469 protein-coding genes, 7 tRNA genes, 2 other RNA genes and 7 pseudogenes (2 of these 485 running past the window's edge) are annotated in these 442,356 nt (G+C 67.9%); 278 read left to right on the top strand and 207 right to left on the bottom strand.

Annotation, left to right across the window (positions count from 1 at the left end; all coding sequences use genetic code 11):
* Window positions 1-556, top strand: partial view of an SPOR domain-containing protein gene (locus ACP2AD_RS12035; RefSeq protein ID WP_425230290.1) — the final stretch only. 755 nt of this gene lie to the left of the window's left edge; 556 of the gene's 1,311 nt are visible here — the last part of the coding sequence; its start codon lies off the left edge, out of view; it ends in the stop codon at window positions 554-556.
* 146 nt (window positions 557-702) lie between these two features.
* Here ACP2AD_RS12035 and ACP2AD_RS12030 read toward each other — a convergent pair whose 3' ends face one another.
* From ACP2AD_RS12030 to ACP2AD_RS12015, 4 genes are read right to left on the bottom strand one after another with little or no spacing between them, the layout of a single operon-like run.
* Entirely contained in the window at window positions 703-1,950 is a 1,248-nt protein-coding gene (locus ACP2AD_RS12030; protein ID WP_425230289.1) for a dihydroorotase, read from the bottom strand.
* Window positions 1,947-2,975, bottom strand: a complete 1,029-nt coding sequence (locus ACP2AD_RS12025) for an aspartate carbamoyltransferase catalytic subunit (protein ID WP_425230288.1) — start codon at window positions 2,973-2,975, stop codon at window positions 1,947-1,949. The genes ACP2AD_RS12030 and ACP2AD_RS12025 overlap by 4 nt, the downstream gene beginning before the upstream one ends.
* A gap of 40 nt (window positions 2,976-3,015) precedes the next feature.
* Entirely contained in the window at window positions 3,016-3,489 is a 474-nt protein-coding gene (ruvX, locus tag ACP2AD_RS12020) for a Holliday junction resolvase RuvX (RefSeq protein WP_425230287.1), read from the bottom strand.
* Window positions 3,490-4,647, bottom strand: a complete 1,158-nt coding sequence (locus ACP2AD_RS12015) for a DUF3089 domain-containing protein (RefSeq protein ID WP_425230286.1) — start codon at window positions 4,645-4,647, stop codon at window positions 3,490-3,492.
* A 76-nt stretch (window positions 4,648-4,723) separates the two neighbouring features.
* Between ACP2AD_RS12015 and gatC the strand changes: the two genes are divergently transcribed.
* Both gatC and gatA read left to right on the top strand, forming a co-directional pair.
* A complete protein-coding gene (gene gatC, locus ACP2AD_RS12010; protein WP_425230285.1) occupies window positions 4,724-5,026 on the top strand; it encodes an Asp-tRNA(Asn)/Glu-tRNA(Gln) amidotransferase subunit GatC in 303 nt (100 codons plus the stop codon).
* The gene (gene gatA, locus ACP2AD_RS12005; RefSeq protein ID WP_425230284.1) at window positions 5,023-6,522 is read left to right on the top strand and encodes an Asp-tRNA(Asn)/Glu-tRNA(Gln) amidotransferase subunit GatA; all 1,500 of its coding nucleotides are present in this window, start codon (window positions 5,023-5,025) and stop codon (window positions 6,520-6,522) included. The genes gatC and gatA overlap by 4 nt, the downstream gene beginning before the upstream one ends.
* 30 nt (window positions 6,523-6,552) lie before the next feature.
* Here the strand turns inward: gatA and ACP2AD_RS12000 are convergent, their stop codons facing one another.
* Entirely contained in the window at window positions 6,553-7,368 is an 816-nt protein-coding gene (locus ACP2AD_RS12000) for a glycosyltransferase family 2 protein (RefSeq protein ID WP_425230283.1), read from the bottom strand.
* Between the two features lie 144 nt (window positions 7,369-7,512).
* On the opposite strand from ACP2AD_RS12000, the gene gatB reads away from it, so the two are divergent.
* The 3 genes from gatB to ACP2AD_RS11985 all read left to right on the top strand — a co-directional run bounded on the left by gatB (window position 7,513) and on the right by ACP2AD_RS11985 (window position 10,411).
* Complete coding sequence (gatB, locus tag ACP2AD_RS11995) at window positions 7,513-8,991, top strand: Asp-tRNA(Asn)/Glu-tRNA(Gln) amidotransferase subunit GatB (protein WP_425231164.1); 1,479 nt, start codon at window positions 7,513-7,515, stop codon at window positions 8,989-8,991.
* A 191-nt stretch (window positions 8,992-9,182) separates the two neighbouring features.
* Window positions 9,183-9,605 carry a hypothetical protein gene (locus ACP2AD_RS11990; RefSeq protein WP_425230282.1) on the top strand — a complete coding sequence of 141 codons (423 nt, stop codon included), beginning with the start codon at window positions 9,183-9,185 and terminating at the stop codon, window positions 9,603-9,605.
* 161 nt (window positions 9,606-9,766) lie between these two features.
* A complete protein-coding gene (locus ACP2AD_RS11985) occupies window positions 9,767-10,411 on the top strand; it encodes a hypothetical protein (protein WP_425230281.1) in 645 nt (214 codons plus the stop codon).
* 59 nt (window positions 10,412-10,470) lie between these two features.
* Here ACP2AD_RS11985 and ACP2AD_RS11980 read toward each other — a convergent pair whose 3' ends face one another.
* Together ACP2AD_RS11980 and ACP2AD_RS11975 are read right to left on the bottom strand one after the other, a co-directional pair.
* Window positions 10,471-10,671, bottom strand: coding sequence for a hypothetical protein (locus ACP2AD_RS11980; RefSeq protein ID WP_425230280.1), 201 nt, complete (start codon window positions 10,669-10,671; stop codon window positions 10,471-10,473).
* A gap of 49 nt (window positions 10,672-10,720) precedes the next feature.
* On the bottom strand, window positions 10,721-10,882 hold the full coding sequence (locus ACP2AD_RS11975) for a hypothetical protein (protein ID WP_425230279.1): 162 nt from the start codon (window positions 10,880-10,882) through the stop codon (window positions 10,721-10,723).
* Window positions 10,883-10,987: 105 nt separating this feature from the next.
* Here ACP2AD_RS11975 and ACP2AD_RS11970 point away from each other — a divergent pair.
* The 3 genes from ACP2AD_RS11970 to ACP2AD_RS11960 all read left to right on the top strand — a co-directional run bounded on the left by ACP2AD_RS11970 (window position 10,988) and on the right by ACP2AD_RS11960 (window position 13,894).
* Window positions 10,988-11,069 (top strand) — tRNA-Leu (locus ACP2AD_RS11970).
* Between the two features lie 69 nt (window positions 11,070-11,138).
* Complete coding sequence (tig, locus tag ACP2AD_RS11965; RefSeq protein WP_425230278.1) at window positions 11,139-12,857, top strand: trigger factor; 1,719 nt, start codon at window positions 11,139-11,141, stop codon at window positions 12,855-12,857.
* A gap of 107 nt (window positions 12,858-12,964) precedes the next feature.
* Window positions 12,965-13,894, top strand: coding sequence for a glycosyltransferase family 2 protein (locus ACP2AD_RS11960; RefSeq protein WP_425230277.1), 930 nt, complete (start codon window positions 12,965-12,967; stop codon window positions 13,892-13,894).
* Here ACP2AD_RS11960 and ACP2AD_RS11955 read toward each other — a convergent pair.
* Window positions 13,848-15,638: a hypothetical protein gene (locus ACP2AD_RS11955; protein WP_425230276.1), complete on the bottom strand. Its 1,791-nt coding sequence runs from the start codon at window positions 15,636-15,638 to the stop codon at window positions 13,848-13,850. The two genes, ACP2AD_RS11960 and ACP2AD_RS11955, sit on opposite strands and share 47 nt — an antisense overlap.
* 28 nt (window positions 15,639-15,666) lie before the next feature.
* On the opposite strand from ACP2AD_RS11955, the gene ACP2AD_RS11950 reads away from it, so the two are divergent.
* From ACP2AD_RS11950 to ACP2AD_RS11935, 4 genes are all read left to right on the top strand, one after another.
* The gene (locus ACP2AD_RS11950) at window positions 15,667-16,356 is read left to right on the top strand and encodes an ATP-dependent Clp protease proteolytic subunit (RefSeq protein WP_425230275.1); all 690 of its coding nucleotides are present in this window, start codon (window positions 15,667-15,669) and stop codon (window positions 16,354-16,356) included.
* A gap of 91 nt (window positions 16,357-16,447) precedes the next feature.
* The gene (gene clpX / locus ACP2AD_RS11945; RefSeq protein WP_425230274.1) at window positions 16,448-17,710 is read left to right on the top strand and encodes an ATP-dependent Clp protease ATP-binding subunit ClpX; all 1,263 of its coding nucleotides are present in this window, start codon (window positions 16,448-16,450) and stop codon (window positions 17,708-17,710) included.
* Window positions 17,711-17,745: 35 nt separating this feature from the next.
* Window positions 17,746-18,288: a hypothetical protein gene (locus ACP2AD_RS11940; protein WP_425230273.1), complete on the top strand. Its 543-nt coding sequence runs from the start codon at window positions 17,746-17,748 to the stop codon at window positions 18,286-18,288.
* Window positions 18,289-18,306: 18 nt separating this feature from the next.
* Window positions 18,307-18,900 carry a GNAT family N-acetyltransferase gene (locus tag ACP2AD_RS11935; RefSeq protein ID WP_425230272.1) on the top strand — a complete coding sequence of 198 codons (594 nt, stop codon included), beginning with the start codon at window positions 18,307-18,309 and terminating at the stop codon, window positions 18,898-18,900.
* Here the strand turns inward: ACP2AD_RS11935 and ACP2AD_RS11930 are convergent.
* From ACP2AD_RS11930 to ACP2AD_RS11905, 6 genes are all read right to left on the bottom strand, one after another.
* Complete coding sequence (locus ACP2AD_RS11930) at window positions 18,897-19,496, bottom strand: methyltransferase family protein (RefSeq protein ID WP_425230271.1); 600 nt, start codon at window positions 19,494-19,496, stop codon at window positions 18,897-18,899. The two genes, ACP2AD_RS11935 and ACP2AD_RS11930, sit on opposite strands and share 4 nt — an antisense overlap.
* Before the next feature lie 39 nt (window positions 19,497-19,535).
* Complete coding sequence (locus tag ACP2AD_RS11925) at window positions 19,536-19,814, bottom strand: hypothetical protein (RefSeq protein WP_425230270.1); 279 nt, start codon at window positions 19,812-19,814, stop codon at window positions 19,536-19,538.
* A complete protein-coding gene (locus ACP2AD_RS11920; RefSeq protein ID WP_425231163.1) occupies window positions 19,790-21,484 on the bottom strand; it encodes a M1 family metallopeptidase in 1,695 nt (564 codons plus the stop codon). Before ACP2AD_RS11920 ends, ACP2AD_RS11925 begins: the two co-directional genes overlap by 25 nt.
* A 160-nt stretch (window positions 21,485-21,644) precedes the next feature.
* Window positions 21,645-22,400: a LytR/AlgR family response regulator transcription factor gene (locus tag ACP2AD_RS11915; RefSeq protein WP_425230269.1), complete on the bottom strand. Its 756-nt coding sequence runs from the start codon at window positions 22,398-22,400 to the stop codon at window positions 21,645-21,647.
* Window positions 22,397-25,318, bottom strand: coding sequence for an ATP-binding protein (locus ACP2AD_RS11910; protein WP_425230268.1), 2,922 nt, complete (start codon window positions 25,316-25,318; stop codon window positions 22,397-22,399). The genes ACP2AD_RS11915 and ACP2AD_RS11910 overlap by 4 nt, the downstream gene beginning before the upstream one ends.
* A gap of 100 nt (window positions 25,319-25,418) precedes the next feature.
* Window positions 25,419-26,126, bottom strand: a complete 708-nt coding sequence (locus ACP2AD_RS11905) for a cytochrome b (RefSeq protein WP_425230267.1) — start codon at window positions 26,124-26,126, stop codon at window positions 25,419-25,421.
* A 110-nt stretch (window positions 26,127-26,236) separates the two neighbouring features.
* Here ACP2AD_RS11905 and ACP2AD_RS11900 point away from each other — a divergent pair, with 110 nt between their 5' ends.
* From ACP2AD_RS11900 to ACP2AD_RS11890, 3 genes are all read left to right on the top strand, one after another.
* Window positions 26,237-27,787 carry an acetolactate synthase large subunit gene (locus tag ACP2AD_RS11900; RefSeq protein WP_425230266.1) on the top strand — a complete coding sequence of 517 codons (1,551 nt, stop codon included), beginning with the start codon at window positions 26,237-26,239 and terminating at the stop codon, window positions 27,785-27,787.
* A 6-nt stretch (window positions 27,788-27,793) separates the two neighbouring features.
* Window positions 27,794-28,894 carry a DNA polymerase IV gene (dinB, locus tag ACP2AD_RS11895; protein ID WP_425230265.1) on the top strand — a complete coding sequence of 367 codons (1,101 nt, stop codon included), beginning with the start codon at window positions 27,794-27,796 and terminating at the stop codon, window positions 28,892-28,894.
* A gap of 13 nt (window positions 28,895-28,907) precedes the next feature.
* Window positions 28,908-28,982 (top strand) — tRNA-Glu (locus ACP2AD_RS11890).
* A gap of 89 nt (window positions 28,983-29,071) precedes the next feature.
* Here ACP2AD_RS11890 and ACP2AD_RS11885 read toward each other — a convergent pair.
* The 19 genes from ACP2AD_RS11885 to ACP2AD_RS11795 form a co-directional block, all read right to left on the bottom strand.
* Entirely contained in the window at window positions 29,072-29,458 is a 387-nt protein-coding gene (locus tag ACP2AD_RS11885; protein ID WP_425230264.1) for a VOC family protein, read from the bottom strand.
* Window positions 29,459-29,471: 13 nt separating this feature from the next.
* Window positions 29,472-31,226 carry a single-stranded-DNA-specific exonuclease RecJ gene (gene recJ, locus ACP2AD_RS11880; RefSeq protein WP_425230263.1) on the bottom strand — a complete coding sequence of 585 codons (1,755 nt, stop codon included), beginning with the start codon at window positions 31,224-31,226 and terminating at the stop codon, window positions 29,472-29,474.
* Window positions 31,227-31,503: 277 nt separating this feature from the next.
* Window positions 31,504-32,181 carry a prolyl hydroxylase family protein gene (locus tag ACP2AD_RS11875; protein ID WP_425230262.1) on the bottom strand — a complete coding sequence of 226 codons (678 nt, stop codon included), beginning with the start codon at window positions 32,179-32,181 and terminating at the stop codon, window positions 31,504-31,506.
* A gap of 97 nt (window positions 32,182-32,278) precedes the next feature.
* A complete protein-coding gene (locus ACP2AD_RS11870) occupies window positions 32,279-33,337 on the bottom strand; it encodes an RcnB family protein (protein ID WP_425230261.1) in 1,059 nt (352 codons plus the stop codon).
* A gap of 123 nt (window positions 33,338-33,460) precedes the next feature.
* The gene (locus ACP2AD_RS11865; protein ID WP_425230260.1) at window positions 33,461-34,027 is read right to left on the bottom strand and encodes a (2Fe-2S)-binding protein; all 567 of its coding nucleotides are present in this window, start codon (window positions 34,025-34,027) and stop codon (window positions 33,461-33,463) included.
* 130 nt (window positions 34,028-34,157) lie between these two features.
* Window positions 34,158-34,922 (bottom strand): class II aldolase/adducin family protein, encoded by a 765-nt coding sequence (locus tag ACP2AD_RS11860; RefSeq protein WP_425230259.1) that lies wholly within the window; start codon window positions 34,920-34,922, stop codon window positions 34,158-34,160.
* A gap of 52 nt (window positions 34,923-34,974) precedes the next feature.
* The gene (locus tag ACP2AD_RS11855) at window positions 34,975-36,093 is read right to left on the bottom strand and encodes a CaiB/BaiF CoA transferase family protein (protein WP_425230258.1); all 1,119 of its coding nucleotides are present in this window, start codon (window positions 36,091-36,093) and stop codon (window positions 34,975-34,977) included.
* Complete coding sequence (locus ACP2AD_RS11850) at window positions 36,094-37,215, bottom strand: CaiB/BaiF CoA transferase family protein (protein ID WP_425230257.1); 1,122 nt, start codon at window positions 37,213-37,215, stop codon at window positions 36,094-36,096.
* 37 nt (window positions 37,216-37,252) lie between these two features.
* Window positions 37,253-37,969: a hypothetical protein gene (locus ACP2AD_RS11845; RefSeq protein WP_425230256.1), complete on the bottom strand. Its 717-nt coding sequence runs from the start codon at window positions 37,967-37,969 to the stop codon at window positions 37,253-37,255.
* Window positions 37,970-38,050: 81 nt separating this feature from the next.
* Complete coding sequence (locus ACP2AD_RS11840; protein ID WP_425230255.1) at window positions 38,051-39,229, bottom strand: acyl-CoA dehydrogenase; 1,179 nt, start codon at window positions 39,227-39,229, stop codon at window positions 38,051-38,053.
* A gap of 60 nt (window positions 39,230-39,289) precedes the next feature.
* The gene (locus ACP2AD_RS11835; protein ID WP_425230254.1) at window positions 39,290-41,479 is read right to left on the bottom strand and encodes a TonB-dependent receptor; all 2,190 of its coding nucleotides are present in this window, start codon (window positions 41,477-41,479) and stop codon (window positions 39,290-39,292) included.
* 172 nt (window positions 41,480-41,651) lie between these two features.
* The gene (locus tag ACP2AD_RS11830; RefSeq protein WP_425230253.1) at window positions 41,652-41,939 is read right to left on the bottom strand and encodes a hypothetical protein; all 288 of its coding nucleotides are present in this window, start codon (window positions 41,937-41,939) and stop codon (window positions 41,652-41,654) included.
* Entirely contained in the window at window positions 41,936-42,061 is a 126-nt protein-coding gene (locus ACP2AD_RS11825) for a hypothetical protein (protein WP_425230252.1), read from the bottom strand. Before ACP2AD_RS11825 ends, ACP2AD_RS11830 begins: the two co-directional genes overlap by 4 nt.
* A 497-nt stretch (window positions 42,062-42,558) precedes the next feature.
* On the bottom strand, window positions 42,559-42,885 hold the full coding sequence (locus tag ACP2AD_RS11820) for a hypothetical protein (protein ID WP_425230251.1): 327 nt from the start codon (window positions 42,883-42,885) through the stop codon (window positions 42,559-42,561).
* A 16-nt stretch (window positions 42,886-42,901) separates the two neighbouring features.
* A complete protein-coding gene (locus ACP2AD_RS11815; RefSeq protein WP_425230250.1) occupies window positions 42,902-43,141 on the bottom strand; it encodes a YozE family protein in 240 nt (79 codons plus the stop codon).
* A 64-nt stretch (window positions 43,142-43,205) separates the two neighbouring features.
* Entirely contained in the window at window positions 43,206-43,613 is a 408-nt protein-coding gene (locus ACP2AD_RS11810) for a thermonuclease family protein (RefSeq protein ID WP_425231162.1), read from the bottom strand.
* A gap of 62 nt (window positions 43,614-43,675) precedes the next feature.
* Window positions 43,676-44,188 carry a hypothetical protein gene (locus tag ACP2AD_RS11805; RefSeq protein WP_425230249.1) on the bottom strand — a complete coding sequence of 171 codons (513 nt, stop codon included), beginning with the start codon at window positions 44,186-44,188 and terminating at the stop codon, window positions 43,676-43,678.
* A 13-nt stretch (window positions 44,189-44,201) separates the two neighbouring features.
* The gene (locus ACP2AD_RS11800; protein ID WP_425230248.1) at window positions 44,202-44,447 is read right to left on the bottom strand and encodes a hypothetical protein; all 246 of its coding nucleotides are present in this window, start codon (window positions 44,445-44,447) and stop codon (window positions 44,202-44,204) included.
* Window positions 44,444-45,253 carry a S24 family peptidase gene (locus tag ACP2AD_RS11795; protein WP_425230247.1) on the bottom strand — a complete coding sequence of 270 codons (810 nt, stop codon included), beginning with the start codon at window positions 45,251-45,253 and terminating at the stop codon, window positions 44,444-44,446. Before ACP2AD_RS11795 ends, ACP2AD_RS11800 begins: the two co-directional genes overlap by 4 nt.
* Here ACP2AD_RS11795 and ACP2AD_RS11790 point away from each other — a divergent pair.
* From ACP2AD_RS11790 to ACP2AD_RS11525, 54 genes are all read left to right on the top strand, one after another.
* Window positions 45,252-45,515: a hypothetical protein gene (locus ACP2AD_RS11790; RefSeq protein ID WP_425230246.1), complete on the top strand. Its 264-nt coding sequence runs from the start codon at window positions 45,252-45,254 to the stop codon at window positions 45,513-45,515. The genes ACP2AD_RS11795 and ACP2AD_RS11790 overlap by 2 nt on opposite strands.
* 2 nt (window positions 45,516-45,517) lie before the next feature.
* Entirely contained in the window at window positions 45,518-46,666 is a 1,149-nt protein-coding gene (locus ACP2AD_RS11785; protein WP_425230245.1) for a ParB/RepB/Spo0J family partition protein, read from the top strand.
* Window positions 46,663-46,875 carry a hypothetical protein gene (locus tag ACP2AD_RS11780; protein ID WP_425230244.1) on the top strand — a complete coding sequence of 71 codons (213 nt, stop codon included), beginning with the start codon at window positions 46,663-46,665 and terminating at the stop codon, window positions 46,873-46,875. The genes ACP2AD_RS11785 and ACP2AD_RS11780 overlap by 4 nt, the downstream gene beginning before the upstream one ends.
* Window positions 46,872-47,381, top strand: coding sequence for a LexA family protein (locus ACP2AD_RS11775; RefSeq protein ID WP_425230243.1), 510 nt, complete (start codon window positions 46,872-46,874; stop codon window positions 47,379-47,381). The genes ACP2AD_RS11780 and ACP2AD_RS11775 overlap by 4 nt, the downstream gene beginning before the upstream one ends.
* Window positions 47,378-47,632 (top strand): hypothetical protein, encoded by a 255-nt coding sequence (locus ACP2AD_RS11770; RefSeq protein ID WP_425230242.1) that lies wholly within the window; start codon window positions 47,378-47,380, stop codon window positions 47,630-47,632. The genes ACP2AD_RS11775 and ACP2AD_RS11770 overlap by 4 nt, the downstream gene beginning before the upstream one ends.
* On the top strand, window positions 47,629-47,868 hold the full coding sequence (locus tag ACP2AD_RS11765) for a hypothetical protein (RefSeq protein WP_425230241.1): 240 nt from the start codon (window positions 47,629-47,631) through the stop codon (window positions 47,866-47,868). Before ACP2AD_RS11770 ends, ACP2AD_RS11765 begins: the two co-directional genes overlap by 4 nt.
* The gene (locus ACP2AD_RS11760; protein ID WP_425230240.1) at window positions 47,865-48,242 is read left to right on the top strand and encodes a hypothetical protein; all 378 of its coding nucleotides are present in this window, start codon (window positions 47,865-47,867) and stop codon (window positions 48,240-48,242) included. Before ACP2AD_RS11765 ends, ACP2AD_RS11760 begins: the two co-directional genes overlap by 4 nt.
* The gene (locus ACP2AD_RS11755) at window positions 48,239-48,394 is read left to right on the top strand and encodes a hypothetical protein (protein ID WP_425230239.1); all 156 of its coding nucleotides are present in this window, start codon (window positions 48,239-48,241) and stop codon (window positions 48,392-48,394) included. The genes ACP2AD_RS11760 and ACP2AD_RS11755 overlap by 4 nt, the downstream gene beginning before the upstream one ends.
* Complete coding sequence (locus tag ACP2AD_RS11750; protein ID WP_425230238.1) at window positions 48,387-48,989, top strand: hypothetical protein; 603 nt, start codon at window positions 48,387-48,389, stop codon at window positions 48,987-48,989. Before ACP2AD_RS11755 ends, ACP2AD_RS11750 begins: the two co-directional genes overlap by 8 nt.
* Window positions 48,976-49,161, top strand: coding sequence for a hypothetical protein (locus tag ACP2AD_RS11745; RefSeq protein WP_425230237.1), 186 nt, complete (start codon window positions 48,976-48,978; stop codon window positions 49,159-49,161). The genes ACP2AD_RS11750 and ACP2AD_RS11745 overlap by 14 nt, the downstream gene beginning before the upstream one ends.
* Window positions 49,158-49,316, top strand: coding sequence for a hypothetical protein (locus ACP2AD_RS11740; protein ID WP_425230236.1), 159 nt, complete (start codon window positions 49,158-49,160; stop codon window positions 49,314-49,316). Before ACP2AD_RS11745 ends, ACP2AD_RS11740 begins: the two co-directional genes overlap by 4 nt.
* Window positions 49,313-49,531 carry a hypothetical protein gene (locus ACP2AD_RS11735; RefSeq protein ID WP_425230235.1) on the top strand — a complete coding sequence of 73 codons (219 nt, stop codon included), beginning with the start codon at window positions 49,313-49,315 and terminating at the stop codon, window positions 49,529-49,531. The genes ACP2AD_RS11740 and ACP2AD_RS11735 overlap by 4 nt, the downstream gene beginning before the upstream one ends.
* Window positions 49,528-50,013 carry a hypothetical protein gene (locus ACP2AD_RS11730; protein ID WP_425230234.1) on the top strand — a complete coding sequence of 162 codons (486 nt, stop codon included), beginning with the start codon at window positions 49,528-49,530 and terminating at the stop codon, window positions 50,011-50,013. The genes ACP2AD_RS11735 and ACP2AD_RS11730 overlap by 4 nt, the downstream gene beginning before the upstream one ends.
* Window positions 50,010-50,207 (top strand): hypothetical protein, encoded by a 198-nt coding sequence (locus ACP2AD_RS11725; protein WP_425230233.1) that lies wholly within the window; start codon window positions 50,010-50,012, stop codon window positions 50,205-50,207. Before ACP2AD_RS11730 ends, ACP2AD_RS11725 begins: the two co-directional genes overlap by 4 nt.
* The gene (locus ACP2AD_RS11720; RefSeq protein WP_425230232.1) at window positions 50,204-52,177 is read left to right on the top strand and encodes a transposase domain-containing protein; all 1,974 of its coding nucleotides are present in this window, start codon (window positions 50,204-50,206) and stop codon (window positions 52,175-52,177) included. The genes ACP2AD_RS11725 and ACP2AD_RS11720 overlap by 4 nt, the downstream gene beginning before the upstream one ends.
* 21 nt (window positions 52,178-52,198) lie before the next feature.
* Window positions 52,199-53,158: an AAA family ATPase gene (locus tag ACP2AD_RS11715; RefSeq protein WP_425230231.1), complete on the top strand. Its 960-nt coding sequence runs from the start codon at window positions 52,199-52,201 to the stop codon at window positions 53,156-53,158.
* Window positions 53,155-53,472, top strand: coding sequence for a helix-turn-helix domain-containing protein (locus ACP2AD_RS11710; protein ID WP_425230230.1), 318 nt, complete (start codon window positions 53,155-53,157; stop codon window positions 53,470-53,472). Before ACP2AD_RS11715 ends, ACP2AD_RS11710 begins: the two co-directional genes overlap by 4 nt.
* The gene (locus tag ACP2AD_RS11705; protein ID WP_425230229.1) at window positions 53,469-53,615 is read left to right on the top strand and encodes a hypothetical protein; all 147 of its coding nucleotides are present in this window, start codon (window positions 53,469-53,471) and stop codon (window positions 53,613-53,615) included. The genes ACP2AD_RS11710 and ACP2AD_RS11705 overlap by 4 nt, the downstream gene beginning before the upstream one ends.
* On the top strand, window positions 53,606-54,103 hold the full coding sequence (locus tag ACP2AD_RS11700) for a helix-turn-helix domain-containing protein (protein WP_425230228.1): 498 nt from the start codon (window positions 53,606-53,608) through the stop codon (window positions 54,101-54,103). Before ACP2AD_RS11705 ends, ACP2AD_RS11700 begins: the two co-directional genes overlap by 10 nt.
* Window positions 54,103-54,825 (top strand): gp16 family protein, encoded by a 723-nt coding sequence (locus ACP2AD_RS11695; protein ID WP_425230227.1) that lies wholly within the window; start codon window positions 54,103-54,105, stop codon window positions 54,823-54,825. The genes ACP2AD_RS11700 and ACP2AD_RS11695 overlap by 1 nt, the downstream gene beginning before the upstream one ends.
* Before the next feature lie 172 nt (window positions 54,826-54,997).
* A complete protein-coding gene (locus ACP2AD_RS11690) occupies window positions 54,998-55,258 on the top strand; it encodes a hypothetical protein (protein ID WP_425230226.1) in 261 nt (86 codons plus the stop codon).
* Entirely contained in the window at window positions 55,255-55,611 is a 357-nt protein-coding gene (locus tag ACP2AD_RS11685; protein WP_425230225.1) for a hypothetical protein, read from the top strand. Before ACP2AD_RS11690 ends, ACP2AD_RS11685 begins: the two co-directional genes overlap by 4 nt.
* Window positions 55,612-55,672: 61 nt before the next feature.
* The gene (locus ACP2AD_RS11680; protein WP_425230224.1) at window positions 55,673-56,134 is read left to right on the top strand and encodes a M15 family metallopeptidase; all 462 of its coding nucleotides are present in this window, start codon (window positions 55,673-55,675) and stop codon (window positions 56,132-56,134) included.
* Window positions 56,131-56,553 (top strand): hypothetical protein, encoded by a 423-nt coding sequence (locus ACP2AD_RS11675; protein ID WP_425230223.1) that lies wholly within the window; start codon window positions 56,131-56,133, stop codon window positions 56,551-56,553. The genes ACP2AD_RS11680 and ACP2AD_RS11675 overlap by 4 nt, the downstream gene beginning before the upstream one ends.
* Window positions 56,550-56,915 (top strand): hypothetical protein, encoded by a 366-nt coding sequence (locus ACP2AD_RS11670; RefSeq protein WP_425230222.1) that lies wholly within the window; start codon window positions 56,550-56,552, stop codon window positions 56,913-56,915. Before ACP2AD_RS11675 ends, ACP2AD_RS11670 begins: the two co-directional genes overlap by 4 nt.
* Window positions 56,912-57,271 carry a hypothetical protein gene (locus ACP2AD_RS11665; RefSeq protein WP_425230221.1) on the top strand — a complete coding sequence of 120 codons (360 nt, stop codon included), beginning with the start codon at window positions 56,912-56,914 and terminating at the stop codon, window positions 57,269-57,271. The genes ACP2AD_RS11670 and ACP2AD_RS11665 overlap by 4 nt, the downstream gene beginning before the upstream one ends.
* Window positions 57,268-57,567 carry a hypothetical protein gene (locus ACP2AD_RS11660; RefSeq protein ID WP_425230220.1) on the top strand — a complete coding sequence of 100 codons (300 nt, stop codon included), beginning with the start codon at window positions 57,268-57,270 and terminating at the stop codon, window positions 57,565-57,567. Before ACP2AD_RS11665 ends, ACP2AD_RS11660 begins: the two co-directional genes overlap by 4 nt.
* Window positions 57,568-57,618: 51 nt before the next feature.
* The gene (locus tag ACP2AD_RS11655) at window positions 57,619-58,026 is read left to right on the top strand and encodes a hypothetical protein (RefSeq protein ID WP_425230219.1); all 408 of its coding nucleotides are present in this window, start codon (window positions 57,619-57,621) and stop codon (window positions 58,024-58,026) included.
* 1 nt (window position 58,027) lies between these two features.
* Window positions 58,028-58,267, top strand: coding sequence for a hypothetical protein (locus ACP2AD_RS11650; RefSeq protein WP_425230218.1), 240 nt, complete (start codon window positions 58,028-58,030; stop codon window positions 58,265-58,267).
* Window positions 58,264-58,554 carry a hypothetical protein gene (locus ACP2AD_RS11645; protein WP_425230217.1) on the top strand — a complete coding sequence of 97 codons (291 nt, stop codon included), beginning with the start codon at window positions 58,264-58,266 and terminating at the stop codon, window positions 58,552-58,554. The genes ACP2AD_RS11650 and ACP2AD_RS11645 overlap by 4 nt, the downstream gene beginning before the upstream one ends.
* Window positions 58,554-58,745 (top strand): hypothetical protein, encoded by a 192-nt coding sequence (locus ACP2AD_RS11640; RefSeq protein WP_425230216.1) that lies wholly within the window; start codon window positions 58,554-58,556, stop codon window positions 58,743-58,745. Before ACP2AD_RS11645 ends, ACP2AD_RS11640 begins: the two co-directional genes overlap by 1 nt.
* 2 nt (window positions 58,746-58,747) lie before the next feature.
* On the top strand, window positions 58,748-59,332 hold the full coding sequence (locus ACP2AD_RS11635) for a phage protein Gp27 family protein (protein ID WP_425230215.1): 585 nt from the start codon (window positions 58,748-58,750) through the stop codon (window positions 59,330-59,332).
* A gap of 427 nt (window positions 59,333-59,759) precedes the next feature.
* Window positions 59,760-61,418: a hypothetical protein gene (locus tag ACP2AD_RS11630; RefSeq protein WP_425230214.1), complete on the top strand. Its 1,659-nt coding sequence runs from the start codon at window positions 59,760-59,762 to the stop codon at window positions 61,416-61,418.
* Between the two features lie 121 nt (window positions 61,419-61,539).
* Window positions 61,540-63,132, top strand: coding sequence for a DUF935 domain-containing protein (locus ACP2AD_RS11625; RefSeq protein ID WP_425230213.1), 1,593 nt, complete (start codon window positions 61,540-61,542; stop codon window positions 63,130-63,132).
* Window positions 63,125-64,411 carry an ADP-ribosyltransferase gene (locus ACP2AD_RS11620; protein WP_425230212.1) on the top strand — a complete coding sequence of 429 codons (1,287 nt, stop codon included), beginning with the start codon at window positions 63,125-63,127 and terminating at the stop codon, window positions 64,409-64,411. The genes ACP2AD_RS11625 and ACP2AD_RS11620 overlap by 8 nt, the downstream gene beginning before the upstream one ends.
* Window positions 64,412-64,516: 105 nt before the next feature.
* Window positions 64,517-65,017 (top strand): phage virion morphogenesis protein, encoded by a 501-nt coding sequence (locus ACP2AD_RS11615; protein ID WP_425230211.1) that lies wholly within the window; start codon window positions 64,517-64,519, stop codon window positions 65,015-65,017.
* A 113-nt stretch (window positions 65,018-65,130) separates the two neighbouring features.
* Window positions 65,131-66,165 (top strand): phage protease, encoded by a 1,035-nt coding sequence (locus ACP2AD_RS11610; protein WP_425230210.1) that lies wholly within the window; start codon window positions 65,131-65,133, stop codon window positions 66,163-66,165.
* On the top strand, window positions 66,166-66,576 hold the full coding sequence (locus ACP2AD_RS11605) for a hypothetical protein (RefSeq protein WP_425230209.1): 411 nt from the start codon (window positions 66,166-66,168) through the stop codon (window positions 66,574-66,576).
* A gap of 13 nt (window positions 66,577-66,589) precedes the next feature.
* Window positions 66,590-67,489 (top strand): Mu-like prophage major head subunit gpT family protein, encoded by a 900-nt coding sequence (locus ACP2AD_RS11600; RefSeq protein WP_425230208.1) that lies wholly within the window; start codon window positions 66,590-66,592, stop codon window positions 67,487-67,489.
* Window positions 67,489-68,232 carry a hypothetical protein gene (locus ACP2AD_RS11595; protein WP_425230207.1) on the top strand — a complete coding sequence of 248 codons (744 nt, stop codon included), beginning with the start codon at window positions 67,489-67,491 and terminating at the stop codon, window positions 68,230-68,232. The genes ACP2AD_RS11600 and ACP2AD_RS11595 overlap by 1 nt, the downstream gene beginning before the upstream one ends.
* A gap of 4 nt (window positions 68,233-68,236) precedes the next feature.
* Window positions 68,237-68,437, top strand: coding sequence for a hypothetical protein (locus tag ACP2AD_RS11590; RefSeq protein ID WP_425230206.1), 201 nt, complete (start codon window positions 68,237-68,239; stop codon window positions 68,435-68,437).
* A complete protein-coding gene (locus tag ACP2AD_RS11585) occupies window positions 68,434-68,862 on the top strand; it encodes a gp436 family protein (protein ID WP_425230205.1) in 429 nt (142 codons plus the stop codon). The genes ACP2AD_RS11590 and ACP2AD_RS11585 overlap by 4 nt, the downstream gene beginning before the upstream one ends.
* The gene (locus tag ACP2AD_RS11580) at window positions 68,862-69,302 is read left to right on the top strand and encodes a phage tail terminator protein (protein WP_425230204.1); all 441 of its coding nucleotides are present in this window, start codon (window positions 68,862-68,864) and stop codon (window positions 69,300-69,302) included. The genes ACP2AD_RS11585 and ACP2AD_RS11580 overlap by 1 nt, the downstream gene beginning before the upstream one ends.
* Window positions 69,299-69,538: a hypothetical protein gene (locus tag ACP2AD_RS11575; RefSeq protein WP_425230203.1), complete on the top strand. Its 240-nt coding sequence runs from the start codon at window positions 69,299-69,301 to the stop codon at window positions 69,536-69,538. The genes ACP2AD_RS11580 and ACP2AD_RS11575 overlap by 4 nt, the downstream gene beginning before the upstream one ends.
* A 3-nt stretch (window positions 69,539-69,541) precedes the next feature.
* Window positions 69,542-70,480, top strand: a complete 939-nt coding sequence (locus tag ACP2AD_RS11570; protein ID WP_425230202.1) for a phage tail tube protein — start codon at window positions 69,542-69,544, stop codon at window positions 70,478-70,480.
* Window positions 70,481-70,493: 13 nt separating this feature from the next.
* Window positions 70,494-70,820 (top strand): hypothetical protein, encoded by a 327-nt coding sequence (locus ACP2AD_RS11565; protein WP_425230201.1) that lies wholly within the window; start codon window positions 70,494-70,496, stop codon window positions 70,818-70,820.
* 23 nt (window positions 70,821-70,843) lie between these two features.
* Window positions 70,844-71,170 (top strand): DUF1799 domain-containing protein, encoded by a 327-nt coding sequence (locus tag ACP2AD_RS11560; protein WP_425230200.1) that lies wholly within the window; start codon window positions 70,844-70,846, stop codon window positions 71,168-71,170.
* 1 nt (window position 71,171) lies between these two features.
* Window positions 71,172-74,786 (top strand): hypothetical protein, encoded by a 3,615-nt coding sequence (locus ACP2AD_RS11555; RefSeq protein ID WP_425230199.1) that lies wholly within the window; start codon window positions 71,172-71,174, stop codon window positions 74,784-74,786.
* Window positions 74,786-77,584: a hypothetical protein gene (locus ACP2AD_RS11550; RefSeq protein ID WP_425230198.1), complete on the top strand. Its 2,799-nt coding sequence runs from the start codon at window positions 74,786-74,788 to the stop codon at window positions 77,582-77,584. Before ACP2AD_RS11555 ends, ACP2AD_RS11550 begins: the two co-directional genes overlap by 1 nt.
* Window positions 77,584-78,012, top strand: a complete 429-nt coding sequence (locus tag ACP2AD_RS11545; RefSeq protein WP_425230197.1) for a hypothetical protein — start codon at window positions 77,584-77,586, stop codon at window positions 78,010-78,012. Before ACP2AD_RS11550 ends, ACP2AD_RS11545 begins: the two co-directional genes overlap by 1 nt.
* Window positions 78,009-78,389 carry a hypothetical protein gene (locus tag ACP2AD_RS11540; protein ID WP_425230196.1) on the top strand — a complete coding sequence of 127 codons (381 nt, stop codon included), beginning with the start codon at window positions 78,009-78,011 and terminating at the stop codon, window positions 78,387-78,389. Before ACP2AD_RS11545 ends, ACP2AD_RS11540 begins: the two co-directional genes overlap by 4 nt.
* A complete protein-coding gene (locus ACP2AD_RS11535; RefSeq protein ID WP_425230195.1) occupies window positions 78,386-80,530 on the top strand; it encodes an SGNH/GDSL hydrolase family protein in 2,145 nt (714 codons plus the stop codon). Before ACP2AD_RS11540 ends, ACP2AD_RS11535 begins: the two co-directional genes overlap by 4 nt.
* A 342-nt stretch (window positions 80,531-80,872) precedes the next feature.
* On the top strand, window positions 80,873-81,676 hold the full coding sequence (locus ACP2AD_RS11530) for a DNA adenine methylase (protein ID WP_425230194.1): 804 nt from the start codon (window positions 80,873-80,875) through the stop codon (window positions 81,674-81,676).
* Between the two features lie 176 nt (window positions 81,677-81,852).
* Complete coding sequence (locus tag ACP2AD_RS11525; protein WP_425230193.1) at window positions 81,853-82,476, top strand: S24 family peptidase; 624 nt, start codon at window positions 81,853-81,855, stop codon at window positions 82,474-82,476.
* Between the two features lie 46 nt (window positions 82,477-82,522).
* Here the strand turns inward: ACP2AD_RS11525 and ACP2AD_RS11520 are convergent, their stop codons facing one another.
* Entirely contained in the window at window positions 82,523-82,687 is a 165-nt protein-coding gene (locus ACP2AD_RS11520; RefSeq protein WP_425230192.1) for a hypothetical protein, read from the bottom strand.
* A gap of 126 nt (window positions 82,688-82,813) precedes the next feature.
* Between ACP2AD_RS11520 and ACP2AD_RS11515 the strand changes: the two genes are divergently transcribed.
* The 3 genes from ACP2AD_RS11515 (at window position 82,814) to ACP2AD_RS11505 (ending at window position 89,208) form a co-directional block, all read left to right on the top strand.
* Window positions 82,814-83,032, top strand: coding sequence for a hypothetical protein (locus ACP2AD_RS11515; RefSeq protein ID WP_425231161.1), 219 nt, complete (start codon window positions 82,814-82,816; stop codon window positions 83,030-83,032).
* A gap of 99 nt (window positions 83,033-83,131) precedes the next feature.
* On the top strand, window positions 83,132-85,090 hold the full coding sequence (locus tag ACP2AD_RS11510) for an autotransporter assembly complex protein TamA (RefSeq protein WP_425230191.1): 1,959 nt from the start codon (window positions 83,132-83,134) through the stop codon (window positions 85,088-85,090).
* Window positions 85,087-89,208 (top strand): translocation/assembly module TamB domain-containing protein, encoded by a 4,122-nt coding sequence (locus tag ACP2AD_RS11505; protein ID WP_425230190.1) that lies wholly within the window; start codon window positions 85,087-85,089, stop codon window positions 89,206-89,208. The genes ACP2AD_RS11510 and ACP2AD_RS11505 overlap by 4 nt, the downstream gene beginning before the upstream one ends.
* On the opposite strand, the gene ACP2AD_RS11500 is transcribed toward ACP2AD_RS11505, so the two are convergent.
* Genes ACP2AD_RS11500 through ACP2AD_RS11490 form a run of 3 tightly spaced genes read right to left on the bottom strand, consistent with a single transcriptional unit; the run spans window position 89,202 to window position 91,354 of the window.
* Complete coding sequence (locus tag ACP2AD_RS11500) at window positions 89,202-89,603, bottom strand: PIN domain-containing protein (RefSeq protein WP_425230189.1); 402 nt, start codon at window positions 89,601-89,603, stop codon at window positions 89,202-89,204. The two genes, ACP2AD_RS11505 and ACP2AD_RS11500, sit on opposite strands and share 7 nt — an antisense overlap.
* Window positions 89,604-89,876 carry an antitoxin gene (locus ACP2AD_RS11495; RefSeq protein WP_425230188.1) on the bottom strand — a complete coding sequence of 91 codons (273 nt, stop codon included), beginning with the start codon at window positions 89,874-89,876 and terminating at the stop codon, window positions 89,604-89,606.
* Between the two features lie 53 nt (window positions 89,877-89,929).
* On the bottom strand, window positions 89,930-91,354 hold the full coding sequence (locus ACP2AD_RS11490) for an aldehyde dehydrogenase family protein (protein ID WP_425230187.1): 1,425 nt from the start codon (window positions 91,352-91,354) through the stop codon (window positions 89,930-89,932).
* A 77-nt stretch (window positions 91,355-91,431) separates the two neighbouring features.
* On the opposite strand from ACP2AD_RS11490, the gene ACP2AD_RS11485 reads away from it, so the two are divergent.
* Window positions 91,432-92,403, top strand: coding sequence for a quinone oxidoreductase family protein (locus ACP2AD_RS11485; RefSeq protein ID WP_425230186.1), 972 nt, complete (start codon window positions 91,432-91,434; stop codon window positions 92,401-92,403).
* Here ACP2AD_RS11485 and ACP2AD_RS11480 read toward each other — a convergent pair.
* From ACP2AD_RS11480 to ACP2AD_RS11455, 6 genes are all read right to left on the bottom strand, one after another.
* Entirely contained in the window at window positions 92,400-93,005 is a 606-nt protein-coding gene (locus ACP2AD_RS11480; protein ID WP_425230185.1) for a flavodoxin family protein, read from the bottom strand. The genes ACP2AD_RS11485 and ACP2AD_RS11480 overlap by 4 nt on opposite strands.
* A 14-nt stretch (window positions 93,006-93,019) precedes the next feature.
* Window positions 93,020-94,102 (bottom strand): SPL family radical SAM protein, encoded by a 1,083-nt coding sequence (locus ACP2AD_RS11475; protein ID WP_425230184.1) that lies wholly within the window; start codon window positions 94,100-94,102, stop codon window positions 93,020-93,022.
* A gap of 135 nt (window positions 94,103-94,237) precedes the next feature.
* On the bottom strand, window positions 94,238-94,888 hold the full coding sequence (locus ACP2AD_RS11470) for a peptidylprolyl isomerase (protein ID WP_425230183.1): 651 nt from the start codon (window positions 94,886-94,888) through the stop codon (window positions 94,238-94,240).
* Window positions 94,889-94,916: 28 nt separating this feature from the next.
* The gene (gene fdhD / locus ACP2AD_RS11465; RefSeq protein ID WP_425230182.1) at window positions 94,917-95,711 is read right to left on the bottom strand and encodes a formate dehydrogenase accessory sulfurtransferase FdhD; all 795 of its coding nucleotides are present in this window, start codon (window positions 95,709-95,711) and stop codon (window positions 94,917-94,919) included.
* Complete coding sequence (locus tag ACP2AD_RS11460) at window positions 95,708-96,217, bottom strand: molybdenum cofactor guanylyltransferase (RefSeq protein ID WP_425230181.1); 510 nt, start codon at window positions 96,215-96,217, stop codon at window positions 95,708-95,710. The genes fdhD and ACP2AD_RS11460 overlap by 4 nt, the downstream gene beginning before the upstream one ends.
* Window positions 96,214-98,484: an FdhF/YdeP family oxidoreductase gene (locus ACP2AD_RS11455; protein WP_425230180.1), complete on the bottom strand. Its 2,271-nt coding sequence runs from the start codon at window positions 98,482-98,484 to the stop codon at window positions 96,214-96,216. The genes ACP2AD_RS11460 and ACP2AD_RS11455 overlap by 4 nt, the downstream gene beginning before the upstream one ends.
* 88 nt (window positions 98,485-98,572) lie before the next feature.
* On the opposite strand from ACP2AD_RS11455, the gene trxB reads away from it, so the two are divergent.
* Window positions 98,573-99,580: a thioredoxin-disulfide reductase gene (gene trxB / locus ACP2AD_RS11450; RefSeq protein ID WP_425230179.1), complete on the top strand. Its 1,008-nt coding sequence runs from the start codon at window positions 98,573-98,575 to the stop codon at window positions 99,578-99,580.
* Here the strand turns inward: trxB and ACP2AD_RS11445 are convergent.
* Genes ACP2AD_RS11445 through ACP2AD_RS11435 form a run of 3 tightly spaced genes read right to left on the bottom strand, consistent with a single transcriptional unit; the run spans window position 99,577 to window position 101,406 of the window.
* Complete coding sequence (locus ACP2AD_RS11445) at window positions 99,577-100,386, bottom strand: hydrolase 1, exosortase A system-associated (RefSeq protein WP_425230178.1); 810 nt, start codon at window positions 100,384-100,386, stop codon at window positions 99,577-99,579. The genes trxB and ACP2AD_RS11445 overlap by 4 nt on opposite strands.
* A complete protein-coding gene (locus ACP2AD_RS11440) occupies window positions 100,374-101,123 on the bottom strand; it encodes a hypothetical protein (protein WP_425230177.1) in 750 nt (249 codons plus the stop codon). Before ACP2AD_RS11440 ends, ACP2AD_RS11445 begins: the two co-directional genes overlap by 13 nt.
* Before the next feature lie 10 nt (window positions 101,124-101,133).
* Window positions 101,134-101,406 carry an acyl carrier protein gene (locus ACP2AD_RS11435; RefSeq protein ID WP_425230176.1) on the bottom strand — a complete coding sequence of 91 codons (273 nt, stop codon included), beginning with the start codon at window positions 101,404-101,406 and terminating at the stop codon, window positions 101,134-101,136.
* Between the two features lie 84 nt (window positions 101,407-101,490).
* Here ACP2AD_RS11435 and ACP2AD_RS11430 point away from each other — a divergent pair, with 84 nt between their 5' ends.
* From ACP2AD_RS11430 to ACP2AD_RS11375, 12 genes are all read left to right on the top strand, one after another.
* Entirely contained in the window at window positions 101,491-103,125 is a 1,635-nt protein-coding gene (locus tag ACP2AD_RS11430; RefSeq protein WP_425230175.1) for an AMP-binding protein, read from the top strand.
* Window positions 103,126-103,127: 2 nt separating this feature from the next.
* On the top strand, window positions 103,128-104,351 hold the full coding sequence (locus ACP2AD_RS11425) for a pyridoxal-dependent decarboxylase, exosortase A system-associated (protein WP_425230174.1): 1,224 nt from the start codon (window positions 103,128-103,130) through the stop codon (window positions 104,349-104,351).
* A 113-nt stretch (window positions 104,352-104,464) separates the two neighbouring features.
* Complete coding sequence (locus ACP2AD_RS11420) at window positions 104,465-105,100, top strand: XrtA/PEP-CTERM system exopolysaccharide export protein (RefSeq protein ID WP_425230173.1); 636 nt, start codon at window positions 104,465-104,467, stop codon at window positions 105,098-105,100.
* A 7-nt stretch (window positions 105,101-105,107) separates the two neighbouring features.
* Entirely contained in the window at window positions 105,108-106,625 is a 1,518-nt protein-coding gene (locus ACP2AD_RS11415; protein WP_425230172.1) for an XrtA system polysaccharide chain length determinant, read from the top strand.
* Window positions 106,622-107,731 (top strand): chromosome partitioning protein, encoded by a 1,110-nt coding sequence (locus ACP2AD_RS11410; RefSeq protein ID WP_425230171.1) that lies wholly within the window; start codon window positions 106,622-106,624, stop codon window positions 107,729-107,731. The genes ACP2AD_RS11415 and ACP2AD_RS11410 overlap by 4 nt, the downstream gene beginning before the upstream one ends.
* Window positions 107,731-109,392: a hypothetical protein gene (locus ACP2AD_RS11405; protein ID WP_425230170.1), complete on the top strand. Its 1,662-nt coding sequence runs from the start codon at window positions 107,731-107,733 to the stop codon at window positions 109,390-109,392. The genes ACP2AD_RS11410 and ACP2AD_RS11405 overlap by 1 nt, the downstream gene beginning before the upstream one ends.
* Before the next feature lie 10 nt (window positions 109,393-109,402).
* Entirely contained in the window at window positions 109,403-110,401 is a 999-nt protein-coding gene (locus tag ACP2AD_RS11400; protein ID WP_425230169.1) for an ExeA family protein, read from the top strand.
* Complete coding sequence (locus ACP2AD_RS11395; protein ID WP_425230168.1) at window positions 110,391-111,284, top strand: XrtA system polysaccharide deacetylase; 894 nt, start codon at window positions 110,391-110,393, stop codon at window positions 111,282-111,284. The genes ACP2AD_RS11400 and ACP2AD_RS11395 overlap by 11 nt, the downstream gene beginning before the upstream one ends.
* The gene (locus ACP2AD_RS11390; protein ID WP_425230167.1) at window positions 111,281-112,318 is read left to right on the top strand and encodes a FemAB family XrtA/PEP-CTERM system-associated protein; all 1,038 of its coding nucleotides are present in this window, start codon (window positions 111,281-111,283) and stop codon (window positions 112,316-112,318) included. Before ACP2AD_RS11395 ends, ACP2AD_RS11390 begins: the two co-directional genes overlap by 4 nt.
* Complete coding sequence (locus ACP2AD_RS11385) at window positions 112,315-113,490, top strand: TIGR03087 family PEP-CTERM/XrtA system glycosyltransferase (RefSeq protein ID WP_425230166.1); 1,176 nt, start codon at window positions 112,315-112,317, stop codon at window positions 113,488-113,490. The genes ACP2AD_RS11390 and ACP2AD_RS11385 overlap by 4 nt, the downstream gene beginning before the upstream one ends.
* A 65-nt stretch (window positions 113,491-113,555) precedes the next feature.
* Window positions 113,556-115,094, top strand: coding sequence for an exosortase A (gene xrtA, locus ACP2AD_RS11380; RefSeq protein WP_425230165.1), 1,539 nt, complete (start codon window positions 113,556-113,558; stop codon window positions 115,092-115,094).
* Window positions 115,094-117,001: an XrtA/PEP-CTERM system amidotransferase gene (locus ACP2AD_RS11375; protein WP_425230164.1), complete on the top strand. Its 1,908-nt coding sequence runs from the start codon at window positions 115,094-115,096 to the stop codon at window positions 116,999-117,001. Before xrtA ends, ACP2AD_RS11375 begins: the two co-directional genes overlap by 1 nt.
* A 143-nt stretch (window positions 117,002-117,144) precedes the next feature.
* On the opposite strand, the gene ACP2AD_RS11370 is transcribed toward ACP2AD_RS11375, so the two are convergent.
* The 5 genes from ACP2AD_RS11370 to ACP2AD_RS11350 form a co-directional block, all read right to left on the bottom strand.
* A complete protein-coding gene (locus ACP2AD_RS11370; RefSeq protein ID WP_425230163.1) occupies window positions 117,145-117,330 on the bottom strand; it encodes an SANT/Myb-like DNA-binding domain-containing protein in 186 nt (61 codons plus the stop codon).
* On the bottom strand, window positions 117,323-117,778 hold the full coding sequence (locus ACP2AD_RS11365) for an MAPEG family protein (protein WP_425230162.1): 456 nt from the start codon (window positions 117,776-117,778) through the stop codon (window positions 117,323-117,325). Before ACP2AD_RS11365 ends, ACP2AD_RS11370 begins: the two co-directional genes overlap by 8 nt.
* 66 nt (window positions 117,779-117,844) lie before the next feature.
* Window positions 117,845-118,420 (bottom strand): NMCC_0638 family (lipo)protein, encoded by a 576-nt coding sequence (locus tag ACP2AD_RS11360; protein WP_425230161.1) that lies wholly within the window; start codon window positions 118,418-118,420, stop codon window positions 117,845-117,847.
* Between the two features lie 65 nt (window positions 118,421-118,485).
* Window positions 118,486-118,941, bottom strand: a complete 456-nt coding sequence (locus tag ACP2AD_RS11355; RefSeq protein WP_425230160.1) for a GreA/GreB family elongation factor — start codon at window positions 118,939-118,941, stop codon at window positions 118,486-118,488.
* A 65-nt stretch (window positions 118,942-119,006) separates the two neighbouring features.
* Entirely contained in the window at window positions 119,007-120,023 is a 1,017-nt protein-coding gene (locus tag ACP2AD_RS11350) for a hypothetical protein (protein ID WP_425230159.1), read from the bottom strand.
* 186 nt (window positions 120,024-120,209) lie between these two features.
* On the opposite strand from ACP2AD_RS11350, the gene ACP2AD_RS11345 reads away from it, so the two are divergent.
* Complete coding sequence (locus ACP2AD_RS11345; protein ID WP_425230158.1) at window positions 120,210-121,508, top strand: MFS transporter; 1,299 nt, start codon at window positions 120,210-120,212, stop codon at window positions 121,506-121,508.
* A 19-nt stretch (window positions 121,509-121,527) separates the two neighbouring features.
* Here the strand turns inward: ACP2AD_RS11345 and ACP2AD_RS11340 are convergent, their stop codons facing one another.
* Together ACP2AD_RS11340 and ACP2AD_RS11335 are read right to left on the bottom strand one after the other, a co-directional pair.
* Complete coding sequence (locus ACP2AD_RS11340; RefSeq protein ID WP_425230157.1) at window positions 121,528-122,607, bottom strand: 1,9-bis(guanidino)-5-aza-nonane synthase; 1,080 nt, start codon at window positions 122,605-122,607, stop codon at window positions 121,528-121,530.
* A gap of 136 nt (window positions 122,608-122,743) precedes the next feature.
* A complete protein-coding gene (locus ACP2AD_RS11335) occupies window positions 122,744-123,976 on the bottom strand; it encodes a type III PLP-dependent enzyme (RefSeq protein ID WP_425230156.1) in 1,233 nt (410 codons plus the stop codon).
* A 136-nt stretch (window positions 123,977-124,112) separates the two neighbouring features.
* Between ACP2AD_RS11335 and ACP2AD_RS11330 the strand changes: the two genes are divergently transcribed.
* Window positions 124,113-125,078: a threonine ammonia-lyase gene (locus ACP2AD_RS11330; RefSeq protein ID WP_425230155.1), complete on the top strand. Its 966-nt coding sequence runs from the start codon at window positions 124,113-124,115 to the stop codon at window positions 125,076-125,078.
* Between the two features lie 144 nt (window positions 125,079-125,222).
* Window positions 125,223-125,378 carry a hypothetical protein gene (locus tag ACP2AD_RS11325; protein ID WP_425230154.1) on the top strand — a complete coding sequence of 52 codons (156 nt, stop codon included), beginning with the start codon at window positions 125,223-125,225 and terminating at the stop codon, window positions 125,376-125,378.
* 114 nt (window positions 125,379-125,492) lie between these two features.
* Here the strand turns inward: ACP2AD_RS11325 and ACP2AD_RS11320 are convergent, their stop codons facing one another.
* A complete protein-coding gene (locus ACP2AD_RS11320; RefSeq protein ID WP_425230153.1) occupies window positions 125,493-126,149 on the bottom strand; it encodes an alpha/beta hydrolase in 657 nt (218 codons plus the stop codon).
* A gap of 118 nt (window positions 126,150-126,267) precedes the next feature.
* Here ACP2AD_RS11320 and ACP2AD_RS11315 point away from each other — a divergent pair, with 118 nt between their 5' ends.
* The 8 genes from ACP2AD_RS11315 (at window position 126,268) to ACP2AD_RS11280 (ending at window position 131,496) form a co-directional block, all read left to right on the top strand.
* Window positions 126,268-127,308 carry a cysteine desulfurase family protein gene (locus ACP2AD_RS11315; protein ID WP_425231160.1) on the top strand — a complete coding sequence of 347 codons (1,041 nt, stop codon included), beginning with the start codon at window positions 126,268-126,270 and terminating at the stop codon, window positions 127,306-127,308.
* Window positions 127,305-128,399: a cysteine desulfurase family protein gene (locus ACP2AD_RS11310; protein ID WP_425230152.1), complete on the top strand. Its 1,095-nt coding sequence runs from the start codon at window positions 127,305-127,307 to the stop codon at window positions 128,397-128,399. Before ACP2AD_RS11315 ends, ACP2AD_RS11310 begins: the two co-directional genes overlap by 4 nt.
* Window positions 128,396-128,698: a 2Fe-2S iron-sulfur cluster-binding protein gene (locus ACP2AD_RS11305; RefSeq protein WP_425230151.1), complete on the top strand. Its 303-nt coding sequence runs from the start codon at window positions 128,396-128,398 to the stop codon at window positions 128,696-128,698. The genes ACP2AD_RS11310 and ACP2AD_RS11305 overlap by 4 nt, the downstream gene beginning before the upstream one ends.
* A 73-nt stretch (window positions 128,699-128,771) precedes the next feature.
* Entirely contained in the window at window positions 128,772-129,020 is a 249-nt protein-coding gene (locus tag ACP2AD_RS11300) for a hypothetical protein (RefSeq protein ID WP_425230150.1), read from the top strand.
* Window positions 129,021-129,072: 52 nt separating this feature from the next.
* Window positions 129,073-129,167, top strand: an RNA gene (gene ffs / locus ACP2AD_RS11295) — signal recognition particle sRNA small type.
* 74 nt (window positions 129,168-129,241) lie between these two features.
* Window positions 129,242-129,430 carry a hypothetical protein gene (locus tag ACP2AD_RS11290; RefSeq protein ID WP_425230149.1) on the top strand — a complete coding sequence of 63 codons (189 nt, stop codon included), beginning with the start codon at window positions 129,242-129,244 and terminating at the stop codon, window positions 129,428-129,430.
* Window positions 129,427-131,163: a DNA polymerase III subunit gamma/tau gene (locus tag ACP2AD_RS11285; RefSeq protein WP_425230148.1), complete on the top strand. Its 1,737-nt coding sequence runs from the start codon at window positions 129,427-129,429 to the stop codon at window positions 131,161-131,163. The genes ACP2AD_RS11290 and ACP2AD_RS11285 overlap by 4 nt, the downstream gene beginning before the upstream one ends.
* Window positions 131,164-131,166: 3 nt before the next feature.
* Window positions 131,167-131,496, top strand: a complete 330-nt coding sequence (locus ACP2AD_RS11280; RefSeq protein ID WP_425230147.1) for a YbaB/EbfC family nucleoid-associated protein — start codon at window positions 131,167-131,169, stop codon at window positions 131,494-131,496.
* A gap of 61 nt (window positions 131,497-131,557) precedes the next feature.
* On the opposite strand, the gene mtgA is transcribed toward ACP2AD_RS11280, so the two are convergent.
* The 4 genes from mtgA to ACP2AD_RS11260 form a co-directional block, all read right to left on the bottom strand.
* Entirely contained in the window at window positions 131,558-132,322 is a 765-nt protein-coding gene (gene mtgA, locus ACP2AD_RS11275; RefSeq protein ID WP_425230146.1) for a monofunctional biosynthetic peptidoglycan transglycosylase, read from the bottom strand.
* 10 nt (window positions 132,323-132,332) lie between these two features.
* Window positions 132,333-133,583, bottom strand: a complete 1,251-nt coding sequence (locus ACP2AD_RS11270; protein WP_425230145.1) for a flavin monoamine oxidase family protein — start codon at window positions 133,581-133,583, stop codon at window positions 132,333-132,335.
* A gap of 97 nt (window positions 133,584-133,680) precedes the next feature.
* Window positions 133,681-134,586: an RNA polymerase sigma factor RpoH gene (gene rpoH / locus ACP2AD_RS11265; RefSeq protein WP_425230144.1), complete on the bottom strand. Its 906-nt coding sequence runs from the start codon at window positions 134,584-134,586 to the stop codon at window positions 133,681-133,683.
* Between the two features lie 58 nt (window positions 134,587-134,644).
* Entirely contained in the window at window positions 134,645-135,580 is a 936-nt protein-coding gene (locus ACP2AD_RS11260; protein WP_425230143.1) for an RluA family pseudouridine synthase, read from the bottom strand.
* An 11-nt stretch (window positions 135,581-135,591) separates the two neighbouring features.
* On the opposite strand from ACP2AD_RS11260, the gene ACP2AD_RS11255 reads away from it, so the two are divergent.
* The 10 genes from ACP2AD_RS11255 to ACP2AD_RS11210 all read left to right on the top strand — a co-directional run bounded on the left by ACP2AD_RS11255 (window position 135,592) and on the right by ACP2AD_RS11210 (window position 143,592).
* Window positions 135,592-136,014, top strand: coding sequence for a M67 family metallopeptidase (locus ACP2AD_RS11255; RefSeq protein ID WP_425230142.1), 423 nt, complete (start codon window positions 135,592-135,594; stop codon window positions 136,012-136,014).
* Between the two features lie 53 nt (window positions 136,015-136,067).
* On the top strand, window positions 136,068-136,697 hold the full coding sequence (locus tag ACP2AD_RS11250; RefSeq protein WP_425230141.1) for a histidine phosphotransferase family protein: 630 nt from the start codon (window positions 136,068-136,070) through the stop codon (window positions 136,695-136,697).
* A gap of 85 nt (window positions 136,698-136,782) precedes the next feature.
* Window positions 136,783-139,068, top strand: a complete 2,286-nt coding sequence (locus tag ACP2AD_RS11245; protein ID WP_425230140.1) for a chemotaxis protein CheA — start codon at window positions 136,783-136,785, stop codon at window positions 139,066-139,068.
* 4 nt (window positions 139,069-139,072) lie between these two features.
* The gene (locus ACP2AD_RS11240) at window positions 139,073-139,495 is read left to right on the top strand and encodes a chemotaxis protein CheW (RefSeq protein ID WP_425230139.1); all 423 of its coding nucleotides are present in this window, start codon (window positions 139,073-139,075) and stop codon (window positions 139,493-139,495) included.
* Window positions 139,496-139,557: 62 nt separating this feature from the next.
* Complete coding sequence (locus tag ACP2AD_RS11235) at window positions 139,558-139,920, top strand: response regulator (protein ID WP_425230138.1); 363 nt, start codon at window positions 139,558-139,560, stop codon at window positions 139,918-139,920.
* A gap of 16 nt (window positions 139,921-139,936) precedes the next feature.
* Complete coding sequence (locus ACP2AD_RS11230) at window positions 139,937-140,989, top strand: chemotaxis protein CheB (RefSeq protein ID WP_425230137.1); 1,053 nt, start codon at window positions 139,937-139,939, stop codon at window positions 140,987-140,989.
* Entirely contained in the window at window positions 140,986-141,831 is an 846-nt protein-coding gene (locus tag ACP2AD_RS11225) for a CheR family methyltransferase (protein WP_425230136.1), read from the top strand. Before ACP2AD_RS11230 ends, ACP2AD_RS11225 begins: the two co-directional genes overlap by 4 nt.
* A 33-nt stretch (window positions 141,832-141,864) precedes the next feature.
* The gene (locus ACP2AD_RS11220) at window positions 141,865-142,548 is read left to right on the top strand and encodes an N-acetylmuramoyl-L-alanine amidase (RefSeq protein WP_425230135.1); all 684 of its coding nucleotides are present in this window, start codon (window positions 141,865-141,867) and stop codon (window positions 142,546-142,548) included.
* 10 nt (window positions 142,549-142,558) lie between these two features.
* An RNA gene (rnpB, locus tag ACP2AD_RS11215) (RNase P RNA component class A) lies at window positions 142,559-142,929 on the top strand.
* A 135-nt stretch (window positions 142,930-143,064) separates the two neighbouring features.
* Entirely contained in the window at window positions 143,065-143,592 is a 528-nt protein-coding gene (locus ACP2AD_RS11210) for a J domain-containing protein (protein WP_425230134.1), read from the top strand.
* Between the two features lie 22 nt (window positions 143,593-143,614).
* Here ACP2AD_RS11210 and ACP2AD_RS11205 read toward each other — a convergent pair whose 3' ends face one another.
* The 9 genes from ACP2AD_RS11205 to ACP2AD_RS11165 form a co-directional block, all read right to left on the bottom strand.
* Window positions 143,615-144,022, bottom strand: coding sequence for a SufE family protein (locus ACP2AD_RS11205; RefSeq protein ID WP_425230133.1), 408 nt, complete (start codon window positions 144,020-144,022; stop codon window positions 143,615-143,617).
* Between the two features lie 206 nt (window positions 144,023-144,228).
* The gene (locus tag ACP2AD_RS11200) at window positions 144,229-144,474 is read right to left on the bottom strand and encodes a hypothetical protein (RefSeq protein ID WP_425230132.1); all 246 of its coding nucleotides are present in this window, start codon (window positions 144,472-144,474) and stop codon (window positions 144,229-144,231) included.
* A gap of 12 nt (window positions 144,475-144,486) precedes the next feature.
* Window positions 144,487-144,726: a hypothetical protein gene (locus ACP2AD_RS11195; RefSeq protein ID WP_425230131.1), complete on the bottom strand. Its 240-nt coding sequence runs from the start codon at window positions 144,724-144,726 to the stop codon at window positions 144,487-144,489.
* A gap of 18 nt (window positions 144,727-144,744) precedes the next feature.
* On the bottom strand, window positions 144,745-145,011 hold the full coding sequence (locus tag ACP2AD_RS11190; protein ID WP_425230130.1) for a hypothetical protein: 267 nt from the start codon (window positions 145,009-145,011) through the stop codon (window positions 144,745-144,747).
* A 10-nt stretch (window positions 145,012-145,021) separates the two neighbouring features.
* The gene (locus tag ACP2AD_RS11185) at window positions 145,022-145,327 is read right to left on the bottom strand and encodes a hypothetical protein (RefSeq protein ID WP_425230129.1); all 306 of its coding nucleotides are present in this window, start codon (window positions 145,325-145,327) and stop codon (window positions 145,022-145,024) included.
* A gap of 84 nt (window positions 145,328-145,411) precedes the next feature.
* Window positions 145,412-145,792 (bottom strand): envelope stress response membrane protein PspC, encoded by a 381-nt coding sequence (pspC, locus tag ACP2AD_RS11180; RefSeq protein WP_425230128.1) that lies wholly within the window; start codon window positions 145,790-145,792, stop codon window positions 145,412-145,414.
* A gap of 3 nt (window positions 145,793-145,795) precedes the next feature.
* Entirely contained in the window at window positions 145,796-146,122 is a 327-nt protein-coding gene (gene pspB / locus ACP2AD_RS11175; protein WP_425230127.1) for an envelope stress response membrane protein PspB, read from the bottom strand.
* A 3-nt stretch (window positions 146,123-146,125) separates the two neighbouring features.
* A complete protein-coding gene (gene pspA, locus ACP2AD_RS11170; RefSeq protein ID WP_425230126.1) occupies window positions 146,126-146,800 on the bottom strand; it encodes a phage shock protein PspA in 675 nt (224 codons plus the stop codon).
* A 98-nt stretch (window positions 146,801-146,898) separates the two neighbouring features.
* Complete coding sequence (locus tag ACP2AD_RS11165; protein WP_425230125.1) at window positions 146,899-147,039, bottom strand: hypothetical protein; 141 nt, start codon at window positions 147,037-147,039, stop codon at window positions 146,899-146,901.
* Between the two features lie 171 nt (window positions 147,040-147,210).
* Here ACP2AD_RS11165 and pspF point away from each other — a divergent pair, with 171 nt between their 5' ends.
* Window positions 147,211-148,224, top strand: coding sequence for a phage shock protein operon transcriptional activator (gene pspF, locus ACP2AD_RS11160; protein WP_425230124.1), 1,014 nt, complete (start codon window positions 147,211-147,213; stop codon window positions 148,222-148,224).
* A gap of 76 nt (window positions 148,225-148,300) precedes the next feature.
* Window positions 148,301-148,903: a superoxide dismutase gene (locus ACP2AD_RS11155; protein ID WP_425230123.1), complete on the top strand. Its 603-nt coding sequence runs from the start codon at window positions 148,301-148,303 to the stop codon at window positions 148,901-148,903.
* Between the two features lies 1 nt (window position 148,904).
* Here the strand turns inward: ACP2AD_RS11155 and ACP2AD_RS11150 are convergent, their stop codons facing one another.
* From ACP2AD_RS11150 to mtaB, 3 genes are read right to left on the bottom strand one after another with little or no spacing between them, the layout of a single operon-like run.
* A complete protein-coding gene (locus ACP2AD_RS11150; RefSeq protein WP_425230122.1) occupies window positions 148,905-149,588 on the bottom strand; it encodes an inner membrane-spanning protein YciB in 684 nt (227 codons plus the stop codon).
* Window positions 149,585-150,517: a signal recognition particle-docking protein FtsY gene (ftsY, locus tag ACP2AD_RS11145; protein ID WP_425230121.1), complete on the bottom strand. Its 933-nt coding sequence runs from the start codon at window positions 150,515-150,517 to the stop codon at window positions 149,585-149,587. Before ftsY ends, ACP2AD_RS11150 begins: the two co-directional genes overlap by 4 nt.
* Window positions 150,514-151,713 carry a tRNA (N(6)-L-threonylcarbamoyladenosine(37)-C(2))-methylthiotransferase MtaB gene (gene mtaB / locus ACP2AD_RS11140; RefSeq protein WP_425230120.1) on the bottom strand — a complete coding sequence of 400 codons (1,200 nt, stop codon included), beginning with the start codon at window positions 151,711-151,713 and terminating at the stop codon, window positions 150,514-150,516. The genes ftsY and mtaB overlap by 4 nt, the downstream gene beginning before the upstream one ends.
* Window positions 151,714-151,917: 204 nt before the next feature.
* Between mtaB and ffh the strand changes: the two genes are divergently transcribed.
* From ffh to rimM, 3 genes are all read left to right on the top strand, one after another.
* Complete coding sequence (gene ffh, locus ACP2AD_RS11135; RefSeq protein ID WP_425230119.1) at window positions 151,918-153,423, top strand: signal recognition particle protein; 1,506 nt, start codon at window positions 151,918-151,920, stop codon at window positions 153,421-153,423.
* 31 nt (window positions 153,424-153,454) lie between these two features.
* On the top strand, window positions 153,455-153,976 hold the full coding sequence (gene rpsP / locus ACP2AD_RS11130; protein ID WP_425230118.1) for a 30S ribosomal protein S16: 522 nt from the start codon (window positions 153,455-153,457) through the stop codon (window positions 153,974-153,976).
* A gap of 109 nt (window positions 153,977-154,085) precedes the next feature.
* On the top strand, window positions 154,086-154,643 hold the full coding sequence (rimM, locus tag ACP2AD_RS11125) for a ribosome maturation factor RimM (protein ID WP_425230117.1): 558 nt from the start codon (window positions 154,086-154,088) through the stop codon (window positions 154,641-154,643).
* 4 nt (window positions 154,644-154,647) lie between these two features.
* Here the strand turns inward: rimM and rpoD are convergent, their stop codons facing one another.
* From rpoD to trmD, 6 genes are all read right to left on the bottom strand, one after another.
* Complete coding sequence (gene rpoD, locus ACP2AD_RS11120; RefSeq protein ID WP_425230116.1) at window positions 154,648-156,687, bottom strand: RNA polymerase sigma factor RpoD; 2,040 nt, start codon at window positions 156,685-156,687, stop codon at window positions 154,648-154,650.
* Window positions 156,687-158,549 carry a DNA primase gene (gene dnaG, locus ACP2AD_RS11115; RefSeq protein WP_425230115.1) on the bottom strand — a complete coding sequence of 621 codons (1,863 nt, stop codon included), beginning with the start codon at window positions 158,547-158,549 and terminating at the stop codon, window positions 156,687-156,689. The genes rpoD and dnaG overlap by 1 nt, the downstream gene beginning before the upstream one ends.
* Window positions 158,550-158,636: 87 nt before the next feature.
* Entirely contained in the window at window positions 158,637-160,076 is a 1,440-nt protein-coding gene (locus tag ACP2AD_RS11110; protein ID WP_425230114.1) for a DUF418 domain-containing protein, read from the bottom strand.
* Window positions 160,077-160,154: 78 nt separating this feature from the next.
* A complete protein-coding gene (locus ACP2AD_RS11105) occupies window positions 160,155-161,447 on the bottom strand; it encodes a DUF418 domain-containing protein (protein ID WP_425230113.1) in 1,293 nt (430 codons plus the stop codon).
* Window positions 161,448-161,574: 127 nt separating this feature from the next.
* On the bottom strand, window positions 161,575-161,967 hold the full coding sequence (rplS, locus tag ACP2AD_RS11100; protein ID WP_425230112.1) for a 50S ribosomal protein L19: 393 nt from the start codon (window positions 161,965-161,967) through the stop codon (window positions 161,575-161,577).
* Window positions 161,964-162,698 carry a tRNA (guanosine(37)-N1)-methyltransferase TrmD gene (gene trmD, locus ACP2AD_RS11095; protein ID WP_425230111.1) on the bottom strand — a complete coding sequence of 245 codons (735 nt, stop codon included), beginning with the start codon at window positions 162,696-162,698 and terminating at the stop codon, window positions 161,964-161,966. The genes rplS and trmD overlap by 4 nt, the downstream gene beginning before the upstream one ends.
* A gap of 76 nt (window positions 162,699-162,774) precedes the next feature.
* Between trmD and ACP2AD_RS11090 the strand changes: the two genes are divergently transcribed.
* Window positions 162,775-163,683 carry an NAD(P)/FAD-dependent oxidoreductase gene (locus ACP2AD_RS11090; RefSeq protein WP_425231159.1) on the top strand — a complete coding sequence of 303 codons (909 nt, stop codon included), beginning with the start codon at window positions 162,775-162,777 and terminating at the stop codon, window positions 163,681-163,683.
* Window positions 163,684-163,698: 15 nt separating this feature from the next.
* Here the strand turns inward: ACP2AD_RS11090 and ACP2AD_RS11085 are convergent, their stop codons facing one another.
* Window positions 163,699-164,151 carry a GatB/YqeY domain-containing protein gene (locus tag ACP2AD_RS11085; RefSeq protein ID WP_425230110.1) on the bottom strand — a complete coding sequence of 151 codons (453 nt, stop codon included), beginning with the start codon at window positions 164,149-164,151 and terminating at the stop codon, window positions 163,699-163,701.
* Window positions 164,152-164,239: 88 nt separating this feature from the next.
* Here ACP2AD_RS11085 and carA point away from each other — a divergent pair, with 88 nt between their 5' ends.
* The 5 genes from carA (at window position 164,240) to ACP2AD_RS11060 (ending at window position 170,550) form a co-directional block, all read left to right on the top strand.
* The gene (gene carA / locus ACP2AD_RS11080) at window positions 164,240-165,400 is read left to right on the top strand and encodes a glutamine-hydrolyzing carbamoyl-phosphate synthase small subunit (RefSeq protein WP_425231158.1); all 1,161 of its coding nucleotides are present in this window, start codon (window positions 164,240-164,242) and stop codon (window positions 165,398-165,400) included.
* The gene (locus ACP2AD_RS11075) at window positions 165,397-166,023 is read left to right on the top strand and encodes a hypothetical protein (protein WP_425230109.1); all 627 of its coding nucleotides are present in this window, start codon (window positions 165,397-165,399) and stop codon (window positions 166,021-166,023) included. Before carA ends, ACP2AD_RS11075 begins: the two co-directional genes overlap by 4 nt.
* Window position 166,024: 1 nt before the next feature.
* A complete protein-coding gene (gene carB / locus ACP2AD_RS11070) occupies window positions 166,025-169,369 on the top strand; it encodes a carbamoyl-phosphate synthase large subunit (RefSeq protein ID WP_425230108.1) in 3,345 nt (1,114 codons plus the stop codon).
* A 72-nt stretch (window positions 169,370-169,441) separates the two neighbouring features.
* Window positions 169,442-169,918 (top strand): transcription elongation factor GreA, encoded by a 477-nt coding sequence (gene greA, locus ACP2AD_RS11065; protein ID WP_425230107.1) that lies wholly within the window; start codon window positions 169,442-169,444, stop codon window positions 169,916-169,918.
* A 41-nt stretch (window positions 169,919-169,959) separates the two neighbouring features.
* Entirely contained in the window at window positions 169,960-170,550 is a 591-nt protein-coding gene (locus ACP2AD_RS11060; RefSeq protein ID WP_425230106.1) for a rhomboid family intramembrane serine protease, read from the top strand.
* A gap of 43 nt (window positions 170,551-170,593) precedes the next feature.
* Here the strand turns inward: ACP2AD_RS11060 and ACP2AD_RS11055 are convergent, their stop codons facing one another.
* The 5 genes from ACP2AD_RS11055 to ACP2AD_RS11035 all read right to left on the bottom strand — a co-directional run bounded on the left by ACP2AD_RS11055 (window position 170,594) and on the right by ACP2AD_RS11035 (window position 172,530).
* Window positions 170,594-170,806, bottom strand: a complete 213-nt coding sequence (locus ACP2AD_RS11055; RefSeq protein WP_425230105.1) for a DUF4170 domain-containing protein — start codon at window positions 170,804-170,806, stop codon at window positions 170,594-170,596.
* Between the two features lie 91 nt (window positions 170,807-170,897).
* Window positions 170,898-171,335: a hypothetical protein gene (locus tag ACP2AD_RS11050; protein ID WP_425230104.1), complete on the bottom strand. Its 438-nt coding sequence runs from the start codon at window positions 171,333-171,335 to the stop codon at window positions 170,898-170,900.
* On the bottom strand, window positions 171,328-171,684 hold the full coding sequence (locus ACP2AD_RS11045; protein ID WP_425230103.1) for a phosphatase: 357 nt from the start codon (window positions 171,682-171,684) through the stop codon (window positions 171,328-171,330). Before ACP2AD_RS11045 ends, ACP2AD_RS11050 begins: the two co-directional genes overlap by 8 nt.
* On the bottom strand, window positions 171,681-172,040 hold the full coding sequence (locus ACP2AD_RS11040; protein ID WP_425230102.1) for a phage holin family protein: 360 nt from the start codon (window positions 172,038-172,040) through the stop codon (window positions 171,681-171,683). The genes ACP2AD_RS11045 and ACP2AD_RS11040 overlap by 4 nt, the downstream gene beginning before the upstream one ends.
* Entirely contained in the window at window positions 172,024-172,530 is a 507-nt protein-coding gene (locus tag ACP2AD_RS11035; RefSeq protein WP_425231157.1) for a hypothetical protein, read from the bottom strand. Before ACP2AD_RS11035 ends, ACP2AD_RS11040 begins: the two co-directional genes overlap by 17 nt.
* Window positions 172,531-172,665: 135 nt before the next feature.
* On the opposite strand from ACP2AD_RS11035, the gene eno reads away from it, so the two are divergent.
* Both eno and ACP2AD_RS11025 read left to right on the top strand, forming a co-directional pair.
* Complete coding sequence (gene eno / locus ACP2AD_RS11030; protein WP_425230101.1) at window positions 172,666-173,955, top strand: phosphopyruvate hydratase; 1,290 nt, start codon at window positions 172,666-172,668, stop codon at window positions 173,953-173,955.
* Window positions 173,956-173,986: 31 nt separating this feature from the next.
* Window positions 173,987-174,301, top strand: a complete 315-nt coding sequence (locus tag ACP2AD_RS11025; protein WP_425230100.1) for an FtsB family cell division protein — start codon at window positions 173,987-173,989, stop codon at window positions 174,299-174,301.
* A gap of 70 nt (window positions 174,302-174,371) precedes the next feature.
* Here ACP2AD_RS11025 and ACP2AD_RS11020 read toward each other — a convergent pair whose 3' ends face one another.
* Complete coding sequence (locus ACP2AD_RS11020) at window positions 174,372-175,217, bottom strand: alpha/beta fold hydrolase (protein WP_425230099.1); 846 nt, start codon at window positions 175,215-175,217, stop codon at window positions 174,372-174,374.
* A 54-nt stretch (window positions 175,218-175,271) separates the two neighbouring features.
* Entirely contained in the window at window positions 175,272-176,693 is a 1,422-nt protein-coding gene (locus tag ACP2AD_RS11015) for an MFS transporter (protein WP_425231156.1), read from the bottom strand.
* 101 nt (window positions 176,694-176,794) lie between these two features.
* Between ACP2AD_RS11015 and ACP2AD_RS11010 the strand changes: the two genes are divergently transcribed.
* Window positions 176,795-178,888 (top strand): prolyl oligopeptidase family serine peptidase, encoded by a 2,094-nt coding sequence (locus ACP2AD_RS11010; protein ID WP_425230098.1) that lies wholly within the window; start codon window positions 176,795-176,797, stop codon window positions 178,886-178,888.
* Window positions 178,889-179,096: 208 nt separating this feature from the next.
* On the top strand, window positions 179,097-179,411 hold the full coding sequence (locus ACP2AD_RS11005; protein WP_425230097.1) for a hypothetical protein: 315 nt from the start codon (window positions 179,097-179,099) through the stop codon (window positions 179,409-179,411).
* Between the two features lie 136 nt (window positions 179,412-179,547).
* Here the strand turns inward: ACP2AD_RS11005 and ACP2AD_RS11000 are convergent, their stop codons facing one another.
* The 3 genes from ACP2AD_RS11000 to ACP2AD_RS10990 form a co-directional block, all read right to left on the bottom strand.
* The gene (locus ACP2AD_RS11000; RefSeq protein ID WP_425230096.1) at window positions 179,548-180,063 is read right to left on the bottom strand and encodes a glycine zipper 2TM domain-containing protein; all 516 of its coding nucleotides are present in this window, start codon (window positions 180,061-180,063) and stop codon (window positions 179,548-179,550) included.
* Window positions 180,064-180,265: 202 nt separating this feature from the next.
* Entirely contained in the window at window positions 180,266-180,394 is a 129-nt protein-coding gene (locus tag ACP2AD_RS10995; protein ID WP_425230095.1) for a hypothetical protein, read from the bottom strand.
* On the bottom strand, window positions 180,391-182,715 hold the full coding sequence (locus ACP2AD_RS10990) for an ATP-dependent helicase (RefSeq protein WP_425230094.1): 2,325 nt from the start codon (window positions 182,713-182,715) through the stop codon (window positions 180,391-180,393). The genes ACP2AD_RS10995 and ACP2AD_RS10990 overlap by 4 nt, the downstream gene beginning before the upstream one ends.
* Before the next feature lie 163 nt (window positions 182,716-182,878).
* Here ACP2AD_RS10990 and ACP2AD_RS10985 point away from each other — a divergent pair, with 163 nt between their 5' ends.
* Window positions 182,879-183,841, top strand: coding sequence for a phosphatase PAP2 family protein (locus ACP2AD_RS10985; RefSeq protein WP_425230093.1), 963 nt, complete (start codon window positions 182,879-182,881; stop codon window positions 183,839-183,841).
* On the opposite strand, the gene rsmD is transcribed toward ACP2AD_RS10985, so the two are convergent.
* Entirely contained in the window at window positions 183,838-184,422 is a 585-nt protein-coding gene (gene rsmD / locus ACP2AD_RS10980) for a 16S rRNA (guanine(966)-N(2))-methyltransferase RsmD (protein WP_425230092.1), read from the bottom strand. The two genes, ACP2AD_RS10985 and rsmD, sit on opposite strands and share 4 nt — an antisense overlap.
* A 51-nt stretch (window positions 184,423-184,473) precedes the next feature.
* On the opposite strand from rsmD, the gene ACP2AD_RS10975 reads away from it, so the two are divergent.
* Complete coding sequence (locus ACP2AD_RS10975) at window positions 184,474-184,857, top strand: hypothetical protein (protein ID WP_425230091.1); 384 nt, start codon at window positions 184,474-184,476, stop codon at window positions 184,855-184,857.
* 478 nt (window positions 184,858-185,335) lie between these two features.
* Here ACP2AD_RS10975 and ACP2AD_RS10970 read toward each other — a convergent pair.
* Window positions 185,336-186,043, bottom strand: a pseudogene (locus ACP2AD_RS10970) (pseudouridine synthase); the annotation flags it as partial.
* Window positions 186,044-186,192: 149 nt separating this feature from the next.
* Between ACP2AD_RS10970 and ACP2AD_RS10965 the strand changes: the two are divergent.
* Complete coding sequence (locus tag ACP2AD_RS10965) at window positions 186,193-186,651, top strand: response regulator (protein WP_425230090.1); 459 nt, start codon at window positions 186,193-186,195, stop codon at window positions 186,649-186,651.
* Between the two features lie 25 nt (window positions 186,652-186,676).
* Here ACP2AD_RS10965 and ACP2AD_RS10960 read toward each other — a convergent pair whose 3' ends face one another.
* Window positions 186,677-187,873 (bottom strand): aromatic ring-hydroxylating oxygenase subunit alpha, encoded by a 1,197-nt coding sequence (locus tag ACP2AD_RS10960; protein WP_425230089.1) that lies wholly within the window; start codon window positions 187,871-187,873, stop codon window positions 186,677-186,679.
* Window positions 187,874-187,934: 61 nt separating this feature from the next.
* On the opposite strand from ACP2AD_RS10960, the gene ACP2AD_RS10955 reads away from it, so the two are divergent.
* Entirely contained in the window at window positions 187,935-189,623 is a 1,689-nt protein-coding gene (locus tag ACP2AD_RS10955) for an AmpG family muropeptide MFS transporter (RefSeq protein WP_425230088.1), read from the top strand.
* On the opposite strand, the gene ACP2AD_RS10950 is transcribed toward ACP2AD_RS10955, so the two are convergent.
* The 6 genes from ACP2AD_RS10950 to ACP2AD_RS10925 are packed head-to-tail and all read right to left on the bottom strand — an operon-like array spanning window position 189,620 to window position 194,645.
* Window positions 189,620-190,957, bottom strand: a complete 1,338-nt coding sequence (locus tag ACP2AD_RS10950; protein WP_425230087.1) for a bifunctional folylpolyglutamate synthase/dihydrofolate synthase — start codon at window positions 190,955-190,957, stop codon at window positions 189,620-189,622. The genes ACP2AD_RS10955 and ACP2AD_RS10950 overlap by 4 nt on opposite strands.
* Window positions 190,958-190,984: 27 nt before the next feature.
* Window positions 190,985-191,845 (bottom strand): acetyl-CoA carboxylase, carboxyltransferase subunit beta, encoded by an 861-nt coding sequence (gene accD, locus ACP2AD_RS10945; protein ID WP_425230086.1) that lies wholly within the window; start codon window positions 191,843-191,845, stop codon window positions 190,985-190,987.
* A complete protein-coding gene (gene trpA, locus ACP2AD_RS10940) occupies window positions 191,842-192,636 on the bottom strand; it encodes a tryptophan synthase subunit alpha (protein WP_425230085.1) in 795 nt (264 codons plus the stop codon). The genes accD and trpA overlap by 4 nt, the downstream gene beginning before the upstream one ends.
* Window positions 192,633-192,758, bottom strand: coding sequence for a hypothetical protein (locus ACP2AD_RS10935; RefSeq protein WP_425230084.1), 126 nt, complete (start codon window positions 192,756-192,758; stop codon window positions 192,633-192,635). Before ACP2AD_RS10935 ends, trpA begins: the two co-directional genes overlap by 4 nt.
* Complete coding sequence (gene trpB, locus ACP2AD_RS10930; protein ID WP_425230083.1) at window positions 192,755-193,984, bottom strand: tryptophan synthase subunit beta; 1,230 nt, start codon at window positions 193,982-193,984, stop codon at window positions 192,755-192,757. The genes ACP2AD_RS10935 and trpB overlap by 4 nt, the downstream gene beginning before the upstream one ends.
* Window positions 193,985-194,006: 22 nt before the next feature.
* Window positions 194,007-194,645 carry a phosphoribosylanthranilate isomerase gene (locus ACP2AD_RS10925; protein ID WP_425230082.1) on the bottom strand — a complete coding sequence of 213 codons (639 nt, stop codon included), beginning with the start codon at window positions 194,643-194,645 and terminating at the stop codon, window positions 194,007-194,009.
* Between the two features lie 22 nt (window positions 194,646-194,667).
* On the opposite strand from ACP2AD_RS10925, the gene ACP2AD_RS10920 reads away from it, so the two are divergent.
* Window positions 194,668-195,222, top strand: coding sequence for a topology modulation protein (locus ACP2AD_RS10920; protein WP_425230081.1), 555 nt, complete (start codon window positions 194,668-194,670; stop codon window positions 195,220-195,222).
* On the opposite strand, the gene ACP2AD_RS10915 is transcribed toward ACP2AD_RS10920, so the two are convergent.
* From ACP2AD_RS10915 to ACP2AD_RS10890, 6 genes are read right to left on the bottom strand one after another with little or no spacing between them, the layout of a single operon-like run.
* A complete protein-coding gene (locus ACP2AD_RS10915; RefSeq protein ID WP_425230080.1) occupies window positions 195,203-195,400 on the bottom strand; it encodes a hypothetical protein in 198 nt (65 codons plus the stop codon). The genes ACP2AD_RS10920 and ACP2AD_RS10915 overlap by 20 nt on opposite strands.
* The gene (locus ACP2AD_RS10910) at window positions 195,370-195,735 is read right to left on the bottom strand and encodes a hypothetical protein (RefSeq protein ID WP_425230079.1); all 366 of its coding nucleotides are present in this window, start codon (window positions 195,733-195,735) and stop codon (window positions 195,370-195,372) included. Before ACP2AD_RS10910 ends, ACP2AD_RS10915 begins: the two co-directional genes overlap by 31 nt.
* Window positions 195,732-196,406 (bottom strand): orotidine-5'-phosphate decarboxylase, encoded by a 675-nt coding sequence (pyrF, locus tag ACP2AD_RS10905; RefSeq protein ID WP_425230078.1) that lies wholly within the window; start codon window positions 196,404-196,406, stop codon window positions 195,732-195,734. The genes ACP2AD_RS10910 and pyrF overlap by 4 nt, the downstream gene beginning before the upstream one ends.
* A gap of 13 nt (window positions 196,407-196,419) precedes the next feature.
* Window positions 196,420-196,731, bottom strand: coding sequence for a lipopolysaccharide assembly protein LapA domain-containing protein (locus tag ACP2AD_RS10900; protein WP_425230077.1), 312 nt, complete (start codon window positions 196,729-196,731; stop codon window positions 196,420-196,422).
* Between the two features lie 45 nt (window positions 196,732-196,776).
* Window positions 196,777-199,023: a patatin-like protein gene (locus tag ACP2AD_RS10895; protein ID WP_425230076.1), complete on the bottom strand. Its 2,247-nt coding sequence runs from the start codon at window positions 199,021-199,023 to the stop codon at window positions 196,777-196,779.
* Window position 199,024: 1 nt separating this feature from the next.
* Window positions 199,025-199,726, bottom strand: a complete 702-nt coding sequence (locus tag ACP2AD_RS10890) for an endonuclease/exonuclease/phosphatase family protein (protein ID WP_425230075.1) — start codon at window positions 199,724-199,726, stop codon at window positions 199,025-199,027.
* A 98-nt stretch (window positions 199,727-199,824) separates the two neighbouring features.
* Here ACP2AD_RS10890 and ACP2AD_RS10885 point away from each other — a divergent pair.
* Window positions 199,825-199,900: transfer RNA gene (locus ACP2AD_RS10885), tRNA-Thr, on the top strand.
* A gap of 16 nt (window positions 199,901-199,916) precedes the next feature.
* Here ACP2AD_RS10885 and ACP2AD_RS10880 read toward each other — a convergent pair.
* From ACP2AD_RS10880 to ACP2AD_RS10870, 3 genes are read right to left on the bottom strand one after another with little or no spacing between them, the layout of a single operon-like run.
* Window positions 199,917-200,687, bottom strand: coding sequence for a YkgJ family cysteine cluster protein (locus tag ACP2AD_RS10880; protein ID WP_425230074.1), 771 nt, complete (start codon window positions 200,685-200,687; stop codon window positions 199,917-199,919).
* On the bottom strand, window positions 200,684-201,025 hold the full coding sequence (locus ACP2AD_RS10875) for an MmcQ/YjbR family DNA-binding protein (RefSeq protein ID WP_425230073.1): 342 nt from the start codon (window positions 201,023-201,025) through the stop codon (window positions 200,684-200,686). Before ACP2AD_RS10875 ends, ACP2AD_RS10880 begins: the two co-directional genes overlap by 4 nt.
* Window positions 201,018-202,334: a replication-associated recombination protein A gene (locus tag ACP2AD_RS10870; protein ID WP_425230072.1), complete on the bottom strand. Its 1,317-nt coding sequence runs from the start codon at window positions 202,332-202,334 to the stop codon at window positions 201,018-201,020. Before ACP2AD_RS10870 ends, ACP2AD_RS10875 begins: the two co-directional genes overlap by 8 nt.
* Before the next feature lie 164 nt (window positions 202,335-202,498).
* Between ACP2AD_RS10870 and ACP2AD_RS10865 the strand changes: the two genes are divergently transcribed.
* Together ACP2AD_RS10865 and ACP2AD_RS10860 are read left to right on the top strand one after the other, a co-directional pair.
* Entirely contained in the window at window positions 202,499-203,086 is a 588-nt protein-coding gene (locus tag ACP2AD_RS10865; RefSeq protein ID WP_425230071.1) for a PadR family transcriptional regulator, read from the top strand.
* A 2-nt stretch (window positions 203,087-203,088) separates the two neighbouring features.
* The gene (locus ACP2AD_RS10860) at window positions 203,089-203,463 is read left to right on the top strand and encodes a DUF2218 domain-containing protein (protein ID WP_425230070.1); all 375 of its coding nucleotides are present in this window, start codon (window positions 203,089-203,091) and stop codon (window positions 203,461-203,463) included.
* Window positions 203,464-203,482: 19 nt separating this feature from the next.
* Here the strand turns inward: ACP2AD_RS10860 and ACP2AD_RS10855 are convergent, their stop codons facing one another.
* The 5 genes from ACP2AD_RS10855 to ACP2AD_RS10835 form a co-directional block, all read right to left on the bottom strand.
* The gene (locus ACP2AD_RS10855; RefSeq protein ID WP_425230069.1) at window positions 203,483-204,619 is read right to left on the bottom strand and encodes a glycosyltransferase family 4 protein; all 1,137 of its coding nucleotides are present in this window, start codon (window positions 204,617-204,619) and stop codon (window positions 203,483-203,485) included.
* A gap of 38 nt (window positions 204,620-204,657) precedes the next feature.
* Complete coding sequence (locus tag ACP2AD_RS10850; protein ID WP_425230068.1) at window positions 204,658-205,458, bottom strand: energy transducer TonB; 801 nt, start codon at window positions 205,456-205,458, stop codon at window positions 204,658-204,660.
* 53 nt (window positions 205,459-205,511) lie between these two features.
* Window positions 205,512-206,033, bottom strand: coding sequence for a DUF4199 domain-containing protein (locus ACP2AD_RS10845; protein WP_425230067.1), 522 nt, complete (start codon window positions 206,031-206,033; stop codon window positions 205,512-205,514).
* Window positions 206,034-206,126: 93 nt separating this feature from the next.
* On the bottom strand, window positions 206,127-206,459 hold the full coding sequence (locus ACP2AD_RS10840; RefSeq protein WP_425230066.1) for a response regulator transcription factor: 333 nt from the start codon (window positions 206,457-206,459) through the stop codon (window positions 206,127-206,129).
* A gap of 100 nt (window positions 206,460-206,559) precedes the next feature.
* Complete coding sequence (locus ACP2AD_RS10835) at window positions 206,560-207,357, bottom strand: energy transducer TonB (protein ID WP_425230065.1); 798 nt, start codon at window positions 207,355-207,357, stop codon at window positions 206,560-206,562.
* An 88-nt stretch (window positions 207,358-207,445) separates the two neighbouring features.
* Between ACP2AD_RS10835 and radA the strand changes: the two genes are divergently transcribed.
* From radA to ACP2AD_RS10805, 6 genes and pseudogenes are all read left to right on the top strand, one after another.
* Window positions 207,446-208,813 (top strand): DNA repair protein RadA, encoded by a 1,368-nt coding sequence (radA, locus tag ACP2AD_RS10830; RefSeq protein ID WP_425230064.1) that lies wholly within the window; start codon window positions 207,446-207,448, stop codon window positions 208,811-208,813.
* Window positions 208,814-208,867: 54 nt separating this feature from the next.
* On the top strand, window positions 208,868-209,434 hold the full coding sequence (locus ACP2AD_RS10825; protein ID WP_425230063.1) for a CvpA family protein: 567 nt from the start codon (window positions 208,868-208,870) through the stop codon (window positions 209,432-209,434).
* Entirely contained in the window at window positions 209,431-209,862 is a 432-nt protein-coding gene (locus ACP2AD_RS10820) for an iron-sulfur cluster assembly scaffold protein (RefSeq protein WP_425230062.1), read from the top strand. The genes ACP2AD_RS10825 and ACP2AD_RS10820 overlap by 4 nt, the downstream gene beginning before the upstream one ends.
* Entirely contained in the window at window positions 209,855-211,642 is a 1,788-nt protein-coding gene (locus ACP2AD_RS10815; RefSeq protein ID WP_425230061.1) for a cation:proton antiporter, read from the top strand. Before ACP2AD_RS10820 ends, ACP2AD_RS10815 begins: the two co-directional genes overlap by 8 nt.
* Window positions 211,639-212,039: pseudogene (locus ACP2AD_RS10810) on the top strand (diacylglycerol kinase). The gene ACP2AD_RS10815 and the pseudogene ACP2AD_RS10810 overlap by 4 nt, the downstream one beginning before the upstream one ends.
* Before the next feature lie 7 nt (window positions 212,040-212,046).
* The gene (locus ACP2AD_RS10805) at window positions 212,047-212,382 is read left to right on the top strand and encodes a DUF423 domain-containing protein (protein WP_425230060.1); all 336 of its coding nucleotides are present in this window, start codon (window positions 212,047-212,049) and stop codon (window positions 212,380-212,382) included.
* Window positions 212,383-212,387: 5 nt separating this feature from the next.
* Here ACP2AD_RS10805 and ACP2AD_RS10800 read toward each other — a convergent pair whose 3' ends face one another.
* From ACP2AD_RS10800 to ACP2AD_RS10790, 3 genes are all read right to left on the bottom strand, one after another.
* Window positions 212,388-212,528 carry a DUF2256 domain-containing protein gene (locus ACP2AD_RS10800; protein ID WP_425230059.1) on the bottom strand — a complete coding sequence of 47 codons (141 nt, stop codon included), beginning with the start codon at window positions 212,526-212,528 and terminating at the stop codon, window positions 212,388-212,390.
* Window positions 212,528-213,628 (bottom strand): 3-dehydroquinate synthase, encoded by a 1,101-nt coding sequence (gene aroB, locus ACP2AD_RS10795; RefSeq protein ID WP_425230058.1) that lies wholly within the window; start codon window positions 213,626-213,628, stop codon window positions 212,528-212,530. The genes ACP2AD_RS10800 and aroB overlap by 1 nt, the downstream gene beginning before the upstream one ends.
* Before the next feature lie 160 nt (window positions 213,629-213,788).
* Window positions 213,789-214,325 carry a shikimate kinase gene (locus ACP2AD_RS10790; protein ID WP_425231155.1) on the bottom strand — a complete coding sequence of 179 codons (537 nt, stop codon included), beginning with the start codon at window positions 214,323-214,325 and terminating at the stop codon, window positions 213,789-213,791.
* 68 nt (window positions 214,326-214,393) lie between these two features.
* Here ACP2AD_RS10790 and ACP2AD_RS10785 point away from each other — a divergent pair, with 68 nt between their 5' ends.
* Genes ACP2AD_RS10785 through ACP2AD_RS10770 form a run of 4 tightly spaced genes read left to right on the top strand, consistent with a single transcriptional unit; the run spans window position 214,394 to window position 218,219 of the window.
* Window positions 214,394-214,528 carry a hypothetical protein gene (locus ACP2AD_RS10785; RefSeq protein ID WP_425230057.1) on the top strand — a complete coding sequence of 45 codons (135 nt, stop codon included), beginning with the start codon at window positions 214,394-214,396 and terminating at the stop codon, window positions 214,526-214,528.
* Window positions 214,512-216,320, top strand: a complete 1,809-nt coding sequence (locus ACP2AD_RS10780) for a hypothetical protein (protein WP_425230056.1) — start codon at window positions 214,512-214,514, stop codon at window positions 216,318-216,320. Before ACP2AD_RS10785 ends, ACP2AD_RS10780 begins: the two co-directional genes overlap by 17 nt.
* A 1-nt stretch (window position 216,321) precedes the next feature.
* Entirely contained in the window at window positions 216,322-217,266 is a 945-nt protein-coding gene (locus ACP2AD_RS10775; RefSeq protein ID WP_425230055.1) for a tyrosine recombinase, read from the top strand.
* An 11-nt stretch (window positions 217,267-217,277) separates the two neighbouring features.
* Window positions 217,278-218,219, top strand: a complete 942-nt coding sequence (locus ACP2AD_RS10770; protein ID WP_425230054.1) for an acetyl-CoA carboxylase carboxyltransferase subunit alpha — start codon at window positions 217,278-217,280, stop codon at window positions 218,217-218,219.
* 14 nt (window positions 218,220-218,233) lie between these two features.
* On the opposite strand, the gene ACP2AD_RS10765 is transcribed toward ACP2AD_RS10770, so the two are convergent.
* From ACP2AD_RS10765 to ACP2AD_RS10755, 3 genes are all read right to left on the bottom strand, one after another.
* Window positions 218,234-218,404: a Flp family type IVb pilin gene (locus ACP2AD_RS10765; RefSeq protein ID WP_425230053.1), complete on the bottom strand. Its 171-nt coding sequence runs from the start codon at window positions 218,402-218,404 to the stop codon at window positions 218,234-218,236.
* Window positions 218,405-218,574: 170 nt separating this feature from the next.
* A complete protein-coding gene (locus ACP2AD_RS10760) occupies window positions 218,575-218,742 on the bottom strand; it encodes a Flp family type IVb pilin (protein WP_425230052.1) in 168 nt (55 codons plus the stop codon).
* Window positions 218,743-218,872: 130 nt separating this feature from the next.
* Window positions 218,873-219,055 carry a Flp family type IVb pilin gene (locus ACP2AD_RS10755; RefSeq protein ID WP_425230051.1) on the bottom strand — a complete coding sequence of 61 codons (183 nt, stop codon included), beginning with the start codon at window positions 219,053-219,055 and terminating at the stop codon, window positions 218,873-218,875.
* Between the two features lie 40 nt (window positions 219,056-219,095).
* On the opposite strand from ACP2AD_RS10755, the gene ACP2AD_RS10750 reads away from it, so the two are divergent.
* The 14 genes from ACP2AD_RS10750 (at window position 219,096) to ACP2AD_RS10685 (ending at window position 232,151) form a co-directional block, all read left to right on the top strand.
* Window positions 219,096-219,509, top strand: a complete 414-nt coding sequence (locus tag ACP2AD_RS10750; RefSeq protein ID WP_425231154.1) for a (deoxy)nucleoside triphosphate pyrophosphohydrolase — start codon at window positions 219,096-219,098, stop codon at window positions 219,507-219,509.
* Window positions 219,510-219,569: 60 nt separating this feature from the next.
* Window positions 219,570-219,643, top strand: a tRNA-Cys gene (locus ACP2AD_RS10745).
* 115 nt (window positions 219,644-219,758) lie between these two features.
* Entirely contained in the window at window positions 219,759-220,421 is a 663-nt protein-coding gene (locus tag ACP2AD_RS10740; protein ID WP_425230050.1) for a protein-L-isoaspartate O-methyltransferase family protein, read from the top strand.
* A 13-nt stretch (window positions 220,422-220,434) separates the two neighbouring features.
* Window positions 220,435-221,949: a TolC family outer membrane protein gene (locus ACP2AD_RS10735; RefSeq protein ID WP_425230049.1), complete on the top strand. Its 1,515-nt coding sequence runs from the start codon at window positions 220,435-220,437 to the stop codon at window positions 221,947-221,949.
* Between the two features lie 39 nt (window positions 221,950-221,988).
* Entirely contained in the window at window positions 221,989-222,519 is a 531-nt protein-coding gene (locus ACP2AD_RS10730; RefSeq protein WP_425230048.1) for a DUF2497 domain-containing protein, read from the top strand.
* Window positions 222,520-222,570: 51 nt separating this feature from the next.
* A complete protein-coding gene (locus tag ACP2AD_RS10725) occupies window positions 222,571-224,649 on the top strand; it encodes a prolyl oligopeptidase family serine peptidase (RefSeq protein ID WP_425230047.1) in 2,079 nt (692 codons plus the stop codon).
* Window positions 224,650-224,699: 50 nt separating this feature from the next.
* Window positions 224,700-224,909, top strand: a complete 210-nt coding sequence (locus ACP2AD_RS10720) for a hypothetical protein (RefSeq protein ID WP_425230046.1) — start codon at window positions 224,700-224,702, stop codon at window positions 224,907-224,909.
* Window positions 224,881-225,240 (top strand): hypothetical protein, encoded by a 360-nt coding sequence (locus ACP2AD_RS10715; protein ID WP_425230045.1) that lies wholly within the window; start codon window positions 224,881-224,883, stop codon window positions 225,238-225,240. The genes ACP2AD_RS10720 and ACP2AD_RS10715 overlap by 29 nt, the downstream gene beginning before the upstream one ends.
* A 38-nt stretch (window positions 225,241-225,278) precedes the next feature.
* Window positions 225,279-225,503 (top strand): hypothetical protein, encoded by a 225-nt coding sequence (locus ACP2AD_RS10710; protein ID WP_425230044.1) that lies wholly within the window; start codon window positions 225,279-225,281, stop codon window positions 225,501-225,503.
* A gap of 51 nt (window positions 225,504-225,554) precedes the next feature.
* Window positions 225,555-228,440 (top strand): valine--tRNA ligase, encoded by a 2,886-nt coding sequence (locus ACP2AD_RS10705; protein ID WP_425230043.1) that lies wholly within the window; start codon window positions 225,555-225,557, stop codon window positions 228,438-228,440.
* Between the two features lie 159 nt (window positions 228,441-228,599).
* Complete coding sequence (locus tag ACP2AD_RS10700; RefSeq protein WP_425230042.1) at window positions 228,600-230,054, top strand: MATE family efflux transporter; 1,455 nt, start codon at window positions 228,600-228,602, stop codon at window positions 230,052-230,054.
* Window positions 230,055-230,095: 41 nt separating this feature from the next.
* Complete coding sequence (gene hemB, locus ACP2AD_RS10695) at window positions 230,096-231,082, top strand: porphobilinogen synthase (RefSeq protein ID WP_425230041.1); 987 nt, start codon at window positions 230,096-230,098, stop codon at window positions 231,080-231,082.
* Window positions 231,079-231,618 carry a GNAT family N-acetyltransferase gene (locus ACP2AD_RS10690; RefSeq protein ID WP_425230040.1) on the top strand — a complete coding sequence of 180 codons (540 nt, stop codon included), beginning with the start codon at window positions 231,079-231,081 and terminating at the stop codon, window positions 231,616-231,618. Before hemB ends, ACP2AD_RS10690 begins: the two co-directional genes overlap by 4 nt.
* Window positions 231,615-232,151 (top strand): GNAT family N-acetyltransferase, encoded by a 537-nt coding sequence (locus ACP2AD_RS10685; protein WP_425230039.1) that lies wholly within the window; start codon window positions 231,615-231,617, stop codon window positions 232,149-232,151. The genes ACP2AD_RS10690 and ACP2AD_RS10685 overlap by 4 nt, the downstream gene beginning before the upstream one ends.
* A gap of 8 nt (window positions 232,152-232,159) precedes the next feature.
* Here the strand turns inward: ACP2AD_RS10685 and ACP2AD_RS10680 are convergent, their stop codons facing one another.
* Window positions 232,160-233,455, bottom strand: coding sequence for a hypothetical protein (locus tag ACP2AD_RS10680; protein ID WP_425230038.1), 1,296 nt, complete (start codon window positions 233,453-233,455; stop codon window positions 232,160-232,162).
* Between the two features lie 398 nt (window positions 233,456-233,853).
* Between ACP2AD_RS10680 and ACP2AD_RS10675 the strand changes: the two genes are divergently transcribed.
* Window positions 233,854-234,294: a GNAT family N-acetyltransferase gene (locus tag ACP2AD_RS10675; RefSeq protein ID WP_425230037.1), complete on the top strand. Its 441-nt coding sequence runs from the start codon at window positions 233,854-233,856 to the stop codon at window positions 234,292-234,294.
* Here the strand turns inward: ACP2AD_RS10675 and ACP2AD_RS10670 are convergent.
* The gene (locus ACP2AD_RS10670) at window positions 234,269-234,643 is read right to left on the bottom strand and encodes a hypothetical protein (protein ID WP_425230036.1); all 375 of its coding nucleotides are present in this window, start codon (window positions 234,641-234,643) and stop codon (window positions 234,269-234,271) included. The genes ACP2AD_RS10675 and ACP2AD_RS10670 overlap by 26 nt on opposite strands.
* Before the next feature lie 216 nt (window positions 234,644-234,859).
* On the opposite strand from ACP2AD_RS10670, the gene ACP2AD_RS10665 reads away from it, so the two are divergent.
* Window positions 234,860-234,936: transfer RNA gene (locus ACP2AD_RS10665), tRNA-Arg, on the top strand.
* A gap of 426 nt (window positions 234,937-235,362) precedes the next feature.
* Here ACP2AD_RS10665 and ACP2AD_RS10660 read toward each other — a convergent pair.
* Genes ACP2AD_RS10660 through ACP2AD_RS10635 form a run of 6 tightly spaced genes read right to left on the bottom strand, consistent with a single transcriptional unit; the run spans window position 235,363 to window position 242,676 of the window.
* Complete coding sequence (locus ACP2AD_RS10660; RefSeq protein ID WP_425230035.1) at window positions 235,363-235,773, bottom strand: acyl-CoA thioesterase; 411 nt, start codon at window positions 235,771-235,773, stop codon at window positions 235,363-235,365.
* Window positions 235,760-236,065 (bottom strand): DUF4387 domain-containing protein, encoded by a 306-nt coding sequence (locus ACP2AD_RS10655; RefSeq protein ID WP_425230034.1) that lies wholly within the window; start codon window positions 236,063-236,065, stop codon window positions 235,760-235,762. Before ACP2AD_RS10655 ends, ACP2AD_RS10660 begins: the two co-directional genes overlap by 14 nt.
* The gene (locus ACP2AD_RS10650; RefSeq protein ID WP_425230033.1) at window positions 236,058-237,446 is read right to left on the bottom strand and encodes an acyclic terpene utilization AtuA family protein; all 1,389 of its coding nucleotides are present in this window, start codon (window positions 237,444-237,446) and stop codon (window positions 236,058-236,060) included. The genes ACP2AD_RS10655 and ACP2AD_RS10650 overlap by 8 nt, the downstream gene beginning before the upstream one ends.
* Window positions 237,447-237,453: 7 nt before the next feature.
* A complete protein-coding gene (locus ACP2AD_RS10645) occupies window positions 237,454-238,770 on the bottom strand; it encodes a CitMHS family transporter (protein ID WP_425230032.1) in 1,317 nt (438 codons plus the stop codon).
* Between the two features lie 46 nt (window positions 238,771-238,816).
* The gene (locus ACP2AD_RS10640; RefSeq protein WP_425230031.1) at window positions 238,817-239,641 is read right to left on the bottom strand and encodes an alpha/beta fold hydrolase; all 825 of its coding nucleotides are present in this window, start codon (window positions 239,639-239,641) and stop codon (window positions 238,817-238,819) included.
* 26 nt (window positions 239,642-239,667) lie between these two features.
* The gene (locus ACP2AD_RS10635; RefSeq protein WP_425230030.1) at window positions 239,668-242,676 is read right to left on the bottom strand and encodes a TonB-dependent receptor domain-containing protein; all 3,009 of its coding nucleotides are present in this window, start codon (window positions 242,674-242,676) and stop codon (window positions 239,668-239,670) included.
* 158 nt (window positions 242,677-242,834) lie between these two features.
* Here ACP2AD_RS10635 and ACP2AD_RS10630 point away from each other — a divergent pair, with 158 nt between their 5' ends.
* The 3 genes from ACP2AD_RS10630 to ACP2AD_RS10620 all read left to right on the top strand — a co-directional run bounded on the left by ACP2AD_RS10630 (window position 242,835) and on the right by ACP2AD_RS10620 (window position 245,312).
* Entirely contained in the window at window positions 242,835-243,518 is a 684-nt protein-coding gene (locus tag ACP2AD_RS10630; protein WP_425230029.1) for a Crp/Fnr family transcriptional regulator, read from the top strand.
* The gene (locus ACP2AD_RS10625; RefSeq protein ID WP_425230028.1) at window positions 243,515-244,006 is read left to right on the top strand and encodes a DUF2188 domain-containing protein; all 492 of its coding nucleotides are present in this window, start codon (window positions 243,515-243,517) and stop codon (window positions 244,004-244,006) included. The genes ACP2AD_RS10630 and ACP2AD_RS10625 overlap by 4 nt, the downstream gene beginning before the upstream one ends.
* A gap of 394 nt (window positions 244,007-244,400) precedes the next feature.
* Window positions 244,401-245,312, top strand: coding sequence for an IS1595 family transposase (locus tag ACP2AD_RS10620; protein WP_425230027.1), 912 nt, complete (start codon window positions 244,401-244,403; stop codon window positions 245,310-245,312).
* 42 nt (window positions 245,313-245,354) lie between these two features.
* On the opposite strand, the gene ACP2AD_RS10615 is transcribed toward ACP2AD_RS10620, so the two are convergent.
* A complete protein-coding gene (locus ACP2AD_RS10615) occupies window positions 245,355-245,501 on the bottom strand; it encodes a hypothetical protein (RefSeq protein ID WP_425230026.1) in 147 nt (48 codons plus the stop codon).
* A 358-nt stretch (window positions 245,502-245,859) separates the two neighbouring features.
* Here ACP2AD_RS10615 and ACP2AD_RS10610 point away from each other — a divergent pair, with 358 nt between their 5' ends.
* A complete protein-coding gene (locus ACP2AD_RS10610) occupies window positions 245,860-246,186 on the top strand; it encodes a hypothetical protein (RefSeq protein ID WP_425230025.1) in 327 nt (108 codons plus the stop codon).
* Window positions 246,187-246,330: 144 nt separating this feature from the next.
* Window positions 246,331-246,549 carry a hypothetical protein gene (locus ACP2AD_RS10605; protein ID WP_425230024.1) on the top strand — a complete coding sequence of 73 codons (219 nt, stop codon included), beginning with the start codon at window positions 246,331-246,333 and terminating at the stop codon, window positions 246,547-246,549.
* 434 nt (window positions 246,550-246,983) lie between these two features.
* On the opposite strand, the gene ACP2AD_RS10600 is transcribed toward ACP2AD_RS10605, so the two are convergent.
* The 4 genes from ACP2AD_RS10600 to ACP2AD_RS10585 are packed head-to-tail and all read right to left on the bottom strand — an operon-like array spanning window position 246,984 to window position 249,243.
* On the bottom strand, window positions 246,984-247,391 hold the full coding sequence (locus ACP2AD_RS10600) for a DUF6527 family protein (RefSeq protein ID WP_425230023.1): 408 nt from the start codon (window positions 247,389-247,391) through the stop codon (window positions 246,984-246,986).
* A complete protein-coding gene (locus ACP2AD_RS10595; protein ID WP_425230022.1) occupies window positions 247,391-248,569 on the bottom strand; it encodes a ThiF family adenylyltransferase in 1,179 nt (392 codons plus the stop codon). Before ACP2AD_RS10595 ends, ACP2AD_RS10600 begins: the two co-directional genes overlap by 1 nt.
* A complete protein-coding gene (locus tag ACP2AD_RS10590) occupies window positions 248,547-248,999 on the bottom strand; it encodes a multiubiquitin domain-containing protein (protein ID WP_425230021.1) in 453 nt (150 codons plus the stop codon). Before ACP2AD_RS10590 ends, ACP2AD_RS10595 begins: the two co-directional genes overlap by 23 nt.
* A 10-nt stretch (window positions 249,000-249,009) precedes the next feature.
* On the bottom strand, window positions 249,010-249,243 hold the full coding sequence (locus ACP2AD_RS10585) for a DUF2188 domain-containing protein (RefSeq protein WP_425230020.1): 234 nt from the start codon (window positions 249,241-249,243) through the stop codon (window positions 249,010-249,012).
* 286 nt (window positions 249,244-249,529) lie between these two features.
* On the opposite strand from ACP2AD_RS10585, the gene ACP2AD_RS10580 reads away from it, so the two are divergent.
* Entirely contained in the window at window positions 249,530-249,817 is a 288-nt protein-coding gene (locus ACP2AD_RS10580) for a hypothetical protein (protein ID WP_425230019.1), read from the top strand.
* A 234-nt stretch (window positions 249,818-250,051) separates the two neighbouring features.
* Window positions 250,052-251,005, top strand: a complete 954-nt coding sequence (locus ACP2AD_RS10575; RefSeq protein ID WP_425230018.1) for an aldo/keto reductase family protein — start codon at window positions 250,052-250,054, stop codon at window positions 251,003-251,005.
* Between the two features lie 1,135 nt (window positions 251,006-252,140).
* Here ACP2AD_RS10575 and ACP2AD_RS10570 read toward each other — a convergent pair.
* Both ACP2AD_RS10570 and ACP2AD_RS10565 read right to left on the bottom strand, forming a co-directional pair.
* Window positions 252,141-252,782, bottom strand: a complete 642-nt coding sequence (locus tag ACP2AD_RS10570) for a TetR/AcrR family transcriptional regulator (protein WP_425230017.1) — start codon at window positions 252,780-252,782, stop codon at window positions 252,141-252,143.
* Complete coding sequence (locus ACP2AD_RS10565) at window positions 252,775-254,016, bottom strand: cytochrome P450 (protein WP_425230016.1); 1,242 nt, start codon at window positions 254,014-254,016, stop codon at window positions 252,775-252,777. Before ACP2AD_RS10565 ends, ACP2AD_RS10570 begins: the two co-directional genes overlap by 8 nt.
* A 142-nt stretch (window positions 254,017-254,158) precedes the next feature.
* Between ACP2AD_RS10565 and ACP2AD_RS10560 the strand changes: the two genes are divergently transcribed.
* Genes ACP2AD_RS10560 through ACP2AD_RS10535 form a run of 6 tightly spaced genes read left to right on the top strand, consistent with a single transcriptional unit; the run spans window position 254,159 to window position 261,145 of the window.
* A complete protein-coding gene (locus ACP2AD_RS10560; RefSeq protein ID WP_425230015.1) occupies window positions 254,159-255,586 on the top strand; it encodes a hypothetical protein in 1,428 nt (475 codons plus the stop codon).
* A gap of 26 nt (window positions 255,587-255,612) precedes the next feature.
* The gene (locus tag ACP2AD_RS10555; RefSeq protein WP_425230014.1) at window positions 255,613-257,112 is read left to right on the top strand and encodes an acyl-CoA reductase; all 1,500 of its coding nucleotides are present in this window, start codon (window positions 255,613-255,615) and stop codon (window positions 257,110-257,112) included.
* Window positions 257,113-257,145: 33 nt separating this feature from the next.
* Window positions 257,146-258,087, top strand: a complete 942-nt coding sequence (locus ACP2AD_RS10550; protein WP_425230013.1) for an SDR family NAD(P)-dependent oxidoreductase — start codon at window positions 257,146-257,148, stop codon at window positions 258,085-258,087.
* Window positions 258,088-258,097: 10 nt separating this feature from the next.
* Window positions 258,098-258,847 (top strand): enoyl-CoA hydratase/isomerase family protein, encoded by a 750-nt coding sequence (locus ACP2AD_RS10545; RefSeq protein ID WP_425230012.1) that lies wholly within the window; start codon window positions 258,098-258,100, stop codon window positions 258,845-258,847.
* A 3-nt stretch (window positions 258,848-258,850) separates the two neighbouring features.
* Window positions 258,851-259,990: an acyl-CoA dehydrogenase family protein gene (locus tag ACP2AD_RS10540; protein ID WP_425230011.1), complete on the top strand. Its 1,140-nt coding sequence runs from the start codon at window positions 258,851-258,853 to the stop codon at window positions 259,988-259,990.
* Between the two features lie 12 nt (window positions 259,991-260,002).
* Entirely contained in the window at window positions 260,003-261,145 is a 1,143-nt protein-coding gene (locus tag ACP2AD_RS10535) for an acyl-CoA dehydrogenase family protein (protein WP_425230010.1), read from the top strand.
* Between the two features lie 27 nt (window positions 261,146-261,172).
* On the opposite strand, the gene ACP2AD_RS10530 is transcribed toward ACP2AD_RS10535, so the two are convergent.
* Genes ACP2AD_RS10530 through ACP2AD_RS10515 form a run of 4 tightly spaced genes read right to left on the bottom strand, consistent with a single transcriptional unit; the run spans window position 261,173 to window position 265,475 of the window.
* Window positions 261,173-262,330: a thiolase C-terminal domain-containing protein gene (locus tag ACP2AD_RS10530; protein WP_425230009.1), complete on the bottom strand. Its 1,158-nt coding sequence runs from the start codon at window positions 262,328-262,330 to the stop codon at window positions 261,173-261,175.
* 8 nt (window positions 262,331-262,338) lie between these two features.
* Window positions 262,339-262,740, bottom strand: a complete 402-nt coding sequence (locus tag ACP2AD_RS10525; RefSeq protein ID WP_425230008.1) for a Zn-ribbon domain-containing OB-fold protein — start codon at window positions 262,738-262,740, stop codon at window positions 262,339-262,341.
* Window positions 262,737-263,966 carry a cytochrome P450 gene (locus ACP2AD_RS10520; protein ID WP_425230007.1) on the bottom strand — a complete coding sequence of 410 codons (1,230 nt, stop codon included), beginning with the start codon at window positions 263,964-263,966 and terminating at the stop codon, window positions 262,737-262,739. The genes ACP2AD_RS10525 and ACP2AD_RS10520 overlap by 4 nt, the downstream gene beginning before the upstream one ends.
* A 9-nt stretch (window positions 263,967-263,975) precedes the next feature.
* Window positions 263,976-265,475: a class I adenylate-forming enzyme family protein gene (locus tag ACP2AD_RS10515; RefSeq protein WP_425230006.1), complete on the bottom strand. Its 1,500-nt coding sequence runs from the start codon at window positions 265,473-265,475 to the stop codon at window positions 263,976-263,978.
* Between the two features lie 181 nt (window positions 265,476-265,656).
* On the opposite strand from ACP2AD_RS10515, the gene ACP2AD_RS10510 reads away from it, so the two are divergent.
* Entirely contained in the window at window positions 265,657-267,270 is a 1,614-nt protein-coding gene (locus ACP2AD_RS10510) for a GMC family oxidoreductase (RefSeq protein WP_425230005.1), read from the top strand.
* Between the two features lie 279 nt (window positions 267,271-267,549).
* On the top strand, window positions 267,550-267,759 hold the full coding sequence (locus tag ACP2AD_RS10505) for a hypothetical protein (RefSeq protein ID WP_425230004.1): 210 nt from the start codon (window positions 267,550-267,552) through the stop codon (window positions 267,757-267,759).
* 34 nt (window positions 267,760-267,793) lie between these two features.
* Here ACP2AD_RS10505 and ACP2AD_RS10500 read toward each other — a convergent pair whose 3' ends face one another.
* Window positions 267,794-268,456 carry a TetR/AcrR family transcriptional regulator gene (locus ACP2AD_RS10500; RefSeq protein WP_425230003.1) on the bottom strand — a complete coding sequence of 221 codons (663 nt, stop codon included), beginning with the start codon at window positions 268,454-268,456 and terminating at the stop codon, window positions 267,794-267,796.
* 137 nt (window positions 268,457-268,593) lie between these two features.
* Here ACP2AD_RS10500 and ACP2AD_RS10495 point away from each other — a divergent pair, with 137 nt between their 5' ends.
* The 6 genes from ACP2AD_RS10495 to ACP2AD_RS10470 all read left to right on the top strand — a co-directional run bounded on the left by ACP2AD_RS10495 (window position 268,594) and on the right by ACP2AD_RS10470 (window position 275,114).
* The gene (locus tag ACP2AD_RS10495; RefSeq protein WP_425230002.1) at window positions 268,594-269,502 is read left to right on the top strand and encodes an alpha/beta fold hydrolase; all 909 of its coding nucleotides are present in this window, start codon (window positions 268,594-268,596) and stop codon (window positions 269,500-269,502) included.
* Window positions 269,503-269,619: 117 nt separating this feature from the next.
* Window positions 269,620-270,840: an NAD(P)/FAD-dependent oxidoreductase gene (locus tag ACP2AD_RS10490; protein ID WP_425230001.1), complete on the top strand. Its 1,221-nt coding sequence runs from the start codon at window positions 269,620-269,622 to the stop codon at window positions 270,838-270,840.
* 54 nt (window positions 270,841-270,894) lie between these two features.
* Window positions 270,895-272,097, top strand: a complete 1,203-nt coding sequence (locus ACP2AD_RS10485) for an aromatic ring-hydroxylating oxygenase subunit alpha (protein WP_425230000.1) — start codon at window positions 270,895-270,897, stop codon at window positions 272,095-272,097.
* Between the two features lie 57 nt (window positions 272,098-272,154).
* Window positions 272,155-272,472 carry a 2Fe-2S iron-sulfur cluster-binding protein gene (locus ACP2AD_RS10480; RefSeq protein WP_425229999.1) on the top strand — a complete coding sequence of 106 codons (318 nt, stop codon included), beginning with the start codon at window positions 272,155-272,157 and terminating at the stop codon, window positions 272,470-272,472.
* Window positions 272,473-272,505: 33 nt separating this feature from the next.
* Window positions 272,506-274,080, top strand: coding sequence for an acyl-CoA synthetase (locus ACP2AD_RS10475; protein WP_425229998.1), 1,575 nt, complete (start codon window positions 272,506-272,508; stop codon window positions 274,078-274,080).
* Window positions 274,077-275,114 carry an acyl-CoA dehydrogenase family protein gene (locus tag ACP2AD_RS10470; protein WP_425229997.1) on the top strand — a complete coding sequence of 346 codons (1,038 nt, stop codon included), beginning with the start codon at window positions 274,077-274,079 and terminating at the stop codon, window positions 275,112-275,114. The genes ACP2AD_RS10475 and ACP2AD_RS10470 overlap by 4 nt, the downstream gene beginning before the upstream one ends.
* Before the next feature lie 9 nt (window positions 275,115-275,123).
* Here ACP2AD_RS10470 and ACP2AD_RS10465 read toward each other — a convergent pair whose 3' ends face one another.
* A complete protein-coding gene (locus ACP2AD_RS10465) occupies window positions 275,124-276,353 on the bottom strand; it encodes an acyl-CoA dehydrogenase family protein (protein WP_425229996.1) in 1,230 nt (409 codons plus the stop codon).
* Complete coding sequence (locus ACP2AD_RS10460) at window positions 276,350-277,807, bottom strand: aldehyde dehydrogenase family protein (protein ID WP_425229995.1); 1,458 nt, start codon at window positions 277,805-277,807, stop codon at window positions 276,350-276,352. Before ACP2AD_RS10460 ends, ACP2AD_RS10465 begins: the two co-directional genes overlap by 4 nt.
* 117 nt (window positions 277,808-277,924) lie before the next feature.
* On the opposite strand from ACP2AD_RS10460, the gene ACP2AD_RS10455 reads away from it, so the two are divergent.
* The 11 genes and pseudogenes from ACP2AD_RS10455 (at window position 277,925) to ACP2AD_RS10405 (ending at window position 288,504) form a co-directional block, all read left to right on the top strand.
* The gene (locus ACP2AD_RS10455) at window positions 277,925-278,347 is read left to right on the top strand and encodes a GFA family protein (protein WP_425229994.1); all 423 of its coding nucleotides are present in this window, start codon (window positions 277,925-277,927) and stop codon (window positions 278,345-278,347) included.
* A gap of 4 nt (window positions 278,348-278,351) precedes the next feature.
* Window positions 278,352-280,673 carry a CoA transferase gene (locus ACP2AD_RS10450; RefSeq protein WP_425229993.1) on the top strand — a complete coding sequence of 774 codons (2,322 nt, stop codon included), beginning with the start codon at window positions 278,352-278,354 and terminating at the stop codon, window positions 280,671-280,673.
* Window positions 280,674-280,706: 33 nt separating this feature from the next.
* Complete coding sequence (locus ACP2AD_RS10445) at window positions 280,707-281,966, top strand: acetyl-CoA C-acetyltransferase (RefSeq protein WP_425229992.1); 1,260 nt, start codon at window positions 280,707-280,709, stop codon at window positions 281,964-281,966.
* Window positions 281,967-281,986: 20 nt separating this feature from the next.
* The gene (locus ACP2AD_RS10440; protein WP_425229991.1) at window positions 281,987-282,769 is read left to right on the top strand and encodes an SDR family NAD(P)-dependent oxidoreductase; all 783 of its coding nucleotides are present in this window, start codon (window positions 281,987-281,989) and stop codon (window positions 282,767-282,769) included.
* Window positions 282,769-282,975: pseudogene (locus ACP2AD_RS10435) on the top strand (acyl-CoA dehydrogenase family protein); the annotation flags it as partial. The gene ACP2AD_RS10440 and the pseudogene ACP2AD_RS10435, both read left to right, overlap by 1 nt.
* Window positions 282,976-283,057: 82 nt before the next feature.
* The gene (locus tag ACP2AD_RS10430; RefSeq protein WP_425229990.1) at window positions 283,058-283,861 is read left to right on the top strand and encodes an acyl-CoA dehydrogenase family protein; all 804 of its coding nucleotides are present in this window, start codon (window positions 283,058-283,060) and stop codon (window positions 283,859-283,861) included.
* A gap of 8 nt (window positions 283,862-283,869) precedes the next feature.
* Window positions 283,870-284,655: an enoyl-CoA hydratase-related protein gene (locus tag ACP2AD_RS10425; RefSeq protein WP_425229989.1), complete on the top strand. Its 786-nt coding sequence runs from the start codon at window positions 283,870-283,872 to the stop codon at window positions 284,653-284,655.
* Window positions 284,652-285,419 carry an SDR family NAD(P)-dependent oxidoreductase gene (locus ACP2AD_RS10420; RefSeq protein WP_425229988.1) on the top strand — a complete coding sequence of 256 codons (768 nt, stop codon included), beginning with the start codon at window positions 284,652-284,654 and terminating at the stop codon, window positions 285,417-285,419. Before ACP2AD_RS10425 ends, ACP2AD_RS10420 begins: the two co-directional genes overlap by 4 nt.
* Before the next feature lie 7 nt (window positions 285,420-285,426).
* Window positions 285,427-286,305 (top strand): crotonase/enoyl-CoA hydratase family protein, encoded by an 879-nt coding sequence (locus ACP2AD_RS10415; protein ID WP_425229987.1) that lies wholly within the window; start codon window positions 285,427-285,429, stop codon window positions 286,303-286,305.
* A 10-nt stretch (window positions 286,306-286,315) separates the two neighbouring features.
* A complete protein-coding gene (locus ACP2AD_RS10410; RefSeq protein WP_425229986.1) occupies window positions 286,316-287,455 on the top strand; it encodes an acyl-CoA dehydrogenase family protein in 1,140 nt (379 codons plus the stop codon).
* Window positions 287,404-288,504, top strand: coding sequence for a phosphotransferase (locus ACP2AD_RS10405; RefSeq protein WP_425229985.1), 1,101 nt, complete (start codon window positions 287,404-287,406; stop codon window positions 288,502-288,504). Before ACP2AD_RS10410 ends, ACP2AD_RS10405 begins: the two co-directional genes overlap by 52 nt.
* A 25-nt stretch (window positions 288,505-288,529) precedes the next feature.
* Here ACP2AD_RS10405 and ACP2AD_RS10400 read toward each other — a convergent pair whose 3' ends face one another.
* Window positions 288,530-289,519, bottom strand: coding sequence for an NAD(P)H-dependent flavin oxidoreductase (locus ACP2AD_RS10400; RefSeq protein WP_425231153.1), 990 nt, complete (start codon window positions 289,517-289,519; stop codon window positions 288,530-288,532).
* Window positions 289,519-291,636: an enoyl-CoA hydratase-related protein gene (locus ACP2AD_RS10395; protein ID WP_425229984.1), complete on the bottom strand. Its 2,118-nt coding sequence runs from the start codon at window positions 291,634-291,636 to the stop codon at window positions 289,519-289,521. Before ACP2AD_RS10395 ends, ACP2AD_RS10400 begins: the two co-directional genes overlap by 1 nt.
* 379 nt (window positions 291,637-292,015) lie before the next feature.
* Between ACP2AD_RS10395 and ACP2AD_RS10390 the strand changes: the two genes are divergently transcribed.
* From ACP2AD_RS10390 to ACP2AD_RS10370, 5 genes are all read left to right on the top strand, one after another.
* Window positions 292,016-294,499 carry a TonB-dependent receptor gene (locus ACP2AD_RS10390; RefSeq protein ID WP_425229983.1) on the top strand — a complete coding sequence of 828 codons (2,484 nt, stop codon included), beginning with the start codon at window positions 292,016-292,018 and terminating at the stop codon, window positions 294,497-294,499.
* Window positions 294,500-295,076: 577 nt separating this feature from the next.
* The gene (locus ACP2AD_RS10385; protein WP_425229982.1) at window positions 295,077-296,603 is read left to right on the top strand and encodes an acyl-CoA carboxylase subunit beta; all 1,527 of its coding nucleotides are present in this window, start codon (window positions 295,077-295,079) and stop codon (window positions 296,601-296,603) included.
* Between the two features lie 36 nt (window positions 296,604-296,639).
* A complete protein-coding gene (gene mce, locus ACP2AD_RS10380; RefSeq protein ID WP_425229981.1) occupies window positions 296,640-297,059 on the top strand; it encodes a methylmalonyl-CoA epimerase in 420 nt (139 codons plus the stop codon).
* A gap of 25 nt (window positions 297,060-297,084) precedes the next feature.
* Window positions 297,085-299,397, top strand: coding sequence for a methylmalonyl-CoA mutase (gene scpA / locus ACP2AD_RS10375; protein ID WP_425231152.1), 2,313 nt, complete (start codon window positions 297,085-297,087; stop codon window positions 299,395-299,397).
* Between the two features lie 4 nt (window positions 299,398-299,401).
* On the top strand, window positions 299,402-301,414 hold the full coding sequence (locus ACP2AD_RS10370) for a biotin carboxylase N-terminal domain-containing protein (protein WP_425229980.1): 2,013 nt from the start codon (window positions 299,402-299,404) through the stop codon (window positions 301,412-301,414).
* Here ACP2AD_RS10370 and ACP2AD_RS10365 read toward each other — a convergent pair.
* From ACP2AD_RS10365 to ACP2AD_RS10315, 11 genes and pseudogenes are all read right to left on the bottom strand, one after another.
* Complete coding sequence (locus tag ACP2AD_RS10365; RefSeq protein ID WP_425229979.1) at window positions 301,407-302,915, bottom strand: wax ester/triacylglycerol synthase family O-acyltransferase; 1,509 nt, start codon at window positions 302,913-302,915, stop codon at window positions 301,407-301,409. The genes ACP2AD_RS10370 and ACP2AD_RS10365 overlap by 8 nt on opposite strands.
* A 607-nt stretch (window positions 302,916-303,522) precedes the next feature.
* Window positions 303,523-304,452, bottom strand: a complete 930-nt coding sequence (locus ACP2AD_RS10360) for a tyrosine-type recombinase/integrase (protein WP_425231151.1) — start codon at window positions 304,450-304,452, stop codon at window positions 303,523-303,525.
* 69 nt (window positions 304,453-304,521) lie between these two features.
* Window positions 304,522-304,668 (bottom strand): annotated as a pseudogene (locus tag ACP2AD_RS10355) (Arm DNA-binding domain-containing protein); the annotation flags it as partial.
* Window positions 304,669-305,082: 414 nt separating this feature from the next.
* Complete coding sequence (locus tag ACP2AD_RS10350; protein ID WP_425229978.1) at window positions 305,083-306,405, bottom strand: MFS transporter; 1,323 nt, start codon at window positions 306,403-306,405, stop codon at window positions 305,083-305,085.
* Complete coding sequence (locus ACP2AD_RS10345; RefSeq protein WP_425229977.1) at window positions 306,399-307,916, bottom strand: class I adenylate-forming enzyme family protein; 1,518 nt, start codon at window positions 307,914-307,916, stop codon at window positions 306,399-306,401. The genes ACP2AD_RS10350 and ACP2AD_RS10345 overlap by 7 nt, the downstream gene beginning before the upstream one ends.
* Complete coding sequence (locus tag ACP2AD_RS10340) at window positions 307,916-308,776, bottom strand: amidohydrolase family protein (protein WP_425229976.1); 861 nt, start codon at window positions 308,774-308,776, stop codon at window positions 307,916-307,918. Before ACP2AD_RS10340 ends, ACP2AD_RS10345 begins: the two co-directional genes overlap by 1 nt.
* A gap of 21 nt (window positions 308,777-308,797) precedes the next feature.
* A complete protein-coding gene (locus ACP2AD_RS10335; protein WP_425229975.1) occupies window positions 308,798-310,528 on the bottom strand; it encodes a tannase/feruloyl esterase family alpha/beta hydrolase in 1,731 nt (576 codons plus the stop codon).
* Window positions 310,525-311,310, bottom strand: coding sequence for an enoyl-CoA hydratase/isomerase family protein (locus ACP2AD_RS10330; RefSeq protein WP_425229974.1), 786 nt, complete (start codon window positions 311,308-311,310; stop codon window positions 310,525-310,527). The genes ACP2AD_RS10335 and ACP2AD_RS10330 overlap by 4 nt, the downstream gene beginning before the upstream one ends.
* 111 nt (window positions 311,311-311,421) lie before the next feature.
* Window positions 311,422-312,573 (bottom strand): FAD-dependent monooxygenase, encoded by a 1,152-nt coding sequence (locus tag ACP2AD_RS10325; protein ID WP_425229973.1) that lies wholly within the window; start codon window positions 312,571-312,573, stop codon window positions 311,422-311,424.
* The gene (locus ACP2AD_RS10320) at window positions 312,570-314,132 is read right to left on the bottom strand and encodes an aldehyde dehydrogenase family protein (protein ID WP_425229972.1); all 1,563 of its coding nucleotides are present in this window, start codon (window positions 314,130-314,132) and stop codon (window positions 312,570-312,572) included. Before ACP2AD_RS10320 ends, ACP2AD_RS10325 begins: the two co-directional genes overlap by 4 nt.
* Window positions 314,133-314,163: 31 nt before the next feature.
* A complete protein-coding gene (locus ACP2AD_RS10315) occupies window positions 314,164-314,943 on the bottom strand; it encodes a helix-turn-helix domain-containing protein (protein WP_425229971.1) in 780 nt (259 codons plus the stop codon).
* 109 nt (window positions 314,944-315,052) lie between these two features.
* Between ACP2AD_RS10315 and ACP2AD_RS10310 the strand changes: the two genes are divergently transcribed.
* Genes ACP2AD_RS10310 through ACP2AD_RS10295 form a run of 4 tightly spaced genes read left to right on the top strand, consistent with a single transcriptional unit; the run spans window position 315,053 to window position 318,597 of the window.
* Window positions 315,053-316,156: an alcohol dehydrogenase catalytic domain-containing protein gene (locus ACP2AD_RS10310; protein WP_425229970.1), complete on the top strand. Its 1,104-nt coding sequence runs from the start codon at window positions 315,053-315,055 to the stop codon at window positions 316,154-316,156.
* 11 nt (window positions 316,157-316,167) lie between these two features.
* A complete protein-coding gene (locus ACP2AD_RS10305; protein ID WP_425229969.1) occupies window positions 316,168-317,016 on the top strand; it encodes an alpha/beta hydrolase in 849 nt (282 codons plus the stop codon).
* Window positions 316,952-317,821 carry an acyl-CoA dehydrogenase gene (locus ACP2AD_RS10300; RefSeq protein WP_425229968.1) on the top strand — a complete coding sequence of 290 codons (870 nt, stop codon included), beginning with the start codon at window positions 316,952-316,954 and terminating at the stop codon, window positions 317,819-317,821. The genes ACP2AD_RS10305 and ACP2AD_RS10300 overlap by 65 nt, the downstream gene beginning before the upstream one ends.
* Window positions 317,818-318,597, top strand: a complete 780-nt coding sequence (locus ACP2AD_RS10295) for an alpha/beta fold hydrolase (protein ID WP_425229967.1) — start codon at window positions 317,818-317,820, stop codon at window positions 318,595-318,597. Before ACP2AD_RS10300 ends, ACP2AD_RS10295 begins: the two co-directional genes overlap by 4 nt.
* On the opposite strand, the gene ACP2AD_RS10290 is transcribed toward ACP2AD_RS10295, so the two are convergent.
* The 6 genes from ACP2AD_RS10290 to ACP2AD_RS10265 form a co-directional block, all read right to left on the bottom strand.
* Complete coding sequence (locus ACP2AD_RS10290; protein WP_425229966.1) at window positions 318,594-319,352, bottom strand: hypothetical protein; 759 nt, start codon at window positions 319,350-319,352, stop codon at window positions 318,594-318,596. The genes ACP2AD_RS10295 and ACP2AD_RS10290 overlap by 4 nt on opposite strands.
* Window positions 319,353-319,360: 8 nt before the next feature.
* The gene (locus tag ACP2AD_RS10285) at window positions 319,361-320,305 is read right to left on the bottom strand and encodes a LysR family transcriptional regulator (protein WP_425229965.1); all 945 of its coding nucleotides are present in this window, start codon (window positions 320,303-320,305) and stop codon (window positions 319,361-319,363) included.
* A 114-nt stretch (window positions 320,306-320,419) separates the two neighbouring features.
* A protein-coding gene (locus tag ACP2AD_RS10280; RefSeq protein WP_425228077.1) for an IS630 family transposase occupies window positions 320,420-321,362 on the bottom strand; the annotation gives its coding sequence in 2 pieces (ribosomal slippage) (window positions 320,420-321,025 and window positions 321,027-321,362; 942 coding nt in all).
* An 84-nt stretch (window positions 321,363-321,446) separates the two neighbouring features.
* Window positions 321,447-323,039: an FAD-binding oxidoreductase gene (locus tag ACP2AD_RS10275; RefSeq protein ID WP_425229964.1), complete on the bottom strand. Its 1,593-nt coding sequence runs from the start codon at window positions 323,037-323,039 to the stop codon at window positions 321,447-321,449.
* Window positions 323,040-323,146: 107 nt separating this feature from the next.
* Entirely contained in the window at window positions 323,147-324,271 is a 1,125-nt protein-coding gene (locus tag ACP2AD_RS10270; RefSeq protein ID WP_425229963.1) for a CaiB/BaiF CoA transferase family protein, read from the bottom strand.
* Window positions 324,271-325,422 (bottom strand): acyl-CoA dehydrogenase family protein, encoded by a 1,152-nt coding sequence (locus ACP2AD_RS10265; protein ID WP_425229962.1) that lies wholly within the window; start codon window positions 325,420-325,422, stop codon window positions 324,271-324,273. Before ACP2AD_RS10265 ends, ACP2AD_RS10270 begins: the two co-directional genes overlap by 1 nt.
* A gap of 109 nt (window positions 325,423-325,531) precedes the next feature.
* Here ACP2AD_RS10265 and ACP2AD_RS10260 point away from each other — a divergent pair, with 109 nt between their 5' ends.
* Window positions 325,532-327,052 carry an amidase gene (locus ACP2AD_RS10260; RefSeq protein WP_425229961.1) on the top strand — a complete coding sequence of 507 codons (1,521 nt, stop codon included), beginning with the start codon at window positions 325,532-325,534 and terminating at the stop codon, window positions 327,050-327,052.
* On the opposite strand, the gene ACP2AD_RS10255 is transcribed toward ACP2AD_RS10260, so the two are convergent.
* Genes ACP2AD_RS10255 through ACP2AD_RS10245 form a run of 3 tightly spaced genes read right to left on the bottom strand, consistent with a single transcriptional unit; the run spans window position 327,053 to window position 330,016 of the window.
* Window positions 327,053-327,862: an alpha/beta fold hydrolase gene (locus ACP2AD_RS10255; protein ID WP_425229960.1), complete on the bottom strand. Its 810-nt coding sequence runs from the start codon at window positions 327,860-327,862 to the stop codon at window positions 327,053-327,055.
* Between the two features lies 1 nt (window position 327,863).
* Complete coding sequence (locus ACP2AD_RS10250; protein ID WP_425229959.1) at window positions 327,864-329,198, bottom strand: MmgE/PrpD family protein; 1,335 nt, start codon at window positions 329,196-329,198, stop codon at window positions 327,864-327,866.
* Window positions 329,195-330,016 (bottom strand): hypothetical protein, encoded by an 822-nt coding sequence (locus ACP2AD_RS10245; protein WP_425229958.1) that lies wholly within the window; start codon window positions 330,014-330,016, stop codon window positions 329,195-329,197. Before ACP2AD_RS10245 ends, ACP2AD_RS10250 begins: the two co-directional genes overlap by 4 nt.
* Window positions 330,017-330,308: 292 nt before the next feature.
* On the opposite strand from ACP2AD_RS10245, the gene ACP2AD_RS10240 reads away from it, so the two are divergent.
* The 4 genes from ACP2AD_RS10240 to ACP2AD_RS10225 all read left to right on the top strand — a co-directional run bounded on the left by ACP2AD_RS10240 (window position 330,309) and on the right by ACP2AD_RS10225 (window position 335,623).
* The gene (locus ACP2AD_RS10240) at window positions 330,309-332,006 is read left to right on the top strand and encodes an alpha/beta fold hydrolase (RefSeq protein WP_425229957.1); all 1,698 of its coding nucleotides are present in this window, start codon (window positions 330,309-330,311) and stop codon (window positions 332,004-332,006) included.
* Window positions 332,007-332,285: 279 nt separating this feature from the next.
* Entirely contained in the window at window positions 332,286-334,625 is a 2,340-nt protein-coding gene (locus tag ACP2AD_RS10235; RefSeq protein ID WP_425229956.1) for a TonB-dependent receptor, read from the top strand.
* Between the two features lie 122 nt (window positions 334,626-334,747).
* The gene (locus ACP2AD_RS10230; RefSeq protein ID WP_425229955.1) at window positions 334,748-335,131 is read left to right on the top strand and encodes a hypothetical protein; all 384 of its coding nucleotides are present in this window, start codon (window positions 334,748-334,750) and stop codon (window positions 335,129-335,131) included.
* A gap of 15 nt (window positions 335,132-335,146) precedes the next feature.
* Window positions 335,147-335,623 (top strand): hypothetical protein, encoded by a 477-nt coding sequence (locus ACP2AD_RS10225; RefSeq protein WP_425229954.1) that lies wholly within the window; start codon window positions 335,147-335,149, stop codon window positions 335,621-335,623.
* A gap of 5 nt (window positions 335,624-335,628) precedes the next feature.
* Here ACP2AD_RS10225 and ACP2AD_RS10220 read toward each other — a convergent pair whose 3' ends face one another.
* A complete protein-coding gene (locus tag ACP2AD_RS10220; RefSeq protein ID WP_425229953.1) occupies window positions 335,629-337,008 on the bottom strand; it encodes an MFS transporter in 1,380 nt (459 codons plus the stop codon).
* A 133-nt stretch (window positions 337,009-337,141) separates the two neighbouring features.
* Here ACP2AD_RS10220 and ACP2AD_RS10215 point away from each other — a divergent pair, with 133 nt between their 5' ends.
* Genes ACP2AD_RS10215 through ACP2AD_RS10185 form a run of 7 tightly spaced genes read left to right on the top strand, consistent with a single transcriptional unit; the run spans window position 337,142 to window position 345,322 of the window.
* Complete coding sequence (locus ACP2AD_RS10215) at window positions 337,142-338,782, top strand: tannase/feruloyl esterase family alpha/beta hydrolase (protein ID WP_425229952.1); 1,641 nt, start codon at window positions 337,142-337,144, stop codon at window positions 338,780-338,782.
* A 49-nt stretch (window positions 338,783-338,831) separates the two neighbouring features.
* A complete protein-coding gene (locus ACP2AD_RS10210) occupies window positions 338,832-339,179 on the top strand; it encodes a hypothetical protein (RefSeq protein WP_425229951.1) in 348 nt (115 codons plus the stop codon).
* A complete protein-coding gene (locus ACP2AD_RS10205) occupies window positions 339,176-339,595 on the top strand; it encodes a GlcG/HbpS family heme-binding protein (RefSeq protein ID WP_425229950.1) in 420 nt (139 codons plus the stop codon). Before ACP2AD_RS10210 ends, ACP2AD_RS10205 begins: the two co-directional genes overlap by 4 nt.
* A gap of 11 nt (window positions 339,596-339,606) precedes the next feature.
* Window positions 339,607-340,719 (top strand): class I SAM-dependent methyltransferase, encoded by a 1,113-nt coding sequence (locus ACP2AD_RS10200; protein ID WP_425229949.1) that lies wholly within the window; start codon window positions 339,607-339,609, stop codon window positions 340,717-340,719.
* Window positions 340,720-340,721: 2 nt separating this feature from the next.
* Entirely contained in the window at window positions 340,722-342,773 is a 2,052-nt protein-coding gene (locus tag ACP2AD_RS10195) for a hydantoinase/oxoprolinase family protein (protein ID WP_425229948.1), read from the top strand.
* 3 nt (window positions 342,774-342,776) lie between these two features.
* Entirely contained in the window at window positions 342,777-344,681 is a 1,905-nt protein-coding gene (locus tag ACP2AD_RS10190) for a hydantoinase B/oxoprolinase family protein (protein WP_425229947.1), read from the top strand.
* Window positions 344,678-345,322, top strand: coding sequence for an isochorismatase family protein (locus tag ACP2AD_RS10185; RefSeq protein WP_425229946.1), 645 nt, complete (start codon window positions 344,678-344,680; stop codon window positions 345,320-345,322). Before ACP2AD_RS10190 ends, ACP2AD_RS10185 begins: the two co-directional genes overlap by 4 nt.
* A gap of 98 nt (window positions 345,323-345,420) precedes the next feature.
* Here the strand turns inward: ACP2AD_RS10185 and ACP2AD_RS10180 are convergent, their stop codons facing one another.
* From ACP2AD_RS10180 to ACP2AD_RS10165, 4 genes and pseudogenes are all read right to left on the bottom strand, one after another.
* The gene (locus ACP2AD_RS10180) at window positions 345,421-345,579 is read right to left on the bottom strand and encodes a hypothetical protein (protein WP_425229945.1); all 159 of its coding nucleotides are present in this window, start codon (window positions 345,577-345,579) and stop codon (window positions 345,421-345,423) included.
* A complete protein-coding gene (locus ACP2AD_RS10175; protein WP_425229944.1) occupies window positions 345,576-345,701 on the bottom strand; it encodes a hypothetical protein in 126 nt (41 codons plus the stop codon). The genes ACP2AD_RS10180 and ACP2AD_RS10175 overlap by 4 nt, the downstream gene beginning before the upstream one ends.
* Window positions 345,664-346,401 (bottom strand): annotated as a pseudogene (locus tag ACP2AD_RS10170) (HpcH/HpaI aldolase/citrate lyase family protein); the annotation flags it as partial. The gene ACP2AD_RS10175 and the pseudogene ACP2AD_RS10170, both read right to left, overlap by 38 nt.
* A 43-nt stretch (window positions 346,402-346,444) precedes the next feature.
* Window positions 346,445-346,744 carry a CoA transferase gene (locus ACP2AD_RS10165; protein ID WP_425229943.1) on the bottom strand — a complete coding sequence of 100 codons (300 nt, stop codon included), beginning with the start codon at window positions 346,742-346,744 and terminating at the stop codon, window positions 346,445-346,447.
* A 323-nt stretch (window positions 346,745-347,067) separates the two neighbouring features.
* Here ACP2AD_RS10165 and ACP2AD_RS10160 point away from each other — a divergent pair, with 323 nt between their 5' ends.
* The 4 genes from ACP2AD_RS10160 (at window position 347,068) to ACP2AD_RS10145 (ending at window position 349,516) form a co-directional block, all read left to right on the top strand.
* Window positions 347,068-347,292 (top strand): hypothetical protein, encoded by a 225-nt coding sequence (locus ACP2AD_RS10160; protein WP_425229942.1) that lies wholly within the window; start codon window positions 347,068-347,070, stop codon window positions 347,290-347,292.
* A gap of 93 nt (window positions 347,293-347,385) precedes the next feature.
* Window positions 347,386-348,390 carry a P63C domain-containing protein gene (locus tag ACP2AD_RS10155; protein ID WP_425229941.1) on the top strand — a complete coding sequence of 335 codons (1,005 nt, stop codon included), beginning with the start codon at window positions 347,386-347,388 and terminating at the stop codon, window positions 348,388-348,390.
* Between the two features lie 38 nt (window positions 348,391-348,428).
* The gene (locus ACP2AD_RS10150) at window positions 348,429-349,301 is read left to right on the top strand and encodes an IS1 family transposase (protein ID WP_425231150.1); all 873 of its coding nucleotides are present in this window, start codon (window positions 348,429-348,431) and stop codon (window positions 349,299-349,301) included.
* A gap of 2 nt (window positions 349,302-349,303) precedes the next feature.
* Window positions 349,304-349,516, top strand: a complete 213-nt coding sequence (locus tag ACP2AD_RS10145) for a hypothetical protein (protein WP_425229940.1) — start codon at window positions 349,304-349,306, stop codon at window positions 349,514-349,516.
* Here ACP2AD_RS10145 and ACP2AD_RS10140 read toward each other — a convergent pair.
* From ACP2AD_RS10140 to ACP2AD_RS10130, 3 genes and pseudogenes are all read right to left on the bottom strand, one after another.
* Window positions 349,501-350,390 (bottom strand): annotated as a pseudogene (locus ACP2AD_RS10140) (CaiB/BaiF CoA transferase family protein). The gene ACP2AD_RS10145 and the pseudogene ACP2AD_RS10140 overlap by 16 nt on opposite strands.
* Window positions 350,391-350,434: 44 nt before the next feature.
* Window positions 350,435-351,010 carry a MaoC family dehydratase gene (locus tag ACP2AD_RS10135; RefSeq protein ID WP_425231149.1) on the bottom strand — a complete coding sequence of 192 codons (576 nt, stop codon included), beginning with the start codon at window positions 351,008-351,010 and terminating at the stop codon, window positions 350,435-350,437.
* Window positions 350,917-351,363, bottom strand: a complete 447-nt coding sequence (locus ACP2AD_RS10130; RefSeq protein WP_425231148.1) for a MaoC family dehydratase — start codon at window positions 351,361-351,363, stop codon at window positions 350,917-350,919. The genes ACP2AD_RS10135 and ACP2AD_RS10130 overlap by 94 nt, the downstream gene beginning before the upstream one ends.
* A gap of 186 nt (window positions 351,364-351,549) precedes the next feature.
* Between ACP2AD_RS10130 and ACP2AD_RS10125 the strand changes: the two genes are divergently transcribed.
* The 6 genes and pseudogenes from ACP2AD_RS10125 to ACP2AD_RS10100 all read left to right on the top strand — a co-directional run bounded on the left by ACP2AD_RS10125 (window position 351,550) and on the right by ACP2AD_RS10100 (window position 355,191).
* Window positions 351,550-352,728, top strand: a complete 1,179-nt coding sequence (locus tag ACP2AD_RS10125; RefSeq protein WP_425229939.1) for an acyl-CoA dehydrogenase family protein — start codon at window positions 351,550-351,552, stop codon at window positions 352,726-352,728.
* Between the two features lie 52 nt (window positions 352,729-352,780).
* Complete coding sequence (locus ACP2AD_RS10120) at window positions 352,781-353,014, top strand: hypothetical protein (protein ID WP_425229938.1); 234 nt, start codon at window positions 352,781-352,783, stop codon at window positions 353,012-353,014.
* Window positions 353,015-353,371: 357 nt separating this feature from the next.
* Window positions 353,372-353,563, top strand: a complete 192-nt coding sequence (locus ACP2AD_RS10115) for a hypothetical protein (RefSeq protein WP_425229937.1) — start codon at window positions 353,372-353,374, stop codon at window positions 353,561-353,563.
* Window positions 353,564-353,986: 423 nt separating this feature from the next.
* The gene (locus ACP2AD_RS10110) at window positions 353,987-354,316 is read left to right on the top strand and encodes an aldehyde dehydrogenase family protein (RefSeq protein WP_425229936.1); all 330 of its coding nucleotides are present in this window, start codon (window positions 353,987-353,989) and stop codon (window positions 354,314-354,316) included.
* Window positions 354,279-354,848, top strand: a pseudogene (locus ACP2AD_RS10105) (SDR family oxidoreductase); the annotation flags it as partial. The gene ACP2AD_RS10110 and the pseudogene ACP2AD_RS10105, both read left to right, overlap by 38 nt.
* Window positions 354,849-354,942: 94 nt before the next feature.
* On the top strand, window positions 354,943-355,191 hold the full coding sequence (locus ACP2AD_RS10100; RefSeq protein WP_425231197.1) for a hypothetical protein: 249 nt from the start codon (window positions 354,943-354,945) through the stop codon (window positions 355,189-355,191).
* A 510-nt stretch (window positions 355,192-355,701) separates the two neighbouring features.
* Here the strand turns inward: ACP2AD_RS10100 and ACP2AD_RS10095 are convergent.
* Window positions 355,702-356,193, bottom strand: a complete 492-nt coding sequence (locus ACP2AD_RS10095) for a hypothetical protein (RefSeq protein WP_425229935.1) — start codon at window positions 356,191-356,193, stop codon at window positions 355,702-355,704.
* 106 nt (window positions 356,194-356,299) lie between these two features.
* Here ACP2AD_RS10095 and leuC point away from each other — a divergent pair, with 106 nt between their 5' ends.
* The 5 genes from leuC to ACP2AD_RS10070 are packed head-to-tail and all read left to right on the top strand — an operon-like array spanning window position 356,300 to window position 361,233.
* Complete coding sequence (gene leuC, locus ACP2AD_RS10090) at window positions 356,300-357,670, top strand: 3-isopropylmalate dehydratase large subunit (RefSeq protein WP_425229934.1); 1,371 nt, start codon at window positions 356,300-356,302, stop codon at window positions 357,668-357,670.
* A complete protein-coding gene (locus ACP2AD_RS10085) occupies window positions 357,667-358,566 on the top strand; it encodes a hydroxymethylglutaryl-CoA lyase (RefSeq protein ID WP_425229933.1) in 900 nt (299 codons plus the stop codon). Before leuC ends, ACP2AD_RS10085 begins: the two co-directional genes overlap by 4 nt.
* Window positions 358,563-359,756 (top strand): CaiB/BaiF CoA transferase family protein, encoded by a 1,194-nt coding sequence (locus tag ACP2AD_RS10080; RefSeq protein ID WP_425229932.1) that lies wholly within the window; start codon window positions 358,563-358,565, stop codon window positions 359,754-359,756. Before ACP2AD_RS10085 ends, ACP2AD_RS10080 begins: the two co-directional genes overlap by 4 nt.
* A complete protein-coding gene (gene leuD / locus ACP2AD_RS10075) occupies window positions 359,756-360,364 on the top strand; it encodes a 3-isopropylmalate dehydratase small subunit (protein ID WP_425229931.1) in 609 nt (202 codons plus the stop codon). The genes ACP2AD_RS10080 and leuD overlap by 1 nt, the downstream gene beginning before the upstream one ends.
* Window positions 360,365-360,369: 5 nt before the next feature.
* Window positions 360,370-361,233 (top strand): isocitrate lyase/PEP mutase family protein, encoded by an 864-nt coding sequence (locus ACP2AD_RS10070; RefSeq protein ID WP_425229930.1) that lies wholly within the window; start codon window positions 360,370-360,372, stop codon window positions 361,231-361,233.
* A gap of 65 nt (window positions 361,234-361,298) precedes the next feature.
* Here the strand turns inward: ACP2AD_RS10070 and ACP2AD_RS10065 are convergent, their stop codons facing one another.
* The gene (locus tag ACP2AD_RS10065; protein WP_425229929.1) at window positions 361,299-362,294 is read right to left on the bottom strand and encodes a Gfo/Idh/MocA family protein; all 996 of its coding nucleotides are present in this window, start codon (window positions 362,292-362,294) and stop codon (window positions 361,299-361,301) included.
* On the bottom strand, window positions 362,291-363,262 hold the full coding sequence (locus ACP2AD_RS10060) for an MDR/zinc-dependent alcohol dehydrogenase-like family protein (RefSeq protein WP_425229928.1): 972 nt from the start codon (window positions 363,260-363,262) through the stop codon (window positions 362,291-362,293). Before ACP2AD_RS10060 ends, ACP2AD_RS10065 begins: the two co-directional genes overlap by 4 nt.
* Before the next feature lie 77 nt (window positions 363,263-363,339).
* Here ACP2AD_RS10060 and ACP2AD_RS10055 point away from each other — a divergent pair, with 77 nt between their 5' ends.
* Entirely contained in the window at window positions 363,340-365,214 is a 1,875-nt protein-coding gene (locus ACP2AD_RS10055; RefSeq protein ID WP_425229927.1) for an APC family permease, read from the top strand.
* On the opposite strand, the gene ACP2AD_RS10050 is transcribed toward ACP2AD_RS10055, so the two are convergent.
* From ACP2AD_RS10050 to ACP2AD_RS10040, 3 genes are read right to left on the bottom strand one after another with little or no spacing between them, the layout of a single operon-like run.
* Entirely contained in the window at window positions 365,192-366,127 is a 936-nt protein-coding gene (locus tag ACP2AD_RS10050) for a beta-xylosidase (RefSeq protein ID WP_425229926.1), read from the bottom strand. The genes ACP2AD_RS10055 and ACP2AD_RS10050 overlap by 23 nt on opposite strands.
* A 3-nt stretch (window positions 366,128-366,130) precedes the next feature.
* Complete coding sequence (locus ACP2AD_RS10045) at window positions 366,131-366,925, bottom strand: TIGR04290 family methyltransferase (RefSeq protein ID WP_425229925.1); 795 nt, start codon at window positions 366,923-366,925, stop codon at window positions 366,131-366,133.
* A complete protein-coding gene (locus ACP2AD_RS10040; RefSeq protein WP_425229924.1) occupies window positions 366,925-367,518 on the bottom strand; it encodes a histidine phosphatase family protein in 594 nt (197 codons plus the stop codon). The genes ACP2AD_RS10045 and ACP2AD_RS10040 overlap by 1 nt, the downstream gene beginning before the upstream one ends.
* A gap of 220 nt (window positions 367,519-367,738) precedes the next feature.
* Here ACP2AD_RS10040 and ACP2AD_RS10035 point away from each other — a divergent pair, with 220 nt between their 5' ends.
* From ACP2AD_RS10035 to ACP2AD_RS10010, 6 genes are read left to right on the top strand one after another with little or no spacing between them, the layout of a single operon-like run.
* Complete coding sequence (locus tag ACP2AD_RS10035) at window positions 367,739-368,854, top strand: NAD-dependent epimerase/dehydratase family protein (protein WP_425229923.1); 1,116 nt, start codon at window positions 367,739-367,741, stop codon at window positions 368,852-368,854.
* On the top strand, window positions 368,851-369,912 hold the full coding sequence (locus ACP2AD_RS10030) for an SDR family NAD(P)-dependent oxidoreductase (RefSeq protein WP_425229922.1): 1,062 nt from the start codon (window positions 368,851-368,853) through the stop codon (window positions 369,910-369,912). Before ACP2AD_RS10035 ends, ACP2AD_RS10030 begins: the two co-directional genes overlap by 4 nt.
* Window positions 369,909-370,982, top strand: coding sequence for a glycosyltransferase family 4 protein (locus ACP2AD_RS10025; RefSeq protein WP_425229921.1), 1,074 nt, complete (start codon window positions 369,909-369,911; stop codon window positions 370,980-370,982). The genes ACP2AD_RS10030 and ACP2AD_RS10025 overlap by 4 nt, the downstream gene beginning before the upstream one ends.
* Window positions 370,979-372,085 (top strand): CgeB family protein, encoded by a 1,107-nt coding sequence (locus ACP2AD_RS10020; RefSeq protein ID WP_425229920.1) that lies wholly within the window; start codon window positions 370,979-370,981, stop codon window positions 372,083-372,085. Before ACP2AD_RS10025 ends, ACP2AD_RS10020 begins: the two co-directional genes overlap by 4 nt.
* Window positions 372,082-373,170: a CgeB family protein gene (locus ACP2AD_RS10015; protein WP_425229919.1), complete on the top strand. Its 1,089-nt coding sequence runs from the start codon at window positions 372,082-372,084 to the stop codon at window positions 373,168-373,170. Before ACP2AD_RS10020 ends, ACP2AD_RS10015 begins: the two co-directional genes overlap by 4 nt.
* Entirely contained in the window at window positions 373,167-374,234 is a 1,068-nt protein-coding gene (locus ACP2AD_RS10010) for a CgeB family protein (protein ID WP_425229918.1), read from the top strand. The genes ACP2AD_RS10015 and ACP2AD_RS10010 overlap by 4 nt, the downstream gene beginning before the upstream one ends.
* Here ACP2AD_RS10010 and ACP2AD_RS10005 read toward each other — a convergent pair.
* From ACP2AD_RS10005 to ACP2AD_RS09975, 7 genes are all read right to left on the bottom strand, one after another.
* On the bottom strand, window positions 374,192-374,974 hold the full coding sequence (locus ACP2AD_RS10005) for a 3'(2'),5'-bisphosphate nucleotidase CysQ (RefSeq protein WP_425229917.1): 783 nt from the start codon (window positions 374,972-374,974) through the stop codon (window positions 374,192-374,194). The two genes, ACP2AD_RS10010 and ACP2AD_RS10005, sit on opposite strands and share 43 nt — an antisense overlap.
* A 38-nt stretch (window positions 374,975-375,012) precedes the next feature.
* Window positions 375,013-375,234 (bottom strand): hypothetical protein, encoded by a 222-nt coding sequence (locus tag ACP2AD_RS10000; protein ID WP_425229916.1) that lies wholly within the window; start codon window positions 375,232-375,234, stop codon window positions 375,013-375,015.
* 105 nt (window positions 375,235-375,339) lie between these two features.
* Entirely contained in the window at window positions 375,340-376,581 is a 1,242-nt protein-coding gene (locus ACP2AD_RS09995) for an N-succinylarginine dihydrolase (protein ID WP_425229915.1), read from the bottom strand.
* Window positions 376,572-377,609, bottom strand: a complete 1,038-nt coding sequence (locus tag ACP2AD_RS09990; RefSeq protein WP_425229914.1) for an arginine N-succinyltransferase — start codon at window positions 377,607-377,609, stop codon at window positions 376,572-376,574. The genes ACP2AD_RS09995 and ACP2AD_RS09990 overlap by 10 nt, the downstream gene beginning before the upstream one ends.
* Window positions 377,606-378,088: an RNA pyrophosphohydrolase gene (locus ACP2AD_RS09985; protein WP_425229913.1), complete on the bottom strand. Its 483-nt coding sequence runs from the start codon at window positions 378,086-378,088 to the stop codon at window positions 377,606-377,608. The genes ACP2AD_RS09990 and ACP2AD_RS09985 overlap by 4 nt, the downstream gene beginning before the upstream one ends.
* Window positions 378,089-378,221: 133 nt before the next feature.
* The gene (locus tag ACP2AD_RS09980) at window positions 378,222-379,235 is read right to left on the bottom strand and encodes an alpha/beta hydrolase (protein ID WP_425229912.1); all 1,014 of its coding nucleotides are present in this window, start codon (window positions 379,233-379,235) and stop codon (window positions 378,222-378,224) included.
* Window positions 379,236-379,322: 87 nt separating this feature from the next.
* Window positions 379,323-380,072, bottom strand: coding sequence for a hypothetical protein (locus ACP2AD_RS09975; RefSeq protein ID WP_425229911.1), 750 nt, complete (start codon window positions 380,070-380,072; stop codon window positions 379,323-379,325).
* 158 nt (window positions 380,073-380,230) lie between these two features.
* Between ACP2AD_RS09975 and ACP2AD_RS09970 the strand changes: the two genes are divergently transcribed.
* The 5 genes from ACP2AD_RS09970 to ACP2AD_RS09950 all read left to right on the top strand — a co-directional run bounded on the left by ACP2AD_RS09970 (window position 380,231) and on the right by ACP2AD_RS09950 (window position 385,945).
* Entirely contained in the window at window positions 380,231-381,157 is a 927-nt protein-coding gene (locus tag ACP2AD_RS09970; protein ID WP_425231147.1) for a histone deacetylase family protein, read from the top strand.
* A gap of 27 nt (window positions 381,158-381,184) precedes the next feature.
* The gene (locus tag ACP2AD_RS09965; RefSeq protein WP_425229910.1) at window positions 381,185-383,116 is read left to right on the top strand and encodes a 2-oxoacid:acceptor oxidoreductase subunit alpha; all 1,932 of its coding nucleotides are present in this window, start codon (window positions 381,185-381,187) and stop codon (window positions 383,114-383,116) included.
* The gene (locus ACP2AD_RS09960; protein WP_425229909.1) at window positions 383,113-383,460 is read left to right on the top strand and encodes a hypothetical protein; all 348 of its coding nucleotides are present in this window, start codon (window positions 383,113-383,115) and stop codon (window positions 383,458-383,460) included. Before ACP2AD_RS09965 ends, ACP2AD_RS09960 begins: the two co-directional genes overlap by 4 nt.
* 15 nt (window positions 383,461-383,475) lie before the next feature.
* The gene (locus ACP2AD_RS09955) at window positions 383,476-384,495 is read left to right on the top strand and encodes a 2-oxoacid:ferredoxin oxidoreductase subunit beta (RefSeq protein WP_425229908.1); all 1,020 of its coding nucleotides are present in this window, start codon (window positions 383,476-383,478) and stop codon (window positions 384,493-384,495) included.
* Between the two features lie 217 nt (window positions 384,496-384,712).
* Window positions 384,713-385,945, top strand: coding sequence for a class I SAM-dependent methyltransferase (locus tag ACP2AD_RS09950; RefSeq protein ID WP_425231146.1), 1,233 nt, complete (start codon window positions 384,713-384,715; stop codon window positions 385,943-385,945).
* Window positions 385,946-385,965: 20 nt separating this feature from the next.
* On the opposite strand, the gene ACP2AD_RS09945 is transcribed toward ACP2AD_RS09950, so the two are convergent.
* Both ACP2AD_RS09945 and purF read right to left on the bottom strand, forming a co-directional pair.
* Window positions 385,966-386,673, bottom strand: coding sequence for an SDR family NAD(P)-dependent oxidoreductase (locus ACP2AD_RS09945; RefSeq protein WP_425229907.1), 708 nt, complete (start codon window positions 386,671-386,673; stop codon window positions 385,966-385,968).
* Between the two features lie 41 nt (window positions 386,674-386,714).
* Window positions 386,715-388,172, bottom strand: a complete 1,458-nt coding sequence (gene purF, locus ACP2AD_RS09940) for an amidophosphoribosyltransferase (RefSeq protein WP_425229906.1) — start codon at window positions 388,170-388,172, stop codon at window positions 386,715-386,717.
* A gap of 65 nt (window positions 388,173-388,237) precedes the next feature.
* Here purF and hisI point away from each other — a divergent pair, with 65 nt between their 5' ends.
* From hisI to ACP2AD_RS09920, 4 genes are read left to right on the top strand one after another with little or no spacing between them, the layout of a single operon-like run.
* On the top strand, window positions 388,238-388,597 hold the full coding sequence (gene hisI, locus ACP2AD_RS09935) for a phosphoribosyl-AMP cyclohydrolase (protein WP_425229905.1): 360 nt from the start codon (window positions 388,238-388,240) through the stop codon (window positions 388,595-388,597).
* Window positions 388,594-389,079, top strand: coding sequence for a hypothetical protein (locus ACP2AD_RS09930; RefSeq protein ID WP_425229904.1), 486 nt, complete (start codon window positions 388,594-388,596; stop codon window positions 389,077-389,079). The genes hisI and ACP2AD_RS09930 overlap by 4 nt, the downstream gene beginning before the upstream one ends.
* 32 nt (window positions 389,080-389,111) lie before the next feature.
* Window positions 389,112-389,546, top strand: coding sequence for a MerR family transcriptional regulator (locus tag ACP2AD_RS09925; RefSeq protein WP_425229903.1), 435 nt, complete (start codon window positions 389,112-389,114; stop codon window positions 389,544-389,546).
* Window positions 389,547-389,550: 4 nt separating this feature from the next.
* Window positions 389,551-391,353 carry an acyl-CoA dehydrogenase C-terminal domain-containing protein gene (locus ACP2AD_RS09920; protein ID WP_425229902.1) on the top strand — a complete coding sequence of 601 codons (1,803 nt, stop codon included), beginning with the start codon at window positions 389,551-389,553 and terminating at the stop codon, window positions 391,351-391,353.
* A gap of 140 nt (window positions 391,354-391,493) precedes the next feature.
* Here the strand turns inward: ACP2AD_RS09920 and ACP2AD_RS09915 are convergent, their stop codons facing one another.
* Genes ACP2AD_RS09915 through ACP2AD_RS09905 form a run of 3 tightly spaced genes read right to left on the bottom strand, consistent with a single transcriptional unit; the run spans window position 391,494 to window position 394,995 of the window.
* Window positions 391,494-392,741 (bottom strand): cell wall hydrolase, encoded by a 1,248-nt coding sequence (locus tag ACP2AD_RS09915; protein ID WP_425229901.1) that lies wholly within the window; start codon window positions 392,739-392,741, stop codon window positions 391,494-391,496.
* 53 nt (window positions 392,742-392,794) lie between these two features.
* On the bottom strand, window positions 392,795-393,715 hold the full coding sequence (cysK, locus tag ACP2AD_RS09910) for a cysteine synthase A (RefSeq protein ID WP_425229900.1): 921 nt from the start codon (window positions 393,713-393,715) through the stop codon (window positions 392,795-392,797).
* Window positions 393,712-394,995 carry an MFS transporter gene (locus tag ACP2AD_RS09905; RefSeq protein ID WP_425229899.1) on the bottom strand — a complete coding sequence of 428 codons (1,284 nt, stop codon included), beginning with the start codon at window positions 394,993-394,995 and terminating at the stop codon, window positions 393,712-393,714. The genes cysK and ACP2AD_RS09905 overlap by 4 nt, the downstream gene beginning before the upstream one ends.
* 110 nt (window positions 394,996-395,105) lie before the next feature.
* On the opposite strand from ACP2AD_RS09905, the gene pdhA reads away from it, so the two are divergent.
* Window positions 395,106-396,152, top strand: a complete 1,047-nt coding sequence (gene pdhA, locus ACP2AD_RS09900; RefSeq protein ID WP_425229898.1) for a pyruvate dehydrogenase (acetyl-transferring) E1 component subunit alpha — start codon at window positions 395,106-395,108, stop codon at window positions 396,150-396,152.
* Complete coding sequence (locus ACP2AD_RS09895) at window positions 396,152-397,552, top strand: pyruvate dehydrogenase complex E1 component subunit beta (RefSeq protein ID WP_425229897.1); 1,401 nt, start codon at window positions 396,152-396,154, stop codon at window positions 397,550-397,552. The genes pdhA and ACP2AD_RS09895 overlap by 1 nt, the downstream gene beginning before the upstream one ends.
* Here ACP2AD_RS09895 and ACP2AD_RS09890 read toward each other — a convergent pair.
* Genes ACP2AD_RS09890 through ACP2AD_RS09880 form a run of 3 tightly spaced genes read right to left on the bottom strand, consistent with a single transcriptional unit; the run spans window position 397,549 to window position 400,843 of the window.
* Window positions 397,549-398,313 (bottom strand): TadE/TadG family type IV pilus assembly protein, encoded by a 765-nt coding sequence (locus tag ACP2AD_RS09890; protein ID WP_425229896.1) that lies wholly within the window; start codon window positions 398,311-398,313, stop codon window positions 397,549-397,551. The two genes, ACP2AD_RS09895 and ACP2AD_RS09890, sit on opposite strands and share 4 nt — an antisense overlap.
* A complete protein-coding gene (locus ACP2AD_RS09885) occupies window positions 398,313-398,906 on the bottom strand; it encodes a TadE/TadG family type IV pilus assembly protein (protein ID WP_425229895.1) in 594 nt (197 codons plus the stop codon). Before ACP2AD_RS09885 ends, ACP2AD_RS09890 begins: the two co-directional genes overlap by 1 nt.
* Window positions 398,906-400,843, bottom strand: coding sequence for a pilus assembly protein TadG-related protein (locus tag ACP2AD_RS09880; protein WP_425229894.1), 1,938 nt, complete (start codon window positions 400,841-400,843; stop codon window positions 398,906-398,908). The genes ACP2AD_RS09885 and ACP2AD_RS09880 overlap by 1 nt, the downstream gene beginning before the upstream one ends.
* An 80-nt stretch (window positions 400,844-400,923) precedes the next feature.
* Between ACP2AD_RS09880 and ACP2AD_RS09875 the strand changes: the two genes are divergently transcribed.
* Together ACP2AD_RS09875 and ACP2AD_RS09870 are read left to right on the top strand one after the other, a co-directional pair.
* Window positions 400,924-401,580 (top strand): squalene/phytoene synthase family protein, encoded by a 657-nt coding sequence (locus tag ACP2AD_RS09875; RefSeq protein WP_425229893.1) that lies wholly within the window; start codon window positions 400,924-400,926, stop codon window positions 401,578-401,580.
* Window positions 401,581-401,609: 29 nt separating this feature from the next.
* Window positions 401,610-402,116 (top strand): EF-hand domain-containing protein, encoded by a 507-nt coding sequence (locus ACP2AD_RS09870; RefSeq protein ID WP_425229892.1) that lies wholly within the window; start codon window positions 401,610-401,612, stop codon window positions 402,114-402,116.
* Here the strand turns inward: ACP2AD_RS09870 and trmFO are convergent.
* From trmFO to ACP2AD_RS09850, 4 genes are all read right to left on the bottom strand, one after another.
* Complete coding sequence (trmFO, locus tag ACP2AD_RS09865; protein ID WP_425229891.1) at window positions 402,113-403,453, bottom strand: methylenetetrahydrofolate--tRNA-(uracil(54)-C(5))-methyltransferase (FADH(2)-oxidizing) TrmFO; 1,341 nt, start codon at window positions 403,451-403,453, stop codon at window positions 402,113-402,115. The genes ACP2AD_RS09870 and trmFO overlap by 4 nt on opposite strands.
* A gap of 97 nt (window positions 403,454-403,550) precedes the next feature.
* Window positions 403,551-403,976 (bottom strand): hypothetical protein, encoded by a 426-nt coding sequence (locus ACP2AD_RS09860; RefSeq protein ID WP_425229890.1) that lies wholly within the window; start codon window positions 403,974-403,976, stop codon window positions 403,551-403,553.
* On the bottom strand, window positions 403,957-404,334 hold the full coding sequence (locus ACP2AD_RS09855; protein WP_425229889.1) for a hypothetical protein: 378 nt from the start codon (window positions 404,332-404,334) through the stop codon (window positions 403,957-403,959). The genes ACP2AD_RS09860 and ACP2AD_RS09855 overlap by 20 nt, the downstream gene beginning before the upstream one ends.
* Before the next feature lie 82 nt (window positions 404,335-404,416).
* Entirely contained in the window at window positions 404,417-404,959 is a 543-nt protein-coding gene (locus tag ACP2AD_RS09850; protein WP_425229888.1) for a GbsR/MarR family transcriptional regulator, read from the bottom strand.
* A gap of 86 nt (window positions 404,960-405,045) precedes the next feature.
* Here ACP2AD_RS09850 and ACP2AD_RS09845 point away from each other — a divergent pair, with 86 nt between their 5' ends.
* Window positions 405,046-405,477: a DUF488 family protein gene (locus ACP2AD_RS09845; protein WP_425229887.1), complete on the top strand. Its 432-nt coding sequence runs from the start codon at window positions 405,046-405,048 to the stop codon at window positions 405,475-405,477.
* Here ACP2AD_RS09845 and ACP2AD_RS09840 read toward each other — a convergent pair.
* The 4 genes from ACP2AD_RS09840 to ACP2AD_RS09825 form a co-directional block, all read right to left on the bottom strand.
* On the bottom strand, window positions 405,474-405,830 hold the full coding sequence (locus ACP2AD_RS09840) for a DUF952 domain-containing protein (protein ID WP_425229886.1): 357 nt from the start codon (window positions 405,828-405,830) through the stop codon (window positions 405,474-405,476). The genes ACP2AD_RS09845 and ACP2AD_RS09840 overlap by 4 nt on opposite strands.
* Window positions 405,827-408,637: a DNA gyrase subunit A gene (gyrA, locus tag ACP2AD_RS09835; protein WP_425229885.1), complete on the bottom strand. Its 2,811-nt coding sequence runs from the start codon at window positions 408,635-408,637 to the stop codon at window positions 405,827-405,829. The genes ACP2AD_RS09840 and gyrA overlap by 4 nt, the downstream gene beginning before the upstream one ends.
* Window positions 408,638-408,779: 142 nt before the next feature.
* Window positions 408,780-409,202 carry a hypothetical protein gene (locus tag ACP2AD_RS09830; RefSeq protein WP_425229884.1) on the bottom strand — a complete coding sequence of 141 codons (423 nt, stop codon included), beginning with the start codon at window positions 409,200-409,202 and terminating at the stop codon, window positions 408,780-408,782.
* 97 nt (window positions 409,203-409,299) lie between these two features.
* The gene (locus ACP2AD_RS09825) at window positions 409,300-409,995 is read right to left on the bottom strand and encodes an SDR family NAD(P)-dependent oxidoreductase (protein WP_425229883.1); all 696 of its coding nucleotides are present in this window, start codon (window positions 409,993-409,995) and stop codon (window positions 409,300-409,302) included.
* A gap of 59 nt (window positions 409,996-410,054) precedes the next feature.
* On the opposite strand from ACP2AD_RS09825, the gene ACP2AD_RS09820 reads away from it, so the two are divergent.
* On the top strand, window positions 410,055-411,146 hold the full coding sequence (locus ACP2AD_RS09820) for a YihY/virulence factor BrkB family protein (RefSeq protein WP_425229882.1): 1,092 nt from the start codon (window positions 410,055-410,057) through the stop codon (window positions 411,144-411,146).
* An 85-nt stretch (window positions 411,147-411,231) separates the two neighbouring features.
* On the opposite strand, the gene ACP2AD_RS09815 is transcribed toward ACP2AD_RS09820, so the two are convergent.
* Both ACP2AD_RS09815 and ACP2AD_RS09810 read right to left on the bottom strand, forming a co-directional pair.
* A tRNA-Pro gene (locus ACP2AD_RS09815) sits at window positions 411,232-411,308 on the bottom strand.
* 42 nt (window positions 411,309-411,350) lie between these two features.
* Window positions 411,351-412,670, bottom strand: coding sequence for an FAD-dependent oxidoreductase (locus ACP2AD_RS09810; RefSeq protein ID WP_425229881.1), 1,320 nt, complete (start codon window positions 412,668-412,670; stop codon window positions 411,351-411,353).
* Window positions 412,671-412,742: 72 nt separating this feature from the next.
* On the opposite strand from ACP2AD_RS09810, the gene ACP2AD_RS09805 reads away from it, so the two are divergent.
* The 8 genes from ACP2AD_RS09805 to ACP2AD_RS09770 all read left to right on the top strand — a co-directional run bounded on the left by ACP2AD_RS09805 (window position 412,743) and on the right by ACP2AD_RS09770 (window position 419,974).
* Window positions 412,743-413,237: a hypothetical protein gene (locus ACP2AD_RS09805; RefSeq protein WP_425229880.1), complete on the top strand. Its 495-nt coding sequence runs from the start codon at window positions 412,743-412,745 to the stop codon at window positions 413,235-413,237.
* On the top strand, window positions 413,234-413,800 hold the full coding sequence (pnuC, locus tag ACP2AD_RS09800) for a nicotinamide riboside transporter PnuC (protein WP_425229879.1): 567 nt from the start codon (window positions 413,234-413,236) through the stop codon (window positions 413,798-413,800). Before ACP2AD_RS09805 ends, pnuC begins: the two co-directional genes overlap by 4 nt.
* 30 nt (window positions 413,801-413,830) lie before the next feature.
* Window positions 413,831-414,346, top strand: a complete 516-nt coding sequence (locus tag ACP2AD_RS09795) for an AAA family ATPase (protein ID WP_425229878.1) — start codon at window positions 413,831-413,833, stop codon at window positions 414,344-414,346.
* Window positions 414,347-414,382: 36 nt separating this feature from the next.
* Window positions 414,383-416,194 carry a translation elongation factor 4 gene (gene lepA / locus ACP2AD_RS09790; RefSeq protein ID WP_425229877.1) on the top strand — a complete coding sequence of 604 codons (1,812 nt, stop codon included), beginning with the start codon at window positions 414,383-414,385 and terminating at the stop codon, window positions 416,192-416,194.
* Between the two features lie 62 nt (window positions 416,195-416,256).
* Window positions 416,257-417,507 carry a hypothetical protein gene (locus ACP2AD_RS09785; protein ID WP_425229876.1) on the top strand — a complete coding sequence of 417 codons (1,251 nt, stop codon included), beginning with the start codon at window positions 416,257-416,259 and terminating at the stop codon, window positions 417,505-417,507.
* Between the two features lie 407 nt (window positions 417,508-417,914).
* A complete protein-coding gene (modA, locus tag ACP2AD_RS09780; RefSeq protein ID WP_425229875.1) occupies window positions 417,915-418,655 on the top strand; it encodes a molybdate ABC transporter substrate-binding protein in 741 nt (246 codons plus the stop codon).
* 37 nt (window positions 418,656-418,692) lie between these two features.
* Complete coding sequence (modB, locus tag ACP2AD_RS09775; protein ID WP_425229874.1) at window positions 418,693-419,376, top strand: molybdate ABC transporter permease subunit; 684 nt, start codon at window positions 418,693-418,695, stop codon at window positions 419,374-419,376.
* A complete protein-coding gene (locus tag ACP2AD_RS09770) occupies window positions 419,366-419,974 on the top strand; it encodes an ATP-binding cassette domain-containing protein (protein ID WP_425229873.1) in 609 nt (202 codons plus the stop codon). The genes modB and ACP2AD_RS09770 overlap by 11 nt, the downstream gene beginning before the upstream one ends.
* Window positions 419,975-420,042: 68 nt before the next feature.
* Here the strand turns inward: ACP2AD_RS09770 and ACP2AD_RS09765 are convergent, their stop codons facing one another.
* Window positions 420,043-420,645: a PEPxxWA-CTERM sorting domain-containing protein gene (locus ACP2AD_RS09765; protein WP_425229872.1), complete on the bottom strand. Its 603-nt coding sequence runs from the start codon at window positions 420,643-420,645 to the stop codon at window positions 420,043-420,045.
* 172 nt (window positions 420,646-420,817) lie between these two features.
* On the opposite strand from ACP2AD_RS09765, the gene ACP2AD_RS09760 reads away from it, so the two are divergent.
* Window positions 420,818-421,760 (top strand): IS630 family transposase gene (locus ACP2AD_RS09760; RefSeq protein WP_425228077.1). Its coding sequence is split into 2 segments (ribosomal slippage): window positions 420,818-421,153 and window positions 421,155-421,760, totalling 942 coding nucleotides; the frame shifts between segments, so codons are not numbered across the junction.
* 131 nt (window positions 421,761-421,891) lie between these two features.
* Here ACP2AD_RS09760 and ACP2AD_RS09755 read toward each other — a convergent pair.
* Window positions 421,892-423,349 carry an FGGY family carbohydrate kinase gene (locus tag ACP2AD_RS09755; RefSeq protein WP_425229871.1) on the bottom strand — a complete coding sequence of 486 codons (1,458 nt, stop codon included), beginning with the start codon at window positions 423,347-423,349 and terminating at the stop codon, window positions 421,892-421,894.
* Between the two features lie 117 nt (window positions 423,350-423,466).
* Between ACP2AD_RS09755 and ACP2AD_RS09750 the strand changes: the two genes are divergently transcribed.
* Window positions 423,467-424,654 carry an AI-2E family transporter gene (locus tag ACP2AD_RS09750; RefSeq protein ID WP_425231145.1) on the top strand — a complete coding sequence of 396 codons (1,188 nt, stop codon included), beginning with the start codon at window positions 423,467-423,469 and terminating at the stop codon, window positions 424,652-424,654.
* A gap of 32 nt (window positions 424,655-424,686) precedes the next feature.
* Window positions 424,687-424,763 (top strand) — tRNA-Asp (locus ACP2AD_RS09745).
* Window positions 424,764-424,937: 174 nt separating this feature from the next.
* On the opposite strand, the gene ACP2AD_RS09740 is transcribed toward ACP2AD_RS09745, so the two are convergent.
* From ACP2AD_RS09740 to ACP2AD_RS09725, 4 genes are all read right to left on the bottom strand, one after another.
* Window positions 424,938-425,168, bottom strand: coding sequence for a DUF2842 domain-containing protein (locus ACP2AD_RS09740; protein WP_425229870.1), 231 nt, complete (start codon window positions 425,166-425,168; stop codon window positions 424,938-424,940).
* Window positions 425,165-425,701: a 5-formyltetrahydrofolate cyclo-ligase gene (locus ACP2AD_RS09735; RefSeq protein ID WP_425229869.1), complete on the bottom strand. Its 537-nt coding sequence runs from the start codon at window positions 425,699-425,701 to the stop codon at window positions 425,165-425,167. The genes ACP2AD_RS09740 and ACP2AD_RS09735 overlap by 4 nt, the downstream gene beginning before the upstream one ends.
* A 290-nt stretch (window positions 425,702-425,991) precedes the next feature.
* Window positions 425,992-426,300 carry a cell division protein ZapA gene (locus ACP2AD_RS09730; protein ID WP_425229868.1) on the bottom strand — a complete coding sequence of 103 codons (309 nt, stop codon included), beginning with the start codon at window positions 426,298-426,300 and terminating at the stop codon, window positions 425,992-425,994.
* On the bottom strand, window positions 426,300-426,479 hold the full coding sequence (locus tag ACP2AD_RS09725; protein WP_425229867.1) for a hypothetical protein: 180 nt from the start codon (window positions 426,477-426,479) through the stop codon (window positions 426,300-426,302). Before ACP2AD_RS09725 ends, ACP2AD_RS09730 begins: the two co-directional genes overlap by 1 nt.
* A 182-nt stretch (window positions 426,480-426,661) precedes the next feature.
* Here ACP2AD_RS09725 and gap point away from each other — a divergent pair, with 182 nt between their 5' ends.
* Genes gap through ACP2AD_RS09710 form a run of 3 tightly spaced genes read left to right on the top strand, consistent with a single transcriptional unit; the run spans window position 426,662 to window position 429,380 of the window.
* The gene (gene gap / locus ACP2AD_RS09720) at window positions 426,662-427,669 is read left to right on the top strand and encodes a type I glyceraldehyde-3-phosphate dehydrogenase (protein ID WP_425229866.1); all 1,008 of its coding nucleotides are present in this window, start codon (window positions 426,662-426,664) and stop codon (window positions 427,667-427,669) included.
* Between the two features lie 5 nt (window positions 427,670-427,674).
* Window positions 427,675-428,193, top strand: a complete 519-nt coding sequence (locus tag ACP2AD_RS09715) for an MOSC domain-containing protein (protein WP_425229865.1) — start codon at window positions 427,675-427,677, stop codon at window positions 428,191-428,193.
* On the top strand, window positions 428,190-429,380 hold the full coding sequence (locus ACP2AD_RS09710; RefSeq protein ID WP_425229864.1) for a phosphoglycerate kinase: 1,191 nt from the start codon (window positions 428,190-428,192) through the stop codon (window positions 429,378-429,380). Before ACP2AD_RS09715 ends, ACP2AD_RS09710 begins: the two co-directional genes overlap by 4 nt.
* Here the strand turns inward: ACP2AD_RS09710 and ACP2AD_RS09705 are convergent.
* Entirely contained in the window at window positions 429,377-429,883 is a 507-nt protein-coding gene (locus ACP2AD_RS09705; RefSeq protein ID WP_425229863.1) for a TlpA family protein disulfide reductase, read from the bottom strand. The two genes, ACP2AD_RS09710 and ACP2AD_RS09705, sit on opposite strands and share 4 nt — an antisense overlap.
* Before the next feature lie 121 nt (window positions 429,884-430,004).
* On the opposite strand from ACP2AD_RS09705, the gene ACP2AD_RS09700 reads away from it, so the two are divergent.
* The 7 genes from ACP2AD_RS09700 (at window position 430,005) to ACP2AD_RS09670 (ending at window position 435,840) form a co-directional block, all read left to right on the top strand.
* On the top strand, window positions 430,005-430,913 hold the full coding sequence (locus tag ACP2AD_RS09700; protein ID WP_425229862.1) for a class I fructose-bisphosphate aldolase: 909 nt from the start codon (window positions 430,005-430,007) through the stop codon (window positions 430,911-430,913).
* The gene (locus tag ACP2AD_RS09695) at window positions 430,897-431,592 is read left to right on the top strand and encodes an O-methyltransferase (protein WP_425229861.1); all 696 of its coding nucleotides are present in this window, start codon (window positions 430,897-430,899) and stop codon (window positions 431,590-431,592) included. Before ACP2AD_RS09700 ends, ACP2AD_RS09695 begins: the two co-directional genes overlap by 17 nt.
* A 144-nt stretch (window positions 431,593-431,736) precedes the next feature.
* A complete protein-coding gene (gene thiE, locus ACP2AD_RS09690; protein WP_425229860.1) occupies window positions 431,737-432,450 on the top strand; it encodes a thiamine phosphate synthase in 714 nt (237 codons plus the stop codon).
* Window positions 432,451-432,531: 81 nt separating this feature from the next.
* Complete coding sequence (locus tag ACP2AD_RS09685; protein WP_425229859.1) at window positions 432,532-433,557, top strand: L,D-transpeptidase family protein; 1,026 nt, start codon at window positions 432,532-432,534, stop codon at window positions 433,555-433,557.
* Window positions 433,558-433,561: 4 nt separating this feature from the next.
* Window positions 433,562-434,146, top strand: a complete 585-nt coding sequence (locus tag ACP2AD_RS09680) for a M23 family metallopeptidase (RefSeq protein WP_425229858.1) — start codon at window positions 433,562-433,564, stop codon at window positions 434,144-434,146.
* A gap of 78 nt (window positions 434,147-434,224) precedes the next feature.
* Window positions 434,225-434,788: an elongation factor P gene (efp, locus tag ACP2AD_RS09675; RefSeq protein WP_425229857.1), complete on the top strand. Its 564-nt coding sequence runs from the start codon at window positions 434,225-434,227 to the stop codon at window positions 434,786-434,788.
* 239 nt (window positions 434,789-435,027) lie between these two features.
* The gene (locus ACP2AD_RS09670) at window positions 435,028-435,840 is read left to right on the top strand and encodes an inositol monophosphatase family protein (RefSeq protein ID WP_425229856.1); all 813 of its coding nucleotides are present in this window, start codon (window positions 435,028-435,030) and stop codon (window positions 435,838-435,840) included.
* A 10-nt stretch (window positions 435,841-435,850) separates the two neighbouring features.
* Here ACP2AD_RS09670 and ACP2AD_RS09665 read toward each other — a convergent pair whose 3' ends face one another.
* A complete protein-coding gene (locus ACP2AD_RS09665; protein ID WP_425229855.1) occupies window positions 435,851-436,252 on the bottom strand; it encodes a hypothetical protein in 402 nt (133 codons plus the stop codon).
* A gap of 195 nt (window positions 436,253-436,447) precedes the next feature.
* On the opposite strand from ACP2AD_RS09665, the gene ndhC reads away from it, so the two are divergent.
* The 10 genes from ndhC to nuoF form a co-directional block, all read left to right on the top strand.
* Window positions 436,448-436,822: an NADH-quinone oxidoreductase subunit A gene (gene ndhC / locus ACP2AD_RS09660; protein ID WP_425229854.1), complete on the top strand. Its 375-nt coding sequence runs from the start codon at window positions 436,448-436,450 to the stop codon at window positions 436,820-436,822.
* Entirely contained in the window at window positions 436,819-437,394 is a 576-nt protein-coding gene (locus ACP2AD_RS09655) for a NuoB/complex I 20 kDa subunit family protein (protein WP_425229853.1), read from the top strand. Before ndhC ends, ACP2AD_RS09655 begins: the two co-directional genes overlap by 4 nt.
* Window positions 437,391-437,618 carry a hypothetical protein gene (locus tag ACP2AD_RS09650; protein ID WP_425229852.1) on the top strand — a complete coding sequence of 76 codons (228 nt, stop codon included), beginning with the start codon at window positions 437,391-437,393 and terminating at the stop codon, window positions 437,616-437,618. Before ACP2AD_RS09655 ends, ACP2AD_RS09650 begins: the two co-directional genes overlap by 4 nt.
* Complete coding sequence (locus ACP2AD_RS09645; RefSeq protein WP_425229851.1) at window positions 437,611-438,444, top strand: NADH-quinone oxidoreductase subunit C; 834 nt, start codon at window positions 437,611-437,613, stop codon at window positions 438,442-438,444. Before ACP2AD_RS09650 ends, ACP2AD_RS09645 begins: the two co-directional genes overlap by 8 nt.
* A gap of 74 nt (window positions 438,445-438,518) precedes the next feature.
* Entirely contained in the window at window positions 438,519-439,733 is a 1,215-nt protein-coding gene (locus tag ACP2AD_RS09640) for an NADH-quinone oxidoreductase subunit D (RefSeq protein ID WP_425231144.1), read from the top strand.
* On the top strand, window positions 439,730-440,113 hold the full coding sequence (locus ACP2AD_RS09635) for a hypothetical protein (protein ID WP_425229850.1): 384 nt from the start codon (window positions 439,730-439,732) through the stop codon (window positions 440,111-440,113). The genes ACP2AD_RS09640 and ACP2AD_RS09635 overlap by 4 nt, the downstream gene beginning before the upstream one ends.
* Window positions 440,106-440,819, top strand: a complete 714-nt coding sequence (locus ACP2AD_RS09630; RefSeq protein WP_425229849.1) for a complex I 24 kDa subunit family protein — start codon at window positions 440,106-440,108, stop codon at window positions 440,817-440,819. Before ACP2AD_RS09635 ends, ACP2AD_RS09630 begins: the two co-directional genes overlap by 8 nt.
* Window positions 440,812-441,075 (top strand): hypothetical protein, encoded by a 264-nt coding sequence (locus ACP2AD_RS09625; RefSeq protein WP_425229848.1) that lies wholly within the window; start codon window positions 440,812-440,814, stop codon window positions 441,073-441,075. The genes ACP2AD_RS09630 and ACP2AD_RS09625 overlap by 8 nt, the downstream gene beginning before the upstream one ends.
* The gene (locus ACP2AD_RS09620; RefSeq protein WP_425229847.1) at window positions 441,075-441,224 is read left to right on the top strand and encodes a hypothetical protein; all 150 of its coding nucleotides are present in this window, start codon (window positions 441,075-441,077) and stop codon (window positions 441,222-441,224) included. Before ACP2AD_RS09625 ends, ACP2AD_RS09620 begins: the two co-directional genes overlap by 1 nt.
* On the top strand, window positions 441,224-442,356 hold the 5' portion of the coding sequence (nuoF, locus tag ACP2AD_RS09615) for an NADH-quinone oxidoreductase subunit NuoF (protein ID WP_425229846.1). It continues 181 nt past the right edge of the window; the window shows 1,133 of its 1,314 coding nt (coding positions 1-1,133); it begins with the start codon at window positions 441,224-441,226; the stop codon falls past the right edge of the window. The genes ACP2AD_RS09620 and nuoF overlap by 1 nt, the downstream gene beginning before the upstream one ends.

The raw sequence follows: 442,356 nt of genomic DNA, 5'->3' as shown, positions 1-442,356 counted from the left end.
TGCTGCGCCCGGGCAGGCCGAGGCGGTTCAGGTCGCAGCGGCGGTGGAGCCTGCCCCAGCGACGGCTGCCGCTGCGCCACAGCCTGTTCCGGTGGCCTTTGGCGCACCGCACGAAGTCGTGCAGCCGATCGCCGTCCAGCCAGCCGGCGCGCCGCTGATCACCCCGCCCGCCGGCCCGTCCAGGGTCCGGGTGCAAGCGGGATCCGCGAGCGTGCGCACCGCATCGGCCGCACCGGCCGCCGCGCATGCGATGGCGGGCGGCGCCTGGTTCGTTCAGCTTGGCGCCTATGCCAATGCCGGGGTCGCGCACGACGCATGGGGCCGCGCCCGGCATCGCTATGCGGGCTTCGCCGCCCATCAACCGCAGGGCGTCAGCTTCCGTCGCGGCACGGCCACCTTCTATCGCCTGTCGGTCGGGGGCTTCGCCCGAACCGATGCCGACCGCGCCTGCCGCGCGTACAAGGCGCGCGGCGGCGACTGCTTCGTTCGCGCGGGTGCGGGGGATCAGGTGGCGAGCTGGGCACGCGGCGGCGGCGTGCAGATGGCCGCGCGGTGACGGCAGGCGGACAGCGCAGACTATTCGCCGTCGCGGCCGTCACAACGCCGATTCCTCACTGATGGCTGACGCGGCAGTGATGCCGCGTCGCAGGACAGGTTCGGCATTGCCGACCTGCCGTCCGGTCTCGCGCGTCGCCCGTGCAGCTACGCTGCGGGGGTGCGCACTTCGACGCCGCCCTTCCACACCCTGAGCACCTTGCCCTGCACGGGCAGCCCGTCGAACGGCGTGTTGCCCCAGACCCCGGGCAGCGTGTCGGCGTCGATCCGCCACGGCGCTTCGTCGTCGAGCAGGATCAGGTCCGCGGGCAGCCCCGCCAATAGCGCGCCCGTCTCGACCCCCAGCACCTCCGCCGGGTTCGCCGCCAGCAGCCGGAACAGCCGCTCGATCGTCATCAGCCCGTCGCGCACCAGCGTCAGCGCGAGCGGAAGTAGCGCCGCCGCGCCCGCCATCCCCGCTTCCGAATCGGCGAAGGGCAGCCGTTTCGCCTCCGGTCCCTTGGGCGCGTGACCGGAGCAGAGCAGGTCGACCGTGCCGTCCGCCACTGCCGCCCGGCACGCCTGCCGGTCCGATTCGCTGCGCAACGGCGGCGATAGATGGGCGAAGGTGCGGAAGCCGCTGACCGCCATGTCGCTCAATAGCAGGTGCGCGGGCGTGATGCCGCAGGTCACGCGGGCCCCGCGGTGCTTGGCCGCGCGAACCAGGTCGAAGGCCGCCGCCGTCGTCACCTGACGCAGGTGGAGCCGCGCGCCGGTCTCTTCGGCCAGCATCAGGTCCCGCGCCACCGCCAGCGCCTCCGCCACCGCGGGTGCGCTCGGCAGGCCGTGGCGCGTCGCCGTCTCACCCGCGGTCGCCACGGCGTCGCCGACCAGACCGGCGTCCTCGGCATGGGCGACCACCGCCAGGTCGAGGTCGCGCGCATAGGTGAGGACACGCGCCATCACGCCCGCATCGGCGATCCAGCCCGCGCCGGTGCCCACCGCCCGCGCGCCCGCCGCGCAGCAGCTCGCCATCTCCGCCAGCTCGCGGCCCGCCAGCGCGCGCGTCGCGGCGGCGATCGGGTGGATCCACAGGTCGGGCTTGCCGACGAGCGCCAGCCGCTGCACCGGGCCGGGATCGTCAAGCACCGGCGACTGGTCGGGCATCGGCGCGACCCGGACGATGCCGCCCGCCCGGCAAGCGGCGCGATCGACGACGAAGACGCCCAGATCGACGATCGCCGGCGCCAGCAGCTTGCCGCCCGCGTCGACCACCGACGCCCCCTCGGGCGCGTCCGGCTCGTCTGTCGCGCCCGCCGCTTGGATTACGCCGTCGCGTGCGAGCAGGCTGCCCAAGCGCACGCCGTCGGGGAGCACCAGCCGGGCATTGCGGACGAGGAGCGGGGCAGGTGTCATCCCTCCGCCTGCCTTCCACCGACGCTTCGCGTCGTCGTAACCTTCTCGGCAGGCTCCGCCCAGTCCTCGACGCCGCGCGCGCGCCGGGTCAGCACATCGAGGCACGCCATCCTGACCGCGACGCCGGTCGCGACCTGCTCGGTGATCGCCGACTGCGCCCCGTCGGCGACGGACGAGTCGATCTCCACCCCACGGTTCATCGGCCCGGGGTGCATCACCAGCGCGTCCGGCAGCCGCGCCAGCCGCTCCGGCGTCAGCCCGTAGCGCGTCCTGAACTCCCGCGCCGAAGGAATATAGCCGCCCGCCATCCGCTCATGCTGGACGCGCAGCATCATCACCACGTCCGCCCCCGCCAGCGCCGCATCGAAATCCGCGAACGGCGCCACCCCCATCCGCTCGATCGCGGCCGGCATCAGCGTCGACGGCGCGCAGACCCGCACCTCCGCCGCCAACGATGTCAGCGCCAGGATGTTCGACCGCGCGACCCGGCTGTGGAGCAGGTCGCCGCAGATCACCACCCGCTGCCCGGCGATCCGCCCGCGCCGCCGCCGGATCGTCAGCGCGTCCAGCAGCGCCTGGGTCGGATGCTCGTGCCGTCCGTCGCCGGCGTTGAGCACCGCGCATCCGACCTTGTCCGCGATCAGCTGCACCGCCCCCGACGAGCCGTGACGGATGACGAGCACGTCCGCCTGCATCGCGTCGAGCGTCCGCGCGGTGTCGATCAGCGTCTCCCCCTTCTTGGTCGAGCTCTGCGCCGCATGCATGTTGATGACGTCCGCGCCCAGCCGCTTGCCCGCGATCTCGAACGACAGCAGCGTCCGCGTCGAGTTCTCGAAGAACGCGTTGATCTGCGTCAGCCCCGCCAGCCGCGCGTCCGCTTTTGCGCCGATCCACGTCTCCGCCTCGTCGAGCAGGAAGACGATCTCGTGCGGCTGCAGCCCGTCGATGCCGGTCAGGTGCCGATGCGGAAACACGGCGCCGCCCGGGATCAGGCTGGCGGGGCGGTGGTCCGAGGCTGGCGGCATCGGGAGGGCGGGGTAGCCGCGGCGGGCGGCCGGGGCAAGGTCAGCCGCCCGGCGCCGCGACCAGCGCGTCGATCGCCGCCTGCAGGATATGCGCGGCAGCGAGGCTGTCGATCCGTTCGGCGCGCTTGGCGCGGCTCAGGTCCTGCTCGATCATGATGCGCTCGACCGCGACCGTGGAGAGGCGCTCGTCCCACAGCAACACCGGTGCAAGGTCGGCAATGTTGCGCGCGAACGCCCGTGTCGACTGCGAGCGCGGGCTCTCGGACCCGTCAAGGTGGAGCGGCAGGCCAAGGACGATGCCCGCCACGTGCTGTGCCGCCATGAACGTGGAGAGCGCGGCTTTGTCGGCGGTGAACTTCGCGCGCCGGATCAGCGGCGCGGGAGAGGCGAAATGCCACCCGGCGTCGCACAGCGCCGTGCCGATCGTCCTGCTGCCGAGATCAAGCCCGAGCAGGCGGCCGCCACGGGGAAGTGCCGCGCGAAACAATTGCGCGACGGTCGTAATTAGCACCACTCAACGCTCATCGAGCATCGCGGCGGCGTCGCGCAACGCCGTCCCGGTACTTGCGGCTTCAAATGTCGCCAGCCGCCGCGTCGCGTCCGCCCGCACATTCGCCCAGAACAGCGCATAGTCATAGACATGGTAGTTGTTGCCCGGCAGCACATAGCTGCCGACGTTGGGCGGCTCGCCGATCAGCAGGAAGCCGCGCCCGGCGCAGCGCGCGGGCACCGCACCGGTCGGCACCGTCGCGGTCATCAAGTCAGACGAGGGTACAAGCGTCCCGAGATTGGCGCTCGCCGGGGCTGCTGCCGCCGCACCGCCGGTCAGCGGGTTGGTGCAGACCATTGGCGTACCTCGCCGCGGCGCGCCGGTCAGCCCCGTGGACTTGTCGTAGACATCGAGGATCAGCGCCGGGTCCGCGGGCTCGGCGAAACTCGCCCAGCTCAGGACGCACCCGGTCTCGGCCGCCGCAGTGCAGGCAGGCAGTCCCAGCCGCGGCAGGTCGGCGGTCGTCGAGATCGGCCAGCCGACGACGTAAGCCGCGACCACCCGCCGCGCCAGCGATGTCCCCGCGACGCGATCTTGGAGCAGTCGCATCAAGTGCAGCGCCCCCTGGCTATGCCCGGCGAGGATGATCGGCCGGTTCGGCCCGGCCTGGCGGAGGAAGACGTCGAATGCCGCCAGCACGTCGCGATAGGCGAGGTCCAGCGCCGCCTGCGCATCAGGCTTATCGGTCAGGAACGCGCCGAAGCTCGCCTGCCGGTAACGCGGCGCCCAGATCTCGCCCGCCTCGTTGAACGCGCTCGCCTGGCTGCGGACGAACAGGTTGGTGCGAAAGCCGGTCTGCCCGCCGGCCTGCGCGTCGGCGTTCCAGTGCCCGCCGGGCTCGATGTACGAGGTCGGGTGGATGAAGAACACCGCTGCCCGCCCGCGCGCCGGGTGGTAGCCGGGCGGAGTCCACAGCGCCGGATTGCCGGGCAGGTCGGGCCGCGCGACCCACATCGCCTTGCCGTCATAAGCCGCGCTCGCGACCGGCGCGTCGGCCCGGAACCTCTCATGCGGGACCAGGGCGGCGCGCAGCAGCTCCGGCCCAAAGAGCCGGTAGGCGAACAGCCCCGCGATCGCGAGAACGATCAGGACGGCGATGACGTAGAGGAACTTGCGGGCCACGCCCGCGCCCTATCGCCGAGCTGCGGGCATGTCCAAATGGTTGCATCCGCGGCGGTGCGCCGGTAGCCGCGCCTTTATGTCTGTCGACACCGCAACCGTGAAAAAGGTGGCCGCGCTCGCGCGCATCGCGCTGCCCGACGCCGATGCCGAGCGCCTCGTGCCCGAACTGAACAACATCCTCGGCTGGATCGAGCAGCTCGGCGAGGTCGACACCGCCGGGGTCGAGCCGATGACCGCCGTCATTGCCAACACGCTGCGGCTGCGTGACGACGTGGTCGACGCCGATCCGCTGACCGGCGGCGGCAAGCGCGATGCGTTGATGAAGAACGCGCCACAGGCGGAGCACGGCTTCTTCACCGTACCCAAGGTGATCGAGTGACCGACTTCACGACGTTCGGCGTCGCACGGCTGCGCGACGGCTTGCGCCAGGGCGACTTCACCGCGCGCGAGGTCGCCGACGCCTTCATCGTCAAGATCAGCCGCGCCAAGGCGCTCAACGCCTTTCTGGTCGAGACTCCCGACCACGCGCTCGCCGCCGCCAAGGCCGCCGATGCGGCGCGCGCGGCGGGCGAGGCGCTCAAGCCGCTCGCGGGCATCCCGCTCGGGATCAAGGACCTGTTCTGCACCGCCGGCGTGCCGACCACCGCGGCGAGCCACATCCTGGAGGGTTTTACCCCCACCTACGAATCCGCGGTCACGCAGAACCTGTGGGACGCGGGCGCGGGAATGCTGGGCAAGCTCAACATGGACCAGTTTGCGATGGGCTCGTCCAACGAGACCAGCGCGTTCGGCAACGTCGTGTCGCCGTGGAAACGCAACGACGGCGGGAACGCGCCGCTCGCGCCCGGCGGCTCCTCCGGCGGCTCGTCGTCCGCCGTCGCGGCGCGGCTGTGTCCGGGCGCGACCGGCACCGACACCGGCGGCTCGATTCGCCAGCCCGCCGCCTTCACCGGCATCAGCGGCATCAAGCCGACCTATGGACGCTGCTCGCGCTGGGGCACGATCGCCTTCGCGTCGTCGCTCGATCAGGCGGGGCCGATGGCGGCGGACGTGCGCGATTGCGCGATCCTGCTGGAGGCCATGGCAGGGTATGACAGCAAGGATACGACCTCGCTCCAGCTCGACGTGCCGCGGTGGGAGCAGGGACTGTCGGCCAATCTCAGCGGCATAAGGGTGGGTGTTCCCGTCGAATACCGGGTCGACGGCATGCCGGGCGAAATCGATCGGTTGTGGGAACAGGGGATCGACTGGCTCAAGGACGCGGGTGCGGAGATCGTTTCCGTGTCGCTGCCGCACACCAAATATGCGCTACCCGCCTATTACATCATTGCGCCCGCCGAAGCCTCGTCCAACCTCGCGCGCTATGACGGTGTCCGCTACGGGCTGCGCGACCTGCCAGCCAAAGATGCGGGTGGGGGCACAGGGCTGCAGGACATGTACGCCGCCACGCGGGCGGACGGCTTCGGCGCAGAGGTGAAACGGCGGATCATGATCGGCACCTATGTGCTGAGCGCCGGCTTCTACGACGCCTATTATACCCAGGCACAGAAGGTGAGGACCCTGATCGCACGCGACTTCGAGCGTGCCTGGGCCAAATGCGACGTGCTGCTGACGCCGACCGCACCCTCGGCCGCGTTCGCGCTCGGCGAGAAATCGGCGGACCCGATCGCCATGTACCTCAACGACGTCTTCACCGTACCGTCGTCACTCGCCGGCCTGCCCGCGATGAGCGTGCCGGGCGGGCTGGACGTGAAGGGGCTGCCGCTGGGTCTGCAGATCATCGGCAAGCCGCTCGACGAGCAGGGCGTGCTCAACGCCGGGCTGGCGATCGAGGAAAGGGCGGGATTCACGGCCCGGCCGGACGCGTGGTGGTGAGCCGCGGCGGCGAGCGGCGGCGTTTCCGCGCTACCTGACGGGGAACAGCAGTTCGTTGAGTCTGCGCAGGGCACCGACGTGCTTCAGCCTCGCCTTGAGCGCGAGCCGGCGATCCTTCGCCGCCCGGATACGATCCATGTCGCGCCGCTCGGTGTCGGTCAGTCCGGCGTGAAACCGGTCGAACAGCGCCCGCTGCCGCGCCGGGCCATCGGCGTCATCGAAGGTCTTCGAACCGGGATGAAGATAGAAATTACCCCAATGGGCGTGGACGTGCCGCATCGTCACCTTGCGCGCGCATCGAAAGATGAAGTCCAGGTCCATCGCATAATGATCGCCGACGTCGTACTCGCCGACATGCTGATGGACGGTGCGATGATAGAAATAGGCGGCCGGGTTGTTCGGCCACTGCGCGTAGTCATAGCCGAGCATTAGCGCCGGGAAGCGGAGGTCCTTGGGCACGTTCCACCCGCTCGACGCCACGTCGATGAGGCGGCAATTGCCGACCACGAAAGCGGGGGCCTGCAGCCGGCGCAGATGGGCGGCGGCCTGCGCCACCGCGCCGGGTTCATAGGTGTCGTCGACGTTGAGCACGCCGATGATCTCCCCCGTGGCGGCGGCGACGCCCTTGTTGAGCGCATCGGACTGGCCGCGATCGGGCCCCGCAATGTAGCGGAGCGCCGGGTGCGCGGTCTGCAGCGCTTCGGTCCGCTCGATCGTGCCGTCGGTTGAACCGCCGTCGACGATGATGTGCTCCAACACGACGTCGCCTTGGCCGCGAACATTCTCGACACAGCCGTCGATATGCGCGACGGCATTGAAGGTCGGTGTGATGATCGAAGCGCGCATGGCCGACTCCGGCGCGATTTTCGCGCACCGGCATCGGGAGGTAGGGCGCGTCGCCGCCAACGTCCATCGGTGAGGGGCGATGCTGGGTGCTTTACGGACCCGCCGCGCCCGGGCTAACGCCGATGTTATTCCACGAGCATGGTGATGATGACGGACGCGACCTCCTCCTACCGCATTCAGGGCGCTACCGGCGAGTGGGAGGTGGTGATCGGCCTGGAAGTCCATGCTCAGATCACCTCCAACGCCAAACTCTTTTCGGGCGCGGCGACCGCCTTCGGGGCGGAGCCGAACACCCAGGTGTCGCTGGTCGACGCGGCGATGCCGGGCATGCTCCCCGTTCCCAACCGCGAGTGCATCCGTCAGGCCGTGCGCACCGGCATGGCGATCGACGCGCAGGTCAATCGCTGGAGCCGTTTCGACCGCAAGAACTATTTCTACGCCGATCTGCCGCAGGGCTACCAGATCAGCCAGCTCTACCATCCGCTGGTCGGCGAGGGGCATGTCGACGTCGCGCCCGACGAGAAGCAGCCGGACGCGATCAAGCGGATCGGCGTCGAGCGCATCCATGTCGAGCAGGACGCGGGCAAGCTGATGCACGACCAGCATCCGACGCGCTCCTATGTCGACCTTAACCGCTCGGGCGTCGCGCTGATGGAGATTGTCAGCCGCCCCGACATGCGCTCTCCCGCCGAAGCAGGGGCGTACCTGACGAAACTTAGGTCGATCCTGCGCTACGTCGGCAGTTGCGACGGCAATATGGACCAGGGTTCGATACGCGCCGACGTGAACGTATCCGTGCGCAAGCCGGGGGCGGAACTCGGCACACGAACCGAGACGAAGAACGTCAACTCGATCCGCTTCGTCATGCAGGCGATCGAGCATGAGGCGAAGCGGCAGGTCGAGGTGCTCGAAGCGGGCAGGCGGATCGAGCAGGAAACGCGGCTGTTCAACCCCGACACCGGCACGACGCGGACGATGCGGTCCAAGGAGGACGCGCACGATTACCGTTATTTCCCGGACCCCGACCTGCTGCCGCTTGAGCTGGACGAGGCCTTCCTGGCCGAGTGCCGGGAGTCGCTGCCCGAGCTGCCTGATGTTAAGCGGCAGCGGTATGAGGACGCGGGCGTGACGCTTTACAATGCAGGCGTGCTGACCGCGGAGGTGGAGACCGCGCGCTGGTTCGATGCGTTGCTCGGCGCGGGGGCGCCTGCCGGACCGGCGTCGAACTGGGTGACGGGCGAGCTGTTCGCCGCGCTCAACCGGCTGGGTGTCGGGATTGCAGAGTCGCCGGTGACGCCCGCGCGGGCGGCGGAGCTGCTCGCGCTGGTCGCGGACGGCACCTTGTCCGGGAGCCTGGCCAAGCAGGTGTTCGAAGTCATGCTGGAGACCGGGGAGGAGCCGGCTGCGATCGTCGAGGCGCGCGGCCTGAAGCAGACCAGCGACACCGCCGCGATCGAGGCGGTGATCGCCGAGGTGCTGGCGAAGAACCCCGGCCAGCTGGAACAGTATCGCGGCGGCAAGGACGCGCTGTTCGGCTTCTTCGTCGGCCAGACGATGAAGGCAATGGCAGGCAAGGCGAACCCTGGCGTGGTCAATGAGCTTTTGCGGAGGGCGTTGGGGTAGCTTGCCGACCGCCCGCACATTTGGTGCGCCGTCGCTTCAACGTTGCAAAGACTTAACTGTGGTCGCCGTTGCTTCGTCGGTCTCGGCATCGGCCAGCGGGCGCGATCGTCCGCAAATGACGCCGATGGAGTTGCAAGCTCTGCAGTCTCACGAATATAAGACGACCAAAGAGGGTGCTCTTTGCATCTGTCGTGAGCGTTTTTCAGGACTTAGGGTATCAGCTGGAAAATGCCGATATGGGAAGCGGGTTCATCACCGCTGCTAGCGCAACGCGCAATCACACCGGTTTTCTGGATGCGCTGGCTGGACAGACGTCGAGCGGAAACACCCGCGCGACCGCCTTCGTAGAGGCGCTTGCGAACGGGATGGCGCGCGTGCGGTTGAACTTTCTCAACACCAAGAATAGTTCCAGTCGCTGGGGTCAGCAGTCGCGGGACGACAGGCCCATTCTGGACCCGCAGACGTATCGTTCTGCGTGGGAAAAGATTGATCAGGCGATTTTCACGCGATCGGCAACGACGGCTGTCGCTCCGTCACCCGCTGGTGTCCAGCCCAGCGGAGCGGCAGCCAGCCCGGCTTTGCCAACTCCAGGCGCAGCGCCGGCCACGCACTGAGCGCTCTGGGCGCAGACCGCGTCGGGAGCTGGCGCGATTGCGGTCGCTTCGCCCATAACGATCTTGATAAGTGCAGCGCGTATAGCCCGGCCGGTGCCACGGCTATAGTCTGCTTGTGCATAGGGACCGCCGCGCTGGGCACCGCAAAGGGATCGAGCCGCATGACGTTTGTCCTGATGGGTGCACTGGCGGCCGGACAGGTTGCGGCGGGGGGCGTCACCTATCGGGTCGAGCCGCTTGCGATCGACACGCGGGTTGCCGATGTGGTCGGGCCCAGGCGATCAGGCAGCCTGTGCCTCCCCGCTGGGTCGATCGCCTGGCGCGAGGCCAGGCCCGAGCCCCGCGAGGCCCGCGAGGCCTTCGCCGCCGGATTGCGCGCCGGCGGCCTGACCGTCGCCGACACTGGCAACCCTTTCGCTGAAGGGGGCCGCGGGGCGGACCGGGCGATCCGCGCCGGGCTGCGCGGCGTGCGGCTGAGCGCCTGCGTGCCGCCCGGCGGGCTTGGGCGCTTGTTGAACCACAGCCATGCCGTGAAGGGCGACGGCTTGGTCGCGATGTCGTGGCGCGTCTATGCGCGCGATCAGGATGCGCCGGTCGTTGCAGGCGTCACCTGCGTCGCGTTTGCTTACCGAGAGGCGCGGGCGACGCTTATGACCATGACGCTGGCCGGGATCGAAGCCGCTGGCCGGCATATCGCCGCCGACGTGCTTGCCGACGGGCGGTTGCGGGCGGGCGAGGAGGAGGGCTGCCGGCGCTTGTCCGACCAATCCGGCGCGACCTTTACGGTGGCCGGGGGCGATGAATGACCCGTTGCCGGGCCGGCGTCTGCTTGAGGGGGATCGCGCCGGTCGGCTTGGGCGGCATCCTATTGCGAGTCGGAATCCTGGTTCTTGACCTCGCCACCGGTGCCGGCGTTGCCCGAGAAATCGCCGGTCGCGGCCAGGTCGCCGTCGCTCTTGCCGCCTTCGCCGGCGCTGCCCTCGCCGCGGGCAAGCGCGTCCGCGCGGGCTTTGACCGCCTGCTGGAGGTCGGGGCGGGCATCGCGGTCGTCATTCTGGTCGGGCATTTGATGTCCTTGGGTTTAGGGGCCGTCAGGCGGGCAAAGCCCGCGGCGGCTACATCTCCGGCGGTTGCGCCGTTCCGGGATCGGTCGACGGCATCGTCGGCGCAGGCTGGTCATAGTCCGGCGTAGGTGGCGCGATCTCGGGCGGGGGGCCGCCGGGATCGACCGGCTGGGGTGAGGGGGCGGGGGTCTCGGGTGGGGGCTGCGACGCCATCGGCTATTCTCCTTGCGCTCCTTAACGCAGCCACCCCCGCGGCGGTTGCGCCTGCGCCCCTCCGTCGCTTATAGGCGGCGCCCACAATCGCGGGTCCGGGTGAAAGCGGGCGTGGCGGAACTGGTAGACGCAGCAGGTTTAGGTCCTGCCATCGCAAGATGTGGGGGTTCGAGTCCCTTCGCCCGCACCGGTCCCTGGCCCGCCTCGCGTTCCCACGGGGCCGCGCCATGCTCTTCTTAGCCAAAAAGGCGTTGGAATGCAGACTGTCGAGACGTTGAACGAGGGGCTGAAGCGCGCCTACACCCTGACCATACCCGCCGCCGAGATCGAGGCGCGGGTCGCGGGCGAGGTCAAGAAGATGGCGCCGCAGGTGCGCCTGCCCGGCTTTCGCCCCGGCAAGGTCCCCGGCAATCTGGTCCGCAAGCGCTTCGGCGAGCAGCTGACACAGGAAGCGCTCAACACCACGGTGCAGGAGGGCGTCCAGTCGCTGATCGAGCAGCACAGGCTGCGTCCCGCGGTCCGCCCGTCGGTCGCGCTGGGCGAGGGCTATGCGCCCGGTGGCGATGCGGAGCTGACCGTGACGCTGGAGGTGCTGCCCGACGTGCCGACGCCGGCGATCGACAACCTGACGCTGGAGCGGCTGACGCTGCCGGTCTCCGACAGCGCGATCGAAGCGCAGCTGAAGAAGTTTGCGGATTCGTCCAAGCATTGGGACGATGCGGGCGACAAGGCTGCGGCCGAGGGCGACCTCGTCACGGTCGACTTCGTCGGCAAGACCGCGGACGGCGTCGCCTTTGCGGGCGGGACCGGGACCGACATGGCGGTCGAGATCGGTTCGGGCCGGCTGATCCCCGGCTTTGAGGATCAGCTGGTCGGCGCGACCACGGGCGAGGAGCGGCAGATCGCCGTCACTTTTCCGGCCGATTACCAGGAGAAGTCGCTGGCCGGTCAGCCCGCGACCTTCGACCTCAGCGTCAAATCGGTCAAGATCGCAGGCGAGTCGCGGATCGACGACGGCCTGGCCAAGAATCTGGGGCTGGAAAGCCTGGAGCAGCTGCGCGGGCTGGTGAAGGGCCAGATCGAGCAGGAGGGCGCCAATCTCACCCGCACCCACATGAAGCGCAAGCTGCTCGACCAGCTGGCGGCGGGCCACGACTTTCCGGTGCCGCCGTCGATGGTCGACGCCGAGTTCCAGCAGATCTGGGCGCAGCTGGAGCATGAGGCGGAGCACGAAGCGGACCCCGCCGCCGCGAAGGCGGAAATGGAAGGCGAGCGCGACGACTATCGCCGCATCGCCGAACGCCGCGTGCGGCTGGGGCTGCTGCTGTCGGAGATCGGCCAGGCCAACGGCGTCGAAATCTCCAATCAGGAGATGAACGGTCTGATCGCACAGGCGGCGCAGCAATATGGCCCCGAGGAGCGCGAGCGCTTCATCCAGTACATCCAGCAGGAGCCGATGGCCGCCGCCCAGCTGCGCGCGCCGCTCTATGAGGATAAGGTCGTCGACTATCTGTTCGGCAAGGCGACGGTGACCGACCGCGAGACCACGCGCGAGGAGCTGGAGGCGGCGATCGAAAGCGAGGATGGCGTTGCGACCGGCACGCACGTCCACGAGCATGACGAGCACGATCAGCCCAAGCAGAAGCCGAAGCGCGCCAAGAAGGCGGCGGCCGAGCCGACTGATGCGGCGCCCGAGGTTGCTGACGTGAGCGCCCCGACGGCGGCGGCGCCCAAGAAGAAGGCGACCAAGCCCGCCGCCAAGGGTTCGAATGCCGGCGTCGAGATGTCGACTGAAACCGAGGCACCCGCGAGCGAGGCGCCGGTCAAGAAGCCGCGCGCCGCCAAGCCGAAGGCGGGGGCGCCGGTGACGGCGGAAACGCAGGTGCTGGAGAGTTCGCCCGCCGCCGCCGAGGCGGCCGAGGGGACCGAGGCCAGCGACTCGCCCGCGAAGAAGCCGCGCGCGAAGAAGGGGTAGCCGTCATGCCGGGCCCGTCCCGGCATTCATGAAGCCGCCATCGGTTCGTGCGCTGATAGATGGACCCCGGCACAAGGCCGGGGTGACGCAGGTCAGGGAGAGCGTTGATGACGATCACCACCATCGCCGTCCTGCTCCCCTGCTATAATGAGGAGGCCGCCATCGCCCGGACGGTGGCGGATTTCCGCGCCGCGCTGCCGACGGCGACGGTCTATGTCTATGACAACAATTCCGCCGACGGCACGATGGCGGTGGCGCAAGCCGCCGGTGCCGTGGTGCGACGCGAGCGGGTGCAGGGCAAGGGCGCCGTCGTCCGGCGCATGTTCGCCGACGTCGACGCGGACATCTATGTCATGGCCGATGGCGACGCGACCTATGACGCGGCGTCCGCGCCGGCGCTGGTCGCGCGGCTGCTGGACGAGCAGCTCGACATGGTGGTGGGCGCACGCGTCCACGAGGCGGACGAGGCGTATCGGCGGGGGCACCAGTTCGGCAACGCGCTGCTGACCGGGATGCTGGCGCGGCTGTTCGGGCGCAGCTTCACCGACATCCTCAGCGGTTATCGGGTGTTCTCGAGGCGCTTCGTCAAGAGCTATCCGGCGCTATCGACCGGGTTCGAGATCGAGACGGACATTTCCGTTCACGCGCTCGAACTCAGGATGCCGGTGGCGGAGATCGAGACGCCTTATTTCGCACGGCCGGAGGGGTCGGCGTCGAAGCTCAACACCTATCGCGACGGGTGGCGCATCCTGCGTACGATCGTCACGCTTTACCGGATCGAGCGGCCGCTCTTGTTCTTCGGCAGCGTCGGCGCGGTGCTGGGACTGGCGGCACTGCTGCTCGCCATACCGCTGGCGCTGACCTATGCCCACACGGGGCTGGTGCCGCGATTTCCGACTGCGATCGCGGCGACGGGGCTGGTGATTCTGGCGGCGCTCAGCTTCTTCGCCGGGCTGATCCTCGACACGGTGGTGCGCGGCCGCCGCGAGGTCAGGCGGCTGGCCTATCTGGGCCTGCGGGCGCCGGGCCTGCCGTAGCGACCGGCGACCAGGGCTGTGCCCGACGCCGGTCGAGCATGCACAATCCGGTCAGCCGGTGACCACGGGCATAGCGTTCGACCCGCTCGAGATAGCTGGGCGAATCTGGCGCGTAGAATACCGCGTCGGGAGGGTTGAAGCTGGAAAAGCCGTTGATGGTCGGCCAGCCACGATACACCGCGATCAACATGGCATCGACATTGTGCCGGTAATTGTCGGCGAGCATGCCCGGCGGCTCGTTGTTCCACATGGCGGAGATGCGGGTCGCCTCGGCCATCGTCGACGCGGTGCTGCGCCGGGCACTGACCACCGCGACGACGCGGCAGGCGGCCGGCGGAGGGACCACGTCGCGCAGCATCGCCATCTCGCGCGACCGGTCGATAGCCAGCGGTGCGGCGAGCTGGACTTCCTCGACGAGCAGAAACGCGACGACTGCCATCAGCACCCCGCGGCGCCACGCAACGCGATCGAGATAGGCGAACACGATGACGACGATCGGCACCAGCGCAAACAGCAGGAATCGCGACACGACGCGTACCGCGTCGGCCCCCGGCACTGTCAGGTAGACGTAGCGCCATAGCGAGAATCCCCCCGGCCAGCGCGTCATCAGCAACACCGACACGACCAGCGCAGTTGCCATCGCCGCCTCAAGCGGCCGCGCGCGACGGGCACGGATGGCGGCGACGACCGCCCCCCCCAGCAGGAAGAGCAGGCCCCAGGGTATGCCGAACCGGGCCTCGCCGGTGAGCGGCGGCCGGCCCGACAGGATGCGGGCGCCGTGGTCGAGCACGCCGCCCCAGACGAGATTCCCGGACCCCACGTTGAGGAGGCCGGTCGCGCCGATCAGCGATCGTCCCGCACCGAGTTCCCAATCGTGCCGCGCTCCAGCCGCGAGCTTGGGCAGGTACACGAGGAGCAACGGCACCAGCGACACGATTGCCGCCGCCGTGACGATGAGCAGCGGCGCCGCCAGACGCCTTACGCTCGAAGCGAGTGTCCGGCGCCATGCCGGCGCCGTCGCTACGAGACTTACCAGGGCGAGGATCAGCACGAAAAAGGCGAAGAACCAGGCGGCGTAGAAGGCGTTGAACGCCAGCAATCCATAGCCGCCGCCGACGGCAAGGCCCCATCTCAGGAAGCGGCCGCGGTCGCCCGCTACCAGCCCCTGCCACCCCTGCATGGCGGCGAACCCGAGCCAGGGTAGTAGGCCGACCGACAGCAACTGGGCGTGATGCATGTGGAGCAACGAGGCGTTCGCCGTCGCGAATGTCGCCGCGCCCGCGATCGCAAGCCACCAGCGGATGCCCATGCCGCGTCGCAGGAGGACATACATGCCGACGAAACCGATTGCCTTCATCACCATATGCGCGACCAGCGTCGCGACGAACGGGTCGCCGCCGAGGAGCCGGGTCAACGCATAGGGGATGCCCGGCACCAGATCGGTGTCGTTGTAGCCGAGCGTGTCGGCATAAGGAAAGAAGTAGCCGGTGACGTTCCACGCATCGCCGCGCGCCAAGACGCCGTACCAGTGCTCCAGCAGCGAAATCTCGATCAGGCCGTCATAGCTGTCGCCATAGAACCGCGTCAGCTCCGAGCCGATCGGACCGCGGAAGAAAACCAGCAGCACGATCACCAGCACGGCAAATAATGCGGTATGACGGTAGGCGGCGGAGAACCCTGCGATCGACCAAGCTTGTTCACCCAAGGCCTTGATCTCCTCCGCGTCCCATCCGATGTCTGACATGCCATCGAGCGCAGCAAAAGGTATTTTCATGCACAACCCATTCGAGACCGGCGACTTCGCAAGTCCGCTGACGCACGCCGGCCTCGGCCTCAGCCAGACGCAAGCGGGCCTCGTCCCGATCGTGATCGAGCAGTCGAACCGTGGCGAGCGGTCGTTCGACATCTTCTCGCGCCTGCTGCGCGAGCGCATCGTCTTCGTGACGGGCGGCGTCGAGGATGGCATGGCCAGCCTGATCACCGCGCAGCTGCTGTTCCTGGAATCGGAGAACCCGAAAAAGGACATCTTCATGTACATCAACTCGCCGGGCGGCGTCGTCACGGCGGGCATGGCGATCCACGACACGATGCAATATATCCGCCCGCGCGTCGGCACGGTGTGCATCGGTCAGGCGGCGTCGATGGGTTCGTTCCTGCTCGCATCCGGCGAGCGGGGGATGCGCGTCGCACTCACCAATGCGCGCATCATGATCCATCAGCCGTCGGGCGGCGCGCAGGGTATGGCGTCGGACATCGAGATCCAGGCCAAGGAAATCCTGCGCATCCGGTCGCGCATGAACGAACTGTATGCGCAGTATACCGGCCAGCCGATCGAGGAGATCGAGCGGCGCATGGACCGCGACACCTTCCTCTCGGCGGACGAGGCCAAAGGCTTCGGCCTGATCGATGAGGTGTTCGATAAGCGCCCGGCCCCGGCCGACGATCTGGCGCAGGCGGCGTGACACCGGCGTAACCACGACGGTTCACCCCGTTCTGGCATTGCCGTTTGCGTATCGGGCGGGCTAACATGCCCGCCCGCAAAGGAACCATTGAATGACCAAGCTCACCGGTGGCGAGTCCAAGAGCACGCTCTACTGCTCCTTCTGCGGCAAGTCGCAGCATGAAGTGCGCAAGCTGATCGCCGGCCCCACCGTCTTCATCTGCGACGAGTGCGTGGAGCTGTGCAACGACATCATTCGCGAGGAGACGAAGTCCGCGCTGGTCTCGAAGAAGGACGGCGGCGTCCCCACCCCGCAAGAGATCTGCAACGTTCTCGACGACTATGTGATCGGCCAGCGCCGAGCCAAGCGCGTGCTGTCGGTGGCGGTGCACAACCACTACAAGCGCTTGAACCACGGCGCCAAGGGCGCGGACGTCGAGCTCGCCAAGTCGAACATCCTGCTGGTCGGGCCGACCGGCTGCGGCAAGACGCTGCTGGCGCAGACGCTGGCGCGAATCCTCGACGTGCCATTCACGATGGCCGACGCGACGACGCTGACCGAGGCGGGCTATGTCGGCGAGGATGTCGAGAACATCATTCTCAAGCTGCTCCAGGCGTCCGACTACAACGTCGAGCGGGCGCAGCGCGGGATCGTCTATATCGACGAGATCGACAAGATCAGCCGCAAGGCGGAGAACCCGTCGATCACCCGCGACGTGTCGGGCGAGGGCGTCCAGCAGGCGCTGCTCAAGCTGATGGAGGGCACCACCGCGAGCGTGCCGCCGCAGGGCGGGCGCAAGCATCCGCAGCAGGAGTTTCTGCAGGTCGACACGACCAACATCCTGTTCATCTGCGGCGGCGCGTTTTCTGGCCTCGAAAAGATCATCGGCGACCGCCTGCAGGGCAAGTCGATCGGCTTCGGCGCCTATGTCGCCGCGCCCGAGGAAAAGCGGACGGGCGAGGTGCTGCGCTCGACCGAGCCCGAGGATCTGCTCAAGTTCGGGCTGATCCCCGAATTCGTTGGCCGCCTGCCGGTGATCGCGACGCTGGAGGACCTCGACATCGACGCGCTGGTCAAGATCCTGAAGGAACCCAAAAACGCGCTGGTGAAACAGTATCAGAAGCTGTTCGAGATGGAGCAGGTCGAGCTGGGCTTCACCGAGGACGCGCTGGTCGCGGTCGCAAGGAAGGGTATCGAGCGCAAGACCGGCGCCCGCGGCCTGCGGTCGATCCTGGAGAGCGTGCTGCTCGACACCATGTTCGACCTGCCGGGCATGGACGGCGTTGACGAGGTGATGATCGACAAGGATGTGATCGCCGGCACCAAGGAACCGATCCGCGTCTATGCCGAGAAAAAGGCCGAAAGCGCCGCGTAACCCGGCCTTCAGCCTCGGCGCGGTAGGACGGGCGGATGTCAGCCAGTTTTCTTCCCGTGCCGAGGCGAGCCGTCATCGGCTGGTCCGGCGGCCGTCCCGCCGCGCTCCGCTTCCTGCCGCGCTTCCTGTTTGCCGACGCATGGCCGGCGTGGCGCTACATACTCGTCGCCTGGCCGTTGGTCGCGATCCCGACCCTCGTCCTGGGCTGGGCGGCGACGCGGCTGTTCCCCGGACTGCCGGGGCCGTCGCTGGGCGATGCCTCGACCGGGATGATCGTCTGCTCGGTCGTCTTCCTCAGCCCCGCGGTCGAGACGGTCATGATGACCGGGCCGGTGGTGCTGATCGACCGGGTCGCCGGGCCGACCGCCGCTGCGATCGGTTCGGCGCTGCTGTGGGGCGTTGCGCACAGCCTTATGGCGGCGCGCTGGGGTCTGGTGATCTGGTGGCCGTTCCTTATCTTCTCAGTCGCCTATCTGAGCTGGCGAGGTCGCGGTTATTGGCGGGCGGTCGGGCTGGTGGCGGCGATCCACGCGCTCAACAACGCCGGACCCATCGCGGCTTCGCTGCTGTTCCGGTAGGCCTTGCCGGCCGCGCCGGTGCCTGAGCGCGCGGTCCGGCTGGCGGGCAACGCCGACCGGGTGCCGGTCGCGGCAATGCTGGCGCGCGCGTTCGCCGACGATCCGGCGATGGAATTCATCTTCCCCGACCCGGCGGACCGCACGAAGCGGCTGCCGCGGCTGTTCGCGCTGCTGTTCGACCATGACGCGGCGGCCGGGATGCGGCTGCTGACCGCGGGCGGAGAGGCGGCGACGTTGTGGCGCGGCCCGGGGCAGGTCCACACCGGCCGCCTGGCGATGCTGCGCCGCCTGCCGGGGCTGCTGCATGCGCTCGGGACGAACGTGTCGCGCGCGCTCAGGGTGGGCGAGGCGATCGACGCCCATATGCCGGCGGGCGCGTTCTGGTATCTCCACATCGCCGGCTGCGACCCGGCGGCGCAGGGCAGGGGCCTTGGTGCCGTGGCCGTGCGGGCGGGGCTGACCCGGGCGGCGGGGCGGCTGCCTGCGTATCTGGAGACCGCGACGGAGCGGAACCTGGTCTTCTATGCGGGGCTCGGCTTTGCGGTCACGGGCGAGTGGATAGTGCCGGGGAGCAGCTTGCGCTTCTGGTCGATGCTGCGCCCGCCGGGCTAGAGCACGCCGGGCACGAAGCGTTTCACCCGTACTGCCCAGGCATCATAGGCCGCGCCGAACATGCCGCGCAGCAGCGCCTCCTCCGCGCGGACCCGCACCATCGTGCCGAGCGCGAAGATCGGCAGGCCGATCAGCAGTTGGCGGGGATGGCCGAACGCGACCGCGAGCGCGAGCGTGAAGAGCAGCATCGCGGTGTAGATCGGGTGGCGTATCCAGGCGAAGGGGCCGTCGGTGACGAGCTGATGATCCTCGCGCACCCTGGCACGAAGGCTCCAGTTGCGGCCCATCGTCCGCGACGCCCAGAAGAACAGCGCGACCGCACCCGCCATCAGTACGGCGACCAGCGCGGCCTGCATCAGCGCGGCAGGGGAGAGCGGGTCAAGCGTCACGCGCTGAGGCCCGAACGACGCGGTACCGATGCCCAGGCCCTGTAGTGCGATGCCCAATACCGAAGCGGGGCTGCGCGTTGCGCCCGCTTCACCGGCATCCAGGACGCGCCGGGTGCGGGCGAGCAGCAGCGAGACGAAGAAGACGAGGAAGCCCAACGCCAGCGCCGCGAGCGCGGGAAGGCCGGTCGGGTCGGCATGGAAGATCATGCCCTCATCCTGCGCTGCCGGCCGCCACGCGGCAAGGCCTCAGCGGCGCAGGCGTGACGCCAGCAACAGCCCGGCGCCGATCTGCAGCAGCCCATACGCGCGACGCCGCCCCGGCCGGTCCGCAAACGGCCGCACCAGCGCGTCGACGGCGGCAAGGTCGGAACGCCACAGGCCGACATGCCGCGCCGGTTGGACCAGCCCGAGCAGCCCGTCGCCGATCATGAACACCGCCGCCATCTCCGCGGTCCGCTTCAGCGCCGTCGCCATGCCGCTTGAGCGCGCCAGGCTGCCGTCTAGTTCCGCGGCCGCGCGCGCCACGCCTGCAGCTCCTCGATCGCGATTGAGCGCCGCAGCAGTCGCGACCAGGGGTCGATCACGACGTGCGCGCCGTCCGGCACTGTCAGCGCGCCGCTGCCGTCCGCCATCGCCAGCCGCTCGACCCGGTCGCCGACCTGCACCTCGACCGGCATCGGAAAGGGCCGATCGCCGGGCGCGCGCCAGCGCAGCGTCATCCTCCCGTCCGCCTGCGCCTCCACCAGGTCGGGCAGCGCCGCCTGGCGCAGGTAAACGTCGAAGAACCAGCGATAGTCGCGCCCCGTCACCTGCCGCACCGCCGCCTCGAAATCGGCGGTCGAGCCGTAGCGTGGCTGAAAATTGCCCGGCCGCGGGTCGAGCCGGCCATAGACCAGCAGCCGTGTCGCGTCGAAGAACGCCCGGTCGCCGATCAGCCAGCGCAGACTGTGCAGCATCCAGCTGCCTTTGTAATAGATGTCCTGCCCCGGGCCGCCGTTGGTCGCTTCGTAGACATCATCCTCCGACAAAGGGCGCCCACGAACCATGGGCACGCGGTTGGCAATGCGGCCACGCTCGTCGCCCAGCATGATCGCGTAGCGCGCCTCGCCTTCGCGCCAGCGGCCGTAGAGCGGCTGCATGTACGTGCCGAAGCCCTCGTGCAGCCAATAGTCATCCCAGTTCGCGGCCGTCATCTGGTTGCCGAACCATTCGTGCGCGAACTCGTGCTGGAACAGCCAGTCGAACCCCTCCGGCGCCTTGGCATAGGCGTTGCCGTAGGCGTTGATCGTCTGGTGCTCCATGCCCTTGTGCGGAGTCTCGACCACGCCGACCTTCTCGTCGCCCCAGGGATAGGGGCCGATCGTGCTTTCGAAGAAGTCGAGCGTCGGGGCGAACTCGGCGAACAGCGCCTCTGCCTGGCGCCGTTCGCCGGGGAGATACCAGTAGAACATCGGGATCGTGTTGCCGAAGCGCGAGTGATAGCTGCCGCTGATCTGCTCGTAGGGACCGACGTTGAGTGCTAAGGCATAGGTGTTTGGGTGGCGCGTCCGCCAGTTCCAGGTCGTGCGACCGTCGGGCAGGTTGTCGACCCCGAGCAGCACGCCGTTGGACGGTGCCTTCAATCCCGCCGGCACGGTTATGTGCAGCGTCACGAGGCCGGGTTCGCCGAGCGGATGATCGATGCATGGCCAGAACAGGTCGCAGCCGTACCCCTCCGCGGTCGTCGCGAACCAGGTGCGCCCGTCCGGGGTGTGCGACCACACCACACCGTCGTCCCAGGGCGCGTTGACCGCGACGTGAGGCGTGCCGCCATAGCTGATCCGCGCCGTGACCCGCTGACCGGCGGCAAGCGGATGGGGCAGGCGGATGGTCAGCCGCCCCTCCGGATTGCTCCACGCGCCCGGGGCTAATGGACTACCGTCGATCGCTAGCGCCAGGATCGGCAGGTTGCGGTCGAGGTCGAGCTTCAGAACATCGAGTGGCGTGGTGGCGGTGAAGGTCAGCGTCGCGGTGCCGAACAGCTGATAGGTGGCGGGCTTCACTTCAAAGGCGAGATCGGCGGCGTCGAAGCGGAGCTTGGCCTGATCGGGGTCGAGCACGCCGCCCGAGCGCATCGTCTGCGCGGTCAGCGGCGGCTCGCCACGCCGGGGGGGAGCGGCAGCGCCGAGGAGGGCGAGGGCGGCGAGGAGCAGGATGGGACGCAAAGGCTTCTCCGGCAATCGGTGGCTAGGAGCGTAAAGTCGCACATATCGCGCCCGAATTGTTACTTTCCATGCGGTTCGCACCTGCCCTGGCGCGCTGTGCCTAGCGCCGCCGATGTAGGACAGCGAAACTTCGGCGTCGACGTGTTCCGCCCTACCGCCCCAGCTTCGCCCGCACCTCGGCGGCATGCTGCGGGCCGACCCGCACGCTGGCGCCGGAGTTCAGCACCAGGGTAATGTTGCGGCCGACCTGGCTGATCGACACGATCGCGGCCGGACACACGAACGACGACCGATGAACACGGACCATCGCTGCGGGGTCGAGGTCGCGTTCCAGTGCCGCCATCGTGACCCGGAGCATGTGCGAGCGCTCGGCGGTATGAAGCAGGGCATAGTCTTTCGCCGCCTCGATCCATTCGATCGCCTCGATCGGCACGCGGATCTGGCCGCGCCCGGTCGGGATCCAGAACTCGGTCGCATACTGGCCCGGCGGTGCCGCGGGCGGGGCGGGGGCGGGCAGCGTCGCCGACGGCTGTGCCTGGTCGGCGATGCGGCGCAGGACGGAGCGGATGCGCGCCAGCAGCTCGCGCGGCTCGACCGGCTTCATCACATAATCGTCGGCGCCCAGCTCCAGCCCCGCGACGCGATCGGCGACGTCACGCCGCGCGGTCAGCATGATGATGCCGATCGGCGCGCCCGACGCGCGCAGCCGCCGCGCGATCGAGAAGCCGTCCTCTTCGGGCATCGACACGTCCAGCACGACCAGATCGACGGACCGCGCCGCGATCACCGCATCCAGCTCTGTGCCGCTGCCTGCTTCCGACACATCGAGATCGTCGCTCAGATAGGCGGCAAGGGGTTCGCGCAGGTCTTCCTCGTCATCGACGAGCACGACGTGGGGAGTGCTCATGCCAATTCCAATTCTGCGAGGAAGTGGCGGATCGAGTCGGGCATGAACGGCTTTTCCAGCACCGGCCTTCGCGCATCGGCGAGGAAGCGGGCGGCGGCGGTGCCCAGCGTATCGCCGGTGGTGAAGGCGGTATGCGCCGCCAGGTCGGGACGCTGCACGGCGATCCAGGCGTAGAGCGCCGGGCCGTCGACATCGGGCATGCGGATGTCGCTGACCACCAGGTCATAATGCTGGCCCTGCGCCAGCCGCGCCTGCGCCGCCGCGCCGCCCACGACAACCTCGCACTCGAACCCTTCGAGCGACAGGAAATCCGCGAGCGACAGCGCGATCTCTTCCTCGTCGTCGACGAGCAGGGCGCGGCGATGCGCAGCGGCGGCGGGCTTCGCCGCGGTCGGCTCGACGCGCGGCAGCAGGTCGCGCTCGTCGAGCGGCAGCGTGAGGCGGAAGCACGCCCCGCGTTCCGACGGTACCAGCGTCAGCCGCCCGCCATGCGCTTCTGCCAGCCCCTGGCTGAAGGACAGGCCGACACCCGTACCTTCGCCCTGGGGCTTGGTGGTGTAGAAGGGTTCGAAGACGCGCCGCCGCATGTCGGGCGGGATGCCGGGGCCGGAGTCGGCGACCTCCAGGATGACGGTGCGCGGTTCGGGGCCGAGCGCGGTGCGGACCTCCAGCCAGCGCAGGCTGCCGACGCCTGCCATCGCCTGCTGCGCATTGACGATCAGGTTGGTGACGATCTGATGGAGCTGATCGCTGTCGGCGGAGATATGCGGCAGGTCCACCGCCAGCGCGCGGGTGATGCCGACGCCGTCAGAGCGCAGCCCGTAGCTGGCAAGCTCGATCGCGCCGTTGGCGACGGCGTTGAGATCGACCGCGCTGCGTTCGGGCTTTTTCTGGCGCGCCATCGCGAGGAAGGTCTGGACGATGCGGGCGCAGCGATCGGCGGCCTTGCGGATCTTCAAGGCTCGGTCGGCAAGCGCGGTGCCTTCCGCGTGGCGCTCCATCATCACCGCCTGCGCGACGACGATCGAGAGCGGATTGTTGAGTTCGTGGCTGACGCCCGCCAGGAGCGAGCCAAGCGCCGACAGCTTTTCCGACTGGTACAGCGCGTCGCGCGAGCGTTGCAGCGCCGCCTCCGCCGCCTTGCGCTCGGTCAGGTCGAGGGTGAACCCACCGGTCTTGCGGGCATCGTCGCCGATCGGGAAGACGATCGAGAGCAGCGTCGCATAGCGATCGGTCGAGGCGGTGGCGAACTCCTCCGCGACGGGGCTGCCGGCCAGCGCGCGCGCCTCCATCGCGACGATCCGCGCCGCCATGTCATCAGGGAACAGTGCGTCCGGATGCTGCCCGACCAGCTCGTCCATCGGCCGCCCGACAGCAACCGCCAGTTCCGGGTTGACGCGCAGGTAGCGGCCGTCCCGATCCTTCAGGTGCATGCCGACGGGCGCGTGCTCCATGAAGGCGGCGAGCTGCGCCTCGCTTTCCGCCAATCGCTCCTCGAAGCGTGCGCGCTGCAGCATCGGCCACGCCCGGTCGGCGACTTCGGCCATCAGGCGGACCTCTGCCGCGGTCCATGCACGCGGCTGATCGGCCTGCGCCGACAGCAGCGCCGCCAGCTTGCCGTGGCGGACCAGCGGCACCGCGACAAAGGCGCGTACCCCCGCCGCCTCGAACGCCGGAAGGTTGTCGCCATCGAACAGCGGGTGATCACGGACGTCGGCGACCGCCAGCAGCCGTTCGTCGAGATGGTGCGCGACCACCCGCCGGCCGAGCGCGGCGATCGGCAGAGGCGGGCGCGGCGGGTCGGTGGCGTTGCCGCCATGCTGATCGACAGCGAGCGCCACGCTGCGCGCGTCCGCCTCGACATAGGTCAGCCGCGCCGCGCCGAGTTGACGTCCGAGCAGGTCGAGCGTCGTGGCGAGGATCGCGTGGACCGACGGCTTGTGCCGCACCGCGTCGCTCCAAGCGATCATGAACGCCTGCTGCCGTTCGCGTTCCCGGAGCGTCGCGACCGCGCGGGCGCGAGTGACGGTGGACCAGGTCAGTTCCGCCAGTTCCTCGATCAGCGCGACCTCTTCCGGCGTCCAGCGGCGGGGTGCCGGATCAGCGGCGGCAAGGATCGCGACCAGCCGCCCGTCCTTGACCAACGGCACGCCGATGCCCGCGCGCGCCTGATGGTCCAGCAGAAACTGTCGCACTCCGGCGGTGATCAGCCCACCGACGATGCCGGCATCGGGGGTCGCGACCGTATGTCCGGCGCCAAAGGCGGTCAGCATCGCGGCGAAACCGGCCGGCGGGCGATACTCGACCTCGGCCTGGCGAAGCGTGCCGTTGACGCTGACGGTGAATCGACCCGGATCGCCGTCCGTTTCGAGGTAGAGCACCCGGCCGACGGCGAGATGCGCCTCTAGCAGCCCGGCGATCACCGCGATGATGCGGGTGGGATCGCTCTCGTCGCGGACCGCATCGCTGACGGCGCGGAAGAAGGCGTCGTGCGACTGGCGGCGTTGCTGATCCGACAGGTCGAGCTGGACGCCGCACCAGCGCAGGACCGATCCCGCCTCGTCGTGGACCGGCTCGGCGCGGGTGAGGAAGGGGCGCCAGCTGCCATCCGGGGCGCGGAGCCGCGTCGTCGCCTCGAAGGCATGACCCTGAGCCGCGGCGAGGCGCCAGGCGGCGAGCGTCGCGGGGCGGTCGTCGGGATGCAGGGCGGCGAACGGGTTGCGTTCCGTAGTCCCGAAAAAGTCGCGGCCGTGACCGTTCATCCAGTAGATGCGGCCGTCCTGCCGGGCGAGCCAGCAGATGCCGGGCATGGTCGCCGCCAGCGTGCGAAATGGCTCGTCCGAGTCGCGCGCGGCGTCGACCGGCCATGTGGCCGGTTGCCCTGCAGCCGCGCCCTGTCCCGCAGCGATCGTCGCCATCATTCCCCCGCACCGGCCTGTAGCATGATTCGGGAAACGGGAAACGCGGCAATGTGCGGCCACGGGGCGCGGCATGATGATCGCCGTGCCGGCCCAGCTGCTAGGGTGCGGCGAGGTCCGCCTCGGCGGCGCGGCGCCTGCCCAACCCCATGCGGCGCAACTCGGGTTCGCGATCGGCGAACTGATGCTTCAGCGCGCCGCCAATGTGAAGGACCAGCAGGAACAACAGCATCCAGGCGACCTTCTCGTGTACGCCCTCCATCTGTTCGTGGAAGGCGTGCTGGCCGGCAACGCCGCCGGGCTGGCGGCCGAGATTGGCGACCGGAGCGATCATCGGCACCGGCGCGATCCCCCAGATCAGCGCCGGTTTGCGCGATTGCGGCGCCGGTCTGCCCTCCGCGGCGGCGCGTTGTGCCTGCTGGATCTGCGCATAGGCGGCGCCCGGCGAGCCCGCGGGGGGATTGGCGGAGATCATTACCCAACCGGTCCACGGCACGAACAGCATCGCCGCATAGAGCAGCAGGTGGACGCTATGCGCCAGCCATCGCTCCCACGGCTGCATCGGCAGCATGGGTGGGGGTTTATGGGTCAGCCGCCAGCCGATCCTGACCAGCGTCAGCGCCAGGATCGTCAGCCCCGACGAGATGTGAAAGGCGAAGAAGCCTTTGGGCAGCGCGCCGCGCAGCAGCCCGGACAGCAGGTTGTACGCGATCAACGCCGCGATCGCCCAGTGCAGCGCGATCGCGACGCGGGTGTAGCGGGCATAGATCGCCGGGTCGCGCATATCGCCCCGGGCCGCGGTCGCCATCAACTGTTCCTTCACTTGCACCCGCATCAAGCGGTGCTGCACCGTGCCTGTCAACCGCGACCGTGGGGATGCTATAGCGTGCCGGTCCGGAGTGCGGGGCAGGAGAGAGCATGAACGGCGCAGAGAGCCTGGTGTCCACATTGGCCGAACGCGGGGTGGAGGTGTGTTTCGCCAATCCCGGCACGTCGGAAATGCATTTCCTGGCGGCGCTCGACAACCCCCGGATCAAGAGCGTGCTGTGCCTCTTCGAGGGCGTCTGCACGGGCGCGGCGGACGGCTGGTACCGGATGCGGCAGACGCCCGCATCGACGCTCCTGCACCTCGGCCCGGGGCTGGCGAACGGGATGGCCAACATTCACAACGCGCGGCGGGCGTCGTCGGGGATGGTCAACATCGTCGGCGAGCACTCGGCAAGCCACCTGAAATATGACCCGCCGCTCCATTCGGACATCGAGGGGCTGGCGCGGCCGCTGTCGCATTGGGTGCGGCGCGCGGAGTCATCGCGGACGATCGCCTGGGACACCGTGGCAGCGATCGCGAAGGCGCGCGAGCATCCGGGCCGGATCGCAACGCTGATCCTGCCCGGTGACACGGCTTGGCAGGAAGCGGGCGAGATGCGGCTGCCCGCGCTTGACGCGCCGATGCGCAAGGCGCCCGACCCGGCGCGGGTGGAGGCGGTCGCGCAGGTGCTCCGGTCGGGCGAACCGGCCCTGCTGATCGTCGCCAACCGGGCAGCGCGGGGGCGGGCCCTGGAGCTAGCGGGCGCAGTTGCGACCGGCGCGGGCTGCCGCCTGGCTTCTCAGTTCTTCACGAACCGGCTGGAGCGCGGGGCGGGGCGTGTGCCGGTCGAGCGCATCCCCTATTCGGTCGCGCCGGGGATCGCCTTTTTGGCGCCGTTCAAGCACCTTATCACCGTCGAGACGCGCGAGCCGATCGCATTCTTCAGCTACCCCGATCAGCCCAGCCTGCTCAAGGCGCCGGGCGCGCAGGTCCACAGCCTGGTCGAGGGGGACGAAGACAGCGAGCTGGGGCTGTCGATGCTGGCCGAGGCGTTGGGGCTGGACGGCGCCGCGCCGGTGTTCCAGCGGCGGGTCGATACGCCTGTGCCGACTGGCGCGCTATCACCGATCAGCATCGCCCATGCGCTCGCGGCCGCGATCCCCGAGCACGCAATCGTCGTCGACGAATCGCTCACGACCGGGCGCGAGACGATGGGCTATACCGCCGGTGCGGCGCCCCACGACATGATCAACAATCTCGGCGGCTCGATCGGGTACGGCACGCCGGTCGCGACCGGCGCGGCGCTGGCGTGCCCCGACCGCCGGACGATCTGCATGGTCGGCGACGGCAGCGCGATGTACACGATCCAGTCGCTGTGGACGCAGGCAAGAGAGGGGCTGCCGGTCACGACGATCATCTTCGCCAACAACCAATATGCGATCCTGAAGGCCGAATACGCCAATATGGGCGCGGGCGCGACGATGGGACCACAGGCGCTGGCGATGATCGACATCGACCGGCCGACGATCGACTGGGTGGCGATGGCGAAGTCGATGGGCGTGCCCGGCGTTCAGGTCGACAGCGTCGAGGCGCTGCATGCCGCGATGCTGAGGTCGTTCGGCGGGGCCGGACCGTCGCTGATCGAGGTCAAGCTCTACTAGAGCGTCATGCCGCCGCCCGTCCGCAAGATCATCCATGTCGATATGGACGCCTTCTACGCGTCGGTGGAGCAGCGCGACGACCCGGCGCTGAAGGGACGGCCGGTCGCGGTCGGGTATCCGGCGGCGAGGGGCGTGGTGGCGGCGGCGAGTTACGAGGCGCGGGCGTTCGGCGTGCGGTCGGCGCTGCCGTCCGTCACCGCACTGCGGCGCTGCCCGGAACTGGTGTTCGTCCGGCCGCGCTTCGACGTGTACCGCGCGGTATCGCGGCAAATCCATGCGATCTTCGCCGATTATACCGACCTGATCCAGCCGCTGTCGCTCGACGAGGCGTATCTGGACGTGACCGCGGACCGATGCGGGCTGCTGACCGCATGGTCGACGGCGAAGGAGATCAGGGCGCGCATCCTGACCGAGACCGGGCTGACCGCTTCGGCGGGGATCAGCTACAACAAGTTCCTGGCGAAGCTCGCCTCCGACCATCGCAAGCCCGACGGGCAGTTCGCGGTGACGCCCGGGATGGGCGCGGCGTGGGTCGAGACGCTGCCGGTCGCGCGCTTCCACGGTGTCGGGCCGGTCACCGCACGGCGGATGAAGGCGCTGGGGATCGAGACCGGCGGCGACCTGCGCGCCCGTCCGCTCGCCTTTCTGCAGGAGCATTTCGGCAGCGCCGCGGACTGGTATCAAGCCATCGCACGCGCCGAGGACGAGCGGCCGGTCAACCCCAACCGCGAGCGCAAGTCGTCGGGGACGGAGACGACCTTCGATCAGGACCTGACCGACCCGGCGGCGATCGAGGCGGCGGTACTGGAGCAGGCGGACGGGGTCTGGGCCTGGTGCGCCAAGGCGCAGGCATTCGGGCGGACGGTGACGGTCAAGGTCAAGTTCGCCGACTTTCGCCAGATCACCCGCAGCCGCAGCTTCCCGGCGGCGGTCGCGACGCAGGCGGCGTTGCGGGCGGCGAGCGCGACGCTGATCCGGTCGGTGATGCCGCCCGACCAGGGCGTCCGGCTGGTGGGGGTGACGGTGTCGAGCTTCGAGGAGCGGGCGGGGGCGGGAATGCCGCTGTTCGGGGAGGATGGCTTGACCAACGAGCCTCTCCCGGCTTAGGCGAACGGCTCATGGCCCCTTCGTCTAGTGGTTAGGACGCGGCCCTTTCACGGCTGAAACACGGGTTCGAGCCCCGTAGGGGTCACCAGCGAGACGGAGAACGCGCGGGGCGCGCGTTTGCCGTACCGCTGGTGACGGGAGCGCGATGCGCGACCTCACGCAAAACCCGACCTTCATTCACACTGCCGCCGCCGCATGGCAGACGGCCTGGAGCTTGTTGCCGTCGGGGTCGCGGACATAGGCCCCGTAATAGTTCGCGTGGTAGTGCGGCCGCGGGCCCGGCGCACCCTCGTCGCTGCCACCGTGGGCCAGCGCGGCGGCGTGGAAGGCGTCGACGGCGGCGCGGCTGCCGGCGAGCAGCGCGACATGGGTGCCGTTGCCGTGGCTCGGCGGGTTGCCGTCAAAGGGCGCGCCGATGAAGAGCTTTGCGCCCATCACCTCGCCGAACACGAGCGCGCGGTCGAGCGCGAACGGTTCGATCAGGCCGAGCGTCGCCATGACCGGGCGATAGAAGGCCGCCGCGCGGTCGAGGTCGGCGCTGCCTAGCGTGACGTGGCTGAACATACTGATCCGTCCCCTAGTCGGCCCATGCCGCGTCTTCGACGTGCAGCTCGGCGGCGGGGCGGCTGCCCCAGTCGTCCAGCTTCGCGCGGCCTGCCAGCCACAGCTTGCGGTGCGGCGGCGCGCCGAGCAGCGCTTGGCCGAGCGCGGTTTCGGCATGGCGGAAGGCCATCGCCTTCAGGCTCGCGCCGCAGTCGCCCGCGACGATGCAACGGACATGGCCGTTGCCGACCACCTCGGCGCGGACCACCCGCACCGGCCCGGCGGCGACGCGCGGGGCGGGCCAGCCCGCGCCATAGGGACCGCCACCGTCCATCGCGCCGACCAGTTCGGGATTAACTCCGCGCGTTGCGAGCACCGCGTCGACCAGCAGCGCACGGCCTTCGCTCGACTGCGCCACCGCCTCGGCAAGCCGGTGCTCCAGGAAATCGGCCAGCTCGCCGACGCGATCCGCCGCCACCGTCAGCCCCGCCGCCATCGCATGGCCGCCGCCCGCGCTGACGATCCCCGCCTCCTTCGCGGCGAGCACCGCCGCGCCGAGATCGACTCCCGGGATGGACCGGCCGGAGCCCTTGCCGACCCCCGCCTCGTCAATCGCGATGACGATGGCGGGGCGGCCGAGCTTCTCCTTCAGCCGCCCGGCGACGATGCCGATGACGCCGGGATGCCAGCCATGGCCGGCGGCGACGGCGACCTGACGTCCATTCGCCGCCAGCGTCTCCGCCGCCTCCTGCACCCCCGCCTCGATCACCCGCCGGTCGCCGTTGAGGCCGTCCAGCTCCTGCGCCAGCACGCGCGCCTCAGCGGGATCGCCGGTGGTCAGCAGCCTGACGCCGAGATCGGCGCGCCCGACCCGGCCGCCGGCGTTGATCCGAGGACCCAGCGCGAAGCCCAGGTCGCTGCAGGTCGGCGCACGGGTCAGCCGTGATGCCTCGATCAGCGCGGCGAGCCCGATATTGCGGCGTCCAGCCATCACCTTCAGCCCCTGAGCGACAAAGGCGCGGTTGAGCCCGCGAAGCTGCGCGACGTCGGCGACGGTGCCCAGCGCGACCAGATCAAGATGGTCGAGCAGCTTCGGCTCGGCCCGGTCGGCGAAGAAGCCGCGTCCCCGCAACACGCGCAGCGTCGCCGCCAGCAGCAGGAAACAGACCCCGACCGCGGCCAGGTGGCCGTGGTCGCGGCCGCCCTCCTCGTCGACGCGGTTGGGGTTCACCACCGCCACCGCGTGCGGCAACGTGCTCGCGCATTGGTGGTGGTCGGCGACGATTACGTCGACGCCGACGTCGCGTGCCGCCGCCAGCGCGTCGAACGCCTGCGCGCCGCAGTCGACGGTGACGATCAGCGTCGCACCCTCCGTCGCAAGCCGGGTCAGCGCCGCGCCAGACGGACCATAGCCCTCGGTCACGCGATCGGGGATGTACACGACGGGCGCCAGGCCGAGGTCGCGCAGCACCAGCGTCATCAGCGCGGCCGAGGTCGCGCCGTCGACATCGTAATCGCCGAAGATCGCGACCCGCTCACCTGCCTGCACCGCATCGGCGAGCCGCGCGGCGGCGGTGTCCATGTCGCGGAACGAGGAAGGATCGGGCATGAACCGGCGGATTGACGGCGTGCGGTGCTCCGCCAGCGCCTCGCGCGCGACGCCGCGAGCAAGGAGCAGCTGATCGACAAGATCGTCGTTGCCCAGCCCCTCGCGCGTGTCGGCGGACAGCGCGCGCCAACGCCAGGGCTGGCCGAGGATCGAGGCCGTGATGCCGAGGACCGGGGTCATGCGTGCAAGTTGTCCAAGTTGCGGCAAATCGCATGCATCTTTGCGTACGCCGGGATCGTGGTGCGGTGAAACGAAGCCGGAACAGGCGTGTGGCTGCGCATGCGCGGGGCTTGGCACAGATGCGGCGTGTAGGACAGCACTCGTCTGCCTCGCGCGCCGGCGGCGGCGCGCCCGAAACGCGTGACGGTGGGACGATCACGTCTCAGGCGGCGCCCCCCTTTACCCGCTCGCTACGCAACCGGGCGCCCTCTTCCGCAAAACGGGGGGAGAATGCGCTTCACTGCATCCAGCTGCCTTCGCGAAACCATTTCGTGACGATGTATTTGACGCCTGCGACTACCGGCATGCCTTCGTGGAGGGTCTTGTCGTTGGGGCTGCCGTCGGGGTTCATGTTGTTCCAGGCGAGCAGCAGTCCGCGCTTGGGGCTGACCTTGATCCCCGCCTGCGGGAACCAGGTCGCGCCGCCTTCCTCGACGTCGTTGAGGTAGACCATCGCGGTCCAGGTGCGCTGGCCGCCCTGTTTTGCCACATCGGCCCAGTATTTCTCGCCGACGTGAAAATAGTCGTGGTGCGCGCGAAACTGCTGCCCTGGCGCATATCGCTGGCCCTGCATCGTCTCGCCGTGGCTCGCGTCGAGGCCCAGCAGCGCCGCGATCGACTCGTCGGTGGGGCGGACCAGTGGCGACCAGCGGTCCATGTCGCAGCTGTCGGACGTCCGAAAGTTCGCCTCCGGCCGGTCGGCGAGCAGTGTGGACGGACGCCGGTTGGCGTCGATCATCGTCACCAGATCCTCGCAGCGAGCGGCATCCAGAAAATCGGGGCAGTAATAGAATTGCGCTGTGTCGATCTGCGCGCGCCGGACCTGCGGGTTGGCGTCGAGCCGAGTGGCGACGGACAGGCCGGCAAGCTCACGGATCTTGGAGGTGGCGGGTTTGGCGCGGGCGAAGAGAGACATGGGACATAGCGTTATCGCCGCGTGCGGCGGCTGTTCAAGGTCAAAGCCATGCAAGCCGCACCCGGATCGCTCGCGCAATCCGGGCGCGGCCGCACCGTCACCAAAATATGTCGTAGACCGTGTCGACGACCTGTCCGCTGCGCAGATCGACCAGCAAGGCATCGTTATAGTAACGCACCCAGCGATAGGGGCCGTCCACGGGGGGCAGCCGATAATCATATGGGTCGTCGATCCAGTAGTTTTCCCCCCACAGAACCGACGATAGCGTGATGCCGATCGAGAAGCGGCGGTAGCCATAGTCCCAGCCATAGGGCGCGTAGTAGCGCGGCAGCCGATAGGCGCTGCGGTTCAGTGCGCGGTAGCCGCCCCAGTCGTAGCGACGGTCACGCCGCCAGTCGCGGTTCCAGCCGCCCGCCCGCCCGTCAAAGCCCCGCCCGTCGAAGCCTCGCCCATCGGAGCCCCGCCCGTAGGAGCCCCGGCTGCCGAAATTGCGGTTATCATTGCCGCGATTGTCAAACCCGCGGCCGTTGAAATTGCGGTTGCCGAAGCTGCGATCGTCGCTGCCGCGGTTGCCGAACCCGTTGGCGCCCTTGTCATAGCGGCTGGATTGCGGATCGCGCCGTGTGTCGGCGGGCGTGAACTGGTCGCGCCGGAACTGATCCGGCCGCCCCTGTTCGAAGGCCGGCCGGCCGCGACCCGGATCCTGCCGGAACTGGTCCTGCCGGAACTGTTGCTGCCCGAACTGCTGCTGCTGCCCGAACTGCTGCTGCACGCCAGCCTGCCCGTCGCGGCGACCCTGCCAGCCGCCGCGGTTTTGCCATCCGCGCGCCTGGTCCTGACCCTGCGCCTGTGCCTGAGCCTGCGCCTCACCACCGCCACGGTTGCGCCAGCCGCCATTGCCGTCGCCGCCGCGCCCGCCCTGCTGCGGCTGCGCCTGAGCTCGGGCCTGCGCCTGCGCGTCGACGGTCGGACGTTCCGGCCGCTGCTGCTGGCCGCCATTCCGGTCGCCGCCATTCTGCCCGCCGCCCCATTGCGGCCGCGCGCCCTGCTGGCCGCCGCTATCGCCGCCGCGACGGCCGTGCCAGCCGCCGTCCTGCGCCTGCGCCGGCGCCCAGGCGGTCGCCGCCAGCAACGCTCCGATCACCCACTTCTTCATGTGACGCCTCACTTCAAGCCTGCCGGCGCACAAGCCGGCCCTGACGATGAAAGTGCAATGCGCGAGTCGGGGTGAGGCGAAGCTGAATTGAGCTGACAGCGTGTAGAAAGGATGGGAGGCCGGCTACCTTCCGCCTGTCGCCCGTGCCCCCACGCCCGGCGCAACCAGCGCCGGAACCTGTCGCGCCGCGTCGGCCGGGTCGATGCCGGGACGAAAGCCGGCGGGGATCACCTCTTCGCCACGCAGCGCCCGTCCGGCCCGGCCGATCGCCTCCACTAGGCGCGGATAGACGCCGCAGCGGCACAGCACGGTGATCGCCTCCCTGATCTGCGCCTCCGACGGATTGCTGTTCTTGCGCAGCAGCACGCTGGCCTGCATGATCATGCCGCTGATGCAGTAGCCACACTGCACGACACCCTCGGCAATGAAGGCGAGCTGGAGCGGATGGCTGCGCTCACGCGACAGGCCCTCGATCGTGGTGACGTAGCTTCCTTCGATCTCGCCGATTGTGACTCGGCACGACGCCACGGCAGCGCCGTCGACATCAACGATGCAGGCGCCGCAATGGCCGGTGCCGCAGCCGTATTTCGCACCGGTCAGGTTGGAAGCATCGCGCAGCGCCCACAGCAGCGGGGTAGCGGGGTCGAGGCGGTATTCGACGGGCTGGTTGTTGACGGTGAAGCGGGTCAAGACGATTTCACCCGCCGGCGCGCTGGCGGCAAGCCACCGTCGAACGGTTTCCGCGGTGCCGGCCCACCGGCCGGGCGTGGCGCTGCGCTGTCGCCTACCGGCACGGTCGTAGCCGCGCCTTGGCCTTCGACTAGTTCCGCCAGCTCGTGTCCTTCCGGTCGACCAGCCGCACCATCGCGTCGAACTCGGCCTTGCCGGGCAGCATGCCGGGAACTGCCGACTGGTGGAGGTCGCGCTGGTGCACGGCGACGACCTCAGGGGATACTTCGATCGGCTTGCCCATGCTTGCGGTAGCGATCTGGATTTCGCAGGCGCGCTGCAGCGCCCAATGTTTGACGAACGTCTCGGACACGCTGCGGCCCATGACCAGGATGCCGTGATTCTGGAGCAGCATCATGCGCTTGGTGCCGAGATGTTCGAGCAACCGCTCGCCCTCCTCGTCGCGGACGGTGACCCCTTCGAACTCGTGATAGGCGATCTGGTTGGCGAAGTTGCAGGCGTAGAAATTGACCGACCGCAGGCCGCCCTCGACCGAGCTCACCGCCATCCCCGCCGTGGTATGGGTGTGCGCGATGCAGTGCGCGTCGGGCAGGTGGCGGTGGAAGAGCGCATGCTGGACGAAGCCGGCGCGGTTGACCGGATAGGGGCTGTCGTCCAGCTTGTTGCCGTCGATGTCGATCTTGACGAGGTTCGACGCGCACACCTCCGAGAAGTGCAGCCCGTAAGGGTTGATGAGGAACGCGCCCTCTTCACCCGCGATCTTCAACGTGATGTGATTGAAGATCATCTCCGACCAGCCCATGTGATCGAAGACGCGATAGCAGGCGGCAAGCTCCTGGCGCGCCTCCCACTCGGCGGTGGACATGGTGGGCTTGCTGCGCAGCTGGGTGGCCATGGCGGAACTCTCCTGATCGTGCGCCGCCTATCGCATGGCGGGCGGGGGGCGATCAATGGCCGAGCGCGACGATCTCCTGCGCGTCGAACCCGAGCGCGGCGAGTACCGCAGCGTCGTCGCGCTCGCCGCTCATCGCCGGGGCAACCGTCTCGCTGACCGAATAGCGCGGGGCGGGCGCGGGCTGGGTGATCCCCCCCGCCTCGACGAAGGTGGCGCGCGCGCGGTTGTGCGGGTCGGCCAGCGCGTCGTCGAAGCCGAGCACGGGGGCGAAGCAGACGTCGTGGCCAGCGAAGGCGGCGACCCATTCGTCGCGCGTCTTCTCCCCGAACCGCCGGGTCAATGCGGCCTTCAGCGGGCCCCAGCTGCGCGGGTCCATCTGCCGGTCCCATTCGGGCGTATCGAGGCCCATGACGGCGCGCAGCTTCGCGTAGAATTGCGGCTCGATCGCGCCCAGGCTGACCCATTTGCCGTCGCTGGTCGCATAGGTGTCGTAGAAATGCGCGCCGGTATCGAGCATGTTCTCGCCGCGCCGGTCGCCCCAGCGGCCCATCGCGCGAAAGCCCCAGATCATGCTCATCAGCAGCGCGGAGCCGTCGGTCATCGCCGCGTCGACCACTTGTCCCTCGCCGGTCTTCTGCGCATGCAGCAGCGCCGCGAGCATGCCGAACGCCAGCATCATGCCGCCGCCGCCGAAGTCTGCGACCATGTTGATCGGCGGCGTCGGCTTCTCACCAGCGCGGCCAAAGGCGTGGAGCGCGCCGGAGATGGCGAGATAGTTGATGTCGTGGCCGGGCTCGCTCGCCATCGGCCCGGTCTGGCCCCAGCCAGTCATGCGGCCATAGACGAGGCGCGGATTGTCGGCGAGGAGCACGTCCGGCCCGAGCCCCAGTCGCTCGGTGACGCCGGGGCGGAAGCCTTCGATCAGGCCGTGCGACTGCGCCACGATGCGGCGGACGGCGGCGACGGCGCCGGGCTGCTTGAGGTCGAGCGAGACGGAACGGCGCGAGCGGAGCAGCGGATCCTTCGCGTCGGTGGAGAAGCCGCCGCGCCCGCCCCGGTCGATGCGGATCACCTCCGCGCCGTGGTCGGCGAGCATCATCCCCGCAAACGGACCGGGGCCGATCCCGGCGAGTTCGACAATGCGGATACCCTTGAGCGGTGCGTCGGCCATCTATCCTCCTCCTAACAACGGCGCCGCCCGCCCGAGCGCCAGCTCGGCGTCGGAGAACCGGATCGGCGTGCGCAGGCCGGGCAGCACCGTGCCGTCCTCGCGTGCGACCTCAATCCGCATGCCCCGCGCAATCACCTGAGGGTCGGCGAACGCCTGTGCGACGGTGTTGATGGGGCCGGCGGGAACCCCCGCGGCTTCGAGCGCGTGAAGCAGGTCGTCGCGGGTGCGGAGCCGGGTCAGTGTCTCGATCGCTGCGAACAGCGCGGGCTTGTCGGCGAGCCGCCCGGCGTTGGTCGCCCAGCCCGGGCGCTCGCCGAGCCCCAGCACGGCGCAGGCGCGGCGGAACTGCGCGTCGTTGCCGACCGCCAGGATGAACCAGCCGTCGCTCGTCGGGAAGACTGCATAGGGCGCGACGTTCATGTGCGCGTTGCCGACGCGGGGCGGGGTGTCGCCGCTGACGAAGTAATTCATCGCCTGGTTGGCGAGGACGCCCGTCATGGTGTCGAGCAGCGCCAGGTCGAGCAGCTGTCCGCGCCCGGTCCGCTCCCGCTGCGCCAGCGCCGCCTGGATGCCGATCACCGCATAGAGTCCGGTCATGATGTCGGCAAAGGCGACGCCGATCTTCTGCGGCTGGCCGTCGGGCTCGCCGGTCAGGTCCATGATCCCGCTCATCCCCTGGACGATGTAGTCGTAGCCTGCCCGGCTTGCGTAGGGCCCGTCCTGGCCGAAACCGGTGATCGAGCAATATACCAGCCGCGGGTTGAGTGCGGACAGGCTGGCATAATCCAGCCCGTATTTGACGAGGCCGCCGACCTTGAAGTTCTCGATCAGCACGTCGGCATCCGCGACGAGGTCGCGCACGGCCTGCTGCCCCTCAGGCGTGACGAAGTCGGCGACGACCGAGCGCTTGCCGCGGTTGCAGGCGTGGTAATAGCCGGCGGTCTGGGAGCCGTCGGGGTTGGTGATGAAGGGCGGGCCCCAGGTGCGGGTGTCGTCGCCCTCGGGGCTCTCGACCTTGACCACCTCGGCACCGAGGTCGGCGAGCACCTGCCCCGCCCACGGCCCGGCGAGGATGCGGGCGAGCTCGACCACCTTCAGGCCGGCGAGGGGCGCTCCCTTCATCGCCCATGTCCCCGGTTGCGCGCGCGGCGCTGGCTGGTCAGAAACCGAACAGACGCGGCGCGATCGACGTCCACGCGGCGCTGCGCGCGATCAACGGCTCCACTGCATGAAGCGGGATCAGCAAGGCCATCGCTCCGACGGTAACGGCATGCACGCGCCCAAGCGGGCGCCGGTCGTGGACAGCGAGCGCGACCAGCAGCGCATCGGCGGCGAGGTTGGGCGTCATGTCGAGCCAGGGATAGGGCAGGGGAAGGTGCAGCAGCACGCGCGAAAAGGCCGGGCCGAACAGATTGAGCACGGCGATAAACATCAGCCGGCGGTGCCATTCGATCCGTTGCGTCGCGGCGACGATTCCCCAGCCGAATGCGACCGTGAAGACGCAGATGTCGACAAGGTTGTAGAGCGTGAACTCGAACGGCAGCGCCACGCCCTTCGTCTGGCGTTCTCCGGCCGACGTCACCGCCTGCCACAGCCCCAGCGGCAGCATCGCGCCCGCCAGCCAGATTCCCGTCTGCCCCCAGCCGCGGTGCTGGCGTATCCTGCCGGCCCGCACCAACAGCGTCTGCGCGACGTACAGGCCGATCCAGCCGAAGAAGGCGAGGCCGTGAAGATGCCGTAGCAATGTGAAGTGCGCGCCCGTTGCGAGCGGCATGAAATAAGTCACGGGAAAGCTGGCGACCACCAGGAGCGCGATGGCGATCGCCGTGACCGCGAAGAACCGGCTGCCGCGCAGCGCCGGTGGGTGCTGGTCCAAGATGCTTCCCCCGAGCGCCCCCGCGCCCGGGGCGCGACACTAGCGGCGATCGGGTCGATGGCAACATCCGCCCGACCGGCATCAGAACGCCGCGATCCCTGTGATCGCGCGGCCCAGGATCAAGGCGTGGACGTCGTGCGCGCCTTCATAGGTGTTGACGGTTTCGAGGTTCATCAGGTGGCGCATGACCTGATACTCGCCCGAGATGCCGTTGCCGCCGTGCATGTCGCGGGCGTCACGCGCGATGGCGAGTGCCTTGCCGACATTGTTGCGCTTGACGATCGAGACCATCTCCGGCGCGAAGCGGCCCTCGTCCATCAGCCTCCCGACGCGCAGGCTCGCCTGCAGCCCCAGCGCAATCTCCGTCTCCATGTCGGCGAGCTTCTTCTGGAACAGCTGCCGTCCCGCGAGCGGGGTGCCGAACTGGTTGCGGTCGAGCCCGTACTGACGGGCGGCGTGGAAGCAGAACTCCGCGGCGCCGAGCGCACCCCAGCTGATCCCGTAGCGCGCGCGGTTGAGGCAACCGAAGGGCCCCTTCAGCCCCGCCACGTCGGGCAGGATCGCGTCGGCGCCGACTTCGACCTCGTCCATCATCACCATGCCGGTTATGCTGGCGCGCAAGGACAGCTTGCCCTCGATCTTGGGCGCGCTCAGCCCCTTCACGCCCTTTTCGAGCACGAAACCGCGGATCGCGCCGTCGTCGGTCTTGGCCCAGATGACGAACACGTCGGCGATCGGCGAATTGCTGATCCAGGTCTTCGCGCCCGACAGGACGTAGCCGCCCGCGACGCTCTTCGCGCGCGTCGTCATGCCGCCAGGGTCGGAGCCGGCATCGGGCTCGGTCAGGCCGAAGCAGCCGATCCACTCGCCGCTCGCGAGCCTTGGCAGATATTTCCGCTTCTGCGCCTCCGAGCCGAACGCGAAGATCGGATACATGACGAGGCTCGACTGCACGCTCATCATCGAGCGATAGCCCGAGTCGATCCGCTCGACCTCGCGCGCGACCAGGCCATAGGCGACGTAGCTCGCGCCGACGCCGCCATATTCCTCCGGGATGGTCGGCCCGAGCAGCCCCAGCTCGCCCATCTCGCGGAAGATCGCGGGGTCCGTATGCTCGTGCTGGAACGCCTCGACGATACGCGGCGCCAGCCGGTCCTGCGCATAGGCGCGCGCAGTGTCGCGGACCATGCGCTCGTCCTCGCTCAGCTGCTCGTCGAGCAGGAACGGGTCTGCCCAGTCGAAGCGCCCCATGCCGGCCATCATCATGCTCCTTTCCGACCCGGCTAGGCGGGGCGGGCGAGCGCGTCCAGACCGATCGGATCAGATGTCCTTGGTGACGCCGACGAAGAAGCCGCGGCGCGGCCCGTATTGCGGCGCGCCGACACCGATGCCGGAGCCGTCGCGGATCTGATAGACATGGTCGCCCGCGTTGACGACGTCGAGCCTGAGGCTCAGCCCCGGCTCGGCAAGCCGGTACGAAGCCGACAGATTGACCTGCGCATAGGGGGGCAGCTTGCCGCCATTGGGCACGTCGCCGTCGGTGCGCAGGCCCGACCCGTAGAGCACGTCCGCCCCCAGCTTCAGCCCGGTCAGGCCGCCATGGAAGGCGTAGGAGACGCCACCGGACGCGGTGTAGGTCTGGTCGTGGTCGAGATAGATGAAGTGGTTGCGGATGTAGGCGAGGTCGGCGGGGTCGAAATTGAATTGGCTCGACACGATGAACTCGCCCTGGGCCTTGGCGCGGGCGAGGTTGGCGTAGGCGAGCAGGCCGTGCGCGGCATAGCTGATGCTCGCCTCGACCCCGGTAATGTTGCCGTGGTCGTAGTTGAACGGCGTCAGGATGATCGGCGCGCCGAACTGGCCCTCGTCGATCAGGCGGTGGGAATGGCGGTAATAGGCGTCGATGCCGATCGTCACCGGGCCGATCTTCTGCTGCGCGCCGACGTCGAAATAATCCTGGGTCTCGGCATACGGCGTGTCGTTGACGATGGCGCCGTTCGCGTCGGTGTTCGCTGCGCCGCTGGTGCCGTTGAACAAGCCGATCGAGGTGGTCGCGACGAGCTCGAACGGCGGCGGCGAGAAATAGCGCGCATAGCCGGCGTGGAGCGTCGTGCCGCCCTGCTGGAACACCAGGTTGGCGCGCGGTGAGAAGCCGCTTTCGGTCCGGTAGGCCGAATAATGGTCGAAGCGGCCGCCGAAGTTGAAGGTCAGCGCGGAGGAGAGCTTCAGCTCGTCCTGCAGGTAGACGCTCTCCGTCCACTCAGTCCGCGCGCCAATGTCGGCGATTGTGATCGGCTGGCCGGCCTGGTCGCCGTCCGCATCGACCGGGAAGACGGCGGTGCTGGTCCGGGTGCTGCTGCGGTCGCGCGCGATCACGACGCCGGCGCGGATGGTGTTCGACCCGCCCAGTTCATAGGCGGCGTCGGCCTGGCCGTAGAGTGCGAAATCCTTCTTGTCGGCGGCCTGCGCCAGCCCGTTGTACAACAGCTCGCCGAGCCGGTCGGGCCGGTAGCGGAGCGCCGAGTAACGCGCCGCGAGCGAGGCCTGCACCGTCAGGTCACCGTCCTTGTGGAGCAGCGCTAGCTGGCCAAACGCGGTCTGCTCGACCTGACGCTCGTTTAGCCGCTCGCTGGGATAGGCGGTGACGCCGCCGACCGCATAGGTGCCGTCGGGCTGCAGCCCCTTGGGATTGGGGATCTGAAAGAACTGGTTCGAATAGCCGCCGACGAACGACACCCGGTCGTCGTCGCTCAGCGTGTGGTCGACATAGGCGAACGCCTGATACTGGTCCGATCGGTCGTGGAGCGGAATGACGGAAGCGTCGACGCCCTCGATCCCGCGGCTGGTGCGGTGATAGTCGCCCGACACGAAGTAATTGGTGTCGCCGCTATGACCGCCATATTCAATGGACGGCTCGATCGTCTGAAAGCTGCCGCCGTAGAGCGAGACGGTGCCGCCGTTGTTGAACAACCCGCTCTTGGTCGTAATGTCGATGATGCCCGCGGTGCGCAGGCCGTATTGGGCGGGCAGCGCGCCGGTCAGCAGGCTGAACCGGTCGATCAGCCGGGGGCTGAGCGTCTGCCCGAAGACAGCGATGCCTTCGGGCAGAATGGTGCCGTTGATCCGGTACTGCAGGTTGTTGTGATCGTCGCGGACATGGAACTGGCCGAAACCGTCCTGCACGACGCCGGGCAGCTGCAGGATGATCTGGTTGAGCTGCTGGTTGTCGCCCTGGGGCAGCGCCTGGATCGTCGCGTTGCTGATCGTGTAGCTGGTCGCGCCCAGCGCCGGCTGGATCGTCGAGCGCGCCGCGTCGAGGCGCTGGCCACGCACGACCACATCGCGGGTGGTGCTACCTTCGGGCGCGACCGTTGCGGTCTCGGCGGGGGACTGGCCCGCATCGGCTGTCGCCGGTGGGTCCTGCGGCGCGGGAGCGGCGGCGACCTGCGCGGCGGCGGGCAGGGGAGCGAGCAGCATCGCGACACCGGCGAGGAGAACGGCTTTGGGCATGAGGCAGGCGACTCGCAAAGGAAACGGGTAGCGCGCTGCCTAAAGGTCATGTGACAACATATCAAAGGAAAGATCATTCGGGTCGGCGCACTGGAGGGGCGGCCTGGCCGTTCAAACCTTTCGCTAGGATGAAGCACCGCAAAGGTGACAAAGGTTACATTTAATGACGTCGTCAGGCTTCCAGCACCAGCACGGTCAGCACTGCGCCGTTACGGGTCGGTAGCACGTCGCAGCTCGCAACCAGATGTCCACGCAGGTCCAATTCGATCTCGGGCAGCGCGGCCAGCCAGCCGTCGATCCCTCCGCCTTCAACCGCGACGCGATGCTGCGCACCGGTAAAGGTCGCGCTCGCCCAGGGCGTCTGTTCCTCGTGCGTCAGGGTGGGCGCGACCCCGCCCGCGGCCGCCGAGTGGCGCAGCGCGCGGAGCAGTAGGCGGACAGGGTCGCCGCCGGGGATCATGGCCGGTCGCGCAGGGCAGCGAGCATTTGTGCGATCGTCGCCATGATGCGGCGCTGGTTGGCCGGGCCGACCTGCCGCCCCCGGCGCATGTCGCCCACCAGTCGCGGGTCGTTCACCGCCACCCGGCCGAACTTCGTGGGCGGGATACCGGTATGGCGGAGGCAACGGTCGATTGTGAGGGGACAGGAGAGGCCGGAGTGGCGGGATCATCCGGGAAAACGCGGGGAGAAGTGGGCGAGCGCGGCGGAAAACTGCGCTTTTCTGGGTAATGCAGGCGGTGGGATGCTGCTCGGCGGGTGTCTAGAGTCAGGCGCGATTTAGACACGCCCGGGACAGGAGCAGCCGGAGTCGCGGCGGGCAGGCCAACGGACCGCTCAGCGGCCTCTCAGCCGCAGAAAAGCGCCGGTTTTTGCGCTTAGCTCACCCCCGTGAGCGCACCGGCCGCCAGCATCGCCGCTTTAAAACTGGGACCCAAGCAGGTCCCAGTTCGCCTGCAGGGTCCCACTTAGCGGAGAGGCGCAGAAAAGCTGGACTTTTTGCCGCCAAACCGACGGATCGCGGCAATCCGCCGGTCGCGGAAGTGGGACCGTTTTTTTTGCCGACGCAGACGACCCGACACCTAATAAAGGTGCGGTTCGAGATCGCGCGGGGTCATCCGCACCTGGCGCCGCATCTGCTCGACGCAGGTTTGCGCGTAGGTCCGGCGAACCCCCTCTTCCTGTGTGCGTGTCAGATCGGGCGTCGCGGTGACGATCGCCCAGAACGCGTCGAATACGGCCCGGCGCGACGGGTGTATCCCCAGCGGCCCGTCGCTGATCGACCACAGATAGCCGATCGCCAGCGAAAGGGCCGGGGTACGCTCCAGCGCGCGGGTGCCGCATTCGTTGGCCGCGCTCTCAACCAGGCCCAAGGCGATGAAGGCGAGCCGCTGGCGCGGGGTCGGCACGGGGCCGCACGGCGCGTCAGTAGCTGAGCCAGTCGAGCGTCGCGTCTTCAAGCGCGGCGTGCAGCTCTCCGTCGGCGCCGACGGCGTTGAGGCGGCAGCTTACCGCGTCGGCAGTCCCTTCGCGCGGAAAGCCGGGATCGCGGGCGGCGGCCTGGGCCAGCTCGCCGATCGCGTCGGTCCGGTTCTTCTGGTTGAGCAGCCACTGCCCGAAGGCGGGCTTGGGGCGGCGGGTGTCGAGCAGGTCGGCGTTGAGCATCATCTTTCCTCCGTTCGAGTCGAACACCGCTTTTAGAACAAAAGCGGAACGAGGAAACGGGGGCTTAGTCCCGGTAGTGCCAGATCAGGGCAACGCCGGCGGCGATCAGCTGCTCGCCAAGGTCGCGGCCGGCCAGCGTGCAGGCGGCGACGGTCCGCCCGTACCGGTCGGGTCCGAAACTGCGGCAGGGCATCGCCGGACCGCTGACGATCACGTGGCCATCCTCGGTCGAACCGCGCGTACCGCCGAGGAGCGCGACCAGCCGGTCCCGCGCCTCGACGCCGCTGGCGCGCGGGCAGGGCTGGCCCGGACGGCAGCTGCCGTCCAGTTCCCGCGCCGCGACGTCGTGGAGGCGCAGGCGCTCCCCCTCAGCGCACCAGATCGGGCCGTCGCCGTCCCACACCCGCGTCGCGGTGCAGGTGAAGGCACGCCCGGCCGGCACGGTGGGCGCGCGTGCGAAGACGGACGCAATCGCGACGACCTGCAGTGCGATCGCGACCGCGAACTCGACCCGCAACAGCAAGGTACGCCAGCTCACCGTCGGTGGTGTCCGCGGCCGCCCTGGGCGATGACATCGGCCGCGTAGGCGTTGGTCAGCGGCGTGTCGGGCCGTCCGGGATCGCGCGGGCCGGAGAACCAACCAGCGATCCGGCGACCGAGCGGTGCGTAGGGTTCGCAGCTCGACGCCCACATGTGCGCGAAGATCGCCTCGCCTTCGGCAGCGATAGCGGCACCCGTGACGTCGTCGCCCAACGGCATAAGGTGAGGCTCGATGGACGCGAAAGGCCGCGCGCCGCCGCCGCCGTAGAACACGAAGCGCAACGTCGACTGCTGGTCGCGAATGAGCGGCGTCGCCTCGACCTCGCCGCAGATCAAAGTGTCGTCAGTCAAACCGTTCGCGTACCATGCAGCGACCAGCCGCGGCCGGAAGGGTGACAGCTGCTGATCCACCACCCGAAGCGCGGCCTGCTCCTGCGCTGCCGGAACGGCGGGGTGGCCACACCCTGCGAGCAGCAGCGCCGCCGCGGCGATCGCTGCTTTCACCACGTACGCAGACCCGTCATCGGCCCATCCCAGCGGCGTTCCGCTCGGCGAACTCGCTCACCGTATTCCCGTACCAATCGAGCTTGCCGCAAAGGGCGTCGTGCCGGCGGCGGTCTGCGGCACCCAGCAACCTGCCGCCCGCGTATTCCTGCCTGCATCGAGCGGCCGAACCGTGCATGTTTGCGGCAAGCGCGGCTTCATCGACGGGCTCCGGGCTGCTGCACCCTGCCAGCAGCGCCGCCGCCGCGATCGCCGACCTCAAAGAAAATGCCCCTTCACCTTGTGCATCGCGAGGATGTCCTTGCGCTCGACCCGCAGCTCGCGCGCCGGGTTGTGCTGGGCAAGGGTAACATGGGTTGCGCCGCGTCTCACCAGTTCCTTGATCAGCACACGGCGGACGCGGTTGCTGTTCTCGCCGCGCAGCTGGACGATCACGTCGTCGCCGATATCGATCTGCGCGCGCGGGCTGACGCCGACCCGCTCGCCTGGCCTGAAGCGCGGCTTCATCGACGTCCCGACGATCATGAGCGCGTAGCTGTCGCGATCGTCGGCAAACGCAGCCGGGCGCTGCATGTAATCCAGCACCTCGTTCAGATCGACCTCGGTCAACTCGAAGTCCTCGTCCAGATCGCCGCCCTGCGCCGCCCCGTAGAGCGGCAGATCCGGCAGCGGCTGCTCGCCGAACACCATCCGCTGCATCTCGACGACACCGACGGCGCCAGCGCCGCGCACCTCAGTCTGCACGGCATAGCTGCCCGACTCGTTTTCGAACCGTTCGAAGGACCAGCCGATCGCGTCGAGTAGCTTCTCCAGCGTCGCGCGGGTCGGATTGCCATGGTCTCTGATGCCGTTGAAAATGTTCCGCGGCTTGCCAGCGGCCTTGGCCCACGCCGCATTGCTAAGCCCGCCGGGCCTGATCCGCATCAGCGCGGCGTAGATCGGAGGATCGGAGGAGCTCGAGTCAGACACGTTGTAAGCTTCATCTAACATTGCGGGACAGCCGGATATGTTAGATTGAGCGAACAAAACGCTTGAGTGTTCGATTGATCTAACATACGTGCGGGGCATGGAGCTGCCCTCACACGCCGAAGTGGTCGCGCTGATCGACTCCTTCCTCGCCCGCCACCGGATGGCGCCTTCCCGACTCGGCAGAGATGCGCTCGGTGAGCCGCAGTTCGTCGGGCAGGTACGTGAAGGGCGGGTGCCCGGGTTGTCGACGCTGACCAAGCTGAGCGATTTCATGCGGGAGCGGGACGAACGGCTGGCCATGGCGGGCGACCATAGCGGCGCCGGCGGACCGGCTCACCGTCTATCGGCGGGGGCGCGCTAGACATGGCGCAACACCTGATCGACGCTGCGCCGGCGACGCCGGCCGACGGGCTCCACCAGGAGGCGCTGCCGGACTTCATCCTCGTCCGCACCGACGAGGTCGATGAGGACGAGCGGCTGCGTCCGGTCGATCCGGTCCGCGTGCAGGGGCTGGCGGCGACGCTGCGCAAGGACGGGCAGGACACGCCGATCCAGGTGTGCCGCCTGCCGGGGCGCAACCGCTGGACGCTGGTGACGGGCGCCCACCGCCGCGCCGCCGCCGAGCTGGCCGGCATCGAATATCTGCGCGCCGAGGTCGTCAGCCAGGAGCGCAACTCGCGGCGGCTGCGCGAGATCAGGGAGAACCTGTTCGCGCCCGACCTGCTGCCGATCGATCGCGCGGCGTTTGTCGCCGAGCTGGTGCAGATCAAGCGGGCGCAGGCAGGACTCACAGAAGAAAACTACCGCGACACGCAGGCGCGTTATGGGCTCAAGAGAGCCCTGCAGTATGAAGCCGCTGAGACCCTGGACACGATGTCCGGGGTCTACGGCTGGTCCCGCGAGGTCGCTGCCGACCTTGGCTTTGCCGACCGGACGGTCCGGCGCGACCTGGAGCTCTACCGCGGCCTCCCAGCCTCGCTGGTCGAGCGGCTGCGCGCTGTGCGGCACCCGATCCTCTCGAACGCTAGCCAACTCCGCGCGCTGGTGAAGCTGCCGCCCGCCGAGCGCGAGGCCATCGTCGATCAGCTGGTCACGGCTGTCGACGGCAAGGGCAAGCCGCTGACCCTGGCGCTCGCGCGAGCGTTGGCGGGCAGCGGTTCGCCCTCCGCCGACCCCGAAACCAAGCGGCTTTCGGCGTTCATCGGCGCGTTCGCGCGCATGTCGCTCGCCGAACGCAAAGGCGCACTGGCGCAGCTCGCCGGCATGCTTCCGTCGCCGTTCCGGCTGACCGAGGGCGAGCCGGCGGCGTCCGCCTTTTCGTCCGAGCACGTCCGCTACCGCGAGGAGGCGCTGGCGGCGCTCGACTCCGCCCGGACGCTGATCGACGGGCTGGTCGAGGATGAGGTGGTGCCGGGCGAGCGCGGCGTCGCGCTGGAACACGTCGCGGCCGAGCTGCAGCTCACGCGCTTCACGATCGCGGGCAACGGCTTCCCGCTGGGCGGGGCCGCATGACGGACCGGCCCGCCTTGACCGCCGTTGAGCCAATGGACCGGATCGAGTTCGAGTGGGCGTTGGTCCTGCAGGGCTACGCTCCGGTGCGCGCTGCGCAGCTCGCGCACGAACTGCCCGCAAGCGACGGCGCGCTGCAGATGCTCGCCCGCCACCGTGTCGCAACCGAGCGCCGCGTCCTTCAGCGCCAAGCCGAAGGCAACGCCGCGTGACCCCCGGGCAGACCAGGGTGCTCGACTACGTCCGCGAGCTGATCGCGGTCGCCGAGCTGACCCCGACCTATCGCGAGATCGCCGCCCGGTTCGGCTTCTCGATCCCCCACGCCTATTCGGTCGTCGCGGCGCTGGTCGCGAGCGGGCACCTGGAGCTGGGGCCGGACAAGGTGCGCCGGATCAGGCTGCCCGGCCAGCCCGACCTGCGCGGCGTTCCAACCGACAATCTCGCTGCCGAGCTGGCGCGACGCGGCAAGACGCTCGCCAGCCTGGAGCCGTCGGCGCCCCGGGCTTACGGCCGCGCGGTCACCTGCGCCGCCGACACCTGCGGCAACACCGTCCAGCGCGGCCACCTGATGTGCCGCCCGCACTGGTTCGCGCTGCCGCCGGAGCTGCGCACCCGCATCCTGCAGGCGAACAGCCGCCGCGACCGCGTCGCGTTCGAGCGCGCGGTCACCCAGGCGAAGGACCTGATCGACGGCGGCGGCTGGAGGGAGGCGTCGTGACCTGCATCATCGACTGGGCGGCGCCGACCGGGGAGCTGACACCGCTGGAGACGGCGATCATGGATCGCTGGGACGCGGGCGAGAGCATCGAGCAGATCGCGCGCGCCGGCTTCAACCTCGGCATGACCAAGGTGACGGTCTACCGCTACGGCGCACCGCTCGCCGAAGAGCGCGATTTCGCGAACGCCGCGGCCGCAGCCTGCGCCGCGCACGCCGCCGCGATCGCCGCGACCGGCCGGTGCTACGCGTGACCGCCGCCTTGCCCGAGGCCGATCGGATGCGTGCCGCGCGCGAGCTGTTCGAGCGCGCCCAGGCCGACCGCTGCTCGATGGCGGAAGCCAAGCGCCGCCTGCGCGCGGAACGCTGGGCCGCGGCAGACGCGCGGCTGGCGGCGAAACGCTGCGGCACGATCGCGCCCGCGGCCGCGAACGATGCCGTCGACGCCAACGACGATCCCCCGCGCGCCGAACAATGGTGGCAGCGGTGAGCGAGGTCGTCGGCCTGGCCGCCGCCCGCCTCGCGCGGCTACTCGACCAGTCGCGGGGCGACGGCCCGCCAGAGGTCGCCGTGATCGGCACTGGCGCGGCGGCGCAGGCGACCGCGGCCGCGCTGCGGCGGCGTGGCGTCATTACGCTGACCTTCTACCGCGGCGGCCGCAAGGCGATGCTGCAACGCAGCCACAAGGCGGTGGCCGGCTACGCGCTGTTCGTCGGCGACGGCGAGCTGGCGCTGCGCGACCTGTTCACTGGCCGCCAGGCGCCGCTGCCCGCCCAAGGCTGGCTGGACCTGCTCCTCGACCAGCTTGCCTTTGACTACGCACCGATCGGCACCGACCGCTTCGTGTTCGAGGCCGCGCGGTGAGCGAGGTCGTGAACCTGCCGCGCCGCCGTTACGGCCGCGCCGCCCCCGCCAGCCTGCGCCCTGCGCCGCTCAGCCAGCCCGAGGTCGCCGACCTGTCGCGGCTGCTGGAGCGGCTTGCTCCCGATCACCAAAGAGGAGGTTCCGATGCCTGAACTCAAGGGCGGGCGCTACATCAGCGCGCCCTGCACCCACGACACGCTGCGCGCGATCGAATCCTACGCAGCCGAGAACGAGGTGGCGCTCGGCCAGGCGGCGCTGCACTTCATCGAGCACGGAATCGAAGCGGTTGCGCGGCCCGTCCCACTAGTCCCAGCCGGCGAGCCGCACGACGGCTCGATCGGGTCGATTGCTGCCTGGCTGGAGCACGTCCCCAACGCTTCGCTGACCGCCGAGGTCGCGCGGCGCATCGACGAGGGGATCAGCGACGAGGACTATGGCGCCGCCGTCGCACGCGCCGAGGACGCCGAGGCGCAGATCGCCGCGGTTCGCCTGGCGCTGGCCGGGGGGGGGGGGGGGGCAGTGAGCCCGTTCACCACCTCGACGGCGCGGGACGGTGACGTCGTGCGGCTCACCGTCATGCTGACGACCGACCCGGGCCCGGCCCGCGAGTTCCGTCCGTTCCTTGAAGTCGAACTCGACGAGCCGCACGCGGTCATGCTGTTCGGCGAGCTGGGCTTGGCGCTGCAGTCGTTCACCGACGAGCGCGCGGGCGGCACGGTCGTCGCTTTCCCTGGTGGCGGGCGCTGACGTGCGCGGCTGGCTGCCCCGCTTCTACGCAACCGCGACCTGCCTCGCCTATTTCGATGGCGAGGAGGAGGGCTGGCTGCTTGGCCTCCGCTGGCTGGGCGTCACCATCGAGCTGACGATCGCCCGCCGGACGCGAACGCTCTGCGACCAGAGCGACGAGGTGGGCGCGTGATCACCGTTCTCGTCTGGGCCGGCGCCGCGCTGGGCGCCACGATCGGCACCGCCCTGATCGCCCATCTACGCTCGTGCGCGGATGAGCGGGCCACGCTCCAGCGCACCTGCCGGTACGCCGACGTCGAACTCGACTTGTGGGGCCGCAAGCTGTGACGCCGCAGCAGGAGCGCATCCTGGCGGTGCTGCGGTCGAGCCGCGAGCCGCTGACCTACCGCGCGCTCGCCGCACGGCTGGGTGGCCGCGCCACTCGCGGCAGCGTCGCGGTGCAGCTCCACCACATCCGGCGGCAGCTTCCCGTCGATATTGCGATCGAGACGCGAGGCGGGCCGCAGGGCTTCGCACTGGTCGAAGGGGCGGCGCCCCGGTGACCAAGCGCCGCTCCCTCTCCCCGGGCCAACTCCCCTTCGACTTCGAGCCGCGGCGGCCGGTCGACGGGCCGGCGGCGTTCGCGGGCGTCGAGGCGCGCGCGGCGGCGGAGGTGGGGCGCATCCTCAAGGACGATCCGCGCACGCGTGAGGAGATCGCGGGCGCCGTGACGGCGGCGATCGGCGGCGGCACCACGCAAGACGGGGGCGACACGGTCAGCCGCTGGATGCTCGACGCCTACGCTTCGCCGGCGCGTGACGGACACAACGTGTCGTTCGGCCGCGCGCTGGCGCTGATGGCGGTCACCGGCGATCGCGCGATGATCGAGTGGGCGGTCGCCCAGCTCGGCGGCACGGTGCTGTGGGGCGAGGAGATCATCGTCGCCCGCATCGGCCAGCTGGAGGCGCGCAAGCGCCACCTCGATGCCGAACTGAAGGAGCTGAAGGGCCACGCGCAGCCGATCCGGCGGGAGGGGCGGCGGTGAAGGCGAACCCCGGCCACTGCCCGGCTGAAGCCGAGGGCAAGCGCGTGCGCGTGCGGCTCGCGCACGGCGGGATCGGCGATTGCGATCCAAACCCGATGAGCCCGCCGGGTTGGGCAGCGGACGGGCGGAACGGCTGCCGCTGGTCGCTGACCGGCTCCCCCTACGACATCGCCGAATACGAGGTGATCGCGTGAAGCCGTGCCGGTTCACCCCGGGCGAGGCCGCGTCGCCCCCCGCGAAGCTGTGGTGGACCGCGGCGGAGCTGGCCGACGCACGGCTGCCGGGGCTGCCGACGGTCAAGCGCAAGATCAACGAGCGCGCGGCGGCTGAGCGCTGGGCGTTCGCGGCCGACCCGGCCGGACGCCCGCTGGCGCGGCCGCGGGCGGGGCGGGGCGGGGGTCTGGAGTATCACCGCGACGCGCTGCCCGCCGCCGCGCGGGCGGCGCTCGCGGCCCCGTCAGCGGCCGCTGATCGACCGCTCAACGACAATTTTGCGCCAGCGTCCTGGGCGAGCTTCGATCGCGCCACCGCCGCAGTGAAGGCCGAGGCCGCCCGGCGGCTGGCGGCGGTGCAGCTGGTCGACGCGTTCGTCGTGGCCGGGCTGACCCGCTCGGCCGCGGTCACCGCTGCGGCGGCGCGCGCGCAGGTCGGCTCGTCGACGCTTTGGGCCTGGCTGGAGCTGGTCGCCGGCGCCGCGCTCGCCGATCGCCTCCCGCACCTCGCGCCGCGGCGCCAGGGCGGCGGCAAGGTCGCCGACATCGATCCCGAGGCGTGGCAGCTGCTCCTCTCCGATTATCTCCGCCCGGAACAACCGACCTTCACCAGCTGCTACTGGCGGCTGGTGAAGGACTGGGCGCGGCCGCGCGGGCTCGCCGTCCCGGCCGAGAAGACGCTGCGGCGCAAGCTGGAGCGTGAGGTCGACCCGCGGCTGGTGCTCGCGAAACGCGAGGGCGCCGAGGCGCTCCGGCGCTCGCTGCCCGCGCAGCAGCGCTCGGTCGCGCAGCTCCACGCGCTGGAGGCGGTCAACATCGACGGCCACAAGTTCGACGTCTTCGTGCGCTGGCCGGACGGGCGGATCGGCCGACCGATGATGGTGACGATCCAGGACATCTTCAGCCGCAAGATCGTCGCGCACCGGATCGATGAGAGCGAGAACGCGCTCGCCACCCGGCTCGTGTTCGCGGACCTGTTCCGCGACTACGGGATCCCGCGCATCGCGCTGATGGACAACAGCCGCGCGTTTGCCAGCAAGATCATGACCGGCGGCGCCGGGTCCCGCTACCGCTTCAAGATCAGGGACGAGGAGCCGACCGGCGTCCTGACCGCGCTCGGCATCGAGGTGAAGTTCGCGACGCCCTATCGCGGACAGTCGAAGCCGATCGAGCGTGCGTTTCGCGACCTGTGCGACACCATCGCCAAGCATCCGGCGCTGGCGGGTGCGTACACGGGCAACAAGCCCGACGCTAAACCCGAGAATTACGGCTCGAAGGCGATCCCGATCGACGAGTTTCGCGCGGTCGTCGCGGCCGGACTGGCGCGGCACAACGCGCAGCCCGGGCGCCGGACCGAGACGGCGAACGGCCGCAGCTTCGACCAGGTGTTCGCCGCCAGCTACGCGATCGCGCCGATCGGCCGCGCCACCCCCGAGCAACTGCGCCTGGCGCTGCTGACCGCCGAAGAGCGGATGTGCGACCGGCTGACCGGCGTTGTTACGCTGGAGGGCAACCGCTACTGGGCCGAAGAGCTGAGCCGCTATGCCGGGCAGAAGCTGACCGTCCGGTTCGACCCCGACGATCTTCACGGCGAGGTCCACGTCTACGACCGCGCCGGCGCGTTCATCTGCACCGCGCCCGCGATCGCCGCCACCGGCTTCTTCGACAAGGCCAGCGCCGGCCGGCGGCGCGCGCAGGAAGCCGAGCAGCGCAAGCTGGTCCGGCGCCTCGCAGAGACACACGAGCTGCTGAGCGCGACCGCGCTCGCGGCGATGCTGCCCGACCACGAGGACGAGGCGCCGATTGCGCCGCCGACCGTCATCCGCCCGGTGCGCCACCGCGGCCAATCGGCGGCGGCGCTGCAGGCGCTGCCCGAAGCCGCTGGCGCTCCCTCCACCCAAGTCATCGACCGGTTCGCCCGCGCCGCGGCGCGGCTGCGCGTGGTCGAATAACCCCGAAAGGACACGCCTTCCGTGAACAACGCCGATAATTTCCCCGTCGACATCGAGGAGCAGCGCAGCTGGCTGCTCGCCGAGAAGGCAAGCCGCGCCTGCAGCTGGCCCGAGATCGCCAAGTTGGTCGGCGTGCCGCACGGCACGCTCTCTGCTTTCGGCACCACCAATTACGCTGGCGACAACGCGAAGCTTGCCCGGGCGGTGTTCCGCTGGCGCCAGCTGCTCGCCAGCCAGGCCGATCGGTTGGAGGGGCTGATCGCCGACCCCGGCTATTTCGACACGCCCACCTCGCGCCGGATCACCGGCCTGCTGACGATTGCGCAGATGGGCAGGATCACCGTCGGGGCGACTGGTCCGGGCACGGGCAAGGACATGGCGGCGAATGAGTACGCGGCCAGCGTCTCCAACGTCTGGATCGCGACGATGTGGCCGACCGACAAGAAGATGGCGGCAATGATCGAGAAGGTGCTGCGCGCGCTCGACGTCAAGCCGAAGGGCTGGACGCGCCATATGAGCCACCAGGTGGTCGAGCAGGTCCAGGGAAAGCGCGGACTGCTGGTCATCAACGAGGCCAATCACCTCGAAGCGGAGGCGATCGAAGAGATCAGGGCCTGGCACGACGCGACGCGGGTCGGCGTCTGCCTCCTCGGCAACGAGGAGCTGCTGATGCGGATCGAGGGTGGTGCCAAGCGCGACGCCTATGCCCGGCTCAACAGCCGGATCGCGCAGCGCCTGATCCAGACGTTGCCGCAGCCCGGGGACGTCGCCGCCTTCTGCGACGGTTGGGGGTTGGCCGACGTCGGCATGCGCGACTTCCTGACCAGGATCGCGCTGACGCCCGGTGCCGGCGGGCTGCGCGAGTGCCGCCAGATCGTCGAGCAGGCGTCGCTGCTCGCCGCCGACGATGACCGGCCGCTCGCCTTTTCCGATCTCAAGGATGCGCAGTCGACCCGCGCGACCAGGAGCATCCGGGCATGATCGCGACCGGGATCACGGTGCGCGAGGTGGTCGAGCACCTGGCTTTCGAGACGGCGTTCTCGGCCGAGCAGATCATGGGCCGCGGCCGCTCCGCCTACCTGTGCGAGCTGCGGATCGCGTGCCTGTGGTGCGCGCGCGAGATCACGAACCTTACGCTGATCAACCTCGGCCGGGCCTTCAACCGCGATCACGCGACGGTGATCGGCCTGCTCAACCGGGCGGCGTACCTGCGCGAGTGGGATCCCGAGTTACGCGCGCTGACCGACGGCGTCGTGCGCTGCCTGCGCGATCACATCTGGGAGATCGCAGCATGACCGCGCTCCGCTTCCATGCCCGCTACCTGCGGCGCTTCCACCCGGCAATCTGGGCCGGGGTTCAGATCAGCGCCGCCGCCGCGCTCGGCGTCGCGACCGGCCCGGTTGTCACCGCCTGCCATCGGGTGCTCGCATGCCTGTGAAGGTGCGCGCGATCTCGATCGAGGGCGACGCCGATCCGGTGACGCTGGCGCTGATCCGGCAGGTGCTCGCCGCCGCGCCGGGCAAGGTCGACCTGTTCGTCCAGGCGGCACACCCGAGCGTTCGCCCGACGCCGGTGCGGCTGATCGGCGACGACGGCGTGAAGCTGCTGGCGCCCGCGCCGCTGCCGTGCCCGCCGGTTGGGATTGTCGGCGACCTCGCCAAGCTGGCGGCCTGCCACGTGGGCCTGACGGTGCGCGAGCTGCTCGGCGCTGGGCGCGCGGCGCACCTGGTGTGTGCGCGCAGCGCGGTCGCCCTCGTCGCGCGCGAGCAGGGGCTGAGCGTGCCGCAGATCGGCCGTGCGCTCGGCGGCCGCGACCACACGACCATCGTGCACGCGCTCCGCCGCGCGGCGACGCTGACCGCCGCCGACCCCGCCTTCCGCCTGCTGTGCGACCGGCTCCGCGCCGGGATCGAGGAGAAGAACTGATGGGCAGCTTCAACGGCCTGCCGGCCCGCACGCCCGCCCGCACCCCGGCCGCGCCCGCCAGGTTCGACGGCGCAAACCAGCACCGCCGCGCGATGCTGGCCAAGGTCCACATCGCCAAGGTGCAGCTCGGCCTTGCCGACGACGACTACCGCGCGGTGCTGATGCGCGTCGCTGGCCGCACCAGCGCGGGCGACTGCACCGACCGCGAGCTGGCGGACCTGCTCGCCGAGTTCAAGGCGAAGGGCTTCTCGGCCGAGGTGCGCAGGCCCGGCGGGGCGCGCTCCGCCGATCACCCGGTCGCGCGCAAGGCGCGGGCGCTGTGGATCGGGCTCGGCTGCATCGGCGCGATCGCTGATCCGAGCGAGGCGGCGCTGGAAGCGTTTGCGCGTCGCCAGCTCGGGTGCGTGAAGCTGCAGTGGGCGAACCAAGCGCACGGCTCGCGGCTGATCGACGCGCTGAAGGCGATCGCCGAGCGCCACGGCTGGTCGCAGTCGCTCGCCGGGATCAAGCCCGGCATGCACGCGCTGGTGCTGTCGCGGAACCTGGTCGACGCGTTGGTCGCGAAGCTCAAGGCGACGGGCTTGATCCCGGCCGACTGGTCGGTCCAGCGCATCGCGTTCGACCTGACGGGGATCGAGCTGTCCGCCATCTTCGGCGCCCCCGAGGAGCTGCACCGGCTAGCCGCGGCACTGGGCGTGAAGCTCCGGGAGGCGGGCAAGTGATCGCGCTGGCCCAGAAGCCGGTGCGCCCGCCCGTACCCTCGCGCGTGCTGCGCCCGGCCTACCACGCTGGCACCCGCTGCCCCGCCTGCGGCGGTCGCGCCTGGTTGATCGGGCGCCGCTCGGCCGAATGCGCCCGCTGCGGCGAGGCGCTGCCGTTCGCGGGTGACGCGCGATGACGGCGCCGATCGTCACCGACCACGCGCTGGTCCGGTTCCTGACCCGCGTCGGCTTCGACGTCGAGCCGCTGCGTGAGGCGCTGGCCGCGTCGCTGGAACGCGCGCACACCGCGGCGTTGGCGCTGGGCGCCGACGATCACCTGATCGTCGCGGACGGCCTCTGTTACCTGATCCGCACCGGCAGCGTGGTGACTGTGGTCGAGGACGGCGATCCGGTCGCGCGGGCCAAGCTGCTGTCGCGGCGCTCGCTGCCGTGAGCAGACTGGAGCCCGAGCTGGCGGCGCTGATCGGCGAGGAGGCGCTTGTCCGCCTCGCCGAGGCGTTCGGCGGCACGCGGCTCTACGTGCCCCACCAGGTCAGCGCGCGGCACGAAATCGCGCAGGCGATCGGGCTGGAGGCGGCGCAGCGGCTCACCGCCCGGCTGGCGCCCGACACGATCAACGTGCCGCTTGCCCGCGAGCTGCGCGCCCGGCACTACCGCGCGCAGGCGAGGAGCAACCGCGATATTGCCCGTGCCCTCGGACTGACCGAGGACGGTGTCGAGAAACTGTTCGCGCGCGTGCGCCGCCAGCAGGTAGCGGCCGCGCAGCCGGACCTTTTCGCCGGTTAGGCCCTGCCGCCCGCCCACGCGGGCATGTTTCCGGGATGGCCGAGCCCGCAGAGCTGGCGGCATGGCCGACAGTCGCAGCCTCGACGATCTCCACCCGACCGTGCACGCGATGGCGCAGACGCTGCTCGCGCGCGCTGCGGCGGCGGGCATCCCGCTCGCCGTCACCTTCACCTTCCGTTCGATGGAAACGCAGGCGAAGCTGTACGCGCAGGGCCGTACCGCGCCGGGCAAGCGCGTCACCAACGCCAAGCCCGGCTACAGCTTCCATAATTTCGGGCTGGCGCTCGACGTCGTGCCGGCCGAGCTGGAGAAGCTGCCCGACTGGGGCGACATTCCCGCGCATCAGGTCCGCACCGATCAGCTGTGGGCGAAGATTGGCACGATCGGCAAGGCGATCGGCTTCCGCTGGGGTGGCGATTTCGGTACGATCAAGGACCGGCCGCACTTCGAGTGGTCCGGAAGCCTCGACCTTGCCGATCTGCGCGCAGGCAAGCGGCCCGCGGTGGCGGGGCAGGCGGCGTGAACTGGGGCCTGTTCCTCGGGCTGGAGTCGTTCCTGCTGCCGCTCAGCCTCGCGCTGCGCGTCGCGTTCGCCGGGTGGACGGCGGGCGAACCGTTCCGCGCGCCGGTGCAGCTGATGCGCGTGATCCTGGTCACCTTCCTGTTCGCGATCTGCTGCGGCAAGCTTCCCGCCACGATCTACGCGGTCAGCGGCAATTTCGCCGCACTCGGCCACGTGACCGAAGGCTTCATGGTGTCGCCGCTCGGCCTGGGGCAAATGGCGTTGATCACCGCCGGTGTCGTCGTCTGCGACGTGGCGGGGCCGGGGATCGCCGCGCGCATGGATGCGAGCGCGCCGGCGGGGTCGGCCGTCGCGCGGTCGCTCGGCATCATCGGCGTCTGCCTGCTGCTCGGCTGGGCCGGCCAGGGCTCGCGGCTGTGAACAAGACGGTCGTCGTCATCCCGGGGCCGGAGACGGTGATCCTGTGGGGCGTCCACATCCCGCTGCTCGCGGCGGTGTTCGGCGTCGCCGGCATCTTCCTCGGCCACCTGATGGCGCCGGTGATCGGCGCGCCGCTGCCGCTCCAGCGTCAGCTGTCGGTGATCGCGGCCGGCGTGCTGCTCAGCCTCGGGATCACGATGGTCACCGGGCAGAAGCCGCTGGTCGTGCTCGGCTGGTCGATCGGGATCGGCTTTTCGGGAATTACCGTCTTCCAGACGATGGGCGAACAGGCGCGCGCCGGGCTGAAGACCCTGGGCGACAAGGTGGTCGAGCGGCTGAGCGGCAAGGACCCGGCGCCGTGAGCTATTCGGACTGGCTGATCACCGCGCTGGTCGTCGCGGCCGTGCTCTTCGCCGCGTGGCGGGTCGGGCAGAAGAACCCGACCTCGACGGGAAAGCTCGCGCGCGACGTGCGCCTGCTGGAGCAGAAGGTCGCCGAGCAGGGCGTGCGCCTGGACGGCTTCGGCGCCCAGCTCGACGCGGTGGAGCGCTCGGTGATCCGCGTCGCCGACGAGGTCGGCTCGATGGGGACGCAGATGTCGGCGATCCGGATGGAGCTCGCCGCCGATCGCGGCCTGACCGAGCGCACCTGGGCGTCGGTCAGCCGCCTCGAAGGCTATTTCATCGAAGACAGTTTCAAGCAGCGGGGTGTCCGGTGAGCTATTTCGACTACGCGGTCGGGCACCTGCGGCTGGCGGTGCTGCGCGCGCTGCTGGAGACGCCGACCAACATGCTCAACGACGCGCTGCTCGCGACCGCGGTCGGCGAGCTGGGGCTGCCGTTCACGCGCGACCAGCTGCGTACCGAGCTGGGCTGGCTCGAAGAGCAGGGGCTGATCCGGCTGTCCCGGCCCAGCGAGACGCTGACGGTCGCGGCGCTGCGCGAGCGCGGCGCCGAGGTCGCGCTCGGCCGGGCGCATGTCGAAGGTGTGCAGCGGCCGTCGATCGGGCGGTGAGAGGTTCATGAGGGAGTGGTGACGATGCGATTGTTGATTGGAAGTTTGATGGTGGCGCTGACGGCTTGCGCCGCACCCACGGCGCAGGTGGCGGCCGTCGGCGCCGCGCCTGCGCCGGCCGCCCAGGCGACGGCCGCACCTGCGACTACGGCGCCCACGCCGATCGTGACGTCGGTCGCGAGCGCCGTGGCGCAGGCGGACCGGGTGGTGCTGACCGGTGAGCGTGCGTTCGCGGTCGCCGAGCTGGCCTACACGACGGCAGCCGCCGGAGTCGGCGACCTGGTCGATGCCGGAGTCATACACGGCGCGACGGCAGTGCGGGTGCGCGGCTGGAACGCGCAGGCGCGCACCGCCCTGGTGATCGGTCACACCGCCACCAGCGCGGCGGAGAAGGCGCGGGCGGCGGCGGCGCTGTTCGGGTTCGCCGACCAGCTCGACGCGGTCAGGGAGGGTCGCTGAGATGAACCTGAGCAAGCTGATCGCGCTGGCGGGCAAGCTCCACCTTCCCGAGCTGGTCGTCCACGGTGAGACGATCGCCAAGGACATCGCCGATTTCGCGGGCGTGCTGAAGGCGAACGTCGCGCGGTCCAAGCACGTGCTGACCGACGGCGATCGAGCCGAGCTGGACGCGATCCACGCCGAGGCGATCGCGGCGGCCAACGCGCTCGATGCGAAGCTCGCGAAGGCGGCGGGAGAGTGACCGATCCGGTCGTAGCGGAGGCGCGGCTGATCCTGCTCAAGGAGCTGGCGCGGTCGAGCGACGGCCGGTCCAACGACCTGGTGCTCGACCGCGTCCTCGACGCGCACGGCTTCCGGCGGTCGCGAGACTGGCTGCGGACGCAGCTGCGCGCACTCGCGGAGCTGGGCGCGATCGACGTGCGCGAGGCCGGCAGCGTCGTCGTCGCCGAGCTGAAGCGGCTCGGCCGCGACCATGTCGATCGCCGCGGCGCGATCGAAAGCGTCGCGCGGCCTGCGGACGCGGAGTGATGGCCACCGCCGTCAAGATCGAGCGGAGCGTCGCTGACGAGGAGCCGAACGGGTGCGGGCCGGTGAGGGTGCTGTGGAACCGGGACGGCTACCTGGAACTCCTGCAGGATAGCGACCGTGTCGTGCTGTCCCGCGAGCACGCCGGTGACGTCGCCGCCGCGGTCGTGGCGGCGCTGACGGACCCGCGCTGACGATGACCGACGCCCAAGACGATCGGCGTCGCGAGGGGCGGGGGCGGCTCAGCTCGATCGACCTGCTGCCCGACGAGGCCGAGGCGGAGATCGTCTGGGCGTTGGAGCAGCTGCGCGAGCGCTCGATGCCGCAGACCGCGATCCTGGACGAGTTCAACGCCCGGCTTGCCGATCGCGGCATCGGCCGGGTCAGCAAGTCGGCCTTCTCGCGCTGGTCGGTGCGCAAGGCGCTCGCCTACCGCCGTCTGGACGAGGTGCGCGCGATCACCTCGGACGTCGTCACCGGGCTGGGCACCGGCGGCGCTGACGAGGTGACGGTCGCGGTGGCCGAGATGGTGAAGGCGGCGATCTACGAGCAGCTGGAGGGCTCGCTTGGACCCAGGGAGATCATGGAGCTGAGCCGGGCGCTCGGCTCCGTCGTGGCGGCACAGAAGACGTCGGCCGCGCACCGCGAGAAGCTTGAGGCGAAGGTCGCCGCGACCGTCACCGCCGCGGCGGACATCGCGGTGAAGAGTTCTACCGAGGCGGGGCTCTCGGCCGACCGCGTCGCGCAGATCCGCAAGGACGTGCTGGGGGTGAGGGGGTGAGCATCGCGGCCAATCAAGTGGGCTGCCGGACTTACCGACAGCCCACCTGTTCATTTTATCAGCTCGACAACGAGCTGCGCGACCCCGACCAGAAGGGGCAAAAGCCACTTCCAGTCCGGGTCACCGCGACGTTCGGCCATCGGATTACCTCCAATGGCCAGACCGGTCTGGCGGTTAAGACGAGGCTTCGCGACGTCTCGCGAAACCGGCGAACGCCCAATCATCGGGCAATGTCCGGTGGGCTCTTCCGAGGCCCCAACGTGGCGGAGGCTTCAAACGCCTCCAGCCGAAATGCGGCTTCCGGATCGGTGGGCGAAAGTCGCTCCAAAACCGGAAGGCCCGCGCCGACAGGCCCTGCGGAAACAGGCTGCCGGTGTCGGCCTCATAATTCGTCAGCGCGTCATTCGCAAGATCGGCGGCGGCGGGCATGAGCGGCGTCAATCACGCCCCACTCGCCCCCGTCCTGCCCCACGAGCCCGCGGCGCTGGCGGCGATCGCGCCCGAGCTGCCGCGCGGCGGCGAGCTGCCCGCCGACCACGATCCGCTCGCCGCCGGCATCTTGATGGCGCACCAGCTGGAGTGGCTGGAGGACAAGAGCGACCTCAAGCTCGGCGAGAAGGGGCGGCGCTGCGGGATCACCTATGCCGAAGCACTGGACGACACGCTGATCGCCGCGTCCAGCCGCTCGGCCGGCGGCGACAACGTGTTCTACATCGGCGACACCAAGGACAAGGGCCGCGAGTTCATCGGCTACGTCGCGCACTTCGCGAAGATCGTCGCGAAGGAGCTGGGCACGGTCGAGGAGTTCCTGTTCGAGGATCAGCTCGACGACGGCTCGACCAGGATGATCGGCGCCTTCCGCATCCGCTTCGCCAGCGGCTTCCGGGTCGAGGCGCTGTCGAGCCGGCCGGAGAACATCCGCGGCTTGCAGGGCGTGGTGGTGATCGACGAGGCGGCGTTCCACCAGGATGTGCGCGCGGTGCTGGACGCGGTCAACGCGCTGCTGATCTGGGGCGGTCGCATCCGCGTGATCTCGACCCACAACGGCGTCCTCAACCCGTTCAACGAGCTGATCCGCGAGGCGAAGGCGGGCAAGGTGCCCTTCAGCCTCCACTTCATCCCCTTCGCCAAGTCGGTCGCGAACGGGCTCTTCCGCCGCGTCTGCCTGCTGCGTGGCAAGCCCTGGTCGGCGGAAGCCGAGGCCGAGTGGGAGGCGACGATCCGTGCCGCCTACGGCAGCCGCACCGCGCAGATGCACCAGGAGCTGGACGCGATCCCGGCTGACGCGGAGGGCGCGGCGCTGACCCGCGTCGCGATCGAGCAGGTCGCCGATCGCGCGGTGCCCGTCGTGCGCTGGCTACTGCCCGACAGCGTCAAGGTGGCGCTGCCCGCGATCCGCGACGCGGTGGTCCGCGACTTCTGCGCCCGCGAGCTGCTGCCGCATCTGGCCAGGCTCGAAGTCGACCTGCGCCACGACCTCGGCTCCGACTTTGCGCGCACCGGCGACGGCGCGGGCACGATCGTCACCGCGCTCGGTCGCGACCTGGTCCGGCGCGCGGCGCTGGTGCTGGAGATGCACAACGTGCCGTTCGAGATGCAGCGCGACGTGCTGTTCTTCGTCCAGGACCGGCTGCCCCGCTACGGCCACGGCGCGTTCGACGCGGGCGGCAACGGCGCTTACATCGCCGAGGTCTCGGCCCAGCGCTACGGCGCGCGGATCAGCGAGATCAAGCTCAGCCAGGAATGGTACCGGATCAACGGCGCGCCCTACATCGAGGCGTTCGGCGACCGCACCGTCACCGTCGCCGGCGACGAGGACGTGGTCCGCGATCACCAGGCGCTGAGCTACGTCAACGGCATCGTCCGCGTGCCGGACGGGATGCGCTACAAGGGCTCGGACGGGCTGCAGCGCCACGGCGACACCGCGATCGCGGGGATGCTCGCCTGGTTCGCGAGCCGCCAGGGCGCGGCGGAGTATGGCTACGAACCGGTGCGACCCGACGCCGATCCCGACGGCTGGGGCGGCCTGGACGACGAGGCGGCGCGGGGCTGGTGGCGGCCGCCGGTCGGGGTCGCGATCCGATGACCGTGCAAACCCGCGCCAGAAGGCCCGCCAGCGACCGCGGGCCATGCCGATGCCTCTCCGGCCGGCACCCCGCCTCTTACGGCCTCTTAGGCCCTCTCATTGCCCGATCGGACGGCAACCGATGACCGCCAATCTTCCTGTTCTCGTCGACCACCGCGGCCAGCCGCTGCGCCGCGAGGTGCTGGCCGCCGAGATCGGCGCGCCGACGCTGGCCGGGGTGCGCTCGCCGCTGGGCGGCTACCCGGCCGACGGGCTCGACCCCGTGCGCTTGGCCAACATCCTGCGCGCCGCGGACGCCGGCGATCCGCTCGCCTATTTCGAGCTGGCGGAGCAGATCGAGGAGCGCGACCTCCATTACATGGGCGTGCTCGGCACCCGCAAGCGATCGGTGGCGCAGATCGGCGTCACGGTCGACGCGGCGAGCGACGACCCGGCCGACGTCGAGTTGGCCGACATGGTCCGCGAATGGCTCGACCGCGACGAGCTGCAGGACGAGATGTTCGACATCCTCGACGCGATCGGCAAGGGCGTCAGCTTCACCGAGATCATCTGGGACACCAGCGAGGGGCAGTGGCGGCCGGCGCGGCTGGAGTGGCGCGACCCGCGCTTCTTCGCCTTCGACCGCGCGGACGGGCGCACCCCGCTGCTGCGCGGCGGCGAGGATGGCCGCAGCGCCAACGCACCACTCCCCGCGTTCAAGTTCATCACGCTCCTGATCAAGGCGAAGTCGGGCCTGCCGATCCGCTCCGGGATCGCGCGGGTCGCGGCCTGGGCATGGATGTTCAAGGCGTTCACCCAGCGCGACTGGGCGATCTTCACCCAAACCTACGGCCAGCCGATCCGGCTCGGCCGCTTCGATTCGACGGCGTCGGCCGCCGACAAGGCGACGCTGTGGCGCGCGGTCGCGAACATCGCGGGCGACTGCGCGGCGCTGATCCCCAAGGGGATGGACATCGAGTTCATCCAGGCGCCGAACGTCGCAGCCGCGTCCGACCTCTACGAGCGCCGCGCCGACTGGCTGGACAAGCAGGTCAGCAAGGGCGTCGTCGGCCAGACGGGCACCACCGACTCCAAGCACGGCGGGCTGGGGGACGCGGGCAACAAGGTGCATCAGCGCGTCGCCGGCGACATCGAGGCGGCGGACGCGAAGGCGACGGCGGCGGTCCTCAACCGTGATCTGGTGCGGCCGTGGGTCGACCTGGAGCGCGGGCCGCAGCGTCGCTACCCGCGGCTCAGGATCGAGCGGCCCGAGACCGAGGATCTGGCGCAGCTGACCCAGTCGCTCGGCGTGCTGGTGCCGCTGGGCCTCAAGGTCCAGCAGTCGGAGGTGCGCGACAAGCTCGGGCTGGCTGACCCGGACGAAGGCGCCGACCTGCTGGGCGCGCCAACGCCGGTGGCCTCGCCGGTGACGGTGGTGCCGCCGATCGCCGCGCCTGCCCTGCAGTCGCAGCAGGTGCCATTGCCCCGCCCGGCCGACGCGATCGCCGACCAGCTCGCCGCCGCGGCCGAGCCGCACGTGCGCGCCTGGCTCGGCCAGCTGCAGCTGATGGCGCAGAAGGCCGGGTCGCTGGGCGAGCTGCGCGAGATGGTGGTCAGCGCCTTCCCGCACCTCGACGCGACTGCGCTGACCGCCGGCCTGGCCGACGGCTTTGCCGCCGCGCGCGCTGCCGGGGTCAGCGACGCGCACGACCAGAGCGCCGGGCAGGGTGGCTGACCCCCAGGAACCGGCAGCGCTCGCCGGCGCCTTCCGCCGTCCGTTCAAGCAACAGGTCGCCTTCTTCCGCCAGAAGATGGGCAACCTGGTGCCGACGCGGCGCTGGGACGATCTCACCGGCGCCGCCCACGACCAGGCGTTCATGGTCGCGGGCGCGCAGAAGGCCGACCTGCTCTCAGACTTCGCCGCGTCGATCGACCGGGCGGTAAGCGAAGGCGCCAGCCTGGAGCAGTTCCGCTCCGACTTCGATGCTGCGGTCGAGCGGCACGACTGGCACGGCTGGACCGGTGAGGGCACCAAGGGCGGACGTGCGTGGCGGACGCGCACGATCTACCGCACCAACACGTCCACCAGCTACGCCGCCGGCCGCTTCGCCCAGCTGACCGCGGCCAACTGGAAATACTGGATTTACCGGCACGGCAATTCGCAGGAGCCGCGCCCCGAGCACCTCCACGTCTTCGACGGCCTGATCCTGCCGCCCGACCACCCGTTCTGGGCCAAGTTCTACCCGCCGAGCGACTGGGGCTGCAGCTGCTACGTGCTCGGCGCCAACACGCTCGCCCAGGCGAAGCGGCTGGGCGGCACCAAGGGACCGGAGGGGCTGCCCGACGGCTGGGACACGCCCGACCCCGCGACTGGCGAGCCGCCGGGGATCGGCCCGGGGTGGGGTTACGCGCCGGGCGCCAGCGTCGTCGAGGCGGTGAACGCAAAGGTTGCGAGTTGGTCCGAGGAGATCGCGCAGGCGTTCACCGCCAGCCTGCCGTCGATGGCCGGAGACGACGCCGACAGCTTCATCCGTTCAGTGTCCGATCTCAGCGACGAGGAGCGGGACGCGATCCGCGGGTACACCGCGGGCGATCACGTCGAGATCAATGGCGCTTTGCGGGACGGTGCGCAGCCGACTCCGGCGGGGGCGATCATCGATCAGGCGCTCGATCGCGCGCGCCTGCCGGCCGACGTCGTCGTCCACCGCGGCCTGGGCGGCGATCTCGCCGCCGCGATCCTTGAGGAAGCTCCCCCGCGCGGCGCAATCCTGCGCGACCTCGGCTTTGCCAGTACCAGTCGCCGGGTGGGGGTCGCGCGCAAGTTCCTACGGCTGAAGCCCGAGCCCAAGGTCCTGGTCACGCTCCGCCTGAAGCGCGGTGCCCGCGCGCTGGATATCGCCTCGATCTCGGCATTTGAGGACCAGCGCGAAATGCTGCTACAGCGACAGGTGAAGTGGCGCGTTCTCTCCTGGGATAAAGCAAGTGGACAGCTCGAAGTCGAAGTTGGACCCTGACGGCGGCGAGCGCTTCGTCGGCACCGGCGGCATGACGATCCAGCTCCCCGGCGAGCCCGACGAGGCGCAGCGCCCGCTTCCGCGGAAGAAGCCGACCACGGCGAAGTGATCCGGATCGAGTTCAACGTCGCGCCGGTGCTGGCGAAGCTGGCGTCGGCGAAGAAGCTGCTCGGCGACCTCACGCCCGTCCACCAGGACATCGCCGAATACATGGTCCAGACGACCAAGGGGCGGTTCATCACCAGCACGGCGCCGGACGGTTCGCGCTGGCGCGACAAGTCGCCGGCGACGCTGGCCAGCTACCTGCGCCGCGGCGACGGCGACCGGCCCAAGCCGCTGATCGGCCCGTCCGGCCGGCTCGGCCGTGAAGTCCAAGGCATCGCGACCAAAGACTCGGCCGAGATCGGCTCGGCGCTGATCTACTCGGGCGTGATGCAGGATGGCGCGGCCAAGGGCGCGTTCGGCACGAACGCGCGCGGCCGGCCGATCCCGTGGGGCGCGATCCCGGCGCGTGTCTGGCTCGGCATCTCGGCCGAGGACGAGCGGGCGATCATCGAGATCACGGACGAGCACCTGGAAGAGGCGACCGGCAGCACCGGGGAGTAGCGGCAGCGACGGCCGTACGGTAAGCTCCGCCCCGTCAATTTGCGTGCGGCCAGCCGTCCCGCCCGCCCCGGCGGGCATGTTTCCGGGCCGCCGCCTCCGCCACTCAGCGGGCCGTGAAAGGCTTCTCGCCCGTCCTCTGTTCCGCCCAGGCGCTTCCTGAAGGGGACGCGCCCGACTGGCTGCACCTGCTGCCGGCGGGGACGGTCACGACCGTCGACGGACGCGGACCGTACCAGCTGACCGACACCGCGGCGGTGATCGCGGCGTCGCTGGAGGCAGCGGGCGGCAAGCTGCCGATCGACGAATGCCACGCTATCGACCGCGCCGCGCCGCTCGGCCTGCCGGCGCCGGCGCGCGGCTGGATCGTCGAGCTGCAGGGCCGTGACGACGGGCTGTGGGGCCGGGTCGAGTGGACCGAACAGGGCCGCCAGATCATGGCCGACCGTCAGTATCGCGGCCTCTCGCCGGCGATCGTGCACGACAAGCTCAAGAACATCACGGCGGTGCTGCGCGCCAGCCTGATTAACACCCCAAACCTCGTCGGGCTGACCGCCCTGCATTCGGAAGGAAACCAGATGGACCTGCTCGCCAGGCTGATCGAGGCGTTGGGCCTCGACGCCGGCGCCGACGGTGACGCTGTCATCGCGGCGATCAAGAAGCTGAAGGACATGCCCGCGCCGGCGCTGCAGTCGGCGCTGGCGCCGATCGGCGCGGCGCTGGGCCTCGCCGCCGGTGCTGACGCGACGGCCGTGCTGGCCGGGGTGCAGCAGCTGACCGCCGCCAAGGGCGACAGCGCCGCGATCGTCGCGCTGCAGGGCGAGCTGGCGACGACCGCGCAGACGCTCGCCGACCTGCTCGATAGCAACAAGCGCCGCGACGCCACCACGTTCGTCGACGGCGCGATCGCGGAAGGCCGGGTCGGCGTGAAGCCGATGCGCGAGCGCTACATCGCACTCCACATGGCCGACCCGGTGGCGACGGCGGCGCAGGTCGCAGCGCTGCCCGCGATCAAGCCCGGCGCGACCTTCACCGGCACCGACCCCGGCCGGGCCGCCGACGGCCTGTCCGCCGAGGACGAGCGCACGATCGCCCTGATGGGGATCGACCGCGCCGCCTTCCTCGAAACCCGCAAGCTGGAGGTTCTGTAAATGGCCGCGCTCACCGCCGCCCGCTCCACCCCGCTGCGCGAGACGCAGCAGGTCGAAAGCCATCCGGTCAAGGCCGCGACGCGCATCTTTCCGGGTGCGCTCGTCTGCCTCGACGCCACCGGCTTCGCCGTGCCCGGCGGCGTCGCGACCACGCTGCGCCCGGTCGGGCGCGCCGAGGCGATCGCCGACAACACGGCCGGCGCCAGCGGCGACATCCAGGTCCGCGTGCGCCGCGGCGTCTTCCGCTTCGCCAACTCGGCCGCGGGCGACCTGATCGCGCGCGCCGACGTGCTGGGCACCGCCTTCATCGTCGACGACCAGACGGTCGCGAAGACGAACGGCGGCGGCACGCGCTCGGCCGCCGGCACCATCCGCGACGTGGACGCCCAGGGCGTCTGGGTCCTGTTCTGAGGAAGCAGCAGCAATGATCGTCACCTCCGCCGCGCTGACCACGCTCCGCACCGGCTTCTCCACGCTCTTCAAGGGCGCGCTGGCGAAGGCCGAGAGCCAGTACGGTCTCGTCTCCACCACCGTTCCCGCCACCACGCGCGAGCAGCGCTACGGCTGGCTCGGCAAGTTCCCCAACGTCCGGGAGTGGATCGGCGCGCGCGTCATCCAGAACCTGATGGAGTCGGACTACACGATCCGCGAGAAGAAGTGGGAGATGACGATCGGCGTCGACCGCGACGACGTCGAGACCGACAACCTCGGCATCTACTCGCCGATGTTCGAGGAGATGGGTCAGTCGACCGGTTCGTTCTGGGACCGCATCGTGTTCCAGCTGCTGTCGGCCGGGTTCACGACCAACTGTTACGACGGCCAGTTCTTCTTCGACATCGACCACCCGGTGCTCGCCGACGACGGCACGATGACGCTGGCCGCGAACACCGATGCGGTCGCGGGCAACGGGCCGGCCTGGTTTCTGATCGACGACACGCGCGCGCTGAAGCCGATCATCCTCCAGAAGCGCAAGGACTTCGAGTTCGTCGCGCGCGACAACCCGAACGACAGCAACGTGTTCGGGTTGAACGAGTTCGTCTACGGCGCCGACGCCCGGGCGAACGTCGGCTATGGCTTCTGGCAGTTCGCCTGGGGCTCCAAGCAGGACCTCACCGCCGCCAACTACAAGCTGGCGCGCGCGTCGCTGCTGGGCATGAAGGGCGACTATGGCCGCCCGCTCGGCATCCGGCCGACGCTGCTGCTGGTGCCGCCGCAGCTGGAGTCCGCCGCGCTCAAGCTCATCAACAATGAGCTGGGCGCCAACGGCGAGACCAACGAGTGGAAGGGCACGGCGAAAGTCGTCGTGTGTCCGTGGCTCGCCTGATGGGCCGCCGGACCTCCGACGCCGAGAGCCCGGCGATCGTCGCGGCTGCCGCGGCGGCCAGCCTGGGCGGCGCGCCCGCGACCTTCCCGGTCGAGCCGCTGGCGGCGATCGAGCCCGCCGTCGACGCGGCGGCCGCGCGCGCCGCCGCCGAGCGGGTGGCCGATACGACCGCGCCCGCGACGGCGCCGGCGGCCGATCCCGCGCTCGTGATCGCCGACCCGCTCGCCCGTGTCGCGGTGTTTCCGGACCCGGCGCTGCCCGCCCCTCCCGAGGCGCCGCAGCCGGTCGTCACCGCTGCGCCGCCGCTGGCTGCGGAGCCCTCCGCGGTCGACGTGATCAAGGCCGCGCAGGCCGACGACGACCGCACCGGCGCCTCGCTGGGCTTCGATCCTGTCGGCGCGACCGCCGGCCGTGACGGTCCGCGCTTCGGCGAGGCAGGCCAGCCGGTGCTCGCGATCGAACCCGCGACGCCGACCGCCGCGACGGTCGCGGCCGCCGCCGCGGCGACGCCGCTGCCCGAGCCGCTCGTGCCGCTGATCGGCGACGAGCTGGTGACCATCGTCGAGGTGGTGGGGCCGCCGCGCGGCCGCTATCGCGCCGGCCTGGCCTTTGGGGCCGAGCCGCGGCGGTTCCTGCTGACCCAGCTGACCGACGGGCAGCTCGCCAGGCTCCAGTCCGACCCGCAGCTGGCGGTCGGCATCCGCACGATCGGCGCGGACGAGCTGACCGGCCTGGAGGGCTGAGCAGGTGCGCGGCGACTCCAGCGGCGGCGTCGGCTGTTTGGGCGTCGTTGCGATCGTCCTGATCGTGCTCAAGCTCGCCGGGCTGATCGCCTGGTCCTGGTGGCTGGTGCTGCTGCCGATCTGGGCGGCACTGGCGATCGGGGCGGCCGCGGCCGTGCTGACGATCGTCTTCGTGGCGGTGTCCGTCGACCGGAAGGGCACGTGACCTACACTACCCTTGCCGCGCTTCAGAACCGGTTCGGGGCCGCTACCCTGGTCCAGCTGACCGATCGCGCGCCGGTGCCCACCGGCGTGGTCGACGTCGCGGTCGTCAATCAGGAACTCGGCAACGCCGACGCCGTGATCAACGCGTCGCTGGCGGTGCGGTATCAGCTGCCGCTCGCGACGGTGCCCGTCGCGGTCGCCGACCTCGCGCTGGCGATCGCGATCTACAAGCTCCACCCGTTCGACCCCGCGCAGAAGATCAAGGACGATTATGCGCAGGCGCTCAGAGACCTGAAAGAGCTGTCTCAGGGGACCAAGAAGCTCGACGTCGCGGGCGCGGAACCCGCCACCGCCGACACCGGCGGGGTGGTGACCAGCGACCGCGCGCGCGACCTGACACCCGACAATTTGCACGGCTTCATCTGATGGGCCTGGTCGCACAGGTGCAGGCGCAGCTCGCCAGCGTCGCGGCGATCGCCGGGCGCGTCCACGGCGCGGCCAAGCTCGCGCAGCTGACCGAGCAGGGCCAACTCGCCCAGGCGGGCGTCGCCGCGTTCGTGGTGCCGCTCGGGCTCGGCGGCGGCGCGGCGAGCGACGGCTCGGGCGGGCTCTACCGCCAGTCGATCGACCGGCTGGTCGGCGTCATCCTCGCGGTCCGCAACCTGGCCGACGGCACCGGCGAGGCGGGTTGGGTAGAGCTGGAGCCGCTGGTCGAGGCGGTGATCGTGATGCTGGCCGGCTGGGACCCGCCGGGCACGCTCGGCTCGCTGCGCCTGGCGAAGGGCGAGCTGATCTCCATCAACCGCGGCACCATCACCTACCAGCTCGACTTCGCCGTTGCCGACCAACTGAGGATCGTCCGATGACCGCCCGCACCCCCGCCGTCCAGCCTGCCCCTCAGCCCCCCGCCGCCCCGATCGAGGAGCAGCCGCAGGAAGGCGGCAGCTACCTCCGCGAGGGCGGCGGTTCGCTGACCCGCGTCGCCTTCACCGATCACGACGGCGTGCCGCCCGCGCCGGAAACTGATCCGGCTCAGCCCGCGGCCGAGCCGCTGGTGCTCGACACGCCCGCCACCCCCGCCAACCCCGAGCAGCAGGGCTAGACCATGCCGACCCCGATCAAGTGGAAGTCGAAGACGATCCTCCTCAAGAACGAGGCGACCTACGGCACCGACCCAACGCCGACCGGCGGCGCCAATGCGATGCTGCTGACCGACGTCACGCTGCAGCCGATGGAAGGGCAGGACGTCAGCCGCAATCTGGAGCTGCCGTACCTCGCGGCCCAGGAGCAGATTCCGACGGGCGTCTACGTCGTCATGACCGGCTCGTTCGAGCTGGTCGGCGGCGCGGCCGCGGGCACGGCGCCGGCGTGGGGACCGGCGCTGCGCGCGTGCGGCGTCGCGGAGGTGATCACCGCCGGGTCCAAGGTCGAATACTCGCCGATCTCCGACAACCAGGAGAGCTGCGGGGTCTATTTTGGGATCGGCCCGTCGAAGCACGTCATCCTGGGCGCCCGCGCGACCGTGAAGTGCCAGTTCAACGCGCAGGGCATCCCGGTCGGCGGGCTGACGATCACCGGGCTGTTTTCGGTCCCGGCCGACGCCGCGGCGCCGACGATCGACGTGACCAGCTGGCAAGCGCCGCAGGTGGTCACGGCCACCAACACACCGACCTTCACGATCGGCGGCATCGCGTTCGTCATGCGCTCGTTCGAGATGGATTTGGGCAACGACGTCCAGCCACGCATGCTCGTCGGCAGCGAGCGGATCGTCATCGTCGACCGGCAGGAGGCGATCGCCACCGTCGTCGAGGCGCAGCCCTACGCCAATTACAACCCGTTCTCGATCGCGAACGCCCGCACCAAGCAGGCGATCCAGCTGATCCACGGCACCGTCGTCGGCAAGCGCGTCAAGCTCGACATCCCCGTCGCTCAGCAGAAGCGGCCGACCGGCTTCCAGAACGCGCAGGGCGTGCTCGAATGGCCGCTCGGGTTCGTGCCGCTGCCGAGCAGCGGCAACGACCAGTGGAAGCTCACCGTCTACTAAGGAACCTGACCCCGTGTTCACCGTCGCGACCGACCCCCAGTTCACCCACACCGTCACCGTCCTGGTTCCCGTCGACGGCGGCCACGACGCGCAGACGATGCAGGTTACCTATCGCGTCCAGCCCGCCGACAAGGAGGGGCCGGACACTTCCACAGCCGAGGGCTCGACCGAGTTCCTCCGCGCGGCGGTGGTCACGATAGGCCACCTGGTCGACGACGCGAAACAGCCGGTGCCGTGGAACGACGCGCTGCGCGACCGGCTGTTCGCGGTTCCCTACGTCCGCGCCGCGCTGGCGAAGGGCTACTACGCCGCGATCAACAAGGGCGTGTTGGGAAACTGAACGACGCCGCGCGCTGGTGGGCGGTGGGCGGCGGCCCCGACCTCGGCGAAGCGGCGGCGGATGCGGAAGCGCTGGGGCTGCCGGCTGCGCTGGTCGACAGCCTCCGGGTCAAGCCGCGGGAGTTCGAAGTGTGGCCGGTCAACCTTCCCGTCATCGACGCCTGGCGCGCGATCGCGTCGCAGTGGCGGACCGCGCCGCTGGCGGACGGGCGGCTGCACTGGCTGGGGCTCGACTACACGGCCGTGCAGGCCGGCCTGGCGCTGGCGGGCCGCGCGATCGACCGCGCCACCTGGGCGGGCGTCCGGGTGATGGAGGGCGCCGCCGCGGCCGTGCTCAACGGCGGGCGCTGACGTGACGCTCCAGACCAGCCTGGTCATCAGCGGCGACGCGAGCGGCGCCACCACCGTCATCGACCTGACGACCGGCGAGATGACGAAGCTGTACGACGCGACCGGCAAGGCGGCCGATAGCGCCGACCGGCTGACCGCCGCGGTGAAGACGCAAGCCGATGCGACGCGCGACGCCGGCGCCGCCGCCGCCGACCTCGCGACGTCGCAGGGCGAGGTGGGGCGCAGCGCCGAGGCGGCGGCCGGCGCGCACGCCGACGGTGCCGAGGCCGCGGGCCGCAGCGGCGAGGCCTACAGGGCGCTGGGCGAATCGCTCGGCGAGACGATCAAGAAGCTGGGCGAGGGCAAGCAGGCGGGCGAAGCGCTGCGCGGTGTCGCGCAGGATGCCGGCGCCGCGATCCGGCAGTTCGCGTCAGAGAGCGGCGACGCCGGCGGCGCGATCGCGGGGATCGCGGCACAGGCCGGAGGTGCGGCCGGCCAGATCAAGGGGATGGCCGGCGTCGCAGTCGAGGGCGCGGAGGGCGCGGCGCTGATGAGCGGCTCGCTGGAACTGCTGGCCGGCGTCGCTGGCGGCGTGCTGGGCGTCGCGATCGCGGCGGGCGTCGAGCTGTTGGGCGACTTCATCGCCAAGCAGTTCGAGGCCGACCACGGGGCCGAGGAGCTGGCGCACACGCTCCGTGATGCCGCGACCGCCGCCGACAGTTTCGGGGACGCGCAGGCAGCGATCGGCCGTGTGATCGATCTGACGACGGGCAAGCTCAAGACGCAGAACACGGTGTTGATCGAGACGATCCGGCTCCAGGCCGAAGCGAAGCTGCTGACCGGCGAGACGCGGGAACGCACCGCACGCCAGGATCTGCAGGGCGTGGGCGAGCGGAGCTTCGCGCAGCGCACGGCCGACGGCCTGCGCGGCTATTTCGCCTCCGAGGACGGCGGCGGGGTTCGCGGCGCCAACCAGGCGAGCACCGACGCTCACGTCGGCGGCGACGGCCTGCGGCGCCTGCGCGATCGCGTCCTTTCGGGCGAGCTGCGCGACCCCACCGCGATCCGCCGTGCGGTGGACGGCGCCGATCTCGGGCTGACGCCGGAGGAGACGATCCGGATCAAGCAGCGGCTCTACGAGCTGCCGGCCGCGCGCAACGACCAGCAGGCGGCGCGCGAGATGCTGGACGCGCTCGACGGCCGCGGGCTCGCCCCCGACCTGCAGCAGCAGGGGCACGATCCGACCCTGCGTCTCCGGGAGCCGCGCACGCGGACCGGCAGCGGCGGGCGCGGTGGCGGCGCGAGCACTGGCGACGGCACGACGCTGGCGGCGTTCGGGCGCGACGCGGCGGCGCAGATCGCGCGGATCCGCGAGCAGTTCGACGGGACGCCGCCCGCGGTCCGCGCGGTCAACGACCAGGTCGGCCGGCTGAACGAGCTGATCGGCAAGCTCAACGACAAGAAGCCGCCGGGCTTTGAGCACCTGATCGACCAGGCGCATCAGGCGCAGACGGCGGTGCAGGACGGCCTGGTCCGGCCGCTGCGCGATTATGTCGAGGAGCAGAACCGCGCCTTCACGGTCGGCCAGGCGCTGCTCGACGGCGACATCGCGCGCGCCGAGGCGATGAAGGCCGTCACCGGGCTGGAGCGGCAGATGGGGCCGCTGAGCGCGCAGCAAAAGGACGCGGTGCTCGCCACGGTCCAGGCGCTCGATGCGCAGGCGCGCGCGCTCGACGTCATCCACGAGAAGGAGCAGCTGCGGCTGCAGGCGCTGGGCGGGATCAAGGACGTCTTCCGCGAGGCGACGCAGGAGTTCGAGCGCGGCCAGATCGGCCAGCTGCTCAGGAACCCGGGCAAGCTGCTCGACATCTTCACCAGCCTCAAGGGCGAGGTGCTGTTCGACAAGCTGTTCGGCTCGCTGTTCCGCGACCTGCAGGACCAGGTGACGGGGACGCACATCGTCGAGGACGCGTCGGCCAGGATGGCGTCGGCGGTCGACGTCGTCGCGCGCCAGGCTGATCGCACCGCCGACGCGCTGGGGCGGGTCGCCACCGCGGCCGAGGGCAGGGCTGACGGCGTGCCGACGATCGGCAGCCAGCCGGGCGGCCAGGCGCTCGGCGAGACGATCGCCGCGTCGGTGGTGGCGGGCTTCGCGAGCATCGGCCGCGCGGGCGGCGCGGCGCCTGGCACCGACGGTGGACTCGATCACGACATCGAGGTCCGCGCCGACACGCGGCTACGCGACCCGCTGCAGCTTTTCACCCGCGCAATCGGCGGTGTCGGCGAGCGGGTGGCGGGGCTGTTCACCAACCCGGAAAACGCTCGCGCGATCGGCACCACGATCGGCAAGTTCGCCGGAAAGGGGCTTGAGGGCGCCGCGACGGGCACCTTCGTCGCCGGGGTCGGGAACTCGTTGGGGATCGGCCTGTCGAGCAGCGGCTCGCAGCTGGGCGGCGCTTTGGGCGGCATCCTCGGCGGGATCAAAGGCGTGACGTCGGCGCTCGGTCCGTTCGGCGCGGCGCTGACGCCGGTCTTGTCGGTCGTTGGCGGTCTCGTCGGCAAGCTCTTCGCGCCCAAGGCCAAGCCGGGCGGCGCTACCGTCTCGGCGGTCGACGGCGCGGCGGCGGTGAGCGGCACGGTCGGATCGAACAAGTCGGGCATCGCGACCGGCACCGGGTTGGGCGGGCAGGTATCGTCGACGCTCAACCAGGTCGCGCAGCAGCTCGGCGCCACGATCGGCAGCTTCAACGTCGCGATCGGGACCTACAAGGACGATCTGCGCGTCAACGTAAACGGCAAGGCGCTGGGCGGGGTCAAGAACTCGGGCGCGCTGTCGTTCGGCTCGGACGAGAACGCCGCGATCAACGCCGCCGCCGGCCTTGCGATCGGCCAGGGCGCGATCGCGGGCGTGTCGGCGGCGGTCGGGCAGGCGCTGCGCTCGTCGCCCGACGTGTCGAAGGCGCTGACCGAAGCGCTCAAGGTGCAGGATCTGGAGACGTCGCTCGGCGGGCTCGGCTCGGTGATCGGCAAGGCGTTCAAGGACTTCGAGGCGCAGGCGGCCGAGCGCGTCCGGATCGCCACCCAGTACGGGTTCGACGTCGTCGCGATCGAGAAGAAGAACGCCGACGACCGCTTGAAGCTCAGCGAGCAGCTGCTCACCCAGCAGGTCGGCTCGCTCCAGTCCCTGGTGACCGAGCTGACCCAGGGCTCGCTGTTCGAAGGCTCGGCGCTCGACAAGGTGACGGCGCTGGACACCGCAATCACCAAGGCAAAGGCGGACCTGGACAACGGCGTCGACGGCGCGGGCGACACGCTGGCCGGGCTCTACCAGCAGCGGCTGGGCAGCCTGAAGGACGCCTACGGCACCACCGGCGGCTACGCGGGGGGCTACCAGGACACGCTCGACTCGGCGCGCGCGGCGATCGCCGCCGCCAACGCACGGATCGTGGCGGCGAGCGGCGAGACGAAGAGCGATCCGGCGCTGACCACGACCAACAAAACGCTCGACGAGATCGCCGAGCAGCAGGCGCAGATGCTGAGCGACAGTGGGCAGGCGAACGTGCTGCTCGCGCAGATCGCGGCTGCCAAGGGCGCTTACGGCGTCAGCTACGACCTCTCCAATCTGGTCGGCTATTGATGGCTGCGTCCGTGGTCCTGGTCGACGCGACGCCGCGCTCCCCCGCCGACGGGGCGGCCGTCACGGTCAAACTGGCGGGGGCGGGCGGGCAGCTGCCCTACCCGGCCGGATACCGCGCCGGGCTCGACGCGCTGCCGCGATCGGTGGCGGCGCTCGACTTTGACGGCGAGCAGCTGGGCGGCGGCGGCACTGCGCAGGCGCTGGCGCTGCAGTGGGCCGGGTCGGACGCGGCGCTGCTGACCTCGCTTGGCGCGCTCTACTGGGGCGACGCGCCAGTGACGGTTAAGGTCGGGCCGGAGGACGCGGCGGCGGCGACGATCGCGACCGGGCTGATCCAGGAGGCGAGCGTCGAGGCGGGCAAGCTTCGGCTGCTGCTGGCGGACGCGACCGCCGACCTCAAGCGGCCGCTGTTGGTCGACCGCTACGCCGGCACCGGCGGGGCGGAGGGGCCGGCCGAGTGGGCGGGGCTGATCAAGAGCCGCAGCTGGGGCCGCTGTTTCAACGTCCCCGGGCAGCCGATCGACAAGGCCAACAACGTCTGGTGCTTCGGCGACCCGACGCGCCCGTGGCAGGGGTTCGCGTCGGTGCGCGACCTGGGCGTCCCTGCCGCCGCCGGCGCGCTGACGACGGTCGCCTGGGCAGGGTCGGTCGCGAGCACGTTCGCCGCGCTGCAGGCGGCCGCGGCGACCAGCGGCGGCGGCGCGTGCGCGCCCTCGATCGCGTGCGTCAAATGGTGGACGGCGCCGGCGGGCGATCTCCACGCCGACGTCCGCGGCGAGATCGGCGCAGGTTATGTCGAGACCGCGCCCGAGATCGCAGCACGGATCGTCGCGGCGCGCTCGGCGCTGGGCTTCGCGGCGGGCGCCGTCGCGGCGGCTGCCGCGGCGCGGCCCGCGCCGTGTGGCGTGCGGATCGACAGCGATGCGACGACCGCGGCCGAGGTGGTGAGCGACCTCCTCGCTGGCGTGTCGCTGAGCTGGCTGGTCCAGGACGGCGCGATCGATTTCCGCCGCTGGGAGTGGCTCGCCTCCACCCGCGTCGGGCGAACCGCCGCGCCCGTCACCCGGCGCAAGCTCTGGGCGCCCATCGCCTCGCGCAAGCTCGGCTACCACAAGAACCAGGCGCCGATGGCGCGTGGCGACTTGGCGGCGCTGGTCTTCGCGGCCGACGTGGTGCTGGCCGACGGCACGGCCATACCTGCGGCGATCGCCTTGGCGGGGCTGACCGCGGACTGGGCGGGGGTGAGCGGCACCGGCAAGCCGGCGGACAATGCGACCCGGAACCGCGTCACCTACTCGACTTCCGCCCCAGCGAGCCCGGCCGACGGCGACATCTGGGTCGACCTCAACGGCGCTTACGCGGTGTTCAAGCTGCGCAACGGCGGCGCCTGGCAGACGGGCGCCACGGCGCTCGCGACCTACAATCAGCTGACCGGCAAGCCGATCGCGCTGGCCGACATCAACACGACCGAAAGCGCGAAGCTGGCCGGGATCGCGGACGCGGCGACGCGCAACGCGCAAACGGGCAATGAGGTCAGCGCGCCCAGCGACCCGTCGACATGGACGCTCGCGAACGGCGCGATAGTCGCCACGGTAGGCGGCCGCGCGCGCGCGCAGCTCTACACGCCGAACGCGCAGGTGTTCTGGGGACCGCCAATCGACTGCAACGGCGGCAAGGACCGGTTCCTCCGCTACGTTCTCAAGGCAGACAGCGCCGGCAGCGAGGACTGCAACACCAGCTATTTGTGGTGGGATGCAGCCGGTGCGGTGGCCGCGGTCAACCTGTCCGACCGCACATCGAGAACACTTTCCGACACGGCAGCGGCCGACACCGTGGTGGAAGCGCAGTTCACGCTGCCCGCGGGCGCGGTCCGGTACCGCCCATACTTGGAGCGTCATGCCGCGACAGGGTGGAGCTTCTACGCCGACCAGCCTTATTTCGGCCCTGCGCAGCCGGGCGCCGACGTGACCGCCCAGAAACAGGTCGTGGTCAGCGTGCCCGACATCGAGATCGCGGCTGACAGCGCCGGCAGCCCGACGACGCCGCTGCCGAAGATCGTGCAGGTGTCTGTCGCGCAAGGCGGGGTGTCCGTCGTCGCCGCCAACGGCACCACCTACCTGCTGTCGAACGTATCGGACAACCTGATGCCCGGCGGCGTCGCCAAGCTGACCGTCGACAACGCCATTGGGAGCAGCACCAAAGGGCAGCTCTCCCTCGCCGCCGGCTTCACCGGTTCCGGCACCGCGGACCTCGCGGTCGTGGTCGCCGGCGCGGCGCAGCCCCTGATCCGCGTCAACGTCATCCAAACCAACGCTCGGGCGGCGACGGGCGGCGGTGGTGGCGGGGGCGGTGGCGGGGGCGGCAGCGTCTCGAAGAGCGCGGACGGCGACCTCACAAGCCAGAGCGTGAGCAGCGCCACTTACGTCCAGGCCTTCCTCGCCACGGGTCTGACGGTCGCGACCGGCGAGACGATCCGCGCCAGTGCGGTCGGCTCCTATGAGTTCAGCAGCGGGGCTCCCGGCAGCGGATACAAGCTCTCGACCGTCACCGCCGTGTGGCAATACTCACCCGCCGGCGCGAACAGCTGGACCTCGTTCGGCAGCGCCGTGACCGGATCGAGCGCACGCTACCGCCCAACCGACGGCGACAGCAGCCCCGGCGCGGTTTCGTGCAGTCAAACCGCCGCGCCCACCGCCGGGCTCTACGACGTGCAGCTCATGATTGCGCGCGGCGCGACCTACCCGGTCGGGACGGTGTTCTTCGACGACGGGACGATCAGCGTCAGGATCACGACGTGATGATCGCCATCCTGCGCGCTGACGGCACGCTGGCGGCGCAGGTGCACGTCGGTGATGGCCAGTCTGCTGCGGCTGCGGGATTCAACCCGACCGGGCTGCGCGAGCGCGTCGTCGAGCGGTTCGGCCGACCCGGCGAGCGGCTAAATCCGGCGACCGGTGCCTGGGTCGCCGATGCCGCCGCCCAGGCGGCTGCGATCGACGCCGCCTACCTCGCTGATCATGGGGTCGACGCGATCGCCCGCGCCCACGCGGCCAAGGAGGCGGAGGCGCGCTGCATCATCGCCGGCGTCGCGATCGACGGGCGGGTCGCGGCGGAGGCGGAGCTGCGCGGCGTCACCGCCGAGGTGCTGGCGCGGCTGATCGTGGCGAAGGCGGATGCGGCCGCGGCCGCGGAGTTCACGCGCATCCAGGCGAAGCTGGGCCAGTGAGCGCGGTCGACCCTCAGTTCGCCCAGTGGCTCCAGGGCGCGGCCGATTACACCGTCCGCAGCAACGCAACGATGGCTGCGCGCTGGGGGGCGACTGCGAAGACGACCGAGCGGATCACCGCGATTGCGCTCAAGACGGACGCGGACGCGGAAGCCGACCGCCAGCTCGCCTTCTTCGCCCGCGGTCCGTTCGCGGTCGACGAGCACCAGCTGATCGGCACCGACTGGGGGCCGTCGCTGGGCCGCGTGGTGACGCTCACCGCCGCCGGGCTCGGCTACGATGCTGGGCTGGACGTGTTCGTCACCGGTGTCGACGTCGACCGGGCGACCGGGCTGACGACGCTCACCGTCCTCTGTCCACTGGGGCCAAGCTCATGAGCGATGTACTGATCGTCCGGCCGCTGCCGATCGCCGGCGTCACTGCGACGCGGGGGACGGGCGCCACCAATCTCGCCACCAAGGATCCTCGCGAGGTTTGGGCCGACACCGCCGTCGGCAGCGCGGCGACGCTGACGATCGACCTCGGCAGCGCGCAGCCGATCGACACAGTCCTGCTCGGCTATGTCCGGCCGCCGGCGGCGGGGGCGACCTGGTCGATCACTGGCGGCCTCGCCGGCGCGGCCGAGGTGACGCTGCAGACCGCGACCACACTGCGGGTGCCCGACACCGCCGGTTGGTTCTCGACCACCAGCCACGCGCTGTGGAACGGCGCCGCGGCCACCGTCCGCTATCTCGCGATCACCGTGACCCAGCCCGCCGGCGCGCAGCCGCTCAGCGCCGGCGTGCTGGTCGCGGGGCTCGCCTTCACGGGCGGCCGCGACTGGGGGTTCGGCCGCCGGCCGGTCGACACCGGTACGGCGACGACGTTGCCGGGCGGCGACGCAACGGTGGAGGGCGACCGCAAGCTCGCCTCCAGCTGGACGTTCGGCGACCTGACGATCGCCGACGCCGCGCAGCTGGAGCAGATCGGGCTGGCGTTGGGCGAGACCAAGCCGGGCCTCGTCATCGAGGGCGCCGCGCGCACCGCCGGGCTCCTCCACCGCATCCGCTACGGCCGCTTCGACCGCTGGAAGCCGTTCGAGCGGCGAAACAAAGAGCAGACGCGCTGGGACGTGGCGATCACCGACTGGAGCGGCCTCGGCGACACGACGTGGGTCGGCTTGCCCGCGCCAACGCCGACGCCGTCGCCGACCCCCACCCCTACCCCAACACCGACGCCCACGCCCACGCCGACCCCGACGCCCACACCCACCCCTACCCCGACGCCAACGCCCACACCGACGCCAACGCCAACGCCCACACCGACGCCGACGCCGACCCCCACACCGACGCCGACGCCGACCCCCACACCAACGCCGACAGGCTTTGCTCGAAACGGAGCGGCCAACACCGCGCTCAAAGCGATGCTGGCGCGCGTGGCCGCCGGAACCGGACGCGGCAAGGTCGTCATTAAGGGCACAAGCCTTGAGGCCGGCGCCGGCGGCTCGATCGTTGCGAACGGGACCAGCAGCTCCGTCGCCGACCAGCTCACCGACGCGCGTCGCTATCGGCCCGCGGCGGTTCTCGCCGGGCTGATGACGACCGCGGGGTATTTCGCGGCCGACAACGGCTACACCGGCGACCAGAACTGCGCGAAGGTCGGCATCGACCTGCCGACCTACGACCCTCGCGTAAGCTACTCTGGGACGCCGTGGCTGCCCGACGGCCGCACCAGCGACACGGCACCCTACGCGGGCGCCAACTACCTCTTCACCAACGGCGGCCCGACCCAGACGTTCGTGCCCGGCCCGTCATGCAACACCTTCGTCGTGGTCGCCTACAATGTCGGCGGAGGCACGATGACGTTCGCCATGGGCGGGGTTGCGCCGACGGGGATCACCGCGCCCGGCGCGACCGTGTCTGGCAGCACCGTCACCTTGCCGAACACGGCGTCGGGCTTCACGCGCATCACGATCACCGGAGCCGCCACAACCGCCGGGTTGAGCATCACGCCGAGCGGCGTCTGCATCACCAGGTCGGTCACCGGGTACAACAGCGCCGTCGCGGGGATCGACATCCTGGTCCATGCGTCGAACGGCGCCCTGGCCAGCGACCAGGCATCCACCAGCAGCGTCTACCACTGGAACAACAACGAGGCGCTGGCCTTCGACGCGCCGGACTTCACGCTGGTTGCGCTCGGGATCAACGACTGCTCGATCAGCCGGTCGACCACCGACCTGGTCGCGGACATCCAGACGATCGTCACGACGGCGCAGGCCAGCGGGGACGTCGGCCTCTACTGGACCACCGCGGCCAACCCCTCGACCTTCGCGCCCGCGGATCGCCAGGCGACATACCGGGACGCGGTTGCCGCCTTCGCCGCCGCTCACAACATCAGCTTTTGGGATCAGCTCAACCGGTTCGGTAGCTGGTCGACCATCGCGGACCGCACCGCCGATCAGACGGTCCACCCCAACCGAGGGCTCTACGCCGACATCGGTGCGTACAACTGGTCCTGCCTCCAGGCGGCGGCGACGTGACCGCTCACCAAGCGTTGTCTAGCTCGCGACAACTAGAGCATTCCTCGTCGGCGGTCGGTGCGCGTTCGCCGCACCGAGAGCAGAGCCCGTTTGCTGATCGAAACGCTTGTTTCGAAAGGTGGTCGTCGTCGTTGGCCTCCCATCGCCGACCCGGCCAGAGCGCGACGGACTTCAACACGTTGAGCAAAGCCGACCTCGTGATCACATCCATCTCCTCCAAGGAGGGGGCAAGGCGCGCGTCAACGCGCCTCACCGCGGGCAGCCACCCGCACCTCGCCCGGCGCGCGCCGGGTCCGATCCCTCCGCCGGAGCCCGGCTGCGGGAAATTGAGTGAACCAGCGCATGGAGTCCATCCCTACCTCGGTCCGGCCAATCACGCCGCCGGCCGCCTACATCGGCGGGAAGCGCGTTCTCGGCCGCCGGCTCGCCGCCATGATCGACGCGATCGGGCACGACAGCTACCTGGAGCCATTCGTCGGCATGGGCGGCGTGTTCTTCCGCCGCCAACGCCGTCCGAAGGCAGAGGTCATCAACGACGTCTCGGCCGACGTGGCGACGCTGTTTCGCATCCTTCAGCGCCACTACCAGCCGTTCCTCGACCTGCTGCGCTGGCGCTTCGCCAGCCGGGCCGAGTTCGATCGCCTGATGAAGGTCGATCCCTCGACCTGCACCGACCTGGAGCGCGCCGCGCGCTTCCTCTACCTTCAGCGGACGGCGTTCGGCGGCAAGGTGGCGGGCCGCGGGTTCGGCGTCAGCTACGCCCAGCCAAGCCGCTTCCGCCTCTCCACGCTGGAGCCGCTGCTCCAGGACTTGCATGACCGGCTTGACGGCGTCTGGATCGAGCAGCTGCCGTACGACGCGTTCATCCGGCGCTACGACCGGCCCGGCGCGCTGTTCTACCTCGATCCGCCTTACTGGGGATGCGAGGAGGACTATGGAGAAGGCGTCTTCTCACCGGCAGATTTCGAGCGCCTCAGCGGCCTCTTAGCGACACTTGAGGGACGATTCATTCTCTCGATCAACGACACGCCGGCGGTGCGCGACGTGTTCGATCGGTTTGCGATCGAGCGGGTCGATCTCAACTACCGGCTGAGCGGCAAAGCGACGCCGGCGCGCGAGTTGATCGTCACCGGTGGAGGCGCTTAGCGGAAATGAAGTGCTCCAGACTCTCTTGTCCCTGACTCCAGAACCTCTTGTCCCGCTTCATCGATCTCGATCAGCAGCGACATGGGACATCCCCGACTCCGAATTGATGTTCTATCTTTGTTCCCGCGGTCGATCCAACATTTCAACAAGAAAAATCTTGTGCTATCTGGAAAGGCGTGAAGCCGCCCGCCGAACCTCGTGCCGCGCTGCGTGCGCTCGCCGCCGCGCAGGGCGTCAGCCTGCTTGCGCTGTCGGCGATGATCGGGCGCAACGGCAATTATCTGCAGCAATGGGTGACGCGTGGGTCGCCGCGGCGGCTGGCGGAGGCGGACCGGCGGCGGCTGGCGGATTTCTTCGGGGTCGCGGAGACGGTGCTGGGCGGCGAGGCGGCGCCGCGCTCCGTCTGGCGGGTGCCGCGGTTAGACGTCGCGGCGGCGGCGGGTGCGGGGCGGGTCAACGACGAAGCGGCGCTACTGGGGTTCGACGCGGTGCCGGTCGAGCTAGCGCGCGCGCTGGGGCTGAGCGAGGGGCAGGCGGCGGTGATCCGCGTCGCGGGCGACTCGATGGCGCCGGGATTGTGCGACGGCGATCGGCTGCTGGTCGACCAGACCGCGCGGACACCCGATGCCAAGGGCGGGGTCTATGCTGTCAGGATCGACGGCCTGCTGCTGGTGAAGCGCGTGCGGCGTGGCGCGCGGCGGCTGCTGGTGACGAGCGACAATCCCGGCGCGCTGCCGGTGGGGCGGGGGGAGGTCGAGGTCGTCGGCCGCGCCGTCTGGCAGATGCGCGTGCCGGTTTAGAAGCGGGGGCGGGACCCTGGGTCGCAGTGTTCCCCTTACTGGCTGTTCAGCGCCCTCTCAGCCAGATCAGTACCGCCACCGCAATCCCCGCCGCCAGCCCGCCCAGGAACCACAAGGTCGGCTGGTGCCGGACAAAGCCGATCGTCGCCCCCGCGATCGCGCCCAGCGCGATGGGGAGGCCGCCGGCGGTTGCGGGTCGGGTAGAAGCCATGGCGCAGCCCTGCCACGTCCGGCCGCCGCCCGCCAGCGGCGCGGCGGTGGCGTGAAACAGGGCTGACCCGCCATTTACCTTCTCCGTTGGCGAAACCCTGTCAGTCCGTCCGCTAACGCCTTGTTCGTGTTACCGGATCTGCAGCCTTACATTGCCGCGATGCGGCCGCATCTCGACGCGGTCGAGCTTCGCACCCTGTTCGGCGCGTCCGCCCTCGACGTGGCCGCCGCGCGCGCCGACCGCGCCAGAGCGGTCGGCAACCACGTCCATTTCTGCCGCTGGCGCGAGGTCGGGCGACTGCTGGCGGTGTTGGCGATGGAGGGGTCGGCGGGGACGGTGCACTGATCGGCGGAGAGTGAACTGCTGATCCACTCCTCCCCTGAAAGGAGGGGATTTGCGTCACCCCCTGTCGCGTGGGCTCATCCCCCGCTAAGCCTTGCACCCATGGTGTCCCGCTCGGGGCGGTCCCTTGGTACGGCCGCTGCGTCCTTGCTCTTCGTTGTCGCGGCGCCGGCCTTTGCGCAGGTTGCGCCCGCGTCGCCATCGCAACAAGAACCGCCGCTTGATCCATCAGCGCCGCTGTCCGACCTGCCCGGGATCGGCGTCGCCTGGCCCGACCTGTCGGCCGAGCCCGCGACCCCCGCCGATCACGCCACCGACGCCGCCGCCGAGCGCCGCTATGTCTGGCGGGTCGATGGCATCGACGGGATCGGCAGCGCGGTGCTGCACCAGCGCTTCGACGAGCTGTCCGCGCTCAACGCCCATGATCGCCAGCCCGCCAACGCCGCCCAGCTCGACCGCCGTGCGCGGGAGGATGCGGACCTCCTGACGACACTGCTCCGCGCCGAGGGCTATTACGACGCGCGCGTGCTGACCCGGGTCGAGGCGCCGAGCGATGCCGGGGTGCGGCCGCTGGTGGTGCTGGCGGCAACGCCCGGCGCGCTCTACCGCTTCGCCGGCGTGACGCTGCCGGGGCTCGACCTCACCGGCGCGCGGCAGGACGAGCTGCGCAAGGTGTTCGGCGTGCTGCCGGGCAGCGCGGTCAACGCCGACGCGGTTGCGACCGGCGAGGCGGCGCTGCGCACCGCGATCGGGCGCGATGGCTTTGCGTTCGCGCAGGTCGGCGAGCCGGAGATCGTCGTCGACCACGATACCCGCACCGCGACGCTGGCGATGGCGGTCGAGCCGGGCGGCGCGCGGCGCTTCGGGCAGATCACCGCCAACCCCCATAACGGCGTGTTCGGCGCCGATCATGTCGCCGAGATCGCGCGCTTCCGCCCCGGCGACCCCTATGACGCACAGTCGCTCGACGATCTCCGCCGGACGTTGATCCAGACCGGGCTGGTGTCGGTCGCCGATGTCACGCCGGTGCCGGGCACGACGCCCGACACGGTCGACGTTGCCGTCCGGCTGGAGCGCGCGCCGCCGCACACCATCGCGGGCGAGCTGGGTTACGGCTCGGGCGAGGGCGCGCGCGCGGAGGTCAGCTGGACCCACCGCAACCTGTTCCCGCCCGAGGGCGCGCTGACGCTGCGCTCGGTGCTCGGGACGCGCGAACAGCTGGGTGCAGTGGTGTTCCGCCGCGCCAATTTTCACGGCCGCGACCGGGTGCTGACCGGACAGATCGCGGCTGCGCACACACTGCGCGACGCGTATGACGCGCGCACCTTTTCGCTGACGGGGTCGCTGGAACGCCAGACCAACATCTTCTTTCAGAAGAAATGGACCTGGTCGGTTGGCGCCGAGCTGTTGGCGTCGGACGAGCGCGATGTCGACGAATCGACCGGGCTGCCGCGGCGACGTACCTTTCTGATCGCGGCGGCGCCGACGAGCGTCACCTATGACGGATCGGACGACCTGCTCAACCCGACCCGCGGCTTCCGCCTGGGCGGGCGGTTCAGCCCGGAGCTGAGCCTGCAGGGTGCGGCGTTCGGCTATGCGCGGCTGCAGCTCGACGCCAGCTTGTACGAGCCGGTGAGCAGCCGGGTCGTGCTCGCCGCGCGCACCCGGCTGGGCAGCATCGCAGGCGCGCCGCGCGCGCAGATCGCGCCGTCGCGGCGCTTCTATGCGGGCGGCGGCGCGTCGGTGCGCGGCTATGGCTATCAGGATGTCGGCCCGCGCGACGCCAACAACGATCCGATCGGGGGGCGCAGCCTGGCCGAGTTCTCGATCGAGGCGCGGGTTAGGACCTTCGGCGCGTTCGGGGTGGTGCCGTTCCTCGACGCAGGCAACATCTATACCGGGCCGGCGCCCGAGCTGACCGGACTGCGTTTCGGCACGGGCATCGGCGTGCGCTATTATTCCAGCTTCGGGCCGATCCGCGTCGACGTCGGCACGCCGATCAACCCGCAGCCGGGGACGTCGCGGATCGCGGTGTACGTGTCGCTAGGGCAGGCGTTTTGAGACGCTGGCTGCGGCGACTGGCGATCGGCGCAGCGGTGCTGGTCGCGCTGTTCGTGGCGCTGCTGCTCGGGCTCGACACCGGACCGGGGCATCGCTTCGTCGCGGGGCAGCTTGGGCGCATCCAACCGGCCAGCGGGCTGCGCTTCAGCGTCGGCCGCATTGACGGCTCGCTGTATGGCGACGCGCGGCTGACCGACCTGCGCGTGTACGACCTCGACGGGCTTGTGCTGGAGGCGCCTGAAGTGTCGCTCAGCTGGTCGCCATGGCGCTGGTGGGCGAATACGCTCGACGTGGAGCGGCTCGACGCGCCCCAAGCGACGCTGTTCCACGCCCCCCACACCCGCAAGTCAGTCGAGGCGAAACCGATCCTGCCCGGCTTCGACATTCGCGTCGGGCGGCTGGCGATCGGGCGGCTGCGCCTCGCCGCGCCGGTGCTCGGGCGCGAGCGGATCGGACGGCTGGCGGGCCGCGCCGACGTGCGCAGCGGGCGGGCGCTGGTCGAGCTGGCGGCGCTGGTCGAGGGGACCGACCGGCTCGACGCGCGGCTCGATGCGGCGCCCGACCGCGACCGCTTCGATCTCGCCATTGCGGCGCGGGGGACCGCCGATGGCGTGCTGGCGAAGCTCATCGGCATTCGCCAGGCCGTCGCGATCGACGTGGCGGGCGACGGACGCTGGGCGCACTGGCGCGGGACCGCGCGGGCGCAGTTCGGCGCGGCGCGGGTCGCCGACCTGGCGCTGTCGGCCGATACCGGCCGCTACGGGCTTTCGGGGACGCTGGCCCCGGTGCAGCCGCTGATCCACGGCAAGCTGCTGCGGCTGACCGAGCCGCGCGTCGCGGTCAGCGGCACAGCGACGCTCGCCGACCGGCGGCTGACCGGCGCGCTGAGCCTGCGCAGCCTTTCGGTGGCGTTTCAGGGGCGCGGTGCGCTCGACCTCGCCACCGACGCATATCGCGATGTCCGTATCGACGGACAGCTGCTTCGCCCATCGGCGCTGTTCCCCAACATGACTGCGCGCAACCTGCAGCTCCGCGCGGTTCTTGATGGCGCCTTTGCGACCGCGCGTTTCCAGTATCGCCTCGACGCCGAGCGCTTCGCCTTCGACAGCACGGGGTTCGAGAACGCCCATGCCGCGGGGGCCGGGCGGCTGTCGCGCGCGCCCGTCATCATGCCGCTGCAGTTCACCGCCGCGCGGGTGACCGGCGTTGGTGATGTCGCGGGCGGTATCCTGCGCAACCTGACCGTCACCGGACCGCTCAAGGTGACCGCGGCGGCGATCACCGGCGACAATCTGCTGCTCCGGTCCGACAAGCTGAACGGTCGCGTCAATCTGACCGTCGATCTCAGAAACGGCCAATATTCGGTCGTGCTCAATGGCGGCCTGACGCGCTACCTGATCCCGGGGCTTGGGCTGGTGGACGTGCGCTCGACGCTGAACGCCGTGCCGGGCCCGGATGGCCATGGCACGCGGGTGATCGGGCGCGGCGCGGCGCAGATGGTGACGCTGGACAACGCGTTCTTCCGCAGCCTGGCTGGAGGGCTGCCGCATATCGAGACGGGGCTGGAGCGGACGACCGACAAGGTGGTCCACTTCAACGGGCTGGTGCTGACCGCGCCGACGCTGCGGCTGGCGGGCAACGGCTATCGGCGGACGGACGGCACCTTTCATTTCGAGGGCGCGGGCGTGCAGACGACCTATGGCCCGGTGCAGATGGTGCTCGATGGCCGGATCGACCGGCCGACGCTGGACCTAAAGTTTCCGCGGCTCAACGCGACGCTGGGACTGACGGGGGTGCAGGCGCATCTCGATCCGACGCCGGACGGCTTCGCCTTGCGGGCGGCGGGCGCGTCGCGGCTGGGGCCGTTCAGCGCCGGCGGCTCGATCCTGCTGCCGTCGGGCGGCGAGGCGGCGGTGCAGGTGACGGCGATCAACGTCACCGGATCGCGGGCGAGCGGGCGGCTGCGGATCGTGCCCGGCGGGTTCGACGGGCGGCTGGCGGTCGCGGGCGGCGGGCTGTCCGGGCCGGTCGACTTCGCGATCGTCAACGGCATGCAGCAGGTCCAGCTCCACCTTGATGCCGACAATGCGCGGATCGCCGAGGCGGCCACGCTCCGGCGTGGGCGGCTGGACGCGACGGTGCTGCTCGATCCGGCGGGGACGCGGGTGCAGGCGCAGGCGAACGGCGCCGGGCTGGCGCGCGGTAGCCTCCGCCTCGCGCGCTTCGCGGGGACGGCGCGTTACATTGGCGACACCGGCGAGATTCGCGCGTCGATCGCGGGCACGCGCGGGCGCGCCTTCGATATCCAGACGGTGACCGCAGTGACCGTGACCAGCTATGCGGTGCGCGCGCAGGGGACGCTCGATCGCCAGCCGCTGCAGCTGCTCGAACCGGCGGTGTTCGAGCGGGAGGGAGACGGCTGGCGGCTGCGTCCGACGCGGCTCAGCTTCGCAGGCGGCGAGGCGCGGGTCGGCGGGCGCTGGACCGGCGCAGCGACGCAGATCGAGGCGGGGCTGACGCGGATGCCGCTGGCGATCCTCGACATCGGCTATGCCGGGCTGGGGCTGGGCGGCACCGCGTCGGGGACGCTCAGCTACACGATCAGCACCGGGGCCGCGCCGGCCGGGCGGCTGGACATGACGGTGCGCGGGCTGTCGCGTTCCGGGCTGGTGCTGACCTCGCAGCCGGTCGATGTCGGCATCGCCGGGGTTCTTGCGGCCGACCGGCTGGGCGTGCGCGCGGTGATCGCGTCGGGCGGGCGCACCATCGGCCGGGCGCAGGCACTGCTGACGCCGCTGGCGGGCGGTGACCTTTACACGCGCGTCATGCAGGCGCCGCTGACCGCGCAGCTCCGTTACGCGGGGCCGGCCGACACGCTGTGGCGGCTGACCGGGCTCGAGCTGTTCGACCTGTCGGGCCCGGTCGCGATCGGCGCGGACGTGAGCGGGCGGCTCGACCAGCCGGTGATACGCGGCGCGGTGCGGGCGACGGGGGCGCGGATCGAGAGCGCGACCAGCGGCACCGTCCTGACCAATGTCGACGCCAGCGGCCGCTTCGGCGGGTCGCGGCTGCAGATCGACCGCTTCACCGCGCAGGCCGGGCGCGGCGGCAGCGTCAGCGGCGGCGGCAGCTTCGATTTCGCCGCGCCGCACGGCATCGGCATCGACCTGACGGTGCAGGCGACGCATGCGGTGATGATCAACCGCGACGACATCGGCGCGACCGTCACCGGGCCATTAACCTTCCGCTCCGACGGCGCGGGCGGAGTGATCGGCGGTGACTTGGTGCTCGATCGCAGCCGTTATCGCCTGGGCCAGGCGACCGCGGCGGCGGCGGTGCCGCGGCTGAGCGTGCGCGAGATCAACCTGCCCGGCGGCGGCGAGGAGGACGAGGCGCCCGCCGCGCCGTGGCGGCTGGCGCTGCGGGCGCATGCGCCCAATGGGCTGATCGTCAGCGGGCTGGGGCTGACCAGCGAATGGTCGGCGGACGTGCAGATCGGCGGCGAGCCGCAGAACCCGGCGATCACCGGCCGCGCCAATCTGGTCCGCGGCGATTACGAGTTCGCCGGCCGCGAGTTCCAGCTGGAGCGCGGCGTCATCCGCTTCGACGGCGAGGTGCCCGCCAATCCCGCGCTCGACATCCAGGCGAACGCCGACGGCAGCGGGCTGTCGGCTGCGATCCGGGTGACGGGCACGGGGCTGCGGCCGGAGATCGCCTTCACCAGCGTGCCGGCGCTGCCCGAGGACGAGCTGCTGTCGCGACTGCTGTTCGGGACCTCGATCACCAACCTGTCTGCACCCGAGGCATTGCAGCTGGCGGCGGCGGTGGCGGCGCTACAGTCGGGCAATGGCGGGCTCAACCCGATCAATGCCGTCCGCCGCGCGGCTGGGCTTGATCGCCTGCGCGTACTGCCCGCCGATCCGCAGACCGGGCAGGGCACCTCGATCGCCGCGGGCAAATACGTGACGCGGCGGCTGTATGCGGAGATCGTCACCGACGGGCAGGGCTATTCCGCGACGCAGGTCGAGTTCCAGGTCACCCGCTGGCTGTCGCTGCTGTCGAGCATTTCGACGCTGGGCCGGCAGAGCGCGAACGTGCGGGTGTCGCGGGATTACTGAGCGGGAGCGGGCCAGACTTCCAGTTTGAGACCGGGAATCTCGCGGAAGTCCGCGCCGTTGATGGTGACGAGCGTCAAATCGTGAGCGATCGCAGTCGCCGCGATCACCCGGTCGAATACTTTGGCGCGGGAAAAGCCCGTCACCCGCAAGATGCCATCGTACCTGCCGATGACGGTGTCATCGAGAACGATGGGCGTCGCTTGTCTGAGCAGTGACTGCAAGCCTTCTCGACGGGCTCTCGAAAGTTCGGGCCGAGCGTACACGCCTCCGGTCAGCTCTATCAGCGTTGCCGATGACAGGAACAACGGGGCGCTTCTCGCGACGACGCGGCCAATGATGTCGCGTTGCCCATCCCGGATGTGAACAGCGACGTCGGTATCGAGCAGAAGCGCCACTCAGTACAAGCCCGGCCGATCGGGAGCGATCGGCTGGTGCCGCTGTTCGACCTCTCGAAAGGGTGCCGCGGCCCAGATCGCGTCCAGCTCGGCCGCCATCTCCTCCAACCCACGTCGCACGCTGTCCGAATCCTGTTGGCAGCGGATGACGACCTCGTCCCCGCGACGTTCGATCGTGATAGCTGTGCCCAGCGCGAATGCCACGTCCTTGGGCAATCGCACTGCAGCGCTGTTGCCTGCCTTGAACACCTTGCTCTTGTACTGCGCTGCCATTGCCGCCTCCTTGCCACCTCGTATATACACGTGAGCACGGCTGGCCGCAACGCTCACCCCGGTGCGCCGACGATCGTCTTCACCTCCATGAAATCGGCCAGCCCGAACTTGCCGCCCTCGCGGCCGTTGCCCGATTGCTTGTAGCCGCCGAACGGCGTCCCGTTGCCGCCGACCCAGCTGTTGATCGACACCAGCCCGGCGCGCAGCCGCGGCGCGACCTTCGCCGCTTCGGCGGGGTCGCCCGAGATCGTCGCGGACAGACCGTATTCGGTGTCGTTGGCGAGGCGCACCGCTTCCTCGCTATCGTCATAGGCGGTGATCGTCGCGACCGGGCCGAACGTCTCCTCGCGCCAGATGCGCATCTCGGGCGTGACGCCCGCCAGCACGGTCGGCTTGACGTAATAGCCGGCGTTGCGCCCGTCGGGGCGGCCGGGGCCGCCGGCAACCAGCTCCGCGCCCTCGTCGATCGCGGACTGGATCAGCCCCTGGATCTTCTCGAACTGCGCCTTGTTGACGACGGGGCCGATATGCGCGCCCATCTCGCTGGGGCTGCCCACGGTCGTCGCTTCCATGATCCCCTTCACCACCTCGGTCGCTTCGCCGACCTGGTCGCGGTGAACGAGGACGCGGGTCGGGGCGATGCAGCTCTGGCCGCTGTTGGCGAGGACGCCATGCACCGTTGGCGGCAGCACCTGCGCCAGGTCTGCCCCTTCCAGCACCAGATTCGGGGCCTTACCGCCCAGCTCCTGATGGACGCGCTTGACGGTCGGCGCCGCCGCCTGCGCGACCGCGATCCCGGCGCGGGTCGAGCCGGTGAAGCTGACCATGTCGACGTCGCGGTGCGACGACAGCGCCGCGCCAACCGTCGGCCCGTCGCCGTTGACGAGGTTGAAGACGCCCGCGGGCACGCCGGCCGCATCGAGAATCTCCGCCAGCACCATGGCGCACGACGGGCATTCCTCCGACGGCTTCAGCACCATCGTGTTGCCCGCCGCCAGCGCCGGCGCCACCTTGGCACAGATCTGGTTGAGCGGCCAGTTCCAGGGCGTGATCATCGCGACGACGCCGACCGGTTCGTGCACCACCTTCGCCTTGCCGATCGTCTCCTCGAAACTGAACTCCTTCAGCGCGGCGAGCGTGTTCATGAAATAGCCGAGCCCCGCCGGTGCCTGCGCGGCCTGCGCGAAGCCGATCGGCGCGCCCATCTCGTCGCTGACCGCCTTGGCGAGGTCGGGGATGCGCGCCTTGTAGCCTTCGATGATCCGCTCCAGCAGCGCGACGCGGTCTTCGACGCTGGTCTGCGAAAATGTCTCGAACGCACGGCGGGCGGCGGCGACGGCCTTGTCGACATCGGCAGCGCTGCCAAGCGTGATCTCCGTCACCGGCTGTTCGGTCGCGGGGTCGATGACCTGGTGGCGCGTGCCGCCCTCGCTGTCCGTCCAATTGCCGTCGATGTAGAAGTGCAGCCGGCTGTTCATGGCGTCTCTCCAGTTTTGATTTGCGTCCGGTCATGCTGCGCGGGCAAAAGCGTTGCAACCGGAAACGGAGCCGAGCCATGGAACGCGCCGCGATAATCGAACGGACCGGCGGGCCGGAGGTGATCGCCTGGCGTGACGTCGAGCTGCCGACGCCGGGACCGGGCGAGGTGCGGCTGCGGCATGGCGCGGTGGGGCTCAACTTCATCGACACCTATCACCGCGGCGGGTTGTATCCGCTGCCGCTGCCCAGCGGGCTGGGGGTCGAGTCGGCGGGGACGATCGAGGCGGTGGGCGAGGGCGTCGCGGGCTGGGCGGCGGGAACGCGCGCCGGCACCTTTACGGGTGCGCTCGGTGCGTATGCGACCGCACGCAACGTCGCCGCCGATCAGCTGGTCGCGATCCCGGACGCGGTCGACGATCGAACCGCCGCCGCACTGTTGCTGAAGGGCGCGACCGCGGCGATGCTGGTCGAGCAATGCGCGCGGGTGCAGCCTGGCGACGTCGTGCTCGTCACCGCCGCCGCGGGCGGGGTCGGGCATCTCCTCGTCGGCTGGCTCAAGGCGGCGGGCGCGACGGTGATCGGCACCGTCGGCAGCGACGCCAAGGCCGCGCGGGCCAAAGCGGCCGGCGCCGATCACGTGCTCCGCAGCGGCGACGGCGTGGCCGACCAGGTCCGGGCCTTGACCGGCAGGACCGGCGTCGCGGCGGTGCTCGACGGGGTCGGCAAGGCGACCTGGGACCAGGCGCTGGCGAGCGTGCGGCGGCGCGGACTGATCGTCAGCTACGGCAACGCCAGCGGGCCGGTCGAGGGCGTCGCGCTGGGGCAGCTCGCCCGGCGCGGCTCGCTGTTCGTCACGCGCCCAACGCTGTTCGACTATGCCGCGACGGCGGCCGAGCGGCAGGCGCTTGCCGGCCGGGTCTGGGCGATGCTCGCGGCGGGCGCGATCGTCCCCGAGATCGGCCAGACCTTCGCGCTTGAAGACGCCGCCGCCGCGCATCGCGCGATCGAGGCGAGGACGACACAGGGCAGCACGGTGCTGATGCCCTAGCCCGGATAGGGTGATTCCTGGAGCAATCCCGCCAGATGCGCGGCGTTGCCCGCGACCATCTTCGCGGTCTTGGTGACGGCGGTCGGGGTGACGAGCAGGTCCTTGAAATCCTTGTCGCCCATCGCCTCGCCGACCCAGTAGCAGGCGGCGACCGCGGGGATCGTCCAGCCGACATCGTTGAGCGCTTGGAACAGCTGCGACGTGACCATGTGCGCCCCGTCCTCGTTGCCGACGATCGCGGCGACCGCTACCTTGCCATAGCTCGGCAGGCGGCCCTGGTCGTCGGCCTCGCCGAGAAAGGCGTCCATCCGCTCCAGCACGCGCTTGGCGACGCTGCCGAGCTGGCCCAGCCAGATCGGCCCGCCGAAGATAAGGATGTCGTGCGCCAGGATCTGCGACCGCAGCGCGGGCCAGGCGTCGCCTGAACCCTCATCACTGGTGACGCCCGGCTTGATGTCGAGCGCGGCGACGCGGACCGTCTCGCTGACCCGCACGCCCTTGTTGGCGAACGGCTTGCGCAGGACGTCGATCATCGCGTCGGTGGAGGAGGCGGCCGCGGGATCGGCCTTGAGCGTGCAGTTGAGGGGCAGGGCGGTCAGCATCGATCCCCAACGGCTCAGGTCCAGTAGAGGGTCCGCGCGGCCGGCAGTTTCTCCGCCAGCTGCGCGTCGAAGAAGCGGCGCAGCGCGCGCATCGTGTCGGCGTCGTAGACATGCTTCACGCTGCCGAACTTGGTCCGCTTGGTCGCGCGCGCGGCCGGGTCCATCTCCAACGCCGAGCCGGGATACCAGCGGTCGAGCACCGCCTTCGATCCCGGTGTGAAGCGATGGGTGATAAGTTCGACCGTAAGGTCAAGCCCGGATAAGTCGGCTAGCGCCGCGGCGGCATCGGTCAGGAGCTGCCCATAGGCCGCCTCCCATCCTGCAGCGGCGATGATCGGCGCGATCGTCAGGCCGATGGGGTACCCCGCCATCGCCACCCGTCGCAGCGCGGTGAGCCGCTGCGCGACGGGGCTGGTGCCGCCCTCGAACCGCGCGAAGGCGGGCGGGTTGATCGAGGCGCGCATCCGCGTCCGGCCGCGATGGGGCAACGCCAGCAGCGGCTCGACGCTCGCGAACTTGGAGGTGAAGCGCAGCTGAGCGTCGGCCTCCCACGCGCCCATATAGCGGATCGCGGCGGACAACGACCCGGTCAGATGCTCCAGCGCCAGCGGATCGGTATAGCAGCTCGCCTCGTACGTAGTGCCCTCATGGGCGCGGGCGCGGGATCGCGAGGTGACGCGGCCTTGGCCCAGGTGCTTGGGTAGCTCTTCGAATATCTCGGGCAGGTTGGCGTAGACGCGCGTGATCGGCGGCCCCTTGAGGCTGCCTGCCAGATAGCAATAGCTGCAATGCGCTGGGCAGCCCTCCGCCAGGTCGACGCGCCAGTCGGCGGACGGCGCGATCGGCTGGAGCCGGCGTTTGGCGGGTGAGGCGACGGTTAGCGCGACGGTCTGCTTGGCTTGCGCATAGGCTTGGCGCGGGTCGTCGGGGAATGCGAGCGCGAGGCGGTCGGTGGGTAGCTCGACCACGTCGACGCCAAGCGCCCCCGCACGCGCGGCGATCGCGCAGCCGTGATCCCAGGCGAGCGCGGATCTGGTAACGAGCAGGCGCTTCGGAAGCCAGAGGCGGGAAGCGGGAAAGGGGAGAGCGGTGGCCACGGGAGAAGAACGCCGGAAGATACTGATCGGCTCAGCCGGACTGATCCGTCGCCCCGGCCCTGTGCGGGAGTCGATGAGCCGCATGCGCGATGCGTGCGGCGCAATGGATGCCGGGCCGAGCCCGGCATGACGGAACTAGGGGCGGGCCGCCGCCAGGGGTGCTCGCCGCGCGCTGACGATCACCACCGGCTGTGCGATCTGTTCGCCGGCGAAGTGACCGCCCGCAGCGACCGGGCGGTCCTGGATCGCGCGGACCACATCCATCCCTTCGACGACATGCCCAAACGCGGCGTAGCCCAGATTGTCGCCCGGCCGCTCCGGATGCGCGTCGAGCGAAAAGCGCTGGTCGCCCACGCTGATCGTGAAATCCCCCGCGCCAGTCCCCGGTGCGGCGCGGGTCAGCGAGATCGCGCCGTCGATATGGTGGACGTCGGTCTGCGTCGTCGGCTCGTGCCGGACCGGCGGCAGCACCTTGCCCGGCCGATTCTGCACCCCGAACTGGACGAAGCCGTAATCGGGCTGGACCTGCACGGTCCGGTAAAAGGTCGCGCCGTCGAGCCGGTGCTGATCGACATAGCGCAGGAAGTTCGCGGTGGTCAGCGGCGCGCGCGCCTTTTCCAGCTCAAGCACGATGCGGCCAAGCGTGGTGGTGATCGTCACCCGGACAGTGGCGGCAACGGTGACCGGGGTCGCGACCGGCGTGGGGGCCGCGACTGGGGTCGGCGTCGCGACGGGCGCAGGCGTGACCTGCGCGGCGGCGAGAATGGCTAGGGCGAGTCGCAGCATGGTTCCGCCTGTACCTTCCCCGAAAGCTTCAGGGGAGGGGGAACGCTGCCCACGGATCGTTCATCACCAGCATCGCGTCGGGCCGCGCCAGCGCGACCAGCGTCAGTCCGTGCAGGCGAGCATGCTCCACCGCCAGCGTCGTCGGCGCCGAAACCCCGACCAGCATCGCCACGCCTGCGACCAGCGCCTTGTCGACCATCTCGAAGCTGAGCCGCGAGGTGACGAGGAAGAAATCCGCGTTCTGCGGGGCGAGCGCGAGCGTGCCGATCAGCTTGTCGAGCGCATTGTGGCGGCCGACATCCTCGCACGTCGCGACGATCGCGCCCGCCGCGTCGCACGCCGCCGCCGCGTGCGCCGCGCCCGTGGCGGCGTTGAGCGGCTGCCGTGCCCGCAGTCCGTCGAGCGCTGCGAACAGCGCCGCCGCTTTGGCCTGCGGGGCGGGCGTGCGTCCCGCCACGGGCCGCCGCAGCTGCTCCAGCCCGGCGATGCCGCACAGCCCACAACTGGTGTCGCTGGTCCGGTGCCGGACCCGGTCGTGGATGCGCCCGCGGCAGCGCTCGGCGAGCGTCACGCGGACGATCCATCCCGCCTCGCCCGCAAACGGGTCGACGTCCGCGACGTCGGCCGCGCTGTCCGCCAGCCGCTCGGTAAGCATGAAGCCGACCGCGAACGCCTCCAGCTCGGCGGGGGTCATCATCATCACCGCATAGCCGAGCCCGTCGACCTCGACCGCGACCGGCGCCTCGATTGCCAGCCGCCGCTCGCCCGCACCGATGTCGCCGGGCCGCAACATTGCCGCGGGCGCGACCCGCGATGACGTCATAGCGCCAGCAGGTCTGCCGGGGTGTTTACGTTGCCGAGCGGGACGGGCGATTCGATCGGCAGCGCGCCGATCGCCTGCGCCCAGCCGCGTACCGAGCGGTCGTCGCTCTCGATGTGGCAGAGGAGCTGCGCGGCCAGTGAGGCGGGCCAATGCCCGAGCACCGGCGCATCGCTGCAAAAGGCGGGCGCGCGCCGCAGCAGCGCCCAGATCAGCGCGGTCGGTACGCGCGGCATGTCGCAGCCGATCGTCAAGACGCTGTCGAACCCGTTCCCCTCCGCATAGGCGAGCGCGCCGGCGATCCCGCCAAGAGGGCCAAGGCCGGAGCGGGGCAGATCGGCCACGCCTTCACCACCGAGCATGACGACCGCGTCGACATGCTGTGCGATCAATGCCGCCGCGTGCTCGGCCAGCGAGCGCCCGTTCCACTCGGCCTCGGCCTTGTTCGAGCCAAAGCGCGACGACTGGCCGCCGGTCAGCACGGCGCCCAGGACACCCTTGTCCGTCACGCGACCTTCTCCACCCGCACGGGCACGGTCTTGGCGGCAGGCACATGGCTTTCGACCGCATGATGCGCGACCGGGATCAGCAGGTTGAGCTCCGGATAATAGCCCCCGATGCAGCCGCGGGGAATGTTGTACGCGACGACGCGCAGCCCATCGACGCGCTTGTCGTCGTTATCGCCGTGCGCGCCGACCAGCGCCACGGTATCGCCGTCCGCCACACCCAGCGCGGCCATGTCCTGCCGGTTCATCATCGCCACGCAGCGCGTGCCCTTGATGCCGCGGAAGCGGTCGTCATAGCCATAGACGGTGGTGTTGAACTGGTCGTTGGACCTGAGCGTCACGAGCCGGAACTTGCCGTCCGCGTCCTCGAAGCCGGTCGCGTTCATCACCTCGGGCACGTTGAACTCAGCCCGGCCGCTGCCCGTCTTCCACTCGCGATGCGCGGCGGGGTTGCCCTTCCAGAAGCCGCCGGGCGCCTCGAGCCGCTCGTTGAACCGCGCGAACAGGTCGGGCCAGGTCTTCTCGATCTCGTCGCGGACTAGGCCATAGTCGCCGGCCCATGCGGTCCAGTCGACCTTGGGATTGGGCGCCAGTGTCGCGGTGGCGATCCCGGCTACGATCGCCGCCTCGCTCAGCAGCGTATCCGCGGCCGGCGCGACCCGCCCTGTCGAACCGTAGATGCGGCTGAACGAATCCTCCATCGTCACCGTCTGGGCGCCGCCCGCCTGGCGGTCCAGCTCGATGCGGCCGAGGCAGGGGAGGAGGTAGGTCGTCTTGCCCGGCCACAGATGCGTGCGGTTGAGCTTCGTCGCGATGTTGACGACGAGTTCGAGGTCCTCCCACGCGGGCGCCATCGTCTCGGTATCCGGCACGGCGCGCGCGAAATTGCCGCCCAGGCCCAGGAACGCCCTGGCCTCGCGGCTGATCACCGCTTCGCAGGTCGCGACCGTGTCCCATCCCTTCGCGCGCGGGGGCTCGAAGCCGAACTGGCGGGCGAGGCCGTCGAGCGGCATCAATTCGGGCTTCTCGGTGATCCCGACCGTGCGCTGGCCCTGAACGTTGCTGTGCCCGCGCACCGGGCCGAACCCCGCGCCGGGCTTGCCGACATTGCCGCGCAGCAGCATCAGATTGACCAGCATCTGGATGTTGGTGATGCCGTGGACGTGCTGGGTCAGCCCCATGCCATAGACGCAGATCACCCGCTTCGCCTTGGCATAGACGTCGCCCGCCGCCTCAAGCGCGCCCTGCGTCAGCCCGCTTTCGCGCTCGATCTCTTTCCACCCGACGCTGCGCGCCTTGGCCGCGACGCCGTCGAAGCCCTTGGTGTGCTCGGCGATGAAGGCGTGGTCGAGCACCGTCCCGCCTTGCTCGTCGTCGAGCCGGATGACGTGCTTGATGACGCCCATCATCGCCGCGATGTCGCCGCCCGCCTTCACCTGATGATATTGGGTGGCGAGGTTGGTCGAGCTGTTGGTCGCCATCTCGACCGGGTTCTGCGGGTCGGTGAACCGCTCCAGCCCCCGCTCGCGCAGCGGATTGAAGACGACGATGTCGACTCCGCGCTTGGCGCAGGCGCGCAGGTCGTGGAGGAAACGCGGAGAGTTGGTGCCGGGGTTCTGCCCGAAATAGAAGATCGCGTCGCACTTCTCGTAATCGGTCAGCTGGATCGTGCCGACCGGCGAGCCGATGCACGCCTTCAGCCCGACCGAGGTCGTCTCGTGGCACATGTTGGACGAATCGGGCAGGTTCTGGCTGCCGTACATCCGCGCCAGCAGCTGCCACATATAGCTGGTTTCCAGGCTGGCGCGGCCGGAGGTGTAGAAGCAGACCTTGGTCGGGTCGTAGCCGTGCAGCTTCGCGCCGATGTCGGCGAACGCCTCCTCCCAGCTGACCGCGACATACCGGTCACCGGCGGGGTCGAACCGCAGCGGGTGGGTCAGCCGCCCCGCCTGCTCCAGATCGTGGTCGCGCCAGTCCTTGAGCTCGGCGAGCGTATGCTGCGCAAAGAAATCGGGGGTGACGCGGAAGCGGGTCAGCTCCCACGCCGTCGCCTTGGCGCCGTTCTCGCAGAACTCGGCCGGGTGGGGCGGGTGCGGCTTCCCCCAGGCGCAGCTGACGCACATGAAGCCGCCGGTCTTGTTTTGCCGCGCCAGCTCGCGGACAGTTTCGGGCCGGACCTGTTCGCGCAGGCCGATGGTGGCGAGGCTCTTCATCGAGCCCCAGCCGCCCGCGGCGCCGGTGTACGGCTTGATCTCGACCTTCTCGCTCATCGCGCTTCCTAACGCTGCCCCACCGCCCGCGGTTCAAAAGAGCGCGCTTGTCGCCTAGATGGCAAGCAATCTCGATCAGGAAACGTCCATGGCCACCCATTCCACCCGCATGCTCATCCTCGGCTCCGGCCCCGCCGGGCTGTCGGCCGCAATCTATGGCGCGCGGGCAGGAATGAAGCCGATCGTGGTGCAGGGCATCCAGCCGGGCGGCCAGCTGACCACCACCACCGACGTCGAGAATTACCCGGGCTTCGCCGACGTCATCCAGGGGCCGTGGCTGATGGAGCAAATGGGCAGGCAGGCCGAGCATGTCGGCACGACGATGCTGTGGGACACGATCACCGAGGTCGACCTGTCGCGCCGCCCCTTCCGTCTGACCGGCGACAGCGGCGACGTGTACGAGGGCGAGGTGCTGGTGATCGCCACCGGCGCGCAGGCGAAATGGCTGGGGCTCGAGTCCGAGGACGCGATGAAGGGCAAGGGGGTCAGCGCCTGCGCCACCTGCGACGGCTTCTTCTATCGCGGCAAGAAGGTCGCGGTGATCGGCGGCGGCAACACCGCGGTCGAGGAGGCGCTGTACCTCACCAATCATTCGCCCGACGTGACGCTGATCCACCGCCGGGACTCGCTGCGCGCCGAGCGCATCCTGCAGGAGCGGCTGTTCGCGCATCCGGGCATCACCGTGCTGTGGAACAAGGAGGTGCGGGCGTTCGTCGACGGCGGCGGCACGGCGGGGCTGGTCGCGCTGGAGCTGGAGGACACGGTGACGGGTGCGCCCTCGCGCATCGCGGCGGACGGCGGCTTCGTCGCGATCGGGCATCATCCCGCGACCGAACTGTTCCGCGGGCATCTGGAGCTCGACCCCGACGGCTATATCGCGGTGGAGACCGGCTCGACGCGGACCAGCGTGCCCGGCGTGTTCGCGTGCGGCGACGTGGCGGACAAGGTCTACCGCCAAGCGGTGACGGCGGCGGGGACGGGGTGCATGGCCGCCCTGGACGCGGAGAAGTTCCTGGCGGCGGCGGAGTTCGCGCCGCAGGCCGCAAGCGCGGATGCTCCGCGCGAGACGGCCCAGGCGGGCCGGCAGGCGGCTTAGCCGACCTGTCCGACGTCACGCGATTTATTCGCGTGACGTCCCGCCTTGGCAAGGGCATCCACAAGCACGCCCTCCATTACGGCCATGTCGCCCGCTCGCGCAAAGCTGTGCGAGTCGGTCTCCACCCACACCACGGGCGCCTCGACGCCAAGCCCCTTTACCGCATCGGCATAGGCGATCGCCGTCGCATCGCCCCTCGCCAGCACTACCGTCGTGTCGCGTCCCTGCAACGCAGCGGCGAAGAGGAGCGCGAGCGGTTGTTCGCGTGTGGGCGCAGCAACGGCGCGCAACCCCTTGAACAATTTGCGCAGATCGACCCCGCCGCGCAGCAGCCGCCACCACTCGCGCGGGTTGCGCAGCTTGTCGGCGTATCGCGCGCGGATCGCGGCGGGCGGGGGCAGGTCGCCGTCGCGCTCGACCACCCAGGGGTTCGCCAGCACCAGTGCGTCGACCGCGCCCCCGAACAGCGCCAGCGCCGTCGCCGCGTCGCAGTTGCCACACCCGACCAGCCGCGCGACGTGCGGCGCTTCCCGCCGGAAGGTCTCGACGGCGGCGGCGATGTCGGGCGCGCTCGCGGACCAACCGCCATTCTCGCCCGGCGAATCGCCGACGCCCCGCCGGTCGAACCGGAACACCGGCCATCCCGCCGCCGCGACCCGTGCGGCGAGCAGCGCCATCCCGCGATGCGCGCCGAACCGCGGCTCGTTGCCGCCGGAGACGATCAGCAGCCCGGTCGCGCCCGGCGCCTCATCGAGCGAGCCGAGCAATGTTTCGCCCTCGCACGAAAAGGCGGTCACCCGGCGCACGTTGCGATCCATTGAGCAATATCGGCTGCAAGTACCTCTATCAGAGCGGGATTGTTGCCCGGGTCCGACTGCCGCCACAGCGGCTCGCCCGGGACGAGACGATCGGCGGGGCGAAGATCCGTGTCCAGCCTCACGGTCCGGCGGGGAACCGTCGGCTCATCGAGCGGCTCCTTGACCGTGAGGTCGGTCAGCAGGCTTGCGCCGATCAGATTGCCAGCAATCTCCACCGGGGGATCGGGCGCATCTTCCGGTAATGTGCCGTCGATCCACCAATGGTCCTTGTCGAGCACGCTGCCGGTCGCGATCTGTCGCAAGCGTCGCAGATCGTTCAGCAGCTCTACTCCACGCTGGGGGGCGAAGCGCCAGCGCCCCGCCAACAGACCAAGCGCATCGAGGAGCGCGCCGCTGCGGATGCTCAATCCATACGCGCCGAAGTCCAGACCAGCCTGCCCGACCGCCTCATTATAGGCCGATTGAAGGTCGAGCACGGAAAGGTCGGCGATGGCCCGCTCGCTCTCCCCCTGTCCAGGCAGGTCGGGCAGCACCCCTCCGATCCCCCGCGCAGCCAGCGCGCGGAGCAGGCCGACGCCGAACGCCCGCGTACGGTTCGCCTCCTCGAACAGCGGCAGCGCCAGCACGACAACCGGGCCTCCGGAAACCCCGTTCTCCGGATCGAAGCGCACCATCGCCTCGCGCCCGCCCGCCCATTCGTAGCTGTCGATGCGCGGGCCGCTCACCCGCGCGACGCTAGACCAGCGCCTTCTTCGCCGCAAAGGCGCAGAGCGCGCCGAAGGTCTCCAGCATCTCGCCGTCGACTTCGTCGTCCTCGATCGTGATGCCGAGCCGGTCCTCCAGCTCGGTCAGCACCCCCGCCACCGCCATCGAATCGAGCTCGGGCAGCGTGCCGAACAGCGGCGTCGTGTCGGTGAACGCGGCGGTCCGCTCGGGCGACAGCCCCAATACCGCGCCCAGCACCCCGCGCACGGCGGCGGCGACCTGGTCAGAACCTTCGGGTGTCAACGATGCGCCTCGCGTGGTGACGGAAGGCGCGGCCTCTAATCGGCGGGGGTGAATTGGGCAACGCTTGCGCGCTATGGAGCCGCGATGGTCCCGCTCGATCCCCCGATGCACTTTGGGCCGCAGACAATCGACCGCGTGCTGCGCGGCGCGCCGCGTGACGTGGCGCTGATCGATCGCGACGGCATGCTGACCTTCGCCGAGGCGGAGGCGACGATCGGGTCGACGGCGGCGTGGTTTGCGGCGCAGGGGCTCGCCGCGGGCGACCGGGTCGCGGTCTGGCTGCCCAAGACGCGCGCCGCATGCCTGCTGCCGCTCGCCGCGGCGCGGGCGGGGCTGGTCTATGTGCCGGTCAACCCGGCGTTGCGTCGCGCCCAGGTTGCGCACATCCTCGCCGACAGCGGCGCGCGGCTGCTGGTGACGCAGCCGATGCGGGCGGCGACGCTGGCGGCGGGGGATGCGCCTGCCGGGTGCGCGGTAGTCGGTGAGCCGGTGCTGGAGGTGCCAGGCGGTTGCGAAGCGCGGTCCCGGGCCAACCCCGGCACGCTCGCCCAAATCCTCTACACGTCCGGCTCGACTGGCCGGCCGAAGGGGGTGATGCTCTCTCACGCCAACCTCTGGCTCGGCGCGGTCAGCGTGGCGCATTACCTCCGGCTGACCCCGGCCGACCGCGCGCTCGCGGTGCTGCCGCTGTCGTTCGATTATGGTCAGTCGCAGCTCCTCTCAACCTGGTATGCCGGCGGCAGCGTGGCGTCGCTGGACTATCTGACGCCGCGCGATGTGGTGAAGGCGGTCGATCGCTTCGCCCCGACGACGCTAGCCGGGGTGCCGCCGCTGTGGATGCAGCTGCTCGACGCCGAGTGGCCGGCGGAGACCACGCTGCGGCGGCTGACCAACTCCGGCGGCGCGCTGACGCCGCGGCTGGTGCAGGCGCTGCGGACGCGCTTTCCGCACGCCGATCTCTACGCGATGTACGGTATCACCGAGGCGTTCCGATCGACCTTCCTCGCTCCCGCGCTGATCGACGCGCACCCCGACGCGATCGGCGCGGCAATCCCTTTCGCCGAGGTCGCGACAGTGCGCGCCGACGGGACGCGGCCCGATCCGGGCGAGCCGGGCGAGATCGTCCATGCGGGCCCGCTGGTGTCGCTCGGCTATTGGCAGGCGCCCGAGCGAGAGGCGGAGCGCTTCCGCCCCGCACCGTCCTGGTTCGCGATGCAGGGACGTGCGGTGTGGTCCGGCGACATCGGCGCGATCGGCGCGGACGGCCTGCTCCGCTTCGTCGGGCGGGGCGACGAGATGATCAAGACGAGCGGCACCCGCGTCAGTCCGACCGAGGTGGAGGAGGCGGTGCTCGCCGGCGGCGAGGCGCGTGAGGCTGTTGCGTTCGGGGTGCCGGACGAACGGCTAGGCCAGGCGATCGTCGTGGTGTTGGCGGGCGATCCGGCCAGGGAGGGGGCGCTGCGCGCGCGGCTTCGCGCCGAGATGCCGGGGTTCATGCAGCCGCAGCGCTACGACTGGCGCGAGACGCTGCCGCGCAACGCCAACGGGAAGCTGGATCGGGCGTGGTTGAAGGCTGCCCTCACTCCTCCCCGGGACGGGGAGGGGGACCATCGCATAGCGATGGTGGAGCGGGCAGGCCGCGCGCGGACCGGTGGCGGAGAGCCCCCTCCGTCAGCCGCCGAAGCGGCTGCCACCTCCCCGCGCGCGGGGAGGATCTGACCATGAAGCCCACCGGTCCTCTCCCGCCCGAGTTCGCCGCGCAGCGCGGGGTCCTTCACATCGCCGGTCGCCCCGCCGAGCGTTGGGCCGCACAGGCGGGGGCGACGCCGTGCTTCGTCTATGACCCGGCGATCGTCGCTGCGCGCGTCGCGCGCTTCCGCGCGGCGTTTCCGGAGGTCGATCTACACTATGCGATCAAGGCCAACCCCTTCCCGCCGCTCCTCGCCGCGCTCGCGCCGCTGGTCGACGGGCTGGACGTGGCGTCGGCGGGCGAGCTCGACCGCGCGCTGGCGGTCAAGCCCGCCGGCGCGATCAGCTTCGCCGGGCCCGGCAAGCGCGACGCCGAACTCGCCGCGGCGATCCAGGCGGCGGCGACGATCAACCTTGAATCCGAGGGTGAGGCCGACCGCGCGCTGGCGCAGGCGGACCGGCTCGGCGTCCCGCCCCGCCTCGCGATCCGGGTCAATCCGGATGTCGAGCTGCGCGGGTCGGGGATGCGGATGGGGGGGCGGCCGTCGCCCTTCGGGGTCGACGCGGAACGGGCGGCGGCGCTGGCGAGACGGCTGATCGGCACCGGCGCGGACTGGCGCGGGTGGCACGTCTATGCGGGGAGTCAAACGCTGGACGCGCAGGCGATCGTCGACACGCAGGCTGCGACGCTGGCGCTGACCGCGCGGTTGAGCGAGGCGGCGGGGGCCGCGCCGCCGCTGGTCAATCTCGGCGGCGGCTTCGGGGTGCCCTATTTCTCCGGCGATGAGACGCTCGACGTCGAACGCGTCGGAGCGGCGTTGGCCGAAGCGCTGGCGGTGCGCCCGGCGGGGTTGGCGGAGACACGCTTCGCGATCGAGCTCGGCCGCTGGCTGGTCGCGGAGTGCGGCGTGTACCTGACCCGCGTCGTCGATCGGAAGGCGTCGATGGGGGAGACCTTCCTGGTCTGCGACGGCGGCCTCCATCATCAGCTCGCCGCCACCGGCAACCTGGGCACCGTGGTCCGGCGCAACTATCCCATCGCGGTCGCCAACACCGTCAATGGCGCGCGCGTGGAGACGGTCAGCGTCGTAGGCCCGCTATGTACCCCCCTCGACCGCATCGGTGACCGGGTCGGATTGCCGCCGGCCAACGCAGGCGACCTGATCGCGGTGTTCCTGGCCGGTGCCTATGGCGCCACCGCCAGCCCCGCCGCGTTCCTGGGCCACCCGCCCGCGCTGGAGCTGCTGGCGGGCTGACGCTGCCCGTCCCTCATACCGCCCTCGCACATTCCTAACCCGATCTTCACCTCTCTTGGCGATGAAGGACGCCTGAAACCAGCGGTCGTGCGTGCGGCCGCGAGGAGGCTCGCATGCGTTCGGTTACCCGCTCTGTCCTCATCCTCGGGGCCGCCGCCCAGGCGCTGACCGCCTGCGCATCGGGCGGCCGCACGGAGTTGCCCGCCGCGTCCTATGTCGCGGGACAGGAACAGCCGGGTGAGGAATATGTCATCGGCCCGCTCGACCAGCTCAACATCTTCGTGTGGCGCAACCCGGAGCTGAGCGCGAAGGTGCAGGTCCGCCCGGACGGCCGCATCACGACGCCGCTGGTCGCCGACATGCCCGCGGTCGGCAAGACCCCGGCGCAGCTCGCCGCCGATATGAAGCGTGCGCTGGGCGAGTATGTCCACGATCCGATCGTGCAGGTGATGGTGGAAAACTTCGCCGGTACCTTCAGCCAGCAGGTCCGCATCGTCGGCGCGACGGAGCACCCGGCGTCGATCCCGTTCCGCGCGAACATGACGCTGCTCGACGCCATGATCGCGGTCGGCGGACTGAGCCAGTATGCCGCGGGCAACCGCGCCAAGCTGGTCCGCTACGATCGCGACACCGGTCAGCAGCACGAATACCGGATCGACGTCGCGCGGCTGCTCCACCGCGGCGACTCGTCCGCCAATGTCCGTCTCCAGCCGGGCGACGTCATCATTATTCCGCAGTCGATGTTCTGAGGCGCGCGTGAGTTCGATCTACGACGAGCTGCGCCTCGCGCTGCACGTGATCTGGACCCGGCGCTGGCTGGCGCTGGGCGTAGCCTGGGGCGTGTGCGTGCTCGGCTGGCTGGTGGTGTCGCAGATTCCCAGCCGATATGAGAGCCGCGCGCGCGTCTTTGTCCAGATGCAGCAGATCCTGCCGGCGTCGATGAACGGCGCGCAGCCCGACAGCGGCCGCGACCTGGATCATATCCGTCAGACGCTGGTCAGCGCCGTCAACCTGGAAAAGGTGGTGCGCGGCACCGACTTGGCGATGACCGTCGCCAGCGACCGCGACGTCGCCGACCGCGTCGCCGGGCTGATGCAGAACATCAAGGTGACGCCGCAGGGCGACAATCTGTTCGAGATCACGACGACACAGCCTTCGCCCAAATTGGCGCGGACCGTCACCCAGAAGCTGATCGACATCTTCGTCGAGACCAATCTGGCCGGCGACCGGACGCAGACCCAATCGTCGCTGCGCTTCCTCGACGCGCAGCTCGCCGCGCGCCAGACGCAGCTTGCGGATGCCGAGGCGAAACGCGCCGATTTTCAGAACCGCTATCTCGGCTCGCTCCCCGGCACCGGCTCGGTCGCCGACCGCATCGGCGCGTCGCGTCAGCAGATGGCGCAGGTCGACGGCGACCTGGGCGCCGCGCAGTCGGCGCTGGCTGCCGTACAGGGCCAGCTCGCCTCCACGCCCGCGTCGATCGCCGGCACCGGTCCGGCCGCGGGGCTCGGCCCCGCGCGCGCGCGGGTCGCCGCGATCAACGGCCAGCTCGCCGATGCGCGCGCGCGCGGCTACACCGAGAACCATCCCGACGTCGTTGCGCTGCGGGCGCAGCTCGTCCAGGCGACCGCTGCGGCGCACGGGGAGCCGATGACCGGCGCGGCCGCGGGCGGCACGCCCAACCCGCTGTATCTCTCGCTTCAGTCGATGAAGGCGGACAAGGAGGCGACCGTCGCGTCGCTGCGCATCCGCAAGGCGCAGCTGCAGGGCGACCTCGACCAGCTCGCCGCCAAGCTGGCGGTCGACCCCCAGGTCGCGGCCGAACAGGGCCGGATCGAGCGCGACTATCAGGTGCTGCGCGACCAGTATGATCAGCTGCTGACCCAGCGCGAGCAGATCAACCTGCGCGGCGCGGCGCAGTCGCAGACCGATCAGGTCAAGTTCTCCGTCATCGACCCGCCGACGACACCGCACACCCCTGCCGCGCCCAACCGGCTGCTGCTCCTGACCGGGGTGCTGCTGGCGGGGCTGGCGGCCGGGGTCGGCTCAGCGTTCGGGATGGGGCAGCTGCGCCAGACCTTTGCGACCGCGCCCAAGCTGGAGCGCGCCGCGGGGATGCCCGTGCTTGGCGCGATCGGCGAGATGGTGACCCGCGCCCAGGCGGACGCGCGCGCCAAGCGGCTGAGACTGTTCGCGGGCGGCGTCGGCGCGCTGGCGGCGGCCTATGCGCTGCTGATCGGGGTCGAGTTCCTGCAGCGGGGGATGGCCGCATGACCGACATGCCCGCCCCCCGCAGCCTGCATGCCGCACGCGAGCTGTCGCTGCTGGAACGCGCGATGCTGTTCGCGCCCCCTGCTGTCATCGCCAGGCAGGGGAACGGTTTGGGCGCCGGTGCTCAAACACCGGCACCGGCACCGGCACCGACGCCCGAGCCTCCCGCTGCCGCTCCCGCCGACGCACGCATACCGGCCTCGCCGCTGCCTTTCCCGCACGGCGTCGCGCCGCCGGAGCCTCTTGCGCACCCTTCCGGCCCTTCCTCGTCGGCAGGCAGGGGAGTCGAGGCGACCCTCGCCGCGATTCCCGCCGAGTTCCTGGCCGACGCCGACGCGAGCGAGGACGGCTTCACCCCGCCGCCCGTCACCCCGGGCGAGGCGCGGATCGACCGCGGTCTGCTGGCCGAGCATGGCATGATCGTCCCCGGCGCGCCGGTCGGGCCGCTGGCGGAGGAGTTCCGGCTGGTGAAGCGCCAGCTGTTCGTCACCAAGCACCGCATCGAACAGGGCGGCGCGCCGGACAAGGCGCGCTCGTTGCTGGTCTGCTCGGCGCGGCCGGGCGACGGCAAGACCTTCTGCGCGATCAACCTGGCGCTCTCGATCGCCGCCGAGCGCGATACCGAAGTGCTGCTGGTCGACGCCGACGTCGCCAAGCCCGACATCTGCCGCCGCCTGGGACTCACCCCGGGGGCCGGGCTGCTCGACGCGCTCCACGACGCCAGCCTCGACCCCGAAGACCTGGTGATCCGCACCGACGTGCCGCATTTTGCGGTGCTGCCCGCGGGCGCGAAGACCGCAATGGATACCGAGCTGCTCGCCAGCGCGCGGACCACGGCGGTCATCGCCCGCCTGCTGGCCGCCAACCCGCGCCGCCTGCTGGTCTTCGATTCCCCGCCTGCGCTCGCCGCCAGTCCCGCCGGGGTGCTGGCGATGCTGGTCGGGCAGGTGATGCTTGTCGTCCGCGCCGATCGCACCCCGGAAAGCGAGATCGGCGCCGCGGTCGGCGTCCTCGACGGCTGCGCGCATGTCGGGCTGCTCCTCAACGCCGTCACCTTCGTCCCCGACCGCGACCGGTTCGGCAGCTATTACGGTCAGGAGTTGACCTGATGTCCCGCCCAATTCTGCTTGCCGCCGCCGCGACGGCCGCGCTCGCCACCGCCGGTCCCGCACTTGCGCAGGTCGCGCCCGACGGCGCGCCACAGACCGCCGCGCCGGTCGCGCCCGTGCCCCCCCGCTCGCACCCGCGAACGCAGGTGCGGCCGTATATCGAGCTCAGCCAGACCGTCGACATCGACCTGAAAGGCGACGATGCGGTGACCTATACCTCCGCCGCGGCGGGCGTGGATGCGTCGATCGACACCGCGCGCACCTCGGCGCAGCTGTCCTACCGCTACGAGCATCGCTTTGGGTATCAGCGCGGCGACAGCGACGTCGACGTTCATTCGGGACTCGCCCGCGCGGCGTTCCGGCTGACCCCCGAACTGACGCTGGAGGGCGGCGCGCTCGCGACCCGCACCCGCAGCGACATCCGCGGTGAAGCGCCCGGCATCTTCGCGTCGGACAACCGGAACGTGTCGCAGCTCTATTCGGTCTATGCCGGCCCGACGCTGGCGACGCGCGCAGGGTCGGCCACCGCCGCCGGTCTGTATCGCATCGGCTATACCAAGGTGGATCAGCCCGGCTATTCGCCCGTCCTCGCCGGGCAGCCGCGTACCAACGCCTATGATCATTCGGTCAGCCAGGTAGCGGGGCTGACGGTCGGGCTGGCGCCGCGCGTGCTGCTGCCGGTCGGGCTGACCGCCAGCGCCGGCTGGGAACAAGAACGCTCAGGCGCGCTGCAGCAGCATTACGACAGCTGGTTCGTGCGTGACGACGCGCTGCTTCCGGTCTCCGAAACGGTCGCGCTGACGGCAGGCGTCGGCTACGAGCGGGTCAAGACCAGCGAACGCGCGCCGCTACTCGACGGCACGGGCGCGCCGGTGATCGACGCCCGCGGCCGCTTCGCGATCGACGACAGCCAGCCCCGCCGCGTCACCTATCGCACCGACGGTATCTATTACGATGCAGGCGTCGTCTGGCGGCCCAGCCCGCGTACCTCGCTGGAGGGGCATGTCGGCCGCCGCTACGGATCGATGAGCTACACTGGCGTCGCGCATTGGGCGGCGACTCCCTCGGTCGGCGTCGGCATCCAGGTCTATGACCAGGTGACGACCTTCGGCCGCCAGCTCCGCCAGGGGCTGGCCGCGCTGCCGACCAGCTTCGTCGCGACCCGCGACCAGTTCGCGCAGGCGTTCACCGGCTGCACCTACGGCAACGCGGGCGCGACGCCCGGCGGTTGCCTGAACAGCGCATTCCAGTCGGTCACCGACGCCAGCTACCGCGCTCGCGGCGTCGATGCGGTGGTCAGCGCCACGCGCGGCCACACCACCTATGGTGCGGGCGTCGGCTATGCGAACCGCAAGCTCTACGCGCCCGATCGCCCCGGCATCAGCATCTACGGCGTCGAGGACGAGAGCTATTACGGCCAGGTCTTCCTCAGCCGCGCGTTGACCCCGGTGTCGGGCGTCGACCTGCAGGGGTTCGCGGATTATTATGAGCCCGCGCAGGCGCAGGACGTGCTGTCGGTCGGCGCGACCGCGACCTATTATCACGACTTCGGCCGGCTCGGCACGACCGCGTCGATCGGCGTCTACCACTTCCGCGTCGGCGACGGGATCGAAACGTCGTGGCGCGGCCAGGCGCTGGTCGGCGCGCGTTACACCTTTTAGGGAGCCAGACGTGTTCGAACGGCATTTCGGGCTGACCGCCAACCCCTTCGCGCTGACGCCGGACTCGCGCTTCTGGTTCGAGACGGCGTCGCACCGCAAGGCGATGGCCTATCTCGGCTATGGCCTGCAGCAGGCCGAGGGTTTCGTGGTCATCACCGGCGACATCGGCGCGGGCAAGACGACGCTGATCGGGCACCTGCTCGACACGATCGACCGCACGCCCCTCCACGTCGTCCAGATCGCGTCCAGCGCGATCGACGCCGACGACCTGCTCCGCACCGTCGCGACCCAACTCGACATCGATACCGCCGGGCTGGACAAGGCGCAGCTGCTGCTCGCCATCGAGCGCGGCTTCCACGCGGTCGCGCGGGCGGGCAAGCGGACGCTGATCGTCGTCGACGAGGCGCAGGCACTGCCCCTGGGGGCGCTGGAGGAGCTGCGCATGCTCTCCAACTTTCAGGCGGGCGGGCATGCGCTGACCCAGATCGTGCTGCTCGGCCAGCCCGAGTTCCGTGACCGGCTCAACGGCGCGGCGCAGCTGGAACAGCTCCGCCAGCGCGTGATCGCATTCCATCATCTCGACCCGATGGAGGCGGACGAGGTCGCCGATTATCTCGCTCACCGGCTGCTGCTGGCGGGGTGGGAGGGGCGGCCCGACTTCGCCGACGACAGCTTCGCGGCGTTGTACGACGCCACCGGCGGCGTGCCGCGCCGTCTCAACCTGCTCGCCGCGCGCGTGCTGCTTCACGCGGCGGTGACCGGGGCGGAGCTGGTCGACGCGGCGACCGTGGCCGCAGTGAAGGCCGACATGGACGCGGACCTGCCGGGCGAAGCCGCCGGCTATTCTCCTGCGCCGGATCATGGACAGGCGGACCCGGCGGTCGACGCGCGCATCGCCGACCTCGAACAGCGCCTGCAGCAGCAGGACGAGGCGCTGCGCCGCGTCCTGACGCTGCTGGTCGATTGGGTGGAGAGCGACGCCGCGCCGCCCAAGCGCCATGCCGCCTGACGCGACCGGCCCGGTCCTGAACGGCTTGTCGGTCGACGTCGAGGACTGGTTCCAGGTCGGCGCGTTCGAGCGGGTGATCGACAAGGCCGATTGGGACAGCCTCGCGCCGCGGGTCGAGCGCAACACCGACGCGGTGCTGGACCTGTTCGCGCAGAGCGAGGTGAGAGCGACGTTCTTCACGCTCGGCTGGGTGGCGGCGCGCTATCCGGCGCTGATCCGCCGCATCGTCGATGCGGGGCACGAGCTGGCCAGCCACGGCTGGGACCACCGCCGCGTCTTCACCATGACGCCGGCCGAGTTCCGCGCCGATCTCGCCCGCGCGCGGGAAGTGCTGGAGCAGGCGGCTGGCGTCGCGATCACCGGTTATCGCGCGCCCAGTTTCTCGATCGACGCGCGCACGCCTTGGGCACATTTGGAGCTGGCGGCGGCGGGCTATGCCTATTCCTCCAGCGTCGCGCCGCTTGCGCACGATCATTATGGCTGGCCCGGAGCGCCGCGCTACGCGTTCCGCCCGCTTACCGATGCGGCGCTGATCGAGCTGCCGGTCACGGTCGCGCAGCTGGGTGCCAGGCGGCTGGCGACCGGCGGCGGCTTCTTTCGCCTGCTCCCCGCCGCGCTGACCGACTTCGCGGTCCGCCAGGTCAATGCCGACGGTCAGCCCGCGGTCTTCTATTTCCACCCCTGGGAGATCGACCCCGGCCAGCCGCGCGTCGCCCACGCGCCGCTGCGATCGAAACTCCGCCATTACAGCCGCCTCGGCGCGATGGCGGGCAAGCTTCGCGGCCTGATCGCTCGGCACGCATGGGGACGGGTGGACTCCGTCATCCTCAACGCGCGGCCGGAGCCCGCGGCTGCTGCCCCACCGGCGCGGCGGGCCGCATGATCTTTCAGGCGGCTGTCCTGCTCGGCGTCCGCGAGGCCGATCTGCGCGACGCGGGCGACGCCGCGCGGATCGACGCCTTTGTCCGCGCGCAGCCGGCCGCCACACCCTTCCACTTTGCCGGCTGGAGCCGCGCGGTCGCGGCCGGCTGCCGTCAACGGGCGCGCTACCTCGTCGCCGAACGGGCGAACGGCGACATCGCGGGCGTGCTGCCGCTGACCGAGATGCGCTCGGCGCTGTTCGGCCGGGCGCTGGTCTCGACCGGGTTCGGTGTCGGCGGCGGCGTGTTGGGCGAGGGGGTGGAGGAGCTCGCCTCCGGCGCTTGGGCGCTGGCCGAGCGGCTGGGCATCGTGTCGGTCGAACTGCGCGGCGGCGAAGGGCCAGCTGGCTGGACCAGGGACGACGCCAGCTATGTCGGCTTCGCTCGCCCGCTCGCCGCATCCGACGAGGCGGAACTCCTCGCCATCCCGCGCAAGCAGCGCGCCGAAGTCCGCCGCGCGCTCGGCAACGATCTGGCGGTCGTCACCGGTGGCGATCTCGCGGAACACTACCGCGTCTACGCCGAGTCGGTCCGCAATCTCGGCACGCCCGTTTTCCCCGCCGCGCTGTTCCGTGCCGTCGCGGCGGAGCTGGACAGCGACATCCTTACCGTGCGTCACGAGGGACGCGCCGTCGCAAGCGTGTTCAACCTCTACTTCAACGGCGCGGTCTATCCCTATTGGGGCGGCGGCACGGCGGCGGCCCGCGGGCTGCGCGCCAACGATCGGATGTATTTCGCGCTGATGAGCCATGCCCGCGCGCGCGACTGCACCCGGTTCGACTTCGGCCGCTCGAAGCCGGGGACGGGGGCGGCGGCGTTCAAGAAGAACTGGGGCTTCGAGCCCGCACCGCTGACCTATTGGAGCCGCAGCGACGGCGCGGTGCGCGCGGTCAACCCGCTCAACCCCAAATATCGCGCGATGGTGGCGACGTGGAAGCGGCTGCCCCTGCCGCTCGCCACCCTGCTCGGCCCGCCGATCGCGCGGGGGCTGGGATGAGGGACATCCTGTTCCTCGCGCATCGCGTGCCGTTCCCGCCCGATCGCGGCGACAAGATCAGGTCGCACGCGGTGCTCCGTCACCTGACGCAGCGCGCGCGCATCCACCTCTGCGCTTTCGCCGACGATCCGGCCGACGACACCCCAGCGCTCGAATTGTTGGCGCTCACCGCCAGCTGCACGATCGTGGCGCGCCGCAAAGGACGCGCGCGGGCGGCGCTGGAGGCGCTGGCGAGTGGGCGGCCGGTGTCGCTCACCGCCTTCGACGATCCGGCGATGCACGCCGCGGTCGCCGCCGCGCCGCCGACGGACGCGACCTATTGTTTCTCGGGGCAGATGGCGCAGTATCTGGCCGGCGAGGGCGTCGAGGTGATGGACTTCGTCGACGTCGACTCGGCCAAGTTCGCGCAGCTCGCCGACACCGCGCCGCTTCCGCTGCGCGCCCTGTACCGCCGCGAGGCGCGGCTGCTCGGCCGCTTCGAGCAGGAGGTTGCCGCGCGCGCGACCGCGAGCCTGTTCGTCACCGGCGCCGAAGCCGCGCTGTTCGGCTGTGGCCCTCGTGTGCAGGTCGTGGAGAACGGCATCGACGGGCGCCGGTTCGATCCCGCCGCCGCCTTCGCGCCGCTCAACGCGCCGGGGCAGCTGATCGTCTTTACGGGGCAGATGGACTACCGGCCCAATGTCGACGCCGTGACCTGGTTCACGCGCGCCGTCCTGCCGCAGGTGCGTGCCCGCCATCCGCAGGCGCGGTTCGCGATCGTCGGCCGCGCGCCCGCCGCCACGGTCCGCGCGCTGGCAGGGGAGGGGGTGGTCGTCACCGGCGCGGTTGACGATACCCGTCCCTGGCTCGCCGCCGCCGCTGTCTGCGTCGCGCCGCTGAGTCTCGCGCGTGGCGTCCAGAACAAGGTGCTGGAGGCGATGGCGATGGCGCGCCCGGTGATCGCCTCGCCCGCCGCGGCGGAGGGCATCGACCATAGTGGCACCATCACCGTCGCCGATAGCGCGGAGGCATGGACCGAACAGGTCTGCGCGGCGCTGGACGCGGTGGCGCACGGGGCAAGGCAGGGCGCAGCCGCGCGCGCGCGGGTGCTCGCGCGCTACGATTGGGACGCGCGGCTGGCCCCGCTCGATGCGCTGCTGGGGCTTGGCGAGCCGGCGAGGGCGGCGGCGTGATTTCAGCCGTTCCGTCATCCCGGCGAAGGTCGGGAGCCGACCGGCCGCGAGCCGCGCCTGGAGAGATGGAGCGCCTGCGCCGGGATAACGGAATTGGTCGTGGCGGGGTAGCGCCCTGGCCCCGCCACCTCGTCGCGCTGGGGCTCACCGCCGCCGCGCTCCTTATCCTCTTCCGCCATGAGCTCGCCGACCTCGCGCATCTGTGGTGGACCTCAACCACCTTCGGCCACTGCCTCTTCATCGGCCCGGTGATCGCCTGGCTCGTGTGGCAGCGCCGCGGCGCCCTCGCACAGCTGACGCCGCATGCCTGGGTGCCGGGCCTGCTCCTGGTCGCGGCGGGCGGGACTGCGTGGCTGATCGGCGACGTCGGCAGCACCGCGCTGTTCCGCCAGGCGGGGCTGATCCTGATGCTCGACGGCGCGGTCGTGACGCTGCTCGGTCCCAATGTCGCGCGCGGGCTGCTCTTCCCGATGGCATACGCCCTCTTTCTCGTCCCCTTCGGCGAGGGGGTCGAGGGCCCGCTCCAACAGGTAACGGTCGCTGAAGTCATGCCGCTGCTGCGCCTCGCCGGGGTGCCCGCGTCGTCGGACGGGGTGCTGATCCATGCGGGGCGCTATTGGTTCGAGGTCGCGGAGGCGTGCTCGGGCGCGAAGTTCGTGCTCGCCATGATCGCGTTCGGGGTGCTGGTCGCGAACCTCTGCTTCCGCGGCTGGCGTCGGCGGGCGACGTTCCTCCTCGCCTGCGTTGCCGTGCCGGTTGTCGCCAACGGGCTGCGCGCGTTCGGGACGATCTACGCCGCCGACCGCACCAGCGTCGAGCGCGCCACCGGGTTCGACCACATCGTTTATGGCTGGCTGTTTTTCGCCGCCGTGATGGCGGGGACGATCGCGCTGGCCTGGCGCTGGTTCGATCGCGCGCCCGATGCCCCCGTCTTCGAACCCGCGCAGTTGCAGGGCCGCGTCACGCGCGTCACGCGCATCCCGTCGGCTGCGGTCGCCGCCTGCCTGACGCTGGCGCTCGCCGCCGCTTTCCCGGCGTGGAGCAGCGCCAGCGCGCGGCCCGCGCCGCTGCCGCCGCATGTCGACCTGCCGGCGATCCCCGGCTGGACCCGCGCGCCGCTGTCCGCGATCGCGCCGTGGCAGCCTTGGCACCCCGGCGCGGATCACACCCTGTTCGGCCGCTATGTCGACGCGCAGGGCGATGCGGTCGACATCGGCGTGGCCGTCTTCGCGCGGCAGCAGGAGGGCGCGGAGCTGATCAGCTTCGGCACCGGCGTGCTGCGCGAGGACGACCGGTGGGTCCGCATCGCCGACCTGCCGCCAGTCGCGGGCGGCGGGGCGATCCGCATGACCGCGCCCGCGGCACATGGCGCTGGCCGGGTGGAGCGTGTCGCCGCCAGCTGGTATCAGGTTGGCGATGTTCCCGCCGCCACGCCCGTCCAGGTGAAGCTCACAACCGTCGCCGCGCGCCTCACCGGCCGCTCCAACCGCGCGATCGCCGTCCATCTGTCGGCGGAGGTCCGGCCGGGCCGCGACCCCGTCGCCGCCATCGCCCGTTTTCGCCTCGCGCTCGGGCCGCTGCCGCACGCTGCCGGGCTCGACTGATGTGCGGCATCGCCGGGCTGTTCCACCCTGGCACCCCCAAGCCCGTCGAGCCGCAGCGCGTGCAGCGAATGATCGACGCGCTCGCGCATCGCGGACCGGACGGTGAGGGGGTGTGGACAGCGCCGGGGGTAGGCTTTGGCCACCGCCGCCTGTCGATCATCGACCTCGCCGGGTCGCCCCAGCCGATGCACGGGACGCCGAACGGGCAGGTTGGCGAGCGGCTGACGGTGCTCTTCAACGGCTGCATCTACAACTACCGCGAGCTGCGCCGCGAGCTGAGCGACTGGCGGTTCCACACCGACGGCGATACCGAAGTGCTGCTCGCTGCCTGGCACCGGTGGGGCCCGGCGATGCTCGACCGGCTGGACGGCATGTTCGCCTTCGCGATCCACGACGCCGATCGCCGGTCGCTGTTCCTCGCGCGGGACCGGTTCGGGGTGAAGCCGCTCCATTACGCTGAACTCAGCGACGGCAGCGTCGCCTTCGCGTCGGAGCTGAAGGGCCTGCTCGCCCATCCGCTGCTCCGCCGCACCCCGGACCTGAGCGCTGTCGAGGATTTTCTCGCCTGGGGCTATGTCCCCGACGACAACTGCCTCGTCGCGGGCGTTAAGAAGCTCGCCGCCGGTTATTACCTTCATCTCGAACGCGGCAAGCCGGTGCCCGCGCCGACCTGCTGGTGGCGGTTGTCGTTCGCCGATCGCGCCACCGGCAGCCTGCGCGACCTCGAAGCCGAACTCCTCGACCGTCTCCGCGCCGCCGTGCGCAGCCGCCTCGTCGCCGACGTCCCGCTCGGCGCATTCCTGTCGGGCGGGGTCGACAGCTCGGCCGTCGTCGCACTGATGGCCGAGGCGAGCCCGCGCGCGGTCAACACCTGCACGATCGGCTTCGACGAGCGTGACCATGACGAGCGCGGCTATGCCGATCTCGTCGCCGCACGATTCCACACCGATCACCATGCCCGTGTCGTCAGTCCCGACGACCTGGCGCTGGTCGACACGCTGGTCCACGCCTTCGACGAACCTTTCGCCGACCCCAGCGCGCTCGCGACCTATCAGGTCAGCGCGCTCGCCCGCGAGACGGTGACCGTCGCGCTGTCGGGGGACGGGGCCGACGAGGCGTTCGCCGGCTACCGCCGCCAGCGCTTCCACTACGCCGAGGAACGCGCGCGGGCGCTGATGCCGTCCTTCCTGCGCCGCGCCGCCGGGGCGCTCGGCGGCATCTATCCCAAGGCCGACTGGGCGCCGCGCCCGTTGCGCGCGAAGACGACGCTGCTGGCGCTGGCCGGCGAAGGCGACGAGGCCTATGCCCGTGCCGTCGGCGTCACCACCCCGGAACTGCGCGCGCGGCTGTTCTCCGCCGAGGCGCGCCGCACGCTGGGCGGCTACCGCGCGGAGGACGCCTGGATCGCCGCGATGCGTGCCGCGCCAAAGGACGCTGGTGCACGTGAGCCGCTGGACCGCGCGCAATGGGCCGACCTGACGCGCTGGCTGCCCGGCGGCATGCTGACCAAGGTCGACCGCACCAGCATGGCGGTCGGGCTGGAGGCGCGCGAGCCGCTGCTCGACCATCGGTTGGTGCAATTCGCCGCGACCCTGCCCGCGTCGCGGCGGATCAGGGGCGGGCAGGGCAAGTGGCTGCTCAAGAAGACGCTGGAGCCGTTCCTGCCGCGCGAGATCATGTACCGGCCGAAGATGGGGTTCACGACCCCCGTCGCCGCCTGGTTCCGCGGGCGGCTGGCCGATGAGGCCGCGGCGCTGGCGCGGTCGAAGACGCTGGACGAGACCGGCTGGTTTGACTTAGCCCCGCTGGCGACGCTGGCCGAGGACCACCGGGCCGGCCGCGCCGATCACGGCCGGACGCTGTGGCAATTCCTGATGCTGGAAAATAGCCTGAAGCGGTTGTTCTGATCCTCCCCGGGACAGAGAGGGAGACCGCCGGCACGCAGCGGCGGTGGTGGACGGGGTAGCCCGCACGCTATGTCCCGGCGGAGAGCCCCCTCCGTCACGCGGCCGTGCCGCGCGCCACCTCCCCGTCCCGGGGAGGAGTCCAGCTACCGCAGCTTCGCGATCGTCAGTCCGTCCGCCTTGGCGCGGTCCTTGATCGATTCCTCCGACCGGGTCAGCGCCTTGGCGATCGCCTTCATCGCCATGCCCTTCCGCGCGAGCTGATGGAGCTTCTGGATCTCGTCCGCGGTCCAGGGCTGGCGGTGCCGCTCGAAGCCTTCGCCCTTAGCCAAGCCAGGGGACCTTCACGTCCCACACCGCCAGCCCCGCGCGCACCGTCAGCAGCACCAGCAGCAGCGACGCGATCGCGAACAGCCCGAAGCGCGGCATCACCCGGTTGATCGCCGCCTGCCAGACGCTGTGGAGGATACGGAAGGTAACGTAGCCCCATGCCACTACCCGGGTCGGGAAATCGTTCGCCCCGGCCAGCGCCAGCACGATGACGATCGCGTAAAAGGCGGTCGGCTGCTCCAGCAGGTGGTTGTAGTTGTGCGACGGCCATTGCGCCCTGGGCGGCAGCACGCCGTCGGCATCGCTGCCCTTGCCGCCGACCAGCCCCTTCATGTCAACTCCGGCTTTGCGCAGCGCGGGCAAACGGGCGGACAGCATCCAGACCCACATCACCATCGTCCACCCGGCCAGCGCCACCGCCGGCTGCAGCATCGCTACCTGCATCGTCATCCTTCCCCAAAATCCGTCGGCGTCGCCTAGCCGATCCTGCGCCGCGCCGCCATCGGCCGCGTTGGCTCAGTGCCCCTGCATCTGGTGGACCAGCCGGCGGTCGACCGTTCCCGTGCCGCGCTTGGCGGGGTCCGACGGGGTCTGGTCGACGACGATCAGCGCATCGCTGCCCGCCGCCGTCATCCGCGCGGTGGTGACGCCGCTGATATGAATGTCGCCGCGATCCATCTCCATCGGCGGCAGCGTCGTCCAGCCGTCATGCCCCGCCAGATAGGGATCGGACACCGCGCGATAGGCGCTCCAGTCGGGCGTCCCCGCCGGTGCGTCCCAGCGCACGGAGCAGGCGTGATAGGGCGGCAGCTCCAGGATCACGAGCACCGGGCCGCCCGCGTCTGCGACGCGCCAGCCGCGGCCGGGATCGTCGACCAGGGTGACGCGGACCTGTTCGGGCGTCAGCGCCGTCGCGCCCCTCGCCGCCATCAGCCGATCGACCGCCGCGTCGTCGGGAAAGGCCTTGAGGCACAACTCTTCGTACAGCGCCGCCATTCGCGTCAGCCGCGGATCGGTGACGGCCGCGCCGGGCGCCGGCGGCGGCGCGGCAACGGTCTGGGCGGCAAGGCCCAGCAGCAACGCAGTGAACATGATCGGCCCTCCCGTGATCGGACGGATGGTGGACGCGCCACGCGGCGGCGTCCAGTGCCGCCCGGTCAGTCGACCACAAGCACTTCGATCGCCTCGTCACGGCCCCCGAACGCGACGCGCTCGCCCGCTTCCGCGCCGATCAGCGCCTGGGCGAGCGGTGCGGCGAAACCGATCAGCCCGGCGGGCGGGTCCGCCTCGTCCGCCCCGACGATCGTCACCGTCCGCGTCGCCGCGTTGAGCCGGAAGGTCACGCGGCAGCCGATCCCGGCCTGACCGGACGGAGGCGGCGGGGCCGGTTCCGCGGTGGCGCGCCGCGTATGCCAGTAACGCAGGTCGCGGCGCAGCGCGGCGAGCCGCTCGGCATCGCCCTCCGCCGAGACCGCCGCCTCCAGCCGCGCGACCGCTGCTTCGATCAGCCGGAGCCCGCGCGCGGTCACCAGGTTTGGTCCCGGCGGGATCGGCAGCTCGAACCGCGGCTCGCGATGCTCCTCATCCGACTCTCGCCGAAACGCGACGCTCAATGCTCATCTCCGGTCATGCTTGAGAAACGCACGATCCGGCGTCGGGTGCCGCCTCGCCCAAGCCATCAATAAGTGCGGTCGATCAGCCGCTGGGTGTCGTACCAGTCGTTATACGCGCCCAGGATGTCCTGTACGAGGAAGGCGATCGGGATGCCGCGGCTGACCAATCCCGTCTTGAGCGTCGACATCATCGTCGTCTTGGCCAGCGCCTGCTTCTCCGCCTCCAGCGCGGTCCGTTCGGCGAGCAACCGCTTGTAGGTGTTGGCCGCCTGATTGTTGATGATCGATTGCTGACCCCGCTGCTTCATCAGCGACACGATGCGCTTGGTGCTGAACTCGACGTCCTTGCCCAACCCCACCAGGACCGAGCGATGCTGGCGGATCTGATGCGCCATCTCGTCGCGGTAGGTCGCGCTCAGGCCGGCCATGCCATAGTCGACCACCTTCTGGCTGCCCTCGCCGACCGAGATCGCACCATTCTCATATTTGCCGATCGCGACCCCCACCGACGTATCCCAGGCGGACGCGTTCTGCAGCACGATCGGCGCGAGGCCGGTCGTGACCTTGGCGCCCAGATAGATGAGCGCCAGCGGCGCCGCCGCGACGACGCCGCCGGTCACGGTAACGACGGTGGTGGCCGTCGCCATCACCACGATCGCCAGGTTCTTCGTGGTGTTGGCGACCATCGCGGCGGCCGATAGCATGTCGAACGTCCGGCTGTTGTGACCGTCGACACGCGCGAAGACCTGCTGGATGCTGTCGCGCAGCTGTTCCCTGCGCGCCGCGACGCCGTCGACATAGCGGCCGACCTGGCCCGGCCCCTGGCTCAGCCGCGACCTGAACCCCTCGACCAGCTGCGCGTAATATCTGCCCGCGCTCGCGATGACCTGGTTCCTGTCGTCGTTGCTGCGCGACCCAACCCGCTGGGCGTTGCCGATCGGACCGGGGATATTGAAGACGTTGCGCTCGGTGATGATGTCGAGGTCCTGCAGCGTCGCATAGGTGTAAGCGACCGACCAGAAGAACTCGAGCAGCCGCTTGTCGTCGATGACCAGCAGCGGAAATGTCGGTGGTTGCGCCATTGATTGCCCCCTCGGCAGATGGTGACGCGCATCCCCGGCGTGCGTCGCCGTCGCCGGTGTTAACCAGACTGGCTCGCGAGTCCATCGCGCCAAGCGTTGCTCGATCCAAGCCGCGCGGTCGGTACAGCGGGGTTGCACCAGGGGCGCTCGCATGAAACCCTGCATGCCATGGCAGCGGGGGCAAGCATGGCTGATCACGACGTGACTTCGCCCGGCCCGTCATTGACCGCTGGCCAGATCGCGGGCGTCGTGGCCGGCAACGGGCTGGAGTTCTACGACTTTCTGACCTTTTCCTTCTTTGCCGCACAGATCGGCCGAACGCTGTTTCCGCAGGGCGGCGGTCACGGCCTCACATTTGCGCTGGCGACATTCGGTGTCGGCTTCGTGACCCGGCCGCTGGGCGGGTTCATCATCGGCCGCATCGCCGATCGGCGCGGACGCAAGCCGGCGATGTTGCTGACCTTCAGCTGCATGGGGGTCGCCATCGTGGGACTTGCCCTGACGCCGGGTTATGCCGCGATCGGCATGGCCGCCCCCGTCCTCGCGGTCGCCCTGCGCATGCTGCAAGGGTTCGCGCTGGGCGGTGAGGTCGGCCCGAACACCGCCTTCCTGCTCGAAGCCGCGCCGGCGGGGCGCCGCGCGCTCTATGTGTCGTTCCAGTATGCGACCCAGGATGCGGCCGTCCTGCTCTCCGGGTGCGTCGGCCTGGCGCTGTCCTCCGCACTCGCGCCCGCGCAGCTCGACAGTTGGGGGTGGCGGGTCGCATTTCTGATCGGCGCCGCGATCGTGCCGTTCGGGCTGTGGATGCGCCGCTCGCTCGGCGAGACGCTGCACGTCGCGGCGCAGGACAGCGCCGGCGAGCCGGAAGGTTCCTATCGCGTCATCGCCACGGGCGGGCTGCTTGTCCTCGCGGCGGGGACGATCGCAAACTACACGCTCGATTACCTGACGACCTTTGCGCAGGACACGTTGCAGATGCGCACGGAGATCGCCTTCGGCGCGACCATCGCGCTTGGACTGACCAACGTCGTGGTGGGCCTTGCGTCCGGGCTGCTCGCCGACCGCTTCGGCCGCAAGCGGGTGCTGATCCTGCCCTGGCTCCTCCTGATCCTCACGATCGTGCCCGCATTCTCGGTGATGGCGGCGTACCGGTCGAGCACGGCGTTGCTGACGATGACCGTGCTCCTCGCGGTACTGCTGTCAATGTGCACCGGGCCGGCGCTGGTGCTGTTCAGCGAAGCCGTCCCCGCCCGGGTTCGCGCGGGGTCGATCGGGCTGATCTATGCGCTGTCGATCGCAATCTTCGGCGGCAGCGCCCAGTTTGTCGATCACCAGTTGATCGACTGGACCGGCAATCCCGTCGCGCCTGCCTGGTACACGCTGACCGCGTTGGTCGTCGGGCTGACGGGCGTCGCCATGATCCCCGAACGCAAACCGCCGCCCCTGACGGTCGAGCCCGGGGCGGCGGCAATGGCGACGGCGTGAGCCGCCTCGCGGCGCGGCGTCAGGCGAACAGCTTCGCCCAGCGCCGCTCCGGCCGATCCTTCCACAGCCCGCGGTGATAGGCATCCGACGCCAGCAGGGGCATGACGCTGCCGGCCTCGGCGAAGACCATCTGCTCGATGCCGGTGTTGACCTTGCCCCATGACGCTGCCTCCTGCAGCGTCGAGGACGAGCATGCCCCGTCGCGGACGTCGGCGACGGTGATCTGCACCGCATATTTGTGGACCTGCACGTCCTCGTGCCCCAGGATTTCGGCGCAGACGACGGTGTCCTGAATGAAGTTCTTGGGCACGCCGCCGCCGATCATCAGCAGACCCGTCGTCCCCGCCTCGATCTTGATCTGCGTCAGTTCGCGGAAGTCCGCCACCGCGTCGATCATCAGATAGGGCTTGCCCGCCTTCATCCGATCGACCTGATGCTTGACCAGTCCGAAGCCCGCCGAGCTGTCGACGAAGGCCGGGCAGAAGATCGGCACGTCATGCTCGTAGGCGAGCTTGACGAGACTGTTCTCCTTCTTGCCGTGCTCGACCAGATACTTGCCCATCTCGCGGATGAACGCGCGCGACGAATAGGCCTTCGGCTCCAGCTGCTCGCACAGCGCCCCGATCGTGTGGTCGCAGTCCTGGAGCTGCTCCTCGTCGATATAGGTGTCGTAGATGCGGTCGATGTAGAGCGAACGCAGCGTGTCGTCGTCGGGCACCTCCAGCGCCTGGTAATGCTTGTGACCGAGCCCCTCGAAGAAATCCATGTCGACGATGGTCGCGCCGGTCGCGACGATGCCGTCGACCATGTTGTTGCGCACCAGCTCCGCATACAGGTCCATGCACCCGCCCGCCGAGGTCGAGCCGGCGATGACGAGGAAGATCGTGCAGTCGCGGTCGCCCAGCATCTGGTTGTAGATCTCGGTCGCGCGGCCGAGGTCGCGGCTGGTGAACGACATCTTCTTCATCGCGTCGACGATCGGCCGCGCGTCGAAGCTGGTGATGTCGATATGCTGCACGGTGGTGGAGAGCAGCTCCGCCTTGCGGTTCGAGGTGTCGGCGGGCTGCGCCGCGGCGGTCTTGACGAGGGTGTCGGTCATGGTCTTTCCTAAACTAATTCGTCATTTCGGGCTTGACCCGCGATCCAGCGCGCCGCGCGAACGATCGCCAGCGATGATGAGCCATTCGCCCGCCGCCCGCTGGCTCCGGCGCTTCGGCCGGAGTGACGCAGGCTGGTTACAGCGTGACGACGTTCGACGCCGTCACCGGCTCGACCGGCGCGTACAGCGATGCCATCGGCTCGTCCTCGACCACCACCGTGCGGGCGGATCCGAAGCCGTTGAACTGCGTCCGCATCGCCGAGCCATATGCGCCGAGCATCCCGATCTCGAGATGGTCGCCCGCCTTGACGTCCGCCGGCAGCAGGAACGGTCCGGCCATATGGTCGAGGTCATCGCAGGTCGGGCCGTAGAAGCTGAACGGATGCGCCCGCACGGTGGACTCAGGCTCACGCAGCAGCGTGACGGGAAAGCGCCAGCCGATATGCGCCGCGTCGAACAGCGCGCCATAGGCGCCGTCGTTGATGTACAGCTCGTTGCCGCGCCGCTTCTCGACCCGCACCACCAGCGAGCCGTATTCGGCGCACAGCGCCCGGCCCGGCTCCGCCCAAAGCTCGGCCGAATAGCTGATCGGCAGGCTTTCGAACGCGCGTGCGATCGTGTCGAAATAGCGCTCCAGCGGCGGCGGCTCCATGCCGGGATAGACCGACGGGAACCCGCCGCCGACGTCGATCACGTCAACGGTCACCGCCGCCTCGACGATCGCCGCGCGTACCCGCTCCATTGCATCGGCATAGGCCTGCGGCGACATCGCCTGGCTGCCGACATGGAAGCAGATGCCCAGCGCGTCCGCCGCCTGCCGCGCCGCGAACAGCAGCGCCTTCGACTCGTGAGGCAGCACCCCGAACTTCGACGCCAGGCTGTACTTCGCATGCTCCGACGACACCCGCAGCCGGACGCACAGCGTCAGGTCGTCGGCGGCGCCGGTCGCGCGGACGATCTTGTCCAGTTCGTCGAGCGAATCGAGCGAGAACACACGGACGCCAAACCCATGATAGGCCTCGGCGATCGCCTCCTCGGCCTTGACCGGATGCATGAAACAGAGCGTCGCGCCCGGCAGCGTCGCCGCCACCAGCCGCACCTCGGCGATCGAGGCCACGTCGTAATGCGTGACGCCGTTGTCCCACAGGATCTGCAGCAGCGCAGGGCTCGGGTTCGCCTTGACCGCATACATCGAGCGGCCCGGAAACTTCTCGACGAAGAACCGGGCGGCCCGCGCCGCGGCATGCGGACGGACGAGCGTCACCGGATCGACCGGTGCAGCCTTGGCGATGTCGATGGCCGAACCCGTGACGGGCGAAACGGCGGTCGAGAGGGGCGCTAACCCCAGCGCGCGATGATGCTGGTGCAATTCAAGGGACCTCCAATGGCCTTTCGGCACGACGTGAAAAGCTGCCTTGCGGTTGGAAGTCCCATGGGGCAGCGGAGGGCGCAGATAGGGGGGGTGTACCCCCCTGTAAAGTGGCTGGGAGCGCACGCGGAAAAATATGGCAGTTGTGCGACAGCCGACCCGCGCCGGGGTGCGCGATGCAGCCGCAAAGGTGGCGCGCATCCTGCCGCCGACGCCGTTGTTCACGGCGCGGATCGGCGGCGTGGACGTCGCGCTCAAGGCCGAGTCGCTGCAACCGGTCGGCGCGTTCAAGATCAGGGGCGCCTGGCACCGGCTGACCGCACTCGACGATGCCGCACGGGCGAAAGGGGTGGTCGCCTTCTCCAGCGGCAACCACGCGCAGGGCGTCGCCTGGGCGGCGAAGCGGCTCGGCATCGCGGCCACCATCGTCATGCCGGCCGACGCCCCGGCCACCAAGCGCGACGGCACCCTGGCGCTGGGCGCGGAGGTCGTCAGCTTCGACCGCGCCACCGAAGACCGCGTGCAGATCGCCCGATCGCTCGCCGAGGCGCGCGGCGCGACGCTGGTCCCGAGCTTTGACGATGCCTGGGTGATCGAGGGGCAGGGGAGCGCCGGAGTCGAGGCGGCCGCGCAGATGGCGGCGGCGGGGCTCGGCCCAGTGACGCGGATCGTCGCGCCGTGCGGCGGCGGCGGGCTGGCGGCGGGGCTGGCGCTGGCGCTGCCCGACGCGGGCGTGACGGTGGTCGAGCCCGAGGGCTGGGACGACATGCGCCGGTCGCTGGAGGCGGGGTGGATCGAGCCGGTCGGCGACGACGCGCCCCCCACCGCGTGCGACGCGCTGCAGACCCAGCGCGTCTCGCCGCTGACCTTCGACGTCCTGTCGCGACGCGGCGCGGAGGGGGTGGCGGTCAGCGAGGCGGAGACCGCGGCGGCGCAGCGCTGGGCGGCGGAGCGGCTGCGGCTGGTGATCGAGCCCGGCGGCGCGGTGGCGCTGGCGGCGCTGCTCGCGGGCAAGGTGCGGCCGGAGTCGGGGACGCTGGCGATCCTGTCGGGGGGCAATGTGGACCTGGCGGCGTACGCAACGGTGCTGCGTGGTGGCTGAAGCTCCTCCCCGGCACGGGGAGGGGGACCGCCCGGCGGCGCCGGGTGGTGGAGGGGGCAGGCCGCAGGCGCCACGCGAGGGGCGGGCCCCCTCCGTCATGCGCGACGCGCGCGCCACCTCCCCGTCCCGGGGAGGAGCAGCAAGGTGACTACCCTCGCCCCCACCCTCGCCATGTTCGCCGCCTTAGCGCTCGCCTTCTTCGGCGCCCGCCAACTCCGCACCCCCGACCGCACCAAGGGTATCCTCATGCTCGTCATGGCCGCCGTGCTGATCGGCAACGTGCTGATCTGGACGATATGAGCGAGGACAACGCCGCGGCAAAGCCGCGTTGTCGGATGGGTTCGCCAATGCGACCCGCCGGCCGGGCTCGCCGCCCAGGCGCGGATCGGCGTGGCTGATCCGCTGCGACGAGCATCATCTAATCGGCGAGTTTGGGTCCAACCGCATGTCCAGATACTTGTCCACGCTCCCCATCAGCTCGGGCATCTCGTGTTCGAAGAAGTGGTTCGCCTTGCCGATCGTGTCGTGGTGGATGGTGATGTGCTTCTGGGTGCGGAGCTTGTCGACCAGCTTCTGCACCGCGCTGGGCGTCACCACCTCGTCATTCTCGCCCTGGATGATGATCCCGCTCGACGGGCAGGGCGCGAGAAAGGTGAAGTCGAACATGTTCGCGGGCGGCGCGATCGAGATGAAGCCGCGGATCTCCGGCCGCCGCATCAGCAGCTGCATGCCGATCCACGCGCCGAAGCCGAAGCCCGCGACCCAAGTCGACGACGCCTCGTGATGGAAGCTCTGCACCCAATCGAGCGCCGACGCCGCGTCCGACAGCTCGCCGATGCCGTTGTCGAACACCCCCTGCGACTTGCCGACGCCGCGGAAGTTGAAGCGCAGCACCGCGAAGCCGCGGCGCTGAAACGTCTTGTACAGCTCCTGGACGATGCGGTTGTTCATCGTGCCGCCCGACGACGGGTGCGGGTGGAGGATCATCGCGACGGGCGCGCGGGGACGGGGCGAGGGCGCGAACCGGCCCTCCAGGCGGCCCTCGGGACCGGGAAAGATGACTTCGGGCATGACTATCCTGTGAACGCGTATCGCGGCGCTATATAGGACGGACGCCCCCGATTGGAACGCTTCGTTGCCGCACCGCCAACCCGACCGCCTGTATCTCGACCATGCCGCCACCACGCCGATGACCGCCGCCGCGCGCGCCGCGGTGGCCGGCGGCATGACGCGCTGGGCGAATCCGTCCTCGCCGCATGCGGAGGGCCGCGCGGCGCGTGCGGCGCTGGAGGAGGCGCGGGCGCGGATCGCGGCTGCCCATGGCTGGACCGGCGAGGTGATCCTGACCAGCGGCGCGAGCGAGGCGCTGGCGCTGGCGCTGAACAGGTCGGTCGCCAATCACCTGGTCCATACGACCGTCGAGCATGACGCCGTGCTTCGCGCGGTGGTGGAGAGTTATCACCTTAACGTCGACGCCAACGGACTTCTCGGGCCGGAGAACTTAGATTTTCACCTGCAGCGCGCCGTCCGGCCGGATGCGCTTCTCTGCATTCAATGGGCAAACTCCGAAACAGGCGTGAAGCAGCCGCTTGCCGCGATCGCCGAGGCGGCGCACGCGGCCGGCCACCTCCTCCTCGTCGACGCCGCGCAGATGCCCGCCTGCCTGGCGGACGAGGTAAGCCCTCACGCCGACCTGATCGCGCTGTCGGCACACAAGCATGGCGGTCCGCCCGGCATCGGCGCGCTGCTGGTGCGCGATCTCGCCACGCTCAATCCCACCGGCGGGCAGGAGCGCGGCTATCGCCCCGGCACCGAGAACCTACCCGGCGCGCTCGGCTGGGCGGCGGCGCTGGGGGAGCCGGAGCCGGTCGCGCAATGGGCCGTCCTGCGTGCGCGGCTGGACGACGCGATCACGCGGTCGGGCGGCGAGGTCGTCGCCGCGGCCAGCCCGCGCCACCCCGCGATCGGCAGCTATCGCATGCCCGGGGTTGCCGCGACGACGCAGCTGATCCGCTTCGACCTCGCCGGCATCGCGGTCAGTGCCGGCAGCGCCTGCTCGTCGGGGTCGCTGAAGCCCAGCCACGTCCTTGCCGCGATGGGCTGGAGCGAGGCGGCGAGCCGTGAGGTGATCCGGATCAGCTTCGGCCGCGATACGACCGGCGCCGACGTCGAGCGCGCGATCGCCGCCTGGCGCGACATCGCCCGGGCGACCCGCAAGTTTGCGGCATGATCTACCTGGACTATCAGGCGACGACGCCGCTCGCCCCCGAAGCGCTCGACGCGATGCTGCCCTGGCTCAAGGACCAGCACGCCAACCCGCACAGCGCCCACCGTCCCGGCCGCGCCGCGAAAGCCGCGGTCGAGGTCGCGCGTCAGGAGATTGCGGCGCTTCTCCCGCCGGGCGGTCGCGTTGTGTTCACGAGCGGCGCGACCGAGGCGCTGAACTGGGCGATCAAGGGTACGGCAGCCCCGATCATCACCCTGGCGACCGAGCACGCCGCGGTGCTCGACACGGCGACGGCGGAAGACAGGACGGGGCGTACCATCACCATCCTGCCGGTCGGGCACGACGGGCTGGTCGACCTCGCCACCGCGCGCGCAGCGATCGGCGGCAGCGGCGGCGGGGGCGGGCTGGTGGCGGCAATGCTGGTCAACAACGAGATCGGCGTCATCCAGCCCATCGCCGCGCTCGCCGACCTCGCGCATGCAGCTGGCATGCTGTTCCTGTGCGACGCGGTGCAGGGCTATGGCCGCGCGCCGATCCCGCCCAACGCCGACCTCGTCGCCCTCTCCGCGCACAAGATCCACGGCCCCAAGGGCGTCGGCGCGCTGTGGATCAGGGATGGCGTGAGGCTCGACCCGCTGCTCCACGGCGGCGATCAGGAGGGCGGCCGATCCGGCACGCTGTCGCCGGCGCTGTGCGCGGGCTTCGGCGCGGCGGCGCGCCTGATGCGCGGGCGCGCCGATGCGGACGCGGCGCACGTCGCACGGTTGTGGGCGCTGGCGGTGGAGCGGCTCGACGGCTGGACGATCAACGGATCGACGGCGCATCGGTACCCCGGCAACCTCAACCTCCGCCGCCCCGGCCTCGACGTTGGCCGCCTGATGAGCGACTGCCGCGACATCGCCTTTTCGGCAGGCTCCGCGTGCGCCAGCGGCTCGGGGCGGCCGAGCCATGTGCTCCGCGCGCTCGGCCTCACCGACGCGGCGGCGCGCAGCTCGATCCGACTCGGCTTCGGACGCTACACGACCGAGGCGGACCTGACCGGGGCGCTCGACCGCATCGACGCCGCCGCGCGCGCGCAGCAGGCGATCCCATGAACCTCCGCTTCATCGCCGCAGATGGCGTCGTCGCGCACGCGCAGGGCCATCCCGGCGAACGCCTGCTCGATGCCGCCCAGCGCGCCGGGATGCCGCTGGAGGGAACCTGCGACGGCGACATGGCCTGTGCGACCTGCCACGTCATGATCGACGCCGCCGATTTCGCGCGGCTCCCGCCGGCGAGCGAGGAGGAGGAGCAGCTGCTCGATCTGGCCTATGCCGCGACGCGCACCAGCCGCCTGGCCTGCCAGGTCAGGCTGACCGCGGCGCTCGACGGGCTGACGGCGCGGGTGCCTTGACCTGGAAATCGTCGCGCGTCACGCTGTGATGGATGCGCACGCCATCGTGCCGGTGTGTCAGGGAGAACGACGCATGAAGCTCCTCGCCATGTTCGCTGCGGCGGTGATCGCCCTTACCGGCGTCGCCGTACCCGCCGCCGCGCAGGACAAGGTCATCGCCAAGCGCAGCTATGCGCGAAGCGTCCACCACCGCAGCACTTACCATCGCCGCAGCTATCGCCGCACTCGGGTCGTTCGCGCGCGGCCGCGCACCGCCTGCGCCGTCCGGTATAATTACGGAAAGCCGGTCCGGGTCTGCCGGACGGTATACCGCCGCTATTGAGGCGACCGCCGCGCTGGCTTGAAGCCGCCGCCCGCTTCCGCCATATGCGCGCACGGAAGTCGGGCGGGCGGAGTTGTCGCCAACCTGGTCAGGGCCGGAAGGCAGCAGCCACAACGATTTCGCTTCGGGTCGCCCGGCTTCCACCGCGCAGCGTGCACAGGCCCAGCGCAGCTGCACTCAGGACGCGCCAGCGCGGGCGGCGGGAAGCGCGGCGCGGCTGCATGATGGGCCTCGCCATGCCGCTCAAGCACGAACCACTGTCCTACATCCCGGCCACCTGCCATAATCGTGCCGTGACCCGAATCACCTTCTGTTCCGCGACCTGTGCTTTCGACGACGCCATCGCTGGCCCGCACGACCGCGTTCTGGCGGACAACATGGACAACATCGATCGGACGGTCGCCGCATGACCGGCACTCTGCTCGGCCTCGACGAGCCGCCGCAGCCCCAAAAACCCGCGGCGCAGCCCGGCGCCTACCGCGTCCTCGCGCGCAAGTACCGGCCGCAGACCTTTCGCGAACTGATCGGTCAGGATGCGATGGTCACCACGCTGGGCAATGCGATCAAGCGCGACCGGCTCGCCCACGCCTTTCTCATGACCGGGGTGCGGGGCGTCGGCAAGACCTCGACCGCGCGGCTGATCGCCAAGGCGCTTAACTGCATCGGGCAGGACGGGCAGGGCGGCCCGACGATCGACCCCTGCGGCGTCTGCGAGCATTGCACCGCCATCGCCGAAGGCCGCGACATCGACGTCATCGAGATGGATGCGGCCAGCCACACTGGCGTCGACGACATGCGCGGCGTGATCGACGCGTCGCGAATGACCGCGTTCTCGGCGCGCTACAAGATCTACATCATCGACGAAGTGCACATGCTGTCGAAGAACGCGTTCAACGCGCTTCTGAAGACCTTGGAAGAGCCGGCCGACGGCGTGAAATTCCTGCTTGCAACGACCGAGGTCCACAAGGTCCCGATCACCGTCCTCTCGCGCTGTCAGCGCTTCGACCTGCGCCGCATTCCTGCAGACAAGCTCGCCGGTCATTTTGCGCATGTCTGCGGGGCCGAGAAGGTCGCCGCCGAGCCCGAGGCGCTGGCGCTGATCGCGCGCGCGGCGGAGGGGAGTGCGCGCGACGGGCTGTCGATCCTCGACCAGGCAATCGCGCATGCCGGGCTGGAGGGCGAAGCCGCCCAAGGTTCCGACGATGTGGAGCATCGGTGGAATCGCGACGGAGCGGGCGCGGGGGCCACGGTTACGGCGGCTGCGGTGCGCGAGATGCTGGGCCTGTCCGACCGCGGCGCGGTTCGCGACCTGTTCGCCGGCGTGCTGACCGGCAACGGCCCGGCGGCGCTCGATCTGTTGCGACGGCAATATGACCTCGGCGTCGATCCGCTGTCGGTGCTGCGCGCGCTGCTGGAGACGGTGCACGGCGTTACCCTCGCGAAGATCGGCACGCCCCCCGACCCCGGCCAGGCGGCGGAGGAGCGCGCCGCGCGCGCCGACTGGGCGGCGACGCTGTCGTTCGCGGCGCTCCACCGGCTGTGGCAGCTGCTGCTCAAGGGGCATGAGGAGGTCGCGCGCGCCGCCTTGCCGATCGAGGCGGCGGAGATGGCGCTGCTGCGCGCGATCCACGCCTCGACGCTGCCCGATCCGGGCGAGCTGGCGAAGCAACTGCTCGCGGGCACCTTGCCTCAGGGGGGGCACTCTCCGCAGACGAGTGTCCCCGAAACTGCGCCGCCCGCCCCCGCCGCAACCGCGAAATCGACCGACGCGAGCCTCTACTTTCCCTCTACTTTCGCGGCGCTGATCGACGCCATCGACGCCGCCGGGTCGCTCGGCCTCGCGATCAAGCTGAAGGCGGCGGCCAGCGTTGTCCGCTACGCCCCGCCCGAGCTCGTGCTGAGCGGCAGCCGGCCGATGTCGGCGGACACGATGGCCGACCTCACCGCCGCGCTGAAGGCGCTGAGCGGCCGCCCCTGGCGGGTGTCCTTCGCCGACCAGCCGGGCGAGCCGACACTGGCCGACCGTGACCGCGCCGCCGACGCCGCGGCGAAACAGGCGATCCTCGAAACCCCCATCGTCGCCGCCGCGTTCGGCGCTTTCCCGGATGCCGAGCTTTTGCCGGCCGATCAACGGAGTGCTTGAAGAATGGACGACAATCAGTTGCAGCGCATTATGGAGATGGCGCAGAACGTACAGAACGAGCTGCAAAGCGCGCAGGCCAATCTCGACCGCGTCGAGGTGGAGGGTGTCGCGGGCGGCGGGCTGGTCAAGATAAAGGCGAGTGCGAAGGGCCGTGTCATCGGCATCGCGATCGACGATTCGCTGATGCAGGTTGATGACAAGCAGATGCTGGAGGATCTCCTCGCCGCTGCCTTCAACGACGCCCGCGCCAAAGCCGATGCGGTGTCGAACGAGGAGATGGGCAAGATGACCAGCGGCCTGCAACTGCCGCCGGGGTTCAAATTGCCGTTCTAGGCGGACGCGGCATCAGCCGAGCCTCGACGACGGAGCTTCACCGCGACGCCACCGCTCGTTCTCATCGCAGGCAAGCATCCAACCCGCTTCGCCGCACCACCCCCGTATAGCGGGCCAGCCGGTCGCCATGCCGCCGGACGAAGCCATGCGGCGCGATCGCCGCGCGCTTTTTCGGGAGCGGCAGCACCGCCGCGATCCGGCCCGCCTCGACCGGCGTCAGGTGCGACGCGTCATGCCCGAAATAGCGTTGCGCCCCGGCGTTTGCGCCATAGGTGCCGATCCCCGTCTCCGCGACGTTGAGGTACACCTCCATGATCCGCTTCTTCCCCCACAGCGCCTCGATCAGCACCGTGAAATACGCCTCCAGCCCCTTGCGGAGGTAACCGCCGCCCTGGAACAGGAAGGTGTTCTTCGCGGTCTGCTGGCTGATCGTCGAGCCGCCGCGCAGGTGTCCGCCGCGGGCATTGTGCACCGCCGCCCCCGCGATCCCGCGCCAGTCGAACCCGTGATGGTCGCAGAAGCGCGCATCCTCCCCCGCGATCGCGGCGCGCGCCATGTCCGGGTCCATCCGGTCGAGGCTCATCCACTCCCGCCGCGCGCCGTTCCCCGCCGCCATGTCGCCAAGTTGGGTAAAGGTCACCGGCGGCGGCACGAACCGGTACAGCGCGACCCACAGCACGGATAGCAGCACAAAGCCGGCCAGCGCCTTGACGAACCATCCCGTCAGACGCCGCGACCACGGCGGACGCCTCGGGAGTGCGGACGGCGTTCCATCAACAGGTCGTTGCGCTCCGTCCTGCCAGAATTGCACCGGTTTCTCCGCCATCGGAAGGACGCTAGGCAGCCGCATCTGTGGCTGTCCAGCCCCCGCCGCCCGGCCTCAGTATTGCTTCCGCCGCCGCCAGTCCCGTCTCATAGGCACCGTGGCAGGTCGAGAAGTCGCTCCGGTGGCACGCCTCTCCCGCAAAGAACATCCGGTCGTCGACCGCCTCGGCCAGCACCTGCCGCTGCCCGGCCCGGCCTATCCGGGCATGGCTGTAACTGCCGCCGATCCACGGCTCGTGCCGCCAGCGCGTGACCATCAGCGGCGTCAGCCGCGCCCGCCATTCGCTGCCCAGCAGCGCCACGAGTTCGTCGACCGCGAAGGCGGCGGGGTCGTCCTTCTCCAGCGTCTCGGCGCAGGCGCCGCCGAAGAACGCCTCGACGATCGGCCAGCCGAACGGCGACAGGCGATAGCTCGCCGTCATCGACGAGCACGGCTTGCCAAGCAGATGCGCGTGCGCGGGCCAGGGCAGGGGGCCGTCGGCGCGCAGGAACACCTTGTCCGCCAGCCCCAGCGGCAGGTCCGCCGCCGCCTCCTGCTTGGCGGGCAGCGGCGGGTCGAAGGCCAGCGCGCCGCTCGCCAGCACCGTCGTCGGTACGGCTACGATCACCCGCGCCGCTTCGATTGTCCCCGCCGCCGTCTCCAGCCGCAGCGACCGTCCGCGATGATCGACCCGCGTCACCGGTGTCGACAGCCGCACCGGCAGTCCCGCGGCATGCGCGGCGACCAGCGTGCCGTAACCTTCGACCACAGACCAATTGTCCTCGGTCGCGGCGCCTTCATATGCCGCCCAGTCGTGCAGCGACACCGCGTCGAGCGGCGCGCCGTTGGCATAGCCGGAGATCGCGTCGAGCTGCGGCCGCCACGGGTCATCGGCGGCGACGAATGCCGACAGCGGCTGGTCGGGGCCGTTGAGCGCCGCACGCGCCGCGCTGTCCCACCGGTCCCAGGCGCGGCCGAACGCCGCCTGCTCGGCCGCCGGAAAGCCGAGGTCGCGCCACTGCTCGTCCCAATGCGGCGAGCTGCGATCGACGATGAAACCCTTGCGCCCGGCGATCGCGGCCCACGGATTGCGCCTCGCCGAATGAAGCCAGCCGCAGCCGCGATCGACAGTGTGGCCGGTCGCCAACGTCACGCTGTGCGCGCGGCCGCCGAGGCGATCGGACGCTTCGAGCAGGAGGACATCACGCCCGGCGTCGTGAAGGCGGCGGGCGGCGGCGATGCCGGCCGCGCCAGCGCCGATGACGGCGGTGAGGTCGGTCATGCCAAGGCAGCCGGGCGAAGCCCGTCCGGGACGTCAGACGAGCTTGGCTGCCGTACCGCCGACTCGCCGGCCGGGCGCGCCGGTGCCTTTGGCACCGTTACGCGGCTGCCAGCAGCCGCTTCTCTCCGGCGAGCCGCATCATCGCCTTTTGCAGCTTCTCGAACGCCCGTACCTCGATCTGCCGCACCCGTTCGCGCGAGACGCCATAGACCTGGCTCAACTCCTCCAGTGTCTTGGGATCATCCGTCAGCCGCCGCTCGGTCAGGATGTGCTTCTCGCGGTCGGACAGATCGCCCATTGCGTCGACCAGCATGCCGTGGCGAACCTCTGCCTCCTGTGTCTCGGCGACGACCTGATCCTGCAGGGGACCGTGGTCCTCCAGCCAGTCCTGCCACTGCGCGTCGCCGTCCTCGCCGACCTGAACGTTGAGGCTCGTGTCGCCGCCCATCGCCATCCGGCGGTTCATCGAGACGACCTCGTCTTCCTGCACCCCCAGGTCGGTCGCAATCTTGCGGACGTTTTCGGGGCTGAGGTCGCCATCCTCGAACGCGTCGAGTTTCGACTTCATCCGGCGGAGGTTGAAGAACAGCTTCTTCTGCGCCGCGGTGGTGCCCATCTTCACCAGGCTCCACGACCGCAGTATATACTCCTGGATCGACGCCCTGATCCACCACATCGCATAGGTGGCGAGGCGGAAACCGCGGTCCGGCTCGAACTTCTTCACGCCCTGCATCAGCCCGATATTGCCCTCCGAGATCAGCTCGGCGGTCGGCAGGCCATAGCCGCGATAGCCCATCGCGATCTTCGCCACGAGGCGCAGGTGCGACGTCACCAGCTGCGCCGCCGCCTCCGGATCGCCATGTTCCTGGAAGCGCTTGGCGAGCATATATTCCTGCTCGGGCTGAAGCAGCGGAAACTTGCGGATTTCGGACAGGTAGCGATTGAGCCCCGCTTCGCTGCCGAGCGCAGGGATCGTGGCCGGGAGGTTGCTGCTCTTTGCCACTGCCAAAACTCCTTGATCCCTTATCCGCTTCCCGCACTGCAGCGAAACGGCCATGTAGCTATACCGAGAGCGCGCTGAACAGTTCCTGCATGTCCGACGGCATCGTGCTGTCGAACACCTGGGTTACTCCCGTGATCGGGTGCCTGAACCCCAGCCGCGCCGCATGCAAGGCCTGACGCCTGAATCCGAGCCGGTCCGCGATCGGATGCCGACCGCCATAGACCGGATCGCCGACCAGTGGATGCCCCAGCGACGCCATGTGCACCCGCACCTGATGCGTCCTCCCCGTCTCCAAACGGCACTCGACCAGCGCCGCGCCCGTCAGCGGCTCCAGCAGCCGCCAGTGCGTCACCGCCCGCTTGCCTCCCGATACGACCGCGACCTTCTTGCGGTTACTCGGGTTGCGCGCGAGCGGGGCGTCGACCACGCCCGATCCGCCCTTCGGTGTGCCGCGGGTGATCGCCAGATAGCGCCGCTCGATCGAGTGATCGGCGAACTGCTTTGCCAGCCCCTCATGCGCGCGGTCGGTCTTCGCCGCGATCATCAGCCCTGACGTGTCCTTGTCGATCCGATGCACGATTCCCGGCCGCGCCACCCCGCCGATGCCGCTGAGCGACCCGCCGCAATGGTGCAGCAGCGCGTTGACCAGCGTCCCGTCCAGATTGCCCGCGGCGGGATGCACCACCAGCCCGGCGGGCTTGTCGACCACGATCAGATGCTCGTCCTCGAACGCGACGACCAGCGGAATGTCCTGCGCCGCGTTGTGCGCCGGCGTGGGGGCGGGGATCGCCACCGCGAACAGCTCGCCTGCCGCCGCGCGCTTGGCGGGATCGCGCACCGTCGCGCCGTCGCGGGTCACCTGCCCGGCGTTGATCAGCACCTTGAGCCGTTCGCGCGACAAGGTCGGCGCCGCGTCCGCTAGCGCCCGGTCCAGCCGCCACCCGTCCGCTGCGGATGAGATCGTCGCTTGAAGAACTATGACCCCCCGGTCCATTGCGGGCCAATATGGGAAGCGCGGTCGAGTTCGTGAAGGGCGTGCTGGACGAAATCCTCGCGGCGGCTGCGGCTTCGCCCGGGGCAGAAATCTGCGGGCTGCTGCTCGGCACGCCCGGTCACGTGATGCAGGCGAGATCTTGCCGCAACGTCGCCACCGAACCGGCCGCCGCCTTTGAAATCGATCCGACCGCGTTGATCGCCGCCCACCGTGCCGCCCGCAGCGGCGGTCCGGCGATCGCCGGCTGTTACCATTCGCACCCGGGCGGGCTGCCCCAGCCGTCGTTGCACGATGCGCGCGAGGCGGAGCCGAACGGCTGGCTGTGGCTGATCGTCGGGCCCGGCAACGCGCGGCTGTTCCGGGCGGTGCAGCATGGCGCGATGCTCGGTCGCTTCGACCCACTGATCATTCTTCCGCGCACGATTATGCCGTAGCTGCGCGACGGACGCAGCTTGCACCTGCGACTCCCCTTCGCCACAACGCGCCCATGCCCGTCACCCCCGTCGATTTCGCCAGCCTGCTCTGCTCGCGCCTGTGCCACGACCTCCTCTCCCCCGTCGGCGCGCTCAACAACGGGCTGGAGTTGCTCGCCGACGAGACCGATCCGGCGATGCGGCAGCGCTGCCTTGATCTGCTCAACGAAAGCGCCCGGACGTCCGCCAACAAGCTGAAGTTCTTCCGCCTTGCTTTTGGCGCTGCGGGCGGGTTCGGCGAGCAGATCGACGCGCGCGAGTGCCGCGGCGCCATCGAGGGGCTGTTGTCAGGCGGGCGCAAGGTCGAGCTCGGTTGGCTCGTTGAGGCGGAGGCACTGCCCAAGCCCGCCGCCAAGGTGCTGCTCAACCTCGCCATGATCGCAGGCGACGCGCTGGTTCGCGGCGGCAAGTTGGACATCGGCGGGGAAGAGAATGGCGGCACGGTCGAGATCGTTGTCCGCGCCGAGGGGCCACGCGTCATCCTCGACCCCGACATCCGCCGGACGCTGACCGAGGGCGAGGGCAGCGAAGGCGTCACCCCGCGCGTCGCCGCCGCCTTCCTGGTGCATACGCTGGCGGGCGGGGTGCAGGTGTCGGAGCCCGGCGAGAATGTGCTGCTGTTCGGCGCGGCGTTGGGCGCCTGACTCACCAACGCAGCCGGCTGGATACGGGGCGCCTGTGGATCATCTAACCGGGCCTTAACCCTCTGCGCGCCATAGCTGCGACGCAATGGACGAACTCCTCGCAGACTTCATCGCCGAGACCCGGGAGACGCTGGAGGCGATCGCGGGTGAGATCGTCGCGTGGGAAGCTGCCCCGTCCGACCGCGCGCGGCTCGACGCGATCTTCCGCTTCGTCCACACCGTGAAGGGCTCGTGCGGCTTCCTCGATTTGCCGCGGCTCGCGCGTCTCAGTCATGCGGCCGAGGACGTGCTCGCCGCCGTCCGGGAGGGCGCGCGTATCCCCGACACCGCCCTCGTCAATGCCGTGCTCGCCATCGTCGACCGCATCGGCGAGCTGGTGGAGGCGATCGACGCGGGTGCCGCGCTAGACGACGCGGGCGAGGATCAGCTGATTGCCGCGCTGGAACCCGACGCCGCCCCCGCTCATGCGCCGGTCATCATCGGGGGTCAGCCGCGCGTCGCCAGCCGCACCATCCGGCTGGGGGTCGATCTGCTCGACCGGATGATGAGCGGCATGTCCGACATGGTGCTCGCGCGCAACGAACTGGCGCGCTGCATGCGGGTCGCCGAACTCGACCCGCGCACGGAATCGGCGCTGGAGCGATTGAGCCTTACCGTCGCCGACATGCGCGATGCGGTGACGCGCACGCGCATGCAGAGGGTCGAAGCGCTATTTGCAGCGCTCCCGCGCATTGTGCGGGACACCGCCGCCGAGCTGGACAAGGCCGTCGCGCTGATCGTCGAAGGCGCCGATGTCGAGCTTGACCGCGAAATGATCGAACTGATGCGTGATCCGCTGGTCCACATCATCCGCAACGCCATCGATCACGGCATCGAGCCGGCGGCCGATCGTCGCGCTGCGGGCAAGCGTGCGGCGGGCCAGATCACCGTTTCCGCGCGTCAGTCGGGCAATCAGATCGTCATCGAGATCGCCGACGACGGCCGCGGCATCGACGTCGCACGGGTCGTGGCCAAGGCGGTGGCGTCCGGGCTGCATACTCAGGCCGAGATCGCTGCGATGAGCGAAGCTCAGCGTTCGGAGCTTGTCTTTGCGCCCGGTCTGTCGAGCCGCGACGCGGTCACCGCCACGTCCGGCCGCGGGGTCGGCATGGATGTGGTACATGCCAATATCGAGCAGATCGGCGGCCGCGTCGAACTGCGTAACCGGCCGGGGCAGGGGCTGGCGCTCGCCGTCCATGTGCCGCTGACGCTGTCCATCATCTCGACCGTCATCGTCGAGGCGGGGGGGCAGCACTTCGCGCTGCCGCGGCAGTCGGTCGAGGAGATCGTCACCGAACAGGGCGGCGCTGTCCGCCTCGACCAGCTCGGCGATGCCGCGGTCGCGACCGTCCGCGGCCGCCGCCTGCCGCTGCTCGATCTCGGCGGGCTGATAGGCATCGGGGCGAAAGGCGCGCACACGCTGGCGATCGTCTCGACCCGCGACGGCGACTATGCGCTGGCGGTCGACGCGGTGCTCGACATCGAGGAGTTGGTGGTGAAGCCCGCCGCACCGGCGGTGATGGCCACCGGCTTCTATGCCGGGCAGACGCTGCCCGACAGCGGCCGCCCAATGCTGCTGCTCGACGCCGCCGGGCTCGCCGCGGCGGCGGGGCTCAGCTTCGACAAGGCTGTCGCGCGGGGCGAAGTCGAGGCCGTTGCGGCCGCCACCGGCCAAGCCGCCCTATTGTTCCAGGATCTCGACGGCCAGCGCCGCCTGATCGCGCTCGCCGCGCTCGATCGGGTCGAGACCGTGTCAACCGATGCCATCCGCGTCACCGGGGGACGCTCCCGCCTGGCGCTTGCCGAGCGCACCGTCCCGCTTCACGCCGCGGCGCCGCTGACCGGCCGCAGCGACGTCGCCGTGCTGCGGCTGAGCGATGGGATGAGCGAGGTCGCCTATGCCATCGCCGAGCCGATCGAGATCGTCGCGCTGCCCGCCGAGCTGGCGCCTGCCGACGACGTGCTGATCGCGGGCGTCGCGGTCATCGCGGGCGAGCCGATCGAGCTGGTCGACGCGCTGGCGTTGTTTGCCGACGCCGGACGCATCGTCGCCGAGCGCCCTTTGTGCCTGCTGGACGGCGACGATACGGGCTGGATGGAGACCTTCCTCAAGCCAACGCTCGAAGGCGCGGGCTATCGCTGCGCGACCAGACTTTTGCCCGACGAGGCTGCCGCGGTGACGCTGGTCATGAGCGACACGGACTTCTCACCCACCACGCGGGGGGTGATCCGGCTGCGGCGCGAACTCGCGGGTAAGCAGGGCAGCATCTACCGCTACGACCGGGCGGGGGTCATCGCCGCCATCACCGGTTGCCTCGCGGCCGGGGATTGATCGGATGGAGCTGTTCCTCGTTGCTCACGTCGCCGGACGTGCAGTCGCCGTACCCGCCGAACAGGTCGAATCGGTGGTCGATCTTGGCGAGTTCGTGCCCGTTCCCGGCGCGCAGGCGTCAGTCCGCGGCCTCGCTGCGCTGCGCAGCCGCGTCGTCACGGTCATCGACACCGGCCTCGCACTGGGCCTCGCCGCTACCCCCGACGGGACCCGCCGCGCGATCATCACCCGATTGGACGGACATCACTACGCGGTGCTGGTCGATGCACTGGAAGACGTCGCCGCCTTCGAACGCCAGCCGCTGGCCGGGCTGACGCTGCGCCACGGCTGGGCCGCCGCGGGCATCGGACTGATTGAGCGCGAAGGCGAGCCCGTACTCGTGATCGACCTGCCCTGCCTGCTGCCCGCCATCACGCTCGCCGCTTAACGCCGCGCAAACCCTTGGCCGCTAGACCTGGTGCAGCTCTTCAAACGAAAGTCGCATACCCCATGAAGACCTGTCTCGTCGTCGATGACTCCAAGGTGATCCGCAAGGTCGCGCGCCACATCCTGGAGACGCTCGATTATCGCGTCAGTGAAGCGGTCGACGGGCGCGACGCGCTCGATCAATGTCTAGCGAGTGCCCCCGACGTCATCCTGCTCGACTGGAACATGCCGGTGATGAGCGGAATGGACTTCCTGCGCGCGCTGCGCGAGTCGAGTATCCCGTCGCGGCCCAAGGTGGTGTTCTGCACGACCGAGAACGGCATGGCCTATATCCGTGCTGCGATCGAGGCGGGTGCTGACGAATATGTGATGAAGCCGTTCGATCGGGAAACGCTCGAGTCCAAGCTTCAGATCGTCGGCGCCTGACCGCGCGATCCGGCCGGTGTCCGCCGCAGCCCTGAAGCTCGTCGCCCCCGAAGCAGCGCGCGTCCTGATTGTCGAAGATTCGGCGGTGGCACGGGCGGTGATTGCGCAGGCGGTCGATGGCAGTAACCGCTACCTGGTCGTGGGCGCGGTCGCGTCGGTTGCCGCCGCGCTGGCCTTTCTGGCGAAGAACACCGTCGAGTTCATCCTGCTCGACATCAATTTGCCCGGCGTTGATGGGATCACCGCGCTGCCCGACCTGCTCACCGCCGGCGGCGCGGCGCGTATCCTCATCGTATCGTCTGCCGCTGCCGATGGCGCCGCGCAGACGGTGCAGGCGCTGGCGCTCGGCGCTGCCGACACGCTGGCCAAACCCGCCGCCTCCAGCCTGGCGAGCCGATTCGGCGCCGCGCTCATCGACAAGCTTGACCGTCTGGGCGAACCCGCCGCGGCCTGCATGCCGTCGCCGCCCCCCGCAGCGCAGATGCTCGCCGGTCCCTGCGACGTGGTTGCGATCGGCGCGTCGACCGGCGGCATTCACGCGCTCAGCCGCCTGTTGCGCGAACTGCCCTCCGGCTTCCGCACGCCCGTGCTGGTGTGTCAGCACCTGCCCGCGACCTTCATGCCCTATTTTGCGGCGCAGCTGGCGCTGATCGCGGGGCGGCCGTGCGAGGTCGCAAGCGATCACCTCCGCATCCGGCCCGGTCGCCTGATCGTGGCGCCCGGCGACGCGCACCTTACCGTCGCCCGGCTCAGCGACGGCGGCGCGTGCGTCCGCTTGTCGCGCGTGCCGTCGGTCACCGGCTGCATGCCCTCGGTGGATGTGATGCTGGCGGGCATCGCCGCCGTCTACGGCGCCCGCGCTACCGCCGCGGTGCTCAGCGGGATGGGCCGCGACGGCGCCGAAGGCGCGCGTACGCTCGCCGAAGCGGGCGGCACGGTGCTGGTGCAGGACGAGGCGAGCTCGGTGATCTGGGGCATGCCCGGCGCGGTCGCCGCTCAGGGCATCGCCCTTGCCGCGCTGACGCCGGAGGCGATCGGCCGCTCCCTGGCGGGACCGCGGCGCGCATGACGGGTCCCCCGCCGCTCTCGCCCGCTGCCGTCAGCGTGCTCACCGCGCTGCTCGAAGCTCGTACGGGCCAGCAGCTCGCCTCCTACCGCTCATGGCGGCTCGACACCGCACTCAAGCCGCTGCTCAAGGCGCGCGACCTGCCGACACTGGATGCTCTGGTAAGCCTGCTGCTTGACGGCGCCGATCCGCAGCTCGGCGACCACGTCGTCGACGCGCTGGTCAACAGCGAAACGAGCTTCTTTCGCGATGCGCCCGTGTTCGACCTGATCGCCGAAGCCGTCCGGCTTGCCGAGACGAAGGGCCGCCGCGCGCGTATCTGGTGCGCGGGCTGCGCGACCGGACAGGAACCGCTGTCGCTGGCGATGATCTTCGCCGAACGTGCCAGGCTGTCGGGGACGGAGATGCCCGACATCCTCGCCACCGACGTGTCGGACACCGCACTGACCCAAGCGCGGGCGGGGCGCTACACGCAATTCGAGGCGCAGCGCGGGCTGCCCGTTCGCCGTCTGATGCAATGGTTCGACGGTGCACTCGACGGCGACTGGATCGCGAAGCCCGAGCTGGTCCGTCACGTCCAGTATCGGCGCGGCAACCTGGTCGCCGACGCGGCCCCGGCGGGCCGGTTCGACGTGGTGCTGTGCCGCAATGTCATGCTGTATCTGTCGCCGCGCGCCAAACCGGTGGTGTTCGACCGGCTCGCAAACGCGCTGTACCCTGACGGGATGCTGGTCATGGGGGCGGGGGAGACGGTCATCGGCCAGACCCGGCTGTTCGCGCCCAGCCGCACGCTGCGCGGACTCTACGCCCGCACCGTCGCGCAGGACTCGACGCTCGCCGCCTAGACAAGTGGGCCGGCAGGCGGCACGGCGAACGTGATGAACACGCTCGCCTCGCCCAATTTCGACGAGCGCGCGCTGCCGATCACGATGATCGTGCTGCATTATACCGGCATGCCGACCGCGGCCGAAGCGATCGCGCGGCTATGCGATCCGGCGGCGAAGGTCTCCAGCCATTATCTGGTCGACGAGGACGGCACGGTGCATGCGCTGGTGCCCGATGAAAAGCGCGCCTGGCACGCGGGCAAGGCCCACTGGCGCGGCGTCACCGACATCAATTCCGCCAGTATCGGCATCGAGGTCGTCAATCCCGGCCATGACGGCGGCTATCGCTCGTACCCGCCCGATCAGGTCGGGGCGATCGTCCGCCTCGTTCACCGGCTGAAGGACGAGCACCAGATCACGCGCGGCAACATCGTCGGCCATTCGGACGTCGCGCCGACCCGCAAGCGCGATCCGGGCGAGCTGTTCCCCTGGTTTGAACTCGCGCGCCGCCGCCTTGCACTGCCGCGGCCCACGAAGAACCTGATGGACCCTGGCTGGACCGAGGCGGGGTTCCTCCTGGCGCTGGAGCGCTTCGGCTACGATGTCGTCGAGCCGATGGCCGCGATCATGGCGTTTCAACGCCGCTTCCGCCCCGAACTGATCGACGGTGAGGTCGACGCGGAGTGCCGGATGATCCTTCTGGCCCTGCTCTTGCCTAAGCCTCAGGGCGACGAGTAGAGCCGCGTCGCCAGAAGGTCGGGCGGCCGCGTTTCCGTGCTCATGCACGGAGCCGAGGAAAGTCCGGGCTCCACGGAACAACGGTGGCGGGTAACGCCCGCCGGGGGCGACCCCAGGGACAGTGCCACAGAGAGCAGACCGCGGACCGCTTCGGCGGTGCAAGGGTGAAAGGGTGCGGCAAGAGCGCACCGCGCTGCCGGTGACGGTGGCGGCACGGCAAACCCCACCGGGAGCAAGACCGAATAGGGGCTTCGCATGAGCGCGTTCCCGCTCGAAGCCCGGGTTGGTTGCTTGAGCCGCGCAGCGATGCACGGCCTAGAGGAATGGTCGCCGATCCCCGCAAGGGGTGAACAGAACCCGGCTTACAGACCCTCTGGCCTTACATCCCTCTCCCGCTCGCGGGAGAGGGACAGCCGCCAAGCGCGGCGGGGTGGGGGTTCGGCGCGACTGACAAGCCGTCCTCCCTGATATCCGGCAAAGAGTGACAGCGCGAAGCCGCCCTTCTAAGGCCACCCCATGCCCCGCAGTTCCCGCACCAACGACTGGGGCTTCCCCCGCTGGCGCGGCTACGGCTCATCGCGGGAGGCGACGCAGGTTCGGGTGTGCGACCGCCATAATTGTGACCGGCCCGGCGACTGCCCGGCGCCCAAATCGCCCAACAACCCTGATCGCTGGTATTTCTGCACCGACCACGCGGCGGAATATAATCGCGGCTGGGATTATTTCGCCGGGCTTTCCGCCGAGGAAGCCGCCGCCCGCGAACAGGCCGATCGCGCGACGCAGGACGGCTATGCCAACGCCAAGCATTACGCTTGGGGCGGCCCCGGTGATGGCACCCGCTCGCGCGACGAGATGCGTGCGCTTGATGTCTTGGGGTTGGAGAGTGACGCGACCACCGAGGACGCACGGGCCGCGTGGCGCAGGCTCGCCAAGGAAAACCACCCGGACGTGCGGCCGGGCGACGAGGAGGCGGCCGGACGCTTTCAGAAAATCCAGGCGGCATGGGAAGTCCTGCGCGCCGCCGAGGAGGCGAGAGCCGCCTGACCTTTCCCGCAGGGGTGGAGGATCAGGCGGTCATCCGCGCCGCCGTCTCGCGGATCAGTGCGATCATGTTCGGCAGGCCCTGCGTCCGGTTGCTCGACAGCGCCCGTTGCAGGTCGAACGGCGCTAGCTGCGCGGTCACGTCGGTCCCCACTATGTCGTCCGGCATACGGTCCTGCACCGCGACGAGTACCAGCGCGACCAGCCCCTTGGTGATCGCAGCGTTACTGTCGGCAAGGAAATGCAGCCGCCCGTCCGGCACCCGCGTCGGGTAGATCCACACCGACGCCGAACACCCCCTGACCAGCGTCGCCTCGGTCTTCAACGCCGCCGGCATCGGCTCCAGCTGACGCCCCAGATCGATCAGCAAGCGATACCGGTCGTCGGGATCAAGGAACGCGTATTCGTCGGCAATGTCGGCAAGACGGGGCATGGAGCGCTGCGTAAGCGCATCTCTTCGGCGCAGCAACGCTCGCCGGATCAGCGCTTGTCCATCTCTGGCGAGGCAGCGCCAATGGCGACGGAGGGTGACGCCTTTCCTCCAAGCGGTCGTCGCGGTGAAGCCGCGCCGTGACGTCGGCGCTCGGCTGTGCCGAGCCGGCGCAAGTCTTGCGCCAGCGTGGCGCAAGCCGCGCCGCGCTACAGCTCCACCCCTGCCGCGATCGCCTCCAACTTCCTGATCCGCTCGCGCAGGTCGGCCAGTTCGATCCGCGTTCCCGCACCGCCGATTGCGCCGCCTACCGCCGTACCGGCCATGGTGCGGAGCTGCTCCAGCTCGGTTCGCTTGAGCTGCAGCCAGCCGCGCCAGCCCGCCAGCCCTGCGCTCGTCACCATCGCCAGCCCGCCGAGCGCCGCGGTCGACAGGGTCAGCATGGGGTCGGTCATGTCCCTTCTCCCTCAGCGGTCGCGCAGCCGCTCGATCTCGTCGTCGAGCCGGGCGCGGCCATGATCGTCGGTGGCGAGGCGTTCCAGCACCTGGACCCGCTCGCGCAGCAGCCGCACCTCGTCGCGCGCATCGGCCAGCGCCGCGACGTCGCCTGGCGGCGCCGCGTGCTGACCACGGCGGAGGAAGGTGACGATCACCCCCGTCACGCAGCCGATCAGCACCATCAGCACCACGGCATCCCAGAAGAACATCGGTCGGCTCCTGTCTTGCTAGTTGAGCGGCGGCTGGTCGCGCAGCTGCTCGATCTGGGCGGCGACATCGACGCCGCGATCGGTCGCGATCCGCTCCAGGACGCGCACCCGCTGCTCCAGCCGCTCGGTATGGGCGGCATATTGCGCCGCTTTCTCGGCGGTGTGCTCGGCCTGCAGCTCCAGCTGGCGCTGCTTCAGCTTGATCAGCGGCTGTACCACCACGCCGCCGATGATCGCGATCACCGGAATGGAAAGGGCGAGGATCGGGATGATGGTGTCGTTCACGCTCTCCTCCTCAGCGCAATGCGTTGATTTCGCGCGCGGTGCGCTCGGCGGGATCGGTCACGATCCGTTCGAGGACCGCGATCCGGTCCTCCAGCCGCCCGACCTGGCCGTGCAGCCGCTCGTTCTCAGTCGTCAGCAGCGCCACCTTGCGCGCGTCCTCCAGCGGTTCGGCGGCGGCAGCGTCGCGGCGGGCGCGGCGGCTCTTCCACTGTTCCGGCTCATAGCCGTGGCGCGCACGGACCCAGTTGTTGAAGGCCCAGGAAATCGGCCCGATCGTAAAGATCGCGATCGGTACGAGGATACCCCAGTCGTGCATCGTGCTTGTCCCTTTGGCGGGGCGGCGTCGTGACGCCGCCCACGATAACTCCCTTGCCCGCCTGCACGGGCGCTCGGCACACGCTCAGCGCAGGCTATCGATTTCCGACGCCAGCTGCGTGTTGCGGCTGGTGTAGAGCGTCTCGACATCGGCCATCCGCCGGTCGATGTCGCGCAGCTTGGAGCGGACCTCGGCGGCCGAGCGCTTTGGGTTGGAACGCACGCCCTGCCAGAACTCGGCATCCCCCGTGTCGTGATACAGTCCCTGCGGCTTGTCCTCCGCAATCCAGGCGATCACGAAATAGGCAGCGATGATCCACCATTGCTGAGCCAGGAGCGTGAGCGCCGCGGCGCCCAGCCGGATCCAGAGCACGTCGATGCCCGTATAGTCGGCGATCCCGGCGCACACGCCCTTGTACTTGGCGTTCTGGCGGTCGAGATAGAATTTGGTACGGCGCGAAGCCATGGCTTAGTTCCTTGTCTCGAAGCTGTAGGGGGAGGGGCGGCCTTCCATCGCACGACCCCAGGTCTGACGGTCCGTTGCGACAGGGGCGTCGGGGGCGGCAAGGCCCGGTTTCCAGTCGGGATGATCGGCAGCGGCGATCCGCTCAACGGTCTGCAGCCTTTCTTCCAGCCGCCGGGCGAGGTTGAACATCTCGTCCAGCAGATGCTCGTCCTCCTGGGTGATCTTGGGCGCCTGCTTCCATTTGGTGACATAGTGCATCACCAACCAAGGCAACCCGATGAAAAGGATACTGCACGAGATCAGCAGCCCGAACACATCGCCGAGGTGCATCGCTCAGCCCTCCGTCTTCGGTGCGGCGAGCCGCGCTTTCAGCGCCGCCAGCTCGGCATCGACGCGATCGGACTGCCGCAGCTCGGCAATCTCCTCGTCCAGCGTCTTGACCGGGCCCAGCCCCATCGCTTCCGCGCGGCCTTCCGCCTCGTCGACCCGGCGCTCCAGCACGTCGAAGCGGCTGAAGGCATCCTGCGTCTTGGGGCCGGCATACAGGTCGCGGAGGCGATAGCGGTTGTTCGCCGACTCCAGCCGCGTCTGCACGTTCGCCTGGCGCGCGCGCGCCTCGGTCAGCTTCTTCTGGAGCTTGGCAATGTCCTCCTCGTTGGCGCGCAGCGCGTCATCGAGCACGGACACTTCCGCGCTCAGCTGGTCGGCCATGTCCGCCGCCTTCTGCCGCTCGCCCAGCGCCGCTTTCGCCAGGTCCTCGCGGTCCTTGCTCAGCGCCAGCTCAGCCTTTTCGGTCCAGCTCGCCTGCAACTGCTGGAGCTTGCCGATGTGGCGGCGCATCTCCTTCTGGTCGGCGATGGTGCGGGCGGCCGACGCGCGGACCTCGACCAGCGTGTCCTCCATCTCCGCGATGATCATCCGGATCATCTTGGCGGGGTCTTCCGCCTTTTCGAGCAGGTCCGCCATGTTGGCCGCAACGATATCGCGGGTGCGGGAAAAGATGCCCATGGTCCAACTGCTCCCTAGAAAGCTCGACTGACCTGCCGGTCGGTCCGGGGACGCCGCCGCCGGCAGGCGGAGGGGGCGGCGTTCTATCGGCTCCATTATCACGCGCGCGCTGCAGCGACCACGGGGGCCGCGCCGGCATGCGCCGTCGCCGGGCCGACCGCGCCAACGACGCAGGCGGTGCTGACGAGCAGGGTGGCGACGATGGCAACAACTTGGCGGCCGATGGTCTGGATGGTCATTTCGTGTCTCCTCTTGAACCTGATGGCGCCGATAACCGGCGATGTGGAAGTCTTTGCAGATCCTGTGCCAATTGCGGTTTGCAACCAATAACAACAGCTTAGCGCGAAATCGAGCGACGGGGCGACGCCGCTCCTTGCCAACCCTCGGCCAAATGCGCCAACATCCGGCAGATGCCCGAGCGCACTACCCAATTTGTCGGCCAGTCGGGTACATTCCTCGACGCTCTCGAACGCGCCAGCAGGGCCGCCGCGCTCGATCGGCCGGTGCTGGTGATCGGCGAACGCGGCACCGGCAAGGAGCTCGTCGCCGAGCGCCTCCATCGCCTCAGCCCGCGCTGGGAGCACCCGCTGGTGGTGATGAACTGCGCCGCGCTGCCGGAGACGCTGATCGAGGCCGAGCTGTTCGGGCATGAGGCGGGCGCTTTCACGGGTGCGACCAAGGCGCGGGCAGGGCGGTTCGAAGAGGCCGATGGCGGCACGCTGTTCCTCGACGAACTCGGCACGCTCAGCATGGCCGCACAGGACCGGCTGCTCCGCGCGGTCGAATATGGCGAGGTCACCCGCATCGGCGCGTCGCGCCCGCTGCGCGTCGACGTCCGCATCGTCGCCGCGACCAACGAGCATCTCCCCGACCGCGTCGCTGCGCACAGCTTTCGCGCCGACCTGCTCGACCGGCTCAGTTTCGAGGTCGTCACGCTGCCGCCGCTCCGCGCCCGCAGCGGCGATATCGAGGTGCTGGCCGAGCATTTCGGGCGCCGCATGGCCGCCGAGATCGGCCGGCGCCGCTGGGCTGGGTTCAGCCCTGCCGCCGCCGAGCTGCTGCGCACCCACAGCTGGCCCGGCAATGTCCGCGAGCTCCGCAACGTTGTCGAGCGCGCGGTCTACCGCTGGGAGGAGGACGGCCCGGTCGACCAGATCGAGCTGGACCCCTTCGCCTCTCCACATCGCCCGCGCAGCGCCGCTCTGACACCGCCGCCCGCCTCCGACCCGACTCCGGAGCCAGAGCAGCGTGAGCTCGACCCGGCCGACTTCAAGACCAGCGTCGCCGCCTTTGAACGCCGTCTCCTTACCCGTGCACTCGCCGAAAACCGCTACAACCAGCGCACCGCCGCGCAGGCGCTGGGCCTGTCCTATGACCAGTTCCGCCACGCCCTGCGCCGCCACGACCTGATCGGAACGCCGTGATCGTTCTGGTTGCGTAACGCCGGGGGAGCGTTCACGGCGTCGGGGCGTTGTCCCGCACGACACTCAGGAGGCACCCATGGCGTTCGAACTCCCCCCGCTGCCCTATGACTATGATGCGCTGGAGCCGGTCATTTCCAAGGAGACGATGACCTTCCACCACGACAAGCACCACAAGGCGTATACCGACAAGCTCAACGAGGGCGTCGCCGCCAACGCGGCGCTGGCCGGCAAATCGATCGAGGACATCCTCGGCATGATCTCCCAGCAGCCGCCGCTCGTCCGCAACAATGGCGGCGGCTATTGGAACCACGACTTCTTCTGGAAGATCATGGGGCCGAAGGGATCGACCCAACCGTCGGGCGCGCTGGCAGAAGCGATCGACGCCTATGGCGGCCTCGACAAGCTGAAGGAGGACTTCAACGCCAAGGGCGTGGGCCAGTTCGGTTCAGGCTGGGCGTGGGTCATCAAGGACGCGTCCGGCGCGCTCAAGGTGACCGCGACGCCGAACCAGGACAATCCGCTGATGGACGACGCCAAGGAACCGGGCATCCCGATCCTGGGCAACGACGTGTGGGAACACGCCTATTACCTGACCTACAAGAACGACCGCCCCGGCTACCTCAAGGCATGGTGGGACATCGTGAACTGGGACGAGGCGGGCAGGCGGTTCGGGGGCTGACCTATTCGGGCGGTAGCTGCTCAGCCGCCGCCCCATCTTCGTCTATGGCCAAGCCATTGCGCATCAGCATAGGCACATTGGCGAGGGCGAAGGCGATCGTCACCACCGTGCAGCCGGGGAACTTGAAGAACACCCACGCGTCAAAGCTCAACGCCGCGCGTGCGATCTCATTGGCGACTGCCAGAAGTGCAAAGAACGCCGTCCAGTTGACGGTCAGCTTTCGCCATCCCGTTGCGGTAAGACCGGGATACGCCACGCCGAGTAGACCTTCCAGCAATGGGCGTCCCGTCACTAATCCGAAGCCAAGTACCGCGGCCAGGATTACGTAGACGAACGTTGGCTTCATCTGGATGAACTTCTGGTCGGCGAAATACCAGGTCAATCCGCCAAACACCAATACCAGTGTCGCTGAAAGATAGAGCATAGGCGAAACATGGCGAAGCTTGATCCGGGACACAGCCACTGCAATCAGCGTCGCAACTACGAAGGAGGCGGTAGCGACCATCACGCGCGCAAGTAAAAGAGCCTTTACGGCATCTTCTGCGTCCAGCTTGCGTGAAAAGATTGCGACGATCGATCTGCATACCGTGCCCGGCGCCAGGAAGCTGACGAGGAAAAACACGAGTAGCGGCCCATAGTCGATCGCGAGCCGCAGCCCGGGGGAAGGGGCCCGTACCGGCCTCACGTCACCCGCTCCACGCCCGCGATGATCCGGCTCACCTCGCGCGCGTCGAAGGGGCGCAGGTCGCCGATCCCCTCGCCGACGCCGATTGCATGGATCGGCAGCCCGAACCGCTCCGCCGCCGCGACCAGCACGCCGCCGCGCGCCGTACCGTCCAGCTTGGTCATCACCAGCCCGGTCACCCCCGCCAGATCGCGGAATACCTCGATCTGGTTGAGCGCGTTCTGCCCCGTCGTTGCGTCGAGCACGAGCACGACGTCGTGCGGCGCGGCAGGGTTTAGCCGCCCCAGCACCCGCCTGATCTTCGCCAGCTCGTCCATCAACTCGCGCTTGTTCTGGAGCCGCCCCGCGGTGTCGACGATCAGCACGTCGGCGCCGATCGCAGTCGCCTGTTTGACCGCCTCATAGACGATCCCCGCCGCATCGGCCCCTTCCTTCCCCGCGACCAGCGGCACGCCGGCCCGATCGGCCCAGGTCTGCAGCTGCCCGATCGCGGCGGCGCGGAAGGTGTCGCCCGCGGCCAGCATCACCTGGTAATCCTGCTCGGCGAACAGGTGCGCCAGCTTGGCGATGGTCGTCGTCTTGCCCGAACCGTTGACCCCGATCACCAGGATCACCTGCGGCCGCGGAAAGGCGTCGATCGCCAGCGGCCTTGCCACCGGCGTCAGCGCCCTCTCCACCTCCTCGGCGACGACGAGCCGGATGCCCAGCTCCTCCATGTTGCGCTCGACGCTGACATCCGTCAGCCGCGCGCGGATGCGGCCGGCGATCGCCGGGCCGAGGTCGGACGCGATCAGCGCCTCCTCGATCTCGTCGAGCTGCGCGTCGGTCAGCCGTCCCAGGCCGAGCCCCGCCAGATTACCGACCAGCCGGTCCGACGTCCGCCGGAACCCGCCGACCAGCTTCTCGTGCCAGGAGCGCCTGTCGGTCATGCCGTATCGCCGATCAGATGGGTAACGGTCGCCGCGGTGACTGCCACCACGACGACGCTGCCCGGCTGGGAGGGCGGCACGCGCACCTCCGCAAAGCCGGGCGCATGGCCCCGATCTCCCGACCGCTCGACCAGCACCGCCTGCCGCGAGCCGACCAGCGACCGCAGCCACGCCGCCTTCCGCGCCGCGGCACGCTCGCGGAGCATCGCCGCCCGCGCGCGCCGGACCTCCTGCGACACCTGCGGCATTCGCGCCGCGGGCGTGCCGTCACGTGGCGAGAAGGGGAAGATGTGTGCATGCACAACGTCGCAGTCGTCTAGCAGCGCCAGCGTGTCGGCGAACATCGCCTCGCTTTCCGTCGGAAAGCCGGCGATCAGATCCGCCCCGATCGCCACGTCGCGCTTCGCCTTCAGCCGCGCGACCAGCGCCACAGCCTCGGCGCGGGCATGTCGCCGCTTCATCCGCTTGAGGATCATGTCGCTACCCGCCTGCAGCGACAGGTGAACGTGCGGCATCATCCGAGCCTCGCCCGTCAGCAGCTCGACCAGCACGGGATCGATCTCCACCGCATCGATTGACGACAGCCGGAGCCGCTGAAGCCCGCGCACGTCGAGCAACCGCGCGCACAGCGTGCCGAGCGACGGTGCATCCGGCAGGTCGCCGCCATAGCTGGTCAGGTCCACCCCGGTCAGCACCACTTCGCGAAATCCCGCCGCGACCAGCGCCTCAACCCGCGCGATCGTCTCGGCGACCCGTGCCGACCGGCTGATCCCGCGCCCCTGCGGAATGATGCAGAAGGTGCAGGCGTGATCGCACCCGTTCTGCACGGGCAAGAACGCCCGCGCATGACGCACAGGCCTCCGCCTCTCCCCTCCGGGAGAGGGGCTTGAACATGCTTCCCAGCTTGCCGGGGTCATCTTGGCCGCGTTCGACACGACGCGATCGACTTCAGGCATCGCCTCGAACCCTGACGGATCGATCGTCGCCGCGCAGCCCGTCACCACCAGCTCTGCGCCCGGCCGCGCACGGCGCGCACGCCGGATCGCGGCGCGGGTCTGCTTCACCGCTTCGCGTGTCACCGCGCAGCTGTTGACCACCACCGTGTCCCGCCCGCTCAGCCACGCGCGAATGGTCTCGCTCTCGGCCAGGTTGAGGCGGCAGCCGAGCGTTACGACCTCCGAGGTTGGGGCTAGCATGGCGCGCGACTTAGGGGCGGCCAGGGTCCAAGTCCACGCGCCCGGTTGCGTTTACTACCTTCTGCAGCTACATGCAGTGTCTGTTCGGCCCGCCGAACGTGACGAGAAAGCGTTGCCCGGTCGGCGGGTGGCGCACGCCGGCCGACGAGGTTTCGTCCGCCGGCGCTTTTTGCGTTCGATGGGCAGCCATGAGGTTTTGCGCGGATGTTCGATAGCCTGAGCGATCGCCTTGGCGGGGTGTTCGACCGCCTGCGCGGCCGCGGCGCGCTGACCGAGGCCGATGTCCGTACCGCGATGCGCGAGGTGCGTGTCGCGCTGCTCGAGGCCGATGTCGCGCTGCCCGTTGCGCGCGATTTCGTCGAGCGCGCCACCGAGCAGGCGATCGGTCAGAACGTGCTGCGCTCGGTCACGCCGGGGCAGCAGGTCGTCAAGATCGTCCATGATGCGCTGGTCGAGATGCTCGGCGCGGATGCGTCGGAACTGGAGCTTGGCGTCACTCCGCCCGCGATCGTGATGATGGTCGGGCTGCAGGGGTCGGGCAAGACGACGACCACCGGCAAGATCGCCAAGCGCCTCAAAGACCGCGGCGCGAAAAAGGTGCTGATGGCGTCACTCGACGTCAACCGGCCCGCCGCGCAGGAGCAGCTGGCGACGCTGGGCACGCAGATCGACGTCCAGACGCTGCCGATCGTTACCGGGCAGCAGCCGGTCGAGATCGCCCGGCGTGCGCTGACCGCCGCGAAGCTGCAGGGCTTTGACGTCCTGATGCTCGACACCGCCGGGCGCACCAGCATCGACCAGGCGCTGATGGACGAGATGCGCAGCGTCGCTGACGTCGCGCGGCCGCAGGAGATCCTGCTCGTCGTCGATGCGCTGACCGGCCAGGACGCGGTCAACGTTGCGCAGAACTTCAGCGAGCAGGTGCCGCTGACCGGCGTCGTGCTGACCCGGATGGACGGCGATGCACGTGGCGGCGCGGCGCTGTCGATGCGTGCCGTCACCGGCAAGCCGATCAAGTTCGCCGGCACCGGCGAGAAGATGGACGCGCTGGAGGCGTTCCATCCCGAGCGGGTAGCCGGCCGCATCCTCGGCATGGGCGACGTCGTGTCGCTGGTCGAGCGCGCCGCCGAGAGCATCCAGGCCGACGACGCGCAGCGCATGGCGGCCAAGATGGCGAAGGGTCAATTCGACCTGAACGACCTGCGCGCGCAGCTCCAGCAGATGAGCCGCATGGGCGGGCTGGGCGCGCTCGCCGGGATGATCCCGGGGATGAAGAAGGCGCAGGCGGCGATGGCCGCGGCGCCCGGCTCCGACAAGATGCTGGTCCATATGGATGCGATGATCGGCTCCATGACCGTCAGGGAGCGCGGTAAGCCCGAACTCATCAACGCGAAGCGCAAGATCCGCATCGCCAAGGGCTCCGGGACGACGGTTCAGGAGGTCAACAAGCTCCTGAAGATGCATCAGGAGATGGCGACGGCGATGAAGAAGCTCCGCAAGCTCGGCGGACTCAAGGGTATGATGAAGATGCTCGGCGGGGGAGGCGGCGGCTCCGGCGGGGGCGGCATGGGCGGCCTCGGCAATGCGCTCGGCGGCCCCGGCCTCGGCGACATGATGAAGGGGTTGGGTGGGCCGAACGGCAGTCTGCCCGGCCTCCCCGGCGGTCAGAACCTGCCTCCCGGCTTTCAGAACTTCCTCAACAAGAAATAGCAAACACCTAAAAATGAAGGACAATATCTAGATGGCTATCAGCATTCGCCTGTCACGCGGCGGTTCCAAGAAGCGCCCCTATTACCGGGTTGTCGTCGCCGACGCGCGTTCGCCCCGCGACGGCAAGTATCTGGAGAAGATCGGCACCTACAACCCGCTTCTTGCCAAGGACGACGCCAAGCGCGTCCAGATCGATGGCGAGCGTGCCAAGCATTGGCTGGGCGTCGGCGCGCAGCCGACCGATCGGGTCGCCCGCTTCCTCGATGCCGCCGGCGTCAAAGAGCGGCCTGCGCGGAACAACCCGACCAAGGGCAAGCCCGGCGAAAAGGCGACCGAGCGCGCTGAGGAGCGGGCCGAGAAGCTGAAGGCGGAGCAGGACGCTGCGGCGGCGGCTGCTGCTGTTCCGACCCCCGAGCCTGATCCTGCCCCCGCGGCGGACACGCAGGCCGAGGCCGAGGCCGTCGTCGCGACGGAGGTCGAGGCGGCAACGGAGTCGACGGCGGACACGGCCGCGACCGACGCCGCCGCCGAGACGCTCACCGCTGAGGCGTGAGTCCGGTGGGGCAGCCGAAGCGGCGGGTCGTGCGTTGGGGCGGTTTCGAAAGGAGCCGCCATGACATCCGACCCGCTGCCGACGCTTCCCGATCCGCGTACCGATGATGATGAAGCGGTCGGGGACGACGGCCAGTCCGCGACGGCGCCTGCCGAAGGCGCTGACGACGTCGAGCCCCGCACGCCCGGCTCGCCAGAAGCTTGACGCCGACGCGGGCCGCGTCACCCTCGCCATCATTACAGGGGCGCACGGCGTCGGTGGCGAGGTGAAGCTGAAGCTGTTCACCGAAGACCTGTCGGCGTGGCGCACCTTCAACGACGGCGCGCTGACGCTGACATCGCACCGCCGCACGATGGCGCGCTTCGCCGAGGCTTCCGACCGGACCGCCGCCGAGGCGCTCCGCGGCACGGCGCTGACAATCGCGCGCGCCGATCTGCCGCCCCTCCCGGATGGCGAATATTATCACGCCGACCTGATCGGTCTCCGCGTCCAGACCCCCGATGGCACATGCATCGGTCGCATTATCGCGGTCGAGAATTTCGGCGCGGGCGACCTGATCGAGGTTGAACGTCCCGACGGCAAGCTGTTCATGGCGCCCTTCACTCCCGAGGCAGTGCCCGCCTGGGACGCCGAGCGTCTGATACTCGACCCGATTTTCGCGGGCTAAGCCGTTACTGGTCGAGGAAGCTCCGCATCTTCCGCGAGCGGCTCGGATGTTTCAGCTTTCGCAGCGCCTTGGCCTCGATCTGCCTGATCCGCTCACGAGTGACGCTGAACTGCTGACCGACCTCCTCCAGCGTGTGATCGGTGTTCATGCCGATGCCGAAGCGCATGCGCAGCACGCGCTCCTCGCGTGGGGTCAGCGACGCGAGCACCCGCGTCACCGTCTCCTTGAGGTTCGCCTGGATCGCGGCATCGACCGGGATGACCGCGTTCTTGTCCTCGATGAAATCGCCGAGATGCGAATCCTCCTCGTCGCCGATTGGCGTTTCGAGGCTGATCGGCTCCTTGGCGATCTTCATCACCTTCCGCACCTTTTCCAAAGGCATGGAGAGGCGCTCCGCCATCTCCTCCGGAGTCGGCTCGCGGCCCTGCTCGTGGAGGAACTGGCGGCTGGTACGGACCAGCTTGTTGATCGTCTCGATCATGTGGACCGGGATACGGATCGTGCGCGCCTGGTCGGCGATCGACCGCGTGATCGCCTGCCTGATCCACCACGTCGCATAGGTCGAGAACTTGTAGCCTCGCCGGTACTCGAACTTGTCGACCGCCTTCATCAGGCCGATATTGCCCTCCTGGATCAGGTCCAGGAACTGCAAGCCCCGATTGGTGTATTTCTTGGCGATCGAGATGACGAGACGCAGGTTCGCCTCGACCATCTCCTTTTTGGCGATGCGCGCCTCGCGCTCCGCCTTTTGCACCGTGTTGACGATGCGACGGAACTCGGCGAGCGCCATCCCGGTCTGCTGGCTGATCTCGCTGATCTCGATGCGAATGCGGTCCACCGCGTCGGCCTCGTTGACCGCGAATGCGGTCCACTTCTTGTCGAGCTTGCCGACCGCCTGCAGCCAAGTGTCGTCCAGCTCGTGGCCGACATAGCGGTCGAGAAAATCCTTGCGGGGTACCTTGTGACGCTCCGCCAGGCGCAGCATCTGGCCGCCGAGCGCGGTCAGGCGACGGTTGTAGGCGTAAAGCTGGTCGACCAGATATTCGATCTTCGCCTGATGAAACTGGACGCTCTCGACCTCGGCGGTCAGCTCCTCACGCAGCTTGTGGTACTTGCGCTCGTCCGACCCCGAGAGCTCGCCGCCCGCACTCATCGCGTCAAGGCGATTGCCCTGAACCTTGGAGAACTTCTTGTAGATCGCCGTGATGTTGGCGAAGCTTTCCAGCGCCTGGGGCTTGAGCTGTTCCTCCATCTGCGCGAGGCTGAGGGTATTGTCCTCCTCCTCGTCGTCGGAGGGGCGCGGTGTGCGGCGTTCGGTCAGTTCGTCGTCCTCGTCGGCGTCGACGGGCGCCTCTTCCTTGACGTCCTCTTCTTCCTTGAAGGTCGCGCCGGCGGTCTTCTCGCTGATCTCGTCGTTCTCGTCGCCCTCGGCCGCCTCGACCTGCTCGGCCGACGGACCCTTGGACAGCATCGCGTCGAGATCCAGGATCTCGCGCAGCTGCATCGTGCCTTCGTTGAGCTGGGTCGACCAGTCGATGATCGCGTTGAAGGTAATCGGGCTTTCGCACAGCCCCAGGATCATCGTGTCGCGGCCCGCCTCGATCCGCTTGGCGATGGCGATTTCGCCCTCGCGCGACAGCAGCTCTACCGCCCCCATCTCGCGCAGGTACATGCGGACGGGATCGTCGGTGCGATCGACCGTCTCCTTCTTCTTCTCGGGCACCGGCGCGCCGGTGTCGGCCTCCGCGTCGACGGTCTCGACCTCGTCGTCGGCGGCGTCCTGCTCGTCGCCGTCCTCACCCGCCTCGTCATTCTCGACGATGTTGATACCCATTTCGGACAAGGCCGCGGTGACGTCCTCGATCTGGTCGGACGACATCTCGCCCTGGGGAAGCGCCTCGTTGAGCTGGTCGTAGGTGATGTAGCCGCGCTTCTTGGCGCGGGCGATCACCTTCTTGATCGACGCGTCGTTGAGGTCGAGCAGCGGCGCATCCTGCACCTCCACGCCCGCATCCTCGCCAGCATTGCCGTTCGTCTTCGCCATCAATCGCCCTCAGTCGCGCCCGCGCGGGCGTCTTCGTTTGCCTGACATAGGTTTGCAAGCCGCATTTCCAACGCCTGCCGCTCCTGCACCAGCGCGATCTGCCGCTCGAACGCCTCGTCCGTAAAGCGCTGTTGCATCGTCGCCGTCGCCGCGGCCAGTGCTTCGTCCACCTCCGGCCGGGTGACCAGAATGGCGATCGCCTCGTCCAGGTCGGCGCTGGCGCGATCGGGATCGCCGCCGGCCTGGGTAAAAGAATAGGGCGTCGTGTCGGCGCGGAGCAGTTCGGCGGCGATGCCGTCGAACCCTGATCGCGCCAATATGGTGCGCAATCGTGCGCTATCAACCTGCCGGTCCTCGACCGCGACATCGACCACCGCCTCAAACAGGCGCCCCAGCGCGCCATCCGCCAATTTGAGGCTGCCCAGCACCTCGAGGTGGCGGGCGATCTCGGCCGGGTGGCGGATCAGCCCGGCGAGCACCGCCTTGGCGAGGACGCGGTCAATCCCGGCGGCACGGACCGCCTTTGCATCGGCAGAAACGGGGGCGGAGGGCTCCTTCCACCCGCCTTTGGGACGTGGACCACTGGATTTGAAGGCGCGGCGCGCGGGGGCGAACTGCGCGTCGAAGCGGCGGCGAAAGTCGGCCAGATACTCCGCCCTCACACCGGGATGTGCGATCGTCTGCGCCATCTCGGTCAGCCGCTGGCGCAGCCCCGCGCGCTGCTCAGGCGTGTCGAGTGGTTCGCGCGTCAGCTCGCTGAGCCATAGCCGCTGCACGAGCGGCTCGGCAGCGCGCAGCACCGGCTCAACGGCATGGACGCCGCCGGTATGGACCAGGTCGTCGGGGTCCTGCCCCGGCGGCAGCGTCGCGAAGCTGAGGCTCTGCCCTGGCTGCAGCATGGGCAGCGCGCGGTGCGCCGCCCTGAGCGCCGCCTTCTGTCCCGCGCTGTCGCCATCGAAGCAGAGCAGCGGCACGTCCGCCAGACGCCACAGCCGCTCCAGCTGCGCCTCGGTCAGGGCGGTGCCCAGCGGCGCGACCGCCTCGTCGATGCCGGCGCGGGCGAGCGCGATCGCGTCCATATAGCCCTCGACGACGATCACGCGTGCCGCTTTGCGCGCGGCAGGCGCGGCGCGGTCGAGATTGTAGAGCGTTCGCCCCTTGTCGAACAGCGGCGTGTCGGGCGAATTGAGGTATTTCGGCTCGCCGTCTCCGATGACGCGCCCGCCGAATGCGATCACGCGTCCCCGCGCGTCGCGGATCGGGATCATCAGCCGGCCGCGGAACCGGTCGTAAGGGTCCTTGCCCTCGACCTGGATCAGCAACCCCGCTTCGATCAGCATCGCGTCGCCAAACGCCTTCAGCGCGGTGCGGAGCCGGCCGCGGCTGTCGGGGGCGAAGCCGAAGCCGAACGCGCGCCGCGTCCCGTCGTCGATGCCTCGCCGGTCGAGCAGCTCGCGTGCCGCCGCGCCGTCGAGCCCGCCCAGCTGCTGCACAAACCAGTCGGCGGCGGCCTGCATGACGTCGTGGAGCGACTTGGCGCGCTCTTGCCGCTCCTGCTGGCGCGGGTCGGGGGCAGGCACCTCCAGCCCGGCGGCGCCCGCCAGCTCCTTGACCGCATCCATGAACGGCAGCCCGCGCTGATCGGTCATCCACCGAATCGCGTCGCCATGCGCGCTGCAGCCGAAGCAGTGATAGAAACCCTTGTCGTCGTTGACGTAGAAGCTCGGCGTCCTCTCGTTGTGGAATGGACAGCAGCCCTTCATCTCGCGCCCGGCGCGGGTCAGCTTGACTGTCTTCGCAACCAGCGCGGACAGCGAGGTGCGGGTGCGAAGCTCGTCGAGAAAGGCGGGGGTGAGGGTCATGGCGCGGCCCCGCCGACTATGCCGGATTACCGCCCGGCTTGCGAGGGGCCTTGTGGGACCGCGCGCAGCTGGTCGAACGCGGCGTGATCAGGCAGCCGCCGTCACCGGTGCGCTTCCCGCGGACCGCTTGCGTAGCCGAAAGGGCAAACTTCGGCCGGAGATGATGGACCGCCACGCCCACTCGACCGGCGCGATACGGTAATGCTTCACCCAAACGTTCGCGCCCCACAGCAGCGCCGCGTTGACGCCAAGCGCAGTCAGCATCAGCGCCATCCATCCCTGCCGCCCATACAGCGCCAGCCCCCAGGGCGGGTACAGTACCCACAGGCAGACCAATGTCTGCGCGACATAGATCGACAGCGCCGTCCGTCCCGCCGCCTGGAACGGCTTGAGCAGCCGCGCGCCTGCGATGCTTGCGACCAGCAGGTTGATGAGCCCGATATGCCCAAGCGTCATGGCGAGGCGGGCGAACTCCTGATGGTCCCAGCCCATGTTCGGCCCCGGCACGCCATAGGCTTCATGCCATGCTCCCGCCGCACGCGCGAAGCCGCCGATCAGATAGCCGCCGGCAAGCAGCCCGGCATAGAAGCGGCGGCTCCGCGCACCTTGGATCACGCCCAGCTTGAACAGGGCGGCACCGATCAGCATCGTGCCGGCCGCCTCCCAGACCCATGCCCATTCGAGAAAGATGCCGCCGAAAAAGCCCCAGAAGAACAGCAACATCTCGACCTGCTTTGAAGCCCAGCTAGCGGTGGTGGCGGTCGGCGCGCCGCGGGCGCGATTCTCGGCCGCCATGCGCTGAGCATCCTCCGCTTTGCTTTTCGCGCGGTCGGCATCGCGCTTCAGCCGTTCGTCGATCAGCTTGCGATCGGCTGCCGATACCGGCTGGCCGCCATGTTGGCGCGCGATCGCGGCGTCCTGCTGCGCGCGGTGAGGCAGGGCGGACAGATAGAGATAGCTCCCCTGGCCGAACAGCTGCAAGGCCGCGAGGATCAGTCCGATCCCGAGCAGCCAGCGCGCGCTAAGCCGGCGGAACAGGAAAGCCACCATCGCTGCCAGTCCGTAGGTGTGGAGGATATCGCCCGGCCACAGCAGGATGAAGATATGGATCAACCCGAAGAGGAACAGGACGAAGTTGCGCCAGTAATATTGCCGCAGCACCGCGCCTGGCCCGAACACCCGGCCGATCACGACCCGCCAGCGACCAGCCGTGATTTCACGGTCGCCGAGCGCGGCGGAGAATCGGTCGGTCAGGATGACCATCCCGACGCCGAACAGCATCTCTAGCAGGCACCGTGCTGTCCCATCCGCCAGGACCGCGCGCGCGATCCAGGCGGCCTGGTCAGCGCCCGACCATCCGATCGACTTGAAATCGACCTGCGACGCCCACAGCGAGCCGCCCATGTCGTTGATGTTCATGAACAGGATGCCGAGGATCGCGATTCCCCGCATGATGTCGAGGATCGCGAGGCGCGGCGCGCCATCGGGCTCGGCGGGCGTCGTCGCCTCCGCCGCGGTCGTCATCATGGCCTCATCCCCTTGATCGCGGCGCCGTCTCCCCGCGGCGCCTTCCATGCTAGCGGTGTATTATCCGAATGCAACAGCTCACGGCGTAATTGGCCGAAACGGTAGCGCCCGTCCGCCCGCGAGCGATCGCCACGCCCATTCCACCGGCGCGATCGGGTAGCGCTGCGTCCACCACACCGCCACCATGAGCAGCGCCGCATCGACCGCGAGCGCCGTCAGCATCAGCCCGGCCCAGCCCTGGCGCCCGAATAGCGCGAGCGCCCAGGGCGGATATAGCACCCACAGGCAGATCAGCGTCTGCAGGATGTAGAGCGACAGGGCGGTGCGTCCCGCGGCGGCAAAGGGCTTGAGCAGCGCCGCCCGGCGGCCACCAAGAATCAAATGGATCAACCCGACATGCCCGAGCGTCGTCGCCAGCCGCCCCACCTCGTTGAGTGCCCAGGCATAGGTGACGGTGTCGTCCTGCCGCGCGTTGAAAATGGTCTCGATCATCAGGATCGGCACCCCGACCGCGTACCAAGCCATCGTCATGCGCCGGTAAAATCGCCGGTCGCGTCGCCCCTGCAGGATGCCGAGCTTGAACAGCGCTGCGCCGATCAGCATCGTCGCGATCGGCTCCCAATACATCAGCAGCGCCGCGCGCCGGTCGCGGTAGCGCTTGAGCCAGTCGCCGGTCATCACCGCGCGCCAGCCGCTGTAGCCGGCGCTGCGCTCGGCCACTTCATGGACGTGATAGGCGCGGAAAGTCGCCTGCTGCCCGTGCCACCAGTCGAGGTTGGCAAGTTCGTCCTGCTCGTTCTGCGTCAGCGCCACCCCCTCGGTCTGATGCGCCCGCGCCTGCTCCACCACCGCGTTGCCGATGATGACGTTGTGGAGGTTTGCGCCCGTCGTCACGGCGCCATAGGCGCTGAAGGTCAGCCCGAGCACGATCAGCCAGCGTGCCGGCAGCCTTCGCAACGGATAGGCGATCATCGCCGACAGCGCGTAGATATGGAGGATGTCGCCCGGCCAGAGCAACAGCCAGACATGCGCGAGGCCAATAGCGGCCAGCACCGCGCTACGCCAGTAATAGCGCACGGCGCTCATCCGCGCGGTCAGCATCACCATGCCCGCGCCGAACAGCATCTCCAGCAGCGCCCGCGCGATATTGCCGTTCGCGACAGTCTGCTGCAGCGTCCAGGCGACACGGTCCGCAACGCTCCAGCCGAGCAGCGACGGCAGCGGGTCGTGCGACGCCGCCAGTGTCCCGCCCATCCCTGCGATGTTCGTGAACAGGATGACGAGGATCGCGATCCCGCGCATCACGTCGAGCGACACGATCCGCGGCGCGCCGTCCGGCTCGACAGGCAGGTCGCGCGCGAGATCGGTCACCCGTTCCTCCCCTCGGGCAGGCTCACATGGGACGGACAGCTTTGCAACGCCACGTCGGACAGCAAAGCGGGGGCGGCAGGCCGTCCCGCCGCTCTCCCTGCTGTTCCGGGCGTTGACCCGTGCGTGATTACCCGGCCGCGACGCTGCCCTTGGCCGGGCGATTGTCGCGGCGCTCGGCGATACGCGCCGACTTGCCGGTGCGGCCGCGCAGGTAATAGAGCTTGGCGCGGCGCACGGCGCCCTTGCGCACCACCTCGATCGCGTCGATCGACGGCGAGTAGAGCGGGAAGACACGCTCGACACCCTCGCCGAAGCTCATCTTGCGGACGGTGAAGGAGGAGCCCATGCCCTTGTTGGCGCGGGCGATGCACACGCCCTCATAGGCCTGGACGCGGGTGCGGTCGCCCTCGATCACCTTGACGCCGACGCGCAGCGTGTCGCCGGGGCGGAAATCTGGAATGGAGCGGGTCGCGGTCAGCTTCGCGATCTGCTCCGCCTCGAGCTGCTGGATCAGGTTCATGTCTCGTCGTCCGTCCTGTGCCGCGCGCCAGAGGGCGACCCGACCCGAGCACCGACGTGGCGCTCCCAAAGGTCCGGCCGCCTTAGCCGTGTATCCTCGACCGACCGGGCGTGACGCCAGGCGACGATCTTCGCATGATCCCCCGATCGCAGCACTTCGGGGATCGTGCGCCCTTCCCAGGTGACGGGACGGGTATAATGCGGGTATTCGAGCAGTCCCGTTTCGAAGCTCTCGTCCACGCCGCTTGCGGGCGCGCCCATTACGCCGGGCAACAGGCGGATGCAAGCGTCGAGCAGTACCAGCGCCGCCACCTCGCCCCCCGACAGGACATAGTCGCCGATCGACACCTCCTCGATCGCGCGGCGCTCGAATAGTCGCTCGTCAAAGCCTTCGAACCGGCCGCAGAGCAGAACTACGCCCGGTCCGGCCGCGAGCGTCTTTACGCGCGACTGCGTCAGCGGCGGGCCGCGTGGCGTGAGTGCCAGGACAGGATGCCCATCCGACACGCTGTCCAGCGCCGTTGCCACGACGTCGGCGCGCAGCACCATGCCCGCGCCACCGCCCGCGGGCTTGTCGTCCACCGATCCATGCTTGTCGGCCGCGAAGTCGCGGATCTGAACCGTGTTCAACGACCATCGGCCCTCGCGTAGAGCCCGCCCGGCGAGCGACTGCCCGAGCGGCCCTGGAAACATTTCCGGATAGAGGGTCAGGATGGTCGCCGCGAACGTCATGCCCCTTCCTGTTCGGCCGGGCGCACGGTGGCAAGCGGAACGAAGCGCGTCTTCAGGGCTTGTCGCGGCCATGGACATGATCGATTGCCTGGTGGTGGGCGGCGGGCCGGCGGGTGTGACCGCCGCCATCTACCTTGCGCGTTTCCACCTGACCGTCCGCGTCGTCGATGCGGGGCAGAGCCGCGTCACCTGGATCCCGCGCACGCGCAACCATGCCGGCTATCCCGGCGGTATCGCGGGAACGGAGCTGCTGGAGCGGATGCGTGAGCAAGCGCGGGAGTTTGGCATCGAGGTGGAGCACGGCCTGGTCGAGCAATTGGAGCAGGTAGAGGGCGGATTCTCGGCGCGGCTGGCGACCGGCGACACAATCACCGGCGCATCGGTCCTGCTGGCGACCGGGGTCGTCAACAACGGTCCGCCGATCTCGCCCGAGTTGCATGATTTGGCGATGGCCCGTGGGTTGATCCGCTATTGTCCGATCTGCGACGGCTACGAAATAACGGACAAGCATATCGGTGTGATCGGCAATCGCACCCACGGTTTCAAAGAGGCAGTGTTCCTGCGCACCTACACGCGCGAAGTGACACTGATCGCGCCAGATCAGGACCTCGAATTGTCGGACACGGAACACGCGACGCTCGCCGAGCTCGGCATCGAGGCTGTCGGCGGCCCTTGCGCCTCACTCCGGATCGAGGGCGAGCAGATCGTCGCGCCGACGCCGAAAGGCGACCTCCGCTTCGACAGCATCTATCCCGCGCTGGGCTCGGTGATCCGGTCGGAGCTGGCGATGTCGCTCGGCGCCAAGGGCTCGTCCGATGGTTGTCTTGTCGTCGATGATCACCAGCGCACCAGCGTGCCTGGGCTCTACGCCGCAGGCGACGTGGTCAAGGGGCTCGACCAGATCAGCCACGCGATGGGGGAGGGCGGGGTGGCGGCGACGACGCTGCGCAACGACCTGGCCGAGCGGCGCGCGCTGTGGCGGTGACGGCCTAGATCCGGGTCAGGACAGGGCCGCCTTCACCAGCGCGCTCGCCTTGCTCATGTCAAGCGTCTGCGCGTGACGGGCTTTCAGCTCCGCCATGACGCCGCCCATGTCCTTCATGCCGCTCGCCCCCAGCTCCGCCTTAATCGACTCGATCACGGCGGTCGTCTCCGCCTCGCTCATCTGTTGCGGCAGGAAGCGTTCGATGACCGCGACCTCGCGCTCCTCGGCCGTTGCCAGTTCCTCGCGGCCGCCCTGGCGGTACATCGCGATCGACTCGCGGCGTTGCTTGACCATCTTCTGCAGCACCTCGACGACCAGCGCGTCGTCGGTGGGCGGGTTCGCCTGGGTGCGCGCCTCGATGTCGCGGTTCTTGAGTGCGGCCTGGATCAGGCTGACGGCGTTGCGAGTATCTTTGTCGCCGGCCTTCATGGCGGCGATCTGGGCGGCTTTGATGTCGTCTCGAATCATGCGCGGCCTTATTGACCGGGCGGGGAGCGCGGTCTAGCTGGCGGGGCTTAGTGACATCGTGACTTCTCCAACGGAGTGCCTGCCCGCAATGGCCGACGCCGCCTCTTTTCGCGCGCCTGAAGGAGCGACAGGCTGTCTGGTCCTTGCCAGTGGCGAGGTCGTGTGGGGACGCGGCTTCGGCGCGGAGGGGCAGGCGGTCGGCGAGGTATGCTTCCATACCGCGATGACCGGCTATCAGGAGATCATGACCGACCCGTCGTTCGCGGGGCAGATCATCACCTTCACCTTTCCGCATATAGGCAATGTCGGCGCCAACCCGGACGATGTGGAGGCGGACCGGCCGCATGCGCTCGGCATGATCGTGCGCGAGGACGTGACCGCGCCCAGCAACTTCCGCGCGGTCGAGCGGCTGGACGGGTGGATGCAGCGGCATGCGCGCATCGGGCTGGCGGGGATCGACACGCGTGCCCTGACACGGCGGATCAGGACGGGCGGTGCGCCGAACGGGGTGGTGGCGCATTCGGCCGCCGGGGTGTTCGACGTGCCTGCGCTGCTGGAGATGGCGCGGGCATGGCCGGGGCTGGAGGGGATGGACTTGGCGAAGTCGGTGTCGACCCAGACGCACTTCGGCTGGCAAGGCGGCGTGTGGCGGCTGGGGTTCGGCTACGACGCAAGCGACGATGCTGGCGGGCGGCACGTCGTCGCGGTCGATTACGGCTCTAAGCACAATATCTTCCGCAACCTGGCGCTGGCGGGCGCGAAGGTGACGGTGGTGCCAGCGACCGCCTCTTGGGAGCAGATCGAGGCGTTCGGGGCGGACGGCTACTTCCTGTCCAACGGCCCCGGCGATCCCGCGGCCACCGCCGAGTATGCCGTGCCGGTGATCCGCGCGATGCTCGACACAGGCAAGCCGCTGTTCGGAATATGCCTAGGGCATCAGTTGCTGGCGTTGGCGGTGGGCGGGCGAACGACCAAGATGTTCCAAGGGCATCGCGGGGCAAACCATCCGGTCAAGCGGCTCGCCGACGGCGCGGTCGAGATCACCAGCATGAACCACGGCTTCGCCGTCGAGCGCGACAGCCTGCCCGCCGCCGTCCACGAGACCCATGTATCGCTGTTCGACGGCAGCAACGCCGGGCTGGGGCTGGACGGCGGGCGGGTGTTCAGCGTGCAATACCACCCCGAGGCGAGTCCGGGGCCGCAGGACAGCATGTATCTGTTCCCGCGGTTTGTGGGGATGTTGTCGTGAGGCCACATTTTCGAGAAGCGAAGCTAATTGCCGTCGCCGCCTTACACGACGCATTGTATTTCGATTCCGATTACACGTCGCTTCAAGTTTCACCGATCCATAAGAGAACTGACGAGATATTCTCCAAGGGTTACTTGCGACGACTGCTGGATGCACTTGCAGAACATCAGCTAGTCAGCATTGAGAACTCTGAAAACTCAGATGATTTCTATACGCTCACGGATGCTGGTATCGAAGTCGCAGAGGGTCTGTCCACTGCTGATATAATGACAGCCCGGTACCGGATCGGCTCAGTCAGAGATATTGTTGAAGTGCCCGCGTCGGACCGTATTGTCTCTCTTACCCACAATCAGGTGGATGAGACTGACCGTTCTCTAACGAATGTGATTGAGACACTGGAGGCAGACAACGGGTCGCCCGAGTCGCCGGGCATGCGTGAACGCCTGCTAGGACAGCTCAAGGCAGGCCGTGAGCTTATATTATCCGGCCAGTTCAGAGCCTACTTGCTTTACGAGGTTCTGGTCCGCGCACTGGACGAACTAATCGCCAAATACGGCAACCCAGCTATTGCGGAGTTGGCCAAGGCGCTACTCGGCGCCCTCGTCGGGAAAATGTTGAGCTAACATGCCCAAACGCACCGACATCTCCTCCATCCTCGTCATCGGCGCGGGGCCCATCGTCATCGGGCAGGCGTGCGAGTTCGATTATTCGGGCACGCAGGCGATCAAGGCTCTCAAGGAAGAGGGCTATCGCGTCGTCCTGGTCAACTCCAACCCGGCGACGATCATGACCGATCCGGAGCTGGCGGACGCGACCTATGTCGAGCCGATCACGCCTGCCGTCGTCGCGCGGATCATCGAGAAGGAGCGGCCGGACGCGGTGTTGCCGACGATGGGGGGGCAGACCGCGCTCAACACGGCGCTGGCGCTGTTCAACGACGGGACGTTGGCGAAGTACGGCTGCCAGATGATCGGCGCGGATGCGGAGGCGATCGACAAGGCGGAGGATCGGCTCAAGTTCAAGCAGGCGATGACGCGGATCGGGCTGGAAAGCGCCCGGTCGGCGATCGCGCACTCGGTCGAGGAGGCGCTGGCGGGGCTGGAGGTGACGGGGCTGCCCGCCGTCATCCGGCCGAGCTTCACGCTCGGCGGCACGGGCGGGGGCATCGTCTATAATCGCGCGGAGTTCGTCGATCTGGTCCGCAAAGGGCTCGACGCCTCGCCGACTACCGAGGTGCTGATCGAGGAGTCGCTGCTCGGCTGGAAAGAATATGAGATGGAGGTGGTCCGCGACCGCGCGGACAATTGCATCATCATCTGCTCAATCGAGAATGTCGATCCGATGGGGGTCCACACCGGCGACAGCATCACCGTCGCGCCGGCGCTGACGCTGACCGACAAGGAATATCAGATCATGCGCAACGCGAGCATCGCGTGCCTGCGCGAGATCGGGGTGGAGACGGGCGGCTCCAACGTCCAGTTCGCGGTCAACCCCAAGGACGGCCGGCTGATCGTGATCGAGATGAACCCGCGCGTGTCGCGGTCGTCGGCGCTCGCGTCGAAGGCGACGGGCTTTCCGATCGCCAAGGTCGCGGCGAAGCTGGCGGTGGGGTACACGCTCGACGAGATCGAAAACGACATCACCGGGGCGACGCCGGCGGCGTTCGAGCCGACGATCGATTATGTCGTCACCAAGATCCCGCGGTTTGCGTTCGAGAAGTTCAAGGGCGCCGAGGCCGTGCTCGGGACCGCGATGAAGTCGGTCGGCGAGGTGATGGCGATCGGGCGCAATATCCACGAGTCGCTACAAAAGGCGCTGCGCGGGCTGGAGACGGGGCTGTCGGGCTTCAACATGGTCGACCGGCTGGTCGGAGCGCCGCGCGCGGAGATCGAGGCGGCGCTGGCGGTGGCGACGCCCGACCGGCTGCTGGTCGCGGCGCAAGCCCTTCGTGAAGGCATGACGGTCGCCGAGATCAACGCGATCGCGAAATACGATCCGTGGTTCCTCGAACGCATCGCCGAAATCGTCGCGGCCGAGGCCGGGGTGATGGCCGACGGCCTGCCGATCGAGGCTGCGGGGCTGCGCCGGCTCAAGAGCATGGGGTTCAGCGACAAAAGGCTGGCGTGGCTGGCGCTGCAATCGGCCAATCTGCGCGGGATGGAGCGTGGCATCGCGCGCGGCTCGGGGCTGATCCACGAGGCGGTGGTGGCGATGACCGGCGGCGTGACCGAGGAGGAGGTCCGCGCGCTCCGCCACCGGCTGAACGTGCGGCCGGTGTTCAAACGCATCGACACCTGCGCCGCCGAGTTCGAGGCCAAGACGCCGTATATGTATTCGACCTACGAGGCGCCGAGCTTCGGCGAACCGGAGGATGAGAGCGGCCCGAGCGAGCGGCGCAAAATCGTCATCCTCGGCGGCGGGCCCAACCGGATCGGGCAGGGGATCGAGTTCGACTATTGCTGCTGCCACGCCTGCTTTGCCTTGGCGGATGCGGGCTTCGAAACGATCATGGTCAACTGCAATCCGGAGACGGTCAGCACCGACTACGACACCTCAGACCGGCTCTATTTCGAGCCGCTGACCGCCGAGGACGTGCTGGAGATTCTGCATGTCGAACAGTCGAACGGGACGCTGGCCGGCGTCATCGTCCAGTTCGGCGGCCAGACCCCGCTCAACCTGGCGCGGGCGCTGGAGAAGGCTGGCATCCCGATCCTCGGCACCTCGCCCGACGCGATCGACCTGGCGGAGGACCGCGAGCGGTTCGCGCATCTGGTCGCGCGGCTGGGGTTGAAGCAGCCGCTGAACGGCCTCGCCCGCAACCGGGATGAGGCGGTCGCGGCCGCCAGCCGGATCGGCTACCCGGTGCTGATGCGGCCTTCCTACGTGCTCGGCGGGCGGGCGATGGAGGTGGTCGACAGCGAGCAGCAGCTCGATAACTACATCGCCACCGCGGTGCAGGTGTCGGGTGACGCGCCCGTGCTGATCGACCAGTATCTGCGCGACGCGATCGAGGTCGACGTCGATGCGCTGGCGGACGGCGTCGATGTCGTGGTCGCAGGAATCATGCAGCACATCGAGGAGGCGGGCGTCCACTCGGGCGACAGCGCCTGCTCGCTGCCGCCCTATTCGCTTTCCGCGGAGATCATCGCCGAAATCGAGCGGCAGACCGACGCGCTTGCCCGCGCCCTCGGCGTCGTCGGGCTGATGAACGTCCAGTTCGCAATAAAGGGCGGCGAGGTATACCTGATCGAGGTAAACCCGCGCGCCAGCCGCACGGTGCCCTTCGTCGCCAAGGCGATCGGCGCGCCTGTCGCCAAGATCGCCGCGCGGGTGATGGCTGGCGAGAAGCTCGCCGACCTGCCGCGCATTGACCGCCACATCGATTATTTTGCGGTCAAGGAGGCGGTCTTCCCTTTCAATCGCTTCCTCGGCACCGACCCGGTGTTGAGCCCGGAGATGAAATCGACCGGCGAGGTGATGGGGATCGCCGCGGATTTCACCACCGCCTTCGCCAAGTCGCAGCTTGGCGCCGGCACCGTGCTGCCACGGGCTGGAACGGTGTTCGTCAGCGTCAAGGACGGGGACAAGGCGATGATCGTGCCGGCGGTGAAGGCGCTGGTCGAGACCGGCTTCACGATCGTCGCGACCGGCGGGACGGCGGATCACCTGCTCCGTGCCGGGCTGCCGGTCGCACGGGTCAACAAGGTCGCCCAGGGCCGCCCGCACATCGTCGACCGCGTCACCGACGGCGGCATCGCGCTAATCATCAATACGACCGAGGGGTGGCAGAGCCTGAAGGACTCGCAGCCGATCCGCGCGAGCGCGCTCGCCAACAAGGTGCCGTACTTCACCACCGCCTCGGCCGCGCTGCAGGCGGCGCGGTCGATCGCGGCGGCGGCGGGAGACGGACCGCGCGCCGACCTTGAAGTACGGCCGCTGCAGTCATATCATTCGCGCTCGCACGATTGACCCCCGACAGACCGGAACAGGTGCGGGCGGCCCTTCCGGGACCGCTTGGGGGCAAGGATTTGGGGAAACGCGATGGCCACCGTCGACAAGATGCCGATGCTGCAGGAGGGTTATGAGAAGCTCACTGCCGAGTTGAAGCGCCTGAAAACGGAACGCCCGCTGATCGTCGACGCGATCGAGGAAGCGCGCGCGCATGGCGACCTGTCGGAAAATGCCGAATACCATGCCGCCAAGGAGCAGCAGGGGCAGAACGAAGCGACGATCTCCGACATCGAGGGCAAGCTCAGCCGCGCCCAGATCATCGACCCGCGCGAATTGTCGGGGGACAAGGTGGTGTTCGGCGCGACGGTGACGCTGCTCGACGAGGACGACAAGCCGATCCGCTATCAGATCGTCGGCGAGACCGAGGCGGACGCGAGCAAGGGCCGCATCTCCTACAATTCGCCGATCGGGCGGGCGCTGATCGGACGGCGCGTCGATGAAGAGGTCGAGGTGACGGTGCCTTCGGGTGATCGCTGGTACAGTGTGTCGAAGGTAGAGTTCGTCTGAACGGCATCGACCTGCCGCGCGGGCGCACGACCGATGCGCTGGTGGCGCTGACGGTGTTCGCGGCGCTGTTGGTGGCTTTGTCGAGCGACGTCGCGGCGACCGCGCTGGGGCTGGTATTCTCGCCCGCCGCTTTTCTATCGGGCTGGCGGGACGCGCCCATCGTCGCTCTGCTCTCGCCGCTCGTGTCGCAGGGTGCGCAGCTCGGGGTGTTTGCCGCCGCTTTCGACGCGGTCCTGTTGTTGATCGCCGGACGGTATGTCGAACGCGTCCTAGGCGGCGTCGGGCTGGCTATGTTGTTCGTCGTCGGCGCCTATGGCGGCGCGCTGGCGCGGCTGCTGTTGACGCCGGGGTCCGCGACGCCGGGGTTCAGCGGCAGCGGCGCGCTGTTCGCGATCGTCGGCGGCTATCTTATGCTTTACGGCATCCCCCGCACCTTGCCGATCACGATTACGGGCAGCCGGTTCAAGCAGGTTGCGGCACTGGCGCTGCTCTGGGCGGTCGTCCAGGGCGTCTTTGCGCTGGCGAGCGGCGCGCTGGACATGTCGGTGATGCTGGTCGAGCCGCTTGGCGGCCTGGCGGCCGGAGTTGCGGCGAGCCGGCCGCTGCTGGCGTGGAAGTGGCGCGGTGCGTGAGCGCGAATAGCGCGTGTCGCGGGGCCGATTGAGCCTAACCCGGCTAGAGCCCGGGCTCCAGCAGGCGGTGCAGGTGAACCACGACGTAGCGCATCTCCGCATCGTCGACCGAACGCTGCGCGGCGCCGCGCCAGGCCTTTTCGGCCGAGGCGTAATCCGGAAAGATGCCGACCACGTCGAGCCCGGCGGGGTCCACGAAGTCGAGGCCTTGCGGATCGCTAACGCGGCCGCCGAAGACGAGGTGGAGCTTGCTCATGGCGGCGCGCCCTAGCGGAGCCTGTAGTGGAGAGCCAGCGCGAGGGGGACGTTCTTGAGAAAAGAGCGTCCCCAGACGAGCGGCGGGGCGATCAGCCGTGTTCCGGCTCGTCGCTGCGGCTCTTGCCGGTCGCGGATCGGGCTGCAGCGGTTCCCGCGCTGGTCACGGCGGCACCAATGCCGCCGAGCAGATTCTTGACCTGCTGTTGTGCGGCGTCGCGCGTGAAGCCGCGGGTCTGCAGCTCGCTCAGTCCCTGTTCCTTGGCGGTCGCGATCGCGGCGCGGGCGGTGTCGCCCAGCCGCTTGCCGACCGGAGCGAGCAGCTCCTTCTCGCGATCGCTGCGCGGCAGCAACGCGCCCGCAAGGACGCCGACGGCGAGGCCGCCGACCAGGATGCCGAGGGGATTTGCCTCGATCCCTTCGACAGTCCGGCGCGCCGCATCGGCAGCGGCGTCGCGGGTCCGCTCCAGCGTTCCGGCCGTTTCAGGGCGCTTCGTGTCGGGGCGGGGCGGGTTGCGGGTGTCAGTCATGGTCGCTGTCCTTGGGGTGAGGGTTATTTTCGACGGAGCGGGCCTGTGCGCGCGCCGCGCTTGTCTTCTTGCGGCGGAACAGGCCGATGATGCGCTTGCGGAACAGGAAAAGTCCGGTGACCGCGACCACTCCGGCAACCGGCGCCGGGTTGGCGCGCGCATAGTCGAGCCCAGACTCCGCAGCGCTCTGCCCGCGGTCCGCCGCAGTGCGCGCGGCGTCCAGCGCGAGCGCCTTTGGGTTCAGCTTGACCTGGAGACGGTGAAGGTCGTTGGTCAGCCGCTCCTTTGCGGCAGCCGCGCGACGCTCCGCGGCGCGGATGTCGGCGGCGGGGTCGGGCGCGTCGGTCATGTCAGCCCCTTCGCGGGCGCCAGCTTGCCCTTGCCCACAAACGCCAGCACGGCCGCGATGAGCAGCGTGACCACCACCACGACGCCCGTCGCGCCCAGCGGCCCGATCAGTGTCGCCAATGACAGGATCAGCCCGACCAGCAAGGCGGTGACCGCCGACAGGGCGAGCACTGCCGCGGCACCGAAGAAGATGGCGGCGCTTGCAAACGCGCCGATCCGCTCGTTCGCCTTGGCCTTGACCAAGGCGATTTCGGCCTGCGCAAGCTCGCGTGCATCCGCGACCGCGCGATGGACGAGGGTGGAGACCCCCTCGTCCACATGCGCCGGCGTGGTGTGGAGATCAGGTGCGCTCGGCATCGAGCCCCGACTGGATCAGCCGTGCCAGCACAAAGCCCACGGCTGCGGCGGCGCCGATCGCGATCGCCGGGCTTTTGCGGACCAACTCGCGCGCATCGCCGACCAGCTCGTCCAGATCCTTGTTACGAACGGACTGGGAGAAGCCCTGAACCTGTTCGGCGGCCGAGCGGGCATATTGTCCGTATTGCTCGCCGATCGCACCGTCGACCTGCCCGGCGGCGTCGGTCAGCATCTCCGCCAGCTGGTCGAGCGCGCCGCCGGCTCGTTCCTTGCCCATCTCGGCAAAGGAGCGGACCCGGTCGCGGGCCTGCGTCGTCACCTTGCCCGACGCATCGGTCAGCTGCTGGCGGATGCCGCCGCCGCCGCCGGCGTCGCTCTCGAACTCGACATCCGAATTTTTGAGGGGGACGGCGGGGGTGAACTCGGTGCCTTCAGGCGGCGTCTGGGTCTCGCCGTCGGTCGTCGGGCGGGTGGTGTCTTCTTCGGCCACGGTCAATGGTCCTTTCTAGCCGTTCGGGATGCGTAACGGCGGGCAGTAAGCGCCGGTTCCAATCGTCCGGCCTCGATTGCCGCAGGTCAAGACGGGCGGTAGGGGCAGGCGGGACCAGCAACCGGAGTTCCTCGTTTGACAGCGATCATCGACATCCACGCCCGCACCATTCTCGATAGCCGCGGCAACCCGACGGTCGAGGTGGACATGCTGCTGGAAGACGGCAGCTTCGGGCGCGCCGCGGTGCCGTCTGGCGCGTCGACCGGCGCGCATGAAGCGGTGGAAAAGCGCGATGGCGACAAGGCGCGCTGGGGCGGCAAGGGGGTCGATCAGGCGGTCGAAGCGGTAAACGGCGAGATTGCGCAGGCACTGATCGGGATGGACGCGGAGGACCAGCAGGACCTCGACGCCGCGATGATCGCGCTGGACGGAACGGCGAACAAGGGGCGGCTGGGCGCCAACGCGATCCTGGGCGTCAGCCTGGCGGCGGCAAAGGCGGCGGCGGACGCGCGCGGGCTGCCGCTGTATCGCTATGTCGGCGGGGTCGCTGCGCACCTGCTGCCGGTGCCGATGATGAACATCATCAACGGCGGCGAGCATGCGGATAACCCGATAGACTTCCAAGAGTTCATGGTGATGCCCGTCGGCGCGCCAAGCCTGGCGGAGGCAGTGCGCTATGGGTCCGAAATCTTCCACGCGCTGAAGAAGACGCTGCACGATGAAGGGCTGGCGACCGGGGTCGGCGACGAGGGCGGCTTCGCGCCGGACATCGCCAGCACCGATGCGGCGCTGGGGTACATCATGCGGGCGATCGAGTCCGCGGGATACACTGCGGGCGAGGATGTGATGCTGGCGCTCGATCCTGCGTCGACCGAGTTCTTTGTTGACGGCAGGTACGACATCTCGGCGGAGGGGCGCGTGCTCGGGCCGCAGGAGATGGCGCGCTATTACGAAGACTTGGTCGCGCGGTACCCGATCATCTCGATCGAGGACGGCATGGCCGAGGACGATGTCGAGGGCTGGACCGCGCTGACGCAGGCAATCGGCGCACGGGTCCAGCTGGTCGGCGACGACCTGTTCGTGACCAACCCGGAGCGGCTGCGCTGGGGTATAGCGCGGGGGCTAGCGAACTCGGTCCTGGTGAAAGTCAACCAGATTGGGACGTTGACCGAGACGCTGGATGCGATCTCAACGGCCAATCGAGCCGGTTACACTGCCGTCATGTCGCATCGGTCCGGCGAGACCGAGGATGCAACGATCGCGGATCTCGCGGTTGCGACCAATTGTGGGCAGATCAAGACCGGCTCGTTGGCGCGGTCGGACCGGCTTGCAAAGTACAACCAGCTGATCCGGATCGAGGAGGAACTGGGATCGGCCGCGCGGTTTGCGGGGCGGGACGTGATCCGCGGCCGGAAGCCTGCTTGATCGGCGACGGCGGCTCCGGCATCATCGCCCGGTGAGCCGCAAGCCATCTGCCCTGACCAGAACGCTGCGCCGGGCGGCTGCGCCCGCGCTGGGGCTGGTGCTGATCGCGTTCTTCGGTGCCTATGCGGTGCTGGGACCCAATGGCGGGCTCGCTTATGGCGACTATCAGCGCCAGCTCGCGCTGCGCGAGCGTCAATATGCGGCGCTCGATGCACGACGCGCGGTGCTCCGCAATCGGGTGGCGCTACTTGATCCCGACCACGCCACGCCCGACATGGTCGATGAGATGACCCGCAAGCAGCTCAACGTCGTTCACCCGGACGAGCTGGTAGTGCCGCTCCGCTGATCCGGCTACGGCCGGATAAGGCGCCGCCGTCATTTCGGATGATAGCGACCCAGCTCGGAGATCGGTCCCGCTATGCCGCTCGGGCGCCGCCAGCGCCCAGGAACGTCAGCAGGTCCTTCGTCAGCCGATCGCTCGCCGTCGCGTTCAGCCCGTGCGGCTCGCCTTCATATTCGACCAGTTGCGCGTTGGCGATGCCGCGGGCGGCGGCGCGCGCGCTCGGCTCGATCGGCACGGTCTTGTCGCCGGTGCCATGGATGATCAGCGTGGGCACGCCGAAGCTCGCCAGGTCGGGGCGGAAGTCGGTCTTGCCGAACGCATCGACGCACGCCAGCGTCGCTTTGAGGCTCGCCATCGTCGCGGTGCGGGTAGCAAGGTCGATCACGTCGTCGCTGACCGTACTTGTCACCCAGCCGACTCCGAAAAAGGCGGGGATGAAGGTGTGGCGGAAGAAGCGGGCGCGGTCCTCGCGAATGCCGTCCTTGATCTGGTCGAACACGCTTGCGGGCGCGCCGTCGGGGTTGTCGTCGGTCTTGAGCAGATAGGGCACAACCGAGGCGATCAACGCCGCCGCGACGACGCCCTTTCCGTCGTGCCGGCTCATGTAACGGGCGACTTCGCCGCCGCCCATCGAGAAGCCGACCAGCGTCGCGTTTTCGGTAGCGCCCGATGCCGCCATGACGTCGGCGAGATCGTCGGCGAGCGTGTCATAGTCATAGCCGTCCCAGGGCTGGCCCGAACGGCCGAAGCCGCGACGGTCATAAGCGATCGCCCGGAAGCCCGCTTCGGCCAGCGCCATTGCCTGCGCATCCCACATGTCGGCGCTGAGCGGCCAGCCATGGATAAGGATCACCGGACGGCCCGATCCCCAATCCTTGACGTACAGTTCGGTGCCGTCGCGGGTCTTGACGTAGGGCATACAGAAACTCCGGTAGCGATGCTGCCTAACGAGCCGCGGGTTGCCGCGTTCCGGTCAGCGCGCTTGTTTGAGCACGGGCACTTCCGTCTGTGTCTCGACCCCATCCGGGTTACGGATCGGGGGCCGCAGCCGGGCGATACTGAGCAGACCCGCGGCCAGCGCGAGACCCGCGGCCACGAACGGCGGCGTCTCACCGGTGCCGACCCCAGCCGCGAGGAGCGCCGCGACCAGCGTCGCGCCCGTCGTCTGCCCCGTCAACCGCACCGTCGACACGAGCCCGCCCGCCGCCGCCGCACGCTCACGCGGCGCGGAGCCGACCAGCAGTCGCGCGTTGGGCGGCAGGTAGGTGCCGAAACCCGCCCCGCACAACGCCATCCGCCAGGCGACGTCGAAATAGCTCGGGTGCGCAGGCAGGAAGCCGAGCAACAGAAGCGCGCTGACCGACACGACCATGCCGATGCCGCCGAGCAGCCCGGCAGGAATGCGGTCGGACAGATACCCGGCCGCGGGGGCGACAACCATGTTGGTCATCGGCCAGGGGGCGAGGCAGGCGCCGATCGTCGCGGCCGAGAAACCCAGCGCCTGCAGCCTGAACGGCGTCGAAATCAGCAGCGTCATCGACGCGGTAAAGGCGACGAAGCCGCCGAGCGCCGACAGGCCGATCACCGGCTGCGCCAGCAGGTCGACCGGCAGGATCGGCGCGACCGAGCCGCGCTCGCGCCGGACGAAATAGACGCCGATCGCGATCCCAGCGGCAACGATCGCCGCGGAGACGACGGGGCTGTCCCCGTGAACGAAACTTTCAAGCCCGCCGATCACCAGCCCGAACATCCCCGCGCACATCACCGCGCCCGCAAGGTCGAATTGCGCGTGACGGGGCGCCGGCGCAGGGATAGCGCGACCGCAGACGAGGCTGAGCACCGCAAAGGGGATGGCGCTGGCGAACACCCACGGCCACGGCGCAAAGCCGAGCACGAGGCCGCCGATCGTCGGTGCCGCGGCGGCGGAGCTGGTCACCACAACCGCGTTGATCGCCAGCCCGCGGCCGAGTTGATTGGACGGATAGATCTGGCGGATCAGCGCCGACGCGACTGCCAGCACCCCCGCCGCACCCACCGCCTGCGCTGCGCGCACGACCAGCAGGAACGGCAGGCTCTTGGCAAAGAAGCACAGCAAGGTCGCGGCGGTGAACAGCGCCTGGCCCCCCTGATAGGTGCGCTTCAGCCCGATACGCTCACCCAGCCCCGCGAGCGGCAGCATCAGCATCACCAGTGTCACCTGATAGATGGTCACGATCGACACGACGGCGGAGCGCTCGACGCCCAGATCGTGGGCGATCGTCGGCAGGGCGACATTGGCAACGCCGCCGTCGATGATGACCAGCGCGGAACCAAAGGACATGGCAGCAACCGCGAGATAGCGGCGCGGCGTGGGCAGCCCGTCGGCACCCGCGCCCGCGGCGTCCGCCGGCGTCATGGGCCTTGTCCCCGCATCCGGCGTCGTCCACTCGGTCATGGCCAGGCCTTGGCATCACGAGCGATCCGGGCACAAGGCCGGGATGACGAGGGAGTGATCGAATGCGTGGAATTGCCGCTCTGCTGCTCGTGTTGCTTGCGACTGGCCCGTCGCTCGCGCAGACGGCGGCGATGACGACGACGGACCCCTATCGGTGGCTCGAGGACAAGGACGGGGCGCGGGCGCTGGCTTGGGTGGAGGCGGAGAACGCTCGGACGTTGCCGCGGCTGCAGGACGACCGGCGCTACGCCACCTTCTACGCCGAAGCCCTGACGATCGCGTCGGCGCGCGACCGTATTCCGGCCCCCGATCTGACGGGCGGCCGCGTCCTCAACTTCTGGCGCGATGCCGAGCACCCGCATGGCGTGTGGCGGTGGACGACCGAGGCCGACTACGCCAATCCCGAGCCGCACTGGGCGACGCTGATCGATGTCGACGCGCTCGGCCGGGCAGAGGGCAAGAGCTGGGTATGGAAGGGCGCGACCTGCCTGCAGCCCGAGGAGCGGCTGTGCCTCGTCGCGCTGTCCGAAGGCGGCGAGGATGCGGTGGAATATCGCGAGTTCGACCTGGTCGCGGGTCGCTTTGTGAACAACGGCTTCGTTCTGCCCAAGTCGAAGCAGGATGCGACGTGGCTCGACGCCGACACGTTGCTGGTCAGCCGCGACTGGGGACCCGGGACGACGACGGCATCGGGCTATCCCTTCGTGCTCAAGACGGTGAAGCGGGGCGAGCCGCTGGCACGGGCGACGGAGATCTTCCGCGGCGCCGTCGGCGATCAGGTGTCGACCGGGGCCTACACGTTGCGAGACTCGCAAGGGCACCAGGCGGTGTTCATCACCCGCGGCCTCACCTTTTTTGGAGCCGAGACGCTGTTGCTGACGCCGCACGGGCCGGTCAGGCTCGATCTGCCCGCCCGCACCCGGCCGAGCGCGCTGATCGACGGGCAGGTGGTGTTCTCGACCAGCGACCGCTGGGGTGACGTGCCCGCGGGTGCGATCGCGTCGGCGCCGTTGGCCGAGGTCGAGCACGGGGTGCTGAGGCCGGCCTTGATCTTCGCCCCGGGTCCGCGTCAGTCGATCGAGGGGTTGGGCCAGACGCGCAACCACCTCTTGGTCGTGGTCAACGACAATGTCCGCGGGCGCGCCTTCGTCTGGAGCCACGGGCCGGGCGGCTGGACCAGCCGGCCGCTGACGCTGCCCGACAATGCTACGGTCGGGGTGGTCACCGGCACGTTGCGCAGCGACCATGCCTATCTCAGCGTCACCGGCTTCCTGTCGCCGACGACGCTCTATGCGCTCGATGCCGCGGCGGGGCAGCCGGTGCGGGTCAGGACGACGCCAGCGCGGTTCGACGCGAGCGGGCTCGTCGCCGAGCAGTTCGAGGCGACCTCCTCTGACGGGACGCGCGTGCCCTATTTCGTTGTCCATCGCCGCAACGCGCCGCTCGACGGGACGACGCCGACGATCATGACCGCCTATGGCGGGTTCGAGCTGTCGATGACGCCCAGCTATTCGGGGTCGATGGGCAAGTTGTGGCTGGAGCGGGGCGGCGCGTTCGTGCTCGCCAACATCCGCGGCGGCGGCGAGTTCGGGCCCGGCTGGCACGATGCGGGCCGCAAGACGCATCGACAGGTAATCTATGACGACTTCGCCGCCGTCGCCCGCGACCTGTTCGCGCGACGGATCACCAGTGCCGCGAAGCTGGGCATCTATGGCGGATCGAATGGCGGGCTGCTGATGGGAGTAGAGATGACGCAGCATCCCGAGCTGTGGCGCGCCGTCACCATCCAGGTGCCGCTGCTCGACATGGAGCGCTACGAGCAGATCGCGGCGGGGGCGTCGTGGGTCGACGAATACGGCTCGATGAGCGTGCCCGACGAGGCGGCGTTCCTGCACCAGATCTCGCCCTATGCGCAGCTGCGGCGCGGCGTCGTCTATCCGGAGCCCTATATCTGGACGACAACCAAGGACGACCGTGTCGGGCCGCAGCATGCCCGCAAGTTCGCGGCGCGGATGCATGAGTTCGGGCTGCCCTATCTGTTCTACGAGGACACGGCGGGGGGCCATTCGGGTGACGCCGACATCGCACAGGGGGCGCGGCTGCAGGCGCTGCAGATGGTCTATTTCGCGCAGAAGCTGATGGGACCGGCGCTGTGATCGGGGAACGCGGTTGCGGCTCGGCCGTTTTCCGTTCGTAACGAACAGAGGAGTGTCATTGTGGGCAAGGGCATATTGCTGTGGCTGATCGGCGTGCCGATCCCCGTCATCCTAGTGCTCTGGCTGCTTTTCTTCCGCCACTAGGCGCGATCCGGGGCCGGGGGGCGCATCGTTGCACTGCAGCAGACCTGCTGGCAGAGGGTAAACGATGACCGCTCCCGACCCGTCCACGCCCTTGTTCCTGGAAGCAATCGTCAAGCAGCAGGCGGTCGCCGCGACCTATAACCGCGTCGAGCTGACGCTGGCGCCGCATATCCTCTACACCAAACATGGCGATCTCCATGTCGATGCGGTGACGCTGGAGCGCGACGGACGTCCGCCCAAGGAGGCCAAGCTCGGCACGTTCAAACTGGCCGGATTGAGCGCCGTCCGGCTGACGCCGCGCCGGTGGGAGCCGAGCGCGCTCTATGAAGCAGCGGCGGAACGGTATCAGGGTGAGGTGGTGATGGCGGTCGGGGGCTAGGTCCGGCCGCTCGTCACAGCGGGTTGTTCGCGCCGCGCACGTCGGGAGCTGCCACCGTCAGGCAAGCCCGCCACGGCCTCGCCAGCAGGAGCAGCGCGGCCTGGGATCGCTCACGCAATCTCAGGCCGCTCAATCTTCACCGGCAACGCACCTGCGAATTGTTCTGCTCGACCGCCCGGCCGGCGACCGCGCCCAGTGCTGCACCGAGCAGCGTGCCGACGGTGCGTGAATGGCCCCCGTCGATGACGTTGCCGAGCACGCCGCCCGCCGCGCCGCCGACGATCAGCCCGGTGGTGCCGTCCGATCGCCGGCAGTAATAGCGGCCGTCATTGCCGGCATAGACGCGGTCGTCGGCGCTCAGCACCGTCTCCGAGCTACTCTGACGATAGTAACGCGAAGGATCGTAGTTCGGATCATAGCGATCGTCGTCATAGCGCTGGTTGTTGTAGCTCGACGGCGCATTGTAGCTCGTCCGGCTGCGCGTCTGAGCGTAGTAATCGGCCTCCTGACGGAAGCGCTGATACTCGCTGTCGAACCGCTGCTGCGCGGCGCGGAAGCGGGCGTCGTCGGCGCGGCTCTGCGCCATCGCGGGTGCAGCGGCGGTGGCGAGCGTCGCGACGACGGCCGCGGCAGTGAGAAACCTGGTGAGCATGAGATGTCCTCTCGGTTGTACAGGCCCGGCGCGCTGGCCGGACAACGGGTCAATACGGTTTCGGGAGCGTATCGTTCCCGCGGGCGGGCGGGAGCACCCAGCGGAGCAGATACGGCCTTTCGGCCAAAATTGTCGAACTTGGCGCAGATCAGCGTTATCGCCGTGCCGGAAGTTGTCGAACTTGCCGCATCCCGTATCAATCCTAAGGGCCGGCGCCGTCGCCGATCATCGCCAAGGCCGTCGCCAGATCGGTTTTCGGCGGCGGCGCGGCGAGGTGGTGGTCGAGCACCTTCAGCGCCATGCGATCGTCGAAATGGCGGGGCGTCTTCACCCCGCCGTCACAAAGCTGTCCATCACCCGCTTCCGCCCGGCAGCGTCGAACTCGATCTCCAGCTTGTTGCCCTCGATCTCGGCGATCAGGCCGTGGCCGAACTTCTGATGGAAGACGCGCTGCCCGACGCTCAGATCGCTGCGACCCCTATTGCCCAGGCTGATTGCGGGGCCGCGTGATTCGACGATACGGGCGGGTTCGCGGGTGAAGGTGCGCTGGGTCCAGCTGCCGCCGTCGCGCACCGCCGCCGCGGGCGCGTCGAGCGTGCCTGCCGCGCGCTGCCAGCCCGGGCCGCGGCCGGTGCCGCGCGCGACGTTGGCGAACGGATCGGCATGCTCGCTCCAGTTGGCGCGCCACAGCGATTCACCGCCGCTCATCGTCGTTTCGCTATCGGTATGCTCGGGCGGCAGCTCGCCGACGAAGCGGCTTGGCAGCGATGAGGTCCACTGGCCGTAGATGCGGCGGTTGGCGGCGTGGAGGATGATCGCGCGCCGCCGCGCGCGGGTAATCGCGACATAGGCGAGGCGGCGCTCCTCCTCGAGGCTGCGCGTACCGCCTTCGTCGAGCGCGCGCTGCGAAGGAAACAGGCCCTCTTCCCAGCCGGCGAGGAATACCGTGTCGAACTCCAGCCCTTTGGCGGCGTGGATGGTCATGATCGTGACCTCCGGTACGCGTGTGTCGCCCTCGCGCTCCATCACCAGGCTGACATGCTCCAGGAACGCGCCGAGCGTTTCATACTCCTCCATCGCGCGGACCAGCTCGGACAGGTTCTCCAGCCGCCCGGCCGCCTCGACCGACTTCTCGGCCTGCCACATCGCGGTGTAGCCGCTCTCGTCGAGCAGCTGGCGGGCGAGTTCGGGGTGGGGCAGCTCGGCCGCCATGTCGCGCCAGCGCGCGATGTCGCCGATCAGGTTGCCGAGCGCGCGCCGCGCCTGCGGAGTCAGCTCGTCGGTGTCGAGGATGCGCGCGGCGGCGACGGTGAGCGGCTCGCCCGCGCGTCGCGCGAGCGTGTGGAGCTTGGCCAGCGCCTTGTCGCCCAGCCCCCGCTTGGGGACATTCACGATCCGCTCGAAGGCGAGGTCGTCCGCAGGCTGATTGACGATGCGCAGATAGGCCAGCGCGTCGCGGATTTCCGCGCGCTCGTAGAAGCGGAAGCCGCCGACGATCTTGTACGGCATGCCGATCGCGATGAAGCGGTCTTCGAACTCGCGGGTCTGGTGGCCGGCGCGGACGAGGATCGCGGTGTCGTCGAGGCTGACGCCGTTACGCTGGCAGGCCTCGATCTCCTCGCCGACCCGGCGCGCCTCTTCTGGGCCGTCCCAGACGCCGAGCACGCGGACCTTCTCGCCTGCGTCCAGCTCGGTCCATAGCTGTTTCCCCAGCCGGCCGGTATTGTTGGCGATCACGCCGCCAGCGGCGCCGAGGATGTGCGGGGTGGAGCGGTAGTTCTGTTCCAGGCGGATGACCTTTGCACCCGGAAAGTCATGCTCGAACTTGAGGATGTTCTCGACCTGCGCGCCGCGCCAGGAATAGATCGACTGGTCGTCGTCGCCGACACAGGCGATGTTCTTGCGGCTCTGGGCGAGCAGGCGGAGCCAGAGATATTGGACGCTGTTGGTGTCCTGATACTCGTCGACCATGATGTAGCGGAAGCGCTGCTGATAGGTCTCCAGCACGTCGCGATGGGTGCGCAGGATGACCAGCATGTGCAGCAGCAGGTCGCCGAAGTCGCAGGCGTTCACCGCCTTCAGCCGGTCCTGATACCGCTGATACAGGTCGCCGCCGCGCCCGTTGGCGTAGCGTTCGCTCTCGCCCGCGTCGATGTCTGCGGGGGTCAGCCCCTTGTTCTTCCACTCGTCGATCAGCCCGGCGAGACTACGCGCGGGAAAGCGCTTTTCGTCGAGATCGGCGGCAAGGATCAGCTGTTTCAACAGGCGCAGCTGGTCGTCGGTGTCAAGGATGGTGAAGTTCGACTGCAGCCCGGCCAGCTCGGCATGGCGGCGCAGCATCTTGGCGCCGATCGCGTGGAAGGTGCCGAGCCACGGCATCCCCTCCACCGCCTCGCCGACGAGGCGGCCCACCCGCTCGCGCATCTCGCGCGCCGCCTTGTTGGTGAAAGTGACCGAGAGGATCTCCGACGGCCACGCCTTGCGCGTGAAGAGCAGGTGCGCCAGCCGCGCGGTCAGCGCCGCGGTCTTGCCCGTGCCCGCGCCCGCCAGCATCAGCACGGGGCCCTCCGTCGTCAGCACCGCTTCGCGCTGCGGCGGGTTGAGGCCACGCAGATAGGGCGGGTCCGACAGGGCTTGCGCAGGCTCGTTCACCTATGAACAGGTAGGGAACGCTGGGGCCGGGAGCAATCCCGGACTGCGCCCAGACCGCGCCTGGTCCGCGGGCGGTGCCGGGCCGCCGGACCTATCCGGCTGGCAAGCTTGTCATTTTGCTGTAATCGATCCGTCAGCCGGATGGCGGCACAGGTGGGCATTGATGCAGGCCAAGACGACGACCGGACCGGCAATACCGGGCGCGTGGATGATCGCCGGGGCGGGGCTTGGAATCACGGCGATCACCGGGCTGATGTATCGCGCGGGGCTGAAGGTCGACCTGGGCGCACCCAGCACCTGGCCCTTCTATATCTGCGCGCTGGTGGTGATCGGCCTGTGCGTGGGCCTGCGCAACCCGGTCAACCGGCGGCAGCATCTGGTCCGCGACCTCGCCGAGTATCTGGGCCTGGCGACGCTGATCGCGCTGTTCGGCGCGCTGGCGAGCTATCCGCAAGCGGCCGAGAGCCAAGGCTTCATCGATGCGGCGCTGACGCGCGCGGATGCGGCGATCGGGTTCGACTGGCTGAGCTGGTACCGCGTCGTCGCCGCGCATCCGGTGCTGCAGGTGGCGGGGCGGCTAGCCTATGACAGCATCTTCTGGATGCCCGCAGCGATCCTGGCGGCGTTCGCGGCCAACGGACGGCGCGATCGTGCGCGCGGGATGATCGCGGCGCTGGCGGTGGCGGCGGCGACGACGCTGGCGCTGTTCCGACTGATGCCTGCGGTCGGGCCGCTCGCCTATCTGTGGCACGGGCCGGTGCCATACATGCCGGTCAGCGCGCTGTGGCAGCCAGAGCTCATCCCGCCGCTGCGCCAGCATCAGATCCATTACGTCGACGTCGGCGCGCTGCGCGGGCTGGTGTCGATGCCGAGCTTCCACACCGCCGCGGCGGTGATCTTCATGGTGTCGGCCTGGACGACGCCGCAGCTGCGCTGGCCGGTGCTCGGGGTCAATGCGGCGATGCTGCTGGCGACGCCGGTCGAGGGGACGCATTACCTCGTTGACATGATCGCGGGCGCCGGCGTGGCGGCGGCCAGCCTGTTGCTGGTGGCGCTGGTCCATGCGCAGATACTGCCGCGGCTGTCGCGACGCGACCGGGCGATGCGGATGGCGCTGACGCGCTAGCCCGCGGCGGCGCGGAGCAGCGTCAGCTTCGCCTTGCCGTGGACCCGCTCGGCGTCGGCGACGAAGCCCTTCACCGCCACCGTCTCGTCGCGTGCCGTCTCCAGGCTGACCCACGTCGCGAGACCGGTCCAGCCCAGCCGCGCCAGCCTGTCCAGCGCCACCACGCCCGCGCCCGTGCCGTAGGGCGGGTCCATCAGGATCAGGTCGAGCGGGGCCGGGGCAGGGCCGAGCGCGAGCACGCTGGCGGCGCGGACTTCGCCGGCAAGCGCCAGCGCGCGCAGGTTGGCGCGCAGCGCGTCGAGCGCGGCGCCGTCCTGCTCGACGAACAGACACGACGCTGCGCCGCGCGACTGCGCCTCGATCCCGAGCGCGCCAGAGCCCGCGAACAGGTCCGCAACGGTCAGGCCTTCGAAGCTGCCGATGCGGCTGACCAACATCGAGAATAGCGCCTCGCGGGTGCGATCGGCGGTGGGCCGCGTCGTTTCGCCAGCCGGTGTGGCAAGGGCGCGGCCGCGACAAGCGCCGGCAATCACCCGGAGCTTCTGGCGCGAGACGGCGTGCGCGGTTGAGGGTTTCTTCACCGCCGTGCCGTAGCGCGCCCATCGGGGGGCGGCCAACAGGAGTTGGAAGCCATGACATATCAGTTCGGCAAGGCCGTGTCCGGCGGACGGCCGATCACGACGGACGAGATCCGCGATCTTCAGGTCGAGCAGCTGCAGGCGCTGCGCAGGCAGTTGGCCCGCCCGGAGCCGACCGCCGATCCGCTTGACCGCCGGCTTGCGGAGGAGCTCGGCTATTCGGAGCGGCTGCTGGCGATGGCGGAGGACGAGCTGAAGCGCCGCGGCGGACCGCCCGCCGTCGTCCGCGCGCTGCATGAGGCGGCAACGGTGGTGGAGGATGTCGCGGGCGTCGTCGAGGCGAAGGATCGCTGCGAGGGCGTGCAGCGCGCCTCGCCGGAGGTGAAGCGACGGCTGCTGCGCGACGGCGCCGCGGGCAATGGCATCTGCAGGCGGTAGCGCCCGCCGTTCACCGCTGATCGCGCAGTTGCTGCGAGATCATGGCCGGGAGGGCGCATCAGCGCTTCTTCGGCGGCCGCGCGTTGGGGCGGGGTTTGGGTTTGGCCCAACCCGCCTTGCGCTGCGGCCTGGGCAAGCGGGACGCAGACTCCGCCTCCTCTCCGGCCCCGGCGGGAAGGCTGACCGGTTGCGGCGCTGCCGGTTTGCTGCGCGCCGGTTCGTCACGGCGCGCGACCGGGAGCGGCTGGGCACGGATGATCCCGCCGCGTGGGCGCGTAGCAGCCGGACGCCGGCCCGCGCTTGAGCGGGGTTCCTGCGCCTCGGTGGATCGCGGTTTGGGCAGCGCCGGCCGACCGGGCGCAGGTCCGCTCCTGCCGTCGGCGAGCGGTTTCGCCGGCGCCGCGGGGCGAGCCCTTGTTCGCACCGCACCGCCCGCCGTCACCGCCACCCGCTCCTCCACGCGCGGGCGTTTTGCCGCGAGCGCCTGGCGGAAGGTGGCGATGTCCTGGCCCCGCACCTCGCCGACCGCGCCCGGGGGAAGTTCACCGAGCACGAACGGGCCGTAGCGGGTACGGATCAGGCGGTTCACCGCGACGCCCAGATGCTCCAGCACGCGGCGCACCTCGCGGTTCTTGCCCTCGGTCAGCGTCAGCTCGATCCAGGCGTTAGCGCCCGTCCGCCGCTCCAGATTAGCGTCGATCGAGCCGTAGCGGACGCCCTCGATCTCGATGCCGTGGATAAGCTCTTCCAGCGCCTCTTGGCCGACGCGCCCGTGCGCGCGGGCGCGATAGGTGCGCTCGACCCCGGTGGCCGGCAGCTCCAGCTGGCGCTTCAGCCCGCCATCGGTGGTGAGCAGCAGTAGCCCCTCGGTGCCGGCGTCGAGCCGGCCGACGGGCACGACCCGCGGCAGGCCGGCCGGCAAACGGTCGTAGATGGTCGGTCGGCCGCGAGGATCGCGCTCCGTGACCAGCAGGCCGACCGGCTTGTGATAAAGAAACAGCCTCGCGGGCTCCGGGGCCGCCACGGGGTTGCCGTCGACCGTGACGCCGCGAAGTGAGGTGAGCACCGTCGCCGCGGTCGTCAGCGGCGTGCCGTCGAGCGCGACGCGGCCCTCGGCGATGTAGCGTTCGATCTCGCGACGTGAAGCGATGCCCGCGCGGGCGAGGAGCTTGGCGATCCTCTCGCCGTCGCGCGGGGCATCGTCGCCGGTGCGGTTGGGGTCGATGGGCCGTGCCATGCTTGCGGCGCATACAGCGCTTCTTTGCCTTCGGTCAGAAAATCGTTGCGACTCGGCGGCGTTCCGGGCGTTAAGGAGCGAACGAAAGGGGGCCGAACGTGTTCGGGCGGAGGAAACGGCACATTACCCGGTTGCTGATCGTCGAGGACGAGCCCCTGGTTGCGTTCGACAACGAACATGTCCTGACCGATGCGGGCTTCGAAATCGTCGCGACGGTGGATCGTGCAGGTGCGGCGCTGGCGGCACTTCGCGCGCATGACGATATTGATCTGGTGGTCGCCGACGTGCGGCTGGCGGACGGATCGGGCGTCGACGTCGCGCGCGCGGCGCAGGCAGCCGGCATCGCAGTGCTGTTCGTCACCGGCCAATGCCCGGCCGAGGCGCGCGCGCTGGCGATCGGGTGCCTCGCGAAACCCTATGCACCGCGCGATCTGGTGGCGGCGATCCAGGCCATCGAAACGAGGATGGAAGGCAAAGCGCCGCGCCGGCTGCCGACGGGGTTGACGCTGTTCGGAGACGACAGCGGAGGGATGGCCGTGCCGCGCGACGCTGGCTAGCCCGGCCGGCCCGGCCGTCTCGCGATCAGCCGACGCTATCCGCCTGCGGCAGTCGGGCCTCCACCTCGTCGTGGAAGGCGCGGATGCCGGTCTCCAGCGTGCCCAGCGTCACCCGGTCGACCGCGCCCGACTGCAACCCTTCCTGCCCAAGCGCGGCAGCGCGGAAATCCTCGCTGGCGAAGACACCGCCGTCGAGCAGGGTCCAGCTCTTCTCCCAATGCGCACGCGCCCGATCGCCTTCGGGTCCGGTGGCGGGCGGCTCCGGGATCAGCATGAAATCCTCGACCAGCACGCGGTCGTGTGCCTGCGGCATCATCACCATCAGATTGACGTAGTCGGGGCTGACGATGAGCAGCGTGCCGGGAAACAGCTGATAGGTATAGGTGATCGCGCGGCGCAGCGTCGGCCAGTCCTCCGCGCGCACTGCGGCGGCGTCGATCTCGCGCCCCACTGCCGAGCGCCGGTGCGGGCCGATCGTGTCGCCGCTGGTGACGCCGTCTTTGAAGAACGGGCCGATCGTCGCGGCGTGGAGCCGCTGGACATGATAGCTCTCCAGAAACGCATCCATGATGAGCTTCCAGTTCGCGGCCACGTCATGGGTGCGGCGGCGGAACAGGTGCAGCCCCGCCAGCCCGAAGGCGTCGAAGTCGTGGCCTAGCGTATCGGCATGGTCGAAGTCCGCCTGCCCACCTTCTTCGACGTCGAAGCTGAACCAGATCAACCCGCCCGCTTCGCGCGTCGGCAGCCGCTTCAGCGCAAAGTCAGCCTTGTCAAGGCCCGGGAAGCTGTCGGGGCGCGGCAGCCCGGTGAGGCGGCCGTCCAGTGCATAGGTCCAAGCGTGATAGGGACAGACCAGCCGCGGCGCGCAGACCGGCTCGCTGCCCTCGACCAGCCGGGTGCCGCGGTGGCGGCAGACGTTGAGGAAGACATGGGCTTCGCCCTCGGCGTCGCGGGCGATCAGCAGCGGCTTGCCGAAGCCGTCATGCGGGACCGCCATGTTGTGTTCGGGCAGCAGCGCCGACGGCGCGATGACCAGCGGCGCGCGCGCGAAGATGCGCGCCTGTTCGACGGCGTGGCGCTCGAACGAGGTATAGGCGGTCGCATCGACATGCGTGACGCCGCGGTTCCCCCGTGAGCCGCCGTCGGCGAGCTGCTGCGCCAGCGCGAGCTGGCCGGCGGTGGGCCGCATCGACGCGGGTCGGCGCTCGACGGTCACGGACATGGCTACCTCTCCCGCATTTTCTCGCTAGTGTCCGCTCGTTCGGGTTCGGGAGCAAGACTTGATGGTGACGGCGGCGGTGCGACCGAAGGGGTTCTGGTTGCTGGGCGTGGCGTTGCGGTCGCGCAAGGCGGGGGCGATGCTGGCGTTCGGCTTTTCCTCCGGGCTGCCCTTTGCGCTGCTGATCGGCACGCTGACGGCGTGGCTGGGAGAGGCGCACATCAACCTCGCGACCATCGGGCTGTTGTCCTGGATCGGGCTGGCGAGCGCGTTCAAGTTCCTGTGGTCGCCCGCGGTCGATCGCCTGCGGCTGCCCGGCGTCGGGCGGCTCGGGCGGCGCAAGGGCTGGATCGTTACCTGTCAGGCGGTGATCGTTGCGGCGCTGCTGGGTCTGGTCGCGACCGATCCGCGTGTGGCGATAGGCCAATTCGCGCTGTTCGCGTTCCTGGGCGCGCTGGCGTCGGCGACGCAGGACATCGCGATCGACGCCTGGCGAATCGATGCCGCGGATGCAGCGACGCCGGTCGAGGTGTTGTCGGCTGTCTATCAGCTGGGGTTCCGCACCGCGTCGATCGTCGGCGGCGCGTTCGCGCTCCACCTGGCGGTGTCCATGAGCTGGCCCGCGGTCTATGCGGTAATGGCGGCGTTGATGGGGGCGGCGCTGTTGATCGGGCTCGCCGCACCCGACACACCGACGCCGCCCGACGCCGCCGCGGTCGAGGCGGGCGAGCTGGACGAGCGCACCCGCGGCATCGCGCTGGCGGTGGTGGGGGTGTGCTGGGGCTGGGCGATCGTGACGCTGATCGGCTTCATGGCGTCGGTGCTGGCGACTCCGCCGGCGGGCGCGAAGCCGCCGTCGACGGCCGAGTTCCTCAAATTCTACGGCCCGCTGATTGTTGCGGCGACCGTGCTCGCGCCGCTGGGCGTTGCGGCCGTGCTCAATGTCCTCAGGGCGCGCCGTGCCGCGCCGACGGCGCGCGTCGTCGCGGCCGGTGGATCGCACGGCGGGCTGCGACGGGCGGCGGATCACCTCTACCGCGCGCTGGTCGCCCCGCTGACGGAGCTGGTCGGGCGGCTGGGCTGGGGCGTGCTGTTCGTGATCGCGCTGATCCTCAGCTACCCCTTCTGCTACAATGTCTGGGCATCGTTCGCGTACCCCTTCTACCTCGATTACATGCACTACACGAAGGACGAGGTGGCGTTCGCGTCCAAGGTGTTCGGGATCATCATGTCGATGACCGGGATCGCGCTCGGCGGCACGCTGTTTCTCAAGCTCGGGCGGTTTCCGACGGTACTGCTCGGAGCCGCGCTGCCGATCTTTGGCAATTTCGTCTATGCCGACCTGGCGGACGGCGCGGTGCATATCGACGCGGTGCTGGGTGCGCTGGGACTGGACCGGCTGGCGGCCTGGGCGGGCAGCGACCTCAGGATGGCGCGGCTGCTGCTGACGATCGCGTATGAGAATGTCTCGACCGGCCTCGCGGGGGCGGCGTTCGTCGCCTATGTCTCCAGCATCGTGTCGAAGAAGTTTCCGGCGGTGCAGTACGCGCTGCTGTCGTCGCTGACCTTCCTGATCGGCTCGCTGGGGCGCGGTATCGCGGGCGAGATGATCGACCGCTACAGCTATGCCCCGGTTTTCCGATGGACTGCGGCGGCCGGGCTGGTGGCGATCGCGTTCGTCCTGCTGGAATGGTGGCGCGCGGCATGGGCCGCGCCGACTGTCGAGGCAGGGGATACCGGCGAACGCGCCTAATCGGGCAGCTCGTCGTTCAGTCGCAGCACGTCGCCCGCGAGATAGAGCGAGCCTGCGATCAGGACCGACTCGATCGGCGTTTTCGCGAGCCAGTCGAGCGCGGCCGCGACGTCGCCTGAGGTCGCGGCCAGCGCGCCGAGATCGGCCGCCAGCGCGGCCAGCGCCGCGGGCGCGTGGTGCGTGTGGCCGGGGACCGGCACGGCGACGACGCGCATGCCGGGCGTGACGAGCGCGCGGAGCACGCCCGCCGCATCCTTGTTGGCGAGCAGCCCGACGATCAGTGCGGTCGGGGCATTGTCGGCCCAGCTCCCCGCGATAGCGGCGGCGGCCGACGGATTGTGCGCGCCGTCGAGCCAGGCGCCGCGGCGGCGCTGCGCGGGCGGCAGGCGGCGGACGAGAGCGCCGTCGCCCAGTCGCTGCATCCGCGCCGGCCAGCGTGCAGAGCGAAGTCCCTGCGCGAGGGCGTCGGGACCGACCGGGAGCGCCCCCTGGCTGCGCAGCATCGCGACGGCGAGCGCCGCATTGTCGGGCTGATGCGGCCCGGCGAGCGCGGGGCGCGGCAGGACCAGCTCGTCCTTGCCGTCGCGAAAGCGAAGGCCGCCTTCCGTCTCCGTCACCTCCCAGGCCTTGCCCCGGATCAGCAGCGGCGCGCCGCGTGCCGCCGCCACCGCGCGCACTGCTTCGGCCGCGGCGGGCGGGTAGGCCAGCGTGACCAGCGGTACGCCGCGGCTAGCGATGCCAGCCTTCTCGAAGGCGATGCGCGCGGCCGGATCGATCGGGACGCCGGCCTCGGGCGCGAGCAGGAACGCCTCATGGTCGATGCCGAGCGCGGCGATGCCGCACACCGCGGGCGCGGGGAGTACGTTGGTCGCGTCCAGCCGCCCGCCCAGCCCGACCTCCACCACGCATGCGTCCGCCGGGATCCGCGCAAAGGCGAGGAATGCGGCCGCCGTGGTGACCTCGAAAAAGCTGGCGTTGAGGTCATCCGCCTGGTCGAGCACCTCAGCCAGCAACGGCGCGAGCGCGTCGTCGTCGATCAGCATGCCCGCGATCCGGATGCGCTCGTTGAAGCGGACCAGATGCGGGCTGGTATAGGCGTGGACGCGATACCCCGCCGCCTCCAGCGCTGCCCGCAGGAACGCGCAGGTCGAACCCTTGCCGTTGGTCCCGGCGACGTGAAACACCGGCGGCAGCGCGCGGTGCGGATCGCCCAGCCGCGCGAGCAGCCGCGTGATGCGGTCGAGGCCGAGCGTGTCGGTGCCCGGTCCGTGCGCGAACAGCCGATCAAGCTGCGCCTGCACGGCGGGCGAGGTCGAAATGGCGTGGTCGGGCATCGGGCCGCGCGCCGTGAAAACCGCGGTTTACCCCGCGACCTTTTCGCCCGCCGTCAGGTAGCCGATCACCGTCGCCAGCCGCGCCTTCAGCTGGTGGCGGTGAACGACCATGTCGATCAGCCCATGCTCCAGATAATATTCGCTCGTCTGGAAGTCGTCGGGCAGCTTTTCGCGGATCGTGTTCTCGATCACGCGGCGGCCGGTGAAGGCGAGGGTGGCGCGCGGCTCGGCGATCTGAATGTCGCCCAGCATCGCATAGGCGGCCATGACGCCGCCGCTGGTCGGATCGGTCAGCACGACGATATAGGGCAGGCCGGCGTCGCGCAGCATGTCGATCGCCACCGTGCTGCGCGGCATCTGCATCAATGACAAGATGCCCTCCTGCATCCGCGCGCCCCCGCTGGCGGTGAAGATGACATAGGGGCAGTGCTCGCGGATCGCGTTCTCGACGCCACGGACGAACGCCTCGCCCACCGCCAGCCCCATCGAGCCGCCCATGAAGGCGAAGTCCTGCACCCCGACAACCGCCGCGTGCCCGTCGATCCGGCCGTGCGCGTTGACCAGCGCGTCCTGCTCGGCGGTGTCGGCGCGCGCCGCCTTGAGACGATCGGCATAGCGCTTCGAATCGCGGAACCTGAGCGGGTCTTCCGCCACCTTGGGCGCGGCGATCACCTGCCAGCTGCCCTCGTCGAACAGTTCCTTGAACCGTTCCGACGGGCCGATGCGGTCGTGATGATCGCATTTGGGGCAGACGAACTGGTTCTCCTCCCATTCCTTGGAGAAGACCATCTGCTCGCAGCCCTTGCACTTGTGCCAGAGGTTGTCCGACGTGACCTTGGGCTTGGCGCCGAAGGACAGTGCGTTGCGGACGGAATTAAGCCAGCTCATGCGGCAGCTTCCCTTGCGGTCGCGTCGATCGCGGCCCTGAGGCTGCGGATATAGGACAGGATCGCGGCGGGCGCAGCATCGCCGCGCGCGCCGACCAGCTCCACGATCGCGGAGCCGACCACGACTCCGTCGGCGACCCGGGCGACGGCGGCCGCCTGGTCGGGGGTGCGGATGCCGAAGCCGACCGCGACGGGCAGGTCGGTGGCAGCCTTGAGCCGCGCGACCGCCTGCTCGATCGAGGCGGCGGCGGCCTGCTGCAGCCCGGTGATCCCGGCGACGGAAACATAATAGAGGAAACCACTCGCCCCGTTCAGCACGGCCGGCAGGCGCGCGGCGTCGGTGGTCGGGGTGGCGAGGCGGATTGGATGGATGCCCTGCGCGCGCAGGGCAGGGCCGAGCCGGTCGTCCTCCTCGGGCGGCAAGTCGACGCAGATCACGCCATCGACGCCTGCCGCGGCCGCCTCGCGCGCGAACCACTCCGCGCCGCGGCGGAGCATGGGGTTGGCATAGCCCATCAGGACGAGCGGGACGTCGGCGTACCGCTGGCGAAAGCCCTTCGCGATCAGCAGGATGGCGGCAGTCGTTGTGCCCGCGTCGAGGCTGCGGATGTTCGCCGCCTGGATGGCGGGGCCATCGGCCATCGGGTCGGTGAATGGCATGCCCAGTTCGATGATGTCGGCTCCGCCCTCGACCAGCGCGTCGAGAATGGCGGGGGTGGGACCGTCGCCAGCGGTGACGAAGGTGACGAGCGCCGCGTGGCCTGCGCCGAAGGCGGCGGCGAGGCGATTCACCGGCGAACGAACTTCACGATGCCGAACACGGCAACGATCAACAGCAGAACGGTTACGGGCAGAATAAGCAGGCGATACGGCGCGACTGTTCGCAGGATGGGCTCCAACTCATCAAAGGTCATATCGCCACCCCCAGCGCCTCGGCGACGGTGAAGATGTCCTTGTCGCCGCGGCCGCACAGGTTCGCTAGGATGATCTGGTCCTGCCGCATTTCCCGTGCCTTGCGCGTCACAGCTGCAATCGCGTGCGAGGGTTCGAGGGCAGGGATGATGCCTTCGGTGCGACAGAGCAACTGGAACGCATCCAGCGCCTCGGCATCCGTCGCACTGTCATAGTCGACCCGCCCAATTTCCTTCAGCCAGGCATGCTCGGGGCCGATACCGGGATAGTCCAGCCCGGCGCTGATCGAGTGCGCCTCGGCGATCTGGCCGTCCTCGTCTTGGAGCAGGTAGGTGCGGTTGCCGTGGAGCACGCCGGGGAAGCCGCCCGCCAGCGACGCCGCGTGCTGCTTGTCGAGGCCGTGCCCCGCCGCTTCGACGCCGAGCATCCTGACATCTGTGTCGTCGAGGAAGGGATGGAACAGCCCGATCGCGTTGCTGCCGCCGCCGATCGCCGCGACGAGCAGGTCGGGGAGGCGGCCGGTGCGGCTGAGCATCTGCGCGCGTGCCTCGGTGCCGATCACGCTCTGGAAATCGCGGACCAGCTCGGGATAGGGGTGAGGCCCGGCGGCGGTGCCAATGATGTAGAAGGTGTCGTGGACGTTCGCGACCCAGTCGCGCAGCCCCTCGTTCATCGCGTCCTTGAGCGATTGCGAGCCGCTCGACACGGCGCGAACTTCGGCGCCCAACAGCTTCATTCTAAAGACATTCGGCTGTTGCCGCTCGATGTCCTTGGCGCCCATGTAGATGACGCAGGGCAGGCCGAAGCGTGCGCAAACGGTGGCGGTGGCGACGCCGTGCTGCCCCGCGCCGGTCTCCGCGATGATCCGCGTCTTGCCCATCCGGATCGCGAGCAGGATCTGGCCGATGCAATTGTTTATCTTGTGCGCGCCGGTGTGGTTGAGCTCATCGCGCTTGAACCAGACCTGCGCACCCCTGCCTGCCGGTGCATTGGCCCGCAGCGCCGTGGTCAGCCGCTCGGCATGATAGAGCGGGGAGGGGCGGCCGACATAATGTTCGAGCAGGTCGTCGAACTGCGCCTGGAACGCGGGGTCGGCCTTTGCCGCGCGATACTCGCGGTCGAGGTCGAGGACCAGCGGCATCAGCGTTTCCGCCACGTACCGGCCGCCGAACTCGCCGAAATGGCCACGTTCGTCGGGTTGCAGGCGAAAGGAATTGGGGGCGTTCATCGATTGGGCTCTACGCAATCCGTCAGGCGGAAGCGACCGCCTTCAGAAACCCTTCAATCAGGCCGGTGTCCTTGATGCCGGGCGTGATCTCGACCCCCGACGACACGTCCACCAGCGTCGCGCCCGTTCGCGCGATTGCCCCGCCGACACTGTCGGCGTCGAGCCCCCCCGACAATATCCATGGCAGCGGATGAGCGAAGCCGTCGAGCAGCGTCCAGTCGAAGCGTAGGCCCATGCCGCCGGGCAGCGATGCCCCGGGCGGGGGCTTTGCGTCGTACAGCACCCGGTTGACCGCACCGACAAAGCCGCGCGCTGCATCCAGGTCGGCACGCAGTTTGACCGGCACGCCCGCCCAGGTCTCGAGGCCGAACCGGCCGCGGATCGCCGCCGCACGCGCCGGGTCGACGCGGTGCAGCTGGACGGCGTCAAGCCGGGCAGTCGCCACCGCCTGGTCAAGCAGCGCGTCGTCGGGATCGACGAACACGCCGACCTTGGCGACGTGCGCCGGAACCCGCGCGGCCAGCTCCGCCGCGCGACGGAAGCTGAGATCGCGCGGCGACGGGGCAAAGAAAACGAAGCCGACATGGCTCGCTCCCCCGGCAATCGCCGCGTCGAGCGTTTCTGGCGTTGAAAGGCCGCAGATTTTGGCGGTGGCGCGCATGATGACGCTATAGGCGGCCGCGATGGACGAGCAACAGCGCATCGCGGTGATCGGGTCGCCGGGCGGCGGCAAGTCGACGCTGGCGACCGCGATCGCGCACGCGACGGGCTTGCCGCTGGCGCATCTGGATCGGCTGTACTGGCGTGCCGGCTGGATCGAGGCCGACAGGGCTGCTTGGCGCGCGGAGAATGTCAAGTTAGTGGCGACCGACCAGTGGGTGATCGACGGCAATTACGGTTCAACCCTCGCTACGCGCCTGCAGCGCGCCACGCTTGTGATCTGGATCGACCTGCCGACCTCCACCTGCCTGACAGGCGCGCTGCGGCGGGCCTGGCGCTATCGGCGCGGCGGGCGGCCTGATATGGCCGATGACTGCCCGGAGCGGCTTGACTGGGCATTCCTTGCATTCCTGCGCTACATCGCGACGTTCAGACGGCGGAGGCGGGCGGTGATCGCCGCAGCGCTGGCGGCAAGCGGCGTGCCCTTGGTGCAGCTGACCTCCACCGCCCAGCGCGCGGCGTTTCTGCGGCAAGTGGCGGCCGGCGGACTTGCAACGGCTACGGCATCGCCAGACTAGCGAGCTCGCGCGCAGAGATGCCGTAGGTGGCGCAGATGTGATCGCGAAGCCGCGCCTTTTCGGCGGCCATTGCGAAATAGGCCCGCTCTTCGGCCGCTTCGGCGCGGACGTCGACGGTGAACTGGTCGGGAACCAGCGCCTCCCAGGTCAGGTTGTGGAGGGCGGCCGCGCGGCGCACATCGGCGACGAGACGGGCGCCATCTTCCTGTGCCTGCTCCACCATGGCGATCCGAACGCGCGAGGGCGCGTGCGGTGCCGGTCAGCCGCGGCGTCGTGCCTCCGGCGCGGCGTAGAAGCGCGCCATGGTCGCAGCGTCGAGCTCAACGCCGCTCGCCTCTGCGACCATGCGGCGATCGAGCCGTCGTCATGGCCGGCGGCGCGGAGTTGCTCGATCTCGTCGGAGATCATGCCGATGAAGGCGGGCAGTGGAAAGCGCTCGTCGGGCAGGTCAAGCTCGCGGCGGAGTGCGCGCTGTGCCGCCATCGCCTGCGGCAGCGTGACGGTGTCCGTCATAACGTGGCTCCGATGGCGCGGGCGGCAGTGTCCGGATCGGCAGCCTGGGTGATAGGGCGGCCGATCACCAGGATCGAGGCGCCCGCGTCGAGCGCGGCGCGCGGGGTGACCGTGCGCTTCTGATCGCCGGCGTGCCCATCCGCCGGGCGGACGCCGGGGACGACAAGAAAGCCTTTGGGCCAGCGCGCCCTGGCCGCGGCGACCTCCACGCCCGAGCAGACGATGCCGTCCAGCCCCGCCTCGCACGCAAGGTCGGTCAGCCGCTCCACCTGATCGTGCGCGCTGTCCGCGATGCCGGTTGCGGCCAGGTCCTGCGCGTCGAGGCTGGTCAGCATGGTGACGCCGACCACCTTGGTGTGCGGCGGCGCGGCGGCCTTGGCGTCCTCCAGCATCGAGCGGCCACCTGCCGCATGGACGGTAAGGATCGCCGGTTCGAGCGTATGCAGCGCCTGTACCGCCTTGGCGACGGTGTTGGGGATGTCGTGGAGCTTCAGGTCGAGGAAGATCGGCAGGCCGAGATGCGCCATCTCCCGCACACCGGCCGCGCCGTTGGCGGCGAAGAACTCCAGCCCCAGCTTGAGGCCGCCGACATGATGGCGGACCCTGGTGGCGATGTCCCGGGCGCGGCCGATGTCGGGCGTGTCGAGCGCAACGTAAATACGGGAGGTCATGGGATGCGGCTGGTCATGGGAGGGCGGCGACGTCGGCAGCTGCCGGGACCACCACCGGTTCGGACGCGGGCAGGCTTACGCGCAGCGCCTCCACCGTGCGCTCGGTGGTCTGGAGCCGCTGCCGCAACCGCCAACGCGCGGTCAGATGGTAGATCCACATCGGCATGAAGCCGGCGAGAAAGGTGACGAGGAGCAGGAAGGGCAGGTTCACATCCGCGACCAGCCCGCTCCACAGGTTGATGCCGACCCGCGTCCAGTTGCCGTAGGTGAACAGCGCCGCGACAAAGGCGGCGAGGAACAGGAACAGATACCGCAGGAACCGCATGGGGGGAGGCTAGCGGGGCCGGCATGCCATGGCCAGCCCGCCTTGCTATCCGATCTCGGTGCGCAGGCTTGCGATCAGCGCTGGGACGGCGGTCAGCCGCGGTGCCTCCTCGTCCAGGATCGCCAGGAACGCGCGCCGCTTCAGCGCGGCGATGCGGCCCGGCGGCAGGCGCTTGGGCGCGGTCGAGACGGTGATGTCGATCAGCCGCTCGGCGCCGTGGAGGCGGCCCCACAAATAATCGTTCTCGCGATAGGCGCGGCTGAAGAAGGCGCCGAAATTGTTGAACTGGATGCCTTTCAGCGTCGCCTCGGCGCCACCTGAACGGATCGCGGCAGCGTCGTCGGGGGAGATGCGGTCGACCTTGATCGCGTCGAACTCGTCCAGCCCCTCGCCGCCCAACAGCGGCAGCGTCGCGACGTCGAACCAGGGAAAGCCTAGATAGGTTAGCAGCAGCGGCCGGCGCTGCGGCATTGCCAGCTGCGCGAGCGCCACCGCCAGCGCCGCATCGGTGTCGTCGTCGAGCCGCTTCAGGTCGAGCGACGTCTCCAGCGCGTCGGCGATCCCCCGCCAATCGGGCCGGCCGGTCCGGGCGAGCGATCGGATCGCCGGGTGCGCGTCGGGGCGGCGGCGGTCGAGGTAGCTGGCCAGCGCGGCGTATATTGCATCGCGCACCGGGGCGAGCGCCGCCTCGTCGCCCTCGGCTTCGCCCTCCAGCGCTGCCAGGCCGCGGGCGAGCAGGCGGAGGCGGCGGACGCGATACCCAAAGTCGAAGGCGCGGAGGAACGGGATGCATGCTTCCCCCTCCAGCCCGTCGACCAGCGCCTCGTCGAGCGCCGCGGCGACCGTCGCGGCGGAGCGGCGGCTGCTGGTTGCGGCGACCAGCTCGCCCAGCGTGTCGAGGATGCCGGCGATCTTGAGGTGGAGATAGGCGGCATGGGCGTAGCCGGCGTTCGCCACCGCCGCTTCATGCGCGCGGTTGCGCCAGCCCTTGAGGCGGTCGGGGGTAGGTCGCTTGCTGTCCAGCTCGGGACCGAGCAGCGCCTCCACCTCCGCCTCTACGGTCGGCCGGATCGCGGTTACGATGCCCCGCAGCCGCTCGGTATGCGCCGAACGCGCGGCGATCGCCTCCAGATTGTCGCGGATCGGCTGCTGGCGCGGCAGGTCGCTGAGCGCGCCAAGGATGGTCTGGAACCAGCCGGGCTGCGCGTCGCTCGCGCTCAGGTGGATCTTGGTGCCGGGCGAGGGGTCGACATAGACGAAGCGACGGTCGACCGCGCGCCGGGCGGGACGTCGCCGCAGCGCCTCGATCGCGGGGCGGAACGGCGCGTTGGCGAGGACAGAGCCGTCGATCAGCACCGCTTTGTCGGCCGCGCCCGCCGCCGCCTGGCGCGGCAGGACGCGGTCGAGAAAGGCGCGGCGGCCGGGCCAGGCGCGGCGGCGCTGCTTCAGTACGGCATCCAGCTCGCCCACGGTGAAGGGCGGGAACGCGCCGGGGAAGCTGGACGTCGCGCGCGCCGCGAAGGCGAGTTCGGGGATCGCCGCCAGCGTCTCCACCGCCGCGCCGCCATCGGTGAATGCCACTACCACACGATGCTCGGTTTCGACCACTTCGGGCGGGGAGTTGAGCGTCAGCCGCTCGGGATGGCCGCCGAAATCGGTGACGGTGACGAACAGGTCGAGCGGCTGGCCGGCGGGCAGCAGGCGCGGGCCCCGCGGCGATGACGCCATGGCCTCGAGTGCGTCGAGGAGCAGCCCGGTGAAGCCCGCGCCCGAAAAAGGCGGCTCGAACCAGCGCGAGCGCACCAGATGCGACAGCTTCGCCTTGACCTCCGCCTGCGTCGCGTCGTCGAGTTCGTGGAGCTTGTCGGCGCTGCGCCCCGCCGCCATCCACGCGATCGGCCTCGCCCACATCTTGCTGAACCGTGAGCCGGGCGCCGCGTCGGGGCCGATCAGCGCCTCGACATCCGCGCTGGCGAGCCACAGGTCGGTCAGCGGGTCGAGGCTTTGCCCGGTCGCGATCGCTTGGGCGAGGAAGATGCCGTTGATCCCGCCCGCCGAGGCGCCGGCGACGATGTCGGGAAGGACGCGGAGGCGGACGCCCGCATGCTCCTCCAGCGCGTCGAGCAGCGCGTGGTAGACGCCCTGGCTACCGGCGGCGGGCGTGGCGCCGTCGTGGCGCGCACGGCTGGCGGCGGCGAGGCGCCACACCTCCTTGGTGATGCCGTGCATGTAAACGGCCAGGCTGACGCCGCCATAGCAGACCAGGGCGAGGCGGAGTTCAGTCTCGCGCACCTTAGCCGACGGCCTCCAGGTTGGCCCAGATCGGCAAATGATCGGACGCCTTGCGCGCTGCGGCGCTCATATGGACCCCGCAGTCGGTCACCTGAAGGTCGGGCGAGACCATGATCCGATCGAGCCGCCCGACCGGCCGCCGCGCATGAAAGGACGGACCGGTTGCGGCGAAGCGGTAATGGCGCGCGAAGTCCTTGAGGCATCCTGCGGCGGCGCTCCATTCGTTGAGGTCGCCCATCAGTACCGTCGGCCAGCGTTCGGGCGCGGCGTCGACATGCGCCATCACCGCCGCGGCCTGCCGCCGCCGCCACAGCCCCGACAGGTCGAGATGCATGCCCACCACCCGGAGCCGCTCGCCCGAAAGGAGGGTTACGTCCGCCGTCACCGCCCCGCGCGGCTCCAGCGCCGGCAGGTGGATCGGCGCGCGCCAGCTGATCGTCGCGTCCTTGCGCACCAGTATGGCGTTGCCGTGCCACCCCATCGACGCCGCGCGCATCCCGAAGTCGACCGCCTTCCAGTCGCTGCGCTCGTCGAGCAGGTGGGGGGGAATGACCCCCGTGCGCGCCCCAAAGCGGCGGTCCGCCTCCTGCAGCGCGATCACATCCGCGCCGATCTCGCACAGCACGTCGAGGATGCGCTCGGGCGACCGCCTCCGGTCGAGCCCGACGCCCTTGCGCATGTTGTAGCTCGCGACCTTCAGCATCCCCGGTTCGTAACGCTGCGGGAACGAGGGTGGTTGCGCAAGGGGCGGGCAAAGGAGGCGCTGGCTTTTTCAGCCGACCTCCCGCAAGGCGGACCCGCGCCGGTTTAGCTCAGCTGGTAGAGCAGCGGTTTTGTAAACCGAAGGTCGCGGGTTCGATTCCTGCAACCGGCACCACCGCTTCGCTTGCCGGTCAGGCAGGGGAGGCGGCGGCGAAGATCGCGGCGAGCAACTCTGGTCCCAGCTGCTTCTTCGCCGGTCCGGCGCGCCCGGCCCAGCGCAGCGCCAGCACCAGCGGCATCCAGCCTTCGCCCGCGGGCGTCGCGATCAGCGAGTGGGAGACCTGCCAGGCGACCGGCACCCGGTCGATCGCGCGCGCGTCGGTATCGGCGCATTTGGCGGGCGGCGAGGTTACCAGATATTCGCGGCAGCCGAGGGGCCGGTCGGGATGGATCGAGCACGCCTCGTCCTCCAGAAACGGGCACGGGATGCCGAGGCGGAAATAGGCCATACCCTGATCCGCCGCGGTGATCGTGCCCGCATCCTCGATCCGCGCGAGCAGCCCGGCCGCGTCGAGCGTGGCGAGGGCGGCGGCGAAGCGGGCGCGCACGGCGCTGCGTCTCGGCTCGGGCATCGCCGCGACCAACCGCGCCAGCTGCCGCGCCTCCGCGCCTGCGACCGGCACCATCTGGCGGCAACAGGCGCCGCAGCCTGCGCAGCAGGAGATCGCCTTGCCCGCGCGTGCGACCGCCGCCTCGCCGCGACGCGAGAACAGGCTGCTCAATTCCTGCAGGACGGGGAGCAGGTCTTCCGCGGTGACCCGCCCCGCCGGGATCGTGATCGACAGCCGCAACGGCTCGCCGCCCGCGGTCAGGTCGACGGTGGCGGTGACGAGGTCGCGGTGGAGCGCGGGATCGACCGACAGGTGGACGGTACGAGGAGCTGGGCGCGCGGGCGGGGTCACGGGCGGGCGCCGAGCTCACGTCGCGTTGCCGGCTTCGCCGCGTCCCACCAGGCGCGGGTGACGACCAGTCTGACGCGATCCGGGTCGGCGTTGCCGAACCGGATCAGCAGCCCCGGCCAGTTGGCGTAGTGCGCGGTCTGCCAGAATGTTGCGGGGTCGGTCTCCATCAGTACCGCCTTCTCATCGTGCGGGCTGCGGACGTGAAAGCTGCCTGGTTCGCGCCCGGTCGAGACGAACGCCTTGCCGTCGACCTTGATCGCGGGCTGGCGGTAGCTGGTCGACAGTGCGGTCGCGGGCAGCGTCAGCGCGAACGCGGCGGCGTCATCCCAGCTATCCATCGCGCTCGTCCCGCAGCACCGTCCAGCGCGCCATCCGCTCGGCAACGTGCGCCTCGAACCCGCGGTCGCTGGGTTCGTAATAGGTCTGCGGCGTCATCTCCTCGGGCCAGTAATCCGCGCCGGAAAAGCTGTCGGGCGCGTCATGATCGTACTGATACCCCCTGCCGTAGCCGAGGTCGCGCATCAGCCGGGTCGGCGCACCAAGGATATGCTTGGGCGGGGACAGCGAGCCATTCTCCTTCGCCGATGCCCATGCAGCCTTCTGCGCCAGGTAGACGCGGTTCGATTTGGGCGCGGTGGCGAGGTAGAGGCATGCCTGCGCGATCGCCAGTTCGCCTTCGGGACTGCCAAGGAAATCATAGGCGTCTTTGGCGGCGAGGCACTGGACGAGCGCCTGCGGGTCGGCGAGGCCGATGTCCTCGACCGCCGCGCGGGTCAGGCGGCGGAGCACGTACAGCGGCTCTTCGCCCGCGGTCAGCATCCGCGCGAGGTAATAGAGCGCCGCCTGCGGATCGGAGCCGCGGATCGACTTGTGGAGCGCGGAGATGACGCCGTAATGACCCTCGCGATCCTTGTCGTAGACCGCGACGCGGCGCTGCAGGAACTCGCCAAGCCCCGCCGGGTCGAGGGGCGCGGCCAAGCCGGCGGCATACAGTGTTTCCGCCTGGTTGAGCAGGAAGCGCCCGTCGCCGTCGGCGCTCGCGATCAGCGCATCGCGCGCCGCCGGGTCAACCGGGAGTCGCCCGGTGACCGCTTCCGCGCGCGCGAGCAATCGGTCGAGCGCGGCGTGATCGAGGCGGCGCAGCACCAGCACCTGCGCGCGGCTGAGCAGCGCGGCGTTGAGTTCGAAACTGGGATTCTCGGTTGTCGCGCCGACCAGCGTCACCGTGCCGTCCTCGACGAAGGGCAGGAAGCCGTCCTGCTGCGCGCGGTTGAAGCGGTGGATCTCGTCCACGAACAGCAGCGTCTTCTGGCCGATCCGGGCGTGCTCGCGCGCATCCGCAAACACCTTCTTCAGGTCGGCGACGCCCGAGAAGACGGCGGAGATCGGCACGAAGCGCAGCCCGACCGCCTCGGCCAGAAGGCGCGCGATGGTGGTCTTGCCGGTGCCGGGAGGTCCCCACAGGATCAGCGACGACAGGCGGCCGGCGGCGACCATCCGCCCGATCGCGCCGTCGGGGCCAGTCAGGTGCTCCTGGCCGACGACGTCGCCGAGCCGCTGCGGGCGGAGCCGCTCCGCCAGCGGCGCGTCCGCTGATGGGGCGGACGGGGCGGGGGGCGGGTCGAGGGCGGCGAACAGGTCGGGCACCTCGGCAAGCTAGGCCCGTGGCTGTCGCCTTTCCACCCCCGCGTGGCCCCGAGCCGAAGCGCGATCTAGCGGTGCCCCACCGCCCGAGATATATTTCAGACCACTCTTGACGATGGAATAAGAAGATATATCTTAGCTCCATCATGCTACACAAAGGAACACAAATGTACTTCACCATGCACAATCGTGGTTGCGGATCGCGCGGGCGGCGCGACCACTGGGAACAATTCGCCGCGCGCTTCGCGAGCCGGTGGGACGAAGCACAGCGCGGCGAGGGCCGCGGTCGCGGCCGACGGATGTTCGACGGCGGCGAGCTGCGGCTCGTGCTGCTCAAGCTGATCGCCGACAGCCCGCGCCACGGCTATGACCTGATCCGTGAGATCGAGGAGCTTACCGGCGGAGCCTATGCGCCGTCGCCGGGGGTGGTCTATCCGACGCTCACCCTGCTCGACGAGATGGGGCTGATCGAGGAGCAGCAGGCGGAGGGCGCCAAGAAGCGCTTTGCCGCAACCGATTCGGGCCGCGCGCATCTGACCGAGAAGCAGGCGGAGGTCGACGCGCTGATCGCGCGGCTGACTGAGCTTGGCGCACATCGCCAGCGCACCGAGGGCGGACCGATCGTCCGCGCCATGCGCAACCTGCGGCATGCGGTCAGCAACCGCGTCGGGCAGGGCGAGTTCTCCGAGGACACGCTGCACGACGTCGCGGCGCTGATCGACGAGGTCGCACAGAAGATCGAGCGGCTGCGCTGACGATGCGGCTTGGCGCGTCGTCCCACCGCCTGACGGCCGAGACAGGAAAACCCATTACCACCTACAGCGCCACCGCCAGTGTCCCGACCGGGTCGGCTAGCCGCTATCTGCAGCAGCTGTGCAAACACTGGTCGCACAACATGGCGGTGGCCTTTACTCCCGGGCACGGCCGCGTCGTGTTCCCGAAGAACGCGCGCGGTGCCGAACACCCCGGCGACGGGCTGGCGACGTTCGATGCGACCGCCGAGGCGCTGGTGGTGCGGATCGACGCGACCTCGCCCGCCCAGCTCGAGGGGCTCGAGGGGGCGGTGGCGCGGCATCTGGATCGTTTCGCCTTTCGCGAGGCGCCGCTGACGTTCGACTGGCGCGCGGCTTAGCGCTGGCGGGCTAGGCGTTCTAAGCGACCGCGAGATAGGTCTCCACGACCCGCTGGTTGACCGCCTCCCACCGGTACGCCCCTGCCTTGCGGTGGCCGGCCGCACCGAGCCGCGCGTGCAGGGCCGGGTCCGCCTGTATCCGCCCGATCGCATCGGCATAGGCGGCGCAGTCGCGCGGGGGCACCAGGAACCCGGTCTCGCCCTCGTCGACCAGGTCGATCGCGCCCGTTGCGCGGGCGGCGACGACCGGGACGCCAGCCGCCATCGCCTCCAGCGTGACGTTGCCGAAGGTCTCCGTTACGCTGGGGTTGAAGAACACGTCCATGCTCGCCACCGCGCGGCCCAGGTCGTCGCCCGACTGGAAACCGGCGAACACCGCTTCGGGCACCTGTTGCTGGAACCAGTCCCGCGCCGGCCCCTCGCCGACGATCAGCGCGCGGTGGGGCACGCCGCGCGCGCGCAGTTCGGCGAGCACCTCGACGAAGACGTCGAGCCCCTTTTCCTTCACCAGCCGGCCGAGAAAGCCGATCGCCAACTCGTCGTCGGCGATCCCCAGCGACCGGCGCCAGGCGAGATCGCGGCGGTCGGGGCGGAAGCGGTCATGGTCGATCCCGCGCGACCAGATGCGCGTCGGCGTCGTCACGCCCCAGCCGCGGATGACCGCCGCCATCGACTCGCCCGGCGGCATCACGCAATCGACGCGATTGTAGAAGCGGCGCTGGATGCCGATGAACACCGGCGCCAGGAAGCCGACATGGTAATAGCGCAGGTAGGTTTCAAAGCGCGTGTGCAGCGACGCCACGCGGGGAATGCCGCGCCGCCGCGCCCAGCGCACCGCGCTGTAGCCGAGAAAATCCGGCGCGGAGAGGTGGAGGATGTTGGGCGCGAACGCCTCCAGGTCGCGCCGCGTCGCCGCCGGCAGGCCGCGCGCCAGCCGGTATTCGCCGCGCTCGCCGGGAATGGCGAAGGATGGCACGCTGACTAGATCGCCCGTCGGCGCAAAGGCGGGCGTTTCGGTGGTCGGCGCGTAGACGCGCACCGCCGCGCCCTGATCCAGCAGATGGCCGACGAGCAGGTTCAACGCCTGGGTGGGCCCGTCGCGCGTGTAGTTGTAGTTGCCGCTGAAGAGCGCGACACGCAGATCGGAGGCGAGCATAAGCCCGGGCTGTTAGCGAGACGGTGCCTGCTTGGCTATCAGCCGAAGGGCAGCACCCAGCGGACGGGTAGCAGATAGATCGACGGCGTGGCGTGGCCCGTGGCGTCCTTGCCCGGCCTAAAGCGCACGCGCCGAGCATTGATGCAGGTCGCGTCATCGAGCGTCTGTCCCGCCGATGCAACGACGTGACAGCCGTTTGCGATGCCGTCGGCGCCGACCTGAACCACCGCGATCACGCGGCCCTGAAGGCCTTGCGCCAGTGCTTCCTGAGGATAACGCTCGGGGGTGAAACGCTGCTCGGGGTTAAGTGGTGTGGGCGCGCGTTCGGGTGTCATCGCGTCGGGATCGACCTGCCATGATTGGAGAAGCTGTCGCTCGCAACGATCGAGCGCCGTCGCCCCCGCTGCTGTCCTGACAAGATGAACGGTGATGCTCACCGGCCGGGCGGTCACCGTCATCGTCTGCGCCGCCTTGATCTGCTCCATCGCGGTCGCGGCGAGCTGGATGCGCGTGAAGCGCCGACCTGCGGCCATATCGACCGAGATATATTCGCCGCGCAGTGGTGCGCCGCCAAGGGAGAGCGTCGCGTTTCCCGCGCGCCGACCGGTGAGGCGATCCGGCGTAATGATGAACAGCTCCATCATCGGAAAGCTGAACATCGGCTGCAGCCCGACCGTAATCTTGGCGGCGTCCGGTCCGTAGGAGCGGGTGAGGACGCACAGCCCTTCGCTACCTTCGACCACCCAGGGCCCGTTCGGCTCCAGCATGGGCGACGGTGGCGTATCCGCCGCCCCGGTGAGGAACGTCGCCAAGGCGCAGAGCGCCGCCATTACCTTCATCGCGCGACCTTACTCTCTTGCGGGGGCGATGCTGCTGCGCCGCCCGCCTGCCGTCAACTGGCGGCCGTCCGCGTCGCCGGCATAAAGCGCGGGTTGCGCAGCAGCGCCGCGGCGACCAGCGACACCAGCACGCCGGCCGGCAGGATCTCCGTCATCGTGATCGGCAGCCGGAACCAGAGGTGGCGGTAGTTGAGCCGCATCGCTTCCATCTGCGCCAGCGCGTCCGGGTCGCCGCCATGCCGCCTGAGGCCGGCGGCATAGCCGTCGATGAACGTGTCCGGCCCGCCCATGTACGCGAGCGTCGCTTCCCAGCACAGCGCGTAGAGCACGCTGGCCACCACCGTGATCGCCAGCCCCATGCCGAATGCGCGCCAGAAGCCGATCGCGCCGCGCGCGTCGCGCTCGCGCTTCACCGCAACGCCGATCAGCGACAGCGCGACCAGCATCGTCAGATAGCCGATCACCATCGCCGCGGAGGTCGGGATGGCGTGGCTGAGCGTCAGCGCGAAGAGCGAGCAGAACCCGCCCGCGATCAGCCCCGCGGCGAGGCCGGTGGTCAGAATGGTCTTGCCCATGGTGTCTCTCCGAGTCGTGAACGCCGCCAGTAAGGCGCTACCGGGCGGGGGAAACAATCACCCAGACGGGTGATCGGGCGGTCTACCTGTGGATCATGGCACCAGGCCGAGCGCCCGCGCCTTGGCCGCGGCCTCCGTACGGTTGGCCGCAGGCAGCTTGGCGAACAGCCGCGCGGTGTGCGTTTTGACCGTGTTGGGCGAGCAACCGAGCGCGCGCGCGATCGCCTTGGTCGACAGCCCCCGCGCCAGCGCGTCCAGCACCTCCCGTTCACGAGGGGTGATGCCCAATGCCTCAGCAACGGCTGCTTCGGTGCCGTCCGTCGCCCGCACTGGCCGTTGCAGCCGCCACCCGGCCCAAAGCCCCAGAGCGAGGAAGATGAGCGCTTCGAGTGCGACGTAAACCTCGGTTGATACTGGGTGCGCCACGGCTTGCCAATCGAGCCATCGAAGGGCGGCAGTGCCGAGCGCAAAGGCAGCGCCGCAAAGGCTGATCATACCCCACGGACTTGCGTCGGGAGCTTGCTTCTCAATCATACGGCAACACCCAGCGCACGGGCAAGACATAGATCGAGGGCTCGGGACGACCGGCAGCGTCTTTGCCGGGCGTGAAGCGAGCATGGCGCGCGCGCAGGCAGGTCACCCGGTCCAGCGACGGGACGACCGCCGAAACGACGCGGCAGCCGGTAACCGCGCCATCGGTGCCGATGTCGAGCACGGTAATTACGCGCCCCTGGATCGATTGCCGCTGTGCGTCCTCCGGATAGTCATCAGGACGGAAGACGTTCTCGACGTTGATCGACATGGGCGTGCGATCCGGCGCCAGCTGAGCCGGGTCGACGTGCCACGATCGGAATAGCAGACGTTGACAGCCCTCGAATCCGGCAAATGCCGCTTGGGTCCGCACCAGCCGGATAGCGACCGATAGCCCGCGGGCAGTCAGCGTCATCGTCGAGGCAGCCCGGATCTGGTCCAGCACTGTCGCGGGTAGCGCGAACCGAGTGAGCCTGCGGTGGCCATCTAGAGGGTAAGAGGAAAAGGTTCCCTCGATCAGGTCAGCGCCGAAGCGAACGCTGCCGTCCCCCGAGCCCGACCACGTCGAGCCGTCTCTTGTCAGCACGACGATCTCGGCGCGCGGCGTGTTGAATAGCGGCTGGACCCCCACCGTGATCTTGGCCGCATCGGGGCCATAGCTGCGCGTCAGGATGCAGGCGCCCTCCGACCCTTCGATGACCCACGGGCCATTCGGCTCCAACATCGACACGGCGGGAGAGGGGGTGGCGATCTGCAGGGCTGCAGCGGCGATCGTTGCGACAAGTCCCGTCATGACGAACTCCCTTGCGTCGATGCTGCGGCCCAAACCGCCCTCCGTCAATCCCTTGTTCCCCTCCCGTTCCGCCGCTACACTTCGTGCCATGGCGAAACCACAGAAGCGCTATGTCTGTCAGGCGTGCGGGTCCGTCGCGTCGCGCTGGGCGGGGCAGTGCGGGGACTGTTCCGAGTGGAACACGCTGGTCGAGGAGGCGGGCGCGGTCGTCACGCCCTTCCAGGCAAAGCACAATCTGCAGGGCGGCGGGCGGCTCGTCAGCCTCAGCGCGCTCGATCAGGAGACGGCGCTGCCGCCGCGGCGCGAGACGGGAATTGCGGAGCTCGACCGGGCGCTGGGCGGCGGGTTCGTCCATGGCTCGGCGACGCTGATCGGCGGCGATCCGGGGATCGGCAAGTCGACCCTGCTGCTCCAGGCGGCGGCGCGGATGGCGCTCGCGGGCCAGAGCGTCGCCTATATCTCCGGCGAGGAGGCGGCGGACCAGGTCAGGCTGCGCGCGCAGCGGCTGGGGCTGGGCCACGCGCCGGTGATGCTGGCGGCGGCGACCAGCGTGCGCGACATCCTGACCACCTTATCGGCCGGCGCGCCGCCGGCCCTGGTGGTGATCGATTCGATCCAGACGATGCACTCGGACCTGATCGAGGGCGCGCCCGGCACGGTCAGCCAGGTGCGCGCCTCGGCGCAGGAGCTGATCCGTTTCGCCAAGGAGCGCGGGTCCGCGCTGGTGCTGGTCGGCCACGTCACGAAGGACGGTGCGATCGCCGGGCCGCGGGTGCTGGAACATATGGTCGATACCGTGCTCAGCTTCGAGGGCGAGCGCAGTCACCAGTATCGCATCCTGCGCGCGGTGAAGAACCGCTTCGGCGGGACGGACGAGATCGGCGTGTTTGCGATGGAGGCGGGCGGGCTGGCGGAGGTGGCGAACCCGTCCGCCCTGTTCCTGACCCACCGGGATGAAGGCGTGACCGGCGCGACGGTGTTCCCGGCGCTGGAGGGCACGCGCCCGGTGCTGGTCGAGATCCAGGCGCTGGTGGTGCGGCTCGCCAGCGGCGCGACACCGCGGCGGTCGGTGGTCGGCTGGGACGCGGGGCGGCTGGCAATGGTGCTGGCGGTGCTGGAGGCGCGGTGCGGGCTCAGCTTCTCGTCTTGCGAGGTCTATCTGAACGTCGCGGGCGGCTATCGCGTGCAGGACCCGGCGGCGGACGTCGCGGTCGCGGCGGCGCTGGTCTCGGCGCTGAGCGAGCGGCCGGTGCCCGCGGACGCCGTCGCCTTTGGCGAGATCGCGCTGTCGGGCGAGATCAGGCCGGTCGCGCACGCGGCGCTGCGGCTGAAGGAGGCGGGCAAGCTCGGCTTCGAACGCGCGCTGCTGCCGGGCGGCGTCGTCGCGGAGGGCGGCATGCGTCTCTCGGGGTTCAAGGGGCTGGCGCAGCTGGTGGAGCATCTGCTGGGCAAGTGAGACTTGGGCGCGCGGGGGTAGCGCCTCCACGCCCCGCTCTCTACCTAGGCAGCCATGGCTCTCACCGCCCTCGACGTCACCGTGCTCCTCACTGTCGGCATCGCCGCGGTGCTTGGGTTTCGGCGGGGGTTTGTGACGGAGGTGCTGGCGCTGTTCGCCTGGGTGGCGGCGGTGATCGCGTTGAAGCTGTTCCACGCGCCGCTCGCGCACGCGCTGACCGGGGTGATCGGCACCGTGCCGGGCGCGGCAGTGCTGGCGTTCGCACTGATCACCGGGTTCACCTGGCTGGGCGGGCGGATGGTCGCCAACGCGCTGGGCAGCCGGACGCGGACGTCCGTGCTCGGGCCGGTCGATCGCGCGCTTGGGTTCGGGTTCGGGGCGCTCAAGGGCGTGATTCTGGCGAGCCTGGCCTTTTTGCTCGCGGCGCTGGTGATCGACACCGCCAATGGCGGGCGGACGCACCGGCCGGCGTGGATGACGTCGTCGCGCACCTACACACTGCTCGATTCGACCAGCCGCGGCATGGCCGACATGCTCGATCGGCGGCGCCGGGGTGAGCCGTTGTGGGGCGCACGGCAGGGCGGCGGACAACCCGGCGCCGTTGCCGGGAACACGCAATGAGCGCGCCGCTCTATACGACCGACATCCTGCGGCTGGCAGCGAGCATTCCCCACCATCAGCGGCTGGCGGCGCCCGATGGCACCGCCGAGCGCCGGTCGCCGGTGTGCGGCAGCCGGGTGACGGTGGATGTGATGCTGACCGACGGCAGGGTGACGGAGGTCGGGCTGCTGGTCCGGGCCTGCGCGCTCGGCCAGGCGTCGTCGGCGCTCCTGGCTGCAGCGGTGCCGGGCCGGACGGCGGGCGAGCTGGCGGCGGCGAGCGACGCGCTGGCGGCATGGCTGGCCGGCGAGCGCGACGCGCCGGACTGGCCCGGCGTCGAGGTGCTGGAGCGCGCGCGCGACTATCCGGCGCGCCATGCGTCGATCCGGCTCGCCTTCGAAGCGGCAGCAGCGGCGGCGGCCCAGGCGGCGGCCCCGGCCGATGCCTGACTTGGTCGCCCAGACGCTGCGCCATCTGCACGATTCGCCGCTGGCCGAGGGTGCGGTGCTGCTCGGTGCCGGGCTGCTCTTCGTCCTGTTCTTCCGCCGCTTCGGGCTAGGCGCGACGCTCGGCTATCTGGTGGCGGGGGCCGTGGTCGGCCCGCAGGTGCTGCACCTCGTCGGCGGCGCGGAATCCAAGATCGGCGTGGCCGAACTCGGCATCACGTTGCTGCTGTTCATCGTCGGACTGGAACTCAACCCGACGCGGCTGTGGCGGCTGAAAGCGGAGATATTCGGGGTCGGCCTGGCGCAGGTCGTGCTGTGTGGCGTCGCGCTGGCGGCGATCGTCTGGACAGCGGGGTTTACGGGACCTGCGGCGCTGGCGCTCGGGCTGCCGCTCGCGTTGTCGTCGACCGCGCAGGTGTTGCCGATGCTGCAATCGGCGGGGCGGCTGCGCACCCCGTTCGGCGAGCGCGCCTTTTCGATCCTGCTGCTCCAGGACCTGTCGATCGTGCCGCTGATCACGATCGTCGCCGCCATGTCGCGTAATCCGGCCGACGCGACCGGTCCTCCCGGGTGGCTGCTTGGGGTCTACACGGTCGTCGCCATCATCGGGCTGATCCTGGCGGGGCGCTTCCTGCTGCGGCCGCTGTTCCGGCTGATCGGCAATCTTGGCGAGCAGGAGATGTTCGTCTTCGCGGCGCTGTTCACGGTCGCGGCGTCCGCAGCGGTGATGGAGGCACTGGGGCTGTCGGCGGCGCTTGGTGCCTTCATTGCAGGGGTGATGCTGGCCGACACGCCCTATCGGCACGAGCTGGAGGCCGATGTCGAACCGTTCCGCTCGATCCTGCTCGGGCTGTTCTTCCTGTCGGTCGGCATGCTGCTGGACCTGCATGCGATCGCCGAGCGGCCGCTGTTCGTGCTCGCGATGGCGGCGGCGCTGATCGCGGCCAAGGCGGGGATCGTCACGCTGATCGGCATGGCGCTAAAGATGCCGTGGCGCGCGGCGCTGGCGCTAGGGCTACTGCTCAGCCAGGGCGGTGAGTTCGGCTTCGTGTTGTTCGCACAGGCGCAGAAGGGGCTCCTGGTTCAGCCCGAGGCGGCCAGCCTGTTCGGCGCGATCGTCACCGTGTCGATGGCGACGACGCCGTTCCTGATGAGCATAACCCGCCGCATTCGCCAACAGCCCGCCGGCCCCGCCGAAACCCGAGAAGCGCCCAGGCCCGACGGCGCCAATGCGCTGATCGTCGGCTATGGCCGGTTCGGTCAGACGGTTGCGCAGATGCTGATCGCGCAAGGCATTCCGGTGTCGCTGATCGACACCGACATCGAGATGATCGACGTCGCGGGCGAGTTCGGCGCGAAGGTCTATTACGGCGACGGCACCCGGCTGGACCTCTTGCGCCAGGCTGGGGCGGGCGAAGCGGAGCTGATCTGTTTCTGCATCGACGGCGATCAGCTAACGCCCGAGCTGCTGGAGGGCGTGCATGAGTCGTTTGCCAAGGCGACGGTGTTCGTCCGCGCCTATGACCGCCGCGCCGTCATCAAGCTGGCAGGAGCGCCGATCGAATATGCGGTGCGCGAAGTGCTCGAATCGGCAGTGGTGATGGCTAGGCGGGCGATGGACTCGCTCGGCGTCGACGGCCCCGACATCGACCGCGCCGAGGCGACATTCCGCCGCAACGACCGCGAGCGGCTGCGTGCGCAGGTCGAAACGGGCGACATCCGCGCCGCGCGCGAGGTGATGATCACGCAGGAAGCGCGCGATGCCGCGGAGGCCGCGTCGTGAAGGGCCGCCCACTGATCGAGCGGCTGGGCTACGCCGCCGCGGGGCTGCGCGAGGCCGTTGCGCGCGAGCGGTCGTTCCGCACGCACCTGCGCTTTGCCGGCGCGGCGGTGCTGGCGCTGCTGGTGCTGCGGCCGTCGCCGGTCTGGTGGGGGCTGGTGGGGCTGGTCGCAACGCTGGTGCTGGCGTTCGAGATGATCAATTCGGCGTTGGAGGGTTCATCGACCTCATGCACCCCGCTCGCCATCCCGAGATCAAGGTTATCAAGGACATGGCGGCGGGCGCGGTGCTGCTGATGAGCTTGGCGGCGCTGATTGTCGCGATGTGTCTGCTGGTCGAGCGCGGGCCTGCGCTGCTCGACGAGCTGCGTCACGGCTGGAACGGATTGATGGAGCTGTGACGACAAGATGAACCTGCTCGGACTTTTCGCGGCGCTGTCGGGCGCGGTCGCGGTACTCGCCGGCGCTTTTGGCGCGCATTGGGCCGATGAGCGCGCGGCGATGCTGTTCCGCACCGGCAGCCAGTATCAGCTCGCCCACGCATTGGCGGCGCTGCTCGCAATTCAGCTCGGCGCGCGCGGACCGGCCTGGCTGTTCGTCGCAGGGAGCGCGCTGTTCGCGGGCTCGCTCTATGCGCTGGCGGAGGGCGCGCCGGGCCGGGTGTTCGGGCCGGTCACGCCGCTGGGCGGGCTGCTGATGATCGTGGGCTGGCTGTGGCTCGCGGGGGCGCTGGCGCGGGGCTGACGAGGCTATCGCTTCTTCCGGCACGTATCCGAACAATAGACAACGCTCTCCCAGTCCCGCGCCCACTTCTTGCGCCAGGCGAACGGCCGCCCGCAGGCGGGGCAGGTCTTGGTCGGCAGGTCGCGCTTAGCGACGCCGTTGGGCATCAGCGGGGCTGCGCGTCGAGGAACGCCTCGACCTCGGCGAGATCGGCCGAGCGGTCGAGATAGGTCCGCCCGATGCCGTGCGCGAGCAGGAAGGGCAGGGCGCCGCCGCTCGCCTTCTTGTCGTGGCGCATGTGGGCGACAAGCTCGGCCGCGCCGGCCCGCACCCCCGTTGCGGCAAGGCTGTTCGGAAGCCCGGCTTGAGCGAGGTGGCGGCGCAGGCGCAGCACATCCGCGTCGGGGCAATCGCGATGACAGGCGGAAAAGCTGAACGCCAGTGCGCAGCCCGCCGCCACAGACTCGCCATGTAGGAGCGAGCCGTCGAACCCTGCCGCCGCCTCCAGCGCATGGCCGAAGGTATGGCCGAGGTTGAGCAGCGCGCGGGTCCCGTTGGTCTCGAACTCGTCGGCGGCGACGATCCGCGCCTTGGCCGCTACCGCATGCGCGATGGCGTGCGCGCGCGCCGTCGCGTCGCCCGCGAGCAGCGCCGCGCCGTTGTTCTCGCACCAGGCGAAAAAATCTGCGTCGTCGATCAGCCCGTATTTCACCACCTCGGCATAGCCGGCGGCCAGCTCGCGCGCGGGCAGCGTATCGAGCGTCAGCGGGTCGATCAGCACCAGCTCGGGCTGGTGAAACGCACCGACCAGGTTCTTGCCCGCCGCGGTGTTGATCCCGGTCTTGCCGCCGACCGAGCTGTCGACCTGCGCCAGCAGCGTCGTCGGGATCTGCACGAAACGCGCGCCGCGCTTCAGTATCGCGGCGGCGAAGCCGACCAGGTCGCCGACGACGCCGCCGCCGAGCGCGATGATCACGTCGCGCCGCTCCACACCCCAGGCCAGCAGCTGATCGCAGATTGCTGCCAGCGTCGCCCAGCTTTTGCTCGCCTCGCCCGCGGCGACGCTGGTGGCGCGCCAGGCGATGCCGGCGGCGTCGAGCGCGGCGGTCAGCGTCGCAAGGTGCGGCGCGACGTTCGCGTCCGCGATGATCGCCAGCGGACGCCCGGCGGCGAGCGGCGCCAGGTGTTCGCCGGCGCGGGTAAGGAGGCCGGCTTCGATGAGGACGGGATAGCTGCGGTCGCCGAGCACGACCTCGATCCGGGTCATGGCTCCTCCCATCATCTCCCCCGCTCTGCGGGGGAGGGGGAACGCCCGGCGATGGCCGAATGGTGGAGGGGGGACCACCTCTGAAGCGGGGTCGCCCCTCCGTCGCGCGCGGCGCGCGCGCCACCTCGCACGCAGAGCGGGGGCGGAGAAGCATTGCGCCTCATCGGCCAATTGCCCGTAAAATCGCCGCCACCGTGTTCTCGTGCGGGGCCTTGTGGCTGGCGACGTGGATCGGCGCGAGCGCGTAGAGCGGGTTGCGGCGCTCGGCGAGTTCGGTCAGTACCTGATGCGGATCGCGGTTGCGCAGCAGGGGGCGGGTGTCGCGCCGTTTGACCCGCTCCGCCAGCACTGCCGGACTGGCATCGAGCCACACCGCCGTTGCCGCCGCCAGGATCAGCCCGCGCGTGTCGTCGTTGATGAACGCGCCGCCGCCGGTCGCGACGACCTTGGGCGTGCCGTCGATCAGGCGCTGGATCACGCGCCGCTCGCCATCGCGGAAATAGGGCTCGCCGAACCGGTCGAAGATCTCGGCGATCGTCATCCCCGCTGCCGCTTCGATCTCCACGTCCGCGTCGACGAAGGGCAGGCCGAGCCGCTGCGCCAGCCGTCGCCCGACCGTTGACTTGCCGACGCCCATCAGCCCGACCAGCACGATCGTCGGGCCGTCCCAGGCGGGGGAGGAGGCGCGGCCTTGCAACACCGGGCCGGGGCTATAGAGCAGGCGGCGCGCTCGCAAGGGCGCGATCGTGAAGGTTCCGCTTGGTCATGTCCCGCCTGCTCGTCATCGTCGTCCTCATCCTTGCATTACTGATGGGCGCGACCTTCTTCTTCGCGGGCCGGGCGCACGAGCAGCCGCGCACGCATGTGGAGAAGGCAGTCGACCTTGCGAACCTCTCGTAAGGCGCTGCTGGCGTTGGCGCTGGGAGGGCTGGCCCTTCCGGCGCTGGGGCAGGACCGCGATCGCGATCGACCCGAATCGATCCTGCCGCCGGGCTTCGGGCAGCCGGCACCGCCGCCCGCGACTGCCGAACCGGCCCCACGCACGCCCCGGCCGCCCGCCGGCCCGACGCTGACACCGGCGCCCGCCTCGCCCGCCATACAGCCCTTGCACGCTGATCCAGGCAGCGAGCCGCCGCTGCCCACCCCGACGCCGACGGGGACACCGACGCCGGTGCAGCTGGATCCCGCGACCGCCGCCTACTACGAGATACCGCCCTTTGCGCGACGCGGCACCGCGACGCTCGGGCCGGTCAGGACGGGCGGTTTCGCGCCGGACGCATTCGGGCGCGCCGACGGGCAGTTCGTCGAGCGACTGATGCGGCGGCTGTCGGCGCCGCTGCCGTCGCGCTGGCTGTCGATCGCACTGCGGCGGCTGCTGCTGTCGGAGCTCGATACGCCGCGCAACGCCGACGGCGCGGATTTCGCCGCCGAGCGGTCGTGGCTGCTGCTGCGGATGGGCGAATCGACCGGCGCGCGGGCGTTGGTGCAGGACGTCGACGCCGCCGATTACACGCCGAAGTTGTATCAGGTCGCGCTCAATGCCCAGCTCGCCAACGGCGATGTCGCGGGCCTGTGTCCGCTCGCCGATCGCGGCGCGGCGGTGACGGGAGAGCGCGGCTGGACGGTGGCGCAGGCGATGTGCGCGGGGCTGCGCGGTGAGCCAGCCCACGCCCAGACGCTGATCGACGGGGTGCGCCGCCGCGGCGTCGCGGGCGGCATCGACCTGCTGCTCGCGCAGAAGGTGGTCGGCGCGGGTGCCGCCGGGCGCGAGGCGATCACGATCGAATGGACGGGCGTCGATACGCTCACCGCCTGGCGATTCGGGCTGGCGACCGCAACGGGCGTGCCGGTGCCCGACCCGCTGCTCGCCGCCGTCGGCCCGCAGGTCCGTTATTGGCAGGCGCTGGCGCCCGCCGTCGCGCCGCCTGCGCGGATCAGGGCGGCGGACGCGGCGGCGGCGCAGGGCGTGTTGTCGAGCGCGGCGCTGGTGGATCTTTACGCGCAAGTGCTCGACGACGACGAGGCCGACGCGCCGTCGCGCACCGCGGCGGGCGATCTCGCCACCGCCTATACCGCGCGCGACGCAGAGGCGCGGGTGGCGGCGATGAAGCGGCTGTGGGGAGACGGCGCGGCCGCGCCATACGGGCGGCTGGTGCTGACCGCGCGCGCGGCGGCGGGGGTGCCGGTGCGGGCCGACGAGGCGGCGGCCGATCGGCTGGTCGGATCGATGCTGACCGCCGGGCTCGACCGCGCCGCCGAACGTTGGCGCAGCGCCGCGCCGCGCGGCGGCGATGCGTGGGCGATGCTGGTGCTGGCCGATCCGGCAGGGTCTACGCTGTCGTACGGCGACCTCGCGGGCTATGCCGGGACGGGCGATGCGGCGCGCAAGCAGCGGCTGCTGTTCGCCGGGATGGCGGGGCTTGGGCGGCTGACCCCGGCGGATGTCGAACGCGGTGCGGCGGCGCTGGACGTGCGGATCGGCGCGGCGGACAGCTGGACGCGGGCGCTCGACCGCGCGGCGGCGGCGGGGCAGCCGGGCACGGTGCTGCTGTTGAGCGCGATCGGGATGCAATGCGCGGACTGGCGCGGCGTGCCGCCCGCCGCCCTGTACCGGATCGTCGGCGCGCTGCATGCGGTCGGACTCGACGGCGAAGCGCGCATGATCGCGGCGGAAGCGATCGCGCGGTCGTGAGGTGAACGACGCGGCGCTGATCGACCGCTTTCTTGAAATGCTCGGGGCCGAGGCGGGGGCGGCGCGCAACACGCTGGCAGCGTACCGTTCTGACCTGCGCCTCGCGTCCGATACGCTGGACGGACGGCTGGTCCAGGCCGATGCCGCGGCGCTGCAGAAGGTCGCGGGCGGCTGGGCGGACCTCGCTCGCGCCACCGTCGCACGCAAGGCGGCGGCGCTCAGGCGGTTCTTCGCCTTCCTCGCCGACGAAGGCCACCGCACCGACGATCCCGGCGCCGCCCTGCCGCGGCCGGGCGCGGGCAGGTCGCTGCCCAGGACGTTGAGCCATGCCGATGTGGATCGCCTGTTCGCCGCGCTCACCGAGCGGCTGGCCCGCACCCCGCCGGCGCCGCTGGACCTGCGCCTAGCCGCGCTGATCGAGCTGCTCTACGGATCGGGACTCCGCGCCAGCGAGCTGGTCAGCCTGCCGCGCAGCGCGATTCATCCCGACCGGCCGTTTCTCATCCTGCGCGGCAAGGGCGGGCGCGAGCGGATGGTGCCGTTGTCCGATCGCGCGCGCGCTGCGGTGGCGGCCTGGCGGGCGCGGGTGCCGGCGGACGCGGCATGGCTGTTCCCGTCCGGCGGCCAGAAGGGGGCTGGGCACCTGTCCCGCCTGCGTCTCTATCAGCTCGTGAAGGCGCTGGCCGCCGCGGCCGGGGTGCCGCCCGACCGCGTTTCGCCGCATGTGCTGCGCCACGCCTTTGCCACGCACCTGATGGAGGGCGGCGCCGACCTGCGCGCGCTGCAGGCGATGCTGGGCCATGCCGACATCGCGACCACCGAGATCTATACCCATGTCGACGCCAGCCGCCTGGTCGAGCTGGTCAATGCGCGGCATCCGCTGGCGGAAGTGCTCGCATCGCGCAAGGGTGCACCCTCGGTTGACCTGAACCGCACCGGGTCCTAGCCCGCCAGCCCATGCCGAGCTTCCTCGATTTCGAGAAACCCATTGCCGAGCTGCAGGGCCGGATCGACGAGCTGCGCGAGAGCGCGGGCGGGATCGACATCGGTCCCGAGGTGGCGCGGCTGCAGGCGAAGTCCGACAAGCTGCTGCGCGATACCTTCGCTCGGCTGACTCCGTGGCAGAAGACGCAGGTCGCGCGGCATCCCGAGCGGCCGCACTTCAAGGATTACGTCGCCGGGCTGTTCGACGAGTGGGTGCCCCTGGCGGGCGACCGCGCGTTCGCCGACGATCAAGCGATCCTGGGCGGGTTCGCGCTGTTCCGGGGCCGCAAGGTCATGGTGCTGGGGCATGAGAAGGGCGACGACACCGCCAGCCGCCTCCGGCACAATTTCGGTATGGGCAAGCCCGAAGGCTATCGCAAGGCGATCCGGCTGGTCGAGCTGGCCGACCGCTTCGGGTTGCCGATCGTGACGCTGGTCGATACGTCGGGCGCGTTTCCCGGCATCCAGGCGGAGGAGCGGGGACAGGCGGAAGCGATCGCGCGCTCTACCGAGGCGTGCCTGCGGGCGGGCGTGCCGGTCGTGGCGGCGATCGTCGGCGAGGGCGGATCGGGCGGCGCGGTGGCGCTGGCCGCGGCCAACCGCGTGCTGATGTTCGAACACGCGGTGTATTCGGTGATCTCGCCGGAGGGTTGTGCCTCGATCCTGTGGCGCACCGCCGACAAGGCGGCGGAGGCGGCGGAGGCTATGAAGGTGACCGCACAGGATCTGAAGGGGTTCGGGGTGATCGACACGATCGTGCCCGAACCGCTGGGTGGCGCGCACCGCGATCGCGGCGGCGCGATGGCCGCACTGAAGCTTGCGCTGGGGGACGCGCTCGACGGGCTTGCCGGCCTGGGGCGCGAAGAGCTGCGGCGGCAGCGGCGCGACAAGTTCCTGGGGATGGGGCGGCTGTAGACCGGTCCCGGCGTCTAGGTCGTCTTCAGATTGGACGACACGTTGTTGAACGTGCGCTTCAGGTTGGTGCCCAGCCCCTGCATCGCGGCAATGGCGGCGACCGCGATCAGCGCGGCGATGAGGCCGTATTCGATCGCCGTCGCGGCGCGGGTGTTGCGCCCCAGGGTGTGCATCAGCGTAGCCATGATAGTCTTCCCGAACGGTGGAACCCGGTGTGGCGGGTAATGCGACAGCTGTCTGCCATACCGTCTGTTATGAAAGGTTTACGTCGCCGCATTGACCGGTGCGAACGCAAGAAGGGCGGCGAAGCCTCAGCTCCGCCGCCCGCCCTTGCGAACAATCTCGCCTGAAACGACTAGGTCGACTTCAGGTTCGACGACACGTTGTTGAACGTGTTCTTGAGGTTGCTGCCAAGGCCCTGCATGGCGGCGATAGCGGCGACGGCAATGAGCGCGGCGATCAGGCCGTACTCGATGGCGGTCGCGCCCTTGCTGTTCTTGATGAACTTGCGAATGGTCTGCATAGTCGATCTCCGTTGAATCAAAGCTTCAGTTACCCGGCCGAACCGGGGAAGCCCGTTTCAGCGATCCGGTGATTAAGCCCGCGGGTGTTGATAAACTCTTAAAGGCGCCGGCCATCCATTCGGACGATAGTCAGTGTGCCGCGGTGACCTTGTTGCTGATGTTGTTCCACATGTTGCGGGTGTCGTTGCCGACGTTGGCCAGCGCGCCGAACATCGCCAGCACGACCATCGCCAGGATCAGCGCATATTCCACCGAGACCGCTGCACGACCGTCGGCGGTGAGGCGCTTGAGCTGAACGAGCAGGTGCCGCATGGCATGAGCGTAAGGGACGAAGAGTTAACGATTGGTGGAAATCCTGCTGGTGGCGGCGGCGGCGCTGGTCCGCGCGGATGGGTGCGTGCTGGTGCAGCGCCGCCCGGCGGGAACGGCGATGGCGGGGCTGTGGGAATTCCCGGGCGGCAAGGTGGAGGCCGGCGAAACGCCCGCGCTCGCGCTGGCGCGCGAACTTGGCGAAGAGCTGGCGATCTCCGTCGCGCCCGGCGCTTGCGCACCGCTGGCGTTCGCGAGCGAGCCGCTGGGCGAGCGCCACCTGTTGCTGCTGCTGTACCGTGTCGATCACTGGAGTGGCGAGCCGCGGGCGCTGGCCGCCGACGCGCTGTGCTGGGCCGATGCGGCGATGCTCGCGACGCTGCCGATGCCGCCCGCCGATCGACCGCTGGTGGTGGCGCTGACGCGCATGCTCGCTCCCGGCCGCCCGCCGGGTTGACCGCCCGGCGATTACCCGTCATGCGCCCCGGCCTTGCCGCGCGGGCTTGCCCGTGCGTCCGGCCCGATGGCGGAGTGGTGACGCAGAGGACTGCAAATCCTTGCACCCGGGTTCGATTCCCGGTCGGGCCTCCACCTCCTGAACATGTTCTGTGCCGCGTTGCTTGGCGAGGCCGCGCTGCCGCGGTACAAGCCCGGTGAACAACTGTGTTGCAGAGCTAAGACAGTTTGTGCGACAAAGCAGGACGCGATGATCAGCTTCGACCCCGCCAGCAGCCGCGCCGCCCGTCACGCGATGGTGTCGAGCCAGCTGCGCCCCAATGCGGTCGACGACCAGCGGGTCGTCGCGGCGATGGCGAGCATCCCGCGTGAGGCCTTTCTGCCGCCAGCAGCAGCATCCGTTGCGTACCGCGACACCGCCATTCCGCTGGGGCGCGCCCGCGCGCTCAACCCGCCGCTCGCCACCGCGCGGCTGCTTACCGAAGCCGAGCTGGACCCGGCCGATCGCGTGCTGCTGATCGCGGCCGCGGGTGGCTATGCGGCGGCGGTGCTCGCCGAACTCGTCGCGCACGTGACGGCGGTCGAGAGCGACCCGGACCTGCTGGCGATCGCGCGCGCCGCGTTGGCGGCGACGCCGTCGGTGACACTGTTCGAGGCGCCGCTGGCGCAGGGCCATGCCGATGGCGCGCCGTTCGACGTGCTCGTGATCGATGGCGCGGTCGAGGAAGTCCCCGCCGCGCTGATCGATCAGTTGCGTCCCGGCGGCCGGGTCGTCGCGGGATTGCTGGAGCGCGGCGTGACCAGGCTCGCGACCGGTCGCCGGACCGCCGGTGGGTTTCGCCTCCACGCCTTTGTCGATTCCGATTGCGTGGTCCTGCCCGGGTTTGCCCGGCCGCAGGGATTCCGCTTCTAGACCAAGAGAAATTATGCGCCCGCTGTTCCGTCTGCTGCTGCTCGCCGGCGTCGCCTCCCTTGCCGGACCGGCCGGCGCCGACACCCTGCGCGATGCGCTGCTGCGTGCATACCAGACCAACCCGACCATCACCGGCGCGCGCGCTGCGCAGCGGGCGACGGACGAGACGGTGCCGATCGCGCGCGCCGCGGGCCTGCCGTCGCTGAGCTCGAGCGGCGGCTATACGGAAAACGTCCTGTCGTCCTCCAACAGCTTCGCCTCGCCGGCGCGTGAAGCGAATGCGAGCACCAATCTGGTGGTGCCGTTGTATCGCGGCGGGGCGGTGCGTGGGTCGGTCCGCGCGGCGGAGACGCGGGTCGCGGCCGGGCAGGCAAGCCTGCGCAGCACGGAGGCGACGCTGTTCACCAATGTCGTCGCCGCCTATCTCGACGTCATCCGCGACGAGGCGATCGTGGCGCTGAACCAGCAGAATGTCCGCGTGCTGGAGGTCAATCTGCGCGCCAGCCGCGACCGATTTCAGGTCGGCGACCTGACCCGCACCGATGTGGCGCAGTCGGAGGCGCGGCTGTCGATCGCGCGCTCGCAGCTGCAGTCGGCCGAGGCGCAGCTGATCTCCAGCCGCGAGTTCTACATCCGCATCGTCGGCACCGAGCCCGGCGTTCTCGACGAGCCGCCGCCGTTGCCCAACCTGCCGGTGACGACCGAAGTCGCGGTGCAGACCGCGCTCGCCGACAACCCGGCGTTGATCGCCGCCGCACGCCAGCGTGACGCGACGCGCTATGACGTCACCGTTGCGCGCTCCGCGCGGCTGCCGCAGGTGAGCGCGGTCGCCGGCGGCAACTACTATAATTATCTCGGCTCGCTGGGGGCGGGTACCAGCACCAGTGTCGGGCAGAGCGGCACCGCCGCAACGCTCGGCCTGTCGCTGTCGCTGCCGCTGTTTCAGGGTGGCCGCCCCGCGGCGCAGGTCCGGCGCGCCGAGGCGCTGCAGGGGCAGGCGACCGAGGCGGTGACCGAGACTGAACGCGCCGTCGTCGCGCAGGCGCGCTCGTCCTTCGCCGTCTACCGGTCGAGCGTCGAGGTGATCCAGTCGTCCGAACAGGCGGTGGCCGCGAACCGGCTCAGCTTGGAGGGCGTGCGCGCCGAGAACAGCGTCGGCACGCGCACCATCCTCGACATCCTCAACGCCGAGCAGGAACTCCTGAACAGCCAGGTGACGCTGGTGAGCGCGCGGCGCGACGCCTATGTCGCCGGGTTCAGCTTGCTCGCCGCGATGGGGCGGGCGGAGGCGCGCGACCTGGGGCTGGACGGCGGGCCGCTGTACGATCCGTTCGCCAACTACAATCGCGTGCGCCATCGCATCAGCGACTTCGGCAGCGACGGCGAGCCTGCGCCGGTGGCGACCCGCACGGCCGATACCCCGCCGCAGACCGCGGTGGTGCGCCGTCCGCTCGACCCGGCGCTCGATACGCCGGTTGACACGAATCGCCCGTTGACCACAGGTTCCGCTGCGCCCAGCCGTCACTGACCGGACAACGGGCGCAGAGTTGAGGCGAGCCGACCGGATATGGGTGACCTGAGCGCCGAACCGTCGATGGAGGAGATCCTGTCCTCCATCAAACGCATCATCGCGGAGGAGGGCGACGGCACCCCCGCGCGGCCCCGTCGTCAGGTGCGTACGCTGGCTGCGACCCCGGTCGCCGCATCGCTGCCGGGATTGCCGCAGACCAGTGACGAGATCGACGAAGCGGCCGGTGACGGCGAAGTCCTGGAGCTGCGCGACCCCATGCCTGCTGCCCGCCCCGAACCCGAACTGCGCAGTCCGCGTCCGGCGGTTGCCGCCCCGGAACCCGCCGCCGTGCCCGTCGCGACCAGCTCCATCATCTCCGAAGGGGCGGCCGCCGCCAGCCGCGGCGCACTCGATTCGCTCAGCCGGATGATGATCAAGCCGGAACCGGGCAGCGACGGGTCGCTGGAGGGGCTGGTCCGCGACATGCTCCGCCCGATGCTGCGCGAATGGCTTGACGCCAACCTTCCCGATATGGTCGAGGCTATGGTGGCGAAGGAGATCAAACGGATCACCGGCCAGCCGGGCTGACGCCCGGCCGACGCCGTTGCCCCGCCGCGGCGGTTTTGCTTTAACGCGGTCATGAAGCGCCTGTTCGCCGCAACCCTGTTCGTTCTTGCCGTCGCGGTTCCCGCCGCCGCACGCCAGCTCACCATCGCCGATGTGACGATGCTCAGCCGGGTCGGCGCGCCAACCGCCAGCCGTGACGGGCATTGGCTGATCTGGGCGCAGCGCGAGACCGACCTGGCCAATGATCGCGGGCGCTATGATCTATGGCGGCTTGACCTGACCCGGCGCGGAGCCCGCCCCGAGCAGCTCGCCGCCGAGCCCGACGTCAACGAGAACGATCCGCAGATCGTCGGCGACACCGTCTATTTCTCGTCGGACAAGGGCGGCAGCGACGCGATCTGGGCGATCCCCGTCACCGGCGGCGCCGCACGCAGGGTGTCCGGCTTTGCAGGCGGCTTCAACGGCTTCAAGGTCGCCCCGACTGGTGATCGGATCGTCGTCTGGGCCGATCGTCTGCCCGGCGCGCCGGGGCTTGCACCACCGCTGGTCAAGCCCGTCGCGGATGCGGGCGCGGGCCGCACCTATGATCGCCTGTTTGTGCGGCATTGGGACCGGTGGGACGACGGCACTCGCCAGCAGCTGTTCGTCCTGCCGCTCGGTTCCAACGGTGCGCCCGGCGATGGCGTGAATGTGGCGAGCCGACTGCTCGGCGACACGCCGTCGCGCCCCTACGGCGGCGGCGAGGAGCTGAGCTGGAGCGCCGACGGCCGCACCCTCTATTTCGCGCTGCGCGAGGCGGGGCGGATCGAGTCGCTGTCCACCAACCTCGACATCTTTGCGGTACCCGCCGACGGCTCGACGCCGCCGCGCAACCTGACCGCGGCGAACGGAGCGACCGACACGCTGCCCGCGGTGTCGCCCGACGGCCGCACACTGGCCTATGTCGCGATGGCGCGGCCGGGGTATGAGTCGGATCGTCAGGTGCTGATGCTCCGCGACCTTGCCACCGGCCAGGTCCGCGCGCTGACGCAGGGGTGGGATCGCTCGGTCGCCAGCGTCGCCTGGGCCGCCGACGGCCGCTCGCTGCTCGTCACCGCCGACGACGTGCAGCAGACCCCGCTGTTCCGCGTCGGCGCGGCGAGCGGGCGCATCACCCGGCTGACGCAGGAGGGGCATGTCTCGGCGGTGGCCGTGACCCCGCGCGGCGCGGTGGTAGCGATGAACAGCCTTGTCGCGCCCGACGATTACTTCGCGGTGACCGGCTCGGGCGCGCCGGAGCGGCTGACCAGCGTCAACGCCGAAAAGCTGGCGGGCATCGACCTGCCGAGCGTCTCCTATTTCTCTTTCACCGGCGCAAACGGCGATACCGTCCACGGCTACGCCGTCCGCCCGGCGGGCAGCACCGGCCGCGTGCCGGTGGCGTTCATGGTCCATGGCGGCCCGCAGGGATCGAGCAACAACAGCTGGTCCTATCGCTGGAACCCGGGGGTGTTCGCGGGTGCCGGCTATGGCCTGGTCGCGGTCGATTTCCACGGCTCGACGGGCTATGGTCAGGCCTTCACCGACGCGATCCGCAACAATTGGGGCGGCTGGCCGCTCGACGATCTCAAGGCGGGGCTGCAGGCGGCGACCGGCCGCTACGCCTGGCTCGACGGCAGCCATGCCTGCGCGCTCGGCGCATCCTATGGCGGCTACATGATGAACTGGATCGAGAGCCAGTGGCCCGACCGGTTCAAATGCATCGTTCAGCATGACGGCGTTTTCGACGCCCGCGCGATGGCATACGAGACCGAGGAGCTGTGGTTCGACGAGTGGGAGCATGGCGGCAAGGCCTATTACGAAGACCCGGCCGCGTTCGAGCGCTGGAACCCCGTCAGCCACGTCGCCGACTGGAGGACCCCGATGTTGGTCATCACCGGCGAGCGCGACTTCCGCATCCCTTACACGCAGGGCCTTGCCGCCTTTACCGCGCTGCAGCGCCGCGCCATCCCCTCGCGTCTCCTGGTCAACGCCGGCGAGAACCACTGGGTGCTCCACCCCAGGGAGAGCCGCCAATGGTATGCCGAGGTGCTCGGCTGGATGAATCGCTGGACGGAAAGGGCGCCCGCGGCGGACATGCACGTGGCGCCGGGGGCGGGGCGGACGAACTAGGGGCTCGGGGCTGGGCCCCGGTCCGCCTATATCGACTGTCGGAGGCCAACATGATCAAGTTGAAGCACGTCCGCCCGAGCGACCTCCCGACCAAACGCGTGCGCGCCCGCGACGGCTCCGTCGTGCAGATGAAGGTGGTGCAGTCGGATAGCCCCACATTGGCTGAAGATCTGCTGGCGGCGTTCCGCTCCAATGTGCGACGCATCAAGGCGGAGCAGCGGAAGCGGGATCGTGCCAGCCAAAACGCCGCGCAAGTCTGAGTATCCGATCTTCTGGATCGTCGCTGGACCGAACGGCAGCGGCAAGAGCTCACTTTATAATCTGACGCTTCTGGAGGATTGGGGCGGCTCGGTCTGGATCATCAATCCCGATCTGCTCACCGCGACGATCCTCGAGCATGAGCGCCTGCCGCTCCGCGAAGCTAATCTGGCGGCGGTTCAGCGGGGCGAGGCGTGGCTCGACACGTCGATCGCGGCGTATCAGACGATCGGCGTGGAGACGGTCGTCGGACAAATACCAGCGGCTGGTACCACAGGCGCCGGCCCGCGGTTTCGAAGTACGCATGATCTACGTCCTGCTCGACACCGCTGACCTACAGCTCGCGCGCATCAGGCGCCGGGTCAGCGAAGGTGGATACGACGTCCCCGACGGACAAGGTCGTCGATCGCCGCCGCCGCTCCTTCGAGCAGTTGGCCTGGTTCGCACCACGCGTTGATCAGTGCTTCGTATTCAACAACTCTTCCGGCGATCCCAGCCTTGCGGGCGTCATGTCGCCCGCGGGACTGGTCAAGGTCGGACGGCTGCCAAAGGATTTCCAAGCCCTGACGACAGGCGCCGGGCTGGTCTTCGCCTGACCACCCCCGCAGGGTAGCGCTCGCTTTCCGATACCGGCTACAGCCCGCGCCATGCCCGAACTTCCCAAGACCTTCGACCCCGCCGCGATCGAGGCGCGCTGGTACGCGCAGTGGGAGGCGAACGGCCTGTTCCGCCCCGACCGGCCGGGCGCGGAGCCGTGGACGATCGTCAACCCGCCGCCCAACGTCACCGGCTCGCTCCATATCGGCCATGCGCTCGACAACACGCTGCAGGACATCCTGACGCGACATGCACGGCTGCAGGGCAAGGACGCGCTGTGGGTGGTCGGCACCGACCATGCCGGCATCGCGACGCAGATGGTAGTCGAGCGCGACCTGGCGCTGGAGCAGAAGAAGCGCACCGACTTCACCCGCGACGCCTTCATCGAGAGGGTTTGGGAATGGAAGGCGCAGTCCGGTGGTGACATCACGCGCCAGCTGCGCCGGCTCGGCTGCTCGATGGATTGGGCCAACGAGCGGTTCACGATGGACCCGGGCTTCAGCAAGGCGGTGCTGAAGGTGTTCGTCGAGCTGCATCGCGAGGGGTTGCTTTATCGCGCCAAGCGGCTGGTCAACTGGGATCCCGGGCTCAAGACAGCGATCTCCGACCTTGAGGTCGAGACGCGCGAAGTGAACGGCCGCATGTGGACGTTCAAATACCCGCTCGCGGGCGGCGAAACCTATACTTATATCGAGCGCGACGCCGACGGCGCGGTCGTGCTGGAAGAGGAACGCGACTATATCGCGATCGCCACCACCCGGCCCGAGACTATGCTGGGCGACGGCGCAGTCGCGGTTAATCCAGCGGATGCGCGGTATGCGCCGATCGTCGGCAAGCTTTGCGCGATTCCGGTCGGACCGAAGGAGCACCGTCGCCTCATCCCGATCATCACCGACGACTATCCCGACCCCGCCTTCGGCTCGGGCGCGGTAAAGATCACCGGCGCGCACGACCAGAACGACTATGCGGTCGCACAGCGGCACGGCATCCCGATGTACCGCCTGATGGATGAGGTCGCCGCGATGCGCGCGGACGGGCGTCCCTACGCCGAGACGGAGGCACGCGCGCAGGCGTTGGCCGCGGGCGCCACCGCGACGGCGGCGGAGATCGACGCGCTCAACCTGGTTCCCGACAGCTATCGGGGGCTCGACCGCTACGACGCACGCGCGCGCGTCGTTGCCGACATCGACGCCGAGGGCCTGATGATCGGCGTCGAGGACAAGGTCATCATGCAGCCGTTCGGCGACCGCTCGAACGTCGTGATCGAGCCGATGCTGACCGACCAATGGTATGTCGACGCCGCGACGCTGGCCAAACCTGGGATCGAGGCGGTGCGGTCCGGCCGCATCCGGATCGTGCCCAAGACGTGGGAGAAGACCTTCTTCAACTGGATGGAGAACATCCAGCCCTGGTGCGTGTCGCGGCAGCTCTGGTGGGGACATCGCATCCCGGCGTGGTTTGCCGACGACGGCCGTATCTTCGTCGCGGAGACGGCGGCGGAGGCGCAGGCGGCGGCGGGCGAGGGGGTCGGGCTGCGGCAGGACGAGGACGTGCTGGACACGTGGTTCTCCTCCGCCCTGTGGCCCTTCGCGACGCTGGGCTGGCCCAATCCTCCCCGGGACGGGGAGGGGGACCATGCGCAGCATGGTGGAGGGGGCTCGCCGCAAAATCGGTCCCTCGCGGAGAGCCCCCTCCGTCAGCGCTCCGCGCTGCCACCTCCCCGTCCCGGGGAGGATTTGGGCGGCCGCTATCCCAACGACGTACTTGTCTCCGGCTTCGACATCCTGTTTTTCTGGGACGCGCGCATGATGATGCAGGGGCTGCATTTCATGGGCGACGTGCCGTTCCGCACGCTTTACCTGCACGGCCTCGTCCGCGCCGCCGACGGGCAGAAGATGTCCAAGTCCAAGGGCAACACCGTCGACCCGCTCGGGCTGATCGACCGCTACGGCGCCGATGCGCTGCGCTTCTTCATGGCGGCGATGGAGAGTCAGGGCCGCGACATCAAGATGGATGAGAAGCGGGTCGAGGGTTATCGCAACTTCGCGACCAAGCTGTGGAACGCGGCCCGCTTCGCGCAGGCGAACGGCATCGGCGGCTCGACCACGCTGGAGCCGCCGCCGGCGACGCTGGCGGTCAACAAGTGGATCGTCGCGGAGACGGTGCGGACGGTGCAGGAGGTCGATCTCGCGCTCGCCGACTACCGCTTCGACGCCGCGGCGAACGCGATCTATCAGTTCGTCTGGAGCCGCTTCTGCGACTGGTATCTCGAGCTGATCAAGGGCGCGATCGACGACGAGACGAAGGCCGTGGCGGGCTGGGTGCTCGACCAGATCCTGGTCGTGCTCCACCCGTTCATGCCGTTCATCACCGAGGAGCTATGGCACGCGCTGGCGGCGCGAAAGCACGAGTTGATCGTGGCTAATTGGCCGCAAGCGGACGCCCGCGCGCTCGATCCGGCGGCGGCGGCAGAAGTCGACTGGCTCATCCGTCTGGTGAGCGAAGTGCGCAGCGCGCGAACGGAGCTGAACATCCCGCCTGGTACGCAGATGCGCGGCTATGTTGATGGCGGTGATGACGACTTTCACGAGCGGCTGCGGCAAAATCTTCACTACATCACCAAGCTGGCCCGCCTTGAGCTGCGGACGTTGACCAATGTGGGTCACTTCGCTGGCGGAAGTTTTGCCGTTGTTGTCGACGAGGTCACGTACAATCTGTCCCTCGAAGGGGTGATCGACCTAGCCGCCGAACGCACCCGCCTCGCCAAAGCCGTCACCGCGGCGGAGAAAGAGCGCGACGGCCTTGCCGCCCGGCTCGGCAACCCGAGCTTCACCGGCCGCGCCAAGCCGGAGGCGGTCGAGAAGGCGCGCGCAGATCACGCCGAACGCGCGGCGGAGGCGGCGCGGCTGGCTGCGGCGCTGGCGCGTCTCGGATAAAGCCTGTCCTACACGGGGCGGGATCGGCATAGACGACGTCATGCTCATCACTCTGCCTCCACACTGCCAAGATGGGACGCGGCTGCGGTCGGACATGACAAGGGACAGGTGTGCCTCTTGGTGTGACCCAAGTGTGACCTTTGGCGGGCTCCTCGTCTAATGGCCACCCGTCCGCCCGCCCGCCCCGGTCAGCGTGACCTCACCACCGGCCCGATCGGGCCAGCGCTGCTCGCCTTTTCGCTGCCGACGCTGGGATCGAACGTCCTCCAGTCACTGAACGGCTCGATCAACGCGATCTGGATCGGACGCTTCCTGGGCCAGGACGCGATCGCGGCGACGTCGAATGCCAACATGATCATGTTTCTCATGTTCGGCGCGGTGTTCGGCTTCGGCATGGCGGCGACGATCCTGGTCGGGCAGAGCTGGGGCCGCCGCGACGTGGACGCGGCGCGGCGCGCGATCGGGTCCGCGATCGGGCTGGTGCTGGGCGCCTCGCTCGTGGTCGGCGTGCTCGGCTGGGTATTCGCGCCCGAGATCCTCGCCGTGCTGAAGACGCCGGGCGCGGCGATGCCGCTGGCGCTCACCTATCTGCGCGTCATCTTCCTTGGCTTGCCCGCATCCATGCTGCTGGTGCTGATGAGCATGGGACTGCGCGGGACGGGCGACGCGGTGACGCCGCTGCTGGCGACGGGGCTGAGCGTGGTGCTTGATTCGGGGTTGAACCCGGTGTTCATCCTCGGGCTTGGCCCGGCGCCGCGAATGGGGATCGCGGGGTCGGCGTTCGCGACGCTGATCGCCAACGCCACCGCGCTCGCCTTCGTGGTCGGCTGGATCGCCTGGCGCGACCTGCCGATCCGGCTGAAGGGGCGCGAGCTGCGCTACATCCTGCCGGAGCGCGCGCTGGTTCGCGCGATCGTCGGCAAGGGCGTGCCGATCGGCGCGCAGATGATCATCATCTCCGCCGCCGCGCTGACGATGGTGGGTATCGTCAATCGCGAGGGCGTCGCGACCACCGCCGCCTACGGCATCACGCAGCAGGTGTGGGCCTATGTCCAGATGCCGGCACTGGCGATCGGCGCGGCGGTCAGCGCGATGGCGGCGCAGAATATCGGCGCGGGCAAGTGGGACCGCGTCGAACGGATCACGCGCGCGGGCCTGATCTACAACGTCGCGATGACGGGCTCGCTGGTGGTGCTGGTGACGGTGTTCGACCGCCCGGTGCTGGCGCTGTTCCACCTGCAGCCGCAGGCGCTGGCGATCGCGCAGCGGATCGGCCTGATCGCGACGTGGGGTTTCGTGCTGTTCGGGGCGATGATGGTGCTGTTCGGCGTCGTGCGCGCGAACGGCGCGGTGCTGGGGCCGCTGCTGATCCTGTTCGTCGCCGCGTTTCCGGTGCGGCTGGGCGTCGCATTCGCGCTGCGGCCTTGGCTGGGGGTCGACGCCTTGTGGTGGAGCTTCCCGGCGAGTTTCGCGGCGAACCTGCTGATGGGATCGCTGTTCTACCGCTACGGCGGCTGGCGCAAGGGCGCGCTGTACGTGCCGGCGCGGCCCGAGCCGGAGGAGGAGGCATCGGCGGTGGTGGAGCCGGCGGGCGGTCTGAAGCCGGTCCATTAGCCTTGCTTGCGCGTCGCGTTCCGCCGCCGCAAAGCGAGGCCATGTCGTCCTACCCCGCCGTCCGCCTCCGTCGCACCCGCGCCAGCGCCTGGAGCCGCCGTCTTCATGCCGAGACGGTCCTAACCCCGGCCGACCTGATCTGGCCGTTGTTCATCACCGCGGGCGAGGCGGAGGAGCAAATCGGGAGCCTGCCCGGCGTGTCGCGCTGGCCGGTCGCGGGCATCGTCGAGCGGGCGCGCGAGGCGCGCGACCTGGGCATCCCATGCGTGGCGCTGTTCCCGAACACCCCCCCCGAGCGGAAGAGCGAGCGCGGCGAGGAAGCGCTCAACCCCGACAATCTGATGTGCCGGGCCATCCGCGCGCTCAAGGATGCCGTACCCGACGTCGGCGTGCTGACCGACGTGGCACTCGATCCGTACACGACGCACGGCCATGACGGGCTGGTCGACGGCGCCGGCTACGTGCTCAATGACACAACCTCCGAGGTACTCGTCGCGCAGGCGCTCAACCAGGCTGCGGCGGGGGCGGACATCATCGCGCCGTCGGACATGATGGACGGGCGCGTCGGGCTGATCCGAGGCGCGCTGGAGGCGGCGGGCCACGCCAACATCCAGATCATGGCCTATGCCGCCAAATACGCCAGCGGCTTCTACGGCCCGTTCCGCGACGCGGTCGGCTCACGGGGCCTGCTAAAGGGCGACAAGAAGACCTACCAGATGGACCCTGCCAACGCCGAGGAAGCGCTGCGCGAGGTGGCGCTTGATCTGGCCGAGGGTGCGGACAGCGTCATGGTCAAGCCCGGGCTGCCCTATCTCGACATCGTCGTCCGCGTGAAGGAGCGGTTCGGCGTCCCGGTCTTCGCGTACCAGGTGTCGGGCGAGTATGCGATGATCGAAGCGTCGGCGGCGGCCGGGGCGGGGGAGCGCGACGCCTTGGTGCTGGAGACGCTGATGGGCTTCAAGCGCGCGGGCTGTTCGGGCGTGCTGACCTACCACGCGGCGCATGCGGCGCGGCTGCTGGGCGCGTGATCCAGACCGAGCGCCTGCTGCTGCGCCCGTTCCGGCCGGACGACGCCGACGCCTTCGCGCGGGTGCTCAACACGCCAGCCATGATGGCCCATCTTGGCGGGATGAAGTCCCGCGCGGCGATCGACGCGTCGCTTGGCAAGCGTCTGGCCGATCAGGCGCGCGATGGATTTTCTTACTGGGCGGTGGAGCTGCGCGACGGGTCCGCGCTGGTGGGGACATGCGGATTACGGCTCGGCCAGAACTATCCCGGCACACCGGTCGAGGGATTGCACGAGCTGGGCTGGCGGATCGCGGAGGCGCATTGGCGCACGGGCCTGGCGCGGGAGGCTGCCGAAGCGACGATCGCTTGGACTTGGGCGAACACCGCCGCACCGTTGCTCGCTGCATGGACGACGGCGGCGAACGTCGCCTCATGGCGGTTGATGGAGCGGCTCGGCATGGCTCGGCGGCGGGATCTGGATTTTACCGAAGTCGGCTGCGATCCTGCCGATCTGCTCGGCGCGCGGATGGTCTACGCATTGGATCGGCCGGCATGATCGACACGCCACGCCTGCGGCTCCGCGCCTGGCGCGAGGCGGACAAGGCGGACTTCGCGGCGGTCGTCAACACGCCCGCGATGATGCGGCACTTCGGCGGCGTGAAGCCGCGTACCGACATCGATCCGCTCATCGATCAGCAGATCGCCAGCCAGACGGCGGACGGTTGTTCGATGTGGGCGGTGACCCTTCACGACGGCACGCTTGCCGGCATCTGCGGCGTGCGATGGCAGCGCCTGTACCGCGGCCTGCCGGTGTTTGGCGAGCTGGAGATCGGCTGGCGGGTCGGCGAACGCTGGTGGGGGCAGGGGATCGCCCGAGAGGCGGCGGCGGCGAGCATCGACTGGGCCTGGGCGAACAGCGATGCGCCGCGGGTCGCCGCCTGGACGAGCGCAGGCAACACGCGGTCTTGGGGGCTGATGAAGCGGCTCGGCATGCATCGCCTGCCGGCACTCGATTTCCGCCACCCGAAGGTGGCGGCGGGCGATCCCGACGGGGCGATGATCGTTTACGCGATCGATCGCCCCGCCTGATTGTCCGGTCAGCGGCGCGGACGCTCCGACACCGTCAGCGTCGCGGGCGCCGTCGACCCGGAGGCGTAGGTGCCGACAAAGATGTCGTACCGTCCGCTCTGCGGCGCCGAAAAGGTCACCAGCGGGTTCGTGCCCTCGCCGCTGTCGTCGTCGCAATACCAACGCCCGTCGGGACCGTTGATTGCGAGCGTCGTGTCGGCGTTCGACGTGACGCCGATCAGCAGCGGCAGCTGGCCGCCGCCGCCGACCTTGCCGCTGTTATTCGTCGCGCCGCTGCCGCGATAAGTTACCTTGTAGTCGGGCTGATGACCGACAAAGCCGGTGCACTGACTGCCCACGACGTGGGCGTTGATCGTGCCGCCGGCCGTGACGCGGCGGGTGTGCGGATCGGGGGTGAAACCCGTCGTGAGGGTCACTTCGCCATTATAGGATGCGGCCGAAGGATCTGGGCGATCGTCGTCGCTGCTGGCACTGTTGCCGTTCTGGTTGATGTCACGGAACGATGGTGACGAACTGCTCAGCTCCGACACCCGGAGCTGCGCCGAGGGCGACACGCCGCGCTCATAGGTGCCGACGTAGATGTCGTATCGTCCGCTTACCGGGTGAGTGAAGCGCAGCGCCGGGTTGACGCCCTCGCCGCTGTCGTCGTCGCAATACCAGTTGCCATTGGGGTCGTTGATCGCGAGCATGGTGTCGCTACCCGATGCGACCGACACCACCAGCGGCAGCGACGAGCCCGAGCTGGGATTATAGGTGATCTTGTAGTCGGGCGCCCGTGCGATCCAGCCGCGGCACGCGCCGCCCAGCGTGCTGGCGTCCAGCTCGCCGCCTGCCGTCACCGCGGCGCGGAACGGATCGGGCGTGAAGCCGCCGTTCAGCGTCCGCGCGCCATAGGTGGCGTTCAGCCCGACATTCGGCCGGTCACCGCCGCCGCCGCCGCTATTGCTGCTGGTGCGGCGGCCGCCGTCGAAGTTGCGCGCCGAGGGCACCGAGCTGCTCAGTTCGGAAATACGCAGTCGCGCCGGCGCGCTGGCGCCGGAATTGTAGGTGCCGACGAAGATGTCGTAGCGGCCCGACGCCGGATTGTTGAAGCGGATGGCAGGGTTGGTGCCGCCGCCGCTGTCGTCATCGCAATACCAGGTGCCGTTGGGCCCGTTGACGGCCAGCATCGTGTCGCTGTCCGCCTGAACGGAGATGATGAACGGCAGCGACGAGGAGTCGCTCGGATTATACGTGACCTTGAAGTCGGGTTGATTGGCGACGAAGCCGCGGCACTGCTCGCCCAGCGACTGCGCGCTGTTCACGCCGCCCGCTCTCACGTTGACTGTCTTCGGGTCCGGTTCGAATCCCGACGACAGCGTGATCGAGCCGTTCAACGACGGCGCGGATGGATCCGGATCGTGGCCGATTGCCGGTGCGGCGGCGACAACAGCGACTGTTGCGAGCAGGTAAGCAATACGCATGTTCGATTTACCCCCGTTTGACGAACTCGTACGTTGAAACGTGCCACATTCACGGCCGGTGAACAACTGCACGCCGTTGCGGCGAAGTAATGATACGCGCTTCGCCGTGATGGAAACCGAACGGTTGCGGCTGCGCCGCTGGCGTTTGCACGATGCAAGCAACTACAGGCGGATAGCTGCCGATCCACGGGTGGTCGCGACGTTGGGTGAACCGCCGATTGCGGCCGGCGCGCGCGGTGATGACCGCGCAGAATGTCCTGCTCGAGACGCTCGGCCACTGCTTGTGGGCCATCGAAAGACGCGAGTCGCCGGAAGTGATCGGCTGGTGCGGGATCAAGCTCGGCCCCGATCGCACGCCGACTGCTGGGCTGCCCGAGCTCGGCTGGACGCTCGACCTCGGCTGGCAGGGGCAGGGCGTTGCGACCGAGGCGGCGAATGCGGTCGTCACCTGGGCCTGGGCGCAAACCGCGTATCCCCGCCTGCATGCGATCACGACCCCAGCCAACGCTGCAAGCCGGGCGGTTATGGTTCGATTGGGGATGCACCGGATCGCAGGTGATGATTTCGATCATCCGGCGTTGCCCGACGGTGACTCTCTACGACGTCACGTAAGCTATACGATCGGGCGCCCGCCCGCGCGTCCGCCCGGGAATGTCAGGACGTCGGCAGCCGCGCGCTGATCGCCGCAATGCCCTGCGTCTCGCGCTCCGACTCCGCCGCGGCGCGTGCCTGTAACGCATCGAGCGCCGGATACGCGGTGCCCGCGGTGCCGAGCCGCTCGCCCGCCAGTGTTTCGAGGTCGCTCGCCAGCGACGAGGCCTGTGCACGCCAGTCGTCCAGCGCAGCCAGCGCGGTTTGCGCGGTCAGCCATGCCTCGCTGCCGACCGTGCGCGCGCCTGGCGCCGCCGCACCCCGCTCGGCGCGGGCGTGGTCTGCGTCATAGCCGTGCGCCACCGCCGAAATCCTTGCATCCAGCTCGCGAAGCCGCGCGTCCAGCGCCGGGTCTGCGACGGTGGGTGCCGGAGCCATGACCGCCGGCTCGTCGAAACCGTTCCGCTCCGTCGGTCGAGGCAGCAGCGATGGATAGCCGTCGCCGGCTGTGGCGCATGCCGTGATGAGGAGCGGCAAGGCGAGAAGCAGAGGCGTTTTCATGAGCCTTCGCCGTATGTCGTGCGCCCCGCCGAGGCAACGTTCGTGCGCGCTTGCGCCCCGCCGCAACCACCCCTATGAGCGCCGCTCCATTGCGCGCCCGTAGCTCAGCTGGATAGAGCATCAGACTACGAATCTGAGGGTCGGACGTTCGAATCGTTCCGGGCGCGCCACTTTTCAGGTACTTAGGGCGACAGGCCCAGTCGGATTAGGGTTCTAGGTAACATCCTAGGTAACACTGTCTGACGAGCTCGAGTCACCAAGGCTGCAGATTGGCAGTTTGCAGTCGTCATCATGGCCTCCTGAGTGCATCCCGATTCGCGCACTCTCCTCCCGGTTCGTGCACCGCTCGCGGTCAGGTGGCGAGTACAGCCAGCTCGCGAACAGAGGACCAGCCCCGGTTTCAGAACCTCTTGGCAGGCGGTAGCTCTCCATCGTTTATGCAGCTGACAAATCCCACAATCGGCCATTCACGCCAGCGTTGCGACCGCGCGAAAGCGGACATTTGTTCAGGCAGTATCCTACGAGCGGTAATGGCCGGTAGCAGAACGGCAGCTCACAGCTTTCAACGGCGCTTAGCTGCCGAACGTCGTTTCGCTTTAGAGCAGTTGAGTGTTCAGCCTGCCTCTGGGGTTGCGCGCGAGCCGCAGGGGGCGGTGGGTGACCGCGTCAATCGAACACCAGTGGCTGAACGCCTCGGCGAGGCATTCGTCGCCGCGCCTGACCTGCGTGCGATAGGTTGACCGAGCGCCTCTGAAATCCTCCAACTCCGCCACTGCCGTAAGCCTGTCGCCTGCGAACGCCGCGCGCCGGTAGGTGATCTCGTGCTTAAGGGCGATCCACAGATGCCGCGCGAACTCCTTTGGTGGTGCGATCCTGGCCCAGTGGGCGATCACCGTCTCCTGTACCCACCGAAGATAGACCGCGTTGTTCACGTGGCCCATGTGATCGATGTCGGTGTCCTCGATGACAATCGGGCGCTGCTCGCGTCGCCAGTCAGAGTTCGACATCTAACAGGCTGACGTACTGCTGTCCGCCGTGCATGTCGCGCTCCAGTGACCCACCCTGGGGATGACGGCGTGGATAGGACATCTTGAGGACATGGAGGTTGGGCACGAGGAAGCGCTTGATCGATCGGTCGTCGATGCCCAGCAGCTGCGCGACCTGCGCGGCGCCGAGGCTCGGCGACTGCGCATAGCGATCGAATGACTCGGCGTCCTTGAAGAACATGTCGAGCGTAATCCAGAACGGACCGGCGTTCTTGGTCCGGACGTGCCGGCACACCTCGCGCAGCTTAGGCAACGACCGTCTCCAGTTGCGGCATGTGGACAATCCTGACCAGTTCGAGGGGGTCGTCCACCATCACCACGTGGTTCAGGCGGAACTCGTAGACTTGACCGCGCTCGATCTCGGCGGGGGAGAACGGGAAGGCGTAGCTCGGCAGCTCGCCGTCGACGTCGAGCGGCATGTGGAAGAACATCGGATTGCAGGTCTTGGCGATCGTCGTCGCCAGTTCCTGGGTCTCCGCCGTCGCCACGAAAAGCAGGCCCACCTCGCGCGGCGCGGTTCCGTCCACGACCGGCAGGCCCGTCACGGCGTTCCAGCCGTAGGGGCGCAACGAGATGTCGTAGCGGCCCGCCGCGGCGCCCATCGCGGTGGACACGCGCGCGTGCAGATGCTGGTCCATCTGAGCGAGGAACCTGTCCAGTTCGGCCAGGACGTTCGGGGCCTGTATGCCCACCAGCATGATCGTCTGGAACGCTCCGCCGGAGGCACCTTCGAGCTTCATCGTGTAAGGTGCGCCCTCAAATTTCGATCCCGTGACCCGGACCGTGCGCTCGTCCATCGCCTCGTAACGCGAGTCTCTGACGTCCAACGTCCCGCCCGGCTCGAGCATCTCGAACGGGTCGCTGTTCTCGTAAAGCATGTGCGCCGACACGGTATAGGGGTCGCACGCGTTCTCGGGGCTCAGCGGCTCGACCTCGAAAGCGTCCGTACCGACGCGGATCATCACTCCGCCGTCGCGCGAACGGCGGGTGCACAGGCCGCCGCACTCAGCCGTTTTGCCGGCGTGCCACGCGGGACCGGCGCCGGCGCCCTTCCAGAGCGGCACCGCCGCCAGAACCGCCGTATCCGTGGTGCGTCCGCCCAGGATGATGTCCGCCCCTGCCTCCAGTGCTGCGACATATGGCTCCGGACCCATCAGCGCGACGATGTGGTTGCAGCCCGCGAAGATCTCCGGGTCGACGGAATCGAATAGCGCCAACGGCTTGACGAGGCCGTCACGAGCCTTGGCTTGCAGCACGGATGCCGGCTGCTCGGAATAGAGGAGCGCGATCCTCGGCGACAGTCCCTCGTCCTCCGCGATCTCCACCGCGATGTCGTGCATCCAGTCAAGCGCCATGTCGCACCCCGACGTGCCGCACGATCCGATGAGCAGCGGAATGCCGGCTTCCGCCTGTGCCTTCATGAGCACGGCAAGGTCGCTCTTCACCGCCGCGCGGGAATATTTGGGCCTTCCCGTCGCCAGGTACGCGGGGCCGCTGTCAGTCGATCCGGCGTCGCAGGCGATGGCGTGCGCACCGGCCGCCAGTCCGGCCGCCACGTCCCTCGGCCGCACACCCGCCCCGAGCGCGCCGGTGGGAACCATGATGTCGATCGTGTTTGCTAGCCGGCTCGTCATGGCGTTCTCACAGGATTGCGCCGGTCAGGCAGGCGCTGGTGATGAGGATGAGCGTGAGCAGAGCGGCCCACTTCAGCGAGAAACGTTGCAACGCTCCGACCTCCACGCCGAGAAGCCCCGAGACCAGGTAGATTGCCGCGACCAGCGGACTGAGCGCATGGATCGGCTGCGCGAGCAGCGACGCCCGCCCGATCTCGACCGCCGGTACACCATAGTGCGTGGCAGTCTGCGCGATCACCGGCACAACCCCGAAATAGTAGGCGTCGTTGGACAGCGCGAAGGTCAAAGGCGCGCTGAGGAAGGCGGTGAACGGCGCCAGCCACGGGCCGAGCGCCGGCGGCACCGCTGTCATCGCGCCTTTCGCCATCGCGTCCACCATGCCCGTCCCCGCCAGGACGCCCGTAAAGACGCCTGCGGCGAGGATCAGCAGCACGATCGGCAGCGCGTTCTGCGCGTGGGCCGCAAGGCGGTCTCGTTGCGCCGTTGGATCGGGATAATTGATGATCAGCGCTAGGCCTAATCCGAGCATGAACAGCAAGGGTAACGGTATCAGGTGGATGACCGCCAGCCCCAGCACGGTCAGGGTGAGCGCGAGATTGACGGGAAAGAGACGTGGCCGGGCGAAGGCGGCACGCTCCGCCGGTACCAGCTCGGCGGCAGCGTCGTCGAAGCCGTAGTTGGACTTCAGGGTCGATCCTTCCGCAGGTGCTGCGGCCAGACGGATCCGCTCGCCGCGGCCGAGATACCACGCGATCGCGAAGGTTCCGACAAGTCCGACCGCGATGGTCGGCAGAAGTGGGACGAAAATGTCGGCGGGGTTGACCTGCAACGCGGCCGCGACCCGTCCCAGCGGACCTCCCCAGGGCGCCAGATTAACAACGGTGTTGGCCGACGCGAGCACTACGGCCAGGATGAGCGGGTTCATTCCGAGCCGCCGGTAGACCGGCAGGAATGCGGTGATGGTGATGAGCGCAGTCGTTGCGCCGTCGCCATCCAGCGAGACGACTGTCGCCACCGCGGCGGTGCCCAGCGTGACGCGCACGGGATCGTCGCCGGCGAACCTCAGCACCCGGCTGACGAGCGGTTCGAAGAGACCGGCATCGATCATCATCGCGAAGAACAGAACCGCGAACAGCAGCAACGTCGCGGTCGGCGCCAGCTTGGTGATACCGTCGACCGCCATGGTGCCCAGGTCGGTTCCATGCCCCGACAGCAGCCCGAAGACGATCGGGATGAGAATCAGCGCCACCAGCGCCGAGACGCGACGGGTCATGATCAGGATCATGAAGGTGGCGATCATCAGGTAGCCGAGCAGGATCAGCATGTCATCGAACTCCGCGAGCCTGCGGGAGGACGCGAGGCGGTGGTCGTCATGATGCCGCGACCCGCATGAGCAGCGCGGACAGCTGCTCGGGTGCGCTGACCATGGCCATGTGGCCCGTGCGCAGCGACTCCATCGTCCATCCGGGCTGGCTCCTGGCAAACGCCACCGCCCGCTCGGACGCCGGGTATACCGGCTCGGTGAATTCTACGAAGGTCACCGGCAGCGCGTTGCCGATCGGGGCGGCATAGGTGATCCCCTGCGCGTTCGTGCCGAACGGCTGCGGCGTCATGCGCCGGTCGACCCATGCCTGGTCAGCGGGGTCGATCACCCCCAGCGACAGCGCGCTAGGTGGCGGGATGCTCTCGCCGTGGCTTGGAGCCGCACTGGCGATCCGCGCAGCCCGGGCGGCGGGAGGTAGCTGGTCGAAGAGCGACTGCCCGCTCAATGCCAGCGCGGAGTCAAGAAATATGATCCGCCTGAGCCGATCCCTCATCCGATCGGCGGTGCCGGTGACCACACGGCCGCCGAAGCTGTGTCCGACAAGGACGACGTCGTCGAGCTCCTCCGTCGCCAACAGCATCGTCACGTCCCGCACCCACGTGTCCAGCGTGACGAGGTGGCTGATGAGGTGCGCCCGGTCACCGACCCCGGTCATGGTGGGCGTGAAAACACGGTGACCGGCGGCGACGAGCCGATCCGCCACGCGCCTCCAGGACCAGCCGCCGAGCCAAGAGCCATGCACCAGGACGAACGTCAAAGGTTTGCTCCCACGGCGCCGGAGTCGCTCTCCCGACGTGGCAGCGGCCACCGCAGGCAGCGCCAGCGCGGCAGCCAATACCGATCGGCGAAGCACCTGCGGCTTGTTCGACACGGCTCAGGTCCTCTCGTCGAGATAGGTTAGAATGTCAGCCGGGCACCGACGAAGAACCGCCGGCCGACCAGATCGTAGGTGGCGTAGTCGGTGTTACCGATCACCGTCGAGACCTGCGGCGCCGCACGGTCGAGCAGGTTGGTAACGCCGGCGCGCAGCTGCAATCCTCCCTGGACGCGGACGGAGCCCAGCACGTCGAAGTAGCTGACGGAGACCACCCCGGGCACCGTGCCCGTGTTGCCGACGTTCCCGGCGTTCTTCATCGCGTCGATGTAGCGCCACCGGATGCCGATATCGAACGTGTCGTTGGCGTACGTCGCAGACACGAGTGACTTCCACCGCGGCCGAGCCGACGAGAGCGGATCGATCTGCGTGTTCAGGATTGTCCCGGCGTATTCCTGGAATGGCGAGCCCGGCAGGTTCTGGATCTTGAAGGTATCGAGGTAGTTCACCACCGCGCCCAGCTTGAGGCTGCCAGGGTTGCCGCCGATGCCGAGATCGCTCAGCCGGATGGTCCAGTCCGCCTGCACGTCGATGCCCGAGGTGCGGTAGCCGCCCAGGTTGAGGAGAGGCGAATTGACGACCCCGATCAGGCCGGACTCGGGGCGGCGGCTGATCAGGCTGCAATAAAGGTTCGCCGGGTCGTAGCCGGGGTTGCTGCCATCGGCGTTGAAGCACTTCGCCACCGCCACCGGCGCCGTCACGCTGCCGACCGCCTGCCGCAACTTGATGTTGTAGTAATCTATCGAGATGGTGAAGTTTGACAGCAGGGGCGTGGAGAAGGGCGACCGGACCACTGCACCGATCGAGTAGGTGTCCGCCACCTCCTCCTTCAGGTTGAGGTTGCCCGACGCGTTGAACGTCGCCTGCGCGTTCGTGTCGCGGTAGATGTCAATCAAGTTCGTCGGCACGCCCTGCGCGAGGCACAGCGTGCGGACCTGGGCCGCGCCCACGGCTGTCGCGGCGCGGTAGCCGCTGCGCACGTCGCAGGGATCGCCGCTACCGATGGCGCCGATGGCGCCGAGGCTCTGCGCGGACTGCGTCAGCGGGGAATACAGCTCGCCGATGTTGGGCGCCCGCACCGCGCGGGAGTAGCCGCCCCGGAAGCGGAGAGCGGTGGCGACCTCCCAGTTGAGGTCGGCCTTGTAGGTACTCACACCGCCGATGGTGTTGTAGTCCGAGTAGCGGTAGGCGACGGTCGCCTCCAGCGACCGGAAGAACGGCTGGTCCCTGAGGATCGGGACGAGGAGCTCGCCATAGACCTCCTTGACCTCCGTGGATCCCTGGACCGGCTGCTGCCGCACGAAGTTGACGAGGTCGGTCGTCGTCGCCAGCCCATCAGGCTGGAAGGCGTAGCTGTTGCGTCGGTAATCGGCGCCTGCGGCGAAGCGCAGGGCGCCCGCCGGCAGCGAGAAGAGCGAGCCTGTGAAGGTGCCCTCGACGATCGTCTGCTTCACCTCGGTTGTGCTCGTGATCGTGCGCTGCAGATAGGTCTGGCAGGCGGCCGAAAGCGGCTGGATGCCGAACGGGTTGAACCCGCCGGCGCAGATGCTCCGACCCCCGTCAGGCGCGGCGAAGAGCGCCGAAATGCCTGACAGCGACGGATATCCCCGGTCGGTGATGTCGGCCCGCGTGGAGCCATGGGAGGCATACACGTCGTAGGTGATGTCCGAGCCCGGGATGTCGCCCCTGAGCCCGCCGAGGATCTGGTAGACGGTGTACTTGTCGGTCTGCTGACGCAGCCCGACGTCGTTGAGCCGCTTGGTGATGAAGAACGGCGCCGTCGGATTGGGCCGCGACGCCAGCAGCGCCGCGAGGTCGGCCGGAATGAACGGGTTGGTGACCGGGATCGGTGCCTGCTGGCCGTTAGAGCCACCGAGGACCGGGGCCGCTATGCCGAACGAGGCGGAGTAGTCGGTGAACAGCACCTGGGTGTAGACGGTGACATGGTCGGCGACCTCGTAATCGGCCGCGCCGAAGGCCGAATAGCGCGTCAGCGGCAGCTGCAGATAGCCGAAGTCGCCGGTCGAATAGCCCAGCGTGTTGCCGTCATTGTAGATCGACGTGGGTGGATCCCGGAAGTTGGCGATCGGGTTCGCGCGGCTAAAGAGCGATCCGTCGGTGTTGAAGCCGATCTCTGTCGTGCGCGGCACAGTGACCGTGGTGCCGTATCGGGAGAAGACGCCCGTCACTGCCGCCTGGCTCGGAAGGTTCGCCGCGGTCACCTGCAGCACGCCCTCGGGAAGCGCCGTGGTCACCTTGCTGAACCGGAAGAAGTCGCGGCTCGGTGCGAACACCGGATCGCGATTGGCGTAGCTCAGCGCGAGCGTTGCGTGCCCCTTGTTGTCCACGAACCTGCCGCCGACGGCCAGGCCTGCGTTGAACGTCCCTCCGTCACCGCGCTCGGTGATGCCATACTGGGCGTCGGCGATGAATCCGTTCAGGTTGCGCTTCAGCTTGAAATTGACGACGCCCGCGACGGCGTCGGATCCGTAGGCGGCGGAGGCGCCGCCGGTGATGACCTCGACGTTGTCGACGATGATGTCGGGGATCGTGTTCAAGTCGACCGTGCCATCGGCGTTCGACGGCTGCATCCGGCGCCCGTCCAGCAGGACCAGCGTGCGCTGCGGCCCTAGCGCCCGCAGGTTGGCGCTGGCCTGACCCGCGCGGTTCTGGTTGCCTGCGCCGCCGGTGCCCGAGCCCGCCGACGGCGTGAACTGCGGCAGCGCGTTCAGCGCGCCTTCGACGGTCGGCTGGCCGGTCGACTTGATGAAGTCCTGCGACACCGTCGCGATCGGGCTGGCCGACTGGTAGTCGCGACGTGAGATGCGCGATCCGGTGACCGTAATCTCCTGGGCCGGGGCGGCGTCGGTGCTCGGCGGCGTCTCGACCGGCGCCGGTGCGAGACCCGCCGCCGCGGGCGGCGCGTTCTGCTCCGCTGCAGCAGGCGCGGTCTGCGCGACGGCCGGCGCCGCGACCAGGCAGGTGAGGAAGGTGGTGGCGCGCAGCAGGGTGTGCAGCTTGGTGGCGTTCATGGTATCCCCTCCACAACACGAGACGGGCTCGCGACAAATTGAGCTGAGGCGTCGGTCGCGCCTTTGCGTGGAGGAGCTACTGCAACGGGAACGCGCGACCGGGGTGACACCAATGTTCCATTGGCGAAAGTTTTTCGCGAGGTGAAAATTGCATGCGCTTGGAGCTGATCACTCAAGAGAATTGGATCGCGGAACTGCCCGCTGTGGCACGCGACGCAATGATCTCCCGCATGTCATACCGCGAGCTTGCGCCGGGGAAGGACATTGTTCGGGCCGGTGACGCCCCTCGCAAGATGGTCCAAGTGGTCAGCGGCTATGTGCGGCTCTCTGGCATCCAGACGGACGGACGGCGATCGCTGATCACTATCTACGGGCCGGGGAACAGCTACGGTGAGACCGCGCTCGTCTCGCACCGCGATTTCAATCACACTACGACTACCATGACAGTCGTTGAGGTCGGAGAATTGGCTACCAACGATTTCTGGGAAGTTTACCACCGGTATCCCGAGATCCCCGAAGCGCTCTGCAGGAAATTTGCACGGGCCATCTCCCGGCAGATCGTTGGGAGGGATCTTCGAGCGGAGCATCGCCTCGGAGAGCGCATCGTGATGTTGTTCGAAAATCTTGCTGTCCGGTGCGGCCGCAGAGAGGGCGATCGCGTAACGATCCTCATTCCGTTTTCGCAGACCGACATCGCCGATCACTTCGATGTGACGCGCCAAAGCGTCCAGCGCGAGGTGACCGCTCTCAAACGCGCAGGATTGTTGGAGAAGCGGGATGGCAATTGGACTTTTTTTCAGAGGCCGAGATCAGGATCGCCTCATTTAAACACGGAAAGATGAGCTTGGGCCGGTGCGCTGAGGTCCCCGCCAACCAGCATTTCCAGCGGATGGTCGATAGTGACCCAATCCCGGCCATCCAGCGCCCCTCCCGTAGCTCAAACTATGGACGCTCGTTCAGATCGGCTAAACGGCTGCAGCACGGAGATAGCATTCGTCATTCGCTGGCGGGCGGAAGGGATAAGGAATGTATCGGCTGCCTTGCATCGATCGCTGCTTCCAAGCGGCATACAACGAGCCTATCTAAACGTTGGGAGGACACCGCTATGGCGAAGGCAGGACAGCACGTAGTACCTAACGGCGGCAAGTGGAGCGTACGTAAGGCTGGTGCGGCACGCGCATCGGGCACCTTCGCGACCCAAGGCGAGGCAATCGAGCGAGCGCGTGACGTTGCGCAGAAGCAAAAGACCGAGCTCTTCATTCATGGGCGAGACGGTCGAATTCGTGAGCGCAACTCGTATGGCAACGACCCGCACCCGCCGAAAGGCTGATCTTGGCCGAACCGTCGTTCGAACAATCGGTTTTCATCAACTGCCCGTTCGACCCCGACTACGACGCGCTACTGCAGGCAATCCTCTTCTGCATCGTCGACCTTGGCTTTGTGCCGCGACTGGCGCGAGAGCGAAGCGATTCGGCAGAGATGCGGGTGGAGAAGATCACCGGCCTGATTGAAGCCTCGCTCTATTCAATCCACGATCTCAGCCGCTGCGTAGCAAAGAAGCGAGGTGAGCATTTTCGGCTGAATATGCCCTTTGAGCTCGGCATTGATTGGGCATGCCGACGCTATTTCGGCTCTGGCCGTGAAGCCAAGCGCTTTCTCATCCTGGAAGAAAAACCGGCAATTGTGTACTTGACTACGCAACGTAGCAGGTTCAGTAAGATGCCATGGCGACGAACATCACCGATCCGATCTTCCACGACGAAGCCAAGGCCCTCGCGCATATCGAGGCTTCGCGCTGGAACAGCACCCCGCATTGCGGCCATTGCGGCTCGCTCAAGGTGCGCCGCCTAGCCGGTAAGATGGTCGGCTATTTCCAGTGCAACGACTGCCGCGAGAAGTTCACGATCCGCACCGGCACGATCATGGAGCGCAGCCACATTCCGCTGCACAAGTGGCTGCTTGCGATGCACCTCATGGCCGCTTCCAAGAAGGGCATGAGCGCCAAGCAAATGGAGCGTATGCTCGGCGTCACCTACAAGTCCGCTTGGTTCCTCTGCCACCGCATCCGCGAAGCGATGGAAGGCGCGGCCCCGCAAGGCCCGCTGGGCGGCCCTGGCGAGATTGTGGAAGCCGATGAAACCTACGTCGGTGGCAAGGCCAAGAACCGCGCCTTCCGCGCCCCCGCTCCAAAGAAGCCCGTCGTCGCGCTGGTCCAGCACGAGGGCAACGTGAAGAGTTTCCACGTCGCCAACGTGACGGCCAAGAACGTGCGCCCGCTGCTAGTCGCGCATGTCGATCGCAGCTCGCACCTGATCACCGACGAAAGCCCGATCTACACGCGTGTCGGTCGCGAGTTCGCCGCTCATTCGACAGTGAACCACAGCGCCGGTCAGTACGTCACGCACGGCGGGTTGAAGCACACGAACACCGTCGAAGGGTTCTTCTCGATCTTCAAGCGCGGCGTGATCGGCACCTATCACCACATGAGCGAGGCCCACCTCGGCCGCTACTGCGCCGAGTTCGACCTCCGCTACAACACGCGCTCCATGACGGACGGGGAGCGCGCCGCGGTCATCCTCAAGGGCGGCGAGGGCCGTCGCCTCACCTATCGGCGGGCTGACAAGCTCGCCGCCTAAAACGGCTGCCATTCCCCGAACGATCGGGACACCGCGTAAGCGCTACTTTGATTGAGACTCGCGGCCCTTCGCCTTGCTAGCCTTGTGCGGCTTGGGCCGGGTGGCGAGCACGGCCTTGAGGATCGCCTCACGCCGGGCATCAGTCTCCGCTTCGGAGTAGGTTTCTTCACGTGGGACGTTCTTATCCATGACGATCATCCTACACCTCGACCCGTGCCAAGAACAGGAGGAGGAGGAGCGTCGACCAGCCCAGCACCGCGCACATTCTAAACACGCGCTCAGCCTAGGTCAGCTTTGCATGACGTGGGCTGCCTTAGACGGGGTGCTAGACGATCTGATGGGCACGGTGCTCAGATGCAGCCCAGCCGAAGTGGCGAGCATCTCCACAACAGTCGATAGCATCTCTGGACGCTGTGACATCCTAAAGCGCTTGCTGACGCTAAACTCCCCTAGCGAGCCGTACCGGACATGGCTGACTGCCCTCCTAGATCGCGTCTCTGGCGAGCTTGGGCCGAAGCGTAACCGGTTCGTCCACGATCAATGGAGGGTGACCGATACCCAAACCGTCAGGATCGAGAAGAAGGCGAAGGTCGGAAGAGCGCAGAGCCGGCAACCGCTCTCACTGACGTTCGACACCAAACATGTGACGCCCACCGACGAGGTAGACAAGCTGACTCAACGCGTCGCCCTCGTCATGACGATGCTTAATACCGCAGATTATGATCTGCGGCACTGGCAGCGCTCAGGGCTGCCTCGAGAGCCTCATCAGCAATATATTGAAGCGAGTAAGCCGAACGCTCGATGGATGAATCTCCAAGAACACGAAGAAGCGTTGCGCCAAGGGCGTCCGACATCAGACTTCGTATTTGATTAGCGCCGGCCTGTTCCGAATCCTGTAGCATGGCCATCCTGCGTAGTTAAGTACATAATTGCCGAAAAACCTTACCGCTATCAGGCAGCGCTCTCCGATATCTCAGGTTGCGATATCCAGTATCATGCTGCGGACTTCCAACAAGCAGTGCGGAAGGTTCGCAATTGGCTCGTTAGTGAGGCGGGCATAGCGGCCGATGGCGCCACACGTATTCTTGCGCGCTACACCGACTTTCAGGGGTGGTATTTCGAAAAGCAGCTCGCCGCTGGATTCTCCGACGAGGACATCAAAGATTACGGGACCAGTGAGCTGCTTGCGGCCATGATGGAGTGGAAGGACGCCGGTCAACCGATCTTGCCGGGATGACACCCGAAAACCCGGCAGCCAAGAGTACGTGCCCGAATGACCTCGACCAGCCGACAGTCCGACCCAGAAGCGGTAATCCGAGGTTGCACGTCCGGTTCCCAGGTGCGGACATCCGTTTAACTGGATGACAAGCTCGGCCGCAGTCAGTCGCTGGATTATTCGTCATCGATGCGCGGGCACCGACGTCGGCCGCCTACGCGTTCGCCGAACGGGCGATCGATGACGACCCCGAGGTGGACGTCGGCGCGATCGCGCTCGCTTCTATGCTGGCCTGGCTGGAAATCCGCGACATCCCTCGTGCCGCACCGACCATCCGGCTCTCGGGCGCTTGCTCGACCGCTTCAGCATCCGACTGTCAATGCGCGCGACGCCGTCCGGGGAGGGCGTCAATCGATAACGGCTGACGTTCGAAGGATCGCCCGACAAGCCCGACTTCAGAATTGCAGCCTCGACATGATCGCACGGACAGCGGTCGTCGCGGCGTTCCTGACCCGATCGCGCCAGCGGAGCGGACGGACCTTGATCGCCGCATGCCGAGCGATCTGCCTGCGCATGGTCAACCGCGTCACCGTGTCCGAGAAGGCCGGCCACATCTCCACCTCGCCAGCGGTGATGAAGTAGTGCGACCTGCAGGCGCCATCGCAGACCGAGATCGACGGCGTTATCGTCGCCAAACCGTCCTCTGACCAGACGCGATGGCTGTCGGGGACGAGGAGCGAGACGCGATGACCGCAACCGCAGGCGCAGAGCAGCGCTGCGACCTCGAAGTCCTCGGAATGATAGACGACGCCGTCGTCGAGCTGCTTCGGCAGGCGCTCCACGGCCCTGTAGACGTATGGCATCAGGCGGCGCCCAGAGAGTCGATCTCCACGGGCGCCGTGTCGAAGATCGAGCAGGTGGCGTCGCTCTCGCGATCGAAGAGGCCGAAATGCTGCTTGAAGCGGATGACAGCCATCACCGCGTTCAACGCGTTCAGCTCAGTGATCTGCGCCTGCTTGCGATACTCGTCATCGGCCGCGTTGCCGGTCGGCAGCCGAACGGAAGCGCGGTTTCGCTCGAACGCCGCGCGGTCGGTACCGGTGATCCGCACGAACCCGCTCAGGCCCACGGCCGACCGGTTCAGTCCCATCCCGCAGTCGACGAACGGGACGCCATTGGCGCTCAACCAGTCTACGATGAGGAGGCGAGCGGGTCCGTCATCGACCGAGACAAACACGAAGTCGAACTCGCCCAGCCGGTCGACGTTGTGAGCTTCCAAGCGCTCGGGCACCGGCTGAATTCCGCCATGCCACTGTGCATACTGCCGCGCCAGCGCGTCGACCTTGGGCTGCCCGATCGCGCCGGGGATGAAGCCGGGGATGCGGAAGATAGTATGGACGTGCACCTTGTCGTCGTCGAACAGGGCGATGCGTTCGAGGTGCGTCCGCGCGATGAAATCGAGGATGTAAGAGCCGGTGCCCCCCAGACCGACGATCGCGACCTTCCTGCCGCGCAGCAGCATCGAAACGTCGTTCATGTGATAGCGCGACGACATCGTGTCGGGGAACCTGAGCGGACTGCCCTGCACGGCCGCACCGATCTCTATGCCGCGCAGCGGGGTCGCGTTGGGAAACGCTGCCAGCGCCGGCCCAGTGATCGCGTCGAAGTAGGTCTCCACCTTCTCCTCGAAGGAGCGATAGGTCCGCGCCACTCCGTTCTCGAGCAGCTTGAACGAGAAGGACTGATCGGTGGTCAGATCCCCGGTGATCGCGATAGCGTGCGCGCCACCACCGAGGCGCAGCTCGCGGCCGGATTGATCGCAGGGCCGGACCCCACGCCACCATGCCTGATGATTGGACGGCGGATCGATGACGGCCCCGTTCAGATCGAGCGGGCTGGCCCAGTCGCCATGCTGCAGCCTGCCCGCCGGATCGAGATAGGGAAGCCCGAAGACGACGAGATAGCCGCCGATAAAATCGACGTGGTAACCCTGCTCGTCCAGATCCCTGATGAAAGGATTACGACTCGCCAGTTCCGGCAACCCTAAAGCGCATGTCATCCTTGATCTTCACTTTCTGTCCGGGAGCAAGGGTGCCGCTCGCGTTCTGCGCCGGCCCGTGGGAGTACTTCACGAGGTATTCGTTGGACGCCTGACCACCGCTACCGAGATAAAGCTCGACGACCTGAAGATAGGTAATCTCCTTCAGCTCAACCTGATGCTCGTCCCCGTTCACGAGAACGGTGGTCACCTCGTCGCTGTAGAAGTGCTCGTCGGCGGCCAGGTGGACGACCTCATCGTCGCGCGAGATCGGCTGATCCTCGTGATCACCGGCCACTTCGCGGTAGAGCTTCTCGCGCTTCGGTATCCCGCCGAGCGCATACAGGGCCTCGCCCGTCGTGGGGTTCGGCGACCGGAAGACCGTGCGGTTGATGTGGATGCGGGCCATCAAACCCGTGTGCGCTTCGTTCATGGTGCAATCCTCAGCCGCGCGGCGGGTTGGGGTCGTGACCGTGGCTGTCGCTGCTGGCGATCTTCCCGTCACGATTGTGGATGCGGAACTCGGTGTTCTGGTCGCGGCTGATCTCGCGTCCGCGATCCACGGCGTCCGCCTTGGTGTCGAAGTGACCGCTCGCACGGCTCGCGCCACCGCGCTTCACGTCCCAGCCCCCGCCAGCGTTGGGCACCACATGGTGCGATCCCGGACCCTTGCTCATCGCCCTTCCCTTCAACCACGCTGATACATGTGGATCAGCAGCATGATGCGCTCCGGCCGAAAGGTCCGAGCCATCTTTCAGCAGGTGACCGAGCGAGGCGCAGCCGTGCGCATCGCATTCGACGGGGAGCGGCCCGAGTTACCTGCCGTGGCCGAGTTAAAATCGGTGAAGCGACCCTCGGCGGCACAAGAGTTCTGGCCGGATAACATACCGCCGGATTCCTAGTAGCGCCTTAGCAAGGTGTCTGCAGTGGTGGAAGAATTCGTAGAAGAGATGGAGAAGACATATGTTGGTCGAAGATTACGAGGCCGTGGAGGACGAGGATAGTGAAATGTTGACGCAGGACGATTTGGACGCACTTGGCATCGCCGATGGCTTAATCGAGGATTTGGGCGCCGATGCTGCGAGCACATGGGCAGACGGCTATGCAAAGGCTCTTGACAGTTTTGGAACGCCCGAGGCGGTCGCCCGATGGCAGCTGAACCAGATGGCGCTCGCTGAGCGGGCGGAAGACAATAGCGACATAGGCACCACTAGCCGTGCGGTATTCGAGGCTGTGTCAGCTAAGCGATAATCTTTCCGGCCGTCCCCGGAAACGCCATCGGCTCCGCCATGTTTAGCGAAGCGGTGCGGTCAGGTTGGGATCAACTGTTGATAGCGCAGGCTCAGAGCAAGGGACCTTGCCGCAGAGGGCGTTATAGTCCGACCAAAAAGGAGCAACTAACGATTCGAAGCGTTATCATCAGGGCTGATGGGGTGGCACCCCGTGTGGTATGCACGGCGGAAATAAGCGCCGTTGGAGGTTGCAATGCTCTATCGTCAACTCGGCAAAAGCGAACTCAAAGTTTCGGAGGTTTCGCTCGGCTCGTGGTTGACGTTCGGTGTCGGTATCGAGCGGGACACGGCAGCACAGTGCATAGATCGAGCGTTTGGCCAAGGCATAAACTTCATTGATACGGCGAATGTGTACGGCCGTGGCGTTGCGGAGGAGTTCCTGGGTGAGACGTTGAAGCACCGCAAACGGAACAGCTATGTGCTCGCGACCAAGATCTTTTTCCCGATGAGCGACAGCGACCGGGGCCTGTCACGCGCGCAGATCGAAAAACAACTCGACGCCTCTCTTAAGCGCCTCGCGACCGACTACATCGACCTTTACCAGTGCCACCGCTACGATTTAGCCACACCACTGGACGAAACCATGGAAGCGCTGAGCTATGGCGTGCGCTCGGGCAAGATCAGGTATTTGGGGTTTTCGGAGTGGTCACCCCAGAACATCCGCGATGCTCTTGCTATGACCGGCGTCGCGCGTTTCGTTTCCAGCCAGCCCCAATATTCGCTGCTTTGGCGACGACCTGAGAAGGAGGTCATCCCGCTCAGTGCCGCAAACGGCATTTCTCAGATCGTCTGGTCTCCGCTGGGCCAGGGCGTGTTGACAGGAAAATATTTGCCCGGCGTGCCGCCGCCGGCGGACAGCCGGGCGGCGAGCGACAGCATGGGGGCCATGATGTCGTGTTTACAGACCCCTCAGGTTGTCGCAGCTGTAGACAGGCTTAGGCCCCTGGCAGCCGAGGCGGGCGTCAGCATGGCCCAATTTGCACTCGCTTGGGTGCTTCGGGAGCCCAATGTAGCGTCTGCAATCATTGGCGCGAGCCGACCGGAGCAGGTCGACGACAACGCAGCCGCCTCAGGGCTGGCCATCGACCGCGAGCTTTTCGAAAGGGCCGAGCATATTGTCGCTGGACTGTCTCGCGACGAGAGTTGAACGCGCTCGCTTTTGGGCCAAGCGAGAGGCCGAGCGCCGAGAATCCCTTCGGTCCAGCACTCTAGGACGTTCATCGCGCCCGTATCGGCCGCGATGAAAAATCCGTCCGCCGTTCCGAAGGACTACCGCTGCACGATCGCGCTTCTCACGGGGGCATCCTCCGACGTGCGTCGAGTGGTCGGACGAAGGCTTGGCTTCGTTCCCTATTGGGCGCTAATAGATATGCTTCCTACTTGGCGACACCCGAAGGCGGAGAAAGGCCGTGGCACGGAAGGCGCGGATCGACATGGCTGGTTTACGTTATGGCCGTCTTGTCGGCATCGCCTTCGCACACACCAATTCCGGTGGTAAGGCGCAATGGCTCTTCGCTTGCGACTGCGGCAGGCAGACAATAGCCGACGGCGGAAATGTTCGCTCCGGCCGTACGACGAGTTGCGGCTGCCTTCATCGGGAGATTAGTGCCGAGCGCCTCACCACCCACGGCCGGCGTTCCGCTAAGGAACACGACGCGACGTATCGGGCTTGGCAGGAAATGAACACGATCTGCAGGAACGCGTCGTCTCCGCGGTTTCGTTACTTCGGCGCTCTGGGTGTTAGCGTGTGCCCTAGATGGATTGGCGACTTCCTGAGCTTTGTCTTTGACTTGGGCGAGCGGCCGACGGACACCATGCTGAAACGGATCAACGAGGCTCAGGATTTCACTCCTGATAATTGCAGGTGGACGCCTATTCGGCCTCGCTCGATCCGTGCTAAAGTAGGGCATCAGCGTCGAAGTGCCGCTGACCTCCCAGAGACGACCGTCGTGAGCAGGCAGGTAGTTCAGAGACCGGCTAAAATCCTTGGCGGTCTTGGACCGCCTTATCGAACTCGTGGGCTGACGGCGCACGATAGATGATCGATCGCGCAGCGACGGAGCAGCGGTAGACTTCATTATAGATCGAGGAAACCGCTGATCCGAGTGGTTGCGACTGGGGGCGGCGGCACCGGCTTGCGGCAGGGACGCATCGTGAGTGCTGGGTTATGGGTCGATGGCCGCCGCAGAGGGGCTCTCGAAATTTCTGGTTATGGCACCCCATCACGCGGCGTCTGCAGCGTCGTTTCAAAGGATCAGTTTCAACCATAGGTCAATGTCGATTTATTGAGAGAAAGCCGGAGCTACAAATAGCCTGACTCTCTCTCTTATCTTGCTTTCCTTCATCTCAGCTTCGACTGTCAACCGTGCGAATGAGTATTGAAGGAGCATAATCCACGAAGCCAGATCATCAACGGGTATGTGATCCGGGTATCTGCCAGTCTGCCGATAGGCTTCGACGACTGGGGTCCATGTCGTCACCGCAACAATGTGGACCTGAGAGCCCGCGCGCAGGAATGACATGCCGCCGCGCGTCCAGCGATGGCTTTCTTGGTTCTGGACGGCAGTGTTAATAGAGGCTACTATGTAGTCCTCTATAAGGAACGATAGAGAGGCGGGGGCTATAATATTACCAAAGAATATGGAATTAAACTTCATAAGACGATAAGCTACCGCCGACTCCAGTAGAAAAGCTCTGTTTTTAAAGGCGCGATAGAGCGTAACGCGTGACACGCCAGCTTCTTGGGCAATGCTGCCCATTGTAACTTGCGAGACGCCGTCGCGCATCAGTGCAGACATTGTTGCTTCGAGCATGTTTGCCCGGCGTTCGTCCGTGACCGGGAAATCGATCGAAGCGGCCGTTAGCGACACGGGCATGTATGCTGGATCGCCATGTTTCCGCCGATGTTCGTCGGAATCAGCCATGCTCAGCGAGCACCCGTTCTTCGCCGCCCCATTTTAGCGCCAAGCTCAACATCGCCGTCATCGAGCCGATCTTCACCTGGGGCCGAAGCGAGGGGTCAAGTCTGAAATGCGGCACTGCCCGCAGCCACTCGGCGAGAAGGGCTCGCAGCTCCAGGCGGGCAAGGAAGTGTCCAACGCAGAGGTGCGGTCCTGTTGCGAACATCAGGTGCGTCGCGCCCTTGCGATCCAGCTTGAAGTGAAGCGGGTCGGCGTTCGCGGTCTCGTCCAGGCCAGCGAGCGCCAGCGGGCAGAGGATCATGTCTCCCTGCTTTAGATGCGCTCCGCCGAGTTCAGTGTCCTGCGTCACGATCCGCGCGGTGCTGACCACGCCAGACATGCGCAAAGTCTCATCTATGAAACGAGACACCAGGTCAGGCTCGTTCGCCAGCCGCTCCTGCATGTCGGGCATCGTCGCCAGGCGAGCGAACATGAAGCCCGCGGCGTTCGCAACGGTGTCGAGCCCTGCCAGGAAGAGTAGGAAGCACATCGACTCGATCTCGTCCTGTCGAAGTACCCGTCCCTCGACGGACTGAACCATTAGCGCGCTGACGAGGTCGTCTCGGGGGGCCGTCCGTCGATCGGCAATCAGCGAGCGAAGATGGCCCAGAACTTCGACGGCCAGCGCCTGGCGGCGGGGCCCGTTGGGCGAGCCGAACCAGTCGACAACAATGCGCCGGAACTCGCTAAACATTGTGGACGGGAGGCCCATCAGGTCCATAAACACCTGGACCGGGAGCGGCATCGCGACCTGCTGTAGGAAATCGCACTCGCCAGCTTCACGGACAGCGGCCACAAGGACCGCTGCGCGACGGCGGATGTCACCTTCCATCGCCGCGACGACCTTGGGCGCGAAGAATTGCATTAGGACCTTGCGATATGGTGTGTGCTCGGGTGGATCGAGCGTCAGTGGGATGAGGGGTTGCTGCTGTGCCGTGCGGGGCACGGTGAGCTGAGCTGAAGAGAATCGTTCGGGCGACATAAGTACTTCGCGCATCAAGCGTTCGCGCGTGACCACCCAATGCCCGCTGTTGGCTGGCGTAAAGAACACGTCGGGTGCTTCGCGATGGAGGAAGGTGAGACCGGTTTGAACGCCATCGCGCAATCGCGGATCGTCTGTCAGGCCATATAGGTCGAACTCGAATACACGGTCCGGCGGCACATGCGCAGGCACCTGTTGCGCGTGCAACTCTGCCATTTCCAACCTCCTAATCTAACGTCGTTAAATATCGCTTGCTTAGGCCTGATAGCTGCGATAGGGCGATTATGATACAAAAAAGAGAGTTTGTCGCACAAGCGGTAGGGCCTGTCGGTTGATTGCCCGAATAAGGAGATGGAGCATGAGCGAGGCAGCTTCGGTGAGGGATTTCATCAGCGATCCGGTCGAGTATTTCGACTGGTCGGCGACGCGGATGTGGTCGATGCCCCAAGCTGATCGAGAGTCGATGCAGCTGGCAGGTTTGAAGATTCGCTTCGGCCAATTGCGCGACGGTGTTGGTTACCTGCAAAAGCTAGCAGACCGTCAGGGTATCGACGAGATCAACAGCGTCAATGCCGTCATCCCGCTGCTGTTCGAGCATACTGTATACAAGTCCTATCCGAGCTCGCTTCTCGAAAAAAGCCGTTTCTCGATGATCAACGGGTGGCTTGGCAAGCTCACCACCGTCTCGCTCAAAAATGTCGACGTGTCTCATTGTGACAGCATCGACAGTTGGATTGAAACTATGGACCGGGAAACCGATCTGTGTATCCATCACTCATCGGGGACGAGCGGCACAGTGTCACTGTTCCCGAAGTCGAAGCAGGAGCTCTCGGCTTTTGGGAAGCTTTATCCGCTGCGCTTTCAGAGGTTCCGCGACCCGCGGCCTGCCGACCCCCAGCCCAAGGCGCACGTGGTATCGCCCAGTTTTCGTTCCGGCAGCTCGGCGCATTTTCGCATCAACGAGCAGTATTTTCAGCGGATCGCCCATGGCGACGAAACCTTTATGCACACCGCTTTCCCGGGCGCGATGAGCGCAGACATTCTCTACCTCGCTGGTCGCCTCCGCGCGGCGAAAGCTCGAGGCGATCTGGACCGCCTGGAGATCGCGCCGAACTTGCTCGCCCGACTGCATGAGTTTGAAACCGACCAGGCATCGCGGGCCGCGGACATGCAGACCTTCTTGGACCATATCACGTCGAGCTTGGCTGGCCAGCGCGTATTCATGGCATGCGCGCCAACCTACCTCTGGCCGCTCGCTCAGAAGGGGTTAGCTGAAGGACGTAGCGGTGTTTTCGCGCCGACCTCGGTTGTCTCCACCGGTGGCGGCGCCAAAGGCATGGTGTTGCCCGACGACTGGAAGGTAAAGGTGATGGAGTTCGCGGGTGTTGATCACTTGCCGATGAACTACGCCATGACTGAGATGAACGCCAACAATCTCCTATGCGAGAACAACAAGTACCACGTCGCACCATGGATCATCCCGTTCGTGCTTGACCCGGATACCAGCGAGCCGCTGCCCCGGACGGGTACGGCCACTGGCCGCTTCGCCTTCTATGATCTGCTGCCCGACACTCATTGGGGCGGGTTCATCTCGGGAGATGAAGTAACGATTAGCTGGGATCGCGAATGTGGCTGCGGCCGCAGCGGGCCTTATCTAAATGGCACTATCGGCCGGTTTAGCGACTCTCGCGGCGGCGACGACAAGATCAGCTGCGCAGCCTCGGCCGAAGCACACGAGGAAGCAATGGACTTTCTCTCGGAGATACAGGCGGCGGCCACCGCATGAGCCGCATTGACGCAAAGGAGGATGCGATGGCGACGTTGTTCAAAATGAATGAGGACCTTGAAGTCGCACCGGCGATCATCCGCGGCAAGGTCATCACGTCCGACCTGATGCGCTTCGGCGGTCGGGGCGGCGACCTGGAGTTTCTTGCCCCGGATCCAGCGACGATCGTCAACCGGCTGCCCCTAGGCAATCCCAACCTGATGACAGACCTGTACGATCTGTCGGTCGACGACATCCTCGATTACCTCGTGGAACTCGGCAAGCTCCTCGACATCGAGAAAAATCAGCATCTGCAAGCTGCGTTCGATCTCACCCTCCAGACTGCGTCCCAAACTGCCTCGCTGCTGCGTTACGGCTTCTCGCGGATGCCTGGGCTGTTCGTGCGCGAGGAGCTCGAGGACATGGTAGCCCAGATCGGGCGCGACTATCTAGACGGCTGGGTTGAGACGCGCACGACCGCACGCGGCGCCAAACGGTACGTCCGAGCGTTCGGCGCGCGCGCGCTGCACATCGTGGCTGGAAACAGCCCGGTGCTGTCCGCTGTCACGATCATCCGCAACGCAGTGGCCCGGGGTGACGCCATCATCAAGGCGCCGTCCAACGATCCCTTCACAGGCATCGCGGTGGCGCGGACGATGATCGACTTCGCACCCGATCATCCTATTACGAAGCACGTCAGCATCGCGTACTGGAAGGGTGGCGATGAGGCATTCGAGAGCAAGCTGTATCAGCCGCACAGTGTCGAGAAGATCGTCGCCTGGGGCGGCTTCGCGTCGGTCAAGCACGTCGCCAAGTACATCCAGCCCGGCTTGGAACTGATCTCCCTTGATCCCAAGCGGAGCATCAGCATCATCGGTCCAGAGGCTTTCGAGAGCGAAGAGGCCATGGACGACGTTGCGCAGCGAGTGTCGTCTGACTTTGGCGGGCAGAACCAGGAAGTCTGCGCCAGCGCGCGGATCGTCTATGTCCTCTCCGGCTCAGACGAAGACGGCGTCGGGAAAGCAGAGAATCTCGCCGAGAGGGCCTACGAGAAGCTGCTTGATCTGCCCGACCATCTTAGCACCAAGCCCAAGAACGGAATCAATCGCGAGCTGTTGAGCAGTCTCGACGCAGCGTCGTTCATGGACGATTTCTACACTGTCGTGGGTACTCGGGACGGAGAAGGCGGAGTCATCGTCTCGAAAATGCCAGAGCCAGTCGATTTCGCGCCGAGTTTGACCAATCGCGTCGCCAATTTTGTTCCGGTCGACTCGATCGATGATGTGCTGCCACGCATTGACTCCTATTGCCAGACGATCGGCATTTATCCCGATCGCTTCATTGCGGAGATCGCCGACCGGCTGGCCCTCGCGGGCGGGCAGCGATTGGTCACGCTCGGCCATGCCGCCGGTTCGCTCACTGGCTTCGGATCGCCGCAGGACGGGATCGAGCCGATTAGGCGACTATGCAAGTGGATCTTCCGCGAGGAGGCCGAGCCGGGCGTGACGCCTTGGCTCTGGTCGCCCAACAACCAGGCCGCGCGGTAGCTCATCAACTCATCAGCAGAAAAGGCAGGCGACATGGGGGCGGAGACTACCAGCACCGAGGTGATGCAAGGTGTGGACCTTTCGGGCAAGTTGGCCCTAGTAACGGGGGGTAGCAGCGGCATCGGCTATGAGACCGCCCGCGCGCTGCTAGCGGCAGGCGCTGACGTGTGCATCGGCGCGCGAGACAGAACGAAGCTGGAGGCGGCTGCCGAGCGGCTCGGAGAAGGCGCACAAGGATCAGTCTTCGCGTACCCCCTCGACCTGTCCGAATTGGATAGCGTCGACGCTTTCGCGGATGACGTGCTCGCGCTCGATCGACCAATCGACCTGCTGATTGCAAACGCGGGTATCATGGCCTGCCCGTTAGAGCGCAATTCGCGCGGCATCGAGATGCAGTTGGCGACAAACTACATTGGACATGCCGCGCTGATCAGCCGACTGGCGGCGGCGGTGCGATCTGCTGCGCGTGCGCGAGTGGTCATTTTGACCTCTTCGGGCCACCATTTCTCCGGCATCCGCGACGACCTCAATTTCGAGAACGAAAGTTACGACAAGTGGACAGCCTATGGCCAGTCCAAAACGGCCAGTGCGCTGCTCGCACTCAAGGTCCATGATGTGCTCTCGCCGCACGGCGTGACAGCACTGGCCGTGCATCCGGGTTTCATTCAAACCGACCTCATGCGGTACCTGTCCAAGGAGGACTATGTTGCGATGCAGTCCCGGACCGATATCGTGCTGCCGACGAAACGAACCTACAAGACGGTCGAGCAGGGCGCCGCGACCACTTTATGGGCTGCAACGGCGCCTGAACTGGCAGGTCGGTCTGCCTATCTTGAGGACTGTTCGATCGCTCAGCCTGCGGCGGTTCGGGACACGCTGCATGGAACCATGCCGTGGGTGACCGATCGCGCAGCAGGGGAGGCGCTGTGGGCCAAGGCGGAGCAGTTGGCCGGCCGCCCCCTGCCACTCGCTTAAGGATGAGCTGATGAGCGAAGCGTCTGTCCTGCGCAGCAACGAGGGCGGCCTCGTCACGCTGACGTTGAACCGTCCTGAAAAGCTGAACGCACTCAACACAGAGATGTTCGAGCTGCTCGGGCATCATATCGAAAGCATTGCGGCATCGCCCGACACTGTTGGATGTGTAATCGTGCGCGGTGCAGGTCGCTGTTTTTCGGCGGGTCACGATCTCGGCGCTATCGACGACGGAGAGAGCGGCGCGCAGCTGAATCTGCAGGCGACCGTAATCGAGCGCCTCGCCAATCTGCCTCAGCCGGTGATCAGCGCGGTGCATGGCCACTGCTACACTGGCGCGCTGGAGTTGGCACTGGCCGGCGACATCATCCTTGCGTCCGCCAGCGCACGCTTCGCCGATACACATGGCCGTTGGGGACTGACCCCGATCTGGGGCATGAGTCAGCGGTTGCCGCGCAGAATTGGAACGTATCGCGCCCGTGAAATGATGTTCACCTGTCGTACTGTGGACGCTAGCGAGGCGATTAGCATCGGCCTTGCCAACAACCGGTTCGAGGATGATGAATTCGAGACCGCGGTTAGGCGGGTGACTGATATCATCTTAGCGAACAGCTGGTTCAGCGCACAAGCCAACAAGCGGCTGTTGATCCAAACCGACGGACTGCCGCTAACAGCGGGGCTCGCGCATGAGACCTATCGCAACGAGGGACACGCGCCCGACGTCGAAGCACGCATTGCTGCCTTTGCGCAGCGTCGCGGCTGATCGATGGACCTTGCTTTCAGCTCCGATGAGCTCGCGTTTCGCGATGAGGTGCGAGCTTTTCTAGATGCTGAACTCACGCCCGAGCTGGCTAAGGCAGGCCGCAATTGTCCGGGAATTTACTGTGACTATCCGGCCGCCAATGCGTGGTTTCGGATACTCGCCAGCCGGGGATGGAGCGTCCCGCACTGGCCTGTTGAGCTTGGCGGGACTCGCTGGACTCCGGCTCAGCACCTGATCTTCAAGCGTGAGCTGGCGCTCGCTGGCGCACCGCCGTTAACTCCCAACGCGACGCATATGGCGGCGCCCGTAATCATCGAGTTCGGTACCCCGGAGCAGAAGGAGAGCCTGCTGCCTCGCATCCGTTCGGGTGATGATTGGTGGGCCCAGGGCTACTCCGAACCTGAGGCCGGGTCGGACCTCGCATCGCTCCGATTGGCAGCGGAGCGGGATGGCAATTGCTACGTCCTTAACGGCTCTAAGACTTGGACTACACACGCGCATTTCTCGAACAAGATGTTCTGCCTCGTCCGGACCGACCGGGAAGCCAAGCCACAGCGCGGCATATCCTTCCTGCTGTTCGACCTCCATCTACCAGGAATCCAGATTAGGCCGATCATTTCGATTTCCGGCGATCACGAACTCAACGAAGTATTCTTTGACGATGTCCGGGTGCCTGTGAGCGGCCTGTTGGGAAAGGAGAATGACGGGTGGACGGTGGCGAAGCACCTCTTACGACACGAACGGTCATCGATGTGGACGCCGCTGCTGCGCGCCCGTTTGGAATGGATGAAAGAGATATCGGGAGGTTGTCCCTCCACTCTTGCAGCCCGGCTGATGCGAGCAGAGATGCGACTATCCGCGCTGGAAGTCAGCGAATTGAGACTGCTATTCGCTGAGGTGGATGAGAGACGGGGTTCGCTCGTGTCGTCAATGTCGAAAATCTGCGGGACCGAGTTACGTCAGGAGCTGACGGAAATTGGCCTGGCGTTAGCCGATCGAGAAAGCCTCAGGATGCCAGACCGCCCCGAGGATACCGGGCGCGGTGTCGCCCTCGCGACCTACCTGAACGATCGCGCGGCTTCGATTTATGCCGGCACCAACGAGATCCAGCGCGACATCGTCGCCAAGATACTCCTCCAGTAGCGACCCCTGAAAATGGATTTTACATTCAGCGATGAACAGACGCTGTTGCGAGACAGCGTCGCGGGCGTGTTGCGGTCGCGCCAGGCCGAGACGCCCTGTTCGGCCGGCACGTCGGCGGCAGGGTCCCGGCGCATCGACATCTGGCACTGCCTTGCGCATGAGCTTGGTGTCCTAGGTGCGGCGGTCGAGTGCGAGCGAGGGGGGCTCGGCGGGGGACCAATCGAGCACATGATTATCATGGAGGAACTCGGCGCAGCTCTCGTCCGGGAACCGTACCTCGAGACGGTCGTCATCGGCGCGGGTCTCTTCGCCCGCTGCGGGGGCGAGACCGCGGCCAATGCGCTCGGAAAGGTACTCGAGGGCGAGATGCTGGTGGCCTATGCGTCGGCCGAGCCCGGGATGGGAATTGATCCGCGTGCCGTAGCGACTAGTGCTGTGCGCCAGATGGAGGGATGGCGGCTCCACGGCCGCAAGAGGATCGTGACCGCCGCTCCGTGGGCGTCACATCTCGTGGTGCTCGCGCGCGTTGAGGACGACGACGGAACCCACGCCAGTCTCGCACTCTTCCTCGTCGACAAGTCGTTACCTGGCGTGCTGACGGACGACTTTGCGACCCTCGACGGACGCTGGGCGGCTGACATCAGCTTCGACGGCGTCGCCGTGCCCGACGCAGCGCGCCTGACGAAGGGGGACGCTTACCCACTGGTTCTGGAGATTGCCGATCGCGCGATCACCGCCGGCTGTGCCGAGGCGCTGGGACTGATGCGGCGGCTGCTCGAGGACACAAAGTCTTACGTGAAGCAGCGCCGGCAGTTTGGGACGACGCTATCTAGCTTTCAGGTGGTGCGCCATCGCCTCGCCGACATGCTGATCCATCTTGAAATGGCGACATCGGCCGTCTACTTAGCAACGCTGACCCTCGGAGAGTCGGCCGATCGGCGGGCTTTGTCGGCCGCGTCCGCGAAGCTGGTTGTCGATGACGCGAGCCGCTTCATCGGCCAGAACGCAATCCAATTGCATGGCGGCATGGGTATGACCGAAGAACTGGCAATCGGTCGTTTTGTGAAGCGGCTCATGGCCATCTCTGCCGACTTCGGTGCCGCGGATTTGTACGTGGAACGCGAAGTAGCCCGGCAGCCGATTATGAGGGAGTGACGGTGCGATCGCGCCGAGCTTCGCCGCCTACGGTATCCGATTTGAAAAAATTGCCGAACTCACGGTCGGCGCGCCGGGGCCGCCGGCAAGCAGGCAGGTGCGAGCGCCGGCTACCGGGTTGGCGCTTTCCCCTCGCAATTGCCTGACCGCTTCAATCGGCAAGCCGATCCCGTGAATGAAACCTTGCGCCAGATTGCCCCCTGACGTGTTGATCGGCAGCTTCCCGCCGTCGGAGATTAGATTCTCAAATCGGATTACCTCGGCCGCATTCCCGTATGAGCAGAAGCCATGATCAATTATCGACATAATACCCTGCGCGTCAAAGTTTTCGTAGATCTGGAGGACATCGATATCGTCTGGCGAGAGGCCCGTCTCGGCATAAAGCCGTCGCGCAATCGGTCCGAGGCCGGCCGTGGCGTAGAGTTCCGCAGCGTCGTTCTCGAGCAGATCGCCCCACCCGGCCTCAGCTCCCTGAGCACAGCCAAGCAAATATATGGGAGGCTTGGCAAGATCGCGCGCGACTTCAGACGATACGAGCAGTAGCGCGCCTGCCCCGTCGTTCTCGCGACTGCAGTCAAACAGGCGAAACGGCTCGGAAATCATGCGCGAGTTGCGTAGGGTTTCGACATCAAAGGTGCGACCATAACTGACCGCCTCCGGATTTCGGCTGCCATGGTGATAAGCCGCGCGAACCAGCTCCTCTGCGATCTCTGGGGCCACCCCATGATGATTGAACAAGCGGTTGGCCCTGATCGCACAGGTTTGGGCGGGCGACACTACGCCTGAGGCGAGCAGATGGTCGTTAAGGTGGTGAGCCATGACTGCGGCCGACATGCGCCCACTCGACCCCTCCACTAGGGCCCGGAAGACGATGACGGCGCGCGCCTGACCCGTGAGTATCGCACTGGCGGCGACCCCGAACGCTCCCGCAATGCCTCCGCCGCCGCCGCCCCACACCTGGGCCGACCAACGCAGTTCGCGCGTGCCCAATTCCGGCATCAGCCGCACGGGTTCGTTCTTATCGTCGCCATACGAGACGAACCCGTCGACGTCCGCCGGATCAAGCCCGGCTTCAGCGCAGGCGGTTAGGATAGCGTCCACCAGCACGCTACGTTCGGGCAGCGGCGCCGCTCCGCGCTTGTACTGCTTTACACCGACGCCGGCGATCGCGGTCGTTCCGAACAAGGGGTGCGTCAAGAGATACGACTCCATCGGATAGTCGGGATCTGATCGGCGCCAACCAAGGTATGGCTGGGTCTGCCAACCAGAGCCTCGCCGATGCGCGGATCGATGCGGTCGGGGTCTTCCAGCAGTCCCAACAGGCGCACGCCGCAGTTGTCGACCGCCGCCACCACGCTGGTGAAAGGCAACTCGAGCGACTCGGTCATCCCGAAGCGATGCCAAGTGCGCGTCCAGGAAAAGACCGTCGCCGCCATCGAACGCTCAACCCAGTGCGAGCCGATCGTGCCGCAAAGCCCGCAGCGGCGTCCCGCAGGCCACATCCAGCGATCGCAGCCGTCGCACCGCGGCAGCATTAGCCGACCGGTAGCCAATCCCTCCCAATATGGTGCGTCCGCACCGTCGCCGCGGGTCACGCGGGCGACCACTGGATCGGCAGGTGTTCCAGTGCCATCACCGTGCCCATACGGAAGGCGTGGCTCTCGCCGGGACTGGCGCTAAAGGAAGGAATGCGTTTCACCCATTCTTCCGTCAGTACGCGCAATTCGGTCCGGCCGAGCACATGGCCGACGCACAGATGTGGTCCGGTTGAGAAGGTCAGATGGGCGGCGCGCTTGCGGTCAAGGTCAAAGACGTTTGGTCGATCAAACTTCGCTGGGTCGCGACTGCCTAGGCAAAGTATTGACAGGACCATTTCGCCCGGGCGGAGTTTGGCGTCGCCAATATCCTTGTCTTTGACCACGAGCCGCGGCGTATTTACCACGCCGTAGAGGCGGATCGCCTCGTCAGCGAAGGCTGCGCATAATGAGGGATCGTTCGCCAGGCGTGCCTGTACATCAGGCATTTGCGCCAGCTGCTGAAAAGCGAACCCGGTCACGTTCGTGACTGTATCCATCCCTCCCAAAAACAGGACAAACGCCATCGCAAGGATCTCGTCGTCTCGCATCGTGCGGCCACCGACGTCCACATTGAGAAGGTGGGACATCAGCTTGTCGTCTGGCTCCCGCTGCTTCTCGGCAAGGAGCTCGACCAGCACGCCTTGGATCACGCCGACCAGGCGCCCCAGTTCGACTTCGTTATTATCGCAGGCAAAAAAGTCTTCCGCGATCCTACGGAATTCTGCGAGCCGGCACAGGTCCATGCCCATCAGCTCCATGAACACGCTGACTGGGTAAATTTTCGAGACCTCGGTCTGGAAGTCGCACTCGCCCCTGCCCGCGACGGCGTCGACGAAACGAACGGCCCATTCTCGGATGCCGGGCTCCATCGACTTCACCGCCACGGGCCCGAACATTGGGGCAAGCGCCCGCCGATATGGGAGATTATCGGGTGGGTCGAGATTAAGTGGTATCATAAAAGGTGGGTTTTCGACACGGGGTATTTGCATCTCACGCGCAGAGAAATGCTCAGGATCGGTGACGATGCGGGTGATGCCATCGAACGATTTGACCACCCAATGACCGCCATTGCATGTTGTCCAAAAGATGTCGGGCGCCTCCGACAAGGTGGCGGCAAAGCTCCCTTGGACATCCTCGGTGATCCGAGGATCATGATGAATGTCGAAGTTGAAGATCAGATGCGGCTGCACCTGCGGCGGCGGATTGCCGAGTGCAGGGCCTGTTGCGGTAGACTGACTGTTCATCGGCTTTCCTCAGCGCACGCGCGTTAGGCGCTTATGGGCGCCTGCATAGAGTTGGCGAAGGGCGGGTTTGGACAACTTGCCCGTCGCGAGCCGAGGAAGCGGCTCAGGCGAGAATGCCACATAACGGGGTATTTTATAGTTGGAGAGGTTCGTGCCGCAATATTCGATAAGTGCCGTCACATCTACTTCGACATCGCCGTGGTACACGACAAGCGGCGTTTCCCCAAAGCGAGGGTCCGGTGCCGCGATCGCCAGAGCCTCAATCACTCCAGGAAACTCGCAAACGACCCGTTCGATCTCCGCAGCAGAAATATTCAGTCCGCCGGAAATGATGAGATCTTTCATCCGATCAACGAATGTCAGTAAACCCTGCTCGTCCAGCTTGCCGATGTCGCCGGAATAGAGCCAGCCGTTTCGAATGGCCTTAGTGGTCTCCTCGGGGTTCCGCCAGTACCCGACCATCATACCCGGCGCACGCAATAGGATCTCGCCTGCCTCGCCCGGATCGCAATCGCTCCCGTCCGGTCGAACGACTCGCAAATCGTTGAACAAGCCGCCCCAACCGCATTTGTCCGGCGAGTCTGTTGCGAGATGTTCTGGCATGATGGTCGCGTTACCGCCGACCTCCGTCTGCCCATAAATCTGCCGGATCGTGACCCCCTTAGCTCTCCATGTATCCATGAGTTGCCTGCCGACCCGCGCCCCGCCCGCGGTGGCATATCGCAGCGACGAGACATCCGCCTCAGCGAATTCTGGCAAGGCGGCGATGAATTCGAAGAAAGCGGGCACTGCCCCGAAGCAGTTGATCTTTTCTTGCTCGATCAGCCGGAGTGCGTCGGCCGCGACGAACTGTGGAAGCATGTAGAGCGTGCAGCCTTGAATACCGTAGTGTATTAGCTGCACGAACCCGGCGGAGGTATTGAGCGGCGCCAGGCTTATGATCCGCGATCCTGGGCCGGAAGTCGTCTCCTCAAGCGCCCAATTCGATGCATAGGCTGTCATTGTGCGGTGGGTGAAGACGACACCCTTTGGCTTCGCTGTTGAGCCGGAGGTGGCGATGATCACGACCGGAGCGTCTGGGTCGACATCGCGGTCCAGTATCGCGGGCGCACCGGTACGCAGCGCGTCGATTTCGCTCATTGCCCGTGGTGCCAGCCCCGCAGCGGCCATGCGTTCGATGTGGTCATCGGCCGCGAAGGCGAACCGCGGCTCCGTCGTTTCGCACAGGTCAGCGATTTCGCGCGTCGTATATCGAAAATTGACCGGGTTAGCGATGCCGCCCGCCCGGATGATCCCCATAATCAAGGCGACATAAGCAAGACTGTTGGCCGAGCAGATGGCGACCCGGTCACCGGGTTCGAGCCCATCCGCGATCAGCATGGCCGCTACTCGATCCGACCATGCCTTGTATGCCGCATAGGTCAGAACATCGCCATTCAGGATCACCACAGGCTGATCGCCGCGCATTCGCGCCCACCACGCGATCGCTGCTGGCAAGGTTTGAGCCATGAATTTCCTCTCCGCGACGGAATTTTCCGTCTTGCCCTTTTAGGGATGCTAGAAAAGCGAGTATCTAATGGCAATAGATTTTTCGCGGTTTAGTCGGTGGCGAGGGTTGCGCGACGACATCGACCCTGCTTATCGAACGCGAGTAGATAAGGTTGGCAGGAAGGCCGACGAGGAGAGGGCTTTGGATCAGTTCGACTACGTCATCGTTGGCGCGGGGGCGGCAGGCTGCGTCCTGGCATATCGTCTGACTGAGGATCCAGCGAACACGGTTTGCCTGATCGAGGCGGGCCCACGTGATACCAATCCCTTCATCGCCATGCCCAAAGGCGTGGTCAAGGTTATGGCCAACCCCAAACATTCTTGGATTTACCCAGGCGAGCCCCACGATTCTACCGCTGGCAAAGCAGAGAATTGGACACGGGGAAGGGTGCTTGGCGGGTCGACCGCAATCAACGGTATGATGTACGTTCGAGGTCAACCGGCGGATTTCGACAGCATTGCGGAATTGTCGAGCGACGACTGGAATTGGGAGCACATCGGCCCGGCCTATGCTGCGCTCGAGAACCACGAGCTCGGCAAAGAAGAGACGCGCGGCGATCGAGGCCCGTTGCGCATTTCTATGCCGACCATGCGCGACGCCCTTTCTGAAGCGCAGATCAGGGCAGGCGAGGCGATGGGCTGGCCTCGCAAAGTTGACATCAACGCACCCGACAATGCCGATGGGATCGGCTATGCTCCTCGCACGATCTCGCGAGGCAAACGACAAAGCGCGGCTGTCGCGTTCCTGCGGCCGGCGGAGAAGCGCGCAAATCTCACCGTTCTCACGGACTGCACTGTCAACCGTGTTGTCTTCGAGGGCAAGCGCGCCGTCGGCGTCGAGTATCTGCGAGATCGAACGGTTGAGCAGGTCACTGCTCGGCGCGAGATCATCGTATGCGGCGGCGCAATGGCAAGTCCGGGCATTCTCGAACGATCAGGCGTTGGGGATGCCAGGCGTCTCGCCAAGCTCGGCATTCCCCTCGTTCATGAAAGTGGTCAAGTTGGCGAAGGACTGATCGAGCATCGAGGACTGATTGTGCAATGGAAGCTGCGACGCGACGTATCGCACAACAAGCATTTCCATGGCTGGCGACTGCTCGCATCGACAGTGCGCTACTATTTGACGGGAGACGGCCCGATGTCGGCTGCCGCTTATGAGATCGGTGGATGGTTCCGCACGCGACCGGGGCTGAACCGCCCTGATGCGCAGATGTTAGTGGCGCCGTTCTCTTTCGATATGGCCAAGCAGCGTCGCGATGTGGAGCGTTTTCCGGGCATGAACGTTGTGCTTTACGTTTTGCGCCCGACATCCCGCGGGAGCATCCACATCTCTACGACGGATCCGAGTGCGCCAGCAACGTTCTCGCCAAACTACCGTGCTAACGAAGCCGACCGTCAGGCAATGATTGGCGCTGTTAGGGTAGTGCGCGACTACGCCGCCCGGTCTCCTCTCGCCGAGATCATCGAGGAGGAAACACTTCCCGGTCCTGCTTACCAGAGCGATGCCGAAATCCTCGACGCCTATGACCGCTTTGGCACGTGCGGCTATCACGCGGTTGGGAGCTGCCGCATGGGAAACGACGCTCAATCCGTGGTCGATCCCCGCCTGTGGGTTCGAGGGGTAAAGGGTCTGCGTGTCATAGATACCTCCATCATGCCGGTCATTCCGGCGGGCAATACCCAAGGACCTACGATGGCGATGGCTTGGCGCGCTGCGGACCTCATCTTGGCAGACCGCAAGTCGGCGTGCGTATGAGGTGAACAATGACTGAGATCAGCGTAGTGGCAGGTTCCGCGGCTAAATTGATTAAACAGCCAATCCTATCCTTATGCCTTTGTCGTCGAACGTGGTAAGCGCGTCGGGGGCCTGCTTCTGCCCGCAACGCCAGACATAATAATGGACACTGCGGAGCAGCTTGGCGACGGGTGGAAGATCCCTTCCATTTCGGCCGCGTCCTGCAAGGTTGCCGATGAGTTCGCGGCGTGAGTCGATCATCAATCCCGCCCGCATCCGCTTTCCGCTATAACACAACCCGTGGCGATCAGCGCCGATCTCGACCGCATTGCTGATAAGACATTAGTTCTTGCGACCGGGTGGGAAAAGCCTACCTCTATCACCGCGTCGTGCGAGCGGACCCTGGCGTTGGGCTGGCGCACGCTGTGTTTACCGCGCGGTCACGAGATTATGCTTGAGCATCCCGGCGAGATTGCAATGCTCCTGAAGGAAGCTGTGTCCCAGGCGTAGTTGGGCGGTCCAAGTCGGACGGCGCAGTCGTGCTCTACCCGCCTTGGCCAAACCGTGCTTGAAAGCCGGCAAGCACTGTGCGGAGGCCTTCCACGAAGCGAGTTTCAGCGTCCTGTTCTCCGGCCCTTATCGCCTGCGCGAGATTCGGAAACCGCTCTTCATCCACTATCGGCATAACCGGTATATGGTGCGCTTCTGCTGCGGCCGCGAAGAGCGATGCTCCATAGGTCATATGTTCGACGAGCTCGTTGATCACCATGCGGACCTCCACCGGGTAGGGGCAATCAACGATGGCGTTCTCGTAGGCCTGCAGCATCACCTGCCGAGGAAAAAAACGGAGAACTAACGGTGCGGCGTTCGGATGGCGAAGCATCACACGCCGGGTTGCGAGGCTGAGCTCGATCATTCGCTCGTTCCAATCGCCCGACCAGCGCTCCTGCTCGCGACCAATCTCGACCAGTAACGCTCGGGCTATCTGAGTGAGCAGCTCTTCCTTGTTGCTAAAGTGATGGTAGAGCGATGGGGCACTGACCCCCAAAGTCTTCGCGACACTCTGCAAGCTGAGCGCCTCAAGCCCGCTCTCGTCGATGACCGCTAGTGCCGCTTTGGCAGCGGCCTCTCGGGTGATTAGCGCAGTGGAGGGCCTCCCCGCACGGGGGACGCGCGATGCGCCTTTCGGCGCGATGGATTTCCTCATAGCTTGGGCCGTCTTCTGTGGCACGCCGACATTCCTTATACGAGTTCCGATAGTCTGCATCCAAGGATGTTGCTACCTCCGGGAAGCACCGCTATACAAAACCTAACCTTATTAGAATAGCAGGGTGAGGGCCGGCGATGGACGTGAGCAGTTCGCCTGTCGCGACGACGCGTAGCGGAAACAAGGTCGAGCAGGTCACGGCGCATCACTATCGATCGAGCGATGGTCTCGATCTAGTGGCGGATGTCGCCGGGCCTGCGGCGGCTCCGGGCGTTGTGCTCCTGCACGGTGGAGGGCAGACACGACACAGTTGGTCCGGTGCGATGCTCGCCCTCGTCGCGCGCGGGTACCGGGTCGTCAGTTTCGATGCGCGCGGGCATGGCGACAGCGGCTGGTCTGATGATGGGGCATACAGTCTTGACGACCGTGTCGCAGACCTCCGGGTGATCGTTGCTGACTTCAAAGGGCGGTACGCGCTCGTCGGCGCCTCCTTGGGTGGCGCCACCGCAATACATGCTGTCGCCGGCGGGCTTACTCCGACCGCCCTAGTGCTCGTTGACATCGTGCCCCAACCGGAAGCGTCCGGGGTGGATCGAATCGTCGCCTTTATGCGCGCCAATCCTGACGGCTTTGCCGATCTGGAAGAGGCGTCTAGCGCGGTGGCCGCTTACAATCCGCTCCGCCCGCCACCCCGCGATACGAGCGGCCTGATGCGCAACTTGCGCCTTCGCGAGAACGGACGGCTCTATTGGCATTGGGACCCTCGTATCACGCAAACTCGCTCCACTGATCATCAACGGGTGGTTCAGCGGTCCGCGGCCGCGCTCGCGAGGGCGGGCGAGCTTTCGGTCATGTTGGTGCGAGGATTGAGCAGCGATGTGGTGAGCGATGCGGGCGTCGAGGCCTTCCGCTCTCAGCTGCCGAGTTTAGAGGTGGCGAACGTCAGTGGTGCCGGCCACATGGTCGCGGGCGACCGCAACGACGCGTTCAATACGAGCATGATCGAGTTCCTAGTGCGTCACCTGCCGGTCACGACGAGCGTATGAGTCAATCTGGCCCACTCCGCATTCCGCTGGCGCCGAAGCGTGGCCAAAGCTTACACCGCTAACTTTCCTAGCCCGTAAAAGCGGGCCTGGACGGATCGAAAGGAGGCAGGAGGTACCGTGCAGACATATGATGTCGTGATCGTCGGTGCCGGACATGGAGGTGCCCAGGTCGCCATAGCGCTCAGGCAACGAAATTTTGAAGGCTCGATTCTAATGATTGGGGCCGAGCCCGACTTGCCATACGAACGTCCACCACTTTCGAAGGAATACCTTGCCGGGGAGAAGCCGTTCGATCGTATCCTGCTACGCTCTCCGGCGTTCTGGAAAGAGCGGCAGGTCAACATGCTCCTGGGCCAAACGGTGACGGCGGTGGACCCAGACGACCACGCGGTGGCAACCGAACACGGTGAGCATATTGCTTACGGCTCGTTGATTTGGGCAGCCGGCGGGCACGCGCGGCGGCTCGGCTGCGACGGGCACGACTTGAGTGGAGTGCATACGGTACGCACCCGTGCGGACGTCGATCGTATGCGTACCGAGCTGGACGGGGTCGCGCAAGCGGTGGTGATCGGCGGCGGCTATATCGGACTCGAGGCGGCGGCCATCCTGGCCAAGTCCGGAAAGGCCGTGGTTTTGTTGGAGGCACTCGACCGGGTTCTGGCGCGAGTCGCCGGGGCGCCCTTATCGCGATTTTATGAGGCGGCGCATCGTGACCATGGAGTCGACATTCGCCTCGGGACGAAGGTCGATTGCGTTCTCGGCGATCGCAACAAAGTGAGCGGCGTGAGACTCGCGGACGGCGAAGTCGTGCCCGCTCAGATGGTGATCGTCGGGATTGGCATTGTGCCTGCGGTGGGCCCGCTGCTGTCGGCAGGAGCGATCGGGGACAACGGGGTGCGGGTGGATGGGTTATGCCGCACCAGCTTGCCCGATGTTTTCGCGATCGGCGATTGCGCGCTGCACAGCAATCGGTTTGCAGACGGGGCCGATATCCGAGTGGAGTCGGTGCAGAACGCCAATGACCAGGCTTCAGTCGTTGCGCGTGTGTTGACCGGCAGTGAGGTGCCATACGATGCGGTGCCGTGGTTCTGGTCCAACCAGTACGACCTCAAGCTCCAAACAGTCGGCCTCTCAACAGGGCACGATGCGGTGGTCATGCGAGGCGACCTAGCGTTGCGCAGCTTTTCTGTCATTTACCTAAAGCACGGCAGGGTCATCGCGCTCGACTGTGTCAATGCCGTGAAGGATTATGTCCAAGGCCGCAAGCTGGTTGAAGCAGGCGCCAGCGTCGAGCCTATCCGGCTGGCCGACGCTACGATACCGCTCAAGGATGCCTAAAACCTATTGTCATTAGATTAAGCGGGGGCTATACTGACGAAAGGAGAGACGGACATGAACTATCCCGCGAAGATTGAGCCGCCCGCTCGGGAAAAGGCGGCTGAACGCCGCATCACGCGTTTGGCCGACCTGACCGACAGCCAGCAGGAGTCGATCCGGCGCATCCCGGCCGAAAAGGACATCGTCTTTACGCCGCTTGCGGCGAGCCGCCCGAACGCGATCTTCACTGGTTCCGAGCGGTACGACGAGGAGCAGGCGAAGGTCTTTAGGCGCTATGCAGTGCCCGTCACACTTACAGCCCTCCTGCCCGAACCAGGGTCGGTCGTCGCCATCGAGGCGTACGGCAAGCCACTGCTCGTATCGCGGACGCGCAGCGACGAATTCAAGGTTTTCATCAATGCGTGTCAGCACAAGGGATCGAAGCTGATCGAGGATTGTGCCGTCCACAAGCAGGGAAGGATGGTCTGCCCTTATCACGCATGGACCTATGGCATCGACGGCAAGCTGATCGGGGTAGCGCGCGCGGAAACGTTCGACGGATTGCTCAAGAGCGAGCGCGGGTTGAAGGAGTTGCCGTCGCGGGTGTGGGGTGGCGTGATCTATGCGCAACTCAATGGCGAAGTGGCCGACTTCTCTCCACTTCACGCGCAGATTGCGGACGATTTCACCGCCCTCGGTATTCCGGACGCCCATGTCTATGATCGAAAGGTCTTCGACCTGAAGGCGAACTGGAAGGTCGTTCTCGAGCCGTTCTTGGAGGGCTATCACGTCCAGCGACTGCACGCGGCGTCGATCGGTGCATTGTTCACCGATGCCCCATCTGTCACCGACTCATTTGGCGTCAACGTGCGGCAGGTCTCAGGTAGAGCTGGGTATGTTCCTTCGATGATTGACGAAGATCCAAATGCGAACATTCACAAGTTGGTTACCTACGCATATACTGCTTTTCCGAATGTAGTTTTGGTTGCCAGCCAATATTACATCAGCATCATGATCCTGATGCCCTGCGGCGTGAACCGGACGACGGTGCATTATTATATGCTTACTCCGGAGCCAGCGACCACGGCGAAGGCCGAGGACGTGTTCAAGCGCTCTTATGATCTCATCATAAGCGTGTTTGGCGGGGAGGATTTCCGAGCAGCCGAGATCTGCCAAGCCGGCCTGACGGCCGGCGTGCCGGAGAGCACGGTCTATTGCGGGCTCGAAAGCACAATCGTTCGCTACTATGACGAGCTCGAGGGACTTCTGGAGCGGTAAAAGTCCGGACCATCACGCGTTGCAGAATGTGTGGCCGGACAAGTTGTGGAGGTAATATTGCCTGAGTTGATGGTGACGACGCGTGATCAGCGTGATCATGTTCTGGCGGCGGAGCCCGGCCTAAGCGTCATGGAGATTATTCGTGATGGCGGCTTCGACGAGCTGCTCGCGATGTGCGGCGGAAGCTGTTCGTGTGCAACCTGCCATGTCTATGTCGGTCCTGAAGACTGGCAGCGTCTCGAGCCGTTAAGCGAGGACGAGAGCGACCTGCTCGACAGCTCGGAGCATCGAACTCAATATTCTCGCCTCTCTTGCCAGATCCGGTTTGCGGAGGCGCTCAATGGACTGAGCGTCACGATTGCGCCTGAGGACTGATATCCGGATCGATCGCGAGCGGGAGAACGCTTCATGAGTTACCTCACGCAATCGCTCCATCGGCTGGTGCAGCGGTCGCCAGACGCGCTGGCCTGTGTCGACGGTGACAGCCGGCGAAGCTGGCGAGAGCTGATGAATGACGTTGCACGTTTCGCGGGTGCCTTGCGAGCGTCGGGAGTGCGCGAAGGCGATCGCGTCGCGTTGCTCGCGCGCAACGGGGCGCACTACCTCGATTATCTTTTTGGAACCTACTGGGCGGGTGCGGTCGCAAATCCCGTGAACACGCGCTGGGCCCCGGCGGAAATCGCGGCATCGCTGGAAGATTGTCAGACCCGCGTCTTGCTCGTGGATTGCCATTTCGCGCCGATGGTCGATGCCATCCGCGCGGCGGCGCCGGCGCTTACGCTAGTCATTCAGTTGGGCGGTGGCGATCGCGCCAGCGGGGTCGAGGACGGTGCGGCCTGGCTGGCGCGCGGCGAAGCGATCTCCGATGTGCGGCTGGGAGGTCAGGCGCTTGCCGCAATTCTTTATACCGGTGGTACGACAGGGCGATCCAAGGGCGTGATGCTCAGCCACGCCAACCTGCTCGCCTCAGCCACGGGGTATTTGACCTTTCCTGGCGCACGGCCAGGCCGCAGTTATCTTAACGTCGCGCCGCTGTTTCATATCGGCGCACAATCGGCGGTTTACACGTCGATGCTCGCCGGCACGACGCACATCTTTCTCCCTCAATTCGAGCCGGCGCCAGTGCTTTCCATGATCGAGCGGGAAAGGGCTACGGATGTCTTCTTGGTGCCGACGATGCTGCGAGCGCTACTGACGGACCCCTGCTTCGATCCGGCGCGCGCAGCAAGCTTGGAGCGGGTCGTCTATGGCGCATCGCCGATCGACGACGCACTGCTGGAGCATGCAATGAGAATGCTGCCCCAGGTCGGGTTCGTGCAGGCCTATGGCATGACCGAAGTCTCACCGATCGCCGCGATGTTGGGGCCGGATGAGCACGGCGCTCAGGCGCGCGCAGCAGGCCTGCAAGGGGTCGCGGGGCGTGCGACCATCGCCGCCGAAGTTCGCGTGGTCGATCACCGCGATGATGAGTTGCCGCCAGGCGAGGTGGGCGAGATCGTCGTGCGCGGTGGCGGCGTCATGCTCGGGTATTGGGGCATGCCCGAAGCGACGGCCGACGCCCTGCGCGGCGGCTGGATGCACACGGGGGACCTCGGCCGGATGGACGAGGCCGGCTATTTGACGGTCGTTGATCGACTGAAGGACATGATCATCACTGGCGGCGAGAACGTCTACTCCGCCGAGGTTGAGAATGCGCTCGCCAGTCATACTGCCGTGCACCAGGTCGCCGTCATAGGATTGCCCGACCAGCGGTGGGGCGAACGTGTACATGCGGTGGCCGTGCTACGCGCCGGTGCAAGTTGCGACGCTGAAACGCTCCGATGTCACTGTCGCGAGCTGATTGCCGGGTACAAAGTACCCAAGTCTGTGAGTTTTGTCCAAGCGCTGCCCTTGTCGCCCGCGGGCAAGGTGTTGAAGACCGCGCTTCGCGCCGAATTGAATCAAGGCGGTCTTCCACGAATTGACCAAGGTATGTGGCCATGAACGACGCGGACGAACACAGCGCGTTTGGCGATACCCTGAGCAAGTGTTTTGCAAGCGCTGACCGGAAGGACACGTGGGCCAGACTGGTGGAGATGGGAGCGACGGCGTTGCGCGTGCCCGAACGCCTCGGTGGCCTCGGGCTAGGCGCAGCGGCAATCGCGCCAGTCTTCGAGGCGCTGGGCGAGCACTGTCGGCCGAGCCCATATCTAGATACGGCCGTCGTGGCCGTGAGGCTGCTGGTGGACGCGGCCACCGAAGAGTCGGATGGACTGCTGCGCGCTATCGCTTTGCACGGCGAGCGCGTAGCGGTGGCCGGAATCGATCGTCGCCTGCGCGGCAAGATCAGCGCCACGCCGACCGCCACGGGGTGGCGGCTCGACGGCGACGCGCTGCTCGTTGTGGACGACGCGGATGCAGCCTTCCTGCTGGTTGCTGCACGAACGGAGCGCGGCGGCACGGCGCTGCTGGTGGCTTCGCGCGATCAGCGGGGCGTTACGGGCCGAAGCTACCCGACTATCGACGGACGGTTCGCTACCGACTTGCGCTTCATCGACGCCAGGGCCGTGCTTCTAAAAGGCGGGGCGGACGAGCTGCTTACTGCGGCTACGGACGAGGCTATTGCCTGTCTCGCCATTGAAGCGGCAGCCCTGATGCGTCGGCTCGTCGCAGATACTGCGGCCTACGCCAAGCAGCGCGAGCAGTTCGGCCAACCCATCGCTCGTTTTCAGGTGGTGCAGCATCGCCTAGTCGACATGCACATTGCAGCACGGCGGACATATGCGATCGCGCGGCGCGCAGTGGCCTCGCTGGATGGCGGATGGCAGGAACGCGGCCGCCTCGCCAGCGCCGCGAAGGCCACTGCGGCCGAGGCCGGCCGGTTCGTCGGTCAGCAGGCAGTGCAGCTGCATGGCGGCATGGGAACAACCGACGAACTGCCGGTCGGCCGTTACTTCAAGCGGCTGACGGTGATCGAGGGCGAGCTCGGTGGTCACGCAGATCACGTCCGTCGCTATGCCGACTTGGCCGTCGCATAGTGCAGCGGGTCAGAGGCCGAGTTCTGCCTTAGCGATGATGCCCCGTTGGATTTCGTTGGTCCCGGCGTAGATCGTACCGGCCCGCTCGTTCAGATATCGCAGCGGGGCAATCGCCTGCCACACGTCCCCGCTGACATAGTCGTTTAGTGTGCCCGGATAATTGAGGACCGGGCCTCCTGCCATGGCGACGCCGGGCTGCCAGGCGCGCGCCAGAGGTCCCGCGGCCTCCAGAACAAGTTCAGTCATGCGTTGCTGCAGCTCCGTGCCTAAGATCTTCATCATCGACGCATCGGCACCAATCGGACGGTCGGCCGACACCGCTGACAGCAGATCGCTTTCAAGGGCGTCGAGCACCTCGATGCGGATCGAAAGGTCGGCGAGCTTGGCCGCAAACACCGGGTCCTGGTCAAGCATCCCATCCTCCGCCAAGACAGCGCCGGCGTGCTGCCGTAGCGTTTCGAGATTGACCTGCAGCTCCGGGGCATAAGCTGTGCCGCCACGTTCGAACTCAAGCAGGTACTTGGCGACCGTCCAACCGTCGTCGATCGCGCCGAGCACGTTAGCAACGGGAATGCGCACCGAGTTGAAGAACACCTGGTTCTGGATCCATTCGCCCGAGCTCATCACGATCGGCCGGACTTCGATGCCTGGCGTCTTCATGTCGATCAGCAGGAAGGTAATGCCCTCCTGCTTGCGTCCGGTTTTTGTCGTTCGGACCAGACAAAAGATCCAGTTCGCGACGTTGGCATGGGTTGTCCAAATTTTGGAGCCGGTGCAGATTAGCTCGTCTCCGTCGCGGACAGCCTGCATCTGCAGAGCAGCCAAGTCAGAGCCGGCCTGCGGTTCCGAATAGCCCTGACACCACAGATGCTCGCCAGACAGGATGCGCGGCAGGAAGAACGCCTTCTGCGCGTCTGTGCCAAACCTCATTATCGCTGGACCGACTTGTTCGATGCCCATGGGGGAGGTCGGCGGGGCGCCGGCAGCGACGCGCTCGCGCGCGAAGATGTGGCGCTGGACGACCGACCAGCCGGCCCCGCCGTGCTCCCTCGGCCAGGCAGGTGCCGCCCAACCCTTTGCGTGGAGCGTCCGCTGCCACGCAGCCTGGGCCTCCGGTTCAGCGTATACACTAGTGCGCAGCTTGCCAGCAGCCCGGATAGCCGGCGTAAGTGCACCTTCCAAAAACCGGCGCACCTGGTCGCGAAACGCCTCGTCATGCGCCGACAGCGCCATGGTCATGGCGCGGCAAGCTCCGCTTCAGGCGTAGCGCCCGTTGGCACCTTGGGAATGTAAACGGCCTTTGACCTGGTAAATTCGAGCAGCCCTGCAACGCCGTTTTCCTGTCCGAAGCCGGACTGCTTGGCGCCGGCGAGAGGGGTGAAGGGCGTCGATTGCAGGTTCTGGTTGATCCACACAGTGCCGGTGTCCATTCGATGCGCGATGGCCGTCGCCTTTTCCACGTCGGCACACCATACCGCGCCGGACAAGCCATAATCGCTGTCGTTGGCACGCGCGATTACCTCGTCAATGTCGTGGAACTTGAGCAGTGGCAGGATCGGTCCGAACGCTTCCTCGGCGACGACGCGGCTGTCGTCTGGGGGATTGTCCACCAGCGTGAGCGGGATGAAGTATCCCTGTTTGGGCACCGGGCGGCCTTCAAGGAGCGTCAGGCCATTAGCACGTGCGTCATCGAGCAAGGCAAGCACCCGGCGGTATTGAGGTTCGTTTTGAAGTGGGCCGTACCGGTTGCCCTGTTCGGCCCCGTCGCCCACCGGCGTGTCCTTGGCGAGCTGATGCAGCCGGTCTCGGAGCCGATCGTAAATATCCGCATGGATAAATAGCCGCTTAGTGGCCACGCAGACCTGGGCGGTGTTGTGGAATGCGCCGTGGAATAGCTGCTCAGCGATCGCGTCGACGTCGACATCAGGCATAACGATCGCGGCGTCGTTACCGCCAAGTTCGAGCGTGATACGCTTTAGATCCTTAGATGCCGCCTCCATCACGCGCTTGCCGGTGGCGGTCGAGCCGGTGAAGGTAATTTTGGCGAATCCTCTGTGTGCCGTCATCATCGGACCGAGTTCGTCGCCGCCCGCGATGACATTGAGTACGCCGGCGGGGAAACAGTCGGCAAGTAGCTCGCCGAGGCGAAGCGCGGTCAGCGGAGTGAATGGCGAAGGCTTGAGTACCATGGTGTTTCCTGCCACCAAAGCCGGCGCGATCTTCCAAGCCGCTAGCAGCACGGGAAAATTCCACGGGACGATTGCGCAAACCGGACCCAGCGGGACGTGGTGCACCTCGATGCGTCGTGTGTCGGTGTCCTCGGTGATCTCGATTGGTATGTCGAGCCACGTGGTCGCCTTGAACCAGAATGCCGCGCCCATGACTTCTTGCTTGGCGCTTTCCGTGGGCCGACCTTGTTCGCGCGTGAACAGCGCCGCCAGCTCGTCAGCATGATCCTCGATAATCTTAGCTGCCCTCTTCACCGCCGCCTTACGATCAACGATCGGGGTGTCCCGCCATGCCGGAAAGGCGCGAGTGGCGGCCGCTACTGCCCGCTCGAGCTCGGCTTCGCCGGCGGCTGGTGCCTGCGCAAAAATTTCCCCCGTGGCGGGGTTTTTGACCGGGATTGTGGCGGCCGTGCTCACCGCCACTCCGTCGATCAGCAGGTTATAACGATCTGCCAAAGTCGCCATCTACACTCTCCCAGATTGCGGCGCCGCGCCCTGCGGCTTATTTGCGGTTTACAATCTAATACCATTAGATAATGTGACAGGCAAGATAGCGCAGAGGGCGCGCGACGGGAGGCGAGGGTGTCGGAAGGTCCACAATTGACTGGGCGCTGCAATTGCGGCGCCGTCAGCTACACGCTAAGCGCTCCGCCGCTCGCAGTCGCCGCCTGTCACTGTAAGCAGTGCCGTCGGCAGTCTGGTGCGGCCTATTCGGTCAACCTCATTGTTCGCGCCAGCACCATGCAAGTGCAAGGTGACGTCGCTTCATGGGAGGATGCGGACACGGAGAGCGGGGTGCCGCTGTCGCGTGACCATTGCGGAACTTGCGGATCACCTATTCGGTCGGTCCCCGGCAGCTCGCCCAAGATGATTGCGGTGAAGGCCGGCACGCTCGACGATCCATCGCGCTTCGCGCCGGCGATGCATATCTGGGTCGAATCAAAATTGCCTTGGGTTACGATCCCTGACGGGCTGCCTTTGTACCCACGGGGGCCGCAGGTCTAAGTCGGTGAGTTCTCTCGCGCGCATAGACCGACCGCTTGCCGGTATCCGCATTGTCGATGCGGTGATGGGACCGCTTGCGCCCCTGACACGATATCTCGCTGAACTGGGCGCGCGGGTCGACCGCATCGTGCCGGTAGGGGACGATCCGATCGCAGACTTGGCCGCCAATAACGGTAAACGGCGTTACACTACAATCGATGGGCAATTACGCGCGGCCTTGTTGGATCGAGCGCACGCAGTTGTTTTCGACGACGGCGCGCCCGCCGACGTCGCGGAATTACGTGCGCGCGGGCCTGAACTCGTCACCATGCGGGTGAGCGATTTCGGCACGGGTACCGAGCATGATGATTGGCAGGCGACCGACGCCGTGCTGCATGCGCTGTCGGGCGAACTGTCCCGCTCGGGAATACGCGGGCGAGAGCCGCTGTTGCCCCCAGGCCAACTCGCGTATCAGTGCGCAGCGGCACAAGGTGCGTTTGTGCTGGTGACCGCCATTTATCGGGCGTTGCGTACGAGATGTGGCGACCATCTCGATTTTTCAGCGCTGGATGGGGCCGTCCAGGCGCTCGACCCGGGCTATGGCATCAGCGGCAGCGCAACGATGGGCAAGCCCGCGCATTTGTTGTCTCGAGACCGCCCCGTGCGCGGGGTACAGTACCCAATCTTTCCCTGTACCGATGGCTACGTGCGCATCTGCCTGCTCGCCAAGCGGCAATGGCAGGGTATGTTCCGCTGGCTGGGCGAGCCGCCGGCTTTCGCCGGGCCCGAATTCGACAAGATTAGTACGCGCTACAAGTCGACTGCGCTTCAGCAGGCGATCGGCGACTTCTTCAGCAGTCGCTCGCGGTCGGATCTCGAGCGCGAGGGGCAGCGTCACGGCGTACCGATTAGCGCCGTGTTGACCTTCGAAGAATGCCTCGCGACCGGGCATCTAAAGGAGCGTAAGGCGTTCGCTTCGGCTGCTTTAGCGGATGGAAGCGCGATCCTGCTGCCCAACGGGTGCGTGGAGATTGATGGGGTCCGCATGGGGCCCACAGGCGCTGCGACACTGGAAGCTTCGGCAAGCTGGCCCGCTCCGACGGCATCGGACGAGCGCCCCTTCGCCGGGCTGCGTGTGCTCGATCTGGGGGTTATCGTGGTCGGCGCGGAATTAGGGCGGCTGCTCGCCGACGGAGGTGCCGACGTCGTCAAGGTCGAGTCGAGAGATTATCCGGATGGAAATCGTCAGTCTTACCTATCGTATGGACTGTCGGTCAGTTTCGCGGCAGGGCATCGCAACAAGCGCAGCCTCGGCATGAATCTGCGTAATCCGGCCGGTCATGCGCTATTTCTCGAACTCGCGAAAAATGCAGACCTGATCCTGTCCAATTTCAAGCCCGGCACGATGGAGTCGTTGGGTCTGAGTTATGAAGCCGTGGCGGCGGTGAACCCCGCGATCATTATGACTGACAGCTCGGCCTTCGGGTCGTCCGGGGCGTGGAGCGGTCGCATGGGTTACGGGCCGCTGGTTCGGGCGGCGACAGGGCTGACGCTTGCCTGGCGCTATCCCGGCGACGCTGAAGCTTTCTGTGATTCGGTGACGATCTATCCTGATCATGTCGCGGGTCGGGTCGGCGCGATCGCGGCGGTAGCGCTACTGATCCGGCGCTTGCGCACAGGGCGTGGCGGTCACGCCAGCGTCGCCCAGTCTGAAGTTATGCTGGCGCATTTCGCGGAGCAGGTGGCCCGCGCTTCGCGATCCGAGCCAGGGGCCGCGACGCCGGACTGGCCTTGGGCAGTCTATAGATGTGCCGGTGACGATGAATGGTGCGTGGTGACCGTGCGTGACACCGGCGATTGGCTGAAGCTTGCGGGGGTAATCGGGTATACTGACGCTGCCGTCTTGAACACGCCCGACGCGCGGCGTGGTGCGAAGGTCGCGATCGATCAGGTCCTCGCGGGCTGGCTGGCCGAACGACCGAGCGCCGACGTGATGATAGTGCTGCAGGCTGCTGGCGTTCCGGCCGCGCGGATGCTCCGTGTGGCGGACCTACCAGATTTCACCTATTATCGCCAACGCGAGCTCTTCCGTGTCGAGCAGCACCCTTATCTCGAGGAAGACGTTGTCGCCGAGCGCTGGACGGGCAAAGGGGAGGGCGGGCTCGAGGCTCCGCGCAATGCCGCGCCGCTCATGGGCGAACACAGCGCCTCCGTGGTGCGCGACTGGCTGGGTGACGGTCGCGAAATCCAGTCGCTAATCGTCGCGGGCGTGTTGGAGCCGCTCGAACCGCATATTTTAGCGGCGGCCTCGTCTCATGGGCATTCGACGGCCGCTGCTCACGCTTAGCCATCTTTGTTCGAATCGAAACGGAACAGTCTCATGACCGAAGCTTATATCATCGATGCCGTCCGCACGCCGCGCGGGATCGGAAAGGCGGGCAAGGGGGCGCTCGCGCACCTTCATCCCCAGCATCTTGCGGCAACGGTGCTCAAGGCGTTGGCTGAGCGCAACCGCCTCGCTACTGCGGAGGTGGACGACATCATCTGGTCGACGTCGACGCAGCGCGGCAAGCAAGGCGGCGACCTCGGACGCATGGCGGCGCTCGATGCCGGATACGACGTGAAAGCGTCAGGCGTAACGCTGGACCGCTTCTGTGGCGGCGGTATTACCTCAGTCAGTCTCGCCGCCGCACAGATCATGAGCGGTATGGAAGATCTCGTCATCGCCGGTGGCACGGAAATGATGAGCCTGACGGGCCAAATGGCGGCCGAGGACCAGGCCGATGGCAAGCCGCCAGCGCTAATGGGGGCACAGAACGAGCGGCTCGACGCCGCGCATCCGCAGTCGCACCAAGGCGTCTGTGGAGATGCGATCGCCAGCGCGGAGCGCATCACCCGCGCCGAGCTCGATTCGTTCGGGCTGGAAAGCCAACGCAAGGCGGCACAGGCAATTGCCGAGGGTCGGTTTGACAAATCGATTGTGCCAGTAATCGATGACGACGGCAACGCCGTGCTGACGCGCGACGAATACCCACGTCCTGAGACCACCGCCGAAGGGTTGGCTCAGCTCAAGCCCGCGTTCGGCGCGATGGCCGACTGGGCCTATGACGACACCGGTGCGACGTTTCGTCAGCAGATCAATCGGCGATATCCTGATCTAGAGATCAAGCCGGTGCATCATGCGGGCAACTCGTCGGGAGTCGTCGACGGTGCCGCCGCGGTGCTGCTCTCGTCCAGGGAGTATGCCGACGGGCATGGGCTTACGAAGCGCGCCCGGGTCGTTGCGACCGCAAATGTCGGCGACGATCCCACGCTGATGCTGAACGCGCCGGTGCCGGCGGCAAAGAAGGCGCTCGCCAAGGCCGGGTTGACCAAGGACGATATCGATCTCTGGGAAATCAACGAGGCATTCGCGGTCGTTGCCGAAAAGTTCATTCGCGATTTGGAACTCGATCGCAGCAAGGTGAACGTCAATGGCGGCTCGATCGCACTGGGTCATCCGATCGGCGCAACCGGCGCGATGCTGATCGGCACTATCCTCGACGAACTCGAGCGGACCGGCGGGCGCTACGGCCTCGTCACGATGTGCGCGGCCGGTGGCATGGCGCCCGCGATCATCATCGAGCGGATCGACGGCTGAAATTCTTACAAGGGACCGACATGAAGATTGAGGCCGGCATTGCCGCCGTGGTTACCGGCGGCGCATCGGGACTGGGCGAAGCTACCGCACGCGCGCTGGCAGCCAAGGGCGCCAACGTCGCACTGTTCGACCTTAACGAGGAGAAGGGCCAGGCCGTCGCGGCGGACATCGGCGGCGTCTTCTGCACGGTAAACGTCACCGATGATGCCAGTGTCGACGCAGGCTTCGCGAAGGCACGTGCGGCGCACGGGCAAGAGAGGGTGCTGGTCAACTGCGCGGGCACCGGCAACGCGATCAAAACCGCTGGCCGGTCCCGCCATGACGGCAGCATCAAGCATTTCCCGCTCGACGCATTCAACCTGATCGTCCAGATCAACCTCGTCGGCACGTTCCGCTGCATTGCCAAGTCGGCCGCCGGGATGCTCACGCTCGAGCCGCTGGAGGATGGGGAGCGTGGATCAATCGTCAACACCGCGAGCGTAGCGGCCGAGGACGGCCAGATGGGGCAGGCCGCTTACTCGGCATCGAAAGGCGGCGTGGTCGGCATGACCTTGCCGATCGCGAGGGACCTGATGAGCGAAGGGATCCGCGTCAACACGATCCTGCCCGGCATCTTCGACACGCCGCTCCTGCAAGGCGGACCCGAGCATGTGAAGGCGGCGCTTGCCGCCTCGGTACCCTTTCCCAAGCGACTCGGCATACCCGCAGAATACGCCCACCTCGCGCTGACGATGATCGAGAACGGCTATTTCAACGGGGAGGACGTTCGCCTCGATGGCGCGATCCGCATGGCCCCGCGCTGATGGGGGCACGCTATTTCCCTGACCCCGCTCCCTGGGCGGATGACGAGATCACCATGTTCAGCGATTCGGTCGCGCGCTTCGTCGCCGACGTCGCGCCGGCTCCGCGTCTGGCGAAATGGCGTGAGGATGGCATCGTCGCGCGAGAAGCCTGGCGGCAGGCGGCGGACGCCGGCCTGCTCGGCGTCTCGATCGCGAGCGATTATGGTGGTGCGGGCGGCGACTTCCGGCACGAGGCCGTCATCATCCGCGAACTGGGGGTCGCCGGGATCGAGGGATGGGGCAAGGCTGGTGTCCGGCGGAGCCATCGCGGCAATCGCGATGACGGAGCCCGGTGCCGGTTCCGACCTGCAGGGCATCCGGACGACCGCTCGACGGCAGGGCAACGGCTACGTCCTGAACGGACAGAAGACCTTCATCACCAACGGACAGCACGCCGATCTGATCATCGTAGTTGCCCGGACCGATCCGGGAGCAGGCAGCAGGGGCATTTCGTTGGTCGTGGTCGAGACCGATCGTGCGGAGGGTTTTCGCCGCGGCCGCAACCTCGACAAAATCGGCATGGAGATGGGCGACACGTCTGAGCTGTTCTTTGACGAAGTGTTCGTTCCCGCCGACAGTGTCATCGGCGGGACAGAGGGTCGCGGTCTCCACCAGCTGATGGAGCAGCTGCCCAAGGAACGACTGATGATCGCCCTGGAGTCGCTGGCGATGATTGAGGCGGCGATGCGCCACACGATCGACTATGTCGCGCAGCGCAGCGCCTTCGGCGAACGCGTCCTCGACTTTCAGAACACCCAGTTCAAGCTCGCCGAGTGCAAGACGGAGGCTACCATCGCGCGGGTCTTCTGCGACGATTGCGTCGCACGGCTGCTTGCAGGGACGCTCGACGCTGCGACCGCCAGCGTGGCGAAATACTGGGTGTCGGAGGTGGCGCAGCGCATCGTCGATACCTGTCAACAATTCTATGGGGGGTACGGCTACATGAATGAATATCCGATCGCGCAGATGTACAAGGATGTCCGCGTGAAACGGGTTTATGGTGGCACGACCGAGATCATGAAGCTGCTGATCGCACGGACGCTGGAAGCTTGAGAGCGGGAATGACCCATGCCACCCTCACGCTCGAATGGCACGACCGCGTCGCGATCGTTCGTCTGAATGATCCGACGTCGCTCAACGCGCTGACGCTCGAGATGATCGACTCGTTCGCGCATGCGCTCGACGACGTGGAGGATCGCGCGCGGGCGATGGTGCTGACCGGCACGGGCCGCGCATTCTGCTCGGGCGCCAATCTGGTGGGCGGGCTCGGCGAGCCGGTCGAGCCGACGCTGTTCGATGCCGGCGCGGTGCTGGAGGCCCGGATCAATCCGTTGATGGCGCGGCTGCGCGACCTAGCGGTGCCGTGGATCACCGCGGTCAACGGTGCGGCCGCGGGGGCCGGCGCCTCGTTGGCGCTGGCTGGCGACATGATCGTGGCGAGCGAGAGCGCCTTCTTCCTTCAGGCCTTCGCGCGCATCGGGCTGGTGCCGGATGCCGGCTCCACGCACATGCTCGTGCGTACGCTCGGCCGTCCGCGCGCGATGGAGCTGATGCTGCTGGCCGATCGACTACCGGCACAAACCGCGCTGCAATGGGGTCTGATCAACCAGGTCGTCGCGGACGATGCGCTCGAAGCTACGGCCCTCGCATGCGCGATGCGGCTGGCCCAGGGTGCAGGATCGTTGCGCGTCATTCGCAAGCTCGCGTGGCAAGCGGTTGATGCAAGTTGGGACGAGTTGTTGCTAGCCGAGCGCGCGTCCCAGCGCGATGCGGGGCGTACCGGCGACTATGCCGAAGGAGTGGCCGCGTTCCTCGGCAAGCGAGCCCCTGCTTTCAGGGGGACATGATGCAGGGAAATGGAAAGCTCGCCGGTCGCACGATCCTGGTGACCGGGGCGTCATCGGGTATTGGCGCGCGCTTTGGCCGCCTTTGCGCCGCCGAGGGCGCGGCGGTCGTGCTGGGCGCACGCCGCGTCGATCGGCTGGAGGCCCTGCAAGCGAAAATTGTGGCTGCGGGCGGTCGTGCGTTGACGGTGCGGCTGGATGTGGCGGACGAAGGTTCGGTCGTGGCCGCCTACGACGCTGCGGAAGCGAGCCTTGGTACGGTGGACGGCGTCGTCGCCAACGCCGGGGTCACGATCGAAGGTCGAGCGCTCGATATTGATATCGCTGATTTCGATCAGCTGTTCGCGGTAAACGTTCGCGGCGTGTTCCTGACTGCGCGCGAGGGCGCGCGTCGCATGCGCGCTGCATCCATTGGGGAGCGCGGGCGCATCGTGCTGATCTCCTCAATAACTGCTCGAATGCACACCACGGGTACGGTGCCGTACAGCGCTTCCAAGGCGGCGGTGACCCATATGGGCAAGCTGCTGGCCCGAGAGTGGGTGCGGCCAGGGCCGAATGTCAACATCCTGTCGCCGGGCTATATTGCGTCAGAGCTGGCTGCGGAATGGTTCGCGAGCGAGGGTGGCACGCAGCACATCGGTACATGGCCGCGCCGGCGCATGCTCGAGGAGGGCGCGCTCGACACGACGCTGGTTTACCTACTGTCAGACGAGAGCCGCAACGTGACCGGCTCCGACTTCGTGGTCGATGACGGCCAGTCGCTGTAGGATCCCGATGACATACCGATTTGTCCGCTACGAGGTTGCCGACGGCGTCGGGACGATCACCCTGTCGCGTCCCGACAAGCTGAACGCGTTCACCACCGCGATGATGGCGGAACTGCTTGACGTCGTCGACCGGGTCGATGCGGACGACGCGGTGCGCGCGGTGATCGTCACCGGGGAGGGGCGGGCATTTTGTGCAGGAGCGGACCTGTCGAGCGGCGCTACCGGTTTCACCGGCGATGGTAAAACGCCCGGCGCGGACGGCACCCTCAACTATGCGGCCGAGTCGGCGCGAGACGGCGGAGGTCGCGTTACGCTTCGGCTGTTCAATTGCCTCAAGCCCGTCATCGCCGCCATCAACGGCCCGGCCGTGGGGTTCGGTGCGACGATGACGCTGGCCATGGACGTGCGGCTAGCGAGCGAGGCCGCGCGGATCGGCTTCGTGTTCGCGCGGCGCGGGATCGTGCCGGAAGCCGCCTCGTCGTTCTTCCTGCCGCGCATCGTCGGCATCGCCCAAGCGCTGGAATGGTGTTTCGGGGGCAAGGTGTTCGACGCGCAGGAAGCGCTGCGCGGCGGGCTGGTGCGATCGGTGCATGCGCCGGACGACCTGTTGCCGGCTGCGCGCGCGCTGGCGCGCGACTTCGCGGACGGCACCGCGCCCGTGTTGGTGGCGCTGACACGCCAGATGCTGTGGCGCGGTCTAGACATGTCGCATCCAATGGAGGCGCACCGCGTCGATAGCCGCGGCGTCCTGTGGCGCGGGCGCAGCGCCGACGCTGTCGAGGGCGTGGCGTCGTTCCTCGAAAAACGCACTCCCGCCTTTTCCGACCGCGTCAGCGTCGACATGCCCGACTTCTATCCTTGGTGGGAGGAACCACGTTATGAATAGCGGGCGTGACATGGCCGCGCGGGTCGAAGCTTTCGTGCGCGACACCGTCGTCCCGTTCGAGGGCGATCCGCGTCGCACGAGCCACGGACCGAAAGACGAGCTGGTGCAGGAACTACGTGCGCTCGCCCGCGATGCGGGAGTGCTGACGCCTCATGTCCTCGCGGACGGTGAACACCTCAGCCACCGTGACACCGCGCTGGTGCTACGCGCGGCAGGCCTGTCCCCGCTGGGCCCGCTCGCGGTCAATGTGATGGCGCCCGACGAAGGCAATATGTACCTGCTGGGCAAGGCGGCATCCGCTGAGCAGAAGGGCCGCTTCCTCGCGCCGTTGGTGTCTGGCGCGGCGCGGTCGGCCTTTTTCATGACCGAGCCGGCGAGTGAAGGGGGCGCCGGGTCAGACCCCTCAATGATGCAGACGACGGCACGCCGCGACGGAAACCATTGGGTGATCAACGGACGTAAGGCCTTCATCACCGGGGCTGATGGTGCGGCGCTCGGCATCATCATGGCCAAAGCCGAGGACGGGGCATCGCTGTTCCTGGTCGATCTGCCCGATCCCGCCGTCCGCGTCGAGCGCGTGCTCGACACGATTGACTCGGCGATGCCCGGCGGCCACGCGGTGGTTGCGATCAACGAACTGCGCGTACCCGCCGATCAGATGCTCGGCGACCCTGGGGCGGGGTTCCAGCTTGCGCAAATCCGACTCGCGCCCGCACGTCTGACTCACTGCATGCGGTGGCTGGGCGCGTGCACGCGGGCGCACGAGATCGCGACCGATTACGCATGCCGCCGGCACGCGTTTGGCAAGGCGTTGATCGATCATGAGGGCGTTGGCTTCATGCTTGCCGAGAACCTCATCGATCTCAAGCAATCCGAGGTGATGATCGACTGGTGCGCGGACGTGCTCGATAGCGGCGCACTCGGCACAGCAGAGAGTTCGATGGCTAAGGTGGGCGTAAGCGAGGCGTTGATGCGCGTCGCCGACCGCTGCGTCCAGGTGATGGGCGGCACCGGTGTCACCGGCGACACCATCGTCGAGCAGGTGTTCCGTGAGGTACGTGCGTTCAGGATCTACGACGGCCCGACTGAGGTTCACAAATGGAGCTTGGCCAAGAAGATCAAGCGCGAGTGGAAGGCCAAGCAACCGTGAGCACCGGCCCGGCGACTACGCCCGTCCGCGCTGGCTTCGAGCTAGATCGGCGCCGATTGACAGAATGGCTGGCCGCTAACATCGACGGCTTCGCTGGGCCCCTGACAGTGGAACAATTTAGCGGCGGTCAGTCGAATCCCACCTTCCAGCTAAACACTCCTCGCGCGCGCTATGTCCTCCGCCGCAGGCCCCTGGGCCCAATGCTCAAGGGTGCTCATGCCGTGGACCGCGAAGCGCGTGTTATGCAGGCGCTTGAAGCGGCAGGTATTCAGGTTCCTCATGTGCACGCGCTCTGCACCAGTGAGGAGGTGATCGGATCATGGTTCTACATCATGGATTTGGTCGAAGGCCGTATCTTCTGGGACGGGGGCTTGCCCGGCGTTGTCCCGACAGCCCGCAGACAGCTTCAGGATTCCATGGGCTCGACACTAGCAACCATACACGCGCTGGACCCGAAGTCGATCGGCCTCGGAGATTTTGGGCGCTCCGGCGGGTATTTCGAACGACAGGTCACGCGCTGGTCCCGCCAGTATCTTGAAGACGAGGTTGCAGGGCGGACCGCGGATATGGACTTCCTCGTCGAGTGGCTGCCAAACCACCTGCCGCCTGACCAGGGCACGCGAATTGTTCATGGCGACTATCGCTTGGACAACATCATCTTCCACCCCATCGAGCCCCGGGTGTTGGCGGTACTCGATTGGGAGCTATCGACCTTGGGCGATCCAGTGGTAGATTTCGCTTATAACCTGATGATGTACCGGGTGCCGTCTTCCGTGCCCTGGGGACTGGCGGATCGAGACTTGGCGGCTCTTGGGCTCCCCGACGAATTCACGTATCTCAGCGCATATTGTCGGCTGACCGGACGCGCCGAAATTCGAAATTTGGACGTATACGTGGCCTTCAATCTGTTCCGGCTAGCAGCCATCATCCACGGCATCAAAGGACGAATGATCCGTGGCAATGCGGCTTCGGCGGACGCGGCGGTCATGGTGGCGCGGATGGATTTGCTGGCAGCAATTGGTCGCCGTACCGCGGAGAGTTTGGAGTAGAGTACTCTGTTGGCGATTACCCGGCCTACGCCGCTTCTAAGTGGTCCAACGCGCGGTTTAAACGAGTTTGGATCAGCGTCTCGGCCTCGCTAACGATACGGTCGATCAGCTCCTTCACGGTAGGGATATCATGAATAAGGCCCTGCACCATGCCCGCACTCCAGATGCCGTGTTCGGGGTCGCCGTTGATCAACCCTTCTCGTCCACGCACGCCTTTCACGAGGTGCGCAATCGACTCAAAGGGATTTCCCTGACGCTCGATTCGCACAGCTTCAAGAGCGACACTATTCTTCACTACACGAGCGGTGTTGCGATAGCTGCGGAACAGAAGTTCGGTCGCACGTTCATCGTTGTCGATCATCGCTTGCTTGATGCCCTGGTGGATCGGCGCTTCAGCCGTCGCGCAGAAGCGCGTGCCCATGTTGATGCCATCTGCGCCAAGGGCGAGCGCCGCCACCAGGCCGCGACCGTCACCAAAGCCGCCGCTGGCGAGCATCGGTACCGTGACCTTGTCCGCCGCTGCGGGAATGAGGATGAGGCCGGGGATGTCGTCTTCACCGGGGTGCCCCGCACACTCAAATCCATCAATAGAGATCGCATCGACCCCCATGCGCTCCGCTGAGAGAGCATGACGCACAGCGGTGCATTTGTGGATCACCTTGATGCCATGCGCCTTGAAGGCGTCGACATGTTCCTGCGGCCTGTACCCTGCGGTTTCCACGGCCTTGATCCCGGCCTCGATGATCGCCTGACGGTACTCCTCATAAGGCGGCGGCGTAATCGAGGGCAGAATTGTAAGATTCACCCCAAACGGCTTGTCCGTCATTTCGCGGGTTCGAGCGATCTCCCTGGTGAGCGCCTCCGGCGTCGGCTGCGTAAGTGCGGTGAGAAAGCCAAGCGCTCCGGCATTGGCGACGGCGGAGACCAGTTCGGCGGTGCCGACCCACTGCATGCCGCCTTGCGCAATCGGATGATCCACGCCGAACATCTCGGTAAAACGAGTCTTGATCACGATCAGTTTCCCTTCCATTCGGGCTTGCGCTTCTGGGCGAACGCGAGCGGTCCCTCGCGACTGTCGGCGGAGCGAAACAGGGCTTTAAGCGCAGGACAGCCGTCCTGCGTACGATATGCGTCAGCAAGGTTCGCTTCTTCCAGCCCGCGCCGTACGATTTGTTTAGATGCACGCAGCGACATGGGGGACAGCTCAAGCATTGTCGCCGCTAGGCGCTTTGCCGCGACCAGCAGTTCGCTCTTCGGCACGACCTCGTGTACAAAACCAAGCGCTTGTCCTTCGGCAGCACTTACGCGCCGAGCGGTGAGGATCATTCCCATTGCACGCTTCAGGCCAATCTCGCGCGGCAGCCGGTGCAGGCCGCCGGCGAGCGCGGCAAGGCCCACCCGGGGTTCTGGGAGTGCAAACGTCGCGTCCTCGCTGGCTAGGATCAGATCGCAGGCGAGCGCGATCTCGAACCCCCCGCCCATCGCCACGCCGTTGACCGCCGCAATCACGGGTTTGTCGAGGTGGAAACGGGCCGTCAGGCCCGCAAATCCGGTAGTCGGCGTTTCGATCGGCTCGCCGCGCCCCATGCGGCGGGCCGTCTCTCGCAAGTCGTTGCCGGCACTGAAGGCGCGATCACCGGCTCCGGTAAGGATGGCGATCCATTGAGATGGGTCGTTGGCGAACTTATCAAAGACGTCGGCCAGTTCAGCGTTCGCATCCGGGTGCAGCGCGTTCATCGCCTCCGGTCGGTTCATCGTGACGATCGTGATCGGTCCGTCGCGCTCGACCACCACAAAGCGGTATGGCTTTGCGGCCATCGCTTTCATCATGCTCCACACCGGCTTACCAAAGGCATCGACCCTGACATGGCCCGCAACGCCAACGGCACTCCGATCTAGCGACGTCAAAAGGGCGATGCCCTTGATATCGCTCACCGGCACCCGTGCCATTAATCGCTCCCCCGACGAGGTCAGCGCGATCACTACACCCTGGATTGGCTCTCCGTCGCGCGCGTAGGTGACGGTATAAGTTTCGATTGTCGCAGGCCCCTCATAGTTAAGCGCAAGTGGAGGAACAGGTGCTCGAGCAGCGTCCGCAGCGTCCTGCACCGAAGGATCGAGCGTGATTGGGGCGGGCGGAGGGGTTGTGCTCACTATCAGCGATTGATGCTTGTTGACGTAGCCACCTTGGCCGTAGAGTAGGCCGATATCGCCCGGATGCGCGCGCAGCGTCCGAACCATCGCGGCGATGGCGTGGCTCATGTAATTGTTGAGCGGCCCGCCAAAAAAGGTGAGGCCACCGGCAACCGTCGGAACCGCGAAGGTCTCATTCAGCCCTAATGCCTGCATAGCCATGCGCGGCACCACAGGAAAACAGCTGTACAGCTCGAAATGATCGATAAGGCCCACGTCGCCGCCGGCGATCTCGATTGCTCGCTCGAGCACCGCTGTCTGCGCGGTGGAATGATCGTATCGGTCGCGCATTAGGTAATCTTCGGGTTCCGCCGCATGCGCGCCACCCCAGACGTATACTAAACACTCTTCTGGCACTCCGAGCTCGCGCGCGGTTGCCAAGCTAGTCACGATCAATGCCGCGGCTTGGTTCACCGATGGGTTGGCCGTCATCAGCTTGGTGTAAGGCCACGTGACCATGCGGTTGTCTGCGGAAACTGCTTCGATTGTCGCCTGGTCCGGCGCCGATCGAATCCACGCATTTGGGTTTCCGGCCGCAACTGCCGCGTAACTCGCCCAGAGCGCGGCGTCGGCGGCACGCCCCTGCGCCGGAGCCTCCCCCCACGCGGCCTGAGTGGCCATCTCGTAGAACGGGTATATTCGCGCTGGATCTGCCATGCCCAAGTCGATTGCAATCTGGCTCAAGGCTAGGCGACTGGATGGATACCGGACCGCCTCGTCTCGCGAAGCGGCGGGCGTCCATGGCAATTTCGCGTTCTGTTTCCGAGCTTGAGCGCGCGCATGACTGGCTTCTCCACCCACGACGGCCGCAGTGATTCTCGTACCGCCCGCGATCGCGATCGCCGCTTCATGCACGAGACGCACCGGGGTCTCTCCGCCCATGCTCGCGTTGACGCGCTCGGCTGGCGCAATCTTCAGTTCCTCGCACAGCAGCGCCACCGGATCCCGGTATTGCCAACTGACGAGTCCGACGAGGCTAACCTTTGTAAGGTGTCGAAGGATCTCGACGCCAGCATCTGCCTCACAGGCCCGGAGCGCAGAAGCCATAAGCGCGACTGGCTCACGTGCTTCAGTCACGGAACGAGGTCGGTCGCTACGCTCTCCAACTCCGATGATTACCGGTTGGCGTGCCGGATCCATCTCGCTCTCCCCCCACGGCTTTCGAGGCCGGCTCTCGCCTGCTCCCGTTAAACTCTGATGACATATCTAACGACGTTAGAAAAGAGGGCCATGCAGTTATCTATTGACATTAGGTTTGGCAAAATGCAGCTAGGACGCGACGGGCATAGAGCCACGCGTTTTTACTGGGGAGGACTGAATGGCCTGCGTTTCTCGACTCGCGTCGGTGCTGCTTTCCGCGGCGGCATTTGTACCCAGCGTGGCGCTGGCGCAGGTCGCAGCCCCGGGTGAGCAGCCGCGGCAGGATGCGCCTGTGCCCGGTGGCGTCAGCCAACCTGCCGGCGAGGCGGTGGCGAACGACAGTAGTGCTGCCACAAATCCAGACGACGTGATTGTGACGGCCCGACGTCGCGACGAGCGTTTGGTCGATGCTCCCGTTGCGATCACTGCAGTGAGCGGAACCACGCTCAGTCAATATCAGGTCACGCGTGTCTCGGATCTGGCAACTTTGGTTCCCTCTTTGGTTGCTGGCCGAGCTGCATCAGGTTCCTCGGCGAGCATCTTCCTCCGCGGCGTTGGCTCGACAGCGCTAAGCGCGGGCTTCGACCAGTCGGTCTCATTCGTGATTGATGGTATTGCGATGAGCCGCGGTCGTGAGATCAGCCTGCCGCAATTCGACATTCAGAGCGTAGAGGTGCTCAAAGGACCACAGGCCTTGTTCTTCGGCAAGAACACGACCGGGGGATTAATCAGCGTCACGAGCAATAGCCCGACCAATAGCTTCGACGCAGGCATCAAGGCCGGCTACGGCTTCGAGGCGCGAGATCGATATGTCGAAGGCTACATCTCTGGGCCGGTCTCGGACTCTGTGCGGCTGCGCCTAGCAGGTCGGTATGGCAAGAGCGACGGCGCGTTCATCAATACTGCCGCGCCTACTTACACAAATTATATCGGTACGCAGGTTCGGACCAGCACGGGCCCACGGCGCGGCGGCGGAGAAACGTTCGGCGCCCGCGCAACCGCTGATTGGGATGTTTCGCCCAACTTCTCACTGCAATTGAAGGGTGGTGTTTCGAGCGTGAACGATGGGGGCGCGACCGACCTGGTCGAGCGAATCTGCGGTAGCGGACGCACGACACCCCTTGCTGCGAACGGCAGGCCCCCGAGCCCCAACGCCGATTGCGTTGTTAACGGTCGCTCGGACCAGTCGGCGATCCCGCTAGAAGTTGCGCAGGCTAACTATCGCTATGCTCGCGACGGGTTCGAATATGCGGACTTCGACTCTCAATATGCGGTGCTGACGGGAAAGATAACGAGTGACCCTTTTGATGTGACGTCGATCACGGGTTTCACTCACTTCCGGCAGGTCGATCTGAATAATGTCAGTGGCGAAGCTTATCCGGCTACCTTCACCCAGTTCGTCGACTTCAAACAGTTCTCACAGGAAATCCGCTTTCAGACGAAGTTTGGCGGACCCTTTCAAATGCAGTTTGGAGGGTATTACGCCAATGGCAAGTTCGTGCTTAACTCGGATGCCTACATTCTACCGGTGCCGATTGATCCTGTTCTAAACACCTATAGGTCGTTTCAACGTAACAACGGCTTTAGCAACGATGCGATGTCGGTATTCGCCGAAGGGACGCTTAACATCACTCCGCAGTTCGAATTGTCGGGCGGCGCGCGGTACAGCCTCGAATCTCGGGATTCGTATCAATTCTCGTTCGCCTCGCATCCTGCTCTCGCCGCTGCGTTCCCCGGCGGTCTATCGTTGACCGACCGCTATCGCGATACAAACCTCTCGCCGCAGATCACCCTCCGTTACAAGCCGGGGGTCGATACAACGATCTATGCGTCGTACAAACAGGGGTTCAAAGCGGGTGGCTTCAATATTTCCGCCGGGCTGACTGCCGCATCTACGAGGGCGGGTAGTGAGTATCGGCCCGAAACAGCCGAAGGAGCGGAGATCGGCCTGCGTACGCTGCTGGTCAATCGGCGCCTGAGCCTCAACGTCACGGCTTATCGGTACGATTATTCTGACCTTCAGGTCCAGTTCTTCGATCCTGTCACGATCTCGCAGGTGTCGGGTAATGCTGGCAGGTTGCGCACCCAAGGTGTTGAGGCGGATTTCAATTTCCGGGTACCTTCTCTGACCGGCCTAAGTCTCCGCGGCGCGGCGGCCTACAATGACGCCAAATTCCACGATTACATTGGCGCGTGCTACGCTGGCCAGACCGTTGCGCTGGGCTGCAACTTGGTGCCTGCCAACGGCAGATTCAACGCTCAGAACTACGAAGGGCGCACGCCACCGAAGGCGCCGAGGTTCGCGGGTCGGCTTGGCGCCACGTTTGAGACTCCGATCACCGACTCGGGCATCGGCGTGCGACTGACGGGCGATGCTGGCTATACATCGCGCTACAACTTTTCAGACGCTCTACGCCCTGATGCCGTCCAACGAGGGTACACTAAGATCGACGCGTCGCTGGCAGTAACCGGACCTGACGGGCGTTGGTCCTTGTCTCTAATCGGGCGCAATCTCACGAACAAGCTGGTGGTGACTGCCGCCAACGATATTCCATTTGCGGGTGGAACGGGCGCTGGGACGACAACTGGCGTAACAGCCGACATGTCTGCGTTTGTTGACAATCCACGGGAGGTTTTCGTCGAGCTATCTGTAAAGTTTTAGCTCGACTGGTTCACGGTGTTGGTTGGGCCGCCCATAGTTGTGCGGCCCAACTCGTTGTCCGTGCCAAGCTTCGGAAAAGCCTCGCTGGTTCAAAGTCGTCTCTAATTGTATCGAAAAGCTAGCTCACGGCTGGCGAATGCTACTAGAAGGTTTGTAGGGGGCAAATGAGGCCTGCGACAATAATCAGGGATGCCGGAGAACCGCCACTCTGGTATGCAGTTCTACTGAAACCTGGGCTTTTCTCTTCGGTGTTTGGGGTGAGTCCAGTTGGACGCTCGACAGGTTTGGCCCAATCTATTGGCACGCTGTACGCGCTAGGTTCCCCGTTCAACGCGAGGCTACGTAATCGTTCGCAGGGATAAGATGTCGGAATTATCGTTGCGCCTTTGAGCGTGGTCCTTTGCTTGCCGATCATTGCGGCACTGGCCCGCCGGCGTACGATGGCACTGCGGGCCATCTGATGAGTTCGGTGCAAAGTGTCGAGCTAGTTCAATTACCTGCGCAATCCTGCGCGCTGCTTCATGCCTCCATCTGGGGCCACGTCAACGCTTACAAACGGCTCGCATTGGAGCACTCATTGTCCTCGACCATCGCCGAACTGGAACGCCGCCGCGCCGCCGCCCGCCTGGGTGGCGGGCAGGGGCGCATCGACGCGCAGCACGCCAAGGGCAAGCTGACCGCGCGCGAGCGGCTCGACGTGCTGCTCGACGAGGGCTCGTTCGAGGAGCTCGACATGTTCGTCGAGCACGACGCGACCGACTTCGGCATGGCGGACCAGGTTGTGCCGGGCGACGGCGTGGTCACCGGGAGCGGTACGATCAATGGCCGGCTGGTGTTCGTCTTCAGCCAGGACTTCACGGTGTTCGGCGGTTCCTTGTCCGAACGCCACGCGCAGAAGATCTGCAAGATCATGGACATGGCGCTGAAGGTCGGCGCGCCGGTCATCGGCCTCAACGACTCGGGCGGCGCGCGCATCCAGGAAGGCGTGGCGTCGCTGGGCGGCTATGCCGAGGTGTTCCAGCGCAACGTGCTCGCGTCGGGGGTGGTGCCGCAGCTCAGTCTCATCATGGGGCCGTGCGCGGGCGGCGCGGTCTATTCGCCGGCAATGACCGACTTCATCTTCATGGTGAAGGACTCCTCCTACATGTTCGTCACCGGGCCCGATGTGGTCAAGACGGTGACCAACGAGGTGGTGACGCAGGAGGCGCTGGGCGGTGCGGTGACGCACACGACCAAGACGAGCGTCGCCGACGTCGCCTTTGAGAACGACATCGAGGCGCTGCTTGCCGCACGCGACTTCATCGACTTCCTGCCGCTGTCGAACCGGGAAGGCGTGCCCGAGCGGCCGACCAGCGATCCGTGGGACCGGGTGGAGGACTCGCTCGACACGCTGATCCCGGCCAGCGCCAACCAGCCCTACGACATGCACGAGCTGATCCGGAAGGTGGTGGACGAGGGCGACTTCTTCGAGGTCCAGCCAGCCCACGCCGCCAACATCATCTGCGGTTTCGGGCGCGTCGAGGGCCGCACCGTCGGCATCGTCGCCAACCAGCCGTTCGTTCTGGCGGGCGTGCTCGACATCAACTCGTCGAAGAAGGCGGCGCGTTTCGTGCGCTTCTGCGACGCGTTCGAGATCCCGATCGTGACCTTCGTCGACGTCCCCGGCTTCCTGCCCGGCACCGCCCAGGAGCATAACGGCATCATCAAGCACGGCGCCAAGCTGCTGTTCGCCTATGCCGAGGCGACCGTGCCCAAGATCACGGTGATCACCCGCAAGGCCTATGGCGGCGCCTACGACGTGATGGCGTCGAAGCACCTGCGGGGCGACCTCAACTACGCTTGGCCGACCGCCGAGATCGCGGTGATGGGCGCGAAGGGGGCGGTCGAGATCATCTTCCGGGGCAAGACGCCCGAGGAAATCGCGGAGCGCACGGCGGAGTACGAGGCGCGCTTCGCCAACCCGTTCGTGGCGGCGAGCATGGGCTTCATCGATGAGGTCATCCAGCCGCACTCGACCCGCCGCCGCATCGCGCTGGGGTTGCGCAAGTTACGGGGGAAGCGGCTGGAGAACCCGTGGAAGAAGCATGACAACATTCCGCTTTAGCAGCATCGGCGCAGGCCGCGAGATGGGAACCGCGGAATGATCCTCGGCCGCCTCAACCACATCGGCGTCGCGACGCCGTCGAACGAGCGGTTGATCGATTCGTATCGCACGCTACTCCGCGCAAACATCATCGGCGAGCCGTTCGACCTGCCTGCGCAGGGGGTGAAGGTTCGCTTCATCGACGCGCCCAACACGCAGATCGAGCTGATCGAGCCGTACGATGACAGCTCCCCCCTCGCGGGCTTCCTCCGCAGAAACCCCGCTGGCGGGCAGCACCATGTTTGCTTCGAGGTGCCCGACATCCACGCAGTCGTCGCCGACCTCAAGGCGAAGGGCGCGACCGTACTCGGCGAGCCGCGCATCGGGGCGCACGGGACGCCTATCGTCTTTGTTCATTCCAAGGACATGGGCGGCGTGTTGGTCGAACTGATGGAGACGCCGCGTGGCGACGATTGAGGAGTATACGGGCGACGACGTCGGCGTGACCCCGCCGGCCGGGCCCGTTCCGCCCCACGCCGCCGAGCCGACGCTTGCGCATTGGCAGGCGCTCGCGGCGAAGGAGGTCAAGGGCGCCGACCTGACCTGGCACACGCCCGAGGGCATCGACGTCAAGCCGCTCTACACCGCCGCCGATGCGCCCCGCGATCCCGGGCTGCCGGGCTTCGCGCCCTTCACCCGCGGTGTCCGCGCATCGATGTATGCCGGCCGCGCCTGGACGATTCGCCAATACGCCGGCTTCTCGACGGCCGAGGCGAGCAACGCCTTCTATCGCCGCAACCTGGCCGCCGGGCAGAAGGGGCTGAGCGTCGCCTTCGACCTCGCCACCCATCGCGGCTACGATAGCGACCACCCCCGCGTCGTCGGCGACGTCGGCAAGGCGGGCGTCGCGATCGACAGCGTTGAGGACATGAAGATCCTGTTCGACGGCATTCCGCTCGATCAGATGTCGGTCAGCATGACGATGAACGGCGCGGTGATCCCGATCCTCGCCTTCTTCATCGTCGCCGGCGAAGAGCAGGGCGTGCCGCGCGCCAAGCTGGACGGGACGATCCAGAACGACATCCTGAAGGAGTTCATGGTCCGCAACACGTACATCTATCCGCCCGAACCCTCGATGCGGATCGTGTCGGACATCATCGCCTACACCAGCGCCGAAATGCCCAAGTTCAACAGCATCTCGATCAGCGGCTACCATATCCAGGAAGCCGGGGCGACGATCGTCCAGGAACTCGCCTTCACGCTGGGGGACGGCATCGCCTATGTCCGCGCGGCGCAGGCGGCGGGGCAGGACATCGACGCCTTTGCGGGGCGGCTGTCGTTCTTCTTCAACATGGGGATGAACTTCTTCTTCGAGGTCGCGAAGCTGCGCGCCGCGCGGTTGCTCTGGCATCGCGCGATGACGATGCTCGGCGCCAAGAGCGAGCGGTCGAAGATGCTGCGCACGCATTGCCAGACCAGCGGCGTGAGCTTGCAGGAATCCGACCCCTACAACAACGTGATCCGCACGACCATCGAGGCGATGGCGGCGGCATTGGGCGGCACGCAGTCGCTCCACACCAACGCGCTCGACGAGGCGATCGCGCTGCCGACCGACTTCTCCGCCCGCATCGCCCGCAACACGCAGCTTGTGTTGCAGGAGGAGACGGGGATCACGAAGGTCGTCGATCCGCTCGGCGGCAGCTATTATGTCGAGGCGCTGACCGCCGAGCTTGCCGACAAGGCCTGGGCGCTGATTGAGCGCGCCGAGGCTGAGGGCGGCATGGCCAACGCCGTCGCCGCCGGCTGGCCCAAAGCGATGATCGAGCAGGCGTCCGCCGCCAGGCAGGCGCGCGTCGACCGCGGCGAGGACGTGATCGTCGGGGTCAACAAGTACAGGCCCGCGAACGACGACGCGCTCGACATCCTAGACGTCGACAACCACGCGGTGCGCGAGGCGCAGGTCGCGCGGATCGCGCGGGTCAAGGCGAGCCGCGACGAGGCGGGGTGCCAGGCGGCGCTCGAGGCGCTGCGCAAGGGCGCCGCTTACAATCCTTCCCGGGACGGGGAGGTGGCAGCCGCTTCAGCGGCTGGCGGAGGGGGCGTCGCCCCGAGAGACCACCTTTCCGCCGAGCCCCCTCCACCACGCGCCCAAGGGGGCGAGCGGTCCCCCTCCCTGTCCCGGGGAGGATTGGAGCCCAACCTCCTCGCGCTCGCGGTCGATGCGGCACGCGCGCGCGCAACGCTGGGCGAGATCAGCAGCGCGCTGGAGAAGGCTTTCGGCCGCTACGGCACGCAACCGACGCCGGTCAGCGGCGTCTATGGCGGCGCCTATGCCGACGATGCCCGCTGGACCGCGCTGGAGCACGGCGTCGCGGCGACCGAGCGCCGGCTCGGCCGCAAGCCGCGGATGCTCGTCGCCAAGATGGGGCAGGACGGTCATGACCGCGGCGCCAATCTGGTCAGCTCGATGTTCGGCGATCTCGGCTTCGACATCGTGCCGGGCCCCTTGTTCCAGACGCCGCAGGAGGCCGCCGCGATGGCGGTCGAGCGCGATGTCGACGTGGTCGGCGCGTCGAGCCTCGCGGCCGGACACAAGACGCTGATCCCCGAGCTGATCAGTCACCTGCGCGGCGCGGATCGCGCCGATATCAAGGTCGTCGCCGGCGGCGTCATTCCCGCGCAGGATTATCAGGCGCTGCGCGATGCGGGGGTGCAGGCGATCTTCGGCCCCGGCACCAACCTGATCGCGGCCGCCGAGGAGGTGCTGCGCCTGCTCGGCCACAACATGCCGCCGCAGGACGAGGCGGCGGAGTAGCGCCATGTTCAATAAAATCCTGGTCGCCAACCGTGGCGAGATCGCGTGCCGCGTCATGCGCACCGCCAAGCGGATGGGGATCGCGACCGTCGCGGTCTATTCCGATGCCGACGCGCGGAGCCCGCATGTGCTGATGGCGGACGAGAGCGTGCGGCTGGGGCCGGCGCCGGCGGCGGAGAGCTACCTCAAGGCGGAGCTGATCCTGCTCGCCGCCAAGGAGACCGGGGCCGATTGCATCCACCCCGGCTACGGCTTCCTGTCCGAGCGCGAGAGCTTCGCGCGCGCCTGCGCTGACGCGGGCATTGTGTTCGTCGGCCCGCCGCCGAACGCGATCGCGGCGATGGGGGACAAGATCGAGTCGAAGAAGCTCGCCAAGGCGGCGGGCGTCAACGTCGTCCCCGGCTTCCTGGGCGAGATCGCCGACACCGACGAGGCGGTCCGGATCGCGACCGACATCGGCTATCCGGTGATGATGAAGGCGTCGGCCGGCGGCGGCGGCAAGGGGATGCGACTGGCGTACTCCGAACAGGACGTGCGCGAGGGCTTCGAGGCGACCAAGCGCGAGGGGCTCGCCAGCTTCGGCGACGACCGCGTGTTCATCGAGAAGTTCATCGAGAGCCCCCGGCACATCGAGATCCAGGTGCTCGGCGACCAGCACGGCACCGTCCTCTACCTGGGCGAACGCGAATGCTCGATCCAGCGCCGCCACCAGAAGGTGGTCGAGGAAGCCCCGTCGCCCTTCGTCACGCCGGCGATGCGCCAAGCGATGGGCGAGCAGGCGGTCGCGCTCGCCAAGGCGGTCGGCTACTACAGCGCGGGCACCGTCGAGCTGATCGTCTCGGGCGCCGACACCACCGGCACCGGCTTCTACTTTCTCGAGATGAACACCCGGCTCCAGGTCGAGCACCCGGTGACCGAGGCGATCACGGGCTTGGACCTGGTCGAGCAGATGATCCGCGTCGCGGCGGGCGAGAAACTGGCGTTCGGGCAGGGCGACGTGCGGCTCAACGGCTGGGCGATCGAGAACCGGGTCTATGCGGAGGACCCCTATCGCGGCTTCCTGCCGAGTACTGGGCGGCTGGTGCGTTACGCCCCGCCGGCGAGCGAAGCGACGCCTTATGGGGAGGACGGCCGCGACGCCTACACCCGCGTCGACGACGGCGTGCGCGAGGGCGGGGAGGTGTCGATCTTCTACGACCCGATGATCGCCAAGCTGATCACCTGGGCGCCGACCCGCGACAAGGCCGCCGACCGCCAGGTCGCCGCGCTGGACGCGTTCGAGCTGGAGGGGGTCGGCAACAACATCGACTTCCTGTCGGCGCTGATGCAGCACCCGCGCTTCCGCGACGGCGCGCTGGCCACCGGCTTCATTGCCGAAGAGTATCCCGACGGCTTCCACGGCGCGCCGGCCGATGCCGCGCTGATCCGCGTGCTCGCCGCAGTCGCCGCCTTCGCTGCCACGGCGGAGGCCGATCGCGCGCGCCGCACCGAAGGCCAGCTCGGTCGCCGCCTGCCGCCGCCGAGCGAGTGGGTGGTCCGCATCGGTACGCAGGAACATCAGGTCCTGCTCGCGCGCGACACGGTGGTGATCGATGGCAAGGAGCTCGATCTCGCGCTGGAATATACGCCGGGTGACCGCCTGGTGGAGGCCAGCGTCGGGGGCGCGCCGCTCATCGTGAAGCTCGCCCGTACCCGCACGGGGTTCCGCCTCACCACCCGCGGCGCCAGCCATGTCGCGCGCGTCCTGCCCGCGCATGTCGCGCCCTTTGCGCAGCACCTGATCGAGAAGGTCCCCCCCGACCTCAGCCGGTTCCTGCTCGCGCCGATGCCCGGTCTCCTCGTCCGCCTCGACGCCGCCGCGGGCGACAAGGTCGAGGCCGGCCAGCCGCTTGCGGTCGTCGAGGCGATGAAAATGGAGAACATCCTCCGAGCAGGTAAATCCGGCTTAGTCAAGACAGTGGAGGCGAAGGTGGGCGACAGCCTGACAGTGGACCAATTGATCTTGGAACTCAGTTGAGGTTTTCAGGCACGCTCCGGCGCCTCCGTGCACGGGGGGCACTTGCGTTGATTTGCACTCCAGAGTTTTCCGTCTCCTTAGGACGGGCAGAAGCGATCCTCAGTTCGTCAAAACTGTCGACTAAGCACGAACAATAGAACGCAATGTCAGGCATCAGCTCGCGGCAGCTCGTGATTGATATTGTAACCTCAAAGTCCATGCCCGTAATCGTGTGGAAAAGTCCTGAACCCTCTACCAGGGGACCAAAACCGGCGTAGTTAACTACCTTCGCACCCGTAAAGTAATGACCACCGGGCGGGTTGGGGACATTGCTGATTGTGGTGTTGATGGTCGACGTGAAACGATCCATCCGACTTACAAGGCCTACTGCACCGCGTGTAAGCCGCGACCGCACAGGATAGGGTGTCATGGCCATGAGGCTTCCAAAAAAGTCTCCTCCGACTGCCTCTGCCTGTGCTTTGCCCTTGCGAGAGCTATCGGCAACGACCGAAAGCCGAGCGATTGGGTCCTGCACATTGGTGCCGAGTGCAACACGCATCCCCGACACGAAATTGCCACCCGCGGCGGGATCGCCGCCGCCACGCACGCTAATTGGACAAAGCGCCAGTAGAGATTTGTCGGGTAACTCGCCATGACGGCTTAAGTAACGGCGCATCGCGCCGCCAATAAGCGTGACGAGCAAGTCATTCATTTTGGGTTTCCCAAGCGCATTGCGGATAGCTTGGACATCTTCCATTCTGAAGCGAACATAATCCCATACGCGGTGCGAGGTAATCTTATGCTGAAACCGTGTCGCTGGCGCCGTTAGGTCATCAAGGTCCCCAATCGACCTCGCCTCCCCGGCAGCCATTCCTGACACGATATTATGACCCAGTCGAGGCATCGCTGCGACATTGGCGATAAGCTGGCCTATTCCCTCCTGGATCGAACTTACCGTCCAACCAAAAAAATCCGGCTTTCTGTCGGCGACCCATCGATTGTCAGGCGGGACTGGTTGATATTCCGGAGTGTCTTGCATGAATGCCCAAAGGGCTGCTCCCCCGGCCTTTCCATCGAATGTGGCATGATGCATCATGAACAGCATAGCGAACGCATCAGCCGGTATGCCCTCAAGTTCTTCCAGCCCTTCAATTATATACATTTCCCAAAGTGGACGATGCAGATCCATGGGGCGGGAGACCAGCCGTGCGGCCATTATCTTGAGTTGGCGCCAGTCGCGTGGTTTCGGAAGTGCGACGTGACGGACATGAAACTCAAGGTCGAAGTCAGGATCATCGATTAGGCGAGGCTCGTCTAGACCTAGCGGATGATATACTAGCTTCCGACGGAGGTTGGGGGCCAGATGAAGGCGACTTTCCACATACTCCAAGATGTCGCGATGTCGGACAAAGGAGTTCGGTGCGGTTGACGGGTCAAGGATGAAGAGCCCGCCGATGATCATCGGCCCGTTGGGCGTCTCAAGGTCCAGGAAGACGGCGTCGGTCGCTGAGATGCGGCGCATGGAAATCCCCTCTAGTCACTCCCGTCACGAGTCATGCCGGCACGACGCGCTAGGGGCGCACACTGAGAATTCAGGGTGCATCCATTTAGCGCGGTAATCAAGAACATGCGCGATTATCGTGGTTGCCGAGCCACAGACATACCGGTTGCATCAGTATCGATCGTGACTGCGCAACACCTCCCATCGCTCCTCGCGCGTTTTCATTGCTGAGGGGCTGTTGCGAGAGTTGCTGATGAGGGCCGCCGCATCAACATCGGCTCCAATTGGTCGAAGCGTGGATCGATGGTGCCTGAAAGCCGGCGGACCCCTCATGCCGCAGGAGGCAAGTGGACTCAGCGCCCGTGAGCAGTTGCGCCGCAACGGGTTGTTAAGTCCTCGATCGAGTGGGGCGTTTGATAGGGCAAATCGTGTCGGGTATCTTGGGCGACGACGTGGCTATTGGAGCTCGTGAGCACGACCGTCAACTGGGCGAACGCTCACGACGCGACAGTCTTATCAAATGCTTCCGTTGGATAACATCATCACTTCCGAGAAGATGACGTCGAGAGCGAAGGTTCTGGTCTCAACCACGCCGAGCGCATCGCTCAAAGTCTTAATCACACCGAGCCTACTCAGGCTTAGCGCCGATATTGAGGGTCAGAGGGTGCCCGACAATAAGTTCGAGCTCGGCGGACCATAGCTCCAGCGCTTCGCGCTTATCACGCTGATAATCGTAGCGTTGGTAGACACCAGCGATCCCCGACCGAGAGCCGCTGATGTGGTTCAGCACAGCTTCTGTGACCGGCATCGGCACCCCAAGGCGCTGCATGCCAGTGGCAAGCGTACGTCGCAGGTCGTGGAGTATGAAGTGATCAACGGCTTCAACCTTCATAAGTTTGCCCATCTCGCGAAGAAGGCGCGGATGCCCTTTGCTGAAACCGTTCACTGATCCGTCTGGATTACCGGCCACCGGGAACAGCTTAACTGAGCCTTCCATCGATGGGAGGGCGTCAATCAGAGCGCGAGCAACTTTGGAGAGTGGCACAATGTGCGCCTTGCCGTTCTTCGCACGAGCAGCGGGAATAACCCATGTGTCGCCATCAAATTCCGAACGCGACGCATCGAACAGCTCACCGCGGCGCTGTCCGGTCAAAAGCAGGAGCTGGAAGCCAGGGCCGAATGGCCATTCCAGGACGTCGCAGGCGTGCCAAAAGATGCGGATCTCGGCATTGGAGAGAAAACGATCCCGAGCCTTGGGGTGGGGAGGGCGGCCTGCGTCTCGACAAGGATTACCTGGCAATTTCTCCAGCTTAGGCATCGCCCAGGTGAAGAAAGAACTCAGCTGTTGATGAACGCCGAGCCCGGCCCGCGGCGTCGGGCGCTCGGGATCGCGATACGTGATATCCTCCACGAGCAGGGTGACTTCGGAGCGCGTGATAGTGTCCGCTAGTCGGTCCCCGAACCGAGGAAGGATAAACTTCGAACCAATACGCTCAATTTCTGACGCGCTCTTCTTTTTACCGCGGACAGCCCGCTCTATGTATTGCCCCCAGAGCACCGAAAAGGTGAGGCGGCCTACCGCTCCGCCTGTGCTCTTGGCCGGGCGCGGCAACCCCTTTCCGGAGTCGAGGTCGATCAATAGCGAGCGGGCCTTCTTGCGAGCATCGGCGAGGGTGAACGCGTCCGTAAAGCGCCCGAGGGTCACGTTCCTGACCGAGCCCCCGACGCGTTTGCGCAGAATGAACGTTTTACCGCCGGACGCTCCGATGCGAAGACGAAGGCCGCCGACGAGCTATCGAGTACCTCGAGCTGCCCAGAGGGAGGCGGAATGAGGCCACGGATTTTGGCATCCGTGAGGCCCACAGCTTTGCTAGCCATAGCCTTGATCCTGGTCTGTTCCTACCGCCAGTCTGTTACCTTAGGTAACAAATGGCTTCACATACCCTAGAACATATCGGGAATTTGTGGAACTTGGAAGTTGCTGAATTGTCGGCAAAACAAGACGTTATGAGACGTCTTTGGAAAGCGCCTTGTCGTCCTACGAATCTGAGGGTCGGACGTTCGAATCGTTCCGGGCGCGCCAATTTTCCTGATCGTTACAGTGTCGGCCAAGTGCCGTCTGCGTCTTTCTAGCCGGTGCCCAGCGCATGCGAAAGTCAGGTTGTTTTTGGACTTGATCGCTCGGTCGCTATCGGATCAGCTGCACCGCGGACATCGCCATTGCACGCCGGTATGGCGCGCGGGCGGCGAGCAGGATGAGCAGCGAGCCCGCTGCCGCCAGCCCCGATACGAGTGTCAATGCCGCGCTGATCCCCCTGCCACCGCCGAACAGGTGTTCAGTGGCCAGCGCCACCAAGGTAGAACCAAGCCCTATCCCCGTCAGGTTGAGCCAGAACAGGTAAACCGCCGAGACCTGACCGCGCATGCGGTTGGGGGTGATTTCCTGGAACGCCGCCGCCGCGCCGCCATAAGGCATCGCGCCGGCGAACAGAAAACCGGCGAACAGCGTCAGCGAGCCGCCCCCGGTCGGCATCATCGGCGCCGCGACGGCAAACGGCAACGCGGCGAGCGCGGCGATGAGCCCGATCAGGACATTGGAGTCGGCATGGCCACGATCGCGCAGCGACCCGGCGAGCCAGCCGCCGGCGAGCCCGCCCAGTGTGCCGAAGATCGCGATCACCGGGCCATAGCGCCAGGCGACGTCGGTGGTGGTCCAGCCATAGCCGCGCATCAGGTGGGTCGGGATCCACGCCACCGCGCCGTTCCACATCACGCTTTGCAGGCACAGGCCGAGGATCAGCGGGCCATAAGCGCTGAGGTGGCGGCGCACGTGCGCGAGGACGTCTGCGAAACTCGGCGCTACCTCGCCCGCCAACCCGCGCCGCGGCGGTTCGCGCAGGCCCAGTACGAGGAGGGCGATGAGGAGCCCCGGCATACCGACGATGACAAAGACCTGCTGCCAGGGCCGAACCAGGCCGAGCGGAGTCGACAACGGCGACAGCCTCCCGAGTAGTACGCCGCCGAACAGGGTTGCGATTGCCGGACCGAGATAGATCGCGCTCTGATAGATCGCGAGCGAGCGGACCAACTTCTTGCCTTCGAACCGGTCGGCCAGCATCGAATAAGTCGCCGGCGACAGCGTCGACTCTCCGATGCCGACCGCGATCCGTGCCGCGAACATCCCGGCGAAGCTGGTCGCGAACCCGCACAGGGTGGTGGCGACGCTCCACAGGGCGATGCCGGCCGCGACGATTACGACGCGGCGCCGCTTGTCAATCTGCCGTCCGATCGGGATGCCGAGGAGCGTGTAGAACAGCGCAAAGGCGAGACCGTTGAGCAGGCTTAGCTGGACGTCACTGATCTTCAGGCTGGCGCGGATCGGCGCGACCATCAAGGTTAGGATGGAGCGATCAATATAGGAAAAGGTATAGGCAAGAATGAGGACGGCGAGCAGCCACCAAGCGGCGCGGTCGGTGGTGGCCGGCGCGGCGTCCGCCGGCGCACCTACCATGTCCGCAGCTCGGTCTTGAGCACCTTGCCGTTGGCGTTGCGCGGCAGTGCGTCGACCAGCGCAACCTCTCTCGGGACCTTGTAGGCGGCGATACGACCAGCGCAGTGTGCGGCAAGCGCATCCGCGGTGACGCCGTCGCCACGCGTCGGGATCGTGGGTACGACAAACGCCTTCAGCCGCTCTCCCCAGGTGTCATCGGGTACGCCGATGACTGCGACATCCGCGATGCCGGGGTGGGTGAACAACACCTCCTCGATCTCGCGCGGGTAGATGTTGACCCCGCCGGAAATCACCAGGTCCTTCTTGCGGTCGACGATGTAGAGGAAACCTTCGGCGTCGCGCCGCGCCAGGTCGCCGACGCTGACCCAGCCGTCCTGGACCGTCTTGGCGGTCTCCTCGGGCTGGTTCCAATAGCCGTTGAACAGTACCGGTCCGCGGCTCCACAGTTCGCCGACCTCGTCCGCATCGCAGATACTGCCATCGTCGCGGCGGACCTCAGCTTCGATATGGGGAAAGGTGGTGCCAACGCATTGTTCCTTGCGCAGCTGGTCGCCGGGACGAAGGTTGCAGACAAGGCCGGTCTCGGTGGCGCCGTAAAGCTCGTTGAGCACCGTCTCGCCGAAATAGGCCTGGATCCGGGGCTTCAACGCCTGTGGTAACGGTGCGGCGTTGGCGAGGATGCTGCGGATCGGCGGGTGATCGTATCTGGCGAGCGTCTCGGGCGGCAGCGCGAAAATCATCTGGAAATGCGTCGGCACCATGAACACCGCGGTGATCCCACCGAACTTCAACCGTTCAAGCACCGTCTCGGCGTCAAATCTATCGAGGATCTCGATCGAGCCGCCCGCCGCCAGCACCCCGGTCGGGAAGCCGAGCCCGCCGCCATGGTTCATCGGCGTCATCGCCAGGAAGCGGTCGTCCGGCCCGAAACAGCCGAACTCGGCGGCGCAGATCAGCCCAACCAGCATCCGCGAGCGGTGCGACAGGACGACGCCCTTGGGCTTGCCAGTGGTGCCCGAGGTGTAGGGGATGGTCCAGGCGTCCCGCTCGTCGATCTGCGGCAGCGCGGCGGGGGTGGGCGCGGAGGCGAGCAGGGTTTCGTAGTCGGGGCCGAATTCGATCAGGGTCAAGTCGCCTAGCTGCGCCGCCTCGACCAGCGCGCGCGACTCCCGATCGACGAAGACGATCCGCGCTCCGCAATCCGCCAGCGCCTGCCGCACTTCGGCCGGGGCCAGGCGCGGGTTGATCGTCGCCACCGCCGCGCCGGCATCGGGAACGCCGGCAACGACCTCCATGAACTCAATGCGGTTGCGAGAGCAGAGCGCGACGACGTGGCCCGTCCCCACCTCCAACGCGATCACCGCGTCGCGCAGCTGACCGATGCGCCGCGCATAGTCGCCGAAGCTCAGTTCGGCCGTCCCGAATTTGATCGCCACCTTCACCGGATTGCGCCCGGCCGCCGCGCGGATCGCCGCGCCAAAGGTCATTGAACAGAAGGTGCTGGACACCATCAACGCGGCAGCTTCGCGAAGACCGCCAACGCATTCTCGCGCATGAGCTTGGCATGGCTCGTCGGCCGCAGTCCCAGTTCGGCCACCTCCGCCACTGCGCGCTCGGGGTCGATCACCGGCCAATCGGTGCCGAACAACACCTTGTGGCTGCCGTAACTGTCGGCATAGCGAACATATTGCTTGGGCCAGTGTTTCGGCGCGTAGGCGTCGCCGGCGGTGTAAATGTTGGCGTGCTTCCAGCACATCGCAATCATCTCGTCGGTCCACGGCACGCCGATATGGATGCCGATGATGGACAGATCGGGAAAGTCGATCGCGACCTGGTCGAGCAGGATCGGCCGCGCCACCGACGGCAGCCGCCGCTCCTTCGAATAGACGAGGTTCTGCCCGACCTGCATCATGATCGGAATGTCGAGCTCGCAGCATTTGGCGTAATAGGGATAGATCTGCGCGGCGTTGGGCGCGCACGCGAACCAGTGCGGATACCAGTGCGCACCGACGAAGCCATATTCCTGGACCGCCTGCGTCAGGTCGCGCATTCCCTGCATGCCGCGGGTCTGGTCGATCCCGGCCAGCCCCGAAAAGCGGTCCGGATGCGCGCGGCATATGTCGGCAATGACCGTGTACGGGATTTCCCACGAGCCGCGCACGTTGAGGTCGCCCGCGCGCACCGCGATCAGCAGCGAGCGCTCTATCCCGGCCCGGTCCATCTTGCGCAAATAGTCGTCGGTCGTGACACCACCGAACATTTCGGCCGGCATCCGCACCTGGCGCTTAAAATCGTCATCGAGCCCGGTCCAGCCGTTGGCCACCGCCTCAGGGGTGTAGATGTTGCAGACAATATCGATATGGCCAGCCATCCCAGTCTCCACACTGCCGGATCAGTCCAGCGCAAGCTCCGCCTGCATCCTCGCCACCGCCTCGCGAGCGATTGGCGAAAGAGATCCTTGCGGTACTCCGGCAAGCGCCGCGGCCTGCTCATCCGCACCCGTGCCGCCGCGGTAGAAGAGTTCCCACATGGCCCTCATCATCGCGTTCAGCACGCTCTGGCGGGGAAAACCGGCAGCAACTGCCGTTTGCTCACTCTGCGTCAGCGTCTCGGCAAGGCGACGGGGCAGGGGGCGAGTGTCGGCGGCGGCGGGCGTCGCCCGTCCCACCGGCGTGCTACCGCCGGGCCAGGCATTATGATCGCGTTCAAAGACGTAGTAGCGTCGATCGAGATTGCGCAGATCGATGCCGAAATAGTCAAGCGGTGCGCCGGGCGTGGTGTGGACGCCGTGCAGGCTGGCCGGTGCCGTCCTACCCTCGACCCACGCCGTGATCGCCGCCATATAGTCGATGGCGCTCGCGCCCTCTCCCCCGGCGCAATGATCCATACCCGGCACCATGAACAACCGGGCGAAGCGAGCGGTGGCGGCGGGGCCGTCCATCGTCTTGGTGACCATCTGATAGAAATCGATTGTCGGTGGCGGCATCACCGAATGATCTGCCCAGCCCTGCACCAGGATCAGTCGTCCGCCGCGGTCGCGAAAGGGGCGAAGGTCGGGATTGCCGGGGTTGACCATCGACTCGATCGTTGCGGGATCACCGCGTCCCACCGCCAGGTCGAACACCGGCTGCCACTGTTCGCCCGGCAGCGGCGCGTTGCGGATATAGGTGCCGATCCAGTTCAGCTCGGACCCCTTCTGCGCGCCCCGCCATTCGTACATCCTGTGGAGCATCGCGACTTGAGCCGACGTCAGGCAGTCGCGCACGGCGCGCCCGGCGCAGGCCAGATCCTCGGGCCGCCACCGGCACAGGCGCGGGTTGCCGATCAGTCCATCGCGGACCCCGTCATTGCCGTCGCAGGCGCGCACCACCGCCTGATGAACCAGCACCGCCTTGCGATTGGGCAGGATCGGAGACCCGTCGGGTTTAGTGTTGAAGGCGTCCACATCGGACACGCTCGCGGCCTGCCTGCTCCCGAAGGGCGCGAGGCTGGCCGGCGCGATGGCGACGATACCGTCGAAATCATCGGGGAACCGCTCGGCTTCGATCAGGCCCTGACGCCCACCTGTCGAGCAGCCGAAAAAATAGCTCTTGTCCGGGGCGCGCGCATAAAAGGCAGTGGCGATCGTCTTGCCCGCCAGGGCGGTCACGTGCGTCGCGCGATAGCCGAAATCGACCAGGCCCTGCAGGTTGTTGTTGACCCAGTTATTGTCGACCAGCGTCGAGCTGTGCCCCATGTCCGTGATCAGGCAGGCGTAGCCGTCGCGCGCATGAAGGCCGCAGGCGAGTTCGGTGACGACCGAGCCGCAGCTGCCACCGCAGCCGCGCACTAGGAAGCGGCCGTTCCAATGGTCCGCGGGGAGGTACAGCCCGAAATTATTCGCCGGGTTTACATATCCACTGACCGAGCAATAAGCCTGGCGCTGGCTGGTGGCGGCGACGAAACTGGCTCTCAGGACGGTGGTGGGCGCGCCCCTGAGCGCCTGAAAGCGGCCGCCCGCCAACGCCGCGCATCGTTCGGCGTCGAGCGAGACGCCGGCCTGAGGCGATGGCTGCTGCAACGCCGCCAGCGGCGCGGCCAGCCCGAGCCATAGCGCCAGCGCGCACAACAGCCGCGTTATCATGCTGCTTTCCAGCTCGGCAACCGCTTCTCACGGAACGCGGCATAGCCCTCACGCCCGTACTGCTCCGTGCGATTATAGTGCGAGAACGCCATGAGCTCCAGCGCTGCCCCATCCGCGGTTGACAGGCCGTGGCCGTCGCGCATGATTTGCTTCAGCGTGGCCAGAGTCGCGCGGGGCTTGTCCGTCATCGTCTTGGCGTAGGCGATCGCTTCATCCCGAAGCGTGGCGAGCGGCACCGATTTGATCGCCAGCCCGATGTCGACCGCCTCCTGTCCCTGATACCAGCGCGCACCCCACAGGATCTCCTTGGCGCGCTGATCGCCGACCCGGCGCTTCAGCCTTAATGTGACGGCGGCGGGGACGACACCTGCGTCGGTGTGAACGTCGCCCACCTTGGCCTCGTCGGCGACGATCATGAAGTCGCAGCCGAGCGAGATTTCAAAGCCGCCTGCGCGCGTATAGCCGTTGTTTGCCGCAATGGTCGGGATATCCAGATTTTCCAGCCGGGTGATGATGCCGTTTATGCGCCCGACCACGACATCGAAGTAATCGAGATCGCCGAAGGCGCGGTCCAGCAAATCCAGGTCAAGCCCGACGCAGAACGCGCGGCCTTCGCCGGTCAGGATCAGCGCGCGCGTGGAGCTGTCGCGCTCGCAGCCGGCAAGCACCGCCTCCAGCTCATCGAGGCGCGCTTCGGTGATGCCATTCAGGTTTTGAGGCGTCGCAAAGGTGACGATCGCAATGCCGTCGACCGTCTCATAGCGCAACGTGGTGAAACTCATGCCCATCTCCTGTCGGAGCGATAGTCCGGCGTTGCGCCGCCGCGGCAGGCGACGTGGAAGAGCGACCGGATGCCGGGTGCGACTTTGCTGTTTAGGTCACACCCGTCCCGGTCAAAAGGCGGCGGTCACCGGGTCGTAGCCGAGGATCGCGGGATCGGCAGCGGGAGCGGCGGCGTGGTCATAGCGATCGGGATCGCGCGCCTGCGTCAAGCGGCCCTGCTCGACCGAGCGCGCGTGGAGCAAGGTCGTGCGGGGAATGCGTGCGGCCTCATAGTGGGCGAATGCGGCGGCCGGGTCGCCTTTCGCCTCGAAGGCGCGCGCCAAGATCATGCCGTCCTCGATCGCCATCGCCGCGCCCATACCGAGAAAGGGCAGCATCGCGTGCGCCGCGTCGCCCAGCAGCGTCATCCGCCCACGCGTCCACGCGGGCAACGGCATATGATCGAAAATGCCCCATTTGATCGAGCGGGCGGCCAGGCGCATCAACCCGGTCACCGCCGGGTGCCAGCCGTCGAAGGTCGCGAGCAGCTCGTCGCGGGTGGCAGGCGTCGACCATCCTTCGCCCGCCCATGTCTCGGTAGCCGCGATGCCGACGCAGTTGAGCACCCGGCCCGCGCGCAACGTGTAGCGGTTGAACGTCGCAGCCGGACCGATGAAGACGGCGCCGCGGCCATGCTCCAGGAACGGCGCCGCCTCCGCCCGGTCCACCAGGAAGCGATAGGCGATCTGGCCGGTGAAGCGCGGTGGCTCCTCGCCCCACAGGATTGACCGCGCAGCCGACCGCACGCCGTCCGCGGCGATCAGCGCGTCGCCGTGCGTCGTATTGCCGTTGGCGAAGCGAGCGCGGACGCCCTTCGACGTTTCCTCCACCGCGACCAGCGTGTGATCCAGATGGAGCCCGCCGTCGAACGCTCCCGCCAGGATCGCGTGCAGGTCGGCGCGATGACACTGGCGCGAAATGTCCGCCACACCATCGTCCGGCAACCCTTCGCCCGGATCGATACCACCCGCCAGCAGGGCGCCCGTCCGGTAATGGAGAAACGGAAAGGCCGCCGACGGTGTCGACATCGCCGCGACCCGGTCCTGCAAACCCAGATGCCGGAACACGCTCTGCGCCCCACGGCTAAGGGTAAGCCCCGCGCCAACTTCGCCCAGCGCAGGCGCTGCCTCATAGACGGCAACGTCAAAGCCGGCGCGGCGCAACGCCAAGGCCGCAGTCAGGCCACCAAGTCCCGCACCGACGACGAGCAGCCGTGCGCTCAAGGTTTCGGACCCAGGTTGATGCTGATCGCTTTCGTCTTGAGATAGCCGTCGAGCCCATCGCGTCCGAACTCGCGGCCCCAGCCCGACTGGCGATTGCCGCCGAACGGCGTCTCCGCGCTCATCGCCGCATGCGCGTTGATCGCGACCTGGCCGGAATCGACCCGCTTGGCGACGCGCAGGGCGCGCTGGATGTCGCGCGTCCACACCGACCCGGACAGGCCATAGGCGGTGCCGTTGACCGCGTGGAGCAGCTCGTCCTCCTCCTCAAAACGGATCGCGGCGATGAGCGGGCCGAACACCTCCTCCTGTTCGATCCGCATTCCCGGCGTCACCCCTGTGAACAGCGCCGGACCAACGAAATGGCCGGGGCCGTCGATCTCGTCGCTTTCCAGCAGCGGCGTCGCGCCCTCGCGCTTGGCGATCTCGATATAGTCTAGCACCCGCGCTTTCTGCCGTGCGGAGATCAGCGGTCCGAGGGTCGTGTCGGCGCGCATTCCATCGCCGACCGCCAGCGTCCGCGCATAGGCGGCGACGCCTTCCGCCACCCGGTCGTGGATGGCGGCGTGGAGGAACAGCCGCGATCCCGCCATGCATTGCTGCCCGGTGGAGAGGTAGCACGCCATCGCCGCCGCCGGGATCACCGCGTCCAGATCAGCGTCGGGGAAAACGATGACGGGTGACTTGCCGCCGAGCTCCAGGCTCACCTTTTTCAGGTTGCCGGTGGCGGCCTCGACGATTTTGCGGCCGACCGCGGTGGAGCCGGTAAAAGTGATCTTGTCGACATGGCGATGCGCGGCGAGGGCGGCGCCGATATCCTCGCCATGACCGTGCAGTAGGTTGAACGCGCCTGGCGGCCCGCCCGCCTCGACCCAAATCTGTGCCATCAATTCGCCGACCAGCGGCGCCAGTTCGGCCGTCTTGAGCACCATCGTGCAGCCCGCGGCGAGCGCCGGCGCCATCTTCAGCGCGATCATGCCGGGCGGCGCATTCCAAGGTACGATCGCGCCGATCACCCCCACCGGCTCGCGCAAGGTGGCAACCAGGAAATCCAGTCCCGGCCGCGCCGTCAGGCTCGGCTGGAAGCTCTCGCCCGCAATCTTCGTCGCCCAGCCGGCGTAGTAGCGAAATAGTTCGGCCGCGAGATGACGGACCACCATCGTGGAGGAGGCGAGCGGCGATCCGTTGTCGAGCGTCATCACCTCGCCGATCAGTTCCGCGCGCGCGTCGAGGAGGTCGGCAACCCGTGACAGGATCACGCCGCGGTCGCGCCCGCTCATCCGTCCCCAGTCGCCGTTGAGCGCCAGGCGGGCGGCGCCCACCGCCTGATCGAGCTGCCCCGCCGATGCGGCATGGATCTCCGCCAACGGCTCGGCGCGCGCAGGGTTCTCCACGAGGATGGCGCGGCCTTCACCCTCCACCCACTCGCCGCCGATCAGCATGCGGTGAGGACCATCGAGGAACGCCCGCGCCGCCGCGCTGGACTCGAGTAGTCGGGACGGTGCAGAGCGGAGCAGCGTGGCCATCATCGTCCGGTGCGCAAGCGCCTGCGCGCCGTCCATCTCGTTCCCGTGCTCAACCGAAATCCGGTAGCTACAGCACCGGCAGATGGTGATCGGAAAAGGCGAGCCGCTCGATATCCGCGGCCATCGTCTTCAGTCGCGGCACGAAGTCGCGGATCACCTCCTCGTGCGTAAGGCCGCGCGCCATGAACACCATGACCAGGACCGCCTTGACCTGCCCATGCTCCAGGATAGGCACGCTGACGCTGCGTTCGCGCCCGAGATCGAGCCCGAAACTATAGCCCTCACGCTGGGCATGATCTAGCGCATAGCGCATGCGCAGCGGGTCGCGCGCCGGCACCTGGTCGGGATCGTCAGACTCACACAGGATCTGAAGCATGATGCGCCGCTGTTCGGGATCGAGAAAGGCAAGGTGAACGATGCCGCTCGACGACACCGCCATGGCGATCTCGGAACCGATATGGCGGCGATGGATATTGAGCGACGTCGCGGGATCGGTGGTCAGGCGCGTGCGCATATATTCGCCGGCGGGCGTGGCGATGATCAGCGGCCAGCCGATTTCGCGGGTGGTCTCGAACAGCATCGGCGTCGCGACATGGGCGATCCAGCTATCGTCCGAATAACCGCCTGACAACGCGCGGACCCGATCGGTGAGGAAGAAGCGCTTGGTCTTGGGATCACGATCTACGAAGCCCTCCGCGAGCAGGGTCATCAACACCCGTTCCGCCGTCGTGCGGGGCAGGTCGAGCCCGCGGCTGAGTTCCGAAATGGCGAGCGAGCCCTGGCTGTTGATGAGCAGCACCGCCTTCAGACCACGCTTCAGCGACTTGAGCTCCTGGTCGGCATCCATAGTGCCATGATGTTTACGTGCCGATCACTTGGCAAGCTTGCGTGAAGCGCAACGCCCGTTGCGCATCCCGGCGTGGCGCATCGGACGGAGATGAGAGCAGGATGAACCCATGAAGATCACCGCTGCCGTGCTGGATTGTATCGGCCACACGGGCGGGCTGGCGGCCACCAAACCGCTGTCGCTCGACGCGCTCGATCTGGCGGCGCCGCGCGCTGGCGAGCTGTTGGTGAGGATCGAGGCGGCTGGCGTGTGCCATTCGGACCTCTCGGTGATCAACGGCGACAGGCCCCGGCCGATGCCGATGGCACTGGGGCACGAGGCGGTGGGGACGGTCGAGGCGCTCGGCGATCAAGCGGACACGCTGTTCAAGGTCGGCGACCGGGTGGTGCTGGCCTTCCTGCCCGCCTGCGGCGAGTGCGTCCGCTGCGTGTCGGGCGAGGGGTATATGTGCCCAAATGGCGCGGCGGCGAACGGCAAGGGCGAACTGCTCGGCGGCGGCTTCCGGCTCAGCCGCGACGGCTGCGACGTCCACCACCATCTCGGTGTGTCGGCGTTCGCCAGCCATGCGGTGGTCGACCGGCGCTCCGCGGTACGCATCGACGCCGATATCCCGGCCGAGGTCGCGGCGCTGTTCGGCTGCGCCGTGCTGACCGGCGTCGGCGCGGTGCTTAATTCGGCCGCGCTGCGGGTGGGGGAGAGCGTCGCCATCTATGGCCTTGGCGGGGTCGGTCTCGCCGCGCTGCTCGGCGGGGTCGCAGGGGGGGGCAACCCGATCAGCGTCATCGACCCGGTGGCCGAGAAGCGCGCGCTGGCGCTCGAGCTCGGTGCGGCGGCGGCGTTCGCGCCGGGCGAGGAGGACGGCATCGCAGCCCCTGATCTGGTCGTCGAGACCGTCGGCAAAGCGGCGGTGCTTGAACGTGCCTATGCGCTGGCCCGGCGCGGCGGGCGGGTGGTGACGGTGGGGTTGCCCAACCCCACCGAACGCTTCTCGATCCCCGCCGTGAGCCTGGTCGGCGACGGCAAGACGATCATCGGCAGCTATCTGGGCAGCAGCATCCCGGCGCGCGACATCCCGCGCTATATCGCGCTGTGGCGGGCGGGGCGGCTGCCGGTCGAGCGCCTGCTCAGCTCGGTATCGCCGCTCGCCGAGATCAACGCCCTGTTCGACACCCTCGCCGCCGGCCGCGCCGTGCGCCAGGTCGTCATCCCCTAGAAGGAGCCATCATGGCCGTCGCCACCGACCTGTTCATTCCCGGCCCCGCCGGCAAGCTCTCGGTCCGCACCAAGGGGCTGGAAGCGAAGCCTGTGCACGTCGTCATCCTCGTTCAGGGCGCGAACCTGTCGGGGCAGCTCGGCTATGACTTCTCATTCGGTGACCGCGACGACTATTCGATGATGGAGGCGCTCGTCGCGCGCGGCTTCGGCGTGGTGACCTTCTCGATCCGCGGCTATCGCGACAGCGAGCTCGACGGGCACCCGCATTCGGTCAAGACCGATCAGGCGATCGACGATACGGCCGCCGTGATCGACTGGGTGATCGCGCAGGGGTTCGCGAAGCCGCATCTCCTGGGCTGGTCGTGGGGCGGTCGGATCGTCGGCCGCTATGCCGCGACCGGCGCCGCCAAGATTGGCCGGATGGTGATGCTCGACCCCGCGATCGGCGGCGGCAACATCGTGCCCTTCCCCGAGAAGGACGACTGGTGGTCGAATACCGCCGCGTATTTCCGTGACCGGCTTGAGCTCGACTTCATGGAGCCCGCCGCGCACGAGGCGCTCGCGACCCAGGCCGAGGCGAACGAGCCCCGCTCGCCCAACGGCATCCGCGTCGAGAATGAGGAGGGCAGCATTGCCGCCGTCGCCGACCTGATCACGGTACCGACGCTGATGCTCTACGGCTATGCCGCGGGGATGCAGAACTACATGCAAGGCGGGTCGGGGCGCGGCGATTTCTTCGAGAAGCTGGCGACCAACGACAAGGCGCTGGTAGTGGTGCCCGAGGGCGGCGATTATGGCCACCTCCAGAATGCGCGTCACCGGATGTGGCGGATCATCGCCGACTTTCTGGACGGGTGAGGCGATGACGGAGGGCAGGTTCGACGATTGGATCGGCCGCTCGGTCGCGACCGAGGACGTGGTCACCGCGTCGCCGATCGCGCGGCTGGCGGCGACGCTGGGGCACGACGGCGCGCATTGGTCGGTGGGGATGCTGCCGCTGCTCGGCCATTGGCTGTTCCACCTTTCCGGGGCGCCGCGCGACACGCTGGGTGCGGACGGGCACCCGGCGCTCGGCGGGTTCATGCCGCCCGTCGGCTACCCCCGGCGGATGTGGGCGGGGGGGCGGCTCCGCTTCCTCGGCCCGGTGCCGGTCGGTGCTACGCTGGACAAACGCACCACCATCGCTGCGGTCGCCGAGAAGCCGGGCATGACGTTCGTCACGCTGCGCCATGACCTGTCGGTCGATGGTGTCGAGCGGATCGTCGAGGAGCAGGACCTCGTCTACCTGCCGATCACCGAGCCGCGCCCGCCGAAGCGGGTCGAGCGGCCCGCGCCCGCAATTACCCGCGCGATGACCAGCGACGAGGTGCTGCTGTTCCGCTTTTCCGCGCTGACCTTCAACGGCCACCGCATCCATTACGATGCACCCTATGCGCGTGAGGTAGAGCTGTATCCTGGGCTGGTGGTGCACGGCCCGCTTCAGGCGATGCTGCTGATCGAGCTGGCGACGGGCGAGGGGATCGTTCCCGCCGCCTTTTCGTTCCGCGGCCACGCGCCGCTCTTTCTCGGCCGCGCGTTCACCCTGGCGATGGCGGGCAATGAGCTGTGGATAACAGACGAGGGCGGGACCGTCACCATGACGGCCGAGACGACCCCCGCATGATCCGGAAGGGCTATGCAGAAGGCGGGGTCGGGCAGGTCCATCTGCGCGAAAACGCGGCCGTGCCGGGCACGTCGCTCGTCTGCCTCCATGCCACCGCCTACTCGTCGCGCACGTTCGAGCCATTGCTGCGGGCGCTCGACGGGCGGGTCCGGGCGATCGCCCCAGACACGCCAGGCTATGGCGAGTCCGATGCGCCGCCCGCGCCGCTCGACATCGCCGGTTATGCGGGGGCGCTGCTGCCGGCGCTGCCTACCCGGTTCGACCTCTTCGGCTATCATACCGGGGCGTCGATCGCGGTCGAGCTTGCGATCGCCCACCCACACCGCGTCGGCCGGCTGATACTGATGGGCGTCCCGCATTTTGCCGCACTGGATTTCGCAGCGTGGCGAAAGAAGCTCGCTGCGCCGCATCGGCTCGCCGAAACACTCGATCAGTTTGCGGAACGCTGGCGGTTTCTTGTCACTGAACGGCCCGCCGGATTGTCGCTGCGCGGGGGCTTCGAGAACTTCGTTGACGAACTGAAGGCGTGGCCCGACGGCTGGCGCGCGCATGAAGCCCTGTTCGCGCATGACTTGGCCGGACGACTGCCGCTGGTGCGCCAGCGGGCGACCGTGCTCAACGTGCCGGGCCACCTTGCCGAACCGTCGCGGCTGGCTGCGGCGTTGATCCCCGACGCGGAAGTGGTCGAGTTGCCGCAGCTGACGGGTGCGGTGCTCGACGCGCACGCGCCGGCGATCGCCGCGCTGATCCGCTGTCGGGAGCCGGCGCCCTGCTAGTGCCAGCGGGGCTGGATCGCATCGCCTTTGAAATACTGCGGGAACAAGGCTTTCAGGTCGGACCAGCCGCGCGGGTTGAGCGGCCGTTCCAACGGAGCCTTGTGCATCAGCCCCTTCACGCAAAAGACGCCGGGATGCTCGTCCATCCCGAGCCAGGGCGGCGCGCCGATCGTGAAACTGTACAGCCCCGTCGCCGGTACGCTCGGTGCGTTCGCTGCCAGGTCGCTGGCATTGGCGAACCATTGCAGGACCGTGCGCGACCGGCTGCCCTGCCCGGCGTCCAGATCGGGGATACCGTCGCGACCGGGAAACGAGCGCACCTTCTCCTCGACCTGCGTCACGCAAACCCGGCCGTTCACATCAGTGACGGTCACCTTCGCGCGATCCAATGCGGCGAACGCCTGCACCGCGTCGGTCAGCACGATGCCGCCGCCCGACCGGCCAATGGTGTAGCCTGACGGCCCTTCCTCAAAGGTTCGCGGCGCGGCGACGGTCACGCCCGTAAGCGGATTTAGCCAGTCGGTCGCCAGCTCTCCCGTGATCGCATCGCGAAACAATCCGATCTCCCACCACGGTACGCGGAAGGCATCGGGCTCGATGGGCTCTGCGCGATAGAGCATCACCGTTTCGACGTGGTTGACGATGATCTCGGGATGACCTTCCGCCACAAAGCTGGTGGTGCCGAGATACCACCAGGCGGCCGGTTCCGGACCGCCCGATGTCAAGGTGCGGCGATAGATATCCAGCGGGTCCATACGTATCCTTAGCTGGCCGCCACGCAGAGCGGCTGCTCGTCGGCGATCAGCGCGGCGGCCCGGGTCGCCACCGCCGCGCGAATACGGTCGGCGACCGCCTCGGCCTGCGGCGTGGCAAGACCCCCATCCCGAAAGATCAGCCCGATGCGGGTTCGCTCGACCGGGACCTCGCATTCAAGCGCCACCAGCCGGCCGGCGTCAATCTCCGGCTGCACCACCTCCCGCGGGAGAATCGTGAGCGCGTCTGTTTCGGCGACGACGTGGCGAAGCATGGCGATCGAATTGCATTTCAACATCTGCACCGGCACTGCCAGACCGCGTCCCTCGAAGAACAGGCCGAACCCACGCTGCACGCTCTCGCTCGACAGCATCGCCCAGGATGCACACGCCAGATCGTCGACCGAAACATCGGTACGACCGGCAAAGGGATGACGGACACCCGCCACGACGCTCGACCGGTTTTCCATCAGTGGCTCGATCGTCAACCCGTCGCTGTGATGGATGCGGCCGATCAGACCGAAGGCGAAGTCCAGCTCCTCCGTCTTGACCTTCTTGACGATCTCTAGAAATCCGTCGGCGACCACGGTGACGCGGAGATTTGGCCGCTCGACGTGCAGCTTTGCAAGCAGCTCTGGCATCAGATAATTGGCGTAGTTCTGCGTCACGCCGAAGGTCGTCTCGCCGATACGGCCGCCCTCGATGGCGCGCACTTCCTCGACCGATCGCGCCACCTCGTTCAGGATCACCTTCGCGCGGCGGATGACCGACAGGCCATAGACGGTCGGTTCGACGCCCTTGGGGCCGCGCGACAGCAGCGGCACGCCGAGCCGCCGCTCCAGGCTCTTGAGGCTGCGGCTCATTCCCGACTGTGAGATGTACGCCTTGTCGGCGGCCTTGAGCAGGTTGCGATTTTCGACGGCGGCGATCAGATGCCTTAGCTGTTGGATCTCCATCGAACGCTCCTGATCCCAAGCATTATGCCGGAAGCGCAACGATGACACAGCCGCTATGCGAGTTTCGCATTTTCGCGCGGCAAACCGAACTTCGGTTCCTAGAGCGTGACCGGATCACGTTGTGGTGTATCCTGAGTTGGCGAGGTAGTTGCCGCATTCGTGTGATGAGAAGCATTCGAGGAGGGAGCCGATCCGTTTCCATGTTGCCTCGACAGATCGCTCGTCGGCCTTTCGCAGCAGTGTTTTGAGCTTGGAGAACATCTGCTCGATGGGGTTCAGGTCGGGGCTGTATGGCGGCAGGAACAGGAGATGCGCGCCCGCCTTGCGGATCGCCTGACGGACAGCCTTGCCTTTGTGGCTGCCCAGGTTGTCGAGGATGACGACATCGCCAGGTGTGAGCGTGGGCAGCAGCGCCTGTTCGACATAGGCCGTGAACGTCTCGCCATTGATCGGCTGGTCGAACACGATGGGCGCGGTGATCCGGTCGTGGCGCAGCGCGGCGATGAAGGTCAGCGTGCGCCAGCGACCATGCGGGACCTTGGCCACCAGCCGCTCGCCGCGCAGCGATCGACCGTGGGTCCGCGTCATGTTCGTCTTGGCCCAGGTCTCGTCTATGAAGACCAGACGGCGTGGATCGAGCCTATGCTGATGACGTCGCCAGCGTTCCCGCTTGCGCGCCACGTCCGGTCGGTCCTGTTCGGCCGCATGCAGGCTTTTTTTTGAACGTCATTCCCGCCTGACGATAGAAGCGCCAAACCGCATCATAGCTGACACGGACATCGCGTGCCGCCAGCTCGGCCACGATCGCCCGCAGCGTCAGGTCCGGCTTCTCGGCGATCCGCGCCAGCAACCAGTCACGCTCGCCACCCAGGACCGCACGCCGGCTGCCGCCCATCGGACGCGCCGATGCATCGCCGGTCGTGCGATACCGATGCGACCAGCGCACCGCTGTCGCCAGACCAATATCAAACCGCGCCGCCGCCTCGCGGCACGTTGCTCCCGACGCCACGCACAAAACAACACGCTCACGAAGATCTTGAGAATATGGTCGCGCCATCGCTGCCCGCTCCTGACCAGACAGCAGCTTGAATCACATCTGGCGCTCAAACGAAATCCTGAATCCGTCAGATGCGGTCATGCTCTAGAACCCCAGTGAGCCCGGGTTCACCAATCCTTGCGGGTCAACGAGCTGTTTGATGGCCCGCGCCAGCGTGGCGGCTGAACCGCTGCGCGTCTCGAGCCAGGGGTACGACCTGCCGATCTGCACATGCGCGCTGCCGTGCCGGGATAAAAGGCCGATCATTTCCTCGCGGATACCAGCGATCAACGCATTCGCGGCCGGGGCGGGGACGCGCTCTACGGCTTCCAGATTGGTTCGTTCAGAGACGCGGTCATGCTGGAAATGCTGTTCGTCGTCCCAGTAGAAGATCGGCTCGATACAGGCGGCCTGCTGGCCGACCCCGAAATAGATGACCCCGCATTCTACGCCCGCGCCGTGCATCGCCTGAGCATAGGTGGCGAGCAGCGCGCGGATCTCGCGGCTGAGCGCGGGGAGGCGCGAGTGAGGAACCAGGCCATGCGTCGGTAAATTCCTCAGCGGTCGGCGCCGATCGGCCGTGTTGAAGTTGATGAAGGGCGTTCCCCGCATCGCCATCGGTGCCGATGCGGGCATCTCGCGTCCGCCCGCCGCCACAGCCAGCGCCTTGAGCTCGGCAATCCGCCCGTCGGCGCCGGCGCGGCTCGCGTCGTCGGCCGTCACATTGAGCATGAAGATGTCGCCGCTGAAGACCGCCTTGCCCGCCTTGGCCAGCCGCGCGGCGTTGAAGAAGCCGCGCAGCGCCGAGCCGCCACCCCGAGCGACGCCGGCGAGTATCTTCAGATCCTCCGCCAGCCCCTTGGTGGCGGTGGCCATGACTTTGACGAAATACGGGTCCCAGCAATAGCACTCTGCGGCAAGGGCGGTGCGCGCGATCGCCGACACCGCATCCACCGCCGCCGCCTCCTTCTCGAAGGCGAAGCTGGCGAACGCCTGATGCGCGGGGAAGGGTATCAGCTTCAACACCGCCTTGGTCTTGAACCCCAACGCGCCGGTATCGCTCAGGAAGAGGCCGGTCAGGTCGGGTCCGTAGCTGCGAAAGAAGGGAACGGCGTTCGCGGCCCCGCCCCACGAGCCGGTGCGCAATAGCGTCCCGTCCGCCAGCGCAACCTCCACCGCCAGCACCGACTCGGCCACCGGGCCGTATTGCGACGAGCCTAGAAAAAACGACCCTTGGCTCAGCGCGCCCCCGACGGTGGCGTAATACCCTGACATCGGACCGAAATAGGGCGTGCGCAGCCCCTGTTCCTTCAGCGCCTCGTACAGCCGGCGCCAGGTGCAGCCGGCCTCAACGACGACGTACCTGTCAGCGGCGTTGATCTCCACGATCCGATCCAGCCCGCGCAAGTCGACGACCACGCTGTCCGCCTGTGTGGGAACATACCCGCCGGTGTACGAGAAGCCACCGCCGCGCGGGATCACGGCCACGCCGCTGGCGGTGCACAGCCGGACCGCGGCCGCAACCTGCCCGGCGTCATCGGGCCGGATGACCGCGGCGGCGGCAGGACCCTGCCGGCTCATGTCGGTCGCGAAGAAGGTCCGCTTCTCCAACCCCGTTTCGACCCGCTCTGCACCGAGCAGGACAACGAGCGCGTCGCTGATCGGCGGCACTGGGGCGAGATCTTGCGCGGTGAGCATGCATCATTCTTTGCGCGTCACGCCCGGGCTGACAGCAGCGAGCGCGGCGCACCCCGCTATTCGGGCAGGGTCAGCAGTAAGAGCCGGGAAGGCATTTGCCGGCGCAATTACGCTGAAAACTCCGCACGGATGGCTTCACTCTGCGCCCCGATCGCAGGAATGGAGAGGCTGGCGTGCGCCGCGCCGAACCACCGGACAGGTGGGCCTGGCAACGCGACCAGGCCGGTGGGCGTTACCGCGTCTTCACGCCGCAATTGCGGGTGCGCGGACAGGTCGGCCACGCCGTTGAGCGAGGCATAGGCTGTTCCGGCAGCAGCGAGCCGCTCGACGGTTGCGGCCACGCTCAGCCTGCCGAACACCGCCCCGATGATGGCGTCGAGCGCAGGCCGGTTGGCGCATCGCATGGCATTGGATGCGAAACGCGCATCATCGGCAAGCCCTGCATCCTCCAGCACGCGCGCGCAAAACGCACGCCACTCGCGTTCGTTCTGAATGGCCAGCACGACCTGCCGCCCGTCGCCGCACGGATACGCCCCATAAGGTGCGATGGTCGCGTGGTGCAGCCCGGCGCGCGCCGGCGCTTCACCCGCATAATCAAAGTGGAGCAGCGGTACCGTCATCCAGTCCGCGATCGAGTCGAACAGCGAAACGGCGATCCCTGCGCCGTCGCCGGTTGCGTGGCGCGCATATAATGCCTGCAGGACGGCTGCGTGCGCATTCATGCCGCAGGCGATGTCGGCCACCGACACCCCGACCCGGCCCGGCTCGCTGACGCCGCCGGTGATGGAGGCGAGCCCGGTCTCGCATTGGATCAGGAAGTCATACGCCTTCATGTAACGTGCCGGTCCGTCGTCTCCATATCCAGAGATGTCGACCGTGATGAGGCGCGGATGCCGAGCCCGCAGCGCCGCTGAGCCGAACCCTGCGCGGGCGGCCGCACCGGGTGCGAGATTTTGCACGAACACGTCGGCCCGGGTGAGCAGCCGAGTGAGCAGCGCGGCATCGCCGGGCTGCTTGATGTCAAGGACCAGACTCTCTTTGCCCCGGTTGAGCCACACGAAGTACGCGCTCTCTCCGTGTACGACGCTGTCGTAACCGCGCGCAAAATCGCCTTCCGCGCGTTCGATCTTGATCACCCGCGCACCGGCTTGGGCCAGCCGCGCCGTACACAGGGGCGCGGCCACCGCCTGCTCCAGCGTAACCACCAGATTGCCGGTCAGCGCGCCCGCCATCAGAATGACTTGGGCAGATCGAGCACATGTGTCGCGACATGGCTGAGGATCAAATTGGTACTGATCGGCGCCACTTGGTACAGCCGCGTCTCGCGAAACTTGCGCTCGATGTCATATTCCTCGGCAAACCCGAAGCCGCCATGTGTCTGGACACACATGTCCGCGGCGTACCAGCTCGCTTCCGACGCCAGCATCTTGGCCATGTTGGCCTCGGTTCCGCATGCGTCGCCGGCGTCGAACAACGCCGCCGCCTTATCCACCATCAGAGCCGCCGCGGAGAGCTGGACATGGGCGCGCGCGATCGGAAACTGCACGCCTTGGTTCTCGCCGATCGCGCGCCCGAACACGTTGCGGTCGCCTGCATAGGCGCTGGCACGGTCGATGAAGAAGCGCCCGTCGCCAATGCATTCGCTGGCGATCAGAATGCGCTCGGCGTTCATCCCGTCCAGGATGTAGCGGAAGCCCTTGCCCTCTTCGCCGATCAGGTTTGCGGCCGGCACGCGCAGGTCGTCAAAGAACAGCTCGGTCGTCGCGTGATTGAGCATCGTGCGGATTGGCCTGATTGTCAGACCATTGCCGACCGCCTCTCGCATGTCGACCAGGAGCACGCTCATGCCATCGCCGGGCCGGGCTGCATCGTCGCGCGCCGTCGTGCGGACCAGCAGCACCATCAGGTCCGAATGCTCGGCGCGGCTGATCCAGATCTTCTGCCCCGACACGATGTAATTGCTGCCGTCGCGCCGGGCGAAGGTGCGGATGCGCGTCGTGTCGGTACCCGCCGTGGGCTCGGTTACCCCGAACGCCTGGAGCCGCAGCGCGCCGCTCGCAACCGCCGGCAGGTACTTCGCCTTTTGCTCGGGCGAGCCGTGCTTGAGCACTGTGCCCATCACGTACATCTGCGCATGCGCGGCACCGCCGTTGCATCCAGCGCGGTGGATTTCCTCCAGCACCGCAATTGCGGCGCCCAGCCCAAGCCCCGAACCGCCATATTCCTCCGGGATCAGGACGGAGAGATACCCCGCGCGCGTCAGCGCCTGAACGAACTCGACTGGATAGGCGCGGTCACGATCCTTCTCCTGCCAATAAGGTCCAGGGAAGTCGGCGCACAGGCGGCGCACCGCCTCGCGAATGTCGGCGTGATCGCTGGTCATTGGACGCTCTACAATCCTCGGCTCGGTGCAATCGTCATAGTTGGCGGCGGTGTGATTGCGAATCACGCATAGGCCTTGTCCGGATGCCGGTTGCGGCGGACAAGCGGGAATGGACGATCGGGACATCGCTGCGGCGGCGCATTCAGCCGGGCTCGGCGTCGGCTGGGCGCAGCATCCGGACGAGATCGCGACGGCGCTGGGAACGGCGTCCGAGCAGGCGGTAGCGATCCAAGCACTGATTGTCGCAACGCCGCGACCGCGCGACCGGCTGCCTTCGGCGAGGAAAGCCTTTTCCGCGCCTTCGTCACTTCCGGACGACCGCACCACACCGCTCCATCGTCTCTCGATCGCGGCGATAGGCCGCGCTTTTGCAGCGGGCTGGCTCGACCCGCCGACGCTGCTCGCCGCCCTGCTCGACCGCATCGCGGAGATCGACCCACAGTTGCGCAGTTTCGTCGCGATCGATCCGCCAAGTGCGCACGTGGCCGCCCGCAACGCCGCAGAGCGGTGGTCGAACGGCCTTGCTCTGGGTCCGCTGGACGGCATTCCGGTCGCGATCAAAGACGTGATTGATGTCGCAGGTCTACCTACCCGCTGCCATTCGCGGGTCACCGATCCCGCGCCGGTCGCCGATGACGCTGCGATCGTTGCGCGATTGCGTGCGGCCGGCGCCGTGATCCTGGGCAAGCTCGCGACACATGAGTTCGCGATCGGCGGCCCGGCGTTCGATCTCGCCTGGCCGCCGGCCCGTAATCCTTGGAACATCAATCATCACCCGGGCGGCTCATCATCCGGCGCGGGGGCTGCGGTCGCAGCCGGGCTGACGCCCCTCGCGATCGGTACCGACACCGCCGGATCGGTGCGCAACCCGGCGAGCGCGTGCGGGGTCGTGGGGCTGAAGCCGGGCAGGGGCGTGCTGCCGCTTGACGGCGTGACGCCGCTCGCCGTGACGCTCGATCATCTCGGGCTCCTGACCCGCAGCATCGAGGACATGCGTATCGCCGCAGGCGCGCTAGGCATGCGGCTGGACGCCGCCGACGGTGCGCGGGTGGGCTATGTCCGTCACTTTCACACCCGCGACATGACGGCGAGCATGGAGATCGCCATGGCGCTGGACAATACAGCGGCACGGCTGGGCGCGGTTGAGGCGACCCTGCCACCGCTCGGCGACTTCGCGTTGATCAACCGGTTGATCCTGCAGGCCGAAGGCTTCGCCGCGCACGCCCGCCATTTGCGCGACACGCCGGAACTGCTTTCCGCCCTGACGCGCAAGGCGCTGCTCCCGGGTGCTTTCGCGACGGCGGAAACGCTAGCGGCGGCTTGCCGGGCGCGTGAGGCGCTGACTGGCGCCGTCGAGGGCGCGCTGACGCAGTTCGACATCCTCCTTACCGCCAGCAGCATGGAACCGCCGTGCCGCATCGACGATCCGGCGGAAATTGCACGAACCTATATGCTGCAGGCGCGCAGTCCCTTCAACGTCACCGGCCATCCCGCGCTGACGATGCCGGCCGGCCGGTCAGCTGTCGGGCTGCCGTTGTCGGTGCAGCTCGTCGCGCGGATGGGGGAGGAAGGGCGGTTGCTCGCGGTGGCCCAGCGGTGCGAACACCCGCTCGACTTTGCGCTGCAGTGATCAACGGGAGAGAAAGGTCCTGATCTTTTCGGCCGCCAAAGCGGGCTGCTCGATGACCAGGTAATGGCCGCTTTGAGGAATGACGTGCAGCTCGGCATGGGGCAGCGTCTCGCTGATCTGCCTGAGGCCGAAACCGGACGGCGCGGTGTCGAACGCCGTCATATTGTCTTCGGCGCCCGCCAACAGCAACACAGGCAGCGTGATCCGGGGCAGCAGCGGCGACAAGTCGGTCTTCTCGATCATCTCCGTGCCCGCGATGAACGCTTCGGGCTTGGTCTGGCTGTTGGCGGCGCGAATTGATTCGAGGATCGCTTCGGCGTCCGGCCGGTCGTAGAAACCTCGTGCGAAACCCGCGACCGAGGTCAGGTCGGCGACCGCGGCCATGCCCTGTTCACGGGCGCAGCGTTTCCACGTCGCACGCATCATCCGAGCGGCGTTATCGTAGCGCGCCAGGAAGCAGGATAGGACGAGGCGATCGACCAAGTCAGGCCGCGAGGCGGCCAGGCTCAGCGCGATCATGGCGCCAAAAGATGTGCCGTGAACATGGACACGGTCGTAGGGCAGCGTTTCGACAAGTTCCGCGACCAAGTCGGCGATGCCTTGCATGCCGCCTGACCGCGGCTCCCCCCGGCTCTCGCCATAACCAGGCAGATCAAAGTCGATGACCGTGAAATCTGGCGCGGACAACGGGGTCAGATGTTCGAAATTGCGGTGCCCGAAGGCCGAGCCGTGGATATGAAGCAATGGGGTGCCTTCGCCCGTCACCTTATACCAGATCGACTCGCCGCCGGGCAGGGTCACGAGGGTCATCTTACGTCCTCAACAGAGCGGTCAATGCACGCACCGGCTTGTCGTCCAGCGCCCACACCGCCGCGATGATCGCATCGCAACGGTCAGGCGGAAGCACCGTCGCATATTGCCGGAACAGGGCAGCGAGCTTTTCGTCGGGCACCCGGTTGCCGGGCGTGCCGAGGAAGTGATCGATCGCGTGATGGTCGCGCGAGCCGTCGGTGAATACCAGCTCGACCGAGCAGCCTTCGAACGTAGGCCGCGCAGGGTCGGCAATTAGATCGATCCGATCGCGCAACGCGAGAACTGCCGGGTCCATGTAGCAAGCGGGCGCCGTCTCCGCGGTGGTGAAGCGCCCCGCAAGCCAGGCCGCGGCGGCGCAATGCCGCAGATCGAACGTCGCTTCGCTCTCGCTGTTCGGCACCCCGAACCGCTCACGCCGTTCATCGGCGATCGACTGGACAAGCGAATTGACCTTGAAGGCCATGCGCTCGACCTCGCGGCCGGCGGCACGAGGGCGGATGGCGAGCACGCACTCGATCGGGCCGTGGGTGATCGTCTCGGTCGGCACCACCTTGTAGGTCTGGCCTGCCAACCGCCACTCGGTGCCTAGCGTCGCCAATGCCGGGGTGATCTTGGCGCGATCCTCGTCGCACAGCGCCTGGAACATGCCGCGATCGCCTTCGAACGCCGTGATCGCTGAGGTAAAGCCGCGTTCGGCCAGCTCAAATGCCGCCAGTCCGGAACGCGCCGTCGCGCCCGTGATGTAAGACAGGGTCATGCTGCCGACCGACGCGTAGAGACCGAACGCGGTGCACATAGCGATGCCAAGCGCATGCACGGTGCGCGCTTTGTCGAGTCCGGCAAGCACGCTGCAGGCCGCTGCCGCTCCGACGCCGCCGGTCAGTCCTGCCGGCACGCCACCGCGATAATAGCCGCTCGGCATCAGGATAGTGGCAATGGCCAGCTCCGCCTCGACGCCCAGCGCCAGCGCCGTCACTAGGCGCTCTCCAGGCAGGTCGCGGGCCTCGGCCAGCGCCAGCGCCGCAGGCAGCACTGCGGATACGGCATGCATGAAACACGGGATGTATGTGTCGTGAAAGTCGAGTACCTCATAGAGCGCGCCGTTGACCATCGCCGCCTGTTGCGGTGTTGCGGCGGTGCCGTACCAGTGAACGGTCGCACCGCCGCCCCCGCCCTCGGTAGCCCAGTCATGCAGAATACGGATCGCCGGGTGATCCTTTCCGCCCACCGACGCCTTGAGCTGGTTCAGGATCAGCCGCTTGGCCTCGTGCCGCACGGCATCGGGAAGCGCCTCCGTCTGGAGGAAATCAGCCAGCGTCTCGCTCACTGTCATCGCGTGACCCGCTCCAGAATTACGCCGTCAGCCACGGGGCCGTACATCCAGCGCATGATCGGCTGCTGCGCCTGATTATAGCCGCCGATCGCCGTCAGCGCGTCCCATGCGGGGTAGCCTCGCACGCCGACGAAGGTCGGCTTGCCGGCATAGTTGGAGGTATAATTGGCGGCAATCGGATAGGCGTGGACCGCGCTGACTTCGTCCGCGAGACCGTCGGTGGGCAGCGTCACGCTCCGGTCGGTAAGCGCCAGGTCGATCCAGGCCTGGTACTGCCGCTCTGGCGGGTGCGTTTTGATCGGATAGCCCGCCGCACGCTCGGCCGCCACGTCGGGCGCTTCCAGCAGGCTGAGGCGCAGCCGTACGACGCCGGCCGTCTTCGACCAGTCACGCGCAAGACGACTCATCGCGGTGCGGAACGCCGCCTCGTCGCCTCGCGCGCGGAAGAACAGTCCAAAGGCCGGGGCGGGCGGCGGTCCCTGCGGCGGAACCGACGCGCTGCCGTCGACCAGCGTCACGGCATCGTTCCCCACTGCCTTGTACGTCGTGCTCTGGTCGACGATCAGATCGATGTCGCCCAGCAGCTGCCCGCGCACCTCGGGATCTGGATGGGCGGCGAATGTTGCAAGCGCCGCCTCATCCGCATAGCGCACATCCGACAGCCACATCAGCTGTTCGTCGTCCGGGCAGACCTGATCAACCCCTGCCAGCTCGTTCCACATCGGCCTAACCGCATCGAACTGATAATGCCGATATTCCCAAATGCCGGGACGCCGCGCGATCGCCGGGCTGTGCACATCGCGCCAGTAGCGACGCACGACGTCGAGCGGCAGTTGAGACTTTTTCCAGCCGCAAGTGATACGGCAAATGCCCGCACCGTTCTCGATGGCTACCGCTGACTGTTCCATTCACCACCCCGATATCGATACCGAGGGGATGAAATCACGCGGAGCCGGGCGCAATGGCAGCGGCCGATCTATGATCAAAAGGCATAGCAGTGGGCATCATGGTCCGGGTGGCCCTCCAACATCTGCGCGTCGTCCCTAAGCAGATACCGGCGATGCATGGGCGACCAGCCTGCCACGACAACGAAGGGTGAGATGCTGCGACATGAAAATGCGAAGGCGCTTCCTGCAGGTCGGCGACCGCCGCGTTCATTATCGGCGGGCGGGCGGCGGGCCACCCTGTGTCCTGGTGCACTCTTCGCCCGCGGATGCCCGATTGCTCATGGGTGAGATCGAGCATCTGGCATCAAGCTGGACGGTGTTCGCGTTCGACACGCCGGGGTTCGGTCTGTCTGATCCCCTGCCGCTGCGCGAGATGCACGTCGCCGACCTCGCCGACGCGCTCGCGCAGACCTTTGCCGCTCTCGCGATGCCGCCGTGTCCGATCTACGGCACCCATACCGGCGCGGCGATCGCGCTGGAATTCGGCGTTCGCTATCCCGATCTCGTGACCGGCTTGGTGCTTGATGGAGTTCCTGTTTTTTCCGACGCCGAATGCGCGGCAACTTTCGGCGATTATTTCCGCAAGCTGCCGATCAGCGACCTGGGCGGCCACTATGCCGAAACCTGGACGCGCTTTCGCGATCAGGCGATCTGGTTCCCCTGGTGCGAGCGCACGGCCGCAAATCTGAACGGCTACGATCTTCCGCCACCGCTCAGTACCGACAGATGGGTGTCGATGTATTTCGAGGCAGCCGATACATACGAGCCCGCCTATCGAGCGGCTAGCTTCTACGGAAAGCGCGCGGTCGCCGCGGCCGCGGAGCTTACCTGTCCTGCCGTCTACTGCGCACTCTCCACGGACATGCTCTATCCGCATCTTGCGTGGCTGCCGCCGATGAAGCCGGGCCAGATGATCATCGATGTCGACGCATCGGAGATGAAACGGCGGGATCTCATCGCCGACAGTTTCGTGCGGTTCGGCTCTGCGGGTGTCGCGCCCGACGATCCACCGGCTCTTACATCGTCTTCACCCGTCGAGCGCCAGTTCGTCGACGGCGCCACCGGGCAAGTGCATCTTCGGTTCGCGGGTGATCGCGCCGCGCCGCCGCTGCTGTTGCTGCACGACGCGCCGGGCTCGGCCGAGCAGGCACATGCGCAAATCGCGGCGCTAGCCTCCACATTCTTCGTGATCGCGCCCGATCTGCCTGGCCATGGCCACTCCGATGCACTCGCCGGCGCGCCATCGATCGAGGCATTCGCCCGCGAAGCAATCACTGCGCTGGGCCTGCTCGGCGTCGACAGCGCGGTCATTTACGGCATCGGTTTCGGCTCGTCGGTAGCGTTGGTCATGGCGGAGATGGCGCCCGATCTGGTGCTGGGCATTGCTCTCGAGGGCGTGCTGCTGCCACCGCCGGCGCTAGGCGAAGAACTTGCCGACCGCTTCGCGCCCAAGATCGAGGTGAACGCCGATGGCAGCCATTGGTATCGCACCTGGCTGATGCTGCGCGATTCTCAGATATACTGGCCGTGGTACGATCATCGCGAACGTGCGCTACGGCGGATGCCGGGCGTGCCTTGCGCCAGAAGGCTGCATCGCTGGACGCTGGATGTCATGCGCGGCCGTGCGAGCTATGCCGCTCTGATCCACGCCGCCTTGGCGCATGATGCCGAGGGGGCGCTGCTGCACGCGTCCTCCGCTCTCGTCCTAATCAGCGGTGGAGCTTCGCCGCTCGCAGCATTTGACGTTCGCGCGGAATCGGCTCGTCCGGATGCTCTGCACCTGACCGCTGGATCGGACGATGTCCCCACCCTCATCGCTATGACATTCGCTCATACAGGGGAGACAAATCGGGTCTTTTAGGAAATGCTGCACACGCGCACGTTCCTGCGTCAGTCTACCCGGTAGTCGCGTGCCGGGAGATGATTGGGGGGCTGGGCGCCGAGATATCGGCGACCGGAACCAAGATCAAACGGCGGAGAACCGCCACAGGGGACTTAGCGCATGACCTCCACCTTCTCGGCCCTCATCCGCAACGTCATGTTAGGCGGCGTTGCCGGTACCGCTTTGATGCTGACTCCCGCTGCAGCGTCAGCGCAGCAAGGGGCGGCTTCCACGCCTGCGAATGCCGCCAACGATCAGGTGGCGACGCCAGCGGCCGGTCCGGGCGCCGCGGCGGCCGACGTGCCGGTGGGGACGGGGGATGTGGTCGTCACAGCGCGCAACCGGGCCGAGCGGCTGCAGGATGTGCCGTTGGCGATCACCGCGCTGACGGGCGAGCAGCTCGCGACCGCCGGCGTCCGCAACTTGCGCGAGATCAGCTATCTGACTCCGGGCGTCACGATCAACAGCGCAGGCGGCGAAGCCTATACCCAACCGATCATCCGCGGCCTCGTCAATCTGAACGGCGGCGCCAGCGACCCGAACGTGGCCGTGTTTCTGGATGGCGTGTACATCGTCAACAACTCGGCGATCAGCGTCGGGCTGATCGACATTGATCGGGTCGAGATCGTGAAGGGGCCAGTCGGCACCCTCTATGGCCACAACGGCTTCGCCGGCGCGATCAACTATGTCACGCGGCGGCCGGGCAACGAGCTGCGCGGCCAGTTCAGCGCGACGATCGGCAATGATGGGCAGCGTCTCGTCACCGGCGCCGCCAGCGGCCCGCTGATCCGCGACGTGCTGTCGATCGGACTGGCGGGCGCCTATGAGAACTACGACGGCGGCTATCGCGACCCGGTCAATGGCCTGCGCGCCGGCGGCTATGAGAAGAAGGATTTCCGCGGCTCGTTCAATTTGACGCCCGCGACCGGCGTGTCGCTTTACGGCGGGCTATATTACGGCAAAGATTTCTTCGACACGATTTCCTTGGTTTATGCGGCGGACAATTGCGGGGCGCTCAGCCCCGGCTCGGCGGCGCTGGGCGAGTCCACCTTCACGCAATATTGCGGCAGGCTGCGGTTCAATCCGCTCGAAGTGTCGGCCGTGCAGCCGGCTTCGGGCGCCGCGGGCAACCGGCGCGAGGTCTACAGCGCCAATCTGCATCTGGACATCGACACCGGTTTTGCGACGTTGTCCGCGATCGGGGGGTATAATCGCGTTACGCAGCAACGGTTCGAGGACTTTATCGGCCGCCGCAACAACCTGATCTTCAACGTGACGCCAGCCGCGCCGCCACCCTCCACCGTCAGCGCGGCGGAACTGTTCGGCGGTGATTCGAACAATCGGGATTACAGCGCCGAAGTGCGGTTAACGTCCAAACAGGACCAGCGTTTCCGCTGGGCGATCGGCGCTTATTATTATCATAACGACTTCACGACCTCGACGCTGATCGGGATCGATGCGTCCGTCCTGCCGGCCGGCAAGAGCTTTTCGGGAACCGCCGCCCTGTTCGCGACGCCCGCCGGACGCTTCAGCACCAGCAACCTGACCCTGGTTAACGGCACCGACGAACAGAAGTCCGCCTTCGCCAGCGCCGACGTGGACGTGGTCGCTGGGCTGACGCTGAACGGCGAAATTCGGTACACGCATCAGGAAAAGAGCCAGGATATTCTGCGCAACGCCTTTGTCGCGAATACCGTGCGACCCTACGGCCCGGCACGGTCGGGCAGGGACAACTTCGTCAACTATCGTGCGTCGATCAAATACAAGTTCAGCGACGAGGTCTCGACCTACGCGAGCGTCGCGTCGGGTACCAAGGCATTCGGCTTCAATTCGCGCGCGACCGCTTTCCCCGGCGAGGTGTCCTTTAATCCGGAATATGCGACGGCCTATGAAGTCGGCGCGAAGACCAACCTGCTGAACCGGGTGCTGACGCTGAACGTGGCGGCCTATGTGATCAACACGCGCAACCTGCAGGTGCAGGTGCCGTCTCAGGATCCCACCAACACGGGCCTGATCACGGCAAATCTTGGTGCGACCCGCGAAAAGGGTTTCGAGATCGAAGCGGTGATGTCGCCTGCGCCCTGGTTTCACTTCAATGTCGGCGTCGGCTACGTCGATGCGCGTTTCCGCGGTGGGGCGGCAGATTTCGGCAGCGCGGGTAGCTGCGCGGCGATACCCAGCTGCTCGGCGCGGATCCGGACCACCAAGGATGTGAACGGCGTGACGCGCAGCTTCGTGCTGCTCGATGGGCTGCAGGTGCCCCGCGTCAGCCCATGGCAGGTCTCCACCGGCCTGACCCTCAGCGGGCATTTTTCGCCTGACGTGTCATGGTTCACGCGAGGCGACTTCCGGCTTGAGGACAGCCAGTTCACGGCGGCGAACAACTATAATTTTCAGGGCGACCGAACCCTTGTCAATCTTCGCGCGGGCATCGAGACTCACGGCATCTCGGCAACCGTTTTCGTCGACAACCTGACCAAGAACATGACGGTGGAATCGTCGTCGGCGAATACGCGCCTGAACGACTTCGTCGCCAATCCGGTCGGCTTCCTCCCGACACCGCGCCGCTACGGGCTGACCGTGGGATATGCCTTTTGATCAGCGCACTCATTCTCGCATCGTTGACGATCCCGGTCATCCCGGCCGGGCAGTCCGCGGCTCCGGGAGCGACGTGCCGGGCCGCGGCCGCCACGCCCGCCGACCTTCGTCTGTTGAGGGTCGTGCACGTCGTCAAAGCCGCGAACGGCGAATCGGATTTCGCCGACGGCGCACTGGCGCCGGAGGAGCACGCCTATTTCCACCCGGGCGAGATGTTCGGGTCGATCAATTTCGGCCCCGCGACCAAGGTGCAGCTGGTATCGGGTCCGGCAAATGTCACGCTGCCCTTTCATGCCTCGCTCGGTTATGAAATGTTCCTGACCATCCAGGGCGGTTCGACCGTGATCCTGCCCGACGGCCGCGAGCGTGCGGTCGGGCCGGGCACGCTGGTCGTGATGGAGGATATGGGCTCCAGGCACGGCCATGCCGGGCGGACGGGGCCGTGCGGCTATGTTTCGCTTCAGATCGTGGCGACCACGCCGCTGGCGCAAGGCGCCGCGCGCTAGACGTCGGCCCGAAAAATGGCGCCGCTGCTTTTGCTGATCACCACGCTGGCCATTGTTCTGGCTTCGTCGGCTCAAGCGACACCGGCGTGCCCGCCGACGACCATCTTCACGACCGAGCTCGATCATCTGGACGGTTACCGGGTGTTCGTCAGCTTGGACGGCGACAGCGCGATCGAACCGCTCCGCATCGATGCTCGACGAGTGCCGATGCTCAACACCGGCAAGGTCCTGAAGCTGCTGACATTGCCGGGGCCGGGCGCCCGCCCTTCCGAGATCGTCGTCGGGCCACCAAATGTCGAGCTGCCGCTACACCCCGCACCCGTAAGGGAGATGTTCATTCTACTCGGGGGGTCGTTCACACTTCGCACGGCCCGGCAATCGATCGCGATGGTGCCGGGATCCGTCCTGCTGTTCGACGATGTCGGCGCGAGGCTGGGGCATGGCGGCCATATCGGGCCGTGCGGCTACATCTCGCTGTCGATCGCACCCTGATGGGTTTAGCCGAGCGCTACCGGGCCCACTGGTAGGGGCATCGCCGCAAGCTTGCGTTCGTCGAGGTCGTAGGCGAGCAGCGCCGCCATCCCCGCGATTGTGATAATCGCCGGCACATAGGCCATCGCGAAACGGATGGCCCACAGAGCGCTGGCGGGCTGCGCCACCGCAGGGCCAAGCGACTGCACATACCCGTAACGGCCCAGCAGCATGCCGACCAATGCGACGCCGATGGCGCCCGAAAGCTTTTCGACGGTGGTGTAGAGCGCGGCGAAGACACCCTCGCGGCGCAGTCCGGTCCGCCGGTAGTCATACTCCATCGTGTCGGGCAGCATCGATTGCCCCATCAGGATGACCCCGCTTCCGCTGATGCCAATCACGACGCCGCGCAGATAGACAAGCGGCAACGGCTCGCCATGGCCCGCGAGCGCCCAGCTGAGCCAGGCCGGCAGGCTGAGCGCGAGGGCAGCGACGAACGTCCGTTTCTTGCCCCAGCGACGAGAACACAACAGCCAAAGGCTGGGCGCGAGCAGGAACATCGCCGACTGCCAGAAAAAATAGGTGCCGAGCACGGCAATCGGCACGCCTAGGATACGCTGGAAGAAGAACGGGAATACCGCCTGGACCCCGAGCGACATCAGCGTCACGAATTTGACCAGGATCAGCACGGCGAAAGGCTTGTTGCGGGCCGCCGAGCGGATTTGTTCGCCCATCGTGTGGTGGGTGACCGCCCGCGCGGTGGCGGGCGCGTGCGCGGTGCCCAGAAAAGCGACCAGACCTGCGATCACGACGACCGGCGTGAAGATCAACGCCATCTTGGCATAGGCCGCCGCATCGCCGCCGAACCAGCCGAGCAGCTTCGGCCCGATCGCGCTGGCGATGATGATCGCCAGCCCGACCGCATAGACGCGCCAGCGCATCAGCTCTGATCGCTCGTGATAGCTGCGCGTCATTTCGCCCGGCATCGCCATGTAGGGCACGTTGTAGATCGTGTAGGCGGTTGCATAGAAGATCAGCACCAGCGCCATGTAGATGAGCCGCGTCCGCTCTCCGGCAAAAGCCGGCGCCGCGAAGATCGCGAAGATCGAGACCGCCAGCAGCAGCGCGCCGCAGATCAGATAGGGTCGACGGCGGCCCCAGCGGCTGTTGGTGCGGTCGCTGACGACGCCCATCGCGACATCGGCAAAGGCGTCGTAGAACTTTGAAAGCGCAATCAGCGATGCCGCGAGGCCGGCGGCTAGTCCGTAATTGTCGGTCAGGAAGCGCAGCAACAGGGCGTTGGTGGCGGTGAGAACGGTGACCGGACCCAGTGTGCCGATCCCCCAGGCGATCATGGCTCCCCGGCCCAGCTGCGTCGGCGGCGTTTGCCGTGCGAGATCAAGCATCGTTGTCGCCAAGTCCAGGTCCTCTTGTCGCGCGCCGCCGATGGTAGGCCAAGCGTAACCGTCACAAACCTGCTGCGGTTCGATATCCGAATGCCGGTTGCCGGCGATCATCTCCACATTGGCGGACAGGAGCTTGGGCAAGATACGTGGCAGCGGAGCCGGCAAGATGATGAAATGGGTGACGATCGCGATGGCGCTGCTGTTGGTCGTGGCGGGCGGCGGCGCGGCGCATGCCCAGCTCCCTACGCCGCCAGGCTCGCCGGCCGCCGCCTGCGCGCGTGTTGCCGCAACGGACTTCAGCGCGGTTCCGGACGCGCCGATGGGGATCACCGCGACCGCCGTTATCCGCTACGGTCCCGATCAGCGGGAGGTCTGCCAAGTCGATGGCGTGATCAACCCGACGATCGGGTTCAAGATCGTCATGCCCATGTCGGGCTGGAACGGTAAATATATCCAGGGGGGTTGCGGCGGCGGATGCGGCACGACCCGGCTGTTCTGGTGCGACGATCCGCTGCGGCGCGGCTACGCATGCCTGGGTTCCGACATGGGGCATCAGGGCGGGGTCGGCGACTGGCGCTGGGCGTGGAACAACATTCAGTTGCAGGGCGACTTCGGCTTTCGGTCCACCCATGTCGCCAGCCTCGCCGGAAAAGCGGTGGTCGCGGCCTTTTACGGCAGGCCGGCAACGCTCAGCTATTACTGGGGCTGTTCGACGGGCGGGCGCCAGGCCTATCACGAGGCGGAGTTCTACCCGGCCGATTTCGCAGGGATCGTCGGCGGATCGCCGCCGCTGAACGAGACGGGCTCGGCGCTACAGATCGCCTGGACGGTCAAGGCCAATTTGCGCGCCGACGGCAGCGAAATCCTGGGCGTGCCGGAGGCGCAGCTGCTCCACCGCGCGGTGGTGGCGCAATGCGATCGCAACGACGGCATCGTCGACGGGGTCATTGGCGACGCGCGGCTGTGCCGGTTCGATCCGCGCACGGTCGCCTGCCGGCCAGGCCAGCCGGGCCGCGGCGTGTGCCTGACCGCCGAGCAGGCCGAGGCGGCGCGACGCATGTATGCGGGCCCGCACGACAGCCGCGGCCGCGCGATCGGGTTTCAGGGCGGGGTCATGCCGGGCTCGGAACTCAACTGGATCGGCGACTATATCGATGGCCCGGCACGCCAGGCGCAGTATCGCGCCTTCATCGCCAACGTGTTCCGGTACATCGGCTTCAACCCGGGGCCGGGGCCTGCCTGGACGCTCAACGATCTCGACTTCGATCGCGACCCGGCGCGGCTGCAGATCAACGAGGCACTGTACCGCGCCGATAATCCCGACTTCCGCCTGTTCCAAAAGGCCGGCGGCAAGTTCATCGGCTTTCAGGGATGGAGCGATACCTCGGTCGTGCCGATGGGCACGGTCGATTTCTACGAAACCGTGGCGCGGACGATGGGCGGCTATGCGCGCACCAGGGAGTTCTTCCGGTTCTACGCCGTGCCCGGAATGCGTCATTGCTCGTCGGACGGGGATGGCGCCGACAACATCGACTTTCTGACTGCCCTGGAGGATTGGGTCGAACGCGGGCGCGCTCCCGACATGCTGACCGGCTATAATTTCGACTGGCGGGGGGTACAGTATGTCGCGCCCGTCTGGCCCCGACCGGCGGATCAAATCCGCTTCACCAGGCCGGTCTTTCCCTATCCCGAACGCGCGATCTGGTCGGGCCGGGGCGACGCCAATGATCCCGCTACGTGGCGACGGGTCATGCCCTCCCCGGATAACGGTTAGGCGGGGAGCGCCGATTGCGGGGCAGGCGGCGGACCATCACGTCGGCGGCATGGACGACCTTGGCGCTCCGACCCGCAAGCCCCGCCGCCGCTTCGCGCGCGGGCAGTCCCGGCCGGACTATCTCCGCCCGGGCGACGTCGATCAGGTGATGATCATGCTGGTGGCGTTGATGAGCGAGGTCTCCGCTCTGCGCGATCGGCTGGATACGCACGAGGCGGTGGCGGCGCTGGGCGGCGCGACGACGACGGCGGCGATCGAGGCCTATGAGCAGACGTCCGAGCGTCACGCCCAGCGTGAGACGAACCGGGCGGCGATGCTGAAGCGCGTGCTGCGCGTCGTCACCGAAGAGCGCGACGCCGCCGCGACCGACGGCCCCGCCAAGCCGGTTGTAGTATGACCCTGTCGCTCGCCGCTGCCACCACGATCGCGCACGCCGCGTTCGCCGAGGGCGGGCAGCGCGGGGTGACGGTGATGTCGGTGGTCGTCACCGATCCCGGCGGCCACATCCGCCTGGCGATGCGCAGCGACGCGCAGGGCATCTTCGGCGTCGACACCGCGCTCGGTAAGGCGCGCACTGCGTTAGGGTTCAACCGCACCTCGCTGCACCTGTCGAAAATCTTCGCTGATCCGTGTGCGGTCGCCGCGATCACCGCCGCGACCGGCGGCGCCTTCGTGCCGCTCGGCGGCGGCTGCGTCGTCCAGCAGGACGGCGTCACGGTCGGCGCGGTCGGGGTGTCGGGCGGCTTGCCCGACGTGGATGAGGCGATCGTCGTCACCGCGGCCGGTGCGGCTGGCCTTACAATCTTGCGCTGAGGAGACCAACCATGTTCCAGGAACGCCACGCGCTGCTGCCCCGCGAGACGCATGACGAGGCGGCGCGCTACGACTTCGTCTCTTCGTTGCGCAAGATGTTCACGGTCGAGCTCTTCCCCGGCATGCGCACCGTCTATCGCGAGCGCCAGCTGCCCGCATTTGAGGCCAAGCATGGCCGCGCGCCCGCGACCGTGCGCGAGGCGAGCACGCTGATGACGGACAGCTTCTATTATCGCGGCGCCAACGTCGTCGGCCGCGCTGCGCAGGAGCTGTTGTGGGACACCGTCGGCGAGAGCGTCGAGCGTCAGCTCGACATGCTCGACGCGCGCGCCAAGCCGACCGACCATGACCTCGGCACGCTGCGCACCGACCCGGATTTGGCGATCCCGCGCTACATCGACGCGGTCGACATCCACGTCATGCCGGGCAATTTCCACACCGAATTGTCGCCCGACGACACTTATGCCGGCGCGCTGTACGATCGCGGCGTCCACGTCTTCTCGTTCGGCGGCCTCGGCCCGCGCAACGACGGTCTCGGCGTCGCGGAGGCTGCCTTTGTCAAGGAGCGGTTCCCTGACCTGAAACCCCGCCGCATCCTCGACATGGGCTGCGGCCCGGGCTTCACCACGATCCCGTGGAAGGAGGCCTATCCCGACGCGGAGGTGTACGGCATCGATGTGGGAGGGCCACAGGTCCGCTACGCGCACGGCCGCGCGGAGTCGCTGGGGCAGGCGATCCATTTCAGCCAGCAGGACGCCACCGCGACCGACTTTCCCGACGGCCATTTCGACATCGTCGTGTCGATGCTCGTGACCCACGAATGCCCGCAGCCGGTGATCCGCGCACTTTTCAAGGAAGCGCACCGCCTGCTCGCGCCCGGCGGCGTGACGATCCACGACGGCGGTGCGAGCTACGCCTCCGATCCGTTCGAGAACCTGCTGACGAGCTGGTTCGGCGACAACGCCAACGAACCCTTTTCCGCGGGCTTCAAGTCGCTCGACTATGACGACGCGCTGATCGCGGCGGGGTTCAAGGCGGAGAACGTCGTCCGCGGTACCCGCGAGCCGGTCTACCTCAAGGGCCAGCTGCCGCCGATCAGCTTCGTCGGCGCAATCAGGGAGTAATCATGGGTTATCGTTTGGGCGTCGATGTCGGCGGCACGTTCACGGATCTGTTGCTGTTCGACGAGCGGAGCGGGGATTGCTGGCGTCACAAGACGCCTTCGACGCCGCACGATTCGTCGGAAGGCATTCTGAACGGCGTCGAGGCGCTGTGCGGCGAGGCGGGCGTGAGCCCAAGCGAGATCGCGTACTTCCTCCACGGCACCACCGTCGCGACCAACGCGGTGCTGGAGGGGAAGGGGGCGCGCGTCGGCCTGGTGACCACCGAGGGTTATCGCCAGATCATGCAGATCGCGCGCTCGTTCGTGCCGGGCGGGCTGGCGGGGTGGATCGTGTGGCCCAAGCCCGAGCCGCTGGCGCGGCTGGAGGACACGGTCGAGATCAAGGGGCGGATGGATGCGCGGGGGCGCGAGGTGCGGCCGGTCGACGACGCCGACATCCGCAGTGCACTGGAGCATCTGAAGGGGCAGGGGATCGAGGCGCTGACCATCAGCCTGATCAACGCCTATCTCAACGGCGACCACGAGGAGCGGGTGGCGCGGATCGCCGCCGAGGTGCTGCCCGGCGTGCCCTTGTCGATGAGCCACGTCGTCCTCCCTGAGATGCAGGAGTATGAGCGCACCCTGACCACCGTCGCCAACGCGGCGGTGCGGCCGCTGGTGGGCCGCTACGTGCGCAACCTGCGCGAGAAGCTGGAGAAGGTCGAGATGACCGGGCGGCTGTCGCTGCTCAGGTCCGACGGCGGGCTGATGTCGTCGCAGAAGTCGGAGGAGCATCCGGTCTCGCTGTTGATGTCGGGGCCGGCGGGGGGCGTCACCGGGGCGTTGTGGGTCGCCAAGAACGCGGGGCTCGACAACATCCTGACGCTGGACGTCGGCGGCACCTCGACCGACGTCGCGCTGATCGAGCATGGCGAGCCGCGCCGGGTGCGCACCACCGAGGTCGGGCACCTGTCGGTGCGCGCCTCCTCGCTCGACGTGAAGACGGTCGGCGCGGGCGGCGGCTCGATCGCGTACGTGCCCGAGCTGACCAAGGCGCTGCGGGTGGGCCCACAAAGCGCCGGCGCGGTGCCGGGGCCGGCGGCGTACGGCAAGGGCGGCGAGCTGCCGACCGTTACCGACGCCAACGTCGTCCTGGGCTATCTCCCCGAGAACCTGCTCGGCGGCGCGTTCAAGCTCGACCGCGAGGCGTCGACCCGCGCGGTGCAGACGATCGCCGACGCGCTCGGCATCGGGTTGATGGAGGCGGCGCGCGGGATCATCGACATCGTCAACGAGAACATGTTCGGCGCGCTGCGCATGATCTCGGTGCAGCAGGGTTACGACCCGCGCGACTTCGCGCTGATGGGGTTCGGCGGCGCGGGGCCGCTCCACGTCAACGCGGTCGCGCGGTTGATGGGCAGCTATCCGGCGGTGTCGCCGGTCAGCCCCGGGGTGCTGTGCGCGCTCGGCGACGCGACGACGCGGATGCGCACCGAGACCGCGCGGTCGCTGTCGAAGCGGCTGTCCGAGACCAGCGCCGACGAGGTGGCGGCGACGCTCCGCGAGATGGAAGCGCAGGTGTGCGAGCAGCTGGTCGCCGACGGCGTCGCCGAGGGCGAGATCGAGACCGGGTTCGAGGTCGACGTGCGCTATTCGGGGCAGGCGTTCGAGGTGCCGATGGCGGTGACCCTCGACGAGGTCGCGGGCGGGCTCGACGCGCTGACGACCCGCTTCGACGAGGAGCACCGCCGGCTGTTCACCTTCAACATGAAGGCGGAGCACGAGCTGGTGAACCTGCGCGCGGTCGCGACCGGGCGCGCGCTGGAACTCCCCGCGCACCAGCTGCCCCAGGGCGACGGCGACCCGGCGCAGGCCAAGCTGCGCGATCACAAATTGTGGATGGACGGCGCCGAGCAGGCGGGCGTGATCTACGACCGGGCCAAGTTGGAGGCGGGGGACGTCATCCAGGGCCCGGCGATCGTGACCGAGATGGACTCGACCACGCTGATCGAGACCCACCACATCGGCACCGTCGACGCGTTCGGCAACATCCTCATCACCCCTGCGAAGGCCTGACCCATGCCAGCGACGATCATCCAGGCCAACCAGACCCCGTTCGAGACCGTCTCGATCGACCCGGTCACGCTCGACATCATTGAGAACGCGCTGAGGAACGCGCGCATCGAGATGGACGCGACCCTGGTGCGCACCGCGATGTCGCCGGGCATCCGCGAGCAGGGCGACGCCTTCCCGCTGATCGCCGACCACAAGGGGCGGATGATCGTCGGCCAGTTCGGCAGCTATATCGGCCCGTTCCTCGACAACTTCGACGGCACGGTCGAGGAGGGCGACATGATCTTCCTGTCCGACCCCTATTCGGTCGGCGGCGCGATCAGCCACCTCAACGACTGGCTGGTGCTGCTGCCGGTGTATAAGGACGGGCGGATCATCGCCTATACCTCGATGTTCGGGCACCAGTCGGACATCGGCGGCAAGGTCGCAGGGTCGATGCCGATCGACGCGACCAGCATCTTCCAGGAAGGGGTGCGCATCCCGCCGGTCAAGATCTGGAAGAAGGGCGAGTATAACGAGGACCTGATCAAGCTGATCATGCACCAGTCGCGCAGCCCGGAATGGTGCAGCGCCGACCTCAACGCGCTGATCGCGAGCTGCCGCGTCGCCGCGCGGCGGGTGATCGAGATGGCCGAGCGGTTCGGCGACGACGTGTTCGTGTCGGCGTGCGAGGACCTCTTGGCGCGCAACCACCGGGCGATGGCGGCGCTGATCGACCAGGCGATCGGCGAGGAGCCGGTCAGCTTCGAGGACTATATCTGCGACGACGGCCTCGGCTATGGCCCTTACAAGATCAAGTGCACGATGTGGCGCCAGGACGGCCGCGTGGTGCTCGACTTCGCCGGCACGGACCCGCAGTCGAAGGGGAGCATCAACTTCCTCCTCAACGAGAACATGATGCGGATGTTCTTCGGCATCTACATGATCATGGTGTTCGACCCGCAGATCCTGTTCAACGACGGTTATTACGACCTGATCGACATCCGCATCCCCGACGGGTCGCTCCTCAAGCCGAAGTTCCCGGCGGCGCTGTCGGGGCGGACGCATGCGCTCGGGCGGCTGTTCGACATCCTCGGCGGGCTGCTCGGCCAGAAGACGCCCGAGTTCCTCAACGCCGCCGGGTTCTCGTCGTCGCCTCACCTGTTCTATTCGGGGCAGGACGGCGACGGGCGCTGGTTCCAGCTGTTCCAGATCGGGTTCGGCGGCATCCCCGGCCGGCCGCTCGGCGACGGCCCCGATGGCCACTCGCTCTGGCCCAACTTCACCAACGTCCCCAACGAGTTCCTGGAGCGCTACTTCCCGCTGCGGATCGAGCAGTACACGACGGTGGCCGACAGCGGCGGCGCCGGCCTCCATCGCGGCGGCAACGGCATCCTGATGACCTACCGGTTCCTCGAGGACGGCGAGATCGCGATCCACGACGACCGCTGGTTCACCGTGCCCTGGGGGGTCAATGGCGGCCAGCCCGGCGCGCGCGCCAAGAAGATCCTCCGCCGCGTCGACGGCACCTCCGAGGTGGTCGGCAACAAGAAGGAAGACCTCTACGTCCACGCGGGCGACGAGCTCGACTTCATCACCTGGGGCGGCGGCGGCTGGGGCGACCCGCTGGCGCGCGACCCCGCGCTGGTCGCCAAGGAGGTTGGGCAGGGGCTGGTCAGCGCTGACGGCGCCAGGGCCTACGGCGTGGTGATCGGCACCGACGGCGCGGTCGACGCCGCCGCCACCGCGACGCTGCGCGACCAGCTGAAACGCGACCGGCCGGGGAAGCTGCCGACGTTCGACTACGGCCCCTCGATCGACGACCTGCGCAAGCGCTCGCTCGACGACACCGGGCTCGACGCCCCCAAGCAGCCGGTGTGGCGCACTCACCGCGCCGGCAACGAGGAACCGCTCGCAATCGCCGCCGAATGACTGATCTGCTCGACAACTACCTTCAGGCAGGGTTCAATGGCTCCCTGGCCTTTGGTCAGCGGCCAGCGCTGCTGGTGGTCGATGTCTGCCGAGCGTATCTCGACAAAGACTCTCCGCTCTATGCCGGGGTCGAAGATGCGCTGGCGGTCAACGTCCGGCTGGTCGATGCCGCCCGCGCCGCGGACGTGCCGGTTGTCTTCACCCGCGTGCGCTACACCGCGAACGGCGCCGATGGCGGTCTGTTTTATCGCAAGGTGCCGGCGCTCAGCGCATATCTACCCGGCAACTCGCTCGGCGACTTCCCCGACGGCTTCGGTCCTGATGCCGACGAGGTGCTCGTCACCAAGCAATACGCCTCGGCGTTCTTCGGCACGTCGCTCGCGGCGACGCTGGTCGCGATGGGTGTCGACACGCTTCTCATCACCGGCTTCTCGACCTCTGGCTGCGTCCGCGCTAGCGCGCTTGATGCCCTCCAGCACGGCTTCGTGCCATTTGTGGTCAGCGACGCCTGCGGCGACCGCGCGCCCGCGCCGCACCAAGCCAATCTGTTTGACCTCCAGGCCAAATATGCCGAGGTGGTCGACGAAATTGCGGCGCTGACGCTGATGCGCGGCTGCCGCAAGGTCGCCCGCGAAGATTGATGGGGATCGAGCCCGCGCGATTACGACAGCGCGGTGCAGAGGCTGACGGCGCAGAAGCGCCGATCCGTCGGCTCCATGTCCGGGCAGCAACCTAGCGATCAGTGTTCGAACGCACATTTGACGGCGTGCAGCGCCGCAACGATCGCATCGCGCTTGGCGTCCATCATATCGATAGGCACGCCCACCCCGACCGCGATCGACATGATACCGGTCGGTGGCGAGACGCTGACCGCGAATGCGCCAAAGCTGGGCGTCACATCGCCGCGGTCTCGGCAAAGCCACGCTTGCGGATATCGGCGAGGATCGCGTTGAAATCGCCGGCGGTGATGCGCAGGTCCTGGCTATCGGCCTCGGCATTGCAGCGATGCGCCCACCGCATCGCTTCGGCATCCGACTTGAGCGATAGCAGCGCGCGGCAGGTCGTCGATGCCGTCGACCTGCACCGCGCCCAGCCCCTGCGCCTCCGCCTCGCGATAGGCGACGGCCATTTTCCGCGCCCTCGCAACTTCACCGGCGGTCGGGCCGAAGACCTCAATCGCCGGTTCGATCGGCGACGGATGGATCGCCCATTTGCCGACCATGCCGAGCGCCTTGGCGCGCTTCGCCTTTTCGCGATAAGCGTTGGCATTGGAGAAGTTGGCAAAGGGGCCGTCGATCGCGTCGATCCCCGCCGAACGTGCCGCCATCGCGATGCGAAAGCGCGCATAATGAGAGATATCGCCGGGATAGCCGTCGGCAGCGCCGATGCTCTTCACGTCCATGCCCTGCGACGCCGAATAGTCGCCCATGCCGAAGATCAGGCATTCCAGCCGGTCGGTCGACGCGGCGATCGCCTCGACGTTCTGCAGCGCCTGGACTTCCTCGATCAGCACCTCGATGATGTCGTTGTGACACCATTGGGTGGTGACGTCGTTGATGCGGACGCAGCGGGTCTTGCCGGTCCAGTCTTGGGTCGTGAGCGCGTGGACGATCTTCGCCCGCGCCTCAACCTTCGCAGAAGGGGCAACCGCATCTTCAAGGTCGCAGAAGACATGGTCGGCGCGCGACTGGGCAGCCTTGGCGAGCATCTTCTCGCTGCTGCCCGGGACCGAGAGCTGGGACCACCGGGACGTTGCGGGCGGGTCATGGCATGGCTTTTTCGGTGGCGGCGCGTTGCGGGATCAAGGCGTCAGTTTTGGCATGGGTCAATCCGGCCTCGATCAGCCGCGCGCGGGTGTGTTCGCCGAGAAATGGCGCACGCGCGTGGACGCCGCCGGGGGTTGCGGTCATCTTGACCGGCACGCCGGCGATGCGGACCGCGGCGAAGCCTGGCTCGTCGACCGCAACGATCATGTCGCGCGCAATGAGATGCGGGTCGGCCGCGATCTCGGCGATGTCCATCACCGGACCGAACGGTATCCTGCCTCCCAGCCGCGCGACCAAGTCGGTCTTGGCGAAGGTAGTGTCTCAGTTTCAAGTTAGCCGCTAACCGGCTCGTGCCCGCAACCCCGACGTGCTATGCTTAGCGCAAAGCATGGAGGTGGCATGGCACCGTTTACGCATAAGTATGCCGACAAGGCGTGGATTGATTTTGAGAAAGACAAGAGCGGGGGTTTCGCCCCTGTAGGCGTCACAATCATTGCCAACATTCCCCTAGCGCGGGCTTCCTCGGGCTATCAAGCATCCCGTGTGACTGAGTTGGAAAACGCAGCCGTTGGCTATGCGAAGAAGCTAGGCGTGCCGATTACCTTTAGGAGCCAAAGCTAATGCCTAAAGGCCCCAACGGAGAAAAGCGCCCTGCCGACGCGATCGGCCTGGCAGTGATGGTCGGCAGGATCGCCACTGGCGAGATCGAGGACGAGCGCGAGAGCCTGTCCAGCGCCGCTGCCGAGATGGGGCGGAAGGGCGGGCAGAAGCGCGCCGCGAGCATGACGCCGGAGCGGCGGGCCGAGATCGCGAGGGCGGCAGCGGCGAAGCGATGGGCCAAATGACAGCAAGCATGCCGCTGTCTGTTACTAAGCAAGCTTGACCTCGCCTAAGCAAGCAGGATAGTGAGCCTCCCCAGCAAGCATGGAGGTTCCGCGATGGACGAGTCGAATCAGAAAAAGGGTGGCATCGCTCGCGCGGAGTCGCTGTCAGCCGAGCGCAGATCGGAGATCGCCAAGCGCGCTTCGCAGGCTCGGTGGGGTCTCCCTGAGACGCGCGGCGAGCTTCCAGAAGCAGAATCTCAGGGAGTGCTGCCGATCGGGGCCGTAAAGGTCGATTGCTACGTTCTCAAGGATGGGCGCCGACTGATCCACAAGCGAGCTATGGCCCGCGCGCTCGGCCTGAAGTCGGAGGGCGGCAACGCTCTAATGAAGACGTTGGGCGGCAAAACGCTAGGATCCAAGATCCCTCAAAAAGTGCGGGATCAGCTTGATAAACACATTGTTTTCAGTCCGTTAAGTGGGGATCCAGCGCACGGGTATGAGGCGACGGTTCTGATCGACCTGTGTGACGCACTCATTGACGCGGAACCAGATCTCCTGCCCAATCAGAAGTTCTTAGCGAAGCAAGCAGAGATCATAATCAGGGCCGCGGCTAAGGTCGGAATTGTTGCACTGATTGATGAAGCTACGGGCTTCATTGCTGATAAGCGGCGGGAGGAATACCGGGAACTCTGGCAGCAGTGTATCCGAGATGAGGCAAGAAAGTGGATGGAGCGCGAGTTTCCCGAAGACCTGTTTGAGATCTTTTATAAGACATACGGGCTAAAGCGTCTAAATCCCGACACTTCCCGGCACCCCCGCTTCTTCTCTAAGCTTATCCGCAAATATATCTATGAACCATTGTTGAACTCAAATGGAGCAATACTGGAGCTTCTTGACGAGAAGAACCCCGTTGTTTATGCCAACGGCGGCCGCAGATACAAGATGTGGCAGTTCCTGGACGAGCATGTTGGCATGCCTGCGATCAAGGCTCAGATCTGGCAGGTCGTGGGCATCGGAAAAGGGGCAAAGACGAAGCAGCAGTTAGAGACAAGGTTCTTCGAGTCCTTCCCCGAGGCGAGGCCGACCAAGCCGGGTGCGATGGCGGATCTGTTTGGATAATGCTTGACGCTAAGCAAGAGAGTTCATATACAATGCGTATGAACAAGCTTTCTCTCGCAAAGCGCACTCAAATCCTTGCCATGCTGTGCGAGGGTTCGTCCATGCGGTCGATCAGCCGCGTTGCCGACGTTTCGATCAACACGGTATCAAAGCTGCTGGTCGAGGCGGGCGAGGCTTGCCTGTCGCTACATGACGAGACCGTCCGCAACGTGAAGGCGAGCCGCATCCAGTGCGACGAGATTTGGTCGTTCTGCCATGCCAAGGAGAAGAACGTCGCGAAGGCGAAGGCCGCACCGGAAGGCGCTGGCGACGTGTGGACCTGGACCGCGATCGACGCCGACACGAAGCTGATCGTCAGCTACTACGTCGGCGATAGGTCGGGCGAGAGCGCCATGACGATCATGGACGATTTGCGCACCCGCCTCGCCAACCGTGTCCAGCTCACCACGGACGGCCACCGCGCCTACCTAGAGGCCGTTGAGGGCGCGTTCGGTGCCGACGTGGACTATGCGCAGCTCGTGAAGATTTACGGCCCCACGGCTAGCGCACCGGGCCGCTACAGCCCCGCCGATTGCAAGGGCATCAAGAAAATCCGGCGCGAGGGCAACCCGGACATTGCGCACGTCAGCACGTCCTATGTCGAGCGCCAGAACCTCACCATGCGTATGTCCATGCGGCGCTTCACACGCCTCACCAACGCCTTCTCCAAGAAGTTCGACAATCACGTCCACGCGCTGTCGCTCTACTTCGTGTTCTACAATTTCTGCCGCATCCATAAGACGCTGCGCATGTCGCCTGCTATGGCCGCTGGCGTGACCGATCGGCTTTGGTCGCTAGAGGACGTGATCGCGCGGATTGACGCCGATGCTCCCGCACCTGCTAAGCGTGGTCCGTATAAGAAGCGGGGGTAATTATGGCGATGATCGCGCTGGCGCTGACTGCCATAGCCGGATGGCTGGGTTGGTCTGGTTGGCTTGCGATCCCGATCGGACTCTTCGCCTTCATCGGAGCGCGACGCTCTCTTCCGGGCGAGGCGGAGCGCATCAATCGCGTGGGCATCCCGGTCTACATCATCGGCACGTTCCTGATTATGAAGTTGGTCGGCTGGATTCATGGGCTAGTTTGAAACTGAGACACTACCTTGGCGAAGCCGCGCGTGACGGCGCCCAGCACCTCGATCAAAGCAACGCGATTGACTGAGCGCAGTCTGGTCGTCGTGAACCGGTGGTCCGCCGCCAGCGCAGGTGCGTCGAGCGCAGTGCATAGCACACGGAAGAACTCGTCCGCCTGTGCCGCGACCGTGACGAAGCCGTCGGCGGCGGGGAACATGCCGAACGGGGACAGGAACGGGTGGTGGTTGCCCTCCGGTCCCGGCACGGCGCCGCCGAGCGAATGTTGCCACACCATCTGCTCGCAGACCGCGAGCAGCGCGTCCGTCATCGCCACATCGACGAACTGACCTTCACCGGTACGCTGCGCGTGGTGGATCGCCGCGAGCACGCCGAAGCCGAGCATCATGCCAGGGACGATGTCGCCGATGTCCGGGCTGATCTTGGTCGGGGTCGCGGCGTCGGGGCCGGTGACCGTCATGATCCCGCCCATCGCCTGCGCGACGACGTCGAACGCGGGCCATTGCTGATAACGGGTGGCGCCGGTGCGCGGATCGCCGAAGCCGCGCAGCGCGCCGTAAACCACGCGCGGGTTGGCGGCGCGAAGCACCTCTCGGCCGATCCCCAACCGCTCCATCACCCCGGCACGAAAGTTCTCGACCACAGCGTCCGCGGTCGCGACCAGCGCCAGGATGCCGCACGGCCGCCCGCGCTTTTCAGGTCGAGGACGACGCTTTCCTTGTTGCGGCCGATGCTCTGAAAATAGCCGGGCAGCTCGCGCGCGTCGGGGCTGGTGTTGGCGCGGGTCATGTCGCCTTCGAGGCTTTCGACCTTGATGACCGTCGCGCCGTGATCGACGAGCTTAAGTGTCGAATAAGGGCCGGCGAGCATCTGCGTCAGGTCGATGACCCGAATGTCGGACAATGCGCCGAATCTCACCGGTCCGCCCAGTGACTGCGTCGCTTGATCAACGCGATGCGGTCGAGCTGCGCGACGAGCTTGTCGCGCTGATTGTAGCCATAGTGGCGAAAGGTGATGATCCCGGCGTCGGGCTGGTCCGCGTCGGCAAGGGCGAGCACCTCGCTATAGGCGTAGAGCGTGTCGCCGTGCCTGACCGGCGCCGTGAGCTTGATGTTGTCGAGTCCGAGTTCGGCGAGCGCGTTCTCGCAGCAATCCTGCGTCGACAAGCCGAGCACGATCGAGAAATTGACCCCGCGATAGGACAGGATTCCCCCGAATGGCGTCGCCTCCATCAGGTGCGCGTTAAAATGGCCCTGCGCGGTGTTCATCACCATGTCGGTGATCATAACGTTCTCGAGCGGGGTCACGGTCTTGCCGCGCGCGTGACGAAAGGCGTCGCCGACCGGGAAATCCTCGAAATAATTGTCGCTGCTGGTCAGTGCGGCGAGATCGCCCATCAGGCCGCCTTTCGCGTGCGGCGTTGCACGAGGTTCGAGCGGCGATAGCCGACCAGCGTCTCGCCGGCGGCGTCGATTCCCGTTGTCGCCCAGGTGAATATTCCGTTGGCGGGGTTGCTGTCGGAAAGACGCGCGTCGATCGTCTCGCTGACGGCGCGGACGGTGATGCCGGGGTAGACCGGCCGCTCATTCTTCAGCTCGAAAACGCCCAGAAACGGCCCGCCGATCTTGCTCAGAGTCTCGACCGACAGGCCAAGCACGACGTTGAACAACAGGTGCGGCGACACGACGATTTCGGGGTGGCCGTGCGCCGCCGCATAGTTGCGATTGGTGTAGAGCGGGTTGTAGGCAAGCGTCAGCGTCACGAACTGTATGGCGTCGCTTTGCGTGATCGTGCGGCCCCAGTGGTCGACGAAGCGCTGGCCGACCGCGAAATCCTCGAACAGCCGCCCCTTCGGCCATGGCCGGGCGCGCTACCTGATATCGTCGGACATTCACCCTCTCCCGCGACTTACCCGCGTGATTGCGCCAGAACGGCAGGCCGGGCAATCCGATCGCACGTAGCAATGCAGATGTGATGACAGGAGCACGCCTATCGTCAACCCAGCCATCGCGGCTTAAACCGTGTCGCCATGACGAGAGTCGATCTGACCGACGAGCAGGTGATGATGCGCGATGTTGCTCGCGACTTTACCCGCGACGTTGTCCTGCCGCTGGCGAACCGGCTCGACCCGGAAAAGGGCGACATTCCGCGCGAGCTGATCGAGCAGATGGGCGAGCTGGGCTTCTTCGGCATCCTGATCCCGGCCGACCTCGGCGGCCTCGGTCTGGGCGTGACCGACTATTGCCTGGTCGCCGAGGAGCTGGCGCGCGGCTGGATGAGCGTGGCCAGCCTGATTGCCCGTGGCAACGGCTTCTACCGGGCGATCCGTGGCGGCCCCGACGCGCGTGCGGCGAAAATCGAGGCGATGGCGGCCGGGCGTTATTTGGGCGCGGTTGCGCTGTCCGAGCCAGGCACTGGCTCCGATCTGTCGAGCGTCGCCTGCCGCGCGCGTCGCGACGGGGATGAGTGGGTAATCACCGGCAATAAATACTGGTGCACCTTCGCCGATGGCGCCGACTTCATCAGCGTCCTTTGCCGGCGCGAAGACGGTCCGGCCGATGGTCCCCAGACGATCGGCATCACCGTCGAGAAACCGCGCGGCGAACTGCCGTCTGGGTGCAGCGGCAGCCCCATTCCCAAGATCGGCTATTTTGGCTGGAAAACGTGGGAGCTTCATTTCGACGGCGTCCGCGTGCCTGCCGAAGCGGGTCCAGCTGACAGCGAAGGGCGCGAGGCGGTGCGCGATACCGCGTTTGGGCTGGGGGTTGCACGGGCGCACACCGCGGCCCGCTCGATCGGTCTAGCGCGCGGCGCATTCGAGGACGCCGTCGCCTATGCCAAGGAGCGGGTCCAGTTCGGCCAGCCGATCGCCGATTTTCAGGCGATCCGGTTCAAGCTGGCGACGATGGCGACCGAGATCGAAGCGGCGCGCAGTCTCATGCATCATGTCTGCGCCGGGCTTGATGCGGGCCAGGCGATGCGCGCCGAAATCTCGATGGTGAAGCTGTTCGCCTCGGAAATGGCGGAGCGGGTGACCAGTGAAGCGCTCCAGATCTTCGGCGGCGCGGGGTACACGACGCTGTACCCGGTCGAGCGCTATTGGCGCGATGCGCGGCTGACCAAGATCTTCGAGGGCACGTCCGAAATCCAGCAGCGGATCATCGCCGACCTGCTGCTCGGTAAGCCCACACGGCCGGGGTCGAACTGATGGCGCAGAGGGAGGTAGCTGACGCGCTGGAGGCGCTCAACGCCTTCCGCCGGTGCGTCGCCGCATCCGTCATGCCGACCTCGCCTTCCTGATCGCGGCCGGCGCGGATGAGGCGCGGCTTGCGTTCGCGGGCGGCGCGGTCGTCGAGGCGGAGGTTCCGCCCACCTTGTCCATCCGCATGGACGGCGAAGCTTGGGCGGCGTTCCGGACGCCCGTGCCGCCACCGGGCAGCCACCATTTCGGCGCGATGGCGAAAACCGGGCGGGCGCGGATCGAGGGAGACTAGCTTGCGCTCTACCGCTACATGCCGGTGCTGCGCGACGTCGGCACTGCGCTTGCGGGCAAGGAGCTGGACCGGTGAGCGCGGCCTTCGAGCTGATCGTCGGCCGCTACATGAACCTGGAGCTGCAAGGCCGCCGTCACCGGCTGTATGCCAAGGCGGTGGGCGAGGGCGTCCCGGTCCTGTGCCTCCGCACCGAGACACCGGCAGCCGCCGGTATCGCGCCATCCTCAACGATCCGGCGGTTCTGTCACGCTTCCGGATCGTCGCCTTTGACCTGCCGCGGCACGGCAAGTCTTCGCCGCCCGCAGGGTGGCAGAATGAAGATTATTCCTGACACCCGACGCCTATGTCGGCACGGTGATGGCGGTGGCCGACGCGCTCGCGCTCGACCGGCCGGTGGTGATGGGGTGCTCGATCAGAGGGCGGGTAGTGCTCCACCTGGCGCTCAATCGCGGCCGCCGCTTTCGCGCCGCGATCGGGCTTCTGTCGGGCGCAAAACGGCGGCGACTGCGCCATGCAGATGACGGCGACGGGCGTGCTCGACCGGCCTGACGTCCATGCCGGTGAGATGTCGGCGGCGCTCGTTGCGGGCATCATGTCGCCCACCGCGCCGCCGGTCCACAAGTGGGAGACGCTGTGGCATTATATGCAGGGCGGCCCGGGCGTGTTCGCGGGTGACCTCTATTATTACTGGGACGAGGGCGACCTCAGGAACCGGATCGCCCCCGTGCTAGTGCCCGAGACGTGGCCCCCTCCACCTGCTCAGCGGGGAAGACGACCTGTCTGCGCCCCCGTCCGCTGCGCGCGAGGTGGCGGCCTTGTTTCCCGGGTCAACCTTCCGGGAAATGGAGCGACTCCGCCATTTTCCGATGAGCGAGGACCCCGACCATTTCCTGACCTATCTGCGCCCGGTGCTCGACGCGATCCTGGCGGCGGAGCCGGGGCAATTTCATCACCGGTGAAAGCGTGGCACCGGTGACCGGCGTCACGAACGAGACGCGGACGGCGCGCGAGGCGGTGTTCGGGCCGGTCCTGTCGGTCATCCCCTTCGCCGACCAGGCGGAGGCGATCCGCATCGCCACAGAACCCGACTACGGCCTTGCCGGTATCTGGACCCAGAACCTGTCGAGCGCGCACCGCATTGCCGCCGCGACCGGAGCGGGGCAGATCTACATCAACGTGTATAGGGCGGGCAGCGTCGAATTCCCGCTCGGCGGCTACAAGAACAGGGGCTACGAGCGCGAAAAGGGCATCGAGGCGTTCCACCATGCCGCCCAGCTCCAATGTGTCACGATCAAGTTGTGAGGAGCACGACATGAGCGGGTTCACCTTTGCTGACCGGCTGGCGTTCGTCTCTGGCGGCGCGTCGGGCATCGGCCGCGCTGTCGCCGAGGCGCTCGACGCGAAAGGCGGCCGGGTGGCGATCGGCGACGTCGACCTTGAAAAGGCGCGCCAGGTTGCGGCCGGGCTCAGCAACAATGCCCGCGCTTACTCGTGCGACGTTCGCGACTATGCCGCCGTCGCGGCGTTGGCCGAAACGATCGAGGCCGAACTCGGACCGGTGGACATCGTCTTCGCCAACGCCGGTATCGCGCTCAACGGCCCGGTACTTGTCGCCGACCCCTCGGCGGTCGATCGCATCCTGGCGGTCAACGTCAAGGGCGTGTGGATCGTCGCCTCGGTGTTCGGCAAGCGCATGGTCGCGCGCAGCACAGGCCATCTATGCCTGACTGGGTCCGAACATTCCTTTGGGCTGCCGCATCCCGGCTCGGGGATGTACACCGCGACCAAGCATTTCGTGATCGGTCTGGGCGACGCGATCCGCGCCGAGCTGCCCGACGGCGTCGGTATCAGCGTGCTGTGCCCTGGGCTGGTCAGCACAGAGCTGTATGACGACGGCCGCTACGACCCCCGCACTGACCGAAGACCCGATGCGCGATCTGCGCCGCACCCTGCTGTCACACGGTCTCGATCCCGCCGCCGTCGCCCCGAAAGCCGTGGCGGGCGTCGAGCGCGGCGACTTCATCATTCCGACTCACGGCCACTCGCGCAGCATCGCCGACCAGCGATATGCGGAGATCAATGCCGGCTTCGCCATCCACGCGCCGGAGATCAAGGATGCGGACAAATATGATGTCAAGCGCTTGATCGCCGCGATGATGGCCGGCGCGGCGGGGTAATTACCCTGTATCAGTTCGCCAGCTCGTCGTTCAGCAAGGGTCTGCCGCGCGCTGAGCTCCAAGGGGCTGAGCTACGAGTTTCACGAAGTTCAGTGCACCGTTATAAGTCGGCCGCTATGTCTTGCGCGCCGGTATCCTCAAGAGCCAGGGGTACCTGACCGGGCACAGGACGTCGGGCGCAAACCGCCGGAGCAGGTCGTTTTGGAACTCGAATGCCATTACCGCCGCTCGACGGGCGCGACTGGCTGGCGGGAGGCCCGCTGTCCGTTGCCGACCTCGCGGGGTCCGCGCAGCACCGCGCGCTGCAGGGCGCGGTGCTGCGCGCGACATCTTTCTGCGCTGCGCTAACGTCGCCACTTGGGTTGATCGCCTCGAGGCGGCGGCCCCGGACCGTCGAGGCTAGTCGATGCCGCTCGCCTTCGACACCGCCTCGTCGGTCCCGACCTGATCGTCGATCAGGAGGGGCGACCCCAAAGCTCTTCGCGCGCTGGCGCAGGCGATCCCGTGCATTTAATCCGGCGCCGCCGCCAAGGGGCTATCCGGCAACACTGGACGGTGGACGTACGATGCGTTCAGGCCCGAGATCGCGCGGGTCGCCGACGAGATCGTCGACGACATCTCGTCACGGGCGAGTGCGAGTTCATCTTCGACGTCGCCGCGTGCTTGCCGGTCTGTAGCTTCTGCGTGCTGATGGGCATTGCCGACGCCGACCGCGAACAAGTGTTCCGGCTCGGGGGGCGGCTCGCGGCGCTGCAGCTGAAGCTGCTGCTCAAGCGGATCAGCGCGCGTATTCCCGATATCCACCCCCTCGGGCAGCCGCGCTATTCTGCGGTCGATCTGATTCAAGCCCTCATCGACATGCCGGTGAGGTTCATGCCCGAGCGATCGTGAACGGCGGATCGATCGACGGCGGTCATCCATAGCGTCGCGCAAAATCATATAGTCGACTGCACGGCTCGTCAGGACGACATGGTACGCGCCGACCGCACCGCCGGCCACCACCTCCTTCTCGTTGGCGGCGAGGCGGGTCGATCGGGCACTTCGACCGCATTCCGGGTGCGTCGGGCCAGGGCGTTGCCGGCAACCGGCGGCTGATCAATCAGCTCGCATGCCCACATTGTACGACAAGCTCTGGTCCGCGCATGTCGTCGCGCATGAGCCGGATGGCGCCGACATACTCTACATCGATCGTATGCTGCTCCACGAAGTATCCAGTCCCCAGGCCTTTGCCGGGCTGCGCGAAGCGGGGCGCCGCCCGCGGCGCACCGGGCCGCATCTGGCGGTCGCGGATCATGCCGTGCCAACCCGACATCGCGACCGGCCGATCGCGGACCTGCGAGCGCGCGCGCAGGTGTCGCTGTTGGCCACCAATTGCCAGGCTGCGGGCATCGACTATCTGCCGCTCGACGACGTGCGTCAGGGGATCGTTCACGTCATCGGCCCCGAACAGGGGTTCACCCTGCCTGGGACGACGATGGTGTGCGGCGACAGCCATACCGCGACCCACGGCGCCTTCGGCGCACTGGCGTTCGGTATCGGGTCCAGTGAGACGGAATGCGTGCTTGCGACGCAAACGCTGCGTGTCAAAAAGGCGCGAACGATGCGCGTGGTCATCGAAGGGCGGCTCGACGATTGGGTTTCGGCCAAGGATCTTGCGCTGGCCTTGATCGGTCGGATCGGCGCAGGGGGTGCGGTCGGTCACGCCATCGAATATGCAGGGCAGGCGGTGTCGGCGCTGTCGATGGAGGCGCGCATGACGTTGTGCAACATGAGCATCGAAGCGGGGTCGCGCACCGGCCTGGTCGCGCCGGACGCGAAGACCCGCGCTTGGGTCGCTGGGCGCCCGCGCGCGCCGAAGGGCGAGGACTGGACAATGGCGCTTGCCTATTGGCGGACGCTCGCGAGCGACGCCGATGCGGCGTTCGACCGTGAAGTGACGATCGACGCAACGGCGGTCGCGCCGCAGGTGAGCTGGGGAACCAGCCCCGATCAGGTCGCAGGGATCGGGGGCACAGTGCCCGCCGACGCCGACGCCAAGCCGCTGGTCTATATGGGGCTGGAGCGCGGCCAGCCACTGGCCGGCCTCGCGATCGACCATGTCTTCGTCGGCAGCTGCACCAACGGCCGCATCGAGGATCTGCGTGCAGCCGCTGGCATCGTCGCCGGCCGCCACGTCGCGCCGGGGGTGAGGGCGCTGGTGGTGCCCGGCTCTGGGCTGGTGAAGCGCCAGGCCGAGGCAGAGGGGCTCCGCGCGACCTTCGAGGCGGCTGGGTTTGAGTGGCGTGAACCGGGCTGCTCACTATGCGTCGCGATGAACGACGACCGGCTGCAACCCGGCGAACGCTGCGCCTCGACCAGCAACCGCAATTTCGAAGGTCGCCAGGGAGTGGGCGCGCGCACTCACCTGATGAGCCCGGCGATGGCGGCGGCGGCGGCGGTTACCGGGCAGATCGTCGACGTGCGGACGCTGACGCGGTGAAGGTCGAAATCGTCGAGGTTGCTGCGCGCGACGGCCTTCAGAACGAGAAGGTGCAATTTACCACAGCGCAGAAGATTGATCTGATCCACCGCATGATCGCCGCCGGCGCACGGCGGCTTGAGGTGGCGAGCTTCGTGCGCGCCGACCGTGTCCCACAGATGGCGGACGCCGAGGCGGTGATCGCCGGGCTCGACCTGCCCGCAAACGTTGTCACGATCGGGCTGGTGCTCAACCCGCGCGGCCTCGATCGCGCACTGCGCACCGATGTGTGCGAGGTGGGCGCGGTGTGCGTCGCCTCCGACACCTTCGCGCGCAAGAATCAGGGCGAGGCCTCGGCCCAGTCGGCGAAGATTGCCGCCGACGTCGTGCGCGAAGCCCGCGCGGCCGGGCGACGTGCCCAGGCGACGATCGGCGCGGCGTTCGGCTGCCCGTTCGAGGGCGAGGTCGACACGGCCTGGGTCATGGCCATTGCCGAGGAAATCGCTGCCGCCGGCCCGGTCGAGATCGCGCTGGCCGATACGGTCGGCGTCGCGGTACCGCGCGAGGTCGCGAGCTTGGTGGAAAAGGTAAAGGCTACGACCGGCCTGCCGATCCGCGTCCACCTCCACGACACGCGTGGCGCCGGCATCGCCAACGCCTGGGCCGCAATCGGTGCTGGCGCGGCAACGCTTGACGCCTCGCTCGGCGGGATCGGCGGCTGCCCCTTTGCACCTGGCGCAACAGGCAACATTGCCACGGAGGATCTGGTGTATCTGTGCGCACGATCGGGTGTAACGACGGGCTACGATCTCGATCGCACGATCGCCACGGCGCGTTGGCTCGCTGGCGAGATGGGCCGGGCACTGCCGGGTGCGGTCAGCCGGGCGGGCGGCTTTCCGATGAAGGAAGATCGATGACGGCGAATAGCGGCGCCCTCAGCGACATCAGGGTGGTGGAGCTGGGCCAGCTCATCGCCGGGCCCTTTTGCGGCCAGCTGCTCGGCGACATGGGCGCCGACGTGATCAAGGTCGAGCCGCCCGGTGCGGGCGATCCCATGCGCGACTGGGGACATGGCGAGGCCAAACTCTGGTGGGAGGTGGTGGCGCGCAACAAGCGGTCGGTCTCGGCCAATCTGCGCGTGCCCGAGGGGCAAGAGGTGGTCCGCCGGCTGGTCGAACATGCCGACATTCTGATCGAGAACTTTAAGCCCGGCACGATGGAGAATTGGGGGCTCGGCCCCGACACGCTCCACGCTCTCAATCCGCGGCTCATCATCGTGCGGGTGTCCGGCTATGGTCAGACCGGGCCCTATGCCGGTCGCGCCGGCTTTGGCGGCATCGGCGAGGCGATGGGCGGCTGGCGCGCGATCGTCGGCGATCCCGATCGGCCGCCGAGCCGGATGGGTGTGTCGATCGGCGACAGCCTGGCGGCGACCTATGGCTGCATGGGCGCGCTCGCGGCGCTGCATGCGCGCAAGCGGACCGGCCGCGGGCAGGTGGTCGACTCGGCGCTCTACGAGGCGGTGCTGCAGGTGATGGAGAGCATGGTCCCCGAATATGTGGTTTCCGGACATATCCGGCGGCGCAGCGGCTCGGTGCTGGAGGGGGTCGCCCCCTCGAATGTCTATCCCTGCAGCGACGGCGAATATCTGATCGGCGCCAACCAGGACGCGGTGTTCGGGCGACTGGCGCGGGCGATGGGGCAGCCCGAGCTAGCCGCCGATCCGCGCTATGCGACCCATGTCGCGCGCGGCGAGCACCAGGCGGAACTGGACACGCGGATCGCCGACTGGACCCGCACGCTGACCATCGCAGCGCTGGAAGCGCTGATGATCGAATACAGCGTGCCCGCCGGGCGCATCTATGGCGCGCGCGATATGCTCGCAGACCCGCAGTTCGCCGCGCGCGAGGCCCTTGTCGAGGTGGAGAGCCCGCGCTGGGGCCGTTTTGCGATGCAGAACGCCTTTCCCAAGCTGACGGAAACGCCATCGGCAGTTCGCCGCCCGGCGCCTGGAGCGGTCGGCGAGCACAATGACGAGGTCTATCGCGAGCTGTTGGGCATGTCGCCGGGGGAGATCGGCCGGCTGCGTGCGGCCGGTGCGATCTGATGACGCCCTTCACCCGCCTGACCGGCAGGGCCGCGCCGATGCCTGAGGACAATGTCGATACCGACATCATCGTGCCCGCCCGCTTTCTGCTTATCACCGAGAAACGGGGGCTCGGCCGCTGTGCCTTTTACGAGCGGCGGTACGACTCCGCCGGACGGCCCCGCCCCGATTTTCCGCTCAACGACCCACGCTATGCCGGGACGTCGATCCTGGTGACCGGCGCCAATTTCGGCTGCGGCTCCAGCCGCGAGCACGCGCCTTGGGCGCTCGCCGACCTCGGCATTCGCGCGATCATCGCGTCCAGCTTCGGGGACATCTTCGCCGGCAATTGCATCAGGAACGGCATCCTCCCGGTCTGCCTGGCCGATATCGGGCCGCTGATGACCGACGCTTTCGACGGGCGGCCGATCACTGTCGATCTGATCGACCGGGCGGTGCTCCGTCACTGCGGCGAGATATACCCCTTCGTGGTCGATGACGGGGTTCGGGAGGCGCTGCTCCACGGCTGGGATGAGATCGAGACCATTCTCGGCCGCCACCGTCCCGCCATCGCCGCCTTCGAAGCGCAGCAGCGCGGCACGCAACCCTGGCTATGGACAAACGGATGACCCGCATGACCCCCGACGCCCTGCGCCAGCGGCTCACCGGCGGACCATTGCTGGCCGTGCCGGGGATTCAGGACATGATCGCCGCCGTCATCGCCAACAAGGTTGGGTTCGAGGCAGTGTACGGCACCGGCTATTGGCTCACTGCGTCGGCATTCGGCCTGCCCGACGCCGGCATCGCCACCTATACGCAGATGCTCGATCGCATGGCGACGCTGGCTCGCACCAGCGAAGCGGCCGTGATCGCCGACGCCGATACCGGCTATGGCGGGCTGCTCAACGTCCATCACACCGTGCGCGGCTACGAAGCGGCGGGCATCGCCGCCATCCAGCTGGAGGATCAGGAGTTTCCCAAGAAGTGCGGTCATACGCCCTTCAAGCGCTTGATTTCCAAAGAGGATATGGTCGACAAGGTCCGCGTAGCGGTCGCGGCGCGCCGAGACATGCTGATCATCGCGCGGACCGATGCGCGCCAGAGCGAGGGGCTGGACGGGGCGATCGCCCGCGCCCGCGCCTATGCCGATGCCGGCGCGGACGTGCTGTTCGTCGAAGCGCTGGAGAGTGAGGCAGAGATGCGCCAAGCCTGCTCGGTGCTCGACCGGCCGTGCATGGCCAACATGTCTAACGGCGGTCTGACACCGATGCGCACCGCGGCGGAGCTTGCCGACATCGGTTATGCGATGGCGATCTTTCCCGCGCTGACCAGCCTCGCCGCTGCGAGCGCCATCGAGGTCGCTCTGCGCGGGTTGAAGGAACACGGCGAGGGCGACCCCGCCGGGCTGTTCGATTTCCAGGAGTTCTGCGGTCTGATCGGGTTCGAGGAGGTATGGGCGTTCGAGAACAAATGGGCGCGTGGCGACCAGCGCGCCTAGCGCGTCTGCGTTCTCGGCGAGGTCATGAGGGCCCGGTCTCAATCCGCGGACGCCTGCACCGCGGCTCAGACAGCGCCATGCACACCGTAGATCGCGTCCACCACTGCCGCTACGCGCACGATATCGTCGGCCTCTTCACTGAAACGCCCGTCCATTGCCAGACGCCGCGCCCAGCCGGCGGCGGCGCGGCCGCCCCAGGCGTCGGCGCCCTGGGTCAGCGTCTCGCGGGTGGTGCCGTGCAGGCGTTCGGCGGTGAAATCGTAGAAGCTGCCCCCGACATTGCGCAGCCTGGCGCCACCTTCTGTCCCGTAGAACGCCGCCTCGATCACAGCCTCTTGCCCGGCGTGCAGCCGCCACGAGCAGGCGAGGCGGACGTTGGCGCCGTTCGAGAGCCGGAACTGCGCGGCGGCGTAATCCTCGACCGCGCCCTTCGTGACCGGCTTGCCGCCCGCCAGCAGCTCCGCCGCGACCGGCCCGTCTAGCGACGGGAAACCAAGGCTCCACAATGCGAGATCGACCAGGTGTACGCCCAGGTCCATGACGCAGCCGCCGCCGGATTGTGCGCGATCGTAGAACCACGGCTTGTCGGGACCGTAAGCGTTGTGGAAGGTGAGATCGACCGCGAACACCGCGCCCAGCGCGCGGTCCTGCACCAGCGGCACGATCGCCTGCATTCCTGCGGTGTGGCGATAGGAAAAGTCGACGCCCAGCAGCCGGTCGGCGCGGCGAGCCGCCGCCACGACTGCCTGCGCCTCCGCCGTATCGCGTCCGAGCGGCTTCTGGCAGAATACTGCCACGCCCTCATCGAGTGCCTGCACGGATTGCGCCGCGTGCAACGCCGACGGCGTGGCGATCACCACCGCGTCGAGGCCGAGCGCGAGCAGGCCCTCCAGTCCCTCGACCTTGACCGCGCCGGGTGCGAGCGCCAGCGCGTCGGCCGCCATCTGGTCCGATGGGTCGGCGAAGCCGACCGCCTCGATGGTTCCAGTGTCGACCATCGCCGCCATGCGGTGCCGCCCGATCCAACCGGTGCCTAGGAAGCCGATGCGCGGGCGGCTCATACGGGGTACTCGATCCACGCCTTGACGAAGCCGGCGGGTTTGTCCCGTGTCGCAGCCAGCGCATCGTCGAGCCGGTCGAGCGGATAAGAATGCGTGAGCAGCGGCGCGAGGTCGATCCGGCCCGACGCCACCGCCTCGATCCCCTCGCACAGACCGCGCATCTGCACCGCCGGATTCCGCTCGTGCGCGTTGACCACGTCGATGCCCTTCCAGTTCCACATCTGCATCGACACCTGTCGCGGCCCGTCCTGATGATAGCCTGCGACGATTAGCTTGCCGCCCTCCGCGACCAGCTCGCCCGCAAGGTCGAGCGGCCATTGTTTGCCCACCGCCTCGATGACACGCGCGCAGCCGCGGCCGCCGGTCAGCGCCATCACCCGGTTGATGATCTCATGGTGATCGTGCATCGGCACCGTTTCGGCGGCGCCATGCCGGGTCGCCAGCGTCAGCGACTCCGCGCGCCGGGAGATCGCGATCACCTTCGCGCCTGCGTCGGTCGCCAGCCGCGTCAGCACCGCACCGAGGAAGCCAATTCCCACGATCGCCACCCACTGCCCGGCGTGAACATCCGTTCGGCGGAAGATATTGAACGCACAGCCGAGCGGCTCGCCGGGAAAAGGCCGGCCGGCAAGGGCAGGGGGCAGCATCGCCACCCGGTCCGCCGCCGCGATGTCGTAGGGCGCATAGCTGTTGCCCGACAGCATCGTCACCCGGTCGCCGGCCGCGATGCCGGTCACGTCCAAACCGACCGTGTCCACCACACCCCAGCCTTCATGTCCCGTCCCGCCGGGTTCGCCGGGGTAGGTCGACCAGGGCTGACCCTCCCACGGCTCGACGTTCGAGGCGCACACGCCGCATCCTTCCAGCCGCACGCGCACCTCGCCGGGCCCGGGCACGGGCAGGGGCACCGACCGCGTCGTCATAACCGCCGGGGCGGTCAGCACCGCGGCGTCCATCATCTCGCTCATGGCGTGCCGATGCCCGGTCGCGGTGCCGCCGTCTAGGGCACGAAGTCGCGCCGCCTTCGTTTGCTACAGCGATGAAAGTGCTCGATCTTCTGCTCGGCCGCCGTCTCGCCAACAAAGAGGGAGGCGAGCAGAAGATCGGCTGGGCCGCCGCCGTTCCCGCAATGGGTCTCGATGGGCTGGGTTCCTCATCCTACGGGCCTGAAGCGGCACTCACGATCCTGATCCCGCTCGGTGTGGCGGGGCTGGGATGGATCGGCTGGGTGCTGGCGCCGGTGGTCGCGCTGCTGGTGGTACTGTATTTTTCCTACCGGCAAACGATCGTCGCGTATCCGCACAATGGCGGGGTCTATACCGTGGCCAAGGAAAATCTCGGCACGGGCGCCGCGCTGATCGCCGTCGCGGCGCTGATGATCGATTATGTGCTGAACGTCGCGGTCGGCATCTCGGCAGGCGTCGGGGCGCTAACCTCCTCTTTTCCGCAGCTCCACGCCTACACGCTGCCGCTGTGCCTCGGCATTCTGACGCTGGTGGCGCTCGCCAATTTTCGCGGCACGCGTGAGGCCGGGTGGCTCTTTGCGGTACCTACTTATCTGTTCATCGCCTGCTTCCTCCTGCTGATTGCGATCGGGCTGTTCCGCATCATCACGAGCGGCGGCCACCCGGCGGCTGTTGTCGCGCCTCCCGCGCCTGCCCATGCGGTCGAAGCCGTCGGGCTGTGGCTGCTGATCCGGGCCTTTGCCGCGGGCTGCACCGCGATGACGGGTGTCGAAGCAGTGTCGGACGGCGTCAATGCCTTTCGGGAGCCGGTGGTCAGGGAGGGGCACCGCACGCTGACCGTGATCTGTGTTGCGCTCGGATTGTTGCTCGCCGGTATCGTGACGGTGGCGCATTTCTACCAGCTGACCGCGCTTGACCAGACCAGGCCCGGCTATCAGAGCATCCTGTCGCAGCTGACCGCCGCGATCGTCGGGCGCGGCGCTGCCTATCAGGTCGCGATGGCCAGCCTGCTGGCGGTGCTGTGCCTTTCGGCGAACACGAGTTTCGTCGGTTTCCCGCGCATCTGTCGACTGGTTGCGACTGACGATTATCTGCCGCGGTCCTTTGCCGTGGCCGACCGCAGACTGGTGTTTTCGGTCGGTGTCGGTTTCCTCACCGCCACCGCAGCGGCGCTGCTGATCGCCTTCCGCGGCATCACCGACCATCTCATCCCGCTGTTCGCGCTCGGCGCGTTCATGACCTTCACGATCAGTCAGGCAGGCATGGTCCGGTTCTGGCGGCGGCAGCCCGGGCGCAATTTCGGGCGGCTCGCGATCAACGCACTGGGCGCGCTGACCACCACCGTCGCGCTCGCGGTGATCGTCGCCGCCAAGTTCACCGAAGGCGCCTGGATCGTCGTGCTGGCCGTGCCCGTGATCATCGCGCTGCTGCGCGCGATCCGCGGCTATTACGACCGGCAGGGCGAGGCGATGACGATGCGGGGTCCGTTCGTGCTCCACGACTCCGATCGGCCGACGGTGCTCGTTGCGTATGAGGAACGTAACCGGATGACCGATCGGGCGCTGCAGTTTGCGATGACGTTGTCGCCCGACGTGCTGGCGGTTCACCTGCTGCGGCTGGATGGTCCCGAGTGCGAGGAGGACGCGCTGACCGTGCTGCGAGACCGGTTCGAGCAGGATATCGCTGCGCCGCTACGCCGCGCCGGGCAGATACCGCCGCGGCTGGTGCAGATCCCGGCGCCCTTCCGCGAGATCGAGGGGCCGGTGCTCGACCTGGTGGAGCGGATCGACGCGGCTACGCCGGGGCGTTCGGTCGCCATCCTGATCCCGGAACAGGTGCTTGGCCATTGGTGGGAACGGCTGCTGCATTCGCGCCGTGCCCAGCGCCTGCGTGCCGCGCTGCTCGCGCATGCCGGGCCGCGGCTGATGGTCATTACCGCGCCGTGGCGGCGATGAGCGCCGGCGCTGCGGCGACGCCGGCGGGCGCATAGCGCTCGATCATCTGCTGGCAGAAATCGGCGAACGCCTGCGGGTCGCGTGCGGGGCTGGTGTGATGCGGCTCCATGCCAAGGTGCTCCGGGGTGAAGCAGAAGGTGACGGTGACGTCGAAATCCGCCAACGCCGTCATCTGCCGGTCGAACCAGCCCAGCGCATCTTCGCGAAACGAGTCGGCCCAGCTCAGCCCCGTCCGCAGCTGCTTTGTCCCCAGCCGCTTCATCCAAGCGACCGCATCATCGAGGCGCGGGTCGCGGTAATGGAACCACTGCATCAGCCCCATGCCATCGGCGACCTTCGCATAATTGTCGAGCGCGGGCTTGGGCGTACCGTCGGCGCGGATCAGGCCCATGTAGAAATGGCGGTAATAGCTAGACCCTTCGGCCTCGCGATGGCGGGTGGTCGCGCCCCATTCCAGCGGCAGGTCGAATAGCGAATACCAGAACACCCGCGGCACGCGGCCGATGAGGAGTTCGGCGGTCTTCTTGACGCCGAACACCTGCACCTCCTCCGCGCCGAAGCTGCCGACGCCCACCTCGGTCACCCAGACCGGCTTGGCGGTGACAGCCTCGATTTCCGCGACCTTGGCGGGCCAGTCGTGGATCGACCACAGGTTCCAGTCGAGCGGAAAGCCGTGCACCGCGACCACGTCGATCGCGTCCATCATGCCGTGCCCTTCCATCCGCCGCACCCACAAGGGGTCGATCGGCGACATGCCGCCCAGCACGCGGGTCACTGCCGGATTGGCGCGCGCGATCGCCGCGCCGGCGCGCTTCACCATGTCGGCGAAGATGCCCCAGTCGGGATCAAGCGCCGGGTCCCAATGCGACTTGTTGTTGGGCTCGTTCCAGATCATCGCCGCGTCGACAGGCAAGGACTATGCTCCTTTCGCGGGGTAGACGGCGGCCGCACCCCATTCGGCATAGGGCACGTCGCTGACCCGGCAGAGATAGACCTCCTCCTCCGGATGCGCCTCGATCGCGAATCCCGCCGCGCGCAGCATCGCTTCCGAACACGCACGGTTGGGCGCCCACCAGTTGGTCCAGTCGCCCGCAAAGCGCCGCTCGATGAAGTGCATCTTGGGATAGGCCGGATCGTCGAAAAACGGGGGCGGATCGAACGTGCCCGCCATATGGAAGGGGTGGTCCTCAATCGGCCGCCATGGCGCCGTAGACCCCTGCTGCATCGTCTGGAACAGCAGCAGATCGCCGGCGACATGCTCGCGGATCAGGTCGAGCGCGAGCAGCGGGTGGCGCAGGTGATAGAGCACGCCCATGAAGATCACGAGGTCGAAGCGCTCGCCCAGCGCGCCGACATCATAGACCGACAGGTTGCGGAACTCGACCCCACCGTTCTTCAGGTCGAAACCGAGCGTCGCCGACGCCAGCCGCGCCTGCGCCAGATAGCGCTCGTCCGAATCGATCCCGAGCACGCGCGCCGCCCCGCGCCGCGCCATCTCGACCGAATAAAAGCCGGCGTTGCACCCGATGTCGAGCACGCTCTTGCCACTCAGGTCCGCCGGCAGCGCGCCGGCGAAACGCGCGAACTTGAAGCGGGGATAGTCGCCCAGGAAGTGGTCGGGCGCAGTGAAAACGCCCTGTTCCAATTCGATGTTGTGGAACCAGGGCGCCAGCCGGTCGACCGCCGCGCGCAGGGCCTCGCGATGCGCCATCAGTGCACCTTCTCGTTCAGCCACAACAGCTTCGCTCCCCAGTCGCCCCAGGCGATCCCCGTCACCGATGCGGGCTCCACCTCGAACCGAAGCAGATGGTCGAGCGGCAGCCCCAGCACATGCGCGACCGCGGCGCGGATCATGTCCGCATGCGTCACCATCGCCACCGTCTCGCCGATATCGGCGGCCGTGCGCAGATGCGCGACGACGCGCGCCTGCGCCTCCGCCATGCTTTCTCCGCCGGGCGCCCGCGCGGTCCCGCGGCGCGTGTTCCAGGTCCGCCAGTCGCAATCGTCGCCAAAACTGTCCAGCGCCCGCCCCGTCCACTCGCCCAGATCGATCTCCAGCAGCGCCTCGACCGGGGTCGGAGCATCAACCCCGCAGGCGCGGGCGATCGCAGCCGCGGTCTCGACGGTCCGGTCGAGCGGGCTGCACTCCACCCGCGTCACGCCGCGCCGGGCCAGACGCTCGCCCAGCGCCGCCGCCTGCTGTCGGCCGGCGTCGCTCAGCGGCACGCCTGCGCGCCGCCCCGAAAGCCTGCGGTCGAGATCAATGTGCGCGGCATGGCGAACGAGCAGAATAGTAGCGGTCAATCGTCGCCCCGGATGAACTAGCTTCTTCTACTTACCCTGCCGTATTCGATCGGGGTAAGCAAAGCTCGCATGCCGTAACACAGGTTAAGTAACTTTGGCTTGCAAGCCATGGTCAGGAACAAAGAAGAAGAAGTTCGGTTACGGCGCGGATACGAAACAGCCGACAGGGGACGCAAGGGTTGCGGTATTTAACAAATGTTAGTGCGGTAAAGTTTCGCGCGTGACCGAAACGATCCTGGTCACCGGCGGCGCCGGGTTCATCGGACGGTTTGTGACGGAAGAGCTGCTGCGCCGCGGCCATCGGGTCCGCGTCTTCGACAGTCTCATCCCGCAGGTTCACGGTGTCGTCGACGGTTCCGCGATGCTCCATCGCGACGCCGAGCTGATCCATGCCGACGTGCGCGACGGCGACGCCGTGACGCGCGCGCTGGCGGGGGTCGACAGCGTTGTCCACCTCGCCGCCGAGGTCGGGGTGGGCCAGTCGATGTACGAGGTCGAGCGCTACACCTCGACCAACGACGTCGGCACTGCGGTCCTGTTCGAAAAGCTGATCGACCAGCGCGTCCGCCGGGTCGTCACCGCTTCCTCGATGTCGATCTATGGCGAGGGACTCTATCACGACGCCGATGGCGCGTTCGTTGAGGACGCGGCGCGTCACGGGCTCAAGGACGGGCTCGCCGACTGGGAACCTGTCGACGTGCTGGGGCGTCCGCTGTCGCCGGTCGCCACCCCCGAATGGAAGCGGCCCAGCCTCGCCTCCATCTATGCGCTCAACAAATATGTGCAGGAGCGCACCACGCACATCATGGCCGCGCCCTATGGCATGGAGAGCGTCTGCCTGCGCCTCTTCAACGTCTATGGGCCGGGGCAGGCGCTGTCGAACCCCTATACCGGCGTGCTTGCGATCTTTGCGTCGCGGCTGCTCAACGGCGAGCGGCCGATGATCTTCGAAGATGGCGAGCAGCGGCGCGATTTTGTCCATGTGACCGACGTCGCGCGGGCGTTCGCCGATGCGCTGACGCTGCCGGCCGCGGCGGGTGGCACCTTCAACATCGGCTCAGGTCACCATCGCTCGGTGCGCGAGGTCGGCGTCGCGCTTGCCCGCGCGATGGGCAAGAACGACCTCGAGCCGGAGATCGTCGGCAAGGCGCGGATCGGTGACATCCGCCACTGCTTCTGCGACACGACGCTGGCGGAGGATAGGCTGGGCTTTCGCGCCACGCAGGACTTCGCGGCGGGGCTCGCCGAGCTCGCCGGCTGGGTCGCGCAGCAGACCGCAACTGACAACGTCGCGCAGATGCGCCGCGAGCTTGAAGCGCGAGGCTTGGTGGCGTGAACGACGCGCCGATCCTCGTCACCGGCGGCGCGGGGTTCATCGGCGTCAACCTGGCCGATCGGCTGCTCGGCGACGGCCATTGCGTTCGTGTCTACGATGCGCTCAGCCGCGCCGGGACCGAGCGCAACCTCGCCTGGCTGCAGGCGCGCCACGGCGGCCGCGTCGATTTCATCCACGCCGATGTCCGTGACCATGCCCGCCTGCGCGAGGCGGCGGCGGACGTGCAGGCGGTGTTCCACCTCGCCGCACAGGTCGCGGTTACCACCAGCCTCGACGATCCGGCCGAGGATTTCGCGATCAATATCGGCGGCACCTTCGCGCTGCTGGAGGCGTTGCGCGCACGCGGCGGCGGCGGCGTCCCGCTGATCTTCGCGTCGACCAACAAGGTCTATGGCGACCTCGCCGACATTGCGTTCGTGCGCGAAGGCGCGGCCTATGTCCCGGCCGACCCGGCGGTTCGCGCGCACGGCATCGGCGAGGCGCGGCCGCTCGACTTCCACACCCCCTATGGCGTGTCCAAGGGCGCGGCGGACCAGTACGTGCTCGATTACGCCCGCAGCTTCGGAATGCCGACCTGCGTGCTCCGTATGTCGTGCATCTATGGCCGGCGGCAGATGGGGACCGAGGATCAGGGGTGGGTCGCGCACTTCCTGATCCGCGCGCTGGAAGGGCGGCCGATCACGCTCTACGGCGACGGCTATCAGGTTCGCGACATCCTCGACGTGTCGAACGCGGTCGACGCGTACATCTGCGCGTGGCGGCGGATCGAGGCGGTGAAGGGCAGGGCATTCAACCTGGGCGGCGGCCCCGCCAACGCCGTGTCGCTGCGCCAGCTGCTCGCGCACATGGGTGCGTTGGTCGGGCGCGACATCGACGTGACATGGAGCGACTGGCGCGCAGGCGACCAGCGCTATTTCGTCGCCGACACCCGCGCGGCGGAGGCGGCGCTGGGCCTCGCGCCGAAGCTGGCGTGGCAGGAGGGTGTCGCGCAGCTCGCGGGCTGGCTCGCCGCCGAACGCCGCCTCAACCTGCCGTTCGTCGCGGAAGCCGCCGAATGAAGGTCCTGATGACCTGCGACGCGGTCGGCGGCGTCTGGCAATACGCCACCGACTTGGCGCAGGCGCTAGCGGGCGACGGCGTGGAGGTCGTGCTGGCGGTGCTCGGCCCTGTCCATGCCTGCGAGAGCGGATATCCCACTTCGGTCGAACTAGTACACACCAACCTTGCCCTCGATTGGCTCGCCGCCGGCCCGGAAGAGGTCCGCCACACCGGCCGCGCCATCGCCGCGCTCGCGGCCGAACACCGCGTCGACGTCATTCACCTCAACTCGCCTGCGCTCGCCGCGGCCGGGCCGTTCCCCGCACCCGTTGTCGCGGTCGCGCATGGCTGCATCGCCACCTGGTTCGACGCGATGAGCGAGGCGCCGCCCGCGCACCTCGCCTGGCATGCCGATCTGGTCCGCGCCGGGCTCAATGCCGCGAGCGCGGTGTTCGCGCCGAGCGCCGCCTACGCCGCCGCCGTGCAGCGCCGCTACGGGCTCGGGTTCGCCCCGCAGGTCGTCCACAACGGCCGCACACCCGCCGCGCTGGCCGCAGCGCAACCGGCCGATCATGTCTTCACCGCGGGCCGCCTCTGGGACCGGGTCAAGCGGACCCCGCTGCTCGACGCCGTCGCGGCGCTGCTGCCCGTGCCGTTCCGCGCCGCCGGACCAGTCACCGCCCCGCACGGCGAGCGCGTCGAGACGAGCCATCTCCACCTGCTCGGCACGCTCGACGCCGAGGCGCTCGCCGCCGAGTATGCGCGGCAGCCGGTCTTCGTCTCCGCCGCCTGTTTCGAGCCGTTCGGGCTCGCTGTGCTGGAAGCGGCGCAGGCAGGGTGCCCGCTGGTGCTGGCGGGGATAGAGACCTTCCGCGAGCTGTGGGCGGGCGCGGCGCTGCTCGTGCCGGAGGGCGACCCCGCCGCCTATGGCGCGGCGATCGCACGCATCCGCGGGGACGCGGGGTTGCGCGCGCACCTGTCGCAGGCGGCGCAGGCTCGCGCCTTGCGCTATACCCCTGCGGCGATGGCCGCCGGCACGCTCGCCGTCTATCGCGACCTCCTCCTCGCGCCGGAGCGCCGCGCGGCGTGAACATCGTCTATTTCACCCATTCGCTGCGCTCCTGCTGGAACCACGGCAACGCACATTTCTTGCGGGGCGTGCTGCGCGAGCTGCAGGCGCTGGGCCATCGCGTCCGCGCGTTGGAGCCCGACCGCAACTGGAGCCTCGACAATCTCCTCGCCGACGCGGGCGAGGCGGGACTCGCCGCCTTCCGCGACGCGTATCCCGACCTGCGGCCCGAGCCATATGCGCCTGACGCCGATCCGGCGGCGCTGGTCGACGGCGCCGACCTTGTCATCGTCCATGAGTGGAACGAGCCGGCGCTGGTCGCCGCGCTCGGTGCGCGGCGCAAGCGCGGCGCACCGTTCCGCCTGCTGTTCCACGACACCCATCACCGCGCCGTCAGCGCCCCCGCGGAGATGCAGGCCTTTGATCTCAGCGGCTATGACGGCGTGCTCGCGTTCGGCGAGACGTTGAGCGCGGTGTATCGCGCCTGGGGCTGGGCCGGGCGCGTCTGGACCTGGCACGAGGCCGCGGACACGCGGCTGTTCCACCCACCTGCCATCGAAGTCGAGCGCGACGGCGTGGTCTGGATCGGCAACTGGGGCGATGGCGAACGGACCGCGGAGCTGGAGCGCTTCCTGTTCGCCCCCGTCCAGGCGGCGGGCATGGCGCTCGACGTCTACGGCGTCCGCTATCCCGACGAGGCGAAGACGACGCTCGCCCGCCATGGCGCGCGCTATCACGGCTGGGCGCCCAATGCGCGCGCGCCCGCAATCTTTGCGCAGCATCTGGCGACGGTGCATGTGCCGCGCCGCTATTACGCGACGATCCTGCCCGGCATCCCGACGATCCGCGTCTTCGAGGCGCTCGCCTGCGGCATTCCGCTGATCTCCGCGCCCTGGCACGATGCCGAGGGACTGTTCCGGCCGGGTACGGACTTCCTCATCGCCCGCTCGGGCGATGACGTCGCTGCGCACCTGCGACAGCTGCGTGACGATCCCAAGTTCGCACGCGAGCTGACCACCGCCGGTCTGGCGACGATCCACGCCCGCCACACCTGCGCCCACCGCGCCCACGAGCTGCTTGCCACCGCGGCACAACTCGACCTACCGACAAGGAACGCAGCGTGAAGATCGCTTTTTACGGTTCAAGCCTGCTGTCCTCCTATTGGAACGGCGCGGCGACCTATTACCGCGGCATTCTATCTGCGCTGGCGAACCATAGCTACGACATCACCTTCTACGAACCCGACGCTTTCGACCGGCAGCAGCACCGCGATATCGACCCGCCCTCCTACGCGAAGGTCGTCGTCTATGCCGCCAACGACGAGGCCCTGCGCGGCGTGCTCGCCGAAGCCGCCAGGGCGGACATCGTCATCAAGGCGAGCGGGGTGGGGGTGTTCGACCGCGAGCTGCTGCAGGGCATCGTCCGTCATGCACGTCCGGACGCGCTGAAGCTGTTCTGGGATGTCGACGCCGCCGCGACGCTGGACGAGATGCGCGGCGACCCGCTGCACCCGGTGCGGCGTGCGCTGCCCGATCTCGACATGGTGCTGACCTATGGTGGCGGGCCGCCGGTGATCGAGGCCTATACCGGCTTTGGCGCCGCGCGATGCGTGCCCGTCTACAACGCCCTCGATCCGGACACTCATCATCCAGTCGCACCCGACCCGCGCTTTGCGGGCGACCTGTCGTTCCTGGCCAATCGCCTGCCCGATCGCGAGGCGCGGGTGGAGGCGTTCTTCCTGCGCGCCGCCGAGCTGCTCCCCGACCACCGCTTCCTGCTCGGCGGCAGCGGCTGGCACGACAAGGCGATGCCCGGCAACGTCCGCGCGATCGGGCATGTCGGCACCGCGGCGCACAACGCCTTCAACTGCAGTCCGCTGGCGGTGCTCAACGTCGCGCGCGACTCGATGGCGCATATCGGTTTTTCACCCGCGACGAGGGTGTTCGAGGCGGCGGGCGCGGCGGCGTGCCTCATCACCGACGCATGGGATGGGATCGAGCAGTTCCTGATCCCGGACGAGGAGGTGCTGGTCGCACGCGACGGGCAGGACGTTGCCGATCACCTTGCCGCGCTGACGCCCGCGCGGGCGCAGGCGATCGGCGCGGCGGCGCTGCGCCGGGTGCTGGCGGAACACACCTATGCGTTGCGCGGACGGCAGGTGCATGCGCTGTTCCAGGACCATGCCGCCCGGTTGCGAGCAGCGGCGTGAAGCTCGTCGTTCTTGGCCTGTCGCTCTCTTCCTCCTGGGGGAACGGGCACGCGACCACCTTCCGCGCGCTGTTGCAGGCGTTCGCGTCGCGCGGGCACGACGTGATTTTCCTCGAGCGCGACGTGCCCTGGTATGCCGGTCAACGCGACCTTGCCGATCCCGGCTGGTGCCGCCTCGCATTTTACCGCGACCTTGCCGCACTGGAACGCTGGGCGCCCGAGGTGGCCGCCGCCGATGCGGTAGTGGTCGGCTCCTATGTCCCCGACGGCGTCGCGGCCGGGCAATGGGTGCAGCGCACCGCGCGCGGCACGACCGCCTTCTACGACATCGACACGCCGGTGACGCTGGCGAAGCTGGAGCGTGGCGATTGCGACTATCTCTCGCCAGAACTGATCCCCGGCTACGACGTCTATCTGTCGTTCACCGGCGGCCCGACGCTCGACCGGCTGGAGCGGCACTATCGCTCACCGGCAGCGCGGGCGCTGTATTGCAGCGTCGATCCGCGCGCCTACCGCTCGACCGGCGCCGCCAAGCGCTGGGACCTGTCCTATCTCGGCACCTATAGCGACGATCGCCAGCCGCCGCTGACCCGGCTGCTGATCGATGCCGCCCGCGCCGCGCCGGCGAAGCGGTTCGTCGTCGCCGGGCCGCAATATCCCGCGGGCATCGACTGGCCCGCCAATGTTCAGCGGATCGAGCATCTGCCGCCCGCCGAGCACGCCGCCTTCTATTCCGCCTCGCGCTGGACGCTGAACGTCACCCGCGCCGACATGATCGCGCGCGGTTGGTCACCGTCGGTGCGGCTCTTCGAGGCCGCGGCGTGCGCGACGCCGATCGTGTCGGACTGGTGGGAGGGCCTCGACCAGCTGTTCGCGCCCGATCGCGAGATCGTGCTTGCCGCGACGGCGGCGGGCGTGCTCGCGGCGCTCGACCGGGCGGATGCGACGGCGATCGGCGAGGCGGGGCGCGCGCGCGTGCTGGCGGCGCACACCGCCGATCACCGCGCCGCCGAGCTGGAGCGCTATTTGGGCGAGGCTGCCGCGGTCAGAGCCGAAGCGGCCTGATCCGCCGCCACCAGCGCCAACACCGCCGCCGCCACCTCGCGCCGGCAGATCAACAGGTCGGGCAACAGCGGATCGGTGCAGTTGTAGCGCAGCGGTGCGCCGTCGATCCGCGACGCGTGCAGCCCCGCCGCCAACGCGACCGCGACCGGCGCGCAGCTGTCCCATTCAAACTGCCCGCCGGCGTGGAGGTAGATGTCGGCGCGGCCGTCGACCACCGCCATCGCCTTCGCCCCTGCCGAGCCCATCCCGAACAGTTCGGCATCCAGCGCCGCGGCGACCCGCTCGACAACCGCCGGGCAGCGCGTCCGGCTCGCGACCATGCGCAGCCGATTGGGAAGCGGTGCGAACGCTGGTGGCGGGTCATCGGTGGCGTGCGCGGCCCCGCGCATCGGCAGCGCGACCGCGCCCGCGATCGGCGCGCCGTCGATCGCCAGCCCGACATGCACTGCCCAGTCGTCGCGCCCGCCCGCGTAATCGTTGGTGCCGTCCAGCGGATCGACCACCCAGACGCGCCGCGCGCTGCACCGGCGGCCGTCGTCTAGCGTTTCCTCCGACAGGATGAAGTCATCCGGCCGCGCCGCGCGCAGCCACGGCAGGATCAGGTCGTCGGCCGCCCGGTCGCCGCGGGCGCCCAACGCCGGTCCGGCCAGCCCGCTCGTCGCGCGGATGTCGAGCAGCAGCGCACCCGTCGCCGTCGCCACCGCGCGCGCCAGGGCGGCGTCCGTGATGCCTGCGTCCATGCCGTCAGTTTCAGCGCATCGCCCGGCAATGTCCACCGTCAGGGCGCGCCGCGGGTGACCTCGACCGAATGAAGGATGCGCCCGCCCGCCATGAACACCGCGACCGGGCAGCAGGCGAAAAGTAGCTTGCCGCCGACACCGGGATACAGCTGCATGTAGTGAAACCCGCGTTCCACCGCGCCCATCCCGAGGCCGTAGATAACCAGAAACGCCTCGAATTTGGTCTTGATCGTGAACAGACGGGCGACGCGGGCGAACATGCCCGTAGTGTCGCAAGTATCGGGCCAAGCGCGGTTTTCTGACGTTTCCTTGCGCGCGACGATGGTTACCTGTAAGTTAATCCGACACGTCAGCGGTCGTGAACATCAGGCCAGCTCGAGCAGGTCCAGCGCCGCCAGCAGCGCCCGCCGCGCCGCCTCCGCCGCGGGCCAGTCGCCCAGCGCCGCATGGGCCGCCGCGTCGACCCGCTCGGGCCAGTGCGCGCTCACCGCCGCCGCGATCAGACCGAGCTTCGCCTCGTCGGCCAGGAAGCGCGGGTCGACGGTAGCGGGATCGCAGACGACGCGCAGCCGCAGGCAGGCCGGGCCGCCGCCGTTCGCCATCGATTCGCGGACGTCGACGGGGACCAGCCGCCGGATCGGGCCGTTGCCCGCGGCCAGCGCCTCCAGCCAGCGCCAGACCCGCGCGTGCGTCTGCGCCTCGGACGGCAGGATCAGGGCCATGCCGCCGCTTCCCGGCAGCGTCACGAGCTGCGCGTTGAAGAGATAGCTGGCGACCGCATCCGCCAGGCTGACGGCGCTGGCGGGCACCTCGATGATCTCGACGCCGGGCAGTCGCGCGCGCAGCGCGGCATAGAGCCGTGCGGGATCGGCGAACGCCTGTTCATGCGTGAGCAGGACGTGCTCGTTGGCGACCGCGACCACGTCATTGTGGAACGCGCCCGCTGCGATCGCCGCCGGGGATTGCTGTGCGAACAGCGCGGTGACGCCATGCCGCCGCGCGACCGCCTCGGACGCGACGCGGTGCTGGCGGGCGGGGAACGCACCCCCGCCCACGCCATAGACGAACACCTCCACCCCCGCCGCCTCGTGCCGCTCGCACAACCGCATGTGGTTGGCCGCGCCCTCGTCGCCGAACGGCGGCGGCACCGCGCCGTGCACCGCGAAGCCGGGATGGGCGAAGGCGAGCTGCAGCTGGCGCAGCGTCTCAGGCCATTCATGGCTGCGGTGCGGCATGGTGACGAGGTTTGCGACGGTCAGGTGGCAGCGGCCGTCGGCGGTATCAGGCGCAGGCGAGACGGTCGCCGCGTTCGCAGCCCACATTACGGAGGCCGAGCTGGCGGCGGACCAAAGCTGTCCAGCCGTGGCCGGTTCGGTCCCGAGCGTCGCCAGCCACTCCCGGTTAGGCCGTCGATGTGGCAGCAGAATGCCCTGCGCCAGCCCAAGCCGCAGGTTCGCGCGCATCTTAGCGATGCCCTGCAACGCCGCCGCCCGCGGATGCGACGGCGCGCCGGCATTCTGCGCCGCCGCCAGGTTGCCGAGGCTCAGCCCCGCATAATTGTGCGTGGGCCCGACGATCCCGTCGAAATTGACCTCGATCAGGGCCACAGCCGCGCCACGTGCCAGACCGCATCGCCGGGCGCGACGCCGACCGCGGCTGCGCCGGCCGCCGACACCACAACGCCGTCATTGGCTGCTTTGACCCTGCCATATGCGCAGCGAAAGCTGGCCAGATTGCCGCTTGCGACAAGCGACTCGACCCCGCCGCCATCATATTCGACCGCCGCCACCGCGACATGCTTCGCCTCTGCGACCGACCGCACCGCATCGGTGCGCGTCGTCATCGTCGGTCCGCCATCGAAGATGTCGACGTAACGCTCGAACCTGAACCCTTCGGTTTCCAGCATCCGCATCGCCGCGCGGCCCGATGGATGGGGCAGGCCGATCACCGCGCGCGCGGTCTCGCTCAGCATCGCGGTATAGATCGGATGCTTGGGCATCAGGTCGGCGATGAACTGGTGCCCGTGGACCGCATTGAACTGGTCGGCATCCTGAAAGTTCATGCCGAAGAACCGCCCCGCCAGCCCGTCCCAGAAGGGCGAGCCCCCCGCCTCGTCGATGATCCCGCGCAGCTCCGCCAGGATGCGGTCGGCGAAACGCGGCCGGTGCGCGCGGATGAACAGGTAGCGCGCGCGCGCCAGCAACAGTCCCAGCCCGCCCGCGCGCTCTCCCGGATGGAGGAACAGCCCGCCGACCTCGCAGCTCCCCTCCAGGTCGGTGGTCAGCGACAGCATCTCGGCGCGAAAGGTGCGGTCCAGCTTGGTGCTGTGCTGCGTCAGCATGCCGAGCCGGTAGGAATAGAAGGGGTGCCGCCGGCCGACCTCGGTGAACAGCTGACAGGTGCCACGCACTTCGCCGGTAGCGCCATTCTCCAGCACCAGCACGAACAGCTCGTCCTCCAACTCGTCGGAGTCGCGCGCAAGGGCCGCACGGCTGCGGTCCAGCTTGGCGCGGAGCGCCCGGCGGTCGGGCGGCAGGTTGGTGAACCCGCCCCCGGTCAGCTTCGCCATCTCGTATAGTGGCTGAAGGTCGTCATCGGTCGCCGCGCGGACGACGAAACTGGACGTCGGCGTCATAGGTGATCCGCGAACGCCGCCAGTATTTCGCGATACAGCTGCTGCTTGAACGGCACGATCAACGCGGGAAGGCCGGCGGGATCGACCCAGCGCCAGGCGCGGAACTCCGGCTCCGCCGTGGCGATGTTGACGTCACCGTCCGCGCCGAGGAACCGGAACAGGAACCAGCGCTGCCGCTGCCCGCGCCACTTGCCCTTCCAGACCTTGCCGATCAGCTCGGGCGGCAGATCATAGAAAAACTCGCCTGGCGCTCGTGCGAGCAGGTCGAGATGCGCTGGCGCGATCCCCGTCTCCTCGCCGACTTCCCGCACCGCCGCGGCCTGCGCGTCCTCGCCGGGGTCGATCCCCCCCTGCGGCATCTGCCACGCCTCCAGCACGGTATCGATCCGCTGCCCGACGAAGACGCGGCCGTCGCGGTTGACGATCATCGCGCCCGCGCAGGGGCGATAGGAGAGGGCGGTGGGGTCGACAGCCATCATGCTTCCCCGGCACGGGGAGGGAGACCGCCGGCGCAGCCGGTGGTGGAGGGGGGACGCCGCGAGCCATGCGCGTGAGGCGGGTCCCCGCCGTCACGCGCTGCGCGCGCGCGACCTCCCCGTGCCGGGGAGGATTTCAAGCGCCTGCTGCCTGCCGCATCACTCGCGCGCCCTCCGCCTCGACGACCGCCGCCTTCACCGTGGCCAGATACCCTGCCACGTCGCCCGCACTGGAAGGCGTCGCCTGGCGCAGCGTGATGAAGCCGTGGACGTTACCCACCGCCTCGCGGAAGGTGACCGGTACGCCCGCCTTCACCAGTGCTGCGGCATAGGCGCGACCCTGGTCGCGGATCGGGTCGAGGCTGGCGGTGACGATCACCGCGGGCGGCATGCCGGCCAGGCCGTACAACAGCGGCGACGCGCGCTGGTGCTGCAGGTCGGCTGCGTAGCAGTCGGCGAACCAGTTCATCGAGTCGCGGGTCAGCAGATGCCCTTCCGCGAACTGCTCGAACGACGGATAGCTGCCGCCCAGATCGGTCGCCGGATAGATCGGCGCCTGCACCAGCACCGGCACGGCGGCGGGCCGGTCGCGCAGGTCCATCGCCACGACCGCGGTCAGGTTGCCGCCCGCGCTGTCGCCCATCAGCACCAGCCCGGTGACGCTGCGCCCCAGCTCGGCCGGGCTACCCGCCACCCAGCGCGCCGCCGCTTCCGAATCGTCGGGCGCGGCGGGCCAGGCGGCTTCGGGAGCGAGGCGATAATCGACCGCGATCACCGGCAGGTCGAGCACCCGGGCTGCCTCGGCGGTGAAGCTGGCGTGGGTGTCGAGATCGCCGATGACGAAACCGCCGCCGTGGAAGAACACCACCGCCGGGCCCGGCTCGCGCCGCTCGCGCGCATCGAACAGCCGCGCCGGGATGCCGCCTGCCGGGCCGGGGATGGTCAGGTCCTTGATCACCGCCAGCGCGCCGATCGGCGGGTCGGCGATATCCTTCATGGCACGGTACATCTCGCGCGCCGCGGCCGCGCCGATCTCGTGCGTCTTGGGCCCGGGCAGCGCGTTCAGATAGGCGAGGAACTGCCGCACGTCGGGGCGGACATAGGGCGCGGCGGCAGGCTTGAGCTGCGGGTCCGGGGTCATGTCGTTCATCGGCTCGGCTCCTCTCGTGGCGCTGATGCGCTTGCCGCCTAACTATGCGGTGGGATCGGGGTCGTCCACCGCCTCTCGCCAGGTCCCCTACTGTCCACGCGCGGCGATGATCCGCCCGGTCCCGGTCAGGATCAGCAGCTCGGCGGGGCCGGGGTCCAGCCCCACGTCGTGTGCGCGCCTGAGTTTCCGCCGGTCCGCCAGCATGATCTCGTCGCTGTCCTCGACATCGCCATGGCCGCGGTTCATGTGCAGGAAGGTGCCCACGCGCTCGACCGCCACCGCCTGCCACACTGGCCCAACGATCAGGTCGTGCGCCGCGCCGATCGCGGTCAGGGCGGGAAACCCCGTGCCGATCGCCAGCACCGCCAACTGAACGGCGACGTAGCCACGTTTGAGGTAGCGCAGCAGCGGCAACACGCAGACCGCCGGCACGACGATGCACAGAACGACCCGCATCCAGAACAGGGCGTGCCAGCTCGCCTGGTTGACGTCGACGGTCTGGAACACGAACCAGCACAACAGCGGCGCGAACGGGATCGACAGCAGCCAGATCGCGCCGAGGCACCCCTCCCACCGTGAATAGGCGGGCTTGGGGTCTATCCCCTCCGCCACCGCCCGCGCGCTCAACCGCGGAATATATTCGAACCCGGCGGCGATGATCAGAAGGAACGCCGTAAGCGCCAGCGCGAAATCGTTGATCTCTCCCATCGCGACATAGCATATCCCGAGCAGCAAAGCTCCGCTGACCACGAGGCCGCGCCACCCCCGCATCAGCCATCCCAGCGACGCCCGACCATTGGCGGGTTCGGGGCCGCCCGCGGGATCAGCGCCGGACACGCGAAGCATCCTGTACGGTATCATTCACGGTTCTTCCCCGCTCGCCGCGCGCTCCCGCCCGCGCGCCACACGTGCCATCGACAGCGCCGGCCAACAACCCGTCGAAGCCCAAGAGAACGGGTTACACGCCGTCGGCGCGTGTCGTATCGCCTGCCGCGGTGATCCATGTCGTCCACCATCCCGACTATGTCGCTGCCGCGCCGACGCGGTCCACGTACAAGTGGAACAAGAACGGGATGATCCGCGACCTGCTGCTGGCGCAAGGCGATCGGATCGATTGGCATACCCCAGAGCCGATGCCGGCAGTGTGGCTCGAAGCGGTGCACGACGCCGCCTATGTCGCCGAGGTCCTCGCCGCCACGGTGCCGCGCGCAAAGGAGCGGCGCATCGGCTTTCCCGTCACGCCCATGGTCGCGGCGCGGGCGCAGGCGGTGCCGGGCGGAACGTGGCTCGCCGCTTTACTGGCCCTGGAGCACGGCTTCGCGGCGAACAGCGCGGGCGGCTCGCATCATGCGCTGGCGGACACCGGCGCGGGGTTCTGCGTTTTCAACGATCTCGCAATCGCCGCGCACCGGCTGATCGCGGAAGGCACGGTCGACCGGCTGCTGATCGTCGACTGCGACGTGCATCAGGGCGACGGCACCGCCGCGCTGCTGGCGGGGCGGCCCGAGATCGCGACCTACTCGATTCATGCGGAGAAGAACTTCCCCGTCCGCAAAGCGCGCTCTACGCTTGATGTGCCGCTCGCTGATGGAGTGGAGGACGACGAGGATCTGGCCACGCTGGAGCGCACGCTGACGCCGCTGCTCGACGATCTTGCGCCGCAGCTCGTCCTCTACCAGGCAGGCGTCGATCCGTATGCCGGAGACGGCCTTGGCCGCCTGGCGCTCAGCCGCGACGGCCTGATCAGCCGAGATCGCACGGTCGCCCGGCTGCTGCGCGAACGCGGCGTCCCCTTTGCGAGCACCGTCGGTGGCGGTTACGGTCATGACCCGCTGGAGATTGCCGAGCGCCACGTCGCCGCGATCCTGACGCTGGGCGACGACAAGCCTTTCTACTTGGCCCCGCGGCCATCCCGGGCTTAGAGAACCGGCAGTGAAGAGGAACGCCGCATGGCAACAGCCATCCACGAAGTGACCCCCGCCGAAGCCGCTGCCCATCCCGCGCCCGAATCCGTCGTCGTCCGCTTCGCCGGCGATTCCGGCGACGGCATGCAGCTGACCGGCGGGCAGTTCACCCTGTCGACCGCGCTGGCGGGCAACGACCTCGCCACCTTCCCGGACTTCCCTGCCGAGATCCGCGCGCCGCAGGGGACGCTGTTCGGCGTCTCCGCCTTCCAGATCAACTTCGGCTCGACCGAGATCGAGACCGCGGGCGACCAGCCCGACGTCCTCGTCGCGATGAACCCCGCGGGGCTGAAGGTGAACGTCGACGCGCTCCGCCCCGGCGGCCTCATCATCGCCGACGAGGGCGAGTTTACCGACCGCAATCTGGCCAAGGCGAAGTACGACGCCAACCCGCTGACCGACGGCAGCCTGTCGCGGTGGCAGCTCCTGTCGTTCAACATCTCGCAGCTGACGCTCGATGCCGTGAAGCCGTTCGGCCTCGGCAACAAGGAGGCGCTGCGCTGCAAGAACATGTGGACGCTGGGGCTGTCGCTGTGGATGTTCGACCGCGACCGCCAGCCGATCGTCGACTGGCTCAAGGCCAAGTTCGCCAAGCTGCCGGTGCTGGCGGAGGCGAACATCGCGGCATTGAACGCGGGTCACGCCTATGGCGAGACGGCGGAGCTGTCCGGCCCGCTCAAGCAGCATTCAATCCCCGCCGCCGCGGTCGAGGCCGGGCTGTACCGCACCGTCACCGGCGCCGACGCGATCAGCCTGGGGCTTGTCGCGGGCGCGCAGCTGGCCGGGCTGCCGATGTTCTTCGGCGGCTATCCGATCACGCCCGCGTCCGCGATCCTGCACAGCCTGTCGCGGCTGAAGGAGTTCGGCGTCACCACCTTCCAGGCGGAGGACGAGATCGCCGCCATCGCATCGGCGATCGGCGCGTCCTATGCGGGCCAGCTCGGCGTCACCTCCTCGTCCGGCCCCGGCATCGCGCTGAAAGGCGAGGCGATGGGGCTGGCGATCATGACCGAGCTGCCGCTCGTGATCGTCAACTCGCAGCGCGGCGGGCCGTCGACCGGTCTGCCCACCAAGACCGAACAGTCGGACCTCTATCAGGCGGTGTACGGCAGAAACGGCGACGCGCCGATGCCGGTGCTGGCGACGCGCTCGGCGGCGGACTGTTTCGACGTCGCGATCGAGGCGGTGCGGATCGCGACCCAGTACATGACGCCGGTGATGATCCTGACCGACGGCTATATCGCCAACGCCGCCGAACCGTGGAAGGTGCCCGACGTGAGCACCTACGCGCCGTTCCCGGTGCGGTTCGCGACCGACACGGGTGAGGGCTTCCATCCCTACGCGCGCGATAACAAGCTCGCGCGGCCCTGGGCCAAGCCGGGCACGCCCGGGCTGCTCCACCGCATCGGCGGGATCGAGAAGAAGCAGGGCACCGGCAATATCGACTACAGCCCCGCCAACCATCAGGAGATGACCGACACCCGCCGCGACAAGGTGGCGGGCGTGGTGGTGCCCGACCAGCAGGTCGAGCTGGGCGAGACGAGCGGCAGGCTGGCGGTGGTCGGCTGGGGCTCCACCTTCGGGCCGATCCATCAGGCCGTCCGCCGCGCGCGCCGGGCGGGCCGCGACGTCGCGCACATCCACATCCGTCACATCTGGCCGATGCCCGCCAATCTGGGAGCGTTGCTGAAGGGTTACGACGCGATCCTCGTGCCGGAGATGAACACCGGCCAGCTCAAGACGGTGCTCCGCGACCAGTTCCTCGTCGACGCCAAGCCGCTCAACAAGGTCAGCGGCCAGCCCTTCCGCATCGCGGAGATCGAGGCCGCAATCGACGCGGCGCTGGGCGGCCACGGCGGCGGCGAGGTGGCGGCGGACCGGACCGAGCTGCCGAGCATCGCTGCGGTCAATCCGTGAAGCTTGTTCCTTTAGCGTTTGCAGTTCCGCTGCTGTCCACTTGCAGCGGACATAATGATAGTTCCGCACCTCAAGGCTTCGCCCTTGATGGTCCGTCGCCACTTGTAGCCCAAACGGAAAGAAGTTGTGTACGTGCTCTAAAAAATGCGCCGTTGGTCCGGGTCATGAATCTACCGCTCGCCGAATACCAAGCCCGTAGCTCATTGTCAGATTTCGGTGCTGATCTTTGGTGGGCCAAAGGATCTATACCTGGCAACCCGACCGTGTCGTTATCTTGCGAAGTGGACCACAGCGGAAAAATCACCGACTTGGAACTGAACGGCGATACTATTTCAGCAAATTGAACACAGGCAAATCTTATGAACGACATGACCCCCTTCCTGACCAAGCCCAAGGATTGGGAGACCGACCAGGAGGTCCGCTGGTGCCCTGGGTGCGGCGACTACGCTATCCTGAAGGCGGTGCAGCGGACCATGCCCGATCTCGGTGCGCGGCCGGAGAACACGGTGTTCGTATCCGGCATCGGTTGCTCGTCGCGCTTCCCTTATTACATGGAGACCTATGGCTTCCACACCATCCACGGCCGCGCGCCGGCGGTGGCGACGGGGGTGAAGCTCGCCAATCCCGAGCTCGACGTGTGGATCATCACCGGCGACGGCGACGCGCTGTCGATCGGCGGCAACCACACGATGCACCTGCTGCGGCGCAACCTGAACTGTCAGTTCCTGCTCTTCAACAACGAGATCTACGGGCTGACCAAGGGGCAATACTCGCCCACCTCGCGCGTCGGCACCCGCTCGCCCTCCACCCCGCTCGGCTCGGTCGACCGTCCCGCGAACCCGTGCGCCTTTGCGCTCGGCAGCGGCGCGCGGTTCGTCGCGCGTGGCATCGACGTCCACAAGAACCTCGTCGGCGTGCTCAAGGCCGCCTATGCGCATCGCGGCGCGGCGTTCGTGGAAATCTTCCAGAACTGCATCGTCTACAATGACGACGTGTTCGCTGCCTTCACTGACAAGAAGCAGGGCGCGGACCAGAACCAGCTCTGGGTCGAGCACGGAAAGCCGCTGACCTTCGCGGGCGGCACGAAGGGCCTCGCGCTCGACACAGCGACGCTCAAGCTGAAGGTGGTCGCGGCCGACGATCCGGCGGTGGCGGTCCACGACCAGACCAACCGCGGCCTCGCGCACATGCTGGTCGAGATGCCGTTCGGCGACTTCCCGATGGCGCTGGGCGTCCTCTACGACGATCCCGCCCCGACCTTCGACAGCGCCGTGGTCGAACAGAACGCTGCCGCGGCCGCGGGCAGGAAGCCCGACCTGCAGAAGCTGTTGAGCCAGGGGCAGACCTGGCAGGTCGAGAAGGAACCGCATCTGGTGTGATGCCGGGACGCGAGCGGCGAAGCTGGGCGCGGGACCGGCGAACACGGCCGACGCCAAGCCCGTTCGACGTTACGTGATTTGCTCACGTGATAACCGCCAGCCTCGAGATGCTGTCCTACAAGCCTTCCCCCATGCCATAGCCGCCGCCGTGACGAGCCGCCCCATCCTTTCCGATGCCGCAATCGACCGTCCGTCGACGGCCGTCGACCACAAGCCGTTGTATCCGGCGGCCGCGGCAAACCACGGGTGGGGTCAACATGGACAACACCGATTCGCGGGCCTCGTCGGCTACCCATTTCATCGCATCCTCGACCGCATCGACGCCGGGCTTGAACAAGGCGGGATCGACGCGACGCTTCCCGACGGCACCCGCCGCCTGCTCGGCGGCCGCGCGCCCGGGCCGCTGCCGATCGTCGCGATCCATCGCTGGCGCGCGCTGGCCCGCCTCGCCACGGCCGGATCGATCGGCTGGTTTCGCGGCTGGCGCGACGGCGACTGGTCGAGCCCCGATCCGGTGCCGCTGTTCGACCTGTTCATGCGCAACCGTATCCCGCTCGGCCGCGTCGCGCGCTCCGGCGGCCCAGTCCGGCTCGCCGCCCGTGCCTGGCACTGGCTCCGCCGCAACACCCCCGCGCGGGCGCGGCGGAATATCGAAGCTCATTACGACCTGGGCAACGACTTCTACCGCGAATGGTTGGACGACAGCCTGACCTATTCGAGCGCGCTGTTTGATCCCAATCGCCCCGGCGAACCGCTCTTCGTCGCGCAGCACCGCAAGCTGCGCGCGATGTTGGCCCGCACCGGTGCGAAGGGAGGGGACAGGATTCTCGAGATCGGCTGCGGCTGGGGTTCGTTCGCGGAGATCGCTGCGGAGGAGGAGATCGCTGTCCACGGCGTAACCCTGTCGAGTGAACAAAAGGCCTATGTCGACGCAGAAAATATGCCCTCGGTTTCCGTAGCGCTGACCGATTACCGGGATGAGACCGGGCGCTATGACGCGGTCGTCTCGATCGAAATGGTCGAGGCGGTAGGGCGGCAGTTCTGGCCCGCTTATCTCGATACGGTGGCGCGCGTGCTCAATCCCGGTGGGCGCGCGGCGCTCCAGTTCATCTCGATCGCCGACGACGTGTTCGAGCGCTATGCGGAGAGCGTCGATTTCATCCAGCGCTACGTCTTTCCGGGCGGCATGCTGCTGTCGGCGAGCCGCTTCCGCGCGCTCGCCGAGGCGCGTGGACTGAGCTGGACCGACGAGCACCGCTTCGGCCTCGATTACGCGGAGACGCTGCGTCGCTGGCGGCGGTCATTCGACACGGCGGATGCGGAGGGTCGCATTCCCCTCCGCCTGGACGCGACCTTTCGCGACCTGTGGCGCTATTACCTGATGTATTGCGAGGGCGGCTTCCGCGGCGGCGGCATCGACGTACACCAGGTGACGCTAGTGAAGGGATGACGGGCCGCCACCCGTCAGGATCACCCCACCCGCTCGCGGTGCCCGTCCTCGAACCCCGCCACCGCCAGCGCCGCGATGTGCTCGCCCACCACCGCGGGCTCCTTGACGATCGCCGGGTCCTCGCCGGGATAGGCGCGGGCGCGCATCACCGTGCGGGTCGCGCCGGGGTCTACGATCGCGGTCCGCACCCGGCTGATCGCCGCCAGTTCGTCGCCATAGGCCGCGAGCAGCGTCTCGAACGCCGCCTTGGATGCGCCGTACAGTCCCCAATAGGCGCGCGGGTTGCGTCCGACCGAGGAGGTCAGCCCGATCACCTTGCCCGCCTTGGCCCGGCGCAGCATCGGGTCGAACGCCGCGATCAGCGCCGCCTGCGCGCTGACGTTGAGGGTCAGGACGCGCGCCATCTCCGGCGGGTCGATGGCGGGCACCGCACCCAGGCTGCCCAGCGTCGCGGCGTTGAGCACGAGCAGGTCGAGGGCATTCCAGCGACCCTCCACCGCAGCGGCAAGCTTGGCGATCGCGTCCGCTTCCGTCAGGTCGAGCGGCGCGATCGTCGCCGCGCCGCCGGCGTCGAAGATGCGCTGTTCCACCGCCTCCAGGTCCTTCGCGGTGCGCGCGGTTAGCACCACATGCGCGCCGCGCGCCGCCAGCGCCTCGGCGATCGCGGCGCCGATCCCGCGGCTCGCGCCGGTCACGACGGCGATCTGATGGTTGAGAGGCTTGTTCATGCCGCAGTCGAAGGCGAAGCGCCACGCCGGGTCAACCCCGGCTAGTTCACCCGCTCGGCCAGCAGCGCGAACTGGTCGACGTCCGATGCCTCGTCCTGATCGGTCAGCGTCGTCGGATAATCGCCAGTGAAGCAGGCGTCGCAGTGCTTCGGCCGGATCGCCGCGCGGCCCTGCTCGCCCAGCGCCTTGTACAGCCCGTCGATCGACACGAACGCCAGGCTGTCGGCATGGATAAAGGTCGTCATGCCGCCAACATCGTGCTTGGCGGCGAGCAGCTTGGCGCGCTCGGGGGTGTCGACGCCGTAGAAGCAGCTGTGCCGGGTCGGAGGACTGGCGATGCGCATGTGCACCTCCTTGGCGCCTGCGTCACGCATCATCTGGACGATCTTGAGGCTGGTCGTCCCACGGACGATCGAATCGTCGATCAGGACGACGCGCTTGCCCTTGATGAGCGCACGGTTGGCGTTGTGCTTCAGCTTGACGCCCAAATGGCGGACGCCGTCGCCCGGCTGGATGAAGGTGCGCCCGACATAGTGCGAGCGGATGATGCCCAGTTCGAACGGGATGCCCGACGCCTGCGCATAGCCGATCGCGGCGGGCACGCCGGAGTCGGGCACGGGGATCACCAGGTCCGCCTCGACCGGCGCCTCATGCGCCAGCTCGGCGCCGATCCGCTTGCGCACGTCGTAGATCGACCGATCGTCGACGATCGAATCGGGGCGGCTGAAATAGACCCATTCGAAGATGCACGGCCGCGGGCTCATCGGCGCGAACGGCCGGATCGAGCGGATCTGCTCGTTCTGGACGATCACCAGCTCGCCCGGCTGCACCGCACGCTCGAACGTCGCGCCGACGACGTCGAGCGCCACCGTCTCGCTGGCGAAGATGACGGCGTCGCCCAGCCGCCCCATCACCAGCGGCCTGATGCCGAGTGGATCGCGGCAGGCGATCATCCCCTCCGGCGTCATCACGATCAGCGAATAGGCGCCCTCGACCTGCTTCAGCGCATCGATGAAACGGTCGAGCAGCGTACGGTAGCTCGACGTCGCGACGAGGTGGATGATCGTCTCGGTATCGCTGGTCGACTGGAAGATCGACCCGCGCCGGACGAGCTCCTTGCGCAGCCGCTGCGCGTTGGAGATGTTGCCGTTGTGGCTGATCGCGAAGCCGCCCGACGCCAGCTCGGCATAGAGTGGCTGGACGTTGCGCAGCACTGCCTCGCCTGTCGTCGAATAGCGGACGTGTCCCGCGGCGACATCGCCCGGCAGCGCGCGGATCACCTCGTCGCGATCGAAATTGCCCGCGACATGCCCCATCGCGCGATGGGTGTGGAAGGAGCGTCCGTCGAACGAGGTGATCCCCGCTGCCTCCTGCCCGCGGTGCTGAAGCGCGTGGAGGCCGAGCGCGACCAGCGCCGCCGCCGAGTCGCTGCCCGACGCGCCGAAGATGCCGCACTCCTCGCGCAGCTTATCGTCGTCATAGGGATGGGTCGTCAGCATGGCGGGGGGCGGCTCCGTGCGGCGTCCCTATAGGCCCGCCTGGCCGGTTGGGCTAGGGCGCGGGGATGGCCGATCCTCGCGAGACCTCGACAGTGCTGGATCCCAAATGGGATGCGGCGGGCCTGGTGACCGCCGTCGTTACCGACCGAGCCGGTGCCGTGCTGATGGTCGCGCACATGAATGCCGAGGCGCTCGCCGCGACACGGACAGGCGGCAAGGCGACCTTCTGGTCGCGGTCGCGCGGGCGGCTGTGGCGCAAGGGCGAGACGTCGGGCAACTTCCTGCGCGTGGAGGAGATACGGATCGATTGCGACCAGGACGCGCTGTGGCTGATCTGCGACGCTGCCGGGCCGGCCTGCCATACCGGGGCAACCTCGTGCTTCTACCGGCGAGTGGAGGGCGACGCGCTCGTACCGGTGGCGTGAAGCGGCTCGCGCTGCTCCTGCCGCTCGCAGCCTGTCACCAGACGCAACCGCAGCCCGCGGCGGCGACACCTGGATCGCGGCTGGAGGCAGCGGCGCGCGCGCGGGGGCTAGTGAGCGATCCCGCCGCCAGTTCGCCGGTCGGCAGCTGGGCCAACGACAGCGACCGGCTCTGCGTCGCGCCGGCGGCCGGCAGCCTGCGCTTTGGGGTGTCGGTCGATTATGGCGACGGCCAGCGATGTGGCGCGTCGGGCAACGCGGAACGGCGCGGCGATCGATTGCGGATCAGTTTCGGCGACTGCCGGTTCGAAGCGCGGTTCGAGGGCGACCGGATCGGCTTTCCCGCCGAGCTGCCCGCCGCGTGCGACCGTTATTGCACCGGCCGGGCGTCGCTCACCGCGCTCACCGTCGAGCGGCTGAGCGGCGCGGCGTCGGAGGCCCAGGCCGTGCGCGGTGCCGACGGGCACTTGCTGTGCGGTGGTTGACGTTAACGTCAAGCGGGTCTAGCCGCTGCGCCATGCCGGACTCCGCCGCCAGCGCTCCAGCCTTTGCCGTGGTGCCGCCGCGGCCGGACCGCGTCAGCTTCTCGATCACCGACCTGTCGGCCGAGTTCGGCGTCACCGCCCGCGCGCTCCGCTTTTACGAGGACGAAGGGTTGATCGCGCCCGAGCGCCGCGGCACCGCGCGCATCTATTCGCACCGCGACCGCGCGCGCCTCGCCTGGATCCTGCGCGGCAAGCGGGTCGGGTTCAGCCTGTCCGCGATCCGCGAGATGATCGACCTGTACGATGTGGGCGATGGCCGCCGGCACCAGCGTGCGGTCGCGATCGAGCGCGGCCGCGAGCGGATCGGATCGCTCGTCCGGCAGAAGCAGGACATCGACGCCGCCGTCGCGGAACTCAACGACTTCGTCGCCGTGCTCGAGGCCGGCCGCGATCTGGACCAGGGATAAGCTCATGCCGACCTACACGCCGCCCGTCCGCGACACCCGCTTCGTGCTGGAGCATATTGTCGGGCTGCAAGGCCACGCCGGCCAGCCGGGCTTCGAGGGCGCGACGCCCGACGTCGTCGACGCGGTGCTGGAGGAGGGCGGCCGCTTCGTCGCCGAGGTGCTGTTCCCGCTCAACCATTCGGGCGATCAGGAGGGCTGCACCCGCCACCCGGACGGCAGCGTCACCACGCCCGCCGGGTTCAAGGACGCATACCGGCAGTTCGTCGAGAGCGGCTGGGCGACGCTTGGCAACCATCCCGATTACGGCGGACAGGGGATGCCGCATGTCATCTCGACCGCGTTTCAGGAATATATGATCGCCAGCAACATGGCGTTCGCCATGTATCCCGGCCTGACCCACGGCGCGATCGCGGCGCTGACCGCGGCGGGGTCGCCCGAGCAGAAGGCGACCTACCTGCCCAAGCTGGTTTCGGGCGAGTGGGGCGGGACGATGAACCTGACCGAACCGCAATGCGGTACCGATCTGGGCCTGATCCGCACCCGCGCGGAGCCGCAGGCGGACGGGTCGTGGGCGATCACGGGGACGAAGATCTTCATCTCCTCGGGCGAGCACGACCTGACCGAGAACATCATCCATCTGGTCCTCGCCAAGACGCCTGGCGCGCCGGACTCGTCCAAGGGCATCAGCCTGTTCGTCGTGCCCAAGATCATGGTCGAGGGTGACGGATCGCTAGGTGCGCGCAACGCGGTCAGTTGCGGTTCGATCGAGCACAAGATGGGCATCCACGCCAACTCGACCTGCGTGATGAACTATGACGGGGCGACCGGCTGGCTGGTTGGCGAGGAGATGAGGGGCCTGACCGCCATGTTCGTGATGATGAACGCGGCGCGGCTGGGCGTCGGGCTGCAGGGGCTGGGCGTTGCCGAGGTCGCCTATCAGAACGGGGTCGCCTATGCGCGCGACCGGCGGCAGGGTAGGGCGCTGACCGGCGCCAGGGAACCGGCGGAGAAGGCAGACCCGCTGCTAGTCCATCCCGATGTCCGCCGTATGCTGATGGAGGCGAAGGCGCTGACGGAAGGGCTCCGCGCGCTGTGCCTGTGGGGAGCATTACAGGTCGATCTGGAGCATAAGGCGGTCGACGACAGCGAGCGGCAGACGGCGGCGGACCTGATCGGGCTGCTGACTCCGGTCATCAAGGGTTTCGGAACCGACATGGGGTACCGGATCGCGACCGACATGCAGCAGGTTTTTGGCGGCCACGGCTACATCGCCGAATGGGGGATGGAGCAATATGTCCGCGATGCGCGGATCGCGATGATCTACGAGGGGACCAATGGCGTCCAGGCGATGGACCTCGTCGGACGCAAGCTGGCGCAGCATGGCGGGCGGGCGATCCAGGCGTTCATGACGCTGGTGACGCGCAAGCTGGCGGACGCGCCGGCGGATGCAGCGGTGGCCGCCTATGCCGCGCAGTTGAAGGAGGCGCTGGGCGACCTGCAGAGCGCGACCTTGTGGTTCCTGGCCAACGGCATGAAGAACCCGGAGCATGTCGGGGCGGGCGCGGTCCCGTACATGCACCTGCTGGGCCTGGTCGCGACGGGGGCGATGTGGCTGGACATGGCCGCGGCGGCAGTGCGGCTGAAGGCGGCGGACGGTGAGGATGCGGCGTTCCTCGACGCGAAGCTCGTCACCGCGCGCTTCTATGGCGAGCGGCTGTTGCCGCGCACCGCGTCGCTGCGCCGTGAGATCGAGGGCGGTGCGGACGCCGTCATGGCGCTGCCGCCGGCGCTGTTCCTGGCGGCGTGAGCGCGGAAGTAGAGGCTAAGTAGAGGCTAGAAGCATCATCCGCCTCTACTTGTTGCGCAGGCGAAACGACGGCGGGGCGACGCTGTCAAGGAACCCGGCGACCATAGCGTAGCGACCCGCGTGTAGGACAGGATTTTCCGTCAAGGCCGCGACGTGTCGGCTGGGGCAGGTGCGACCGCGGGTGACGCCCCGCGCCGGTGGACGCCGGTCAGTTCGGCCGGGCCGCGCGGGGTGGCGGTCGCGAGCGGAAGCGGCGCGGGGGCGGGCGTCTCGGCAGGCGGGCTCAGCACCTGCACCTTCATGCAGTCGGTCCGGCTGAGGCGCGGCGATTGCCGGCAGTTCCACAGCGTCCGTTCCAGCCCCGCCGGCCGGTCGCGGAGATAGGCAAAGGTCATCGTCGCCACCTGTTCGGCGGCGAGAGGGAGGGTACGCGGCGTCCGGCCTGCGTCGGCCCAGGCGGAGAACTTGCACTGCGGCCGATCGGCGCAGGCGCGGGCGGCGAGCTGCGGGTAGAGGCTGGGCGACAGGCGCGGCGGCAGGGTAACGAGGAAGCTGTTCGGGTCGCCCGCGACCGGCTGCAGCCCCCCGGTGGCGGCCGGCGCGCCGAGGAGATCGGTCGGCTGCGCCGGTTCGGCGGACGCAGCGCGGTGGACGTCGGACAGCGCCGCCAGCTTTGCGATCGCAGGCTCGGCGATCGGACCGGGATCGCGGAACGCGGCTGGGGTGCCCCACCAGCCGGTCCAGCGGAAGAAGAGGTGCGCGCCGACCGCGGCGATCTTGTCAAGGCTCGACTGCCAGTAAGGCACGACATAGTCGGTGTGGTAATGCGTCGCGAGGCCGACGCGGCGGTCGACCGCGCCGTTCAGCGCCGCCGCCGCGACCGTCTGCCCGCGCGCCCACCTGCCGGCCGCGGGGCTCCAGCGGGTCAGCGCACCGTCGCAGGCGAAGGTGAACTGACACCCCGTGGTCCGCTCCGATCCCTGGAAGACCACGCCGCAGACGGTCTTGGGATAGGCGGGGTGGCGCAGCCGGTTGAGCACGACCTGCGCGACGGCGCGTTCGCCGGAGGCGTCGTCGCCCGCCTCGTAGATCACCGCCGCGGCGAGACAGTCGACCGCGCGGGCACGGTCGGCGTCGCCGCCGGTGAAGCGATAGGGGCGCGCCGCCACGACGCCGCCCGCGACGAACGGGACCGAGGCGTTGTAGGCGCGCGCGTCCGCCGGGGCGAGGTCGACCAGCTGGACCGGCTCGACCGGGGGCACCTCGACCGCCGGGACGACGCGCTGGGGGGGAAGGGCGGGCGCGGGGCGGTGCGGGGCGGCGCGGACGACGGGACCGTAGCGGATGAGGAGCAGCGGCACGCCGATCGCCAGGGCGGCGATGAGCACGAGGAAAGCGGACAGCCGCGCCCCCGTTCGGCGAACGAGTGCCTCCGCCGCGATCACGCCTCAGGCAGGAAGTCGGGCACCGACAGATACCGCTCGCCGGTATCGTAGTTGAACCCCAGCACGCGGGCGTTGTCGGGCAGGTCGGGCAGCTTCTGCAGGATCGCGGCGAGCGTCGCGCCCGACGAGATGCCGACGAGCAGCCCCTCCTCACTCGCCGAACGCCGCGCCATGTCCTTCGCGACGTTGGCGTCGACGTCGATCACCCCGTCGAGCAGGTCCGGATGGAGGTTGGCGGGCACGAAGCCCGCGCCGATGCCCTGGATTGGATGCGGGCCAGGCTGGCCGCCCGCAATCACCGGCGACAGCGACGGCTCGACCGCGAACACCTTCAGGTGCGGCCATTCCTTTTTCAGCACCTCGGCGACGCCGGTGATGTGGCCGCCGGTGCCGACGCCGGTGATGAGCACGTCGATCGGCGCGTCGCGGAAGTCGCTGAGGATTTCCTGCGCGGTCGTGCGGACATGAACGTCGATGTTGGCCGGATTCTCGAACTGCTGCGGCATCCAGCTGCCGGGCTGTTCCGCCAGGATCTGCTTGGCGCGCTCGATCGCGCCCTTCATCCCCTTCTCGCGCGGGGTCAGGTCGAAGGTCGCGCCGTATGCCAGCATCAGGCGGCGGCGTTCGAGCGACATGCTCTCCGGCATCACGAGCACGAGCTTGTAGCCCTTGACCGCAGCGACCATCGCCAGCCCCACGCCGGTGTTGCCGCTGGTCGGCTCGACGATGGTGCCGCCGGGCTTGAGTTCGCCCGACGCCTCCGCCGCCTCGATCATGGCGAGCGCGATACGGTCCTTGATCGAGCCGCCGGGGTTCGACCGCTCCGATTTGATCCAGACCTCTGACCCCGGGAACAGCCGCTGGAGGCGGATGTGCGGCGTGTTGCCGATCGTATCGAGGACGGTGGTGGCCTTCATGGCTGGGCAACTCCGTTAGGTGCGGGAAAATCATTGACGGGCGGATCGAAGGTGGTGGCGCGGCGCAGCTCTGGAAAGAGGCGCGACCAGCCGAAAGTGATGACGAGCGCGCCGATACCGCCGAACACCACCGCGCCGACCGGCCCGAGCAGCGAGGCGAGGAGGCCGCTCTCCGCCTCGCCAAGCTCGTTGGAGGCGGAAATGGTAAGCTGCGACACCGCGCCGACCCGGCCGCGCATCGCGTCGGGCGTGTGGAGCTGGATCAGCGAGCTGCGGACATAGACCGACACCATGTCGGCCGCCCCCGCAACGACCAGTGCCGCGAAGCTGAGCGCGAAATTACGCGACACGCCGAAGGTCAGGATCGCGACTGCGAACAGCGCGACCGCCCACAGCATCTTGACTCCAACATTGGTACGCATCGGCCGGATCGAGAACCACAGCGACGCCGCCGCCGCGCCGATCCCCATCGCGGCGGCGAGGAAGCCGAGCCCGCGCGCGCCGACGTGGAGGATGTCACGCGCATAGATCGGCAGCAGCGCGGTCGCGCCGGCGAGCAGCACCACGAAGAGGTCGAGCGTGATGGTCGCCAGCACCAGCCGGTTGTGGCGGACATAGCTGAAGCCGTCGGCGATGCGCTGGAGCGGGTGAAGGTCGGCCTGGGCGGGCGGCTGCGGCACGGGGCCGATCAGGAAGATGAGGCCGAGCGCCACCACGAACAGTCCGGCGATCGTGGCATAGGCGACGTCGGGATGGATCGCGTATAGCAGCCCGCCGACACTGGGCCCGGCGATGGTGCCGGTCTGCCAGGCCAGCGTGGAGATCGCGATCGCGGTCGGCAGGCTCTCACGCGGGACGAGGTTGGGGGCGAGTGCGCTGTAGGCTGGGCCTGAAAAGGCGCGCGCCACGCCGACGAACGCGGCGGCGAGGAACAGGAAGGGCAGGGTGAGGTGCCCCGCCCGCGTCAGCACGCCGAGCAGCAGCGCGTTGAGCGTCAGGAGGGCGGTGGTGCCGCGCACGATCCAGCGCCGGTCGATACTGTCCGCCGCCAGCCCGACGACCGGGGTCAGCAGGAATAGCGGCACGAACTGGACCAGGCCGATCAGCCCGAGCATCGAGGCGGCGCGTTCGATCGAATAATGGAGCTGCTCGCGCGCCAGGCCATAGACCTGCCAGCCGATGATGATCCCCTGCGCGCTGATCGCGACCGTGCCGGCGAAGCGCGACAGCCAATAGGCGCGGAAGTCGGCGATCGTCAGCGGATGGGGGGCATCGGCCATGCCCGACCGGCCTTAGGCGGCGGGCGATGGGCAGGGCAACCCGCGGCGTTGCCGAGCTTGCCTTGGGGAGCCTATAGGCGGGCTTTCCCGCTCCGGAGGTCGACATTCCCTTGGCCAAAGCTCCTGCCCCGCGCGTGTCCGCGGCCCCGCCAGCCCCGAACCGCGAACGCCCCGAAGAGCCCAGGCCGTTCGAGGCGTCGAAGGAGCAGCTGGTCGAGTTCTACAAACAGATGCTGCTGATCCGCCGCTTCGAGGAGAAGGCGGGGCAGCTCTATGGCCTGGGTCTGATCGGCGGCTTCTGCCACCTGTATATCGGGCAGGAGGCGGTCGCGGTGGGGCTGCAGTCGGCGCTGAGCGACAAGGATTCGGTCATTACCGGCTATCGCGACCATGGCCACATGCTGCTCTGCGGCATTCCGCCCAAAGACGTGATGGCGGAGCTAACCGGCCGCGCCTCGGGCATCTCGAAGGGCAAGGGCGGCTCGATGCACATGTTCAGCGTCGAGCATAAATTCTACGGCGGCCACGGCATCGTCGGCGCGCAGGTGTCGCTGGGCACCGGGCTCGGCTTCGCGCACAAATATCGCGGCGATGGCGGCATTGCGCTCGCCTATTTCGGTGACGGCGCGGCAAACCAAGGGCAGGTGTACGAGAGCTTCAACATGGCCGAGCTGTGGAAGCTGCCGGTCATCTTCGTCATCGAGAACAACCAGTATGCGATGGGGACGAGCGTCAATCGCGCGTCATCGGAGGATCAGCTATACCGCCGCGGTGAGAGCTTCCGTATTCCCGGGCTGCAGGTCGACGGGATGGACGTGCTCGCGGCGCGGGGCGCGGCGGAGGCGGCGTTCGCCTGGGTCAGGAGCGGCAAGGGACCAATCATCTTGGAGATGAAGACCTATCGCTACCGCGGCCACTCGATGAGCGACCCCGCCAAATACCGCAGCCGCGAAGAGGTGCAGGCGGTGCGCGAGAAGTCCGACCCGATCGAGCATGTGAAGAAGCTGCTGGCGGAGCTGGGCGTCAAGGAAGACGAGCTGAAGAAGGTCGAGGCCGACATCCGGCGCGAGGTCAACGAGGCGGCGGACTTCGCGGAGTCGACGCCCGAGCCGGAGCCCAGTGAACTTTACACCGACGTGCTGGTGGAGTCCTACTGATGGGCGTCCAGATCAAGATGCCCGCGCTGTCGCCGACGATGGAGGAGGGCACGCTCGCAAAGTGGCTGGTGAAGGAGGGTGATGCGGTCAGGTCGGGCGACATCCTCGCCGAGATCGAAACCGACAAGGCGACGATGGAGTTCGAGGCGGTCGACGAGGGGACGGTCGGCAAGATCCTGGTCGCCGAGGGCAGCGACAATGTGAAGGTCGGGACCGTCATCCTGGAGATGGCGGGCGAGGACGAGGCGACCGCGCCTGCCGGTAACGACTCCGCGGCCGAGCCAGAGAAGCAGGAGCAAGCGGCGGAGAGCGGTGCCCCCGAGCCGCATAAGGTGGAGACCGGTGCCAGGCAGTTGTTCGAGGCGGCGAAGCATGACGCCGAGTTAAGCGACCCGGCGGTCCCGGCGGGCACGGAGATGATCAAGCTGACCGTTCGGGAAGCGCTGCGCGACGCAATGGCGGAGGAGATGCGCGCCGACGACCGCGTCTTCGTGATGGGTGAGGAGGTCGCACAGTATCAAGGCGCCTACAAGGTGACGCAGGGCCTGCTGGACGAGTTCGGCGAGCGCCGGGTGATCGACACGCCGATCACCGAATACGGCTTTGCCGGCGTCGGCGCGGGCGCGGCGATGGGCGGGCTGAAGCCGATCGTCGAGTTCATGACCTTCAACTTCGCGATGCAGGCGATCGACCACGTTGTGAACTCGGCCGCGAAGACCAATTACATGAGCGGTGGGCAGATGCGCTGCCCCATCGTGTTCCGCGGCCCCAACGGTGCCGCATCGCGGGTCGGCGCCCAGCATTCGCAAAACTATGGACCGTGGTATGCCAGCGTGCCGGGGCTGATCGTGATCGCGCCGTACGATGCGGCAGATGCCAAGGGCCTGCTCAAGGCGGCGATCCGCACCGAGGATCCCGTCGTCTTCCTAGAGAACGAGCTGCTCTACGGCCGCTCGTTCGAGGTGCCGAAGCTGGACGACTGGGTGCTGCCGATCGGCAAGGCGCGGGTGATGCGCGAGGGCGGCGACGTCACGATCGTGAGCTACTCGATCGGTGTCGGGCTCAGCCTGGAGGCGGCGGACGAACTGGCCAACGGGGGCATCGAGGCGGAGGTGATCGACCTGCGCACGCTGCGCCCGCTTGACCGCAGGACGGTGCTCAAGAGCCTCAGCAAGACCAACCGCATCGTCGTCGTCGAGGAGGGCTGGCCAACCTGCGGCATCGCCAGCGAGGTGGCAGCGTTCGTGATGGAGGAGGGGTTCGACGATCTCGACGCGCCCGTTTTGCGCGTCACCGACGAGGACGTGCCGCTGCCCTATGCCGCGAACCTGGAGAAGCAGGCGCTGATCAGCGCCGCCAAGGTGGTGAGCGCGGTCAAGAAGGTCTGTTATCGAGCCTAGGTGGTCGCGCCGCCGACCCCCTTCGTATAGCGATCGCAGGTCGACGCGGTGGCGGTAGGCGTCGGATTATAGATGCGCGAGAAGTCGCGATTGTCGCGGACGATGAACGAAGCGGTGTAACGGATCACCTGCGGGTTGACGAACAGCGATCCGAACAGCGGCCGGTACTGATAGTTGACCTCGACGAACATGACGCCGGAGTTCTGATAGGCGTTAACCTTCTGGGTCGGTTCACCCATGCCCGCGGGCGCATCGACGCCCTTGTTGGCGGCGGTGGCATCGCTGCCCGCAGCCGGGCTGGGGTGGACGGTCGGTGACGGATCATAGTGGGAGTTATAGTCGGCGGCGTCCGCACCGCTCGCGCCCTTCATCCCGAGGCACCGCTGCCAGTGAATGCGTTGCACCCGATCGGTGTCGTAGGGCTGCGACACATTCTCCAGGCTCGACAAGATGACGCGGCCGTTGGTGGTCAGCTTGATCAGATCGCTTTCACGGCGCGTCCCTTGCAGCACGTCGTTGAGGTCGGACTCGCGCAGTTGCGTAACGCCCGCATTGGCCTGAACACCGACGCGCGATGCATTGTCGGCGAGATTGAGCGCATATTGGCTGACGCGCAAGTTGCTGAGCGCCAGGAATGACAGTTCCGTGCCATAGCCGCCCATCGCCATGATGATCGGAAAGGTAAACGCGAACTCCATCAGCGCCAGCCCGCTCGTGTCGGACCGGAGGCTGCGAAGGCGCTGCAGGCGTGACGACAGCATCATGGCGGACAAACCTGTTTGGGCGTGTAGGCGGCCTGGTTGGCGTAGGGCTGGTTCTTCAGCACGGTGGTCGCGCCGATCGTCACGGTGGACGGCCAGCCCATCAGTCCCGCCATCGGAAACAGCCGCGGATAGGTGACATTCATGGAGTAGAGAACGACATCGTTGGCGCCGCCCTGACCTGACGCGCCGGGGTCCGCATCCCAACTGTTATTCCCGTTCAGATCGGTGAAGCATTCGGTCGCCGCGTCATAAACGCCGTTGTTGTTGTTGTCTTGGAAGGGCTCTGGGCCAATATTCGAGAACTGCGCGTAGCTCTTGCGGGTCGAGGTATAGGTCGCGTTCTGCGCCACCGAGCGAACCGTCGCCATGACCGCGCTGTCGAGCGTGCCGGTGCGATTGCTCGCGCCCTGAATGGTCGAGTCGCGCCCCGCCTTTTGCATGGCGCCGGTCAGGATCGATTGGACGTAGCTCTGATAGGTCAAGTCGCACAGGCCCATGATGAGCAGGATCATCGTCGGCGCGATGATCGCGAACTCGACCAGCGTGACGCCGCGATCGTCGCCGCGCAGGCGGTGCAGAAGCGCGCGCATCACTGCGTGAGCCGCAGCATCGCGATGCGCTGCGCGATCGCTTTGAAAGTGTCCTTCAGCGTTTGCGGATCGCTGGTCTGAAAAGCCTGGCCGGGCGAGGCGCAATAGCTGAGGTCACTGTTCAGGCTGGTGCCGAGCGCGATGACGTAGATGACATAGCCCTTGCGCTTGGCCGCGTCGCACTCGATCCGGAAGCGGGCGTTGTGCCGGTCATTCTGCGTCGTCGCATTGCCGTTGCTGCCGATGCGGTTGTCGTACTGCTCCACGCCGTACTGACCATAGATCAGCTCGTTCGGCGCCATGTCGCCGTCAGTCAGGAAGATGATGTTCCGGGTTGGATCCGAACGCCCCGGCCACGGCGCGGTGTCGTTCTTGAAGACTCCATCCGGCGACATCATCCGGGTGCCCCAGATCATGCCGGTGTCGTGATAGGTGCCGCCAAAGGGCTGGAAATCAACATTGTAGACATAGTCGTGAACGACCTGCGCCTGCCCCGAGGGGGTCATGTCGGTCAGCCGCAGCGCCGGCATCCCGCAGGCGGCGAAGCCGTGCGACTGGGCATAGCTGCCGGTGCGATAGGTCGTGTTGTAGTTGGTGTTGAAGTTGCTGGATTCCGACGCGCTGACGTTCTCGTCCTTGACGTCCTGATAGGACGAGCCGGCGGAACGCAGCCAGACCACATCGGGCCATGCCGGCCGCCACAGGTTTGCGGAATTGGTCGGCGTGACGTCAGGATTGAGGTCGTCGGGCAGGCTGGTCACGCTGAACGAACTGGAAGGCGACGTGTCGAGTTCCTCGATGCAGCCGTTCCATTGGGTCGACGTGCCGTCAAGACGGCTGGGGTTCGCGATCACGTTCCGCGCGAGGTACTGGGTCGTGTTGTACGTCACCGGCTCGTAGCGCCACATCGGCCGCAAGGCCTGCTGATTGCCGGTGCAGGTGCCGCCGTTTGCGGCGGACCAGCTGACGCCCGTGTACGACCGCGCCTGGTAATAGCCCGCATCGGACCAGGTCGTGGTGGCGCCCCACGTCGGTCCGACCCGCAGATAGCCCGACGCCGGCAGACGCTGGGCGACGCAACTCGTCTGTGTCACGCCGGTTACGGTGAAGCTGGACTGGTTGCCGTAATTGTAATCGGCGGTCACGTGACGCGACTGATAGGTCCAACTGTTCTGGAGATATTGCGACGGAATGACGCCGCCCACGTTCACCGCAGAGGAGTAGGTTACGAAGCCATAGCGGAAATGGGTCGTCGGATCGGCGTTCTGCCGCATGGTCGTGTCGAACAGCACTACCGACTGCCGCAACGCCTCGATCTTCGACATGTTGCTGCCCGACGTACCGGTCTCGGTATTGTGATAGCCGGTCGAGCCATCGCCTCTGGTGTAGGACACGATCGACCCCGAACAGCCGGTCGGGTCGCTGGGCCGGCACGACATCGAGCCGGTCGTGTCCAGCACGAACATCACATCGGCGTCCGCCAGGTCGAACCGCGCCTGACACGTCACCACAAGATCGCGGTCGCCGATCCCAAAGAACCCCATCACCGCCATCGGCACCGTCGCCCGGGCGGTAGCGCTGACGGCATTGGCGACGGTGGACGAAGAGCCGTCGACGGATTTGACCGGCGTGAAGCTAACGTTCGTCGTCTGATACCAGCCAGCGCGAAAGTTGTTGGTGAAGAATGCATTCGCCTGGGCCGCCGCGGTGGTGTCGAGCGGGGTGCTGAGCGATGTGTCGGTCATCGACTTTCGCCCGGCAAGCGCGCCGGCGTCGCACGCCTGTTGCATCCGGACCTTGACGACGTACAGCCGCGCCATGTCGACCGCCGATCCGGCGAAGCCCATCAGTGGCACCATCGCCGCCGCCATCATCGCGATGGTGTTGCCCGCACGGTTGCGCAGCAGCCGCCTGAGAAAGGAAAAGGGATCGCTCATGCCGTTCGTTTCGCCCTGCCGCCCGTCGAGGACGGGTGTCAGCGTCGCGCCATGGACGGGACGCGGCTAAACATCGGTGCATGGGCGTGGTTAACGACGTGATAAGCGAGAACCCGGAACGGGGGCTGGCGCTGAGTTATGCGCCGGCGGACAAGCGCGCGGCGCTGGTGACGCTGTTCGCGCTGGATGACCGGCTGCGGCGGATCACACGAGCGGCGCGCGATCCGATGATCGGGCTGATGCGGCTGACCTGGTGGCGCGAGGCGCTGGAGCGGCTCGACATCGCGCCGCCGCCGGCCGAGCCGTTGCTCCAGGCGATCGCGTCGGCGGTCCTGCCGCTCGGGATGAGCGGCGACGACATGGCGGCGCTGATCGAGGGATGGGAGCGGCTGCTCGAGCCGGCACCGATCATGATGACGCTAGCCGAGGAGACGGGCGGGCGGCTGTTCACCTTTGCGGCCCAGCTGCTGGGCGGCGGCAGTCCACAGGTCGCCGACGCGGGGACCGGGTGGGCGCTGGTCGGATTATCGCGGACCTGGCCCGACTTCTTCGGCGAGGGCGCTGCCGAACTTGCACCCCCCCGGTTCGCCGCGGCATTCAGTCTCGTTTGGCCTAGGCCGTTGCGGCCTCTGGGCGCACTGGCGTTGCTCGCTCGCGCCGATCTGGATGCAAAAAGCCGACCGGGCAGCCCGGTCCGGGTCGCACGGCTACTCGCACACCGGCTGACGGGGCGGTAGCTTCGCGCCCGAATCGGGAGAACGGGTGCATGTGGCGGTATCTTGCAGGGGCGGGCGGGGCGTTGGCGCTGGCGGGCGCGGGAGTGATGCTGTTCAGCGGGCATGCCACGCGCCAGTCGCTGCTCCCCGCCGCGCCCGCCGCGCAGGCGAATGCGAGTGGCGACGCGGACGCACAGGAGCTGCCCGACACGGTTCCTGCCGCAACCGAGCAGACGCGCGAGCAGCGCCGGTTCGGCCGCTATGACAAGGATCGCAACGGCCAGATCACGCGCGACGAGTTCCTGGCGGCGCGGCGCAAGGCATTCCAGAAGCTCGACCGCAACGGCGACGGGCAGCTGTCGTTCGACGAATGGGCGGCGAAGGCGATCGGCAGATTCGCCACGGCAGACCATGATCACTCAGGCGCGATGAGCGCCGCCGAGTTCGCGACCACGCGTGTCGTCCGGCACGCGCGCGCCCGGGCGAACTGTCCGCCCGCCACCCAGGCGCGCGGGCGCGCCGCCCCGGCGGAGCAGGGGGAGCCGGAGGAGAATTAGGCGTCGGCGAGCCACCCCGCCAGCGCCGCGCGGGCGCGGTCGGTGTATAGCTTCTTGCGATCGGCCTTGCGCGTCCGCCCCTTGAATGGCGGGAACAGCCCGAAATTGACGTTCATCGGCTGATAGGTCTCGGCCACCGCCGCGCCGGTGATGTGGCGCAGCAGCGCGCCCAACGCCGTCTCGGGCGGCGGCGGCGGCAAGGTCTCGCCGCGGAGTTCGGCGGCGGCGAAGCGTCCGGCGAGCAGGCCGATCGCGGCGCTCTCGACATACCCCTCGCATCCCGTGATCTGGCCGGCGAAGCGAAGCAGGGGCCGCGTGCGCAGCCGCAACTCGGGGTCGAGCAGTTCGGGTGAGCGGATGAAGGTGTTGCGGTGCAACCCGCCCAGCCTCGCGAACTCGGCGCGCTCCAGCCCCGGAATGGTGCGGAACAGCCGTACCTGCTCGGCGTGCTTCAGCTTGGTCTGGAAGCCGACGATGTTCCACAGCGTCCCGCTGGCATTGTCTTGACGAAGCTGGACGACGGCGTGCGGCCAGCGCCCTTTTGGCCACTCGACACAGACGCTGCGCGGATCGTCGAGCCCGACCGGCTTCATCGGCCCGAAGCGGAGCGTGTCGAAGCCGCGCTCCGCCATCACCTCGATCGGCATGCAGCCTTCGAAATAGGGCACGTCCTCCCACTCGCGATACTCGGTCTTCTCGCCCGCGATCAGCCCGGCGTGGAAGGCGGCGTATTGCTCCCGGTCCAGCGGGCAGTTGATATAGTCCGCCCCGCCCTTGTCCCAGCGCGCCGCCTTCCACGCCACGTCCATGTCGATCGTCTCGCCGTGGACGACCGGGGCGATGGCGTCGAAGAACGCGAGCTGGTCCTTGCCGGTCTCAACGGCGATTTGCCCGGCCAGGCCGGCGGCGGTGAGCGGGCCGGTGGCGACGATCGCGGGCCCTTCGGGGAGGGCGTCGACGCGCTCCCGGACGATCTCGACCTTGGGATGTGCGGCGAGCGCGGCGGTGACGGCGGCGGCGAAACCATCCCGGTCGACGGCCAGCGCGGAGCCTGCCGGGAGGCGATGTGCATCGCCCTCGCGCAGGATCAGCGAGTTTAGCGCGCGCATCTCCTGGTGGATCAGCCCGACCGCGTTGTGCTCCGCATCGTCAGAGCGGAAGCTGTTCGAGCAGACCAGCTCGGCGAGGCTGTCGGTCTGGTGCGCAGGTGTGGTGTCGTCGCCGGACCCCCGCATCTCGGACAGCCGGACGTGGAAACCGGCCTCGCCCAGTTGCCACGCCGCCTCCGACCCGGCGAGGCCGCCGCCGATGATATGGATGTCGTAACCGCCGCTCACGAAAGGTCACGCGCGGGAGGGGGGATGTGTGACTTTCTGACGCGGACGACGATGTGCATGCGCGGCCGTTAACGCGTGGGAGTGTTGTAGGACAGTGCTAGTCGGTCCAGCGCGTTCCCTGCCGACACACCAGCGCGCAGACCGAGCCCGTCCCGCCAAAGGCCGCTACCAGCGGCTGATCCGCCGAACAGGCCCACGCCGTGCCGCCCGCCGCCAGCCCGCCGACTAGCCCCCAGGCGACCGGCAGCCTCAGCGCGACGTTGCTGCGCCCCGCCCATGACAGCATGACGCTGCCGAGCAGCGTCGGGGGCACCGCTAGCAGGGCGCCGACCATCACGACCGGCGGGAATAACGCCAGCAGCAACGTCCACGCGGTCGTGACATCGATCGGCGAGGGCGTGTCAAAGGCTGTGGCGATCGCGACCAATCCGACAAAGACCGGCCCGGCGGTGAGCGCGCCCTTGATCACGCCCGCCGCATAGGTTTCGCGCTTCATCGTCCGATCAAGCGACGAATCGGGCATGAACTTGCTCCGACAGCCAGCCGTTCACCTTACGCCCGAACTGCGCGATCGCGCCCATGTTGAAGAAATGCATCGCGCCGAGCACGAGCACCGCCAGCCCGACCTTGCTCGACAGGAAGCGGATCGCCTCGGGAATGGTTGTCGGCTCGTTGCCGAGGCTGAGCGTCAGGGTGATGAAGCCGATGTTGACGAGATAAAATCCGACCACGAGCAGGTGGTTGGTCGAACGGGCGAGCTGGTCGTTCTGGCCGAAGCATTGGACCAGAAAGACGATGCCGTTGCGCGACAGCGTGCGCGCGACCCAGATGGTGATGCCGATCGTGATGACGAGATAAAGAGCGTAGGCAGTCTCGACCATGATCTTGCTCCTTGTTCTGATATTTCTGGGATTACCGAAATTGTCGGGCGTCAAGCGGGTCGGGTCAGGTCATCATGCCCTCCTACTTTTTCTTGCTGCCGGGGAGGAAGCGGGCGACCTTGCCGCCCAGCTTCATCAGCGCGACCAGTGTCGGCTTGGGGAGCACGCGGACCTGATCGTACCAGCCGCCGAGCGTGCCGATGAACTGGTGCATGCGGCCGATGCGTTCGCGCAGATGTGGCGGCGCGGCGTCATCCTGGGCAAGGCGCTCACTCAGCTCGCGCAGCAGCTGGATCGTGGGATCGATCTCGCGCCGCTTGCGCTCGGCGGCGATGCGCAGCAGCATCTCCCACAGGTCGGTCTCGGCGACGAAATGATCGCGCCGGTCGCCCTCGACATGCACCCGCCGCACGATGAGATAAGCCTGCAGCTCCTTCAGCGCCGTCGAGACGTTGGAGCGCGCGAGGGCGAGCGCGTCGGTGATCTGTTCGGCGTGGAGCGGCCGGTCGGAGAGATATAGCAGCGCATGGATCTGCGCGACCGAGCGGTTGACGCCCCAATGGGTGCCCATCTCGCCCCAGTGGAGGATAAAGCCCTTGGCGTCGGGATGGTCGAGGAGGGTCACGCGATTCGTCTGCCGTTTCTGTCTAAACAGAAATAGCAGAATGCGGATCACTTGCAAACCGTGCGGTGTCCGCCGACCTACGCATGATGACGATCTTCACCATCGGCTATGAGAGCGCCACGGTCGACGCGCTGATTGCGGCACTGCAGGCGGCGGGAGTAAGGCAGGTGATCGACGTCCGGGCGTTGCCGCTATCGCGCCGGCCGGGCTTTTCGAAATCGTCCTTGGCGGCCTCGCTAGCGGAGGCGGGGATCGCCTATCGCCACCTTAAGGCGCTCGGCACCCCCAAGCCGGGGCGCGATGCGGCAAAGAAGGGCGATGTGGCTACGCTGCGTGCGGTCTATGCCGACCAGCTGGCGCTGCCGGAAGCGCAGGCGCAGGCGGCGATCATGCGCGAACTCGCCGCCGAGCGGCCGAGCGCGCTGCTGTGTTTCGAGCGCGACCCGCACCATTGCCACCGCACGCTGCTGCTCGCGGCGGAAGGCGAGGGCGCGACGGTGGTCGACCTGACGCCCTAGCCCGTGACGGGCAGCTTCACCGATCCGTCGTCGCCTCGCTCCAGCGGCGAATAGGCGACTACCGCGTCCAGCGGCAGCGGACCGTAGAGATGCGGGAAATCCTCGCCGCCGCGCGACGGCTCCCAGCGGATCGCCTCGCCCAGCGCCGCCAGATCGACCTCCGCGATATGGTGGTCGCCGCCCGCGGCGTAGTGCTTGTCGACGGTCCCTGTCAGCTGCGCGGCGGTGGAGAGGTGGATGAAGCCGTCGCGCTTGTCGTCGGCCGAGCCCGCAAAGCTGCCGCCCTCCAGCTCGGCGAGCTCGGCTGCGGTCAGCACCTTGAAGGCGGCTTCATCACGCTGACTGCCCGTCATTCGTCCTCTCCCGGCTCATCGTCTTCCTGCACGCGCTCGTCGAGCGTCTGCGGGCCTGTGCCGTCGTCGACCGTGAGCGTGCCCGTGGGGTCGTCGGTGCCGCTCAGCTCGTCGGCGATCAGCGCCTCGGCCTCGGTCGCGGGTTCGTCCTGCTCCTCGTCGATGCGCGCGGCGGACACGACATGCTCGTCATCGGCGACGTCGAACAGCTTCACGCCCTGCGTGTTGCGGCCGGTGACGCGAACATCGCCCACCGACAGGCGGATCAGCTTCGCCTGATCGGTGACCAGCATCAGCTGCTCGCCGCCATGCGCGGGGAAGCTCGCCAGCACCGGGCCGTTGCGGTCGCAGGTGACGATGTTGGTGATGCCCTGACCGCCGCGGTTGGTGCGGCGATATTCGAACGCGCTGGTGCGCTTGCCATAGCCGTTGGCGGTGACGGTGAGGATGAATTCCTCCGCGGCCTCGAACGCCGCCATGCGATCGGCGTCAAGCGTGATCTCGCGCTCTCCCTCCTTCCACGGTGCGGCCTTGAGATAAGCGTCGCGCTCGTCGGGGGTCGCGGCGAAACCCTTGAGGATGGACAGCGAGATCACCTCGTCACCCGCGGCAAGCCTGGCGCCGCGGACGCCGGTCGCGGTGCGGCTCTGGAACTCGCGAACGTCGGTAGCGGCGAAGCGGATGGCGCGGCCCTGACGGGTGGCGAGCAGCACGTCGTCGCCCGGCGTCAGCAGCGACACGCCGATCAGCCGGTCGTCAGGCTCGCCATTGCCGTCCTCGTCGAGGAACCGCATCGCCAGCTTCCCCGCACGCGGGATGTTGCTGAACGCGTCCATGCTGTTGCGCCGGACGGTGCCCTTGGCGGTCGCGAACATGACGTGGAGGTCGCCCCATTTCGCCTCGTCCTCCGGCAGCGGCAGGACGGTCGAGATCGTCTCGCCGGGGCCGAGCGGCAGCAGATTGACCATCGGCCTTCCCTTGGTCGCCGGGCCGCCCTCCGGCAGGCGCCAGACCTTGAGGCGGTACGCCTTGCCCGCGGTGGAAAAGAACAGGACCGGGGTGTGGGTACTGGTCACGAAGAGCGACGTGATCGCATCCTCGTCCTTGGTCGCCATCCCGGCGCGGCCCTTGCCGCCGCGGCGCTGGGCGCGGAAGGTGTCGAGCGGGGTGCGCTTGATATAGCCCTCGACCGTGACGGTGACGACCATGTCCTCGCGCTCGATCAGGTCCTCGTCGTCGATGTCGCTGCCCGCCGCCGCGATCTCCGTCCGGCGTGGCGTCGCGAACTCGGCCCGCACGGCACGCAACTCGGCGCGCAGCACCTCGTAGAGCCGGCCGCGATCGGCCAGGATGTTCAGCAGCTCGGCGATTGAGCCCGCCAGCTGCTTCAGCTCGTCGCCGATCTCCTCGCGCCCCAGCGCGGTGAGGCGGTTGAGGCGGAGGTCCAGGATCGCCTTCACCTGCAGTTCCGACAGGCGGTAGACCTCGGCCTCCGCCTGTGGCTCGATTGCCTCGACCAGCGCGATATAGGGCCTGATCTCCGCGATCGGCCATTCGCGTTGCAGCAGCCTGTCGCGGGCGTCGGCGGGCGAGGCGGAACCGCGGATGATGCGGACCACCTCGTCCATGTTGGTGACCGCGATCACCAGCCCGAGCAGGATGTGTGCGCGCTCGCGGGCGCGGGCGAGCTCGAACTTCGAGCGCCGGGTGATGACCTCCTCGCGGAACTTCACGAAGGAGGAGATGATGTCGCGCAGGTTGAGGAGCTCGGGCCGGCCGCCGCGGATCGCCAGCATATTGGCGGGGAACGAGCCCTGCGCCGGCGTATGGCGCCAGAGCTGGTTGAGCACGACCTCGGGAGTCGCGTCGCGCTTCAGGTCGATGACGATGCGCACGCCTTTGCGGTTCGACAGGTCGCGCACCTCGCTGATGCCCTCGACGCGCTTCTCCTTGGCGGCCTCGGCGATGCGGGCGACCAGCGCGTCCTTGCCCTGCTGATAGGGGATCTCGGTAAGCACGATCGCGCGCTTGTCGCCGCGCCCCTCCTCGATCACATAGCGCGAGCGGACGATGATGGAGCCGCGCCCGGTCTCGTAGGCCGAGCGCGTGCCTGCGCGGCCGAGGATCACCGCGCCGGTCGGGAAGTCCGGCCCCGGCACGATCTCCATCAGCTCCTCGGTGGTGATGGCTCCGTTGTCGATCCATGCCAGGCAGGCGTCGATCACCTCGCCCAGATTGTGCGGCGGGACGTTGGTCGCCATACCCACCGCGATCCCGCCCGCGCCGTTGACCAGCAGGTTGGGGAAGCGCGCGGGCAGCACCGTCGGCTCGCGATGTGCGCCGTCGTAATTGTCGCGGAAGTCGACGGTGTCCTTGTCGATGTCGGCGAGCAGCGAGTTGGCGACCTTTGCCAGCCGCGCCTCGGTGTAGCGCATCGAGGCGGGCGGATCGGGGTCCATCGACCCGAAATTGCCCTGGCCGTCGATCAGCGGCACGCGCATCGACCAGTCCTGCGCCAGTCGCGCCAACGCGTCGTAGATCGCGGAGTCGCCGTGCGGGTGATAATTGCCCATCACGTCGCCGACGATCTTGGCGCATTTACGGTACGGCCGTCCGGCGACGAAGCCACCCTCCTGGCTGGCCCACAGGATGCGGCGGTGCACCGGCTTCAGCCCGTCGCGCACGTCCGGCAGTGCGCGCGCGACGATAACGGACATGGCATAGTCGAGATAGCTCGACCGCATCTCGTCAACGATCGAGATTGGCGATATGTCGGAGGGATCGGCGAGGATGGTCTCGTCGGCCAAGTTGGAACCTTTGCGTGACGGTAGGTAGCTGGCCGCGATAAGGGCCGGTCACGCAAATGTCACGCGCGCACGCGTACGCGAGGGGCCGGGGGAAGGGCCGGGCACGCGCAAGGGCATGCCCGGCCGATTCTGGTCAGTCAGCTCAATGCTGCTTGCACGCCTGCTTGTTGGCGTTGCCCGGCAGCGAACAGTTGTAGGTCACGGTCCGGCCATTGGCGAGGCGCGCCTGGACCATCCGTCCGGCAGGCGCCGTGGTGCGGGTCGTCGTGGTCCGCGTCGCAGCGGCATGAGGGGCGGCCGCCGTAGTGGTCGTCGTCGTATGGGCGGCTACCGCCGGGTGGGCAGTCGTGGTCGTCGTCGTGGTGTGGGCAGCGGCGGCCGGGTGGGCGGTTGTCGCCGTCATCGTGGTGTGCGCCGTCGTGACACGCGCAGTCGTGGCGTGCGCAGCAGGCGTGGCGGTCCGCGTCGTCGTGTGGGTGGTCGTGTGGGCGGCGGGGGCCTGCGCCAGCGCGGGAACGGCGATCGTCGCGGTGGCGCAAAGCGCCAGACGGGCGAGGGGGGTCATCGGCAATCCTCCTGTTGTGTGGGCCGCATGGCGGCTAACCTATGCTATAACCGCTGTCGTGGCGCGGACGTGATGCAAAGGTGAAATCGTCGTCACGTCAGGGTGAAATCTCCGTGCTGTCCCAGTTCCACAGCCTGCCGCTGTCACCCGGGCGCAGACCGTCCAGCACGTCGAGCAGCTGCACCGCCGCGCGACCGGGCGCGAACAGCTGATCGGCTGCGACGTTCGCCTGGAACGGGCGCGACAGTGGCGTGTCGACGGTGCCGGGGTGGAGTGCGACGACGATCGACCGTTCGTTGCGGCGGCGCTGCTCGATGGCGGCGGAGCGGATCAGCTGGTTCAACGCCGCCTTGCTGGCACGGTAGCCGTACCATCCGCCGAGCCGGTTGTCGGCGATGCTGCCGACCTTTGCAGACAACGCCGCGAAGACGGAGCGGCCGGTGCGGGGCTGCGCGGGCAGGAAATGCTTGGCGACCAGCACCGGCCCGATGGCGTTGACCTGATACTGACGCGCCAGCCAGACAGGGTCGAGCGCGGCTATGCCCTTTTCGGGGCCATCGTCGCCTTCGTGGAGCAGCCCGGTCGCGACCAGCACTACATCGGGCGGCGTGGCAAGGCTTGCCGCAGCGGCGGCGATGCTCGGCTCGTCGGTGAGGTCGAGCCGGTCGGCGCCGGCGAAGCTGCGCGCGAAGCTGCGAACGGCGACGCCTTCCCCTGCCAGCGCCTCGACCAGTGCCGCGCCGATCCCGCCGGACGCGCCGATCACGACCGCAGACTTGAACATTTCACCCATCACGGCCGCTTAGCGGCTGCCGGACGGAGCGCAACGGGCGGCTGTCGCGTTGTCGCCGCATGAACACTCCCGGTCCGTTCAAGATGTCGTTTGCCGCGTGGAAGGCCGCGCTCGTCGTCGCTTGGCGGCGGGCGGGCGAGGACAATATCTCGCTGATCGCCGCGGGCGTAGGCTTCTACGCCTTCCTTGCGATGGTGCCACTGCTGGGTGCGATCGTGCTCAGCTATGGGCTGTTCGCGGCGCCTGCGACCGTCGTGCGCGACATCAGGCAGCTCACTACCGTCATGCCCGCCGACGCCGCCAAGCTGGTCGGTCAGCAGTTGATGACCGTCGTGCAGGGGTCGTCGGGCAAGAAGGGGCTGGGGCTGCTGGTGGCGCTCGGCGTCGCGCTGTTCGGCGCGCGGCAGGGGGCGGGCGCGATCGTCACCGCGCTCAATATCGCTTATGAGGAAAAGGAGAAGCGCGGCTTCATCGCGCTCAATCTGCTGTCGCTGGGGATCACGGCGGCGGCGGTGCTGGTCGCGATCCTGGCGACGACGGCGATCGGCGCGCTGGGGCACCTCCAGGCGCTGCTGCCGCACCTGCCGGGCTGGGCGAGCGCGATCGGCAAGCTGGTGACCTATCTGCTGCTCGGCGCAGCGGGCGCGGCGGGCGCGGCGTCACTCTATCGCTGGGGGCCGTCGCGGACCGCAGCGAGGTGGGTGTGGCTGACGCCGGGATCGGTCCTGACGTCGGCGCTGTGGCTAGTGCTGACGATCGGGTTCGGCCTCTACGTGTCGCAGTTTGGCAATTACAACGCGACCTACGGCTCGCTCGCGACAGTGGTGGTGCTGCTGACGTGGCTGTACCTGTCCGCGTACATCCTGCTGTTCGGGGCGGAGGTGAACGCCGCGCTGGAGAAGCAGGAGGCGCCTGCTGGGGCGAAGGCTGGCGAGGAGGGGCTTGACGATGGCGGCAAGAAGCCGACTCCTCGACCGCATCCACCGGTTCCCGTCGCTTCGGTCAGGTCGGGGTCGAGCAGGGTCGGGCTGATCGCCACCGCTGTTGCGGCGATGTGGCTCGGGCGCAGGCTGGGCGTACGCAAGGGCAAGCGGATCGCCGCGCGGAAAGTGGCGGAGGCACCACGGCGCGGCGGCGAAGCCCCGTCGTGACGTTGGAAGGGCGCGCTACGCTTCCCGCCGTCCGCGCTTGCGCAAGTCAGCCGGGCGTAGCCGACTGCCGCGCTACGCGGGGCAATGGTCGGGGCGATAGGATTCGAACCTACGACCCCTGGACCCCGAGACCAGTGCGCTACCAGACTGCGCCACGCCCCGACACATTGCCGCTGGCGCGCCTAGCCGCAGGGTGCGTTGCGTTCAAGGGCCAATCGCGGGCGGCTCGCCGCGGCCGCTCGCCGCCAGCATCCCGGCGACGCTGGTGAACTTCTCGCGCGGCGCTCCGTCGCGCGCCGCCGCGATCTCGGCCGCCTCGATCCGCTGCCAGTCGCGGAAGGTGACCGGATCGGCCCCGCGCGCCGCCAGCAGCCGGTCCAGCCCGGGCCGCCCCTCCTTGCCGCTGTCCTTCGCCGTATCCGCGGCGATGTGGTCGGCGATCAGGAAGCCGTCGGGCCGGTTGGTGCCGATCGTCCCCGTCGGCCCGCGCCGCGCCCAGCCGGCCGCGTACAGCCCCGGCCCGATCCGCCCGTCATCATTGGCGAAGCGGCCGAGCTTGGCGTCATACGGCACGTCCGCGATCGGCGGCGTACGATAGCCGATGCAGCTCACCACCAGCCGCGCGGGCAGGACATAGGTCTCGCCCGTTCCCGTCGCGCGGCCGTTCGCGTCGATCGCGGTGCGCTCCACGATCACCCGCTCGACCCGGCCGTCGCCCTCGAGCCGCACCGGCATCGCATAGAAGTCGAAGGTCAGCGTGATCGGCTTGTTCGCGGGCGGCCCGGCGAAGCTGCGCAGGTGCGTCACCGACTTGCGCAGCCCCGGATCGAGCGCGGCGTCGGCTTCGACCGGGGGCAGGTCGGCGGGATCGACCACCGGCGCCGCGCGCGCAAGGTGGCCCAGCTCGCCCAGCTCCTTGGGCGTCATTGCGATCTGGTGTGGGCCGCGCCGGGCCAGGATCGTGACCTGCTCATGGATGCCGGCATCGAGATGGTCGAGCGCGTGGTTGACGATGTCGGAGCCCGCGAACTCCGCCGCGGTCTTGGCCAGGATGCGCGCGACGTCCAGCGCGACGTTGCCCGCGCCCACCACCACCGCCGGGCCATCGAGCGGCGGCTTGAGGTCCGCGAAGTCGGGATGGCCGTTATACCAGCCCACGAAGGCGGCCGAGCCGATCACGCCCGGGAGGTCATCACCCGGGACGCCCAGCGGCCGGTCGGCGGGCGCGCCCGTCGCGAGCACTACCGCGTCGTAAAGCTCGAGCAGCTCGGGGATCGTCACCTGTTCGCCGACCGTGACGTTGCCGACGAAGCGGACATTGTCGCTCAGCGCCGTCGCCTCGTAGCGGCGCGACACCGCCTTGATCGACTGGTGATCGGGCGCGACGCCGGTGCGGATCAGGCCGTAGGGCACGGGCAGGCGATCGACGATGTCGACGCGGCATCCGTCCCCGAACTGCTTCTGACACGCCTCCGCGGTGTAATAGCCCGCCGGCCCCGAGCCGATCACCGCGATGTGACGCATGGCCTGTTCCTCTCGGAGCGCAAGCGTAGCGGGTTGGCGGGCGGGGGCAAGCGCGGCTAGAACCCAGGAGCGATGGCACGTTCGGGCAACGGCTTCCTGCTGGGCAAGTTCATGCCACCGCATGCGGGGCATCAGCTTCTGTGCGACACGGCAGTGAGCGAGTGCGAGCGCTTGACGATCTTGGTCTGCTGGCTGCCCGACGATCCCGTGCCCGGACCCCTGCGGCTCGACTGGATGCGCTCGCTCTATCCGGGCGCGCGGGTGCTCGGACATGACGCGATCGTGCCTCAGGAGCCGAGCGAGCATCCCGACTTCTGGCCAATCTGGCGCAGCATCGTCCGCGCCGCGCATCCCGAGCCGATCGCGCGGGTGTTCGCATCGGAGTCTTACGGCGCTCGGCTTGCCGCCGAGGTGGGCGCGCGCTTCCATCCCGTCGACATCGCGCGAAAGCGCGTGGCACTATCCGGCACCATGGTTCGAGCCGATCCGTCGCGGCACTGGACACTGCTGCCCGCGCCCGTGCGCGCTTGGTACGCTGGTCAGGGCGTGGTGCCGGCGCAATCATGAGCTTGATCGACCTCCTCGCCGCGGGGCTGACGCTGGTGAACGTGTGGCTGGTCGTCCGGCGGTCGCTGTGGAACTACCCGTTCGGGCTGGCCGCGGTGGCGGTGTCCGCGGCGGTGTTCTGGCGGGAGAAGCTGTACAGCGACGTGCTGCTGCAGGGATTCTTCTTCCTGGTCCAGTTCTATGGCTGGTGGGTGTGGGCGCGGCACCGCGAGGCTGACGGCGCGGTCGCGGTGGCGTGGCTCGACTGGCGGCGGCGCTTGATGGTGGCCGCTGTGACGCTGGCGGCGACGCTCGGCTGGGGCGCGGCGATGCATCGTTACACCGATGCGGCGCTGCCTTGGTGGGACGCCGCCAATTTGATGCTGAGCGTCGTCGCGCAGCTGCTGATGAGCCGCCGCTATGCCGAGAACTGGATCCTGTGGATCGTCGTCGATGTGGAGGCGACGGGGCTGTACGCCGCCAAGGGGCTGACGGCGTTCACGGCACTCTACGTGGTGCTGACGGCGATGGCGAGCTGGGGCTTCTACAGCTGGTGGCGGGCGGGGCGGACTTCGGCGCTTTGAGCGAGCGCGAACCCTGCTAAGGCCGCCCCCGTGACCCTGCGCACCATCTGCCTGCACGGGCCGGAGAGCACCGGCAAGTCGACCATGGCGCCGCGGCTCGCCAGGCATTTCGATACGACCTGCATCGCCGAGTTCGGCCGCACCTATTGCGAGGCGTTCGGGACCGACCTGACGATGGCGGACCTCATCATGATCGCGCACGCGCACGACGCGAAGACGCAGGCCGCGGTGGCGCAGGGGCGGTTGCCGGTGATCCTGGACACCGACCCGCTGATGACGGCGGTGTGGGCCGACATGCTGTTCGGCAAGCGCGACCCCTGGTTCGACCGCTGGACGAATTATGCGGACCTGTACCTGCTGTTCGACATCGACCTGCCCTGGGAGGACGACGGCACGCGGATGTTCGGCAGCGACGCCGACCGCGAGCGTTTCTTCGACGCCGCGAAGCGCGAGCTGGACCGGCGCGGGGTGCCGTGGAAGCTGGTCGGGGGAGAGGGGTCGCGCCGCTTCCTGAACGCGCTGGCGGCGATCGAGGCGGCGGCATAGCGGGGCGGGACGGTCCCTGCTAGGGCGCCGGGCGACATGACGACCCCGCTCGACCGCATCCGCAACTTCTCGATCATCGCGCATATCGATCACGGCAAGTCGACGCTGGCCGACCGGCTGATCCAAGCGACCGGCGGCCTTTCCGACCGCGAGATGTCCGAGCAGGTGCTCGACAACATGGACATTGAGAAGGAGCGCGGGATCACCATCAAGGCGCAGACCGTGCGCCTCGCTTACACCGCAAAGGACGGGGAGACCTACGAGCTGAACCTGATGGACACGCCCGGCCACGTCGACTTCGCCTATGAGGTGAGCCGCAGCCTGGCGGCGTGCGAGGGCGCGCTGCTGGTCGTCGACGCGGCGCAGGGCGTGGAGGCGCAGACGCTCGCCAACGTCTATCAGTCGATCGAACACGACCACGAGATCGTGCCCGTCATCAACAAGATCGACCTGCCCGCCGCCGAACCCGAAAAGGTCCGCGCCGAGATTGAGGACGTGATCGGCCTCGACGCCAGCGAGGCGGTGCTCGCCAGCGCGAAGGCGGGGATCGGAATCACCGAAATCCTGGACGCGATCGTCGCGAGGATCCCGCCCCCCGCCGGCGACGCCGCGGCGCCGTTGAAGGCAATGCTCGTCGACAGCTGGTATGACCCGTATCTGGGCGTCGTCATCCTGGTGCGCATCATCGACGGGGTGCTGCGCAAGGGCCAGCAGATCAAGTTCATGCAGGCCGGGACGACCCACCTGGTCGACCGCGTCGGTTGTTTCCGGCCCAAGATCGAGCAGCTGACCGAACTGGCGACGGGCGAGATCGGCTTCATCACCGCGCAGATCAAGGACGTGGCGCAGGCGCGGGTCGGCGACACGCTGACCGACGCGAAACGCCCTGCCGCCGCAGCGCTGCCTGGCTTCAAGGAAGTCCAGCCGGTGGTCTTCTGCGGGCTGTTCCCGGTCGACGCCAACGACTTCGAGAAGCTGCGCGAGAGCATCAGCAAGCTGCGGCTCAACGATGCCAGTTTCTCGTTCGAGACCGAGACCTCGGCGGCGCTCGGCTTCGGCTTCCGCTGCGGCTTCCTGGGACTCCTGCATCTGGAGATCATCCAGGAGCGGCTGACGCGCGAGTACGACCTCGACCTGATCACCACTGCGCCGTCGGTCGTGTACCAGATCGAGCTGACGCACGGGCAGGGGCATATCGAGCTCCACAACCCCGCCGACATGCCCGATCCCAACCGGATCGCGACGATCGCCGAACCGTGGATCGAGGCGACGATCTATGTTCCCGACGAGTATCTCGGATCGATCCTGAAGCTGTGCCAGGACCGCCGCGGCATCCAGAAGAACCTGACCTATGTCGGCGGCCGCGCGCAGGCGACCTACGAACTGCCGCTCAACGAGGTGGTGTTCGACTTCTACGACCGGCTGAAGTCGCTGACCAAGGGCTATGCCAGCTTCGACTATCACCAGATCGGCTATCGCGACGGCGACCTGGTCAAGATGGGTATCCTGGTCAACGAGGAGCCGGTCGACGCCTTGTCGATGATCGTCCACCGCGCGAGCGCCGAGACGCGCGGGCGCGGGATGGTCGAGCGGCTGAAGGAGCTGATCCCGCGCCACCTGTTCAAGATCCCGATCCAGGCGGCGATCGGCGGCAAGGTGATCGCGCGCGAAACGATCAGCGCGATGCGCAAGGACGTGACCGCCAAATGCTATGGCGGCGACGCGACGCGCAAGCGCAAGCTGCTCGACAAGCAGAAGAAGGGCAAGCTGAAGATGCGCGAGTACGGTTCCGTCAGCATCCCGCAGGAGGCGTTCATCGCCGCGCTCCGGATGGGGGACGACGCCTGAGCGCACGTTGCGACCACCGCGTGCGCGCGATAAGCATCACCCGACAACCAAGGAGGACGGCAATGCTGCGCAAGGCGATCGCGATCGGACTGACAGGCATCTCGATGGCGGCGCTGCTGCCGCTGACGGCGGCGACGGCGCAGGGACGGGCGGGCACCGTGCTGACGGCCAACCAGGTGACGGGCGTGACGCTGGGCGGCGCAAACCGGGCGCAGACCTTCCGGCTGCGGCTGGAGCGCGGCGGCGCGGTGATCATCGATCTGGTGCCGGTGGCGACTGCCGCGGCGACGGCGCACAGCGGCGATGACGCCATGACGGCGAACACGCCGCAGATCGGTCTGACGATTGCCGGGCCGGACGGCGCAACCGTGCGTCAGGTCGGAGCCGGCGCCCCGACCGCGCCGGGCGTGCGGCCGAACAGCGTCGAGGCCGGCGTCGGCGACTCCGGCGTCCGGGCCGCTGTCTACGCCACGGCGGCGGGCGACTATGTGGTCACCGCGCACAACGAGTCGGACGCCGCCGCGGCGTTCGAGCTGATCGTCCGCCCGCGCCGTCTGCCCGCGCCGCCGACGCCGGTGGCGATCGGCACCAGCTATGACCAGCAGGCGACGCTGGCGCCCGACGCGACCGGGCTGTTCCAGTTCACCACGACGCGCCCCGACCAGATGGTGACGATCGACATGACCGCGCCGCATTTCGACACGCTGCTGGAGCTGCACGGCCCCGGCGGCGGCGCCGACGGGGCGATGGTGGCGCAGGATGACGATTCGGGCGAGGGCACCAACGCGCGGATCGTCACCACGCTGGCGGAGCCGGGCAGATACAGCATCGTCACGCGCGCCTACACGGGCTCCGGCCCCTACCGGCTGAAGGTCGCGACCACCGACGCGCCGCACATCGCGCCGGTGCCGGTAGTGGTGGGTACGCCGATCGACGGCCATTTCACCGGCGGCGATGCGATGGTGCTGACCGGCGACACGCCGCGCGGCTATCAGCTCTACAGCCTCGCCGGTCACGCCGGGCAGCGGGTGGCGATCGCGATGGATGCGGTCGGCCGCGAGCATGCGCAGGATTCGGAGTTCGATCCGATCCTTCAGGTCGTCGGCGACCCGCCGATCGCGGTCGATGCGGGCAGCAGCGGCGGCAACGGCCTGTCGGTCATCGCCGAGAATGACGACGATGTCGGCTATAATTCAAAGGTCCACATCCGGTTCGTCCATGACGGCACCGTGCTCATCCGGGCGGGGGTCCGCAACAACACCGATCCGCGCGGCAATTACCGGCTGACCGTCACCGACGAAGGCGCTCGATAGGCGCAGCGGTCGGGCGTACGGCGGGACCAATCGGGTTCCGCCGCCGCGTGTATGGCCGATCATCGGCGACGGCGTGTGCGGACCGTCCGGCCGTTCGACTGCCCGGCGTGCCGCCGTAATAGCGGCCCAGCACTCTTCATGCGTGGCGGCGCCGATAGGCCCGGGGCCCGCGAGCGGAGCGATGAAGCGGCGCTGCAGCGTCGGCGTCCCGCCGTCGAGGCCTACGCGCGTGAACGGCACGGGTTTGAAATCGAGCAGCGTTCCGGGTTCGGGCGCATCTTCCATTGGGCAGGCGGCTGACCGCTCCGGCTCGTACAGGACAGAAGGTCTGCATCTCCGATACCATGCGGCGCAAGCGGGCAGGGGGGGGGGCGCGGGGGGCGCCGGGATCGGCTACTGGGGTCGCCATGCGCCGCCTCCTGCTCTTCCTCGCGTTGTTCGCCGCCCCGTTGCGGGCGCAGCCGCCGCGCGGCCCCGTCGTCCTTGCCGCGTCCAGCCTTCAGGAAGCGATGACGACGGCGGCGGAGCGCTGGACGCGGATCGGACATGCGCGGCCGGTGCTGTCGTTTGCGGCATCGTCGGCGCTGGCGCGGCAGGTGGAGGCAGGAGCGCCGGCGGACCTGTTCGTCAGCGCCGACGAGGCGTGGATGGACGCGCTCGACCGGGCCGGGCTGCTGGCGGCGGGAACGCGGACCGACCTCGCCGGCAACCGGCTGGTGGTGGTGGCGCCCGCTAGGTGGCGCGGGCGGCTTACGCGCGCGACACTGGCGCGGACGCTCGCGGCGGGGCCGGTAGCGATGGCGGACCCGGCGGCGGTGCCGGCGGGGCGCTATGGCGAGGCGGCGCTGCGCAGGCTGGGCGCGTGGGAATCGGTAGCGCCGCATGTCGTGCGCGCGGAGAATGTCCGCGCGGCGCTGGCGCTGGTGGAGCGCGGCGTGGCGCCGTTCGGGATCGTCTATGCGACCGACGCGCGCGCCTCTACCGAGGTGCGCATCGCCGGGCTGTTCCCCGCCGACAGCCACCCCCCGATCCGGTATCCGCTGGCGCGGCTGAAAACCAGCACGAGCGGCGAGGCGGAAGGGTTCCGGCGGTGGCTGCTGTCGGGCGAGGGCAGGGCGGTGTTCCGCCGTTACGGCTTCACGCAGTGAGGAACGCCGAGCCATCGCCGTGCGCGAGGTGGGGTGATTGACCCCAGTCATCGTCCTCACCCTCAAGGTCGGGTTGGTGTCGACCGCGCTGACGCTGCCGGTCGCGTTTGCGCTCGCCTTTGCGCTCGCGCGCGGGCGCTTTCCGGGCAAGCTGCTGCTCGACGGCGTCGTCCACCTGCCGCTGGTGGTGCCGCCGGTGGTGACGGGATGGGTGCTGTTGATGCTGTTCGCGCCCGCGGGGCCGCTGGGGCGGCTGCTGGCGCTGGGCGGGACGACGGTGCTGTTCCGATGGACGGGGGGGGCGATTGCGGCCGGGGTGATGGCGCTGCCGTTGATGGTGCGGGCGATCCGGCTGTCGCTGGAGGCGGTCGACCGGCGGCTTGAGGAAGCGGCGCAGACGCTGGGCGCGGAACGGGCGCGGGTGTTCCGCACGGTGACGCTGCCGCTCAGCCTGCCCGGCGTGCTGGCGGGCGCGATGCTGGGTTTTGCGCGCGGGATCGGCGAGTTCGGCGCGACGATCACCTTCGTGTCGAGCGTGCCGGGCGAGACCGAGACGCTGCCGCTCGCGATCTACGCCGCGCTCCAGCGGCCGGGCGGCGAGGCGATGGCATGGCGGCTGGCGGCGGCGTCGGTCGCGCTCAGCCTGGCGGCGTTGCTGGCGTCCGAGCTGCTGGCGCAAAGCTATCATGGGCGGCAAGGAGGCCGCGCGCATGTCCTTTGACGTCGATCTGACGCTGCGCCGCGGCGAGCGTGTGATCGCCTGCCGGTTCGCGAGCGATGCGGGCGCGACGGTGCTGGTCGGACCGTCGGGGGCGGGCAAGACCAGCGTGCTGCACGCCATCGCCGGGCTGCTGCGGCCGGCAGCGGGGCAGATACGGGTCGGCGGGGTGACGCTGTTCGACGCGGCGGCGGGTGTCGACGTGCCGGTCGCGCGGCGGCGGGCGGGGTATGTGTTTCAGGACACGCGGCTGTTCCCGCACCTCAGCGTCCGGGCGAACCTGCTCTACGGCGCGGCGGACGACAGCGGGCTGGCGGCGACGGCGGCGCTGCTGGAGCTGACCCCGCTGCTCGCGCGCAAGCCTGCGACCCTGTCCGGGGGCGAGGCGCGCCGGGTGGCGATCGGCCGCGCGCTGCTGATGCGGCCGGCGTTCCTGCTGCTCGACGAGCCGACCGTATCGCTGGACGCGGGCCGTCGCGAGGAAGTGCTCCGCGCGGTCGAACGCGTGCGCGACGCGGCGGGAGCGCCAGTGCTGATGGTCACGCACGACGCGGCGGAGGCGGCCCGGGTCGGGGAGGTGATCACCCTTCACTCCGCTTGACCGGTAGCGGCCGGACAGACAAAAGCCGCCGATCTTTCGACCGGCGGCTTCGTTCGACCAGATGGCGACTAGGCATAGGTGACGCGTGTCACGACCTTCTGGCGACGGCGCAGCGCGAACCCGGCGAGACCGAAGCCGGCGATCATCATCGCCCAGCTCGCGGGCTCCGGCACCGCACCGACCGCCGGCACCGCCGTGATCGAGCCGGTCAGGGGAAGCACATCGCCGGCAACATTCTGACCGATCGGCGAGTAGGCGACCGCGAAGGCGCCGCTGTCATAGTATAGATTGGCGATCGTCGTCGACGTCGTGAACAACAAACCACCCGAGTCGAGCAGGTTGTTCGCCAGCAACAGATTGTCATAGGAATAGTAGTAGACGGTGCCGGTCGTCGCCACCGGCGGCACCGGTGTCGTCAGTCCGGTACCCGGTGTAAAGTTAGCGGTCGCCGGCGAATAGGGATTGGCAATGATGCCCGTGATCGCTGATCCCATGAACGAGCCGGTGACACTAGTGATCGCCTTGTTCGTGCCGGTCGACGGCACCGTTGTGATCTGACCGTTCAACACCGCGCCGAAGTTGAGGTTGTAGCTCTGCGCCGAGGCAGGTGCCGCAATCGCCGCCATCGCAACCATGCTGCCTGCCGCCAAAAGGCGGATAAGTGTCGTCATTTCGTCCTCCAAAGCGTCACGCCGCTCGAAGAACGACACGCAAGCCAATCATTAAGCGCAAGTTTAGCGATCAACAATGTGAGCTAGAGCATGACCGCATCTGACGGATTCAGGATTTCGTTTGAGCGCCAGATGTGATTCAAGCTGCTGGCTGGTCAGGAGGCGGGCAGCGATGGCGCGACCATATTCTCAAGATCTTCGTGAGCGTGTTGTTTTGTGCGTGGCGTCGGGAGCAACGTGCCGCGAGGCGGCGGCGCGGTTTGATATTGGTCTGGCGACAGCGGTGCGCTGGTCGCATCGGTATCGCACGACCGGCGATGCATCGGCGCGTCCGATGGGCGGCAGCCGGCGTGCGGTCCTGGGTGGCGAGCGTGACTGGTTGCTGGCGCGGATCGCCGAGAAGCCGGACCTGACGCTGCGGGCGATCGTGGCCGAGCTGGCGGCACGCGATGTCCGTGTCAGCTATGATGCGGTTTGGCGCTTCTATCGTCAGGCGGGAATGACGTTCAAAAAAAAGCCTGCATGCGGCCGAACAGGACCGACCGGACGTGGCGCGCAAGCGGGAACGCTGGCGACGTCATCAGCATAGGCTCGATCCACGCCGTCTGGTCTTCATAGACGAGACCTGGGCCAAGACGAACATGACGCGGACCCACGGTCGATCGCTGCGCGGCGAGCGGCTGGTGGCCAAGGTCCCGCATGGTCGCTGGCGCACGCTGACCTTCATCGCCGCGCTGCGCCACGACCGGATCACCGCGCCCATCGTGTTCGACCAGCCGATCAATGGCGAGACGTTCACGGCCTATGTCGAACAGGCGCTGCTGCCCACGCTCACACCTGGCGATGTCGTCATCCTCGACAACCTGGGCAGCCACAAAGGCAAGGCTGTCCGTCAGGCGATCCGCAAGGCGGGCGCGCATCTCCTGTTCCTGCCGCCATACAGCCCCGACCTGAACCCCATCGAGCAGATGTTCTCCAAGCTCAAAACACTGCTGCGAAAGGCCGACGAGCGATCTGTCGAGGCAACATGGAAACGGATCGGCTCCCTCCTCGAATGCTTCTCATCACACGAATGCGGCAACTACCTCGCCAACTCAGGATACACCACAACGTGATCCGGTCACGCTCTAAAGGAGAATTGGGCACGATGGGTGCAATTTTGGCACACTCGTGACCTAGCAGTCGGCGCATCGCAGCGAGATTGTGCGGTAGCTGCACGACCGTTGAGGCCGTTGCTGTGAAGTGGTTACGATGCAACCGTTTTCTTGATCGCGGCGGTCCAGCCGGCGATGCGGTCGCGGCGCGTATCATCGTCGAGACTGGCTTCGAACCGCTCAACCGCGCCGCGCATCGCGCTCGCCTCGTGTAGATCGGCGAACAGCCCCGCGCCGACGCCGGCCAGCATCGCCGCGCCCAACGCCGTGGTTTCGGCAAGACGCGGGCGTTCGACGGGAAGGGCGAGCATGTCGGCCAGGTCCTGCGCCAGCCAGTCGTTCGCGACCATGCCGCCGTCGATCCGCAGCGTCTTCCAGCCCGCGCCGTCGGCGGCGAACGCCTCCTTCAGGTCGTGCGACTGATACGCCATCGCCTCCAGCGCGGCGCGGACGATATGCGCCTTGCCGGTCGCGAAACTCATCCCCGTGAGCGCCGCGCGCGCCTCGGGCCGCCACCACGGCGCGCCCAGCCCCGACAGCGCCGGGATCAGGTAGACGCCGCCGGTATCGGGCACGCTCGCCGCCAGCGCCGCGGTCTCGCCGGCATTCCGGATCAGCCCGAGCGAATCGCGCAGCCACTGGATCAGGCTGCCCGCGACGAACACCGACCCTTCCAGCGCATAGGCGCGCTTCCCGCCGAGCTGCCAGGCGACGGTGGCGAGCAGGCGGTGCGCCGAGCGCGGCGGCGCATCGCCGGTATGGCTAAGGACGAAGGCGCCTGTGCCGAAGGTCGCCTTGGTCTCGCCGGGCGCGAGGCAGGCATGCCCTATCGCCGCCGCCTGCTGGTCGCCCGCCATGCCGGTGACGGCGATGCGGCCGCCGAACAGCGTCGTCTCGCCGAGCGTTCCGGCGCAGTCGACGATCTCCGGCAGCGCCCCGCGCGCTGCGCCGAACAGCGCGAGCAGATCGTCGTCCCAGCCGCCGTCGAGCGTCATCAGCGCGGTGCGGCCGGCATTGGTCGCATCGGTCGCATGGACGCCGGTAAGCTTCCACAGCAGCCAGCTGTCGACGGTGCCGATCGCCAGCCGCTCGCCTGCCTCGCGCAGCTGCGGCCACTCGTCGAGCGCCCAGCCGATCTTCGAGCCGGAGAAATAGGGGTCGAGCAGCAGGCCAGTGCGCTCCTGGACCAGCGGTTCGTGCCCGGCCTCGCGCAGCGCGGCGCAGCGGTCGGCGGTGCGGCGGTCCTGCCAGACGATCGCGGGCGCCAGCGGCTCGCCCGTGATCTTGTCCCAGAACACGATCGTCTCGCGCTGGTTGGTGAGGCCGATCGCGGCGATGCGGCCGGGCCCGCCCGCCTGCGCCACCATCGCGCCCGCAACGCGCAGCGACTTGCGCCAGATTTCACCGGCATCGTGCTCGACCCAGCCGGGGCGAGGATAATGCTGGTCGAGCGCCGCGGCCTCGCTGCCGACGCAGGCGCCGCCGGGGGTGAACAGAATCGCACGGGTCGAGGTGGTGCCCTCGTCGATCACGAGCAGATGTTGGGCCATGCGCCTTTCCTCCCTCCGCTTTCGCCGGGATGACGGGAAAGCCAAGCATGACGTAGGACAGTAGCAAACGGGCGCAACCACGCTACAACCGCATGCGTGGCAGATCAGGGCACCCCCATTCCCTCCTTCGCGCCGGCGGCGGAGGACACGCCGGTCACGGCCGAACGGCGCGACCGGCTGCTCGCGGCGCTGACGCTGATCGCGGGGCTGGGACTAGCGGTGGGGCTGCCCTTTGCACTGCAGGCAGGGACCGAGTTCTTCATGCCGCTGACCGCGTCGCTGGTCATCGCGGTCGCGCTGGTGCCGCTGCTGGAATGGCTGGAACGGCATCGCGTGCCGTCGCCGCTGGCGGCGCTGTTCTGCGTGCTGCTGTTCCTGATCGTGGCCAACATCGCGGTCGCGGCGATCGTGGTCCCCGCGACCGATTTCTTCCAGCAGCTGCCGAGCCGGGTCAGCCGCATCCAGCATAATCTGCAGCCGCTGCTGGACCTGTATTCCAGCCTGGAGCGGTCGGTGAACCGCTTCTTCCACCAGATCGCGTCGACCCCTGTGCGCCAGCCGCGCACGGCCGCGGTGGCGCCGCCCAGTTCGGTGCTGGAATTGGCCGCGACCAGCGCGCCCGGCGTCATCGTCCAGCTCTTCTTCGCGATCCTGATCATCTATTTCTTCCTGTCCGGGTGGAGCCGCATGCGGCGGCGCACGATCACGGAGCGCACCAGCTTCGACGGCGCGATGGCGACGGCGCGGGTGATCCAGGACGTGGTCGACGACGTGTCGGCCTATCTCGGCACGATCACGGTCATCAACCTGACGCTGGGCGGGATCGTGGCGGGCGCGCTTTACCTGCTCGGCATGCCCTCGCCGCTGATGTGGGGCGGCATCGTCGCGCTGCTCAACTACGTCCCCTATTTCGGGCCGATCGTCGCGGCCCTGCTGCTCGCGGTCGGCGGGCTGATGACCTTTGCCGACATCGGCACGGCGATGATCGCGCCGGCGATCATGATCGGCTGTCACCTCGTGGAGGCGAATGTGGTGACGCCGTTCATCGTCGGCCACCGGCTGACGATCAGCCCGCTGATGATCCTGATCTCGCTGAGCTTCTGGGGCTGGGTGTGGGGGACCGCGGGGGCGCTGCTGGCGGTGCCGCTGCTCATCATCCTGCAGACCGTGCTGGGGGCGGCGGGCAAGCCCGACATCGCGGGTTTCCTGTTCGAGCAGGGCTCGTTGGTGCAGACCGGCAAGGCCAAGCGGCGCTGGCGGCTGGGGGGCCAGAGGGACGTTGACAGCCCGGAGGGGCATCCGTAACAGCCGCGCCTCGCGTAGTGCGGTTCGCATCAGCGGGTGTAGCTCAGTTGGTTAGAGCGCCGGCCTGTCACGCCGGAGGTCGCGGGTTCGAGCCCCGTCACTCGCGCCACCGCGCCGCGCGGGCGCGATTAGCGGCGCTAATCGCACCTCACGCAAGCGCGGCCGGGCTCGGCATCAGCCGAGCTTCGACGACGCGGCTTTGCCGCGGCGCCCATTCCACCGCCGCACGCCGCCGGTCGCGCCTTATACCGCGCCCTCCCGCGCTGGCACACGCGCGCTGCAGCTACGCCGCATCGTCTCCCGCGCCGGCGCCTTCCATCCACACCAGCAGCGGCTTCAGCGGCGTGATCCACACGATCCCGGTGCCCACATAGAACAGCAGCTGTAGCCCCCACCACCATCGCCCCACCACCCCTGACAAGCTCGCCACCAGCACGCACCACACCGCGATCAGCAGGCAGATCGCCAGCGCGCCCGCGGGTTTGCGCCAGCTCGGGGCCGCGGGGTCGGTCATGGCGTGATCCACTCCTGTTCGGTAATGATGGCGTGCAGCGGCACATCCCACGGATCCGGGCGCAGCGTGTCCACTTCCTGCACGGACCAGGCGAGCCCGACGCGCCATGCACCGGGATGGGCGGCGAACGCGCGGTCGTAATGGCCGGCGCCCTGCCCGAGCCGATTGCCGCGCCGGTCGAAGCCGACCAGCGGGGTGAGGATAATGGTGGGGGCGACCTCGGGCAGGTCGGCGGCGGGCTGGCGCAGGCCGAAGGGGCCGGGCATGAGGGCTGCGTCGGCGGGCCCGGCGAGAAAGCGGAGCTGGCCGGCACGGTCGACCAAGTGCGGGAGCGCGAGGCGGCAGCCCTGTGCGCGGGCCGCGGCGACGAGGGGCGAGGGGTCAACCTCGCCACCGACGGGGATGTAGCTGGCGACAATGGCGTTGGGGCTCAGCCGCTCGACAAATGGCGCGAGCGACGGGGGAAACGGCACTGGTGCGAAGCCGTCGCGGGCGGCGCGGAGCCGCGCGCGAAGAGCGGGCTTGCCGGTCATCGGACGAGTGCGCCGCGGCGAAGCCCCGTCGTGACGGCGGACGGGTTTGCTGGCGCCACTCGCCGGCCGTGCTCGCGCGTCTCGTGGGCAGCGCGTGCACTGCTCACGTGCGCGCTGCGCGGTGACGGGAACCGCCTTGACCGTGTGCCGGGTTATCCACTGACGCACGGTACGTCAGGTGGGGACCATATACGTCGGACCAGGGTCCGGGCAGGGACAGCCCCCGATGGATGATGAATAGCCTCAGGGATAATATAGGCTCGTACCAGGCAGAACCCGCCTTCCCCTATCTAGGCACTCGCGGTCGCCTGCTCAAGGGTGTCGGCGAGCGCCTCCAGCCGGGCGGCGACGCGGGCCAGCGCGCCCTCACTCATCGCCGCCCCCGCGGGCGGGCGGCTCTGCGTCTCGTCGAGCGCATCGGCGAGCAGCAAGGCGACGAAGAACATCGCACGCTCCGGGTTTACGCCGCCGGCAGCGCGCTGGGCAGCGGGCCAGCGTTCCTCCAGCAGGCGGCCGAGGTCGCGCACCCGCGCCTCTTCGCCGTCGCGGCAGGCGACCGGAAAGGCGCGGCCGCCGATCTGGAGCACCACCTCGGCCATCAGGCAGCCGGCCCGCGCGCGATGACGTCGTCCAGCGCCGCCACCGCCTCCGCCATCCGCGCCTTCAGCGCGGCGTGACGGCGCGCCAGGGCATCGCCCGCGGCGGCGCGGGCGGCGATCGCCGCCTCGATACGGACCAGGGCTGCGTCGATGCGATCGGCGGCGGGGGGCTCTGCCATAGCGAGCGCGATAGGACTCCCGTTTCGGGGCGGCAAGGGGTGGTGCGCGAAGGTTGACAGCGCCGGTGCGGACCGCAAAGGCGTGCCCCCACATCATCTTCTCGGGTGGCGGCGGGTGGCCGGATCGGCCCGCCCGCACGGCCTTTGCGCGCCACCTCAACAGCTTGCGGGAGTAGCCTCACATGGCGGTCAAGATTGCGATCAACGGCTTTGGACGGATCGGCCGCCTGGTCGCCCGCGCCATGCTGGAGCAGGGCAGCCCCGAGCTGGAGCTGGTCGCGATCAACGACCTGGCCGACGCGAAGTCGAACGCCTGGCTGTTCAGCCGCGACAGCGTGCACGGCAAATGGGCGGGCGACGTCCATGCCGAAGGTCAGGACCTGGTCGTCGACGGCAAGCATATCCGCGTCACCGCCGAGCGCGATCCGGGCAAGCTGCCGCACAGGGAGTTGGGCATCGACCTGGTGCTGGAATGCACCGGCTTCTTCACCGACCGCGACAGTGCGGGCAAGCATATCGAGGCGGGCGCGGGTCGCGTACTCATCTCGGCGCCGGCCAAGGGCGTCGATCTGACCGTGGTCTATGGCGTCAACCACGACAAGCTGACCGCGGACCACCGCATCGTCTCCAACGCCAGCTGCACCACCAACTGCCTGGCGCCGGTCGCCAAGGTGCTGAACGACAGCGTCGGCATCGAGCGCGGCCTGATGACCACCGTGCACGCCTATACCAACGATCAGAAGATCCTGGACCAGATCCACCCCGACCTGCGCCGCGCCCGCGCCGCCGCGATGAGCATGATCCCGACCACCACCGGCGCGGCGCGCGCCGTCGGCGAAGTGCTGCCGGAACTGAAGGGCAAGCTGGACGGATCGGCGATCCGTGTGCCGGTGCCCGATGTCAGCCTGATCGACCTGACCTTCACCCCCGAGCGGGAGACCACGCGCGACGAGGTCAACCAGCTGCTCAAGGCGGCGGCGGAAGGGCAGATGAAGGGCGTGCTGGACTGGACGGACGAGCCGCTGGTTTCGATCGACCTGATGCACACCGCCGCCTCCTCGACGGTCGACAGCCTGGAGACCGCGGTGCTCGACGGCAAGCTGGTGCGCGTGGTCAGCTGGTACGACAATGAATGGGGCTTTTCGAACCGGATGGTCGACACCGCGACCACGATGGCCCGGTTCGTCTAGGCCCGGTGGACGCGTCGATCCCGGACGCGGCCGTCCTGGGCACGGCGTGCCGCCCGCCCGCGGCGGCGGGGCCGGGAACGCTGGCGGGCATCGCGCGCAAGGCGCACCATCGCGCGCCGATGGAGCTGCTGGAGCAGGGGGCGCTGACGGTCGATCTGGGACTGGTCGGCGACTTTCGCGGCGTACGCAAGCCAACCGGGCGTAACCGGCGGCAGGTGACGTTGTTCGCCCGTGCGGATTGGACGGCAGCGTGCGGCGAGCTGCGGATTGATCCGCCTTGGTGGCGCCGGCGATGCAACCTGATGGTCGATGGGCTCGGTCTGCCGCAGCGGCCGGGCGCGATCATCCGGGTCGGCGGCGCATTGCTGGAGGTGACGGTCGAATGCGATCCGTGTGTCAGGATGGATGAGGTGGCGCCGGGCCTGTTCGCAGCGTTGGTGCCGGACTGGCGAGGCGGCGTCTGCACCCGCGTGCTGACGGGTGGCGCGATCGCGCTGGGTGACGAGATCGAGGTGGTGGGATGACGCGAGCCTTCAAGACATTGGACGATATGGGCGAGGTACGCGGCAAGCGCGTGCTGGTCCGCGAGGACCTGAACGTGCCGATGGCGGACGGGCAGGTAACCGACGACACCCGCCTGCGCGCCGCGCTGCCCACCGTCGCCGAGCTGGCGGATCGCGGTGCGATCGTGCTGGTGCTCGCGCATTTCGGGCGGCCAGAGGGCGTGCGCGATCCCAAGCTGTCGCTGGCGCTGCTGGTGCGGCCGTTCAGCCAACTGCTCGGAAGGCCGGTGCAGTTCGTCGACTGGGACGCGGCCGATGACGCGATCGCCGCGTTACGGCCGGGCGACATCGCGGTGGTCGAGAACACGCGCTTCTTCGCTGGTGAGGAAACGAACGATGCCGCGGTGGCGGATCGCATGGCGCAGCTGGGCGACCTGTACGTCAACGACGCCTTCTCGGCAGCGCATCGCGCGCACGCCTCGACGGAAGGGCTGGCGCACCGGCTGCCCGGCTTCGCGGGACGACAGATGGAGGCCGAGCTCGATGCGCTGGACAAGGCGCTGGGCAACCCCGAACACCCGGTCGCCGCGGTGGTCGGCGGGGCCAAGGTGTCGACCAAGCTCAACGTCCTCCAGCACCTCGTCGCCCGCGTCGATCACCTGATCATCGGCGGCGGCATGGCCAATACCTTCCTCGCCGCGCGCGGCGTCGCCGTGGGCAAATCGCTTTGCGAGCATGACCTCGCCGCTACCGCCGAGGCGATCCTGGCGGCGGCAGAGCGCGCGGGCTGCACCGTCCACTTGCCCTATGACGTGGTGGTCGCGACCGAGTTCAAGCCGAACCCGATGACGCGCACCGTCAACGTGCACGAGGTCGCCGCCGCCGAGATGATCCTCGACATCGGCCCGGCCGCAACCGAGGCGCTGGGCGACGTGCTCAAGAACTGCCGCACGCTGGTGTGGAATGGCCCACTGGGCGCGTTCGAGACGCCGCCGTTCGACGCCGCGACGGTGGCGTTGGCGAAGACCGCGGCGGCGCTGACGCAGGACGGCAGCCTGGTGTCGGTCGCGGGCGGCGGCGACACGGTGGCGGCGCTCAACCAGGCGGGCGTGGCCGACCGCTTCAGCTTCGTGTCCACCGCCGGCGGCGCGTTCCTGGAGTGGATGGAGGGGCGGCAATTGCCGGGGGTGGCGGCGTTGAAGCGCTAGGACGGGGGAGCTTGCTCCCGTAATAGCGGCACCAGCACGGTGTTGAGCGTACCGAGATCAAACGCGCCTGCTTGGGCGTAACGAACCCGCCCGTCGCGGCCGATTACGAAATTAGTAGGCATCGCATCGTTGATTGGGTGAAAAGGTCCGTTGATCCGACGCACCGGCGTCAACCGCATCGCCCCGAACAACTGACGCAATTGTCCGACCGGCAGCGAGTCCTCGGTCGCGACCGCGAATACACGCAGGCCGTGGCTCCGCTGTGCCTCATAATAGGCGTCGAGCGTCGGCAATTCGCGGCGGCATGGTCCGCACCAGGTCGCCCAATAGTTGAGCACGATCACCTGACCGCTGAGCGTGTCAGAGCGCAGCTTGGTCCCGTCGACCAGGGTCAGCTCGAACGGCGGTGCCATTTCACCGGGTCTGGGCTCGCGCGCAGTGGCCGGCATCATCCATAGCAGCAGCGCGGTCGCCGCGCCCGCCCATCGAATTCGGACCACCATCGGCGTTTCTCCGTTCGCCAGCCAAGCTGGCGCAGCGTCGCCGCGAGTGTCAACCCGGCGTTGCCCCGCCCGTGCCGCGCCGCTAACAGCCCCGCATCTCTCGCCAGATCAAGGACCGCGCATGACCCCGGCCGTCAAAGCCATTCTCGACAAATACGAGGCGACCTCGCCCTCGATCAAGGCGAACCTGGCGCAGATCCTCAACCACGGGCGGCTGGGCGGCACCGGCAAGGTCATCATCCTGCCGGTCGACCAAGGCTTCGAGCACGGCCCGGCGCGGTCCTTTGCGGTCAACCCGCCGGCGTATGACCCGCACTATCATTACCAGCTCGCGGTCGACGCCGGGCTCAACGCTTTCGCCGCGCCGTTGGGGATGCTGGAGGCAGGTGCCGACACCTTTGCAGGGCAGGTGCCGACCATCCTCAAGCTCAACAGCTCGAACAGCTGGGCGACCTCGATCCAGCAGGCGCAGACCGGGTCGGTCGGTGATGCGATCAGGCTCGGTTGCGCGGCGATCGGCTACACCATCTACCCCGGATCCGACGACATCTTCGCGTCGATGGAGCTGATCCGCGAGCTGCGTGAGGAAGCGGCGGCGGTCGGGCTGGCGACGGTGATCTGGAGCTATCCGCGCGGCGGCAACCTCAGCAAGGAAGGCGAGCTGGCGCTCGACGTCGGTGCTTATGCCGCGCACATGGCGGCGCTACTCGGCGCGCACATCATCAAGGTAAAGCTGCCGACCGCGCACATCGAACAAACCGATGCGCAAAAAGCCTATGAGGGCGCCGACTGGTCGAAGCAGAGCGACCGGGTGAAGCACGTCGTCCAGTCGAGCTTCGCCGGGCGGCGCATCGTCGTCTTCTCGGGCGGCGCATCGAAGGGGACGGACGCGGTCTATCAGGACGCGCGCGATATTCGCGACGGCGGCGGCAACGGCTCGATCATCGGCCGTAACACCTTCCAGCGCTCACGCGAGGACGCGCTGGCGATGCTCGACCGGCTGGTCAAGATCTATGAGGGCGGGGAATAGGACGTTGGTCGAGCGGTCGGAGGCGCCGGACCCGCGTTGGGGCGAGGTGGACGGCTATATCCGAGACAAGCTGCTCGGCGACGACGCCATCCTAACGGCAACGCTGGCGGCCAACGCGGCGGGCGGGTTGCCCGACATCGACGTGTCGCCTGCGCAGGGACGAATGCTGCACCTGCTGGCGCGGATGGCGAGGGCGCGGCGCATCCTGGAGATCGGCACGCTCGGCGGCTATTCGACGATCGAGCTGGCGCGGGCCTTGCCCGATGGCGGTTCCCTCGTGACGCTGGAGCTGGACCCGCACCATGTGGCGGTTGCGCGTGAGAACATCGCGCAGGCAGGGCTGATGGAGCGTGTCGAGGTGCTGGTCGGGCCGGCGGCGGCGACATTGGCAATGCTGGATGGCCCGTTCGACTTCGTGTTCATCGACGCCGACAAGCCGTCCAACGTCACCTATCTGCGCGAGGCGCTGCGGCTGACGCGGCCGGGCGCGACGATCGTCGTCGACAACGTCGTCCGCGAGGGCAAGCTGCTCGACGACGCCAGCGACGATCCGCGCGTCACCGGCACCCGCGCGCTGTTCGACGCGGTCGCCGCCGAGCCGCGGCTGACCGCGACGGTGGTGCAGACGGTCGGCGTCAAGAAGTGGGACGGCTTTTTGCTGGCGGTCGTCACCGGCTGAGCCTGGTCGGCTGTACCGTCAGGCCGTTTTTGCGCTGTCCTACAGCCGCAGTTTTTGGCAGCAGGCCTGGATGACCGCTTTTCGCCCGCTGTCGCGCGCCGCAGATGATTGCAACCTGCGGCAACATCGACAACTTCCGCGCGCATGATCCCCGATCCGAACGCTGCGTCGAATGACCCGTTGGGCCCGCTCGATCCCGACTTCGCGGTCGCGTTTCGTCGCAACGATCGTCGACCGCCATGCCAGCTTTATCTCGTTTCGGCACTTGAGGTCGGTGGCGATTTTTCCGACCGCCTCGCCCGTGCGCTGGATGCGGGCCCGGTCGCGGCGTTCCAGTTCCGGGTCAAGGACGTCGACCAGCACCGCGCGGCGGCGTGGGCCGAGCCGCTGCAGCGCCTGTGCGCCGATCGCGACGTCGCGTTCATCGTCAACGACTCGGTCGCGCTGGCGAAGCGCCTCGGCGCCGACGGCGTCCATCTGGGGCAGGAGGACGGCGATCCGCGCGAGGCGCGCACCCTGCTGGGACCGGCGGTGCAGATCGGGGTGACCTGCCACGACAGCCGGCACCTGGCGATGGAGGCGGGCGACGCGGGGGCGGACTATGTCGCATTTGGCAGCTTCTACCCGACGACCACGAAGGTGGTGAGGCACCGGCCGGACTTATTGATCCTGAGCTGGTGGGCGACGATGTTCGAGCTGCCCGCCGTGGCGATCGGCGGCATCACGCCCGCCAACGCTCGGCCCCTGATCGAGGCAGGGGCCGATTTCCTGGCGGTGAGCGCGGGGGTCTGGGCGCACCCCGACGGCGAGGCGGCCGCGGTGCGAGCGTTCGCGGCGGTGCTCGGCGGCGAGGGATAGAAGCGCCGGCCCGGCCGTTTAGTGCGCCAGCGTAACAGTTCCGGCGAGGTCGAGATGACGAAGTGGGTAGCAGCAGTTCTGATGGCGGGCGCAGCGGCGGCGGCGACTGCGGTGGCGCAGGCTCCCGCGCGGCGTGCGGGTCCAGCGGCGACGCTCACCCCGGCTGCATCGCCAACTGCGACGGCCGCCGCCATCGACCGCGACATCCTGCACGTCCAGGTCATCCTCGATCATCTCGGCTTCTCGCCCGGCATGCTCGACGGCAAGCCCGGCATGTCGCTCACCGCTGCGCTTAAGGGTTTCCAGGAAGCACGCGGCGTGCCGATCACCGGCAAGATCGACCAGCCGACACTGGCGGCGCTGCACCCCTACGCCGCCTGGCGTCCGACCGTGCGGCTGCGGCTGAGCCAGACGGCGTTGGCCGGGCCGTTCGTCGGCACCATCCCGCATAATGAGGACGAACAGGCGCGCCTGCCGTCGCTCGGCTACCGCAACCCGCTGGAAAAGCTTGCGGAGATGTTTCACACGACGCCCGCGGTGCTGATCGCGCTCAATTCGGCGCAGACCCGACTGGCGGTGGGGCAGGAGGTGGTGTTCCCCAACGCGCTGCCCACCAGCCGCAGCTATGACGACAGCCTGCCGCCGCTGTGGCGCCAGACGCTGAGCGACCTGAACGTCGACGCGAACCAGCCGCAGGGCAAGAAGATCGTGGTCGACAAATCCGATTCCGTGCTGCGCGTGCTCGACGCGAACGACCGGCTCGTCGCCCAGTTTCAGGTAACGACGGGAAGCGAGCACGATCCGCTCCCGATCGGCACCTGGAAGGTCACGGTGATCGACCGCAACCCACGCTTTCACTACAATCCGGCGCTGTTTTGGGACGCGAACTCGACCGACACAGCTGCGATGCTGCCGCCGGGGCCGAACGGGCCGGTGGGCGTGGTGTGGCTCGACCTGAACAAGCCGCACTACGGGCTGCACGGCACCCCCGAGCCGCAATATATCGGTCGCACGGAGAGCCACGGCTGCGTCCGGCTGGCCAACTGGAACGCGGCACGGCTGGCGCAGATGGTCAGGGCGGGGGTGCCGGTGATCTTCCAGGAGTGAGGGCGTGACGCGGGTCGGTTGGGTGGTGCTCGGCGCGGTTGTGCTTATCGCCGCGCTGTTCGCGTCGATGGTGCGGCTCGGCGGACCGGAGCGCGTGGTCGGGCTGCCGGAAGTGCGCTTCGAACCGAGCACCACCGTCGCGGCACGCCCCGACGGCCTGCCCGTCCTGCAGGTGCCGGTACAGGGCGTGACGCGCAATCAGATCGCCGACACCTGGGGGCAGGCGCGCAGTCAGGGGCGGGTGCATCACGGGACCGACATCATCGCGCCCGGCGGCACGCCCGTACTGGCGGCGGCGGACGGGACAGTCGAGAAGCTGTTCGACAGCCGGCTGGGGGGCACGACGCTCTACGAACGTTCGGTGGATCGGCGCTGGACCTTCTATTACGCCCATCTGCGCGACTACGCCCCCGGGGTGCACGAAGGGCAGGCGGTGCGCGTCGGTGACGTGCTCGGCTATGTCGGCGATACCGGCGACGCGGGCCCGGGCAACTACCATCTGCATTTCAGCCTCGCCCGGCTGGCGCCGGAGCAGCACTGGTGGCAGGGCGAGGACATCAACGCCTATCCCGTGCTCCGGGGGCGCTGACCTTGGCATTCGGCGGGTCAGCCGCTAAGTCGCCGCGCATCGGGCGTTCGCGCCCCGGCTCTTTCCACAGGCAGCCCCATGAAGATCAGCGGCGTGGACATTCGTCCCGGCAACATCATTGAATATGAGAGCGGCATCTGGCGCGCGGTCAAGATCCAGCACACCCAGCCCGGCAAGGGCGGCGCGTACATGCAGGTGGAGCTGAAGAACCTGCGCGACGGCCGCAAGAACAACGTCCGCTTCCGCTCGGCGGAGACGGTGGAGCGGGTGCGGCTGGACACCAAGGACTTCCAGTTCCTGTTCGCGGACGGTGACGGTCTCGTCTTCATGGACAAGGACAGCTACGAGCAGGTGACGCTGCCGCGCGACCTGCTGGGCGACGCCGCCGCGTTCCTGCAGGACGGCATGGACGTGGTGATGGAGCTGTACGACGAGGACCCGATCAGCGTGCAGCTGCCCGACACGATCGAGGCGATGATCGTCGAGGCGGATGCGGTGGTGAAGGGCCAGACGGCGTCGTCCAGCTACAAGCCCGCGATCCTCGACAACGGCGTGCGCGTGATGGTGCCGCCGCATATCGGCGCGGGGACGAAGATCGTCGTCGACGTGTATGAGCAGACCTACGTCCGTCGGGCTGATTAGAGGTGTACAAGCGGGCGTCCGAGTTTTTGCTGCAACGGCGGGTTCATGGGACGGGCGCTCAGCAATCCTACCCGATGACTAAGATTGTTGATCATACAGCCGCACTTAGCGGAGCTGGATCGAAGCTCACGTTGCTTAAATGGCTCAATCAAGAAGTGAAGCAGCTTGGTGCTCGAGCCTGATCGGCAACTGGTCAGCGCCACGTCACTTAGCATCTTGTCGCAAAAAAGAAGAACTAGATGCCCTCCCATTCCGGCCTTCTCACCATCATGGAGCGCGCCGCGCGAAAGGCGGCGCCGCGGCTGCGGCGGGACTTCAACGAGGTCCAGCAGCTACAGGTCAGCCGCAAAGGGCCGGCGGACTTCGTCTCGATGGCCGACCAGCGCGCCGAACAGTCGATCTATGAGGAGCTGAGCCACGCGCGGCCCGACTGGGGCTTCCTGATGGAGGAGCGCGGTGAGATCGCTGGCGATCCAGCCAAGCCGCGCTTCATCGTCGATCCGCTGGACGGGACCAGCAACTTTCTCCACGGCATCCCGCATTTCGCGATCTCGATCGCGGTCGAGGACGTGGCGCCGAGCGGCAAGCGCGAGATTACCACCGCGCTGGTTTATCAGCCGCTGACCGACGAAAGTTTCTGGGCGGAGAAGGGCCGCGGCGCCTGGCTGACCGACCAGCGGCTGCGGGTGTCGTCGCGGCGCGAGCTGTCGGAAAGCCTGATCGCGACGGGTATTCCGTTCATGGGGCATGGCGACTTCGTACAGTGGAGCCGTATCTTCGGCGCTGTTGCGCCCCAGGTCGCCGGCATCCGCCGCTTCGGGTCGGCGGCGCTGGACCTCGCCTGGGTCGCGGCGGGACGGTATGACGGCTATTGGGAGAGCGACCTGCACCCATGGGACGTCGCCGCCGGGCTGTTGCTGGTCAGGGAAGCCGGCGGTTTCGTCACCGACTTTCGCGGCGGCGACAAAGCGATGGAGCGCAACGAGTTCTTGGCCGCCAATGACGGGCTCCATTCCAAGCTGCACAAGCTGCTGGCCGGCGCCTTGCGCTGACCGGGAGCCGTCAGCGCCTGGTCAGCGTGCAGGACCGGTCGGTGCTGCCCGCAATCGGATCGACGATCAGATGGGTCGCGTCGCGGACATGGATTACCGCGGTGTTGTGCAGTGTCCCCTCCGAGATTGTGACTGTGGCACCTGCCGGGCTGACATCGGCATAGCTGACCGGGTTTGACGGCTTGGAGGCGTCAGGCGAGTGGAACAGCGCCAGATTTGGGGTGAACTCGATATCCTGCAAGTCGACTAGGCAGTCCTCGCCGCCCGTCCAGCGGCCGAGCACGGGATTGCCCGTCGCGGCCGCGATGACCGTGCTGCTCGCCGCAGTGCGTGCGCCGTCAGCCTGGGCAGCGCTCGCGTTGGTGGCGGCGGGATGCGCGGAGCAGGCCGTCAAGGCGATCAGCGGAAACACACCTGACAGTCCTTCATCATCCCCCCCTGTCGTTTCGTAAGCGTGATGATAAGCGGGCCGCACCCCGGCGGCAACTCCCTCCGCTCCGCCTTTGCCGGCAGCCAATTGCGATACCTTTTCATACGTGTTCGCCTTGCCGGTGCGGAGGCGAGCGCCTAAAGCGGGCCCGATCCGTTCCGCAGCCGCGAGCATGCCTTGGTTGACCTGTCCCACTATCTGCCGATCCTGCTTTTTCTCGGCGTCGCCCTGGCGTTGTCGAGCGCGTTCGTGTTCCTGCCGATCATTGTCGCGCGGTTCACCGGCACGCACCAGCCGACGCCCGAGAAGCTCAGCGAGTATGAGTGCGGCTTTCCCGCGTTCGAGGACCCGCGCAGCCAGTTCGACGTGCGCTTCTACCTCGTCGCAATCCTGTTCATCGTCTTCGACCTGGAGGCGGCGTTCCTCTATCCATGGGCGGTCAGCGTCTTCCACCTCGGCTGGACGGCGTGGACCGCGATGATGGTGTTCATCGCCGAACTGGCGCTGGGGCTCGTCTATGCTTGGAAGAAGGGGGCGTTGGAGTGGGAATGACGCCGTCCGTCACAGGCCATTCCGGTCCCGTCGAGCTGCAGCCGCGCCCCGATGCGGGCAAGGCGGTCGTGCCGCCGGATCAGGGCTTCTTCGACAGCCTCAACGGCGAGCTGACCGACAAGGGCTTCCTGGTCACGAACGCCGAGGACCTGTTCCAATGGGCACGCACCGGCTCGCTGTGGTGGATGACATTCGGGCTGGCGTGCTGCGCGGTGGAGATGATCCACGTCAACATGCCGCGCTATGACCTGGAGCGGTTCGGCGCGGCCCCGCGGGCGAGCCCGCGCCAGTCGGACGTGATGATCGTCGCGGGCACGCTGTGCAACAAGATGGCGCCGGCGCTGCGCACCGTGTACGATCAGATGTCGAACCCCAAATATGTGATCTCGATGGGGTCATGCGCGAACGGCGGCGGCTATTACCACTACAGCTACAGCGTCGTGCGCGGCTGTGACCGGATCGTGCCGGTCGACATCTATGTCCCCGGATGCCCGCCGACCGCCGAAGCGCTGCTCTACGGCATTCTGCAGCTGCAGCGGAAGATCAGGCGAAGCGGGAGCATCGAGCGATGACGCGCGGCCGGCGTGGCTGGACGGTGTTCGCGGCGGTGCTGCCGGTCACGGTCGTCAACCTTGTTCGTGTCCTGCGCGACCGGGCGGACATCGCGCGGATGTGGCCGATGTGGCGGCCGATGATCCTGGACCTGACGCTGCTCGTCGCGGGAGCCGTGCTGGTGGCCGGGGCCGCGTTCGGCGTTCACGCCTGGCGCGAGGCGAAGCGGCTTCATCATGCGTAGTCCCGCGCCGACCTATGCCGTCGACCTGAACGATGCGACGATCGACGCGGCGCACGCGGCGCTCGGTTCGGCTCTGCACGATGGGCGGGTGCGGGTCGGCGAGGTGCAGCTGTTCGTCGCGCGCGACAGCCTGGTTACGACGCTGACGGCGCTCCGCGACACGCCGGGGCTCGCCTATCAGCAGCTGATGGAGATCGCGGGCGTCGACTATCCCGACCGGCCCGAGCGCTTCGAGATCGTCTATTGCCTCCTGTCGCTGACCCGCAACCATCGCGTCCAGGTCCATGTCTCCACCGACGAGGTGCAGCCGGTGCCGTCGGTGACGGGGCTGTGGCCGGTCGCGGGCTGGCTGGAGCGCGAGGTGTACGATCTGTTCGGCGTGCTGTTCGAGGGCAATGCCGACCTCCGCCGCATCCTGACCGACTACGGCTTTCGCGGCCATCCGCTGCGCAAGGACTTTCCGCAGACCGGGTATAATGAACTGCGCTACTCCGAGGAGGAGAAGCGGGTCGTGTATCAGCCGGTACAGCTGGCGCAGGACTGGCGCAGCTTCGATTTCCTGTCGCCCTGGGAAGGCGCCGAGTACACGCTGCCGGGCGACGAAAAGGCGGCGCTGCCGCAAGAGAAGGGGGCGCCGACGCCTGCTACCGCCGATCAGGTGGGCAAGGCCGATGCCGCCAGGGTGGCCCCGGCCGCGCCGAAGGGCACCGATGGGCAATATGCCGCGGGCAAGACCTCGCCAGGGCAGGCGACCGGTGGCGATGCCGGTGCCAAGCCCGCCGACGCGGACGTGGTGCCCACCCCGGGCAAGGGACAGAACCAGTGAGCGCAGACACGCTGATCGCCCCCGCCGACGCGCCCGCACCCGCGACGACGGAGATCGACCCGTACATCTCGGAGCTGCTCCATGAGCCGACGCCCGGCGAGGAGACGACCGGCGACACCACGATCACCAACTACACGATCAACTTCGGCCCGCAGCATCCGGCCGCGCATGGCGTGCTGCGGCTGGTGATGGAGCTGGACGGCGAGCTGATCGAGCGGATCGACCCGCATGTCGGGCTGCTTCACCGCGGCACCGAGAAGCTGATCGAGTATCGGACCTACGCGCAGAACATCCCCTATTTCGACCGGCTTGATTACTGTTCGCCTTTGTGCATGGAGCATAGCTTCGTGCTCGCGATCGAGAAGCTGCTCGATCTGGAGGTACCGCTGCGCGCGCAGTATTTGCGCGTGTTCTTCGCCGAGCTGACGCGGATCAGCAACCACATGCTCAATCTTGGCTCGCACGTGATGGACGTCGGCGCGATGACGCCGAACCTGTGGATGTTCGAGGTCCGCGAGGACTGCTACAACTTCTTCGAGCGCATGTCGGGTGCGCGCATGCACCACAATTATTTCCGCCCGGGCGGGGTGCATCAGGACGTGCCGCTTAAGCTGCTGACCGACATCGCCGATTGGCTCGACACGCGGCTGCCGCGGTTGTTCGAGGATGCGATCAGCCTGGTCGCGGACAACCGCATCTTCAAGCAGCGCAACGTCGATATCGCGACGGTGAGCCGCGAGGATGCGATCGCCTGGGGCTTTTCGGGGCCGATGATCCGGGCGGCGGGGCTGCCGTGGGACCTGCGCAAGTCGCAGCCCTATGACGTCTACGCCAAGATGAACTTCGACGTGCCGGTGGGCACACGCGGCGACTGCTACGACCGGTTCATGGTGCGCGTGGAGGAGGTCCGCCAGTCGGCGCGGATCATGAAGCAGTGCCTGGCCGAGATGCCCGAGGGGCCGGTGCAGAGCCTCGACCGCAAGGTGATGCCGCCCCCGCGCGGCGACATGAAGCGGTCGATGGAGGCGCTGATCCATCACTTCAAGCTGTTCACCGAGGGGTATCACGTGCCGGCGGGCGAGGTGTACGTCGCGACCGAGAGCCCCAAGGGTGAGTTCGGCGTATATCTGGTCGCGGACGGCACCAACAAGCCGTACCGTTGCAAGATCAGGCCGACGGCGTTCAGCCATCTGCAGGCGATGGACTTCATGTCGCGCGGGCACATGCTGGCGGACACGACGGCGATCCTGGGCGCGATGGATATCGTGTTCGGGGAGTGTGATCGGTGAGGGCGCTTTGCCTGCTGCTGGCAACGCCGCTCGTGCTTGCCGACGGTTTTCCTGCCTCAAAGTACGAGATGGCGGCGACGTTTACGGGAGCCTTGGTCCGCGGCGATTTGCGAAGGGCGCAACGTATGCTCACGCCGAATGCTAAGCTCATGGAGTGGAGCGGCGGACCTCATGCGTTGGCTGATGTCTCGCGATACATGCAACACTGTCCGCTCAAGAGCATCGAAGGTAACGAGCAGCTCAACATTAACGTAATACTTGACTGCTCCGAGGGTTACCATGGCATGTCGCTGTTATTTAGCGGCGATCGTATCAGCGAAGTGGATTTCGGGCCGCCGCCTGTGATTCAAATCGTGACTCCGGCGAACTCAAATGGCTGAGGCCGCCACCATCCCCGACGAGACCGAGGTCCGCGCGCGTTGGGGGGCGTTCGCGTGGTCGGAGGAGAACGGACGCAAGGCGCAGGAGGTGCTCGGGCGCTATCCGGTCGGGCGCGAGCAGTCGGCTTCGCTGCCGCTGCTCGACCTGGCGCAGCGACAGGTGGGGGCCGAGACCGACACGCAGGGCTGGCTGCCCGTGCCCGTGATCGAGTTCGTCGCGCGCCAGATCGGCGTGCCGTACATGCGCGTGTTCGAGGTCGCGACCTTTTATACGATGTTCAACCTGGCGCCGGTCGGGCGCTACCATGTCCAGGTCTGCGGCACGACGCCGTGCCTGCTGGCGGGCTCCGACGACGTGCTGGCGGCGTGCAAGAACCATGGGCTGGTGAAGGGGAGGACGACGCCCGACGGGCTGTTCACGCTGACCGAGGTCGAGTGCCTGGGCGCCTGCGCCAACGCGCCGATGGTGCAGGTCAACGACGACAATTACGAGGATCTGGACTACGACCGCACCACCGCGGTGCTGCAGGCGCTGGCGAAGGGCGAGCGGCCCGAGGCGGGGTCCACGACCGGCCGACGGGTTAGCTGCCCCGCGGGCGGGCCGACGACACTTAAGGAGATGGTGGACGCGAACCACGATTATCGCGGGAGCTGGGAGACGATCGCGGTGCCGGCGGCGGTGACGTTGGAGAAGGCCGATGGCTGAGGACTTCCTGATGGAGATGCTCAGAAGTATTCAGACCAACATCGCCGAGCTTGGCCGGCGCATGGATCGGCTGGACGCGCGCCTTACCGGCATCGAGGATCGGATGGAGCGCATCGAGAAGCGGCAGACGGCGATGAAGCGTTTTCATCAGCACGTTTTGGTCAAACTCACCGGTGTCAACGAGCGGTTGGACAACATGACCGGGCAGCTGCTCAGCTTCGATCGTCGCATCGGCGCGCTGGAGGCCCGGGCCTGATGCCCGGCCTGATCGCCCTGTTCGCCGCCTATCTGGCGTTCTGGCTCACGCATGTCAGCTTCACCTTGCCCTGGGCAACGCTGTTCGCGCTGGGCGTGGCGACGGTGGTGTACCCGCTGGCGGAGCGGATCGTCGGAAAGAGCCATTGATGCTGCACGATCGCGACCGCATCTTCACCAACGTCTATGGGTTCCAGCCCTGGAACCTGCCCGCCGCGCGTGCGCGCGGTGATTGGGACAATACCAAGGCGCTGCTGGCGCTGGGCAACGATGCGATCATCGATGCGATCAAGGCGTCCGGCCTACGCGGGCGGGGCGGGGCGGGGTTCCCGACCGGCACCAAATGGTCTTTCATGCCCAAGGAGCCGAAGCCCGACCGGCCCAACTTCCTGGTCATCAATGCCGATGAATCCGAGCCGGGCAGCTGCAAGGACCGCGAGATCATCCGCCACGATCCGCACAAGCTGATCGAGGGCGCGCTGGTCGCGGGCTTCGCGATGCGCGCGCGGGCGGCGTACATCTACATCCGCGGCGAGTATATCCGGGAGGCGGAAACGCTGTTCGCCGCGGTCGCCGAGGCCTATGACGCCGGGCTAGTCGGCAAGAACGCGGCCGGATCGGGCTACGATTTCGACGTCTTCGTCCATCGCGGCGCGGGCGCGTACATCTGCGGCGAAGAAACCGCGATGCTTGAATCGCTGGAGGGCAAGAAGGGCCAACCGCGCCTGAAGCCGCCCTTCCCGGCGGGGGCGGGGCTGTATGGCTGTCCAACCACGGTCAACAATGTCGAATCGATCGCCGTCGCGCCGACCATCCTACGGCGTGGGTCGGCCTGGTTCGCCGCGATCGGCAACAAGGGCAACGAGGGCACCAAGCTGTTCCAGATCAGCGGGCATGTGAACACGCCCTGCGTGGTCGAGGAGGCGATGAGCATCCCCTTCCGCGAGCTGATCGAGAAGCATTGCGGCGGCATCCGCGGCGGCTGGGACAATCTGCTGGCGGTGATCCCCGGCGGCTCGTCGGTGCCGCTCGTCCCCGCGGCGCAGATCATGGATGCGCCGATGGACTTCGACGGGCTGAAGGCGCTGGGCAGTGGATTGGGCACCGCGGCGGTGATCGTGATGGACAAGTCGACCGACATCGTCCGTGCGATCAGCCGCCTCAGCTATTTCTACAAGCACGAGAGCTGCGGCCAGTGTACGCCGTGCCGCGAGGGCACCGGCTGGATGTGGCGGATAATGGAGCGGCTGCGAACCGGTGATGCCGAGCTGGGCGAGATCGA

This window comes from Sphingomonas sp., assembly GCF_965248875.1.
Classification (GTDB): Bacteria; Pseudomonadota; Alphaproteobacteria; order Sphingomonadales; family Sphingomonadaceae; genus Sphingomonas.
This window is presented reverse-complemented; position numbering and strand designations above follow the sequence as displayed.

What these genes read in the sequence shown, in the direction of transcription:
- ACP2AD_RS09685 (WP_425229859.1), top strand. Translation starts at nt 432,532, where the DNA reads ATGGCGGGCGCAGCGGCGGCGGCGACTGCGGTGGCGCAGGCTCCCGCG.
- ACP2AD_RS10515 (WP_425230006.1), bottom strand. Translation starts at nt 265,475, where the DNA reads ATGGCTCAAACCTTGCCAGCAGCGATCGCGTGGTGGGCGCGAATGCGC.
- ACP2AD_RS10070 (WP_425229930.1), top strand. Translation starts at nt 360,370, where the DNA reads ATGACCCCCGACGCCCTGCGCCAGCGGCTCACCGGCGGACCATTGCTG.
- ACP2AD_RS10005 (WP_425229917.1), bottom strand. Translation starts at nt 374,974, where the DNA reads ATGGACGCAGGCATCACGGACGCCGCCCTGGCGCGCGCGGTGGCGACG.
- ACP2AD_RS11225 (WP_425230136.1), top strand. Translation starts at nt 140,986, where the DNA reads ATGACGGGTCCCCCGCCGCTCTCGCCCGCTGCCGTCAGCGTGCTCACC.
- ACP2AD_RS11635 (WP_425230215.1), top strand. Translation starts at nt 58,748, where the DNA reads ATGACCGACGCCCAAGACGATCGGCGTCGCGAGGGGCGGGGGCGGCTC.
- ACP2AD_RS11410 (WP_425230171.1), top strand. Translation starts at nt 106,622, where the DNA reads ATGACCGACATGCCCGCCCCCCGCAGCCTGCATGCCGCACGCGAGCTG.
- ACP2AD_RS09890 (WP_425229896.1), bottom strand. Translation starts at nt 398,313, where the DNA reads ATGCTGTCGTCACGCCTGCAGCGCCTTCGCAGCCTCCGGTCCGACACG.
- ACP2AD_RS10255 (WP_425229960.1), bottom strand. Translation starts at nt 327,862, where the DNA reads ATGACCCTCGTGACCCTGCCCGGCGGCGAGTCGATCTGGTATAAGGTG.
- ACP2AD_RS11600 (WP_425230208.1), top strand. Translation starts at nt 66,590, where the DNA reads ATGATCGTCACCTCCGCCGCGCTGACCACGCTCCGCACCGGCTTCTCC.
- ACP2AD_RS10875 (WP_425230073.1), bottom strand. Translation starts at nt 201,025, where the DNA reads ATGGATAGCTGGGATGACGCCGCCGCGTTCGCGCTGACGCTGCCCGCG.
- ACP2AD_RS10735 (WP_425230049.1), top strand. Translation starts at nt 220,435, where the DNA reads ATGCGCCCGCTGTTCCGTCTGCTGCTGCTCGCCGGCGTCGCCTCCCTT.
- ACP2AD_RS11985 (WP_425230281.1), top strand. Translation starts at nt 9,767, where the DNA reads ATGACGTTTGTCCTGATGGGTGCACTGGCGGCCGGACAGGTTGCGGCG.
- carB (WP_425230108.1), top strand. Translation starts at nt 166,025, where the DNA reads ATGCCCAAACGCACCGACATCTCCTCCATCCTCGTCATCGGCGCGGGG.
- ACP2AD_RS11875 (WP_425230262.1), bottom strand. Translation starts at nt 32,181, where the DNA reads ATGTCTCTCTTCGCCCGCGCCAAACCCGCCACCTCCAAGATCCGTGAG.
- ACP2AD_RS11390 (WP_425230167.1), top strand. Translation starts at nt 111,281, where the DNA reads ATGATCTTTCAGGCGGCTGTCCTGCTCGGCGTCCGCGAGGCCGATCTG.
- ACP2AD_RS10260 (WP_425229961.1), top strand. Translation starts at nt 325,532, where the DNA reads ATGGACGATCGGGACATCGCTGCGGCGGCGCATTCAGCCGGGCTCGGC.
- ACP2AD_RS10155 (WP_425229941.1), top strand. Translation starts at nt 347,386, where the DNA reads ATGGACGAGTCGAATCAGAAAAAGGGTGGCATCGCTCGCGCGGAGTCG.
- pspF (WP_425230124.1), top strand. Translation starts at nt 147,211, where the DNA reads ATGCCCGAGCGCACTACCCAATTTGTCGGCCAGTCGGGTACATTCCTC.
- ACP2AD_RS11270 (WP_425230145.1), bottom strand. Translation starts at nt 133,583, where the DNA reads ATGACCGACCTCACCGCCGTCATCGGCGCTGGCGCGGCCGGCATCGCC.
- ACP2AD_RS11345 (WP_425230158.1), top strand. Translation starts at nt 120,210, where the DNA reads ATGGCTGATCACGACGTGACTTCGCCCGGCCCGTCATTGACCGCTGGC.
- ACP2AD_RS09620 (WP_425229847.1), top strand. Translation starts at nt 441,075, where the DNA reads ATGCCCGGCCTGATCGCCCTGTTCGCCGCCTATCTGGCGTTCTGGCTC.
- ACP2AD_RS09725 (WP_425229867.1), bottom strand. Translation starts at nt 426,479, where the DNA reads ATGGCAGAGCCCCCCGCCGCCGATCGCATCGACGCAGCCCTGGTCCGT.
- ACP2AD_RS09710 (WP_425229864.1), top strand. Translation starts at nt 428,190, where the DNA reads ATGACGCGAGCCTTCAAGACATTGGACGATATGGGCGAGGTACGCGGC.
- pspA (WP_425230126.1), bottom strand. Translation starts at nt 146,800, where the DNA reads ATGGGCATCTTTTCCCGCACCCGCGATATCGTTGCGGCCAACATGGCG.
- ACP2AD_RS10350 (WP_425229978.1), bottom strand. Translation starts at nt 306,405, where the DNA reads ATGGTAGGTGCGCCGGCGGACGCCGCGCCGGCCACCACCGACCGCGCC.
- radA (WP_425230064.1), top strand. Translation starts at nt 207,446, where the DNA reads ATGGCGAAACCACAGAAGCGCTATGTCTGTCAGGCGTGCGGGTCCGTC.
- ACP2AD_RS10465 (WP_425229996.1), bottom strand. Translation starts at nt 276,353, where the DNA reads ATGACCATGGCGCTGTCGGCGCATGACGAGGCGTTTCGCGACCAGGTG.
- mtaB (WP_425230120.1), bottom strand. Translation starts at nt 151,713, where the DNA reads ATGCTAGCCCCAACCTCGGAGGTCGTAACGCTCGGCTGCCGCCTCAAC.
- ACP2AD_RS09695 (WP_425229861.1), top strand. Translation starts at nt 430,897, where the DNA reads ATGAGGGCGGGGAATAGGACGTTGGTCGAGCGGTCGGAGGCGCCGGAC.
- ACP2AD_RS09755 (WP_425229871.1), bottom strand. Translation starts at nt 423,349, where the DNA reads ATGGCCCAACATCTGCTCGTGATCGACGAGGGCACCACCTCGACCCGT.
- ACP2AD_RS10670 (WP_425230036.1), bottom strand. Translation starts at nt 234,643, where the DNA reads ATGGCTCCGGCACCCACCGTCGCAGACCCGGCGCTGGACGCGCGGCTT.
- ACP2AD_RS11425 (WP_425230174.1), top strand. Translation starts at nt 103,128, where the DNA reads ATGAAGCCCACCGGTCCTCTCCCGCCCGAGTTCGCCGCGCAGCGCGGG.
- ACP2AD_RS11535 (WP_425230195.1), top strand. Translation starts at nt 78,386, where the DNA reads ATGAGCGATGTACTGATCGTCCGGCCGCTGCCGATCGCCGGCGTCACT.
- ACP2AD_RS10300 (WP_425229968.1), top strand. Translation starts at nt 316,952, where the DNA reads ATGGCCACCTCCAGAATGCGCGTCACCGGATGTGGCGGATCATCGCCG.
- ACP2AD_RS11840 (WP_425230255.1), bottom strand. Translation starts at nt 39,229, where the DNA reads ATGGCCGGCATGGGGCGCTTCGACTGGGCAGACCCGTTCCTGCTCGAC.
- pnuC (WP_425229879.1), top strand. Translation starts at nt 413,234, where the DNA reads ATGAGCTTGATCGACCTCCTCGCCGCGGGGCTGACGCTGGTGAACGTG.
- ACP2AD_RS10025 (WP_425229921.1), top strand. Translation starts at nt 369,909, where the DNA reads ATGAAGGTCCTGATGACCTGCGACGCGGTCGGCGGCGTCTGGCAATAC.
- ACP2AD_RS10620 (WP_425230027.1), top strand. Translation starts at nt 244,401, where the DNA reads ATGGCGACGAACATCACCGATCCGATCTTCCACGACGAAGCCAAGGCC.
- ACP2AD_RS11680 (WP_425230224.1), top strand. Translation starts at nt 55,673, where the DNA reads ATGGCCGACAGTCGCAGCCTCGACGATCTCCACCCGACCGTGCACGCG.
- ACP2AD_RS10975 (WP_425230091.1), top strand. Translation starts at nt 184,474, where the DNA reads ATGACATATCAGTTCGGCAAGGCCGTGTCCGGCGGACGGCCGATCACG.
- accD (WP_425230086.1), bottom strand. Translation starts at nt 191,845, where the DNA reads ATGAGCTGGCTTAATTCCGTCCGCAACGCACTGTCCTTCGGCGCCAAG.
- ACP2AD_RS09920 (WP_425229902.1), top strand. Translation starts at nt 389,551, where the DNA reads ATGCCGACCTACACGCCGCCCGTCCGCGACACCCGCTTCGTGCTGGAG.
- ACP2AD_RS11630 (WP_425230214.1), top strand. Translation starts at nt 59,760, where the DNA reads ATGAGCGGCGTCAATCACGCCCCACTCGCCCCCGTCCTGCCCCACGAG.
- ACP2AD_RS10890 (WP_425230075.1), bottom strand. Translation starts at nt 199,726, where the DNA reads ATGCTGAAGGTCGCGAGCTACAACATGCGCAAGGGCGTCGGGCTCGAC.
- ACP2AD_RS11750 (WP_425230238.1), top strand. Translation starts at nt 48,387, where the DNA reads ATGCCTGAACTCAAGGGCGGGCGCTACATCAGCGCGCCCTGCACCCAC.
- greA (WP_425230107.1), top strand. Translation starts at nt 169,442, where the DNA reads ATGGCCACCGTCGACAAGATGCCGATGCTGCAGGAGGGTTATGAGAAG.
- gap (WP_425229866.1), top strand. Translation starts at nt 426,662, where the DNA reads ATGGCGGTCAAGATTGCGATCAACGGCTTTGGACGGATCGGCCGCCTG.
- ACP2AD_RS11595 (WP_425230207.1), top strand. Translation starts at nt 67,489, where the DNA reads ATGGGCCGCCGGACCTCCGACGCCGAGAGCCCGGCGATCGTCGCGGCT.
- ACP2AD_RS11255 (WP_425230142.1), top strand. Translation starts at nt 135,592, where the DNA reads ATGGGAAGCGCGGTCGAGTTCGTGAAGGGCGTGCTGGACGAAATCCTC.
- ACP2AD_RS11360 (WP_425230161.1), bottom strand. Translation starts at nt 118,420, where the DNA reads ATGTTCACTGCGTTGCTGCTGGGCCTTGCCGCCCAGACCGTTGCCGCG.
- ACP2AD_RS10185 (WP_425229946.1), top strand. Translation starts at nt 344,678, where the DNA reads ATGACTGATCTGCTCGACAACTACCTTCAGGCAGGGTTCAATGGCTCC.
- ACP2AD_RS11815 (WP_425230250.1), bottom strand. Translation starts at nt 43,141, where the DNA reads ATGCTCAACGCCGACCTGCTCGACACCCGCCGCCCCAAGCCCGCCTTC.
- ACP2AD_RS10800 (WP_425230059.1), bottom strand. Translation starts at nt 212,528, where the DNA reads ATGCCCAACGGCGTCGCTAAGCGCGACCTGCCGACCAAGACCTGCCCC.
- ACP2AD_RS11940 (WP_425230273.1), top strand. Translation starts at nt 17,746, where the DNA reads ATGTCAGCCAGTTTTCTTCCCGTGCCGAGGCGAGCCGTCATCGGCTGG.
- ACP2AD_RS11005 (WP_425230097.1), top strand. Translation starts at nt 179,097, where the DNA reads ATGACCGCTCCCGACCCGTCCACGCCCTTGTTCCTGGAAGCAATCGTC.
- ACP2AD_RS09955 (WP_425229908.1), top strand. Translation starts at nt 383,476, where the DNA reads ATGAACGACATGACCCCCTTCCTGACCAAGCCCAAGGATTGGGAGACC.
- ACP2AD_RS10560 (WP_425230015.1), top strand. Translation starts at nt 254,159, where the DNA reads ATGAGCGAGGCAGCTTCGGTGAGGGATTTCATCAGCGATCCGGTCGAG.
- ACP2AD_RS10065 (WP_425229929.1), bottom strand. Translation starts at nt 362,294, where the DNA reads ATGAGCCGCCCGCGCATCGGCTTCCTAGGCACCGGTTGGATCGGGCGG.
- ACP2AD_RS10335 (WP_425229975.1), bottom strand. Translation starts at nt 310,528, where the DNA reads ATGATAACGCGGCTGTTGTGCGCGCTGGCGCTATGGCTCGGGCTGGCC.
- ACP2AD_RS11375 (WP_425230164.1), top strand. Translation starts at nt 115,094, where the DNA reads ATGTGCGGCATCGCCGGGCTGTTCCACCCTGGCACCCCCAAGCCCGTC.
- ACP2AD_RS11520 (WP_425230192.1), bottom strand. Translation starts at nt 82,687, where the DNA reads ATGGCTTCTACCCGACCCGCAACCGCCGGCGGCCTCCCCATCGCGCTG.
- ACP2AD_RS11795 (WP_425230247.1), bottom strand. Translation starts at nt 45,253, where the DNA reads ATGCCCCGCACGTATGTTAGATCAATCGAACACTCAAGCGTTTTGTTC.
- ACP2AD_RS10725 (WP_425230047.1), top strand. Translation starts at nt 222,571, where the DNA reads ATGAAGCGCCTGTTCGCCGCAACCCTGTTCGTTCTTGCCGTCGCGGTT.
- gatB (WP_425231164.1), top strand. Translation starts at nt 7,513, where the DNA reads ATGATGACGGACGCGACCTCCTCCTACCGCATTCAGGGCGCTACCGGC.
- ACP2AD_RS11625 (WP_425230213.1), top strand. Translation starts at nt 61,540, where the DNA reads ATGACCGCCAATCTTCCTGTTCTCGTCGACCACCGCGGCCAGCCGCTG.
- ACP2AD_RS11110 (WP_425230114.1), bottom strand. Translation starts at nt 160,076, where the DNA reads ATGATGACGACCGCGGCGGAGGCGACGACGCCCGCCGAGCCCGATGGC.
- ACP2AD_RS10660 (WP_425230035.1), bottom strand. Translation starts at nt 235,773, where the DNA reads ATGTCGAACTCTGACTGGCGACGCGAGCAGCGCCCGATTGTCATCGAG.
- fdhD (WP_425230182.1), bottom strand. Translation starts at nt 95,711, where the DNA reads ATGACGTCATCGCGGGTCGCGCCCGCGGCAATGTTGCGGCCCGGCGAC.
- ACP2AD_RS10340 (WP_425229976.1), bottom strand. Translation starts at nt 308,776, where the DNA reads ATGGCTGGCCATATCGATATTGTCTGCAACATCTACACCCCTGAGGCG.
- ACP2AD_RS11235 (WP_425230138.1), top strand. Translation starts at nt 139,558, where the DNA reads ATGAAGACCTGTCTCGTCGTCGATGACTCCAAGGTGATCCGCAAGGTC.
- ACP2AD_RS11340 (WP_425230157.1), bottom strand. Translation starts at nt 122,607, where the DNA reads ATGACCGACACCCTCGTCAAGACCGCCGCGGCGCAGCCCGCCGACACC.
- ACP2AD_RS11000 (WP_425230096.1), bottom strand. Translation starts at nt 180,063, where the DNA reads ATGCTCACCAGGTTTCTCACTGCCGCGGCCGTCGTCGCGACGCTCGCC.
- ACP2AD_RS11280 (WP_425230147.1), top strand. Translation starts at nt 131,167, where the DNA reads ATGGACGACAATCAGTTGCAGCGCATTATGGAGATGGCGCAGAACGTA.
- ACP2AD_RS10635 (WP_425230030.1), bottom strand. Translation starts at nt 242,676, where the DNA reads ATGAACGCCACCAAGCTGCACACCCTGCTGCGCGCCACCACCTTCCTC.
- rpoD (WP_425230116.1), bottom strand. Translation starts at nt 156,687, where the DNA reads ATGGCGAAGACGAACGGCAATGCTGGCGAGGATGCGGGCGTGGAGGTG.
- ACP2AD_RS10520 (WP_425230007.1), bottom strand. Translation starts at nt 263,966, where the DNA reads ATGAACAGTCAGTCTACCGCAACAGGCCCTGCACTCGGCAATCCGCCG.
- ACP2AD_RS10545 (WP_425230012.1), top strand. Translation starts at nt 258,098, where the DNA reads ATGAGCGAAGCGTCTGTCCTGCGCAGCAACGAGGGCGGCCTCGTCACG.
- trmD (WP_425230111.1), bottom strand. Translation starts at nt 162,698, where the DNA reads ATGACGTTCGCGGCGACCATCCTGACCCTCTATCCGGAAATGTTTCCA.
- ACP2AD_RS10305 (WP_425229969.1), top strand. Translation starts at nt 316,168, where the DNA reads ATGGCCGTCGCCACCGACCTGTTCATTCCCGGCCCCGCCGGCAAGCTC.
- ACP2AD_RS11290 (WP_425230149.1), top strand. Translation starts at nt 129,242, where the DNA reads ATGATGGGCCTCGCCATGCCGCTCAAGCACGAACCACTGTCCTACATC.
- ACP2AD_RS10420 (WP_425229988.1), top strand. Translation starts at nt 284,652, where the DNA reads ATGATGCAGGGAAATGGAAAGCTCGCCGGTCGCACGATCCTGGTGACC.
- ACP2AD_RS10815 (WP_425230061.1), top strand. Translation starts at nt 209,855, where the DNA reads ATGCCTGACTTGGTCGCCCAGACGCTGCGCCATCTGCACGATTCGCCG.
- ACP2AD_RS11405 (WP_425230170.1), top strand. Translation starts at nt 107,731, where the DNA reads ATGTCCCGCCCAATTCTGCTTGCCGCCGCCGCGACGGCCGCGCTCGCC.
- ACP2AD_RS09740 (WP_425229870.1), bottom strand. Translation starts at nt 425,168, where the DNA reads ATGACCGACCCCGCGGCCCCGAGCTGGCGCAAACCCGCGGGCGCGCTG.
- ACP2AD_RS11710 (WP_425230230.1), top strand. Translation starts at nt 53,155, where the DNA reads ATGATCGCGACCGGGATCACGGTGCGCGAGGTGGTCGAGCACCTGGCT.
- ACP2AD_RS10495 (WP_425230002.1), top strand. Translation starts at nt 268,594, where the DNA reads ATGGACGTGAGCAGTTCGCCTGTCGCGACGACGCGTAGCGGAAACAAG.
- ACP2AD_RS10470 (WP_425229997.1), top strand. Translation starts at nt 274,077, where the DNA reads ATGAACGACGCGGACGAACACAGCGCGTTTGGCGATACCCTGAGCAAG.
- ACP2AD_RS09840 (WP_425229886.1), bottom strand. Translation starts at nt 405,830, where the DNA reads ATGACGGGCAGTCAGCGTGATGAAGCCGCCTTCAAGGTGCTGACCGCA.
- ACP2AD_RS10265 (WP_425229962.1), bottom strand. Translation starts at nt 325,422, where the DNA reads ATGACCAGCGATCACGCCGACATTCGCGAGGCGGTGCGCCGCCTGTGC.
- ACP2AD_RS11240 (WP_425230139.1), top strand. Translation starts at nt 139,073, where the DNA reads ATGGAGCTGTTCCTCGTTGCTCACGTCGCCGGACGTGCAGTCGCCGTA.
- ACP2AD_RS11860 (WP_425230259.1), bottom strand. Translation starts at nt 34,922, where the DNA reads ATGGCCACCCAGCTGCGCAGCAAGCCCACCATGTCCACCGCCGAGTGG.
- ACP2AD_RS11695 (WP_425230227.1), top strand. Translation starts at nt 54,103, where the DNA reads ATGGGCAGCTTCAACGGCCTGCCGGCCCGCACGCCCGCCCGCACCCCG.
- cysK (WP_425229900.1), bottom strand. Translation starts at nt 393,715, where the DNA reads ATGAAGGCCACCACCGTCCTCGATACGATCGGCAACACGCCGCACATC.
- ACP2AD_RS10920 (WP_425230081.1), top strand. Translation starts at nt 194,668, where the DNA reads ATGGACGAGCAACAGCGCATCGCGGTGATCGGGTCGCCGGGCGGCGGC.
- ACP2AD_RS10855 (WP_425230069.1), bottom strand. Translation starts at nt 204,619, where the DNA reads ATGCTCGCCTCCGATCTGCGTGTCGCGCTCTTCAGCGGCAACTACAAC.
- ACP2AD_RS10045 (WP_425229925.1), bottom strand. Translation starts at nt 366,925, where the DNA reads ATGGCGCATCGCGAGGCCCTGCGCGCGGCGGTCGACCGGCTGGCGCCC.
- ACP2AD_RS09845 (WP_425229887.1), top strand. Translation starts at nt 405,046, where the DNA reads ATGACGATCTTCACCATCGGCTATGAGAGCGCCACGGTCGACGCGCTG.
- modA (WP_425229875.1), top strand. Translation starts at nt 417,915, where the DNA reads ATGCGCCGCCTCCTGCTCTTCCTCGCGTTGTTCGCCGCCCCGTTGCGG.
- xrtA (WP_425230165.1), top strand. Translation starts at nt 113,556, where the DNA reads ATGGAGCGCCTGCGCCGGGATAACGGAATTGGTCGTGGCGGGGTAGCG.
- ACP2AD_RS11950 (WP_425230275.1), top strand. Translation starts at nt 15,667, where the DNA reads ATGCACAACCCATTCGAGACCGGCGACTTCGCAAGTCCGCTGACGCAC.
- ACP2AD_RS10955 (WP_425230088.1), top strand. Translation starts at nt 187,935, where the DNA reads ATGGTGACGGCGGCGGTGCGACCGAAGGGGTTCTGGTTGCTGGGCGTG.
- efp (WP_425229857.1), top strand. Translation starts at nt 434,225, where the DNA reads ATGAAGATCAGCGGCGTGGACATTCGTCCCGGCAACATCATTGAATAT.
- recJ (WP_425230263.1), bottom strand. Translation starts at nt 31,226, where the DNA reads ATGACCCCGGTCCTCGGCATCACGGCCTCGATCCTCGGCCAGCCCTGG.
- trxB (WP_425230179.1), top strand. Translation starts at nt 98,573, where the DNA reads ATGGCCACCCATTCCACCCGCATGCTCATCCTCGGCTCCGGCCCCGCC.
- ACP2AD_RS11495 (WP_425230188.1), bottom strand. Translation starts at nt 89,876, where the DNA reads ATGGCAGCGCAGTACAAGAGCAAGGTGTTCAAGGCAGGCAACAGCGCT.
- ACP2AD_RS10205 (WP_425229950.1), top strand. Translation starts at nt 339,176, where the DNA reads ATGACCCTGTCGCTCGCCGCTGCCACCACGATCGCGCACGCCGCGTTC.
- ACP2AD_RS11015 (WP_425231156.1), bottom strand. Translation starts at nt 176,693, where the DNA reads ATGACGCCGGCGGACGCCGCGGGCGCGGGTGCCGACGGGCTGCCCACG.
- gatC (WP_425230285.1), top strand. Translation starts at nt 4,724, where the DNA reads ATGTCTGTCGACACCGCAACCGTGAAAAAGGTGGCCGCGCTCGCGCGC.
- ACP2AD_RS11200 (WP_425230132.1), bottom strand. Translation starts at nt 144,474, where the DNA reads ATGACCGACCCCATGCTGACCCTGTCGACCGCGGCGCTCGGCGGGCTG.
- ACP2AD_RS11260 (WP_425230143.1), bottom strand. Translation starts at nt 135,580, where the DNA reads ATGGACCGGGGGGTCATAGTTCTTCAAGCGACGATCTCATCCGCAGCG.
- ACP2AD_RS10730 (WP_425230048.1), top strand. Translation starts at nt 221,989, where the DNA reads ATGGGTGACCTGAGCGCCGAACCGTCGATGGAGGAGATCCTGTCCTCC.
- ACP2AD_RS09820 (WP_425229882.1), top strand. Translation starts at nt 410,055, where the DNA reads ATGAACACTCCCGGTCCGTTCAAGATGTCGTTTGCCGCGTGGAAGGCC.
- ACP2AD_RS11850 (WP_425230257.1), bottom strand. Translation starts at nt 37,215, where the DNA reads ATGAAGGGAGCGCCCCTCGCCGGCCTGAAGGTGGTCGAGCTCGCCCGC.
- ACP2AD_RS09880 (WP_425229894.1), bottom strand. Translation starts at nt 400,843, where the DNA reads ATGAGCGATCCCTTTTCCTTTCTCAGGCGGCTGCTGCGCAACCGTGCG.
- ACP2AD_RS10250 (WP_425229959.1), bottom strand. Translation starts at nt 329,198, where the DNA reads ATGACAGTGAGCGAGACGCTGGCTGATTTCCTCCAGACGGAGGCGCTT.
- ACP2AD_RS11605 (WP_425230209.1), top strand. Translation starts at nt 66,166, where the DNA reads ATGGCCGCGCTCACCGCCGCCCGCTCCACCCCGCTGCGCGAGACGCAG.
- ACP2AD_RS09990 (WP_425229914.1), bottom strand. Translation starts at nt 377,609, where the DNA reads ATGACGCCGACGTCCAGTTTCGTCGTCCGCGCGGCGACCGATGACGAC.
- ACP2AD_RS09885 (WP_425229895.1), bottom strand. Translation starts at nt 398,906, where the DNA reads ATGCGCGCGCTTCTGCACCGCCTGCGCGGCGACGATCGCGGCGTCACG.
- ACP2AD_RS11300 (WP_425230150.1), top strand. Translation starts at nt 128,772, where the DNA reads ATGAAGCTCCTCGCCATGTTCGCTGCGGCGGTGATCGCCCTTACCGGC.
- ACP2AD_RS10685 (WP_425230039.1), top strand. Translation starts at nt 231,615, where the DNA reads ATGATCGACACGCCACGCCTGCGGCTCCGCGCCTGGCGCGAGGCGGAC.
- ACP2AD_RS10500 (WP_425230003.1), bottom strand. Translation starts at nt 268,456, where the DNA reads ATGAGGAAATCCATCGCGCCGAAAGGCGCATCGCGCGTCCCCCGTGCG.
- ACP2AD_RS09670 (WP_425229856.1), top strand. Translation starts at nt 435,028, where the DNA reads ATGCCCTCCCATTCCGGCCTTCTCACCATCATGGAGCGCGCCGCGCGA.
- ACP2AD_RS11885 (WP_425230264.1), bottom strand. Translation starts at nt 29,458, where the DNA reads ATGTTCAGCCACGTCACGCTAGGCAGCGCCGACCTCGACCGCGCGGCG.
- ACP2AD_RS12030 (WP_425230289.1), bottom strand. Translation starts at nt 1,950, where the DNA reads ATGACACCTGCCCCGCTCCTCGTCCGCAATGCCCGGCTGGTGCTCCCC.
- ACP2AD_RS11900 (WP_425230266.1), top strand. Translation starts at nt 26,237, where the DNA reads ATGAACGGCGCAGAGAGCCTGGTGTCCACATTGGCCGAACGCGGGGTG.
- ACP2AD_RS10200 (WP_425229949.1), top strand. Translation starts at nt 339,607, where the DNA reads ATGTTCCAGGAACGCCACGCGCTGCTGCCCCGCGAGACGCATGACGAG.
- ACP2AD_RS10550 (WP_425230013.1), top strand. Translation starts at nt 257,146, where the DNA reads ATGGGGGCGGAGACTACCAGCACCGAGGTGATGCAAGGTGTGGACCTT.
- ACP2AD_RS09770 (WP_425229873.1), top strand. Translation starts at nt 419,366, where the DNA reads ATGTCCTTTGACGTCGATCTGACGCTGCGCCGCGGCGAGCGTGTGATC.
- ACP2AD_RS10770 (WP_425230054.1), top strand. Translation starts at nt 217,278, where the DNA reads ATGCCGAGCTTCCTCGATTTCGAGAAACCCATTGCCGAGCTGCAGGGC.
- ACP2AD_RS10225 (WP_425229954.1), top strand. Translation starts at nt 335,147, where the DNA reads ATGGCGCCGCTGCTTTTGCTGATCACCACGCTGGCCATTGTTCTGGCT.
- ACP2AD_RS10910 (WP_425230079.1), bottom strand. Translation starts at nt 195,735, where the DNA reads ATGACGGACACCGTCACGCTGCCGCAGGCGATGGCGGCACAGCGCGCA.
- ftsY (WP_425230121.1), bottom strand. Translation starts at nt 150,517, where the DNA reads ATGACCGACAGGCGCTCCTGGCACGAGAAGCTGGTCGGCGGGTTCCGG.
- ACP2AD_RS11910 (WP_425230268.1), bottom strand. Translation starts at nt 25,318, where the DNA reads ATGGCGACGATCGCTGCGGGACAGGGCGCGGCTGCAGGGCAACCGGCC.
- ACP2AD_RS10600 (WP_425230023.1), bottom strand. Translation starts at nt 247,391, where the DNA reads ATGCCATACGTCTACAGGGCCGTGGAGCGCCTGCCGAAGCAGCTCGAC.
- ACP2AD_RS11930 (WP_425230271.1), bottom strand. Translation starts at nt 19,496, where the DNA reads ATGATCTTCCATGCCGACCCGACCGGCCTTCCCGCGCTCGCGGCGCTG.
- ACP2AD_RS10190 (WP_425229947.1), top strand. Translation starts at nt 342,777, where the DNA reads ATGCCAGCGACGATCATCCAGGCCAACCAGACCCCGTTCGAGACCGTC.
- ACP2AD_RS10310 (WP_425229970.1), top strand. Translation starts at nt 315,053, where the DNA reads ATGAAGATCACCGCTGCCGTGCTGGATTGTATCGGCCACACGGGCGGG.
- ACP2AD_RS11975 (WP_425230279.1), bottom strand. Translation starts at nt 10,882, where the DNA reads ATGGCGTCGCAGCCCCCACCCGAGACCCCCGCCCCCTCACCCCAGCCG.
- ACP2AD_RS09730 (WP_425229868.1), bottom strand. Translation starts at nt 426,300, where the DNA reads ATGGCCGAGGTGGTGCTCCAGATCGGCGGCCGCGCCTTTCCGGTCGCC.
- ACP2AD_RS10475 (WP_425229998.1), top strand. Translation starts at nt 272,506, where the DNA reads ATGAGTTACCTCACGCAATCGCTCCATCGGCTGGTGCAGCGGTCGCCA.
- ACP2AD_RS11305 (WP_425230151.1), top strand. Translation starts at nt 128,396, where the DNA reads ATGAACCTCCGCTTCATCGCCGCAGATGGCGTCGTCGCGCACGCGCAG.
- hisI (WP_425229905.1), top strand. Translation starts at nt 388,238, where the DNA reads ATGGCCGATCCTCGCGAGACCTCGACAGTGCTGGATCCCAAATGGGAT.
- ACP2AD_RS11365 (WP_425230162.1), bottom strand. Translation starts at nt 117,778, where the DNA reads ATGACGATGCAGGTAGCGATGCTGCAGCCGGCGGTGGCGCTGGCCGGG.
- ACP2AD_RS10285 (WP_425229965.1), bottom strand. Translation starts at nt 320,305, where the DNA reads ATGGAGATCCAACAGCTAAGGCATCTGATCGCCGCCGTCGAAAATCGC.
- ACP2AD_RS10175 (WP_425229944.1), bottom strand. Translation starts at nt 345,701, where the DNA reads ATGCGGTGGGCGCATCGCTGCAATGCCGAGGCCGATAGCCAGGACCTG.
- ACP2AD_RS11510 (WP_425230191.1), top strand. Translation starts at nt 83,132, where the DNA reads ATGGTGTCCCGCTCGGGGCGGTCCCTTGGTACGGCCGCTGCGTCCTTG.
- ACP2AD_RS09925 (WP_425229903.1), top strand. Translation starts at nt 389,112, where the DNA reads ATGCCGGACTCCGCCGCCAGCGCTCCAGCCTTTGCCGTGGTGCCGCCG.
- ACP2AD_RS10445 (WP_425229992.1), top strand. Translation starts at nt 280,707, where the DNA reads ATGACCGAAGCTTATATCATCGATGCCGTCCGCACGCCGCGCGGGATC.
- ACP2AD_RS10160 (WP_425229942.1), top strand. Translation starts at nt 347,068, where the DNA reads ATGCCTAAAGGCCCCAACGGAGAAAAGCGCCCTGCCGACGCGATCGGC.
- ACP2AD_RS11545 (WP_425230197.1), top strand. Translation starts at nt 77,584, where the DNA reads ATGATCGCCATCCTGCGCGCTGACGGCACGCTGGCGGCGCAGGTGCAC.
- ACP2AD_RS09810 (WP_425229881.1), bottom strand. Translation starts at nt 412,670, where the DNA reads ATGCGTCACATCGCGGTGATCGGCTCGGGGCCGGCGGGCTATTACACC.
- ACP2AD_RS10835 (WP_425230065.1), bottom strand. Translation starts at nt 207,357, where the DNA reads ATGACGGGACTTGTCGCAACGATCGCCGCTGCAGCCCTGCAGATCGCC.
- ACP2AD_RS10755 (WP_425230051.1), bottom strand. Translation starts at nt 219,055, where the DNA reads ATGCGGCACCTGCTCGTTCAGCTCAAGCGCCTCACCGCCGACGGTCGT.
- ACP2AD_RS11040 (WP_425230102.1), bottom strand. Translation starts at nt 172,040, where the DNA reads ATGCCGAGCGCACCTGATCTCCACACCACGCCGGCGCATGTGGACGAG.
- ACP2AD_RS09860 (WP_425229890.1), bottom strand. Translation starts at nt 403,976, where the DNA reads ATGCCCGATTCGTCGCTTGATCGGACGATGAAGCGCGAAACCTATGCG.
- ACP2AD_RS11420 (WP_425230173.1), top strand. Translation starts at nt 104,465, where the DNA reads ATGCGTTCGGTTACCCGCTCTGTCCTCATCCTCGGGGCCGCCGCCCAG.
- ACP2AD_RS11395 (WP_425230168.1), top strand. Translation starts at nt 110,391, where the DNA reads ATGCCGCCTGACGCGACCGGCCCGGTCCTGAACGGCTTGTCGGTCGAC.
- ACP2AD_RS10540 (WP_425230011.1), top strand. Translation starts at nt 258,851, where the DNA reads ATGGACCTTGCTTTCAGCTCCGATGAGCTCGCGTTTCGCGATGAGGTG.
- ACP2AD_RS11830 (WP_425230253.1), bottom strand. Translation starts at nt 41,939, where the DNA reads ATGATCCCCGGCGGCGACCCTGTCCGCCTACTGCTCCGCGCGCTGCGC.
- ACP2AD_RS11490 (WP_425230187.1), bottom strand. Translation starts at nt 91,354, where the DNA reads ATGAACAGCCGGCTGCACTTCTACATCGACGGCAATTGGACGGACAGC.
- tig (WP_425230278.1), top strand. Translation starts at nt 11,139, where the DNA reads ATGCAGACTGTCGAGACGTTGAACGAGGGGCTGAAGCGCGCCTACACC.
- ACP2AD_RS11785 (WP_425230245.1), top strand. Translation starts at nt 45,518, where the DNA reads ATGGCGCAACACCTGATCGACGCTGCGCCGGCGACGCCGGCCGACGGG.
- ACP2AD_RS10585 (WP_425230020.1), bottom strand. Translation starts at nt 249,243, where the DNA reads ATGAGCAAGGGTCCGGGATCGCACCATGTGGTGCCCAACGCTGGCGGG.
- ACP2AD_RS10405 (WP_425229985.1), top strand. Translation starts at nt 287,404, where the DNA reads ATGGAGCTTGGCCAAGAAGATCAAGCGCGAGTGGAAGGCCAAGCAACC.
- ACP2AD_RS10555 (WP_425230014.1), top strand. Translation starts at nt 255,613, where the DNA reads ATGGCGACGTTGTTCAAAATGAATGAGGACCTTGAAGTCGCACCGGCG.
- ACP2AD_RS10410 (WP_425229986.1), top strand. Translation starts at nt 286,316, where the DNA reads ATGGCCGCGCGGGTCGAAGCTTTCGTGCGCGACACCGTCGTCCCGTTC.
- ACP2AD_RS10440 (WP_425229991.1), top strand. Translation starts at nt 281,987, where the DNA reads ATGAAGATTGAGGCCGGCATTGCCGCCGTGGTTACCGGCGGCGCATCG.
- ACP2AD_RS09655 (WP_425229853.1), top strand. Translation starts at nt 436,819, where the DNA reads ATGACGCCGTCCGTCACAGGCCATTCCGGTCCCGTCGAGCTGCAGCCG.
- mtgA (WP_425230146.1), bottom strand. Translation starts at nt 132,322, where the DNA reads ATGGCGGAGAAACCGGTGCAATTCTGGCAGGACGGAGCGCAACGACCT.
- ACP2AD_RS10645 (WP_425230032.1), bottom strand. Translation starts at nt 238,770, where the DNA reads ATGCTGATCCTGCTCGGCTACCTGATGATCGCCACCTTCATGATCCTG.
- ACP2AD_RS10320 (WP_425229972.1), bottom strand. Translation starts at nt 314,132, where the DNA reads ATGGACGGCGCGCAGGCGCTTGCGCACCGGACGATGATGGCCACGCTG.
- ACP2AD_RS10805 (WP_425230060.1), top strand. Translation starts at nt 212,047, where the DNA reads ATGAACCTGCTCGGACTTTTCGCGGCGCTGTCGGGCGCGGTCGCGGTA.
- ACP2AD_RS10740 (WP_425230050.1), top strand. Translation starts at nt 219,759, where the DNA reads ATGATCAGCTTCGACCCCGCCAGCAGCCGCGCCGCCCGTCACGCGATG.
- ACP2AD_RS11650 (WP_425230218.1), top strand. Translation starts at nt 58,028, where the DNA reads ATGAACCTGAGCAAGCTGATCGCGCTGGCGGGCAAGCTCCACCTTCCC.
- ACP2AD_RS10760 (WP_425230052.1), bottom strand. Translation starts at nt 218,742, where the DNA reads ATGCAGACCATTCGCAAGTTCATCAAGAACAGCAAGGGCGCGACCGCC.
- ACP2AD_RS11055 (WP_425230105.1), bottom strand. Translation starts at nt 170,806, where the DNA reads ATGAGCAAGCTCCACCTCGTCTTCGGCGGCCGCGTTAGCGATCCGCAA.
- ACP2AD_RS11210 (WP_425230134.1), top strand. Translation starts at nt 143,065, where the DNA reads ATGCCCCGCAGTTCCCGCACCAACGACTGGGGCTTCCCCCGCTGGCGC.
- ACP2AD_RS10565 (WP_425230016.1), bottom strand. Translation starts at nt 254,016, where the DNA reads ATGGCAGAGTTGCACGCGCAACAGGTGCCTGCGCATGTGCCGCCGGAC.
- ACP2AD_RS11705 (WP_425230229.1), top strand. Translation starts at nt 53,469, where the DNA reads ATGACCGCGCTCCGCTTCCATGCCCGCTACCTGCGGCGCTTCCACCCG.
- clpX (WP_425230274.1), top strand. Translation starts at nt 16,448, where the DNA reads ATGACCAAGCTCACCGGTGGCGAGTCCAAGAGCACGCTCTACTGCTCC.
- ACP2AD_RS09985 (WP_425229913.1), bottom strand. Translation starts at nt 378,088, where the DNA reads ATGATGGCTGTCGACCCCACCGCCCTCTCCTATCGCCCCTGCGCGGGC.
- ACP2AD_RS11285 (WP_425230148.1), top strand. Translation starts at nt 129,427, where the DNA reads ATGACCGGCACTCTGCTCGGCCTCGACGAGCCGCCGCAGCCCCAAAAA.
- carA (WP_425231158.1), top strand. Translation starts at nt 164,240, where the DNA reads ATGGCCGACGCCGCCTCTTTTCGCGCGCCTGAAGGAGCGACAGGCTGT.
- aroB (WP_425230058.1), bottom strand. Translation starts at nt 213,628, where the DNA reads ATGACCCGGATCGAGGTCGTGCTCGGCGACCGCAGCTATCCCGTCCTC.
- ACP2AD_RS10675 (WP_425230037.1), top strand. Translation starts at nt 233,854, where the DNA reads ATGACCGCGCAGAATGTCCTGCTCGAGACGCTCGGCCACTGCTTGTGG.
- ACP2AD_RS10115 (WP_425229937.1), top strand. Translation starts at nt 353,372, where the DNA reads ATGGCGGTGGCCGACGCGCTCGCGCTCGACCGGCCGGTGGTGATGGGG.
- ACP2AD_RS10700 (WP_425230042.1), top strand. Translation starts at nt 228,600, where the DNA reads ATGGCCACCCGTCCGCCCGCCCGCCCCGGTCAGCGTGACCTCACCACC.
- ACP2AD_RS11245 (WP_425230140.1), top strand. Translation starts at nt 136,783, where the DNA reads ATGGACGAACTCCTCGCAGACTTCATCGCCGAGACCCGGGAGACGCTG.
- ACP2AD_RS11780 (WP_425230244.1), top strand. Translation starts at nt 46,663, where the DNA reads ATGACGGACCGGCCCGCCTTGACCGCCGTTGAGCCAATGGACCGGATC.
- ACP2AD_RS10315 (WP_425229971.1), bottom strand. Translation starts at nt 314,943, where the DNA reads ATGGATGCCGACCAGGAGCTCAAGTCGCTGAAGCGTGGTCTGAAGGCG.
- ACP2AD_RS09625 (WP_425229848.1), top strand. Translation starts at nt 440,812, where the DNA reads ATGGCTGAGGACTTCCTGATGGAGATGCTCAGAAGTATTCAGACCAAC.
- ACP2AD_RS11915 (WP_425230269.1), bottom strand. Translation starts at nt 22,400, where the DNA reads ATGAGCACTCCCCACGTCGTGCTCGTCGATGACGAGGAAGACCTGCGC.
- rplS (WP_425230112.1), bottom strand. Translation starts at nt 161,967, where the DNA reads ATGAACCTGATCCAGCAGCTCGAGGCGGAGCAGATCGCGAAGCTGACC.
- ACP2AD_RS10720 (WP_425230046.1), top strand. Translation starts at nt 224,700, where the DNA reads ATGATCAAGTTGAAGCACGTCCGCCCGAGCGACCTCCCGACCAAACGC.
- ACP2AD_RS11455 (WP_425230180.1), bottom strand. Translation starts at nt 98,484, where the DNA reads ATGAGCGAGAAGGTCGAGATCAAGCCGTACACCGGCGCCGCGGGCGGC.
- ACP2AD_RS10935 (WP_425230084.1), bottom strand. Translation starts at nt 192,758, where the DNA reads ATGACCTTTGATGAGTTGGAGCCCATCCTGCGAACAGTCGCGCCGTAT.
- ACP2AD_RS10625 (WP_425230028.1), top strand. Translation starts at nt 243,515, where the DNA reads ATGAGCTTGGGCCGGTGCGCTGAGGTCCCCGCCAACCAGCATTTCCAG.
- ACP2AD_RS10985 (WP_425230093.1), top strand. Translation starts at nt 182,879, where the DNA reads ATGCAGGCCAAGACGACGACCGGACCGGCAATACCGGGCGCGTGGATG.
- ACP2AD_RS10580 (WP_425230019.1), top strand. Translation starts at nt 249,530, where the DNA reads ATGTTGGTCGAAGATTACGAGGCCGTGGAGGACGAGGATAGTGAAATG.
- ACP2AD_RS11640 (WP_425230216.1), top strand. Translation starts at nt 58,554, where the DNA reads ATGGCCACCGCCGTCAAGATCGAGCGGAGCGTCGCTGACGAGGAGCCG.
- ACP2AD_RS10575 (WP_425230018.1), top strand. Translation starts at nt 250,052, where the DNA reads ATGCTCTATCGTCAACTCGGCAAAAGCGAACTCAAAGTTTCGGAGGTT.
- ACP2AD_RS11315 (WP_425231160.1), top strand. Translation starts at nt 126,268, where the DNA reads ATGACCGCCGCCGCGCGCGCCGCGGTGGCCGGCGGCATGACGCGCTGG.
- ACP2AD_RS10460 (WP_425229995.1), bottom strand. Translation starts at nt 277,807, where the DNA reads ATGGCGACTTTGGCAGATCGTTATAACCTGCTGATCGACGGAGTGGCG.
- ACP2AD_RS11480 (WP_425230185.1), bottom strand. Translation starts at nt 93,005, where the DNA reads ATGCTGACCGCCCTGCCCCTCAACTGCACGCTCAAGGCCGATCCCGCG.
- ACP2AD_RS09785 (WP_425229876.1), top strand. Translation starts at nt 416,257, where the DNA reads ATGCTGCGCAAGGCGATCGCGATCGGACTGACAGGCATCTCGATGGCG.
- ACP2AD_RS10370 (WP_425229980.1), top strand. Translation starts at nt 299,402, where the DNA reads ATGTTCAATAAAATCCTGGTCGCCAACCGTGGCGAGATCGCGTGCCGC.
- ACP2AD_RS10210 (WP_425229951.1), top strand. Translation starts at nt 338,832, where the DNA reads ATGGACGACCTTGGCGCTCCGACCCGCAAGCCCCGCCGCCGCTTCGCG.
- ACP2AD_RS11010 (WP_425230098.1), top strand. Translation starts at nt 176,795, where the DNA reads ATGCGTGGAATTGCCGCTCTGCTGCTCGTGTTGCTTGCGACTGGCCCG.
- ACP2AD_RS11020 (WP_425230099.1), bottom strand. Translation starts at nt 175,217, where the DNA reads ATGCCCTACGTCAAGACCCGCGACGGCACCGAACTGTACGTCAAGGAT.
- pyrF (WP_425230078.1), bottom strand. Translation starts at nt 196,406, where the DNA reads ATGACCTCCCGTATTTACGTTGCGCTCGACACGCCCGACATCGGCCGC.
- ACP2AD_RS11250 (WP_425230141.1), top strand. Translation starts at nt 136,068, where the DNA reads ATGCCCGTCACCCCCGTCGATTTCGCCAGCCTGCTCTGCTCGCGCCTG.
- ACP2AD_RS10000 (WP_425229916.1), bottom strand. Translation starts at nt 375,234, where the DNA reads ATGTTCGCCCGCGTCGCCCGTCTGTTCACGATCAAGACCAAATTCGAG.
- ACP2AD_RS11575 (WP_425230203.1), top strand. Translation starts at nt 69,299, where the DNA reads ATGACCGCCCGCACCCCCGCCGTCCAGCCTGCCCCTCAGCCCCCCGCC.
- ACP2AD_RS11470 (WP_425230183.1), bottom strand. Translation starts at nt 94,888, where the DNA reads ATGCTGCGACTCGCCCTAGCCATTCTCGCCGCCGCGCAGGTCACGCCT.
- ACP2AD_RS10425 (WP_425229989.1), top strand. Translation starts at nt 283,870, where the DNA reads ATGACCCATGCCACCCTCACGCTCGAATGGCACGACCGCGTCGCGATC.
- ACP2AD_RS11980 (WP_425230280.1), bottom strand. Translation starts at nt 10,671, where the DNA reads ATGCCCGACCAGAATGACGACCGCGATGCCCGCCCCGACCTCCAGCAG.
- ACP2AD_RS10925 (WP_425230082.1), bottom strand. Translation starts at nt 194,645, where the DNA reads ATGCGCGCCACCGCCAAAATCTGCGGCCTTTCAACGCCAGAAACGCTC.
- ACP2AD_RS11320 (WP_425230153.1), bottom strand. Translation starts at nt 126,149, where the DNA reads ATGCCCGAAGTCATCTTTCCCGGTCCCGAGGGCCGCCTGGAGGGCCGG.
- ACP2AD_RS11195 (WP_425230131.1), bottom strand. Translation starts at nt 144,726, where the DNA reads ATGTTCTTCTGGGATGCCGTGGTGCTGATGGTGCTGATCGGCTGCGTG.
- purF (WP_425229906.1), bottom strand. Translation starts at nt 388,172, where the DNA reads ATGCTGACGACCCATCCCTATGACGACGATAAGCTGCGCGAGGAGTGC.
- ACP2AD_RS09645 (WP_425229851.1), top strand. Translation starts at nt 437,611, where the DNA reads ATGCGTAGTCCCGCGCCGACCTATGCCGTCGACCTGAACGATGCGACG.
- ACP2AD_RS11165 (WP_425230125.1), bottom strand. Translation starts at nt 147,039, where the DNA reads ATGACCATCCAGACCATCGGCCGCCAAGTTGTTGCCATCGTCGCCACC.
- ACP2AD_RS09630 (WP_425229849.1), top strand. Translation starts at nt 440,106, where the DNA reads ATGGCTGAGGCCGCCACCATCCCCGACGAGACCGAGGTCCGCGCGCGT.
- ACP2AD_RS10365 (WP_425229979.1), bottom strand. Translation starts at nt 302,915, where the DNA reads ATGCGCCGCATCTCAGCGACCGACGCCGTCTTCCTGGACCTTGAGACG.
- ACP2AD_RS10345 (WP_425229977.1), bottom strand. Translation starts at nt 307,916, where the DNA reads ATGGTGTCCAGCACCTTCTGTTCAATGACCTTTGGCGCGGCGATCCGC.
- ACP2AD_RS11155 (WP_425230123.1), top strand. Translation starts at nt 148,301, where the DNA reads ATGGCGTTCGAACTCCCCCCGCTGCCCTATGACTATGATGCGCTGGAG.
- ACP2AD_RS10195 (WP_425229948.1), top strand. Translation starts at nt 340,722, where the DNA reads ATGGGTTATCGTTTGGGCGTCGATGTCGGCGGCACGTTCACGGATCTG.
- ACP2AD_RS10765 (WP_425230053.1), bottom strand. Translation starts at nt 218,404, where the DNA reads ATGGCTACGCTGATGCACACCCTGGGGCGCAACACCCGCGCCGCGACG.
- ACP2AD_RS10150 (WP_425231150.1), top strand. Translation starts at nt 348,429, where the DNA reads ATGAACAAGCTTTCTCTCGCAAAGCGCACTCAAATCCTTGCCATGCTG.
- ACP2AD_RS09700 (WP_425229862.1), top strand. Translation starts at nt 430,005, where the DNA reads ATGACCCCGGCCGTCAAAGCCATTCTCGACAAATACGAGGCGACCTCG.
- leuD (WP_425229931.1), top strand. Translation starts at nt 359,756, where the DNA reads ATGACGCCCTTCACCCGCCTGACCGGCAGGGCCGCGCCGATGCCTGAG.
- ACP2AD_RS09965 (WP_425229910.1), top strand. Translation starts at nt 381,185, where the DNA reads ATGGCAACAGCCATCCACGAAGTGACCCCCGCCGAAGCCGCTGCCCAT.
- ACP2AD_RS10820 (WP_425230062.1), top strand. Translation starts at nt 209,431, where the DNA reads ATGAGCGCGCCGCTCTATACGACCGACATCCTGCGGCTGGCAGCGAGC.
- ACP2AD_RS11700 (WP_425230228.1), top strand. Translation starts at nt 53,606, where the DNA reads ATGCCTGTGAAGGTGCGCGCGATCTCGATCGAGGGCGACGCCGATCCG.
- ACP2AD_RS11050 (WP_425230104.1), bottom strand. Translation starts at nt 171,335, where the DNA reads ATGACTGACACCCGCAACCCGCCCCGCCCCGACACGAAGCGCCCTGAA.
- ACP2AD_RS11835 (WP_425230254.1), bottom strand. Translation starts at nt 41,479, where the DNA reads ATGCCCAAAGCCGTTCTCCTCGCCGGTGTCGCGATGCTGCTCGCTCCC.
- ACP2AD_RS11870 (WP_425230261.1), bottom strand. Translation starts at nt 33,337, where the DNA reads ATGAAGAAGTGGGTGATCGGAGCGTTGCTGGCGGCGACCGCCTGGGCG.
- ACP2AD_RS11085 (WP_425230110.1), bottom strand. Translation starts at nt 164,151, where the DNA reads ATGATTCGAGACGACATCAAAGCCGCCCAGATCGCCGCCATGAAGGCC.
- ACP2AD_RS10275 (WP_425229964.1), bottom strand. Translation starts at nt 323,039, where the DNA reads ATGCTCACCGCGCAAGATCTCGCCCCAGTGCCGCCGATCAGCGACGCG.
- ACP2AD_RS10615 (WP_425230026.1), bottom strand. Translation starts at nt 245,501, where the DNA reads ATGGATAAGAACGTCCCACGTGAAGAAACCTACTCCGAAGCGGAGACT.
- ACP2AD_RS11905 (WP_425230267.1), bottom strand. Translation starts at nt 26,126, where the DNA reads ATGGCGACCGCGGCCCGGGGCGATATGCGCGACCCGGCGATCTATGCC.
- ACP2AD_RS10270 (WP_425229963.1), bottom strand. Translation starts at nt 324,271, where the DNA reads ATGGCGGGCGCGCTGACCGGCAATCTGGTGGTTACGCTGGAGCAGGCG.
- ACP2AD_RS11185 (WP_425230129.1), bottom strand. Translation starts at nt 145,327, where the DNA reads ATGCACGACTGGGGTATCCTCGTACCGATCGCGATCTTTACGATCGGG.
- ACP2AD_RS10100 (WP_425231197.1), top strand. Translation starts at nt 354,943, where the DNA reads ATGCGCGATCTGCGCCGCACCCTGCTGTCACACGGTCTCGATCCCGCC.
- ACP2AD_RS11570 (WP_425230202.1), top strand. Translation starts at nt 69,542, where the DNA reads ATGCCGACCCCGATCAAGTGGAAGTCGAAGACGATCCTCCTCAAGAAC.
- ACP2AD_RS11960 (WP_425230277.1), top strand. Translation starts at nt 12,965, where the DNA reads ATGACGATCACCACCATCGCCGTCCTGCTCCCCTGCTATAATGAGGAG.
- ACP2AD_RS10900 (WP_425230077.1), bottom strand. Translation starts at nt 196,731, where the DNA reads ATGCGGTTCCTGCGGTATCTGTTCCTGTTCCTCGCCGCCTTTGTCGCG.
- ACP2AD_RS10850 (WP_425230068.1), bottom strand. Translation starts at nt 205,458, where the DNA reads ATGAAGGTAATGGCGGCGCTCTGCGCCTTGGCGACGTTCCTCACCGGG.
- ACP2AD_RS12000 (WP_425230283.1), bottom strand. Translation starts at nt 7,368, where the DNA reads ATGCGCGCTTCGATCATCACACCGACCTTCAATGCCGTCGCGCATATC.
- leuC (WP_425229934.1), top strand. Translation starts at nt 356,300, where the DNA reads ATGCCCACATTGTACGACAAGCTCTGGTCCGCGCATGTCGTCGCGCAT.
- ACP2AD_RS09830 (WP_425229884.1), bottom strand. Translation starts at nt 409,202, where the DNA reads ATGACCCCCCTCGCCCGTCTGGCGCTTTGCGCCACCGCGACGATCGCC.
- rimM (WP_425230117.1), top strand. Translation starts at nt 154,086, where the DNA reads ATGAAGCGGTCGGGGACGACGGCCAGTCCGCGACGGCGCCTGCCGAAG.
- ffh (WP_425230119.1), top strand. Translation starts at nt 151,918, where the DNA reads ATGTTCGATAGCCTGAGCGATCGCCTTGGCGGGGTGTTCGACCGCCTG.
- ACP2AD_RS11855 (WP_425230258.1), bottom strand. Translation starts at nt 36,093, where the DNA reads ATGGCCGACGCACCGCTCAAGGGTATCCGCATTGTCGAACTCGCCGGG.
- ACP2AD_RS10060 (WP_425229928.1), bottom strand. Translation starts at nt 363,262, where the DNA reads ATGAGCGAGATGATGGACGCCGCGGTGCTGACCGCCCCGGCGGTTATG.
- ACP2AD_RS10785 (WP_425230057.1), top strand. Translation starts at nt 214,394, where the DNA reads ATGTCCCGCCTGCTCGTCATCGTCGTCCTCATCCTTGCATTACTGATG.
- rpsP (WP_425230118.1), top strand. Translation starts at nt 153,455, where the DNA reads ATGGCTATCAGCATTCGCCTGTCACGCGGCGGTTCCAAGAAGCGCCCC.
- ACP2AD_RS11205 (WP_425230133.1), bottom strand. Translation starts at nt 144,022, where the DNA reads ATGCCCCGTCTTGCCGACATTGCCGACGAATACGCGTTCCTTGATCCC.
- pspC (WP_425230128.1), bottom strand. Translation starts at nt 145,792, where the DNA reads ATGGCTTCGCGCCGTACCAAATTCTATCTCGACCGCCAGAACGCCAAG.
- ACP2AD_RS10650 (WP_425230033.1), bottom strand. Translation starts at nt 237,446, where the DNA reads ATGACGAGCCGGCTAGCAAACACGATCGACATCATGGTTCCCACCGGC.
- ACP2AD_RS11310 (WP_425230152.1), top strand. Translation starts at nt 127,305, where the DNA reads ATGATCTACCTGGACTATCAGGCGACGACGCCGCTCGCCCCCGAAGCG.
- ACP2AD_RS10145 (WP_425229940.1), top strand. Translation starts at nt 349,304, where the DNA reads ATGGCGATGATCGCGCTGGCGCTGACTGCCATAGCCGGATGGCTGGGT.
- ACP2AD_RS11350 (WP_425230159.1), bottom strand. Translation starts at nt 120,023, where the DNA reads ATGGCGCAACCACCGACATTTCCGCTGCTGGTCATCGACGACAAGCGG.
- ACP2AD_RS10950 (WP_425230087.1), bottom strand. Translation starts at nt 190,957, where the DNA reads ATGCCCGACCACGCCATTTCGACCTCGCCCGCCGTGCAGGCGCAGCTT.
- ACP2AD_RS10705 (WP_425230043.1), top strand. Translation starts at nt 225,555, where the DNA reads ATGCCCGAACTTCCCAAGACCTTCGACCCCGCCGCGATCGAGGCGCGC.
- ACP2AD_RS09765 (WP_425229872.1), bottom strand. Translation starts at nt 420,645, where the DNA reads ATGACGACACTTATCCGCCTTTTGGCGGCAGGCAGCATGGTTGCGATG.
- ACP2AD_RS10390 (WP_425229983.1), top strand. Translation starts at nt 292,016, where the DNA reads ATGGCCTGCGTTTCTCGACTCGCGTCGGTGCTGCTTTCCGCGGCGGCA.
- ACP2AD_RS10080 (WP_425229932.1), top strand. Translation starts at nt 358,563, where the DNA reads ATGACGGCGAATAGCGGCGCCCTCAGCGACATCAGGGTGGTGGAGCTG.
- ACP2AD_RS10290 (WP_425229966.1), bottom strand. Translation starts at nt 319,352, where the DNA reads ATGGACCCGCTGGATATCTATCGCCGCACCTTGACATCGGGCGGTCCG.
- ACP2AD_RS10570 (WP_425230017.1), bottom strand. Translation starts at nt 252,782, where the DNA reads ATGGCTGATTCCGACGAACATCGGCGGAAACATGGCGATCCAGCATAC.
- ACP2AD_RS10590 (WP_425230021.1), bottom strand. Translation starts at nt 248,999, where the DNA reads ATGAACGAAGCGCACACGGGTTTGATGGCCCGCATCCACATCAACCGC.
- ACP2AD_RS10960 (WP_425230089.1), bottom strand. Translation starts at nt 187,873, where the DNA reads ATGTCCGTGACCGTCGAGCGCCGACCCGCGTCGATGCGGCCCACCGCC.
- ACP2AD_RS09805 (WP_425229880.1), top strand. Translation starts at nt 412,743, where the DNA reads ATGGCACGTTCGGGCAACGGCTTCCTGCTGGGCAAGTTCATGCCACCG.
- ACP2AD_RS10865 (WP_425230071.1), top strand. Translation starts at nt 202,499, where the DNA reads ATGTACTTCACCATGCACAATCGTGGTTGCGGATCGCGCGGGCGGCGC.
- ACP2AD_RS09895 (WP_425229897.1), top strand. Translation starts at nt 396,152, where the DNA reads ATGGGCGTCCAGATCAAGATGCCCGCGCTGTCGCCGACGATGGAGGAG.
- ACP2AD_RS09905 (WP_425229899.1), bottom strand. Translation starts at nt 394,995, where the DNA reads ATGGCCGATGCCCCCCATCCGCTGACGATCGCCGACTTCCGCGCCTAT.
- ACP2AD_RS10330 (WP_425229974.1), bottom strand. Translation starts at nt 311,310, where the DNA reads ATGAGTTTCACCACGTTGCGCTATGAGACGGTCGACGGCATTGCGATC.
- ACP2AD_RS09735 (WP_425229869.1), bottom strand. Translation starts at nt 425,701, where the DNA reads ATGACCGGCAAGCCCGCTCTTCGCGCGCGGCTCCGCGCCGCCCGCGAC.
- trpB (WP_425230083.1), bottom strand. Translation starts at nt 193,984, where the DNA reads ATGAACGCCCCCAATTCCTTTCGCCTGCAACCCGACGAACGTGGCCAT.
- thiE (WP_425229860.1), top strand. Translation starts at nt 431,737, where the DNA reads ATGATCCCCGATCCGAACGCTGCGTCGAATGACCCGTTGGGCCCGCTC.
- ACP2AD_RS09825 (WP_425229883.1), bottom strand. Translation starts at nt 409,995, where the DNA reads ATGGGTGAAATGTTCAAGTCTGCGGTCGTGATCGGCGCGTCCGGCGGG.
- mce (WP_425229981.1), top strand. Translation starts at nt 296,640, where the DNA reads ATGATCCTCGGCCGCCTCAACCACATCGGCGTCGCGACGCCGTCGAAC.
- ACP2AD_RS11430 (WP_425230175.1), top strand. Translation starts at nt 101,491, where the DNA reads ATGGTCCCGCTCGATCCCCCGATGCACTTTGGGCCGCAGACAATCGAC.
- ACP2AD_RS10845 (WP_425230067.1), bottom strand. Translation starts at nt 206,033, where the DNA reads ATGGGCAAGACCATTCTGACCACCGGCCTCGCCGCGGGGCTGATCGCG.
- ACP2AD_RS09945 (WP_425229907.1), bottom strand. Translation starts at nt 386,673, where the DNA reads ATGAACAAGCCTCTCAACCATCAGATCGCCGTCGTGACCGGCGCGAGC.
- ACP2AD_RS10125 (WP_425229939.1), top strand. Translation starts at nt 351,550, where the DNA reads ATGACGAGAGTCGATCTGACCGACGAGCAGGTGATGATGCGCGATGTT.
- ACP2AD_RS10240 (WP_425229957.1), top strand. Translation starts at nt 330,309, where the DNA reads ATGAAAATGCGAAGGCGCTTCCTGCAGGTCGGCGACCGCCGCGTTCAT.
- hemB (WP_425230041.1), top strand. Translation starts at nt 230,096, where the DNA reads ATGTCGTCCTACCCCGCCGTCCGCCTCCGTCGCACCCGCGCCAGCGCC.
- ACP2AD_RS10535 (WP_425230010.1), top strand. Translation starts at nt 260,003, where the DNA reads ATGGATTTTACATTCAGCGATGAACAGACGCTGTTGCGAGACAGCGTC.
- ACP2AD_RS11220 (WP_425230135.1), top strand. Translation starts at nt 141,865, where the DNA reads ATGAACACGCTCGCCTCGCCCAATTTCGACGAGCGCGCGCTGCCGATC.
- ACP2AD_RS09705 (WP_425229863.1), bottom strand. Translation starts at nt 429,883, where the DNA reads ATGGTGGTCCGAATTCGATGGGCGGGCGCGGCGACCGCGCTGCTGCTA.
- ACP2AD_RS12025 (WP_425230288.1), bottom strand. Translation starts at nt 2,975, where the DNA reads ATGCCGCCAGCCTCGGACCACCGCCCCGCCAGCCTGATCCCGGGCGGC.
- ACP2AD_RS11550 (WP_425230198.1), top strand. Translation starts at nt 74,786, where the DNA reads ATGGCTGCGTCCGTGGTCCTGGTCGACGCGACGCCGCGCTCCCCCGCC.
- ACP2AD_RS10485 (WP_425230000.1), top strand. Translation starts at nt 270,895, where the DNA reads ATGAACTATCCCGCGAAGATTGAGCCGCCCGCTCGGGAAAAGGCGGCT.
- ACP2AD_RS10860 (WP_425230070.1), top strand. Translation starts at nt 203,089, where the DNA reads ATGCGGCTTGGCGCGTCGTCCCACCGCCTGACGGCCGAGACAGGAAAA.
- ACP2AD_RS11690 (WP_425230226.1), top strand. Translation starts at nt 54,998, where the DNA reads ATGACGGCGCCGATCGTCACCGACCACGCGCTGGTCCGGTTCCTGACC.
- dnaG (WP_425230115.1), bottom strand. Translation starts at nt 158,549, where the DNA reads ATGACCCTCACCCCCGCCTTTCTCGACGAGCTTCGCACCCGCACCTCG.
- ACP2AD_RS09875 (WP_425229893.1), top strand. Translation starts at nt 400,924, where the DNA reads ATGGGCGTGGTTAACGACGTGATAAGCGAGAACCCGGAACGGGGGCTG.
- ACP2AD_RS10220 (WP_425229953.1), bottom strand. Translation starts at nt 337,008, where the DNA reads ATGCTTGATCTCGCACGGCAAACGCCGCCGACGCAGCTGGGCCGGGGA.
- lepA (WP_425229877.1), top strand. Translation starts at nt 414,383, where the DNA reads ATGACGACCCCGCTCGACCGCATCCGCAACTTCTCGATCATCGCGCAT.
- ACP2AD_RS11485 (WP_425230186.1), top strand. Translation starts at nt 91,432, where the DNA reads ATGGAACGCGCCGCGATAATCGAACGGACCGGCGGGCCGGAGGTGATC.
- ACP2AD_RS10415 (WP_425229987.1), top strand. Translation starts at nt 285,427, where the DNA reads ATGACATACCGATTTGTCCGCTACGAGGTTGCCGACGGCGTCGGGACG.
- ACP2AD_RS10825 (WP_425230063.1), top strand. Translation starts at nt 208,868, where the DNA reads ATGGCTCTCACCGCCCTCGACGTCACCGTGCTCCTCACTGTCGGCATC.
- ACP2AD_RS11955 (WP_425230276.1), bottom strand. Translation starts at nt 15,638, where the DNA reads ATGTCAGACATCGGATGGGACGCGGAGGAGATCAAGGCCTTGGGTGAA.
- ACP2AD_RS11090 (WP_425231159.1), top strand. Translation starts at nt 162,775, where the DNA reads ATGATCGATTGCCTGGTGGTGGGCGGCGGGCCGGCGGGTGTGACCGCC.
- ACP2AD_RS09870 (WP_425229892.1), top strand. Translation starts at nt 401,610, where the DNA reads ATGTGGCGGTATCTTGCAGGGGCGGGCGGGGCGTTGGCGCTGGCGGGC.
- ACP2AD_RS11790 (WP_425230246.1), top strand. Translation starts at nt 45,252, where the DNA reads ATGGAGCTGCCCTCACACGCCGAAGTGGTCGCGCTGATCGACTCCTTC.
- dinB (WP_425230265.1), top strand. Translation starts at nt 27,794, where the DNA reads ATGCCGCCGCCCGTCCGCAAGATCATCCATGTCGATATGGACGCCTTC.
- ACP2AD_RS11045 (WP_425230103.1), bottom strand. Translation starts at nt 171,684, where the DNA reads ATGACCGACGCGCCCGACCCCGCCGCCGACATCCGCGCCGCGGAGCGT.
- ACP2AD_RS09855 (WP_425229889.1), bottom strand. Translation starts at nt 404,334, where the DNA reads ATGGTCGAGACTGCCTACGCTCTTTATCTCGTCATCACGATCGGCATC.
- ACP2AD_RS11530 (WP_425230194.1), top strand. Translation starts at nt 80,873, where the DNA reads ATGGAGTCCATCCCTACCTCGGTCCGGCCAATCACGCCGCCGGCCGCC.
- ACP2AD_RS11330 (WP_425230155.1), top strand. Translation starts at nt 124,113, where the DNA reads ATGGCAGTTGTGCGACAGCCGACCCGCGCCGGGGTGCGCGATGCAGCC.
- ACP2AD_RS10295 (WP_425229967.1), top strand. Translation starts at nt 317,818, where the DNA reads ATGATCCGGAAGGGCTATGCAGAAGGCGGGGTCGGGCAGGTCCATCTG.
- ACP2AD_RS09980 (WP_425229912.1), bottom strand. Translation starts at nt 379,235, where the DNA reads ATGAACGACATGACCCCGGACCCGCAGCTCAAGCCTGCCGCCGCGCCC.
- ACP2AD_RS11580 (WP_425230204.1), top strand. Translation starts at nt 68,862, where the DNA reads ATGGGCCTGGTCGCACAGGTGCAGGCGCAGCTCGCCAGCGTCGCGGCG.
- ACP2AD_RS09650 (WP_425229852.1), top strand. Translation starts at nt 437,391, where the DNA reads ATGACGCGCGGCCGGCGTGGCTGGACGGTGTTCGCGGCGGTGCTGCCG.
- pspB (WP_425230127.1), bottom strand. Translation starts at nt 146,122, where the DNA reads ATGCACCTCGGCGATGTGTTCGGGCTGCTGATCTCGTGCAGTATCCTT.
- ACP2AD_RS11385 (WP_425230166.1), top strand. Translation starts at nt 112,315, where the DNA reads ATGAGGGACATCCTGTTCCTCGCGCATCGCGTGCCGTTCCCGCCCGAT.